Consider the following 378,772-nt stretch of genomic DNA (forward strand, 5'->3'; position numbering starts at 1 on the left):
ACGATTCGGAACATCCTCACGGCCTCTCGCAGCGGGACTTCGACGGGATCTTCGGCGAGGACATCCCGGTGGTGTTCGCGTACCACGGCTACCCGTGGCTGATCCACCGCCTCGCCTACCGCCACGACCGCACGTCCCGCCTCCACGTGCGCGGCTACAAGGAGGAGGGCACCACCACCACGCCCTTCGACATGCTGATGCTCAACGACACCGACCGCTTCCATCTGGTGATGGACGTGATCGACCGGGTCGAGGGCATGAACATCCGCTATGCGGGGCTGCGCCAGGAGATGGAGGACTCACGGATCCGGGCTCGGGCCTACGCCTACCAGCACGGTGAGGACGTTCCGGAGATCGCGGCCTGGCAGTGGGACGACAACGCGGACGAGGCCGGTTCGGGCGCCCCGGCGCGGCCGCGCGCTACCGGCGGTGACAACGAATGACGACCCTCGGAGCACTGCTCCGGAGCCGGCGCCGGTGATGAGCAGCAGTGAAGGCGGTGATCGGCTCGTGCGCCAGGTCGTGCGCGTGCGCGGCACGGTCCAGGGCGTCGGCTTCCGTATGTCAACGGCCTCCGAGGCCCAGCGCCTCGGGGTCCGCGGCACCGTGCGGAACCTGTGGGACGGCACGGTGGAGGCGGATATCGAGGGCACGGCCGACGCCGTGAGCGCGATGGTGCGGTGGTTGCGCGAGGGCCCGAGCAGCGCGCAGGTGAGCGGGCTCGACATGCGCGAGGCATCCCTGCGCGGAGCGGAGTCGTTCCGGATCGTCGGCTGAGCGGCTCAGCGGCTCAGAACCTGAGACGCTCAGACGCTCAGACGCTCGAACGCTCGAACGCTCGGCTCTTCACGGGCGCTCACACGACAGCTCGTCCGGCCGACCCTGTCGGGGCGGTGCGCACATAGTGCGCGGCGACCAGGACCCCTGCGGCGACCATCACCACGGAGGTGGCGATCAGCGCGCTCTGACCGACGTGGTCGATGATCAGCCCTCCCAGGAACGCGCCACCGGCTATCGCCGTATTGAACACGGCGCTGTTCACGGCGGTTCCCTCCTCGATGACATCGGCCGCCTCGGTGCCGACGAAGGCCTGGATCGCCACGGAGATGGCGCCGACGAACAGTCCCCAGAGCGGCATGATCACGAGAGCCGAGGAGGAGCCCTGCATCAGCAGGAGCACCGCGAGCAGGGCGAGCCCCACGCCGCCGGAGACGACGAGGACACCCCAGGGCGCGCTGCGGTGCAGCAGCGGGGCCACCGCGAAGTTGCCCAGCAGCCCGGCGATGCCGAAGACGAGCAGCATCGGTCCCACCTGGGTGACGGGGAGCCCCGCCCGTTCGAGGAGGATGGGGCTGACGTAGGCATAGGTGATGAACTGCGCGACGACCACGAGCGAGGTGAGCGCGACGGCGTAGCGCACGCCGCGAGTACGGGCGGCGGCGAGCATCATGGTGGGCGTCACCTTCACCGGCGAGTGCACGGGCCGAACCAGCACGAAGATCAGCACCGCGACGATCGCGGCGAGGGCGCCCACGACGGCGAAGGCCGAGCGCCAGCCGACATGCGTCCCGATCCAGGCCGCCACCGGCACACCCAGCACCAGGGCGGCGCCCGCACCGCTGAAGGCGACGGTGAGGGCACGGGCGGCGTGCTCGCGGGGCACCTGGCCGATGGCCACGATCGCCATCACCGCCCAATACAGGCCGATGGAGATCCCGGCGAAGAGGCGAGCGACCAGCAGCACCGCGAAGGTCGGGGCCACCACGCTGAGCGCACAGGACAGGACCACCGAGCCCAGGGCGAGCACCAGCACGAGGCGTCGGTCCAGGCCGCGCACGATCACCGGGGTGAGGATCGCGACGACCCCCGCCAGGACCCCCGGCACCGTCACCGCGAGCCCGGCCACCCCCGCGCTGACCCCGAGGTCCGGGGCCATCACGCTGAGCACGCCGATGGGCAGTTCCTCGATCGTGATCAGGACGAAGATGCCCACGGCGAGGGCGACAACCCCTGACCAGCGACGTGCTGCGTCCACCGTGCATCCTCTCTCCTGCTCCACACCCGCTGACGTTCAGCGGGCCGAGTGCTCGCAGGGAGGCGCCACGCGGGGGCGACTGCGCTCCCTGCGTGAACGGATGACGGCCCCGGCAGGTGCCGGGACCGTCATCGCTCCATGGCCCCACGGGGCCATGCCGTCACACCGCGAGGGGTGTCGTGACCCCGGCCGGAAGGCCCGGGCCGGCACGGTCAGACGGCGGCGTCGAAGGCCGCGCCGATCTCCTGGTCCCCATCGTTGTAGGGAAGGACCTTCCCCACGGTGGCAGGGCGCTCGAGCGCCGCGACGATCGTGCGGGCGACGTTCCCGCGCGAGACCGTGCCGCTCTCGGTCGCCGTCGCGTCGATGGTCCCGGTCGGCTCCTCGAGGGTGAGGCCGGAGGGAGCGAGAATGGTCCACTCCAGCTGCGTGCCCATCAGGTGCGCGTCGGCCTGGGACTTGGCCTCGGCGTACGCGTAGAAGGGCTCCTCCTCCGGCACGCCGTGATCCGGGCCGGCCCCGAAGTAGCTGACCATCACGTAGCGGCTGGCGCCGACACGTCCGGCAGCCTTCATCGAGGCGATCGCGGCGTCACGATCCACCGCCCAGGTGCGCTGGGGGCTCCCACCGCCGGCGCCGGCCGCCCAGACCACCGCGTCCTTCCCGCGCAGCAGCTCGTCCCAGCCTCCCGCGTCGAGCGTCTCGATGTCTGCGACGACGGCGCTCGCGCCGGTGGCCTCGACCTCGGCGGTGTGCTCGGGATTGCGGATCACTGCGTGAACGGTGTGCCCCGCTTCCACGAGCAGCGGCTCCGCGAGCAGCGCGACCTTGCCATGTCCTCCGATAAGTGCAATATCCATACCCCTACCCTTGCACCCTGATCCGAACGCGTCGAGGCATGCGGGGCGCGGTTCACTCCTGGAGGAATACCCGCCGCTGAACGCCGTGCCGAGACACCCTCGGGCAGCCGCCGATGGTCGGATGCCTCACCGGTCGGACTGCTCCGAGACCGGCCCCGCCCCGTTATCCTGACCGAGGCCGCCACCAGGCGACCACTTCCTCGGACGAAGGAACCTCACCATGGCCGGTGGACTCGCCGCACTGCTCGACGACGTCGCTGCTCTTGCACGCCTGGCCGCCGCCAGCGCGGACGACGTGGCCGCCGCCTCCGCGAAGGCCGGATCCAAGGCGATGGGTGTGGTCATCGACGACGCCGCCGTGACCCCGCAGTACGTGAAGGGCATCAAACCCAAGCGGGAGCTGCCGATCATCTGGCGGATCACCAAGGGCTCGCTGCGCAACAAGCTGATCTTCATCCTGCCGGTCCTGCTGCTGCTGAGCACCTTCGCCCCCTGGCTGCTGACGCCGATACTCATGCTCGGCGGTCTGTATCTCAGCTTCGAAGGCGCCGAGAAGATCTGGGAACTGGTCAGCGGCAAGCCCAAGAAGGCCCCAGCCGCTGCCAAGGGGGCCGACGCCGAGGACAAGATCGTCTCCAGCGCGGTGCGCACCGACCTGATCCTCTCGGCCGAGATCATGGTCATCTCGATGAATTCGATCGACGCGCCGTCGGTGTGGGGCCGCGCCATCGTGCTCGTGGTGGTCGCCATCGGCATCACCGCGCTCGTCTACGGCTCCGTCGGGATCCTGGTGAAGATGGATGACGTGGGCCTGGCCATGGCAGCCGACGAAGATTCGACGTTCAAGCAGAAGTTCGGCACCGCCCTGGTGGGCGCCATGCCGAAGGTGATGGACGTGATCAGCTACATCGGCATGGTCGCCATGCTGTGGGTCGGCGGCCACATCCTGCTGGTGGGCACCCACGACCTCGGCCTCGCCCAGCCCTACGGGTTCGTCCACCACCTCGAAGAGGGAGTCGTCGGCATCGCCGGGGTCGGAGCGATCCTCGCCTGGCTGATCAACACGGCGTTCTCCTTCGTCTTCGGCCTGATCATCGGCGGGATCGTCGCAGTGATCATGCATTTCCTGCCCTTCGGCCACCACGGGAACGAGGACGCAGCAGGCAGCACGAAGAACGACGTCGAACACGACGAAAGCAGCACAAGCAGCGCAGAGCGCACGGACGACAACGACGGCACGGGCGGCACGACTGACGATGCCGCCGCGGAGACGAGCACGGACGCCCGCGACGCGAAGAACTGACCGGCTGGGCCCGCGCCACCCCTGAACTCCTTGCGACCTGCGTCACCGTGTGCCACGGTGAGGCTCCCCGTCCCGACCGAGGAGTCCACACCGTCGTGCATCCTGTCGATCGTCGTTCCTTCCTGCGCTTGTCCACCCGCGCCGCCGGCACCACCGCGTTCACCGCCACCGTCGCCACGGTTCCTGCCATGGCAGGGGCACCACGTGCCGATCGACGGGCCGAGCAGGTCACTCCCCCTCCCGCTCGTCAGTTCAGGGCGATGTGGATCTCCTCCGTCGTGAACATCGACTGGCCCTCCGCGACCGGGCTCACCGTGGCGCAGCAGAAGGAGGAGTACCTGGCCTGGCTCGACCTCGCCCAGGAGCTCGGGTTGAATGCCGTGATCACCCAGGTGCGGCCCACGGCCGACGCCTTCTGGCCCTCCCCCTACGAGCCCTGGTCGATGTACCTCTCCGGTACCCAGGGACAGGACCCGGGCTACGACCCGCTCGCCTTCCAGATCGAGGCGGCGCACGAGCGGAACCTCGAGTACCACGCGTGGTTCAACCCGTATCGGGTCGCCATGAGCGAGGAGCCCGACCTGGTGGAGGAGCATCCTGCGCGCCTTCGCCCGGACTGGGTGTGGCCCTTCGGAGGGAAGCTGTACTACGACCCGGGCCTGCCCGAGGTCCGCGCCTTCGTGCAGGACGCGATGATGGATGCCATCTCCCGGTACGACGTGGACGGCGCCCACTTCGACGACTACTTCTACCCCTATCCCGTCGAGGGGCAGACGATCCCCGACGAGGCCACCTACGCCGCCCACTCCGACGGGGTCACCCCGATCGAGGACTGGCGCCGGGAGAACATCAACCTGCTGGTGAGCGAGATGCACGAACGGATCCGGGCCGAGAAGCCCTGGGTGCGCTTCGGGATCAGCCCCTTCGGGATCTGGCGCAACGCGAGCAGCGATCCGGAGGGGTCGGACACCTCCGGCTCGGAGTCCTACGAGATCATCTCGGCGGATTCCCTGCGCTGGGTGCGGCAGGGCTGGGTCGACTACATCAATCCCCAGATCTACTGGCAGTTCGGCCACCCCGCTGCCGATTACGAGACCCTCGTGCGCTGGTGGGCCGAGAAGGTCGCCGACACCGAGGTGGGGCTGTTCATCGGGGAGGCCGCCTACAAGGCGATCACCGGCACCTTTCCCGAGACCACCGAGCTGGGAGATCATCTCGACCTCACGGAGACACTCGAGGCGATCGACGGGAACGTGCTCTTCAGCGCAGCGAGCCTGCGTGATGACACCACCGGCTCGGTCGACGACCTCGTCCAGCGGCACTACTCGCATCCGGCGCTGGTCCCGGTCCTGGACTCGGTCCCGGGCGAGGCTCCGGCCGCGCCGACGTTGCTCGTGGTGCGGACCACCGAGGAGGGGGTGCAGGTGCGCTGGCGGGGCCGCGGCGCCACCAGCTACGCGCTCTGGCACGTCCCTCAGGCGCAGGTCTCCGAGGGGGATCTCGCCGACGGGCGGAACCTGGTGGCGACGGTGCGCGCGGGCCGGGGCTCACAGAGCCTCGTGCACGAGGGCGCCGACGGCGACGGGTACTACGTCGTCACGGCGTACGACCGCACCTGGCACCAGAGCGGCCCGTCCGAGGCAGCGCGCCCGCGCGGCTAGCGACGGGCATGCATCGGGGAGGAGATGCTGGACGAACAGTTCGGGGCCGCGTCTCGCGTCGAGTCGTGTCCATTCGTCCTCGCGTCGTCCCACGGATCGATGGGCGCGACATCCAGCAGCTCGAGATCCTCGACGTGGCGCGTCACCACGGTCAAGCCGTCGACTGCCGCGGTGGCGGCGATCACGGCGTCCTGCGGACATTCGAGGACGGAAGAGCGCTCATCCACTGCCCCTCGGATGCCGCGGAAGGCAGGACGGAGCTCGCTGCGCCCTAATCGGGTCAGGCTGACTCAGCGGCGGCGTGGTTCGCGACCACGGGCGGCTCGGAGGACCACGGGAAGACGATCCAGTCATCGGTGCGACGCCACACGTAGTCCGGCGCCACCACGGACCCGGACTTCCCGTACAGCACGGCGCTGCGGGCGTCCGCGCCCATCTCGCGCAGCAGGTCCAGGACGAGCGCCAGGGTGCGGCCGGAATCGGCGACATCGTCGACCACCAGCAGCCGCTTGCCCTGGATGGATTCGGTGTCGAGCATCGGGGCGAGCAGCACGGGGTCCGGCAGGGTCTCGTGGACGTCGGTGTAGAACTCGACGTTGATCGCGTCGGCGAGCTTCAGACCCAGGGCGTAGGAGAGGGATCCTGCCGGCAGGAGGCCACCTCGGGCCACCGCGATGACGATCTCGGGCGAGAACTCGGAGTCGGCGATGACCTGCGCGAGTTCCCGCGACGCAGTACCGAACAGCTCCCAGGTGAGAACCTCCTTGGTCGACAGTTCGGACGAGTCGGCGTGGTAGGCCTGGGTCATCAGTTCTCTTCTCCTCGGGGTGCGATCGACGCAGAGTGCTCCGATGGTAGCGGCCCTCCCGGCCCTGAGCCGTGGTCGAGCCCGGCGATCGTGACGGCCGACGCTCCCCAGGCAACACGCAACGCCCTGACAGGGCCCAGCGGGAGCCTCAGAACCCTGGTCGCCGAGCCGGCACCCATCCACCTCGCAACCCACACACTCCAACACGCACAACATGTTGTTTTCTGTGGCTTTTGCGCGTAGAGTGCGGTGATCGCAGTCCGGCGGCTCGTCCGGCAGCGGTGCACTCCCCTTCGATGAGGCAGGTGATCCCTTGTACGCCCGCGAACGCCAGCGCCAGATCCTCGATGAGCTCGCACGGTCCGGACGCGTCGCCGTCACCGATCTCTCCGCACAGTTCGAGGTCACCACCGAGACGGTGCGTCGCGACCTCGATCAGCTCGCCGCACGCGGCCACCTGCTGCGCGTCCACGGCGGCGCCGTCCCCAAGGCCACCGCCGAGGTCGAACCCGACCTCGAGTCGCGCCGCGTCACCAATGTCGACGCGAAGCGCCGGATCGCGCAGGCGGCCGCCCGCTACCTGCCGTCGGACCCGCACGCCGCCGTGCTGCTGGACGCCGGGAGCACCACTGCGGAGCTCCTGCCCCACCTCGCGGGTCGCCGCGGACCGGTGATCACCAACGCCCCCGCGATCGCGCAGGGCGCGCTGGTCCACACCGACCTCGAGGTTCACGTGCTGCCCGGTCGCGTGCGCCCCACCACCCAGGCCGCCGTCGGCGCGTCCACGGTCGATGCGATCCGTGCTCTCCATCCCGAGGTCGCCTTCCTGGGCTGCAACGGCGTGGACGGCGACGGGTTCACCACTCCCGACCCGGACGAGGCCGCCGTGAAGCGAGCCATGGTGCACTCCGCCGGGCTGCGGATCGTCCTCGCCGACTCCTCCAAGGCCGGGACCCGGAACCTGGTCACCTTCGCGGCGGCAACCGACGTAGACACCCTCATCACCGACGATGATCTGCCCGAGGACATCCACCGCCTGCTCACCGAGGCCGGGATCGAGGTCGTGCAGGCATGATCATCACCTTCACCGCGAACCCGTCGCTGGATCGCACCGTCGATCTGGACGCCCCGCTCGTCCCGGGCGGGGTGCACCGCATCGGGAGCGACCGCACCCAGCCGGGCGGCAAAGGCATCAACGTCGCGCTCGGTGTGCACCGCGCAGGGCTCGCGGTCACGGCGATCCTGCCCGCCGCCCCCTCCGACCCCCTGATCGGTCTGCTCGAGGCCGAAGGGCTCCCCCACCGGACCGGGCCCATCGCCGGGCGAGTGCGCACCAACCTCACCGTGCTGTCCGCGCCGCAGCTGACCACGAAGCTCAATGAACCCGGCGCCACGCTCAGCGCCGCGGAGGTCTCCGCTCTGGAGCAGCTGCTGATCTCCTGCGTCAGTGCAGGCGACCTCGTCATGCTCTCCGGCTCACTGGCCCCGGGGCTGCCCGTGGACGAGTATGTGCGCCTGGTCGACCTGCTCCACGCCCGCGGGGCCCGCGTCGGAGTGGACACCTCCGACGCCCCGCTCGAGGCCCTGGCCGCGGCGATGCCGGGAACGGCACCGGACTTCCTCAAGCCCAACGCCGAGGAGCTCGGACAGATCGTCGGCATTCCCGGCGACGCACTCGAGCGCGACGCCGCGAGCGGTGATCTCGAGGGCGTCCGCGACGCCGCCCTCATGCTCCATGGCCGCGGCGTGGGCGCCGTGCTGGTGACGCTCGGCGCGGCCGGCGGGCTGCTGGCCACCGACGGCGAGGCCTGGTTCTGCCCCTCGGCCACCGCACCGGTGGTCTCCACCGTCGGCGCCGGCGATTCCGCGACCGCCGGCTATCTCATCGCCCGCGAGCTCGGCGAGGCCCCTGGCCCGCGCCTGGCTCGCGCGCTCGCCTACGGGACGGCCGCCGTCGGCCTGCCCGGCACCACCATCCCCCGTCCCGACCAGGTCCGCGTCGACGCGGACCGCGTCGTCCGACTCTGACCTCTCCGCTCGCCCGCCCCGCGGGAGAGCACGTTCGAAGGAGCACACATGCCCGGATCACTGATGACCCCCGAGCTGGTCCGCCTGGAGGTGGCCCCTCCCGGTGACAAACAGGCCGTGATCGGCCTGATGGCCGATCTGATCTCCGCCACCGGTCGCGCCGACCGCGACGGCCTCGAGGCCGGACTCCTCAAGCGCGAGGAGTCCTTCGCCACCGGCATGCCCGGCGGCTTCGCCATCCCCCACTGCCGCACCGAGACAGTCCACGAGGCCGCACTGGGCTTCCTGCGCCTGTCCGAACCGGTCGACTTCGGATCGACCGACGGCCCGGCCGACCTCGTCATCGGCATCGCCGCCCCGGCCGGTACCGACGACCAGCACCTGAAACTGCTCGCCCAGCTCTCGCGGGCGCTGATCCGCCCGGAGTTCCTCGAGCAGCTGCGCGCGGCGCGCGAGCCCCAGGAAGTCTCCGACCTGGTGATGGCTCGAACCTGCGGAGGCCCCGCAGGCGGATCCCACGCACCAGGAGGTGGCGGCGGGCCCCGCCGCCACCAGCTCCCCGGACGCCGGACACGCCGATGCCACCACAGCGCCCTCCCACGGCTCTGCTCCGGCCGGCGAGGCCCCGGTGCTGCTGGCGATCACCTCCTGCCCCACCGGCATCGCCCACACCTACATGGCGGCCGAGTCGCTCGAGAACGCCGCGAAGGACAAGGGCATCGAGCTGCACGTGGAGACCCAGGGATCCGGCGGTATCGAACCGTTCACGCAGGAGCAGATCGACGCGGCGAGCGCACTGATCATCGCGGCCGACGTCAACATCTCCGGGCGCGAGCGCTTCGCCGGTCTCCCTCTGGTCGAGCACCCCGTCAAGCGCGCCATCTCCCACGGACCGCAGATGCTCGACGAGGCCGTCGCGGCCACGACGGACCCCTCCGCGCGACGGGTCCCGGCAGCGGGAGGTGACTCGGGATCCTCCTCGAGTTCCGCCTCGGCGAACCAGCAGTCATGGCCCAAGCGGATCCAGGCCGCCGTGATGACGGGCGTGTCGTACATGATCCCGTTCGTCGCCGCCGGCGGCCTGCTCATGGCGCTCGGCTTCCTCATCGCCGGCTTCGACGTCGCCTTCGTGGCCCAGGACGTCGCCACCGGCAACTCGCTCTCGTCCCTGCCCGGCCATCTGCCGTACGAATCGGCGACGGGCACCACGGAGACGGACCGTGCGGGCCTCGCCCTCTACCTCGGCGCCGTGCTGTTCACTCTCGGGAATCTCGGGATGGGGTTCCTGGTCGCCGCACTGTCGGGGTACATCGCGTTCGGCCTCGCCGGTCGCCCCGGCATCGCCCCCGGCTTCATCGGCGGCGCAGTCTCCGTGCTCGTCGGCGCCGGTTTCCTCGGCGGCCTCATCACCGGCCTGCTGGCTGGGCTGGTGGCACTGTGGTTCACCTCCCTGAAGCCGCCGCGGTGGCTCGCCGGGCTGATGCCCGTCGTGATCATCCCGCTGCTGACCACACTCGTCGTCGGTGGTCTGATGCTGCTGTTCCTGGGCCGCCCGCTGGCTTCCCTGATGACCGCGCTGCAGGACGGGCTGACCGGCATGTCCGGCTCTTCCGCGATCCTGCTCGGCGTGATCATCGGATTGATGATGTGCTTCGACCTCGGTGGCCCCGTGAACAAGGCGGCGTACCTCTTCGCCACCGCGGGCCTCTCCCAGGGCACCGAGGCGGCCTTCCAGATCATGGCCGCAGTGATGGCCGCCGGAATGGTCCCGCCGCTGGCGATGGCCCTGTCCACGGTGGTGCGGCGACGCCTCTACTCCACGGTCGAACGGGAGAACGGCACCACCGCGTGGCTGCTCGGCGCAGCCTTCATCACCGAGGGATCGATCCCGTTCGCCGCGGCTGATCCGCTGCGCGTGATCCCCTCGATGATGGCCGGCGGCGCCGCCACCGGCGCGCTGATCATGGCCTTCGGCGTGGGCTCGCAGGCGCCGCACGGCGGCATCTTCGTCGCCTTCGCGATCAGCCCGGTCTGGGGCTTCCTGCTGGCGATCCTCGTGGGCACGCTGATCGCTGCGGCCGTGGTGACCGTGCTCAAGGAGACGGCGCACCGCAAGGCGGCAGTCGCCGCCTGACCTCGGTCGGGCCCGTTCCGGCCCGACGAACCTGCGCAGAGCGCCCCACTGCGGTGGGGCGCTCTCGTATGCTCGGCCTGGACGCGGACGAGCGCGACCCGGCCGGCGGGGCCCGGCCGGTCCGGCCCCGCGACCGCACCCGACGGGCAGGAGCAACGATGCCGCAGATCGAGACCGGTGGAGTGCTGCTGCTCGAGGGCCCCCTCGGGCACATGCCCGCCTACGGCACCGCCCATCTGAGCGTCCTGACCTTCCTCGTGCTCGCCGCAGTCGTCCTGGTGGCCTGGGCTCGGCGTACGGAGCCCGAGCGGGTGGATCGCACGCTGCGGATCACCGGGTGGGTGCTGCTGGTCAATGCGGTGGCCTGGACAGCGTGGGGTGCTATGCCCTGGGCATGGAACATCGATGAATCCTTGCCGCTGCACTTCTCCGATGCCCTGCGGATCATCGTGCCGATCGCCCTGATCACCCAGGCCCGCTGGGCGATCGTGATCAGCTACTTCTGGGGCCTGACCCTGAACCTGCAGTCGGTGCTGACGCCCGACGTGAACTACTTCGTGTCGGTCCCCCTGGAGTTCACCGAGTACTGGGGCGCTCACCTCAGCGCCGTGCTCGCGCCGATCGTGCTGACCTGGGGTCTCGGCTACCGCCCCACCTGGCGTGGCTACCGGGCGGCCTACGCCGCAGCAGTCGCCTGGGCAGCGATCGCCTTCACCGGCAATGCGCTGACCGGGTCGAACTACGGCTATCTGAACCGGGCCCCGGCAGGCCCCAGCGTCCTGGACATGATGGGTCCGTGGCCGCAGTATCTGCTGGTCGAGGCGGTCGTGATAGCCGTGGTCTGGGCTCTGATGACCTGGCCGTGGATCCGGCGGGACCGCCGCCTCGGCACCCCGGTGAGCGGGCGCAGGGCGCTGCTGCGCCGGCCGGGCGCGCCGGATGCAACGGGCGTCGCGCGGGCACCGTACGACGCCGAGGCCCGCTGACCCCCAGACCGGCGGGTTGCCCGGTCCTCGCGTGAGCAGCAGCTCTGTCCCTCAGGCGAGCAGCTCGACCTCCGCCAGGCGCAACGGCCCCTGGGCGGTCGTGATCACGAGCCGGTGGTGGGTGCACGCCCGCGGCGAGGACACCTCGAAGGGCCTCGTCTGGCGGCGCCAGCGGAAGGACTGCGCGGTGCGCTCGTCGAGCACCTCCCACGTCGAGCCGTCGGCAGATCCTTCGAGCCGCCATGCGATCGGGTCCCCACCGGTCTCGGCGGACGAGGTCAGGGTGAGGAACCGTGCCTGCAGCGGTTCGCCCAGCTCAGGGAACTCGATGACGGCGCTCGCCATGTCCCAGGCCTGCTCGGTGCGGGCGTCGTCGTCGCGCAGCGGGTCCGCAGGAGCTGCGGCGAAGAGGTCACGCAGAGGCTGCGGGCGCTTCCCCGGCTCGGTGGCCGACGGCGGGACCTCGCCCCAGGCTCCCGGGGCGGCGGCGAGGGATGCATGGAGCTGTCCGTTCAGGTCCGCGTGGTCGATCCAGGCCCCGCGATGTTCCTGACCGTTGACGGTGTAGGCGGTGATGAAGGGGTGGTCAGGTGCCTGGCCGTCGGTGGTCACGGAGAAGGGCGACCCTCCGAGCGGGCACACCTGCACCCGATCGAACAGGGGTGCCACCAGGTGGTAGCGACCTGTGCCGAGCTGCAGCGGGTACAGACCCAGCGCCGTGAACAGCCACCAGGCGCTCATCTCCCCGTTGTCCTCGTCCCCCGGGTAGCCCTGGCCGATCTGCTCGCCGACGAACAGGCGACGCTGGACCTCGCGCACGATCTCGGAGGCCCGATGGGGCGCCCCGGCGTGGTGGAAGAGAAAAGGGATGTGATGGGAGGGCTGGTTGGAGACGCCGAACTGGCCCATCCGCACCGCACGCGCCTCATCCATCTCGTGGATGACATGGCCGTAGGTGCCCTTGAGATCGGCACGTTCCGGCGTGGCGAAGAATTCTTCGAGCTTGCCGCCGAGCTCGTCGCGCCCTCCGTACAGCGCGGCCAGGCCTTCCCCGTCGTGAGGGACGTGGAAGGCGAAGTTCCAGCCATCGGTCTCGGTGAAATCACCGCCCCACACCTTCGGGTCGAACTCCTCGGGACTCATCGCGAAACCGCCGTCGGCTCGCCGGCCCTGGAAGAAGTCGACCCCCGGGTCGAACAGCAGCGGATAGTTCGCCGACCGGGCCCGCAGATACACCGCTTCCTCGCGCAGCTGTGCGGCGTCCGCTTCGGATTCGGTCTCCTCGGCGAGCAGCTCCGCCTGGGCAGCGAGCCCGAAGTCGTTGATGTGGGCTTCGAGCGCCCAGGACACCGATTCGGGGGTATCGGTGTCGACGTACCCGGTGAACACCGCGCGCTCGTTGCCCTTGCGCCCCACTTCCGGCTGCGTCGGAGCGACGGTCGCGTTGCGCAGCCCGGACTGATAGGCGGCCACCGGATCAGGCAGAACGACACCCTTGACCACGAGATCCGCGAAGGCGATGTCGCTGCTGGTCCCCGTCATGCAATCGGCATAACCAGGCGAGGACCAGCGCGCGATCCAGCCGCCCTCGCGATACTGCTGGACGAAGCCGTCCGCGAGCTCGGCCGCCAGCTCGGGGTACAGCAGCGCGTAGGCGGGCCACGCGGTGCGGTAGGTATCCCAGAATCCATTGTTGACGTGCAGCTTCCCGGGAATCACCTGGGCGTTGGTGCGCGTGTCGGTCGCATCGCCCTTGACCGGTCGCACGGGGCTCGCGTGCTGGGGCTGGGGGCGGGCCGGAGAACCGGCGTCCTCCCACTGGGAGTTGGGGTAGAGGTTCAGGCGGTAGAGGTTGCCGTACAGGGTGCGCAGCTGGGGCGGGGTGGCGGTGCCCGGCTCGATCACCCGCAAGCGCTCGGTCCACGCGCCGTGCGCTGCCTCGCGGATCTCGGCGAAGCTGCGCCGGTCGACCTCCTGGGCGAAGGTGCGCCGTCCCTGCTCGACGCCGATGAAACTGGTGACCAGGCGCACCGTGACCGATTCGGTGTCGTCGGCGAAGGTCAGCACGCTGCCGGTAGAGCCGCCGCGGGCAGCGCTGACGGAGATCGGCGCCGGGTCCACCTCGGCGAGCACGAACATGCGGGTGGCGCCCTCGGCCCGCGAATATCCTTCCGCGAGACCGGAATCGACCCACGCACGCAGCTTCCCGTCGAACACCGCTCCCGCGGCCTCGATCCGGGAATGCTCGTCGACGCCCTCGAGCAGCAGGTGCCGCTCCCCCGGTCCGGCGGGGTAGTCGACCTCGCAGATCGCACCGTGGTCGGTGGGGGCCACCCGCAGCGTCGTCCCGCCGTCGAGGGCCACCTCGTACAGGTCCGGACGGGCGGTCTCGGCGTCATGGTCGAAGCCCAGAGCGCGCGCCGTCGGCGTAGCGTCGGGGTTCTCACCCACCAGGGGCATCAGGACGAACTGATTGCGGTCCCCCATCCAGGGGCTGGGCTGGTGGGAGACCGCCAGCCCCTGCAGGCGCGGCCGATTGTCCGCCCCGCCCTGGCGGTGGTACTCGTACAGCCAGCGCCGGGTGCGGGCGTCGGTGACCGGGGTGAAGAACGCGAAGCCATTGGGCACCGCGGTCAACGGCAGCGTGTTCCCGCGGGAGAAGTCCCCGGAGGCATAGGTGCCGCGACGGGTGTCCACCCAGGCAACCGGGTCCTCGCGCGACGGGTCGGCGGGCAGCGGCGCGAGGTATGGGCCGTCGATCCAGCCGACGAGATCCTCAGGTTGCGCAGCGGCGGTGCTCGCAGACCCGTCGGCACTCGCAGATCCGTCGGCGCTCGCGGTGTCCACGATCGTGGTGTCGAAGATCGGAGCCTCGCCGCCAGCGGGGTATTCGAGGTCTGCGGAGTCGACGAGGTCGGCATCGACGTCGGCCGGGATCTCGGCGACCAGCAGGACCTCGCTGATGGTGCGGCCCACGGCGGCGTTCAGCGAGACCTGCACATCGTTCCACTGATCGGCATACAGGATCTTTCCCTCACCGATCCCCCGGGCCGTGGCCGAGGTCCCGTACTGGTCTCGGGGGTCGAGCTGCGAGAGGCGGCTGCCGTCCTCGAAGGCCAGGTCCAGGGCGACGTAGGTCGCACCCCAGGTCTGGGCGGCGTCCAGCAGCGGGTGGACGTAGAGGCGCAGTACGTCCCCCTCGCGCACCGTGAGCCCGGTGATCCCGGGGAGGCCCTCGAGGGAAGGAAGCTCGACCTCGACGCTCTCACCGGCTCGAGCCACATAGCGCAGCGCGGAGGTGGCACGGAAACCTGCCGCATCCTTGCTGGTGGGGGATCCGACGGGGCCCGGGTCTGCGGTGACGATCATGCGTCCAAGGTTATCGACTGCCGTCACGCTGTGGCACCTCCCGGTGCGGCGCGTCGAGCCCGGTGGACGAGGCATGGGGAGTGGTCCCCATCGCGGAACACTGCACCACTGCTTCCGGTGCGGGATACTGCAGGACAGACGTCAGAAACACTCGGGGGAGAAATCATGGTCCACGCCCAGGCGCCGAACATCGGCCCCAGCAACCCACCATCGCGCGCACCGAAACGTCCCACCTGGCACTGGCTGCTGATCGGAGGCGTCGCCCTGGCCGGCCTTCTGGTCGTGGCCATCTTCGCTGCCTTCATCGGATGGAAGATCCTCGACCGGGGCAACCCGCAGGAGACCATCGACGACTTCTATGCCTCGCTGCAGGGCGCCGATTGCGACCTGTTCATGGAATCCACCACGGACGACTTCCAGGGCTACACGGGCCTGACCTCCTGCTCGGTCTTCGACGAGAACATCGCCGGGATCTCGGGAGTGGACTATGAGGTCACCGACCGCATCAACCGCCAGGGGTACGCGATCTTCGAGGTCACCGAGACGTACACGGCGGACGGCCAGTCGGAATCCGCAGACCTGCGCTACTACGTGCGCCGCATCGACGGCCAGTGGGATCTCGACGTCATCGAGCTGGTGGATCCGGAATCCGAGTCCATCACCTGAGCCGTCGACCCACATCGTCGCGCGGGATCGTCAGTCTGGACAGCTCAGTATGGACAGCCACGCAGGCAGGGCTGTCAGGCAGAACCATGCGCCTGCCGATGGGAACGGCAGCGCGCCTGGTAGGACTCGGTGCCGCCGACCTGCTCGGCCGTGGCCTGCAGCGCATCCCCTCCGCCGGCGCGCAGCCTGACGTGGAAGGACGCATCGGCCCCGCACACGGTGCACACCGCCGTCAGCTTCACGACCTCCTCCGCCTGGGCCATCAAGCTCGGGACCGGCTCGAAGGGGCCACCGTCGTAGGTGACGCAGAGCCCAGCGACCTCGACCTGTATCCCCGCCCTGAGCAGCTGCTCGATCACCGGCACGATCCCCGGGCCGAAGAACTGGGCCTCGTCGATCGCGACCATGTCCGGCAGATCCCCGGCGAGGACGTCGAGCAGATCAGCTGCGTCCGAGAGCATCCGCGCCGAGACGGTGCGACCGATGTGCGTGCTGAGCCGATCGGGCCCGCCGCGATCATCGAGGCGATGGCCGACCACCTCGACCCGCAGGCCGGCGAGCCGGGCCCGGTGGACCCGCCGCAGCAGCTCCTCGGTCTTGCCGGCGAACATCGGGCCGGCGATCACGTGCAGTCGACCTGCCGCCATGGGACGCATGCGATCAGCCTACGCGGGGGCATCCCGCAGCGCTGCTCGCCCGGCAGTACTGTGCACGGATGAGCACTCGGCGCCCCTCTCCCCTGGCGGGCCGGAAGCCCACCCGTGATGACCTCGCCGCTTTCGCGACGTCCGATCCGCACGCCATGGACGATGTTCTGCCCGATACCGCCCACGGGCAGGTGCTGCGACTGCTGATCGTGGGCATCAATCCCGGCCTGTGGACCGCTGCGGTCAATGCCCCCTTCGCTCGCCCGGGCAACCGGTTCTGGCCCTCGCTCCACCGCGCCGGACTCACCTCACGGCTGGTCGACGCCTCACGCGGCTTCGCACTCGAGGACGAGCAGGACCTGTGCGATCGCGGCATCGGCATCACGAACCTGATCGGGCGGGCCACCGCCCGGGCGGACGAGCTCTCGCGCGCCGAGCTGCACGAGGCCGCCGGCGTGCTGACGCGACGCGTCACGGAGCTGCGCCCGTCGGCCGTCGCCATCTCCGGGATCACTGCATTCCGGACCGCCTTCGCCCAGCCCAAGGCGACCTTCGGGCTGCAGGTTCCGTCGCTCCTCGCGGCGTGGCCCCCGGAGGTGGCGCTGTGGGTCGTGCCGCAACCGAGCGGGCTCAATGCCCACGCGACCATCCCCTCCCTGGCGGAGAACTGGCGAGAGGTCGCGCGCAGTGCCGGCGTCACCGTGACGCACAGTTCCTGACGGCCGCGCGAGGCGCTCCGAGCGCGCCCGATGCGCAACTGGGCAGATTCACTCCGGCCCCCACCGGCCTGGCGGTGTCCAGCCTCCGGCGCCGACTTGCGAGCACCCCCACCGCGCTCTACTTTGGTGAGGCAATCCTAAGTAGGGAGTCGAAGACTCCACGGCGGTCCTCCCGATCGGCACGCACGCGTGTGCTCAGGATCGGACCCTCCCAGCCATCACCTCGTCATCGCCCTCCGCGCCCGCTCTCGCCCTGGCACGTACCCCGAAAGGCCCCTCCATGACCCTCATCTCCCGTCGCGCTCTCGCCGGCTCCGCCGCGGTGCTCGCCGCCGCCCTCGCCGGCTGCTCCTCGAGCGACTCGCCCGACGCCGGCGGCTCCTCCGACGCCGGTGGCGAGAGCGGTGCGGCCACCATCGAGCACGCTTTCGGGACCACCACCATCCCGGCCACGATCGACGTCGTCACCACCGTCGCCTGGGCCAACCACGAGGTGCCGCTGGCCCTCGGGGTGGTCCCCGCCGGCATGGCCGCCGCCACCTTCGGCGATGACGACACCGACGGGCTGCTCCCCTGGGTGACGGAGAAGCTCGAGGAGCTGGGCGCCGAGACACCGGTGCTGTTCGACGAGTCCGATGGCATCGACTTCGAGGGTGTGGCCGACACGGCCCCAGATGTCATCCTCGCCGCCTACTCCGGCCTCACGCAGGAGGAGTACGACACCCTCACCGACATCGCACCGACCATTCCGTTCCCCGAGACCGCCTGGGGCACGAGCTGGCGCGACATGATCACCACGAACGCCACCGGGATGGGCATGGCCCCCGAGGGCGAGGCACTGATCACCGAGCTCGAGTCCGAGATCGAGGAGGCCGTGGCCGCGCATCCCGCGATCGCCGGCAAGAACGTCATGTTCCTGACCCACGTGGACACCACGGACCTGTCCGAGGTCAGCTTCTACACCGCCCACGACACCCGGACCATGTTCTTCGAGGACCTCGGCATGACGATCGCCCCGAGCATCGTCGCCGCCTCCGAGGACACCGCCGAGTTCTCCGCGACCGTGAGCGCCGAGCAGGCCGACACCTTCCACGACGTCGAGATCATCGTGACCTACGGCGACGACTCCCTGCTCGAGGCCCTCAAGGCGGATCCGCTGCTCTCGCAGATGCCGGCCGTCCAGCACGACGCCGTGGTGAACCTGCCCGGCGACAGCCCCCTGGGCACGGCGGCCAACCCCACGCCGCTGGCCATCCCGTACATCCTCGAGGACTACCTGGTGGAGCTGGAGCGCGCAGCCTCGGCCTCCGCCTGACCCCTGCCCCGAATGCTCCCTGACTCCATGACTCCTCCTGCGACCCTCACCACCGGAAGGACCGCCGCGACCCTGCGGCGGTCCTCCCGAGTGCGCGCCCTCTGGTTGCTGGTGACCCTGGCGGTTCTCACCGTGCTCATCGGGCTGTCGGTGACCATCGGGTCCCGCGACGTCGACCTCGAGGACGTCCTCGCCGCGATCAGCGGCTCGACAGACGGCTTCGGCCCGGCGGCCGTGGCCAAGCGCATCCCCCGCACCCTGCTCGCGGTCGCAGCGGGAGCCGCCCTCGGGATCTCCGGAGCGGTCATGCAGGGCGTGACCCGCAACCCGCTCGCGGACCCCGGGATCCTCGGCATCAACACCGGGGCCTCGCTGGCGGTGGTGGTCGGCATCGCGCACTTCGGGCTCACCGCCGCCTCGAGCTACATCTGGGTGGCGATCGTGGGGGCCGCCGCGACCGCCGTGCTCGTGTACGTGCTCGGATCCCTCGGCCAGGGCGGCGCCTCCCCGCTCAAGCTCGCCCTCGCCGGGGCCGCGACGGGTGCGGCCCTGACCTCGTTCATCAGCGCCGTGGTGCTGCCGCGCTCGGACATCGGCGACAGCGTGCGCTCCTGGCAGATCGGCGGCGTGGGCGGCGGCACCTACGCCTCGCTGCAGCAGGTCGCCCCGTTCCTCGCGGTCTCGATCCTGTGCTCGCGCGGCCTGAACACCCTGGCCCTCGGTGACGAACTGGCCGCGGGCCTCGGCGAGCGCGTCGCGGTCACCCGCGCCCTGGCCGCCCTCGGAGCAGTCGTGCTGTGCGGAGCGGCGACCGCGGTGACAGGCCCGATCGCCTTCGTCGGTCTCGTCGTCCCGCACGCGTGCCGCCTGCTGATCGGGGTGGACCACCGCTGGCTGCTGCCCTTCAGCGCGGTCGTCGGCGCGGCGCTGCTCACGGCGGCCGACGTGCTCGGTCGAGTCGTCGCGCGCCCCTCCGAGCTCGACGTCGGCATCATCACGGCCCTCATCGGCGCCCCGTTCTTCATCGCCATCGTGCGCCGTCAGAAGCTGGCGAGCCTGTGAGCGCCCCGACCCGCCGCGGCGGGCACGGTCCCGCGCCGGCCGAGGCCCCGGCACCGTCCGATGTCCCGCACCCCGGCACGGCCTCGTCGGGGACGCTGGAGCGCGTGGCCGCGGCCCGCCGACGCCGAAGCAGCCGCGCCCGCCTCACGATCGGCGTGCTCGCGCTCCTGATCATCTCCGTGTTCTGCACGTCCCTCATGGTCGGGCGCACCTTCTACCCTCCCGAGGACGTGCTGCGCGTGATCCTCGGGCAGGAGGTCCGGGGCGCCAGCTTCACCGTGGGCCGGCTGCGACTCCCGCGTGCCGTGCTCGCGGTGCTCGCCGGAGCCTGCTTCGGGCTGGGTGGAGTCACCTTCCAGACCATGCTCCGCAATCCCCTGGCCAGCCCCGACATCATCGGCATCTCGTCGGGGGCGAGCGCCGCTGCGGCCTTCGGCATCGTCGTTCTCGGACTGTCCGGCCCCGCCGTGTCCCTGCTCGCGATCGTCGCCGGCCTCGGGGTCTCGGTCCTGATCTACCTGCTGTCCTCTCGAGGCGGGGTCGGCGGAACCCGATTGATCCTGGTGGGCATCGGGATCGCAGCGATGCTGCAGAGCCTCATCGACTGGGTGCTCAACCAGGCCGGGCAATGGGATCTGCAGGAGGCGCTGCGCTGGCTCACCGGCAGCCTCAACAACACGTCCTGGAACCAGGTCCTGCCCGTCCTGGGCGCACTGGTGGTGCTCGCCCCACTGCTCCTGTCCCGTTCCCAGGAACTGCGCGCCACCCAGCTCGGGGACGACACCGCCCAGGCGCTCGGGGTGCGGGTGGACCGCACGCGCCTGATCGTCGTGGTCACCGCCGTCGGCCTCATTTCCTTCGCGACAGCCGCCTGCGGCCCGATCGCGTTCGTGGCCTTCCTGTCGGGCCCGATCGCCGTCCGGATCATCGGCCCGGGCTCCTCGCCGCTGATCCCGTCCGCGATGGTCGGGGCGCTGCTGGTGCTGGTCGCCGATCTGGTGGGCCAGTACGCCACCGGCACTCGCTATCCCGTCGGCGTCGTCACCGGCGTGCTCGGCGCCCCGTACCTGATCTACCTCATCATCCGCGTGAACCATCGAAGGAGCTCCCTGTGACCACCGACCACACCCTCCTCATCCAGGACCTGACCCTCGGCTACGGCGATCGCACCGTGATCGACGGTCTGGACCTCTCCGTGCTGCCGGGAAAGGTCACCGCGATCGTCGGCGCCAACGCCTCCGGCAAGTCGACACTGCTGCGTTCCATGTCGCGCCTGCTGACCCCGCAGAAGGGCAGAGTGCTGCTGGACGGCGAGCAGGTGCACCGCATGCCCGCCAAGCACCTAGCCCGCACCCTCGGTCTGCTCCCTCAGTCCCCGATCACGCCCGAAGGGATCGCGGTCGCCGATCTCGTCGGGCGCGGGCGCCACCCCCACCAGGGGATCTTCACTCGCTGGAGCACGGCCGACGACGAGGCCGTCGCCGCCGCCCTGGACACCACCCGCACGGCGGAGCTCGCCGATCGACCCGTCGACGAGCTCTCCGGCGGTCAGCGTCAGCGAGTATGGATCGCCATGGCGCTGGCCCAGGACACGGACCTGCTGCTGCTCGATGAACCGACCACCTTCCTCGACGTCAGCCATCAGATCGAAGTGCTGGACCTGCTCACCGACCTCAATCGGTCCCGCGGGATCACCGTGGTCATGGTGCTGCACGACCTCAATCTCGCGGCCCGCTACTGCGACCAGCTGGTCATGATCGCCGACGGCACCGTCCACGCGAGCGGCACCCCCGCCGAAGTGCTCACCGAGGACAGCGTGCACGAGGTGTTCGGCCTGACCAACCGGATCATCACCGACCCGGTCTCCGGGTTGCCGCTCATGCTCCCGATCGGTCGCCACCACGTGCGGGCGGCAGAGCCGACGGCGACGTCCGGCGTCTGACCCACTGCCCGCGGCTCCACCATGTCGTGGTGCTGTCCGCAGCTGCACCGGGGCTCCGCCCCATTGCCCTGGGGTCTACCCTGCAAGGAGAGCTTTTCACTAACCCAAGGAATGACGATGCCCGCCTCTCCCTCCACCGCGGCACCCGCGGTGCACGTCCTGCACGACAACCCGGAGTGGATCCCCCCGTTCCGCCGCGCCTTCGAGGCCGAGGGCGTGCCGCTGGTGGAGTGGCCTCTCGGCACGGGCACGCTCGATCTGGACTCGGAACCGCCGCGCGGCGTGATCTGGTCACGTCTCAGCGCCTCCTCTCACACCCGGAACGCTCCGCTCGCGAAAGATGCCGCCCGGTCGATCACCGCCTGGGCGAGCGCCTGGGGCCGGCGCGTGGTCAACGGTCAGCATGTCGTTGACCTCGAGGTCAGCAAGGTCGTCCAGCACGCGGCACTGCGACGAGCCGGCTTCGATGTGCCCCGCACCCTCGCAGTGTTCGGCCGTGACGGCTTGCTCGAGGCGGCCCGGGGATTTTCAGCCCCCTTCATCACCAAGCACAACCAGGGCGGCAAGGGCCTCGGCGTGCGCCGCTTCGACGACCACGAGTCCTTCGCCGCCTACGTCCGTGGGGACGACTTCGAGGACGCGGCAGACGGCATCACCCTGCTGCAGGAGCTGCTGGTCGCCGACGAGCCGGCCATCACCCGCGCCGAGTTCGTGGGGGGCGAGTTCGTGTACGCGGTGCGCGTCGACACCTCCCAGGGCGGTTTCGAGCTGTGCCCGGCCGAGGCCTGCGCTCTCCCCAGCGGGGACGCCGAGCCCGAGCCGATGTTCCGGATCCGCCCCGAGGTGACGAGCGGGGACTCGCTGATCCGCGGGTATCAGGCGCTACTCGCGGACCTCGGCATCGAGATCGCCGGGATCGAATACATGACGACAGTCGATGGGCGCACGGTCAGCTACGACATCAACACCAACACCAACTACAACCCCGCGGTCGAGGACGACCTCGAGGTGTCGGCCGCGCGCCGCATAGCTCGCCACCTGGGCGGCCTGCTGCACGAGGAGCGGGCCAAGTCGGTCCGAGCCCGGTCGGCCTGAGCCCGGTCGGCGGGCTCCGCACTCCGGGACGAGCCAGTCCCGCTCTCACCTTGCGGTGGACCCCTCCGCGTGGAAAGGTGAGACGACCCACGCGGTGCAATGAGGCCGAGCTGGGAGCTCGGTCCCCCGCACGTCGAGCACGCAGGAGGTCATTCGTGAAACTGCCCTGGCTGAAGTCGGCCCTCGAAACACCCGGTCCGATCACGTCGGTCCATCTCGATACCACTCGGACCGATCCCCACGCCGCCGCTGAGCTGGAGGCACGATGGGCGCGGAGGCGTTCCGACCTCACGGCCGCCGGCACTCCCGGTGACCTGCTGGATCAGATCGAGGAGTCGGTGCTGAGTCCATCCGCGATCGGAGGCAGGCACGGTCGGACCCTTCTGGCGACCGACACGGAGATCCTCATGGACCGCGTGCTGCCCGTGCCACCGCTGCAGGAGTCCGCGCAGCGAGGCGAACACCCGCAGTTGCTGCCGCTGCTGCAGCTGACGCCCTTCGCGGTCAGCCAGCTGCTGATCATCGTCGATCGTGCCGGTGCGGACCTGCACCTGCGCGCCCCGGAGAACCCGTCGATCGCGCACGGCGCGAACGACCTGGGCGAGGACGCGAGCATCGACGGCGGTCACGACGAGCTGCACAAGGCCCATGCCGGGGGCGGCACCCCGCACGGGTGGCGGGGCAGCAATTTCGAGGCCCGCGTCGAGGACTCCTGGGAGCGCAATGCCGACGCCGTCGCCTCGACGGTGGAGCGACTGCTGCGCGAGCACTCCCCCGACATGCTGCTGCTCAGCGGCGATGTGCGTGCCATGGGCCTGCTCAAGGACGCCCTGGGCCGCGAGAGCCGCGACCGTGTGATCGAGGTTTCCGGTGGTGCCCGCGGTGTCGCCTTCGACCACGGTCCGTTCCGGGATGAGCTGGTCCGTACGGCCGAGGAGTTCGTCGCGGCCCGCCAATGCGATCTCGCGGCGCGGTTCCGCGAGAGCCAGGCGCGCGACGGCGCTTCGGTCGGAGGCTCCGCCGAGGTCGCACAGGCCCTGGACCGCGGGCAGGTCGAGGAGCTGGTGTTCGTCACCGGGCATGCGCCGTCGACCATCGAGGCCCTGCTGCGCCAGGCGCTGCTGACCGATGCTGCCGTCTCCGCGCTGCAGGAGGACGCCGAGGGCATTCCCGAAGGCGTCGGTGCGCTGCTGCGCTGGCGGGATGAGACCACGCCGTCCAACAGCATCGGCAGCATGACAGGAGACGCCCGCCGCGAGTGATCCCCGGACGTCGATCAGCGGCGCGGAGCACGTCTACGCGGAGGTGGTCTGCGCCGCTGAGCAGGGCCTGCGTCGCAGGACCGCAGGACCAGACGGTCCGTCCCCTCGACAGACGAGCCGCCTCCTCCCACGATGGGAGGTGCAGGTTCCACAGGCGGACTGCGACGACGTCATCGAAAGAGGTGAGGCATCATGCCTGACGCATGGAGTGACAAGCGTGAACGCCAGTACGAGCATGTCAAGGACAGTGCGAAGGAGCAGGGTCGGTCGGAGGACGAGGCCGAGGAGATCGCCGCCCGCACCGTCAACAAGACCCGCGCCCAGGAGGGCGAGTCGGAAGAGGCGAGCAGAACCTCCATCCAGGACAAGTCCTCCTCGGAGCGCGGGGGCGAACGGTCGCACTCCGGCCCCCAGGGCCGTACCAAGGACCAGCTCTACGAGGACGCCAAGCGCGAGGGTGTCGAAGGGCGCTCGAGCATGGACAAGGACGAGTTGAAGGACGCGGTCGAGGACCGCTGATGCCGGATGAGCAGCGGGGCCGCCCCTCTGCTCAGCTCTGATCTCAGCTCTGATCGCGTCGCTGCCCTGGGCACGAGCGCCCTGCGGCGGTCGTCACGCGGCGGCCACGGGCCCTCTCAGATCAGCGGCCAGGGCAGCCGCATCCCCGTCGGATCCCCCGGCAGCTCTCCGACCGCGGCCAGCCAGCGGGCCCTCCCCCGCAGGGCGCGCACCTCGACAGGATGCAGCAGCTCGGTGATCTCGTCGGGCACCTCGTCGATCACCGTCCAGAGGACCTCGAGAGTCTCGTCCCCGAGAGCATCCCCGGCGAAGTCCCAGATCACGGTGCGGAGCTTGAGCTCCTCCGCGAAGCTCAGCCCATGGTCGATCGCCCAGAGCCGGCCGTCATGACCGTGCAGCACGTGCCCCGCTTTTCGGTCCGCATTGTTGGCCAGGACGTCGAAGACGGCCAGGCGTCGCAACCACGACAGCACGTCCCCGGGGGGCCCGGATGCCGGGGGGCCCGCACTCCCGTGCGCCCGCTGGAGGCCCTCCTCGGCAGGCTCCTGCTCGTCGACGGGATCAGCATCGAAGGAGTCTGCACGGCCGGATGCGCCGTCGACGTCACCTGCGAACAAGGAGAGATCGGTGGGGTCTCCGAACGCCTCGAGGACCACGGGCGTCGCTCGTCGTCCCGGGCCGCCGGCCCGTGCGGCCCTCAGGTATGCGGTGAAGTAGTTCTCGGTGGGGTCGTGGTGCTCGAACAGCTGCAGCGAGCCGATCCCGAGCGGCCCGTCCTCGCGGATGATCGTGGGCGGGACCAGGTCCCACCCGAGGTGGCGGGCGAGCACGTGGGCGGCGCGCTCACGACGGAACAGTCCGGGCGGGAAGTCGTGCAGCGGCCTCTCCCCCAGCTCGGGTTTGTAGACCGCATGCACCTGGTTCCGCGGGGCGAGGTCCGCGAACGATCCGGACCCGTCCTCGTCAGCCTCCTCGGCCCGGTCGTCCACGTCGGCCTCGGGCGCGGACCCGCCGAGTCGCACCAGGAACGTCTCGTTGCTGGAGCCGACGATCTGGCCGACGAGCTCGATCGAGGCAGACTCCAGCGCCCGGACGGACTCCTCCCGCGCGGGCGGGAGCATCGGTGCGGGCCCGTGCATCGGGATCAGTGCGCCGTGAGGTCGGCGAGGGAACGGGTGCTCGAGTTCATGAGCAGCACCACCGGGTCGCCGACGCTCGGGTAGTGGATCGCGGAGACCGATGCCGGGGAGATGGAGAGCCGCTGCATGGAGTCCAGACCGCTCCCCAGGGCATGGGCGAGCAGGCTGCGGATCGGATCGGCGTGGGAGAAGCAGGCGACGGTGCCGCCGGGGTGCTCGGTACGCAGTCGCTCCACCAGGGTCACCATGCGTTCCTGCATCGCGGTGAAGCTCTCTCCGCCGGGGAAGGTGAACTGCGAGGGCGAGGACTGCACGGTGCGCCACTCGGGCAGCCGAGCGAGGTCCGCGAGCGTCCTGCCCGTCCACTCGCCGACGTCGCACTCCAGCAGCAGCTCGTCGCGCTGCACGGCCAGACCGGTGCGTTCCGCAGTGGGCGTCGCGGTTTCGAGCGCACGCTCCAGCGGGGAGCTGAGCAGGGCGTCCAGCGGAGCGGACACGTGGCGCTCCAGTAGCCTCACCGCGACCTGCTGCGCCTGCTCATGGCCGCTGTCGGCCAGGTGCAGCCCGGCCGCGCGACCCGGCAGCAGGGTGCCGGTGGTGGAGGTGGCGCCGTGGCGCACCAGCAGCACCAGGGTCCCGGTGGCGGAGGATCCGGCAGGGGTCGCGTGCGCAGTGTGCTCGTTCATCGATCACAGGGTAAGCACCCCTGCCGCTTTCGTGCCTCAGGAGTCTACGGTGGGGGTGTGAGCGAGACCCCGGAGATCACCACCCTCGGCGAGCTGCGCGCCGCCGGATACACCAGCCGAAGCCTGCGGGAGGAGATGCGGGAGAACCTGCTCGCGGCCCTGGCCGCGGGGCGTTCGCCCTGGCCCGGCATGCACGGCTTCGAGCAGACCGTCATCCCGCAGCTCGAACGCGCGATCATCGCCGGCCACGACGTGGTCCTGCTCGGTGAGCGCGGGCAGGGCAAGACCCGTCTCCTGCGCACCCTGGTGGGACTGCTCGACGAATGGACGCCGGCCGTGGCCGGATCCGAGCTGCACGAGGACCCCCTGGCACCGGTCACCGACGCCGTCCGGGCGCGCCTCGAGGTCGAGGGCGACGGCCTGCCCATCCAGTGGCTGCACCGGTCGGACCGGTACGTCGAGAAGCTCTCCACGCCGGATACCTCGGTGGCCGACATGATCGGGGACGTCGATCCGATGCGAGTCGCGGAAGGACGACGACTCGGAGACCCCGAGACCATCCACTACGGGCTGGTGCCTCGCGCCAACCGCGGCATCGTGGCCCTGAACGAGCTCCCCGACCTCGCCGAGCGCATCCAGGTGGCACTGCTGAACGTCATGGAGGAGCGGGACGTGCAGATCCGCGGCTATGTGCTGCGCCTGCCGCTGGACGTACTGGTCGTGGCCTCCGCCAACCCCGAGGACTACACCAACCGCGGGCGCATCATCACCCCGCTGAAGGACCGCTTCGGCGCCGAGATCCGCACCCACTACCCCCTCGAGATCGCCGACGAGATCGCGGTGATCCGCCAGGAGGCCCAGCTCACCGCCACCGTGCCCGACGTACTGCTGGAGATCCTGGCACGCTTCACCCGAAACCTGCGCGACTCCGCCGCGGTCAACCAGTCCTCCGGCGTCTCGGCCCGCTTCGCGATCGCCGCCGCGGAGACCGTCGCAGCGGCGGCTCTGCACCGCGCGACCGTGCGCGGCGACGAGGCGGTGGCGCGCCCGGTGGACCTGGAGACCGCGCTCGACGTCCTCGGCGGCAAGGTCGAGTTCGAGTCCGGCGAGGAGGGACGCGAGCTCGAGATCCTCGAGCACCTCCTGCGCACCGCGACCGCCGAGGCCGTGCGTGCGCATTTCCGCGACATCGACCTCGGCCCGCTGGTCGGTGCCTTCGACGGAGCCCGGACCGTCACCACGGGCGACAAGGTCACGGCCGAGGACTTCCTGGGGTCCCTGCCGGAGCTGACCTCTCCCGACGGGTACGACGAGATCGCCCAGCGGCTGGACGCGACGAGCCCCGGCGAGCGGGCCGGAGCGATCGAGCTCGCCCTCGAGGGACTGTTCCTGGTGCGCCGGCTGTCCAAGGAGAGCGGCGCCGGGGAGACCGTCTACGGCTGAGGCCGAGCCCGTCAGCCTGCCCACCGACCTGACCGTGCGACCGCGAGGAGGGCGTGATGCCCCGACCACGACGACGAACCCGCTACGGGCGCTTCACCGGAGGTCCTGACCCGCTGGCACCGCCCGTCGACCTCGCCGAGGCGCTCGATGCCGTCTCCGAGGGCGTCATGGACGGCTACTCGCCCGAGAGTGCGCTGCGGGAGTTCCTGCGCCGGGGCGGTCGCGATCGCGAAGGGCTGGACGAGCTCGCCGGGCGTGTCCAGCAGCGGCGGCGGAACCTCCTGGACCGCCACCGCCTCGACGGCACCTTGCAGGAAGTCCGTCGGCTCCTGGACCAGGCGGTCCTTGCCGAGCGCGGGCAGCTGGCACGGGACACCACCATGGATCCCACCGACCGCACGCTGCGCGAGATGACCATCGAGAACCTGCCGGGCTCGACCTCGGCCGCAGTCACCGAGCTCGCCGGCTACGACTGGGCCTCCTCCGAGGGCCGCGAGACCTACCGGAAGATCCAGGAGCTGCTGGGCTCCGAGATGCTCGAGCAGCGCTTCGCCGGGATGAAGCAGGCACTCGAGGGCGCGACCGACGCCGACCGCGAAGCCATCACCGAGATGCTCCGCGACCTCGGCGACCTGCTCGAGAAGCACGCGCGCGGCGAGGACACCCCCGAGGACTTCACCGACTTCATGCATCGGCACGGGGATGCGTTCCCCGAGGACCCGCAGGACATCGACGAACTGATCGACGTGCTCGCGCAGCGCTCCGCCGCGGCCCAGCGGATGCTGCGCTCCATGACCCCTCGGCAGCGCGAGGAGCTGATGGCCCTGTCCGGCCAGGCCTTCGGCTCCCCCGAGCTCCTGCAGCAGCTCGCGCGGATGGACGGTGCCCTGCAGGCCCTGCGACCCGGGGAGGACTGGGCCGGTTCGGAGTCCTTCGACGGCGATCAGGGGCTCGGACTCGGTGAGGGCGCCGGCGTGATGCAGGAACTCGCCGACCTCGACAACCTCGCCGAGCAGCTCGCGCAGTCCTACGCCGGCTCCGACCTGTCCGATCTCGACATCGACACCCTCGCCCGGCACCTCGGCCAGGACGCCGCAGTCTCGGCCCGCACCCTCCAGTCGCTCGAACAGGCGATGAATGAGTCCGGTTACCTGCGTCGCGGGGCGGACGGCGACCTGCGGCTGTCCCCCGGGGCGACTCGGAAGCTGGGCGCCTCACTGCTGCGCGACGCGGCCGGACGGCTGTCCTCCCGCACCGGTGCCCGCGACACCCGCCAGGCCGGTGCGGCCGGGGAGCAGACCGGCGCGACCCGCCCGTGGCAGTTCGGAGACGCGGAGCCGTGGGACATCGGCCGTTCCCTCACCAACGCGATCACCCGCACCGCCTCTGCTGGAGGCGACCCGGCCACCGGTGTGCGGCTCGAGGTCGAGGACATCGAGGTGCGTGAGACCGAGGCCCGCACGCAGGCCGCCGTCGCCCTCCTCGTGGACACCTCCTTCTCCATGGCGATGGAGGGCCGGTGGGTCCCGATGAAACGCACGGCCCTTGCCCTGCAGCACCTGGTCAGCACTCGGTTCCGGGGAGACGACCTGCAGATCGTGTCCTTCGGCCGCTACGCCCGCACCCAGGAGATCGGTGAGCTGCTCGCCCTCGAGGCCGTGCATGAGCAGGGCACCAACCTGCACCACGCCCTGATGCTCGCCGGTCAGTTCTTCCGCAAGCACCCCGGGATGCAGCCGGTGCTGCTCGTGGTCACCGACGGCGAGCCGACCGCGCAGCTGCTGCCCGGCGGCGAGTCCTGGTTCTCCTACCCGCCCGAGCCCGAGACGATCGCCGCGACGGTCGCCGAGCTGGACCGACTGGGCCGGGCGGGGACCAGCACCACGTTCTTCCGACTCGGTGACGACCCGGGGCTCACCCGCTTCCTGGACGCCATGGCACGTCGCGTCGGCGGGAGCGTCGTCGCCCCGGACCCGGACGATCTCGGAGCGGCCGTGGTCGACGAGTTCCTCCACGCCCGCTGGGAGGCAGGACCCGACGACCTGCTCTGATGCCCTCGTCGTGGACGGCGCACGCGGCAGCGCGGCGTCCGCACAACACTCCCGACGCACTCCCGACGCACTCCCCCGCACTGCGTCGGGCGGAGGAACGCAGCGGGACGTGAGAACCCTTGCATCCTGTGTCGGACATGCAGGGTCGCTCGCTAGAGTCTGTCCTGGCAACGGGGGAGTATCCGCCACGCTGCACACGTCATCACGGGGACCGCCTGAGGTCCCCCGGGTGCAGCGGCCCGTCGAGCGATTCGACGGGGGGAGAGACCCGGGTCGACGACGCGACCCTGGAAAGCAGAACCATGACCGTTTCTCCCCTCCTCTGGATCCTCACGATCGTGTTGATCCTGGGGCTCCTGGCCTTCGACTACTTCTTCCACGTGCGCAAGGCGCACATCCCCACGCTGCGCGAAGCCGCTATCTGGTCGGCGATCTACGTGGGCATCGCCGTGCTGTTCGGCGTCGGCGTGCTGATCCTCGGCGGCCCCGACATGGGCACCGAGTACTTCGCCGGGTACGTGACCGAGAAGGCGCTCTCGATCGACAATCTCTTCGTGTTCCTCGTGATCATCGGCGCCTTCGCCGTGCCTCGCGAGGACCAGCAGAAGGTGCTGCTGTTCGGCATCACCTTCGCGATCATCGCCCGCTCGGGCATGATCGCGATCGGTGCCGTGGCGATCGATCGCTTCTCCTTCGTCTTCTACCTCTTCGGGGCGATCCTCCTGTACACCGCCGGGAAGATGCTGCTCGACGAGGTGCGCGGGGGCGGGCATGACGACGAGGAGCAGAAGGACAGCCTCTTCGTCCGCCTCGTGAAGCTGGTGCTGCCGGCGAGTGACGAGTACGACGGCGACAAGCTGTTCACGATCGAGAACGGCAAGCGCGTCCTCACCCCGATGCTGCTGGTCATGATCGCAATCGGCGGCACCGACCTGCTGTTCGCCCTGGACTCGATCCCGGCGATCTTCGGCCTCACCCAGAACACCTTCATCGTGTTCACCGCGACGGCCTTCTCCCTGCTGGGCCTGCGCCAGCTGTACTTCCTCATCGACGGACTGCTCGACCGCCTGGTCTACCTCTCCTACGGCCTGTCGATCATCCTCGGCTTCATCGGGGTGAAGCTGGTGCTGCACGCCCTGCACTCCAACGAGCTGTCCTTCCTCAACGGCGGCGAGGCCTTCGACGTTCCCGAGATCTCCACCGCCCTGTCGCTCAGCGTCATCATCGGTGTCCTGCTTATCACCGTCCTGTGGTCGCTGCTGTCCCCGAGGGGACGGGCCCAGGCAGCCGTCAACAACGCGCACCGCGAGGCCGTCGCCTATCTGGAGATGACCTACGCGAGCTTCGAGGCCCGGCGTGAGGCGATGTACGACACGATGATCGAGCACGAGAAGATCGTCGACGGCCTGCCCGCGAAGTTCGAGGACCTGGTGATCTCCGAGAAGAACGTGCGCGAACTGCTCGCGGACACGCACACGGTCCATGAGCGGCGCCTGAGCTTCAACCAGCTCGGCGAGCGTTCCGACGAGCAGCCCGAGGGTCTCGTCGTCACCCGCGCCGATGGCACTGTCGCGACCGACCCCAACGGCAACGTCATCACTGTCGCCGAGGAAGAGGCCACCCTCGCCATGAAGGAGGCCAAGCACCGCGAGCGCGAGGAAGCCCGCGCCGCGTATATGGCCTGACTCCTCCTTCCCCTCGCAGTCGGCGCTCCTCGGATCATCCGGGGAGCGCCGCTCTCGTATCTCGGGCGGCCTCACGCACCGCGAGCACCAGCAGCAGCTGGGCGAGGAGATAGGTGCTCATCACCCAGAAACCCTGGACCGGCAGCGTCATGACGTCGAAGGCGTCCAGCGCGATGAGCGCGTCGGAGACGACGAACACCGCTCCCCCGATGCCCGCCATGGGGCCGAGGCCGGTCGCGAGCGCGGCCATCGTCGTGAGCGCTGCGGCGTAGACGATGATCGCGGGCAGCAGCACTCCTGCCTCGGGCGCGCACAGCACGACGATCGACGCCCCTGCCGCCGGATAGGGCGCCAGGAGCAGAGGTCGGACGAGCAACGACTGCTGACGGTACGGCCAGAACGCGATCGCGTAGATGATCTGCGCGCCCAGGAAGAAGCCGACCATCACGAGGAAGGACATGCTCTCCGGGGCGAAGCGCGGCCCCGAGTCCCCCAGCCAGGACAGACCCAGGGCGAGGAGCGTGAGGCGCACGAGGGAGCTGCGCGGAGGTGAGGTGCCCGCCCACAGCACGCCGGCGAGCGCTGGCATCAGCACCAGCTGGCTGGCATCGGCAAGCGGGCTGCTGCCCATCAGTTGGGCGGCCAGATGGACGGCCGACACCACGACCAGGACTCCCATCGCAAGACGCATGGGCGAAGCGTAGGCGGGACCGCGGCCGTGCGGACCCTCCGCCGGATATTCAGGCTTCGGGAGCCGCAGGCCCGTCCCAGGTGTATGTGTGCACGGGCCGGTCCGCGGGGACGTCATCTGCGGAATCCGGGAACTCGTCCATCACCGTGAAAGTGGCCCACTCCCAGTAGTCCTTGAGGGCCTGCGCGGCAGGTTCCGGGATCTCGGCCGTGTCCACGGCACGGGAGAACACAGTGACCGCGGCCTGGTTCAGATCCTCATGGGAACCGTTGCCGGCGTGGAGGCGGTCCACCTGCGCCGCCGGGCCGAAGCGCTCGGTGTACGCGGGCGGGCCTCCGAGCGCCTGGGCCAGGTAGGTGGCCAGGCGCTCCACGTGGTCCTCGGCGTAGCCGTGGGAGAAGGGGTGGGAGAGGAGGGGATCGACCAGTGCGAGGGCGTGCCACCGCTGAGCCAGACGCCTCATCGCGTCCATCCCGCCGGCGACCTCGTAGATGCTCCCCTGCATGCTTGGATCGTACGCCGTGCTGGGTCGGGCGGGGCGGCTCCCCCGATGCAGAATCTCCTGGCCGACGCCGCGACCGGGTGCCAGACTGGTGCGATGGCCTCCCCGACCCAGCCCGCTGACCTCGACGAACTCCTCGACCTGGCCTCCTCCCATGGTCTCGAGCTCGAGCGCTCCTCGCTCCGCACCGAGGAGATCGGGCTCGACTTCCGCGTCGCGATCGCCCACACCGACGCTGGCGACGGATGGGTGCTGCGGATCCCGCGCCGCCCAGATGTGCTGGCCCGGGCGGGGGTCGAAGGGCGCCTGCTCGCCATGGTCGCTCCACATCTCAGCGTCCCGGTACCTGACTGGCGCATCCACACCCCGGAGCTCATCGCGTACCCGCTGCTTCCCGGCACCCCGGGGCTCACGCTCGACCCGAGCGGCACCGTCACCTGGAACGTCGACATGGCATCCCCCGCCTATGCCGCATCGCTCGGCGAGGTCGTGGCGCAGTTGCACAGGGTCGACACCGCGGTTGCCGCCGAGACCGGCATCGACGTGCGGTCCCCCGAGTCCGTCCGCGAATCCTGGCGGCAGGATCTCGAGCGCGTCGCGGACGCCTTCGACATCGCTCCCGCCCTCTGGGAGCGGTGGAACGCGTGGGTGGCCGAGGACAGCTACTGGCCGCATCACACCGTGCTCACCCACGGCGAGATCTACCCCGCCCACACGCTGGTTCAGGACGAACGGATCTCCGCGATCCTCGACTGGACCACCGCATCCGTCGGCGATCCTGCGAAGGACCTGATGTTCTACCAGGGCAGCGCCCCCGAAGAAGCATTCTCCCTCACCCTCGAGCACTACGTGCGCGGCGGCGGTCAGGTGTGGCCGCGGCTCGCCGAGCACTGCACCGAGATGATCGCCGCCAGCGCCGTCGGATACGCGCTCTATGCGTTGGAGACCGGCGAGAGTGCGCACCGGGAAGCAGCCGTCGCTGCCCTGAACCCGCCCGCGGAGGCGTGAATCACGCGCACCGTAATCGTTCCGTGACCTGCGGAACACGAGCGTCCCAGCTCACACCACCTGCGACGCCACGCCTGCACCTCACCATCCCTGCAGGTCACGCCCGCGCTCGGCATCATCTCGAGCGTCATCTGATCGGTAGGCCGAGGTAAAGATGCCGTCACCGGTAGTCCATATGCCTTGCCGCGAGGGGGGAGGGCGGACCTACGGTGGCGATCGTTCGTCAGACGCGAGATACACGACGCGAGACGTGTGGGGCCCACCAGAGGCGTGAGGTCCACCAGACATCCGAGACCCGCGAGATTTGCGAAAGGACGTGTTCATGTCCCAGCACAACACGCACGCCATCAGGACCCCTAAGAGCGCCATGTTCCGCCGTGGCATGACCCGCACCGCCGTCAGCCTCGCCGGAGGCGCGATCGTCGCCACCGGCATGCTCGCCACCGGCTCCGCCGCGAACGCTGCGGGCGGCTGGGACGAGGTCGCCCAGTGCGAATCCGGCGGCGACTGGTCGATCAACACCGGCAATGGCTACTACGGCGGCCTGCAGTTCTCCCAGCAGACGTGGGACGCCTTCGGCGGCTCGCAGTACGCCTCCACCGCCGACCAGGCCTCGAAGAGCCAGCAGATCGCCATCGGCGAGAAGGTCCTCGCGGGCCAGGGCGCCGGCGCGTGGCCGAACTGCGGTTCCGCCCTCTCCGGTGGCGCCGACACCAGCGGTGCGCCCGCCGAGTCCGAGAACGACGACTCCGAGCAGCAGGAGTCCCAGGACTCCGGCCAGCAGGAGGAGCAGAAGAGCTCCGACTCCCAGCAGCAGGAGTCCACCCCTGCCCGCGAGAGCGAGCAGAAGGCGAACCGCTCCACGGAGCGTCAGCCCACCGAGAAGCAGGGTGACTGGAGCTGCGACGGCGACGGCATCGCGGACAACTGCGACGACAACGGCTTCACCAAGGAGACCGAGCAGAAGCAGCAGGCCGAGAAGCCCGCCGAGAAGCCTGCCGCTCCGGCCGAGGCCCCCAAGGCCGAGCAGCCCAAGCAGTCCGAGACCGAGCAGCAGGCACCCGCCGGTGAGCCCGGCTCGCAGGCGACCGGCGACCTCTCCGTGGCCGGCACCCTCGACGTCGACGGCAAGATGGGCCCGAAGACGATCACCGCCCTCCAGGATTGGCTGGGCGTGGAGCAGACCGGTGAGATGAACGAGGAGACCACCCTCGCACTCCAGGCCTGGGCAGGTACCGAGCAGGACGGCGTCATCGGCGAGAAGACCGTCGCGGGCCTCCAGCACGAGGTCGGTGCCACCCAGAACGGTTCCGACGAGATCGATGAGGACACCACGGAGGTCGTGCAGACCTTCCTCAACCTCTACTGATCACTCCGCGGCCACACGCCGCACACGCGGCATCACCGCGCATCCCGGACGGCCGGGCCACCCTCAGGGGCGGCCCGGCCGTTCGTCGTCCCCGAGGGCTAAGGCACCGCTCGAGGCATCCCGCCACCGCCCATCCACGGGCGAGTTCCACCGCCCCAGCGACGCGGCAATCCATGGCAACTTCAGTGAAACTGTGACGTAAGCCCTCGACCTCGAGGTCCCGAAGTTCCTGGGTCGACATCAAAGGCACTGGTGAGAGCGGTGCGTGCGGAAACGCTCGTCGAGACCACGGGGCACTTTCGCTGCAACAGATGGCAAGAACGTCCCGCTTTCAACTGTTCCGCACAGACTCAGATCACTCGTTCCGTTCGGCTGCGTACAGCCACGGCGACCAGGGCGAACCCGATCCGCTGTCCGCACCCCGATGCGTGTGATCGCCGGCGCCCCCTCAACGATGAGACTGAAGGAGCACAATGATGAGCACCACCGCAGCCCACGTGCCCGCGCAGAGTTCGGCCGCACGGACTCGGCCGTTCGGCTGGCGCGACAAGATCGGGTACATGTTCGGGGACTTCGGGAACGACTTCACGTTCATCCTGCAGTCCACCTTCTTCCTGATCTTCTACACCAACGTCATGGGCATCAACGCCGCCCACGTCGGCACCTTGCTCTTCGCAGCCCGCATCCTCGATGCGTTCACGGACGTCGGCGCCGGGCGCCTCATCGACGTGCTGAAGCCGGGCAGGAGCGGCCGCTTCAAGCCCTGGCTGCTGCGCATCATGATCCCGGTCTCCGGCGCAGCCTTCCTCATGTTCTCGCCCTTCCTGCAGGACGGCAGCTACGGCATGCGTCTGGGCTGGATGATCTTCACCTACTTCCTGTGGGGCACGGTCTTCTACACGCTGATCAACATCCCCTACGGCTCCATGGCCTCCGTGATCTCGAACAAGGCCGAGCACCGCGCCTCGCTGTCGGTGTTCCGCTCCCTCGGCGCGACTCTCGCGAACCTGGCCATCTCCGTGGTCCTGCCGCTGGTCGTGTTCGTCCAGATCAACGGTCAGTCCGAGCTGTCCGGCACCCGGATGATGCTCGCAGCAGCGGGCTGCGGCATCCTCGCAGTCCTCTGCTACCTCCTGTGCTTCGTGAACGTGCAGGAGCGCGTCCATACCGCTCCGAAGCCCAAGGGCGAGCGCATGGGCTTCGCACAGACCATGGGCACCCTGGTCACGAACCGTGCGCTGACCGGCCTCGTCACCAGCTCCCTGTTCATGCTGGTCGCCTTCATGACGCTCGGCACGATCATGCCGTACCTGTTCAACGAGTACTTCAACAACGGCCAGCTGCTCAGCGCCGTGAACTTCGTGGGGCTCGCACCGACCCTGCTGCTGGTCCCCTTCGCCTCGAAGCTGGCCAAGACATTCGGCAAGAAGGAGGTCGGCGTCACCGGTCTGGCAGTCGGGATCGCCGCCGCCCTGGTCATGTACTTCCTCCGCACCGACAGCCCGTACGTGTTCATGGGCGGATACGCCGTGCTCATGTTCGGCCTCATGGCGCTGAACATCCTGATCTGGGCGTTCATCACCGATGTGATCGACTACCAGGAGATCCGCACCGGTGAGCGCAACGACGCGACCGTGTACGCGACCTACTCCTGGGCGCGCAAGCTCGGGCAGGCCGTCGCCGGTGGCCTCACCGGCTGGGCGCTGGGCTGGATCGGATACGAGTCCACCGCCGGTGAGAACATCGTCCAGGCGGATCAGGTGCTCGACGGCATCTACAACCTCGCCACCCTGTTGCCGGCCGCGCTGCTGCTGGTCTCGGCGCTGGCTCTGATCTTCTGGTACCCGCTGTCCAAGAAGCGCGTCGACGCGAATATTGCGACACTTGAGCAGAAGCACGCCGCGGAGGAAGCGCAGGCCTGAGACACCGCCCCATCGGCGGCCCCGGCGCAGGGGCCGCCGATGAGACGGCACATCGGAAGCGTCACGAGGTGGCGCCCCACCCACCTATCCGGCCCGCGCCGCGGGCCACCACCAGTCACAGAGGACAGGAGACACCATGTCGGAGAAGGTAGAGAAGAAGGTACGGCTCGGGATCATCGGGCTGGGCGCCCAGGGCGGGATGTACGCCGGCGTCATCGCCGAGGGCAAGGTACCGGGCATGAGCCTCGGCGCGATCGCGGACGTCGATCCCGCGAAGCAGGACGTCGCCACCGAGAAGCACCCGGGCGTGCCCTTCTACGAGGACTACATCGCGATGCTCGACTCCGGGGATGTCGACGCCGTGGTCACCACGGTCCCGCACTTCCTGCACGCCGAGATGACCATCACCGCGATCGGCAAGGGCATCCACACCCTCACCGAGAAGCCGGCCGGCGTCTACACGAAGCAGGTCGAGGAGATGAACGACTTCGCGGCCGCACACCCCGAGACGACCTTCGCCATCATGTTCAACCAGCGCACCAACCCGGTCTACACGGACCTCAAGGCGCTGATCGACTCCGGAGAGCTCGGGAAGCTGCGCCACACCTCGTGGATCATCACGACCTGGTGGCGCCCGCAGGGCTACTACGACCAGTCGGCGTGGCGCGCGACCTGGGGCGGCGAGGGCGGCGGCGTGTTGGTCAACCAGGCCCCCCACCAGCTCGACCTGTGGCAGTGGCTGTGCGGCACCCCGCAGAAGGTCTTCGCGAAGCTGGCCTTCGGCTTCCAGCGCGACATCGCCACCGAGGACGAGGTCAATGCGGTCGTCGACTTCGGTGACGGTGCCACCGGGCACTTCATGACCTCCACGAACGACATCATCGGAACCGACCGTCTGGAGATGCTGTTCGACCAGGGCAAGGTCGTGGTCGACGCCTCGAAGAAGGTCACCATCACCCGACTGGCGGAGCCCGAACGAGACCTCAGCGCGAAGATGTCGATGCAGGACGTCGCCAAGCTGTTCCGTGGCGAGATGGATCCCTCGGAGGTGTACACCACCGAGGTCAAGGACTACGAGTCCGTCTGGGGCAAGCAGCACATCGATGTCCTGACCAACTTCGCCGCCCACGTCAACGAGGGCACCCCGCTGATCGCGGACGGCGCCGAGGGCATCAACGGTGTGCGCCTGGCCTCCGGCATGCAGTTGTCTGCCTGGACCGGTCGCGAGATCGACCTGGTCGACTATCCGGCCGAGGAGTACCTCGCCGAGCTGAACACGCGCATCGAGGCCGAGGGTACGTACCCCGTCCGATCCTGAACGACCTCACCACATCACCCCTGACGACCTTCGAAGGAGAGACTCCATGCCCGTCCTCGGACTCCAGCTCATGATGCTCAAGGACCAGATCAACGAGAAGGGGATGTACGAGGTGCTGCGCCAGGTGCGCGAGCTCGACATCGACGCCGTCGAGGTCTCCCAGGTGGAGATGACCGACGAGCTGATCGACGACCTGGTGCGAGGCAAGGCCGACTTCGGCGTCGAGACCGCCGCGATGAGCGCCTCGATCGCCCCCGGCGGCAACGGCTTCGCGCTGGAGACCGAGTTCGACCGCGCCGTCGACGCCTGTGCGAAGACCGGTTCCCGGTTCCTGCGGATCGGCATGATGCCGTTCTCGGCGATGACCTCGAAGGAGGCCTGCGAGGCGTGGGCCGCCTCCGTGGAGCCGTACGCAGCTCGCCTCGCCGAGCAGGGCATCACGCTGTGCTATCACAACCACCACGTGGACCTCATCCGGTTCGACGATGAGCTGATCTTCGACGTCGTGCGCCGGGTGGCGCCGTCGCTGCTGTTCGAGGTGGACCTGCACTGGGTCCAGCGTGGCGGCATGGCGCCGCTGGACATGCTCGCGGCCTACTCGGGCGCCTGCAAGCTGATCCACGTCAAGGACTTCCGCGTCGCCCCGCTCCCCGCGGACATCGTCGAGAAGTTCGAGGCGAAGGAGATCGACATGAAGGAGTTCTACGGCGCGTTCCTGGCGCTGGGTCAGTTCGCCGAGGTCGGCCAGGGCAACATGAACTGGCCCGAGCTGCTGCCCGCCGCCGAGAAGGCCGGCGCCGAGTACTTCCTCATCGAGCAGGACGACACCTATGGGCGCGACCCGATCGACTGCATTCGCGAATCCCGCGAGTACCTGAAGTCCATCGGGTACTGACCTCCCCTCGCTCTGCGGTCCCGATGCCCGGTCCCGCCTGCTCCGGCAGGTGGCACCGGGCATCGTGCTGTCCGGCTCAGCGCTCGCCAGCGGCAGGCATCAGGTAGGTGCGGATCTCCCGTATCCGCGCGGTCTTCGAGGCCCCTGCGAAGCGGATCACGTGGCAGAAGTCCACCCGCTGCGTACCGCGCACGAGGTAGCCGTCGCAGGCTGCCAGGCGACCGTGGTTCAGAACGGTGAGGATCTCACCTCGCTCTGCGTCGAGCGGCGGCGGCACGATGTCGCCAGGGGCTTCTGCGTCTTCGGCGCCGACGAGCACCCAGGTCGCGTCCTCGCGCAGCCAGCCGCGCACTGTCCCGTCCTCCCTCGCCGCCCAGGCCGTCACCAGGTCGGCGACGATCGCCATCCGCGGGGAGTTGCCGCAGTCGGTCGGGATGCTCATCTGCATACTTCGACATCCTAGGACGGCGCCTACGCGGCGTCACCTGCGTGACGCCCCTTCGTCACCCCCACGGCGCACACTGGGGGCATGACTTCGACGACGGATGACCCGGGAACCGACATCGACCGCATGCGGCAGTGGATCCGGCGCTGGGGCCGCTTGCACCTCGAGGACGAGAACGTCACCTCGCTGGGCATCGGGCACAAGGAGATCGGTGGCCGCCGCACCGGGCCGGTGTGCATCCAGTTCACGGTGCGTCGGAAGCTCGATCCTGCCGAGCTGGAGAGCGCTGCGACCCGCGCGCTCCCGGAAGTCATCGCCATCGATGCCGTCGAGGTTCCCACGGATGTCGTCGAGCGGTCGTTCGTCCCCGCCTATGAGGTGGTGCCGGAGGCGATCGATGATGAGCGGACGCGTCGCGCCGACCCGTTGCGCCCGGGAGTGAGCGTCTCGCATCCGACGGTCTCCGCCGGCACCGCGGGCGCCATCGTCCACGACCGTCGCACGGGCGATCCTGTCCTGCTGTCGAACTGGCACGTCCTGCAGGGACCCGACGGTTCCATCGGCGACGAGGTCCTGCAGCCCGGAACCCATGACGACAACTCGGGTGATCCGCGCAACGTCGTCGGCCGCCTGCTGCGCTCTCACCTCGGCGTCGCAGGGGACGGCGCGATCGCTTCTCTGGACCGCCGCGAATCGGACCCGTCGATCCTGGGGCTGGACGTCGTCCCCGAGGAGATCGGTGACCCCGAGCTCGGGGACCGCGTGGTCAAGTCAGGCCGCACGACGGGAGTGACCCACGGTCTGGTCTCCCGGATCCATACGATCGTGTCCCTCGACTACGACGACGGGAAGGGTGAGCAGAGCATCGGCGGATTCGAGATCGAACCGGACCCGCGACGGTCCGACGAGCAGGTCTCGCTGAGCGATGGTGGGGACTCCGGTGCCGTGTGGATGCTCAAGGCCGGCAACGGCCGGACCTCCACCGTGATGGGCGGTCTGCACTTCGCCGGAGCCGACAGTGCGGACGGGCAGGAGCGGGCACTGGCCAATTACGCCTCCTCGCTCCGGGACCGCCTCGGCTTCTCCCTGTCCCCCGCCACCGCAGAGGCGGAGGCCGCCGCACAGGCGAGCGCCCGGGGCTACGACCCGGATTTCCTGGCCCATCCGGTCGCAGTGCCCGAGCTGACGCCCGAGCACCGCAAGGACGCGGCCGAGGTCGACGGGGACCCTCTCGTCCCGTACACGCACTTCTCCCTGGTGCAGTCCTCCTCGCGCCGCTTCGCGCGGTTCGTCGCGTGGAACATCGACGGGGGCCGCCTGCAGCGGATCAGCCGCGAGGGGCAGGGGTTCACCCTGGATGATCGCCTTCCGGACGAGGTCCAGGCCGGGGAGGACCTGTACCGGGGCAACGATCTCGACCGCGGGCACCTCGCTCGCCGCGCCGACCTCACCTGGGGGCCGACCGCCGAGGCCCAGCAGGCCAACCGGGACTCCTTCACGTTCACGAACATCGCCCCGCAGATGGCGCAGTTCAATCAGTCCGGCCGGGGCGGCGTCTGGGGCGAGGTGGAGAACTCCCTGTTCGAGCAGGTCGAGGTGCAGCAGCTGCGGGTCAGCGTGATCGGCGGACCGGTGTTCGACGAGAACGACCGGGAGTATCGCGGGATGCAGTTGCCGAGCACGTACTACAAGGCCGTCTACTACGTCGTCGAGGACGAGCTGCGGGTGCAGTCGTTCCTGCTCACGCAGGACCTCCACGGCCTCGAACGCCTGGACTTCTCCGCGTTCTCCACGTACCTGGTGAGTCTCGACGAGATCACCGAGCGCACCGGGCTCACCTTCGCATCGGCGGACGACGAGCGCTCCGCGCGAGCTGGTGCACGCACGGAGGCTGCCCCTCCGAGTCTCCTGGAGAGCACGGAGCAGATCCCCTGGTGAGGCCCCTCGCGTCGGGCGGCGCGCTGACGGCCGAGCCTGACCGCGATCCTGCTGCTCCGGCCTGAGAATCGCCCTCCAGGAGCGGCGGCGACGACGAGAGTCCCCTCACGGAATTCGCCTTCCTGATCGGGCCCTGGACGCTTCTGCAACGCGATGCCAGGATTCGGGGCGTAGCGTCGCCCGCGCCGTCAACCTCAGGAGGCACAGTGAAGGTCCCCAGCACCTCGAAGCTTCGAACCACGTTCGCCGCGGTCTCGTTCGCGGCCATCGTGGCCTTGACCGGATGCAGCGATGACCAGGCCGCTCCGACGGGCGCCAGCGATGGAGGCGGCCAGCCGCCCGCCGCGAGCGATGGCGGAGGCAGTCCCCTCGCCGGCAGCGACGGTGGCGGCCAGGCCGCGCCCGAGGCCGACGTCTCGGACGTGCCCGACGTCGTCGCCGAAGTCAATGGCGAGAAGATCGCCAAGGACGAGTTCGTGACCGCGTACGAATCGCAGTTCCAGCAGGCCGCGATGCAGCAGCAGTCCACCGGCCAGGAGGTCGACCAGACCGAGCTGAAGAAGCAGGTCGCCAATCAGCTCGTGGACAACCGCCTGCTGCAGCAGGCGGCGGGCGATGCCGGCATCGAGGCCACCGATGCGGATATCGACGCCACCCTCGAGGAGATCGCCGCCCAGAACAACATGGGCTCCGCCGACGAGGTCATCGCGGCGCTCGAGCAGCAGGGCATGAGCGAGGAGGACGTGCGCAGCGACGCCGCCTCCCAGTTCACGCTCACCACCTTCATCGAGCAGGAGGCGGACGTCAAGGAGCCGACCGACGAGGAGCTGAAGGCCCAGTACGACGAACTCGTCGCGCAGCAGTCCCAGGCCGGTGGCCAGCAGTCGGAGGTCCCGCCCTTCGAAGAGGTCAAGGACCAGCTCGCGCAGCAGGCGGTCTCCCAGCAGCAGAACGAGGCGGCGACCGAGATCGCCTCGGGCCTGCGTGAGCAGGGCGACGTCACCGTCAACATCTGAGAGACCCCACGGGGAGACGGCGCGACCCCGCCGACGGGATGACCGGCATCGAGTCCGGTCGTCCCGTCGACGGCAGACCCCGCGCTCTCAGAGGTCGCGGCGGGTGCGCTTGCGCACGGAGTTGCGCACCGAGAGCGCGATGACCACGGCCAGCAGCGCGTAGATCACGAGCGTGATCGGGCTGGAGAACAGCACCCGCGGGTCCCCGACGGAGGACAGCAGCGCATCGCGCAGCGAGCTCTCTGCGAGCGGGCCCAGCACCATCCCGATCATGAGCGGGGCGACGGGGTAGTCGTAGCGGCGCATCACGAAGCCGAGCACGCCGATCACGAGCAGCAGCACCAGGTCGAAGGCCGCTCCCGAGGTCGCGTAGATCCCCAGCCCGCAGAAGAGCGTGATCCCCGCGTAGAGCTGCGGCTTCGGGATCAGCAGCAGCTTCGCCCACAGTTGGGCGAAGGGCAGGTTGATGATCAGCAGCACCACCATCGCCAGGAAGAAGCTGGCCAGCAGTGCCCAGACCAGCTCCGGGCTGCGGTCGAACAGCAGCGGTCCGGGCTGCAGGCCGTACTGCTTGAAGGCGGCAAGCATGATCGCCGCGGTCGCCGAGACCGGTAAGCCCAGGGCGAGCAGGGCGCCCATCGCCATACCCGTGGTGGCGTTGCCGGCAGCCTCGGGCGCCGCGAGACCACGGATGGCGCCCTTGCCGAACTTCGGCACTCGGCGCCGACGGTCCAGACGGCGCTCGGCCTCGTAGGCGAGGAAGGTGGGGACCTCGGCGCCGCCGGCGGGGATCACCCCGAAGGGCAGCCCGATGAGTGTGCCGCGACCCCAGGCCGGGGCGGCCTCGGCGAACTCCTTGCGGCTCAGGAACGGTCTGCCGGCGACACGGGTCTCGAGGTCTTCCCGTTCCCGCTTGACCCGGGAGACCACGTAGAGGACCTCACCGAGTGCGAGGACGCCGACGGTCACGGTCACCAGGGAGATGCCGTCGAACAGCTGCGGGGAGCCCAGGGTGAAGCGTGTCAGGCCCGAGACGCCGTCGGTGCCCACCAAGGTGATCCCGATCCCGAGCACGAGCGCCGCGAGGCCCTTGAGGACGTTGTCGGAGACCACGGAGGAGGTGGCGACGAAGGCGAACAGGGCCAGGGCGAAGAATTCCGGGGGCCCGAAGCTGGAGGACAGGGCCACCAGGGTCGGCGAGAGGAACACGACCAGGACGGAGGCGACCATGCCGCCGATGAAGGCGCCGATCGCGGCGGTGGCGAGGGCCTGCGGGGCGCGCCCGTCGTTCGCCATGCGATGACCCTCGAAGGTCGAGGCGATCGCGGAGGCCTGCCCGGGGGTGTTCAGGAGGATCGCCATCGTCGAGTCGCCGAACAGGCCACCGAAGTACACGCCGGCGAACAGGATGAACGCCGCGGTCGGATCGAGGGCGAAGGTCATCGGCAGCAGGAGCGCCACCGCCATCGAGGAGCCGAGGCCGGGGAGCACGCCGACGGCGGTGCCGAGCAGGCAGCCGACGATCACCCAGAGGATGTTCATCGGAGTGAGGGCTCCTGCGAAGCCCTGCATCAGGAGGTCGAGCTGTTCCATCAGAATCCACCTCCCAGGATGCCGGAGGGCAGGATCAGGCCCAGCCCGGTGCTGAAGATCAGGTAGACGACCGAGCTGAGGAACAGCGCGATCAGGATGTCGAACACCGGTCGACGGGAGCCGAATCCGTGCGCCGTGCACCAGAACAGCAGGGCACCGGCCAGGATCCAGCCGGCCCACGGCAGCAGCAGGGCGAAGGCGAGGAAGCCTCCGGCGACCCAGGCCAGTGCCACGAAATCGGAGTGGGTGCGATACGTGCGCTGCGGCGTCTCCGAGGCCGTCCCTGGTGCCGTGTCCGCCTCTGCGACCGGCTCCGGCGTACGCAGCACACCGAGCGCGAGGAGCACGGCCAGCAGCAGCCCGACCGATCCGAGGATCACGGGGAAGAAGCGGGGCCCGGGGAAGTCGGTGCTGCCAGCATCCAGGAGGGCCGAGCCGATCAGCAGGAACAGGCTGAAGGCCGCGAGGATCGCGGGCATCAGCAGGGCGGAACGACCGTGCCAGAAGCTCTGCTGCTTCCCCGCGGGCCCGTTCCCGGTGCTGTCCACGCCGGTCATCCGTTGATCTCCGCGAACAGTCCGGCGATCCGCTCGGTCTCGTCGGCGACGTACTGCGTCAGCTCCTCACCGACCAGGGGGACTTCCTTCCAGTAGTACCGCTTCACGGCGTCCTTCCATTCGGGGGCCGCGACGGCTTCCGTGATCAGGACCTCGAGCTCGCCGATCTCTTCCGCGGTCACCACGGGCGGCGCGAACAGGGCCCGCCAGTTCGTCAGAGTGACGTCGTATCCGAGCTCGGTCAGAGTGGGGATGTCGACCCCGTCCAGCCGCTCCGGTGCCACCACGCCGAGACCGCGCAGACGCCCGGCCTCGATCTGCGGGAGCATGTCGGCGAAGCCACCGGCAGTGGCCTGGGCGGTCCCGTTGAGCAGGGCCTGGATCGCTTCGCCACCACCGTCGGAGGAGATGTAGGTGGTCTCCTGCGGGGCGATGCCGGCCGCGAGCGCCAGGTCGGTCATGACCAGCTGATCGAAGGAGCCGCCGCCGGTCCAGGGCATTGCCGGAGGATCCGAGCGCCAGGCCTCGAGCAGGGATTCGAGGTCCTGGTGCGGGGATTCGGCAGGCACGGTGACCACCGCGTACTCCTCGACGACGCGGGCGATCGGGGTCACGTCCGTGATCACGGATTCGGTGCTGAACTGGATCTGCGCCGCGATCTGGCCGGTCCCGCCGACCATCAGGGTGTTGGGTTCGTTCAGCTGGCCGACGCTGCCCAGGGCGATCGTGCCGCCCGCGCCGGGGATGTTCACCACCTGCACGTTGCCGACCAGACTGTTGGACCGCATCGTCTGCTGCATCTCGCGCTGGAACGCATCCCAGCCGCCTCCGGCGGCGGCGGGCGCGACCAGCGTCAAGTTGGCGCGGACATTGGTGCCGCCCGCAGCTGCTCGGATCGACTGGTAGGCGGCAACTCCGATGACCGGGACCGCGAGGACCCCGAATCCGATGCTGAACGCGCGCCGACGGGTCGGGGGCGAGTCCTGCGGCTCGTCGCCGGCGACAGGGGGCATGGACACGACTCCTTCGTCATGGACGCCGCCGAGGGGATGTGGACCCGGCGGGATGGTCGCCCAGTCTAAGCATGATCCGCGCAGTCTTCGTGTACAGGGCCCACGCATCGACTAGGGTTCCCAGGACCCGACCTCGTCAAGGAGCTCCTATGTCAGTTCTCGTCGCCGGAACCGAGACGCCTGCTGGTCACGCTGCATATCTCTTCGCGATCACCGAGGCGCGGCGACGCGGGGAAGGTCTCGTGTACTTCCTCCTCGACGGTGAGCACACTCCCTCGGAATCGCTCGGAGACATCTCCGAGACGATCGAGCGTCCCGATGACCGCACCCACTCCCCCGCCGGTGATCTGATCGATCGTGCGGAGCGCGACGACATCTCGGCAGTCGTGATCGGCGTGCGCCATCGCACGGCGGTCGCCAAGCTCTTCCTCGGCTCCTCCGCCCAGCAGATCATCCTCGAGGCGAACAAGCCGGTCATCTGTATCAAGTCCTGATCGCTCCGGCGCGCGCCGACGACAGATACCCGGCTGCGTCGACCTCCCAGTGGTCGAGCACGGGCACCCAGGGCGCTCAGCCGATGGAGAGCCAGTCCGACCAGCCCGTCGACTTCTCGTCGTCACCACTGGCCCCGTCGCGGAGGCTGACCTTGAAGCGCACCTTCCGGTGTTCGGCCAGATCGGATCCATCGCAGAAATGGGTGGAGAACGCTCCCTTGGCGTTGTGGCATTCTCCGGTCCGTCCGTAGTCCGTCTGCCATGCGGTGACCACTCGCTTGCCGTCGCGGACGGTGTCGTGAGCCGCGAAGACGTCTCCTTGGGGATTGAAGCATCCGAGGCCCGCGTCGTCGGCGAGCCACAGGCACCGCTGGTGGGGCGCGGCGGCTTCGAAGTCCTCCGCGGCGGCGGGCGCTGCTGCCGCGGCGGTTCCCCCGACCATCATGGCGCCTGCCAGGAGGATCGAGCTGATTCTGCGGGTTCTCATGGGGTTCCTCTGTTCGGGCGGCTGCGTTGCCGCGAGATGGACGAGCCTAGAAGCCCGCCCGAGAGGGACCGAGTACCTTTGCCTGCTTGACGCACACGACGATCGTCCGTCCACCGGGCCGACGATCGTCTGTCCACCGGAGCACGTGACACGCCCGGCCCTGCATCACCCCGTGACGGGAGACGGACGTGCCGGAGGCCCGACCCAGGCGGGAGGAGGGTTCTGCCGCATCCGACGAGCAGCTCGAGTGCCCGGGCCGCGCTCGGCCCGGGCACTCGACGTGGAGATCAGCGCACCGCGGTGCAGTCGCTCAGATCTCGCCCTTCTTCAGCGCCCCGGCAAGATACTCGGCCTGACGGATCGCCAGGGCCACGATCGTCAGCGTCGGGTTCGCGGCGGCTCCGGTGGTGAACTGCGAGCCGTCGGAGATGAACAGGTTCGGCACGTCGTGGGCTCTGCCCCATTTGTCGACCACGCCGTCCTCGGGCCGCTCGCTCATGCGGCAGGTGCCGAGGTTGTGCGTGGACGGATACGGCGTGGTGCGGTGAGTGCTCACCGCGCCGACCGCGTTGTACAGGCGGGTCGCCGCACCGTAGGCGTGCTTGCGCATCGCTCCGTCGTTGGCGTGGTCATCGACGTGCACGTGCGCCGCCGGCAGCCCGTGCTGGTCGGTCACCGTGGAGTTCAGGGTGACCGCATTGGACTCCTGCGGCATGTCCTCCCCCACCAGCCAGCAGCCGGCGGTGTGCGCATAGGCATCCAGCAGCTTCGTGAAGTCGGGGCCCCAGGCTCCTGGCTCCACGAAGCTCGCCATGAAGGCGGGGCCCAGGGAGATCGTCTGGATGTAGTAGCCGCCGGCGAAGCCTCGGGCAGGGTTGTGCACGGACTCGTCGGAGATGTTCCCGGCCATGGTCTCGCCGCGGTACATGTTCACCGGCATGTCGAACTGGGCGTAGACGCTGCCGGTCATGTGGCGCATGTAGTTGCGACCCACCTGCCCGGAGGAGTTCGCGAGCCCGTCGGGGAACATCGAGGAGGAGCTGAGGTGCAGCAGGCGCGGGGTCTCGATCGAGTTCCCGGCCACGCACACCACTTTGGCGGCCTGACGGTGCAGGTTGCCGTCCTGGTCGAGGTAGATCACTGCGTTCGCGCGGCCGGTGCGGTCATGGAGGATCTGTGCGACATGGGAGTCGGGGCGCAGATCCAGCAGGCCGGTCTCCAGCGCACGCGGGATCTCGCGCACCATGGTCGACCATTTGGACTTGTTCTTGTCGCCCTGGAAATTGAAGCCGTCCTGGATGGAGGCCGGACGGCCGTCATAGGGCGCGGCGTTCGTGCCGTAGGGGCCGGTCGCGTAGTAGCGATAACCGAGCTTCTCGGCTCCAGCTGCGAGCACCTTGTAGTTGTTGTTCGCCGGCAGCGGCGGGCGCCCGCCGCGGTGGGTGGAGCCGATCGCGTCCTCGGCACGCGTGTAGTAGGGATCGAGGTCTTCGGAGGAGATCGGCCAATCCAGCAGGCTGGCGCCGTCGATGCGGCCATAGGTGCTGCGCGCCTTGAACTCGTGCGCCTTGAAGCGCGGTGTCGCCCCGGACCAGTGCGTGGTCGTCCCGCCGACGGCCTTCACGATCCAGGTGGGCAGGTTGGGGAAGTCCTGGGCGATGCGCCACGAACCCGAGGTGGTGCGCGCATCGGTCCAGGCCATCTGGTTGAAGGCCTCCCACTCGAGGTTCATGTAGTCCTCATTGCGCAGGTACGGACCGGCTTCGAGCACGACGCACTCGATGCCCTGCTTGGTCAGCTCGTAGGCGAGGGTGCCGCCACCGGCTCCCGAGCCGATGATGACGACGGTCTCGGTGTCATGGTCGATCGTGGTGGTGTTCATGCTGTGCCCTTCCTTCCGGACCCGGTACGTCCTGCGCGCGCACTGCTCTGCCCGGCCGGGACCGCGGCCCCGCGGGTGCTCGCGGTGCTGGCGACGGTGGGCAGATCGGAGACGACCTCCTGCAGCGGTTCGCCGTCGTACTCCTCGATCCGCGGCTCGGGCAACCAGTCCAGGTCGTCGAACCCACGATCGACGTAGCCGCCCTTCTCGAAGGACGGGCCCTCGTAGCCGAGCGCGTCCCACACCTCCTCGTCCTCGTACAGGGTCACCACGACCGTCTGCCGCACGAAGCCGAAGAAGGTCGTGTGCTGGATCCGCAACAGGAGCGGCAGCGCCTCCTGCGGTGTCAGCTGCGCGAAGCGTCCCTCTGCCAGGCCTTGGAGGGAATCCAGGCCCTGGGCGAGCTTGACCCGCATCCAGATGCTCTCCGCCGCCTGCTTCCGCACGGTGGCGGCGGCTCGTCCATAGGCGGAGTCCGGAACCCCTTCGTGCGGGAACGCGGCTTTGATCAGGGCGATCAGGGTGCTCTCGGCCTCTTCGGTTCCTTCGACGTCGTTGACGGTGTCGCTGCTCTGCGATGCGCTCATGACATCTCCTTCCCACTGCATCATCGACAGTGATGTGAGGCACAACCTAGGACCGGTGTGCGGGGGCGGCAATCAGCGTTATCGCAGGGCGAGAAGGGGCGTCATCCCGGTCAGGCGTGGTGACTGCCGAGGCGATAGGCACGACCGGCACGGGAGGCGCAGGCTCGCACTCGGTCCTCGACGTGACGGATCCGCCCCTCGTAGGCCGCAACAGGCGCCGAGACCGCGACGGATCCGATGAGCATGCCGTCGTCGGCCTTGATCGAGCCCGCGAGGCAGTCCGTTCCGAGCCGGAACTCCTGGTGCTCCCAGGCGATGCCCCGCTCGGCGATCTCGTCGAGCTGCCGGCGCAGCGCCGCAGGATCGGTGAGGGTGCGATCGGTGTGGGCGCGCAGATCACCACCGGAGAGGTACGTATCGCGCTCCTCGATCTCCAGAGCGCTGAGCCCGACCTTCCCGAAGGCGGTGGCGTGCGGGCTCTCGTGGAAACCGAATCCGAGCGGGGACAGCCTCGGGAACTGCGGGGACTCGGAGACATGGACGACGACGAAGTCGGTGCCGCGATGGATGGCCAGGTAGGCGGCCATCCCGAGGTCTCGATGCATCGCATGCACCTCCTCGCGGACGGCACGCGGGATGCCGAGGTCCTCGTGGAGGCCGACGGCCAGTCGATGCAGCTGGTAACCGAGCGCGAAGCGCTTCTCCTCCTTGAGGTGGACGAGGTATTCCTCGCGGATCAGCTCCTGCGCGATGCGGTACACCGTCGGCAGCGGTATCGAGGTGGCGTCGGCGATGGCACGCGCCGTGCTGCTGCCGCCTGCGGCGACGGCCTCGAGCACGGCGAGCGCGCGGGCGATCTGTCCGGTCGGGGCCTCATCGTCCCGATCGTGCATGACGGTCATGTGTCCCCCTCATGGTCTGAGCTCATTGTGCCGCAGAAACTGTTCTTGCCTTGCGAGAATCCTCCTACCGCACACAGGGTGAGCAGGGCAGGATGTGCTCACCATCCCGATCTGAAAGGACCCGACGATGATCCTCATCAACGTGAAGTTCCCGGTGAAGCCCGAATACGCCGAGCAGTGGCCCGAGATCTCCCGGGAGTTCACCGAGACGACCCTGGCCGAACCGGGCAACCTGTGGTTCGAGTGGTCCCGCAGCGTGAAGGACCCCGACACCTATGTGCTGATCGAGGCGTTCACCGACGAGGGCGCCGAGCCCCACGTGAAGTCCGAGCACTTCAAGAAAATGCAGGCGGAGTTCCCGCAGTACCTCACGTCCACCCCGCAGATCATCTCCCAGCAGATCGACAGCGAGGGCTGGGGCCCGATGGGGGAGATCACCGTCGAGTGAGGGGTCAGCGCCCTCCGCGTCGGCCCGTGGTCGTGACCGGCGTGGCCCCGGGCCGCCCCCACTGGGGCAGCGGCCGGCTGGTCCCTCCCCCGGTGGGGGTGCCCTCGGCGTCGGTGCGCCAGGTCCAGCAGGCGTGGCGCCCGGCGGGCCAGCCGTCCGGGACGTCCTCCCAGTCCTCGCCGCGCCCATAGGGCGTCATGTCCAGCAGGCTCATCGAGAAGTTGACCGCCTCGTTGCCGCGTCCGGTGGTGCGGTAGGTGAGGAAGACCCGGTCGCCGTCGCGCAGGAAGCTCGCCAGGTGCCCCATGTCGCCGCCGATCGGGGCGGGGGCCTCCCGCACCGAGTACCAGGGCACGCGGCGGTAGCCCATGAACGTGGTGAAGGGATGGACCTCCTGCCAGAGCCCGGTGGTGAGGACGGCGAGCGAGACGCCATGGGCGTTCAGGTAGGTCGCGTCGTGGAGATGCCAGGCGGTGGTGGTGCAGCCCTCGCACTGCCCCTGGTGCGGGGCTCCGTCGTGCCACATGTGCTGATAGACCATGAGCCGGTCCCGCCCCTCGAACAGGGACAGGAACGGCACGGATCCGACGGGACCGGTGACCGGGGTGCTCCCGTCGACTTCCACCATCGGCAGTCGGCGCCGCGCCGCGGCGATCGCATCGCCTTCGCGGGTGTGCGCCTTCTCCCGGACCAGCAGCTCGTCGCGGGCGGTCTGCCAGGTCTCCAGGTCCACCTCGGGCGGGCGACCCGAAGGGTGCGTCGACGGTGTGCTCATCGCTCGGCGCTCCCGCCCGTCTCTCCGGCAGGTCCGCTGCGGTCCCACGCGGAGCCGGGCGGCCTGGACAGGTAAGTCGGCGCGTACTCGAGCAGCTGGAGACCGCCCTCGAAGGTGCGGGCGGCTACGAGGTCGAGGGCGAAGTCCTCGAACTGCTCCCAGATCCTCTCCAGCCCGGTGCGCCCGGTGACCACCGGGAACAGGATGATGCGGAAGCGGTCCACCAGGCCTGCCTTCATCAGCGAATGGCTGAGCCGGATGCTGCCCGTGGTGGTCAGCGGTGCGGTCGCAGTGCGCTTCAACTCCCTCACCGTCTCGATCGCATCGGTGCTGATGAGGGTGGAGTTCGGCCAGGTCAGCGGCTCCTCGAGGGTCGAGGAGAAGACGATCTTCGGGACCTCGGCCATCTGCGCGAAGCTGGCCCGCTCCTCCTCGGAGACGTCGTTCTCCTCGGCCTGCCGGGCCATCTGCGACATCAGACGGTAGGTGGTGGCGCCCATCAGCGTGACGGAGTCCGGCTGTTCGCCCAGCCAGGCGAGATACTCGGGGCTCTCGAGCCCCCACCAGCCCGGCCAGCCCTCGCCGGCGGCGCAGCCGTCGAGGGAGAGGATGAAGTCGACCAGCAGCTCGCCGGCGGCGTTCCCTGCTGGCACATCGGTGTCTGTGGTGCTGGTATCGCTCATCGGCGATCGCTCCTCGGGATGCCTGCCCGGCGGATGCCGAGGCGGGGTCCATCTACCCAAGCACGGCGGCCGGTCCCCGTCCAGGGCCCGAGGCGACCGACCGGACGAACCAGCTGCCGTTGCTGCGGGCGAGGATCGGCTCCCCGTCACGGGTCATCAGCACCTGCCAGGGCAGCCCATAGCCCAGCCCGATCCAGATCGCAGCACCGATCCCCAGCAGCACCACGGAGACCGTGCCGAACCCCTCCGCCTGCAGCCCGACGGCCAGCACGCTGCAGGCGGCGACGACCGTGAAGTATCCGAAGGCACTCTCGGGGCTCTTCGCGTCGCGGCGCATCCGGTCACGGTGACGGATCCACCGCGCGATGTAGAGGACGGCCAGCACCGCAGCGATGAGCACCCCGAGCACCAGCATCACCAGCGCCGCACCATCGGCCCCGGCCGTGCGCACCCCGACCGACACGATCCCGGTCACCATCACCCGAGCGAAATACCCCGGAGCGAGCCCCGCGAGCGACTGGTCGGCGCGCGCGGCGAGGGTCGGAGCAGTCGTGGTCGAGGAAGGCGCTGCACCACTGTGCGACGGATACGGTGACCTGGGGCACCGAGATATGCCTTGCACCCGCCAAACCTTGCACCCAGTGCAACTTGGCACCTAATCTCGTGCGCGGCAGCATCAGCCGCGCGAGGATCGGGGAAGCGGCCTGGCGAGGATCGACAAGAGAGAGGATCCGCCCATGGGTCACACCCGCGACGACACTTCGGAGATGCACGACTCCGCACCGCCGGCGGCGAACCCCAACCTGGTGATGGCGGTGCTGCTCGCCGGGGCCTTCGTGATCATCCTCAACCAGACCCTGCTGAACACGGCTCTGCCGGCGTTCATGGTGGACTTCGGCATCACCGCGAACACCGCCCAATGGGTGACCACACTGTTCATGCTGGTCAACGGCATCATGATCCCGGCGACGGCGTTCCTGATCCAGAAGTTCACCACCCGCACGATGTTCTTCGCCGCGATGGCCATCTTCACGCTGGGGACGGTCATCTGCGCGATCGCCCCGACCTACGGGGTGCTGCTGCTGGGCCGGGTGGTCCAGGCAGCCAGCGGCGGAATGATCATGCCGCTGATGCAGACGATCCTGTTCGCGATCTTCCCGATCCATAAGCGCGGCACGGCCATGGGCACCTTCGGCCTGGTGATCTCCTTCGCCCCCGCGATCGGGCCGACCCTGTCCGGATTCATCGTGGACCACTGGTCGTGGCGGGTGCTGTTCGTGATGATGCTGCCGATCGCGCTGGGCGCGCTGCTCTTCGCGCACCTCACGCTGAAGAACGTCACCGAGCAGACGAACCCGCGCCTGGACGTGCTCTCGCTGATCCTGTCCACCTTCGCCTTCGGCGGGTTGCTGTTCGGCTTCAGCAACGCAGGCAACGTGGGCTGGTCCAGCCTCCAGGTGACCATCCCGCTGATCGTGGGCGTGCTGGCCCTGGTGTGGTTCGTGCGCCGCCAGCTGCGCCTGGAGGAGCCGCTGCTCGAACTGCGGGTGCTGAGCAACCGCATGTTCACGCTCGGCACCGTACTGGGCATGCTGGTGTTCATGGCGATGATCGGCGGGATGCTGATGATCCCGCTGTACATGCAGAACATGAGCGACTTCACCGCCATGGAGTCCGGACTGGTGCTGCTGCCGGGCGCGCTCATCATGGGCTTCATGTCCCCCGTGACCGGCCGGATCTTCGACCGCTTCGGCGCCTCGGCGCTCGCGATCATCGGCTTCGCCCTGCTGACGATCACCAGCTTCCTGCTCGCCCGGCTGAGCGTGGACACCACCTTCGCGTACATCGCTGTCGTCAATGCGGTGCGGATGTTCGGCACGGCGATGGTGATCATGCCGGTGACCACTGCGGCGTTGAACCAGCTCCCGCAGCGGCTGATCCCGCACGGCGCCGCCGTGAACAATACGATGCGCCAGGTCGCCGCCTCCGTCGGCACTGGAGTGCTGGTGACGGTGATGACCGCCTCCGCCCGGGATACGGAGGAGTTCGGCATGGCCGGTGCGGTCCACGGCGTGAACGTGGCCTTCATCGTGGCCGGCGGCATCTCGATCCTCGGCCTGATCGGCGCCTGCTTCCTGCGCGGCTCACGGCCGCGACAGCCGGAGCCTGAGGCGGCGATGCAGGAGTAGTCCGCGGCCTCCGAGCGGTCCCCTGCTCTCCGGAACTCTCCTCGAGGTGCTCTCGATCGGCAACCGGCCCGAGGCGGAGGCCGTGGTGCTCCACCGCATCCGCTTCACGGCGCTGGTCCGCGAGGAGCTGCACGTCTGAGCCCACCCGCTCGCTCACCGGCAATCCTGCCGGCGTCCACGGACCCGAGGCGGAGCAGGGAACCTGGACACCTGGTGCAGTGCAGGTCACACTGGACGCACCCTGCGCGAGAGGACGACGTCGTCCCTCTCGGACCCCGTGGGTGACTGCTGGGTCACCTCTCCTGCTCCCCATTGGCCTCGCAACCCGATCGCTCCTAAGGTCGAAGGGCCTGCGACCTGGGGATGGACCCGGTCGTCGGCTCCGATCCCGCTGACGGGTCCGTTCGTCCGTGCGAGCCGGCCCGCTCCGCTCGCACGTCGAACGAAAGGACCGTGATGACCGAGGTCTCACCCTCTCCTCGTCCCGCTGACTCCCCCGGCACCGGGAGGAGCCCCGGAGACGACGACGGTCCCAGCTCGACCCCGACCGGAGCCGCGAAACCCGCCCATTCGCCGGTCAACTGGCCGGTGTTCCTCGGCACCGCCGTGATCATCGTCCTGTTCGTGCTGTTCGCCGCGATCTGGCCGGGCACGGCGGAGACCGTCATCTTCGGCTCCATGGCGTGGGTGGCGACGAACTTCGGCTGGTACTACGTCCTGACCGCCGCGCTCGTGGTGGTGTTCGTGCTGATCGTCGCCTTCTCCAAGGTGGGGCAGACGAAGATGGGCCCGGACCATTCGCTGCCGAAGTACAACCTGTTCACCTGGGCGGCCATGCTGTTCGCGGCCGGCATCGGCGTGGACCTGATGTTCTTCGGGATCTCCGGACCGGCCACGAACTTCCTCACCCCGCCGGATGTCCCGGCCGGTTCCGAGGAGGCCGCCCGGATGGCCACCGTCTGGACGATCTTCCACTACGGGATCCCCGGCTGGGCGATGTACGCCCTGATGGGCATGGCCTTCGGCCTGTTCGCCTACCGGTACCACCTGCCGCTGTCGATCCGCTCCGCCCTGGCGCCGATCTTCGGCAAGCGGATCCACGGCGCCGTGGGCCATGTCGCCGAGATCGGCGCGACCATCGGCACCATCTTCGGCATCTCGGTGTCCCTCGGCATCGGCGTCGTCTTCCTGAACTTCGGCCTCTCCGCACTGTTCGGCATCCCGAACTCGCTCGCGGTGCAGATCGCCCTGATGGCGCTCGCGGTGTTCATCACGATCCTTTCCACGGTCTCCGGCGTGGACAAGGGCATCCGCCGCCTCTCCGAGCTCAACGTGCTGCTCGCCCTCGTGCTGATGCTGTGGGTGCTGTTCTCCGGGAACACCCCTCAGCTGCTCAACGCCCTGGTCCAGAACATCGGCGACTTCTTCTCGCGGTTCCCCTCGATGCTGATGAACACCTTCGCCTACAGCGAGGGCACGGCGGACTACCCCGCGGATCAGTGGATGGCCGACTGGACCCTGTTCTTCTGGGCCTGGTGGATCGCCTGGGCGCCCTTCGTGAGCCTGTTCCTGGCACGCATCTCCCGGGGCCGCACCCTGCGTCAGTTCGTCGTCGGCGTGCTGCTGATCCCCTTCGCCTTCATCCTGCTGTGGGTCTCGATATTCGGGAACGCGGCGATGAGCTTCTTCGCGGACGAGGCGTTCCTCGACCTCACCATCAACCAGCCCGAGTCCGGATTCTTCAACCTGCTCGACCAGTACCCCGGCGCGCTCTTCACGGTCTCGCTCGCCATGCTCACCGGGCTGTTCTTCTACACCACCTCTGCGGATTCCGGTTCGCTGGTGATGGCGAACATGACCTCCAAGGCCACCACCACCGATTCCGACGGCCCGCCGTGGCTGCGCATCGTCTGGGCCGTGATCACCGGCGCCCTGACCCTGGTGATGCTGTTCATCGACGGCGTCTACACGCTCCAGGCCGCGACCGTGATCGTCGGATTGCCGCTGTCGGTGATGATCTACTTGGTGATGTTCAGTCTGTGGAAGGTGCTGCGCACCGAGCACATGAACCTCGAATCCCGCCAGGCGACCCTCCCCGCCCTGCTGACCAGCCGGGTCCGTGAAGCCGACGGCAGCGACCGCGGCTCCTGGCGCCAGCGCCTGCAGCACCGCATGTCCTATGCCTCGGCGGAGCAGGCGACGACCTTCATCGATACCGTCGCCACTCCTGCCGTCGAAGAGGTGTCGGCGGAGCTGCAGAAGCTCGGTGCCGAGGTCGCCTGCCATCGCGGAGCGCACCCGGACAGCGGGATCCCCTTCGTGGACCTCGTCGTCTCCTTCCCCGAGGGCGAGGACTTCAAGTACCAGACCTACCCGGTGGCCTATTCGACGCCGAGCTTCGCGGCGAATCTCGCGGCCGTGCGCGACACCTACTTCCGGGTGGAGATCTTCTCGACCCTCGGCTCCCGCGGCCGCGACATCATGGGCTACTCGAAGGATCAGGTCATCGCCGACGTCCTGGACTCCTACGATGCTCACATCATGTACCTGACCCTCAGCACCGAGATCGGCACCGCGACGGGCACGATCCCCGTCACCGCACCGAACACCTGGGCCGACACCGACCACACCGACACCCCCGCGGGCTCCGTGCCGACGGATGCCGCGGAGAACGCCGACTCGAAGGAGCGCCATGACTGACACCCTTGCCACCCTGTACATCGACGGAGCCTGGGTCCCCTCGTCCACCGGCGAGACCCGCGTAGTCACCTGCCCCGCCGACCAGACCGAGGTCGGTGTCGTCTCCGAGGCCACCGCCGAGGACGTCGAGCGCGCGATCCTCGCGGCCCGTGCGGCCTTCGAGTCCCGCGTGTGGGCCGACAAGCCGGCCTCCGAGCGCGGCGACTTCCTGCTGCAGGTCGCCGACCAGCTCCAGGAGCGCAAGGCGGAGTTCGCCCGCGCCGAGGCCTTCGATACCGGCAAGCGCCTGGTCGAGGCCGAGGGCGACATGGACGACATCACCGCCTGCTTCCGCTACTTCGGGAAGGTCGCGGGGCAGAACCCGGGCCGTCTGGTCGATGCCGGGGACGACAGCGTGATCTCCCGAGTGGTGCACGAGCCGATCGGGGTGTGCGGCATGATCACCCCCTGGAACTTCCCGCTGCTGCAGGCCGCGTGGAAGATCGCCCCGGCCCTGGCCGCCGGCAACTCCTTCATCATCAAGCCGGCCGAGCTCACCCCGCACACCACGATCCTGATCGTGGACGTGATGGACAAGCTGGGCCTGCCCGCGGGCGTGGCGAATCTGGTGCTCGGCGCCGGCGGCGTGGTCGGTGCACCGCTGTCCTCCCACCCGGAGATCGACCTGGTCTCCTTCACCGGTGGCCTGGTCACCGGCCGGAAGATCGCGGCGTCCGCCGCGCAGGGTATCAAGAAGGTGGCTCTCGAGCTCGGCGGGAAGAACCCCAACGTGATCTTCGCCGACGCCGAGTACGAGGCCGCGCTCGACAATGCGCTGAACGCCGGTTTCATGGATTCCGGTCTGCTCTGCTCCGCCGGCACGCGCCTGATCGTGCAGGACACCATCGCCGAACGGTTCGTCGATGACCTGGTGGCCCGCGCCGAGGGCATCGTGATGGGCGGCCCGCTGGACGAGAAGGCCGAGACCGGCCCGCTGATCTCGAAGGAGCACCGCGACAAGGTCACCGACTACGTGACGCGCGGTATCGAGGCCGGCGGTCGCCTGCGCACGGGGGGCCACTGGGGCGGACCGGAGCATGAGAAGGGCTACTTCTACGCGCCGACCGTGCTGGATCAGTGCACCTCCGAGAACCCTGCGGTGATCGAGGAGGGCTTCGGCCCCGTCATCACCGTCGAGACCTTCTCCACCGAGGAGGAGGCGATCGCGATCGCCAATGACACCGAGTACGGCCTGGCCGGTGCGGTGTGGACCTCGAACTCCGGGATCGCGAACCGGGTCTCGCGGCGGCTTCGCCACGGCACCATCTGGATCAACGACTTCCACCCCTACCTGCCGCAGGCGGAGTGGGGCGGCTTCAAGATGTCCGGTGTGGGCCGCGAGCTGGGCCCCACCGGTCTCGAGGAGTACACCGAGTCCAAGCACATCTACGAGAACACCGAACCGGCCGTGACCGGCTGGTTCCCCCGCAAGGGCTGACTCCGCGCGGTCCGGGCCGCCCCGCTGTGCCCCACGCCGGCGGGGCGGCCCCCGCACCACCACCTCCCTCTCGACAGGAAGCAGAAGACATGTCCACTCAGGATCTCCCCTCCGAGAACCCCGTCGCCGAGTTCGACTACGTCGTCGTCGGCGGCGGCTCCGCCGGAGCGGCCCTCGCCTCGCGCCTCAGCGAGGACCCGAGCATCGACGTCGCCCTCCTCGAAGCCGGCCCCTCGGACCTCGAGCACCAGGAGGTGCTGCAGCTCAAGCGCTGGCCCGAGCTGCTCGAGGGCGGGCTCGACTGGGATTACCCGATCGAGCCGCAGGAGAACGGCAACTCCTTCATGCGCCATGCCCGCGCGAAGGTTCTGGGCGGCTGCTCCTCGCACAACTCGTGCATCGCCTTCCACCCGCCGGCGGAGGACATGGACCTGTGGGAGCGCCTCGGCGCCGAGGGCTGGAACGCCGAGACGATCATCCCGCTGATCGCACGGCTGGAGACGAACATGTCCCGCAGCGGCGAGGGCCACGGCACCGACGGTCCCGTGCACCTCATGGACGTGCCGCCCGAGGACCCGGTCGGCATCGCCCTGCTGGAGGCCTGCGAGCAGGCCGGCATCCCGAGGGCCACGTTCAACGACTTCGAGACCGTGGTCCACGGGGCGAACTGGTTCCAGGTGAACCGTCAGGCCGACGGCACCCGGGCCTCGTCCTCGGTGTCCTACCTGCACCCGAACCTGGAGCGCGAGAACCTGCACGTCCTCACCGGTCTCCAGGTGATGCGGGTCCTGTTCGACGAGGACCAGCGGGCCACGGGCGTGGAGTACATCGACAACTCCTTCGACCGCTCCTCGATCATGCATGCCCGACGCGAGGTCATCCTCTCCGCCGGCGCGATCGATTCGCCGAAGCTGCTGATGCTCTCCGGTATCGGCCCGGCGGAGCACCTGCGCGAGGTGGGCATCGAGGTGCGCGTCGACTCCCCCGGCGTCGGCTCGAACCTGCAGGACCACCCGGAGGCCGTGATCTCCTGGGAGTCCACGCAGAAGATGACGCGGGAGTCCACGCAGTGGTGGGAGATCGGGATCTTCACGCCCACCCAGGATGGCCTGGACCTGCCGGATCTGATGATGCACTACGGCTCGGTGCCCTTCGACATGCACACCCGCCGCCAGGGCTACCCCACCTCCCCGGAGTCCTTCGCGCTGACACCGAACGTCACCCATGCCCGCTCGCGCGGCACGGTGCGGCTGCGCTCGATCGACTACCGCGACAAGCCCAGGGTCGACCCGCGGTACTTCACCGACGAGGACGGTCATGACATGGCCGTCGCCGTCGCGGGGATCAAAAAGGCCCGCGAGATCGTCTCCCAGCCCGGCATGGACGCGTTCCGCGGGCGCGAACTGTTCCCCGGCGAGGCAGTGCAGTCCGATGAGGACATCGCCGACTACGTCTCCAAGACCCACAACACCGTCTATCACCCCGCCGGCTCGTGCCGGATGGGGGCGGTGGACGACGACCTGTCGCCGCTGGACCCGCAGCTGCGGGTCAAGGGCGTCACGGGACTGCGCGTGGTCGACGGCTCGGTGATGCCGCAGCTGGTCGCGGTGAACCCCAACATCACCACGATGCTGATCGGCGAGCGCGCCGCGGATCTGATCCGCAGCGCACACAGCGCCTGAACACCGCGGCTCTTCACCGGGCTGACGCGAAAGGGCGGCCCCGCACCGAAGTGCGGGGCCGCCCTGTCACGTGGTGTGCTCAGCGAGTGGCGTCGATGAGGAGCTTCCCGTTCGCCGTACCGGCCCTGCTGATCTCGAAGGCCTCGGCGGCGTCGGCGAGGGCGAAGGAGCGGTCGATCTCGACCCGCAGGGCGCCGTCGGCGACCTTCTGCAGCAGCGTGCGCAGTCGCGGCCCGTCCGGGCGCACCCACACCCAGCGCCCGCCGGTCTCCTCGACCGAGGGATCAGCGATCGACACGTGGCGGCCGCCCTCGGCCAGCAGTTCGAGCGTGTCCTCCCGGACCCCGCCCACGAAGTCGGCGACGGCGCTGACGCCGTCGGGGGCGATCTCGCGCACGCGCTCGACCAGTCCGTCACCGTAAGTCACCGGCGTGACCCCGATTGCCTGCAGCTTCTCGTGGTTGTGGGCGGAGGCGGTGCCGATCACCGTCGCGCCGACCTCCCGCGCCAGCTGCGCGGCGAGGAAGCCGACGCCACCGGAGGCGGCATGGATGAGCAGGGTGTCGTCCGCGGTCAGTTCCAGCGTCTCGAGGCTGCGCAGTGCGGTCAGGCCCACGAGCGGCAGGCCTGCGGCGGCGTCCATGTCGACTCCGTCGGGGATCGCGGCCACTGAGGTGGCAGGCAGCGCCACATACTCGGCGAAGGTGCCGCCGTGGATGATGTCGGTGCGGCCGTAGGAGGCGACACGGTCACCGGGCGTGAACTCCGGGGTGTCAGGGCCCACCGTCTCGACCACGCCGGCCACGTCCCAGCCGGGGATCACGGGGAAGACGGCCTCGATGAGCCCGTCGAGTCCACCGGACATCACTTTCCAGTCCACGGGATTCACGGAGGCTCGCTCCACCCGGATCACGACGGCTCCCGGGGCGGCCTTCGGCATAGGGGCATCAGTGAGCGCCATCGTGCTCGGCTCGCCGTACTCGGCGTAGGTCATTGCTCGCATACCTAGGACAACACCCCAGGCAGCGCAAACATTCCCGCCATCGCCAACTGATCTTCGCTCTCCGGCTCCGCGTGCCGCTAACGGGGTGATTCCTCCGTCCTGTCCGGTGGCGGACATGCGTGCGACTCCTGTCGTTCATCCCGTGGTGATCGTATGTCGAGGTCCCCGGCACGCCCCGACTGAAGGAGCGCCTGTGCGCCGCTGTCCCCGATTCGCCCCCCGTTTGCTCCCCCTCGCCCTCGCGGCACCGCTGCTCGCGGTCCCCGCCGGTCTGGGCATGGGGATCGCCCCCGCGCTGGCCGCTCCGGCCGACGACATCCGCCTCAGCGAGATCGAATCCTCCGGCGAGGGCGCCGACTGGGTCGAGCTGGTCAACACCGGTGCTGAGCCCGTGGATCTGTCCGGCTGGTTCCTGCGCGACGACAAGGACGAGCGCGACTGGGCCGTTCCCGCGGGCACCACGATCGCCCCCGGCGAGCATCTGGTCCTCGAGGGCGAGGAGACCGACGGCGACGGTGGCTTCGACTTCGGCCTGGGCAAGGCCGATCAGGCGCGCCTGTACCTCCCCGATGGCGCCACCGAGGTCGATGCCGTCTCCTGGGACGGTCACGCCGCGACCACCTACATCGTGGTGGACGGCGAGCTGGTCACGGCCGCGGAGACCACCAAGGGCGCTGAGAACTCCGCGCCCCTGCCCCCGGAGGATCCCGCCGAACAGGAACCGGCCGAGCCGGTCCCCGGTGAAGGCTCGGTGGTCATCAACGAAGTCGTCTCCAACGGCGGGGAACCGGACGACTGGGTGGAGCTGACCAACATCGGCGCCGAAGCCGTGGATATCTCCGACTGGTACCTGCTCGATGACGACGACACCAAGGAGCCCTCGGTGTTCGCCGGCGGCACCGTCATCGAACCCGGCCAGTACGTGGTCGTGGATCGCGATGAGCTGGGCTTCGGGCTGGGCAAGGGCGACATGGCCCGCCTGTTCTCCCCCGCCGGCACGCTGGTCGACACCGCCGACTGGCCCGAGGACACTCACGCAACGCCATCCCTGCAGCGCTGCCCGGAGGGGACTGGAGACTTCGAGCTCAGCACGATCACCACCAAGGGCGCCGCCAACAACTGCGCCGCACCCGTGGTCATCCACGAGATCAGCTCGCAGGGCGAGGATTTCGTCGAACTGCGCAACGTCGGCGACGAGCAGGCGGACCTGGGCGGCTACGTGCTCAAGGACGCCGAGGACGACCACGTCCACGAGTTCCCCGAAGGCACCACCCTGGACGCCGGAGAACTGCTCCTGGTCACCGGAGAGGACCTCGGTTTCGGCCTGGGTGGCGACGACGCGGCGCGCCTGTTCGCCCCCGACGGCGCACTGCTGGACGAGGTCGCCTGGACCGCGCACGTCTCCCCCAGTTACGGCCTCTGCGAGGGCGACCTCGTCACGCAGGCCAGTGCCACCCCGGGTGAGGCGAACGACTGCATCGAGCCCGAAGCGGCTGCGGCACTGCCGACCACCGGGGAGGTCGCCGTGCTGGATGGCGAGAACACCTGGGCCGAAGACCTCTCGGGGCTGGACGCCGCGATGATCGACGGCGAGATGGTGCTGTGGGCGACCAACAACGACGCCGGGCAGATCTCGCGCCTGGTGGAGAACGCAGAGGGCACCTTCGTCGGCTCCGAGGGCTGGCCCGCCGGCGGTATCCCCACCCGCTTCCCCGACGGCGCCGGAACCCCGGACGGCGAGGGCATCTCCTACGGCCCCGACGGCAAGCTCTACCAGTCGATCGAGCGTGACAACGACCAAGGCGGCACCAGCCACAACGCGGTGCTGCGCTTCGACCCGGCCGAGGGTGCGGGCGCCGACGAACTGATCGCCGAGGCCGAATGGGACCTGACCGGTCTGCTGCCGGAGACTGCGGCCAACGCCGGCCTGGAGGCCATCGAAGTCGGTTCGGCGAGCGACCTCGCGAACCTCGGCGGCGACGTCCCGGCCGGCGCCGAGGCCTACGCCTTCGTGGCTCTCGAGGCCACCGGCGACGTGTACGCGGTGGCGCTCATGCCCGACGGCTCGGCCGAGCTGGTCGCCACGCTCGCCTCGCCCTTCGACGGCGTGATGGCGCTGGACCTGCAGGAATCCACCGGCATGCTGCGAGCATTCTGCGACGAGGCGTGCGAGGGCGAATCGGTCACCTATGACCTCAGGACCGACGACGTGACTGCCTCGCAGCGCTACGCCCGCCCCACGGGAATGGAGAACATCGCGAACGAGGGCGTCGCCATCGCCCCGTGGGAGACCTGCACCAAGGGCGCGCTGAGCATCTATTACGCCGACGATGCGAACACCGGTGGCCACTCGCTGCGAGGCACGGAGCTGACCGGTCTCGACTGCGCCGCCGACGACGAACCGGCCGAGGACACCGATCCGGGGACCGGCGGGGACATGGAACCGGGGGTCGGGGACACGGATCCCGGGACCGGTGGGGACACCGGAGCGGACCCGGTGACGGGGCCCGATCCAGTCACCGGCGAGAACCTCGATCCGGGGGCCGAGGACGGCTCGGACGCCGTCGAGGCCCCTTCCTCGGAGAACGCGGCCGTGCCCGCCGACAGTGGCACTGGCGGCTCCGTGTCCACCGGTGATCCCACCGGCACCGACCCCTCGAGCTCGACGTCCACAGGCTCCGTGGCAGGCAGCTCCGGCACGACGTCGGAGCAGGCGCTCGCCCGCACGGGGATGGAGACCTCCGGCGCGTTCGCCGTGGCGCTCGCTGCCTTGGGTGCCGGATTCTGGATGCTGCGCCGCAGCCACCGGGTCTGACCACCTCGACGCTGGGCCGCCTCACAGCTACTGGCCGTGGGGCGGCCCCTCGCTGTGCCGGATACGTCGGAGGCGCGGAGTGGCTGCCCTTGCGGTTCTCAGTGCGCGAGAACGGGCGTTGCCGCGGTTCCGGCACCACTGCTCTCCTGAATCCGTGACCTGGACCATGGGCCACAGATGACGTCACTCGATGAGGAGTAGCCATGCACACCACGAGCACCGCAGCCGAGACCCAGTCGACCGTCGAGGCGGCCCGGAGCGCAGCGCCGGAAGGACAGCGGGTCGCCGTCGTCACCGGCGCGGCACGCGGCATCGGCGAGAGCATCGCCCGGCGTCTCGGACGCGACGGACTGCACGTGATCGTCGCCGATCTGCTCTCCATGCAGGACGGGATCGATGCCACGGTCGACGAGATCATCCTCGCCGGCGGCACAGCCACCGGCGTGACGGTCGACGTCACCGAGGAGGAATCGGTCGCTGCGCTCATCGCAGCGGCGGTCGAGGCCGGCGGGCACCTGGACGTGTTCGTCGCCAACGCCGGGATCGCTCAGGTCAAGGAGCTCCTGGACTACGACGCGGAGGACTTCCAGAAGATCCTCGACGTGAACGTCACCGGGGTGTTCAACTCCTACCGCCAAGCCGCCAAGCAGATGGTCGCCCAAGGCCACGGTGGGAAGATCATCGGCGCCGCGTCGATCGTGGCCTTCCGGCCGTTCGCGCTCCTGGGCCCCTACTCGGCCACGAAGTGGGCAGTACGCGGCCTCACGCAGGCCGCGGCGATGGAGTGGGCCGAGCACGGGATCACCGTCAACGCCTACGGCCCCGGCATCGTCGGCACGGCGATGTGGGACCTGATCGATGAGAAGCTCGCGGCGAAGAACGGCCAGCAGCGCGGAGAGGCTCTCGCAGAGAACGCCGCCTCGATCCACCTGGGCCGGGTCTCCGTGCCCGACGACGTCGCCAAGATGGTCTCCTACCTCGCAGGCGAGGACTCGGACTACGTCACCGGTCAGACACTCCTCGTCGACGGCGGTATCCAGTTCAGCTGAGCTGTCCTTCCAGCGGCCGGTGTCACGACTGAGCTGGAGACCGCTCACGCATGCCGTGGTTCACTCCGGCGGCTGCTACCCACCCGGCGCTCCCATGGAGCCGTCACCTCGAAGCACGGGGGCGTCGGGAGACGAAGCGACGAGGTGAATCGCGCTCAGTGTGTGTCGTCCCCGCGCGAGTTCACCCGCATCGCCGCCTCGCTGCCCGCCATCCAGGTGGCGAACACGGCGGCGCCCAGGTCGAAGGCGACCAGGCGGGAATCCCACCGGCCCTCTCCCCCGGCGACCCGGCGCGCCAGCGCAAGGCCCCCGATCAGATTGGCCGTGCCCCAGGCGGCATTGATCCACGGGGAGGAGTGCGCACCGCGGATCGGGGTGAGGTGGCGGTGGCCGGTCACCGCCGTGGCCAGGTGCGGGAGGCTGTTGGCACACAGCAGCCCCGCTGCAAATGCTCCGGCCCGGGCTCGTCGCGTCGTCATACGACCAGAGCCTATCCAGCAGTAACACCCCGCACCAGGGCGAACGCCCACGGTGACGGCCGGATTGCCGCGACGCTCAGGCTGCGGCGTGGACGCTGCGCGACCACTGCCGCAGGAGTGTCCGCACGGTCTCCGGCTGGTCGAGGTGCACATTGTGCCCCGCCTGATCCAGCGCCGCGTAGGTCGACTGCGGGAAGCGGGCGGCGAGCTCGCGCTGGTCCTCGAAGCCGACGACGGCGTCCCGCTTCCCGGCCACGATCAGCACCGGTCTCTCGAAGCCGTCGAGCCGCTCGTCCGGATCAGCGCGCAGCGTGTAGTCCCGGTCCAGTCGCGCCATGGCTCGCGTGCTGGCGCAGCGGATCCCAGGCAGCACCGCCTCACGGAAGCGCGCGAGATTCTCGGGAGTCTGGAGGACCGCGGACTCCGCGTAGGTCGCGGCGTCGGCGGCATCCAGGGAAGCCAGCAGCTGCGGATCCTCGCCCACCTCGATCCGCTCCGGCAGCCTCCGGTGTTCGCGGATCGGGTCGACGACCGGTGCCAGCAGCGCCAGGCCCAGGCACTGCGCGCGCCGCGGAGCGGCAAGGTCCCGGGCCAGCAGTCCACCCAGGGAGCTGCCGAGCACGGCGAACGGGCTGGAACCGAGCAGCGAACCGACTGTCCCGTCCACCCAGCGGGCCAGCTCGGGCAGCCCGCCGGGCGGCCCGAGCGCCGGGGTCCGCCCGAAGCCGGGGAGGTCGAGATAGATGCGCTCCCAGCCGGGCTGCTCGGCGAAGACGTCATCGAGGTCGAGCAGCAGCCGATGGTCGACGCCGTTGCCATGGAGGAACAGCAGCGGTGTTCCCGAGCCTCGGCGAACGACGTGCGGCACCGGTGCGCTCATGCGGCCTGCGGCATCACTGCGAGTCCTCCACCGGTTCCGCATCGCGGATCTGCCCGAACGCGAGGGCTGACCAGAAGTCGCCGCGGACGTACCGCTGCTCGGGATCCGGCTCGAAGTCCCAGTGTCGGCTCACGCCCTGCTGAAGGGCTTCGGCCACCAGGCGCCGCCGTGCCTGGCTGGCCAGCACGTCCGTCTCCAGGGATGCGAGGTCGTACTGGGCGTCCAGCTCTGCTCGCAGCCTGCGGACCAGCTCGGCATGCGCGGGCTCGGAGGCGACGTTGCGCAGCTCGTGCGGGTCGGCGACCAGGTCGAACAGCTGCTCCGGGTCACCCGGGCAGAGCACGTACTTGTACTGGCCGTGCACCAGGGTCAGCTGCGGTCGCAGCGTGCCCTCGGCGAGGTATTCGATGACGATGTCGCGGTCCTCGGGCCCGGATCGGCCGTCCGCCTCGCGGCGAGCGGATTCCAGCAGCGACAGCCCATGCCGTGGGGACGGCGCTCCCCGGTCGTCCCCGCCGGCTTCCTGCGCCGGCCGGTCGGCGGGTGCCTGCGCGAGCTCCAGCAGGGTCGGCATCAGATCCAGCAGCGAGACCGGGTTGGCGTAGCGTCCGCGGGGAACCAGGTGCTGTGGTCCGTAGACGATCAGCGGGACGCGAGCGGACTCCTCGTACGGCGACATCTTGTACCACAGGCCCTTCTCGCCCAGCATGTCGCCGTGGTCGCTGGTGACCACGATGACCGTGTTCTCCAGCAGTCCCAGCTCCTCCAGGCGCGTCCGGATCCGGCCGACGTGGTCATCGATGTAGCTGACCGCTGCGTAGTAGGAGCGCCGCGCGCGTCGAACTTCCTCGAGGGTCGGATCGCGCAGGTCGAAGCCGCTCATCGCGCGCAGACGATGGCTGTGCGGGTCCTGGTCCGCCTCGGGCACCTCGGGGTGCTTCGGATCCGGGATCTCGACGTCGGCGAAGCGGTCCCAGTGCTCGCGCGGGGGCTCATAGGGGTCATGGGGGTGGATGAAGCTGGTGACCATCAGGAAGGGGACGTCCTCCCCCGCGGCCCGGTTCGCGCGGACCCGATCGTTGAGGTGGCGCAGGGTGCGGAACCCCACCTCATCGTCGAAGTCCTGCTGGACCGTGGCCTGGGAGACGCCGGCGGTGTAGACCGTATCGGCGTCGTGGTACCACTGCAGCCGGTCGGCGAGCTCTCGCTGCCAATCCGGGACCATGTCCATATCTGCCGGGTAGACGTCCGTGGTCAGGCGCTGCTCGAACCCGTGATGCTGGTCGGGCCCGACGAAGTGCATGCGCCCCACCAGCGCCGTGTGATAGCCGGCCGCGCGCAGGTGATGGGCGAACGTGGGGGTCGAGGACGGGAAATCATCGCCGTTGTCGAAGCAGCCGACGTCCGAGGGCATCCTGCCGGTCATCATGGACGCGCGCGAGGGCGCGCACAGCGGAGTGTTGCAGTACGCCCGGTCGAATACCGCGGCGTCGGCCGCCAGTGCGTCGATGTGCGGGGTGCGGGCGGCCCGGTCGCCGTAGGCGCCGAGCGCCTGGGCGGCCATCTGATCGGCCTGGATGACGACGATGTTCGGTCTCATGGGTGACATGCCTTCCTCGTGGTCGAGTGGTCTGCGTGGGTCCGGGGGCTGGGCTCCCCGGACGCTCCGGGATCTGCGATGGAGGCGAGGGGCGCGGCCGACGGACGAGCCCCTCGAGGGGCGCCGGTCCCGTCAGTGCCGGCGCCTCTCGGGACGAGCGATCCTCAGCTGGTCGGCGACGGTCGCGAGGAGTCCCCGGGGTCGTGCGATTGCTCATCGCCGTCGGGCGAGACGCTCTCGATCTCCCCGGTCTCCGGGCGCCATCCATCGGCCCATTCCCCGGTGGCGAAGTCGAATCCGACCGGCTCGCCCTCCTCGTCGGTGCGCTGGTACCAATCGGTGTACTCCTCGTGGGTGGAGTCGACGTCCGCGCCGGCGCCCTCACCCGGCTCCGTGCGCACCACCTGCAGGCTGAAGTCGTCGTCGAAGCGGTCCACGCCGTCGACCACCGCATTGCTGACGGCGGCCTCGGCGTACTGCTGGCGCAGGGAGTACGGGTCGCTGCGCAGCTCCCGGACCCAGGCGACGATGATCAGCAGCATGACCAGGGCGAACGGCACTGCGGTGATGATCACCAGCGACTGCAGTCCCTCCAGCGCGGTCTCGTCGCCCAGCAGCAGCATCACCACGGCGATACCACCCATCACCAGGCCCCAGAAGACGACCACCAGTTTGGGCGGGCTCTGGCTGCCTCGGGTGGTGAGGATGCCCATCACCACCGACGCGGAGTCCGCGGCGGTGATGAAGAAGATCGACAGGATGACCATGATCAGGAGGGGAAGGAGCCCGGACAGCGGTACGTTCTCGACCATCGAGAACAGCACCTCGGCGGGCTTCACCGACTCCAGTTCGCCCAGCTTCCCGTCGCGGTACATCGAGATCGCGGTGCCGCCCATGACCCCGTAGGCCACGAACAGCAGGGAGGAGGGGATGAGGATGACGCCGAGGAGGAACTGACGGATCGTGCGACCCCGGGAGATGCGGGCGATGAAGATCCCGACGAACGGCGACCAGGAGATCCACCAGGCCCAGTAGTAGACGGTCCACGTCGACTGGAAGTCCAGCGTCGCCTCACCCCAGGAGGCAGATCGCGCCATCATCGCGAACAGCGAGCCGATGTACTCCATGACGGCCGAGGGCAGCAGGTTCAGCAGGAACAGCGTGGGCCCCAGAACGAACAGGAGCCCGGCGAAACCGATCGTGAGCACGATGTTGATGTTGGAGAGGTACCGGATCCCGCGCGAGACCCCGGAGACGGCCGAGATCACGAAGCCGACAGCGAGCACGCCGATGATCAGGATCATCATGGTGTTGGTCAGCTCGGAGGCCCCCGAGACGATCACCACGCCCTCGCCGATCTGCAGCACGGCGATCCCCAGGGCGGCGGCGGTGCCGAACAGGGTCGCGATGATCGCGAAGATGTCCACCAACTGCCCGGCCCAGCCGTCGGTGAGCCGCTTGCCGAACAGGCGCTGGAAGATCGAGGACATCAGCAGGGTGCGCCCGCGCCGATAGGCGGCGTAGGCGATGGCCCCGCCGACCAGGGCGTACATCGCCCAGGCGTGGAAGCCCCAGTGGTAATAGGTCTGGGCGAGCGCCGTGTGCAGCGCCTCGACCGATTCCGGCTCATGGGTCAACGGCGGCGGGTTCAGGAAGTAGGTCAGCGGTTCCGAGGGGCCCCAGAACATCACGCCGATGCCGAGGCCGGCGGCGAACAGCATCGCCACCCAGGAGAAGGTGGAGAACTCGGGCTTCTCCCCGTCCTTGCCCAGCGGGATCTTCCCGTACCGGGAGAAGGCCAGGATCAGCAGCGAGACCAGCACGATCGTGGCGACCGCGTTGAACAGCCATCCGAGGTGGCTCATGGTCCAGGCGTACGCGGCATCGGCGACCTCGCCGACGCCCGCCGGATCGGCGATGCCCCAGATCACGAAGGCCACCGTGAGCACGCCGGCGACACCGAACACGACCTTGTCGATGCTGTAGCGGCGGCGCTGCTCGTCGATGGCGATCCCCGGCACCAGGGCCGGGTGGATATCGTGCGGGTACTGGGGGCGGGAGTAGTCGATGCTCGCCAGAGGATTACCGGCAGGGCGATCGGTTCTCTCTCCCCGAGGGGATGTCTGTCTGCGGGCGGCGTGCTCGTCATCTTTCATCGCGGTGCGGCTCCAATCGCGCTGGGGTCAAGGGCAGATCGCAGGGGCCTTTCGGGCCGCTTCGGCAGTGCAGGTGCCGGGCCGTGATGCCATCGGCCGACCGCGAGCTGTGACCCCACTGTATCCAGGGCGGACGTCCTGTCCAGGCAGCTCCTGCGCGCGTGCAGAGGGACGTGCCTGCGGACGTCCCACATCGAGAAGCCGTCGGGCGCCATCTGCCGCCGCGGGCTTATCGTGCGGATCATGCTGACCGACACCACGCTGCGCGAAGCCTTCTCCCATTTCCCCCAGGGGGTCGTTCTCCTCGCGGCCGAGATCGACGGGTCCCCGCACGCGCTGATCGTTTCGACGTTCACCGCCGGCGTCTCCCTGGACCCGCCCCTGGTCTCGGTCGCGGTCCAGCACAGCTCGCAGACCTGGCCCCTGCTGCGGCATCGGCCACGCCTCGGCGTCTCCCTGCTGGGACGAGGTCAGGCCGCGATCGCCCGACAGCTCGCGTCGCCGGACCGGCACACGCGCTTCGCCGGTCTCGACGTCGCCGTCGACCCCGAGGGGGCGATCACCCTGCGGAACGTTCCGGCGTCGATGACCACGTCGCTGCACGGCGAGATGCCGGCCGGGGACCACGACCTTGCACTGCTCGAGGTGCACTCGATCGACTCCGTCCCCGGCGCGGAAGCCATGGTCTTCCACCGGAGCATGTTCCGGGGCCTGGAAGATCAGGACCTGAACGGCTGATCGGCCCACCATTCAGGCAACAGCCTTCTCCCGGTCCGGGCCCTCGGCATCGCTGCGGCGGCGCACCAGCTGGAGGATGATCGCGAGCACCGCGAGCACGAATCCGATGGCCGACACCATGATCGACGGGTACACCATCAGCACCCCGCCGACGATCAGCAGTGTTCGATCCACCGCTCGACCCCGGGCGACGAGGAACCCTGCCAAGCCGCCCGCGATGGCCGTCATGCCGAGGATCACGGTGACCAGTGCCGGGATCAGCTCGGCCACCGTCCCCTCGAGCAGGAGCGCCGGTTCGAGGACGAACACGAACGGGATGAGGAACCCGGCGATCGCCAGCTTCAGCGCCGTCACACCGGTCTTCAACGGGTTCGAGTTCGCGATCCCGGAGCCCGCATAGGCCGCGAGGCACACCGGTGGCGTGATGTCGGCGAGGATGCCGAAGAAGAAGACGAACATGTGCGCCGAGATCAGCGGGACGTCGAAGTTGTTGTAGAGGATCGGTGCCGCGACGGTCGCGGTGACCACATAGTTCGCGGTGGTCGGCAGTCCCATGCCCAGCACCAGGCTGACCAGCATGGTGAAGAACAGGACCAGCAGGAAGTTCCCCTGCGCGAGGTCGATGACGGCATTGCCCAGACGCCCGCCCAGTCCGGTACCGGTGACGGTGCCGGCGACGATGCCCGCCGTGGCGCAGGCCGCGATCACGGGCAGCGCCGTGCGGGCTGCCGCCTCGAGGGTCCTGATGATCCCCGAGAACGAGAGCCGGGTCGATTTCCGCGCGAAGCTCAGCACGAACGCGACCCCGATGCCCCACAGGGCCGCGCGCGCCGGGGAGAAGCCCGACAGCATCATGAAGACGATGATGATCAGGGGGAGGAGCAGGTCGATCCGCGCGATCAGCGACTTCCAGGTGGGCAGCTGCGACACGGCCAGGCCCTTGATGCCCGTGCGTTTGGCCTCGAAGTGCACGGAGAGGAAGGCCCCCATGAAGTACAGCGCCGCCGGGATGATGGCGATGATGATGATCTCGTTGTACGGGATCCCGGTGTACTCGGCCATGATGAAGGCAGCTGCGCCCATGATCGGCGGCATGATCTGGCCACCGGTCGACGCGGTCGCCTCGGTCGCTGCCGCGAAGTGGGGCCGGAACCCTGCCTTCTTCATGATCGGGATCGTGAACGAGCCGGAGGCCACGGTGTTGGCGACCGAGGATCCGGAGATCATGCCCTGCAGCCCGCTGGCGGCCACGGCGGCCTTGGCGGGGCCGCCGGTGAAGCGGCCGGTCGCACGGAACGCCAGATCGTTGAAGAACCCACCGATGTTCGTACGGATGAGCACCACGGCGAACAGCAGGAACAGGAAGATGAAGGTCGAGGAGACCTGGATGGGCGTCCCGAAGATGCCGGAGCGCGCGGTGAAGAAGGTACCGACGACGTAGTTCTCCCACGATTGCCCGACGATCACCACCGCATATCCGATGGCCGCCAGGGCGATCAGCACGATCGGGAGCCCGACGCAGCGCCTGGTGGCCTCCAGGACCAGCACGATACCGAGGGTCGCGACCACGTAGTCGAGGTCGCGGAATCCCAGGATCTGCACCATATTGCTGGTCAGATGCTCGTACTGGACGACGATGAAGAGGTTCACCACCAGGGCGATCAGCGCCAGGACGACGTCGTACCAGGGCACGCCTCGCCGTGTCAGCGAGAGTCGCCTGCTGGCCGGGTACAGCAGGAAGATGATCGAGGTGGCGCCACCGAGGTGTATCGCCCCCTGGATCAGCGAGGTCCGCGACCCGAACAGCCCCGTGTAGAGGTGGAACACGGTCAGGGCGACCGACAGGCCGCCCACCACCCATGCCCACACTCCGAGGTTCGTGCGGAACCGGCTGGAGGTGTCGTGCTCGCGCAGCACTTCCTGCGCGTGCCTCTCGGCCTCGGCAGTCTCCTCCTGATCGACCTCCGACTCCGTGGACCGCGGATCCTGCTCGTGGTCTGCGGAGCTCATCTCAGAGAAGTCCCTGTTCCTCGTAGTACTTCTCGGCTCCCGGGTGCAGCGGCACGTCGCCCTGGCCCGAGAGGGCGTAGTCGTGGCTGATCAGGCCGCCCTGCGGAAGAGTGATCTCCTCGGCGTGCTCGAAGGTGGCAGCTGTGAGGTCGTACCCCAGCTCAGGACTGACCTGGGTGGTCGAGGCGATCAGGGTGGCCGCGACGGACAGGGTGAGCACGGGCTCCTCGAGGAAGTCGTACGAGTCGGGTTCGATCGTGTAGACGTCGAAGGAGCTCTCTCCCGCCACCTGGTCGGCCTTGTCCTGGTCCATGGAGATCAGCTTGACGTCGTTGGTCGCGGCCAGGTCGCCGAGGGACCCGGTCGGGGTCCCCACGACGAACACGGACGCGTCGATGTTGTTGTCGCGCAGGAGGTCCAGCGAGCTGGAGAAGTCCTGCTCGAACGGCTCGTAGTCGCCCTCCTCGATCCCGTAGGCGGTGAGGATCGCGTCGGAGACGGCGCGGGTGCCGGAGCCCACGTCGCCGACGGCGATGCGCTTGCCCTTGAGGTCCGCCGGGTTCTCGAGCCCAGTTCCCGCGAGGGTCACGATGTGCGCGGCCTCGGGGTACAGCGCGGCGATCCAACCGATGTTGTCGACCTCGGCGCCCTCGAACTCCCCGGTGCCGGTGACGGCGGTCTGGGCGGTGTCGCTCTGCACGATTCCGAGCTGCCATTCGCCCTGGAAGATCATGCCGATGTTCTCCACCGAGGCACCACTGTCGGTGTAGTTCACCGTGACGCCCTCGATGGTGTCCTCGTAGATGGCCGCGTACTCGCCGCCCAGCGGGTAGTACACACCGCCGGTGCCGCCGGTGCCGAAGGTCAGATCGGTGACGAAGTCGCCCTCGTCACCGCCGCTGCCACCGCCCTGGTCGTCGCTGCCACAGGCGGCCAGCAGTCCGAGAGCCGCGAGCGGGCCCAACGTGGCGAATGTCCGTCGTCCGATTCGCATCGGTGTTCTCCTCCGTGAGAGTCCTCAGGGACGAGCTGCGCGGCCGGTGCCCGGTGCGGCGTCGTCGCCAACGGTGCCGTGCGACTCGTCGATGTGGCTCGATCCCATCACGCATCCGTCTCGTACGCTCCTGACTTACCCCCGAACGGGCATAACGTTTCGGGATCATTCTCGGATCCGATGCGCCGCGGGCGACGGCCGGCTCCAGCTGGGGCCGCCGCGGGTGGTGACCTTCGACGGGTTCACGCGTAATCTCGAGAAACCAGGTCGTCACGCGATCTCGACGACGAATCCACGGACCAGGGAGCCGAGATGACCCTCCACGAGGGCCGGACCTACGCCGTCACCGGAGCCGACAGCGGTATCGGAGCCCTCACGGCGCAGACGCTGCAGGACCGCGGCGCGCGGGTGCTCAGATGCGGCCTCGGCCCGAAGATGGACGTCCGTGCTGATCTCACCGAGGAATCAGGGCGTGACCTGCTGGTCCAGGAGCTCAGCCGTCGCGCCCCGGGTGGCATCGACGGTCTCGCGCTGGTGGCCGGTATCGGATCTGCGTCCATCGACACCATCCGCCTCAACTACTTCGGCACGCTGGCCGTACTGGCCGGGCTGCGCCCGCTGCTGCGACGCAAGGAGCAGCCGCGGGTGGTGGTGGTCTCCTCGGCGGCCTCGCTGTCCGCCGGAGACGAGGACGTCATCGCGGCCTGTCTGCGCGGCGACGAGGCGGCGGCGATCGCTGCCGCGGAGCGTGCCATCAGCAGTGGACGCGGCGGGGAGTTGTACCGGTCCTCGAAGATCGCCCTGAACCGGTGGGTTCGCCAATCGGCGACCGCCGAGGAGTGGGCCGGTACCGGTGTGGTCCTGAACGTGGTCGCCCCCGGGGTCGTGGAGGCCGACACCGGGCGCGAGACCATGCCCAGCGGCTCCGAAGAGATCAAGGTGCTCCGCACGGCGCTCCCCCAGACCTTGGGATTCCCTGGCCCGGTCCAGGCTGTAGCGGACGCGATCGCCTGGATGGTGAGCGAGCAGAACTCGTTCATGGCTGGTCAGATCGTGTTCGTCGACGGCGGGGCCGACGCCTCGCTGCGCTCGGACAGGCCCTATCGCGAGGGCGTCCGCTATGGCCCGGTCGCGATGGGACGAATGCTGTACTGGTCACTGCGGGCGAAAGTGCAGATCAAGGGCAAGACCAAACCCGGACGCTGATCTCGGCGCCGGCGTCCATGGTGCATCGGATCGAGGAGTACGCCCGACAGTGCGGTCGTGCCGATCTGCTGCGTGAATGCGTCGACGGTCGCGTCGGACAGCAGGGACAGGGTGGTTCAGCGGCGCCAGAGGTAGGGCGTGGTGGTGGAGACCTTGAGCAGTCCGGAGCGCTCCAGGATGGGCCGGGAGAACTCGGTCGAGTCACTGTGCAGGAGCGTCCTGCCGAGGGCGAGCGCGGACCGGGCCCTCGCCGCGGTCAGCGCCCGATAGATCCCGCGGCCGCGCCACGGGGCGAGCGTCGCTCCGCCCCAGATACCGGCGAACCGGGTCCCGGGGACAGGTTCGAGCCGACCCACACTGACGATCCTCCCCTCGGCTCGCGCGATCCACAGCTCCAACCCGTCGTCCATCGCGAGCCGACGCAGGATCTCCTCGGCCCGCGCCCCGGACGCGCTGTCCCCGAACACCTCGTCCGTCATGGCGCTCATGGCGCGCACATCTCGCCGCTCACGGATCTGATGCAGGGTGACTCCCCGGGGCAGGGGCACGTCGATCGCCAACGCCGCCGCGTCTCCGAGCATGATCGATTCCGGCTCCTCGGCCACGAATCCGTGAGCGGTCAGCGCCTCGTGCAGCCCCGGGGCACGATCGTGCCCGCGGGACTTCCACTCGACCTCGAGGAGGGACTCGTCCGTCTCGACGCGCTCCTTCACACGGGCGACCAGGGCCTCGATGTCGACCCGGTCGCACTCGGCGAGATCGCGGTAGGTCACGAAGCCACGGCCACCGGGAAAGGTGGCCAGGAGCAGGGGGCCGAGCACGATCGTCGCCATGGCGTTCGCCGTCTCGGCCCCCGTGCGCAGCTGCTCGTCATAGGCGGCGAGCAGTACCTCCGGGGTCATCGCGGAATCGGCGGAGGCAGGCCCAGCGGGAACGTTCGTCATGGGTCCCTCTTCCCTGCAGATTCCGGGCAGCTCAGAAGGAGCCTATCGTCGCCGATCGGTGCGGCGACCTACGAGTTCTGTCCCGGTGCTCCCTCTCGCCCCTTCCCCGGCGTCCCCTCCGGCTTGCCGGTGGTGCCGTCGGGCTTGCCCGGCTTCTCAGGCTGGCCGGGCTTATCAGGCTTGCCGGGCTTATCAGGCTTGCCGGGCTTGTCGTCGCCGGTCGCAGTGAACGCGCTGAGCTGGACGATGCCTTCGAAGGGCTCTTCGCTCGGGGCGCCGAGCGCCGTCTCGCGCAGCTGCTTCGGGTCGACCGCTCGGGTCTCGTCCCGGGTGACTGCGAACCAGCCGTACGGCGTTCCTGTCTTCAGCCCGTCCCAGGCGACGGTGGCGGGCTCCCCGGAGCCGTGGGTGACCTCGCCGATCACGTGATCGCTCGGGGTCAGGCCCATCAGGGCGTCGGTCTGGAACGTCGTCGTGCGGGTCTCGAACTGCACGGGCAGTCGGAAGTCGTCCTCGTGCCCGTTGTAGCGGGCCCTGGTGTCGTACTCGCTGGCGCCGAACTCGTCCAGCTGCGGGGAGTACGTATCGACCGCCATCTCACCGCGGTCCATGTCGAACTGCAGCAGGCGGAAGAAGGAGGCGCCGAGGCGCAGCCCGTCGTCGCCGTCGTAGCCGCCGATGTCGGTCAGCCCCATCTGCTCGGCGCTCATCTCGTAGAACTGGTAGTCGGCCAGCAGCTCGACGACGTTGTTGCCTGTGCTGCCGACGTCCTTGCGCACCCCGATGCTCACGCCGTGCTCGTGCCCGGACAGCACCAGGGCGACATTGGAGTGCTTGGTCAGGATCTGCTCGCGGATGATCTGACCGTCCTTGGAGAACGTGCCCCCACGGCCGTCGGGCTCATCGCTGGGCTTGTTGTACGCGTGGGTGAGGATGATGGCGTTGCGGGTCGAGTACTGGTCGAGCACCTCGCTGGCCCAGGCGGTCTCCTCCTCGGTCACGACATAGCCGAGGTTGACGGCGATGAAGTCGTGCCCGGCGGCGCTGAACAGGTTGTAACTGTTCTCGTTGTCGCCCGGCTTCCACGGGTGGTACTCGGCCCCGGCCTGCTTCCAGGACTCCGACTGCGCGAGAGCCTCGTATCGCTCGGGACCGAAGTACTCGTTGTACAGGCTGTCGCTGCCCACGTCGTTGCCGCCGCGGTTGTCGTGGTTGCCCGGCAGCACCGAGTGCGGGACGCCGGTCTCCTCGAGGAGCTTCTGGGTCTCGGAGGCGAACTCGAACTCCCGGGTCGCCACCGCCCGGTCCTCGTGGTTCGTGTTCCAGTTCTCGATGATGTCGCCGGTGTGGGCGACGTAGGCGAGCTTGTGCTCCTCGCCGTGCTCGGACACCCACCGGTAGGAGTCCTCGTACGCGTCGGCCCAGACCTCGCGCTCCTCGGCTGTCTCCTGCTCGGTGGCACCCTCGGAGAGGTACTGGGTGTCGGTGATGTGCATGAGGGAGAAGTCGAAGTCGTCGGGATCTTCGAAGCTGTCGCGGATCGGCTCGTCCAGGTCGTCGGCGAAGGGGTCCGTGCCCAGCACGAGCGCTTCGATGGTGCCGTCCGAGTCGTGGTGCGCGGCCGCCGGAGCGGTGAGCTCGACCTGGCTGTCGGCGGAACCACGCGCGGAATCGGCGATCTCGTAGGTGCCGGTCTCGGTGTTCCGCAGCAGCAGTCGCACCTCGCGGGAGGGGTCGACCTGGCCGCGCCACAGGACCTTCTGTCCGGCAGCGGTGAAGGGGATGGACGTGCGCAGCGCAGGGACCTGAGCGCTGACGGGGGCGTCGAGCGCCTGGCCGTCGGCGGGGTTCAGCGCGTCCTCGACCGCGGTCGCGTCCTGCAGTTCGACGTCTCCGGGCACCGTGCCGTCGGCCGAGAGGGCGGCGGTGTCGATGACGCCCTGCTGGGAGCTCCCGGCCGCAGCGACGTCACCCTGAAGGAAGGTGGTGCGCAGCGCGGCTCCGGTGGGATGGGTGGCGCGCGCGGTCAGCTGGGCGGTCCCGGCGCCGTTCTGCTGGGTGGTGCCGTCCGCGGTGGGGATCGAGGTGGAGGTGAACGGGAACGAACCGGAGACCTCTGCACCGAACGAGTCGGTTCCCGAGTAGGCGATCGTGTGCTCGCCCTCGCGCAGACCCGCGCCGACCTCGTCACCGAGGGAGACGGGCTCCCCGTCGAGGGTGAACGAGAGCCGGGTGGCCAGCAGCTCCTCGTGCGCGATCGTGCCCGCGAGAGTGGTGGGCGCGGTCAGCGGGGTGTCTGGGGCGGGGCTGGTCAGCTCGAAGGAGACCTCCTCCTCGGAGCGGTTCGCGAAGGTCTCCGCGTACCGGGCTGTGACCTCTTCGGCGCCCAGGGCGCGACTGTGGATACCGGCGTTCGCGACCGAGGCGGTGCCGTGGAACTGGGGTTCGCCGCTGCCGTTGGTGTCGGCGCCCAGGAAGAACTGACGCGCGCTCTCCTTGGGGGGCGTGATCGACCCGCGTTCGGTCGGGGTCGAGGCGACCTTCTCGCCGTTGAGGTACAGGGAGAGGGTTCCTCCGTCCCAGACGCCGGCCGCGTGATACCAGACTCCCTGCTGGATCTCCACGCCGGCGCCGTAGTAGGTGCCGCCCACGTTGACCATCATCTTCAGCGTCGAGCCGTAGGCAGTCAGCGAGAACCCGCCGGCTTCCTTGGCTCCGCAGAAGTTGCCGGTGGCTTCGGAGGTCCCGTCGGTGAGCCCGCCATCGAAACGGACGGTGCACTCCAAGGTCAGGGCATTGGCTGTGTCGTCGAAGCCGTCGGCGAAGTCGTAGCGGACGGCGTTGGTGCCGTCGAAGCCGGCGACGTCCCGACCCAGGGCGGTATCGGCGGCGATCGTCGGGGCCTCGCCGAAGCCGGTCACAGTGCGGTCCCGGGCAGCGTCCTCGGTCGAGCCGGAGTCGATGTCGACGTCGAGCACGTCGGGGGCGGGTGCCTCGACCGTGGGCTCCGGCAGGGGTGCGCGCGCGGGTGCCGCTCCGCCGAGGGCGGGGGCGGGCTGCGCGGGGGCGATGGCCGAGACGGCGGGAAGGGCGGGGACGGCCGAGGAGATCGCCGGGGTCATGCCGAAGGCGACGGCGGCGGCGAGGGTGACGGACAGGGTGCGCCAGGAGGAGGACACAGGAGCTCCAGGGGTTGGAGTGGTCTGGGGTCGCCTGAACGCTAGGGATCGCGTCGGGCGACGACATGCCGTACAGCCGAACCCCCTGCGTCCAGAAGATGACCACTGGATGGCTAGCGCCCGATATGTCCACTTGGTGGCCCCGATCTGACATCCCAGGTCACGCCAGGGTGGGCGCGCTCCCATATCGACGTCGCCGACTCCTGGCATCGAGCGCCCGCAGGGCTGGTCCGCCCATCGACCGCCGCAGCTCGTCACCACCCCGCTGGCGCCGCGTAGATTGCCGGGATGAGCGGAGCGGACGACACGAACGGCAGTGTGGCCGGGGAGCTGGCGAGGGGACTCGGACTGACCCTCACGTCGACGGTCCCGGCCCGGAGCACCGAGAGCTGGCGGGCGCAGGGCCCCGGGCAGGACCTCCTGCTGCGCCGGTATCTCGATCTGTCCGAGGTCGGGCAGAGCGAGCTCGGCCGGAATGTCGCCTGGCAGGCGGAGCTGCGCGAGGTCGCCGCCGGCGAGGGATGGCCGACCGCTCGCCCCCACGGCGACCCGATCGCCCACGCGGGGAGCTGGTGGACCCTGGAGCAGTTCCTGCCCGGCCGCCACCGCCCCGTCCCCGCCGCCACGCAGGCCCGGATCCTCACCGCATGGCACGCCACGGCGTTCCCGCTGGAACGTCTTGGTCCGCGCCCGGGCGCCTTCGACACCCTGGCGGTCCTCGTCGACGCAGATGTCCCCGCACTGCTGGGCACCTGCTCCGACGCCGAGGACCGCTCCTGGCTGCTGCGACGATTCGATCAGGCGAGCGCGATCGCCGACGCCGTCGACTGGACTGCGTCCCGACGCGTCCTGGTGCACGGGGATCTCGTGGGCCGCAACCTGCTGTGGGACGGGGAGCGCCTGACCGGGGTGATCGACCTCGAGCTGGCCACGGTCGACCGACGAGTCACGGAGATGACCACGAGCTGGAGGTGCCGCTACGACGACCTGGCGCTCGCCGTGCACCGGCTCGACCCGTTCACGGACCACGAATGGCGGATGCTGCTGGTCGACTGGTGGGCGCTGCTGCTCACCCTGTCGGCCTTCCACCTGCGCCGCGGCAGACAGCCCGATCGCTGGGAGCTCGATGGACTTCGCCGGGAGACGGAGCTCTCGCGCCTTCTGGAGCGCGGCGAGTTCCCGGCAACGCCATGACCTTGCCACAGGCCGCGATCGGTGTCCCGTGATGGGGCCTGCCGTGCACAATCCCGTTGACCTCGCCTCGACGCTCCGGCATTCTGCCGACATGGGACAGGCACAGGGTTTCGACCATGAGGTCCGTGACAACGGCGACGTCGTGATCACCCATCACGGCCAGGTCGCCACGATCCTGCGCGGCCGGCGCGCCGCGGAGTTCCTCGAGGAGGTCGGCGCGGATCCGCAGCTCACGATGGCGCGCTGGACCGGGAACTACAAGCACGGCAATGAACGCACCGCGAAGGACCACCCACGCAACCGTCGCGGACGGTGAGCGCTCCCTCACCCCCAGGTCAACGGGTCCAGATGCAGGTAGTCCCGCAGTCGTTCGGGGTCGAGGGTGATGCCGAGAGCCTCCTCGAGCAGAGCGCCGGCTTCCCGGGCGTCCTCAGCGGTCGCCCACGTCTCGCGAGCGGTCTCCACGAGCAGGGCGAGGTCGACGTGGCGGTCGGCGATGCCCGCGCGGCCGACGTCGAGGAACCCGGTCACCGAGAGCTGCTCGGGATCGATCATGATGTTGGCGAGCGTGAGGTCGCCGTGGGTCATCACCGCGGAGCCGGCCTCGAGCGCGATGAGACGGTCGCGGCGCGTGCGAAGCGTGTCCAGGAGCTGTTGCGGGCGGGTTCCCTGCTGGTCCGCGGGGAGGAACTCGACGATGACGGCATCGCGGGCGACGACGTCCTCCGCCAGGGCGAAGCGCTGCTGGACCCCGGCCGGGAACGGGCACGATCCCCCGTCCACGTCGTGGAGCTGCCGCACTGCTCGGACGATCGACGACCAGGCCGCCCGGAGATCGCGTCCGTCCAGCGTATCTGCGGGGACGCCGCGCAGGGTGGACGAGACGAGTACCCGCCCCCCGTCCGGCGCGAGGTTCCACTCGAGGACCTGCGGGACCGCGACCCCGGCGTCCCGGAGCCAGAGGAGGCGGTCACGCTCGGCCTCGAGCTCGGCGACGTCGCTCGGCCCCACCTGCTTCGCGTATCGACTCCCGTCGACGCAGCGCCGGACCACCGCTCCCGACTCGCCGCGCGCCACGACCTCCCACTCGTCTTCCCGCGGTCGCCACAGCACCGGCTCGGCCCCGGACGAGGCGGCTCGCAGCGGCCGCTGATCCTGCGAGAACATCACTGTTCGCTCACCTGCCCGGCCTCCACCCGCCATCGTCGATCGGTGCGCACCGTCTCGAGCATCCTCCGGTCGTGGGTCACCAGCAGCAGCGTGCCGTCGTAGTTCTCCAGGGCCTGCTCCAGCTGCTCGATGGCCGGCAGGTCCAGATGGTTCGTCGGCTCGTCCAGGACGAGGAGGTTCACGCCCCGCGCCTGGAGCAGCGCGAGCCCGGCGCGGGTCCGCTCCCCCGGTGACAGCTCATCCACCGGGCGGCCCACGTGCTCGGCACGGAGACCGAACTTCGCCAGCAGCGTGCGCACCTCGGCCGGGGTCATCTCCGGGATCTGCGCCTCGAGCACCGCTGTCAGCGGGGCGGTTCCGGTCAGCAGGGACCGGGCCTGGTCGATCTCCCCGATCTGCACGCTCGCCCCGAGAGTCGCTCTGCCGCCGTCGGGTCGCTGGCGGCCCAGCAGCGCTCGCAGGAGGGTTGACTTGCCGGCGCCGTTGGGACCGGTGATCCCGATCCGCTCTCCCGCGTTGACCTGCAACGACACTGGACCCAGAGCGAACGACCCCTGCCGCATCACAGCCCCGCTGAGGGTGGAGACGACGGTGCCTGATCGGGGCGCGGAGCCGATGGTGAACGCGAGCTGCCACTCCTTGCGCGGTTCCTCGACCTCGTCGAGCCGTGCGATCCGGCTTTCCATCTGGCGCACCTTCTGGGCCTGCTTCTCACTGGACTCGGTCGAGGCCCTGCGCCGGATCTTGTCGTTGTCCGGAGCCTTCTTCATCGCATTGCGCACGCCCAGACTCGACCATTCCCGTTGCGTGCGAGCCCGGGAGACGAGGTCGGCCTTCGTGGTGGCGAACTCCTCGTACTTCTCGCGCTGCTGACGGCGCTGCGTGGCCCGCTCCTCCAGGTACGCGTCGTAACCGCCGCCGTAGACGCGATTGCTGTGCTGGGCGAGATCGAGCTCGAGGACGCGGGTGACGCAGCGGGAGAGGAACTCGCGGTCGTGGCTGACCAGCACCACCGCGCCGCGCAGTCCGCGCACGAAGGACTCGAGCCGTTCGAGGCCGTCGAGGTCGAGATCGTTGGTGGGTTCGTCCAGCAGCACGATGTCGAAGCGCGACAGGAGCAGCGCCGCCAGGCCCACGCGCGCGGCCTGGCCGCCGGAGAGCGAGGCCATCGGGGTCTGCTCGACGTCGCTGCGGTCCAGTTCGAGTCCGAGCTCGGCGAGCACGAGGGGGATGCGCTCCTCGAGGTCGGCGGCGCCGCTGGCGAGCCAGCGGTCCAGGGCCGCGGAGTAGATATCGGCCGGGTCACCGGCGCCGGAGCCCGTCGGCGCCGGGTCTCCGAGAGCCGCGGCTGCGGCGTCCATGTCCCTCGTCGCCCGGGCGCAGCCGGTGCGGCGGGCGATGTACCCGGCGATGGACTCCCCGAGGATCCGCTCCTGCTCCTGGGGCAGCCAGCCCACGAAGGCATCGGCCGGCGACAGGGAGACGGTGCCCGCCTGCGGCTCCTCGACACCGGCCAGCATCCGCAGCAGGGTGGACTTCCCGGCGCCGTTCGCACCCACGACCCCGACGACGTCACCGGGCGCGACGGTCAGGTCGAGCCCGTCGAAGAGGGTGCGGTGGCCGTACCCGCCGGCCAGGCCGTGGGCGACGAGAGTTGCGGTCATCGGGCGATTCTCCCACCGACCCAGGAGTCGAGGTCATCGCCGCCGGTCCGGCGCGAAGATGTCGCGATAAGAGCATGTATCGGACAGGTGTTGATCGTTCGTCGGGGCTCTGGTGCATTCTCTGATCGTGCAGACCGGACCGACCGTGCGTCTCGCACCGCTGCCCCTCCCTGCAGCGTCTCGACGTCCGTCTGGCGCAGGACCCTCGCTCTCCTGAAGGAGACCCCATGCACTTCTCCCGTGACATGACCGACGCGTTCGCCGATTGGCTCGAGCGCGATCGGATTCAGCGCGCCCTGATCGCGGCGCGTCCCGGGCTCGCACACACGATGGTCCTCGACGAGGTGCGGCCGCTACTGCGGATCCCGAGCTCCGACGGCGGATTCATCGTGGTCGCCAAGACGTTCGAGGGGGCGGCGACGCAGTGGGTCGTCGGCGTTCCCGCGCGGCCCGAGCCGATCATCCATGAGCCGGGCTCCCGCGACGAGATAGTCCGGACCGTGATCGATCAACTGGACGGGTCCAGCGGACGCGCGAACGACGCGACCGTTCTCGTCCAGGCCCAGCCGGGAGGCGCCGACCCGGCGTCGTGACAGTCCCCGGCGGTGATCGCCAGGTCTCACGCGGATTCGGCCGACGCGCCGAGCTCGGCCGCGCGGTCGCTGATCGTCCGTGCCAGGGCGATGTCGCGACGGGTGACCCCACCGACGTCGTGACTGGACAACGTGATCTCGACAGCCGGGTAGGTCAACATGATGTCCGGGTGGTGCCCAGCGGCCTCAGCCGCCGCGCCGATCCTGTTCACGAGATCCAGGCCGGTCGCGAAATCTCCGGTGGCGAAACGGGCCGCAAGCGTGTCATCGACGCGGCGCCAATCGGCGAGCGCGGCGTCACTGATCTCGGACGGGGACAGCTTCTGCTTCGGATCTGCCATGGGTCCATCGTGCCTCCGGAAGCAGCCCTGGTCCACCCCTGGTGAGCAGCATGCGGGCACAGAGGCCGGGCAGGAGAGTGCAGGGCCTCCCGTCCGAGTACGCGGTCTGGGCGGAGGTGTCATAGATTGACCGCATGATCCGACGCCTCATTGCCCGTGCGTTCTGGAGGGTGAGCCGGTGGACGCTGACCGTCCAGCCGATGCCGGACCGGCCCACCATTCTCCTGGGCGCCCCGCACACCTCGAACTGGGATTTCGCGTTCATGCTCGCCATCTCCTGGAGCCAGGGCATCCACCTGCGCTGGTTGGGGAAGAGCAGCCTGTTCACCAGCTGGCGAGGCCCCCTCATGCGCGCGATCGGAGGGATTCCCGTCGATCGTGCGGATCCTCGCAGCGTCGTCGATGACGTGGTGCGGCGTGTGCACGCGGGCGAGGTCTTCAGCCTGGTCGTCACTCCCGATGGCACCCGCAACGGGAACACGCACTGGAAGTCCGGTTTTTATCGCATCGCCCGCGCGACCGGGATGCCCGTGACCCTCGGATTCGTCGATCGCACGACGATGACCACCGGGCTCGGTCCGACCTTCGCGCTGACCGGGGATGTCGCGGGCGACATGGACCGTATCCGTGCCTTCTACGCGGACAAGTCAGGCCACAACCCCGACCAGCGCGTCGAGCCCCGGCTCCGCGAGGAGGACAACGAGGACTGAGCACCGGGCGCCCTCGCGGTCACGCTCAGGGCGCTGAACGGCGGCGGGGCCGGTCGGCGCTCGAGCCCGTCACAGCGATCGCTGCGTCCCGGAGGATTCCCGGCGTCAGCCGGCGGTGCACGGCGGACAGCACGCCCCAGGCCGCTGCTGCGAACCGGCGGTCGTAGCGGATCAGGGTTGCCAGCGAGACCGTCGAGCCGTCGTCGCGCACGATCAGGTTCGCGGCAAGGGCCCAGGAATCGGCCTCGAGCCGGATCCAATCCTCGCCCCGCGCGCCGATGCGCCACCCCGCGACGGTGGCGCGCGAGCGCCCGGGGGCCAGGCGCAGCTGCAGGAGACCCTGCCAGATGAACCGCTCGCCGACGTTCGGGAGGTCGCCGAACATCGCACGGCTCCACCGCTCCGGCGTCACGGTGGCACCGCCGACATGGCCGATCGCGAAGTAGTCGGCGTAGTCGACGCGCGTCAGCCCGGCACGGGCGAGCACGGACGGCCCGACTGCGGCCATCCCGACGGCACGTTCGACGTGCGGACCCGCGGCAGTACTGCTGCCCATGTCTGCAACCTCCCCATGTACGGGTGCGTATAGATCGACCGTAGCACCATATGTACGATGCCGTATAGATGGTGTGCGGATGATTGTCGATAGGAGTGATGCATGGCCGGCAGAACGCTCACGCCGCGTGATCGGTGGATCGAGGAAGGGCTCGCGGCATTGGCCGCAGGGGGCCCCGACTCCGTACGCATCGAGGCGATGGCCAAGCGGCTCGGGGTCACCAAGGGCGGGTTCTACGGCTGCTTCCGTGATCGGAACGCCTTGCTGGAAGCCATGTTGGACACCTGGGAGCGTGAAGCGGTCGACGAGGTTCTCGCCGCCGTCGAACGCGATGGCGGGGACCCGAGGACCCGTGCACAGCGGGCCGGGATGCTGACCTTCTCCGACGAGCGACTGCTGCCGCTGGACCTCGCGATTCGTGACTGGTCCCGCCGGGACCAGCGGGCCGCCGACAGGCTGCGCCGGGTCGACGACCGGCGGATGGACCTGCTGCGGGAGACCATGGGGAGTTTCTGCGACGATCCCGACGAGATCGAGGCGCGCAGCCTGCTGGCGTTCACCGCAGCGATCGGCTCCCATCTCCTCGCCGCGGACCACGGGGGTCGCACGCGGCAGCAGGTTCTCTCCCGAGCGGCGGACATCATCCTGCATCGGCCGCCGCTCACCACCGACGCCCCGAGGGCGCAGGACTCGTGACCCTGTCGGTCCCAGCCGGGCTGCAGCAATGCCGATCGCTGGGACCGAACGTGGCTCCCTGCGCGCTCTTCGTGCTCGATACCCTGTGCGGCAGCAGTGACCACGCCGTGGCCGCGTGCGCCCGGTGCCGCCTGCAGCATCCGCCTCGACGGTGCGGCACACTCGTCGTATGGACGACCTGCACGTGCCCTCGGGCCCTGGCGCGCCCCTCGGCCTCCGGGTGCCGGCGGCGGAGCTCGTCGAGCAGTTCTCCCACGCGTCCGGCCCCGGCGGCCAGGGCGTGAACACCACCGATTCCCGGGTACAGCTCGGTCTCGACCTGGCCACGACGACCGCCTTGGACGATGACCAGCGTGAGCGCGTCCTGACCCACCTCAGCGCGAAGCTCTCGGGCACCGTGCTCACGATCAGCGCCGAGGAGCATCGCTCCCAGCGTCGCAACCGGATCGCAGCCCGGGAGCGACTCGCGGCGATCCTGCGAGAAGCTGTGACTCCCCCGGTGGTGCGCCGGCGCACCAAGCCCACCAAGGGTTCGCAGCGTCGGCGGCTGGCCGGTAAGCGCCAGCGCGCAGAGACCAAGCAGAACCGGCGGCGCCCCGGCGTCGACTGAGCGGCGAGACCAATCATGAGCGGATGCAGGCGACCGCGCCCTGACTGACCGGTCGCGGGGACCCGCCCGCGTCGAGCGAAGTGCTCGCGGCGAGCGCACTCAGCGCTGGAAGCGATCCGAGCACGGCGAGCGGAGCACGCGGAGTGAGCAGGATGGGCTCGATAGGCGCCCCGTGGCGATGGCACCGCTGCGGCGGTGGCCGGGTCGCACATCACGTCCGGTGTCGCAGTATTCCGGTTTCTCCAGAGTGTTCCTCGCAGGTCCTCGAAGACTTTCTCGACGCCCCCTCCTTGATTCTTGATGACCGCTGTCGTGGATCACTCTCCTCACTTTCTCCTCAGTGCACATGACGGGCCGCGCGCCCGAGATCCGCCGTGGAAGCCCGGCGAGAGAATCCGCCTCCTCCGGACCTCCGACCCCAGGCCAGGGTCGTCGCGGCGCGGTCTTCACACCTGTCCCGCGCGTGCCCCGAGCACGTCTGCGCGCACGGCCCTGCCTCGCCGACCCTCCTGCGAACACCGGCTGAACATCTCGGGAATCACGTCGTGAAACGTTCACGAACTGGCCATGATCAAATCTGTGAATCTCCTGTGAATTAGCTCTTAGGGTGACCGGAGATGCGACCCCGGCATCTCCCCTTCCCTCGTCCACTCGCCAGGAGAATTCCGTGCCTTTCGCTGTCCCCTCCCACCCCACTCGACGCCACCTCCTCCAGGGCAGTGCGATCGTCGGCGGCGGTCTTCTCGTGCCGTCGGCCGCCTTGGCGGACCCCTCCCCTCGCGGCGGCAGGATCGTCGACCCGTTCACGCTCGGTGTCGCATCCGGTGATCCGCTGCCCGACTCCGTGGTGCTGTGGACCCGCCTCGCCCCGAGCCCGCTCGAGTACAACGGCGGCATGCCCACCCGGAACGTTCCGGTGCGGTGGGAGCTCGCCACCGACGCCGGCTTCAGGACCATCGCCCAGCGCGGAACCGAGACTGCTCTCGCCGACGAAGCCCACACTCTGCACGTCGAGGTGAAGGGGCTCGAACCGCACCGCGAATACTGGTACCGCTTCCGCGTGGGCAAGGAGATCTCCCCCGTCGGCCGCACCCGCACCGCCCCCGCCGCAGGATCCCTCTCCCCGATCTCCTTCGGCATCACCTCCTGCGCCAGTTTCGAGGTCGGCTACTTCACCGCGTACGAGCACATGGCGAAGGAGGACCTCGACGTGGTGTTCTGCCTCGGCGACTACCTGTACGAGTACGCGGCCGGAGCGATGGGTGAGGTGCGCTCGCACGAGGGCAATGAGATGAATACCCTCGATGAGTACCGTCAGCGCCACGCCCATCAGAAGACCGATGTCGATCTGCAGGCGGCGCACGCCGCGGCACCGTGGATCGTCACCTGGGACGACCACGAGGTCGACAACAACTACGCCGACCTCAGCCCGGAGAACTCCGACCCGGCCCAGGGCAACCAGAGCACGGAGTCCTTCGCCGAGCGTCGCACCGCCGCGTACCGCGCCTACTGGGAGCACATGCCACTGCGTCGCTTCCGCAAGCCGGTCGACACGAACCTTCCCCTGTACCGCTCCTTCGACTACGGGGACCTGGCGCGTTTCAGCGTGCTCGACAGCCGCCAGTACCGCGACGACCAGCCCTACGGCGACCGCAGCGACATCAACGGTCCCGATCAGTGGGAGACCGACATGCTCGGCGAGGAGCAGCACGCCTGGTTCGAGAAGAACCTCCTGGAATCCCGGGCCGCCTGGAACATCGTCCCCCAGCAGATCTTCTTCGCGAACATGGACTACAACCCCAATGGTCCGGGTTCCTACAACGACGGCTGGGACGGGTACCAGGCCTCGCGGGACAGGATCCTCGGTCTCGTCGCAGAGCGGCAGATCGAGAATTTCGTGGTGCTCACGGGGGACGTCCACAACCACTACATGAACGACCTCCGCCGGGACTTCGAGGACGACGCCTCGCTGATTCTGGGCAGCGAGGTGGTCGCCACCTCGGTGACCTCGAACGGCGACGGCGCCTCCTACTCCGACGAGCAGGTTGCCGCCTGGCAGAGCGACATGCCGTACATGCATTACCGCCAGAATCGGCGCGGATATGTCACCTGCGAGGTCACTCCGGAGGAGTACCGTGCCGACTTCCATACCCTCGACTACGTGACGCAGAAGGGTTCGCCGCTGACCACGGACGCCTCGTTCGTGATCGAGTCGGGCGTTCCCGGCGCGAACGCCGTCTGAGCGGGGCCGCTTCGAGGCGCGCGCCGGGTTCGCCCCTCCGGGCGGTCCCGGCGCGCGCCGCGTTCGGGGCGTCCTCGAGGACGCCCTCGTTCTCGCGACCCACGGCGTCACCGCCGGGTCGGGTCAGCTCCACGAGAGCCTGCTCGATGCTCGGCGCGCTGATTCCGCCCGAGGCCGCCAGAGACTTCACCGGATCCCCCTCATGATCCTCACCCGGGACAGGACATCACTCGTCGTCGCCGTCCCGCACTCGCGCCACCAGCTGCGTCGGGTTCACGAACCGCAGCGCGATGATCAGCGTCACCAGCATCATCGCCGTGTACAGGAAGGCCATCGCGGAGACCAGGGGCCTGGGCTCGGAGCCGCCCGCCGAGGTCATCGCCCGGAAGATGGAGACCACGAGGGTGTCGGTGCCCGGGCCGGAGACCAGGTACGTGAGCTCGAACATCCCGACGGTTCGCACGAGGACCAGGATCGCGGCGGCGAGGATGCCGGGCACCAGGATCGGGCCCAGGATGCGCAGGAAGACGTGCCGCATCCGCGCCCCGCTCATCCTGGCGGCGTTCTCGATCGCAGGATTGATCTGTTCGATGAACGGGGTCATCGTGATGATGACGAACGGCACCGACGGCACCAGATTCACCAGGATCACGGCCAGCACCGTGCGCCCAAGCCCGAAGTTGTACATCACGGTGGCCAGCGGGATGCCGAAGGTGATCGGCGGGATGATCACCGGGAGCAGGAACAGCGCGGTCACCGCTCGTTTGAACGGGAACTGCCGGCGGGCGAGCGCGTAGGAGGCGGGCACGCCGATGAGGATCGAGAGGGCGACCACGGAGATCGCGACGACCAGCGTCACCAGAATGACGTGGCCGAGCTCGAAGCGGGTCCACGCCTCGGCGTACCAGCTCGCGGTGAACTCCGTCGGCAGCCACTGCGCGTACCAGGCGCGCCCGAAGGAGTCGGTGACGACGCTGACGAGGATCCCCATCAGCAGCACCAGGAAGGCGGCGACCCCTGCCCAGGCGACCCACGTGCTGGGCTGGGCGGAGAGAGCTTTGTCGCCGGGACTCCTGTCGGCTCCGGGATTCTTCACCGGAGGATCGGGGAGGCTCAGCGGCCCGGAGTCGGTGGCGCCCGGGGCGCCCTCCTGCGATCTGCGGTCCACGTTCTGCGTCGTCATCAGCCTTTGCCTCCGGTCGAGCCTTTGTAGAGGAATGAACGTCCCAACAGCACGATCGCGACGACGACGAGCTCCGCCAGGCCCATCATGATCGCCACGGTCGAGGCCATCGGATAGTCGAACTGCTCGCCGAAGAAGCGGTACGCGACCACGGCGAGCACACGCGTGGATCCGCTGGGATCACCGACCAGAGTGGCCGAGGGGAACACGCTGAACGCGAGCACGAACGTGAGGATGAACGTCGTCGCCAACCCCGGGGCCAGCAGCGGGAGGGTGATGCGGAAGAATCTCTGCCCCCAACCGGCTCCCAACGAGCGCGCCGCCCGGTCCAGCGACGGGTCGATCCCTGAGAGGTAGGAGGAGATCAGCAGGAACGCGAAGGGGAACCCCGAGATGATCAGCGACAGCAGCACACCGATGTAGTTGTGCACCAGCTCGAGCGGCTGATCGATGATCCCGAGGTTCAGCAGAGCCTGGTTCAGCCAGCCCTGACGTCCGGCGAAGATCAGCAGCCCCTGTGCGGTCAGCACGGTGCCCAACGTGATCGGCAGGACCAGCAGTGTCGAGATCAGGCGCTTGCCTCGGAACCGATGCTTGAGCTTGATCGCCAGTGGGATGGCAGCCAGCACGTTGAACAGGGCTGCGGGGATCGCCAGCCGCGCCGTCAGCCACACGGATTCGAAGGTGAAGGCGTCCCCGAAGAACCGCACGTAGTTCGCGAGGATCCCGCCTCCCCAGCGGTCGACGGTCTCTTCGGAGGGCTGCAGCGTGAGTCCGAACCCGTAGGCGAAGGGGTAGACGAACAGTGCCAGGATGAACACGATGGCCGGAACCAGGAACAGCAGCTGGGAGTCGATCCCCCGGTCGGCCAGGCGATGTCTCAGGCTCGCACTGCCCCGGGGCGGCTTCGTCCGCGCCGTCGCGGTGGTCATGCCGTCACCACCGCGGCGGGATCCACGGCCGGAATCCCGTCGAGATCATCCTGATAGACGAGCGCACGGGAAGGATCCACCGACAGCAGGACAGTGGCCCCGACCTCGGGGGCCAGGTCTGCGCGCACGTGCAGCACTCTCCCGGCGCTCGTCCTGACCTCGACGGAGTACTCCCGGCCCTGGTACTCGACGATCTCGACCTGGGCCTCGAGGGTGTTGACCGGAGAGGTCGCCGCCAGTGCCGCCGTGTGCACGACGAGGTCGGAGGGTCGCACCGCGATCCGCACCCGGTCACCCGGCATCACGGGGTTCACGGCGGCTCCCAGCAGCGACAGGTCGTCGGCTTCGATCCGCACCCGCCCCTGCCCATCGGGTTCCCCCGCCACCGTGGCATCGATCAGGTTGCGGTATCCCATGAAGTCGGCGACGTGCCAGTTGGCGGGATTGTCGTGCAGCTGTTGCGGCGTGCCGATCTGCTGGACCCTCCCCGCGCGCAGCACCACCAGCCGGTCGGCCAGGGACAGCGCCTCCTCCTGGTCGTGAGTGACGTAGATGGTGGTGAGCCCCAGGGTCTGGTGCAGACGTCGAATCTCGGTGCGCATCTCCAGCCGCAGCTTCGCATCGAGGTTCGACAGCGGCTCGTCCATCAGCACGACGCGCGGTTCGATGACGATCGCGCGGGCGATCGCCACCCGCTGCTGCTGCCCGCCCGAGAGCTGGCCGGGCAGCTTGCCGGCCTGGTCCTCGAGCCGCACCAGGCGCAGCGCGTCGTCGACGCGCCGGGTGGTCTCGCGGCGCGAGACTCCCCGCATCTGCAGACCGAACGCCACGTTCTTCGCGACCGTGAGGTGGGGGAACAGGGCGTAGCTCTGGAACACCATCCCGAAGTCGCGCTTCTCGGGCGGAAGCACGTCGACCCGCTGCTCGCCGACGTAGATCTGCCCGTCGGTCAGCGGCAGCAGTCCCGCCAGGCAGTTCAGGGCGGTCGACTTGCCGCAGCCCGAGGGCCCGAGCAGGGCGATGAACTCCCCGCGCTCAACCGTGAGGTCGAAGCCCTGCAGCGCCGTGGTGCCGCCGAACCGCCTGCCGAGGTTCTCGATGCGGATCGTGTCGAAGTCTTCGGCTGACGTCGTCGTCATCTCGTCGTGCCTCTCTGTGTTCTGGTCATCTCGTCACCGGAAGCTCCGTCGGCTCCGTCGGTCCCATCGGCCCGGTCAGCCCTGGCTGCCGACCTCGCGATCCCAGCGGTCGAAGGCCGCGACCATCTTGTCCGGGTCCAGCGGCGTCTCCTGCGGCGCTGACTCGATGAGCTCGTCGTACCAGTCGCGTCCGAACTCCTCGACGACCTCCTGGCTGGACTCGGGAGCGAGGTCGAGGGTCGCGCCCTCGACGGCCGGCCCGGGGTAGAAGTACCCCTCGTCGTAGGCCATGGCGTTGTACTCCGGGGCGAGGATGCCGTCGAGGAGGGCGAGGATGGCGGAGAGCTTGTCGGGGCTCTGCCCGGTGGGCACCACGGCGTAATGGGCATCGGTCACCCAGGTGAACTCCTCGAAAGCAGCGGCCTCGAACTCGGCGGGCAGCTGGCCGGTGGCGCGCGGGTTGATGTCCCAGCCGGTCGTCGTCGGAATCATGGTCCAGGTGCCGTCAGCCATGTTGGAGATGACCTGGCCGGTGCCGCTGGGGTAGGTGTCGATGTGCGTGCCCAGCTCGATGAGGAACTCCCAGGTCTTCTCCCAACCGTTCTCGGGGTCCTTGGGGTCGCTGTCGCCGAGCATGTAGGGCAGGCCCATCAGGAACGTCCGCCCCGGACCGGAGTTCGCCGGTCGGGCGTAGCCGAACTCGCCGGGGTGCTCTTCGGCCCAGGCCAGCAGCTCCTCCGGGGTGGTGGGCACCTCGTCGACCTTCTCAGGGTTGTACTGCAGAAGGGGGCCGGAAGGGTAGTACGAGAGGACGACGCCGTATCCGGAGGCGAGCTCCTGCATCGCGGCTGCTGCCTCGAGGTAGTTCTCCTGGTTCCCGAGCCGGTCGCCGTAGGACTCGATCAGGGGAATCCACAGCTCCGAGCCGATCCCGGCGGACAGTCCGTCGTTGCCGGTCAGGACGAGGTCGACCTCGAGGCGGCCGCTGTCCACCTGGGGCTTGATCTGACCGACGAGCGACGGCGCGTCCCCGGATTCGAAGCTCACGCCGGAGATGATCTCCGGGTTGTCCTTCGCCCACTTCTCGATCATGGGGCCGAGCTCCTTCTGAGCTCCGGCGACGTCGAAGATCGTCAGCGCGACAGCTTCGGCCGGGGCCTCGGGGACGTCCTCGGCGGGGGCCTCATCCTCGGATCCCCCACCGGATCCCGGTGCGCTGCAGGCCGCGAGGCCGGCCGCGCCGACGGCGGCGAGGCCGACGCTCGCGGTACGTCGGGTGATAGTGCGGTGCGAGGTGGTGCGCATGTCGTGTTCCTCCTGGTGATGTCCCTGTACTGCGATGTGCAGGGAGTGGCTGGGTCAGGCCCCGGGGGTGGGCGGGGCGACGAACGAAGGCGGGCCGGGGGACGCAAGCGGCGTCTCAGATCGCGTCGGCGCGACAGCGGTCGAGTCGCGGACGATCAGCTCGGCCGGAAGGATCTGGGGCGCTGGGGGCGCCTCGAAGCGCATGGCCCCCAGCAGCAGATCGACCGCGGTGCGGCCCATGCGCACCCGGGAGACGTCGACAGTCGTCAGATGCGGGCGGACGTACGTGGCCGCCGCGACGTTGTCGATCCCAGAGACACTCATGTCGGTCGGCACCCTCACCCCGCGCTGGGCAAGACGATCGAGGATGCCCAGGGCCAGCAGATCATTGAAGGCGGCGACCGCCGTGACGCCGCTGGCGATCGCCTGATCTGCGGCGCCATGACCTCCGCTGAGATACGGCTGGAACGATCCGAGATCGATCAGCTCGACACCGCCCTCCCGCTCGGCGAAGTGCTGCACGGCCTCGGCACGTCGATGGTGCGTCCAGGACACGAGCGGACCGCCCGCGTAGCCGATGCGCCGATGGCCGAGCGCGACGAGATGGCGGAGCGAGGAGCTCATGCCCCGCTCCTCGTCGAACAGCACGGAGGGAAGGCCAGTGACCTGACGGTTCGCGACGACCGTGGGCACGCGACCCGAAACGTCGAGAATCGTCTCGTCCGTGCCGCGGGGCGAACAGAGGATCAGCCCGTCCACGCCCGCGGAGACGGTGTCGAGCATCGCTCGCTCGATCATCGTGTCCTCCTCGATGTCACTGACGACGACGAGGAGACCGACGGAGCGGGCCCGCGCCTGGACGCCCTTGGCGATCAGGCCGAAGAAGGGGTTCTCGAGGTCAGGGACTACCAGCGCGATCATCCCGGGACGAGTAGCCGGTGCCGAATCGACGAACGCGGGACGGTATCCGAGCTCCCGGGCGACGGCCTGCACATGCTCACGGGTGTCGGCGGCGACGAGTTCCGGCTTCGACAGCGCGCGGGAGACGGTCGAGATCGACACCTTCGCCACGGCGGCGACCTCACGGATGGTGGGGTTGGCCATGCTTCGTCACCTCCATGCTCCGTCGCATCCCGTCGGCCCGACGCCGATGTGCAGAAACACTGCTCTGTGTTGCAGTGTTGTGTCAATCACAGTGCCCTAAACGTGACCTGGCGTTCGAGACCTTTAGACATATTCGCAGGTCGCAACGATTCCCGCGGATGACCGGAGAAACGTCGACAGGATGAAACATGTTTCATCAGCGCAGCAGGTTGGGCCTCGGAGGCACCCAGTCGTCGCCGAGAGCTCGGCTGGTTCGGCCGAGGTGCGCGCACAGAGGGCGGCGCACGCTGTGATCCCTCGTCGCGTCAGCGGTCCTCGTCCGCGGGCTCCGCACGCCTTCGGCCGGGCGCCCCCTCGGCGACAGGCTCTGCCGCCGGTGGCTCCTCTGCGGTTCCTGGATCCGCGTCCTCTTCGGCGGGGTCATCCATCACCACGCCGCGCCGGATGGAGATCCCGACGGCCACGGCGATCGCGGCCACGGCCCCCGCGGCGATCGCGAACCGCAGGGGGTTCGGTTCGCCGCTGAGCGCGGACATCCCGACCACGGCCGGGGCGATCAGCACGGCGACCAGGTTCATCACCTTGATCAGCGGGTTGATCGCCGGGCCGGCGGTGTCCTTGAACGGATCGCCGACGGTGTCGCCGATGATGGTGGCCTCGTGGGCCGGGGAGCCCTTGCCGCCGTGATGGCCGTCCTCCACGATCTTCTTGGCGTTGTCCCAGGCCCCACCGGAGTTGGCGAGCATGATCGCCATCAGCACGCCGGTGGCGATGGCACCGCCGAGGTAGCCGGCCAGTGCGGGGGCCCCGAGCCCGAAGCCGACGGCGATCGGGGCGGCGACCGCGAGCAGACCCGGGGTGGCCAGCTCGCGCAGCGAGTCCCGGGTGACGATGTCGACGACCCGGCCGTACTCCGGTTTCGCGCTGCCGTCCATGATCCCGGCGATCTCACGGAACTGCCGGCGCACCTCGAGGACCACGGCCCCTGCGGCCCGCCCGACTGCGCTGATCGCGAGCCCGGAGAACAGGAACACCACCGCAGCCCCGGTGATCATCCCCACCAGGGTCTGCGGTGCGAAGACGACGGACTGGTCCAGGAAGTCCTGGTACCGATCCCCGAGCACGCTGCGGATGGCGTCGGTGTAGGAACCGAACAGCGCGGTCGCCGCGAGCACCGCGGTAGCGATCGCGATCCCCTTCGTGATCGCCTTGGTCGTGTTGCCCACCGCATCGAGATCGGTCAGCACCTGAGCGCCTTCGTCCTCGACGTCCCCGGACATCTCGGCGATGCCCTGGGCGTTGTCGGTCACCGGCCCGAAGGTATCCATCGCGACGATCACGCCGACGGTGGTGAGCAGGCCGCAACCGGCCAGGGCGACCGCGAAGAGGCCAGCCACACCGGCGCCGCCGATCAGGAAAGCCGCGAAAACTGCTCCGGCGATCACCAGCGCGGTGAACACCGCGGACTCCAGCCCCAGGGAGAACCCCGAGAGGATCACGGTCGCCGCGCCGGTGCGCGAGGTCTCGGCGACCTGACGGACAGGTCGGTCCTCGGTGCTGGTGTAATACCCGGTCAGGAACAGGATCAGCACGGCGAGCAGGATGCCGATCACCACGGAGACGGAGGCGACCACTCGCGGGTCGTCGACAGCCGCGGTCACCTCGACGATACCGAGCTCGGCGAAGCTGCCCGGCAGGTAGACGAAGGCCGCCACCGTGCACAGCAGGGCGGAGATCACCGCGGAGATCAGGAACGCGCGACGGATCGCCCGCAGGGCGCTCTCCCCGGAGCGCGCCACCGTCAGGTAGATGCCGATCAGGGCCGTGATCACACCGATCGCAGGGACCAGCAGGGGGAAGATCATCCCGGCTTCTCCGAAGGCGGCCTGGCCCAGGATCAGCGCCGCGACCAGCGTCACCGCGTAGGACTCGAACAGGTCCGCGGCCATTCCCGCGCAGTCGCCCACGTTGTCGCCGACGTTGTCGGCGATGGTCGCGGCGTTGCGAGGGTCGTCCTCGGGGATGTTCTGCTCCACCTTTCCCACGAGGTCGGCCCCGACATCGGCGGCCTTGGTGAAGATCCCTCCGCCGACGCGCATGAACATCGCCACGGTCGCTGCCCCGAACCCGAAGCCCTCCAGGACCAGCGGCGCGTCACCGCGGAACAGGAGCACCACCGCCCCGGCGCCCAGCAGGCCGAAGCCGATGGTCGCCATCCCGACGCATGCACCGGTGCGGACGGCGATCTGCATGGCCGGGTCACGCCCCACCGCCCGGGCGGCGGCGGCCACCCGCACGTTCGCCCGCACCGCGAGCCACATCCCCAGGTAACCGATCAGACCGGAGAACGCCGCCCCGACGAGGAACGCCACCGAGCGGGAGCCGCGCAGCAGCATCCCCTCCGCCCCGGTCGCACCGTGCGTGGGCAGGAGCAGCAGCAGGAGGAACGCGATCACCGCGAACACGCCCAGGGTGCGGAACTGCCGGCGCAGATAGGCCGCGGCACCTTCCTGGACCGCGGCGGCGACCGCGTTCATGTTCGCCGTCCCGACCTCGGCCCGGAGGACCTCGGTCCGGAACCGCAGCGCCATCGCGAGCGCCAGCAGGGCGATCACCACGATCACGCCGACGATCGAGAGACTCGCCGCGGACAGCTCTATCGAATCCGGTGTCATCAGGTCCTCCGCACGTCATCGTGGGCCGGGATCTCGTGCACGGCGCGGGGCACTCCTGACAGAGGTCGCGGCCACGCGCGTGTCGGGCACTGTAGTCGGAATCGGCGGCCGGGAATACCCCTGAGGGACACCGCGGGGTGCCGCGCCTCGTCCCGGCGGCGCCCGCACCAAAGGATCTCCACGTGATCCTCCGAGCACGGTCCGGGCCGAAGTCGGCCCGCGAGCCGCCGCCGGCCGCGCCGGAGATCGCTTACCCTGACGGCGTGCCCCCACCGCAGGAAGACCGTCTCCGACTCGAACTGACGCGCCGGGGCAAGCTGGTGCGAACAGGAGTCGCTCTGGTAGCCGTGGTCCTCCTCGTCATCGCCGTGATCGCCGTCGTGCGCGCGCTCGCCATCGCGGGGAACGCGCCGACCGCGGCGACCTCATCGACCACCACGACGGCCGACGGCGCGTCCTCCACCGGACCGTCGGACGCCGGAGACACGGAGCCGGCTGCCGGGACCGGGTCGACGACGGCCGTGGCCGAGACCCCCGCCGCCTCCGACGAGGACGCGGGCGGGCGGTCGACCACGGAGGAGCTCGAGCGCTCCGGCGATGTCGGCGACGGGACCTGGACCCCCGCGAAAGCCACCGAGGGGCCGGTGCCCGAGGCGCAGACCGTGCACACCTACGCGGTGCGGGTCGAGAACGGCATCGACCTCGACGCGGAGGAGGTCGCTGGGGAGATCGAGGCAGTCCTGGCGGACGACCGCGGGTGGACCTCGCTCGAGGACGTCGCCTTCCAGCGGGTCGACTCCGCCGAGGGTGCGGACTTCACGATCTCCCTCGCCTCGCCGCCCTCCGCCGACGAGCTCTGCCTTCCAGCGCGGACCCTAGGCCTGTGGAACTGCCGGGTCGGCGAGGACGTCGTGCTGAACTCCGACCGGTGGACGACCATGACGCCCACCTACGACGACCTCCCGGCGTACCGCGCCTACATGGTCAACCACGAGGTAGGGCACTACCTGGGGCATGACCACGCCTCATGCGGGGGCGAAGGGCAACCGGCCCCGGTGATGCTCCAGCAGTCGATGGGCCTGGACGGGTGCGATCCGAACTCCTGGCCGCTCGCCGACGGTGAACGCTGAGCGCACCACCCGTCGCGCCCGCACCCCTAGCGCGTCGGCCCGCAGCGTTCCGCGGATGCCCGCCCCCGGGGCCCCGGAGCGCCCGCTCGTCTCGGAAGGGATGACCCGGGTGTCACCGGAACCTATCGTCTCGACATCCCGTCAACGGAGCACACCCGCACCACCGCGGAACCTGCCGGGCGTATTCCTGGTAGTCGCGCCCGAACAGGCTGTGGAGCGCACGCTCCTCGGCCGGAATCTGAGTCCTGTCCATCACCGCCACGAACAGGGCGGGGGGGGATTGCGCCGGCCCACGACCGTCGCCCGACGGCGTGGGCGTACCCCAGCGCGCTCGGAGCTGGGCCGGCTTCTGCCTCGTCAGTCGCGAGCCGCGGTGCTACTTCACGTCCTGCCCCATGGTGGAGACCATGGTCGTGGAGGTGACCGGGGCCGTCGCTCCCCCGGTCCGGGAGGACAGGGTGCCGGCGAGCCTGGTGGCCAGCCGAGTCAGGAGGTAGTTGATGACGATGAAGATCAGTGCGGCGACGACGAGGGTCTGGAGGATGTTCGAGTATCCGGACCCGAGCTGGCGTGAGTACTGCAGCAGCTCGTAGAAACCGATCAGGAATCCGAGTGCCGAATCCTTCAGGATGACCACGAACTGGCTCAGCAACGACGGCAGCATGGCGGTGAGCGCCTGCGGGACCTCCACGATCCGCAGGGACTGATTGCGCGTCATGCCGACCGCCGCCGCGGCTTCACGCTGGCCCTTGGGCAACGACTTCACACCCGACCGGATGAGCTCGGCGATCACCGCCCCGTTGTAGACCGTCAGGCCCAGGATGACTGCGAAGTACGCCGAATCCTCCGAGGCGATCAGCCCGGTGGGAGCGACCTGGCGGGAGAGGAAGAAGTACAGGAAGAACATCATCACGAGCACGGGCACCGCGCGGAAGAACTCGACGACGACGGCAGACGCACCGCGGATGATGGCGAACGGTGCCAGCCGGAGGAATCCGAAGACCAGGCCGAAGACCAACGCCGTCACCACGGCGATACCGGAGGACTGCAGAGTGAACTGCAGACCCGGCAGGTAGTAGTTCGTCCACGCATTGCCGTTCAGCGCGTTAGCCCACTGGTTCGGGGCCAGCTGGCCCTGGCGGTTCAACTGCATCAGTACCAGGAAGACGACCGCGAGGACCCCCACGAGGGCCACCAGATTCGCGAGCAGGATCCGGCGCTTGGCGCGCGGGCCGGGGGCATCGAACATGACGTCGGCCTGGGCGCTCATCGTGCCACCGCCAGCTTGTCGGACAGCCAGGTCGTCACGATCCCCATCGGGATGACGAGGATGCAGAAACCGATCGCGATCGTGAGGAAGATGTAGATCATCAGGTCCGGGTTGAACTCGATCATGGTGCTCATCAGGCCGGAGGCTTCCGCCACGGAGGCGGCCGCGGCCACCGTGGTGTTCTTGGTCAGGGCGATCAGCGTGTTGCCCAGAGGGGTGATGGCACCCCGCAGTGCCTGGGGAAGCACCACGATGCGAGCAGCCGGGAGGAACGTCAGTCCGATGGCCCGGGCGGCCTCGACCTGTCCCAGCGGCACAGTGTTGACCCCGGACCGAATCGCCTCGCAGACGAATGACGCGTGGTAGAGGGACAGGGCGATCACGGCGTACGCGAAGAAGTTCAGGTCGAAGTCCCCGAAGAACTCGACCTTCAGCTGCCCCCAGACTGCGAGCACGCCGAGCACCATGATGATCGTCAGCGGCGTATTGCGGACGATGTTGATGTAGGCGGTGCCGATGGTGCGGAAGGAGGTTACCGGGGATATCCGGAAGAGCGCCAGGATCGTCCCCAGGATGAAGGAACCGATGGCAGCGAGGGCCGTCAGCTTGATATTCATCCAGAAGGCACCGAGCACGTCGTACTCGGCGAAGAGTTCAAAGAATCCGTTCATGCGCTTCCTGTCTCGGTGGCCTGCGCCTCAGCGTGCGGCTCGGGCGATGGCCGGTGACGGGCGATGGCGGTGCGCCCTCCCCGCCATCGCCCGGGCGTCGATCCGGCTCAGTCGTCGCAGGACTCGAGCTCGGCCTCGGGGCCGTTGTTGAGCTCTTCGTCAGGGATGTACCCCGTGCCTTCCGTGGCCGTATCCAGAGCCTCCTGCCAGGCGCCCTCATCCTTCATCTTCGTGATGGCCTCGTTGATCGGTTCGCACATGTCCGAACCGGTGGGAATGCCGACGCCGTAGCGCTCGACCGTGAACGGGTTGCCGACGACCTCGAACTTCTCGGAGTTCTCCGGGGTCGCGGCCAGTCCGGCCAGGATGATGTCGTCGGTGGTCACGGCATCTACCTGTCCGGATTCGAGGTACGTCACGCATTCGGCGTAACCGCCCTGCTCGACCAGCTCCACGCCCTCGGAGTAGTCGTCCTTGATGGCCTGGGCGGAGGTCGACCCGGTGACCGAGCAGAGGTTCTTGCCATCCAAGGTCTCGGGGCCGGTGATGTCGGTCTCGCCCGCACGGACCAGCAGGTCCTGGCCGGCGACGAAGTACGGGCCGGCGAAGTCCACTCGCTCGTCCCGCTCCGGGGTGATGGAGTAGGACGCGAGGATCATGTCGACCTCGCCACCCTCTAGGGCGTTCTCGCGGTTCGCCGACGGAGTCTGGACCCATTCGATCTGGTCGTCGGTGTACCCCAGCTCGCCGGCGACATACTTCGCCACCTCGACGTCGAATCCGGTCGGGTCGCCATCACCTTCGCGGAAGCCCAGGCCCGGTTGGTCGTATTTGATGCCGATGCGGACGGAGTCGCCCCCGCCGGCGTCGCTCTCACCGCCTTCGCCTCCTCCGGACTGGGATGGGGAGCAGGCGGTCATGACGAGAACGGCCGAGGCCGCCAGTGCGGCTGCGGAGACTAGCTTCTTGCGCATCGTTCCTCCAGGAGGGATGAGAGGGGTGGGTGGTGGAGCGGGCAGGGTTCAGTGCGCCAGGATCTTCCCGAGGAAGTTCTTGGCGCGTTCATGCTGGGGATCGGTGAAGAAGGTTTCGGGGTCGGTGTCCTCCAGGACGCGCCCTTCGTCCATGAAGATGACGCGGTCTCCGGCCTGGCGTGCGAAGCCCATCTCGTGGGTCACCACGACCATGGTCATGCCTTCCCGGGCCAGCTGAACCATGACATCCAGGACTTCCTGGACCATCTCCGGGTCCAGGGCCGAGGTCGGCTCGTCGAACAGCATGACCTTCGGCTTCATCGCCAACGCCCGGGCGATCGCCACCCGCTGCTGCTGACCACCGGAGAGTTCGGCGGGCATCTTCTTGGCCTGCTGGGCCACCCCGACCCGTTCCAGCAGAGTCATGGCCTCCTTGGTGGCTTCGGCCTTCTTCAAGCCCTTGACCTTGATGGGGCCGACCGTGACGTTCTCCAGGATCGACTTGTGGGCGAACAGGTTGAAGGACTGGAACACCATTCCGACGTCGGCCCGCAGCCGGGCGAGGGCCTTGCCCTCTTCGGGGAGCGCCTCGCCGTCGATGCGAATGCTGCCGCCGTCGTCGATGGTCTCCAGCCGGTTGATGGTTCGGCACAGGGTCGACTTGCCGGACCCGGACGGCCCGATCACGATCGCCACCTGACCCTCCGGGATGGTCAGGTCGATGTCGGTGAGTGCCTGGAACGACCCGAAGTGCTTGTTGACGTTCGTCAGTTCGACGAGGGGGCGCTTCTCGGTCGACGTGCCGGCAGGAGGGTCCTCGGAGGCCGGTGTGCTCTGCGTCATAGTGTGAGGGTATAGCGTCATCGCCATCGCTCCTCGTGATGGTCGCACCCTTGACCAAATCGTTGTCTGCCGGTGCGACCCGAGAAACGTGGGCTCCTTGCGCCACGCCTCCGAGGCGCTCTCCGGTTCACCGATGGGTTCGAGAGCGTCTTCGGCACGCACGCGGGATTCCGGCGCAATAACGCCAAAGGACTGAGTGCCTCCGGCCGCTTCGTCAGCGATGGGGCCAGGGAGGCCTTCTCGCGGACCTCCGCCCTCGATCGCCTGGTGGCATCCAAGACGGTACTCAGTACCGGGAAGCCCGATGAGGAGGAGTTGAAGGCGTACCTGGCCCAGCCCCCGGAGACGACCGCGGCGCTGAAGATCGTGCACAGCAGCCCGCCGACGTCCGGATTCGAGAACAGCACCTTCCATGGGCTCAACGCCTTCGGATTCACCAGCGCGAGCAGGGCTTCGACCCCGGTTCGTTGGATGCTCGTGCCCGAACAGGAGGTCGACGCCGCTGCACCACCGGAGACTCCTGGCGAGAACTACCTCTTCGACGCGCTGATCCACGCCTGCGCGAAGGAGCCCCTGCGCTGGCGCCTCGTTCTCACGATCGGCGAGCCCCAGGATCCGACGCATGACGCCACGAAACAGTGGCCGACTGATCGGCGGAGGCTGGACGTCGGCACACTGACGCTCGACTCGGTGAACACCGAGGAAGAAGGCAACGCTCGCGACATCAGCTTCGACCCGCTGGTCCTTCCCGATGGCATCGCAGCTCTGGACGCTCCGCTGCTCAGCGCACGGTCATCGGTGTACGCCCGGTCCTTCGCGCGCCGCTCCGGAGAACTGAAGCACTTGAGCTGCGTCGACGTGAAAGAGGTGCAGGATGAGTCGTGAGAGTCTCGGGAATCCCTCGCAGTTCGCCCTCACGTCCCGCCTCCTGCACTGGTTCATGGCACCCATGGTCGTCATCCAGCTCTTCATCGCGGCGATCATGATGGCCTCGCTGGCGTATCGACCTCTCCTGCTGGCCATCCACGAACCCTTGGGGATCGCCATCCTTGTCTTCGTGGTGATCCGCATGGTCAACCGCATACTTCACCAGTCTTCGCCGTGACTCGACGGCGCCCGCCGTCCCTGACTCTTCATGCCTGGCTCAGGGTCACAATTCTCCGCCGTCGGTGAGCACGTCGATCTCGGCGTCGAAGAGGGCGTCAGCATCCACGCTCATGGCGTTGTAGGCGCCGCCGAGCTCAAGACTCACGAAGCCATGGAGTCGGGACCACACGCGCACCGCGAGCTGGAAGTTCGGAGCTCCCGTGCTGCGCGCGTGCAGCACCTCGGCGCTGTCGAGCGGGCTCGTGGTGGCATCCGAACCACCGTCGATCACTCCGAGGACGACTCCCATGAGTGATCGTCCAGCTTCGGAGATCTGCGTCGAATGGGCGTCGTACCCGGGCAGCGGCGGCTTGAACAGCAGTTCGTAGCGGTGCGGCTGCTCCTGCGCCCACACCCGGTAGGCCCGGGCAAGGCGGCGGATGCGAGCGTTCTCGCCTGCCCCGCGTTCCTCTGCCCGGCGCTCGCCGGCACCGACCGGCCGCGCCAGAGCATCGCGGAGGTCGCTGTAGGCGTCGACGACGAGGCTGCTCAGCAGCTCATCCCGATTGGCGAAGTAGCGATAGAGCGCCGGCCCGGAGACGCCGAGCTCCTTGGCGATCGCGTTGAGCGATATCGCCTGGGCGCCGCCGTCGGCGAGCTGCTCGAGCGCAATGGTCTTCACGTCATCGCGCACCTGCTCCCGAAACCGTTCGCGGATCGGCGTGCGGCGAGGTTCCGCTTCCATGGTGCGCTCCGTCCCGTCATCCCATCGCGCTGTCGCGTGCGACCAACGCTATCAGCTCCAGCGAACGCTTGACTCCCTCGATAGCCGCGAGTCATACTCATGCTTGTTAGAGCTTGTAACTCCGCGTGATCGGCACCCCTCGAAAGGCTCAGCTATGTCACTCAATGTTTCGGCACCCGTCGCCACGGGTCGTGAGCGAACGCCACGTCGCGGATGGGCGATGGCCGGCCTGTCAGCAGCCATGTTCGTGGTGATCCTCGACGTCTCGATGGTGAACCTCGCCGGCCCGACCATTCGCGACGGGCTCGGCCTGACCAGCACCGAGCTGTCCCTCGTCGTCGACAGCTACCTCGTCGCCTTCGCAGGCCTGCTGCTGCTCGGAGGGCGGATCGCCGATGTCCTCGGCGGTCGGCGCGTCTTCCTCACCGGACTGCTCGTCTATATCGCTGCGTCCGTCCTCTGCGCGCTGGCACCGTCGGGCGAGTTCCTGATCGCCGGCCGAGTCCTCCAGGGCGTCGGCGCTGCGGTCGTCACGCCGTCCGCCCTCTCGATCGTCGTCGGGCTGTACCCCGACGGCAAGGATCGCGCCCGAGCGCTCGGCATCTGGGGAGCGGTCGCAGGAGCGGGCAGCCTGCTGGGAGTCGTGCTCGGCGGTGTCGTCACGCAGATCCTCGGGTGGCAGTCGGTGTTCTGGATCCCCGTGCCGATCTCGGTCGCGGTCGGCATCGTCGTACTTCTCTGCGTACCGCCCGCCCACCCCCGGCCAGGTCGGTTCGACGCACCCGGCGCACTGACGATCACACTGGGGATCTCGGCTGTGGCGCTCGGCATGATCTCGGCGCCGGAGAACGGCTGGGACTCGCCGCTCACCCTCACCGGCCTCGCGATCGGTGTCGTCCTGCTCGCCGCTTTCGTCGTGATCGAGAAGAACTCGCAGCAGCCTCTGGTACCGCTCGGACACCTGCGCAAGAGCAACGTCGTCGTGGCCAACTGCGTGATGCTGCTGGTCGGAGGCGCCACGGTGAGCATGTTCTTCTTCCTCCCGCAGTTCCAGCAGGGCGAACTGGACATGTCTCCAGCATCGACCGGGCTCAGCCAGCTGCCCATCGCAGTCATGATCGTGGTCGCGAGCCTGGTCGCACCGACCCTCGCGAAGCTCCTCGGGTCGGCGCGCTCCCTGTCCCTGGCACTTCTGATCCTCGTCGGAGGTCTGCTCTGGCTGGCCTTCGATCGGACCGCGAGCGGCTTCTCGCTCTCACTCCTCGGTGCCTTTCTGCTCATCGGGGTCGGCATCGGCCTCTCCGGCGTCTACGCGACGACCACGGCCGTGCGCGATGCCGTCGCCGGCGAGACGGGTCTTCTCAGCGGGCTCATCAACGCCTCACGACAGCTCGGTGGAGCGATCGGTCTCGCCGCACTCGTCGGAGTCGCCACGATCAGCGGCACACCTCAGGGCGGCATCGACTTCACGACCGCCTTCCTCGGCCTGGCGGTGTTCGCGTTCGCGGCGTTCTGCCTCTCCTTCATCCCGACGGAGCCGACGCGGCCGGCCGCCGCACCACCGGCCGACGTCCGTGCGCACTGACGTCGTCTCCCCTGAAAGGACGCTCTCCATGACCGACACACTCCTCATCACCGGAGCCACCGGAACCGTCGGCTCCGCCCTCGTGCCAGCGCTTCGGGCCAGCGAGGCCACCGTGCGCGCCATGTCCCGAGAACGCCGCGACACCTCCGACGCCTCGTCGGTGCTGGCCGATCTCCGCGATCCGGCCTCCCTGGAGGCAGCGCTGACCGGCGCGTCGGGCGTCTTCCTCAACAGTCCCTCGACGCCCGAGGCGGCAGATCTCCAACGCAGATTCGCCGACATCGCGCAGGCCGCCGGCGTGCAACGACTCGTGCTGCTGTCGCAGTACGCCGCCGAGGTGGACTCGCCCGTGCGGTTCCTGCGCTGGCATGCCGAGGTCGAGCAGCACGTGCGCGAGCTCGACCTCGAGGTCACCGTGCTGCGTCCCAACCTCTACCTGCAGAGCTTGCTCGCGTTCGCGGCGAGCGCGGTGCGCACCGGCGTGCTGGCCGCGCCGATCGGGGATGCTGCGGTGAGCGCGATCGACACGAGAGACATCGCGGAGGTCGCAGCCGCCGTCCTCACCGAGCGCGGGCACGCGGGCGCTACCTACACATTGACCGGCTCGCGTGCGGTGACCCACGCAGAGATCGCCGCAGCGCTCTCGAAGGCGAGCGGTCGTGACATCACCTTCGCCCCGGTGACGCCGAGACAGTTCGCCGCCGCCCTGGAGGGATTGATGCCGACGTGGCAGCTGGACGGGCTGCTCGAGGACTACGCACACTACGACAGGGGCGAAGCCTCCGCAGTGCACACGAGCGTGGCCGATCTGCTCGGGCGCCCTGCCCGCAGCATCGAGGACTTCGCGCGCGACCACGCACGAGCCTTCGGGGCGCACGTGTGACGGAGCGCTGCTGCCGCGGCGACGCGTCCTGCACGCATCTCCTGCGCACGTCGCCGCAGCGGCCGCGCGTCCACTCCTCTCGCGGTGCTGCCCCGGGGATGCGGGTCGATGACTCCACGCATCGGGAGCATCCGAGCATCGGCCCGATCCGAGCCGTCCGCGCCGTCTAGGCGCCGGGGAGCGACAGGCGCACGCCCGCGAGATCCTCGAGCGCTGTCCAGACCCCCGCCGTGACCCCTTCACCCAGGGCGCTCGTGTGCCGCGAGGGAGTCAGTCGAATCGGAGGTCCGACGGACTTCTCAGGTCCGTAGAATTCTCCCCCTGCCGCCTCCGGGTCGACGAGCGCGCGCACGCCCGCCCAGGCCGCCGCATCCTTCCCCTGGGCCCAGGGGGTGAGCGGATTGCGCTGATTTCCGACGGCGGAATCCCGGATCCCCGGTCGGTGCGGTGTCTTGGCATCGGCACCGATGCCCGGCCGCGTGACGATGGAGGCGATCGGCAGGCCAGCGGCTCGGACTCGGCGGTCCAGCTCGAAGGCGAACACCTCGGTGAGCGTCTTGGCCTTGACGTAGGCAGCGATGCCGGTGCGCGGCGTGGTGCGAGGTTCCGTCACTTTCATGGGGAATCGTTGGACGTATCCGGTGGACGCGTGAATGACCCTGAGCGACCGGTCGTCCTCCCCAGGTCCGCGCGCCGCCAGAAGGCGCGCGACAAGAGCGACGTTGGCCACCGTGTGCGCTCCGGTCAGGAGCGGCAGTCCGTCGGCCGTCGTCGCCCGAGAAGTGAACTGCATCGGACCGCCGTTGAGAAAGATCCCGTCGAGGCGTGGCAGCGCCGCGAGGCGCTCGGCGCCCTCAGCCACGGACTCCAGGGAGGTGAGATCGAAGTCCACCGCCCGTGTGACCGCGCCAGGCACCTGCCCTCGGATCGCCGCCTCGGCGACCTCGATCTTCGTCGGTGATCGAGACGCGAGGACCACCTCGGCACCCGCCGAGGCGAGCTGCTCGGCCGCGAAGTATCCGATCCCCCCGGTGGCACCGGTCACGGCGTAGACACGGCCACGGAGGTCAGGGAGGTGAGTGGGGTTCCAGGTCATGCGAGCTCCTCTAATCGGATTAGCTATCCGCTTCACCGTACCCCCAAAACGGATGAAGAATCCAGATCTTGTAGGATGCGGTCATGCCCACACGTCGTTCGGACGCCGCGCGGTCCCGCGGCAGGATCCTCGAAGCCGCCCGCGAGCGCCCGGTCACCGACCTGCGACTCAATGAGCTGGCCCGTGCGGCAGACGTCGGCGTCGCCACCGTCTACCGCCATTTTCCGACCGTGGCCGCCCTCGTCGAGGCACTCACCCTTCACGCGCTCGAACAGCTCGTCGAGCAGGCTCGTACCGCGGCCGCGATGCCGGAGTCAGCTGACGCCTTCGCCCTGCTCGTGCGGACCACCGCGATCCAGCAGCTCGACCACCAGGGCCTGCAGACCATCCTCCTCTCGGACGAGGTATCGGATGCGGTGCGCACGCTGCGGGAAGAGCTCTTCGGCCTCGCGGAGGCGACGCTGGAGGACGCCATCCGCGACGGGGTGGTGCGTCCGGAGATGACGGTCGGCCACATCCAGCGGCTCGTCTGCGGCGTCGAGCACGCTGTGCGGCTCGGCGACGGCCATGACCGCGAGCTCCTGCTCGACGTGATGCTGTCGGGCCTGTCTCCGAGATAGCTCGGACGCGATCAGAGGTCGGCCCGGCGGACTCCGTGACCGCGCTCGTCCCACCGCATCAGGATCCGCAGGAGCAGGCCCCCGGCGAGGAGCCCTCCGACGAGGTCGCTCGCCCAATGCCAGCCGAGCAGGAACGAGACCACCACGGAGTTCACGCTGATCACGACGACTCCCCAGCACAGGAGGCGCACGAGCCGTCGGGATGCCCCGCTGTAGTGGGCGATCAGGTACACCGCCGCGCCATAGATCAGCACCGCCTCCGCTGCGTGCCCCGACGGGAAGCTGATCCCCTTCATGCCCATCGCCCACAGACCTCCGTCGAGAAGATCAGGGTCACGCTCGTAGGTCACCCCTCGCGCCAGCAGCACCTTCATGCCCCCGATGCCCACCAGGAAGGCGGCTTCGGATGCCAGCGCGAACACGATCGGCCGCCAGGATCGACGCCGGCGGGCGAGCACGACTGCGACGACAGCCAGCACGAGCAGACAGACCGCCTGGCTGGCGACTCGGTTCAGGACGTTCTGGGCGAACCACATCAGATCGGGTTCGAGGTGGTAGAGCCACCGCCGGGCGAGGAAGTAGTCCAACTCCTGCAGCGGCCCAGCAACCAGGAGGATCAGGATGAGCAATCCGATGGTCAGAGCCCTGACAGAGGTCAATCGGGCAAGCCAGCCTCCGCCTCGAGCCTGCAGCGGGCTTCGCACGAGGCGTGCGTCTATCGGGCCCTGAGGCGAATTGCGGGAATCGGCGATCATCGACGCACGAGCTTAGACGGCATGTGAGGTCCCGTTCGCAGAAGCGAGCCCAACCTCACGACACGTCGCACTGCTGATCCTCGATGTAGGGCGGCCCTCAGCGCACAGCGGGCCGATTGCCACGACTGCGCTCGCCTTCGACCACAGCGCGTGGCGGCTGGGTCGAGCGAGGTGAGAGCTACCGGAGCAGTCGGTTGACCAAGCGATGAAGGCCGCGCCGACCAGCGCGCTTACCCATAGCTTCCGGACCGCGGCTCACTGCGCGTGCATCGCCGCGCGCTCGTCGAATCCTCATGAGCCAGTTCAGCATGTCTGCCGACCTCCTCTTCCTCATCGGTTTCCCCGGAGGGCACGACACATCGCGCGCACTCCTCCACGCCTCCATGGGGAGGACGAGTCCGGGGCGGATCGTACCCAGACCCTACGCGTCTGCCGTGCCGGCGGCTCGCACTCAGGGTGAGGAGGCCGTGCGCTAAGGCACAACGGCGGCGGAGGGCTCGTCGCCAGCCAGCCGCTGGAGCAACTGCCGGCTCGGGGCATCGGCGGGGAAGAACGACTCCACGGCGATCTCATCCATGGTCACGTCGCGAGCCGCGCCGAACACCGTGAGCGTGTAGAGCAGCCGCAACGGACCGAGGTCGGTGTGCAGCAGCATCGGGATGATCGGATCGCCGGGCTCGCCGAGGACGGCGTCCTTCCCGAGCGGGATGGGATAGGACTGGATCTCGGCGAGCAGCTCGGCCAGGCCGGGGGCAGCGGTCCGGTCCAGTTGTCTCCGGACCCGGCGCACCACGTGGGATCGCCACTGGGTGTAGTTCCCCAGCCGGTGGGCCAGCCCGTCCGGATGCAGCGTGCTGCGCAACACGTTGACCGGCGGTTCCAGGAGAACAGGCGAGACGTCCCCGAATGCTGCCAGGGCCGACCGGTTTCCGGCCAGCAGCTCCCACCTCACATTCACCGCCATGGCGGGGTACGGCTCCTGTCCGGCCAGGAGCGCGTCCACCGCGGTTCCGGCTTCTCCGAGATCGGCGAGCGGCCGCTCGGAATGCGCAGGCGCGAAGCCCGCCGCGAGGTGGATCCGGTTGCGGTCCCGCAGGGGGACGTCCAGCTCCTCGCAGAGGCGTTCGATCATGTCGGGGCTCGGCCGGGACCGTCCGGTCTCGATGAAGCTGAGATGACGCGCTGAGAGGTTCGCCGCGACGGCCACGTCGAGTTGGGAGCGCCGTCGGCGCCCCCTCCACTGCCGCACCATGTCGCCGACCGGAGCTTCCTGGGCGAGCGTCATGCCGATGAGCCTGCCGGACAGAACAGTCGTGGGCAACTACCTCAGAGGTAATCGACAGGGTGCGTGCCCGGGGATCACAGTCGTCGTGGACCCACTCGGACCACGAACGAGGGAGAGACCATGAACCTGATCGAGATCCGCCACCCCGCCGGCAGTCTGAGCCCGGACGACCAAGCCGTGATGGCGGCCGAGATCGTCACCGGGCTGACCGGCGACACAGGTGATGACACCGTGCCCGAGTCGACCCTCCGCCGGGCCCGGGCGATGACCCACGTCGCCTTCACCGAACACTCCGGCTGGCACACGGGCGATGGCTCCTGGGGAGCGCCCGGGGACGTTCCCCCATTGTGGATCACCGTGACCGTGCCCGAAGCCTGGCGCGACGAGATGGCGCGGCACGAGATGGGCTGGCTCCGCCGTGCCGTGCGCCGCGTCGATGCCGACCACGGCTGGCAGCGGCCCGACGGCTGGCTGTGGATCACCATGATCGGGGTCGCCGATGGGAGCATCGGCCTGGACGGCAAGGCGTCGACGGCGGACCAGGTCGTCGCCGAGCTGAGCCGGGAGTTCCGGGCCGACCTGGACGCCGGAAAGATCGAGGTGCCCGAGGGGATGCTGCTGGACCCGATGTGCGGAATGCTCGTCAAGGACACACCTCGAGCGATCACCCTCGAGCACGACGGCACCAGGTACGGCTTCTGTGCCCACTCCTGTCGGGACGCCTTCGTACGTCAACCTGCCTCGTGATGGTCGGAAGCGATCCGAACGGCAACGACTTGGGGACCACCCGCGCGTCGATACGGATCTCGACCGGGCCCCGCATCTGATCAACGTCGGCGGCCACACCTGATCTCGGATCGATCCCGACGCGAAGGTCAGCGGCAGGCGCGTTTTCAGCGGACAGATTCTGTCCGCTACCGCTCATATCGTGTCCTCCAGGTCGCGGTCACGCGACGCCCCACACCTCAGGAGACGACAATGCAGCTCGCTGCCACCCGCATCATCACCGACGACGTCGACGCGCTCGTCGCGTTCTACGAGAAGGCCACCGGAATCACCGCCCGACGGCTGCACCCGATGTTCGCTGAGCTGCGCACGGAGACCGGCACGCTCGCGATCGCCAGCTCGGCCACCGTGCCGCTTCTCGGCGCCGATGCCGCCGAGGCCCGCGCGAACCGCACCGTCATGCTGGACTTCCTCGTCGAGAACGTCGACGCCACCTCTCGAGCACTGCGCGACGTGGTCGAGGAGTTCGTCAAGGAGCCGACAGACATGCCGTGGGGAAACCGGTCACTGCTGGCCCGGGACCCCGACGGCAACCTGATCAACTTCTTCAGGCCGATCGCCGCAGAGCAGTAGACGTTCCGGTTCTCCTCACCAAACCCGGGGGGCAACACCACTGTCGAGTCCGCCGACCCTGCGTACCGTGGTCGGTATGGAAAAATTCTTTGACTCCATTCGCCGCCTCGGCCTCCGGCGCGGCCCCCGACGCGTCGTCGCAGGCATCGGCGGAAGCCTCGCCGAGATGTCCGGACTCAACGTGTGGCTGGTCCGTGCGGCCGTCCTCCTGTCCTTCTTGCTGCCGGTACTGGGAGTCGGTGCATACCTGGTGGTCTGGGTCCTGACTCCCTGGCAGGACGGCCGCATCCCGTTGGAGCAGGCCTTGGGAGGCCGACGCGAACGGCGGTGACTCCTCCCCGGCACCCGCTGTCAGCCTTCGGCGAACCACTTGTCGATGGCTCGAACCACCTCGACGTGGATCTCGGCCGTGCGCACGGGATCCGCGACCTGCAGACCGTGGTCCGCGTCAGCGACCTCGAGCACCTCGGCGGAGAGTGACGCAGCGATCTCGCTGTCCCAGATCCCGGTATCGCCGGTGCCCCCGATGAGGAGCTGCCGGCCCGGATGAGCGTCGATCGCCTTCGCCACGCGAGCTTCCTTCACGAGCGGGGTCAGCCAGACCGCATCGATCCGATGCTCGGCGGCGTACGGCGCCGCCAGCGTGCCCAGCGATTTCCCGATCACCCGAATCGGTCCCGGGTGATCTCCGATCGCGGCGGCCAGCTCGTCCCCGATCTGCTGCGTCCCCCACTCGTCCGACGGTCTCCAGCTGACTTCGCGAACGTCCCACCCATGACTGAGAGCAACCTGACCTGCGAAGTTGAGCAGCGGCATGGCACAGGTGTACCAGCGCCCGGGAAGCAGGATCACCAGGCCGGAGGACGTGGGCAACGCCGGCCAGTTCATATAGTCACTCACTGCTCCACCTCGATCGCTGATGCGAGTCCACCCGACGCTGCGCCGATACGGGTTTCGACGACGGTGCCGACGCTTCCGGTCATCGTGCTGCCGGTGATCTGGACCGTATCGCCGATCGTGAACTTGTCCATGCCGGCCATGGTAGTGACCACGCTCCCGATGGTCGCTGCCCGACTGCATCACTTCGCGTCGTCGCGGGAATCGGCGGTCGTCGCGCCGAGAGGTCCGGAACCCCTACCGCATCGTCGGCTCTCAGCGGGGACAGATCGATGCGGCCATGGATGACGCGTGTCAGGACAGCTCTGCACTGTCCCAGCGCTGCATCGCGAGGTCGACAGCGCCGAGCAGGTCGGCTCGAGACGCACCATCCCGAGCAAGCTGAGCGTTTCCCTCCCACAATGCGGAGACGTGCAGCGCATGTGCTCGCGGAGGACTGCCCTCGGACATCGCGCGTGCGGCGATATCCGCCGTCGCCTTGGCCTCGATCATCGCCGTGACCGAGTCCCGTCGCCGGCGAAGGTCGACGGCGATCGGAGCCGACGCGGGCAGATGATTCGTCGCACCGTTGACGATCAGACAGCCGTGCGGACGGTCAGGCAGAGTCTGTTGCTGCGCGGCGTTGCGCAGAAGAATCGCCGCCGCGTGCCGCGCCGTGGGTGCGGACGCCGCCTCGTCGACGTAACCGCCATACCGCCGCGAGTACTCGTCCACGACCTCAGCGAACAGCGCGGCCTTGTTGCCGAACGCGGCATACAAGCTGGAGTCGGAGACGCCGAGAGCCGCGGTCAGGTCCTTGACCCCCACCACGTCGTAGCCCCGCCCCCAGAACAGATCCATTGCCCTGTCCAGGGCCAGTCCCCGGTCGAAGCCACGGGGTCGTCCGGTTCGCTGTGCCATGACCCCACTCTAGAGCGATCCCTCCAGAAGTGTGTACTCTTGTTCTGGAGAGATCACTACAGAAGAGGTTGGAGATGAGGACATTGGCCGGGAAGACGGCATTGGTCACGGGAGGGAGCGGCGGTATCGGTCGCGCCGTGTCGCTGCGACTGGCGATCGAAGGGGCTTCGGTCGCCGTCCACTTCGCCGAAGACCGCGACGCGGCCGAGGCGACGAGATCCCTGATCCGAGCGCGTGGCGGTCGGGCGACGACGATCCAGGCGAAGTTCGGCGACCGCGAGCCCGAGACGGTCGCACGGCATCTCTGGGAAGCGTTCGACCATCACCACGAGGGCCTCGACATCCTGGTCAACGCCGCGGGAGCCGTGCACTCACGCAAGCCCATCGGCGAACTCACCAGCGGTGACCTCGATGAGGCGTTGGTGGTCAACTCCGTGACACCGCTCATCGTCACGCAGCAGGCCCTGCACCGGATCCGCGATGGCGGCAGCATCGTCAACGTGTCAGCACACCTGACCCGGGGTGCGTACCAGCCCGACCTGGTCGCGTACGCGATCAGCAAGGCCGCTGTCGACGTCTGGACGCCCACGCTGGCCACACAGCTCGGCGCGCGCGGGATTCGAGTCAACTCGGTTGCTCCGGGGGTCGTCGACACCGATATGAACACCGAGTGGCTGGGGCACTCGCGCGAGATGGTTGCGGGGCTGTCCCCGCTCGGCCGCATTGCCGAACCCGACGACGTCGCCGATGTCATCGCCTTCCTTGCCGGCCCGGACGCCCGTTGGGTCACCGGCGAGCGCATCGACGTCTCTGGCGGATCATTGCTGTGACCAGCGGGCAGAAGGTGTCCGATCGGCTGGCGAACCCGCCGTGGGTCCAGTTCGCCGTGGTGGCCAGCATCGAGTTCCTGACCGTGATGGACGCGTCGGTCGTCAATATCGCGCTGCCGTCGATGCGTAACGAACTGGGCCTCAACGACGCGCAGACCACCTGGATCGTCTCGAGCTACCTCGTCGCCTTCGCCGGCACACTGCTGCTGTTCGGCCGGGTCTCTGACCTGGCCGGCCACCGCACCCTGTTCATGGTCGGCACTGCCCTGTTCATGGCCGCGTCCCTCCTCTGCGGTCTCGCCGACGAGCGGCTGACCTTGCTCCTGGGCCGTGCACTGCAGGGGCTGGGCGCAGCCATGGTGATGCCAGCGGCACTGGCCTTGATCATGGCGATGTTCCCCGAGGGCCCTTCACGGCGGCGGGCCCTCGGACTCTTCAGCGGCCTGGCGGGCGTGGCAGCACCGATCGGCCTGGTCGTCGGGGGCCTGCTGTCCAGCCTGGATTGGCACCTGATCTTCTGGATCAACCTCCCCGTCGGAGTGATCGTGCTCTTCCTCGGTCGCCGCACCCTGCCTGCGAGCGTGCGCTCCGTCGGCCACGTGGACGCCGCGGGAGCCGTAGCGGCCACAGGCTCGCTGATGCTGCTGACTTACGCCTTGGTCGACGCCGGGATCGCTGGATGGACGATGGCATCAGGTGCGGCCTTCACGGCGGCCGTCACCCTGGCATGCGTCTTCATCTGGCGACAACGAGTCGCCCCTGAACCCGTGATACCTCGCTCGCTGCTTCGTCACCGCACGACCACAGCCGGAGCGGCCCTGTTCGTCGTCGTGGGCACACTGCTGCTGTCGACCTTCTTCGTGGTGACGATGTTTCTCCAGGAGGTTCGCCTCTATGATCCGGTCACGGCTGCACTTGTCTACCTGCCCGTGCCGCTTGCCATGCTCCTGGGCAGTTCCATAGCCCCCAGGGCACTGGCACGGAGGGCGCCCCGGTCGGTGCTCGCGGGGGGACTGCTCATCCAGGCCGGCGGGCTCGTGTGCCTCGCCCTGTTCACCGGGGTGGGCGGAAGCATCACCCTCGGCTTCCAGATCCCGGCGGCGGTGTGGGCTTTCGGCCTGGGACTGTCGGTCGTGACGTCTTTCGTGGTGTGCACCTCCCACGTGCCCCCACCCTTGGTGGGGGCAGCGTCAGGGCTGGCGACCTGCGCGTATCAGGGAGGTGGAGCGGTCGGCCTGTCCCTGGTGACGCTGTTGGCGCAGTCGACCACCGACAGCACCGACGACCTGACGGCCGAACGTGCTGCCCTGGCAGGTCAGCACGTCGCTCTCTGGGCGCTTGCTGCGGCAGCCCTGATCGGGGCTGTGTGCACCGCGGTGCTGCTCCGCCGCGAGACGAGTGACCACCCCGTGGACACGTCAGATATGCCTAGTGGCCGAGGTTGACCTGCTCCCTGTGACGGTCGCCGCTCTCGATCAGGTCGACGAACCCGAGGGCGTAGTCAGCAGCGGAGATCGAGCCGCCGCCGTCGGGCTGAACCGAGACCTCGTCGCCGAGCCGATAGCGGCCGAGCCGCTGCGCTGGCATATGTGCGCCGAAACGGAGCGCCGGGCTCACAAAGACCCAGTTGAGTGTCTCGGGGGTGGCCGGAAGGTCCTCGATGATCAGACCCGACCCATCGCGGATCTCGTCGTGGAGCTCTGCGGGGATGTCGCTGAGATCGGTCACGAAGCGATCCGCCCCAGGCGCTGGGCGCAGCGAGGAGTAGCCGCCGACGATGTACAGGGGAACGCCTGCAGCATCTGCCAGGCGGCCGGCGCTGCGGTAGAAGCCGCGGAAGCTCGGGGCGAGCGGGCCGCGGGCGGAGTACGCCCCCACGACGACCTCCGCACTCTCGATGACCTGCGACAGCGTCGCCTCATCAGTGGCGTCTCCCTGAACATAGATCACGTCAGGGGTTGGCTGCTCGGGGAGCGAACGGCTCAGTGCGGTGACCTGGTGACCGCGAGCAGCGGCCTCGGCGACGATGGCTGAACCGGCGTAGCCGGTTCCGCCGATGACGGTGATGCGAGACATGAGATGCCTTTCGACGATGAGGTGGCGTCGGACGGCGCCACCTGGTTACCGTAGGAGAGCAGATCTCTTATCGGAAGAAGGCACTTCGTGGTAACCACTAGGACCGAGTCCGCGCTCGACGGCAACCCCTACCGCGCGGACTGCCCTTCTCGCCGCATCCTGGATCGCATCGGTGACCGCTGGACGGTGCTCATCGTCGGCGCCCTCTGGGACGACAGCGTCCGCTTCTCGGAGCTGCGCCGACGCGTGGAGGGCATCTCGCAGAAGATGCTCACCCAAACCCTCCGCGCGCTGGAACGGGACGGGCTGGTGCGTCGCACCGTCCACCCCGAAGTTCCGGTCCGCGTCGAGTACACCCTCACCGAAGCGGGTCGCACCCTGCGCGAACCGCTGCGCGCTCTCGAGGAATGGTCGATAACCCATCTCCGCGACGTGTCGGCTTCCCAGGAAGCCCACGACCACACGGTGGCCTCCTGACCGACGTCCCGCCCGTCTCCGGGCCGGGCACACTCAGCACAGAGCCGTCGATCACATCGCCACCTGGGCCGACGACCTCGGCTCCAGCACGGCCCCCGGCCATTCATCCCGCCGCCACGAAATGGTCACGGCGACGGCGTTCACTGTCTTCATGGACAGCCTCTCGTCGCCGAACCGCCGATCCCTGCTCAAGGGGGCTGCCGCTGCGGCCCTCGCCACGTCCCTGCCCGTCGCCGGATCCGCGTCTGCGGCACCGGCGGCGCCGTCCGCCCCTGTCGGGTCCCGGCTGACACTCCCTTCCGGCCTCCAGACGGGGGACGTCACCTCACGCTCTGCGGTGCTCTGGTCCCGCGCCTCGGGTGAGGGGCGGCTCCACGCCGTCCTGCACGCTCTCGACTCCCAGGGCGAGCGCATCATCGGCAACGGCAGAGGGCGCGGAAAGGACAACGGCCGGAACGGGCACCCGATCACCCTGCGCGGGCCCTGGGCCACTGCGGAGACCGACTTCACCGCACGCGTCAGTGCGAAGGGCCTCCCCGACGGCACGACCTTCGAGACCGAGGTGTACTTCGAGGACGAGAACGGCCGGCGCAGCGAGGTCGGTGCCGGACGGTTCAGCACGGCCCCGGGCAAGCGGTCCGACGGCGCGCAGACGTTCGTCTGGACGGCCGATACCGCCGGCCAGGGCTATGGCATCAACCCCGACGTCGGCGGCATGTTCGGCTACGAGACCATGCGATCCTTCTCCCCCGACTTCTTCCTCCACGCCGGCGACACCATCTACGCGGACGGTCCGATCACCGAATCCCTGGAGGAGCCGGACGGCGCCGTCTGGCGCAACCTGGTCACCGAGGAGGTGGCGAAGGTGGCGGAGACGCTGCGGGAGTTCCGTGGCCGCCACAGCTACAACCTGATGGACGAGAACATCCGCGCGATGTACGCCGAGGTCCCCGTGATCGCCACCTGGGACGACCACGAGACCACGAACAACTGGTGGGCCGGCGAGGTGCTCACGGACGAGCAGTACACGGTGCGCGACGTGAACACCCTCGCCGCCCGGGGCCGTCGTGCCTGGCAGGAGTACCAGCCGATCGCCGAGGTGCGCGCCCTGTCCCCCGGCAGCGGCTTCGAGCCCGAGCGGATCTACCGCCTCATCGAGCGCGGCCCGGACCTGGACGTGTTCGTGCTCGATATGCGCACGCACAAGGGCGAGAACACGAACGGCCTGGAGCAGCAGGCCACCCCGATACTCGGCGAGGAGCAGCTGCAGTGGCTGCTGAAGGGGCTGCGGAGGTCGCAGGCGACCTGGAAGGTGATCCTCGCCGATCTGCCACTGGGCATCGTCGTCCCGGACGGGGCGGGCCAGGAGTCGATCTCCAATGCCGAGAACGGCGCACCATTGGGGCGGGAGCTCGAGCTGGCCCGACTGCTCTCGGGGATCAAGACGCAGAAGACGAAGAACATCGTGTTCCTCACCGGCGACGTCCACTACTGCGCCGCCCACCACTACTCGCCCGAGCGAGCTGCGTTCACGGACTTCGACCCCTTCTGGGAGTTCGTCGCCGGTCCGATCAACGCCGGCTCCTTCGGGCCCAACGAGATGGATGGGACCTTCGGGCCGCAGGTGGACTTCCAGAAGGCCGGCCCGGCGCTGGGGTCCCCGCGCGACGGCGCCGGCCAGTTCTTCGGCCGGGTCCAGATCGCCCCGCAGGGCGATGAGTTCACCGTCGAGCTAATCGATGCCAACGGCGACGTGCAGTACACCCGCACCCTGATTCCGCAGCACTGACCTCGTCCGGAGCGGACCTACCCTGAGAGGACGGGACCCACCGCAGAAGGAGACGACATGGCCACCGCCCTGGCAGCCGGCCGCCGGCACAGCGTCGCGTGCCGCGCGGACGGGACGGTCATGGCGGCCGGCGACGACCGAGCCGGCGAATGCGACGTGCTGTCGTGGTCGGGAGTGATCGCCGTCGCGGCCGGGAACGTGCACTCGGCCCGCAATACCGGGCGGTCGCACACCGTCGGGCTTCGAGCCGACCGCACGGCACTCGCCACCGGGTGGAACCGTGACGGTCAGACCGACGTCTCCGGGTGGAGCGAGATCACTGCTGTCGCGACCGGGTGGAGAACCACCCTCGGTCTCCGGGTGGACGGCACCGTGGTGGCGACTGGACGCCGGGCAGAGGGGCAATGCGACGTGGGGGCGTGGAGCGAGATCGTGGCGATCGCCGGCGGGGACTGGCATAGCGTGGCCGTTCGGCACGATGGCACTGCCCTGGCCACCGGCAACAACCAGCGAGGGCAGTGCAAGATCGGTGGATGGCTGAACCTGGTCGACGTCTCGGCCGGTCATCTGCACACCGTCGGTCTGCGGGATGACGGCACCGTCATCGCGACGGGCGAGACCGGCTCAGGCCAGTGCGATGTCGCGTCGTGGAGCTGCGTCACAGCCGTGGCAGCCGGCAGCCACCACACGCTCGCGCTCCGGGAGGACGGAACCGTGCGCGCCGTCGGCGGCAATCAGTTCGGACAGTGCGAGGTGGCGCAATGGCGTGACGTCACGGCGATCGCCGCCGGGTCGGCGCATTCGCTCGGGCTCCTCGTCGACGGGACCGTGGTGGCGACGGGGGACGACGCCGACGGGCAATGCGCCGTGGGCACCTGGCAGCTGGGCCGGGCGCCCCGTGCACCTGATGCTCGCGACGGATCGGATCAGCGGCCCGGTCCCTGAAGAGACGCGATCGTGAGTGAGCGGTCGACACCTGGAGTTCTGCCGACATGAGCGCCGCGACTGGTTCCGCGGAAGCCGCGGGTCATGCCTCCCCCATGGCCCCGAACATGGCACATCCACTCGAGCACATCAGTGCGGGACCGATGTGCTCGAGCCGCACCGCCGATAGCGTGGCCCGCGCCCAGGACGAGGGCGACCTGCCGGGCACATCGGATCCGATCATCCTGGCTCGGGCCCTTCTCACCGCTCAGCAGGGGATCGTGTTCATGTGCCGGACCGGGATGGACGCGACCACGCTCGCTGCCACTACTCGATCACTCACGGACCACCTGCTGCCGGAACACTCCGACGCCCGACGGCGCAGGGCGGGTCTGCGCGGCCCTGCCTTCAGCGGGGCCCGAACCCACGTCGGGATCGACCCGCCGCCCCTCGCCCCCAGTCACACGGAGAATCGAAGCTCGCCGGCGACGCCACGGCTCGGATCCTCCGGCTCCAGCTCGGAGGATCATCGGTCCTCGCCGGCTGCGTGAAGCATCCTCGTCGCTGCGGCCCTCACCCGGTGTCGGAGTTCCTCGGGACGATCGATCACCACCTCGCAGTCGAGAGCCGCGACGACGGACGGCAACCACTCGAGGCTCTGTGCATGGATCTCGGCCCGATGCCAGGGCAGGGCATCGTCGCGCCCCTGGCCCGCCACTGGGTCCAGCCTTTCGAGTCGAGCCACGCTGGGCGGCAGCTGTGCCCGGATGTGATCCTCGGTCTCTCGAATGCGCAGCACGACCTGCCATCGATAGTCCGCATCCGCGAAGAGGCCGAGAAGGCGGTTGACCAGATCGAGATGCTGCGGCGGCGTGAAGGTGCCGGGCATCGGCCGAGCTGATCGGATCCGGTCCACCCGGAAGGCACGCTCCTCCTGCCGATCTGTGTCGAGCGCGACGAGATACCACCGGTCCGAGTGCGCGACCAACCCATAGGGGTGGATGGTGCGCCGCGACGGGACTCCGTCGCCGCTGCGGTACCGCAGGTCGACGACGTGCGAAAGAGTCACGGCCTCCGCCAGGGTCAGCATCACAGCAGGGTCGGGAGCGACTCCCCCGTGCTGGGACGTCCGCGTCATCGCCCCGAGCAGCGTGTCGATCCGCTCCGCATCAGCGGTCGGCAGAGCTCGGGTGATCTTGGACAGGGCAGTCTGCGCGGCGACCCCTGGTTCGCGTGTTGCCGCTTGCGCACGGGCGAGCCCGAGAAAGACCGCCACCACTTCCTCACTGCTGAACATGAGCGGGAGGACGCGCTGGCCGGGCGCCAGCCGATAGCCGCCGTAACGCCCCCGCAGCGTCTCGACGGGGATTCCTAGATCGACCAGTCGCGCCACATCTCTGCGAACCGTCCGCTCGTCGACGCCGAGGCGCTCTGCCAGCTCTCCGACAGTGCGCAGCTGCGCGGACTGCAGCAGTTCGAGCACCCTCAGCGCCCGCGCGGTGGTGTCTGCCATGCATCCATCATCGCCTACATACCGGGCAGTTCTTGCCCGGTATCGCCAGTACTGTCCTGTCCGTGGCCGGATCCGTGGGCCACATCCACAGTCACCCCAGGAGGAGACGGCAATGCAGTTGGCAGCCACCCGCATCATCACCGACGACGTCGATGCACTCGTCGCGTTCTACGAATCGGCCACCGGACTCACCGCCGAGCGGCTCCACCCCTTGTTCGCCGAGCTGCGCACCGCATCGGGCACGCTGGCCATCGCGAGCTCAGCCACGGTGCCACTGCTCGGGGACGATGCCGCCGAGGCTCACGCGAATCGCAGTGTCACCTTGGACTTCCTCGTCGACGACGTCGACTCGACCCGCACGGCTCTTCAGGATGTCGTCGACGAGTTCGTCAAGGAGCCGACGGACATGCCCTGGGGCAACCGTTCGCTCCTCGTCAGGGATCCGGACGGCAACCTGATCAACTTCTTCGCACCGATCAGCGAGGCGGCCCAGGCACGTTTCGCGAGCACTGCTCAGGAGTAGACCCTGAGGCATCGACAGAGATTCGGCACCTGGGCGCCGGTCGCGCCCAGGTGCCGAAGATCCCGCAGCGTCGGATCAGCTGGCGACGCTCGCGCTGCCTTCGTCCGGCGGCGTCATGTTCGCGTACTCGTCGATGCGGTCGATGAGACCGCCCTGGAAGCCGAAGTACATCGCCACGGGCAGCTCGGTGCCGGAACCGTCGGGCATGCTGATGTGGAGCACGTGCTGCTGGAGCACCTCGTCGGGCTTCTGGAACTGACGGGTGATCTCGTACCGCAGCGCGACGACACCCCCACCGCTCGACATCTGCTCGAGCTGCTCGAGGTTCTCCTCGATCGTCTGCTCGCCCTGGCCGTCGTTGTGCCAGACGGTGGCCGTGTCCGTGCACATCGCTCGCATGCTCGCGAAGTCGAAGTGCTCCAGATGTCGCAGGTACTGGACCGCCTTCTCGGTCAATTCAGATTCCATGATTCCGTCCTGTTCTTCGTTGTCGGGCTCTGTCACCGTGCTCCCGCTCGTTCCGTCGAGAACGAGTGCACGTTCCCCAGCGTCGACGACGACCGGAAGATGGTTCGACTCCGGCGGGATCGGGCACGGAAACGCCGTGGAGAACGCGTGGTGGGGCAGGGTCACCTGGTTGAAGTCGACCCGCAGAGTGCTGCCCTCGCCCGGGGGGAGGATCAGCCATCGACCGATCTCGGGGGTGTCGGTGCCGCTGCTGGGATCGGTGAAGACCGCCAGACGCAGACCGGGGACGGATTCCAGCACCATCAGGGTGTGCTCCTGGCCGCCGAGCTCGACGACCAGGTCGCCCGGGGCGGGGACTGTCTCCTTGCTCCGAGGGCTGGTCAGACGCCCTACTTCGATGGTCCGGCCCGGCACTGGCCGGTACTCGGCGTGGACGACCCAGCTCGGATCGTACGGATAGCTCGCGATATCGCGCAGCCTCGTGAGACCAGGTGCGGAAGGGTCCCAGACGACCATGCCGAAGGTTCCGCCCCATCCTTGGACGAAACATACCCGCCCATCAGCAAGCTCCACCTGACTGCCGGATTCGACGTCCACCGCACCGGTCACCGGCCGACCTCCGATCGACACTCCGTCCGCGGCGGTGACGGTGAGGGTCAGGACCCCCGAAGCACTCACCTCCCATCGACCGGGCAAGCCCGGCACCCCCGGTTCGGGCTGCGAGATCATGGCCAGTTGGTCGGTGCCCGCCTTGCCGCCCGGTCCGGCGATCTCCTCCCAACGGTTCTTCCGCCAGGTCGCGTACTCCACCGGCACACCCGGATGGCCAGAATCCTCAGTAGACATCGATCCTCCTGTTCCTGTCGGCGCCCGCACCGAGCGCCCTCGAGACTCCACACTGCGACGGCGACACAGGTTCTTGCAAACACTATTGCCGTTCTGGCAAACTGCCGGCCATGAACACCGAGAAGAGCGAAGACCTCGACGCCGTCGGGCCCCGACTGCGCAACCTGCGCCAAGAACGCGAGACCACGCTGGCCGAGATGTCGACCGCTACCGGCATCTCCATCAGCACGCTGTCCCGGCTGGAGTCCGGATCCCGGCGGCCGACCCTCGAACTGCTGCTACCGCTGGCCAGAGCGCACGGCGTCACGCTCGACGAGCTCGTCGATGCTCCAGCCACCGGTGACCCACGTGTTCACCTGCGCCCCATCCACTGCAAGGGAGGGCAGACGGTCCTGCCGTTGACCCGGCGCCCCGGCGGCATCCAGGCCTACAAGTTCATCCTCCCGGGACGCCGCAGCTCGGATCAGCCCGCCCTCAAGACCCACGAGGGGTACGAATGGGCCTACGTCCTCAACGGACAGCTGCGGCTCGTGCTCGGCGAATACGACACGGTCCTCTCGCCCGGCGAAGCCGCCGAGTTCGACACCCGCACACCACACTGGTTCGGCGCCGCAACCACCGGGCCCGTGGAGTACATCGGACTCATCGGACGGCAGGGCGAGCGCGCACACATCCGCGTCCGCTCCACCCCCAAGACGTGAACGAGCGCTCCGGCCAGGCGACCACAGCCGACGCCCGCTGACGTTCACCGACGTGGCGAACAAGCGCGGGCTTCTCCCACGCGGCGAGCCGGTCTCGTGCAGGGACCGATGTGCGCAGTGGCGGCCTGAGCACGCTTCTCGAGCCACCCGCACCTCTTCCCGGCGCCGACCGGGACCCCCGGTGCGCGACCTGGTCCACGGACCGCTCGACACGGAAGGGCTGCTGCGCGATCAGGAGGCACCACCCGAGAAGCCGCACGGCCTGCACGCACGGGCGAGGCGATCGTGCGGGCTCACCGTCGCTCCAGCCGCACCCCATGCAGTTGACACGTCAACCCGCTAGACCTAGAGTTGACATGTCAACACGAGGAGGTTCGATGGTCCAGAACGGTCACCGCGCAATGCCCACCCGGGAGCAGCTGCATACCTGGCGCGGCTACATCGAGACCGCGGACGTGCTTCGTTCGCGACTGGGCACCAGAATGCAGCACGAGTCCTCTCTGTCCACAGGCGACTACCAGGTTCTGCTCGCCCTGAGCGAGGCGGAGGGCAGGACGTTGCGCGCATCGGCGCTCGCCCTGCACATCGGCTGGGAACGCAGCCGCCTTTCGCATCATCTGGGGCGAATGGAGAAGCGCGGCCTGATCGGGCGCGCCACCTGCGCCGACGACGTGCACGGCATCGAGGTGAGCATGACGCCGGAGGGAGCAGATTCCTTCCGAGCGGGGTCCGTCCCGCACCTGCGCGCGGTCAAGGAACTGTTCCTCGACGCACTCTCCGCCGACCAACTGGCCCAGGTCGAGGACCTGACCCGCACGCTCCGCACACACCTCGACCTCGAACCCCAGGGTTGATCACCCAGCAGTTCTCCCTTGACGAGACCGCGCGCTCCGGCACGCATGCACCCGCACGGTCCCTTCGCACTTCTCAAGTCAGCGAAAGGTCCTGTTTCTCATGCAGTTCGGCATCTTCGGCGTCGGCGACATCGCCCCCGACCCCACCACCGGCATCCCGCGCTCCGAGACGAAGCGCATCCACGACACGATCACTCTGGCGAAGGCCGCAGACGAACTGGGCCTGGACGTCTTCGCAGTCGGTGAGCATCACAACCCACCGTTCGTCGCGTCCGCCCCGCCGGTGCTGCTCGCCCACATCGCGGCGCAGACGCAGAACATCCTCCTGTCCACCTCCACCACGCTGATCACGACCAATGATCCGGTGAAGATCGCCGAAGACTACGCATTCCTGCAGCACGTCGCGCTGGGCCGCATGGACCTCATGCTCGGCCGCGGGAACACGGTTCCGGTCTACCCCTGGTTCGGACAGGACATCCGGGACGGCGTACCGCTCGCCCTGGAGCACTACAACCTGCTGCACAAGCTGTGGCGGGAAGACGTGGTCGATTGGGAGGGTCGGTTCCGTACTCCTCTGCAGGGGTTCACCGCGACGCCGCGACCCCTGGATGGGGTGCCGCCCTTCGTGTGGCACGGCGCGATCCGCACTCCGGAGATCGCCGAGCAGGCCGCTTTCCACGGCAACGGGTACTTCGCCAACCACATCCTCGCTCCAAACCTGCACTTCAAGCCGCTGGTGGACTTCTACCGCCAGCGCTTCGAGCACTACGGTCACGGCCGCGCGCAGGACGCGATCGTGGGGCTGGGCGGGCAAGCGTTCCTCGCGAAGCGGTCCCAGGATGCGTACAACGGATTCCAACCGTACTTCGAGTCCTATCCGATGTTCCGGGGCACGAGCCTGGACCAGGTCGCGGAGAGCACCCCGCTGTCGGTCGGGTCGCCGCAGGAGGTCATCGACAAGACGCTCACGTTCCAGGAGGGCTTCGGCGACTACCAGCGGCAGTTGTGGCTCATCGACCTGGGGTCCATCCCGATCGAGGTCGCCCTCGAGCAGCTCGAACTGCTGGCCACCGAGGTCGTCCCCGTGCTGCGTACGGAGATGGACTCCCGTCGAGCTCCCGGCGTTCCGGACGCCCCGACGCACGCCTCGCTGGTCGAGGCGACGTACGGCGAGGCCGAGCCGCGGCAGGCGCGCCCGCGCCCCAACAGTGGCGACAACACCTCGGGCCCGCTGCCCTACCTCGACAGCGATCCGGCCATGCCGGCGCAGATGCCGAGGTTCGCATGAGCGTGGGTGAAGCACCGTTGCGGCTCGTCGCGATCAGCGCCGGGACCGGGGATCCGTCGACCACGCGCATGCTGACCGACCGGGCCGTCCAGGCCACGGCCACGCGGCTGCGGGAATCGGCGCGAGTCGTCTCCGCGGAGGTGATCGAGCTCGCGCCGATCGCCGCGCAGATAGCGCAGAGCCTCGTGAGCGGGTTCCCCACCGAGACCGTCAAGGAGGCGATCGAGCGGCTCGCCGCCGCGGACGCGCTCGTCGTGACCACCCCGGTGTACAAGGCCGGGATCAGCGGCCTGCTCAAGTCCTTCATCGATCTGCTGGACAACGATCTGCTCATCGCCAAGCCGGTCCTGCTCGCCGCCACCGCGGGGTCGGCGCGGCATGCGATGGTCGTCGACGATCAGCTGCGCCCGTTGTTCGCGTTCCTCCGTGCACTGCCCGCTCCGACCTCGTTGTTCGCGGCCCCCGAGGACTGGGGTTCCGCGGATCTCGGTAAGCGTGTCGAGCGCGCCGGCGGTGAACTGGCCGCGCTCGCGATCAGCGGCGTCGGACGGGACATCGCCGACGGCGGCTGGAGCGGCTACCAGCACAGCTTCGGCGGCAGCGCCACGCGCGCCGAGCGCACCGCTGATGACATCGACATAGATACCGACCTCATGCGCCTGGCACGAGGAGGTAGCTGACGCGACTGTTCACGCACGTCCACTGAGCAGGACAGGCAAACCTTCGCCGGATCCCTTCTCGATGTCATCCCCGGCACCCCAGGAGGCCGCCGGTTCCAGGCCCGCAGCCTTGCCGACGCAAAGCTCACCTCTGCATCCCTGGCCGGCAGCCCGACCTCGCTCGTGACGCCTGATGGCGACGTCGTGACAACCGGATTGCTGCCGCTGGGCGAGCTGCTCGCCGCTCAACGAGCCGCCGGCGCCCCCGTCATCGAATCGGCCGCAGGCGAAGCACCGTCAGGCATCCCGCGCATCGCCGTGCGACGCATGCTGCCCTTCATGCATCTGGCACCTCGGCGGCACCCCGCGATTCGGCTCCTGACAGGAGTCAGGACACCCGAGCGCGCAGCTCCTCGACGCCATTCGTGGGCACACGCGCTCGTCGAGTGGCCGGACGGCACGACACGGGAAGGCCGGCTGCGCCTGGGAGACGCCAGCGCCGTGACCGCATCCGTGGCAGCCGAAATGGCCTCGAGACGGGCCGCCGGCCGCGGCACACCTGGCGCCTACACCCCCGCCGAGCTGTTCGGAGCAGAGCTCGCCGAATCCTGCGACGGCGCGCACTCGCTCGCCAACGAGCACTTCTGACACCACCACAAAGGTGCCGATATCGCGGAGATCCGTGCCGCCGACGCCCATCGCATCGTCGGCCAATGACCGGCCGGCAGCGCCAGAGGGCGAATCGGGACAGACCCCCGACGCAAACCCCAAAATAGTACGGTCGTGCTAGCGTGGGATTCATTCACCCCGAAGCGCACCACCCGAAGCGCACCATTCGGGGTCCGAGTCGAGATCAAGGAGGTGTCGCGATGAGCGACCTGGAGTGCTTCGTGAAGGAGCGGCTTGCCGAGAGGAATCTCCCTGCGGAGGTGGAACAGACCTACCGGCGAATCCTCACGATCGCGGCACAGATGCGCAGGACTGGCGTAGAGGGTGACCTGGTGTCTTGGTTCACCGGCGCCAGCACCCTAGTCAAGGTGGGCGAGTATGTGTTCGGCGCCGATGCCGAGACCGAGGCCGCCCGCTTCAGCGACCAGCTCCTGGCGTCCCTGGCAGCAACATGGAACGACCATCCCGACTACAAGCCCCAGTGGACCAAGAAGCTCGCCGCGAAATAGCCACAGCTCGCGACCGAAGTCGCGCACCCAGGACCGCCGACTCAGCGCGAGACCCCACCACTGCCCGCCTCGCCGGCGATAGCGGTCAACTCGCCCTGGACGATGTCGAGCGCCCAGGTGACATCGCTGCCGACGGGCTGGTGGAACAGGTGAAACGCCAGCCCGTCGATCAGCGCGTGGAGTCGACGTGCCAGCGATGCCGCACTCGGCGTCCCAGCCTCCCCTGTCAACATCCCGACGAGGCGGGCGCAGAGGCCAGCAAGCCGGCGATGCGCGTCGAGGCCCACCTGCTGCAGACCCGGCACCGCGGCGCGCTCTGCAAGGAGCGCGAGATTGACCTCATATTCGGCTCGGCGATCCGGATCGAGAGGGAGGACGTTCTTGATGATCGCCACCGCATACTCGCGCGGATCATCACGGGACTCGGTGGCGAGAAGCCGTTCAGTCACGCGTTCCATCATGAGTTCAGCGGAGAACTGCACGAGTTCCGAGCGTGTCGGGAATACGTGCCTGAGGGAGCCGACGACGACGCCAGCACGCTCGGCGACCGTGCGCACCGACACCGCCGAGACGCCCTGATCGAGGATGACCTGCCACACCGCCTCCGCAAGTTGGGCTTTGCGCGCATCCCTGTCCATGGTTCGAGGCATGACCACATGCTAGCACGGGTGTGCTAGGCTCTTTTCAGTCACATAAGCACACCTGTGCTATAACGTGGAAGCGCAGAGGAAGGGAGACGCGGTACTGCCCTGCTGGCGGGGCACCGCCTCATCACGATCACCCGGCGCTCGCCCTGACCTTCGGCCGCACCGTCGCACACTTCGCGCATGCGGGACCACTGGGCAGACTCGATCACAGGCTCGCCAGGCATGCCCGCTCCACGACGCCCGGGATCATCGGCATCGTCGGCGCAATCCTCGCCCTGCGAGCCATGGCCGCATTGGAGTGGATCGGGGAATGAGCACCGCGTCGTCATCATCTAGAACTGCCCCGATCATCGAAGCCCACCGAACTTTCTGGAGATTCCGAATGAGAGAGATACGCACCCGCCTAAGCCGACCGGCGAGCAAGTGCGTGCTGGTCACGGTCACCGCACTCAGTCTAGTCGGCTGCACGACAGAAGCATCGAACGCCGACCCGGAGACCAAGACCTTCTCCTACTCCGGGGAGACCTTGATTCTCAAGACGAACGAAGTTGCTACAGATGTCGTCGCGACCGATCGTGAGGACATCCAGGTCACCCGCTGGTTCGAACACACAGCAGGCTTCGAGAGGCTCACGTGGGAACTCGACGGCGACACCCTGGAGATCGATGCCGGATGCCACGGCATCGCGCTCTGTGACGCCCGTTTCGAAGTCGAGGTACCACAAGACCTCCAGGTCGAACGGGGCTGATCAGCAGGCGTACCCGCAGGCCTGCACGCCACGCTAGCCCACGACCTATGCACCGCCAACGGTCAGAGCCAGTCACGGCCGGGCAGAAGAACACCATCGAAAGCGAGAACTCATGCGAGCAGTCTTAGAAATCTTCGGAATCATTCTGGTGATCAACGGAATCGGCGGCTTATGGAACGACGACTTCGGGCTCTTGGCCCGCTTCGCCGACGGCACAGCACTCACCGCGCTCCAGGTAGGAGCGACCGCAGCAGGCGCAGCACTGATCGGTGGAAGCCTGCTGGGGCGAAAGGACTCGAAACAACGCCAACGAAAGGCCACAAATCTCGATGCCTGACGGAGACGACGACTTCCCCGTAACTCGGACCAGCCACAACGGCTATGGCATGGAAGATTGCGCATCGAGAGGAATGTGTCCATGAACAGGTATTTGGCACCCCAATGGATGCCCTTTCCACGGAATCACTCGCGTCACGAGCGACGCAAGACCGGCTGCGACAATCGATTCGCTCTCTACGGCGTGATCCCGGGGCAGTCACGCGGAGAGCGGGGCGACCTCGGGATCGACGGGGGCCGTGCACTCATCTCCGGCCATCGAGGCGGTAGTCGCGCCGCCGATCACGAAGTTGGTGAGGGCGTAGTCGGCTCCGAGCGGATCCAGAGCGCCGGCGTCGGCGAGGAACACGCGCATGCGCTCCGAAAGTCGAAGGCAGTGCGGCCCCCTCGGGGCGCGCATCCCGATCACCCGGGTCACCCAGTGGTGACAGGCGAGATGTCGGTGGTAGGTCAACGTCAAATCATGCAGGCTGGCGTTCGTGATGGCCCGCTGGATGGTCGTGTCCCGCGCGAGTGCGTTGCCCAGGGCGAGGTCGAACAGGTCATCCACGCGTCCAGTACGCGGGTAGCAACTCGCCGGCACGGCACTGAGCCACCCAGCGACGGCACGGACGGTCAGGGGTCGCAGGCCCCCCTCATCCAGCGACTCGGCGAAGATGCGGGCGATGTCATCCACGTCGACGGCGCGGGCGCGGCATTGTGGCTTGCGGTGCTACCAGTAGCTCGCACACCCACCACATCCGAACACCGTTCGCCTGGCCTTCCGCACAATGTTGGTTTTGTAGAGTGAGTGAAGCAGCCTCGTTCCCTGTATCCACTAGCCGACTGCGTCTGCGCCCGCACGTCTCGAGTGACTGTACGTGGCTGAACCGCGTCTACTCTCGCTCCGATGTCGCCCGGTACCTCCTAGATGAGCCGTGGACGATCGAGGAAGCGGAACGGCACACGACCGAGAGGCTGGCGAAGACCGACCTGGACGATGACAGCGGGGCGCTGGCCCTCGTCATCGAACGAGACGACGAGCCGATCGGGGACGTAACGCTGTGGTTCACAGATCGCGAACGGCGGGTCACAGAGATCGGCTGGGTACTCGATCCCGCAGTCGGCGGCCAGGGCTACGCGGCGGAGGCGGTGCGCGCCGTGCTCGACCTCGCGTTCGACCATTACCAGGTGCACCGTGTGGCGGCGCAGATGGACGGCCGCAACACGGGATCCGCGAAGCTCGCCGCGAGAGTCGGGATGCGCCAGGAGGCGCATCTGCGGCAGGACTGGTGGAGCAAGGGCGAGTGGACCGACACCCTGATCTACGCGACCCTCGGCACCGACCGCTAACCCCTCTCCCTCTACAATCCCAGGGGGCGTTTTCGCCGCCACCCTGCTGGACCGACGCTGCTGCGCCGGTGCGACGCGGCACTTTTTCTCATCGTCATCCGGCGCTCCCACGCACCTCCAATTGCATTGTTCAGTGGGTCTTAGTCGGCGTCTCCCATCGAAGAGAAGTGACCGCCACCATGCACACCGATCATTCACCTGGGCCGGAGACAGCGATCGGGCGCGGCCGTTGGATCGTCCTGACGGACGTTTCGCTCGGCCTGCTAATGGCGACGATCGATCACGGGACCCTCGGGGGGCCCCTCCCCGGTAGAGTTCGAGACGCTCCACGACGAGGCCCTCACCCGAGAGCTCGAACCCACAAAGTAGCGGCAGAGAACCCGAGACGCGCCTATCTTGGACAGATGGAATGACGACTCCTCGGAGATGCGGTGATCCGCCGTGTCCGCAACATGGGTGAACACATGGCGAATCGATCGCATTCGTCGGCTGAGGGTCGACGCGACCAGAACATGACCGGTTGCGGTCGACGACGGTCTGCACGGGAAGCGGCGGCAATCTGCACTGCCGCATGGCGCCCTCTCGCTGCTCCGCCGAGCTGTTCCGGTGGGCGCCCCGACGGCGCCCGGCCGTCACGCACAGAAGATCGGCGCGACCCCACCCCACACACCGATTGACAAACGATAGATATCCATCAACAATCGATGCATGACTACGCCGTTGCTCCGCCGGGCCCTCATCGTCGCGCTCGAGGCCGGGCTCGCCCTGACTCTCCTGACCTGTGTCTTCTTCCAGGCGATCGCCGTGCCCACGGCGCTCGCCGACGAAGCTCTCCTCGACCCGGTCGTCGCCCGCGCCCAGGGGCCGTTGACGGTCATCGCGATCCTGGGCATCGCGTGCTTCGAGGCCGTGCTCATCGCGACCGGCATGCTGCTGCGGCACACTTGGAACGATTCGATCTTCTCCCACCGCCCCTTCATCTGGGTCGACGTCACCATCGGGGCATGTCTTGTCGCGGCAGGACTCAGCCTCGCCGCAGCCCTCACGGACATCGTCGCTCCGAACATTCCGGCGAGCGCAATCCCGGACGGCATGGAGACGACCACCGGCACCGCGCTGCTGATCTTCGGCATGGCCGGCACCGCCGCATGCATCGCCGGTGCGCTCGTCGTCGCCGTGATGCGGGACCTCCTCAAGCGTGCGGTCACCATCCGCCGGGAGCTGGACGAGGTGATCTGACATGGCCATCACCGTGAAGCTCGACGTCCTGCTCGCCGAGCGCGGCATGAGCGTCGGCGACTTCGCCGCAGCCATCGGGATCACCCCAGCCAATGTCGCGGTCCTCAAGAACGGACGGGCGCGAGCCGTCCGCTTCGAGACTCTCGACGCGATCTGCCGCGTGCTCGACTGCGAACCCGGAGACGTCCTCACCTGGACGCCCGACCGCTAAGACGCCGCTCGCACCCGGTCGCCGCGCCACGGACAGCAGGAGGTCCCTGATCCGAGCGCCCTCGGACCGGTCGTCCTCACAGTGCGCTGCAGTCCCTGTCCTCCGTGCGCCCCGTCCCGAGGTCGCGAGCCTGGCGACGGAGCCGGCAGCGATGAGGTCGTCGTCGGAGGCGATCTCTGCCTGGACGAACCCCTTCAGGACGTCGGTGGGACGACATCGGCAGTCTCGGTTCGGCGCGGGGTCAGCGGAGACCTCTCAGCGGCTGCGCCTGAAGGGGGGCCTGCGTGGTGAGCCCTGTCGCTCGATGAGGCGCAGAGCAGCGTTGCACAGCAGCAGGATGACGTACATGATCGTCATCGCGCTCAGCGCGACCACCACTGCGGCCAGCAGCACCACTGCATAGCCTGGATCCGGGTCGATGTGGTCCCCGACGAGCCCGATGACGAGCAGACCAGCGACCAGGAGCCCTGCCGCGACCCCGAACCAGAGCGAGGTGAACAGGGGGCGCTCGAGGTTCGCCCACGCGTACGGGTTCTGCTCCCGGGCCTTGTCAGGCACCGGACCAGGCACCGGCCGATGAGCTCCCGACCCCCTCTTCCGCTTCCGCCCGCGAGACCCTGAGCGCCCCATCACCGCAGGTCAGACGTCACAGCGGAACTCCACCACGTATCCGCACGCAGGGCCATTCAACGGCGCTCGCACGGGAAGTCCGACGCACGCCTCGATGCGCAGATCCCGCCGAGGACGAACGCGGTTCTGCGATCGTAGTCAGCGCGAGGCGGCCGACCACCGTACTTGAGCGCCAGGGCGTTATCCCGGGTGAGCGCCTGGAAGTCCGCGGAGGTGAAGTCGTCCGCCAGAACGCCTGCGGAATGCCCCTGCGCGACAAGGCCGTCGTGGAAGGTCGTCCCGGCATCACACAGGGCGAGCAGAGGCTCGGAGTCGCGGTACTCCTGCAGCAGGACATCATTGACTGCTGGAAGGCGATACTGCAGGTCCCGGAGCGCACCGATGTAGGTGCGGATCCGCTCTCGGACCTCGCCGACGGACCGCGCGTCATCGATGACAGCCCGCAGCTCCGCCGCGACGACGTCGTCGATGACGGCATCGATCAGCCCGACTCTCCCGCCGAGACGATTGAAGATGGTCGCCTTGCTCACGCCGGCCGCCGCGGCGATCTCTTCGAGCGGCGCGGAGAACCCCTGCTCCCGGAACACCTGGACCGCCGCGAGCAGGATCCGATCGACGTTTCGGCGGGCATCCGCGCGCAGAGCGGGCGCACCTCGGGGGTCGGTCACGGCGCTGGCTCCTTCCGGATCGACGAAGAACTTGATCTTAGCAGTCAAGTTAGTGCAGGATAGCCCCCCAGCAAGTTGACCAAAGAGGTCAACTTTCGGTTCGCCGTTCACCCGACACTCGGGCGGGCAGCACCCCGGACCCCTGCCTCATGAAAGGACCTTCCCATGATCGTTGTCACCGGAGCGACAGGAACCCTCAACGGGGCCACGGTCGACCACCTCCTGATGCGGATACCGCCGCACCAGATCGGCGTCAGTGTGCGCGACCCCGCGCGTGCGGCGCACCTGGCCGATCGAGGAGTCCGCGTGCGTCAAGGAAGTTACGACGACCCCGCGGCCCTGCGCCACTCCTTCGCTGACGCCGAGCAGGTCCTCCTGGTCTCCTCGAGCGACCTCTCTTCTGACGTCGTCGCGCAGCACCACCGGGCCATTGATGCTGCCGTCGACGCAGGGGCTCAGCGGATCCTGTACACGAGCGCCCATGGGACAGCTTTCGACACGCCCTACCCGCCGCTCGCGATCCACGCCGCCACCGAACAGCATCTCGAGGCATCGGGAGCGGCCTGGACCTCATTGCGCAACGGGTTCTACGGCGACCCGTCCCAGCTGCTCGGTGCGTGGCAGGAATCAGGCGTGATCGCCATGCCCGCCGACGGCCCCTTCTCCTGGGTCGATCGGCGAGATGCTGCGCAGGCTGCCGCTGCGATCCTCACAGCTGATGACCCGTTCGACGGCCCGATCGATCTGACGCTGCCCGAGCCCGTCACCCTCTCAGATTTCGCGGCTTCCGCATCCGAGATCACCGGTCGTCAGATCGATCGCGTCGTCGTCGACGACGAGACATGGGTGTCCGACGCGACGACCAGCGGTGTGCCCGAGGCGGTCGCGCGCTTCACCCTGTCGATGTTCCAGGCCACGAGGAGTGGACATTTCTCGGGTTCGGACCCCACACTCTCGCGTCTCCTGGAGCGCGAACCCCGCAGCATCACCGAGCAGCTGACGGGCCTGGATGGGCGGTAGTGCCTCGACCGTCCCCTCCAGAGTGGGCTCCACTCCCCCAGATGCCCGCACGGAGGGGACTGATGCGCGATCACCAGCCAGCTCGGGGCAGGGCGCCTGGCCGACGCCTGGCTTCAAGCTGGTCCTGCACTCGATGGGCCGATCCTGCTGCACGCGACCGAGACCGAGAACTCGCAGGCCAACGTCGGCCCGTCACGGACCCGTCGATCGGAGCAGGCGACTGAGCCAGCTCGAACCACGCAGTGACGGGCGTGCAGAGTCCGGCCCAGCCGCGTCCGATCGCCGCGTTCAGGACACCGCCGAGCGGACGATCTCGGCGATGCGTTCCTCAGTGGGTTCGTCGATGGTCTCCACGTACCACGCTGCCGGCATCAAGGTTCCGTCAAAACCACCGGCGGGGAGGTGAGCGACCTTCTCGGTGAGAGCCAGGTTGACGCGTTCGTCATTGCGCAGCGTCACCAGTGCAGGTGCGCTCGCGGAGAGCGCGTACGCGGGCATGCCGTACCAGATCCGCGGCTTCAGGTTGGGCGCGGCGGCCATGATGATCTCGTGCACTCGCTGCACGAGCGTCCGCGCCGGTTCGTCCATCTTCGCGATCTTGTCGATCACCTGAGCGAGGTTCTTCTCGTCCTTCGATGCCATGTCATGTCCTTTCGCCAGCCGATGGCTCGCATCGGCGATTGAAGTCGGCGCAACGATGCGCCACACCTCATCCGGACATGTCCCGAGCGAGCGGGCCTCTCCGCAATGTTTCAGGCGGTCCGCGCCTGGAAGTGCAGTCGACAGCTTCCGCTGCCACGCCGAGGTTACCGCAGGCGCTTGCCACGGCGCGAGCCGAAGCAGCGCGGGACGGACCTCGTTCTCAGGGCTCCGTCTCACGGTGGACCTGAACTCCCCCGCGCGCCCACACCGAGGGCACTCAAGCTCACGGCACGGAGCCATGCCGTGCGAGACGCCGCGACGCAGCAGACGTTCTGCGAACGATCCCGTCACGGGGTGGCGTAACGGGCGGTGATGGTCCGGGCCGCGCCCTCGATGACAAGTTCTCGCTCGTCGTCGGTGATCGACCAGGTGCCGTGCATGAGGCGGGGCCAGAAGACCGACGACGCGATCATCCCCAGGAACTGCGCGGACGCCATCTCCGGGTCGTCGACCTCGGCGACCCCTGATGCATGGGCATCACGGAGGTAGCGCCCCAGCGCCGTGAGCACGGGCAGCGTCCCGAAGTCGAAGGTGCGCTCCCGCAGCTCGGGGAACCGGGGGGACTCGGCGATCACAGTGCGCATCAGCGCCGCCATCTCGGGCCGGGTCAGCAGCTCGGCGTAGGCGCGTCCGAGGGTCACGAGACCAGCGCAGAAATCCTCCGACGGGACGTCCACGGGCTCCGGAGCAGGTGAGCTGCCAGCCGCGAGCACCGTGGCCTCGAACAGTGCGGCCTTGGTCGGGAACTGCTTGAAGAGCGTCGCCCTGGATACGCCCGCCTGCTGTGCGATGTGCGCCAGCGACGTGCGGTCATAGCCGTTCTCCAGGAACAGCTGGGTGGCCGCGACGAGCATCGCCCCACGATTCGTCGCGGCCATCTCACGATGGTAGGAGGAGCGCCCGCGTGCCATCTCGCCAGTATCCCATAGAGGCGAGTGGGTTGACTCACCACCACCCGGCCTCTACGGTGACAAGGTGAGTCCATCGACTCACCTCTACATGAGGAGCGCACCATGGCCACAGTGATCGTCCACGCAACCATCACCCTCGACGGATTCCTGGCAGACCCGGACGGCGGTGTCGACTGGATGTTCGGCAGGCCCTCTGCGCCCGAGGACGACTCCGTCGTGGAGCGTGTCATGGACCGGATCGGAGCAGTCGTCGGGGGTGCGAACAAGACCCGCACCATCGAGGACGGCGAGCTCCCCTATGGCGGCATGCTGAAGGCACCGGTCTACCTCATGACCCACAGGGCCCATGAGCCGATCGAGCGAGACGGCACCACCTACACCTTCGTCGTCGACGACATCTCTGCAGCGGTCGCGCTGGCCGTGCAGTCCGCCGGTGACGAGTGGGTCAGCCTGCTCGGCGGAAGCATCTCGCGGCAGTGCCTGCGGCTCGGGCTCGTCGATGAGCTTCACCTCGACGTCGCACCGGTGCTGCTCGGCGACGGCATCTCGCTGTTCGCGGGCCTGGGGCAGCGCGTCGAGCTCGAACGCCTCGAGACCTCCGCGTACGCGAGCGAGACCCACCTCCGCTACCGAGTCCTCCGGTAGGCCCCGTCGCACGGCGTCAGGGCCGGCGTGCGCCACGCGGCGCAACCCAGCAGCCCGCACGCCGACCGCACCCCCGCGGAATCCACCAGTCCTCAGAGGGCATGCTCCAGGACGAAGGCCGCCCCAATCCAGCCTCCCCCGTCAGGGGCTGCGCCTTCCCGCCCCCTGAGTTCTGGAGCTGGACGTTGCACCGGAACTCCCCCGAATTCCGACACCTACCAACCTTCCAACGATCACCGCGCGCGGCCGTGCAGGTCGTCGCTGCGCAGGATTGCGGGGAATCTGGGCAAGCACCTCGCCTCCGGGCCGACGTGGGACTACGGTGAACGCGATGACCGCAGAACTGCCTCTGGACGAGCCCATCACCGTGGTGGACCACGATCCACGCTGGGCGTCGCAGGCTGCCCGCACGATCGATGACGTCAAGCTCATCACCGGAGCGCGCGACATCGAACATATCGGCAGCACGGCGGTCCCCGGATTGCCAGCGAAACCGATCATCGACCTCATGGCCGATGTCACCCCCGCTGACCACGACGCCGTCGCGCGAGAGCTCACGGCAGCAGGGTTCACCGACTTCGGCGAGATCTCGGCGGGACGGCGCTATCTGGTTCGCCGGACGGCACCCGCCACCAACGTTCACCTCATCGTCTCAACGTCATCGCTGTGGGCCGATAATCTCGCCTTCCGCGACTACCTTCGCTCTCACCCTGATGCCTCGCGCGCTTACTGCCGCGCAAAACGGCATGCCGCGAGCAGAGAGCGGCTCTTGGCCTACTCGGACACCAAGGCACCGATGGTCCTGGAGATCCTGCGCATTGCCCGAACGTGGGCTACGGGCTCTCCGAAGGGACCGCCGAACTGACTCAAGCTTCGACCGGATCCTCGACGGCCCGGAGGTCGAGTGCCTCTGCCACAGCGCACATGCACGCAGAGTGCTCGTGCTACACGCTGAAGCGGAACTCGCCCGCATTTCGGCACGGAGCAACCCCTGGGCCATCTGTCGCTGGTGTCGCCCGTCCGATCACGATGTCCACGAGCTTCGCGTCGTGGCAGAGTTGGTGCTATGACACCAGCAGTTGAACAGTAGGAAGCCTCCATCGCCGACCTCTGGGAGCGCTTCGCCTCGTTCGATCGAGATGACGGCATCGCTGCGATGCGCGACTTGGCCACGGCATGCCCGGCCACCGACGGCAGGGCCGCGTTCGAACTCGCGGGCATGTACGACTCCGTGGGATTCGAGGCTGAGGCCGGTGCCGAGTACGAGCGCGCTCTCGAACTCGGCCTCGACGCAGCCAGGCATGCGCAGCTCGCAGTCCAGTACGGATCGACCCTTCGCAATCTCGGCCGCCTCGACGAGGCGATCGCCGTCCTGCAAGCTGCGCCGACGCATGAGTCGACAGGCTCCGCACCCCGCGTCGTATTGGCTCTGGCACTCCATAGCGCCGGGCGCAAGGATGAAGCACTGCGGGTCGCCATCGAAGCGCAGATAGGAACGCTGCCCCGATACCAGCGCTCGATGCGCAACTACGCCGCCGCGCTCACCAAGTCGGCGACTTCCGACGATCCGGCTAGACGTTGAAGCGGAACTCCACCGAATTACAGTGATTGCGGAACCTTAGGTGCTAAGGCTGTTCCAAGTCGGCAGAGTACCGCCTGAACTGGGGTTTCAGTGCGAGAAGGCACCGCGCGGAGGGCAACCTGCGTCACTTGGAGCGCCTGAAGGCAGCCTAGCAGCCAGGGTCGCAAGAGTCGCGAGGAGGGCCAGCAGACGCGCTATTCGACAGGTTGGCGCGCCTACAAGGCTCCCTATACCTCCAAAGCCGAGATTAAAGGTTCGGCCTACCGCCAACGCTGACCCAGTACGGACACTCGCCATCGTGGTTCGCCCAGTCGCACGCGTGAGGACCCTCGTGGTGGTGCCAGCCGCCGAAGCGACCAAGCCCCTCAGACCAGTGCTTACAGCGGATGACCTTCGGCGCGCGCTCGGTGTCATCAGTAGACATGGGTCCATGATCCCACGCCGCACCGCCGGGACTGCCGGCGCAGTAGCGCCCACCCATGCTCCGCAACGACAGTCATCAGCGACGCTGGCGCTGACACGGCGGGGGTAACGGACCGATAGCTCTTGAGGGTCAGTGCCTAACCATATGATTGGGACAAGGTCACTCGCACCCGGCCCGCCGCCGCTGACCGCCACTCGGGGAGGAGCATCACCATGGCACGCGCACCCATCAACGGGGCCACGCTGACTTGGGCGCGCTCCGTCATGCACCTGGATGCCCAGGACGTGGCCAGCGCCGCTGGCACAACCCTCGAACGGACACTTGCATTTGAGTCCGGCGACGAGCAGCCGACCCTGAAGCAGCTAGAGAAGATTGCCAAGAAGTTGGACCGGACAATGGCCTTCTTCTTCGCTCCTCCGCCAGCGTCCACGGACGTTCCACAGACCCCTGACTTTCGTGGGCGTGGAGCGGAACCCCTCCCACCCCTTCTAGCGCGCGAGATGCGTCGCGCGGAGCAGCACCGCGACACTGTGTTAGACCTCCAGGGAGCGCCGGAGCGGACGGCCCGAGTGGGTTCCATCACTTGGGACACTTACCGCAAGCGTGCCAGCGAGCTCCGCGCCTATCTCGGTCTCCGCGAAGAGTTTGTCCCCCCCGAGAATGGCCAGAATCAGGTGCTGAACTTTTGGAGAGGACTGCTGGAGCACCATGGCTACCTCGTGTTCCAGACGACCAAGGTGCCTCTCAGCACATTCCGAGGCCTGTCCATTCAGCACGATTCCTTGCCAGTAATCATCCTTAATGGATCCGATTCCAACAACGGCAAGGTGTTCACCCTCTTCCACGAGGTCGCACACCTTGCCAACAAAACCAGCGGCCTGTGCGATCTGGATGAGGATGTGAATGAAGAGGGAATCGCCAATTCGTTCGCAGCGAACTTCCTCATGCCCTACAAGCAGGTCACGGCGTTGGTAAAGACACTGGATGGAGAGCCCAGCGACCTAGCATCCAAGGTAGCGGCGCGCTTCAAGGTCAGCTACCTGGCCGCAGGCATCCGTCTCCGGACATTGAATGTAATTGATGACGACGATTTGGAATCCATCTGGCGGGAGAGCGACGCAGTCTGGGCCAAGAGTCGAGCGGACCAGAAGGCAAAGACCGGCGGGCCCGCCCCCTGGCGCGTGCGTTACCGAGACCTTGGTAGCACATATGTCGGCACCGTGGCACGCGCCGTGGAGGACTCCCGAGTTGACTGGATGGATGCCAGTTACCTCCTGAACGCACGGATTCCCATGGTCAGACAGATGTTTGAGGAGTATTACCGGACCGAGGGGAGCAACCAGTGAGCTACACCCTCGATTCAAACATTCTCATCAACATGGAGCGGCTCTACCCCCGCGACATCTTCCCGTCCCTATGGGCTTCACTCGAAGACCTCGTGAGCCAGGGAGAGGCCTGTATCTGCGAAGCAGTCCTCCGCGAGTTGGAGCGAGGCGACGACGACCTCCACATCTGGGCAAAGAACCTCCACGGGTTCCTATGCGCAACGCATCAAGATGAGGTGTTGACGGTGGCCGCCATCACTCAGGCCCACCCCGGCTGGGTGAGCGGAACACAGAACGATGCCGACCCCTGGGTCATTGCCCATGGACTTCAAGAGCAGCGGGTAGTGGTTACCGAGGAAACCCTGAAGGGTCCCAACACCCCGGACCGGAACCAGAAGATCCCCAATGTTGCTTTGGAACACGGGGTACCCACCATGAAGTTTTTCGGATTCGTCAAGGCGCAAGGATGGACTTTCTAGCCGCAATGCAAATCTGGGGTCGCTCCCACTCCAGGACAGCAACGGGGTAATCCGAGTATCGGAACCAAGCTTTGAAAGGCTAATTTTGCTGCCCGCCAGTACCGAGTGAGTTGCCTTTTAACGCGGAACCGCTCAAGCACTCTTCCGGTATGTGGCATTGAACACCGCGCTAGCGAGCCATTGCTTGAAGCTGCTGTTGTCCTGGAACTCTTTGAAGAGCTGAGTGTCGTCTGAGATGAGACGCAGCATGACCTGGCTGAGGGCACGGTCGCTCTCGACGCGGGCGTTCACTGGGTCGTCGTTGGCCTGCGCATTCTTGTAGGCCTCGTCCTCGGACACCAGGCGCGGGATCTCTTCGGTGATGAACCGCTGGACACGATCGGCGTCGTTCCACTCGATGTTGCCAAAGTGATCGTTGAAGCTTCGGACGATCGCCGAGAGTCTCTCAAGCTCCGGGTCCGAAAGGTGTCCTCCGCCGTTGGGCGGTGGTGGCGCGAGAATGCCATCTGCGTCTTCAAGCACGATCTTCATCGCGTTGAGCTTCTCAGCGCGATAAGACTCCAAGTCGATGTTCTCGAGGATTCCGGCGGCGAGATCCTCTTCCTTGGGAGCCGGCAGCTTGGGCACGAGGTGGTCAAGGAAGATCGATCGCTTCTCCCACTCAGCGCTACCGTAGGGCAGGACGGTGGAGAGGAAGTTGTACGTGCGAAGGAAGGCTTTGGCATCGCCCTTGAACTTCACCTGGTCATCTTCGTCAGGGAGTTCGATGTACTCAGCGACGCTTGTATCCAGCAGCGGGTCCAGCTGGTCGCGCCTCTCCCCCGCCAGGTACCGGCTAACAAATTCTTCGACCTGCTCAGGTGTGTAGATCCCGAATGCGTCGAGGTCGTTGATCAGGTCATGCAACTTGTTGGCATCTGTCTCTTCAGCCAGCACGGTCGTGCGGTAGTACGGTTCAAACGCGCGCTGGATCTCCTCAGCATCGTTGGCAAAGTCGAGAACGAAGGTGTCGTGCTTCGCCGGATGTGCCCGATTGAGCCGCGACAGCGTCTGCACCGCCAGGACACCCGACAACGCCTTGTCCACGTACATCGTGTGCAGCAGTGGCTCGTCGTAGCCGGTTTGGAACTTGTTCGCGACGACGAGGATCCGATTCGGGTCGGTCTTCACCTGCTCGGCGATCGCGTTGGAGGGGAAGCCATTCAAGCTTGCCTCGGTGACTTTCAGCCCTTTGTACTCGTGCTCACCAGAGAAGGCGACGACCGCCTTGTACGGGCTCTTGCGGGCTGCGAGCGCGTCACGAATCGCATGGAAGTACTCGATGCACCGTGCGATCGACGAAGTTACGACCATTGCCCGCGCTTGGCCGCCGATCTTCCGCTTCGCAACCACCTGGGCAAGGAAGTGCTCGATCACGATGTCGGTCTTCTGAGCAATGGCGTGTTCGTTGCCCTCGACATAGGCGCGAAGTTTCTTCGAGGCGCGCTTCGCATCGAACTCAGGATCGTCCTCCACGGTCGTCATCAGCTTGTAATAGCTGCCGACCGGCGTGTAGTTGGAGAGGACATCGACGATGAAGCCCTCCTGAATCGCCTGCTTCATCGTGTACGAATGGAATGGTCGGAAGCTGGTGCCTCCTTCGGCGTTGGGCACCGGCTCGCCGAACATCTCGAGCGTCTTGTTTTTAGGCGTCGCCGTGAAAGCGAAGTAGCTCGCGTTCGTCAGCAGCTTCTTACCCTCGATGATCCGGTTGATCCGGTCCTCGACGGTGTCTTCGTCGTGGGCCTCGATGCCGCCGAGTGCGCTCGAGACGGCCGCCGAAGTCTTCGACCCCTGGGACGAGTGCGCCTCGTCGATAACGATGGCGAACCTACGGTCACGATGGTCTGCTCCGATGTCATCCAGGATGTACGGGAACTTCTGCACCGTGGTGACGATGATCTTCTTGCCTGCCGTGATCGCACGGCGAAGATCTCCGGAGCGGTCGGCATGAACCACGGTCGATCCCACCTGCAGGAACGACTTGATGGTTTGCGTGAGCTGGCTGTCAAGGATGATGCGGTCGGTGACGACGATGATCGAGTCGAACGCGATCCGACCAGCATGTGTGGCCTCGGTGAGCTGGTGAGTCAGCCAGGCAATCGAGTTTGACTTGCCGCTGCCAGCCGAGTGTTGAATGAGATAGCGGCGACCAGCACCGTTCGTCTCAACATCGGACAAGAGTTGGCGCACGACATCGAGCTGGTGATACCGAGGGAAGATCGCCTTGGAGACCTTCTTGCCAGTCTTCTGGCTCTTTTCAACCACGATCTGCGCATAGTTCTCGATGATCCCGGCGAGGCTCTGCGGCGCGAGCACTCGCCGCCACAGGTAGTCCGTCATGACTCCATCGGGATTCGGCGGGTTACCCGCACCATCGTTGAATCCTTGGTCGAACGGCAGGAACCACGATGAAGCGCCCTTGAGCTCGGTGCAGAATCGTGCGCGGTGATCGTCTAGGGCGAAGTGTGCGATCGTCCGTCCGAACGCGAACAGCGGTTCACGAGGATCGCGGTCGCGCTGGTACTGCTGAACGGCGTCTTCCACCGTTTGGTTCGTGATGTTGTTCTTCAATTCGAACGTAAAGATGGGCAGACCGTTAACGAACGCCACAAGGTCGACGGCATCCCCCGGGTTACTGACGCTGTGATGCACCTGCCGCGTGACGACGAACCGGTTCGCGGCGAAATGCTCAGCAGCCTTCGGGTTCCCAGCTGCGGGCGTCGGGTAGTACAGATCGACGTGCAGACCGAGATGGTCGATGCCGTTTCGCAAGACGTGGACGACACCGCGCCGCGTGATCTCACCCTGGAGCCGAGCGAGGAACTTGTGACGCGTGGGAGTCTCCGATGCGAGCCCGAGCGAGTCGACGAGATCGGGCTGGGTTGACTCGATGAACGCAACGAAGTGCTCCAGATCGATCGCGTAGGAAGCGACGTAGTCGCCGGGTGCCCCCGCGGTCCAGCCACCCTCGCTCATCTGAGTGACGATGAGCGTTTCCAAGCTCTCCTCATTGAGTCGCTGCATGCTCACTCCTCGCCTTCACTCATTGCTTCCTCAAGGTCATCATTGGTTGCTGAGACCGTGTTGTCGAACGACTCGGGTGCGTCCGGCAACGTTGCTGCGATGGCACGGATGTCGACCTGGCCCGTCACCACGTCCGCGACGAGTCGTGTGCGGAACTCTTGCAGTAGCTGGGCTTCACCCGCGACCCGCGCAATAGTATCCAAGGTTCTTGCGGCTTCAGCGGTCACGCGCTCGACTATTTCTCGCTGTTCAGTCAAGGGCGGCATCGGAAACACAAAGCTACGAAGAGCCGTCACCGGAAGGTTATTCGCCAATCCTTCGGCACCGCTGATTGCTCCTTGAACTTGCTGACGGTAGGAATACGAGTTCATTGCCATTACGAGAAAGTCTGGATCTACCGTCGGGCGAACAATGAGGCGGAAGGTCTTGTCACTCAATATTGCTTTCCCTCGCAAGCCTGTCACTCGAGCGGTGGAACCGACGAGGTTGGGGGATCCACTCGCTCGTGCAACCAAGATGTCCCCGTTCGCGACGCGCAGCGACGCGGGCACAGCGAATCCATCAGGAAGTCGTTTGATTTGGTCAGGACGGAACACTCCACCGTTTACGCAACCTGCTTTGAGAACTCCCCAGTCATCAGGACTCGGCATCTGGTTCTCTGCCTGCGGACTCACTCCTTGATCAACACGAATGAGGAGTGTCTTCAGTCGTCGCACAGGCCACTGCCCAGCACTCTCGCCCAGGGCTTCGTGACGAAGGGACGAAGTCTGCTCTTCGAGCAGGGCGATGAGGCGGCGCTTGGCGGCGATGGCCTTGTCGATGCGAGCGTTCGCGTGCGCGAGATACTTCACAATCGCCGTCTGCTCCTCAGCCGGCGGCACCAACAGCGGCGCATCAAGCCAACGCTCGTCCGAAATCTGGAGTCGAGATTTCCATACACCTTGAGATCGAACTTGCAGCTCCCATTGGAATGGTTCGGAACGGACTAACTCATGCAGATATGAGGGATCCAGATCAGTGTTGCGCTGCCGGTACACACCGTATGCCGTACTTACAATGCCATGGTGTCGCGCAATGCCGAGGCCTCGCCCCCACGCCCACAGGCTGTTGATCACAAGGTCGTTGGGCCAGCAGAGTTTGTGCCCGACGTAGCTCTCTGCCTTAAACATGCTGACAGTCGCCGATGCCCGCGGAATGACGCCACGCTTCGAAGAGACGGTCAGCAGTTCTTCCTCACCGGAGACGGAGCGCACATCAATTGCTCGCATTATGGTTTTGGCACGCTCGAGCCGCCAGTGACGTGGGACTGCCGAGGCCCACGGAAGCATGGTGGGGCGAGTCTCGCTGTATCGAGGAAGATCGCGAAACATCAGGCCTCGCCTGCGATCTCGGCGATCAGGTTGTCAGTCTCCGCTTCGAGCTTGCGAATGTCGGCCTGGATCTCGGCGAGCGTGCGCATCGGCGCAAGTTTGTAGAAGTGCCGGGTGAAGGAGATCTCGTAGCCGATCTTGGTCTTCGACTCATCAATCCAGGCATCCGGCACGTAAGGCGTGACTTGACGTCGGAAGAACGCCTCAACACCGTCGGCGTAGTCGCCCTTCAGCTCAGTCAGCGGCACTTGTTCGGTATCGCGGAGCTCGGTGTCAGGCTCGTACTCCACCACCCGTTCTCGCCCATTAATGACCGTCTCGTAACGGCCGTGCAGCGGGTCGGGCACGGCAGCGTACGGGAGCGCCTTCCTGATGACCGGGGGCGCGGTCTCGTCGCGCACACCGTCTTCCTTGAGTTGCTTGATCTCCTTCGCGGTGTACACGCGGTTTGGATCCACGCCGACGATGCGCAGCGGTCTCTCGACGGTGATCTTCTGGTAGCCGAAGTCGACTCCGTCGAACACCTTGGAGCAATCGGTGTCGTCGTACTGGTCGAATGCGGTGAAGGCCTCGAGCACCTTGTCGGCGTCGGTCGCACTGATTTCCACGCCCTTCTCGCCGAGGTTCTTGCGCAGCGGTGTCGACCAGCCTGTGGCATCGATGAGCTGAACTTTGCCTTTGCGGCGCTCTTCCTTTCGGTTCGAGAGCACCCACACATAGGTGGCGATGCCGGTGTTGTAGAACATCTTGAGCGGCAGCGCGACGATCGCTTCGAGCCAGTCATTTTCGATGATCCACCGGCGGATGTTGCTCTCGCCCTGGCCGGCGTCGCCCGTGAAGAGCGACGACCCGTTGTGCACCGACGCGATCCGGGAGCCGCGATCGGTTTCCTGCTTCATCTTCGAGATCAGGTTTGCGAGGAACATCAGCTGCCCGTCGCTGCTGCGCGTGACAAGCGAGTACTCGCTGTCGCCATCGTGAGTCACGATGAATCGAGGGTCGATGATCTTCTTCGCGCCTCCGAGGCGATCCTGGTCGGTCTTCCAGCTCTTGCCGTACGGCGGGTTCGAGAGCATGAAGTCGAACTCTTGGCCCGCGAACGCATCGTTGGAGAGGGTCGAGTACTCCGGGCCACCGACGATGTTGTCTGCAGCCTTGCCATCGCCTTTGAGGATCAGGTCGGCCTTCGCGATCGCATACGTCTCGGCGTTGATCTCCTGCCCGTACAAGTGGGTCGAAACCTTCTTGCCAGACGATTCCGTGAGGTGATGCAGCGTCTCCTCAGCGACGGTCAGCATGCCGCCGGTGCCCATAGCGCCGTCGTAGAGGCGGTACGTGCCCGACGGGATCGCGTCAGCGATCGGTTCAAACATCAGTCGGGTCATGAGTCGGACAGCATCGCGCGGCGTCCAGTGCTCGCCGGCCTCTTCGTTGTTCTCCTCGTTGAAGCGGCGCACAAGCTCTTCGAATACCGTGCCCATCCCATGGTTGTCCATCCCGGCCGGGGAGAGATCGAGATCCGGCGCGAGGAACTTCTCGATCAATGCACCGAGCGCGTCAGCCTTCGTCAACCGGGGTAGCTGGTTGCGGAACTCGAAATTGTCGATGATCTCCTGCACGTTGGGCGAGAACCCGTCCAAGTACGCCTCGAAGTTCTGCCTAAGGCGCGTCGAGTTCGATACGTGGCGCAGGTCCTGCAGCGAGAAACCAGACGTGTTGTAGAAGTCCTGCCTGGCCGCATCCCGCAGCGGTGCGTCCTGGTCGGCGACGCCTGCCTCATCCAGCATCTTCTTCATCGCCATCACTGCATCGCGCGTCGTGCCGAGGACGCTGTCCAGGCGACGCAGGACCGTGAAAGGAAGGATCACGTCCCGGTACTTGCCTCGGACATAGAGGTCGCGGAGCACATCGTCAGCGATGTTCCAGATGAGCGCCACGATTCGAGAGTGGTTGATGGAGCTGTGTGGCACGAGGATCCTTCACTGGTGACTAGACAACCTGCCGAGCGGCGGAGCTGGCACTGGTAATGCCGCCCAACACTGAAGGTAGACGGCACCACTGACATTCTCTCAGCTCGCGCGAGACCTTGTATGCGCAGACAGGATCCGCGCAACGCCACCCGCTCGCTACGCAAGAGCGGCGCAAGCACCGACCGTCACCGTCGGATGATCAGGGACTGAGCCTCGACCTGGAGCTGATCAGCGAGGGCGTCGATCGAATCCAGCGTGAGGTTGCGCTCCCCACGCTCGATGCCGGCGAGGTACCGAGTCGACACGCCGAGCTCTTCAGCAAGACCTTCCTGCGACAGCCGACGCGCAAGGCGCAGATCGCGTACCTGCACTCCGAGCACCTTCTTCAGCGGTTCTGTCACACATCCAGCCTCAGGTCTGGTAGTCATGACTTCCAGGAAGTTATCGCTTCTAGTTGCGGTTCGGCGGGTCTCGCGCGACTCGCATTGCGGCCGCATCAGACCTCGAAGGAGGGCGTGACGATGCCCAATTCGCAACAGATCCCTGAGGACGGCCCGAACGTCCTCCCCCGCGTCCTGCACACACCACGCAGCAGGGCACTGCTCTCGGAATCGTGGGCCCAAGCGGAGGAGGCAAAGCGAGAGGAGTGGGCAGACAACGACCCCCAGTTGCCGTACGAAGCCTATGCAGCGGGCGAGCCATGCCGCGCGTGTGGGCGTGCCCTTCTCGGTGAGCCAGCCCTGGGAACCGATGACGAGAGCATTGCGCTGATCGACGCCGACAATGCCGAGTTCCGAGCCGAGCATGAAGCGTGCAACATGGGCGTTTGGCGTCTCGCGGGCAACAGGGTGGAGCACTGCCACCTGTGCTGCCCGTTCCCGCCACTTTCGCCGACTCAGCGCGATGAGTTCCGACAGCTCCTGCACCCGTCCTCATTGCGCATCGACCGCAGCGCCATCTGGCGTGTGGAACTGACCTGTCAGCACGTCGAGACACTGGCCGGGCACGCCGCTAACTATGTGGAGTCAACCGTCCAATGCACCGACTGCGCCGTTATCCGCGGCGTGGTCAAGGCCGTGCGAATCGACGACCAGGCGAACGATGATGCCGGTAGTAGCACCGTCGACCGCCTCCAGCCTGACTATCAACGACTCACAGATGAGCAGTGGAGCTGGATCAAGCACATCGTTCATGCAGAAGAAGGCCCTCGCCGCGGGCGGCCACGCACTGACATACGCACGATCGTCGACGCGGCTCTCTACAAGACCCGCACCGGCATCACGTGGCGCGAGCTCCCAGCGGAGTTCGGGTCATGGCAGACGGCCCTGCGCCGGCACCGCCAACTGATAGAGAGCTCCCAGTGGGACGAGATCACGCGCACTCTGGCGGAACGGGACCTGCCCCAGTGAACCGGGGCGTCGTTGAGGCGACCGACTTTTGAGTCAGGCTGCTTATTGAGTCAGCGCACTTGTCAAGAGATCACGCGTCGAACAGCTCGAACCCGCTTCAGAGCTGGCCGACCGACGCGGCTTGACCGCTCCACCCACGCACCGCCGAAACGAGAATCGGCCTCTGCGGAAGTTCCGCGGAGGTCGATCAAAATCCCAGGTCAGCGGGGCAAACGCTTAGCAACTGATGGTAGATCGGAACTCGACTGACGAGCCAGATCAGAAGCTGCGAAGGCAAAACCCCTGGTCAGAAGCCTTTTTAGACATTGAACCGGAACTCCACCACGTCGCCGTCCTTCATCACGTACTCCTTGCCCTCGATGCGCACCTTGCCCTTGGCCTTGGCCTCGGCCATGGAGCCGGCCTCGATGAGGTGGTCGAAGGAGACGATCTCCGCTTTGATGAAGCCGCGCTCGAAGTCCGTGTGGATCACGCCGGCGGCCTGCGGGGCGGTCGCTCCCTTGGGAATGGTCCAGGCGCGGGACTCCTTGGGGCCGGCGGTGAGGTAGGACTGCAGGCCCAGCGTCTCGTAGCCGACGCGCGCCAGCTTTGCCAGGCCGGATTCTTCCTGGCCGGTGGATTCGAGCATCTCGGCGGCTTCTTCGACGTCGAGCTCGATCAGCTCGGCCTCGAACTTCGCGTCGAGGAAGATCGCCTCGGCCGGGGCCACCAGATTCCGCAGAGCCTGCTGCGAGGCGGCGTCCGCCAGGCCGTCCTCGTCGGTGTTGAAGACGTAGATGAAGGGCTTGGTGGTCATCAGCTGCAGCTCGCGCAGCTCGGACACGTCGATGCCGGCGGCCTCGGCGCCCTGGTAGAGGGTCTTGCCGGTCTCCAGCAGGGCCTTGGCCTTGACGACGTTCGGCAGCACGGAGGCCTCGAGCACACCGCGCTTGGTCTCCTTCTCCAGGCGCTGCATCGAGTTCTCGATGGTCTGGAGGTCGGCGAGGATCAGCTCGGTGGTGATGACCTCCATGTCGCCGGAGGGGTCGGTGGAGCCGTCCACGCGGGTCACGTCCGGATCGGTGAAGGCTCGGGTGACCTGGCAGATCGCGTCGGCCTCGCGGATGTTGGCGAGGAACTTGTTGCCCAGTCCCTCCCCCTCGCTGGCGCCCTTGACGATCCCGGCGATGTCCACGAAGGACACGCTGGCCGGCACCAGCTTCTCGCTGCCGAACACCTCGGCGAGCTGCGCGAGTCGCGGGTCGGGCAGCGGGACCATCCCGATATTGGGGTCGATGGTCGCGAACGGGTAGTTCGCAGCCAGGACCTCGGCGCGGGTGAGCGCATTGAACAGGGTGGACTTGCCGACATTGGGCAGACCGACGATTCCGATAGTAAGAGCCACGGGAGGTGATTCTACGGGGCCTCCCCGAATCTCGGGCCTCGGTGCAGTGAGCCACAGGTCTCAGATGCCAGCGGCCGGAGCGTCCTCGGGGTCGCTCCGACCGAGCCGGTGCACGGAGGGTGGTCTGCAGGCGACCCCATGTTCGGCGTTTCCCTCCGAGGTTTTCGACAGGTGCTTAGGCTGGCGCCATGAGTTCGCAGCCCTCCCTCGGACATGGCGACCAGCGCCCGCGCAGCAAGGCCCCCTGGATCATCGGGGGTGTCTGCGCGCTCATCGCGATCGTCGTCGTGATCGTTCTCGTGGTGGGCGCTGTCTGGTATTTCGCGCTCCGGCAGACCCCTCAGTCCACCGTGGAGGACTACTTCTCCGCCTGGCAGGCTGCGGACTGCGAACGCTTCGAGGACCTCTCCACTGAGAACTTCCGCGGTGAGGACTACACCTGCGAAGGATGGCAAGCACACATCTCGCAGCAGGGAGAAGAGGGCATCGTGTACGAGGACACGGTGGTGAGCGCCGAGGTCGACGGGGATCGTGCGACGGTGCGCGTCGAAGAGACTGCGACGAAGGGAGCCGAGGTCACGGAGGGAGTCTTCGACTTCGAGCTCGTCCAGGAGGATGGCAGCTGGCTCATCGACGATTCCGTGATCATCCAGGAGCCCGAGGAGCTCTGACCGCGGGCGCGGGCACGGGCAGGCGTGCCTCCGCTCGCCTGTCACACCCCCATGGTGTGCTGACGTCATGAGCGGTACATCGATGATTCTGCTGGGACTCGTGCTGGGCGCGGCCCTCGGCGCCGCGGCGACCTGGCTGGTCCTGCGCGAACGCGCCCAGCGCCTGGACCAGGGCCGGCGTGCGGACTCCGATGCCGCCGGGAACCTGCTGCGCCTGGCCGACGAACGCCACGAGCGTGACGTCGCCCGTCGCGACGCCGCGGAGGAGGAGCGCGAGGCCGAGCTGCAGCGCACCCTCGCTCCGATCACCCATACGCTCTCCCACCTCGAGCGCTCCCTGGCCCGCTCCGAGGCGGCCCGGATCGATGCCGAGGGGGCGCTGCGCTCGCACCTCGATCAGCTCGCCCAGCGCGCGCAGTCCCTGGAGACCGGCACCAGCGCACTGACCGCTGCGCTGCGGGCTCCGACAGCGCGAGGGCGCTGGGGCGAGGTGCAGCTGCGCCGCATCGTCGAGGCTGCGGGCATGCTCGAGCATGTCGATTTCACCGAGCAGCTGCCCGGCACGCGAGCCGACGGAAATGCCGGCCAGCGCCCGGATCTCGTGGTGCACCTGTCCGGGGATCGCCATGTGGTGATCGACGCGAAAGCCCCGATGGACGCCTACCTCGACGCGACCGAGGAGACCGACCCCGTACGCGCCGCGACCCGACGCAAGGCGCATGCGAAGGCGCTGCGTCACCACGTGGGCGTCATCGCCTCCAAGGCGTACTGGAAGGCGGTCGGCGACACCCCGGAGTTCACGGTGCTCTTCGTGCCCAGCGACGGCGTGCTCGCCGCGGCGCTGGAGACGGATTCGACGCTGCTGGACGACGCCTTCGGCAAGGACGTCGTGATCGCCTCCCCCGCCACCCTGGTCGCGCTGCTGCGCACGGTGGCGCACACCTGGCGCACCGACGCGCTGAACCGCGATGCCCGCGAGGTGCTCGACGCGGGCCGAGAGCTGCACCATCGGCTCGGCACCTTCACCAGTCATCTCGGCAAGGTGGGCCGCTCCCTGGACTCCTCGGTGGCCGCGTTCAACGAGGCGGTCGGCTCACTGCAGTCCCGCGTGATGGTCACCGCGCGCCGCTTCGAGGACCTGGGCCTGACGGGCACGGCGGTCGACGAGGTCGATCAGCTCACGCGCCGCGCCCGCACTCTGGACGACGGCGAGATCGCGGACCTCGCCGCGCCGCCGACGACCCTGCGCGGGCTCGACCACGAGGACCGCGCTGGCTGAGGCGCACGAACAGCGTTCCCGCGGGAACGTCGGTGCGTCGCCACGCTGAGGGAACGGGCTGGTCAGTCCGCGGGCTCTGCGTGCGGCGCGGAGGGCGCGAGGTTGAACAGTCGCAAGCGACAAGCACCGCGTTCTCGAGGCCCCCGGTCCTCGTCGACGTCCAGCACGGTCAGGCTCGCCGGATGGCTCGGGACCGTGAACGCCGGGTCGAGGCCGACCGCGTGGTGGAGGAGAGCCCGGATCGGGCCACCGTGGGTGAGCACGAGGACACTGCCGCGACCGTCGGCCGCCGCCTCACGGACGGCGCCCGTTACTCCCTCGACCACCCGGGCCGTGATCTCCTCGAAGGACTCTCCCCCGGGAGGTCGCAGCCGCCCGCCGCGCCAGTCGCGGTAGTCCTCGGGCGATCTCTCCCGGATCTGGGCCGAATACTCCCCCTCCCAGTCGCCCAGATGAGCCTCGTCCAGGCGCTCATCGGTCCGGAACTCCCCCAGCCCGAGAGCTGCGGCGGTCTGCTGGGTACGGCGGAGGCTCGAGGTCACGACGAGCTCCGGGGCATAGGGGTCCAGCGCCGGGATCAGTGCACGCGCCTGCTCGCGGCCGGAGTCGGACAGAGAGATATCGAGGCGGCCCTGGAGCCGCCCGGCGCCGTTCCATACGGTCTCGCCGTGGCGCACCAGCAGTAGTCGGATCATCAAACCGGCTCCTGCTGCTGCTCGAACTCCCGTGCGCTCTGCGAGGGTGCCGGGATCCGTTCCCCGTCGAGGTCGAAGCAGGTTTCCGGAGCGGGTGGGAGCTGCACCTGGACAGAGTCCCCGGGCACGTGCCGGGTGGGCACGTCCTGGGTGATGCTCACCCGGGTGCCGCCCGCGATCTCCACCCCGATCACCCAGCGCTCGGCCATCGGTACCTGGTCGACGAAGATCGCAGGCACGCAGCGCTCCACTGGCTCGGCGACCAGTCGCGGCCCGGAGGAGCGGTACATCAGGTGCACCGTGCCCGCCGGGAGGCCCGCAGGAGCTTTCCCGACGTCGCGGCCCGCGACCGTCAGGCGCGCACCGGCGACCTGCGCCTCGAGAATGTTCGCGGGCGGAGCGCCGATGAAGGTCGCCGTGAAGGCAGTGCGCGGAGCTGCCAGGAGCTCAACCGGGGTGCCGAACTGCTCGATGCGGCCGTCCTTCATCAGCGCGACATGGGTGGCCATGGTCATCGCCTCGACCTGGTCATGCGTGACGTACACGCTGGTCGCCCCGGTGGCGCGGTGGATGCGCATGAGCTCGGCGCGGGTGTCCACTCGCAGCTTGGCATCGAGGTTCGACAGCGGTTCATCGAACAGCAGCACCTCGGGCTGGCTGGCGATGGTGCGGGCGATCGCCACCCGTTGCTGCTGGCCGCCGCTGATCTCGCCCGGATAGCGGCCCGCGAGCTCCTCGATGCCGAGCAGGCCCAGCACCTCGCGCACGCGGCGCCTGCGCTCCTGGCGGCTCCACTTCGCGACGGTGAGCGGCCACTCGATGTTGCCCTGGACGGTCTTGTGCGGCCACAGCGCGTAGGACTGGAAGACCATGCCGACACCGCGACCGGCGGATTCGACGTTCACGGTGCCGTCGCCGCGGGCCACGGCGCGCTCCCCGAAACGGATCTCGCCACCGGTGGGGTTCTCGAGTCCCGCGAGCATGCGCAAGGTGGTGGTCTTTCCACATCCCGAGGGTCCCAGCAGCACCAGGAACGCGCCCGGAGGAACCTGCAGGGAGATGCCGTCGACCGCTGCGGTCCCCGTGGAGGCCCCGAAGTCCTTGCGCAGGTCGGTGAGCGTGATCGGCACGCCGGTGCCGCGGTCGGTGGTGTGTGTCATGCCTTCTCGTTCCAGGGTTGGGCAGCGCCCTCGGCGCGGCGGGAGAGCAGCGTGGCGCTCACCGAGATCACGGCGATGATCACCGTGACAGCGTTGGCGAGCTGCGTGAAGTTCTCGGAGGAGTACTGATAGGTGAGCACCGCGAGCACCGGCATCGCAGGGGTCGCGAGCAGCACCACCAGGGAGAGGTCGCGCACCATCTGCACGAACACCAGCACTCCCCCGGTGAGCAGACCGCGGGCGGCGAGCGGCGCGATGATCGACCGCAGCCGAAGCATCAGCCCCGCCCCGGCCATCACCGCGGATTCCTCCACGTCCCGGGAGACCTGGCTGAGCGCGGCGGTCGAGGAGCGCACCGCGAAGGGGATCGTGGCGGCGATGCCGGCGAGCACGAGGATCGCGAAGGTGCCATAGAGGCTGGGCAACGGTCCGATCGGTGCGCCGAACTGGGCGATGAACGCGGCACCGAAGGCGATGCCGGGGATCAGGAACGGCACGTAGGAGATCAGGCTCATCGCTCCGAGCAGCGGCTTCGGGCCGCGGGAGCGGGTGATGACGTAGGAGATCAGCAGGCCCAGGAACCCGGCACCGAGCGCGACGCACACCCCCAGCAGCACCGTGTTCCAGGTGGCCTGGAGGATCTGCGGGTTGGCCAGGATGCCCCGCTGTCCCTGCGCCATCGCCGGGTCCGAGCCGCCGATCCAGTAGTGCAGGGTCAGCCCGGAGGCGAAGTCGTTGGTGCGACGGGTGAGCGAGCTGGCGACCAGCACCACGGCGGGCACGATCGTCGTGGCGACCACGACCGCCCAGGCGAGGCCTGCGATCGGCCACGCCCACGGGCCCAGCGGCACCGATCGGCGGCGCCCGCCCTTGCCAGTGATGGTCTCGAAGCTGCGTCGGCCCCCCGTGACGCGGGTGGCAGTGAGCATGACCATCGCCGCCACCACGATGAGTACGAGCGAGAGCACGTAGCCGCGCGAGACGTCGCCGGTGGAGATCGCCCCGTACAACCGCGTCGAGAGGGTATGGAAGCGCACCGGCAGCCCCAGCAGGGCGGGGCTGACGAAGTTCGAGACCCCCTCGGCGAAGGCCAGCAGCGCCCCGGACATCACGGCCGGGGCCACCACGGGCAGGGCGATGTCGCGGGCCACGGCGACGCGAGAGGCGCCCGTCATCTCCGCGGCCTCCATGAGATCGCCGTTGACGGCGGCGAGCGCAGCAGCGATCAGCATGAACGACAGCGAGAAATAGTGCGCGGTGAGGGTGAGCGCCACCGGCACCGGCCCCCAGGCGATCCAGTCCGGAACCATGAGCCCGAGGTTCCCGAGGATTCCGGCGGAGCCCCCGATGAGGTCGTTGCGGAAGATCGAGTCCCAGGCCAGGGCGAGCGCGAAGCTGGGCAGGGCGAAGGGGATCGTCGCGAGCACCGCGATGAACCCGCGTCCGGGAATGCGCGTCATCACCACCACCCAAGCGAGGAACCCGCCGATCAGGGTCGAGAGCACCGCGGTGGCGGCCCCCATGAGGAGTGAGTTCCCCAGAGGACGCCAGAGCAGGTTCGCTGACATGCGACTGGTGAAGACGTCGCCCCACGCGTCACGATTGCCCGCCATCAGCGTGGTGCTGACCAGACCCAGCAGAGGCGCGACCACCAGGATCACCAGCACCAGGAGGGTACCGGCGGCGAGCAGCACGACGGGGCGGCGCGCGAGGGTGCCCGCGCGGGCGAGGCCCTGTGCCAGCGGCCGGCGCTGCGCGGAGGTGGCGGTCATAGGTTTCCTTCCGAGGGTGGTGAGGTGCCCGGTGGCCGACTGTTCGGCGCGCGCAGCAGCGACGACGGGCACCGACCGAGCGGATCAGCCGAGGGTGAGGAGGAAGTCGGCGACCTCGCGGCGAATCTCTGCGGTGGCGACAGGGTCGATGTTCCAGGCTCCGAGGTCCTCGAGCGGAGCAGCGTCGGGCGGGGTGGCCATGTCCGTGCGCACCGGGTAGTCGCCGGCGACGTAGAACGGCTCGTAGGCGGCACCGCCCGTCTCGGAGTCATCGCCCATCAGGAAGTCGATGACCAGGCGTGCCGCGGCCGGGTGCTGGCCGCCCGTGACCAGCCCGAGATACGCCGGGAAAGTGATACCGACGGCAGGAGTCGTGCCCAGAGAGGCCTGCAGCGCCCACCCCTCCTCCTCGTTGTCGCGGCGGTCGGAGTAGGAGGTGAAGCCGACGGGCGGGGCGTCCTGTCCGGTCGCGCCGACGGCGGCGTTGACGTTGTCGGTGTCGTCGACGAGCACGAGACCGTTGGCGTAGAGGTTCTTCAGGAACTGCTCGCCGGCGCTGGCGACGTCGTCGTCGAGCGCGACCGAGGCGCCGTAGTGCTCCTCGTGGGCCTCGGCCATCGCGTCGGACTGCAGCACGATCTCGGTCATCAGGTCGAGGTAATCACCGCGCACGGAGGGGTCCACGGCGACGACTTTGCCGTTCCACTCCTCGTCGGTCAGCTGCCACAGGTTGGTGATGGGGCTGCCGTCGGGGTAAGTCTCCTCGTTGTACATGAGGATCTTGGTGGACAGGCGGTTGGCCAGAAGCGGTTCGCGCAGCTCCTCGGGCACCGTATCGACCACCCGCTCGGGCACGTAGTTGGTGAGCACGCCGGTCTCGAGCAGCTCGGTGAGGACCACCGGAGCATCGGAGATGTAGGCGACGTCGGCCGACGGGGCGCCGGCCTCGGCCTCGGCAGCCAGACGCGTGATCTGCTCGGTCGCGGAGATGTCATGGCCGATCAGGTCGATGCCTGGATAGGCCTTCTCGAACTCCTCCTCGAGCTGCGCGATCCGAGAGGTGAAGGAATAGACCGTGACCTGCCCCTCTTCGGTCGCGCGCTCGACAAGCTCCTCGTGGCTGAGTCCGTCGAGCTCGGCGGCGGCCTCGTCGGCCCCTCCCTGGGCGATGTCCTGACTGCCGGTGTCGGGGGCGCCGCCTCCGCAGGCGACGAGGCCGAACATGACCGGCAACGAGGCGGCGGCGGTGAGCTGGAACTGGCGGCGGGTGGTGCGCATGGCGGTTCTCCTGGTGAGTTCAGGGCAGGGGTGGCCCGGGCAGGGCTGTCCTGCGGTGCGAGATGGGTGTCGGGCGGGGTGCTGCGCGGATCGTCCGGGATCGGCGTGGTTGCCGCCTCGGACGAGAAACGGTCAGTCGAAGGTGGTCAGCAGGTCGTCGAGCCGGTCGAGAGCGGGCAAGGTGACGTCGGGGTGGCGCTGGGCGCTGGCCAGGACGATCGCATTGACGATCGTCATGGGAACGGCGAGGGAGGCGAATCCCTGCTGGTCGCCGCGAGGCGCGGAGAGCACCACGGACGGGGCAGGTTCCAGCAGGTGCAAGGTATCGGTGACCAGCAGCGAGGTCGCCCCGACAGCGCGGGTGTGGCCGAGCAGTGGCCCCAGGTCACGGGGCGCCCGACGGAAGGCGACGGCGAGCAGCAGGTCGTCCTCCTGCATCGGGACGATGCGCTCGGCGACGTCGCGGCCACTGCCGGTGAGGTTCACGGTAGGGATGCCGAAGCGGCGCAGACGGCGGTCCAGGAGCTCGGCGAGAATGGTCGCGTTTCCCCGTCCGAAGACGAAGACCCGGCGGGCGGCGACGATGCGATCGGCGGCATCGTCGATCTGCCGCTGCTCGACATGGCGGGCGATGGCCGCCAGGGAGTGCAGTTCACTGTCGACGAGGGCATCGAGGGTGCCCTGCTCGCCGCGATCGCGGCGCTCGGTACGGAAGCGGTCACCGGAGCCGAGCAACCGGCGGTTGTGGTCGGCACGGAGGTCCTCGCGCAGCTGCAGGTAGCCGCCGTATCCGAGGCGCTGGGCCAGGCGCGTGGCGGCGGCGGGGTGCACCCCGGCCCGTCGGGCGAGGTCCTCCCCTCGCCACAGGGGCGCCTCAGAGGGATGGGCGAGGATCTCGTCGAGCAGGGTGCGGTCACCCTGGGTGAGCCGTGAGCGCTGCTCCTGCACGCGATCGGTGAACGTCATGACCCCACCGTAGATGCAAGTTTCCTTGCGAAGCTGCGCCCGATTGCAACTTTATTTGCTGTTCACCAGGTGCTCATCTTCCCCTCGGCAGGTGGCCACCGGGCGGGCCACGCCGCCTCCGAAGACGTGGACCCCGAGGGGAGCCGGCTCAGGATTCTGCGGTCGCGTGGTGACCCGTGGGACGCTGTCGACGATCGGTCTCGCCGCGCTCCTTCATCGACTGCCGCAGTTCACGGGGCAGGGAGAACATGAGGTCCTCGGTCGCGGTGCGCACCGGCTGCACGTCACCGAGGCCACGCTTCTCCAGCTCGGCCAGCAGCTCCTGGACCAGGATCTCCGGCACGGAGGCCCCGGAGGTCACCCCGACCGTGGTGACGCCTTCGAACCACTCGTCGCGCAGCTCGGAGACGGAATCGATGCGGTGGGAGGCCTTGGCGCCGGCCTCCAGCGCCACCTCCATCAACCGCACGGAGTTCGAGGAGTTCGGCGAGCCGACCACGAGCACCAGATCTGCGTCCGGGGCGATCTTCTTGATCGCGACCTGCCGGTTCTGGGTGGCATAGCAGATATCGTCGCTCGGCGGCGCCTGCAGGGTCGGGAAGCGTTCGCGCAGTCGGTCCACGGTCTCCATCGTCTCGTCGACGCTGAGGGTGGTCTGGGAGAGCCAGACGACCTTCTCGGGATCACGCACCGTCACCGAGCCGACGTCGTCAGGAGAGTTGACGATCTGCACGTGCTCGGGAGCTTCACCGGCGGTGCCCTCGACCTCCTCGTGACCCTCGTGACCCACCAGCAGGATGTCGTAGTCCTGGCGGGCGAAGCGCACGGCCTCCTTGTGGACCTTGGTCACCAGCGGGCAGGTCGCGTCGATGGTGCGCAGGTTGCGCTCCTCGGCCATCTCCCGCACCTTCGGCGAGATGCCATGGGCGGAGAAGATCACGAGCGCCCCCTCGGGGACCTCGTCGACCTCCTCGACGAACACGGCGCCCTTCGCCTTCAGACGGTCGACCACGAACTTGTTGTGCACGATCTCGTGGCGCACATAGATCGTCTCGTCGAAGTGCTCGAGGGCCCGTTCGACGGCGACCACAGCCCGATCGACTCCCGCGCAGTAGCCGCGCGGTTCGGCAAGAAGGACGGTTCCGTTGCTCACCCCTCCATCGTAGGAGGCCCGCAGCGAATACGGCAGGGACGTGCGGCAAGACTCACCACACCTCCACAGACGCATCACTCGGGCGGGCGCCGGTACGCAGCGGGTGCCGTCACGTCCGCCGCCACGACCCTTCCTCCCCAGGGGGCATTCGTCCCCGATACCGCGAGTGCACGCGAGCTGTCCTCCGGTCGTGCCAGAGTGGCCCCCATGAGCGAGACCACCTCTGCGCAGGATGCGGGCGGCGCCGAGACGCCGCGACCGGCCCCGGCCCCCACCGCCGCGCTGACCACAGCGGAGAACCCCTGGCCGCTGCGGCAGCTGTCGGTGAAGGTCGGTGAGTACGTCGCACGCATGTCGCCCTTGTGGGTCGAGGGCGAGATCGTCCAGCTCAATCGTCGACCGGGTGCCGGATTGAGCTTCATGACCCTGCGCGACATCGACGTGGACATGTCCTTCTCGGTCCCGATCCGCGAGCACGTGCTGCGCAGCCTGCCGATCGAACCCGTTGCGGGGGCCCGCGTGGTGGTCCACGCCAAACCGTCGTTCTGGACCAAGCGCGGCACGTTGCAGCTCGAAGCCGATGACATCCGCCCCGTCGGACTGGGCGAGCTGCTCGCCCGGCTCGAGCAGCTCAAGCGCGTCCTGGCCGCCGAGGGGCTGTTCGCCGCCGCGCGCAAGCAGCCGCTGCCCTTCCTGCCGCGCGTGGTGGGACTGATCTGCGGGCGCGAATCCGCCGCGGAGCGCGATGTGGTCGTCAACGCCCGGCGCCGCTGGCCCGCTGTGGAGTTCGAGATCCGCGAGGTCGCGGTCCAGGGCACCAAGGCGGTGCGAGAGGTCTCCGCAGCGCTGCGCGAGCTCGACGAGCGCGAGGAGGTCGACGTCATCATCATCTCCCGTGGTGGCGGCTCCCTCGAGGACCTGCTGCCGTTCTCCGACGAGCAGCTGACCCGCCTGGTCGCGGCCGCGAGCACCCCGATCGTCTCCGCGATCGGCCATGAGGTGGACACCCCGCTGATCGACCTCGCGGCGGACGCGCGCGCCTCCACCCCCACCGACGCCGCCAAGCGGGTGGTACCGGACATCCAGGCCGAGTTCGAGCAGCTCGACCTGGGCCGAACCCGCCTGCGCTCCGCGATCCGGTCACGACTCGAACGCGAGCAGTCCGCCCTGGACGCGATGCGCTCACGTCCGGTGCTGGAGAATCCCTCGACGATCCTCGCCGGCCGCGCCGACGACATCCGCTCCCGGATAGCTCTGGCACGCACCCTGGTGGGCGCCCGTCTGGACCGTGCGGCCGATGAGGTGGACCACCTCGGTCGTCAGGTCCGCTCGCTCAGCCCGCTGGCGACCCTGGAGCGCGGATACGCCGTGGTGCAGGCGGCCGACGGCGCCATTGTGCGCACCCCTGAGGAGACCGCCGTCGGCGACGCGCTCTCGGTGCGGGTCGCCGGTGGTCGCTTCGGTGCCCAGCATGTCGATACCGACCCCTACACGCCACCGCCCCACCCCGACCATTCTCGCAAGGAGCTCCCATGACCACGACGCCCGACGACGCCACCGCCCCGGACACCCCCGAGGTCACCCCTGCCGAGGATACGCAGCTGCCACCGGACATCGCCGAGCTGTCCTACGAGGCCGCCCGAGACCAGCTGGTCGAGGTGGTGCGCCGCCTGGAATCCGGGCAGGGGGGCCTGGAGGACTCGATCGGTCAGTGGGAACGCGGCGAGATGCTCGCCCGTCGCTGCCAGCAGTGGCTCGACGGCGCCCGTGAACGCCTGGACGAGGCCGTGGGTGCACGCCGTCAGGGCGATTGAACGGCTGAGAGGGTGAACGGCTGAGAGGTCGAGCGGCTGAACGCTTCGACGGCCGGGCAGCAGTGCGACTGGACAAATGGGCGACTGAGCGACCGAAGCCGTCTCACCGCTGCGGGATGCGCCGGGCCCGGTCGACCCGGTCGCGGGTCAACTGCGGGCGCTCTCCCGCACATCGGTGAGCGCGGCTTCCATGAGAGTCAGCAGCTCCTCACGATCGGTATCGCCGTGCACGAGGAGGCCGAAGTCCTCTCCCTGGCAGGAGACACCCAGCCTGGCCGCCCCTCCTTCACCGCCGCTGAGAACCTGGCACGGCGTGCCCTCGATATCCAGCTCCTCCTCGACGACCGTCCCCGGGAGGGCCGACGACACCATCGGGGCACTGACCTCGGTCTCTTCCGTGAGCGTCACGAGGCTGTCCTGCGGGGAGGTGTACTCCACCTGCCAGCGCGGGGAGTCGCCGTCGGTGAAACGCGCCGAGCGTTCCGACCACCCTGCGGCCGGTGGCGGCGCCGCCACCGGGAAGCCCGCCACCTGCTGCGCACGCTCGGCGCTCTCGGCCACGTCCAGCGCGGAGTTCTCCAAGGGCTCACGGTCGTTGCTGCTGCCCACCCCGAAGAACGCGATCCCGATCACGATCACCACCGCCATCGTCAGGGCGAGTGCCCACAGCATGTTGCGCAGCACAGTGTTCTTCTTCGACGGCAGCTCGTAGGCCGACTTCGGCTGCGGTCGCGGCTCCGCAGTCGGCTCCGACATCTCCGGCGTCTCCGCGGGGTCCGGCGTCACCGTCTCCGAGGAGTCCGGCGTCTCCATCGTCTCCGGTGTCGCCGGAGCGTCAGGGGTCTGGTCGTGGGGGGCGTGCATGCCGCCATTGTCCCCGCTGCCCGGGCGCCGTGCTCCCAGGGTCCGCGGAGTCTTGTCGCACAGTGCGCCCGACACCTCTCGGCGTGCCCCGGTTCACGTCGTTCGCCCTGATCGGGGAAACCTGCAATGATCGAGCGGTGAACGCGACATTCCTCATCGCCGGAGAAGCACTCACCGACATCGTCGTCGACGCCGACGGCGCTCGTCGAGAGCATCCTGGCGGCTCCCCTCTGAACGTGGCCGTGGCGCTCAGCCGCCTCGGCCACGATGCCCACCTGCTCACCCGCATCGGCCCCGACTCCCGAGGCGACGCGATCCGTGCGCACCTCGCAGAATCGGACGTCTCCCTGACGCCGGGGAGCACGGTCGATGCCGCGACCTCGACGGCGCAGGCCGTGCTCGATGCCTCCGGCGCCGCCACCTACACCTTCGACCTGGTGTGGGACCCGGACCCCGCGGGCCTCCCGGAGCAGATCGACGCGGTGCACACCTCGTCGATCGCCGCGGTCCTCGCGCCCGGGGCAGCGACCGTCGTGGACGTGCTGCGAGGTCACCGCGAGCACTCGACCATCAGCTATGACCCCAACGCTCGCCCCACGTTGATGGGTGACCCGGTGCGGGTGCGCGAACAGGTCGAGGAGATCATCGCGCTCAGCGACGTCGTCAAGGCATCCGACGAGGACGTGGCCTGGCTGTACGGCACCGAGGACGTCGAAGATGTCGTGGCGTCCTGGCGCGAGCGCGGACCGGCCCTGACGGTGATGACCCGCGGCGACGAGGGCGCTGTCGGCTTCGCCGGCTCCGGCCGCGTGCAGGTCTCCCCGGTCACCATCGAGGCGGTCGACACGGTCGGCGCCGGGGACACCTTCTCCGCCGGCATCCTCGACGCACTGGCCGCGAAGGAGCTGCTGGGCGCGGAGCGCCGGGATCAGCTGGCAGCGATCCCGTCGGACGACGTCGCCTTCGTGCTGCGCAGGGCCGCGGCACTGGCCGCCATCACAGTCTCTCGTGCCGGCGCGAATCCCCCGTGGAGCCACGAGCTCACCTGAGCGTGAGCCGCTCGCGGCCCCACAGACCCACCCTGCGTACTGACCATCACCGCACGACAATTCCTAGGGAGGCATCAATGTCCCAGACCACGCCCGCCGTCGAGCAGGACGGCTACCGCATCGAGCACGACACCATGGGTGAGGTGCGCGTTCCTGCCTCCGCTCTGTATCGGGCGCAGACTCAGCGTGCGGTGCAGAACTTCCCGATCTCCGGGCAGGGCCTGGAGGCCGCGCACATCCACGCCCTCGCGCAGGTGAAGAAGGCCGCCGCGCGCGCCAACCAGGATCTCGGCGTACTGGACAGCGCCATCGCCGAAGCGATCGTCACCGCCGCCGATGCCGTCATCGCCGGTGACCACGACGACCAGTTCCCCGTCGACACCTACCAGACCGGCTCCGGCACCAGCTCGAACATGAACATGAACGAGGTCCTCGCGACCCTCGCCTCCGGCGAGAACCTCGAGGTCCATCCCAACGACCACGTGAACTGCTCGCAGTCCTCCAACGACGTCTTCCCCACGTCCGTGCACGTGGCCGTGACCGCGGGCGTCGTCGAGAAGCTGCTGCCCGCCCTCGCTCACCTCGCCGAGTCGCTCGAGACGAAGGCCGAGGCGTGGAAGGCCGTCGTGAAGTCCGGGCGCACCCACCTCATGGACGCCACCCCCGTCACCCTCGGTCAGGAGTTCGGCGGCTACGCCGCCGCGATCCGCTACGGCATCGAGCGCGTCGAGGCGGCTCTGCCCCGCACCGCCGAGGTCCCCCAGGGCGGCACCGCCGTCGGCACCGGGATCAACACCCCCGCCGGTTTCCCGCAGAAGGTCATCGCGAACCTCGCCGAGCAGACCGGCCTGCCACTGACCGAGGCCCGCAACCACTTCGAGGCGCAGTCCGCCCGTGACGGTCTGGTCGAGATGTCCGGCGCGCTGCGCACCATCGCCGTGTCGCTGACCAAGATCTGCAATGACCTGCGCTGGATGGGCTCGGGCCCGAACACCGGCCTGGGCGAGATCGCGATCCCCGACCTCCAGCCGGGCTCCTCGATCATGCCGGGCAAGGTCAATCCCGTCATCCCCGAGGCAGTGCTGATGGTGTGCGCGAAGATCGTGGGCAACGATGCGGCCATCGCCTGGGGCGGCGCTCAGGGCTCCTTCGAGCTCAACGTCCAGATCCCGCTGATGGGCACCAGCCTGCTGGAGTCGATCCGCCTGCTCGCCAACGCCAGCACGGTGCTGGCCGACAAGACCGTCGACGGCCTGGTCGCCAACGAGGAGAAGGCCCGTTTCTACGCCGAGGCCTCCCCCTCGATCGTGACCCCGCTGAACAAGCTGATCGGCTACGAGAGCGCCGCGAAGATCGCCAAGCACTCGGTCGCCGAGCGGATCTCCGTGCGGGAGGCGACCATCGCACTGGGCTTCGTCGAGCGCGGCGAACTCACCGAAGAGCAGCTGGACGAGGCATTGGACGTTCTCTCCATGACCGCACCCAAGGCCTGACCGACCAGCCTGGAACTCCCGCAGGGCGCCCCACCGACCGGTGGGGCGCCCGTCGCGCGCTCCCGCCGTCGGCCCCAACCGTGGTTCGTGAAGGCCCGTGGACGGGGCCGAACGCGGGGTCGAACCGGAGGCAGGGCCGGGCCGGGGCCGAGCCAGGGCAGGGCTGAGCCAGGGCAGGGCCGAGCCAGGGCAGGGCCGTGCCAGTACAGGGCCGAGCCAGGGCAGGGCCGTGCCAGGGCGGGGCCGTCGCATCCACTGGCGGTCCGCGAGGAAGGCCGGGTCGTAGGGGCAGCCCCTGCTCGTAGGACGCCAGTGGATGCGATGAACTGTTCCCCTGACCCGGACTCGACGACGTCTCGCCTCAGTCCTGGCCTCGATTGCACACCAGGGACTTCGGCGGGGGCATGTGGATCGTCCTGCTCGCGCCCTTCGCGCTCCCTGCCCTGTCCCAGCTGCTCGCTCATGTCGCCTTCGCCCAGGCGGCTCCCGCCTCGATCCGCGCAGTCCAGCATGCACGGACGCCTCCGCCTCGTTCCGGCTCCGCCGTCCTTCACGCCCTGAGGATGTCCGGGTCGCGAATGCTCTCGGTTCCCGTGGGCACCTGCCCGGCAACAGGAGGTCTGCGATGCTCGCCACGGCGGAGGATCGCGAGCAGCATCTGCTCGGTGTCGTTCCAGCGCAGGAAGACCTGCTCCCAGGACAGCCTGGTCACCAGGTAGCCCCGGACGGTCAAGGAAAGATCGCGCTCCCGATCCTGGTCGTAGCTCAGGGGATCATCATGGAACTCGCGGCTGTCGCATTCGATCACCCAGCTCTTGCCGACCAGCAGGTCCATACGACGCCTCCCATCAGGGAAGTACACCTGGGAGCGGACGGGGAACCCGCGCGACTCCAACCACCAGCGCACCGTCGTCTCGGTCCCCGATTCGGCATCCGCTCTGATCCGGGAGAGCGGACGACGGGTCCTCTGGGGGAGCGCCGCAACGATCCGGTCGACCTCACGCCGTCGGAGCACTCCGAGGTGCAGCGCGGACTCGAAGAGCACCGCAGCCTTCACCGTCGGAAGGCAGCGCCCGGCGTGCGCGAGGACCAGTTCGAGATCCGGCACCGGGTCGTGGTCCGGCCACCTCCGCATCGCAGAGCCGTGCAGAATCACCGGCTGCAGTGTGCCCTGAGGCGCGATCTTCCCGTTGCGCCGTCGAACCGGGATGATACGAGCCTCCTCGAGCTCGGGCCCGGGGTCAATCAGTCGCGGGCGGTAGACGTGCGTCCCAGTGTGAGGAGGAGTCCACAGCCCGTGCAGCGAGGCGGCATCCAAGCAGGTGGGCCGCACGCCGAGGCGGAGGAGGGCGACGACGTCGGGTGGTGCCTCCGGTGTGATGTACCAGGGCTGGACACTGCTCACGCTGCCCTTGCGCAGCCAACGCTCGACAGTCCGTCGGGATGTCCTGTCCGCGGTGACTAGCGTCTTGTGGCGGATACCTGTGATCTGCATGGACCTGATCCGACCACCGATGCCGCACCAGCATCACCGGCCGTACCGCGGCGGTGGATACAGGCCCGTTGTGGAGGGACGGCCGCATCGACCTGGCCGACCGCAGCCGACGGGCCCGCCCAGCGCGTGCCCGTCCCATCCACTGGCGTGCTGCGAGCAGGCACCGCCATATAGGCGCCACCTTGCTGGCACAGCGCCACCGGATCCGTTGCAGCACCAGCAGGTACTCGGACCCATCGGACCTGACCCGTCCCGACCAGGCCCAGCAGGCCCAACAGGCCCGGCAGGCCGACCAGGCCCGGCAGGCCGACCAGGCCCAGCAGGCCGGCAGGCCGGCAGGCCCAGCAGGCCAGACCTGGCCCAGCAGGCCCAGCCCAACCCGCACCGTCCCTGGCCGGAACACCGTCCCTGGCCAGAACGCCGTCGTCGCCTCAGAACACCGGTTCGTCCAGCACGTGGGTGACGAGCTCGGCGACCTTGGAGCGCTCGGAGCGCTGCAGGGTCACGTGGGCGAACAGCTCCTTCTCCTTGAGGGCCTCGACCACGGACGCGACGCCGTCGTAGCGGCCGATGCGCAGGTTGTCGCGCTGGGCGACGTCATGGGTGAGCACCACCCGGGAGTTCTGGCCGATGCGGGAGAGCATGGTCAGCAGCACGTTGCGCTCCAGGGACTGCGCCTCGTCGACGATCACGAAGGCGTCGTGCAGGGAGCGGCCGCGGATGTGGGTCAGCGGGAGCACTTCGAGCATGCCGCGCGAGAGGACCTCGTCGATGACGTTCTGGGAGACCATCGAGCCGAGCGTGTCGAACACCGCCTGACCCCAGGGCCCCATCTTCTCCCCCTGGTCGCCGGGCAGGAAGCCGAGCTCCTGGCCGCCCACGGCGAACAAGGGCCTGAACACCATGATCCGGCGCTGGGTGCGCCGCTCGAGGACCGCCTCGAGACCCGCGCACAGGGCGAGCGCGCTCTTGCCGGTGCCGGCCCGGCCGCCGAGCGAGACGATACCGATGGACTCGTCCTGGAGGAGGTCGATCGCCACGCGCTGCTCCGCGGAGCGGCCTGAGACCCCGAAGGCGGTCTGATCGCCCTGGACCAGGGTCGCCTTCCGGTCGCGGGTGACCCTGGCCAGTGCCGAACCGCGGGGGCTGGTGATGGTCAGTCCCGTGTGCACGGGCTGATGGGCGATCTCCGGGATCTCGACCGTCTGGCCGTCGTAGAGGTCCGTCATGGTCTGCTCGTCGACCGTGGTGGTGACCATCCCGGTGTACCCGCGGTCGCGGGCGAGCTCGGCCCGGTACTCCTCGGCGTGGAGACCGGAGGCGGACGCCTTGATGCGCATCGGCAGGTCCTTGGAGACGAGCACGACGTGCTTGCCCTCGAGCTGCAGGTTCTTGGCGACCGCGAGGATCCGGGTGTCGTTGTCCCCGAGCCGGAACCCGTCGGGCAGCGATGCGGCGCTCATATGGTTCAGCTCGACGTGGACGTGGCCGCCGTCCTTGCCGATCGGCAGCGGCACCGAGAGGTTGCCGTGCTGCTCGCGCAGGTCGTCGAGCAGGCGCAGTGCCTGACGGGCGAAGTAGCCCAGGTCAGGGTGGTGGCGCTTGGCCTCCAGCTCGGTGACCACCACGATCGGCAGCACGATGTCGTGCTCGGCGAAGCGGTGCAGGGACAGCGGATCGGACAGCAGCACCGAGGTGTCCAGCACATAGGTGATCACGCCGGTCTCGATGTCCGCCAGCACCTGTTGTGCGTTGCCTGGTCGCAGCGACGGCACCACGGGCGAACCATCCGGATTCGGAGCACCGATCACCCCCGACCCGGTGTTCGTGCCGGTGCCTGCGATGCCCTCATCAGCGGGCATCGTCTCGCGGGCAGTGGTCGTCTCGTACATCGGAGCCTCCCGAAATCGCGCGGATGCCTGGACCTTAGCCCTGTCCTCACCCGTTGTCGGGCGCGTCCCGCCGTCGGCGGGCTCGACGTTCACCCGATCGTCACCGGGAGTTCTGCCGACGCCCCGGTGGCGCCAGTGTGCCACCGCTCACAGGCCCGGCGTGGGAGGCACGTGGCGCGGTCGACTCCGATGCGCGCGCACACGGCGCGCGGATCGCGGAAGTCTGCACACAGCACGCGGCGGGCAGCGGGCAGCGGACGCTCACGCGCCGAAGCGGCGCTCGCGTCGGCAGAAGTCGCGCAGGGCTCGCAGCAGGTCGATACGCCGGAAGCCCGGCCAGTAGGTCTCGCAGAACCAGTACTCCGAGTGCACCGACTGCCAGAGCAGGAAGCCCGAGAGCCGCTGCTCGCCCGAGGTGCGGATGATCAGATCGGGATCCGGCTGCCCGCGGGTGTAGAGGTGCTCGGTGATCGATTCGACGCTGATCGCCGCAGCGATCTCCTCCGGGCTGCGACCCTTCTGGCCGAGGTCGCGCACCAGCTCCTGCACGGCGTCGACGATCTCCTCGCGCCCTCCGTAGCCGATGGCGACGTTGACCGTCAGCTCCGACTCCGGTGCCGCCTGCTCCTGGAGGCGGGCGATGCCGGCGCGGACGTCGGCGGGCAGGGCTTCGGCGGTGCCGGTCAGGCGCACGCGATAGCCCGCTTCGGCGATCTGCTCGACCGTGGAGGCGATGATCTCGTAGAGCGCCGTCAGCTCCTCGCGCGGCCGGCTCAGGTTGTCAGTGGACAGCATCCACACGGTGACCAGTGGGATCCGCAGGTCCTCGCACCAGGAGAGGAACTCGACGATCTTCGCGGCGCCGACGCGATGGCCGTGCTCGGTGGACTCCCCCGCCTCCTTCGCCCAGCGGCGGTTGCCGTCGACGATGACCCCGAGATGCTGTGGGAGCTCGAAGACCTCGAGCTCCTTCGTGAGCCGGCGCTCGTAGACGCGGTAGAGAAGGCCGTCGTCGTCCATCGCAGCCTCCCCTCGTCACGTCGAATATGTCGTAGGCACTCGCTGCCGTGCTGCACTCCGGTCTGTGCGGCGCGCGCCGCACGACCCGACGTGCCATGCCCCACCCAGCCATTATCGATGATGCCGAGCTGCGAGCCGGACGCTTCCGTGCAATCCTCACCGGATCGTCACAGTGCCCCACCGCTAAGTTACGGATGCGTAGGTTAAGATTCTGGCATGACTACCGGCTCCCGCCGCGAGGACTCGCAGAGCTCCTCGAACACGACCCCCGAGGCCATTCCCCGCCCCGCAGCCGCACCCGATCCGGCCGGCGCCTCCCCCGAGGCTCCCGAGGCCTCCGGGCTCCAGGACTCGGCGCTGCGTGAGGCGGTGGAGGCTGTGGCGGAGTCGGGCGCCCCGCGCACCGTGGGCGCCACCCCGGACACCCTGGGCGATGACGACATCCCCACCGCGCAGACCCACCCCTTCGCGCCCAGGAGCCTGACCCGAGCGATGGCCGCGCGCGCCACACAGCTCGGCCTGCAGCTGCCCAAGCCCCGGCTGCGTGGCGTCCTGCACCTGATCGCGTTCCCGACCTCGCTCGTGGCCGGCCTGCTGCTGGTCGCCTTCGGGGAGACCTTCGCGATCCGGCTCGCCTGTGCCGTGTTCGTGCTCACCGCCGGGATGCTGTTCGGTGTCAGCGCCGTCTACCACCGCGGCACCTGGTCGCCGCAGCACGCGATCATGCTGCGCCGGTTCGACCACGCCAACATCTTCTTGATCATCGCGGGCACCTACACGCCGATCGCGATCGCCCTGCTGGCTCCACGGCAGTCCCTGACCCTGCTCGGGATCGCGTGGGGTGGCGCCCTGATCGGCGTGTGCTTCCGCCTGTTCTGGACCGGCGCTCCGCGCTGGCTCTACGTGCCCGCGTACATCGCGCTGGGCTGGGTGGCAGTCTTCTACATGCCGGCGCTGCACGCCACGGGCGGTTGGCCCGTGGTCTGGCTGCTCGCCATCGGCGGCGTCGCCTACACGGCCGGCGCGATCGTCTATGCGCTCAAGAAGCCGAACCCGTCACCGGCCTGGTTCGGGTTCCACGAGATCTTCCACGCCGGCACGCTCATCGGCTTCGGCTGTCACTTCGCGGCGGTCGCGACGGCCGTCGTCTGACGACGCTCGCCAGAGACCGGCAGTTCGGGGCGCGGGTGGACCTGTTGGCCGCGATGCTCGCTCGGTCGAGCCCGACTCATACTCAGCGGTGGGTGTCGGCCCCGGGGTCGGTGTCGTCGGGGGGGTCGGTGTCGTCGGGACCGGAGTCGTCATCGGCCGACGGATCCGGCGCCGACGGAGAATCCGCATCGGTCACCGAGCCGCCCGCGGCGGCTCCCTCCCCGGCGCCCTGGTCACCGGGAGCGGAGGCGGCCTTGCGCTCTGCGTCCTCAGCCTTCTCGGTGTCGTCGGCAGCCTTCTCGGTGTCGTCGGCGTTCTCCGCCGCTGCCTTCTCCGCCTCTTCGGCCTCCATCCGCTCGCGCACCTGCGCGCGCGCCTGGACCCGACGGGTGCGACGGGTCATGTCCAGCAGCAGCAGCACGATGGCCACCGCAAGGATGAACATCGCGAAGAATCCGGGCAGGCCTGGAGAGACGGAGACCGAGGTGAACCCGCCATTGTCCGAAGGGAACGGCTCGGCCAGCACGTCACCGGCGATGCCGAGCGCGGGGACCCGTCCCGCGCCGATCACGATCGCGCTCCGAGGTGCTCGTGGCGCAGGCCGGCGAACAGGTCGGTCTCGGGCAGCTTCACGCCGATGCGGGAGATGTGCAGCTCGTAGTCCTCGGTGCCCCAGACGGCGCTCTCGACGTCGTGCGTGATCCGGAAGAACGGGCCGTCGGGGTCCACCTGCGTGGCATGCGCGCGCAGAGCATCGTCGCGCACCCCGAGGTAGTCGCGCACGTCGATCCGCGTGGTGAGGAGCCGGTCCGTCCCCTCGTCGAAGCGCTGCAGCATCTGCTCGAGCTCCTCGTTCGGGTTCCCGGCACCTCGCAGGTGGCGGGCGACCGCGGAGAACCGCTGCCGGTGGAAGCCGTTGATGTAGTAGAGCTTGGCGATCTCCCAGGGCTCCCCGAGCTCGGGCGCGAAGGTCGGATCCGCGGCGAGGTCGAAGGCCGCCACGCTGATCCGGTTGGTCTGGACGTGGTCCGGGTGCGGGTAGCCGCCGTTCTCGTCGTACGTGGTCATCACATGCGGGCGCAGCCTGCGCACGACCTCCACCAGCGGCTTCGCGGCCTCCTCGACGGGCAGCGTCGCGAAGCTCCCGGCCGGCAGCGGCGGCAGCGGATCGCCTTCAGGCAGGCCCGAATCCACGAAGCCGAGCCACTCGTGGTCCACGCCGAGGATCTCCTGCGCCCTGGCCATCTCGCGGCGACGCACAGCCGGGAGGTCCTGCGGGGTGAGGGTGGGATCGTCGCGCAGTCGGGGATTGAGCACGTCACCGCGTTCACCACCGGTGCAGGTGATGACAGTGACCTGGGCGCCCTCACGGGCATAGCGTGCGGTCGAGCCGGCACCCTTGGAGGACTCGTCGTCCGGGTGCGCGTGGACGGCCACCATCCGCAGGGTTTCGTCAAGGGCGGGCAGCTGGGCGGGCACGGTACTCCTCGGAAGCAACAGAACGGGGACGAGGCACCCCGGGACCGGTGCGAGCACTGTCCGGAAGTGCCTCACCAGCGCCCGATCCTACGCCACCTGGGCTGAGGACTCCCGGTGCCTCCCGCTCCCTGTCCTGCTGACGTGATGGGGGCCTCCCGGGCCCTGAGCCGGTCCTGGGAGAGCCCCTGGTCGAGGTCTGGAACACTGGCACCATGAACGGCACCCTGCAGCGCCCGGCGGATCGGTATGGCGCACCGCGGCTCTCGAAGCGCACCGCGCGCGTCCTGATGGCCCTCACGGCTGCCGTGTTCCTCGCCGTGGTCGCCGTCGTCGGCTACTGGGTCGCGAGCCCGGGCATCAGATCCGAGATGATCGGGTACGACCACCTCTCCGACCACGTGATCGCCGTCGACTACATGGTGACGATGGATCCCGGCACCGAGGCCACCTGCCGGATCCAGGCCATGAACAAGGGCCGCGCCCAGGTCGGATTCGTCGAGACCACCATCGCGGCGCAGTCCACCCGCCAGAGCGCGCACCACGTCGAGATCTCCACGCAGGGCGACGCCGTCTCTGCGGAGGTGCTGGGCTGCGACCCGCTCTGACCGGGGAACCCCCTCACACACCCGCCGATTCATCGGACCGCGAAATCCTCGCGAACCTCCCGGGAACAAGGAATTGTGCGGTGTAAGGTATCCCGAAACCGGCGACGAGCCGGTGATCATCACCCGCACACGGGGCGCATGAGGACATGTGCCCCGTGATTCGCGTATAAGGGGCTCTTGACTGATCTCCCGATGCGCACGACCGAAGACGACAGGAGTGAACCCATGAGCAGCCAGCCGAATGGCGCCTGGCTCACCCAGGACGCGTACGACCGCCTGGCCAAGGAGCTCGCTGAGTTCGAAGGGCCCGGCCGTACCGAGATCGCGGAGCGCATCGCTGCCGCGCGCGACGAAGGCGACCTCAAGGAGAACGGTGGCTACCACGCCGCCCGCGAGGAGCAGGGGAAGATGGAGTCGCGCATCGCCGACCTCCAGCGCCTGTTGAAGAACGCCGTGGTGGGCGAGTCCCCGAAGGACGACGGCGTCGTCGAACCCGGCATGGTCGTCGTCATCAGCATGGCCGGCAAGGACCGGACGTTCCTGCTCGGCAACCGCGAGATCGCCGAGAACGCCGACCTCGAGGTGTACTCCACCGAGTCGCCGCTGGGCAGCGCGATCCACGGCTCGAAGGTGGGCGACTCGGTCGACTACACCGCACCGAACGGCAAGTCGTTCCCGATCGAGATCCTCAAGGCCAAGCCGTACGATCCGTGAGCAGCGGGCGCTCGGCGCCTGTGAGCGCAGCGCCGCTGGTAGTGCGAGAGAGGCCCCCTTTCCGGCTGATGCCGGATCGGGGGCCTCTCTCGTGCGGTGACGGGCCCGCAGGGCCCGCCGCGTGCGGCGTGGACGTCCCTGATCGGGACGTCGACGCCGTTCACTCCTGGGCAGGCTTCGAGGGTGGAGCGTCCCCGTCCTGGGATGATGTCGGTTCCGCGGGCGAGCTTCCCGAGGATGCCGATTCCTCCATGGCAGCCGGATCGGCCGATGCTGCCCTGCTGGACGGCGAGCCGGCCGGGGTGGCAGGGACGTCCTCGGAGTTCGCCGTCGCGGTCGCCATTGCGTGCTTGCGACCTCCCCCGCCGAGTGCGGCGAAGTGGTCCGCAGCCGTCGAATCCTGACCCAGCTCGGGGCTGGGGTCGCGGCCGACGATGTACAGCAGCGTCGCATTGACGAAGGCGATCAGCGGGATCGCGAACAGGGCGCCCGGGATGCCGGCGACCATCGCGCCCCCGGCGACGCCCAGGAACACGGCGAGCGGGTGGAGCTCCACGGCTTTGCCCATGAGGAACGGCTGGAGCACATTGCCCTCCAGCTGCTGGACCAGCAGGACGATGCCCAGCATGATCAGCGCGAAGATCCAGTTCTGCAGCACCAGCACGAGCAGCACCGCGAGGATGCCCGACGCGATGGCGCCGACCAGTGGGATGAAGGAGAACAGGAAGACCAGAAGCCAGATCGGCACGGCATAGGAGCCGAGGCCGAGCGCGACCATGCCGATGGAGATACCGACGGCGTCGACGGCGGCCACCAGGATCTGGGTGCGCACGTAGGCCGACAGCGCCTTCCAGCCGCGACGGAACGCTTCATGGGTTCCGGGGCGGGCATCCGGCGGCATCAGGCCCACCGCCCACCGCCAGATGGTCGGGCCGCTCGAGAGTAGGAAGAACAGCGTGAACAGCATGATCACGATGCCGGTGGCGAGATTTCCGACCACGGCAGCGGTGCTGAGCGCCGAGTTGAGCACGGTGTCCGCGTTCTCCTGCAGCTTCGTGACCCCCTCGTCGATCGCGGGCTGAATCATCGAGTCATCGAGCTTGAAGGTCGTGGTCGCCCAGGTCGTCACGGACTGGAAACCGGTGACGGCCTTGTCCTGGATATCGCCGAACTGCGCGATCAGCTGCCGCCCGGCGAGGGTGAACATGCCCGCGATCACCAGGAGCAGTCCGAGCAGGGCGACGCCGCTGGCCGCCGCCCGGCCGAGGAACGTGTAGCGGGTCAGAACCTTGACGATCGGAGTCAGCAGCACCGCGAGGAGGATCGCGAGGAGCACCGGGATCACGATGCCGCTGATCTCCCGCAGACCGTAGAGGATCAGCACCGAGGCGGCGGCGATGATGATGATCCGCCAGGACCACGCCGCGAGCCGGCGGATGCCGAGCGGGATCTCCTCGACTTCCGGCGCGAGGCCGGATGCCCGCGGGGTGGGGCGCAGCTTCGACATGGGACTCCTTCTTCCAACGGGGCCAGGACGGCTCTCGGGCATCCTAGTCCGATCCCGCTGACGACCTGCACGATTCCCCGCACCGACGAAGGTCTGCCCGGGCGTCGCCGTCGGACGGTAAATTGCCGTCCGCTCTCTCGATAGCGTGACCTCATGCACTCCCTCGACCCGCACTCGTCGCCCTCCTCCGACACGCCCGGCTCGTCACTGCCTGCAGAGACGACATCGACCGGCCACGTCGACCTCGCGTCCGGCCCCATCTCGCAGTCGGCCGGCTCGCCGACGGGAGCGTGGGCCGACGGAGCAGCCGCCCCGGTCACGGCGGGCGCCGCGGTGCCGGACCGCACGGCACTGTCGATCCGCGGCCTGCGCAAGTCCTTCGCCAAGACCGAGGTGGTGCACGGGATCTCCCTGGATGTGCCCCAGGGCTCGTTCTACGGGATGGTCGGCCCCAACGGCGCCGGCAAGACCACCACCCTCTCGATGGCCACCGGCCTCCTGCGGCCCGATGGCGGTACCGCGCATGTGCTCGGCACGGATATGTGGGCTGAGCCCGAGGCGGCCAAGGCGCGGCTCGGGGTCCTCGCCGACGGCATGCGCACCTTCGACCGTCTCACCGGCCGCGAGCTGCTGACCTATGTCGGCCTGATCCGAGGCATGGAGGCGGACGTCGTCGAGGAGCGCAGCCAGTCACTGCTGGCAGCCTTCGACCTCACCGGGGAGGACGGCAAGCTCGTCGTCGACTACTCCGCCGGCATGACCAAGAAGATCCTCCTGGCCAGTGCGCTCCTGCACGCGCCGCGAATGCTCGTGCTCGACGAGCCGCTCGAGGCCGTCGACCCCGTCTCCGCACAGGTGATCCGGAAGATCCTCACCGCCTACGTCGCCGGCGGCGGCACCGTGGTGCTGTCCAGCCATGTCATGGAGCTGGTCGAGGGGCTGTGCAGCCACGTCGCGATCATCGCTCACGGTGAGCTGCTGGCCGCGGGCACGCTGGACGAGGTCCGTCAGGGCGGCAGCCTGGTGCAGACCTTCATCGACCTCGTCGGCGGCGGCGACGTCGCGGAAGGGAGCCTGTCGTGGTTGGAGTCCTGAGCAGCGAGCACGCCGCCACCGCCTCGGCGGCCGACGTCCACCACGGCGAAGTTTCCCAGAAGTCCCTCGTCCGACTGCTGCTGACGCTGAAGTGGACGCTGTGGAAGCGGTCCTACCGCAAGAACGTCGGCAAGATCATCGGCACCGCCATCGGAGTGCTGTACGGCGCCGGCGGGCTCGTGGGCCTGGTGGCCCTCTTCCTGGGCACCACGCTGTGGGCCGGCGAGGGCGAGACCTTCCCGATGATCATCCGGGGCCTGGGCGCCTTCACGGTGCTGGCATGGTTCCTGATCCCGGTGCTGGCCTTCGGTCTGGACGACTCCCTGGATCCGCGGTCCTTCGCCCTGTATCCGCGCTCCGCCAAGGAGCTGCAGCCCGGCATGTTCGCCGCCGCCGCCCTCAGCCTCCCCAGCATCTTCACCCTGCTCGCCGTGCTCGCGGCCACCGCCTTCGAGGTGCTGTGGCTGGTGCTGTTCGGACAGGGCGCCGGATGGATCGCCCTGGCCGTGGTGGCGCTGATCCCCGCGAACCTGGCGGGGATGGCGCTGTGCCTGCTGCTGCCGCGCGCCTGGTTCGCGCACTCCGCGAGCCGCGCGTCCTCCCGCAGCGGGCGCGAGCTCGGCGGCGTCGTCGCCATGATGGTCATGTTCGCGGCGATCTACGGATTCTCCCTGAGCATCCAGCGGGTCGGCGATCTGGACTTCGAGCTCCTGCGCCAATGGCTCCCCCGTCTGGTCGACATCGTCGCCTGGACCCCGTTCGGTGCACTCTTCGCCGTGCCGATGGACCTCGCCGAGGGCGCGGTGCTCCCGGCGGTGCTGCGCGCCCTGATCGGCGCGGCCGCGATCGCGGCGACCTGGATGTGGTGGCGACGCTCGATCGCCGCGTCCCTCACCTCGGCCCTGAGCGGGGATGCTTCCTCCGGCGCCGCGAAGGTCTCGGCCCTGGTGCCCCGGTTCGTCAAGCCCACCGCTTTCGGAGCTGTGCTGGGGAAGTCGCTGCGCTATTGGCGGCGCGACACCCGGTACCTGGCCGCGATCGGCATCTACCCGTTGATCATCGTGTTCTTGGTGGCCATGGGGCTGGTGCTGCCGGAGTCCCGCCCGATGATGCTCGTGATGGTCGTCTTCATGTGCGGGCTCAGCGGGATCAGCCTGTGCAACGAGATCGGTTTCGACGGCCCCTCGGGATGGGTGAACATCACCGCCAATCTTCCGGCGCGCGCGAACCTACTGGGTCGCGTCGCCGCGATCGCGCTGCTCATGGCGCCGCCGGTCGTGGTGATCACCGTCGCCCTGCCGATGCTCTTCGGCATGGCGCACCTCATCCCCCTGGTCGTGCTCGCGTCTCTCGGAGCCATGGCCAGCGGCTGGGGTTCCTCCGTCGCGATCAGCGCGATCCTGCCGTACCCGAGCTCCCCTCCCGGCACGAACCCCATGAAGGACAAGTCCGCCTCGAGCGCCAACGCGATGCTCACGATGACGATCGCGATGGTCGCCGTGTTCGTCCCGCAGATCCCGACCATCATCCTGGCGATCTGGGGTCTGATCATCGGCAGCGACATCCTGCTGCTGGTGGGCGGGCTGATCTCCCTCGTGCTCGGCGCGGCCACCTTCCTCGTGGGGCTGCGGATCGGCACGGTCCGGCTGACCAGTCGCTACCCGGACGTGTTCCAGAAGGTCCGCGACTTCCTGTGAGGCGCGGCGCGGAGGTGACCTACAGCTCGCGCTGCATGACCAGGGCGTCGATCCGTCGGCCGCGGATCCGGTAGTAGCCCGTGCGACGGTCGATCTCCTGGTAGCCGGAGCGCTCGTAGAACGTGCGGGCCCGTGCGTTGTCCTCGCGCACCTCCAGCAGCATCCGGGAGGCGCCGCCGAGGCGTGCCTGCTCCTCGCACCAGGCCAGCAGCGCACGACCGATGCCCGCGCTCTCGCGACGGGTGCCGATGGTGTGCAGATCGGCCAGGTCGCCGGCGAGCATGATCCCGGAGTAGCCGAGCAGTTTTCCGCTCGCGTCCGCGCCCTGAGCGGCGACCACATAGCGGCGGTCGGGGTGCCCGAGCTCCGCGGCGAGCTGGAACACGTTCCAGGCCTCGTCGGGGAACAGCTCGAGCTCGGCGACGGCGATCTCCTCGACGTCGTCGAGGGTCGCGGGGCGCAGCGCCCAATCCCTCGCGTCGCCGGCGTCGACCATCTCAGCGCCCCAGGGTGCTCTTGCGAGCGGTGGGCTTGGCGGCGTCGGGCGCGCGCAGGTACATGGGATCCGTGTCGGCCAGCTCGGCGCCCTGCGCAGTCAGCTGCGCGGCGGCGAGGATCAGGTGCCCGGCGTCGACATGCACGAGCTGAGTGGTCGCCGGCAGCAGCTCCGGGTACAGCGTGGTGCCGGAGCCGACGAGCAGGTCGCAGGCGGTGAGCTCGGCGGCGACGTCTGCGGGTGCGCCGACGGCGGGCTCTGCCTCGCGCGTCACCCGAGCGTCCGCCTGGCGCCGGTAGCGCGCGTGGTAGACCTCGCGGCGGCGGGCATCCAGCGCCACGGCGACCGTGACCGGGGCGGCGTCGGTGGTCGCGAAGGCCTGGTGGGCCAGGGCGTCCAGGGAGCTGAGTCCGTACAGCGGCACATCCAGCACCCCGGCGATGCTGCGCGCGGCGACGAGGCCGACCCGCAATCCGGTGAACGGCCCCGGGCCGCGGCCGACGACGATGCCGGTGAGGTCGCTGCGCTGTGCGCCGACCTCATGCATCGCCTCGTCCACGAGTGCCAGCAGCACCTCGTCGTGGTGCCGGGAGCGGTCATCGCCGCGCACGACGAGGATCTCCGGGGCGGGCCCGGTGAGAGTGCCCCGGGCGACGGCGACGCTCACCGCTCCGGAGGTATCGATTCCCAGCAGCATCAGCAGTTCTCCTCGATGGTCGTGGCAGTCCCGTGGAGCGACGCCAGCGCGAGGACGAGCTGCTCGATCGCGCGCTCGTCCCAGCGCGGCCCGTTGGGGCTCAGGCGCAGGGTGCGCGGCTCGTCGGGATCCTCGGGATCCTCGACCTGGTCGGGACGTTCGAGCTCGAGCAGCAGGAAGGAATCGACCAGGTGCTCGACCCGATCACGCCCCCATTCGACGACGGTGACGGCCTGGTCGAGGTCCGCTTCGAGGTCGAGGTCGTCGATGTCGCCCCCTCCCCCGAGCCGATAGGCGTCCACGTGCACGAGGGCGGGGCCGCCGATCAGGCTCGGATGCACCCGCTCGATGACGAAGGTCGGGGAGGCGACCGGACCGCGCACCCCGAGGCCCGCACCGAGTCCCTGCGTGAAGGTGGTCTTGCCGGCACCGAGGGGCCCGTCCAGGATCAGCAGGTCACCGGCCCGCAGCACCTCTGCGATCGCCGTCGCGGCAGCGCGGGTGCCGTCGGCGTCGACCGTGCGGAGCACGAGAGCGCTCACGCGCGGACCTCGCGGGTGACTCGGCCGGAGACCGAGGTGAGGATCTCGTAGGGGATGGTCCCGGCAGCCCGGGCCCAGTCGTCGGCCGTCGTCGCGGCGGGCCCGGTGGGTGCTCCCCCGGCGTCGCCGAAGAGGAAGACCTCGTCACCGGCGCGGGCGTCGGTGTCCGGGCCCAGATCGATGACGATCTGGTCCATGCTGATGCGCCCGACCTGCGGGGCGCGGTGGTCGCCGGATTCGGTGCGCACGAGCACGTGGCAGTGATCGCTGCCGGCGCGGTGCAACCCGTCGGCGTATCCGATCGGGACCAGGCCGAGGCGGGTGTCCCGGGTGGTGGTGCGGATCCTGCCGTAGCCGATGCTGTGGCCTTCGGGGACCTCCTTGACCAGAGCCAGGCGGCTGGTGAGGGTCATCGCCGGGCGCAGCGGCAGGTCGGTCGCCACCGGCGGGTAGCCGTACAGCGCGATGCCGGGGCGCACCAGGTCGCGGTGCAGGTCCGGGCGGGTCAGCAGGGCAGCGGAGTTCGCGAGATGCTGCAGCGGGATGGGGCCGACCTCCTCGGCGAGCGCTGCGCACGCCGAATCGAACAGGTCGACCTCCTGATCCGTGGACGGGTCCGCGGGGTCATCGGCGCTGGTGAGGTGGGTCCATGCGGCGACGACCTGGATGAAGTCGTCCTCACGCATGGCCGCGCCGATCTCCCGGATCTGCCAGGGCAGGACGCCGTTGCGACCCATGCCGGTGTCGATCTTCAGGTGCACGCGGGCGCGACGATCGGCCTGGCGGGCGGCTGCGGAGACCAGCTCGAGCATCTCCGGGGAGCCGACGGACACATCGATCCCGGCGGAGAGCACGTCGGGCAGCACGGTCGCGGCTGTGTGCGGCTCGTACAGCCAGGTCAGGATGTGCACGTCGAGGCCGGCGCGGGAAAGGGCCAGTGCGCTCGCGGGGTGGGCGACGCCCAGCCAGGTGGCGCCTCCCTCGAGCGCCGCGCGCGCCGCGTTGAGCATTCCGTGCCCATAGCCGTCGGCCTTCACCACGGCCATCAGGGCCGTGTGCTCCTCGAGCAGTCCGGTCAGGGTGCGAGTGTTCTGGGTGATGGCCGACGGGTCGATCACGGCCCGGTTGGGCACGTGCCGAGGGTCCTCGGCCGGGATCGGGATGGTCATCGGGCTCCTAAGTTCACGGCAGGGCGCCCGCCAGGATAGTCCCGAGCGCCTCCGGGAGGTGCTCGGCGACGTCGAGGGCGACCAGTGGCAGCCTCCCATCCCGAGACGCGAGCCTGCCCGCGCGGCCGTGGAGGATCGATGCCAGCGCCGCGGCGTCGGGACCGGGAAGCCCCGCGGCGAGCAGGGTACCGAGCACCCCGGCCAGGACGTCGCCGGTGCCGGCGGTGGCGAGCTGGGGCGTGGCATCGCCCTGGGCGCGCAACGGCCCGCCGTCGCCGGGCGCGATCACGGTGATCGCCCCCTTGAGCAGGACTGTCGCCCCGGTCGCAGCGGCGAGCGCTGCCGCGAGCTCGGGGCCGGGCAGGTCCGCGTCGAGGCCGAGGCGGGCAGCGAGCCGGTCCGCTTCCCCGCGATGCGGAGTGAGGACGATATCGGCGCCGAAGCGGTGCTGCGCGGTGACGGCGTCGAGGCCGCCGGCGTCGATCACGCCACAGTCCAGGGCGGCGTCGGCGGCGCTCAGGAGTTCGACGCCGGCGCGGGTGCGAGGTTCCTCACCGGAGAGCCCGGGACCGACCACGAGGGCGTGGGTGCGACCGACCGCGCCGAGATCGACGGTATCGGTGGGGTGGCCGACGACCTCGGGGCGGGTGCGCAGGACGAGGTCCAGGACGCTCTGCGGGGCGAGGCATCGGACCATCCCCGCGCCGGCACGGGCCGCCCCCGAGGCGGCGAGCACCGCAGCGCCCGGGTATCGGGGGCTGCCGGCGGCGAGGGCGACCACGCCGCGCGAGTACTTGGTGGCGTGATGGTCAGGGTGCGGCCACAGATCGTGGACGTCGTCGTCCTCCAGGCGCAGCACGGCAGGCGCTGCCGGCAGCAGCGACGCGAGGCCGATGTCCACGAGGCGGATCCGGCCGGCGACCTCGGAGCCGCCGGGCAGCAGCAGGCCCGCTTTCACGGCCCCGAAGGTCACGGTCTCCTGCGCGCCGAGGGCTCCGGAAGCAGCCTGACCGGTGGTGGCGTCGACGAAGCTCGGCATATCGACGGCGACGACGGAGACCCCACTGGTGCGCACCGCATCCAGCAGCCCAGCGAGTTCCGAGGGGATCTCGGGGCGACCGCCGAGGCCGACGATCGCATCGAGCACCAGGTCGGCCTCGGCGATCTGGGCTTCGACGTCCTCTAGGGAGGTCTGGGCGAGGTCACGGATCGTGCCACCGGACTCGCGAAGGGCATCAGCGCTGGGACCGTGGAGGTCATCGCCGGTGGCGATCACGTCGACGACCACGCCCTCGTGGCACAGCATCGAGGCGGCGAGCAGCCCGTCGCCGCCGTTCGCGCCGCGGCCGGCGAGGACCAGGACATGCGGCTCCTCGGGGGTGCGCAGGCGCTCGGCGACCCGGCCGGCGAGGGCACGGGCCGCTCGGTGCATGAGCGGCTGACCGGCGGCGAGCAGCGGTGCTTCCGCGTCTCGGATGTCCTTCGCGCTGTATCCGCTGATCATCGGTGCATCCGGTCGTCGGCGACGGCGACGGTGGTGGCCTCGTCGCCGGGTGTGGCGCTCTGTGCGGGCCGGTCGAACGCCGGTGCCTCGCGCTCGGCGACCACGATCGCCGTGGCGATGTCGCCGTCGTGGGACAGCGACAGGTGCAGATGTCCGACCCCCTGGGACTCGGCGGAGCGCAGCGTCGCGCCGCGCAGTCGCAGGTACGGGCGGCGCGCGTGCGTCCGTTCGACGGTGACGTCCTGCCAGGAGAAGTCCCCCGGAGCGCCGAGCGCCTTGCCCACGGCCTCTTTGGCCGCGACCCGGGCGGCGCGGGAGGCGTCGGACAGTCCGCGCTCCGACGGCGTGAACAGCCGATCCAGCAGGGCAGGGGTGCGCTCGATCATCACGGCCAGGCGTGCGATGCCTACGACGTCGATACCCGTTCCGACCACGACGCCGTCCGGGCGGGGCGCGAACGCCCGGCCCCCGAAGCTGTCGTCGGGGCCGGGCGTCGGCGTCGCGGTCGGGAAACTGCTCATCTCCGAAGTATCACACCCCGGTCCGGGGGCCGCAGGACGGCGAGGTCACACTCTCATTCCACCGTGACGGACTTCGCGAGGTTGCGCGGCTGATCCACGTCCAGGCCCTTGGCGGTGGCGAGCTCGCAGGAGAAGATCTGCAGCGGGATCACCGTCAGCAGCGCCGCGAACAGGGTGCGGGTGGCGGGCACCCGGATCACCTCATCGGCGTAGGGAAGCACGGCGTCGTCGCCCTCCTCGGCGATCACCAGGGTGCGGGCGCCGCGGGCGCGCACCTCCTGGATGTTCGAGACCACCTTGGAGTGCAGCGAATGGCGCCCGTTGGGCGAGGGCACGATGACGAAGACCGGCTGCCCCTCCTCGACCAGGGCGATCGGGCCGTGCTTGAGCTCGCCGGCGGCGAAGCCCTCGGCGTGGATGTAGGCGATCTCCTTGAGCTTGAGCGCGCCCTCCATCGCGGTCGGGTAGCCGACGTGGCGGCCCAGGAACAGCACGCTGGTGGCGTCCTGCATGTCCTGGGCGAGCTTCTCGACCTGTCCGGAGTTGTCCAGCACCTGCTGGATCTGGTCGGGGATCTGCTCGAGGTCGCCCATCAGCGCGGCGATCTCGTCGGGGTAGAGGTTGCCGCGCACCTGCGCCAGGAACAGGCCCAGCAGGTAGCAGGCGGCGATCTGGCCCAGGTAGGCCTTGGTGGAGGCGACGGCGATCTCGGGGCCGACGTGCAGGTACAGCGCGGCATCGGACTCGCGCGGGATGGTCGAGCCGCGGGTGTTGCACAGCGCGATGACCTTCGCCCCCTGCTCGCGGGCGTGGCGCACGGCCATCAGGGTGTCCATGGTCTCGCCGGACTGCGAGATCGCGACCACCAGGGTCTTCTCGGTCACGACCGGGTCGCGGTAGCGGAACTCGTGGGCGAGCTCGACCTCGGTGGGGATCCGGCACCAGTGCTCGATGGCGTACTTCGCCACCGCGCCGGCATTGGCGGCGGTGCCGCAGGCGACCACGACGATCTTGTCGACGCTGCGCAGCAGAGCGGGGTCGATGTCCATCTCGTCCAGCTTCAGGGAGCCGTTCTCGAGTCGGCCCAGCAGGGTGTCCGCCACGGCGCTCGCCTGCTCGTGGATCTCCTTGGCCATGAAGGACGGGTAGCCGCCCTTCTGCGCGGCCGCGGCGTCCCACTCGATGGTGTAGCGCTTGGCGTCGGTGACCTCGTGGCCCTCGAAGTCGATGATCCGCACCTCGTCCGCGGTGACAGTCACGACCTGGTCCTGGCCGATCTCGAGGGCCTCCTTGGTGGAGTCCACGAAAGCGGCGACGTCGGAGCCCAGGAAGTTCTCGCCCTCGCCGAGACCCACGACCAGCGGGGAGTTGCGACGGGCGGCGACCACGGTGTCCGGGGCGTCGCGGTGCACGGCCAGCAGGGTGAAGGCTCCGTCGAGAGAGGCGGCGGCCCGGCGCATCGCCTCGGTGAGGTCCCCGGTCTGCTCCATCTCACGGGCGACCAGGTGGGCGGCGGCCTCGGAATCGGTCTCGGAGGTGAAGGAGTAGCCCTGGCCCTCGAGCTCGGCGCGCAGGTTCGCGAAGTTCTCGATGATGCCGTTGTGGACGACGGCGAGCTCGCCGTCGCGGCCGCCGAGGTGGGGGTGGGCGTTGGCGTCGGTGGGGCCGCCGTGGGTGGCCCATCGGGTGTGGGCGATGGAGACGCGCCCGGTGGTCTCGGTGTCTCCGTCGAGGGCTTCACGGAGATTCGCCAGTTTGCCGGCGCGTTTGGTCACGCTCACCGAGTCGCCGTCGATCACGGCGACGCCCGCGGAGTCATAGCCGCGGTACTCGAGGCGGGCGAGGCCCTGGAGGGCGACGTCCACCGGACGGGAAGAGGGGCCTGAGGCCTGAGGGCCTGCGTATCCGACGATTCCACACATGATGATCACGCTAACGATCGCGGCGACGACGAGCCGCAGGTGAACGACATTCTCGCGAGTCGTTCCTCACCCGAGAGGGGGTCGGTGCACAGGCCTGGTCGAACGCGCGCACGAGCAGTCACATTCACGCACGCACCCCTTATCCATCGACATCCGGTCGCCGGCCCGAGCCGCCGGGAGCTCTCCGCGTGCGGTACCGGTCTCATCGCGGCGGTCGTTGCACGGCGGCACCCGAACTGCTGGAACAATCAACCCCATGAAGTCTGCTTCGACGTCGAGCACTGTCACCCCGTTCGAGGAGATCTCGCGGGAGGACTGGGCACGCTTGTCCCAGCAGACCCCCCTGCCGCTCTCCGAAGAGGACGTCACCCGTCTGCGCGGCCTCGGTGACCGTCTCGATCTGCGCGAGGTCGATGCCGTCTATCGGCCGATCTCCCGCCTGTTGAACATCCAGGTCGCCGCCGCGCAGACCCTGCGCCGGGCCCGCGAGGACTTCCTCGCCCAGCGCCAGCAGCGCACCCCGTACATCATCGGCGTCGCCGGATCCGTGGCAGTCGGCAAATCCACCACCGCCCGACTCCTGCGCGAGCTCATGGCGCGCTGGCCCGAGACCCCACGCGTGCAGCTCGTGACCACCGACGGCTTCCTGCTGCCCAACGCCGAGCTCGAGTCGCGCGGGATCATGCAGCGCAAGGGTTTCCCGGAGAGCTACGACCGGCGCGGATTGCTGCGCTTCGTCGCGGATGTGAAGTCCGGTCACGACCGGGTCGAGGCGCCGGTGTACTCGCATCTGACCTACGACATCCTCGAGGACGAGCGCGTGGTGGTCGAGCAGCCCGACGTGCTGATCGTCGAGGGCCTCAATGTGCTGCAGCCGGCCCGACCCCGCCGCGATGGCCGCCTGGGCATGGCCGTCTCCGACTTCTTCGACTACTCCGTGTATGTCGATGCTCGGCTCGAGGACGTGCAGCGCTGGTACGTCGATCGGTTCCTGCAGCTGCGACGCACCGCGTTCTCCGATCCCCGGTCATACTTCCGCCGGTACGCGGAGCTCACCGATGAGCAGGCCGAGCAGACCGCCCTGCGGATCTGGCGCACGATCAACGGCCCCAACCTCACCGAGAACGTGCTGCCCACCCGTGGCCGCGCCGACCTGGTGCTGCGCAAGGACGGTCAGCACCGCGTGCACTCCGTGCTCCTGCGCAAGGTCTGAGACGCCGCCGGCCACCGACCGGCGCCAGCAGCGACCGGGCCCGGAGTGCGGGCCCGGCCCAGGGCTCAGAGGCCGACGCGCTCGCGGACGATGCCGGCCAGGCGATCGGCGACCGAGGTGGCCTGCTCGTCGGACGGCGCCTCGACCATCACGCGGACGAGCGGCTCGGTGCCTGAGGGACGCAGCAGCACCCGGCCGGTCTCGCCGAGCTCCTGCTCCGCCTCGGCGACGGCATCGAGCACGCCGCGGTCGATGGTGGCGCGAGCCTTGTCGACGTTCTTGACGTTGATGAGCGCCTGCGGGAGGCGCGTCATGACGTCGGCCAGCTCGCGTGCGGTGCGGCCGGTCTCGACCATGCGCTGGAGCAGGTGCAGGGCGGTGAGCTCACCGTCACCGGTGGTGGCGTGCTCGGCGATGATGACGTGGCCGGACTGCTCACCGCCGATCGAGAAGCCACCGAGGTTCATCTCCTCGAGCACGTAGCGGTCACCGACCCCGGTCTGGCCGAGCACGATGCCGTGCTCCCGCATGGCGAGCTTGAGGCCGAGATTGCTCATGACGGTCACCACGAGGGTGTCGTCGTGCAGGCGGCCCTTCTCCTTGAGGTCCACGGCGAGGATGCCCATGATCTGGTCACCGTCGATGACGTCGCCGTTCGCATCCACCGCGAGGCAGCGATCCGCGTCCCCGTCGAAGGCGACGCCGATATCCGCACCGTGGGCACGCACCGCCGCTTGGAGTGGACCGAGATAGGTGGAGCCGACGCCGTCGTTGATGAGGCCGCCGTCGCTGCGGTCACCGATGACGTGGACGGTCGCTCCCGCGCGGCGCAGGGCCAGCGGGCCGGTCTCGCAGGCGGCGCCGTTGGCGCAGTCGGCGACGACGGTGATGCCCTCCAGGGGCCGGTCCAGAGTGGCGACGAGGTGCTCGACATAGGCCTCGACGGCGCCCTCGTACCGAGTGATGGTGCCGACGGCCGTGCCCTCGGGGCGGTCCCATTCCTCGCCGAGCCGGGCCTCGATGGCGTCCTCGACCTCGTCGGGGAGCTTGGTGCCGCCCCGGGCGAAGAATTTGATGCCGTTGTCGGCCGCGGGGTTGTGGGAGGCGGAGATCATCACCCCGAGGTCCGCGCTGGTGGACTGGACCAGGTGGGCCAGGCCCGGGGTGGGAAGCACCTCGGCGTCGAGCACGTCGACCCCGGCGGAGGCGAGGCCCGCGCAGACCGCCGCGGACAGGAAGTCGCCCGAGGGGCGGGGGTCGCGGGCGACGATGGCGCGCGGCCTGGTGCCGCCGAAAGCGCCCAGCGTTCCCAGCACATGAGCCGCGCCCACCGAGAGCTCGACCGCGAGTTCGGCGGTGATGTCACCGTTCGCGCGTCCGCGCACTCCGTCGGTTCCGAACAGTCGTGCCACAGGATTCTCCTCACGAGAATGGGGGTTCTTCGTCCCGGCGGGGCCCGCTGTGCGCAGGGCCCGGCCGGACATTCGCTGTGAGACTACCCGCTGACATCCCTTTGGCCCGTCATCGGTCGCCCGTCGGCGTTACGTTGGTAGCTATGCCAGATCCTGTTCTCCTCCCCCGGCTGCTGCCGTCGGCCATCAGCCATCACGTCGGCGACCGGTCTGCGGGCCGAGGCCTCGCGCGGGCTCGTGCAGGGCGTGTCGAGGACCTCCGGTGGGATCACGAGACCTCGACCGTCTCCGGAGCGGTCATGGACGACGCCGGCTCCGTGCAGCGGGCCCGGGCGATGCTGGTCGAGTACGAGGAGGATTCGGTCTCGCGCCGGTTCCTGCCGGCGGCTCCTGGTGGGCTCTGGCGCCCGCGCGGCTCGCAGTGCAGCTGCCCCGCCGACGGGAGCTGCGAGCACGTCGCCGCGATCCTCTATCGCCTGAACGATCTGGGAGCCCGGGCGGAGGAGTCCGATCCTCCCGCAGAATGGCGCAGCGTGCTGCGTCCCCTGCTCGGCACATCCACTCCCGCGGCGACGCCGCGTCCCTTGGCGATCCGCTTCGACCTCGAGGCCGGCTCCTCGGGCGCCGGGGCGTCGCGTCGCCATCGCGAGCCCGCCACTCCCGCCGATCTCGAGGCGGGGTCCGATCTGTGGCTGGGTCTGCGACCGCTGACCCGAGGCCGCAAGGGCGCCTGGATCAAGGGCGAGCTGTCCTGGCGCAGCTTCGAGGTCCATCTCATCGGCCGCGAGTACGACCCGGTGCATGCGGAGGCACTGTCGCGGGTCTTCGCCTCCGCCTCCGCGGAGCGCTCGTACTCCAGCGGCGCGATCGACCACCTGTGGCTGAACACTGTCACCTCACCCTTGCTGTGGCAGTCCCTCGTCCACGCGCGCGATGCGGGAGTGGAGTTCCTCCCGGGCACCGGCCTGACCTCGATCACCCTGCTCGGTGGGGCGAGTGTCGGGCTCGACCTGCACGGCGGCGACGAGGTGCAGGACCTCCAGGTGCAGTCCCGAGTCGACCTCGACGGAGAGCGCGCCCCCGGCGCCCGACTGCTGGGCGCGGCCGGCGTGCTGGACGTCGAGCCGCACGGCCCGGACGCTCTGGCGGCCCGCATCGCCCCCATCGGCTCCCCTGTTCCTCGCGCTCTGCGCACGCTCCTCCAGCGCCGGCGGCCCCTGCAGGTCCCGGCCGCCGATCGCGAGGCGTTCCTGGAGGTCGCGTACCCGCAGCTGCGTTCTCTGACGTCGGTGACCAGCCTCGACGGCAGTGTCGAGCTTCCGGCCGCGCCCCGCCCGGCCCTCCTCCTGACCGCCTCCTATGCCTCCGGGGATCGCCTCACGCTGCGCTGGTCCTGGCGATATCACGATCCGGACCGGATTCTTCCCATCGATCAGCGTCAGGGCGCGCATCGGGACCTGGCGCACGAGGACGACGTGATCGCGGCGGCCATGACGCTGTGGTCGACCGCGGGATCGCAGTCCCCGGACGTGCTCAGCGGCCCCGACACCGCCCGCTTCTCCGAGCACGTGCTCGATGCGCTCGAGGCGATGGACCATGTGGAGACCGAGGTGGTCGGCACCCGGCACGCGTATCGCGAGCTCGACGGCGCGCCGCAGGTGCGCGTCACCCAGCAGGCCTCGCCGGGCAAGCACGATTGGTTCGACCTCGGATTCCAGATCACGATCGAGGGTCGCGAGATCCCCTTCCCCACCCTCTTCGTCGCGCTCGCCCGGGGGCGCAGCAAGGTGCTCCTGCCGGACAAGACCTACTTCTCCCTCGATCATCCGGCCTTCGACGCTCTGCGCGAGCTGATCCGCGAGGGCGAGGCGCTCGCGGAATGGGAGCCTGAGCAGCAGCGCATCAGCCGCTTCCAGGTCGACATGTGGAACGACCTCGAGGAGATGGCCGACGAGACGGACGCGAGCGCCGAGTGGGACCGCACCGTCGCCCGGGTGCAGGACCTGCAGGAGATGGTGTCGCCTCCGCTGCCCGCCGCCCTGGACGCCGAGCTGCGTCCCTATCAGCGCGAGGGCTTCTCCTGGCTTGCCTTCCTGTTCGCCCACGGACTCGGTGGTGTCCTCGCCGACGACATGGGCCTGGGCAAGACCATCCAGACCCTTGCCCTGATCGCCCACGCCCGCGACGGCGCCGATGGGGCGTCACAGCCCCCGTTCCTGGTCGTCGCACCATCCTCGGTGCTGCCGGTGTGGCGGCGCGAGGCCGAGCGCTTCACGCCCTCGCTGGACGTGCGCGTACTGGACCGCACAGCGGCGGCGCGCGGCTCGGACCTGTCCGCCGTGATCGCCGGCGCCGACATCGTGGTGACCAGTTACACCGTGCTGCGCATCGACGAGGAGGACTTCGCCGCGCAGCGGTTCCACGGCTTCGTGCTGGACGAGGCGCAGTTCGTGAAGAACCGCCGCTCCCGCACGCATCGGGCTGCCAAGGGGGTCCGCGCCGACTTCCGCCTGGCGATCACCGGCACGCCGATGGAGAACTCCCTGGACGATCTGTGGTCGATCCTCGATCTCGTCGCTCCCGGGCTGGTCGGCGGGGCGAACGGTTTCCGGCAGCAGTACACGCTGCCGATCGAGACCGGCGAGCACCCCGATCGCATGGAACGGCTGCGGCGACGGGTACGCCCGTTCCTGCTGCGCCGCACCAAGGAGCTCGTCGCGACGGAGCTGCCCGCGAAGCACGAACAGGTCCTGACCGTGACGCTCGGTCAGGAGCATCGCGCGGTCTACGACTCGGTGCTGCAGCGCGAGCGCAAGAAGGTCCTCGGCATCATCGAGACCGACCTGGACCGTCAGCGGTTCATCGTCTTCCGCTCCCTGACGCTGCTGCGGATGATGGCACTGGATCCGCAGCTGGTGGACGCGGAGGCCTACGCCGACGTGCCGAGCTCGAAGCTGGAGGCGCTGTTCGACCGGCTCGAGGAAGTCATCGGCGACGGGCACCGGGTGCTGCTGTTCAGCCAGTTCACCTCGTACCTCGACCGGGTCGCCGGCGAGCTGCGCGCCCGCGGCGTCGAGTATGCGCATCTGGATGGTTCCACTCGGGACCGTGACGCCGCCGTGGCGGGGTTCCGCGAGGGCGACGCTCCGGTGTTCCTCATCTCGCTGAAGGCGGGCGGCTTCGGGCTGACCCTGACCGAGGCCGACTACGTGTTCCTGCTGGATCCCTGGTGGAACCCGGCGGCGGAGGCGCAAGCCGTGGACCGTGCCCACCGGATCGGCCAGGACCGCCAGGTGATGGTGTACCGAATGGTCGCGGAGGACACGATCGAGGAGAAGGTGCTCGCCCTGCAGCAGCGCAAGGCCGAGCTGTTCGACGCCTTCACCGACGGCGGCGACGCCTTCCGCTCCGCGGTCACCGCCGAGGACATCCGGGAGCTCCTGGCCTGAGCCCGCGGCAGGGCCCGATCCCTGAGCAGGCAGCGGCAGGTGCTGTGCCCGCACCGTCATGCGTCACCCCAGCCACCTGGCCTCAGCGGCGCCGTACGCCGCGACCGGACGTTCGATCGTGGTCCCGTCGATCAGCAGTGGGGGCGGCACCACGTCGAGCGCCCCGGCGGAGGAGTCGACGCGCACCCGCGGGATCTCGAGCGCTGCCGGGTCCTCCTGCAGCGGAGCAGACGCGGACAGAAGGGCGCGAGCGGCACCGAGAAGACTGATGCGGACCGTGTGCGCGCGGGACCGGGCCAGGGCCTCGAGGACGTGCGCGGCCAGCAGGTGGCCGCTCGCGTGGTCCAGGGCCTGCACCGGGAGCGCGCCGGGGCGCTCACCTGTGCCGCAGGCGGTGGCGATCCCGGTGGCCGCCTGGACGATGGAGTCGAACCCCGGTCGGCTCCCCCAGGGCCCGTTCTCGCCCCACGCGGAGAGCGAGACGATGATGGCCTGCGGGGCGAGCTCCTCGAGCTCCTCCGCCCCGAGCCCGTACCTCGTCAGAGCGCCAGGGCGGTACCCCTCCAGGATCACATCGGCTCCCGCGGCGAGGGTACGGGCCCGGTCGGCGTCACGCTCGAGGTCGATCTCTGCGGACCGTTTCCCCATGCCGGTGGAGAGGTGCTGCGCCAGGAGCTCCGGCCGCTGCGGCGAATCGATGCGCAGGACGTCGGCGCCCAGGCAGGCGAGCAGCTGCGACCCGGTGGGGCCGGCGATCACACGGGTCAGATCGAGCACCCGGACGCCGCGCAGCAGGTCCACCTCCCGGCGTGCGCGACCGCCGATCGCCTCGGTTCCGCGCGCGTTCGGGCCGCCGTGGGACCTTCGGGACCCTGGGCCGCTCAGCTCGGCACGACCGCCGCGATCGCGCACCGCGCTCCACGGCTCATCGGCCGTGGCGAGCGCGTGGGGATGCGACTCCCAGTGCGCGGAGGTGTGCACGACCACGGCGATACCGCCGGCGGCGGTGATCGCCTCCTCGATGTCGGCCGCGTCCCGATGGGCAAGAGCGCGTTCGAGTCCAGGTCGGTCCGAGATCTCGAACGTCTCGCGGATCACGGCGGCGTGGTGCGGGTAGTTGGCGTGCAGGCGCACCCAGCCGTCCCGTGCGGCGAAGAAGCCGGACAGCTCGGCCCAGGCCGCGGGGGCCCGGCCATCGATGCGCTGGTTCTCGTAGGCGGCGAAGGAGGCGGCTATCAGCTCAGGGGTGGTCTCCACGACGACATCGCGCCGCTGCGCGGCGGCGAGCTCAGCGACGGCGGAACGCACCCTGTTCACTGCGGTGCCGGCGAAGTTCTCGACGTCGAAGGGACCGGTCCACCACCTGCGAGGTGCGCGTAGAGCCATCACCGGAGCCTAGCCTGCCCAGCAGCCTGTCTTCCCAGGGTGAACGGGCCTTGACCCGCGCTGCCGGCCCGTGTGGGATGAGCCCATGACACTACTGAGCGAACGCGCCGAAACCCTGCTGGCCCTGCACCACCGACCCGCCCCCGTGGTGCTGCCCACGGTGTGGGATGCCTGGTCCGCTCAGGCGGCCGTCGCCGCCGGATTCGAGGCGCTGACGATCGGCAGCCACCCGGTCGCGAACTCCGTGGGCGCCGGCGACGGCGAGGACATGAGTCTGGACGACGCCCTCGCCGGCATCGCCGTTGTCACCCGGGCAGTGGAGGTCCCCGTCTCTGCGGATGTGGAATCAGGGTACGGCGCAGCTCCGGCAGAGCTCGTGGAGCGCGTGCTGGAGGCGGGGGCTGTGGGCGTCAACGTCGAGGACACGGTGCATTCGGAGGGCCGGCTGCGCGGTGCACAGGAGCACGCCGACTACATCGCCGGGATCCGCCGGGCGGCCGACGAAGCGGGGGTGCATCTGGTGATCAACGGGCGCACCGACGTGTTCAAGACCGAGGAGCAGATTCCGGACCGGCTGGCCGAGGCGATCACGCGGTTGAACCTGCTCGAGGGCGCCGGGGCCGACTCCCTGTACCCGGTCGGGGTGCCGGACGTGGAGACGCTGAAGGCGCTGCTCGCCGCAGTCCGCACTCCGCTCAACGTCACCGCTCATCCCGTATCGGGGGCCATCCCGGAGGGCCTGGGACTCCCCCAGCTCACGGAGCTCGGCGTGAGCCGAGTCAGCTACGGCCCGCTGCTGCAGGCCGCCCTGGCCGATCACCTCCAGGAGATCACGAGCGCCTGGCGCTGATCACGGACACCGCTGGACGCACAAGACCCCGGCACCGCATCGGTACCGGGGTCTTGCAGACGATGATCTGTGCGATCAGCGCTTGGAGTACTGAGGAGCCTTGCGGGCCTTCTTCAGTCCAGCCTTCTTACGCTCGATGACGCGCGGGTCGCGCTTGAGGAAGCCGGCCTTCTTGAGGATCGCACGGTTGTGCTCCTCGTCGATCAGGTTCAGCGCGCGGGCCACGCCGAGGCGCACGGCGCCGGCCTGTCCCGACGGGCCGCCGCCGTGGAGGCGGACCCAGACGTCGAAGCGGCCCTGGAGGTCGAGGACCGTGAACGGGTCGTTGACTTCCTGCTGGTGCAGCTTGTTCGGGAAGTAATCCTCGATCGCGCGGTCGTTGATGATCCACTGGCCGGAGCCAGGGGTCAGACGAACGCGGGCGATGGCCTGCTTGCGACGGCCGGTGCCATAGCCCGGCGCGGTCGCGGACTGGCCGCCGCCGACGGCGGCCTCGCCGGTCGACTCGGTGGTGAAGCTCGACGGGGCGGACTCTTCAGTCTCGACCTCGACAGCGTCAGGGGTTTCAGGGGTGGTCTCAGTCACGGTTCTCCTTGGTTCGTCCGTGCGGCAGGGCGGAGTGGCGGGAGCCCCGCTTACTGCGCCACCTGATCAATGGTGAAGGGGGTGGGCTGCTGAGCGGAATGCGGGTGCTCGGCACCCGCGTAGATCTTGACCTTCTTGATCTGCTGCTCAGCGAGCTTGTTCTTGGGGAGCATGCCGCGAACGGCCTTCTCCACCGCGCGCTCGGGGTTCTTCTCGAGCAGCTCGGAGTACGGGATGCCGCGGAGGCCGCCCGGGTAACCGGAGTGACGGTAGGCCATCTTGGCCTCCCGCTTGTTCCCGGTCAATGCAACCTTGTCAGCATTGATGATGACCACGAAGTCGCCTGCATCCACATGGGGTGCGAAGACCGGCTTGTGCTTTCCCCGGAGGAGCTGAGCAACCTGGGAAGCGAGCCGGCCGAGGACGACATCCGTTGCGTCGATGACGTACCAGGAGCGCTCGACATCGTCGGGCTTCGGGGTGAACGTACGCACTCGTGCCTTCTTCTCTCGTCATGGCACCCAGGCAGCGGGATGCTGACCGGGCGCGGTTCGATGGACCGTGGGCACGCTTCCTTCGGGTAAAAGCATGGCCCTGTGCGTTGCACCCGGACCGCTCCGCTCACGACGCGACGGCGGCCCTGAATGTGTGTGAGATGCCCTTTCGCGCCGGGCGTGAAAACGCGGCTGCGGAGTCGGGCACACATCGAGGCACAACGACCGCTCACAATAGTGCGTCCGAGCAGGCAGCGTCAACGCGCAGAGCGTCGGTCCGGGGTGTGATCTCCGGCTCTGTCCACCCGGTCGGGCGGCGTCCGGTCGGGTTCCAGCGCCGGTTCGATCGCGCCCCACCGGCATCGCGTCAGCCGCGGCGCGCCCGGGACAGCGCGGCCCGCGCGGCCAGCTCCGCGTCCGGCGGGTATGCCACGTGCTCGAGGGTCAATCCCTGCGGCGGGCACAGCGGGGCGGAACCGACCCCGCCACGCGTCGCGGCCACCCGGGTGCGGGCGGAGAGCACCTCTGCGGGCCAATCGGCCTCGCGTCGGCCCTCTCCCACCCAGATCAGTGCGCCCACCAGCGAGCGCACCATGTGATGGCAGAACGCGTCCGCGACGACGGTCGCGACGACCAGGCCCGCGTCGGCCTGCCCGGAACCGGGACGCTCGAAGGTCAGCTCGCGCAGGGTGCGGGTGGTGGTCGCGCCCATTCGCGGACGGCAGAAGGAGAGGAAGTCGTGCTCACCCAGAAGAGCTTGACTCGCGGTCGCCATGGCGTCGACGTCGAGGTGGCGGCGGTGTCGCAGCACATCGCGGCGCAGCGGGTCGTGCACGGCGGGCCCGTCGGAGATGCGATAGCGATAGCGGCGCCACAGCGCACCGAAGCGGGCGTCGAAGTCATCGCTGATCTCGCGCACGAGGTGGACGACGACGTCGGCCGGGAGCACCCCGGCGAGGCGGGTCACCAGCGCATCAGCGGGGCGGCGGTCGGACCGACCGGGCAGGGTGGCGAGGATCCGGTTCGGCACGTCGACGTGGCACACCTGACCGTGGGCGTGCACCCCGGTGTCCGTGCGCCCGGCGACGGCGACGCGCAGCGGGATGCGCGTGACCTGGGCGAGGGCCTTCTCCAACTCGTCCTGCACGGTGCGGTGGCCGGGCTGCGTGGCCCAGCCCCGGAAATCGGTACCGTCATAGGAGAGGTCCAGCCGCAAGCGGGTGGTCGGTTCACTCGACTCGCCTGATCTCGTGGAGCTGGGCAGCCCACCCGTCCGATCCCGTTGCTCGGAGACGGATCCCTCGGCGGGTCCATCCTGTTCGGGACGATCAGAGGGTTCCTTCGAGGTCGCCGAGGCAGAGGGGTCCGGGAACGCGGCAGGCATGGAGGAGATCGTATCGGCGCCGACTCCTGCCCGAGGACCTCCTGCCGGATGCGCGACAACGAGCTTGTGCATCGTCGTCCGCGCTATTCTGGGTTCCTCTTCCACCTCACACGCCTTTGTGCGCGGCGGGTGGACCCCGGCGTCGGGCGATTCGGCGCGTCCGGGTAGGTCTCTACCCCTACCGGAGCGCGCCTTGACATCCCCCACAACGGCTTACATCGACGGATCCCAGATGCTCTACCGAGCGGAGTACGGCTTCCCGTCGCGCATCGTCTCTCGCGCTGGTCACGACATCACCGGTCTCTTCGGCTTCCTTGCCCTGACGAGGAAGGCGCTCCTGCAGAGTCCTCATCGCCCCACGCATGCAGTGGTCGTCTTCGACGCCGATGCTCCGGTTCCACGAGCCCGGATCGACGCCCGCTACAAGTCCTTCCGTCGGCTCGCACCCGCGGGGGATCCCCATAATCCGTTCCGACACCTGCCCTGGATCACGAGAGCGCTCCAGGTGTGGGGCGTGATCCACATCGAGCACGAGCACGCCGAGGCCGACGACGTCATCGCGACGCTCGTCGATCGAGGTCGCGCGGCCGGCCATGAAGCACTCGTGGTCAGCAGCGATAGGGACTTCCATCAACTGCTCGAGGACGGGGTCTCGCAATGGAATTCGTCCCGCGGGCGACCGGAGGGCTGGATCACGCCGGAGAGTGTCATCGCTCGGTACGGAGTCCATCCGAGGCAGTGGTGCGACTACGTCGCGCTCGTGGGCGATCGCGCGGACGCCATGCCCGGGATCCGGGGCGTCGGCCCGGTCACGGCGCGCCGGATCCTCCGCGACGGCCGGACTCTCAACACCGCCGAAGAGGAGCTGACTGCCCCGCAGCTGAGGGACGCGCTCCGACAAAGAGAGCTACACCGGCTCGAGAGGCACGTGCTCCTTCAGCCTCCAGAGCCTTCGGCACTGCCGCAGGGAGGGCTGCTCAGCGCCGCAGAAGTGCTCGAGGCGCTGGGGCTGTGGGACTGCCCGTATCCCTGATGGGCGTCCTGTCGCGCGCTGTGATGCCGCAGTGCGGGCACTCCTCCGGGGTTCGCGCGTGATCGGTACGCTGACCGCGTGAAGATCCTCGTCATAGGCACCGGAGGTCGCGAACACGCGATCATCCGCCGCCTCGCCGCCGACCGCCCCGCCCCTGAGCTCCACGCCGCCCCCGGCAACCCCGGGATCGCGGAGCTCGCCACCTGCCACGACGCCGGAGTCGGAGACCTCGACGCTCAGGTGGCGCTCGCCCGGGAACTGCTCCCCGACCTCGTCGTGATCGGCCCGGAGGCCCCGCTCGTCGCGGGCAGCGCGGATCGGCTGCGGGGGGCCGGTTTCACGGTCTTCGGGCCCTCGGCCGCCGCCGCGACGCTCGAGGGCTCCAAGTCGTGGGCGAAGGAGATCATGGCCGCGGCAGGCGTCCCGACCGCCGCCTCCGTGACCGTCACCGCGCTCGACCAGTTGGCAGCTGGGCTGGACCGGGTGAACCCGCTCGGCGACGTGCCGTTCGTCGTGAAGGCCGATGGTCTCGCCGCCGGCAAGGGGGTCGTGGTGACGCCCGACCGCGACGCCGCGACCGTCCACGCCGAGGCCGTCCTGACCGCGGGAGGTTCGGTGGTGCTGGAGGAGTACCTCGACGGCCCCGAGGTGTCCCTGTTCTGCGTGAGCGACGGGTCCCGCGTGGTGCCGCTCGCGCCCGCGCAGGACTTCAAGCGCGCCCTGGACCACGACGAGGGGCCCAATACGGGCGGCATGGGCGCCTATTCGCCGCTGCCCTGGGCACCCGAAGGCCTGGTCGACGAGGTCGTGCGCACGGTCGCCCAGCCCACCATCGATGAGCTCGCCGCCCGCGGGATCCCCTTCGTGGGCGTGCTGTACTGCGGCCTCGCCCTGACCTCCCGCGGTATGCGGGTGGTGGAGTTCAACGCCCGCTTCGGCGATCCCGAGACGCAGGTCGTCCTCGAGCGTCTCGCCTCCCCGCTGGGTCCGCTTCTGCTCGAGGCCGCCCACGGCAATCTCAGCGCGGCCGACGAGCCCACCTGGCACGAGGGTTCCGCGGTGACCGTGGTGATCGCCTCGGCCGGGTATCCGGCCGCCGCCCGCACCGGGGACGAGATCACCGGGGTCGACGCCGCACAGCAGCTCGGCGCCCAGGTCATCCATGCCGGCACCGCCCGCGACGCGGACGGCACCCTGATCAGCGCCGGTGGCCGCGTGCTCACCGTCGTGGGCACCGGTGGCGACCTCGAGACCGCCCGCGCCCTCGCCCTCGCCGGGGCCGAGGCGATCCACCTCGAGGGCAGCTCTCACCGCACAGACATCGCCCGGAAAGCCGCGGAGCACTCCACGCAGGCGGCGGCAGCTTCTGACAACACCTCTTCCGACGACACCTCCGACGACGGGTCCCCCGCATGAGCACCACCACCTCCACCCCGCTCCTGGATGCCCCGGAGCTGCCGGGCTGGGACCACGCCGTGACGGGCAAGGTCCGTGAGCTGTACGTGCCCGCGGGCGCCGATCCGGCGGCCGCCACCGAGGTGCTCGTGGTCGCGACCGATCGCCTCAGCGCCTACGACCACTCCCTGCAGCCGGGCATCCCGGACAAGGGACGCGTGCTCACCGCGATCAGCACCTTCTGGTTCGAGCAGCTGGCCGACGTCGTCCCGCACCACGTGATCTCGGCGACCGACGTCCCGGACCCCGTCGCCGGGCGAGCGCTGCGCTGCCGCGGCTTGGACATGGTGCCGCTGGAGTGCGTGGCCCGCGGGTATCTCACCGGTTCGGGCCTGGCCGACTACCGTGCCGGCGGTTCCGTCGGCGGGCACGTGCTGCCCGGCGGGCTGGTCGACGCCTCGCGTCTGGATCCGGCGATCTTCACGCCGTCGACCAAGGCCGAGGCCGGCGAGCACGACGAGAACATCACCGTCGCGCAGGCCCGTGATCTGCTGGGCCCGGAGCTCACCGAGGAGCTCGAGCGGCTGACCCTCGCGGTGTACGAGAAAGCACGCGCCATCGCCGGCGAGCGCGGGATCCTGCTGGCCGACACGAAGCTCGAGTTCGGTCGCTCGCGGGTGGACGGCACCCTGATGCTCGGGGACGAGGTCCTCACTCCCGACTCGAGCCGCTTCTGGTCCGCGCAGACGTACGTCGAAGGGCGCCCCCAGCCGAGCCTGGACAAGCAGTTCGTGCGGGACTGGCTGACCTCGGCCGCCTCGGGCTGGCACAAGGGATCCAACACCCCTCCCCCGGAGCTGCCTGCCGAGGTCGTCGAGCAGACCCGAGCGCGGTACATCGAGGCCTACGAGAGGCTCACCGGCCAGCAGTTCTGACGCGCTGATCGCTCCGGAGCCCGTTCCGGGCGCACCGTCCTCAGCGCTCAGTCCTCGACCAGGGGGACGAAGCGGAATGCCCCGTGCCCCGTATCGATCAGGTCCTCACCTCGTCGCTCGACCCGGCGCATCTCGGAGCCGACGGGGATCACCATCACCCCGTCGTCGGCCAGTTGGTCCACCAGCGAAGGCGGCAGCGCCCGCGCCTCCGCGGAGACCAGGATGCGGTCGAACGGGGCCTCCTGCGGAACTCCGAGCACCCCGGCACGAGCAAGACGGATCTCCGCGACCTCGCCGAATCCCCCATCGGTGAGAGCGCGGCGGGAGGGCCCGATGAGTGCTTCGTGGCGCTCGACCCCGATGACCCGGCCCTCGGCGCCGACCAGATGCGCGAGCAGGGCCGTGGTCCATCCGGAGCCCGCACCGACGTCCAGAACGCGTTGGCCGGGATGCACGTCGAGCAGTCCGAGCATCGTCGCGACCGTGAAGGGTTGGGAGTTCGTCTGCCCGTGACCGATCGGGACGGGGGCGTCGAGGCCTGCCTGCCGTCGCAGCGCCGGGGGCAGGAACGGTGCGCGGGGCACTGCACCGAGCGCCCGGGCGACGCGATCCTCCTGCGCGGCGTCGCCCATGTCAGGCGCTCTGCTCCGCTCGGAGGCGGACCACCCCGTCGGCCGGCCAATCACGCACCTCCGTGCCCTCCGAGGCGAGGTTCGTGGCTTGGCGCAGGTAGATCGGCCGGCCCACCTCGCTCGCGACGGCATCATGCACGGGCAGGGCCAGGCGGGGACGCACGGCGCGCAGGAAGTCGATGGTCTCGGACATCTTCGACCAGGGAGCCACGACCGCGAAGGCGAGCGCGTCGATTCCGTGGAACTCCTGAAGGGGCTGGAGGGAGTCACCGGTGACGCCGAGTCGAGGCCCGTCGCCCGCGGAGATCACGAGGCCGATGTTCCCCACGCGGGGGATGTCCGGGTGGATGATCGCGTGGTGGCCTCCGGCAGCAGTGATCCGCAGCGCGTCGTCGGTGTCGACCGGGGCGAACTCGTGCGCCGAACCGGCGGCCAGCGGGAGCAGCCGGTCCGATCCCACGCCGGGAGCCTCCTCAGAGTCCTCGGCGAGCTGCTGTGCGGTCTCGGGCTCGGCGATCACCACGGCCTGAGGGCTCGCCGCGAGCACTTGGCCGAGCAGGGCACGGTCGAGGTGGTCCGGATGCTGGTGGGTGATGGCGACCGCATCGATCCCGGACAGGATCTCCAGGTCCAGGGCACGGACGGCATCTCCGCTGAAGCTGCCGGGGTCGATCAGGAGCCTCCGCCCGGCGATCTCGACGAGCAGGCACGAGTGGACGAGGTGATGGATCTTCATCTCTGCCTCCGCTATCAGTGAGTTCGGTCCCCAGAACGTAACGCGCATCTCGGAATACCGCGAGAGCAACACCCCCGGGAGATCCCGCGACCCGGGGAGATGCCGACGGAGCGGGGCACGAGAAGGAGACCGCCCGGAGCACAGGGCGCGACTGCGGGAGGCGGAGCCCACGGTGGGCACTCCCCCGCACCGCGCCCGGGGCTCGGTACGATGTGCGGGTCGCCGCCGATCCGTCGGTGACCCCGGGCGCTGCACCCGTTCCGCCCTGCAGCACCCACCCGTCCGGCCCGCATGCAGTGCGGCCGTCGTCCTCCAGGAGAGCGCCCATGCCCCGCGTCGTGGTCCATGTCATGCCCAAGCCGGAGATCCTCGACCCCCAGGGCAAGGCGGTCGCTGCGGCGCTGCCACGCCTGGGCTTCGAAGGCATCAGCTCCGTGCGCCAGGGCAAGCGGTTCGAGCTCGAGGTTGACGGCGAGGTCACCGACGAGGTGCTCGCCTCCCTCCGCGAAGCCGCCACCACCCTGCTGTCCAACCCGGTGATCGAGGACGTCGTCGCCCTCGAGGTCGAGGATCTCCAGGCCGCACCGGAGGCGCAGGCCTGATGCGCATCGGTGTGGTGACCTTCCCGGGCACGCTGGATGACCGCGACGCCCTGCGGGCCGTGCGAATCGCCGGAGCCGAACCGGTCGCGCTGTGGCACGGCGAGGACGATCTGCTGGACGTCGAGGCGATCGTGCTGCCCGGCGGCTTCTCCTACGGCGACTATCTGCGGGCGGGAGCGATCAGCCGCTTCGCACCGGTGATGGGCAAGGTCGTGGACGCTGCGAAGGGCGGCATGCCCGTCCTCGGCATCTGCAACGGCTTCCAGGTCCTGTGCGAGACCCATCTGCTGCCCGGCGCGATGATCAAGAACGCGCATCGTTCGTTCCTCTGCCGCGACCAGCCGCTGACGGTCGAGAACACCCGCACGGCATGGACCACCGACTACGAGCAGGGCCAGGTCATCCGGGTCCCGCTGAAGAATCAGGACGGCCAGTACGTGGCCGACGAGCGCACGCTTGCTGAGCTCGAGGCCGAGGGTCGCGTGGTGTTCCGCTACGCCGCCGGCGCCACCCATGGCCCGGCCGGCTTCGAGGCCAATCCCAACGGGTCGCGCCACGACATCGCCGGCATCACCAACGCCGAGGGCAACGTCGTGGGCCTCATGCCGCACCCCGAGCACGCGGTCGAGGCCGGCTTCGGCCCCGACGAGCCCGGCGCGGGCACCCGCACCGGCACCGACGGCCTGGGCCTCTTCAGCTCGGTGCTGCGCAGCCTGGTGGCCTGACCCCGCCCAGCTCCGAGAAATGTCCGCCAGGGACCGATGCGGACGCTCGCATCGGTCGCCCGGCCGCAGAACTGCGGCAGGTGGGGTGGAAGGCGGGGTGGAGAGGGCCGCGAAGCGCCGAGCTCAGACCCGCTGCGCGGACAGCACGGTGAAGCGGCGGTCACGGGAGCGCTGACGTACGGGGCCGACGCGGTGCTCGACCTCGGTGCGGTAGCGCAGGTACGAGTTGTGCACGAACCACAGCTGTCCGCCGGGACGCAGCACGCGCACCGCGGCATCGAGCAGCCCGTGCACGAGGGTCGCGTCGATGCCGGTGCCATCGTGGAAGGGCGGGTTCAGCAGCACCAGATCGACGCTGCGATCGGCCACCCGGGACAGAGAGTCGTCCCACGCGACCTCCACGCCCTCCTTCTGCAAGGCGTTGGCGTCCAGGGTGGCGCGAGTGGACACGACGGCGTCGGCGTCGTCATCGCTGCCCAGCACGTGCGCATCGGACAGCGCGGCGGCGAGGTACGCGGTCAGCAGCCCGTTGCCGCTGCCCAGGTCGATGGCTCGCGCGATCGGCGTCTCGGCATCAGCTGCGCTGGTGCCTCCTGCGTCGTCTGCACGATTCCGGGAGCCATCGCCGCGGGGCGCCTGCTCCCCGAACGTGCCGGCGACCAGGGCGCGATCGAGCGCCCCCAGCAGAAGGAGGCTTCCGGCATCGGCCGAGGCTCCGCCGAACACGCCGCCGAGGCCGCGCAGCTGAAGGGTCCTCTCGTGGCCACGCACCTGGATCCGGGTGCTGCTCGCGGCAGCGGTGGCGGGCTCGAGATCGGGATGCGGGGTCGTGGCGACCAGCGCGCGGGACTTCCCGAGCCCCTTGGAGGCATGGACCTCGGCGAACACGCGCGAAAGCACCTCGTTCTGGGTCCGTGTCATGTGCTTGACCCGGCCTCCGGCGACCAGCATCTGCACTCCGCCGGCCGCCAGGCTCCGGGCCCGCAGTTCGAGGTCTGCCAGCGATTTCGACAATCGCAGGAGCGCGAGACGGGGACGGATCCCGGCGGCGACGTCGACGAGCGGAACCGGTTGCTCACCGCTGAGGATCTCCAGACGGCCCGCGGTGATCTCCTCGGAGAAGCGGGCCTGCAGCGCCAGCGTGGTGGCGTGGGAGGGCGACCAGGACACCACCGGGGTGTCGCCGGCCGCGGCGATCTCGCGGAGCGCCGCGGCGGTCAGTTCACCGGTCATGTCGTCGACGACGAGCACGGGCCCGGATCCGTCGAAGCCGCCCTCCTCGACGGCGGTGCGCAGGATCACGCGGTCGCTCTGGTCCGGGCCGTGCGGGGAGACGTCGCTGGGGGTGGTGAAGGACTGGTCGGTCATCGATTCCTCTGTCAGGCGGTGGGGTGGCCGACGCGACCGCGCGAGCGCAGTCGACCGTTCGGCAGCATGGGGGCCGGGATGGCCTCCGGGGTATGGGGGGCGAACGGGCCGAACTGCTCGTCGTGCGGGCCCAGGCCGCCGCGCTCGCGGGCGATCTCCGCGATCGGGGTGTCCTCGAGCTGGTGCTCGACCCCGATCTCGGCCTGGTACCGGGCACGGAACTGCTCGATCTCCTCATGGGTGCGACCCACGAAGTTCCACCACATGATGATGTCCTCCTCGAGGGGCTCCCCACCCAGCAGCATCACCCGCAGGTCCTCGCCGTCGGCGGCGCGCAGCACGAGGTGGTCCGACCCGTCGGGCAGCACGGCGAGCTCCTTGCGCTGCACCTCGGCCTCGCCCGGCTCGGCGCTCAGCGGCGCTGCGCCGCCCCGGCCGGGGCTCGCGTTCCGGGTGCTCACGTGCGCCGCGCCGCGGTCCACGAGCACGCCGTGCTCGTGCGCTGGGTCCAGCTCGATGCGCATCGCGTGCCCGGCCTCCAGTTCGATCTGGGCCATGGACAGCTCGGTGTCGCTCACCACCGGGCTGCGGCCCTCCAGCACGGCTCCCGCGTCATCGGTCGCTCGGAAGCGTCCCAGGCCCACCCGTACTCGAACAGTGCCGGAGGTCTGTTCCTCGGGAGTGTGGACCACGAATGCCTGCTCGCGGAAGCGCGCCCGGTCCGGCAGGGCGTACCAGAGCTGGACCCCGTGCAGGACGGTGGTGTCGTTCGTGGAGAACTCCGAGTGGGTGATGCCGGATCCGGCGACCATGAGGTCGACGTCGCCGGGGCGCACCAGGGCGTGGCTGCCGATCGAGTCACGGTGCGTGATCGCTCCTTCGAACAGCCAGGACACGGTCGCAAGGCCGGTGTGGGGGTGGCGGGCGACACACATGCCGTCGCTGAGGGAGACGTCGTCGGGGCCGAAGTGGTCGACGAAGCACCAGGCGCCGATCAGGGAGGTCTGACGGGCCGGGAGGGTGCGATGGACCGTCATCCCGCGCGGGCCGCCGAGCGGGACCTCCCGCGGGCTGAGCAGGACCACGTCCTCGAAAGAACTCATGAACCGAGTGTAGGTCCGCAGCAGGACCGGCACCCTCGACCCCACGGCTGCGCGTGCGTACTGTGATGGCATGTCGACGCCGAGAACGGACCCTGCCGAGCTGCTCGACCGCTTCGTCGCGGACGGCACCGTCCCGGGCGGGGTGATCGCGCTCGGGCACGATCCCCAGCCGGTCGCCGTCGGCGCGGCATCCCTCGGAGGGTCACCGCTGCGTCCGGACGCGATCGTCCGGATCAAGTCGATGACCAAGCTCATCACCGCAGTCGCCGCGCTGCGACTCGTGGAGCACGAGATCCTCACTCTCGACTCCCCGGTGACGACCTGGCTGCCCGAGCTCGCCGAGCCGCGGGTGCTCCTGCGGCCCGACGCCGAGCTCGGGGACACCATGCCCGCCCGCGGCCCCCTCACCCTGCGCCACCTGCTGACCTGCACCTCCGGGTACGGGATGATCCTCGCCGACACCCCGCTGCAGCGCGCCATGGCCGACAACGGCACGGAGGCGGGTCCCCTGCCTCCGTCGCTCGGGGCCGACGGCTGGCTGGCGGCGCTGTCCGCCCTGCCGCTGGTCGGGCACCCCGGCGAGCAGTGGCGCTATCACCATTCCTTCGGCCTGCTCGGGATCCTGCTGTCCCGGATCAGCGGGGTCAGCACCGGGGAGCACCTCGAGCAGACGCTGTTCACGCCGCTCGGGATGCCCGACACCGGGTACTTCGTGCCCCGGGAGAAACTCGACCGGCTGCCGGCTGCGTACGCGGAGCGGGACGGCGAACTGGTCGAGGTCGAACCCGCCGGGGGCGGCTTCCACGCCGGGCCTCCGCCGTACGACATGAGTCACAGCGAGCTGCTCTCGACCGCGCAGGACTATCTGAGGTTTCTGGGTGCGCTCCGAGACGGGCAGCTGATCTCGCCCGACCACCTGCGGTTGCTCAGCAGCGATCAGGTCCACCGCAGCGCGAAGACCCCGGAGTCCTTCTTCCCCGGATTTTGGGACCGCACCGGCTGGGGCTTCGGGGTCGGAGTCGACTCCACCGGCCCGCATCGGGGCCGCTTCGGCTGGTCCGGAGGGGCGGGCACCAACTTCTTCGTCGATCCGGACGGCACCCTCGGCCTCCTCCTCACGCAGGTGGAGATGGGTGAGCGGATCACTCCCCTGCTCAGGGCCTACAGCGAGCTCACCGGGACGGACCGCTGACGCCCGGCACCAGGATGCCGGACGCCAGCGGGCAGGCTGCGCGACCGCGGAGATCATCGCCCCGACTGTTGCGCTGAGAAACACTGCTGCCAGGTGGTACTACTGCCAGCTCGCGGTCTCGGGATCCACGCCGTGAGCCCGGGCGTTCTCCTCGATCGCCCGACGCAGCCACCCGGCGAGCCCCTCGGCTCGCTGGTCGTAGTGCGCGGCGAACCGCGGATCCTCCGTGTACATCCGCGCGAGCACCACCTGCATCGAATGCGTGCAGTCGTAGTGCCGATCGATCGAGTCCCGATGTCGTTCGGCGAGGAGGTTCGCCTCCTCGCTGCCGGGCGCGACGCCGCGGCCGAGGGCCTCGGCGAGCGCCATCTCGACCGCATCGACCTCGTCCTTCACCTCCTGCCACTGAGCGGGGCTCCAGTCGCGGTTGCGAGCCGCGGACTGCTTCCACGCGTCGGTGTCTCCCCACCGTTCGCGGGCTTCGTCCTGATAGGCCGGGTCCCAGTCGGTCCCGAAGATGCGGGCCTGTTCCTCGGGGCTCAGGTTGATGGATGTCTCGTTCGTCATGTGGGTCCTCTCGATCATCTCGTCGACGGCGCGTGCCGTCTTCTCGAGCCGGTGGATCCGCTCGTGGAGCTGGGTCCGCTGGCGCAGGAGGTGCTCGCGCGGATCGACCGCTGGATCATCGAGGATCCGGCCGATCTGTGCGAGCGCCAGACCGAGCTCCCGATAGACGAGCACCCGGTGGATCCGAGCGACGTCGTTCGCGTCGTACAGCCGATACCCCGACCAGGTACGCCCGTTGGGCCGCACCAGGCCGATCCCGTCCCAGTGGTGCAGGGTGCGGACGCTGACGCCGACCAGGTCGGCGACGCGCCCCACGGTGAGGTCCTCGTGCTGTCTCATCTCGGTCATGGGGACCACCTTCCTGCCTCACGTCGCGTGAGGGTCAAGCGGGCTCATCCAGCTGCGCGACCAGGTGGCGCGGCGCGACGGTGCGATAGGACTCCTCGATCAGCTCGGCGAGCTCCGCAGGTTCGGTCTCGCTGCCGAGGTCCAGGCCGATCCACCCGGAGGCTCCGAGATAGGCCGGGACGAAGGCTCGTGGCTGCTCCCTCAGGGCCGCCGTCTCGGACGGCGGCAGGTGCAGCAGCACGGCCTGCGGGTGCTGCTCCCACTGCCCGTCGACCTTGCGGGAACCTCCGTAGTAGCAGTGGATGCGACCGGTGAAGAAGGCGGGGCGCCCATGGCTGACCTTCTCCTGCGCGCCCGGCAGCGCGAGGGCGATCGACCGCACGCGCTCGAGCAGCGGGTCGTCGTCGTCGAACATCCGGGGATGCGCCATACCGAGATCCTCCCGCACCCCGAGGGGATGCGCCAGGCCGGTCGGTGGCGCCAGCGCCCGTACGCTGGGCGCATGAGCCTTCCCGTCCTGGTCGACTGCGACACCGGCATCGACGATGCGATCGCCCTGACCTACCTCGCCGTGCACCCCGGAGCCCGCCTCGCCGGCATCGTCTCCACCGGCGGCAACGTCGAGGTCGACGCCGTCCACCGCAACAACCTGGCCCTGGCCGAACTGCTGGGCATCGATGCCCCGATCTCGCGCGGAGCGCAGCGTCCGCTGGTGGCGGAGCCGATGACGGCCGACGACACCCACGGCCCGCACGGGCTCGGACACGCGAGCGTCCCGGAGCCGACGCGCGCGACAGATCCGCGCGACGGGGCGAAGCTGTGGGTGGACGCGGCGCACGAGCACCCCGGCGAGCTCGTCGGCCTGGTGCTGGGCCCGCACACGAACCTCGCCCTGGCGCTCGAGCTCGAGCCGGAGCTGCCGCAGCTGCTCAAGCGCCTGCATGTCATGGGCGGCGCGATCAACCATCGTGGGAACACGGGCCCCACCAGCGAGTGGAACATCGCCGTGGATCCCGAGGCCGCACAGCAGGTGATCCAGGCCTTCACCGCCGCCCCGTCCCGACCCGTGATGGGCTCGCTCGAGGCGACCGAGACCGTCCGCTTCACCCAGGACACCCTGGAGCGTTTCGGTGACCTCGCCCGGAGCACGGGCCATCCGATGGCCACCGTCCTGGTGGATGCCCTGCGCTGGTACTTCGAGTTCCATGAGGCCGATGGCCTGGGCTGGATGGCGCATGTGCACGACCCGCTGGTCACCGCACACGCCGTCACCGGGGACTTCGCGCGCACCAGCCCGCTCGCCGTGGACGTGGAGCTCGTCGGCACCCTGACCCGCGGTCAGACCGTGGGCGACGTGCTCGGGCGCTGGGGCCGGGAGCCGAACGTCGACGTGCTCACCGACGTCCGGCCTGCGGAGTTCGTCGAGCATCTGCTGGCAGTGCTCGCCGATGGGCTAGCCCAGGTGGCTCGCCCCTGCTGACATCGCGGCGTCCCTTGTCAGTCGGCTCTGCATCGGTCGACCGTTTTGGTGAAGTCGATGATCCTGCTGTCGATGTTCTCGGCGTCGTGCGCATGCATCGCGTGGGAGGCGTCGGGGTCGACGATCAGCGTCAGATCCTCGAGGGCCGCGGTGCCAGCGACGGCGGTCTCGGTGTCGTGTGCGACGCTACGTCCGGCAAGCGCGATCAGGACCGGCACGTCGATATCTGCCAGATCCGCGGCCTCGAGCTGCCGGGGCACCGGCGTGACTGCAGCGAAGTGACGTCGACCGTGCTCGAGCAGGGCCGCAACGGGTGAGGCTGCGGACGCCTCCGAGCCCCCGGCGATCCATCGGGAGTAGATGTCGCCGAAAGAGTTCGGGAGCAGGGGGAACGAGCTGAGTACTCCGCCGACGATGAATGCGGGCTTTACCGGCGCAACGACGTACACCGGCTCGACCACGCTGATCGATGCGACCCGTGCAGGCTCATGACGGGCATAGTTCATCGCGAGGTATCCGCCGAAGGAGTTTCCCACGAGGTGGACGGCCTCGAGTCCGAGTCCGCTCAGCGTCTCCTCCAGCCACGCGGCCTGGTCAGCATCTGTGGAGACCTGCGAGCGCTGAACGGATCGCCCAGGTTGCCCGAGGGGGTCGACGATGATGACCGGTCTGTCGCCCGAAAGCTGCTCGACGCTGTGGTACCAGGTCGGGGCAGACGCCATGATTCCCGGTACCAGCAGCGCCGGAGTCCTCGCGCGATACTCCTCGTCCGCGTCCCTGTGCTCGAAGGTGTAAGCCCGCACGGTCCCGTACGACGTCGGAATGTCGTGGACGGATCCGGGGCGCGGCAGCAGTGTCATCGCCTGGTCATAAAGGCGATCGAACTCCTCCTGCGCCTGGGCGTTCCTCCAGTGGCTGACGGGGCTGTCGGTCCAGATCATCGCGATGTTGACGACGACGAAACCCATCGCTGCCAGTGACACCGCCCCGACCGACGCCACGAGGCGCCGCACGACTGTCCCGGCTTGCCGTCGGGCTCGTGACCCTCGATGCGGACTCCTGTTCATGTCGCCTCCAATCGCGTTTGCAATGCACTCGCATTGTAACACGATGCAGGCACCTGGGCCCGCCGCGCCGTCACCGAGACGCCGGCGCTCGATAGAGCATCCCCGGAGGGTCGAGCGCAGGTCAGCTCCTGGCGTCGTCGAGCCGCTGCAGATGCAGGTCGATCATGGATACGGCGCGTTCCGGCTCGAGGTGACCGAGCATCACACGCAGTGTGATGCCGTCGACCAGCGAAGCAAGACCCTCAGCCTCGAGATCACCGCCCTCGCCGTCGAACATCCCCGCGCCGTCCTCGACGACTCTCTCCCGCATGCCCGCCCAGGCCCCGCGCACGACCTCGGCCAGTACGGGGTCGGTGACAGCTGCGGTGACGAACGAGTACCAGACCCCGGATCCGATGCGAGCATCGGATCCGTCCGGGACTCCCATGGTGAGGAGGTGCCGCAGCCGGGCCGACGCCGGCTCCTCGGCTCGAGAGACGTACCGTTCCGCAGCGAGCTCCCCAAAGAGTCCGCACGCGTGGCGGACCATCTCGTCTCTCGACGAGAAGTAATACTGAACGCGTCCCATCGAGACCCCGGCCGCCGCCGCCACGCTGCGGAGGCTGACCGCGGCGATTCCCCTCTCGGCGATGACCTGGAAGACCCCTAAGGCGATCTCTCTTCGGCGCTCGGCGTGATCGACTTTTTTGGGCATGTACGGATCCTAGTTGTTGCTGGCCAGAAGGTTGTTGACAGCCGCAGAATCCTGGTGCGCGATGGGATCAGCAATGCCGGTGCCAGCGCCGAGTAGTGTCCTTGTGCGGGTAGCACCTCGACATGGGTGAATCGTTACAGACAGTTCGCCGACCTCGGTCCGCAAGTCCGTTCGTCTACACCGCCGCGCCAGCCCACCGCGACAGTCAGCACGGTAACTTCACAGATCGAACAGAAACGCCGCGACCACAAATGGTCATGGGCTTGCCCGCGCGACAACAGCGAATCAAGCCCTACACACCACGCCACAACGGCAAGGTCGAGCGCGCTCGTGGTCTGGAACCTGCACTACAACTGCCACTGACCCCAGAGTGCACACGTCGGACGGCCACCTGCCTCCTCCGCTTCAATCAGCGCCCAAACGTCCTGGCCTCAGACACTAGTTGTACTCGGCCTTGAGGTTGGTGACACACCTGCGGGGTTGTTGACGTAGTGAGGACCTCCGGGTGTGGTGGGTGATGTCTAAGTCGCCTACCGTCCGGAGGTCCTCGTGTCCCACCGTAACGCCCGTCTGAACTTCCGGGGCCGGCAGCTGTTGGTCCAACGCGTCCGCGGAGAGGGCTGGGCCGTCGCTCACGCCGCCAAGGCGCAGGGAGTCTCCAGGCAGTGCGCGCATCGTTGGATCAGACGTTTCGACGAGCACGGCGAGGCGGCCCTGTTCGACCGCTCCAGCCGGCCCCGTCACTGTCCGCGTCAAACCATGCCCGAGACGGAAGAACGCGTGCTCGCCTGTCGCCACGTTCAACGGCGTGGCCAGGACTGGATCGGGCCAGAACTTGGGGTGCCCCCTCGAACGGTCTCGCGAATCCTGCGTCGCAACGCAGTCCCGTATCTGCGGGAGTGCGACCCGCTCACCGGTGAGGTGATCCGTGCATCGAAGACCACCGCTGTCCGTTACGAGCGCGCCGTGCCGGGCGAGCTGGTCCACATGGACGTGAAGAAGATCGGGAAAATCCCCGACGGAGGCGGCTGGCGCGCTCACGGGCGCGGAGAGGGCAGCCGCAGTCGCGGAATCGGCTACGACTACGTGCACTCACTGATCGATGACCACTCTCGCCTGGGCTACTCCGAGATCCTCCCGGACGAGAAGGGCGCAACCTGCGCTGGATTCCTGACCCGCGCCGCGGACTACTTCGCGACCCACGGGATCTCCTGGATCCAGGAAGTGATGACCGACAACCACCTCAGCTACAAGAAATCAGTCGCAGTGCGCGAGGTGATCGACGCTCTCGGTGCGAAACACCTGTTCATCAAGCCGCACTGCCCCTGGCAGAACGGCAAAGTCGAACGCTTCAACCGCACGCTGCAGATCGAGTGGGCCTACCGCCAAGTGTTCCTCAGCAACATCGAACGCTCCCGCGCCCTTGCGCCCTGGCTCGAGGTCTACAACACTCAACGCCGCCACACCGCACTCGGAGGACACCCACCCATCACCCGCCTGTAACTGACCTCTCGGCCGAGTACAACTAGTCGCCGCCGGACAACGGCATCCTGCACCTGCACCTGCACGCCGACGAACATCGACACATACCGGCGCTCACGCAGTATCAGCACGGACGGGATGCACCACCGGATCGGTCAGCCGAGCATCGTCACGTCCACCTCGAAGCACCGGCGCGGCGACTTCTGTCCCGACCCGGAACGCCACCCTACGCAGTGGACCGACTGTCCCGAGCGGTCGTCGTCGTAGGCGACCAGCACGGCGCCCGGCAGCATGACCGGGGCGTCGAAGGAGACGTCCCAGCGCAACGGCCGCGAGAGGTCCACGCGGGACTCGGTGAACACCCGGGAGGCGGTGTACATGCCGTGGGCGATGGCCCGGGGAAATCCGAACGCCTTGGCGCTGAGCGCCGAGAGGTGGATCGGGTTCACGTCCCCGGAGACGGCGGCGTAGCGCCGTCCGGTGTCCGCGGGCAGCGTCCAGCGTCCCGTCGGTCGCGGTGCCTCGAACGGGCGCCGCTCCTGCCGGGGAGCGGCGTCGTCCTCGGTGTCGCCCTCGCCGCCAGCGGCTTTGGCGAGGTAGGTGGAGACATCGGTCGCGATGATCTCGCCGTCCTGGCCAAGGATCGTCGAGACCGCTTCGAAGGTGCGTCCCTTGCGGTGCCCCTGCAGGTCACGGACCCGGCACTCGACATCCACGATGTCCCCGACCCGCACCGGGCGATGCTGGAGAACCTGGTTGCGCAGGTGCACGAGCCCGAGCAGAGCGAAGGGGAAGTCCTGGCGCGCCATGAGTGCGAGCGAGACCGGGAACGTGAGCACGTGCAGCACGCCCGGATGGACCAGATCGGTCGCGGGGCCGCCCATGAGGTGGTCGAAGTCGCGGGCGCGCTCGGCCTCGATCCGCACTGCCCGCACGCGGTATGCGATCCGGGGCAGCACCGGATCCTTCCGCGCGCGACGCCGGGCTGATCGCGGATCCAGCGCTGCCGCGTAGACGGCGGGAAAGGACGGCACGTCGGTGAGGTCCTTGATCCGTTCTGCCGAAGCCGGGGACCCGGAGCTCTGCACGGCGCTCACTTCCCCACCATGTTCTGGCCGCAGACGCGCAGCGTCTCCCCGCGCAGGCCGCCTGCCTCGGACGAGGCGAGGAACGCGATCGCCTCGGCGACGTCCACCGGCAGACCACCCTGCTGGAGGGAGTTGAGGCGGCGCGCGACCTCGCGGGTCAGCGCGGGCATCCTGGCGGTCATCTCGGTCTCGATGAACCCGGGGGCGACCGCGTTCGCGGTGCCGCCGAGGGCCTCCAAGCGTGCGGCGAGCGCGTCGACGAAAGCCATCACCCCGGCCTTGGAGGCCGCGTAGTTGGTCTGTCCACGGTTGCCCGCGATGCCGCTGGTCGAGGCGAGCGAGACCACACGGGGCTGCGCCCCGAGCACGTCCCCGGCCTCGAGGAGGGCCTGGGTGAGAGCGATCTGGCTGGAGATGTTCACGGCGAGCACCGGATCCCAGCGTTCCGGCGTCATGTTGGCGAACAGCTTGTCGCGGGTGATGCCGGCGTTGAGCACGGCGATGTCGAGCACGAGACCCCGGTCCCTCAGGACCTCGACCAGCCGCTCCCCCGCTCCTGCCGAGGTGACGTCGAGTTGGACCGGGATCGCGCGCAGCTCGTTGGCCAGGCGGGACAGCTCGGTGCCGGCGCCGGGGACGTCGAGCACCACGAGGCGGGCGCCGTCGGCGGCGAGAGTACGGGCGATGGCCGCACCGATGCCGCGGGCGGCGCCGGTGACCAGGGCCGTGCGCCCGGCCAGTGGCTGCGCGAGGTCCTCGGTCGCGGAGCCGTCGGCAGTGGAGACGGTGAGGAACTGGCCGGTCACGAAAGCACTGCGGGCCGAGAGCAGGAACCGCAGGGCACCGGTCACGCCGGGTGCGTCCAGACCCACGCCGTCGCCGACCAGGATGCCGTTGGCGGTGCCGCCGCGGCGCATCTCATGGGCGAGTGAGCGCAGGAACCCTTCCACGCCGCCGCGAGCCGCGTCCCGCGCGGGATCCTGGCCGGCGGCGGGCCGGGAGATCGTCACCACCCGCGCGCCGGGGGCGAGCGAGCGCATGGCGCCGGACAGCGGCAGCAGGATCGCGCCGAGGTCCGCCGGGGTGGAGACCTCGTCGAGCACGGCGATCACGGAGCCGACGGTGCGCAGCTCCTCGAAGCGTCGTCGCACGTCGGTGCCCCAGGCCAGCAGCTCCCGGGCGACCTGGTCAGCGCCGTCGGACTCCCCGAGCACGACGACCGGGCCCAGCACGGGCTCGGGGCGGTCACCGCGACGAGGAAGCGTCGAGGGCCGGGGCAGGCCCACCTGCTTGGCGATCAGCGCGCCAGGAGCGGAGCGGACGAACTTCGTATAGGCATCGGTCATGGTTCCTCCTCGGAAGGGGTGCGAGCGCGTCGTCGCGGACGCCGCGCCGGGACGGCAGGATCAGTCGGCGACGGACTCGAGCAGGACCACGGTGCCCTGACCGGCGGCCGCGCAGACGGAGATCAGGCCGCGCTGGACGAGCCCGGTCTCGGTCGCACGCTGGTGCAGCAGCTTGGACAGGGTCGCCACCAGGCGGCCGCCGGTCGCGGCGAAGGGGTGGCCGGCCGCGAGCGAGGAGCCGACGACATTGAGCTTGCTGCGGTCGATGGCGCCGAGCGCGCCGCCGCGCCCGAGCTTCGTACGGCAGAACTCCTCGGACTCCCAGGCCGCCAGGGTCGACAGGACGGTCGAGGCGAAGGCCTCGTGGATCTCGTAGAAATCGAGGTCCTGCAGGGTGAGTGCGTTCGCGTCCAGCAGCTCGGGCACGGCATAGGCAGGGGCCATGAGCAGGCCTTCGTCGCCGTGGACGAAGTCGACGGCCGCGGAGCGGGCGTCGACCACGCGCGCCAGCGGGGTAAGTCCGCGCTCGACGGCCCATTCCTCGCTGCCCATGAGCACCGAGGACGCGCCGTCGCTGAGCGGGGTGGAGTTGCCGGCGGTCATCGTCGGCTCGGTGACCTGCGGGGACTTCACGCCGTAGACGGGCTTGAGGGAACCGAGCTTCTCGAGCGTGGAATCGGAGCGCAGGTTCTGGTCGCGGGCGAGCCCCCGGTAGCCGGTGACCAGGTCGTCGAAGAAGCCCTCATCGTAGGCCGCGGCCAGGTGCTGGTGCGAGGCAAGTGCCAGTTCGTCCTGCGCCTGGCGCGTGATGCCCCACTGAGCGGCGGTGAGCGCCTGGTGCTCTCCCATGGACAATCCCGTGCGGGGCTCGCCGTTGCGGGGCGGGACCGGCGCGAGATCCGCGGGGCGGATCGAGCTGAGCGCCTTGATCCGCTGCATCGCGGTCTTGGCGGCGAAGGCGCGGTGCAGGATGCGGCGCAGCCGCGGGGTGACCTCGATCGGCGAGTCGGAGGCGGAGTCCACGCCGCAGGCGATGCCCGAGTCGATCTGGCCGAGCTGGATCCGATTGGACACGTGGATCACGGTCTCCAGGCTGGTGGCGCAGGCCTTGGACATATCGATCGCGGGGGTGCGCGGATCCAGCGGGGTGCCCAGCGCGCTCTCGCGGGTGAGGTTGAGGTCGCCGGCGAGCTTGAGGACTGCGCCGCCGGCGATCTCCCCGAGCTTCGCGCCCTGCAGCTGGTAGCGGGCGACGAGACCGTCGAGGGCCGCAGTGAGCAGGTCCTGGTTGGAGATGCCGGCGTAGGGTCCGCCCGAGCGGGCGAACGGGATGCGGTTGCCGCCCAGGATCAGGGCATCGCGCGGGAAATCATTCACTGTAGGCACCTCTTCGTGGTCTGGCGTCGCGGGTGGTCAGGCGTCGGGGCAGAAATTCTTCCCCAGGACTTTACATAGGACCGAGGGTACTTGATACCCTAGGTTCTGTGAATGCGACGACGCAAGCCCCCTTGGACGGCCGATCGGCCCGCTGGGCACGCCACCGAGAACTACGGCGTGCCGAGCTGCTCGACGTCGCTCGCCACCTGATCCATGAGAGCGGCCCCGATGTGACGATGGAGGACATCGCCGCCGCCTCCGGCACGTCGAAGTCCATCGTCTACCGGTACTTCGAGGACAAGGCGACCCTGCAGCAGGCGCTCGGGCGCAGCATTCTGGCGACGATGCACGGCAAGCTCCTCGAGGAGATGCGCGCACTGGAGTCCGAGGTCGGGCGGGAACCTGATGCCGACGAACGCATCCGCGCCATGATCCGAGCGTACGTGGAGACCGCGCAGCGCTCCCCCGGCGTCTACCGCTTCGTCACCCGGCCCAGCGACGGGCTGAACCACTTCCTCCAGGCCGTCTCCCGGCTGGTCGCCACGTTCCTCCCGCCGGATGTGCCCTCACCGCAGATCTGGGCGCACGGAGCCGTCGGATTCGTCGAGGGCGCGGTCGACACCTGGATGACCGACCTCGAAGAGCATGCAGCCCCGGCCGGCACCGCCGAGCGGTCCGGCAGGACCCGCGGCCCCGCTGCCCCCGTCACCTCCGACCAGCTCGTCACCCACCTCGTCACCTGGCTCATGAAGGGAATGCACGCATGACTGTCCACACGGACCGCCTCACCGCCACGACCCCCACGGGGGCCACCACCGCCAACCCCACCGGCCCGATCCCGGTTCCGCCCGCCGGTTCCGCCCGCCTCGACGTCGAGGCCGTCTCGGGAGCGCTCATGGGCGCATGGGCCGAGACCCGCCACGCCGCCCGCGAGCGCGCGGCCCGGCCCGAGCTGCACCGTCCGCTCGACGTCACCGTCGCCGAGCATCGTGAACGGACCTCCGAGCAGATGGTCCTGTTGGCACAGGAGAACGTCTCCTGGCCCATGCTCCCGGAGCACCTCGGCGGCCCGAACGACAACGGCGGCAATGTGGCCGGATTCGAGGAGCTCGTCGTCGCGGACCCCTCGCTGCAGATCAAGGCCGGCGTGCAATGGGGCCTGTTCACCTCGGCGATCGTCCAGCTCGGCAACGAGGAGCAGCAGAAGGCCTGGGTGCCCGACGCGATGTCCCTGACGATCCCCGGCGCCTTCGCGATGACCGAGATCGGCCATGGCTCCGACGTGCAGTCCCTGGCCACGACCGCGACCTACGACCCCACCGCCGAGGAATGGGTGATCCACACTCCTTTCCGCGCCGCCTGGAAGGAGTTCCTGGGCAACGCGGCACTGGATGCGAAGGCCGCCACGGTCTTCGCCCGCCTGATCACGAAGGGCGTCGATCACGGCGTGCACTGCTTCTACGTCCCGGTGCGCGACGGCGACGGCACGCTCCTGCCCGGAGTCCGGAGCGAGGACGACGGCCCCAAGGGCGGGCTCAACGGCATCGACAACGGGCGCCTCGCGTTTCAGCAGGTGCGCGTGCCCCGCACGAATCTGCTGAACCGCTACGGCGACGTGACGGCCGACGGCAGCTACTCCTCCCCGATCGACTCCCCCGGGCGTCGGTTCTTCACCATGCTCGGCACCCTCGTGCAGGGCCGCGTCTCCTTGGACGGCTCGGCGGTGCGCGCGAGCCAGCTCGCTCTGCACATCGCCATCACCTACGCGACCCAGCGCCGCCAGTTCACGGCCGCCGATCCCACGCGGGAGACGGTGCTGATGGACTACCAGTCGCACCTGCACCGCCTGCTGCCCAAGCTCGCCTCCACCTACGCGGGCGCCTTCTCGCACGAGCAGCTGCTGCAGGCCTTCGATGACGTGTTCTCCGGCCGCACCGACGATCCGGAGGCCCGGGAGGACCTCGAGACCCTCGCGGCCGCGCTCAAGCCCACCTCCACCCGCCTCGCCCTGGATACCGTCCAGGAGTGCCGAGAGGCGTGCGGCGGCGCGGGGTTCATCGCCGAGAACCAGCTCGTGGGGCTCCACCAGGACCTCGACGTCTACGCGACCTTCGAGGGTGACAACACGGTGCTGATGCAGCTGGTCGCCAAGCGCCTGCTCAGCGACTACACCTCTGAGCTCAAGAGCGTGGACCGCGCCGGCATCGGGCGTTTCATCGCGCAGCGCGCGGAGGTGCTCGCCAAGCGCCACACCCCGTGGGCTCGGCTCGCTCAGGATCTCAGCGACCGTGGGAACCCCCGCCGGGCCTTCGACTCGATGCGCCAGAGCGACTTCCAGGAGGAGATGCTCACGTCCCGTGCCCGGGTGAAGGTCGAGGAGGTCGCGCTCTCGCTGCGCCCCGCCGCGAAGATGAGCCCCGCCGAGGCCGCCTCCGAGGTCAACAAGCACCAGGTCGAGATGCTGGAGGCCGCGCAGGCCCACGCCGATCTGGTCCGTTGGCGCGCCTTCACCACCGCGATCGAACAGTTCGAGGACGAGGCCACCCGGTCCGTGCTCACCGACGTGCGTGACCTGTTCGGCCTGACGACCATCGAGGACGACCTGGCCTGGTTCCTGCTGAGCGGCATGATCTCTGCCCAGCGCGGCCGCCAGATCAACTCCGATCTGCGCCGTCTGCTGTGGCGACTCCGCCCGCACGTCCTGGACCTGGTTGCCGCGTTCGACGTCCGCCCCGGGCATGTGCGCGCCCCGATCGCCCTGGGTGGCGAGCAGGAGCGACAGGACGAGGCCGCCGCCTACTTCCGTGCCCAGCGCGCCAGCCACGATGCCCCGGTCAGCGAGAAGTCGCTGCGGGACAAGGAGAAGACGGCGAAGCGCGAGGCGGGCCGACGCAGCGGCACGAAGCCCTGATCCCGGCGCCGGGTGCCGCGCCCTGCGGTCCCGTGAATGTGGGGCCCGGCACCTCGGTCGCCGGGTGCGGGATGGCCCGGATCTCAGCACAGACCTCCGGGCCGACCTTCCGGGCCGAGCGATCGTAGACTGGTCGGGCCGTGCCGGCTCCCGTCAGGGTTCGCCGGTTCCTCCTGTGCCCTCGTGATGAACGGACCCGACCCCGCGATGACCGCTGACGACGCGCCCTCCTCTGCCACTCCCGCGACCGCTGCCCCGCACGACCGGCCCGGGGACCTCGACACCGTCGAGGTCGCCACCTCGACGCCGGCGCAGGCGCAGCCCTTCGCCGAGCTCGGCCTGAAGGACGACGAATACGCGAGCATCCGCGAGATCCTCGGCCGCCGCCCCACCAACGCCGAGCTGGCGATGTACTCGGTGATGTGGTCCGAGCACTGCTCCTACAAGTCCTCCAAGAAGCACCTCGGCACCTTCGGCAAGCACACCACCGACGCGATGCGGGAGAAGCTCCTGGTGGGCATGGGTGAGAACGCGGGCGTCGTCGACATCGGCGACGGCTGGGCCGTGACGTTCAAGGTCGAGTCGCACAACCATCCCTCCTACATCGAGCCGTACCAGGGCGCCGCGACCGGCGTCGGCGGCATCGTGCGCGACATCATCTCCATGGGCGCGCGCCCCGTCGCCGTGATGGACCAGCTGCGCTTCGGGGCGATCGACCATCCCGATACCGCGCGCGTGGTCCACGGGGTGGTCTCCGGGGTGGGGGGCTACGGCAACTCGCTCGGCCTGCCCAATATCGGCGGCGAGACCGTCTTCGACGCCGCCTACCAGACCAACCCTCTGGTCAACGCCCTGTGCGTGGGCGTGCTGCGCCACGAGGACATCCATCTCGCCTCCGCCACCGGTCCGGGCAACAAGGTCGTCCTGTTCGGGGCGCGCACCGGCGGGGACGGCATCGGCGGCGCCTCGATCCTCGCCTCGGAGACCTTCGACGAGGGCGGCCCGGTCAAGCGTCCCAGTGTCCAGGTCGGCGACCCCTTCATGGAGAAGGTCCTCATCGAGTGCTGCCTCGAGCTGTTCGCCGCGCACACGGTCGAGGGCATCCAGGACCTCGGTGCCGCCGGCATCTCCTGCGCTACCAGCGAGCTCGCGGCCAACGGCAGCTCCGGCATGCACATCGACCTCGAGACCGTCCTGCTGCGGGACCCCACCCTCACCGCCGGGGAGATCCTCATGAGCGAGTCGCAGGAGCGGATGATGGCCGTGGTGAGCCCCGAGAAGCTGGCCCAGTTCGAGGCCATCGTCGCGAAGTGGGACGTGGAGGCGGCCGTGATCGGCGAGGTCACCGGGGACGGACGGCTCACCATCGACCACTACGGGCGCCGCATCGTCGACGTCGACCCCTCCACCGTCGCGATCGACGGACCGGTCTACGACCGCCCCTACACGCGACCCGACTGGCAGGACTCCCTGCAGGCCGATCGCGCCGAGGCACTTCCGCGCCCCCAGGGCCCGGAGCAGATCGCGCAGACGATCCGTGATCTCATCGCCTCCCCGAACCTCGCGTCCAAGGGCTGGGTCACCGACCAGTTCGACCGCTACGTCGGAGGCAACACCGCGCTCGCCATGCCCGACGATGCCGGCGTGATCCGCGTCGATGAGACCACCGGCCGCGGCGTCGCCCTGGCCACCGACGCGAACGGCCGCTACACGAAGCTGGACCCCCGCACCGGCGCACAGCTGGCCCTGGCCGAGGCCTACCGGAACGTGGCCACCTCCGGCGCGGTCCCGCTCGCCATCACCGACTGCCTGAACTTCGGCTCCCCCGAGGATCCGGGCCCCATGTGGCAGCTGGTCGAGGCGATCGGCGGGCTCGCCGAGGCCTGCGAGATCCTCGAGGTCCCCGTCACCGGCGGCAACGTGTCCCTGTACAACTCCACCGGCGAGACCGGCCGCATCGATTCCGCGGTCCACCCCACCCCCGTCGTGGGCGTTCTCGGCGTGTTCGACGACGTCTCCCGCCGTGTCCCCTCGGGCTGGCAGGTCGAGGGCCTGTCGGTGCTCCTGCTGGGCACCACCCGCGAGGAGCTCTCCGGCTCCGCCTGGGCCGATGTCGCCCATCAGCACCTCGGAGGGCTTCCCCCGCAGGTCGATCTCGAGGCCGAGCGCTCCTTGGCCCGCGTGCTCATCGCCGCCTCGCAGGAGGGCGTCGCCGCAGCCGCGCACGACCTGTCCGAAGGCGGCCTCGCCCAGGCTCTGGTCGAGTCGGTGACCCGCTTCGGCACCGGTGTCCAGGTCGATCTCGACGCGCTGCTCGAGCGCGACGGCGTGGACCTCGCGACGGCGCTGCTGTCCGAGTCCCAGGCCCGCGCCCTGGTCGCCGTCTCGGCGGAGCAGGAGGAGGCGCTGGTGGCGCTCTGCGCGGAGCACGGCGTGCCGCAGCTGCGACTGGGCATCACCGGTACGGACGCTCTGGACATCCGGAGCGTCGCCACCTTCGCGGCCGCCGAGCTGCGAACCCTGCGCGAGGGCACCTTGCCACGCCACTTCGGCTGAGCCGCCACCACTGCGACGACGACGGCGGGCGATCTCCTGAGGGGATCGCCCGCCGCTGCTGTGTCGGGCCGCAGTGTTCGGTGCCGTGCCCGATCGTCCCTCAGGCGTCGCCGCGGGGCGGAATCACCTTCCGCCCTGCGGTCAGCGCCCGGCGCGCGGCGCGACGGGCGAGGTCTCGAGGGCGGGTACCGCGGGTACCAGGATCCGCGGGATCGACGTCGTTCAGGCGCTGATGCAGCTCCGCGAGCTCCGCGCGGGTGGCCCCGAGCTCCTCGCGCAGGAGGCGCAGTTCGCGGACGATCCGCTCCTCGCTGCGGTCCACCACGGTCTCGGTGTTCTTCGCGAGGAACATCGGCAGCCCGATGCCGTGCTCCCGGGTCCACTCGCGGAAGTAGCGTTCACGCAGCTCGGCATCGTGGTGTCGATGGCCATCGCTGAGCGCGTACATCGAGTTGCTGCTGGATCCGGTGGCGCTGGGGCGCTGGCGCCACTGGGCGAGCGGCCGGTCCAGGAACCCGACCTCGTGGTGCTGCAGGAGCGTGAGGTGGAAGGCGTAGTCGCCGACCACCGGAAGGGACTCGTCGTACCCTCCCAGCACATCGTGGACGCGGCGCCGATGGAGCATCGAGATCGGCACGTTCCGGTTGACGGCGATGTAGTCGAGCAGGCGGGTGCCCTGGAGCTCGGGCCAGGAGAGGAAGGCTTCGTCCTCGACGAACCCGGTCGGCGTCTCGTGCTCGTGCACGATCAGGGTGCGCACCACGACGGCTGCGTGGTCGGGATGCGCCGCGAGGTGGGCCAGGGTCTCCTGGAGGAAGGTGGCGTGCCAGGTGTCGTCGTCGTCATGGATCACCACGGCGGGAGCCGACGTCGCTCGCAGCCCGTCGTTGCTGGCCGCCTCCATGCCGGAGGAGCGTTCGCGGTGCAGCACGCGGATCCGCCCGGCGCTCTCCCCCTCGTAGCGCCCCACCACGTTCTCGACGTCTCGGCGGTCGCCCGCGTCGTTGACGATCACCAGCTCCCAGTCCTGGCGGGTCTGGGCCAGGACGTCCTGCACAGCGCGGTCGAGCATCCGGGAGCGGTCGCGGGTGCGCATGATGACCGAGGCTGCAGGCGGAGGTGACGGGGCTTGCGAGATTCGCGGTGCCTGCACCGGAGTGGTCCAGGGCGCGAGGGCCGTGCGCAGAGTGTCGTCCCAGCGCTGGTGGGCCTCGATCCCCGCACCCCCAGGATCTGTCAGGGCGCTCGGGACGGCGGGAGCCGGTGCCGGCTCCGCCGCGCCGCGCAGTGCGGCGACCAGGGTGTCCCACCACGTCTCGGCGGCGGCGAGCAGCGTCGGCCGCACCGCGTCGAGATGCGCTCGCTCGGATTTCCGGCCCGCGATCAGCGCCTCGACCACGGGGCCGACCAGTGCGGAGGGTCCGGCCGTCGTCGGATCCCAGAGGGCGGCCAAAGGCACCACCGCCCCGGCGAGGCCCGTGTTGTGCAGGGCTCCGTCCATGCGGGAGGCCCCGTACCGGTTCAGGGGCAGGGCGAGCACCGAGGACCCGGCCGCGGCGCCGAACACGACGGGATGGAACCGGGTGCTGAGCACCCAGGCGGCCCGGGTCGTCCGCTCGGCGGCGCACGGATCGAGCTCGAGCGCACACACCACGGCCGGCGCCGAGAGGCGCTCGGCGACCTCGGTATGCATCTGCAGGTCGCCGCCCCCGGTGTCGGGGTCGGCCATATGGGGTACCAGCTCGACGCGGGCGCCGGTACGTCGGGCGAGCTCATCGATCACCGCCGCCGTCACGGCGACGTAGTCCTCCCGTGGGAAGGGATCGCCGTCACCACCCAGGGTGACGCTGATCAGCTGCTCATCCTGCGCCTGCTCGCCCCCGCCGGTGTCCGCGAGGCCGAGGCCCACGGCGTCGTCGAGGGTCTGCACGAGCGCCGGGTGCTGCGGGGCGAGGCCCTGCGCGATCCTCACGCTGTGCGCGTCGCGCAGGCCCACCACGGTGCACGCCTGGAGCAGCTCGCGCACGCTGTCACGGTCGGTGTCGGTCAGCTCCGGCCCGAGGCTCTGCCCCGACAGCACCACCGGCTTGCCGAGGGAGCGTGCGACCAGGGCGGTGGCCAGCCGCTCGTCGAGCAGCCAGCCGTAGCGGGAAGTGAGGCTTCCGCCTCCCCCGATCACGAGCGCATCGACCGCCTGCAGCCGCTCGATGATGGCGAAGAGCTTGTCGTGGGTGGGCAGCGCGTCGCTGTCCCCCGCGAGCACGCGTCGAATCTCGTCGAGATAGGTCGCCCGTGCCGGGAGCGGCCACGGGAAGGTCAGCGCCGGGATGCTCCCCGGCGTCGCCGAGCCGCCCGGGCCGTACTTCTCGTGGCGGGAGATGCGCACCACCTCGAGTCCGCGCGCCTCCAGACGGCGCGCACTCATCGTCGCGATCGCCTCGTCCCCGACGTGGTAGACCGTCTGATCGACGTCGCAGAGCAGAGCGACCTTCACCGGCGTTTCCTTCCCGGCGGGCAGACCGTTCCTCGGCTCAGAGCCCGCGATGTTCCATCCAGCGGATCATGAATGCCGCCATCGCATCACGGGCGATCGGCTCGAGCGGACGGAAGGTTCCGTCCGGCCAGCCGGTCGAGATGCCCGTGGAGGCGAGCCAGGTGATCTCCCGCGCGAACTGGTGGTTCGACGGGACATCCGAGAACGAATTGGACGTTCCCGAGGATGGCTGCCCGGATGCACGGTACAGGAAAGCCGCGACCGCTCCGCGCTCGATGGACGCGGTGGGACGGAAGCTGCCGTCGTTCCAGCCGGTCGTGATCCCTTCGGCGTGCGCCCAGGTGATCTCCTTGTAGTACATGCGGCCAGGCGGCATGTCCGTGAACGGGGAGCGCTTCGGGGGTGTGAAAGCCGGAGACCCGAGCGCACGGTAGACGAAGGCGACCATCGCGTCACGCTGGATCGGGGCCAGTGGTCGGTAGGTGCCATCAGGCCAGCCGGTGGTGATGCCGCGGGCGGCGAGCTCCTCGATCTCCTCGCGGAACATCATCCCGGGCGGGACATCGCTGAACCGCGAGTCGTGGAACTGCACGCTGCTGCCGGTCTTGATCGCGGACCCGTTCTGGAACGACTGCACGGTCGTCGAGCCGCTGGTTCGCGCCGACCCCGTCGGCCGCCCCCAGGCGCTGCGCCACTGCAGCGCCATCGGCGACGCATAGCCGTACGCCTTCCCACTGCCCTCCTGCAGGATCAGCCCCTTGGTGAGGATCGTGGCGTCGTAGGAGCCGGTGCGGTGGTTGCTGCGCACGACGGTGCCGAGCTTCGCCGCCCCGCCTGCTCCCTGGAAGGCCCACAGGTGCTCCTTCCAGCCGTTGTCGATGTACCCCTGGGCCCGACCCCGGATGTCGTCGAACTGACGGAAGAGGCTCATGCCGGGGCATTCGGTGTAGTTGACGTCGCGGTGGCCCATCATCGTGGCCAAGGAGATCCGCTTCCCCGGGGTGAAGCGGGTGCCGGACCCCGGGGTCCATGACGCCGTGCTCCAGACGCTGGTCTGGAATGTGGTCAGCAGCTTCCAGGCGACCAGGCGCGCCACGGCGGTACGTGCGGCGTAGGGCGCGGCGACCGAGGAGTAGTTACCCATCACCGAGATCCCGAAGGACCCGGTGTTGAACCCATAGGCGTGGGCGCCGGTGATGTTGCGGTGCAGTCCGCCGCTGCGCCCCTCGAAGATCTGTCCGTACTTGTCCACCAGGATGTTGTACCCGACGTCCGCCCAGCCCAAGGTGCGCGTGTGGTAGCTGAGGATGCCACGCAGGATCTGTGCGGACTGGCTTCGGGTGTAGCTGTTCGAGCCGGCCGTGTGATGGATGATCACGGCCTTGACCGCATTGGTCCCGCTGGTCCCGCGGACCAGGCTCTCGTCGGCGCCCCACGCGGCTCGGGAGACGAAGCCCGGCATGCCCGGGCCGAGCCGCGGTGTTGCCGGATTGGTCGCCGCGGTCGCGGCCATCGTCCTCATCTGCTGACTCTGCGTGGTGGTGGCGTCCTCACCGCTCAGTTGATCCACCTGATCGTCGTTCGGGGCGGACGACGTGGTCACGATGTGCGCGACCATCTCGGTGCTGACGTCGCTCCCGTCGAGCTCGACCCGGATCTGCAGCGCCGAGACCACACCGACCCAGGCCACTTCGGTGCCCGGTGCGTCCTCGCCGGTCCCGGGGTCCTCCGCCGTCTCGAGCTCCAGCCAGGGCGTCCAGTTCCCGTCCGCGTCGACGCCGCGGGCATGGACCGTCGGGGCGTCGGTCTCGGCGGGCCAGGTCACGCCCACCATGGTCGCGGGCTGCTCCGGAAGATCCCGGACCTCGGCACCGTCGACCTCGAGCAGTGGAGACTCAGCCAGCGGCACATCGACCACTCGGGTCTCCCCGCCGGTCACGGAGGGATCGGCGACCGCAGGGGCTGCGCCGAGCACCGCACCGGCGGCGGAGGCGCCCACAGCGGTGGCGGTCAGCAGCGCTCGACGAGAGACGCCCGAGGAGGGCGTGCGCTCGAGGCCGGTATCAGTGGCGGGGGGAAGGTACCGCAGGGACATGACGAGGCTCCGCATCTCAGGAAGGTGGTCGAGGCGCACCGCGAGGTCGCCCGGGATCCGGCACTCGACCGCGTGCCGGGACCCACCGTGAATCCCGATGGTGACCTCCGCGGACACCGTAACCCAGCGAATACGAACACCTTCAAGGACAAGTGGTCACAATATGGCGACGGTCCCGGCGTCCTTCGCCGAAGGATGTCTCAGCTCGCCCCGTCCCCGTGCCCGCCCCGTCCCCGTCCCCGTGCCCAGTCCCTGTGACCAGTCCCCGGCGGTTTCCCTGGACGGGCGCTCCGGGGTCACCAACCTGGGAAGACGACGAGGGCGGGCCGTCGGGATCTCTCCCGGCGACCCGCCCTCGGCGTGGTGCGTCTGTGCTGCTGGTCAGGCGTCGTCGGCCTCGTCAGCGGCGGGCTTCGCGTTGACGAACCCGTTGGCCTCGGCGGCCTCCGCGGTGCGGAACCAGACCTCGGCAACGGTGCGGTCGTACCAGGGCGACTCGGGGGTGTGGAACTTCTTGGAGTCCTCGTTGCCCTTGATGTCGAAGCCCTCGGGCGGGGTATCGCCCTGGTAGGAGTCCTCCCCGTACGGGGCGGAGGTCTCCTCGGTCGTGGCGGAGTCAGCCGGAGCGGAGCTCTTGGCAGCGCCCTCGGCCTCCTTCACCACGGCCTGCTTCGCGGAGTACTCCTCCTGGACGATCTCGATGACCGCCATGGGGGCGTTGTCGCCCTTGCGGGGACCGATCTTGGTGATGCGGGTGTAGCCGCCGGGACGCTCGGTGAAGGTCGGTGCGATCTCCTCGAACAGCGAGTACACGACGCCGCGGTCGCGGATGGTGCGCATGACGCGACGACGCGAGGCGAGGTCACCCTTCTTGGCGAAGGTGACCAGACGCTCCGCGTACGGACGCAGGCGCTTGGCCTTGGTCTCCGTCGTGGTGATCGCCTTGTGGCGGAACAGCTCGGTGGCGAGGTTGGCGAGGATCATCCGCTCATGCGAGGGGGATCCGCCGAGGCGCGCGCCCTTGGTGGGTGCAGGCATGGTCGTTCTCCTAGGTAAGAATGAAAGTCAGTACTGGTCGCCGAAGTCGTCGGAGTAGGACTCCAGGGCCGACGGGTCGAACCCGGCCGGGGAATCCTTCAGCGACAGCCCGAGATCGACGAGCTTGGCCTTGACCTCGTCGATGGACTTCTGCCCGAAGTTGCGGATATCGAGCAGATCGGCCTCGGAACGGGCGGTCAGCTCACCGACGGTGTGCACACCCTCGCGCATGAGGCAGTTGTACGACCGCACCGTGAGGTTGAGGTCGTTGATCGGCAGAGCCAGATCGGCAGCCAGCGCCTGATCGGTCGGCGAGGGGCCGATCTCGATGCCCTCCGCCTCCTGGTTCAGCTCGTGGGCCAGACCGAACAGCTCGACCAGGGTCTTGCCGGCGGAAGCCACCGCGTCACGCGGGGAGATGGCCGGCTTCGACTCGACATCGACGATCAGCTTGTCGAAGTCGGTGCGCTGCTCGACACGGGTCGCCTCGACCTTGTAGGTCACCTTGAGCACGGGAGAGTAGATGGAATCGACCGGCACGCGCCCGATCTCTCCATCGACGCTCTTGTTCTGCGAGGCCGAGACGTAGCCGCGGCCGCGCTCGACGATCAGCTCGATCTCCAGACGGCCCTTCTCGTTGAGGGTCGCGATGTGGAGGTCCGGGTTGTGGATCTCCACACCGGCGGGCGGGGTGATCTCGCCGGCGGTCACGCGACCGGCTTCCTCACGACGCAGGTACATCACGACGGGCTCATCGTTCTCCGAGGAGACGACGAGGTTCTTGATGTTGAGGATGACCTCGGTGATGTCCTCCTTGAGACCGGGGACCGTGCTGAACTCGTGCAGCACGCCGTCGATGCGGATCGAGGTGACCGCAGCACCGGGGATGGAGGACAGCAGGGTGCGGCGCAGGGAGTTGCCGAGGGTGTAGCCGAAGCCAGGCTCGAGCGGCTCGATGACGAACCGGGAGCGGTTGTCCGACACGACCTCTTCGGTCAGCGTGGGGCGCTGTGCAATGAGCACTGTGGATCCTTTCAGCGAGCGTCCGCCATATGACGCTCAGAAGGGGGCGATGGGCCTAGAGGATGGGTGGTGTCCAGGAATGCCGGGCTCTGCGCGGAGCCCGCCCGGCACGTGGGTCGGCCATGAGCGGCGGGGCCGAAGCCCCGCCGTGGCCGACGAGGTCAGACGCGGCGGCGCTTGGCCGGGCGGGTGCCGTTGTGCGGCTGCGGGGTGACGTCCTGGATCGAACCGACCTCGAGACCGGTCGCGGTGAGCGAGCGGATCGCGGTCTCACGGCCCGAGCCCGGGCCCTTGACGAAGACGTCGACCTTCTTCATGCCGTGCTCCTGCGCCTGACGCCCTGCGGCCTCAGCGGCCATCTGCGCGGCGTACGGGGTCGACTTGCGCGAGCCCTTGAAGCCGACTCCACCGGCCGAGGCCCAGGAGATGACGGCACCGTTCGGGTCCGTGATGGACACGATCGTGTTGTTGAACGTGCTCTTGATGTGAGCCTGGCCGTTGACGATGTTCTTCTTGTCCTTGCGGCGCGGCTTACGCGCAGCGGCCTGACGGGTCTTGGTTGCCATACGGCGGAACTCCTCTGGTGGGTTTCGGGTGCGCCGGATCCCTCAGCGGCGCGAAGTGACTGCGGGTCCGAAGACGAATCGCGGTCCGACGGCGGGTGCCGTGGATCAGCGAGTCTTCTTCTTGCCGGCGACGGTGCGCTTGGGGCCCTTGCGGGTACGCGCGTTGGTCTTCGTGCGCTGACCGTGGACCGGAAGGCCGCGACGGTGGCGCAGGCCCTGGTAGCTCCCGATCTCGACCTTGCGACGGATGTCAGCTGCGACCTCACGACGCAGATCACCCTCGATGCGGTAGTGCTCCTCGAGGTGGTCGCGGAGCTTGACGAGCTCGTCGTCGCTCAGCTCGCGCACGCGCTTGTCGCCGGAGACGCCGGTCGCGGCCAGGGTCTCCAGGGCGCGGGTGCGTCCCACGCCGAAGATGTACGTCAGGGCGACTTCGAGGCGCTTTTCGCGCGGAAGGTCGACTCCCACCAGACGTGCCATGTGCAGATTCTCCTACTGTCTCGGAGGCCTGATCCAGCACCTCGTCCTCGGGACTGATCCCGGAACGCCGCAGCCTCCGCGCTGCGGGTGGCCGACCCGAGGGCCGGTGGTACCGATTCTTCTGTTGTGTGTCCGATGATCGGACGATGCCCCCTCGGGGGCTGCCGCCTTCTGGGGCGACTGTCACGGCTGGAGCCGGGACCGGCGGATTGCTCCGCTCAGCCCTGGCGCTGCTTGTGACGCGGGTTCGAGCAGATAACCATGACGCGCGCGTGGCGACGAATCACCTTGCAGTTGTCACAGATCGGCTTGACGCTCGGCTTGACCTTCATAGCTTTCCTTCTCCCGGGACGATCACTTGTAGCGGTAGACGATGCGGCCCCGGTCGAGGTCATAGGGGCTCAGCTCGACGACCACACGGTCCTCGGGAAGGATACGGATGTAGTGCTGGCGCATCTTTCCGGAGATGTGCGCGAGCACCTTGTGCCCGTTATCGAGCTCGACCCGGAAACGTGCATTCGCGAGCGCCTCCGTAACCCGACCCTCGACTTCGATCACGCCGTCCTTCTTCGCCATGCCTCCCCAATCTCTCGCCTCCGGCGGGCCGGCGGCTGAGTTCCGCATTCTCTGTCCTTGCACACCGACCGTCGGGTGACGATACGGTGGTCAACGAGGGTGGCGCCGCAGCGCGTCGTCGGCATGGCAGATCGATCCGGCCGAGCCGGACGACGCTTCTGCACGACGGGACTGCACGACAACATACGACGAAGACACCGCACGCGGAGCACACCCAGTCGTCGAGCTTACACGGCAGTTCCGGGTACGGCGAGGGATCAGGGTGATGACGCCCATCACGTCGGCTCGTCGGCCCCGTACGGCGACTGCGTGCATCGAAGCGCCATGCTCCCCGTGCCGGAAGGGTCCGGTCCGGGTCGCGCCGGGCTCAGGTCGCGGCGAGGGGATCCGGTGCCGCGTCGATCCCGCGCAGCGCGAGCTCTGCAGCGCCCCCGTCACCTTCGGTGAGCACCAGCAGTCCGTGGTCGGTCACGGCGACGGAGTGCTCCACATGGGCGGCCCGCCCGCCGGCGGTCGCTCGGACCGTCCAATCGTCGTCCTCGAGCACCCAGTGCCCGGGCCCCTGGATCAGCATCGGCTCGATCGCCAGGCACATGCCGGTGCGCACTTTCGGCCCGCGCGACCTGGTGCGGTAATTCATGACATCAGGCGCCTGGTGCATGGCGGTGCCGATGCCGTGGCCACCGAATCCTTCGAGGTGGGACAGGGACTCCCCTGCCGCCGCGGTGATGTGGTCCTCGATCGCCGCGCTCACCTCCCCCACCCGCTGGGCGGTGCCGAGCGCCGCGATACCTGCCCACAGGGCGTCCCGGGTGATGCGTACCAGGTCCTCGTCGGCCGTCGATCGCGGGGACCCCACGACATGGGTCCGGGCCGCATCGGAATGCCAGCCATCGATGATGAGACCCCCGTCGATCGAGACGAGGTCCCCTTCCTCGAGGCGCCGATCGCCGGGGATGCCGTGGACGACGACCTCGTTGACACTGATGCACAGCGTCGCGGGGAAGCCGTGGTACCCCAGGAAGTTCGGGGTGGCACCCTCGTCGCGGATCATCTCGTGGGCGAGCCGATCCAGTTCGCCCGTGGTGATGCCGGGCCGGACCGCCCCGGCGAGCATCTCGTGGACCTGGTGCAGCAGCAGTCCGCTGCGCCGCATCACCAGGATCTGCTCGGGCGTCTTCAGCTCCACCCGCTCCGGGAGGAAACTCATCACGCTGCGAGTGCCTCCTGGAGCGCAGCGGTGACCTCATCGATCGAGGCCATGCCGTCCACGCGCCGCACGAGGCCACGCTGGTCGTAGACGTCGATCAACGGGGCGGTCTGCTCGGCGTAGACGTCGAGTCGACGGCGGATGGTCTCCTCGGTGTCGTCGCTGCGGCCCAGTTCGGCGCCGCGGGCGACGAGACGGCCGATGACCTCCTCCGTCTCCACCTCCAGCAGCAGTACGAGATCCAGAGGAGTGCCGAGCTCGTCGAGCACGCCGTCGAGCGCGTCGACCTGATCGAGCGTGCGGGGGTACCCGTCCAGCAGGAACCCCTCTGTCGCATCGTCCTGCGCAAGGCGCGAACGCACCATGTCGTTGGTGACGGAGTCCGGCACGTACTCGCCCTTGTCCATGTAGGACTTCGCGAGCACACCGAGCTCGGTCTCCTGGGAGACATTGGCGCGGAAGATGTCACCGGTGGAGATCGCGGGAATCGCCAGGAACTCCGCGATGCGCGCGGCCTGGGTACCCTTGCCCGCTCCGGGCGGGCCGACGATCAGCAGTCGGCGGGCACCCTGATCGGCACCCCGCGCCGGAGCGGAATCGGTGGAGAGGTCGGGACTGGTCACCGAAGAATCCCTTCGTAGTGGTGCTGCTGGAGCTTCGCGTCGATCTGCTTGACGGTATCGAGTCCGACGCCGATGACGATCAGCAGGGACACGCCGCCCAGCGGGAAGTTCTGCGACGCACCCAGGTAGACGAGCGCGAACAGCGGGATCAGGGAGATCACCGCGAGGTAGACCGCGCCGGGGGTCTGGATCCGATTGATCACGTAGCGCAGATAGTTCTCGGTGGGCTTGCCGGCACGGACGTTGGGGACGAAACCGCCGTACTTCTTCATGTTGTCGGCGATCTCCTCCGCATTGAAGGTGATCGACACGTAGAAGAACGCGAAGAAGACGATCAGCCCCACGTAGACGGCGGCGTAGATCCACGAGAACGACATGCCCATGACCAGGTGGGTGTTGACCCACTGGACCCACCCGGACTCCGGGTCGCCGAAGGACGCGGCCATCTGCGGGAGCGCCAGGATCGACGACGCGAAGATGACCGGGATGACGCCGGCCTGGTTGACCTTGATCGGGATGTACGTCGAGGTGCCGCCGTACATACGACGGCCCACCATCCGCTTGGCGTACTGCACCGGAATGCGGCGCTGGGACTGCTCGACGAAGACGACGCCGATCATGACCACGAGGGCCACGAGGATGACCAATGAGAACGTCATCCAGCCCTGCAGCTCGAAGACCTGGCCCATGGCGCCCGGGAAGGACGCGGCGATCGAGGTGAAGATCATCAGCGACATGCCGTTGCCGATGCCGCGCTCCGTGATCATCTCGCCCATGAACATGATCAGCACGGTGCCGACGGTCATGGTCAGCACCATGAGCAGCAGCGTGGGGATGGATTGGTCGGGCACGAGATCGAGGCTGCACCCCACGAAGAACTGACCCGAGCGGACCAGGGTGATGATCGTGGTGGCCTGCAGCACGGCCAGACCGATGGTCAGGTAGCGCGTGTACTGCGTGAGCTTGGCAGTGCCCGAGGCCCCTTCCTTGTGGAGGGCCTCGAAGCGTGGAATCACGACGCGCAGCAGCTGCACGATGATCGAGGCGGTGATGTAGGGCATGACGCCCAATGAGAAGACAGAAAGCTGCAGCAGGGCGCCACCGGAGAACATGTTAATCATGCCCAACGCATTGGCGCCTTCGCCCGACATCGACTGATCGGAGCAGATCATCACGTTGGTGTAGTCGAACCCCGGGGTGGGGATGAAAACACCAAGACGATAGATCGCGATCAGGCCGAGGGTGAAGAAGATCTTCGCCCTCAGCTCGGGGGTGCGCAGCGCGCGCACGAACGAGTTCACCAGTTTCCCTCCTGGAGGTCCCGGGACAGGACCGTTGGACGTCCCGGTCCGTCCCGGTGCCGCAGATGATCTGCGGCTTTCGGACCGGCCCCGACATGACGACGGGGCACCACAGCACAGATTATTCTGCGCCGCGGTGCCCCGTCAAAAGAGACTCACGCGGTGGTGACGGACCCGCCAGCCGCCGCGATCTTCTGCTCCGCCGAGGCGGAGAACTTCTGCGCGGTGATGTCGAGCTTGACGCTCACATCGCCGGTCCCCAGCACCTTGACGGGCTGGTTCTTGCGCACGGCGCCCTGGGCGACGAGATCCTCGACCGTGACAGTGCCGCCCTCGGGGAACAGCTCCTGCAGGGTCGCCAGGTTCACGACCTGGAACTCGACGCGGAAGGGGTTGGTGAAGCCGCGCAGCTTGGGAAGCCGCATGTGGAGCGGGACCTGCCCACCCTCGAAACGTGCGGGCACCTGGTAACGGGCCTTCGTGCCCTTGGTGCCGCGACCGGCGGTCTTACCCTTGGAGGCCTCACCACGACCGACGCGGGTGCGTGCGGTCTTCGAACCCGGCGCGGGGCGCAGGTCGTGAAGCTTCAGAGGGTTCTGGTTGGAATCAGTCATGAGAGTCAGTCCACCTCTTCGAACGTCACCAGGTGCGTGACGGCGCGGATCATGCCGCGGATCTCAGGGCGGTCTTCCTTCACCACCGTGTCACCGATGCGCTTGAGGCCGAGGCCGCGCAGGGTGGCTCGCTGGCTCTGGTTGCCGCCGATTTCGGAACGGACCTGGGTCACCGTGATCTGCATCAGGCACCCACCTTCGAGGCCCGAGCCGCAGCGCGACCCTCGGCCTGGGCCCGCAGGAGCGCCGCCGGAGCGACGTCCTCGACCGCGAGACCACGGCGGGCAGCCACGGCCTCGGGCTCTTCGAGCATCTTGAGCGCTGCGACGGTGGCCCGCACGATGTTGATCGCGTTGGTCGAGCCGAGCGACTTGGAGAGCACATCGTGCACTCCGGCGCACTCCAGGACCGCACGGACCGGACCGCCGGCGATCACGCCGGTACCCGGGGCGGCGGGGCGAAGCAGGACGACGCCTGCCGCGTCCTCACCCTGGACCTGGTGCACGACGGTGCCCTGGATGCGCGGGACGCGGAAGAAGTTCTTCTTCGCTTCCTCGACACCCTTGGCGATCGCTGCCGGGACCTCCTTGGCCTTGCCGTAGCCGACGCCGACGGTTCCGTCGCCGTCGCCCACGACCACGAGAGCGGTGAAGGAGAAACGACGGCCGCCCTTGACGACCTTCGAGACGCGGTTGATGCTCACGACGCGCTCGAGGAACGCCGACTTCTCGGCTTCCTGTCCGCGGCCGCGGCCACCCTGGCGGCCACCGCTCTGGCGGCCTCCGCGATCGTTGTTGCTAGTGGTGTTGGTGGAGTTGTCGTCCCGCCGGCCGGAGGCCGCGGGACCGTTGTTCCGCTGCTGTGCAGCCATATTCAGATCCTCTTCTCGTCCTGTGTCCAGGCGGCGATCACAGCGCCAGGCCGGCTTCGCGAGCGCCGTCGGCGACGGCGGCCACACGGCCGTGGTACTTGTTGCCGCCGCGGTCGAACACGACGGAGTCGATCCCGGCAGCCTTGGCGCGCTCGGCGACAAGAGCACCGACGGTGCGGGCCTTGTCGGCCTTCGTGGCCTCGGTACCGCGCAGGTCGGCCTCCATGGTCGACGCCGACGCGACGGTCTTGCCCAGTGCGTCATCGACGACCTGGACGAAGACGTGGCGCGTCGAGCGGGTGACCACCAGGCGCGGACGCAGGGCGGTTCCGATGACACGACGACGGACACGCAGGTGACGACGGCCGCGCGCACGCAGCCTGCTGCCGCGGTAGCCCTTGGTGTGCTTGAGTGCGTAACCCATGATCACTTACCAGCCTTTCCGGCCTTGCGCACCACGGTCTCGTCCGCGTACCGCACGCCCTTGCCCTTATAGGGCTCCGGCTTGCGGATCTTGCGGATGTTCGCGGCGACCTCGCCCACCTGCTGCTTGTCGATGCCGGAGACCGAGAACTTCGCCGGGGTCTCGACGGTGAGGGTGATGCCCTGGGGCGCCTTCACCGTGACGGGGTGGGAGAAGCCGAGGGCGAACTCGAGGTCGGTGCCCTTCGCGGTCACACGGTAGCCCGTGCCCACGATCTCCAGCTTCTTGGTGTAGCCCTCGGTGACACCGAGGACCATGTTGTTGATGAGCGTGCGGGTCAGGCCGTGGAGGGCCCTGTTCTCGCGCTCCTCGTCGGGGCGGCTCACCACGATGCTGCCGTCCTCACCGCGCTCGACGGTGATAGGAGCAGGCACGTTGTGCTTGAGCTCGCCCTTGGGGCCGGTCACCGTGATGGTGCGGTCCTCGATGGTGACGTTCTGGACTGTGGCCGGTACTGCGACCGGCAGGCGTCCGATGCGGGACATATCGGTTCTCCTCTCCCGCTCACCAGATGTAGGCGAGGACTTCCCCACCTACACCCTTCTTGGAAGCCTGCTTGTCGGTCAGAAGGCCGGAAGACGTGGACAGGATCGCCACGCCCAGTCCGCCGAGGACCTTGGGCAGGTTCGTGGACTTTGCGTACACACGCAGGCCCGGCTTCGAGATACGGCGAATCCCGGAGATGGCACGGTCGCGGCTGTCGGAGTACTTGAGCTCGAGGACGAGCTTGCTGCCCACCTCGGCCTCGTCCTCGGTCCAGCCGAGGATGTAACCCTCTGCCTTCAGGATGTCCGCAATGCGGGCCTTCAACTTCGAATACGGCATGGACGCGGTCTCGTGGTACGCCCCTGAGGCGTTACGGATCCGCGTGAGCATGTCCGCGATCGGGTCGGTCATGGTCATGTCTGTTGCTTCTTCCTCACCTGGTTTCCCGCGGCCTCATTGCTGTGCCTCGGGACCTCTGGCGGTAGTCCTTACCAGCTGCTCTTGGTGACGCCGGGGAGCTCACCGCGGTGAGCCATCTCGCGAAGGCAGACTCGGCAGAGCCCGAACTTGCGGTACACGGAGTGCGGACGGCCGCAGCGCTGGCACCGGGTGTAGCCGCGTACTGCGAACTTCGGCTTGCGCTCCGACTTCTTGATCAGGGCTGTCTTCGCCATATCAGTTCTCCTTGAAGGGGAAGCCGAGCAGCTTGAGCAGCGCGCGTCCCTCGTCGTCGGTCTTCGCCGTGGTCACGACCGTGATGTCCATACCGCGGACGCGATCGATCTTGTCCTGGTCGATCTCATGGAACATAACCTGCTCCGTGAGACCGAAGGTGTAGTTGCCGTTGCCGTCGAAGTGCTTCGGGGACAGGCCGCGGAAGTCACGGATGCGCGGCAGCGCGGTGGACAGCAGGCGATCCAGGAACTCCCACATGCGGGCGTTGCGCAGTGTGACGTGCGCACCGATCGGCATGCCTTCACGCAGCTTGAACTGCGCGATGGACTTGCGAGCCTTGGTGACCTGGGGCTTCTGGCCGGTGATGGCAGCGAGGTCGCGGATGGCGCCGTCGATGACCTTGGAGTCGCGAGCGGCGTCGCCGACGCCCATGTTCACGACGATCTTGGTCAGACCGGGCACCAGCATGACGTTCTGGTAACCGAACTGCTCGGTCAGCTGCGGCGCGATGGTGTCGTTGTACTTGCTCTTCAGACGCGGGACCGGGGTGGTGTCCACTGTGCTGGTCTCTGACATCAGATGTCCTTCCCGGAGCGCTTGGCGAAGCGGACGCGCACCTGCTTGGAACGGCCGTTCTCGAGCTCAACGGTCTCGACGCGGTAACCGACCTTGGTCGGCTTGTTGTCCTCCGGGTCGACCAGGGCCACGTTGGACACGTGGAGAGCGGCTTCACGCTGCTCGATGCCGCCCGCGCCTCCGGCCTGGTTCGGCTTGAGGTGGTGGGTGCGGCGGTTGATGCCCTCGACGAGGACACGCCCGGTGTCGGGGAACACCTGCAGCACTCGACCCTGCTTGCCCTTGTCGCCGGCCTCGAGCCCGCGCGCGGCGAGCTTGTCGCCGTCGCTGGATCGACCGGTGATGACCTGGACGAGATCGCCCTTCTTGATCTTCATCTTTGCCATATCACAGCACCTCCGGTGCCAGCGAGATGATCTTCATGAAGCGCTTGTCGCGCAGCTCGCGACCGACGGGGCCGAAGATGCGCGTACCGCGCGGCTCGCCGTCGGCCTTGAGGATCACCGCTGCGTTCTCGTCGAAGCGGATGTAGGAACCGTCGGGACGCCGACGCTCCTTGGACGTGCGGACGACGACAGCCTTGATGACGTCGCCCTTCTTGACGTTGCCACCGGGGATGGCATCCTTGACGGTCGCCACGATGGTGTCCCCGATGCTGGCGTAACGGCGACCGGAGCCACCGAGAACACGGATGCAGAGAATCTCCTTGGCACCCGTATTGTCGGCGATCTTCAGTCGCGACTCCTGCTGAATCACTCGTTCTCCTATCGTCTCACCGGTTCTCTTCCCGCTCGCGGGAGCGAGCCGGCCGAGCCTTGCGGAACGGAATCTGGACCATGCCCGGTATCGCCACTGGTCACAGTTGCGACCCATGGCATCACCGTCAACGGATCCCGGGCACCAAAAAACCCTCAGCCGGACTCAAGCACTAGCGGGGAGAACGCAGAGCGTTCGCTTCTCGTGCAAGGTCTCCGACGAGGATGGATCTGGCGGTACCGGATCCCGTCGCGGACTCCAGCTCCCGCGTGCCACAGGGGCACTCGGAGACAGTCGTCCGGCAACCGCTCAAGACTACGCGGCACGAGCGAACCTGTCACCCCGTCGGGGACGGTCGATCGGTGTGTGCTTGCTCTCGCGGCCGGATTCGCGACCGGCGCACCCTTCGCACCCCCCGGTTGGTCCCCTCGGCCCGTGCGAGGCCCGCCGGGGACGGGCGAACTCCCCTCGGGCGCAGCCGGGTGCCCCTAGACTCGCCGGATGATCGACATCGACATCGCACGTCGGCTCCAGCACGCGGGACTCCCCTGGGAGCCGGGCGACGGGGACTTCTTCACGATCGACACGGACCTGCTGCGCGAGGACGCGTTCATGCTCTCGACCATGGTGGTCGAACCCGGGTTCGGCGCCGCCGGGGAGAGGGTCTTCCGCTTCAACGGGACGACCGAGTGGGCGCTCGACTCGGTCGAGCAGCACCAGGCCATCTGGATCCCCCGGGAGGAGCAGCTGCGCGCCGCTCTCGGCGATGCCTTCCGCTCCCTGCGCCAGGAGGTGGACGGTGCGTACGTCGTCACCGTGGGCCGGCCGCGAGAGGACGAACTCCGGGAGACACGGGCCCCGCGGGCGGAGGACGCGTACGCCGGGGCGCTGCTCATCCACCTCACCAGCTGAACCGACCGGAGCAATCGGACCCGGGCTGCCACCGCACCGGGACCGCTGCGGGGACAGCAGAAGGGCCGACCCTCCCCCACGGGGAAGGCCGGCCCTTCTGACGATCCTGATGCGGTCACGAGGACCGCGGGATCACTTGGCGCGCTCGACGACCTCGACCAGACGCCACCGCTTGGTGGCGGAGGTCGGACGGGTCTCCATGAGGAGCACACGGTCGCCGGTACCGGCGGTGTTCTCCTCGTCGTGAGCCTTGAACTTGCTGGTCTTGGTCGTGACCTTGCCGTATCGGGCGTGCTTCACGCGCTCCTCGACCTCGACGACGATGGTCTTGTCCATCTTGTCGGAGACCACGAAACCGCGAACGGTCTTGCGGTAGGGGCGCTCGTGGGAGGACGCATGCGCGCCCTCCGTGACGGGCACGTCGGCGGCCGGGGCCTCGACCTTGCTGTTCTCAGTCATCTCTGTTCCTCGCTTCGCGGTCACTCGGCGCCGCCGGGCGCCTGACGGATGCCCAGTTCGCGCTCGCGCAGGATCGTGTAGATCCGTGCGATGTCCTTCTTGACGGACCGCAGGCGGCCGGAGCTCTCGAGCTGACCGGTAGCGGACTGGAAACGAAGCTTGAACAGCTCGTCCTTGGCCTTTGCCAGCTCCTCGGCAAGCTTGACGTCGTCCAGCTTGTCGATCTCATCGGCGGTGAGCTTGGTCGCTGCCATCAGATGTCACCACCCTCTCGGCTCAGAATGCGGCACTTCATGGGGAGCTTGTGCATCGCCAGGCGCAGGGCCTCGCGAGCAACCTCCTCGTCGACGCCGGCGATCTCGAACATGACTCGTCCCGGCTTGATATTGGCGATCCACCACTCGACCGAACCCTTACCGGAGCCCATGCGGACCTCGGCAGGCTTCTTGGTGAGAGGACGATCGGGGTAGATGTTGATGAACACCTTGCCGCCACGCTTCATGTAGCGGGTCATGGCGATACGAGAGGCCTCGATCTGACGGTTGGTGACGTAGGCAGGCGAGAGCGCCTGGATGCCATAGTCACCGAACGCGAGCTCGGTGCCGCCCTTGGCCATGCCGCTGCGGGTCGGGTGGTGCTGCTTGCGGTGCTTGGTCCTGCGGGGGATCAGCATGTCGCTCAGGCCTCCGTTCCGGACTGCTGTGCGGGAGCGGACGCCGGCTGCTCGGCGGGAGCGGCGGCCGGAGCGGCAGCCTGTGCTGCGCCCTCCGTGCTGCCGTCCCGACGTGCGGTGGCGTTGCGCTCGTTACGACGGCCACGCGGGCGCTCGGCACGCGGGGCGCCACGTCCGCCGGAGCGGGGACCCTGCGAGGCGGCCTGCTGAGCCGCGAGCTCCTTGGCGGTGACGTCGCCCTTGTAGATCCACACCTTCACGCCGATACGGCCGAAGGCGGTCTTGGCCTCGTAGAAGCCATAGTCGATGTTCGCGCGGAGCGTGTGCAGCGGCACGCGCCCTTCACGGTAGAACTCGTTACGGCTCATCTCGGCGCCGCCGAGGCGGCCGGAGACGGCCACTCGGATGCCCTTCGCACCGGCGCGCTGCGCGGACTGCATGCCCTTGCGCATCGCACGGCGGAAGGAGACGCGGGCGGCGAGCTGCTCGGCGATGCCCTGCGCGACCAGCTGGGAATCGGCCTCGGGGTTCTTCACCTCGAGGATGTTCAGCTGGATCTGCTTGCCGGTGAGCTTCTCGAGCTCACCACGCAGACGCTCGGCCTCAGCACCACGACGCCCGATGACGATGCCCGGGCGGGCGGTGTGGAGGTCGACGCGCACACGGTCACGGGTGCGCTCGATCTCGACCTTCGAGATACCGGCTCGCTCCATGCCCTTGGACATGAGCTTGCGGATCGCGACGTCTTCCTTCACGTAGTCGCGGTAGCGCTGACCCTCCTTGGAGGAATCGGCGAACCACCGACTGTTGTGCTCCGTGGTGATCCCGAGACGGAACCCGTTCGGATTGACCTTCTGGCCCATTCGGGACTCCTTACTTGTTCACGGGAGCGACCACCACGGTGACGTGGCTCGATCGCTTCTTGATCTGGAAGGCTCGACCCTGAGCTCGCGGCTGGAACCGCTTCATGGTCGGACCTTCATCGACGAATGCGGCGGAGACGACGAGTTCGCGCTCATCGAAGCGCTCACCTGCCTGATCTGCCTTCACCCGCGCGTTGGCGATCGCGGACTCGACGAGCTTGCGGACGGGTCCGCTGGCGGCCTGCGGGGCGAACCGCAGGATATCCAGGGACTCGGCCGTGCTCTTGCCACGAATCAGGTCCACAACGCGGCGAGCCTTCATGGGCGACATGCGGAGATGCCGCACCTGCGCCTTGGCTTCCATTGCTGTCCTGCTTTCTTCTGGGTGTCGGGACGTGCTGCCGTACTGACCGAGGTCAGCGACGGCGGCCCTTTCTGTCGTCCTTCTCGTGGCCCTTGAAAGTCCGCGTGGGAGCGAACTCGCCGAGCTTGTGGCCGACCATCGACTCGGTGACGAACACCGTGACGTGCTTACGACCGTCGTGCACTGCGAAGGTGTGGCTGAGGAAGTCCGGCGTGATGACCGAACGACGTGACCAGGTCTTGATGAGGTTCTTGGTGCCCTTCTCGTTCTGGACATCCACCTTCTTCTGAAGGTGGTCGTCCACGAAGGGGCCCTTGGCGATACTGCGAGGCATAGTCTCTGATTCTCCCTATCAGCGCTTCTTGCCGGTCCGGCGGCGGCGCACGATGAGCTTGTCGCTCTCCTTGCCCGGACGCCGGGTACGGCCCTCGGGCTGACCCCAGGGCGACACCGGATGACGACCACCGGAGGTACGGCCTTCGCCGCCACCATGGGGGTGATCGACGGGGTTCATGACGACGCCACGCACGTGAGGGCGCTTGCCCTTCCAGCGCATGCGGCCGGCCTTGCCCCAGTTGATGTTGGACTGCTCCGCGTTGCCGACCTCACCGATGGTGGCGCGGCAGCGGGCATCGACGTTGCGGATCTCCCCGGACGGCATGCGCAGCTGCGCATGGGGCCCGTCCTTGGCGACCAGCTGCACAGAGGCGCCGGCGCTGCGGGCGATCTTGGCGCCGCCACCGGGACGCAGCTCGATGGCGTGCACCACGGTGCCCAGCGGGATGTTGCGCAACGGCATGTTGTTGCCGGGCTTGATGTCAGACCCGGCACCGTTCTCGATCCAGTCACCCTGACGCAGCTTGGCCGGGGCGAGGATGTACCGCTTCTCGCCGTCGGTGTAGTGCAGCAGCGCGATGCGTGCGGTGCGGTTGGGGTCGTACTCGATGTGCGCGACCTTGGCGCCCACCCCGTCCTTGTCGTGACGACGGAAGTCGATCACGCGGTAGGCCCGCTTGTGGCCACCGCCCCGGTGACGGGAGGTGATACGACCGTTGTTGTTGCGGCCGCCGGACTTGGACAGCGGGCGGACCAGCGACTTCTCCGGCGTGGACCGGGTGACCTCGACGAAGTCGGCGCCACTCGAGAAACGACGACCGGGCGTGGTCGGCTTGCTCTTACGAATTGCCATGTGGGTTTCCCTCAGACTCTCTTCGGCTCCTCGGATATCGGCCGCCTCAGGCGACCGACCCTCCGAAGATGTCGATGGCTCCGTCAGTCAGGGTGACGATGGCGCGCTTGGTGTCCTTGCGCTTGCCGGTCCCGAAGCGCGTACGGCGCGACTTGCCCTGACGGTTGATCGTGTTCACCGAGGAGACCTTGACGTCGAAGATGGATTCGACGGCGATCTTGATCTCGGTCTTGTTGGCGCCGGCATCCACCAGGAAGGTGTACTTGCCGTTGTCCATCAGCCCGTAGCTCTTCTCGGAGACGACCGGGGCCAGCAGGACATCGCGGGGATCCTTGTTCAGCACGGTCACTTCGACTCCTCCTCTGCGGCCTCATCGGCCGGGGTGGACTCCTTGACCGCGTTCACGTATCCGGCGGCCTTGGCGGCCTCCTCGGACGCGAACCAGACCTCGGCCTTGGTGCGTCCGTACCACGGGGAGTCCTCGGTGTGGAACTTCATCGAGCCCTTGTTGCCCTTGATGGTGAAGCCCTCGGGAGCGGAGCCGTCGGCCAGAGGGGCCGCCGAGCCTGCACCGTGGGGGCTCTCCTCGATGTCGGAGGCCGGGGCCTCCTGCACTGCGGCGGCCGGAGCGGCAGCAGCAGTCTTCGCCGCGGCGAAGGACGAGGTGGGAAGGGTCAGGGTGGCCTGAGCCACGAAGTCCTCGAGCGCAGCGGCGGTGAAGACGACGTCATCGGACAGCATGACGTCGTAGGTGTTCACCTGGTCTGCGTACAGGACATGCGCGGTCGGCAGGTTGCGCGAGCTCAGTGCGCCCAGATCATCGTCACGACGCACGATGACCAGCACATGCCGGCGATCGGAGACGTGGGACAGGGTCTGGCGGACCGCCTTGGTGGACGCGACCTCTCCGGTCAGGAGGGCCGAGAGCACGTGGATGCGGCCGTTGCGGGCCCGGTCCGAGAGGGCACCGCGCAGGGCGGAGGCCTTCATCTTCTTCGGGGTGCGCTGGCTGTAGTCACGCGGGACGGGACCATGGACGACGCCACCGCCGGCGAACTGCGGGGCGCGCAGGGAGCCCTGACGGGCACGACCGGTGCCCTTCTGCTTCCAGGGCTTCTTGCCGCCGCCACGCACTTCGGCGCGGGTCTTGGTCTTGTGGGTGCCCTGACGAGCGGCCGCCTGCTGGGCGACGACCACCTGATGGATCAGAGGCACGTTGGTCTGCACGTCGAAGATCGACGCAGGCAGCTCGACGGAGCCGGACTTCTTACCGGCCGGATCGAGCACGTCGACAGTCAGATTCGCTGCCATCGGGCTCAGGCCTCCTTCGCGGGGGTCTTGACGGCCGAGCGGACGAGCACGAGGCCGCCCTTGGGGCCGGGAACGGCGCCCTTGACGAGCACCAGGCCCTTCTCGGCGTCGACCGCGTGAACGGTCAGGTTCTGGACACTGGTGCGGTCGCTGCCCATACGGCCAGCCATGCGCTGACCCTTGAAGACGCGACCGGGGGTGGAGGCACCACCGATGGAGCCGGGCTTGCGGTGGTTGCGGTGCGCACCATGGGAGGCGCTGGCACCGGCGAACCCGTGGCGCTTCATGACGCCCGCGGTGCCCTTGCCCTTGGAGGTGCCGACGATGTCGACCTTCTGGCCGGACTCGAAGACCGACGCGTCGATCTCCTGGCCCAGGGAGTAGTCAGCGGCGTCGACGGTGCGCAGCTCGACGAGGTGACGGCGCGGGGTCACGCCGGCCTTCTCGAAGTGGCCCTTGAGCGGAGCCGACACCTTGCGGGGGTCGATCTGCCCATAGGCGATCTGCACGGCGTCGTAGCCGTCGGTCTCGATGGACCGGATCTGGGTGACGACGTTCGCACCGGTCTGCACGACGGTCACGGGGACGAGCTTGCCGTTCTCGTCCCAGACCTGGGTCATGCCGAGCTTGGTGCCGAGCACGCCGGACACCGGACGGGCCTTCTGGCCGGTCAGTTCGTTGCTCATGTCCACCTGCCTCAGAGCTTGATCTCGATATTGACATCCGCCGGCAGATCGAGACGCATGAGCGAGTCCACGGCCTTGGGCGTGGGATCGACGATGTCGATCAGTCGCTTGTGCGTGCGCATCTCGAAGTGCTCACGGGAGTCCTTGTACTTGTGCGGCGACCGGATGACGCAGAACACGTTCTTCTCGGTCGGCAGCGGCACCGGGCCCACAACAGTCGCGCCAGCGCTGGTGACCGTGTCGACGATCTTGCGCGCCGAGCTGTCGATCACCTCGTGGTCGTACGACTTGAGCCGGATGCGGATCTTCTGTCCCGCCATGGCGTCCTGTCTCTCTTTCGTCTGACATGGATACACCCGATCCCGGTACCCGAGGACGGGCGTGTCGGCCTATGTGGGGCACACGAGCCCAACAAACGGCCGCCGAGTATCGGCTGCTTCTGCGTAAATTCCCTCGTACGATGCGCAATCGATGCCGTAGGCATGGTTCGCATCCTCGGGTTGGACCTCATCCGGTGATCATTCGCCGGGGTACTGGACCCACGGAGAACGGAACCGGGCATGTCGGCCCGTGCAGACAACTAGAACAGTTTGCCAGACGGTTCATGCCCCCACAAGGGGACGTCAGGTGCACCCGGTCACAGATCACACCCAGGCAGGGTGCGCCGGGGCCGCGGCGGCGTCCGGGTCACTTGTTCGTGCTCGGACCCACGCCGCCCTGCAGCTGCCGCTGGAAGATCACGTACACCACGATCACGGGGATCACGGTGATCACCACGGAGGCGAACATGCCACCCCAGTCGACCTGGTACCCCTGCTGCGCCTGCAGGTTCACCAGTCCCTGGGCGAGAACGTAGTTGCCACGCTCCGTGTTCAGCACCAGCGGCAGGAGGTACTGGTTCCACATCCCCAGGAAGTTGAAGATCGCCACGGAGGCCAGTCCCGGCTTCGCCATCGGCAGCATGACATGGAAGAAGGTGCGGAAGTCTCCGGCTCCGTCGATCTCCGCGGCCTCGCTGATCTCGTCCGGCAGGCCCGCGAAGAACGAGTGCAGGAAGAACACCGTGAAGGGGAGCGCGAAGGCGACATAGGACAGGGTCACCCCGATCAGGCCCAGGCGGCCTTCGAGCAGTCCCATGTTCCGCAGGACGAAGAACAGGGGGACCACGGCGAGGAAGATGGGGAAGGTCAGCCCGGCGACCATCCCGAAGTAGATGGCGCGGTTCCCGGGGAATCGGAACCGGGCGAGGATGTAGGCGCACATCGCGCCCAGCAGCATCACGATGACGAGGCCGGAGCCGACCACGATCAGGGTGTTGAGGAAGTAGTCCCCGATCCTGGCCTCGGACCAGGCCCGGGTGTAGTTCTCGAGCTGCGGGGTCGCGGGAAGACCGAAGGGATCGGTGAGGATCTCCTGCGACGTCTTGAAGGAGGTGTAGATCGTCCACAGCAGCGGGAGGATCACCAGCAGCGCCCAGATGCTGAGGATGACGTGGTGGAGAGTCGCGTATCCGGCGCCGTCGGTGTTGCGCCCGCTCGGCCCTCTGCGGCTCTTCCGAGCGCTGCCCCGCGGGCCGTTCGCCCTCTTCCCGGTCCCGGCGCCGCTCCGGGGGAACGGGGCGTCCTGGGCGGTCGTATCGGTCGTGCTCATCGTTCGTCCTTCCGCGGCCTGCCCACTCCGATGACCACGACGGCCACCAGCATCGTCACCAGGGCCATGATCACGCCCATCGCGCTGGCCTCGCCGAATCGGCCGTTCTGGAACGCGGTCTGGTACAGGTGGAGCGACACCACTTTGGTGCTGTTGGCAGTGCCGCCGTTGGGGGTCATCACGGAGATGAAGGTGAAGGCGTCCAGCGCGAAGATCCCGATGTACACCACGGCGGTGGAGATGTTGTCGCGAACCATCGGGGCGACGACCTGGACGGCGCTGCGCAGGCGGCCGGCGCCGTCGATGCGGGCGGCTTCGAGCACCTCCTGCGGGATCGACTTGATCGAGGCGACGAAGAGCACCATGTAGAAGCCGACGAATGTCCAGATCATCGCGAAGGCGACCGCCGCCAGAGCCACGCGCTGGTCGCCGAGCCAGGCGTTATGGACCTCGGGCACCGGCCCCAGCCCGAGCAGGCCCAGCGCCCCGTTGAGCACCGCCACCACGAGATTGAGGAACCCGTTCAGCAGGCCACCACCGGGATGGTAGACGAAGTTGAACAGGATGCCGGTGATGACCGCCGGGACCGCATACGGGAAGAAGCTGATCACACGGTAGAACCCTGCGCCCCGGACGCCCCGCACGCCGCCGTGGGTGCTGCCGCCGATGGTGACCATGATCGCGAGCGCGAACGACAGACTGATCGTGATCGTGGGCAGGGCGATCAGGAGGATCAGATTATTGCGCAGAGACTTCCAGAAGACCGCGTCGCCGAGGATGCGCTCGTAGTTGGACAGTCCGATGAAGTCCATCGACGGGCTGAGCCCGGACCAGTTCGTCATCGAGTAGTAGAAGGACTGCAGGAACGGCGAGATGACGAACATCAGATACACCGCGAGCGGAACCCCCAGGAACAGGAGGAAGAACAGCATCCGCTCGACCGTGGGACGACGCCGACGGCGGCGGCGCCCGACCGGATGGGTCGCCGCCGCCGCCTCGCCCTGTCCGACGTAGGTGTCGGATGAGGTCATGAACCAGCCTCGAACTTCTCGATCGAGTCATCCTCCCGGACGGCGTCGATCATGGCCTGCTCCTGCTCGCGCAGCGTCGCGGCATCGATGTCGCCCTTGAGGAAGCTCGTCCAGTTGGTGATGGACGAGTCGCCGAGGTTGTACCAGTCGGAGAAGTTGTAGGTGAAGGTGTTCTCGCCGGCCGCCGTGATCATCGCGTTCACCGAGGCGAGCGCGGTGGAGCCGAAGCCGTCCTCGGGCACGGTGTCCTTGATGACCGACGGGGCCTTGGTGAGCTCCGCGAAGTTCTGGGCCTGCTCCTTGGAGAGCATGACCCGCAGGAACTCGGCGCCACCGGCGGGATTCTCGCCACCCGAGGGCACGAAGTACTGCTCCGCGGCGGTGCCGTGGAAGGCCTCGTGGGGCAGGGCAGCATCCGGAAGCGATGGGACCGGTGCCCCGGTCATGGCGTACCCCTCGGGCGTGACGTCGGCCTGCTCGTTCTCGATCCAGGACCCGGAGGGATAGAAGACCGACGTGCCCTGGACCCAGTTGGTCTGCGCATCGGTGTGCTTGATGCCCTCGCCGCCGGGCTCGAAGTACCCGGCCTCGACGGCGGCGGCCATCGCGTCGTACGCCTGGACGACGGCGTCCTGCTCGAAGGCGCCCTCCTCGAGGCTGTCGATCTTCGTGAGGACGTCGGCGCCACCGAGCTTCGCTGCCATCGAGAGGGCGAACTCCTGGTAGTAGTTCGAGGCGTTCTGGCCGCCGTAGGAGAACAGGTAGCGTCCCTCGCCCTTCACGGTCTCGCCCAGAGCCATGAGATCCTCCCAGGTCTGCGGGACATCCCAGCCCTTCTCCTCGAACTCCTTGGCGGAGTACCAGAGGGCGAAGACGGTGTAGACGTAGTTCATGCCCAGGAAGGTGCCGTCGAACATGCCCGGCGAGGTCACACCCGGCAGCAGGTTCTCCTCGACGGTGCCCTCGGCGTCGACCATCGGGGCGGCCAGCAGGTCACCGAGGTCAGCGAGCTGATCGATCAGCCCGGCGATGGACAGCTTCTGCGCGCCGGAGTTGTCGAAGACGTCGGGCGGAGTGCCACCGGCGAACTGCGGCTGCAGGTCGGGCTGGATGTTCACCGTGGCCTGCACGTCGACCTCGGCCTCCGGGTAGAGCTCCTCATACTTGGTACCGGCATCCTCCGCGTACTGGGTACCGTACCCACCGTCGAAGATCACGGCCTGGAGCGGCAGGCTTCCGTCCACGCCCAGAGGGTTCTCCTCGGTGACCTCGCCCTCGCCGGTGACGGAGCCACCACCTTCCGTCTCCTCGTCCCCTCCTCCGCCGCCACCGGCGCAGGCGGCGAGCATCGAGGCACCGGCACCGGCGCCCGCAAGGGCCAGGAAGTGTCGGCGGGAAGCGCCGATCCGTTCGAGCGGAGTCATGTCATCAGCGGGAGTGACCATCGGGTCCTCTTTCGTCATCTTTGTCGAAAAGGTCTTGTCAGCACTGAAGTCGTCGCCCGACGACTGCTGATCGATACCTTACGTGGTCCACGCCATAAAATCGGAGACATGCCTGCGTCCGCACATCACGTCTCGGTAACCGGCGATCCCGCGGCCCGGCGCCACCCTTCGTACCAGGTCAGCCCGACCTGGCCGCCCGCCGCTGTCTGTCCTCCGTGCCCGGCCATCCCGGTCAGCCCGGCATCACGACGACCGCCGAGAATATGCGTGATGCAGGGTTCCGGCAGGAAGCATTCACGCTTCATCCTGCCTGCACCCAGCGCATTGTTGGGCTGCTCGATTACGGTGGGCCTATGACCCAGCCACCGCAAGCCTCCTCTCCCCTCACCGCGCGCCTGTACGACTTGGAGTATCCGCGCTCCCTCGGGGTCTACAGCACGTACCAGGAGGTCCAGACTGTCGTGGACACTCTCGCGGACAGCCATTTCCCGGTGCAGAGCACACTGATCGTCGGCACCGACCTCAAGCTCATGGAGCGGGTCACCGGCCGAAAGACCTGGGGGCGGGTCATCGGCAAGGGTGTGGTCTCGGGACTGTGGATGGGGCTCTTCCTCGGCCTGCTGCTGACGCTCATCACGCCCGGCAACCTCATGATCGTGGTGACCAGTGTCTTGCTGGGAATGGTGTTCTTCACCGTCTCGGCGGTGATCGGGTACGCGATGACCGGTGGGAAGCGCGACTTCACCTCGATGACCGCCACGATCCCCATGCAGTACGAGCTGCTGGTCGAGCACAAGCACGCCGACCAGGCTCGCCGCCTCCTCGCGGAGACGGGCGCCGCGCCGGTGCCCGCACCCGTGCCCCCCGCCACCTCCCTGCCCGGGCACGGCGGCGCCTCCCCGTACGACGGCGGCCTCGGGCACTCCCCGTCAACCGGCCCGCAGCAGCAGTTCGGGCAGCGGCCCAGCGCGCCGAACTCCCCGTCCCAGCCGCTGACCTCCCCGCACTCCGCCGCACCGTCGCCTGCTCCGCAGCAGGGGCGTCCGTCCTACGGACAGCCGGCGCCGACCTCGGCGTGGCAGGAGAGCCCCGACCGCGGTCAGCCCCGCAGTGGTCGTCCGACGTTCGGGCAGCCGGCCGCGACGCCCACGTCCGCGAGCCGTGGCGAGGATTCGCGCCCCCATGACGACAGCTCCGAGACTCCTCGAGATCCCGACGCCGGCGGCCGCTGACCCGTAGCAGCTCGGCGCACGCAGCCCTCGTCCCGGTGCTGGGGACGGGGGCTGCTTCTGTCGTGGTCCGCTGCGGCGTGCCGCCGTAAGCCTCCCGCACGCTGCGTCGTGGAGGCAGCAAGAAGGCCCCACCCCGGCGAACCCGGGGCGGGGCCTTCTCGTGGTCAACGTCCGAACAGCGAACGCCTCACCGCTGCGGGGTCTCCCCCGCTCAGATCACTTGGTGATCGTGGTGACGCGGCCGGAGCCCACGGTGCGGCCACCCTCACGGATGGCGAAGCCGAGGCCCACCTCCATGGCGATCGGCTGGATGAGCTCGACCGTCATCTCGGTGTTGTCGCCGGGCATGACCATCTCGGTGCCCTCGGGCAGCGTGATGACGCCGGTGACGTCGGTGGTCCGGAAGTAGAACTGCGGACGGTAGTTCGAGTAGAACGGGTTGTGACGCCCGCCCTCATCCTTGGACAGGATGTAGACCTGCGCCTCGAAGTTCGTGTGCGGGGTGATGGTTCCCGGCTTCGCCACGACCTGGCCGCGCTCGACGTCCTCGCGCTTGGTGCCACGGAGCAGGAGGCCGCAGTTCTCGCCGGCCCATGCCTCGTCCATCTGCTTGTGGAACATCTCGATACCGGTGACGATCGTCTTCTGCGCCTTGCGGATACCGAGGATCTCGACCTCGGAGTTGATCGAGAGCTTGCCGCGGTCGACCTTGCCGGTGACGACGGTGCCACGACCCTGGATCGTGAAGACGTCCTCGATCGGCATGAGGAAGGCCTGATCGAGATCGCGGACCGGGTCCGGGATGGACGCGTCGACCGCATCCATCAGCTCTGCGACCTTCTCGACCCACTTCTCGTCACCCTCGAGTGCCTTGAGCGCGGAGACCTGGATGACAGGTGCGTCCTCGTCGTAGCCCTGGGCGGCCAGCATCTCGCGGACCTCCATCTCGACGAGCTCGAGGATCTCTTCGTCCTCGACCATGTCGGACTTGTTGAGCGCGGCGAGCAGGTAGGGGACGCCGACCTGCTTGGCGAGCAGCACGTGCTCACGGGTCTGAGCCATCGGGCCATCGGTGGCGGCGACCACGAGGATCGCACCATCCATCTGAGCGGCGCCGGTGATCATGTTCTTGACGTAGTCGGCGTGGCCGGGGGCGTCGACGTGCGCATAGTGACGCTTATCGGTCTCGTACTCGATGTGCGAGACGTTGATCGTGATGCCGCGCTGCTTCTCTTCGGGCGCGTTATCGATCGTGTCGAAGTCACGCGCCTGGTTCAGGTCCGGGAACTTGTCGTACAGGACCTTGGAGATTGCGGCGCTCAGCGTCGTCTTGCCATGGTCGACGTGACCGATGGTGCCGATGTTGACGTGCGGCTTGGTCCGCTCGAACTTGGCCTTGGCCATGATGGTGTCCTCCTAGGACTTCTAATCGTGGTATTTCTGGATCGGGATCGGATCCCACCGCGGACGGTGGTGGTCCGACGGAAGCGCGGGGAACGAGGAGAAGGAGCCTACCTGGTCCCCCGCGTTCTCACTCGCCCCGGGTCTTCGCGATGACCTCTTCAGCGATGCTGGAGGGGACCTCCGCGTAGCTGTCGAACTGCATCGTGTACATCGCACGACCCTGGGTCTTGGACCGCAGGTCGCCGACGTACCCGAACATTTCCGACAGCGGGACGAGAGCACGGACGATCTTGACCCCGCTCGCGTCCTCCATCGACTGCACCTGCCCGCGTCGCGAGTTCAGGTCGCCGATGACATCTCCCATGTAGTCCTCCGGCGTGCGGACCTCGACATCCATGAGGGGCTCCAGGAGAACCGGCTGCGCCTTGCGCAGAGCCTCCTTGGCCGCCATGGAGCCGGCGATCTTGAAGGCCATCTCCGAGGAGTCGACATCGTGGTACGCGCCGTCCAGCAGCGCGACCTTGACGTTCACGACCGGGTACCCGGCGATGATGCCGGACTGGAGAGCGGACTGGATGCCCGCGTCCACGCTCGGGATGTACTCGCGCGGGATACGACCGCCGGTGACCTTGTTCTCGAACTCGTAGAACACACCGTCTTCGGCATCCACGAGGGGGCCGAAGGTGAGCTGGATCTTCGCGAACTGGCCGGAGCCACCGGTCTGCTTCTTGTGGGTGAAGTCGTACTTCTCCACCACGCGCTTGATGGTCTCGCGGTAGGCGACCTGGGGCTTGCCGATGTTGGCCTCGACGTTGAACTCGCGACGCATACGGTCCACGAGGATATCGAGGTGCAGCTCGCCCATGCCCTTGATGACGGTCTGGCCGGTCTCCTCGTCGAACTCCACCTGGAAGGTCGGATCTTCCTTGGCGAGCTTCTGGATGGCCACACCCAGCTTTTCCTGGTCACTCTTGGTCTTGGGCTCGATGGCCACCGAGATGACCGGCTCCGGGAAGCTCATGGACTCCAGCTGGACGGGGTTCGCCGGATCGGCGAGCGTATCGCCCGTGGTGGTGTCCTTGAGGCCGATGAAGGCGTAGATGTGGCCTGCGAAGGCCTCCTCCACCGGGTTCTCCTTGTTGGAGTGCATCTGGAACAGCTTCCCGACGCGCTCCTTCCTGCCGGTGGTGGTGTTCAGGATCTGATCGCCCTGCTTGACCTGACCGGAGTACACGCGCACGTAGGTCAGCGACCCGAAGAACGCGTGTGCCGCCACCTTGAAGGCGAGGGCCGAGAAGGGCTCGTCCCACTCGGGCCTGCGCACGATCTCGGTGCTCTCATCGCCCGGCTTGTGACCCACCATCGGGGGCACGTCGAGCGGGGAGGGCAGGTAGTCGATGACGCCGTCGAGCATGAGCTGGACGCCCTTGTTCTTGAACGCGGTACCGCAGAAGACCGGGTAAGCCTGCGAGTTGACCGTGAGCGAGCGAATACCGGCCTTGAGCTCGTCGCGCGTGATCTCGACCTCGTCGAGGTACTTCTCCATGAGCTCCTCGGAGCTCTCGGCGACGTCCTCGAGCAGCTTCGCGCGGTACTCGTCGACGGTGTCCTGCAGCTCGGCGGGGATCGGGATCTCCCGCTGCCACTGGCCCAGCGACGGATCGCCCTTCTTCGAGTTGATCGCCGGCATGTCCTCCTCGAGGATGCTGGGCCAGTCGTAGGCCTTCATCTCGACGAGGTCGACGATGCCGTCGAAGTCGTTCTCCGCACCGATCGGGATCTGCATGACCAGCGGCTTGGCACCGAGGCGGTCGGAGATGGTCTTGACGGTGAAGAAGAAGTCCGCGCCCAGCTTGTCCATCTTGTTGACGAAGCAGATGCGGGGAACGTCGTACTTGTCGGCCTGGCGCCAGACGGTCTCCGACTGGGGCTCCACGCCCTCCTTGCCGTCGAACACCGCGACGGCACCGTCGAGCACGCGGAGCGAACGCTCCACCTCGACCGTGAAGTCGACGTGCCCGGGGGTGTCGATGATGTTGATCTGGTTGTCGTGCCAGTAGCAGGTCGTCGCGGCGGACGTGATCGTGATGCCGCGCTCCTTCTCCTGCTCCATCCAGTCCATCGTGCCGGCGCCGTCGTGGGTCTCGCCCATCTTGTAGTTCACGCCGGTGTAGAAGAGGATGCGCTCGGTGGTGGTGGTCTTGCCAGCATCGATGTGAGCCATGATGCCGATATTGCGGACCTTGTTCAGGTCGCTGAGCACTGCGAGTGCCACGGGCTGTGCCTTTCTGGAGAACGGAAGCTGGTCGACCGCCGAAGGGCAGTCGGTGGGGCGCACCCGCGATGGGCGGCCCCACCGGACTCACCAGCGGTAGTGCGCGAAGGCCCGGTTGGACTCGGCCATCTTGTGGGTGTCCTCGCGGCGCTTCACAGCGGCGCCGAGGCCGTTCGAGGCGTCGAGGATCTCGTTCATCAGACGCTCGGTCATGGTGTTCTCGCGGCGTGCGCGCGAGTAGCTGACCAGCCAGCGCAGCGCCAGCGTGGTGGCGCGGCCGGGCTTGACCTCGATCGGAACCTGGTAGGTTGCGCCGCCGACGCGGCGGGAGCGGACCTCGAGGCTCGGACGGATGTTGTCCAGAGCCTTCTTCAGGGTGACGACCGGATCCTGGCTGTTCTTCTCGCGAGCGCCCTCGAGGGCGCCGTAGACGATCCCTTCGGCGACGGTCTTCTTACCGTCGAGGAGGATCTTGTTGATCAGCTGGGTGACGATCGGCGATCCGAAGACCGGATCGACGACGAGGTGACGCTTGGGAGCGGGGCCCTTACGAGGCATTACTTCTTCTCCTTCTTGGCGCCGTACAGCGAACGAGCCTGCTTGCGGCCCTTCACCGACTGGGTATCGAGCGCACCACGAACGATCTTGTAGCGCACACCGGGCAGGTCCTTCACACGACCGCCGCGGACGAGCACGATGGAGTGCTCCTGGAGGTTGTGGCCCTCGCCGGGGATGTAAGCGCTGACCTCGATGCCGGTCGACAGGCGCACGCGAGCGATCTTGCGCAGCGCCGAGTTCGGCTTCTTGGGGGTCTGGGTGTACACGCGCGTGCAGACGCCGCGGCGCTGGGGCGAACCCTTGAGCGCGGGCGTCTTCGAGGAGCTGGACCTGGCGTCCCGCCCCTTGCGCACCAACTGCTGAATTGTGGGCACAGTTTCTCTTCCTGTTCAGCCTTCGGAGCTGTTGGCACCGAAGGATCAACTTCTTCGACCGCTCTCGCAGCCGGCGACCCGATACACCGTCCCCATGGCCCGGGGATAGTCGGCGGATCGACCCGCCCGTCAGGTGATGGCACCTGCCGGGCGTCCAGGAGGACCGTGATCGGTGCCCATGGCACGCGACCGGGCATGGTCGTCGTGTCCATATTTGGGCACACCGCAAGGATCCGCTCCTCGCGGGGGACTTCGTCCGCGGCCGCCCCGAAGGGTTTTCGCGGATCTCGTCCCGGGTCACGACCAGAGGGCACTCCGGACGCATAGGCAGTCTACTGACGGCCGTGGTATGTGGTCAAAGCTTCTTCGGGGTTCCGACGCAGATCACATGCCGGATTTCCTCGACCACCCGGCATCAGAACGGCACGAGCGCGCTGCGGGATTCGCAGCGCGCTCGTGCCGTACTCAGGGACTGCAGGTCAGGAGCGATTTCGCGGCGCTCCCAACCGACTCTGCGTCGGTCAGCGGATTCCCAGCTGCGACGTGCAGGAGGGCCACGCGCCCCAGCCCTGACCGGCCTGGACCTTCTTGGCGACGACGATCTGCTGCTCGCGCGTGGCCTGGTGAGCCACGGGAGCGTAGTCACCGCCTCCGAAAGCGAGCCAGGTCGACTTCGTGAACTGCAGGCCGCCGGAGAAGCCGTTGCCGGTGTTGATCGACCAGTCGCCGCCGGACTCGCACTGGGCGAGCCGGTCCCACACGGAACCCCCTGAGACGGACGGGGCGGAAGCTCCGGAGTTGCCGGAGGAGGAACGCTCAGAGCTGCGGGAGGACGTGCTGCCGGAGCGTGAGTCGTCCGAGCTCTTCGTCTCCGATTCCTTCTTCTCCGGCTGCGCCTCGGGCTCGGCCTCGGTCTCGGTCTCGGGTTCGGGCTCCGGCTCGGGCTTCGGCTCAGGCTTCGGCTTGGTGCCCTTGGTGATGACCTCTGCGACGGGCTTGGTGACGACCTCCTCCGAGACCAGTTCGGACTCGGTGACCTCGCCGTCGACGGTCTTCTCGGCGAAGACCTTCTCCGTCGAGCCCTTCTCGCCCTCGGTCGTCGTCTTGGTGGTGCCCTCGAGCAGTTCATCGTCCTTGACCGTCTTGGTCTCGAACGGGATCTCCTCGGTCTCGGTGCGCTCAGCCTCGCGGACGCGCTGGATCGTGATGGTGGCACCATCTTCGAGCACCGAGTCGCGGGGGACGTCGGCGGTGTCGGTGTCTTCGATGTCGCCCAGGAGCTTCGTCATCGCCTCGTCGACCGTCAGCGCGGCGATCTCGAAGGTGTCCTGACCCTGCTGGCCCTTGAAGGTGACGGTCTTGCGGGTGACGATGTCGATCTGCGCGGTCTCGGCGGACAGCTCGGTCTCGGGCGCCGGGCTCACGCGGGCGCCCTCCGCCTCGTAGTCGACGTCCTCGAGAGCATCGGCGACGGTGTCACCGGTGGCGAGCACCTCCTGCTCCTGGCCGTCGACCGACACGGTGATCGGGGTGCGCTGGATGATCTGGATCTCGATGCCATCGGTGACCTGTGCGGCCAGATCCGGCACCACCATGTCGGTGTCCTTGACCTCGATGCCCTGCGCTTCGAGCAGCTCGGCGACGGTGGGGCTGAAGGTGCGCACCATCGACTGCTCGCCGTACACGCTCACGGCAGCCTCGTTGGACATGGCGAACGCGGTGCCGCCACCGCCCAGGCCGACGACGCACACGGTTGCTGCCGCGACGATCCACGGGGTCTTCTTCACTGTTCCACCTGTTCTTCGGCCACCGGACGGCGAGCCATCGTTCCCTGAGCACGGATGCCCCGGAGTCGGGGCCAGCTGTTCCGATACGAGCGCGCATTCGGTGACGAAGCGCAGCGGGGAGAGTCGCACGGGAACTGCCGTCACCCATCGTTTCGTCGTTCCATCCCGGCGGGAAGGGGAACGACCAGACCTTTGGCTAGTGACCAAGAGGCCTTTACCCTCACGTGAACATCGACGTCCGACAGATCACCCCGAGCGGCAGCGCCGACCACTCCCCCGTGGTCCAGTTCACGACGAGGGGCGGCCCCACCGTGTCGGTGGGACCGCCCCTCGTGGATCACGCCTCGCAGGCCCTTGGGCCGGTCGGCGTCACCTCAGCGACTCAGCGGAAGTCCGTGCGGAACGGATCGGCGTAGTCGATGTCATCCAGGTTGACCGCACCGGTCTGACCGAAGCCGGAGAAGTCCAGCTCGTCATACCCGGGCACCTGGTACATCTGCGCCTTGGCCTCCTCGGTGGGCTCGATCGCGATGCGGCGGAACCTCGACAGACCCGTGCCGGCCGGGATGAGCTTACCGATGATGACGTTCTCCTTGAGCCCCATGAGCTGATCGCTCTTGCGGTTCAGGGCGGCCTCGGTGAGCACGCGGGTGGTCTCCTGGAAGGAGGCCGCCGACAGCCACGAGTCGGTCGCGAGGGACGCCTTCGTGATGCCCATCAGCTCCGGACGACCCGAGGCCGGCTGACCGCCCTCGGACAGGACACGACGGTTCTCCCGCTCGAACGCCACCCGCTCGGCGAAGTCGCCGGGCAGCAGATCGGTGTCACCGGACTCGATGATCGTCACGCGGCGCAGCATCTGACGCACGATGACCTCGATGTGCTTGGCGTGGATGTCCACACCCTGGCTGATGTACACCTTCTGCACCTCGTCGACCAGGTGCTGCTGCACCGTGCGGGGGCCGAGGATGCGCAGGACCTGCTTCGGGTCCACCGAGCCCTGGGTGAGCTGCTGGCCGACGCCGATGTGGTCGCCATCGGCGATCAGCAGCGTCACGCGCTTGGACACCGTGTAGACGACCGGCTCGGAGCCGTCGTCAGGGGTCACAGTGATCCGACGCTGCTTGTCGTTCTCCTCGATCTCCGCGCGGCCGGCGAACTCCGAGATCGGCGCGAAGCCGGCCGGGGTACGGGCCTCGAAGAGCTCCTGGATACGGGGCAGACCGTGCGTGATATCGCCATCAGCGCTGGCCACACCACCGGAGTGGAAGGTACGCATGGTCAGCTGCGTGCCGGGCTCACCGATGGACTGGGCCGCGACGATGCCGACGGCCTCGCCGATATCGACCAGCTGGCCGGTCGCGAGCGAACGGCCGTAGCACTGGGCACAGGTACCCACTGCGGAGTCGCAGGTCAGCACGGAGCGGATCTTGACCTTCTGCACACCGGCCTCGACGAGCTGCTCGATGAGCACATCGCCCACCTCGGAACCGGCCGGAGCCGCCTCCGAGCCGTCGGCGCCGATGGCCGCGGTGGCCAGGACGCGCCCGTACACAGTGGACTCGGCGTGCTCGTGGGGACGAAGCACACCGGCTTCCTCGACCGCGATCGGGAGCGTCAGGCCCTTGGTGGTGCCGCAGTTGTCCTCGCGGACGATGACGTCCTGCGAGACATCGACCAGACGACGGGTCAGGTATCCCGACTGAGCGGTCTTCAGCGCGGTGTCCGCCAGGCCCTTGCGGGAGCCGTGCGACGCGATGAAGTACTCCAGGACCGAGAGCCCCTCCTTGTAGTTGGAGAGGATCGGGCGCGGGATGATCTCGCCCTTCGGGTTGTTCACCAGACCACGCATACCGGCGATCTGACGGACCTGCATCCAGTTGCCTCGAGCGCCCGAGTCCACCATCCGGTAGATGGTGTTGGTGGAGTCGAAGTTCTCCCGCATGGCCTGGTCGACCTCGTTGGTCGCCTCGGTCCAGATGTCGATGAGCTCCATGTTGCGCTCGGCCTCGGAGACCAGACCGAGGTCGCGGTTCTCCTGGACCTGGGCGGCCTTCGCCTCGTACTTGGCGATGATCTCCGGCTTGCCGGGAGGGGTGACCACGTCGGACAGTGCGAAGGAGGCACCCGAGCGGGTGGACCACGAGAAGCCGTAGGTCTTCAGGGAGTCCAGCGACGCGGCGACCTGACCCTTGTCGTAGCGCTCGGCGAGGGTGTTGACGATCGCGCCGAGACGCTTCTTGCCGACCTGGCCCTGCACGAACGGGAAGTCCACCGGAAGCGTCTCGTTGAAGTAGACGGCGCCCAGGGCGGTGGTGAGGATGATCGGGTCACCCTCGGTCCAGCCCTCCGGTGCGACCCAGTCGCTCGGCGGCACGATGTCCGTGAACCGGATGTTGACCGGGGCATTCAGGTGCAGCTCGCCACGGTCGTGCGCCATGATGGCTTCCGCCTCGGAGGCGAAGGAGCGGCCGACGCCGACGACGTCCTCGCGAGTCGTCGTGAGGTGGTACAGACCGATGATCATGTCCTGGGCGGGCATGGTCACGGGGCGACCGTCGGACGGCTTGAGGATGTTGTTGCTCGACAGCATCAGGATGCGGGCCTCGGCCTGCGCCTCTGCGGACAGCGGCAGGTGCACAGCCATCTGGTCGCCGTCGAAGTCCGCGTTGAACGCGGCGCACACGAGCGGGTGCAGGTGGATGGCCTTGCCCTCGACCAGCTGCGGTTCGAACGCCTGGATGCCCAGACGGTGCAGGGTGGGTGCACGGTTCAGCAGCACCGGGTGCTCCGTGATGACCTCTTCGAGGACGTCCCACACCTCGGGGCGTGCCCGCTCGACCATCCGCTTGGCGGCCTTGACGTTCTGGGCGTGCGAGAGCTCGACCAGGCGCTTCATGACGAAGGGCTTGAAGAGCTCGAGCGCCATGCCCTTGGGCAGGCCGCACTGGTGCAGACGCAGCTGCGGGCCGTTGACGATCACGGAGCGGGCAGAGTAGTCCACGCGCTTGCCGAGCAGGTTCTGACGGAAACGACCCTGCTTGCCCTTGAGCATGTCCGACAGCGACTTCAGCGGGCGGTTGCCCGGTCCGGTGACCGGACGGCCGCGACGACCGTTGTCGAAGAGCGAGTCGACCGACTCCTGCAGCATGCGCTTCTCGTTGTTCACGATGATCTCGGGAGCACCGAGATCCAGCAGCCGCTTGAGGCGGTTGTTGCGGTTGATCACGCGGCGGTACAGGTCGTTGAGATCGGAGGTCGCGAAGCGGCCACCGTCCAGCTGCACCATCGGACGCAGGTCCGGTGGGATGACCGGGACAGCTTCCAGGACCATTCCGGCAGGCGAGTTGGTGGTCGAGCGGAACGCCGAGACCACCTTCAGGCGCTTGAGGGCGCGGGCCTTCTTCTGGCCCTTGCCGGTGGCGATGATCTCGCGCAGCGTGATGGCTTCGGCCTCGAGGTCGAAGTCCAGCAGACGGCGCTGGATCGCCTCGGCGCCCATCCCGCCCTCGAAGTACGTGCCGTAGCGCAGCTTCATCGCGCGGTAGAGCTGCTCATCGCCCTCGAGGTCAGCGACCTTGAGCGACTTGAAGCGATCCCACACGCGGGTGACGCGCTCGATCTCGGCGTCGTACTTCTTGCGGACCTGGGCCTGCTCGCGCTCGGAGGAGTCGCGGACCTTGCGCTTCGCGTCGGCCTTGGCACCCTCCTCCTCGAGCTGGGCGAGGTCCTTCTCCGCGGAGACCGCACGCTGGTTGATGGCGGCGTCGCGCTCGTTGCCGAGCTCCTTGGTCTCCAGGTCGAAACGCGCCTGCAGATCGGGCATGTCCTCGTGGCGGGCCTGCTCATCGACCGCGGTGACCATGTACGCGGCGAAGTAGATGATCTTCTCGAGATCCTTCGGCGCGAGGTCCAGGAGGTAGCCGAGGCGGCTCGGGACGCCCTTGAAGTACCAGATGTGGGTGACGGGAGCGGCGAGCTCCACGTGACCCATGCGCTCGCGACGCACGGAGGACTTGGTGACCTCCACGCCGCAGCGCTCGCAGACGATGCCCTTGAAGCGCACGCGCTTGTACTTGCCGCAGTAGCACTCCCAGTCCCGGGTGGGGCCGAAGATGCGCTCGCAGAAGAGGCCGTCCATCTCGGGCTTGAGGGTGCGGTAGTTGATGGTCTCCGGCTTCTTGACCTCGCCGTGGGACCAGCCGCGGATGTCGTCGGCGGTGGCGAGGCCGATGCGCAGCTCGTCGAAGGTATTGACGTCGATCACAGGTGTCCTTCTCTCGATCGGAAGAGTGGTGTCTGAGGGAACGGGGGTCGAGGGCGGGGCTCAGGGTGAGGGGAGCAGCGGCTGGCTGCTCCCGTCACTCCCGAGCCCGCGTCACTCAGACCTCTTCGATGGAGCCGACGCCCTCGTGGGGTCGGCGGGACAGGTCGATGCCGAGCTCCTCCGCGGCGCGGAAGACCTCCTCATCGCTCTCCCGAACTTCCTGGGCGGTGCCGTCGGCGGAGAGGACCTCGACGTTCAGGCACAGCGACTGCATCTCCTTGAGGAGCACGCGGAAGGACTCCGGAATGCCCGGCTCCGGGATGTTCTCGCCCTTGACGATCGCCTCGTAGACCTTCACTCGGCCGGCGATGTCATCGGACTTGATGGTCAACAGCTCCTGCAGGGCGTAGGCGGCGCCGTAGGCCTCCAGGGCCCACACCTCCATCTCGCCGAAGCGCTGGCCGCCGAACTGGGCCTTACCGCCCAGGGGCTGCTGCGTGATCATCGAGTACGGGCCGGTCGAGCGGGCGTGCAGCTTGTCGTCCACCAGGTGGTGGAGCTTCAGGATGTACATGTAGCCCACGGAGATCGGCTCCGGGAACGGCTCGCCGGAGCGGCCGTCGAACAGCTGCGCCTTGCCGTTCTCCTTGACCATCCGCACACCATCGCGGTTGGGGCGGTGGTTGGCGATCAGACCGGTGACCTCCTCGGCGGACAGGCCGTCGAAGACCGGCACGGCCACGGGGGTGCCGGGCTCGCCGTGCAGGGCGGGCTCGGGCAGCTCGGCGGCGTTGGGGTCCTTGGGATCGAGGTCCCAGCCGGCCTTGGCGACCCACCCGAGGTGGGTCTCCATGACCTGACCGATGTTCATACGACCGGGCACGCCCATGGGGTTCAGGATGATGTCGACCGGGGTGCCGTCCTCCAGGAACGGCATGTCCTCGACCGGCAGGATCTTCGCGATGACGCCCTTGTTGCCGTGACGGCCGGCAAGCTTGTCACCGTCGGTGATCTTGCGCTTCTGAGCCACGTAGATGCGGACCATGTCGTTCACACCGGTGGGGAGGATGTCGCCATCCTCGTCGTCGGTGAACACGCGCACACCGATGACGGTGCCGGTCTCGCCGTGGGGGACGCGCAGCGAGGTGTCGCGCACCTCGCGGGCCTTCTCCCCGAAGATCGCGCGCAGCAGGCGCTCCTCCGGGGTCAGCTCGGTCTCGCCCTTCGGGGTGACCTTGCCGACCAGGATGTCTCCCGGCTCGACCTCGGCGCCGATGCGGATAATGCCGCGCTCGTCGAGGTCCGCGAGCACGTCGTCGCCGACGTTCGGGATGTCCCGGGTGATCTCTTCCTTGCCCAGCTTCGTGTCGCGGGCGTCGACCTCGTGCTCCTCGATGTGGATCGAGGTGAGGACGTCGTCCTGGACCATGCGCGAGGACAGGATGATGCCGTCCTCGTAGTTGTGGCCCTCCCAGGACATGAACGCGACCAGCAGGTTCTTGCCCATGGAGAGCTCGCCCTGGTCGGTGGAGGGGCCATCGGCCAGGATCGAGCCGGCCTCGACGCGGTCGCCCTCGTCGAACACGACGCGCTGGTTGTAAGAGTTGCCGGCGTTGGAGCGCTGGAACTTCCCGATCGGGTACGTCTGACGGGTGCCGTCGTCGGCCATCACCACGATGAGGTCGGCGGACAGCTCCTCGATGACACCTGCCTTCTCGGAGACGACCACGTCGCCCGCGTCGACCGCCGCACGGCGCTCCATGCCGGTGCCGACGAGCGGCATCTCGGCCTTGAGCAGCGGCACGGCCTGGCGCTGCATGTTCGAGCCCATGAGCGCACGGTTGGCGTCATCGTGCTCGAGGAAGGGGATCATCGCGGTGGCGACGGAGACCATCTGACGTGCGGAGACGTCCATGTAATCGACGTCGGCCGCGTCGACCAGGTCGGGCTCGCCGCCGGTCAGGCGCACCAGCACCTGCTCCTCGACGAAGCGGCCGTCATCGCCGATCTTCGCGTTGGCCTGGGCGATGATGTGACGGTCCTCGTCGTCCGCGGTGAGGTAGACGATCTCGTCGGTGACCAGACCCTTGTTCACCTTGCGGTACGGCGTCTCGATGAAGCCGAAGGGGTTGATCCGGGCGAAGGTCGCCAGCGAACCGATCAGACCGATGTTCGGACCCTCAGGGGTCTCGATCGGGCACATGCGGCCGTAGTGCGACGGGTGGACGTCACGGACCTCCATGCCGGCGCGGTCACGGGACAGACCGCCCGGGCCCAGCGCCGAGAGACGACGCTTGTGGGTCAGGCCCGACAGCGGGTTGTTCTGGTCCATGAACTGCGAGAGCTGGGAGGTTCCGAAGAACTCCTTGATCGCAGCGGTGACCGGACGGATGTTGATCAGCGTCAGCGGGGTGATCGCCTCGACGTCCTGCGTGGTCATGCGCTCGCGGACGACGCGCTCCATGCGAGACAGGCCGGTGCGGACCTGGTTCTGGATCAGCTCGCCCACGGCGCGGATGCGACGGTTGCCGAAGTGATCGATGTCGTCGGTCTCCACGCGGACGGACTTGCCGTCCTTGCTGGTGTACTCGGAGACGCCGTCATGCAGCGCGACGATGTACTTGATCGAGGCGACGATGTCCTCGAGGCGGAGCGTCGACTCGGAGAGGCTGCCCTCGAGACCGAGCTTCTTGTCGATCTTGTAGCGGCCGACCTTCGCGAGGTCATAGCGCTTGGCGTTGAAGTACAGATTCTTCAGCATGGCCTCGCCCGCATCGCGCGTGGGCGGCTCGCCCGGACGCTGCTTGCGGTAGATGTCCATGAGCGCCTCGTCCTGCGAGGAGATGCGGTCCTTCTCGAGCGTGGAGCGCATCGATTCGAACTCGCCGAACTCCTCGAGGATGTCCGAGTGGGACAGGCCCAGGGCCTGGAGCAGGGTCGTGACCGACTGCTTGCGCTTGCGGTCGATGCGCACACCGACCTGATCGCGCTTGTCGACCTCGAACTCGAGCCAGGCGCCGCGCGAGGGGATGACCTTCGTGCTGAAGATGCGCTTGTCGCTGGTCTTGTCGATGCTCTCCTCGAAGTACACACCCGGGGAGCGGACCAGCTGGGAGACGACGACACGCTCGGTGCCGTTGATGATGAACGTGCCCTTGTCGGTCATGAGCGGGAACTCGCCCATGAAGACCGTCTGGGTCTTGATCTCACCGGTCTCGTTGTTCATGAACTCCGCGATGACGTACAGCGGAGCCGAGTAGGTGAGGTCCTTCTCCTTGGACTCCTCGACCGTGTACTTCGGGTCGTCGAAGGTGTGGTCCCGGAAGGACAGCGACATGTTGCCGGCGAAGTCCTCGATCGGAGAGATCTCTTCGAGGATGTCGGCAAGACCGGAGGTCTGCGGGACATCCTCGTGGCCGGCGGCAGCGGCCTCGTCAGCACGCTCCTTCCAGAGGTGATTGCCCAGCAGCCAGTCGAACGAAGTGGTCTGCAGACTGAGCAGATCCGGAACGTCGATAGGGTCGCCGAGCTTCGCGAAGGTAACTCGCGGAGAAGCGGTGCGAAGTGCGATGTCGGTGGTGCGATCGGTGCTCGAGGCAGCCAAGGGGGGTCCTTCCACAGGCCGATGACGGAATCCCAGGCGCGGCGAACACCCGTCAAGGCAGTGGAGCAGGCAAAAGTCTGTCAGACAGCAGAACCCACGGGCGACGCGCAGCGCAAGGACAGAGCATACATAAATACGCGGATGGACACAAGAGCCGCGACGCGACCGGTCCATCCGCGTCGGCCGATATATGCCTGGCGCGGAATTCCGTCGGTGCTTCCTGCCCGTCTGGCTCGACCGGACCTCGCGAGCTCAGCTCAGCGGGACACATGCGGCAGGAACAGCTCCGTACGGCAGACAGAATGAAGGCAAATCCGCCCGGAGTCAAGCACGCGCAGGCTTCTTCGGGGTGTCGCGGCACGTCGCAGCCATATCCGGGTCAGATGTGCGCGGGCGCGAGAGGCCAGGGCTCGGCCTCTGCGCGCCTCGCTTCGGGACTCTCGAGCCGGATCTCCCGACGCTCGCCACTCCCCCACGACCGCCGCACGCGCCGCCGCACGCCGGCGACCACACGGGGCCACACGCCGGATCGAGATCCCGTGCCGCAGCGCGGCCCACCGTGGCGCGCGTCACCGAGCACCCGGCGGCCCAGGATGCTGCGGAGTGCCGCTCCGTCCGGTCTCCCGCTCAGCGCCGTCGGCGCAGCGCGATCAGCACGCCGCCGCCCTGCGCGTCGACGAGGGAGTCCGTGACCTCATAGCTCTCGTCGGCGTCGTGGTGCCACCCGGGATCTTGCCGCCCCTCGCGCAGCCCGACCACCGTGACCGGCTTCGAGGACGTCGTCTCCGGGGCCATCGCGCCCGTCACGAGCGCCGCAGGTTGCGAGAGCCTCGGCGCACAGCAGAAGGGCCGCCCCGCGGATGCGGGACGGCCCTTCCGACGACAGGTCGACTGCCATCAGGTGCAGCGCTCGCCGGAGCGAGCGCCGGGGATCACTTGACGGTGACGGTCGCGCCGGCCTCTTCGAGCTTGATCTTGGCGGTCTCGGCGTCATCCTTCTTGATGGCCTCGAGGACGGCCTTGGGGGCCTCGTCGACGAGCGCCTTGGCCTCCTTCAGTCCGAGGGAGGTCAGGGCGCGCACCTCCTTGATGACGGCGATCTTGGCGCTACCGGCGGATTCGAGAACGACGTCGAACTCGTCCTTCTCCTCTTCCTCCTCGGCCTCGCCACCGCCGGCCGCGCCGGCAGCGGCGGCGGCCACGGGAGCAGCTGCGGTGACGTCGAAGACGTCCTCGAACTGCTTCACGAACTCAGAGAGCTCGATGAGCGACATTTCCTTGAAAGCTTCGATGAGCTCGTCGTTGCTGAGCTTCGCCATGGTGGCGTTCCTTCCTGTTGGCGGGACCTGCGTCCCTGCGGTATTCGGCGGCGCACTCGCGCCTGGTCGTGCGATCCGGTCACCCGCGATGGGCTTCCGGGGACAGCGCTGAGGCTGTGGCCAAGGGGTGAGCCCGAAGGCTCAGGCCACTCAGGCCTCCTGTTTCGCCCGCAGCGCGTCCACGGTGCGTGCCGCCTTCGACAGCGGCGCCGCAAACGTTGCAGCGGCCTTGGACATCGACGCCTTCATGGTGCCGGCGGCCTTGGCCAGCAGGACCTCGCGGGACTCGAGGTCCGCGAGCTTCTGCACGTCGGCCTTCGAGAGCGCCTTGCCCTCGAAGTAGCCGGCCTTGAGCACGAGCTGCTCGTGAGTCTTGGCGAAGTCACGCAGAGCCTTCGCAGGCCCCACAGGCTCGCCCTTGATGAAGGCGATAGCGGTCGGACCGCTGAGCGTGCCATCAAAAGCGGTGATTCCGGCCTCGCGGGCCGCGATCTCCGTGAGCGTGTTCTTCACCACGGCGTAGGTCGTCTCGGAACCCAGGGAGCGGCGAAGCTCCTTGAGATCCCCCACGCTGAGCCCGCGATACTCGGTGATCACTGCGGCATCGGACTCACGGAACAGATCCGCGAGCTCCGAGACGGCATCCACCTTTTCGGGGTTCGCCATGGCCCTCCTTCCAGAGGTCTCTCGCCGCCGGGTGAAGGCTTCCAGGAACGGAAAAGGCCTCGACACGCAAGTGTCGAGGCCTCAGCTGCACGAACTCCCACGCCACCAGGGCGCCGGCCGGGGCCGGGACGGGTGCAACCGTGCAACGGTCGCTTCTTCACCTGCGCAGGCCATCCCGTACGGGATTTCTTCGATCGCTCTCGGGGTCGAGCGCGACGACCGGCGGTCTTCGGTATCTACAGACTAGACCAGGGCGGCGGCCCCGCGCCACGGTGGAGGCGGCGGTCTGCGTCACACTTCGCGGCGCCGAGCCGCGAACCACGCCCCGACGAGCTCGGCCACGGTCCCGAAGCGCTCCGAGTGGTCCGGCATGGTCGCCCGGGCGACCACCTCGGCGGCGGCCCCTCCCCCGCAGAAGTCTGCGAGGTCCTCGCTCAGAGAAGTCCCGAAATGCTGCATGATCCGGCCGAGGGTGAACACCGTCGTCCGGGCGTCGAGCACCGCCCCGAGTTCGAACTCCTCGGGGGCCATGAACCGGGTCGAGCCGAACATGCGGCCCATGTCGTTGGTGGAGGGACCCCGCCGGTAGGTGTCGAGATCGATCAGCGTCAGCCGCCCGGTGGCCAGGTCCACCATGAGGCAGCCGTCATACAGGTCGCATGCCACCCAGCCGGCGGCCTCGAGCGCCTGATGGGCATCGAGCAGCTGGTCGAGGACCGTCAGGCGCAGAGCCGGCGAGGCGACGGCGAACCGTCGGTACGGTGATCCGGGGTCGCTCCTACGGGCCGAGGGGACGCCGATCAGCTCTCCCGGCGCGCGGTCGTAGACCAGCGCGGGACCGTACGGGGTCTCGATCACGGTGCGAAGGCGCGCGAGGGCAGGATGAGCGGCGCTCCTCGCGATCTCCACGGCGGAGCGCAGCAGCCCGACGCGGCCTGCGTGGTCGAGGTACGGAACGGCGGCGCCGGGCGGAGAAGGCTCGCGCGTACCCGCGGTCTTGACGAAGAGATCGCCATCAGGGGTCGCGACGAGCCAGGAGATGTTCCCGGAATCCTGGGTGCGGTGGTCGTAGCGGGCGAGGACCTCCCCCGCGGCGTGCACGAGCTCCTCCGGATTCCGGTCGCTGCGCGTCATCGAGAGCAGGTCGACCATCGTCCCACCGTACCGGCAGGACCGGCCCGGACCGGTTCCCGCCGCAGAACCCGTGCCAAGGAAGGTCGACGAAGCGCAGCCCGACCCCCGAGCTCGGCAGCGAGCCGAGCCGTCGGCCGAGCGGCGGGCTCAGCGGCGAGCCGAGCCGTCGGCCGAGCGGCGGGCTCAGCGGCGAGCCCAGCGGTGGGCTCAGCCGTCGGCCCAGCGGTGGGCCCAACAACCTCGCCGTTTTTGCGGCCTGAGGACCGATGTCTGCCCCGGCATCGGTCGTGAGGCCGCAGAACTGGGAAGCCGAGCCGTGGGTCCGACGGTGGCGAGCATCGGCCGTCGGCAGGCACCGTACGCCCCGCCCGACGACGGGCACCGCACGTCACCGCACGTGACGGCGCCCCGCCCACCGCGAGGGTGGACGGGGCGCCGGGCAGTGCCGGGTTCTCAGCCGGTTTCGTGCAGGAAATGACCGAGAACCTGACGCAGGCCGAGGTGACCGGGAGGATCAGGCCATGGCGCTCTGCCTGATCTCCTACCGCTCGTACCTCGCAGTACGTCGATCAGGCGATGGCGCTCTGCCTGATCTCCTACCGCTCGTACCTCGCAGTACGTCGATCAGGCCTCGTCGGTCTCCTCGAGGAGATTGCGAGTGCGGTTCACGTCGACCGGGATGCCCGGGCCCATGGTGGTGGACACGGTGATCTTCGAGATGTAGCGGCCCTTCGAGGAGGACGGCTTCAGACGAAGGATCTCGTCGAGCGCGGCGACGTAGTTCTCGACCAGCTGCTGGTCGGTGAAGGAAACCTTCCCGACGATGTAGTGCAGGTTGGCCGCACGGTCGGTGCGGAACTCGATCTTGCCGCCCTTGATCTCGGACACGGCCTTGGCGGTGTCCATGGTGACGGTGCCGGTCTTGGGGTTCGGCATGAGACCCCGGGGACCGAGCACGCGGCCCAGCTTGCCGACCTTGCCCATCAGGTTCGGCGTGGCGACGGCCGAGTCGAAGTCGGTCCAACCGGCGGCGACCTTCTCGATGAGCTCATCGTCGCCGACCTCGTCGGCGCCGGCCTCACGGGCGGCGTCGGCCTGTGCACCGGTCGCGAAGACGATCACGCGAGCGGTCTTGCCGGTGCCGTTGGGGAGGTTGACGGTGCCGCGCACCATCTGATCGGCCTTGCGCGGGTCAACGCCCAGACGCATGGCGATCTCGACGGAGGCGTCGAACTTCGCGGGAGAGCTCTTCTGCGCGAGACGAAGCGCGTCCAGCGGCGCGTACGCCCGGCCCTCTTCGATCTTGGCAGCGCCGTCCTTGTAACTCTTGCTACGGAAACCCATAATCGTCAGCCCTCCACCGTGATGCCCATGGAACGAGCGGTGCCGGCGACGATCTTCGCCGCGGCCTCCATGTCGTTCGCGTTCAGATCAGGCATCTTGGTCTCCGCGATCTCGCGGACCTGAGCCTGGGTGATCTTGCCGACCTTGTCGGTGTGCGGCGTGGCGGAGCCCTTCTGAAGGCCGGCGGCCTTCTTGATGAGCTCGGCGGCCGGCGGCGTCTTGGTGATGAACGTGAACGAACGGTCCTCGTACACGGTGATCTCCACCGGGACGATGTTGCCGCGCTGGTCCGCCGTACGGTCGTTGTACGCCTTGACGAACTCCATCATGTTCACGCCGGCAGCGCCGAGCGCCGGACCCACGGGCGGCGCAGGCGTGGCCTGGCCGGCCTGGATCTGGAGCTTGATGACGCTCGCGATCTTCTTCTTGGGAGCCATTGCTCCTCCTCATTCTGTCGTGGTTCGGGCAGAGCTGCTCATCATGCGCTCCTCCCACTGCTGGACCTCCGCTCGCACGCGGCGAGAACAGGCCCGATGCGACGTTACCTGCACGTCGCGTCGGCGTCGACCGGGATCACGCGTGACCCTGGTCGTATTTTCCCGCGGCCGGGAGCGGCCGCGAGCGCCGATCAGATCTTGGCGACCTGGTCGAAGCCGAGCTCGACCGGGGTCTCACGCCCGAAGATGGACACGAGGACCTGCAGCTTCTGCGACTCCGTGTAGATCTCGGAGATCGAGGCCGGCATGGTCTCGAAGGGGCCGTCCATGACGGTGACGGACTCGCCCACGTGGAAGTCGGGCATCTTCTGGGCGTTCGCCGGCTTGGCCGGGGTGCCGCCGCTGGAACGCTTCTTCTCGGGAAGGCCGACGGAAGGCTCCAGCATGGAGTAGATCTCGTCGAAGTTCAGCGGGGTCGGCTCGGTGGCGTTGCCGACGAATCCGGTGACACCCGGGGTGTCGCGCACGACGCGCCAGGACTCGGTGGTCAGATCCATGCGGACCAGCACGTAGCCGGGGATGCGCACGCGGCGGACAATCTTCTTCTGGCCGTTCTTGACCTCGGTCGCGTCCTCCATCGGGACCTGGACCTCGAAGATGTAATCCTCCATGTCCTGGGTCTCGGTACGCGTCGCGAGCTGCGTCTTCACGCGATTCTCGTGGCCGGAGTAGGAATGGATGACATACCACTCGCCCAGCGCGGAGCGGAGGTGCAGCTTGAGCTGGACCAGCGGATCTTCTTCCTCGTCCTCAGACTGCTCGTCCTCAGATTCCTCGTCCTCAGACTGCTCAGACCCTTCGGCCGACGTCCGCTCTGCGGACCCCTCGGAGCCTTCGCCCTCGGCCGCGTCGTCCTCGACGTCGCCCTCATCGGCGGCTTCGATCGACTCGGCACCCGCATCGCTCTCGGCGGGCACGGCCTCCTCGGCGGCGGCTTCACCCTCGGGGTCCTCGGCCTCGACAGCGGCGGACTCGCTGGACACGTCCTCGGTGCTCAGCACCTCGGGGCCCGCGTCATCGCTCTCGGTCGCTGCGGCCCCGGCCTGCGGGGACGACGAGAACGACAGGGAGTCGTCGACGTCCTGGTAGGAATCTTCGGGGGATGAGGTCTGGTCGCTCATCAGCGGGAACCTGCTTTCGTGACGGCTGTGGACTGATCGGGCACGGTGCGACGGACTTCCTGCGGCGTTGGCCGGGCTCAGAGCCCCGCGCCGGGCTTCGTGAACGCGGTCCGGGACAGCCAGCCGAACGCGGCGTCGAAACCGAAGATCAGCATGATCATCACGATGACGAACACCAGGACCGTGATCGAGTACACGATCAGCTCCTTGCGGGTCGGTACGACGACCTTCTTGAGCTCCGCAAGGACCTGGCGGATGAACAGACCGATGGCCAGGAACGGGTTCTTGGACCCGGAGCCCGGAGCGTCACCCTTGGTGGGCGTCGACGGGGCGTTCTGGCTGGAATTCACGTCTGGCTGTCCGATCTCGTCGAGGTCATCCGCATCCGGTCGGGTAATCCCGAACCGGACCGGCAGGGCAGACAGGGCTCGAACCTGCAACCTGCGGTTTTGGAGACCGCTGCGCTACCAATTGCGCCACTGCCCTTCACGAGGAGAACTCCCCGAGAGGTTGATCCACGTCACCGTACCCGGCGACGCGATTCTGACCAGCGACCAGCATACAAGCCGCAACGAGCTGGTGCGAATCCGCTGGCGGCAGATCACATCACATCGCTGTCGAGGGGAAGGCTACCCCGCGAATGGTCCCGACCGACGGTACTCCCCGTTGCTGTTGGTCGCGCACACGGTCCGCGATGCAGGCCGGACCACCTTGCCAAGACTCGCGACGACGGGCTGGGTTCGACGAGTCGAGTTGTCCGCGCGGTCCCTGCCACGAGCAGCCGTGTCGTCGGTCAGCGGGGTCCTGCCGCCGGTCCGCGTGAGCGCTGCGTCGAGGACATCGGTTCTGCATCAGATCGCCGGGCATCCTGGCAGAGCACGGAGAGCTCTGCCACGATAGGCGGGTGACCACCGACGACATCGCCCCTGCCAGCAGTTCCTCCTCGACCGCTCAGCGCCCTGCGCGATCCCGCATCTCGCAGCGGGTGGGTGCCATCGCGCCCTCCGCGACCCTGGCGGTCGACGCCACGGCGAAGGCCCTGAAGGCGGCCGGACGCCCGGTGATCGGGTTCGGTGCCGGGGAGCCCGACTTCCCGACGCCGCAGCACATCGTCGACGCGGCGATAGCGGCCGCCTCCGTTCCTGCGAACCACCGGTACTCCCCCACCGGCGGTCTGCCGGAGCTGCGCCTGGCTCTCGCCGAGGCGGTGTCCGCGTCGACCTCGTTGACCCTCGAGCCGTCCCAGGTCCTGGTCACCAACGGCGGCAAGCAGGCCGTCTACCAGACCTTCGCGACGCTGCTGGACCCGGGCGACGAGGTGCTGCTGCCGGCTCCTTACTGGACCACCTACCCCGAGGCGATTCGCCTGGCCGGTGCCACGGAGGTCCCGGTGCTCGCCGGAGTCGACCAGGGCTACGTGCCCACCATCGAGCAGCTCGAGGCCGCCCGCACCGAGCGCACCCGCGCGATCGTCGTGTGCTCCCCGTCGAACCCGACCGGTGTGGTGCTGACCGCCGAGCAGCTGCGCGAAGTGGGCCGTTGGGCGCACGAGCACGGACTCTGGGTCGTCACCGACGAGATCTACCAGCACCTCACCTACGACGGAGTGCCGTTCACCTCGATCCTGGCGGAGGTCCCCGAGCTCGCCGAGTCCACGGTGCTGCTCGGCGGGGTCGCGAAGTCCTTCGCCATGACGGGATGGCGGGTGGGCTGGATGGTCGGCCCGAAGGACGTCATCGCTGCGGCGAGCAACCTCCAGTCCCACCTGACCTCGCACGTCAACAACATCGCCCAGCGGGCCGCGATCGCGGCGGTCACCGGGCCCATGGAGCCGGTCGAGGAGATGCGGGTGGCCTTCGACCGCCGCCGCCGCACCATCGTGCAGAAGCTGTCAGCTGTTCCCGGTTTCACGGTGCCCACGCCGACCGGTGCGTTCTACGCGTTCCCGGACGTCTCCGGGGCCCTGGAGCGAGAGATCCGGGGCACGAAGGTCACCACCTCGGTCGAGCTCGCCGCGGTGATCCTGCAGGAGGCCGAGGTCGCCGCAGTCCCGGGCGAGGCCTTCGGCGCTCCCGGGCACCTGCGCTTCTCCTACGCCCTGGACGACGACGAGCTCGCCGAGGGCATCGATCGCGTGGCTGCTCTGCTGTCCGAGTGATGCGGACCGGATGACCAGCCGAGAAACCCGGCACCGGCGCACCACGCGGCGGGCACGGCGATGACGATGGCGGGCCGTCAGGACGCGGTCGGCACACAGGACGGGGCGGGCAGTTCGAACGCGCCTGCCACCGCGCAGAACGTGCCCTCCGCTCGGGGCAGGGATCTCGCCACGCTGCCGAAAGCGCACCTGCACCTTCATTTCACGGGTTCGATGCGCCCGTCGACCCTGAGGGAGCTGGCCGATGAGCGCGGCATCAGGCTGCCCCGATCCCTGACCGACGACGTCGCCCTGCAGGTAAAGCCGACCCGTCGCGGCTGGTTCCGCTTCCAGCGCCAGTACGATGCGGCGCGAGCGGTCGTCGACTCCGAGGGGGCGATGCGTCGCCTCATCGACGAGGCCGCGAGGGACGACGCCGCAGAGGGCTCGGGCAGGCTCGAGCTCCAGGTCGACCCGACCAGCTACGCACCGTTCGTCGGTGGTCTCACCCCGGCGATCGAGATCGTGCTGGACCAGGCCGCGCTCTCCGCACAGGCCAGCGGCGTGAGCATCGGCATCGTCATCGCCGCCTCCCGCACCCGGCACCCCCTCGACGCCCGCACCCTCGCACGGCTCGCCGCGCGTCACGTGGGCCCGGTGATCGGTTTCGGGCTCTCGAACGACGAGCGGCGCGGAACGACCGCGGACTACGCGTCGGCGTTCCGGATAGCCCGCGAGGCCGGACTGCTGTCCGTACCCCACGGCGGGGAGCTGCTGGGCCCCTCCCACGTGAAGGACGTCGTCGACCACCTGGCACCGAACCGACTCGGCCATGGGGTGCGATCCGCAGATGACCCCGACCTGCTGGCGCGCATCGTCGATGCAGGGATCGGGCTCGAGGTGTGCCCGGCCTCGAACGCCTCGCTCGGCGTGGTCGCGGAGGCCACCGACGTGCCGCTGCGCCAGCTGGTGGACTCCGGCGCGCAGATCGCGCTCGGCGCCGACGACCCTCTGCTGTTCGGTTCACGTCTGGTGGACCAGTACGAGACGGCGCGCAGCATCGGCTTCACCGATGCCGAGCTGGCCGACCTCGCAGCGTCCTCGATCAGGATCTCCGCCGCGGACGACGCCACCACGCAACGCCTGCTGGCCGGGGTGCGCGACTGGCTCGCCGCCCCCGTTCCGGCGTCGTCCTGAGCACCGCTGACGAGCAGCTGCTCCCCCGTGAGCACGCTCCGAGACGCACCGGCGGACCGGCGACCTTCGCAGCGTGCAGCGCGCATCGTGCGAGGAACCGACTCAGCGGTCCTGGCCGGCACCTTCGGACGGCAGAGCGAGGAAGAACTCCGGCGCGCTGAAGCCGTGCTCGACGAAGGCCGAGGCGATCGCTGCGGCAACGGGCTGCGCCTGCTCCGCCTCGACCAGGGCGATCGTGGATCCCCCGAAACCGCCACCGGTCATGCGAGCACCGTGGGCTCCTGCCGCACGGGCGGCATCGACAGCCACGTCCAGCTGGGCGACGGTCACCTCGTAGTCATCGCGCAGCGAATCGTGGGAAGCGTCGAGCAGGGCGCCGAGCTCGGTGACGTGCTCACGTACGGTGCCCGAGGCCAGCAGCGCGTCGACATCCTTCACGCGCTGGATCTCGGTGAGCACATGACGGGCCCGACGGCGCACCACCTCGTCATCGATGCCTGCCAGCAGCTCCTGCAGCTGTGCGACGTCCGCATCACGGAGCGTGTCCACTCCGAGCAGCTCGGCGGCGCGCTCGCTGTCCGCCCGTCGGGCCGTGTACTCGCCGTCGACATGGGAGTGCTCGGCGCGGGTGTCGGTGATCAGCAGCGCGAGGCCCTGCGAAGCCAGGTCCCACGGGACCGGGCGGGTCGAGAAATCACGGCAGTCCAGGAACAGGGCGTGGCCGGCACGGGAGAGCACCGAGGCGGACTGGTCCAGGCCTCCGGTGGACGCGCCGGCGAAATCGGTCTCCGCCGTGATCGCGGCCTGCACCCGCTGCAGCGGCTCGGTCCCCAGTGACAGCAGGGCATCGATGGCCTCCGCGGCCGAGCACTCCAGCGCGGCGGAGCTGGACAGGCCCGCACCGAGAGGCACCTGACCGTCGATCATGATGTCCATGCCCTGGGTGCTGGCCCCGGAGATGTGGGGGCGCAGGGCCCACAGCACACCGGCCACGTAGGCGGGCCACCCTTCGACGGCGCCGGGTTCGAGCTCGCGGGCATCGAGATCCAGGATCAGGTCGTCCTGAGCGGAGCGCAGGCGCAGGCGGTCGGTGGGCGTGCGCGCGGCCGCGGCGAAGCAGCGATGCGAGATGGCCATCGGCAGGCAGAGGCCGTCCTGGTAATCGACGTGCTCACCGATGATGTTCACGCGACCGGGCGCGGACCACACCCCGTCGGGCGCGTAGCCGAAAGCCTCGACGAACAGTGCTTCGGCATGCGCTGCGGCCTCGCCGCGATCCGGTGCGGCGGAGAGCGTCACTGCGGGGGGCTCTGCGACCGTGATGCCGGAGTGTCGGGCGTCAGCGGCGCCGGCGTCTGCGGCAGTGGTCATGGTGTTCCTTCCGAACAGTCGAGGGCCGGGGCACGGGGCAGGGCCCCGTGGCAACCTCCGGCACGGCGTCCGAAAGTCTAGCCGTCACCCGGACAAGAGTCCCACGACGTCTGTTAGGGGCGCACCGCGAGGCAGGACACCGACGGAGCCGGGATCGGCTCGGCGGCGTGGGCGAGCTCCGTCCCGCGCAGACGCAGCACGTCGATCCGGTCCCCCTCCTGCGCGGCCACCAGCACCAGATCGCCCAGAAGGGTGAAGTGCCGTGGATGCGCACCCACCGCGATCTCGCTGACGAGCTGGGGACGCATCAGGTCCAGCGACAGCGCGGAGAGCGTGTCCGGTCCTCGATTGGCGACCAGCAGCACCGATTCGTCGGCCGAGAGCTCGAGGTGGGAGAGGGCGTTGTCCCCCTCCCGAGCGCTCGCCGGGATCATCGAGCGCACGCTCCAGCTGTGCGAGGCAGTGCCGAGGACCGAGGGCGCTGCGCTCTCGGGCGTCGCCGGGCGGCGCACCGCGGTCGCGATCATGCCGGAGAGCTCGCAGGAGATGTGCAGCTGCTCGGACTCATGATCGGGGGCGAGGTGCCGGGGACCGCTGCCACGGCTGAGGGGGATCTCGCCGGCGAGGCCCATCTGTCCCGCGGCGTCCTGGCGGTAGAGGAACACCCGGTCCAGGCCGAGATCCGGCACGGCCAGGAGTTCGGTACCGGGCAGCTGCCGCACCTGGTGCGGATGCGACTCCTCGCCGTCGGCGCGGTCATGATGGTCATCGACGTCGATGAGCTCCGCAGGCAGACCTGCGGCGTCCAGGAGCACGGTCTCGACCGTGCCGGATCCGTAGTCGGCGACCAGGAGGGTCGAGGGGCTGCGGCCCAGGGCCAGGTGACAGCCTCCTGATCCTTCCAGCTCGAGATCGGCGACGAGCTCGGCCGAGGTGCCGTCGTGGCCGACGCGCACGGCGACCACGCGGGTCGGTCTGGTCTCCAGCACGGCGTACAGCAGCGAACCGTCGGGGCTCCAGAGCACGAAGGAGGGGTCCGGGAGGTCCACCGTCGCCCGCCGCTGCACCGTGAGAGCCGACGCTCCGTCCGCCGCAGCGGCTTCGGGATCGCTCGTCACCTGAAGCAGCTCCAGGCCCGGACCGCGGCCGGAACCGCTGCGCGAATAGCCGCCGACGGCGATCAGTGCGGGTGTGCTCATGGTGTCTCCTCGGGGTCCGTGTGCCGCCCCGGGGCGTCCGACGGGGAATCGAGATCCTCCAGGTCGTCGAACATCGCGGGAGACAACGCTGTCATCTCGCCCGTCATCGTAGACGGCTCGACCATCTGCGCGCCGTCACGATGGCGGAAGCTGCGCGAGCCCAGTGTGAGCCGGCGGCGGCGCAGCGTGGTGAACGGCGAGGAGATGCTCGGCGTGTAGGCGATGCCGCTGCGACGGAAGTACGGCAGGATCCGGGAGGCCAGCAGCTGACCGGCCACGGCCCCGGCGGCGATACCGACCGCGATCTCCCCCGCCCCGAACATCTCGGATGCGCCGGTGGTCACGTCGGCGCTCAGGCCCAGCAGGGCGCGGTAGATGAGGCTGCCCGGGACCAGCGGGATGATCCCACCCATCACGAACAGCAGCGTCGGAGCGCGCAGGCGGTCGCCGAGGACCACCGCGGCGATACCGGTGAACACGGCTGCGATCGTCACGGCGTACACCCGGTCCAGGAACAGCCCGGTGAGCACGTGGGAGATCACGGCGGAGAAGGCCGCCACCAGCGCGATCCACGGCAGCTTCCGCCACTGGACCTGCGTGCCCACACCGTAGCCGAGCCCCATGCCGATCCCGGCGACCACCACCCAGACCACGGTGACCAGGGAGATCGGGATCGAGGCACCCACAGAGATGTCGGCACCGAGAACCTCGGCCAGCAGGATGCCGCCGCGCACGCCGGCCACGATGCCGACCGTGAGCATCAGGGTCTCCAGGATGCGGCCGGCGGCGGTCACGTACCAGCCGGTGACGGCGTCCTGCACGGCACCGATCGAGGACAGCCCGGCGAGCTGCACGATGATGCAGGAGACGACCACGATCGACGAGCTCACCGTCGGATTGATCAGGTCCACCAGCACCGCTGCCCCCACGGCGAGGAACCCGCCGATCGCCTGCCCGTAGAAGGGCGGGATATGCATTCGAGCCAGGAACTCGCCGGCCGCGATCAGCAGTCCGGCGGCGAGCGTCGCCGCGACCACGATGAGGGTGCCGCCGCCGAAGCTGAGCGCTGCGGCGCCTCCCATCACGGCGAACCCGGAGACCACCAGGGGAAGCTTGTAGGCGGGAGCGGCCAGCGGGATCGCCGCGGCATTGCGTCGGGCCTCCTCGAGCGTCAGCTCGCCGGAGATGTAGCCATGGGTGGTGTCCTCGAAGGCCTCGAGGCGCGCGAAGTCGTGGGCCCGGGAGTTGGCCGAGCGGACCCTGGTGAACGGTGTCGAGGATTCATCGGCGAGGTAGGAGATGGTGACCTCGTCGAAGGTCACCTGCACCGACACATTTCGCAGGCCGGAGGAGCTCGTCACGCGAAGGATCGTCGCGGTCACCTCGGAGGCCGCGGCCCCGTTCGAGAGCAGACCTTCGCCGATCCTCATCGCAAGGTCGAAGATGGCATGGAGCCGGACGGAATCGGTGGGCACGAGACTGATGGTGCCACAGAGATGGCCGCGGAAAACACCTCTGCGACCTCCGCGCTCGTCACACTGACCAGGGTGCCCCGGAGGCCCCGATCGAGGGCATCACCCGCGTCGGCGCAGGTCCTGCAGGACGGCCTGCTCGACCCCGACGCGCGCCGTCCTGACGTCCCTGAGCGAGGGCCGTGCGCTCCTGCTCGCCCCGTGACCGGTAGGCGGTGCGAGCTGAGCTGTCAGAGGTTCGGCGACACCGAGAGGACCGCGATACCGATCGCGAGCAGGGCGAGCACGCCGACGTCGAGACCCCGCGAGCGCACCGCGAGCGCCCCGACGGCGCGAACCGGCAGCACGGCCCGCAGCAGCGCCAGCACGCCCAGCAGGATCGCGAGCATTCCGCCGGCCAGCGGCGCACCCACGAATATCCCGACCAGGACGATCCCCGCGAGGACCGGCAGGGACAGGATGAGCACCGACTGCCGGCGGCAGGCGGCACTCAGGGTGAAGGGTGATCGATCGACTCGCACGGGACCATGCTACGGCTCCTTCCCGGATACCCTGGCGGTGATCGGCAACGCCGTCGATCACCGCCCGACCTGGAGGACTCCTCACCATGACAAGCCCCGGTTCGACGCCTGAGACCGCGACCCGCTCGGAGCACGATCTGCTCGGCGATCGCGAGGTCCCCGCCGACGCCTACTACGGCATCCAGACCCTGCGCGCGCAGGAGAACTTCCACATCACCGATGTGCCGCTGAGCCACTTCCCGCGGCTGATCGAAGCGCTCGCTCAGGTCAAGCGGGCCACGGCGCGCGCCAACCACCGCCTCGGCACGCTCGACGACGAGCGGGCCGCCGCGATCGAGCAGGCCTGCGCCGAGATCGCCGGGGGCGATCTCCACGAGCACTTCGTGGTGGACATGATCCAGGGTGGCGCCGGGACCAGCACGAACATGAATGCCAACGAGGTGATCGCCAACCGCGGTCTGGAGATCCTGGGCCGGAGCAGGGGCGAGTACGACCACCTGCATCCGAACAACCATGTCAACCTCTCCCAGTCCACGAACGACGTGTACCCCACGGCGGTGCGGCTGGCGATGATGTTGACGTTCCCGGCGCTGGCCGAGGCGATGGACCACCTGATCACGACGCTGCGGACGAAGGGGGAAGAGTTCTCCGGCGTGCTGAAGATGGGACGCACCCAGATGCAGGACGCGGTCCCGATGACCGTCGGCCAGGAGTTCAATGCCTGGGCCACCACGATCGAGGAGGACGTCCAGCGCCTCACCCGCACCGCCACCGTCTTCCAGGAGATCAACCTCGGGGCGACCGCGATCGGCACCGGCATCACCACGGACCCGCAGTACGCGCAGATGGCCACCCAGGAGCTCGCCGATCTCACCGGGATCCCCTTCGTCGTCTCCGCCGACCTGGTGGAGGCCACCAGCGACACCGGCGCGTTCGTGACCTTCTCCGGGATCCTCAAGCGCATCGCCGTGAAGATCTCGAAGATCTGCAACGATCTGCGGCTGCTGTCCTCCGGGCCGCGCGCCGGCTTCCACGAGCTCAACCTCCCCTCCGTCCAGCCGGGCAGCTCGATCATGCCGGGAAAGGTGAACCCGGTGATCCCGGAGGTCGTGAACCAGGTCGCCTTCGAGGTGATCGGCAACGACCTCACGGTGACCTTCGCCGCGGAGGGCGGCCAGCTCCAGCTGAACGCCTTCGAGCCGGTGATCTGCTTCAACATCCTGGAGTCCACGCGCATCATGACGCGGGCCATGAACACCTTGGCGGACCGCTGCATCGCCGGGATCACGATCAACGAGGACACTCTCGAGGACAACCTGCGCCGGGCGATCGGCGTGGTCACCGCGCTGGTACCGGTGATCGGGTACGCCGCCGCCACGGACGTGGCCTCGGCCGCCCTGGAGACCGACAGGCCGGTCGCCGATCTGGTGCTCGAACGTGGGCTGATCGACGAGCGCCGGCTGAAGGCGCTGCTCTCTCCCGCCTCGATGACCAGCCCGCACCGGACCACCGCCACCGGCACCATCTCGGCGCTGACCGACCCGGACCTGGACTCCGGGGAGATCACCCGCCTGCCCCTGGAACCCCATACCGTCGACTGAGGCTGATGCCGACGCAGGTCGCCCCCGCCTCGTCCTTCCGGGACGGTGCGGGGGCGACGTTCTCTCAGAGGCGGCCCGAAGGGCGAGGGCGGGATTCCTCAGCTCATTCGTCGGCCTCTTCCATCTTGCCGCGCATCACGAGCTTCGGATCCGGCCGGCCGATGACCTCGTGGTCCTTGTCCTCGTACTCGAACTGCGAGAGGAAGTAGCGCATCGCGTTCAGGCGAGCGCGCTTCTTGTCGTTGGACCGGATGATGGTCCACGGCGCGTACTTCTTGTCCGTGCGCCGGAACATCTCCTCCTTGGCCTGCGTGTATGCCTCCCAGCGGTCCAGGGATTCGAGGTCCATCGGGGACAGCTTCCAGCGGCGCACGGGGTCCAGCTGACGAATCGCGAATCGCGTGCGCTGCTCCTTCTGGGACACGGAGAACCAGAACTTGGTGACGAAGATGCCGGAATCCACGAGCATGCGCTCGAAGTACGGCACCTGGTTCATGAAGGTCTCGTACTCCTCGGGCGAGGCGAAGCCCATGACTCTCTCGACGCCGGCCCGGTTGTACCAGGAGCGGTCGAACAGCACCATCTCCCCCTCGGTGGGCAGGTGCCGGATGTAGCGCTGGAAATACCACTGACCACGCTCGCGGTCACTGGGCTTGTTCAGGGCGACGACCCGCGCGGTGCGGGGATTCAGATGCTCCGTGAAGCGCTTGATGGTGCCGCCCTTGCCGGCTGCGTCCCGCCCCTCGAAGATGATGATCGACTTCTGGTCGTTGTCCTCGAGCCAGTACTGGTACTTCAGCAGCTCGACCTGGAGCTTGTACTTCTCGCGCTCGTACTCGTCGCGATCCATGCGGTTGTCGTACGGGTACCCCTCCTGCCAGGTATAGACGGGGTTGCCCTGAGGGTCGATGAGATCCGGATCCGGGGTGTGCCCGTCCGCGACCGAATAGCCCTCCTCGCGCAGATGCTCGATGTATTCGCGCAGGCTCTGGTTGTCGGGGATCTTCACGGCCACTCCTTCGGCGTCACGCTGGTGTATGCCTCAACTCTAGAGGGCTTGGTTGTCGCTCCGGTGAACAGATCCGGGGAGAACCGCGACGATGCGCGCGGAACCGCCCGGGAACAGGTGGTACGGAGAGCACCCCGGGCCCTCCTTCGCGGCACGCGGTGGGCGAGCGGCACGCGGTGGGAGAGCGGCCCCTCGGTTCCGACCGCTGTCCCCGGCGGGCGGAACCGAGCGGACTCAGTGCGAGAAGTGACGGGTGCCGGTGAGGTAGAGGGTCGCTCCGGCGGCGCGGCAGGCCTCGATGACCTGGTCGTCGCGGATGGAGCCGCCGGGCTGGACGATCGCCCGCACCCCGGCGTCGAGCAGGATCTGCGCGCCGTCGGCGAAGGGGAAGAAGGCGTCCGACGCCGCGACCGCGCCGCGGGCTCGCTCCGGGGCAGCCTCTCCGTCGGCGTGCTCGCCGAGGCTGTTCGCCCGGGAGACGGCGAGGCGGCAGGAGTCCAGGCGGTTGACCTGGCCCATCCCGATGCCCACTGCGGCACCGTCGGCCGCCAGCAGGATCGCGTTGGACTTCACCGCGCGCACGGAGCGCCAGGCGAAGGCGAGATCCGAGAGAGTCGCTTCGTCGGCGGCCTCTCCGGCGGCCAGGGTCCAGCTCGTGGGGTCATCGCCCTCGGCGTCGATCGCGTCGGCGTCCTGGACGAGCATGCCGCCCCAGATCTCGCGCATCTCGACCTCACGGGAGTACTCGCCCTCCAGGCGCAGGATCCGCAGGTTCTTCTTGGTGCGCAGCAGCTCGAGCGCCTCGTCCTCATAGGCGGGGGCCAGGATGACCTCGGTGAAGATCGGCTTGACCTGCTGGGCCATGGCGAGGCTGACGGTGCGGTTCGTGGCGATCACGCCGCCGTAGGCGGAGAGCGGATCGGTGCCGTGGGCGTGCAGGTGGGCGAGCGCGATGTCCTCGTCCTCACCGGCGACCGCGATCCCGCAGGGGTTGTTGTGCTTGACGACCGCGACGCAGGGGAGCTCGTGGTCGTGGGCGGCGCGCACTGCGGCATCGGCGTCCACGTAGTTGTTGTAGCTCATCGCCTTGCCGCCGAGCTGCTCGGCACCGGCGATGCCGGGCACCTCAGGGTCGGTGACGGCCAGGCGGGCGCGCTGATGGGGGTTCTCGCCGTACCGCAGCGTGGCGGTGAAGCCGAGCTGGGCGGCCTCCTCCTCGCTGAGGTCCAGGACGTTCAGGGCTTCTTCGTCGTCCGCCTCGTCGCCAGCTTCGTCCTCGCCCCCTTCGCCCTCCGTGACCTCGGGGAGCTGGTCGAGCATCCAATCGCTGATCGCGTCGTCGTATTCGGCGGTGCGGGTGAAGGCGATGGTGGCGAGCTCCTGGCGCTCGGCCAGGGTGAATCCGCCTGCCCCGGCGGCCTCGGCGGCCGTGCCGTAGACCTCCGGGTCCACCACCACGGCGACCGAGGCGAAGTTCTTCGCGGCGCCGCGCACCATGGAGGGGCCGCCGATGTCGATCTTCTCGATGATCTCGTCGAAGGTGCCGCCGGCGGCGACGGTCTCGCTGAACGGGTAGAGGTTCACCACGACCAGGTCGAAGGGGGCGATGTCGTGTCCGGCCAGCTGCTCACGATGGGACTGAAGCCGCTGATCGGCGAGGAGCCCGGCGTGCACGCGCGGATGCAGGGTCTTCACGCGACCGTCGAGCATCTCGGGGAACCCGGTCACGGTCTCGACGTCGGTGACATCGATGCCGGCTTCCCGGATCGTCGAGCCGGTCGAACCGGTCGAGACGATCTCGGCGCCGTTCTCGGCGAGCGCGCGGGCGAGCTCGACGATGCCGGTCTTGTCGAAGACGGAGATGAGGGCGCGGCGGATCGGGCGGCGCTGGGTGGTGTTCACGGGGGCGTGCTCCTGTTCGGATCGGGTCCTTGCAGCGGGCACCCAGGCGGTCGATGCGCGCGTTCTCCACTCCCCGGTGGTCCCCCACCTTCGCCAGTCGTGTGGGTCCACTGTAGCCGGGCCGCGGCGCGGAGCGCCCGGCTCAGCGGATGGTCGTGAGCTTCCGGACCACGTCGACCAGCAGCGGCTGCTCCACGCTCTTGATGCGCTCGTGCAGGGTGTCCTCCGTGTCCTCGTCCAGGACCTCTACGGCGACCTGCGCGAGGATGCGCCCGGTGTCCACCCCGGCGTCGACCTCGATCACGCTCACCCCGGTGATCTTCACCCCGTGGGCGAGGGCGTCCTGCACCCCGTGGGCGCCCGGGAAGGACGGCAGCAGAGCGGGATGGGTGTTGATGATGCGGCCCCCGAAGGCGTCCAGCACCTGGGGTCCGACGAGCTTCATGAATCCGGCGAGCACCACGAGCTGCGGATCCAGAGCGCGCACGGCGGCGACGAGAGCCCGGTCCCAGGCGGCGCGGTCGGGATGGTCGGCCAGGCGCACCACCTCGGTGGGGATCCCGGCTGAGCGCGCGTGGTCGAGGCCCGTGGCGTCGCGGTCCGCGATCACCCCTACCACGACGTAGGGGCACTCGGGCTCTCGTGCCGCGCTCAGCAGAGCAGCGAGGTTGGAACCGGTGCCGGAGATGAGGACGACGATGGGGGTGCGGGTCACCGGGCCAGGGTAGCCGGAGTCCGCGCGGCCGGTGCAGTCTGCGCAGTCCAGCTGGACCGGGCACAATAGGATCGATGAGCAGCGAACACGACGGAGATCAGGACGAGCGCCCCGGGAACGAGGGCGCAGCACGCCACCGTCGCGTGCTGGGCGGATTGATGCTGACGATGCTCGCGTCCTGGCTGCTGCTGCTCGCCCCGCTGCCGTTCTCGCTGGCCGCCGGAGTGACGGGACTGGCCGCACTGGTGCTGCTGATCCTGCTCGCGGTGCAGTCCTTCCGTCAGGGGCGTCGCGTCACGGCTGTCCTGGCGGTGCTGGTGGGGGTTCCTGCCACGCTGATGATCGTGGCGGGCTCACTGCTCTCCCTGCTGTTCTACGGTCCGTTGGCGGAGATCGAGCAGTGCCGCTCCACGGCGATCACCGAGCAGGCCCGCGTGCTGTGCGATGCGCAGGCGCAGGATTCCACAGCCAGCTGGATCAGCTCCCTGCTGGGCGGCTGACGCCGCCTGTCTCCCCCGTCTCGGCCGCCTCGACGGCGGCCGTGTCGGGCATCTCGTCCGCGGCATGACCAGGCTCGCGGTCCGTCTCCAGCACGTCACCGTCGAGGACATCACGCTCCTCGTCCTGCACGGTCGCCTCGGTGTGGTCGCCGGTTCCGTCGCCGTCCGGGGATCCCACGGCAGCCTCTGCCCCTTCATCACCGATGACTCCGTCAGCTTCGTCAGCTCCGTCGCTGGACGAGGCTGACGCTCCGGCTGGCGCACCTTCCTCGGGCTTCTCGGCGCGCTCGGGCTTCTCGGGGCGCGCAGACTTCTCGGCGTTCTCGGCGTTCTCGGCGTTCTCGGCGTTCTCGGCGTTCTCGACCTTCTCGCGCAGGGACGCGATCTTCGCTCGCGTCCACGGGACCAGAGGGGTCGCGAGGACCGTGATCACCAGGCCGGTGGCGATCACGACGATGCCCGCCAGAGGCAGCACGAGGGAGCCCATCTGCGGGCCGAGATGGACGAGACGGCCATCGCCGATACCGCCGGTGGACAGGCCCGCCACCAGCAGCACACCGACGATCACGGCCACCGGGTACGCGATCCACGCGGTCACCTGGTCTCGTCGTTCGAGGTTCTCGACCCCGCGCACCAGGCGCACCGCGCCGAGTGCGACCGGGGCCGCCGGCAGCACGAGCAGGAGCCACGCCCACCAGGGGAAGACTCCGGGCCCGGGGAAGGCACCCAGCAGCGGCAGCGCGGGCAGCACACCCGTCTCCGCTCCCCCCAGGGAGACCCCGGTGGACGTTCCCACCCCGACAGTGCCGCCGACGACGACCACGAGCGCCCACACGGCCAGCAGCGGCAGCAGCGCCAGTTGGACGAGAGTGAGCACGAGCGCGCCGACGACACCGGGATCCAGCGAGTCGAACAAGGACGACTGCTCGGGCAGCGATGCCAGCAGCATCACCACGGTCACGAGCATCCCGACGCTGAGCAGACCGATCAGGGCGATGAACGCGGAGCGGGCGGTCTCCCCGTACGGGGAGGGAAGCAGTTCGAGCACTCGCACGCCGGGCACGGTGCTCGTCGCCTCGCGGCGCAACGACCACAGGATCCCCATCAGCCCGCCCAGCACGGCGACCATCGCTCCGGAGACCAGCGCGGAGGTGACCACGGGGGCGGTGGCGGCGCTGCGCCCGATACCGGCGAGGATCCCCACCCCGAACGCATAGACCACGGCGTAGGCCCCCAGGGCGCCACCGGCGTCCCGGAGCGCACGGGCACGCAGGACGCCGTCGTCACGGACCAGGCGCAGCGCCCGACCCACGCGTCGCATGCCGAAGGCCGAGGCGAGCAGGAGCAGACCCAGCAGGCCGAACGGGGTCAGGGTGACGGCGCCGTCGATGATGCCGGTGCTCAGGACGATGCCGCCGCCATGGCCGAGGACCAGGACGTTCACGGCGATGATGATCGCGTCCAGCGCCGTGGCCGTCGAGCGCGTCCCGGCGACCTGAGCGGCCAGCGCCGGCACCACCACCAGGGCGAGCGCAGTGCCCAGGGAGAGCGCTGCGGCGAGCGCTCCCCGGACCAGGGGGGTCGCGATGCTGTCGCCGGTGCTGCTCACGAACTGCTCCTTGGGCGGGTCACGACGGGGGGAAGCGGAGCCGCAGGCGTCTCCGGCGACCTCACGGGTGGGGTCGCCGGTCCATGGTCGCACCTCGGCGCGGCGCTCTCGTGCATCCCGGAACGGGACGCGGGTCACGGCGCGTGGCTGCTCCGGTGACGCATAATGACACGGATGTCCGCCCCGAATCTGAGCCCTGAGGCCGCCGCGAGTCCGGCGACCCTGGTCGTGCGCACCCTGCGTCTCGACGAATCCGTCGATCTCCCCGGCCATATCCCCCTCGGGGTGAGCGCGGCCTGGTTGCGCCATGGGCAGGGCATGGTGGCGCTCGGCGCCGCATGGACCGTGCAGACCGCCGGGCCGCACCGGTTCGCCGCCGCCAGCGCCGCGTTCCGAGCCCTCGCCGCCCGCGCGCGGGTCGATGACGAGGTGCGCACCCGCACCAGCGGGCTGATCGGCCTGGGCAGCTTCTCCTACGCCGATGCGTCCGCCCGCTCCTCGCGGCTAGTGGTGCCGCGCGCCCTCCTCGGCGTGCACGACGGGGAATCGTTCCTGACCGTCGTCGGCGTCGACGAGGAGCCGGTGGTGCCGACGTCCTGGCGGGACCTGTTCCCCTCCACCCCGGTCATGCCCGGCGGGTCGGAGGAGCTGGAAATCGAGGCGGACCACACCCCCGACGAGTACCAGGCGCTGGTTCATCAGGCGGTCGCAGAGATCCGGGAGGGTCGCGCGGAGAAGGTGGTGCTCTCCGAACGCACCGCTGTCCGCTCCGAGAACCGCATCGAGCCGGCGGTGCTGCTGGCCCGCCTGGCCCATGACTACCCCAGCACCTGGGTGTATCACCTCGACGACGTGATCGGGGCCAGCCCCGAGATGCTCGCCCAGACCGAGAACAGCCGGCTGTTCTCACGGGTCCTCGCCGGCACCCGACCGGTGGCCGATGACGGAGAGCTCGACGAGGTCGACCGTCGCGTCTTCCGCTCCGACGCCAAGGAGCTGTCCGAGCACGCCTTCGCCGTGGATTCCGTGGTGGAGAGGCTGGAGGGACTGGCCCAGGACATCGACGTCTCCCCCGAGCCCTTCGTACTGCGCCTGCCGGGCCTGGAGCATCTGGCGTCCGACGTCTCCGCGCGTCTGCTCCACGGCGTGACCAGTCTTGACGTCGCCTCGCGACTGCATCCGTCGGCCGCCGTCTCGGGAACACCCCGGGAATCGGCCGACGAGATCATCGCCCGCCTGGAACCGCACGACCGGGGCGGCTACGCCGCGCCGGTGGGCTGGATGGACGCCCAGGGTGACGGGCAGTGGGCGATCGCTCTGCGGATGGCTCACCTGACTGCGGACAAGGCGGTGACGCTGCAGGCCGGCGGCGGTCTCGTCGCCGCATCGGACCCGGTCTCCGAGCATGCCGAGGCGCTCGCGAAGTGCCGGCCCATGCTGCGGGCCCTGCGGGGCGAGCCCGAGGAGCCGCCGACAGGGCTGGTCTGACCACCACGTCCTGCGCGCTCAGGAGGGCCGGGCTCCCAGGGTGATCTCGATGCTCTGCACGTCCTGGTCGCGCACCACGGTCAACGTGTGGTCGGACTCGACCGCGAGACCGCGCACGATGCCTGTCAGCGCCGCCGCACCGCCGACGGGGGACTCATCGACCGCGGTGATCAGATCTCCTTCTCGCAATCCGGCCTCCGCTGCGGGACTGTCCGGTTCGATGCTGACCACCTCGGCGCCGTGGTGGGCGACGTCCCCGATGGTCGTCGTCCCGTCACTGCTGGTGACACCCACGAACGCGTGATCGACGGTGCCGTCCTCCTGGAGCTGGTCGGCGATCAGGGATGCGGTGTTCGAGGGGATCGCGAATCCCAGGCCGATGCTGCCGGCCTGCCCGGAGCTGCCCGGGATCCCGGCGATCGACGAGTTGATCCCGACCACCTGGCCGGCGGCGTCGACCAGCGGTCCACCGGAGTTGCCGGGGTTGATCGCGGCATCGGTCTGGATCGCCGAGGTGTAGGTGGTGTCCGAGCCGCTCGGATCCTCGCCCGTGGCCGTCACCGGCCGGTCCACGGCGGAGATGATGCCGGTGGTGACGGTGTTCTCGAGCCCCAGCGGGGTGCCGAGCGCCATCACGGGCTGTCCCACGGCGACGGTCGTGGAATCCGCGAAGGTCGCGGGCTGGATCCCCTCGGGCGGGGAGTCCAGGCGGATCACGGCAAGATCCGTGGTGGCGTCGGTGCCGATCACGGACGCGGCATAGCTCAGCCCGTCGCTCATCGTGACCTGCACAGCCTGCGCGCCGTCGACGACATGATTGTTGGTGAGGATGGAACCCTGCTCGTCGAGGATCACCCCGGTGCCCTGGCTGGTGCCGGAACCGGCGGAGACCTGGATCGCGACGGCACTCGGCGCGACCTGCTCGGCGACCGTGGCCCAGTCCGGGTCGTCGACGGTGGACACCGAAGCAGGGCTGGCGGTGGCGCCGCTGGCAGGGGTGCTGGGTGTGGCGGTGGTGGCCTGCGGCTCCACGAGCTGGTCATAGGCGACGACGCCGCCCAGGGTGACCCCGCTGGAGACGAGCATGCCGAGCGCGATCAGCCCGGTCACTCCACCCCAGCCGGGGCCGCGGCGCGGAGGCGCCGTGGCCATCGGGGCCCCCTCTCCGGTGGCGCCGAAGGGATCCGAGTACGCCGGGGGGCCCGAAGAGGCCGCAGGGCCCGAGGGCGCCGGAGTGCCCGAGGACGCCGGCGACTCCGAAGGGGGCTGCGCGGCGGAGTACGTCGGGGAGCCCGAGTACATCGGGGAGTCCGGGTAGGGCGAGGAGAAGGCTGCGGGCTCGGGACCCTCCTGCGAGGGGCTCCACGGCTCCGGCGAGGACGGGCCCGGGTCGCCGTACCCGAAGTACGGGCCGCTGGGCTCCGGCGGAGGGCTCTGGCCGTCCGGCATCTCGTATCGTTCGTGCGCGTCCTTCATATCCGCCATGGGAACACCTCCGTTTACGGGGTCGCCGAGTGAGTGCTGGATCCTTCATGCACAATCAACACCCTCAGCCCGAGTCCGCGCTGTGCCAGAGCTGTGCTGAGCCTGTCGGCCGTGACGACCCGGGCCGGTGCGCCCAAGGCGGTGGCAGCGGCGGCGATATCGGTGCCATGAGGGGTGGTGAAGAACCGTCGCAGGAGCCCAGGGGGCGCTGCAGCGTGCTCGAGTCCGGAGAAGATGCGCCCTCCACCGTCGTCCACGATGACCACGTCGAGGTCCGGTGTCTGTTCCTCGGGACCGATGATCAGCCCCGTGAGGTCGTGGAGGGCAGTGAGGTCCCCCACCAGGAGGCGCACGCGACCAGGCTCCGCCGCAGCGGCAGAGCCTGCATCTGTATCAGTGCCCACGCCCGCGCTCGCTCCAGTGACCTCTGTCAGCGCCTGGTGGGCGAGCGCGATCCCGCCCGCCATGGCGGTGGTGCCGTCGATGCCGGCCAGTCCCCGGTTGGCGATCACGCGCCCGCGCGCAGGCCCAGCATGCTGCTCGAGGTCGCGCACCAGGCTCGAGGAGCCCAGCACCAGGATGTCCGCCGTGTCCGTCGCGTCCCAGACGGCGAGTGCCGCCTGCTGCTGCCAGTTCTGCGGCACCTGCGCGCTGACCTCGGCCGCGGTGCGCTGCCAGTGCTCGAGGCGGTCGCGGCGCCGCGAGAGCTCGGCCTCATCGGCCTCGTCCTGCCCGGTCACGGCCGGAACGACGAGACTCGCACGTCGCGCGGCGTCGGCCCAGTCCAGATGCGGGTCGACCACGATCACCTCGACGTCGTCGGCCCCCAGGAGTGCACCGACCACACTGCGCGAGAGCGTCGGATGGCCCAGCACGATCGCGCGCTCCGGGCGCAGCGGGTGCTCGCGATCAGCCATGACCTGAGCGAGCAGCGCAGGGTATCCCGGCACGAGCGACGGCCCGCCACGGGCACCGGAGCTCGGCTCGGCCAGCAGCGGCAGCGAGTGCTGTTCGGCGAGTTCTCGGGCGGCTGGGCCCGCGCCGTCCCCGGCGACGACGACGGTGCGCGAGGAGACCGGGACCGGCTGCGGTGCAGGCGGCACCGGTCGCGCCCGGCGGGTGAGCACGATGGGTGCCTGATCCTGGCGGGGATGGGGTTCGGTCGGCGCTCGGGGCACCAGCGGGTCGCGGAAGGCGAGGTTCAGGTGCACCGGGCCCGGATGCTCTCCCGTCGCGGAGGCCAGGGCGCGGGCGAGCGTGGACACCGCAGTACGCAGCTCGACCGTGGTGGCGCAGGGCGCGGTGGGCGCGGGCAGGTCCGCGTCGAAGCGGAGCAGGGAGGGGAACATCCCCGGCTGGCGCGTGGTCTGGTTCGCGCCGACGTCACGCAGCTCGGCGGGCCTGTCCGCGGTGAGGACGAGCAGCGGGATCCTGGAGTGATGGGCCTCCATCACGGCCGCGTGCAGATGGGCGGTCGCCGTACCCGAGGTGGTCGCGACCACGCCAGGATGCTCCGGGTCGTGCCGGGACAGCCCGAGGGCGGTGTAGGCGGCGGCGCGCTCGTCGATCCGCACGTGAGCGCGGATACGGCCGGCGACCTGCGACGCGGAGAGACCATAGACCAGCGGCGCGGACCGCGATCCAGGGGCGAGAACGGCATCGGTGACCCCGAGTTCCGCCAGGGCGCACCAGATCGCGACAGCCTGATCGACCGCCCCGGATCCCGTAGGTTCGGGCGGGACGACCCCCGCGGACGGGGAAGCCCCGACGGGTGGGGCGGTCAGTGCGCTCTGGTGCATACGGCCAGCGTAATGCGGCGCGGGCGGATCTCTCCCCCGACAGGTCCCGACTCCCGGCGATAGCGCGACGAGCGGTCTCCGCCGTGGCGCCTCGCGCCGCTCATAGGGCCGCGGCGCACGCCTCCAGACGCTGCTGCCAGCGGGCGGCGAGCTCGGCGGGAGCGGCGTGCCGATCGGTCAGCTCCGGCGCGGGCTGCGGCCGCTCGACGGGAAGGGTGCCGCCATGGGCGAGCAGAGCGTCGGTGACCAGGTCACCGGTCAGCAAGGTCGCGGTCGCCAGGCCGCAGGCGTGCGGCAGGTCGGGCAGTGCGGCGGCGAGCGCGAGTCCTGCGCTGAGGCCGACGCTGGATTCCAGGGCCGAGGAGACCACCACGGGCAGCCCCGCCTGCTCGGCGAGATCCAGGCACCGTTGGACACCGCCGAGCGGCTGCACCTTCATGACCAGCACGTCGGCCGCCTCTGCCCGGGCCACTCGCAAGGGGTCCTCGGCGCGACGCACCGATTCGTCGGCCGCGATCGGGATGTCCATGGCGCGGCGCAGGGAGGCGAGATCCGCGATGTCGGCGCAGGGCTGTTCGGCGTACTCGAGGCCGCCGGCGGCGCGGTCCAGGACCGGCAGTGCGTCGAGCGCCTGGTCGAGGGTCCAGGCAGCGTTGGCGTCGATCCGCAGGTGGGCGCCGGGGCCCAGTGCGTCGCGCACCGCCTCGAGGCGTTCGGCGTCCTCGGCGAGGGTGGAGCCGGGGTCGGCGACCTTGATCTTCGCGGTGCGGGCACCGCCTACGGTGGCGATGCGATGGGCGAGCACAGCGGGCACCACCGGGATGGTGACGTTGACCTCGATCTCCTCGCGCAGCGCTGTCGGGCGGGGCTGCGTGGCGTCGGCAAGTGCGGCCCGCAGCCAGGCCGCGGATTCCTGGACGTCGTAGTCCCAGAAGGGGGAGAACTCCGCCCAACCTGCAGGGCCGTGCAGGAGCAGGCCGTCACGTTCGGTGATGCCACGGAAACGGGTGGTCATGGGGATCGTCCACGCGAACGCGCGGTCGATCCCACGCTCGCGCAGGGCGGTGGGGAGGAGCATCCCTCGAGGCTAGCGGGCGGGCCTCCTCGGGTCGACGTCGAGCCGACCCCGTGCGCCGTGCCGCGCAGGAACTCACAATGGTGGATATGTCCTCCCCCGCTTCGCCGGCCTCGCCTCCTCGCTCGGACGACTCTGCTGCGCACCTGCTGCGCCCGGTGCGCGAGTCCGATGCCTCGGCCATCCTCGACGCCTTCGCCTCCGCGCCCGATATGTCCCGGCAGGGGGACGCCACCACCATCGAGCAGGCGCGGCAGATGGCGAGCTGGCTCAGCGCTCCCCCACGTCGGGGCACGGCGATCCTCGACACCGCCTGCGACGAGCTGGTCGGCGTGATCGGGCTGAGCGTCGACGACGACCATCGCACGGGGTGGTTCTTCTACTGGCTGCATGCCGCCGCGCGCGGTCAGGGGCTGGCGGCCCGGGCGGCGGCGAGCGTCGCCAATCATGCGCTGCGCGGCACCGCTGACGGCGGCTGGGGCCTCGAGCACCTGGAGCTCGGCCATCGCGCGAACAATCCGGCGTCCGGGGCCGTGGCCCGCGCAGCCGGGTTCGTGCACGAGGGGATCGAGCGGCAAAAGTTCCTCATCGACGGCGCCCGCCACGACGTGCTCACCTACGGTCGCGTGGTGGGCGATCCGATCCCCGAGACGGCAGAACTGCCCTGGGTTCACTGCTGAACCGGCCCGGGTCCGCGGGCCACGCAGGTTCCCGAGGCGCCCCGGCGCGCGCCCGTCCGCTGCTCGCCGTGGTCCCCGCACCGGGGCGTCCCCGGTGCCTCCGGTGCGCCCGGGCCGGACTACCCTGAATCCCATGACCTCCGCTTCCGATCCGCTGCCCCACCAGGTCTCCGAGACCTTCGACCCCCGTGCATGGCGGGAGGTGAGCGCCGCCGAGCACGGCGGGCCGGTCTTCGCCGACATCACCTACCACCGGGCAGTCGAGCGCGGGGAGAGCCCCGATGGCGAACGGACCGCCAGGGACCTGCCCGCGGTGCGGATCGCCTTCGACCGCCCCGAGGTGCGCAACGCCTTCCGGCCGCGCACGGTCGATGAGCTGTACCGGGCCCTGGATCATGCCCGCCTGGACACCGGCGTGGGCGTCATCCTGCTCACCGGCAACGGCCCCTCCCCCAAGGACGGCGGACATTCCTTCTGCTCCGGCGGTGACCAGCGGATCCGCGGCCGAGCCGGGTACGAGTACTCCGATCAGGAGGAGCTCGGCGAGACCTCCGAGGTGCGCACCGGCTCCAGCGGCCGCCTGCACATCCTCGAGGTGCAGCGCCTGATCCGCACCATGGGCAAGGTCGTGATCGCCGTGGTCAATGGCTGGGCCGCCGGCGGCGGGCATTCCCTGCACGTGGTCGCGGATCTGTCGATCGCCTCCCGCGAGCACGCACGGTTCAAGCAGACCGATGCGAACGTCGGCTCCTTCGACGGCGGCTTCGGCTCCGCCTATCTCGCCAAGCAGGTGGGCCAGAAGCGGGCCCGGGAGATCTTCTTCCTCGCCGAGGAGTACTCCGCGCAGGACGCCTACGACTGGGGCGCGGTGAACCGCGTGGTCGACCATGCGGACCTCGAGACGGAGGCCCTGGCGATGGCCCGCACCATCGCCACCAAGTCGCCGCAGGCGATCCGCATGCTGAAGTTCGCCTTCAACCTGGCCGACGACGGGCTCATGGGCCAGCAGGTCTTCGCCGGGGAGGCCACGCGACTGGCCTACATGACCGACGAGGCGGCCGAGGGCCGTGATGCCTTCCTCGCCAAGCGCGACCCCGACTGGTCGCCCTTCCCGCACCCGCAGGGCTGAGCAGGCCATGACCACCACCCCCTGGCTGGTCCCTCCCTCGTACGACGCCTCCGCCGCCTCGCTCGCCGCGCACACCGAAGCACTCGGCGAGGTCCTGGCAGGCACCGGGCGGCTGTGGCTGGGACCGTTCGACCCCCCGGCGACCCTGCCCCCCGACTTCGAGGACACCGCGCTGGTGGTGCCCACGTCGGGCTCCACCGGTTCCGCGAAAGCGGTGGCGCTGACCCGCGAGGCGCTGCTGGCCTCACAGGATGCGACCGCCGCTTTGCTCGCGGTCGACGCCGCCGCGCAGACCCGGGGGCACGGTTTCTGGCTCCCGCTGCTGCCGCCGACGCATATCGCCGGGGTGCAGGTCCTCGCCCGCGCCCACCGCACCGCCCAGGTTCTCGGACTGGCGTCGCCGGCGCTGCCGGACCCGCTGCCGGATCTGCGCGGTCACTTCGACGGCGCCGCGTTCGTCGCGCTCGCCGAGCCCGTGCTCGAGCAGGCCGAGCAGGCCGGCCTGCCGGCGTTCACCTCGCTCGTGCCCACGCAGTTGACCCGGATCGTCACCGGCGCGACAGGGGCCGACGCCCGAGCCCGCGCCCTCCTCAAACGCTTCGCTGCTGTGCTGGTGGGAGGCGCGGCGACCAGCCGTGAGGTGCTCGCCAAGGCCCGCAACCAGCGGATCCGGGTGCGCACCACCTACGGCTCCTCGGAGACCGCGGGCGGCTGCGTCTATGACCGCGCCGCGCTGCCCGGTGTGCAGCTGCGACTCGAGGCGCCCGACCCCACCGGGGCAGGTCGCCTGGTGATCGCCTCCCCCACCCTGGCGCTCGGCTATCTCACCGCCGAGGGCGGCACCGACACCACGCCCTTCTTGGCCGGCACCCCGCGCACCTTCACCACCTCGGACCTCGCCGAGCTCGCCGAGGACGGCACGCTGACCGTGCTCGGCCGGGCCGACGACGTCATCAACACCGGCGCCCGCAAGGTCCTCCCGCAGGACGTCGAGAGAGCCATCGAGCGTTCGCTCATGCTGCGCGGGCTGGTGCGCGCCAGCGTCGTGGTCGGCGTGGCGGATCCCGAATGGGGCCAACGCATCGAGGCGCTGGTCACGCTCGAGCCCGGGGTGGAGCCCGCCGAGGCCTCCGCGCTGGTGCGCTCGGCGCTGCGTACCAGCGAGGTGCCCGCGCACATGATCCCCAAGCGGGTCCATGTGGTCGCGGAGCTGCCGCTGCTGGGCATCGGCAAGGTCGACCGTCCCGCCGCCCGCCGCCTCGCCGAGAGCTGAGAGCAAGCAATCGGGGCTGGGCGCACGCCCGCCAGGCTCACCCCGGGCCCGGCTGCGGCGCGGCGGCAGGAGCAGGGACGGGAATCGGGGACGGGCTGCGGCGTATCCTCGTACGGGCTGCCGCACGGGCGGCCCGAGGACCTCACGAGGAGCACGATGGCCAGCCTGTCGCAGTGGGTGCAGGGCGCCCGACCCCGAACTCTTCCCGCCGCCCTGGCCCCTGTCGCCGCCGGCACCGGCGCCGCGATCTGGCAACTGGGCACGCAGGACGGCAGCGTCGACTGGCCCCTGGTGATCCCGCGGGCGCTGCTCGCCCTCGCCGTCGCCCTCAGCCTGCAGATCGGCGTGAACTACGCCAACGACTACTCCGACGGGATCCGTGGCACCGACGACGACCGCGTCGGCCCATTCCGCCTCACCGGCTCCCGCGCCGCCTCCCCCGGCACCGTGAAGACCGCCGCGATCGGAGCCCTCGCCGCCGGCGCACTGTTCGGGGTGGTGCTGATCGTGCTCGCGCAGATCTGGTGGGCGCTGCTCATCGGTGCGGCCGCCGTCGCTGCGGCCTGGTTCTACACGGGCGGCAAGAAGCCCTACGGCTACCTGGGGCTCGGCGAGCTGTTCGTGTTCATCTTCTTCGGCCTGGTCGCGGTCAACGGCACCGCCTATGCGATCACGCTGCGCTTCGGGTGGGTCGCGCTGTTGGCCTCGATCGCGATCGGCCTGCTGGCAGTGGCGATCATGCTGACCAATAATCTGCGCGACATCCCCACCGATACCCTCGCCGGCAAGCGCACCCTCGCAGTCCGGCTCGGGGACCGCGGCACCCGTGCCCTGTTCGCCGCGACCTTGCTGATGCCCTTCGTGCTCATGGTGCCGGTAATGGTGGTCCAGTGGCCGGTTGTGCTGGTGCTGCTGGCCCTGCCGCTGGCGATCTCCCCGGTGCGCATCGTGCTCGGCGGCGCCCTGGGCCGGGAGTTGATCCCTGTGCTCGGCGCGACGGGCCGGCTCGAGCTGGTCTACTCGCTGCTGCTGCTCATCGGGTTGTGCGTGTGAGTCCTGCGGGGACGACCATCGGACGCTGCGGAGTCGATCGGCGCGCCCGACTCGGCCGGCTCCACTGACCCGTCCGGTTCCCCGGCCTCGTCGGCGGGCAGCTCGGGGAGCTCGACCGGGCTGGTGACCGCATCGCGCGCCGTGCCGGAGCCGCCTGTGAGGTCGTCCTCGACGTCGGGGGCGCCGTCGGCGTCGTGGGTGCTGGCGCCGGCGTCCGTACCCTCGGCGTCCAGAGCGGCGTCCTCCGCCTCGGCGTCCTCGTCGACGTCCTCGGCCTTGCGCTCGCGGCGGCGATCGTCGGCAGCCTTCCACCGTTGCGCGGCCGCGCCGCGGAATCGGCTCAAGAAGAGGATCGAGATCAGCATTGCGAGCAGCGCCGCCAGCACGCCCGCCAGCATCACCCCGATGTCGAACAGGGACAGGACCCACCAGATCCCGGCCCACAGGGCCAGCCGGACGACGGCGAACAAGGCCATTTCTCGCATGGCCCCAGAGTAGTTCGCCCGCATGGGTGCTTCCCGATCCGGCCGATGATCAGGTGCACTCACTACACTTCGGCCATGGCACGCGGCATCATTGCAGTTCTTTCCATAGGCCTCACGGTCTTCGCGCTGGCCGACTGCGTGCAGACCGAGGACGACAAGATCCGCGGGATCCCGAAATGGGTGTGGATCGCGCTGGTCGTGCTGCTGCCCTGGGTCGGTCCGATCACCTGGCTCGTGGTCGGCAAGGACCGGCCCACCAGGGGCGGCGGCGAGCCGCCGCATCGCGGCGGGCCCACCGCGCCCGACGAGGACCCCGACTTCCTGCGCAAGCTCGATGACGACATCCGTCGCGAGCGCCGCGAACGCACGCAGGGCGACCAGGGCGACGGTACGAGCGGCACCGATGGGCCGAAGAGCGGCCCTACCGGCTCCTGAACCCAGCAGCCTTCCGGACGAGGCGCAGAGACGACGCGGCCCCGACCGGACACTCGTCCGACCGGGGCCGCGTCACCTGCATCGGACTCAGAGACCCGAGTACGAGTGCAGGCCGTTGATGATGGTGTTGACGATCGTGTAGTTGAAGACCACGGCCACGAAGCCCGCCAGGGCAAGGCCTGCGGCGCGATTTCCGCGGAAGCCGCCGGTCGCACGGGCGTGCAGGTAGGCGGCGTAGATCACCCAGATGATGAAGGTCCACACCTCCTTGGGGTCCCAGCCCCAGTAGCGGCCCCAGGCCTCGCGGGCCCAGATCGCCCCGAAGATCAGGGTGAAGGTCCAGCACACGAACGCGACGGAGTGGATGCGGAAGCTCAGGCCCTCGAGCGTCGTGGAACTGGGCAGGCGGTCCAGGACATGGCCGAAGCGACCCCAATGCTCGGGGTACTCCTCGCCGGCCGCGGCCTTCTCCACCATCGCCCGCTCATGTCGACCCTGCAGGAGCTGCATGGTGGCGACCACGGCCCCGAGGATCGACAGCGCGGTCGCGACGATCGCGATGGCGATGTGGATGTAGATCCAGTGGGAGTTCTGCAGGCTCGGGGTCAGCGCGGCGGCCGGGACGATCCACAGCGTCTGCGCGAGCAGCATGACCAGCAGCACGGGCCCCACCACGAACGTCCCCAGAGCACGCAGTTCGGCACGCTTGATCGAGAAGATCAGGAAGGCCGCCATCACCACGGCGGTGCTGGTCGTCGCGAACTCGTACATGTTCGCCCACGGCACGCGCTGGGTAGCGGCCGCTCGGGTCGCGACGCCCACGATGTGCAGCATGGTCGCGGCGCCGGACAGGATGAACGCGAAGGTCTGCGCGCTCATCGCCCCGGTGGCCGGGCCGGTGCCGCTGTGGGCCTCGTCGCCGGCGGTGCTCTCGACGCCATCACTCGAGGAGCCGGGCCCGCCGTCGACGGTCGCGGAGGTCGTCCCTCCGGAGCCTGCCGCTGCGAGGACCGCGGGCTGCGTGGCGCGAGCTGCCTTCCGCTCCTGCTCCTCGCGGGCGGCGAGGCGCTCGTCGCCGCGTCGCTGCGAGGTGGAGGCGAGGTCGGCGGCGAAGCCGATCAGCGCGAGCACGTACAGCACGATCGTCACCACGATGGCGAGATTCGAGATCTCCGCCAGCTGCTGGTCAATCACTGTGCACTTCCTTCGTGGGTGTCATCGGGGGCCGCGTCGGGTGGCGCGGAGTCGGAGTGCCGGGTCCCATCCTGCGACGCGGCGAGCTTGTCCGCCAGGGTCTTCACATCATCGGTCAAGGTCGGATCGTCACTGCGGGCGAGACCGGCGACTTCGAGGACGACGAGCCCGCCGCCCCCGCCCTTCCCATCGTCCTCGCTCACGCGCACCCAGAGGCGCCGACGCGGCACGAACAGCGACAGGATGAGCCCGCCGACGGCGACCAGGGCACTGACCAGCACCCAGCGCTCGAACGGGTCGTGCGCCACGTCGAAGGCGGCGTAGCGTCGCACGCCGTCGAAGCTGACCGTGGTGCCATCGGGAAGGTCGTAGAACTGCCCGGGGGCCAGGCTGACCAGCACCGGAGTGCCGTCCTCGCCGGTGATCGGCTCGAGCGTGGAGACGTCGACCTCGTAGGCGTTCTGCGGGACTCCGGAGTCGAGGCCGAGGTCCCCCTGGTGCACGGTGAGCGCGAGCTGCGGGTCCACCAGGTCCGGGTAGATCGAGTGCGGTCCCTGCTCGTCGATCACGCCGGTGGGCAGGAAGAAGCCGACCACAGCGGTCTGCTTCGGGCTCGCATCAGGTGCCTTGATCACCAGCTGGGAGGTGTAGCCGACGTCGCCCATCGGCACCGTGATGACCGGGCCCTCGGCGACGACGTTGCCCTCGGGGTCGGTCACGGTGACCTCGGGGGCGTAGCCGTTGCCGAGCAGGTACATGGACGCGCCGTCGACGTGCAGGGGCTTGTTGACCTGCAGCGTCCGGGTGTCCTGCTCCTGGCCCGGCGTGGTCACGGCCACATCGGCCTCGAAGGACAGCGGCTGTCCCACCCGGCTCTCGTCCGCGCCCTCGAGCACGTACTCGGCGCGGAACTCCTCCAGCGTGAACTGGAAGGGAGGGAGGTCCGCCGCGTCGAACCAGGCACCGGACTCGAAGGAGTCGTACTGGGTCAGGGAATTGGAGAATCCATTGCCCTCGACCACCGTGATCTGCCCGCGATAGTTGGTCAGCTGCCCCCCCGCGATGCAGATCAGAACACCGACCAGGGAGATGTGGAAGAGCAGGTTGCCGGTCTCGCGCAGCAGTCCGCGCTCCGCGCTGACGGATCGGGACGCGGTCTCCTCACGACGATCGGTGCGGTACCGCGAGCGGCGCAGGGAGCGCTGCGCGCGCTCCAGCAGGGCATCGGCGTCGGCCCCCGGCAGCTCGAGGCGGGTGTACCCGGCGAAGCGGGTCAGGCGCGAGGGCGTGCGAGGGGGCTTGGCACGCAGCTGACGCAGGTGCACCCCCAGCCGCGGGATGATGCACCCGATCAGCGAGATGAACAGCAGCAGGTAGATCGCGGAGAACCAGGGCGAGGAGAACACCTCGAAGAATCCGAGGGTGTCGAGGATCTCGCCCCAGCGACCATTCTCCTCGAGGAACTGATCGGTCAGAGCCGGGTTCACGCTGCGCTGCGGATACAGCGAACCCGGCACGGCCGCGATCGCCAGGAGCATCAGCAGGATCAGAGCGGTCTGCATGCTGGTCAGCTGGCGCCACAGGAACCGTCCGGTGCCGCGCAGCCCGAGGGCCGGCGGCGTCGCGCCGCCCTTGGCCGGCCGCGGCCCGTCCTTGTCCCGCTTGCTGCTCCAGGAGTCGGCGGCGGCGCTGGTCCGGCCCGACTCGGAATCGCTCGTGCGTGTGCTGTTCAGGGTCTTGTCCGTCTCTTCCGGGGGGTTCGTGCGGTCGGCATCGTCCGTGCCCATCACACCACCGGCTCGTAGGTCGCGATGAGCCCCTGCAGCTCGCTCATCCAGGCCGACCACAGTCCGGTCATGAGCAGCACGCCGATCGCGATCAGGAGGGCACCGGAGAGCAGCCCGATGGTGCGACGGTGGGCAGAGAGCTTCTTGCTGATGCCCAGGGCCCGCTCGAACAGCAGGGCGAACAGCACGAAGGGAATGCCGAGGCCGAGCGAGTACGCGAGGGCCAGGATGGCGCCGCGCATCGCCGCGCCGTCGCCGCCGCCGTCGAGCGAGAGCGCCACGATCGCGGCGTAGGTGGGGCCGATGCAGGGGGTCCAGCTGAGCCCGAAGATGAGACCCATCAGCGGGGCACCGGCCAGGCCGGCATCCGGGCGCTTGCTGGTCAGCGGCCGGTTCGCCCCCAGGCCCGGGAAGACGCCCATGAAGACCAGGCCCATGAGCAGCACGATCGCGCCGGCGACCCGATTGATCCAGACGCTGTACTCCTGCAGGAGGTGGCCGAGCGCTCCCGCGAAGCCGCCGAGCACCATGAACACCACCGCGAAACCGGCGACGAACAGCAGGCTGCCGGTGAGCATGCGCCCGGCGCCGGGCTTCCCGCGCCGCGCTCCCGAGGGCTTCTTGGCCCCGACCCCTGCCGTGACGGCGCTCTGTCCCGCGAGTCCGGAGACGTACCCGAGGTAGCCGGGCACGACAGGCAGCACGCAGGGCGACAGGAAGGCGACCAGTCCGGCCGCGGCGGCGACGGCGACGGCGAGCAGGAGGGATCCGGACAGCGCTGTCGCCTGGAAGGCTGCTCCGACCTCAGCGGTGATCATTCGGCCAGGACCGTGTCGATCATGGCGCGCAGCGTCGAGGGGTCGGCGGCGCCGGAGATGCGTGCAGCGACGCGGCCCTCCCGGTCCAGCACGAGCGTGGAGGGCACGGCGTTGGGCGCGACCTGGCCGCGCATCTCGTACATGATCTCGGCGTCCGGGTCGGGCAGCGAGGGGTAGGTGATCCCGTAGGTCTCCTCGAAGGCACGGGCCGGACCGGCGGTATCGCGCACGTTGACTCCGACGAAGGCCACCCCCTGCTCGGCGTAGTCCTCGTGGATGGCCTGGAGGTCCGGGGCCTCCGTGCGGCACGGCGGGCAGGACGCGTACCAGACGTTGACCACGAGCACCTCCCCGTGCTGATCGCCCGAGGAGAAGTCCTCGTCGTCGAACGTGGTGCCGGAGATGTCGAGTGGATCCGTGCGCTCGGCTGCCGGGATCTCTGTGGTCACCCCGTCGCCGGAGACGTAGCCGGATTCGTAGCGGTCAGCAGTGCTGGATCCGCATCCTGACAGGACCGGGAGCAGCGCGGTCGCGGCGAGAGCGCCTGCCGCGCCGATCACGCCCCGGCGCGAGGGTCGCGGCGGGAGGGACTTGGCGCTCATGTCAGCCTGCCTCCGGTGGCGTCGACCGCCCCGGCGTAGAGCTCTGCAGCGGGTTCGGCGTAGCTGAGGTCGGACAGATGGGGGCCGACGAAGCGCAGGCTGGTCACCGAGCACAGGCCGCACTGGCGGCGGCGCGGATCATGCGCGAGGGGCTTGCCCTCGGCGCTGCGCCGTGTCACCCAGATCGGAAGCTGATGGAGCACCAGCACCGCCTCGCGACCCTCGGCCTCGGCACGGGCGTCGTGCACCGCCGAGATCACGCGGGCGACCTGGTCGCGGTACGGCTCGCCCCAGGAGGGGCGCAGCGGGTTCAGGAACCAGCGCCAGTTGCGCGGGTCGGTCAGCTTCGCGTCTCCGTGCCCCATGCGCTGTCCCTCGAAGCGGTTGCCCGATTCGATGATCCGCTGATCCGTGGTGACCTCGAGACCGTGGGCCGCCGCGATGGGGGCTGCGGTCTGCTGCGCGCGCAGCAGGGGTGAGGAGCGCACCAGCGCGACGTCGGAGTCCGCCAGGTGGCCGGCCACCCGCTGCGCCATCTCCTCGCCGCGATCACTGAGGCGGTAACCGGGCATGCGCCCGTAGAGGAGGCGATCGGGGTTGTGCACCTCGCCGTGGCGGACGAGGTGGACGGTGGTGGTGGTCACGGGTACGCGTTCCTCCCTCAGGAGATCAGCAGAACAGGTAGGTCAAGTGGCGCGGGTGGGGCCGAGCCGCCTCACGGTACCAATCCAACCTCCGGATCAACCCTGGGAATCGGGTCCGACGTGAGGAGGCGGACTCCCGATGCCGATCGGGGCGTCCTCGGGGACCGCGCGACCCAGGATCCGGCCCAGCTCGAGGAAGTCGTCATGCCCGACGACGTCCAGCAGCAGCTCCCGCACGGAGCGCACGTGCGTGGGCGCCGCCTTCTCGAGCAGCGTCATCCCGGCCTCGGTCAGCTGCGCCTGGCGGCCGCGGCCGTCGTCCGAACAGCGCACGCGTTCCACCAGTCCGCGCTTCTCCATGCGGGAGATGGTGTGGGTCAGGCGCGAGCGGGAGTGCACGACGCGGTCCGCGAGCTCCGACATGCGCAGGAAATGCCCCTCCGACTCGGACAGGCGTACGAGGATCTCGTACTCGCCCAGCGTCAGGTCGATCGTCGGATCGGCCTGCAGCGCCTCCGAGAGGCGGTCGTTCAGAAGCGTGGTCGCGTAGAGGAAGCTGCGCCAGGCTGTCTGCTCCCGGTGCGTCAACCAGAGCTCCTCCGGGGTGGACGCGCGGTCCTCATCTCTTGACTCCATGGTGTGCATCACTGTCTCCTTCTGGTGAGGTCATGCCTGTTGCATTGCCCCCGAGTATAGTTTATGTTTCAAGCAATGGGTGGTGGTCGGACCCGATCACCGTCATAACCAGTCAACCTCAAGGAGACATCACATGAGCGACCTCACCCCCGGCACCTGGACCCTCGACGCCAGCCACACCTCAGCGAGCTTCACCGTTCGTCACGCCGGCATCTCCAAGGCCCGCGGCCAGTTCACCGATGTCCAGGGCACCCTGGTCGTCGGCGAGGGCGGCGAGAACCTTTCCTTCGAGACCACGCTGATGACCTCGTCGGTGAACACCTCCAACTCCGACCGCGACAACCACCTGCGCAGCGGCGACTTCTTCGACACCGAGAACTTCCCGGAGATCACCTTCGTCTCCACCGAGGTCAAGGGCGAGACCCTCGTGGGCGACCTGACCATCCGCGACGTCACCAAGCCCGTCGAGCTCGACTTCGCCTACGAGGGCTCCGCGACGGATCCCTTCGGCACCTACCGTGCGGGTTTCACCGGTGCGACCAAGATCTCGCGCAAGGAGTTCGGCCTGACCTGGAACGCCGCTCTCGAAGCCGGCGGCGTGCTGGTCGCCGACGAGGTCAAGATCTCCATCGAGGCAGAGTTCACGGCGCCGACTGCTGCGTGAACCTCCTCCTGCCCGCAGGACGTCCTTGACGTCGCGGGACCACGACGGGCCGTCTGCCGAGCGCAGGCGGCCCGTCGTCGTCGACTCTCCGCCGCGGCGATGACACCCTGCCTCCGCTCCCCGATGCCGCCCCCGATCTCGATAGGGTTCGCCTCATGACCGCCACACGCATCCCGTCCCCCACCGACCCGGACGCCCGGGTGCTGTACCTGACCAGGGAGGGCTGCCATCTGTGCGAGGACGCCCTGCCGGTGGTCCGGGCCGAGGCCGACCGGGCCGGCACCTCGGTCGAGGTGCGCGATATCGACACCGACGAGGCGCTGCGCGCGGAGTGGGACTACGACGTGCCGGTGATCATCCTGGACGGCGCCGTCCATGCGAAGTACCGCGTGGATGCGCAGCAGCTGCGCGCCGCGCTGGCGAAGCGGTCGTGGTGGCGCCGCCTCACCGGCCGCGCCTGAGGCGCCCACAGCCGTCACCGTGGTCACCACCCGCTGACGCCGCCTGCCCCGAACGCGCAACGGCCCCCGCCGAATGGCGGGGGCCGTTGCGTCTCACACAGTGCTCACTTCTTGTTGCGACGCTGGTGACGCGTCTTGCGAAGCTGCTTGCGGTGCTTCTTCTTGGACATGCGCTTGCGTCGCTTCTTGACGACAGAACCCATAGGTTGCCTCTGTTCTGCAGGCCAACGCCTGCGGGATGGTCCAGCGGTTCAGGAATGCGCGGCCCGCGGAAACTGCACAGAGGTCGTACAGAAGTACTGCGCGGATCCGACGCCACGGTCGACCAGCCATTCTACACAGCAGATCCGTGTGTCTACCCCTGCGCGAGTGCGAGATCCCTCGCAGTCTCCTCGGCCAGCGCGAGCTGCGCATCCACGTCGGTGATCACGTGGTTGTGGGCCACGTCCGCTACTCGGGTACGCAGGATCCTCTGCGCCCGTCGGCGATGCCAGGAGGCCGTGAGCGCCGCGATCACGCCTCCCGCGAGACCGATCAGGATTCCGGCGGCGATGCCGAGCACCATCAGGGCCGTGGGCAGCGGGATCGGGATCCACAGCTCCTCGAGCATCGGCATCGGTGGCGGAGGGATCTGGAGGAAGGCCAGCGCCGCGTTCAGCACCAGCCAGCCCAGACCCACCACCCAGGTGAGCATGGCGAGCCACTGCAGCACGTCCAGCACCGGCCACCACCAGGAGGTGCTCCCGGCCCGCAGATCGGCTCCGGCGACTGCTTGGTCGAGGGCGTCCGGCAGCTCCTCCTCCCGGGATTGGGCGGCGCCGCGCACCGCGGCGCGCCATGGATCGCTGCCGCCCTCGGACGCCGCGTCGGCGAACCGGCGCACCCCGCCCGAAGCGCGGGCGCGGGTGGGGGCGTCGGGCTCGGGCAAGGAGGTGCGCTCCAGGCCGTCACCATCGCGTCCGCGCCCGATGCCCAGGCGCCCGAGCGGGTCGGGGCGCGCTCGGCGAAGCCACCGCAGCGGCGGCCATCCCACGCGGCCTGCGGCCCGGTACCGGTAGGAGGCGCCGACGGCCTGGGCGACCGGTTCCACGCGGGCGGCAGTGGCGAGATCCTCGATGAGGGTGTCGACCTCCGCAGCCGAGGTCCCGGCGGGCAGACCCGTAGGATCCGCCGCCTCCCGCAGCCGCTCGGCGCCGCTGCGCACGTCGGCACGCTGACGGGACGCGGCGGCCTCCCGGGTGTGGGCCAGGGAGATCAGGTGCTCGCGCAGCTCGTCGACGCCCTCTCCGCTGGCGGCGGAGGTCGCGAACACCGGCGCCTGGTCGAGGCCGTCGGCGCGGGCGATGCCCGCGAGCGAGTCCAGTACGCCGTCGCGCTCGGCCGCACGGAGACGATCGAGCTGATTCAGGACCAGCACGGTCACGGCGTCGTGGCCCGCGAAGGGCCGCACGAAGTCCTGGTGGAGCACGGCGTCGGCGTACTTCTGCGGGTCGGTGACCCAGACGAGGACATCGACCATTCCCGTCATGCGCTCGGCGATGGCTCGATTGCCGGCCTCCACGGAGTCGAGGTCTGGCAGGTCCAGCAGCACGATGCCCGGGGTGGTCGCGGGCTCCTTGCGCTTGGCGCGTCGCCCTGACCTCTGTGGGGCCGCTGCGGTCTCCAAGCCGACCCCGGTGCCGTCGAGGTGGTGACGGTCCTCGACCTCGAGCCAATCCAGCAGCGCATCGCTGCCGGCGGCGCCGAGCACCGCGGCGACGGGCGCCGAGGTGGTGGGCCGGCGCACCGCGGCTCGGGAGATGTCGGTGCCGACGAGGGCGTTGACGAGCGAGGACTTCCCCGAACCGGTGGCTCCGAAGAGGCCGATCACGGTGTGCTCCGCAGACAGCGCGCGGCGGCGATCGATGCGGGAGAGCAGCTCCCGAGCGGCCTCGACCTCGCTGCCGGGGGCGATCCCGTCCAGGGCGTCGGTGGCACGGTCGAGGGCGTCGAGCCGTTCGACCAGCGGTGCCGGTCCCGTACCGGAGCGGCCAGGTCGTGTCAGAAGGGGGCTCATGCATCCTCCCGGATCCCGTGGGCGAGCTGGTCGAGGGCATCGGCATCGGCCGCCAGGAGATCCCCGGAGCCGGTCTCGCCCACGTCGTCGAGCTGCTCGAGGAACGGTGCGGAGCGCTCGGCGACGAGGGCATCGAGGCGGGCGGTCAGGCGTTCTCGGGCCAGGCGGGCCAGGCGTCGCACCGCCTCGTCACCGAAGACTGTCTCCAGCAGCTTCTGCCCGACCACCGCGGTGGCCGCCCCGGCACCGACCTCGAGGCCGGTGGGGATGAAGGCGGTGGAGGCGAAGACGACGACCATGAGGGCCACGCCCACGGCGTTCACCCCGAGGGACAGGAGGCGGGCCTTGGTGCGGCGGTCGGAGCCCTCGGCGCGCACGAGCTCGAGCACGTCGCCCTGCCAGGCGCGGATCGCAGCGGAGACGTCCTCGCTGTAGCCGTCGGGGATCCGGGAGAGGTCCCGGCCCTCGGAGAGGTAGCGGCCCGATGGGGTGGCCCGCCAGGCGGCGTCGGCCCGGTCGGCACCGCGCGCGGTCTCATCGATCACGACGTGCACGAGACCGGTGCCCAATGCCTGCCCGGCGGCGACCGAGGGGGCGGGCTTGCCGGTCAGCGCCAGGCCCACGCGGTCACGGAACCGGGTGAAGAGGTTCTCGACGCCGCGGAAGAACTCGCCGGTGCCGACGACGTCCTGCCAGCGGGTCAGGACCTCGCCGCGCAGCAGGGAACCGTCTCCGAGGGCCTCGTCGATGCGCGTGCGCGAGCCCGAGAAGGCGGACAACGCCTCCTCGCGCAGCCGCTCTCGTTCGGCGTCCTGGCTGCGGGCGTGCTCGGCGATCTGCCGGGTCGAGCCGGCCAGGCCGGAGACGGCGCCGGCGAGGGTGCGACGGGCGATGCGGCCGCGGCCGTCGGCGTCGGCAGCGAGGCGGGTGAAGTGCTGCTGGAGTTCGGCGATGGCCGCGGGCGGCAGCATGCCCTGTTCATCGAGCTCGGTCTCGGGGACGAGGAACAGGCGGGTGACCTCGATGCCGTTGCGCTCGAGCATCGTGCGCAGATCCTCGGCGAGCTCCTCGGAGACCCCGGTCTGCTCGGGGATGCGGTTCATGACCACGTCGACGGTGACGTCCCGCTCGGCGGCCGTACGCAGCACCTCCCAGGGCACCGCGTCGGCGTAGCGGTTCGCGGTGGTGACGAACAGCCAGAGATCCGCGGCACGCAGCAGTTGGCGGGCCAGCTCCCGGTTGCCGACGGCCACCGAGTCGATGTCGGGCGCATCCAGCAGCGCGATCCCCTGCGGGATCCGGTTCTCCGCGTGCAGTTCGAGACTGGTGGCGGGGTCGACGTCACCGGTGGTGTCCCCGGCCCCGGGCGCCTCCGGATCTGCCTCGCCACCGGCGTGGACCCGGGCGAGACCCGGCAGGATGCGGGCGCCGGTGAACCAGGCCTCGTCCGCGGGGTGGTGCAGCAGCACCGGCCGACGGGTGGTGGGGCGAATCGCACCGGAGCGGCTGACGAACTCTCCGACCAGCGCGTTGACCAGTGTGGACTTGCCGGCGCCGGTCGAGCCGCCGATCACGACGAGCAACGGGGCGTCGAGGGACTGCAGGCGCGGGATGACGTGGTCGCCGAGCTGGGAGAGGGCGGCGGTGACCTCGGCGCGGGCCTGGTCGGCGCCGTCGACGGGCAACGGGAGGTCCAGGTCGCGCAGATGCTCGGCGAAGGTGTCCAGCACCGTGGTCGTCCGGGTCGTCATAGGTCCCCCTGGGAGGTCTGGGCGTATGCCCCGGAGCCCGGGCATACGGGCGACATTGTTGCAGGACTGGTCGCAGCGGCGGAGCCGAACGACCCCCTGATGGCTGCCTCGCGTCGGCGCTCAGTCCAGGAACGGGTCCAGCCCCCACTCGGGGAAGGCAACGCGCCGGGCGGCCTGGACCGCTCGGTCGAGGTCATCCTCGGGGTCGAAACCGCCGGTCCAATCGCGCACGACCAGGGGTCGACCGTCGCCGAAGGTGCGGATCGCCGGCTCCGGGGACAGTCCGTGCTCGCCGCGGGCGCGGGAGGCGGCCTCGTGGAACGAGTCGGGCAGTGCGGTCGCCGGGTCGATGGCCTCGCCGCTGGCGACCGCGAGCAGTTGGGCCCAGGAGCGAGGGACCACGTCGATCACCGCGTATCCCCCGCCGCCGAGGGCCAGCCAGCGGCCGCCGCACACCTCGTCGGCGAGCTCGCGCAGCATGATCATGACTTCGCGGTGCGCCTCGAGGGTGACGGTGAAGTCGGCGAGCGGATCCATGCGATGGGTGTCGGCGCCGTGCTGGGTGACCAGCAGGGTCGGTTTCACAGCGCGCACCAGGGCGGGCACGGTGGCACGGATGGCCCGCACCCATCCCTCTGCGCTGGTGCGCGGCGGGAGCGGCACGTTGATCGCCGAGCCCTGCGCATCGGCTCCACCGGTGTCCTGGACGAAACCGGTGCCGGGGAACAGCCGTTCCCCGGTCTCGTGGACCGAGAGGGTGATCGCGCGGGGTTCGTCCCACAGCGCCAATTCGACGCCGTCGCCGTGGTGCACGTCGACATCGACGTACATGACCCGCTCCTCCCCCTGGTCGAGGGCATGGCGGATCGCGATCGCGGCGTCGTTGTACACGCAGAAGCCGGAGGCGCTGGCGGGGCGGGCGTGATGCAGGCCGCCGGCGATGTTCACGGCGCGCTCGACAGTGCCGGAGCGGATCGCGTCGATCGCCGCGATGGACCCGCCGGCGACGCGGGCGGAGGCGGTGTGCATGCCGGGGAACGACGGCACGTCGTCGCCGCCGATCCCGAAGCGGATCAGCTCGTCGACGTCGTCGTCGTCCCGCGGCCCGGAGGCCCGGCGCACGGCGTCGATGTAGTCCGCGTCGTGCACCCTGGCGAGCTGTTCGTCGCTCGCGACGAAAGGTTCGATGGTCCGGACCCCGGGACGGTCCAGCACCCCGGCGCTGCCGGCGAGCTCCCGGGTGAGGGTCAGTCGCACCGGGGACATCGGGTGGTACGGGCCGAAGTCGTACTCGCACAGGTCCTCGGACCACACGAATCCACAGCTGACTTCCGCGGTCGGTTCGTGGACCGAAGGAGCAGGAACGGGGAAGTGCGCAGCGGCGGGCATGGGTCGAAGCGTACCCAGAGCGCCGTCGCAGTGTCCGCCCACCTGCCCCGAGCGGAGCGTCGGCGGTCGTAGACTGCCGCGGACGCGACCGCCGGTCGCCGGGAGACGAGGCAGGGATCGGGATGACCGAACGCCAGGCGAAGGCCGCGATGCGTCACGTGCAGCCTCCGCACGGTCGGCCGAAGAGGACCGGCTGGCGCGATCATCTGGCCGCCCTGACCAAGGCGACCCCCGCACGTCTCACCCTCGGCGTGTTCACCCTGCTGATCGTCGTGTTCACGGCATTGCTCTCCCTCCCGGCCGCGACTGTCGAGGGTGAGCGCACCCAGCTGGTCGATGCTCTGTTCACCGCGGTCTCCGCGATCTGCGTGACGGGCCTGGTGACGGTCGAGACCGGTACGCACTGGTCGACGTTCGGCCTCACGGTCATCATGATCGCGATGAAGATGGGCGGACTGGGCCTGCTCACGCTGGCGTCCCTGCTGAGCCTGTCGGTGATGCACCGGCTCGGGCTCGCACAGCGGGTGATCACCGCCCAGGAGACCAAGGCCGAGCGGCTCGCCGAGGTCGGCGGGGTCCTGCGCATCATCCTGATCACCTCGACCGCCTTCGAGGCGGCGACGTTCGTGGCGCTGACCCCGTACATGTTCATCACCGACCATGACGTCCGGGAGTCGCTCTTCCTGGGTCTGTTCTATGCGATCAGCGCCTTCAACAACGCAGGTTTCATCCCGGAGGCGGGTGGTGTCGAGCCGTACCTCGGTGACCCGTTCTTCTCGATCCCGATCGCGCTGGCGGTGTTCGTCGGCTCCCTCGGTTTCCCCGTGATCCTCGTGGTGGTCCGGAAGCTGCGCACCCCGCGGAAGTGGAGCCTGCACGCCAAGCTCACGCTGTCCACGACTGCCCTGCTGCTGATGCTCGCGTGGGCCGGCTACCTGCTCATGGAGTGGACCAATCCTGCGACCCTCGGTGACGAGCCGATCCACACGAAGATCCTGGCCGCAGGCTTCGCGGCGGTGATGCCCCGCTCCGGCGGCTTCTCGACGCTCGACGTCGGGATGATGACGCCCGAATCGCGGCTGATGACGGACATGCTGATGTTCATCGGCGGTGGCTCGGGATCCACCAGCGGCGGCATCCGGGTGACGACCTTCGCACTGCTGATGCTGTCGATCTGGGCCGAGGTGCGCGGCAATCCCGATGTGGAGATCTTCGGCCGGCGGATCCCGCACGAGACCATCCGCCAGGCGATCGGGGTGCTGGTCATGAGTGCGACCGTGGTCTTCCTGGCGACGTTCCTGCTGCTGCGGATGACCTCCTTCTCGCTGGACCAGACACTGTTCGAGGTGCTCTCCGCTTTCGGCACGGTGGGACTGTCCACGGGCATCACCCAAGCCCTGCCGCCCGAGGCGAAATGGGTGATCATCGCCTGCATGTACGTCGGCCGGCTCGGCCCGATGACCCTCGGCGCCGCACTGGCGGTGCGCTCGCGCACCCGGATGATCCAGTTCCCCCAGGAGCGCCCGATCGTCGGCTGAGCGACCGGGAAGAGCTCGGACCGGACAACATGACCACCCGATCCTGAGCGACTCGTAGACTGTGCCCGCCCGGCTCGCGGATCCCCGCAGGACCTGTCGGGATTCAGGAGGAGACATGGCACGCGGCGCACGCGATGATGGGGTGCTGGTGATCGGTCTGGGCCGCTTCGGCGCCTCGATCGCCCTGACCCTCGAGAAGCTGGGTACCCAGGTGCTCGCGATCGATGAGCAGGAGGATCTGGTCCAGAAGTACTCCGGCCAGCTCACCCATGTGGTGCGGGCCGACGCCACCCAGCCCGAGGTCCTCGACCAGGTGGGGGCCGGGGACTTCTCGATCGCCGTGGTCGGGGTGGGCACCTCCATCGAGTCCAGCGTCCTCATCGCCGCGAACCTGGTGGACCTGGGCAAGCCCGTGATCTGGGCGAAGGCGATCTCCGCCGCGCACGGGCGCATCCTTCAGCGCATCGGCTCGCATCACGTGGTCTACCCCGAGGCCGACGCCGGCAAGCGCGTCGCGCACCTGGTCAACGGCCGCCTCATGGACTTCATCGAGTTCGACGACGGCTTCGCGATCGTCAAGATGCGACCACCGCGCGAAGTGCAGGGCATGACGCTGGCGGAGTCCGATATCCGCGCGAAGTTCGGGGTCACCGTAGTGGGGGTGAAGTCACCGGGCAAGGACTTCACCTACGCGGTGCCCGAGACGATGGTCGCCGCGCACGATCTGGTGATCGTCTCCGGGCACACGCACCTGATCGAGAAATTCTCCAACCGTCCCTGAGGACGGGTGCCGGAGACGGGGCGATGCACGCCAGACGCAATCAGTCGGTGGTCATCTCGCGGGATTTCCCTGCTGCCGTGGCCATCGCCGCCGCGACGCCGGAGCGCACACCGGCCCGCTCGAGCGCCGCGATGCCCTCGACCGTGGTGCCTCCGGGGCTGGAGACCCCGTTCTTCGCGACCGCGGCGTGCATCCCGCTCTCCAGGAGCATGGTGGCCGCGCCGCGCACAGTCTGCTGCACGAGCGAGTCGGCCAGGTTCCGCGTGAGGCCGAGACGCACGGCCTCATCGCTCATCGCCTCGAGGATCACGAACACGAAGGCCGAGAGGGAGCCGGCCGCGCCGATAAAGGCATGCACCTGCTCCTCGGTGATGTCCACGGCGACGCCGGCTCGGGAGAACAGGGCGTGGACCAGCTCGTGCTGCTGATCGTCGACGGCGCTGCCCCGCATCAGGCCGACGGCGCCCTCCCCCACCGAGATCGGCGTGTTGGGCATGGCCCGCTCGACGGGCTGGCCCTCCGGCAGAGCCTGCTGGATCGCGGCCAGGGTGGTGCCCGCGGCCAGGGAGATCACCACCGCCCCGGCCGGCAGTTCCTCCCGGATCTCCGAGGCCAGATCGAGGATCTGGTAGGGCTTCACGCCGAGGACGACCACGCCGGCACCCTCGAGCGCCTCCGCTCGCGAGGCGGCAGCGGTGGCACCCCATTCCGCGGCGGCCCGTTCGCTGCTGGCCGGCGTCGAGTTCACGATTCGCAGGTTCTCCGCGCTCACCCCTGCACTCAGGAAGGTCCGGGCGACGGGGCCGCCCATGTTCCCGGCGCCGATCAGCGCGACCCGCACCCCGGAGAGGTCCGTTCCCGGTGCGTCGGTGGAGGTGGTCTGTGGGGTCGCGGCGCTCTCGGTCATGGTCCCAGGGTAGTGGTCGGCGGCGGCTTTCAGACGGTCGTGCTTCGGGCCGCGCGAGCGATCTTGCGGGATTCGACGAGAACCAGCAGCTGCACGACTGCCACGCCGAGGACAGCGATCAGCAGCAGGATCGGCCAGGTGGCCCCCGGCGCCGTCAGGGTGCCGGTCGCGTCCTGCCAAGGCCACAGGCTGCGCAGGGCACCGATCATCACACCGGCGAGAACCACCATGGTGGCGCGGTGGTGCCGGGTCAGCAGGCGACGCATGAGCTTGACGATCACGACCAGGCCCACGCAGGCCCACAGACCGAACCAGGCGATGTAGCGCAGATCCCGTTCGTCCACGGCCTGCAGAGTCGGCTGGTAGAGCCCGAGGCTGAGCAGGATGAACGATCCCGAGACGCCGGGCAGCACGAGGGCGCAGATGGCGATCGCAGCGGCCGGGGCGATGATCCACGGGCTCGGCTCGAGTGCGGCAGTGGGCAGGGAGGTGAACAGGATCCCGGCGCACACGCCGAGGGCGAAGCGCAGGAACTCCGGCACCTTCCATCCCCCTCCGGACAGGCGCACCGGCACCAGGACGGAGCCGGCCACCAGTCCGAAGAACAGGGCGCGCATCGCCTGCGGATACGTGTCGACGAGGCGGGAGACGGGTCCCGCCAGGAGGAGCACTGCGGCCGCCATCCCGATCACCACGGGGATCACCAGGGTCCAGGAGACGGCGCGGAGCTCCTCGCGCATGCCCCGGAGCCGTTCCGGCCCGGTGATCAGTCGGCGCGCAGCTGCGGTGAGGTGGTGACCGGAATCGATCAGGTCGTCATAGATCCCGGTGACCAGGGCGACGGTGCCACCGCTGACGCCGGGGATGGTCTCGACGACGCCGATCAGGGCCCCCCGCAGCAGATTTCCCCCCAGGTTCGTCGGAGAGGTCCCTCCCGCCGCGGGAACAGAGGGGGGATTCGGTGGCGTGGCCGTGGAGGGAGCATCCGTCATGGGCCCCAGCCTAGAGTTCCGCACCCAGCTGGCCACGGACGAGGCATGCCGCAGTGGTCGTGCTCACCAGCTTCCGTCCGCGTCAGCGGCCACGGCCCCAATGGGGCGGCACGTCGCCGGCGATGCGGGCGTCGTTGGATTCGTCGGCGCCCGGTTCCGGGGCGTCCTCGGGGACGCGGTCCGGGAGGATCGGTCTGCGCTCCGGTGCCCGCGTCCCGAGCCGGTCGTCGGCCTTCTCGCGCTCCTCCCACGCGATGGGCTTGCCCGTCACCGAGGAGATGACGACCCGCCCCCGCGCGGCACCAGCTGCGCCGCCAGGCTCGACTTCGCCCGCTCCGGTCTGCTTCACGTTCACTGACGTTCCTGGTAGCGACGGATCGCGCTGGAGACGGACACGTCCAGCAGCACGGAGCGCTGCTCGAAGCCGAGGTAGCTGCGCACCTCGGTGGCCAGGTGCTCCTCGAGACGCGCGCGACCGTCGGAGCAGATGTACTCCACGACCGTGTCGAAATCCTCGCTCGAGTAGAACGAGAGCTGGTGGCCGGCGGGGATCTGCGGGCGCGGCAGGCGATGGCGGACGGTACCCACACCGGTCGGGGACTCGGAGAGCTCCTCGGTCTGCACCAGTCGCAGGGCCCGGTCCACGGCCCGGCGGATGCGCTCGGCCTCACCGTCCGGGTCGATGAACAGCGCCCAGGACCACACCCGTTCGGTCGCCCAGCCCGCCGCCTCGAGGCGCTCGGCCCGCAGGCGATCGCGCTCGCGCTGGCTGGACGTGCCGTCATAGCGGGCACCGTCGGTGTCCACCGCGAGCAGCAGACGACCGGGCATGTCCGGGTGACCGAGGGCCAGTTCGATGCGATCGGATGTCAGTCCGAAGTCGCTCTCGACGAGCAGGCCGAGCCTCCACAGCCGGTCGGCGAGGTCGCGGACGAGCGCGTCGGTCTCGAGCTCGCGCGGAGCGACGGGAACCTCGGGCTCCTCCGCCTCCGGCGTCTCGTCGGCGGGCCCGAGGCCGGCAGCCCCCTCGTCGCTCTCGGTGCCGGTGGCGGCATCGACGTCCGCCGGCTTCGCGCCGGCATCCGCATCCGCATCCGCATCCGCATCGGGATCCTCGCCGGTTGCGTCGGCTTCCGGCTCCGCACTGTCCGGCGACCCGGCGGACTTCCGCGCCAGGGCCGCCTCGATGGCGGCGTCCATGTCCTCGTCGGACAGGTCCGTCTCAGCAGAGTGCACCGGCGCCGCGGTGGCCGCACTGCTCGCTCCGGTCGCAGCACCGTCGATCTCGTCGTCACCTGGGTTCGGTGCGGCGGGTGACTGGCGCGGCGCCTCCGGCTCCGGTGGAGCGATCGGCTCGTCGCGCCCGGTCAGGGCCGCGACGTGCGGGACGACCGGGACATCGGGCCCACCACGCAGCACCCAGAGCATGGCTCGCAGGTCGCGGGCGCCGTCACTGCGCAGCCGCGCGTGGTCGAGGTCCTGGACATCGAGGGCGGAGACCACGGTGGTACGGCCACGGGCGCGCGTGATGACCGTGGCCAGAGCCTTGCGACCCCCCGCCTCGGACAGCGGACCGAAGCGGTGCAGGAGTCGATCGTGCGGTGTCTTCCCGAATCCGACGGAGACGATGATGTCGTCGCGCATGATCGACGTGGCCTGCTCGGCCGGCAGGACGATGAACACTTCGCGAGCGGCGGGATCGAAGTAGTCGCGCAGCGCCGGGATCACGGAGACCGTGTTCATGATCCGCTCCATGAGGCGGCGCGCGTGCTCCTGCGTGAACGTCAGCACCGCCAGCGAGCGATCAGGGCGAGTACGTGCGTGCTCGATGACCAGGTCGGTGACGCGGCGCAGCTCGGGCTCGGTGCTCTCGACGTACTCCATGCCCGAGGTGACCGGCCCGCGGCCGTTCTCGACCAGGACCAGGCGGTCCTGCTCGGGGACCACGGGGCTGGGAACCGAGAGGACCTCTCCGGCCAGGGCACGGCGCTGCGCGAAGGTCCGCAGACCTTCGGTCGCCGGATGGGTATCGCGCAGGAGCTCGACGTGCGGAGCGATCCGCAGCATGTCGTCGAGCAGGCTCGGGGCGGCGTCACCGCCGTACTCGAGCGGGTCACCGACCACCACGGTCTGCTCGGCGCGGGCGATCGACGGCAGGGCGGCAGCAGTGGGCAGGCGCCCTCCATCGGCCACGATCAGCACGTCGAAGTGGCGCCCGCGTGGGATCACCTGCGGCACCAGGTACGGGGAGGCGAGCCAGGCGGGGCGCGCCGCGAACAGGATGTCCTCGTACTTCGCGGCCAGGTCGCGGATCGAGACGGTCGAGGACCTCGCGAGCTCCGCGATCGCAGCGCGGGAGGTATCCGGGTAGGACTTCATGGTGCTCACGCGCGTCTCGTCGGCCGCGGCGTGCACCCGGGTGGAGGCCCCGGCGAGGTACTCGGCATCCAGGCGGCGGAAGCGCTCGGCGACCTCCGACAAGGAGGTGCCGTCGTACTGGGAGATGGTGGGCTCGGCCCCGGCGATCAGCTCGAGGACGCTGCGCCACCAGCACAACTCGAGCTCGGCATCGACCTGCTCATGCGGGACGCGACGCGCACGGAGGTCCTCGACCAGCTCGCCGAGTCCGTCGAAGGCGAGGCGGCGCAGCAGTTCGGTGCGACGCGGCAGGGTCTCCAGATCAGTCCGGTCGCCGGCCAGGGCGGTGACCCGCCGCTCCAGCTCGTCGATGTCGGTGCGGGCGAGATCAGCGCCTGCCGGGGTGCCGTCCAGGAGCACGGCGAGCTCGTCGAGGATCTTCTGGGCGCGCTCGGCGGTGCGGTGGATCCGGTCGAGGTCCGTGGGCAGGGCCGGGCTGGCCGGCGACGAGGACGCTGCCGATGACGAGGTCGCTGCCGATGACGGGGCTGCGGTCCTGACTTCGGTCGAGGCTCCATCGCGCCCGACGGCCACGCGCCGCCACTCTCCGGCGACCCGCCGCGCTTCGGTGAGGTCGCGGTGCAGGTCCGGGGACAGCGAGGCGGGGCGCTGCAGAGATGCGGCGTCCTTGCGAAGACGGCGACGCACCCCGAATCCCATGGTCACACCGTGTTCGACGCGCCAGGATTTGTCGGCCGTCGCGGCCACGAGATCGGCCAGCGGGGCCGCGAACACTGCCGACTGGAAGGTCGCGAGCAGAACTCGCACGCGATCCAGCAGCCCCAGCCGCTCGGTGAGCTGATGGAGGGTGACGGGCTCCTCGAGACCGAGCTTCCCGCCCGCTTCCTCGTAGGCGCTGCGCAGCTGCGGCAGGGTCTCCGCGCGCAGCTGATCGACGAGCTCCTCGGCGCGAGCAGCCTGGGTGTCGGAGCTGATGGGCGCGCCGTACCAGGCGGTCTCCTCCGGTCCGCTGGTCAGCACGCCGACCTCGGCGGCCTCGCGCAGGGCGTCGGCGAATCGGTCCCGGTCCGCGCCGATCATCTGGGCGGCGACGTCGGCCCGGAGTCGCACGGGGGTGCGCGGCGCCGGGCGCTGTCGGGTCAGGGCGGCGAGCGCGGAGATGGCGTCGTGCGCCGACGCGTCCCACGGCTGCTGGAGCCGGTGCATCGCCTCGACGTGGCCGACGAGGATGTCACGCATGCCCGCCAGCTCGGTGGGGGCGGAATCGTCCGGGCCGAGCCCGTGGGTGCCGGCGCGGCGCAGACTGCGCAGCAGGGCTGCGGAGGCGTTTCGCTGCAGCGACGGGTCCGGGGACAGATCGAACACGAGCTCCTCGAGACCGCGGCGCTGCGCGGTCGCGACCAGTCGGGAGAGGTTGCGTCGGCGCTGGGAGACGATCAGGACCCTGCGGCCGCGGGCGTTGAGCTCCTCGGCGAGATCCACGACCAGGTCGAGGCTGGAGGTCCCGGGTGGCGCGGCGACGGCGAGGTCCTGCCCGGCGAGCACGCGGGCGAGCACCTGGCGATGATCGGGATCCACGGCGGAGACCAGCTCGTCCTCGGGGACCTCGGGGACGGCGTCCGGGAGCTCGGGCTCGTCGCTGCGCACGACGGCCCGGGCCTCGGCGTCTCCCGCCAGCGCCGCGACCAGCGGGGAGGAGACCCAGTCGGGACGATCTGCCGCGAGATCCTCCGCGACGGAGCCGGCCGCATCCATGAGGTTGCCGACGACCAGGGCGTGGGTGATCCGGAAGCCCGGCAGCGGCTGTCCGAGGGAACGGAACGCATCGAGCACGGGATTGGGATCGAAGCCGTGAGCACCGTCCGTGGTGGCCAGCAGCGCGCGGGCGTCGACGGCGACCCCCGCCTCGCGCAGGGAGCGCAGCAGCACCGGGTTGAGGTCGGCGATGGTGTCGACCTCGAGATCGACGTCCTCTCGGGCATTGCCGCGCAGCCGCAGCGTGATCGGGCGCACCAGAACCGGGGCGTGGATCGGGGCGGACCCGTCCTCGGGGAACCAGGTGGCCTCGCCGATGCCGAGGTGGCAGGTGGTCAGACCCACCTCCTCCGCGTGGCGCTCGGCGATCTCACGGATGGTGCGGGCGTGGGCGCGGGCATCCGCCAGCGCACCGACCTCGCGCACCAGGGAGGACAGCCGCGTCGGGCCGCGCCCGGCGAGCAGCTGCGCGAGACCCGAGGGGTGTGAATGGGTCAGCTCCAGGACGGTCGCCCCGGCGCGGATCTGGGTCAGGAAGGAGGGAGCGGCGACGCCGCCGGTGATCTGCTGCGCCCATCGGTCCAGGGCATCGGCCACGAGGTCCTCTCGGCTGAGCGGACGGTGGTCCCGGGGTTCTGCGGGAAGGTCGTCCTCGTCCTGCTCGGGGGCGATGCCGGCGCCGACCTCCTCGAGGTGGCGGTCCACGACGACGTCGTAGGAACTCGGTGCGTCCTTGGCCCGGCCCGGATCCGACGGGCCCGAGTCCGCTCCCGCGCCCGCCCGGTCGCGGCGCCGCGAGGAGTTCTCGCGCTGGTCGTCCGCGGTCTCTCCGACGGTTTTCGCGGAGGCCCGGACCTCGCTCGCCAGGGCCGACAGGGCGTCACCGCGACGGTCCGCGTCGTCGCCCGTGCTGTCAGGGCGCTTCTTGCCGCGCAGGAGTCTCCACATGGTGCATCACGCTACCGGGGCCCGGGCGTCTGCTCGTGCAGGCGTGCCGTGCATGAGTGCTGGTCCTGCTCACACCTCATGCAGGCGCACCGACGCCTCCTCGAGGTGCGCGCGCAGGTCGTCGGGGACGGGCCCGGCGATGATCAGGTCCGTGAGGACCGAGACCGGGCAGATTCCGGCCAGGGCGCGATGGCCGATCTTGTCTGCCGTGGCGAGGCCGACCACGCGTCGGGAGTGACCGATCATGATGCGCGTGACCCCGGCTTCCGCATCGGAGTTGCAGGTCAGGCCTGCACTGATGTCGAGCCCGACGGTGCCGACGAACATCGTGTCCAGCCACAGATCACGCATGGTCGCGGTGGCCAGCGGGCCGGTGAGCTCGAAGGAGTACGGCTCGGCGACACCCCCGAGCACCACCGTGCGCACAGCGGGCCGCAGCACCGCCTCGGTGGCGATGTTCAGGGCCGCGCACACCACCGTCAGTCCCGGAGAGCCGTCGCGGGAGTCGATATCGGGGCGCGCCACGGCGCGACGCGCCGTGGAGGTGGTGGTGCGCCCTCCGTTGAAGCCGATGATCTGCCCGGCCTCGACCAGGCTGACAGCTCGATCTGCCACCCGGTCACGCTGGGCGGATCCTTCGTCGGTGGCACGAGGCACAGCGGCGAGCGAGTACGCCACATCGACGGCCACGATGCCGCCGTGGGTTCGCCGTGCCAACTGGGCGCGCTCCATCTCCATGAAGTCGCGCCGCACCGTGGACTCGCTGATCCCGAGCTCCTCGGCGACCTCGGACACCGCCAGCCGCTTGGTGGTCGCCAGCAGGGTGAGCACGTGGTCCCAGCGGGCCGAACGGTCCCGAGGGACGCGCACGACGGACGCCCCGGACGCCCCCGACTTCTCGTCACTTTCAGAAATACGCAGATTCACGCATCCAGTATTGCGCAGCTTGCCCCGAATGCAGCCACAACCGGGCAAATTCGCCCAGAAGGCGGTCGATGTGGGGGTCACATTTGAGTCACAGCTCGCGGGCGTCGTAAGTTGGCGGTGTCGCCCCGCGTGGGGCGGTTCCGCGAACGAAAGGACACCGATCATGGGCTTCGACGACGCGCTGAACAAGGCCAAGGGGTTCGCTAGCGAGAACTCAGAGCAGGCCGAACAGGGGATCGACGCTGCGACCGAGCAGATCAAGGAGCGCACCCCGGACAACATCGACGAGCACGTCGACTCCGGTGCCGACGCCGCCCGCGACCAGCTCGGTCTCGGTGGCGACGAGAACAAGGGCGGCGAACAGGGCAACTGATCGCCCCTCTCCGCTTGTGAAGAGAAGCCCCCGACGCTGGGCGTCGGGGGCTTCTCCGTGCCTCAGGCCCCCAGGCGAGGGCTCAGGGCCTCGTCAGGTGCGCTTGCGCAGGGCGAAGAACGCGGCGATCGCGACCCCGACCACGGCAACACCCACGACGCCCAGCAGCAGCGGCATCGAGGAGCTCTCTCCCTCCGAGGGAGTCTCCTCGTCCGCTTCGGCGGTCGCAGCGGGAGTGGTCTCCTCCGCACCTCCGGAGTCGCTGGCCCCTGCTCCCCCGGCGTCGCCGGCCGTACCGCCCGCATCGCTCGGTCCAGCTGCCTCGTCGGCGCCCTGCTCCACCGTGATCGTGAAGGTGCCTTCGATCGGATGACCATCGCTGGAGACCACGCGCCACTGCACGGTGTGGGTGCCGGCCGGGAGCGGTTCCTCCACGGGCGCGGTCACGGTCGGGCCGTCGATCGTGGGCGTCACCTCGGTGAGGGTCTCGCCGGACTCGTCGACGATCCGCACCACGGGGCTCACCTCGAGGACGTCCGCGGAGTACGTCAGGGTGATGGCGTCGGGCTGGACCTCGAGGGTCGCCCCGTCGGCCGGATCCGAGGAGATCAAGGTGTCGTGAGCGTGGGCCGGGGCGGGCAGCAGCGCCGTCGCGGCGAGCATCAGCGCCGCGCAGAGCGCCAGCAGCGTCGCAGGGCGAACAGGTGCGTGGCGGTGGGTCACAGGAATCACGGCTGCAGGTTACGCCCGCGCGCTGACGCAGAGCTGGACGGTGACCGACGTCGCAGCCGCTGGGCGACACCTGGTCACGGCGCCCACGCGCGCCCTGTCTCGTGTCCCGGTTCGGCCGGTCAGTTCCCCGGAAGCGGGACCCCGTGCTCGAGGACCGGCAGGGCAGCCCGCGCCGCTTCGATCTCTGCGAGATCGAGATCGACCAGCAGCAGTCCCGGTTCCCGGCCCAGCTCCTGACCGATCTGCCCGAGGGGACCGACGACGGCGCTCTGCCCGATGCCGCGCGCGGCCCGGCCGGAGTAGTCCGCCGGCGGCGCCTGGTCCGCGGCGAGGATCAGGGTGGTGGAGTCCAGGGCGCGGGCCTGCAGCAGCAGTCGCAGCTGCTCGCTCTTGCCATCGCCGTCGGCCCAGGCCAGGGGCAGCAGGATGGCGTGCGCACCACGGTGGGCGAGGGCGGTGAACTGTTCGGGGAACCGCACGTCATAGCAGGTGGCGATGCCCAGCCGGGTCCCGTCGAGGTCGATCGTGACGAGCTCCTCGCCGGGGGCGACGGTCTCGGACTCGCGGGAACCGTACGCGTCGAACAGATGGATCTTGCGATAGTCCGCGTAGACGACAGGGGTGGCAGGACCGGTATCGCTCGTGTCCTCGCGCACGGCCGGACCGCGCACGATCACGGTGTTGTGCACACGGCCGGCGGCGGCCGGGGTGAAGGACCCCGCGACCACGACGAGGCCGTACTGGTCGGCGAGCTCCTGCACGAGGCGCTCGAAGGCGGTGTGGTGGGCGTCGGCCGCCGCGCGCAGGTCGGTGCCGAAGGGGGTCAGGGTCGCTTCGGGCAGCAGCACCAGGTGGGCGCCGGCGGCCGCGGCCTCGGCGACGGCTCCGCGCACGGTGTCGGCGGTGACCGCGACATCCTCGGAGACCTCGATCTGGGCGAGGGCGATGCGGGGGCCGGCGACGCGGCGCACCTCCTCCAGGGCGTCGGGGGTGTCGATATCCGCTCCTTCGCTTCCGATGGGGGCGCGTGTGGCCAATTCGTCGTCGCCGAGCTGGGCGTAGAGGCGGCGCAGGCTGAGGTCCGCCCAGCCGCCGTCAGGGTCCTCGACCGCGGCGAGCGCGCTGCGCAGGCGCGCGAGCGGCCAGGCGGCGCAGAGGAACTGGACGTGGCCGTCGCCGGCTGCGAGCGCTACCACCCGCTGTTCGGCGCTGCTCGCCGCCACCAGGGAGGCCAGGGTCTCGGCCCGCAGCAGTGGCATGTCGCCACCGAGGACCAGCACGATGGCCTCGGTGGCCTCCGGCGGGATCTCGGCGACTCCGCGGGCGAGGGCCGCGAGCGGCCCGGAGCGCGGCGGGTCCTCCAGCACGAAGCGAGCGCCATGGCCGTGCGCGAGCGCGGTGCCATCCTGACCGTCGGGGCCGACGACGATGCGCCGACCCGACGGGGCGGCACGCAGCACGCGCTGCAGCGTGCTGGTCCCGGCGATCGGCACGCGCGTCTTGTCCGTACCGCCGAGGCGGGAGGAGGCACCGCCGGCCAGCACGATTGTGGCGGCGGTGGCGAGGGTCTCGTGCGGCTGGCTCGGCATGCCCCGATCCTGCCATGGGCGCTAAGATGACCGCGCCCGTGCGTCGCCGGATGATGACCGCCGGGCAGGATCGCCCCCGTAGCTCAGGGGATAGAGCACCGCTCTCCTAAAGCGGGTGTCGGACGTTCGAATCGTCTCGGGGGCACTGATCTGACCAGCAAGTTTGCACGTCATAACGCACTCTCCAGAGAGCGATCTGCTTCGCGTGACACCCGTGTGACACCCGCTCGTCCGTTCACCAGTGCGAGAGCCGCCGCGCCTTCGCTTCCTGCGACGTGCGTGCTGCGACGTGCGTGCTGCGACGTGCGTGCTGCGACGTGCGTGTAGCGCGACGTGCGGCAAGTGCTCGACATGTATCGCGAGAACTTCGCAGAAACATCGACCATTAACACAGAGCGCGACCTCGAGTCGGGTACCGAGGCCCGGCCGATGGGAAGTGTCTGCCTCAAGGTGCACAAGTGGCAAATCATATCAGTCTCATGCCTGCTCTTTGCCGGACAGACGGCCGAGGAGATCCCATTCCTTGGAAAGACGTCTTGGACGAACACTCTCGTAGTGCTGGGGGCGCCTCGGCGCAGCGGCGCAGTAATCAGGAAGTGGGCCAAGACCGCCACGCTTCCCAAGACATTCTGCGTTAGCGACGAGGACATCTAAGACGGCGCACAGAAAGGACGCCCACCGCCGCTGAACACGTGCCATCTACACCATATCCCCGGCCGCGCTACCATCAATGCGGCCGGGGATATGGTGTAGGTGAGCCTCTCGCTATTCCCCAGTCACCCTCTGCCTTCTCGAAACCACAGCTGAGACGACCGCGATTATGGCTCCGATAGCGATAGTTAAAAGGCCAGCAAATGCAAGAGCCTGGGAGTCTATGATCCAGAACCCCAGCAAGGCTCCGGCCGCGCCAAGAGCAAGAATATAGAGGCTATTTCTCTTCATCGTGTCTGCGATTGTGGACGAACCGGAGTGTACGGGCACTTTGGCCTCCTTTGAAATGTCTTCAAGGTTACGTGGACTGCTTCTCGCAGTCAAGAACGCGGTTCTTCGTCGATCTGGTGGGGAGTTACGCGCTTGGGGTGATATGCAGAGCGTAGGAGTCAAGGTCCCCGATGATCAGAAGCACCGACCAATGTTCGACTTCGAGGACCTCGCCGCCGTCCAACGCTACGGTGGGCCGGTGCGCCCACCACTACCGACCCGTGTGCCCGATGTGACGTGCTGCTTAGACCGCCCAACGTGCAGGTCGAGGCGGTTCAACGGGACCAGGCCGTGATGACGGTGACGGTCTCCGCGCAGTGGCTGCTAATGGGCTGCCCGCACTGCAGGGTCGTGACCCCCAGCCGGGACCGGCGAGGCCGTGTGCTGCAACGACGCGCCGCAGAGTGACAGCCGAGTTCGGCTCGGGTGGCGTCAGCGCGTCTGACGCTGCCCGGACCCGGCATGCGCGCGTGGGACGTTCAACGAGCAGATGCCGACCCTCCTCGCGGCAAGGGAATCAATGGACGGGAAGTAGATCGCGTACGAGTGGTCTTTCATGCCGCCGGTGAGAACTTTCCCTACTGACTCAAGGCGGCGGCTCCGCCGCCGCGCGGCCGGCTGGGGCGGGGCCCCGCGCAGCGGCCGCGGGCGGCCTCGCGTGCCCCTCCCCGCCAACCGCAGCAACAAGCGGGGCGGCACCTGGTCTACACAGGTACCGCGCTCGCCGCTTTCGGAGCTGCTGGGCACGTCGGTGCGTGACCCCCTGGTGACTCCCGACGACGCAATCGCCGTCGATCCGCTCCCTTTGGACACCCCGTGCACCGCCTGCAACGCCGCGCGCTTCTACGTACCCAGGACTCCTAAACCGGGTGTCGGACGTTCGAATCGTCTCGGGGGCACGAGTTGCAGTTGGTCATGACGTCATTCTCAGCAGGACAGCGCGATGCGATCGCTCTTCGGCTGCGCGGCCACGCCTGCCGCCGTCCCCGCGTCGACGACGTCATGACCCACGACACCAAGGGAGCGCGCCCCCTGCGCCCCGAGAGATCGTGAAGTCGCAGGCGTCCCAAGACCCTGCGTTGCGGTCCAGCGCAATGACCGTGGCGTGATCGAATCCCACGGACGGCCGAGCGCGTCATGACATCTTCGGTGCGGTGATCTCGATGCGGAGGATGCGATCGTCACCAGGGCGAGCGTCGGTGCCGCCCCAGGTTGCGCGGTCCGTATTGGACGTCACCACCCAGAGTGCCCCGTCGGGGGCGACTTCCACCGTGCGGATGCGACCGTAGTCACCGACGAGGTGAGCGATGGGGTCATGGGTGGAGGAGTTCCCGTCGACGGGGATCTGCCAGAGTCGCTGACCGCCGAGCGCTCCGACCCACAGGGAGCCGTGTGCATAGGCGAGACCGGATGGGCTCGCGTCGTCGGGGTGGATTGTTGCGATCGGTGGCTCACCCGTGTCTCCGCTGGTGCCTTCTGTCTCGGGCCAGCCGTAGTCGAGTCCTGGTTGGAGGACGTTGATCTCGTCCCAGGTGCGGTGCCCGAGCTCTGAGGCGTAGGCGGTGCCGTCGGGTCCGAAGGCGATGCCTTGGACGTTGCGGTGCCCACTGGAGTAGATCGGAGTGTCGCCCGGGTTGTCTTCGGGGATCGAGCCGTCGAGCCCGATGCGGAGGATCTTCCCGTTCAGTGACTCTGCGGTGGCCGCGTTCTCGGGTTCGAAGGCGTCGCCGGTGCCGATCCATAGGTGTCCGTCGGGGCCGATGGTGAGGCGGCCGCCGTGGTGTCGATCGGCAGTCTGGATGCCGTCGAGGAGCACCTGATCGACTTCGAGAGACGCGTAGTCGTCGGCGATCGTGACTGCCACGATCCGATTCTCGTCGGCGCCGGATACGGAGGCGAACACGGTGCGGTCGTCGTCGAAGTCCGGTGAGGCGACGATGCCGAGGAGCCCGCCTTCTGAGGACACGTCGACGTCGGGCACCACGCCGACGGGGACGGGGTCGCCGCCGTCAGCGGCGACCCTCAGAATCTGCCCGGTGATCCTCTCGGAGACCAGAGCGGAGCCGTCGGGGAGGAATGTGAGCCCCCAAGGGGATACCAGTTCCGTGCTGAGCTCCGTGATCTCGCCGAGCGACGCGAACGACGCGTCGGAGGGGGACGTCTCTGCTGTTCCGTTCTGCGGTGGTCCGGGGGCTGGGGCGGCTGTGCAGCCGGCCAGCATCGTGGCAGCGAGAAGTATGCCTGCCACAGTATTCGGGATCGGTCGTTCTCGACGGCTCAGCGTGGTCATTGCGTCAGCTCCAAGGTTTCTGCGAATCCCAGGCGTCGTACGGAGGCTTCGCGGGTCAGGTCGTTGAACGTCAACACGCCGGGGCCGAGGAACGGCGGCGTCGTGACGGGGGTATTGCTGCCGACGCCCACCGGCGTCCCGTCGCAGCGAGCCTGCCGATGCGGGAGTGCCGCGCGGTCGACGCCCGCGGAGGTTCCCGTGATCAGGACGGTGCTCATGGGAGTTCCCCTGTGCCCGCCGTCTGCCTCAGGCTCCGCCGCCGTTGACGTGGAGCGTCTGGCCGTTGACCCATCGCGCAGGGCCGGCGAGGAAGGAGACGACCTCGGCCATGTCCTCCGGCGTGCCCAGGCGTTCCATCGGAGTCAAGCCGGCGATCCCGTCGATCTGCTCCTGACTCTTGCCCTCGAAGAACAGGGGCGTCGCGGTCGGGCCGGGAGAGACGGCGTTGACGGTGATGTCGCGCCCGCGCAGCTCGCGAGCAAGGATGAGGGTGATCGCCTCGACCGCGCCCTTGGACGCCGCGTACGCGCCGTATCCGGGGATCTGTAAGCGAGTCACCGAGGTGGAGAAGTTGATGATCGCTCCGCCACCGCGCATCCGCTGCGCCGCGAGCTGATCGACGACGAATGTGCCGCGCACGTTCGTGCGCTGCACCCGGTCGAACACCTCCAGATCCAACTGCGCGATCGGCGAGAGCGGCATGATGCCCGCCGTGTGCACGAGCACATCCACGCCGCCGAACTCGCGCTCCGCGGCATCGAACACCGCTGCCATGTCCTGGTCGTCGGCGATGTCCCCGCCCACGGCGACGGCCCGGCCGCCCGCCGAGACGATTCCTGCGACGATTCCCTCGGCGCGCTCCTTGTTGCCGGCGTAGTGGACGACGACCGCGAGGCCGTCCTCGGCAAGGCGCTCGGCGCTGACCCGCCCCATCCCGCCGGAGCCGCCCGTGATGATGGCGACGCGATCCACAGTGCTTGTCATGGTTCCTCCATCAGATAGGATGTGAACATGTTGTTCATAACGGAGAGTAGCACCGTAATGAACGAACCGTCCACTAGAAGGAGTGAGCGATGAGTGACGCACAGGTGACGCGACGGGGACGAGGGCGTCGGCCTGCCGCGGAGGTGCGCGCCGAAGTGCTTGCTGCCGCGAGCCGCCTTCTCCTGACAGAGGGCATGCAGGCGGTCACGTTCGAGCGGGTCGCGAAAGAGGGCGGCGCGAGCAAGACCACGCTGTACAAATGGTGGCCATCACCTGGGGCGCTGGCCGCTGAGGCGTACTTTGCGAAGAGCGAGCTCGCACTGGAATTCCCCGACACGGGAGACCTTCATGCAGACCTCGTCACCCAGCTGACCGCGTTCGTCGCGCTCCTCTCGGACGATGCTGTCGGAAAACCCCTGTCCGAGCTCATCGGGGCCGCGCAGACAGACCCTGAACTCGCCGAGGCCTGGACTCGGACGTACTCGCACCCCCGTCGCGAGCTCGCCCGGGAGCGCCTGCGCTCCGCACAGCGAAGCGGTGGCCTCAATGCAGATGCGGACGTCGACATCATGGTCGACCAGCTCTGGGGAGCCTGCTATCACCGGCTGCTGGTCCTGAAGGTGTCGCTCGACGATCTCAACATCGATCGCCTGGTGACCTACGCCTTGCGTGGGGCGCAGTAGGCCATCTAGTGTCCCGGTCCGGACTGTCAGGTGCGAGCAGTCCCCGTGCACATAAGCTTCGCCCATGGCTTCGGGACACTCCCACTCACACCGCGGACGTGCCCCGGCTTCTCCTCGGTCGCGCACGGTGCTCATCTCTCTCACGGTGGCGCTGCTGCTCCTGACCATCTTCGGTCTGATTCGGCTGTGGCCGGATTCGGACTCCCGACCCGAGAGCGCCGCCCTGCTCGCCCCGGGCGTCGAGATCCTCTCGGTCGAGGTCACTGCGATTCCGGGGGATACTCAGCCGCAGGAGTCGATGCTCGTCGAGGCGACCGGCCGCTCCGGGGACATCCGGGACGAGAACGTGCAGGTCGAGGTCACTCCCGAGATCGCCGCAGACGGCATCCATACGGGTGATCGGATCCGCGTCCCCGCGATCGACGAGGCGGGGGACGACGCGCCCTACTTCTACTTCGACCATGAGCGCGGGGTCCCCCTGGGCGCTCTCTTCGTGCTGTACCTGCTGGTGGTCGCCCTGGTGGCGCGGGGAGCCGGACTGCGCGCGGTCCTCGGACTCGCCGCTGGGGTGGCGATCGTCGTCCTGTTCATGCTGCCGGCGATCCTCGCGGGCGAGGACGCGGTGCTGGTCGCCCTCGTCGGCGGCTCCGCCATGATCTTCCCCTGCGTCTACTTCGCCCATGGCATCTCCATCCGCACCACCACAGCCGTGCTCGGCACGTTCGGCGGTATCGCGATCACCGTGGTCGCGGCCCTCGCCGCCGGCCGCCCGGCCGGGATGACCGGAACTGATGGCGAGGCGGCGAAGCTGCTCGCGGGGAGCAACCCGGAGGTGTCGCTCTCGGCCGTCTTCCTGGCCGGCGTGATCATCTCGGGGCTGGGCGCCCTGAACGACGTGACGATCACGCAGGCGTCCTCGGTGTGGGAGCTGCGCGCCGCGATGCCGTCGGCGTCCCGCTGGACGGTGTTCTCCTCGGCCATGCGCATCGGGCGCGACCACATCGCCTCGACGGTCTATACCCTCGCCTATGCCTACATCGGGTCCGCGCTGCCCACCCTCCTGTTCGCCTCGATGCTGGAGCGCTCGTTCCTGGGCACGCTCGCCGCCGGCGAGATTGCGGCCGAGGTGTTCCGCACCCTGATCGCCTCGATCGGTCTGGTGCTCGCGATTCCGCTCACCACGGGGATCGCCGCGCTCCTGGCCACCAGCACCGGGGCCGCCGAGAAGCCCGTGAGGAAGTCCCGTCGGCAGATGCTCGAGGAGCGCCTGGGCGTGCTGTGAACCGCGCATCCCGGCAGTGGGTTCCCGGGTAGCGTGATCGTGTGACTGCCACCACCCCGACTCCTGACACCTCCGCTGCCGCATCCCCCAAGGCCGCCAACTCCCCTGCGTCCACTGACTCCTCTGACTTCTCCGACATCGACGGCCTCCTGCGGGTGCCGCGGCTGGCGTCCGTGGCCGCCGGTCCTGACGGCCGCGTGATCGCGGCCATCCAGGAGGCCGACGAGCACGGTGCGAAGCTGATCTCCTCGCTCTGGGAGCTCGATGTCGTCGGCGAGCGCCCGGCTCGACGCCTGACCTTCTCTGCGGAGGGCGAGAGTGCCCCGACGTTCGCCCCGGACGGAACGGTGCTGTTCAGCTCGGCCCGCCCGGACCCGCAGGGCGAATCGGAGGAGGACTCCTCCGCCATCTGGCGCCTTCCCGTCACCGGTGAGGCCCAGGTGGTCGCCTCCGCGCCCGGGGGCCTGTCCCTGCTCTCCGTCGCCGAGGACGGCACCATGCTCGGCGCGACCAGTGTGCTGCCCGGCGGCGCCCTCGAGGACGACGCCGAGCGCCGGAAGGCTCGCAAGGACGCGAAGCAGACCACCATCTGGCATACCGGCATGCCGATCCGGATGTGGGACCACGAGATCGGCGACTCGAGCCGGCGCCTGGTCCTGGTCTCCCCCGCGGGCGACCTCACCGATCTCACCCCGGACGTCGGCACCGTCACCCTGTATAACGCCTCGGCGGATCTCTCCCCCGATGGCAGCACGGTCGCGACGTCGTGGACCCAGCGCGTGCGCGGCGGCGAGACCCGCAGCTCGATCGTCCTGATCGACACCGCGAGCCTTCGCCGCGTCGCCCTGCTCACCGCTGACGACGCCGCCCAGTACGGAAGCCCGCTGTTCTCCCGGGACGGCATGCACCTGGCCGTGATCCGCTCGACGACCTCCAGCCCGACCGACACCAGCTACAGCCGCCTGGAGATCCACCCGATCGGTGGCGGCAAGCCGGTGACCGCCGACCTCGGCGACCTGAGCATCGGTGACCTGGAGTGGGCCGCGGACGGCACGCTCCTGGTCGCCGGCGACCTGCACTCCTCCGGCGCTGTCCTCGCCGTGGACCCGGCGACCGGCACCGCGCGCACGCTGGCCGCCGACGGCGTCTATTCCGCTCTCGCCTCCGCCGACGACGGGAGCCTGTTCGCGCTGCGCAACGACGTGGCGACCCCGTCGCGCCCGGTGCGAATCACGGCTCGCGGCGCCACCACCGAGCTGCCGGCCCCGGGCGCCCTCGGTGCTCTCCCCGGCACCCTGGAATGGGTGCAGACCGACGTCGACGGCGTGAGCGTCGGCGGCTGGCTGTGCGTGCCGACCTCCGCATCACCCAACTCCCCTGCCCCGGTCATGCTATGGATCCATGGCGGTCCGCACGGCTCCTACAACGCGTGGAGCTGGCGCTGGTGCCCGTGGCTCGCCGTGCAGCGCGGCTACTCGGTCCTGATGCCGGATCCGGCGATGTCCACCGGATACGGGGATGCCGGGTTGAACCGCGGCTGGCCGCGCCTGCCTGATGTCGTGTTCCACGAATGCGAGACCCTGCTGGACTCGGTGCTGCCGCGCCCGGAGCTCGACGACACGCGCACCGCGCTGCTGGGCGCCTCCTTCGGCGGGTTCATGGCGAACTGGATCGCCGGGCACAGCGACCGCTTCGACGCGATCGTCACCCACGCAGGGCTGTGGGCACTCGAGCAGCAGCACCGCACCACCGACGCGGCGGCCTCGAAGATGCGGGTGCACCGCCACGAGGACGAGGATCCTCAGTGGTACGGCGCGTACTCCCCGCACCGCGCCGCCGCATCGATCACCACCCCGATGCTGGTCACGCACGGCAATCGTGACTACCGGGTGCCGATCAGCGAGGCATTGCGCCTGTGGTGGGACCTGGTCTCCGGATGGGACGGCCCGCCCGAGACCATGCCTCACCGCTTCCTGCAGCTGACCAGCGAGAACCATTGGGTGCTGACCCCGTCGAACGCGCTCGCGTGGAACCAGGCCGTGCTCGCCTTCTGCGATCAGCACGTGCTGGGCGCCGACCCGATCCCGGAGGTCCTGCCCTGGTGAGACCGTAGGCAGGCTCCATCAACCGGCCACCAGGTCTTGCAGAGAGCAGAACCCGGGTGGGGGCCGAGCAGGTCAGCCGCGCCACCACCAGGCGCATCTCCCCCGCGCCTCACGGCGATCAGGGCTGCGGCGCGGTCGCGATCGCCAGCAGGTGGGGGCTGTACCCGGCGAGGAGATCTTCGCCGATCCCGGTACCGCGCACTCGGGCTTCGGCGGCCTCGACCAGCTGCACCGCATGGCCGAGGATCTCGTCGTCGGCAGGGATCATCTCGAGCGCGCCGAGGTTCGGGCCCTCCAGTCCGTGCACCTGGACACCGCCGAACCCCGACTGTTCGATCTCCTCGCGCAGCTCGGCGACGGTATGGAGGTGCCCGCCAGGGAAACCGTCGGACTCGTTGGCCCACCCCCCGGTGCGCAGGATGTCCAGCAGCTCATGCCGCACGGCGTCCAGCCCCCCGTGGACCACTGTGTCCACCACGTTGGTGAGACGCGTGATGCCCTGGGCGACGAGGAGACCTCCGGGGCGGAGCACGCGCAACGCCTCGCGGAGCGACAGGTCGCGGTCGGCCCGGGCGGACAGGTGATACAGCGGGCCGAACAGGAGCACGGCATCGACTCTTTGCGAGGGGATCTCGAGAGATCGCGCGTCACCGACGACCGCCTCGAACGTGTCGACCTCGGCAGCTGCCGCGACCTGGGTGGCGACAGGATCGATCAGCGTCACGTCGTGCCCGGCCTCGGCGAGCCAGCTGCTGTGGATTCCGGTCGCGCCGCCCACGTCGAGGATCCGGGAGGTCGGGGCGAGATGCGCGGAGACGAGCCGCCGCACGCGCTCGAACTCGAGCCGGCCGCCGACGGAGCGGGTCTGCAGGCGGGCGTGCTCCTCACCCAGTCCGTAGTAGTCCTGGATCTTCGCGTCGAGGGCGTGCTGGGGGCTCTGCATGGCAGAACCTTAGGTCCACCCCAGCGCTGAACCCATCCCGCTAGCCCGGCAACGGTGAGGTGACACCCGCTGAGAAACGGTTGCTGGTGCGACCTCACGCTCTCAGGAGGGGGTGACCCCGCGCTGCGAGCCGAAAGTTTCCAGTGTCGGGCCGCCTCTCAGTTGAGGGTGCCGGTGAGGCGGCCGTGGAACTGAGAGGAATGCTCGTCGAGGCCGGTGAATCGCACCTCGATGTCGTGGTCGGCGTACTTGGTCTGCACCGAGTCCAGGACGGCGACCGTGGAGGCATCCCAGATCTGCGCGGCAGAGAAGTCGACCGAGACGGTCGGCGGGTCCTCGGCGTAGGAGAACTGCTCGACGAGGTCGTTGCTGCTCCCGAAGAACAGGGGGCCGCGCACGGAGTAGGTGACGCCGTCGGGCTCGGCGATGCGCTGGACCGTGGTCACCCGTGACACCCGCCGGGCGAACAGGACCATCGCCAGCAGCGCACCGGCAGCCACCCCGATCGCGAGGTTGTGCGTCACCACCACGACGGCCACGGTCACCACCATCACGCTGGTCTCCGACAGCGGCATGCGCTTCAGGGTCGAGAGGCGGATGCTGTGGAAGTCGACGGTGGAGAGGGCGACCACCATCATCACGGCGGCGAGCGCGGCCATCGGGATCTGCGCCATGAGATCCGAGAGCACGGTGACCAGCACCAGCAGCAGCACGCCGGCGATGAAGGTGGAGACGCGGGTGCGGGCACGGCCGAGCTTCACGTTCACCACGGTCTGGCCGATCATGGCGCAGCCGGCGATCCCGCCCCAGAACCCGGCGAGGATGTTCGCGGCGCCCAGCGCCCAGGACTCGCGCCCCTTGGCGGACTTCGTGTCGGTGATGTCGTCCACGAGCTTCGCGGTCAGCAGGGTCTCCATGAGGCCCACGAAAGCGACGCTGAGGGCCGTCGGCCCGATGAGCTTGAGGGTCTCGAGGTCCAGCGGCACCTGGAGCTGGGTGAGTCCGGGCAGGCCGCCGGCGATCTCGCCCTGGTCACCGACGTTCGGGACCGTGAAGTGGGCGACCATCGCGATACCGGTGACCAGCACGATCGCCACCAGCGGCGCGGGCACGGCCTTGGTCAGCCTCGGCAGCACGAGAACGATCACCAGGGTGAGAGCGAACAGCGGGTAGACCATCGTCGGCACGTCGAGCACATGCTGCAGCTGGGCGGTGAAGATCAGGATGCCCAGGGAGTTGACGAAGCCGATCATCACCGAGCGGGGGATGAATCGCATGATCCTGGCCAGGCCCGTGACCCCGAAGAGGATCTGGATGATCCCGGCGACGATCACGGTGGGCAGCAGGTATTCGACGCCGTGCTCGTGAACCAGGGGGGCGACGACGAGCGCGACGGCGCCGGCGGCCGCGGTGATCATGGCGGGCCGGCCCCCGAGGATCGACATCGACACGGCCAGCACGACCGAGGCGATGAGGCTGACCTTCGGGTCCACGCCCGCGATCACCGAGAACGAGATCACCTCGGGGATGAGGGCGAGAGTCGTCACGGCTCCGGCCAGTACCTCGGTCGTCAGGAGACGGGGGTTGCGCAGCGCCTGGAGAGTCGTCGGGGTAGCAGTCACGACCGGACCTTACCGGAGCACGCCGCTCACCCGCGCCTGCCTCCAGCGGATGCCACGGGCCTGACCGGACCGGCCGGCGTGTGCCGTGATGCCAGGCCGGGCTACGCTTCTGGGACCCCCTGCTGCGCACCGCGCGCGGGCCCGACCGGACAGAGGACGCATGACGCAGGACTCGCGACGCACCTTCGATGCCACCTGGATGCCCTTCGGCATGCTGATCGGATTCATCCTGGGTGTCGGCGCCTCGCTGGCCGTGTCCGACAACCTGTTCGTGGGCGCCACCATCGGTTTCGTGGCCGGCACGATCCTCGGGATCGTGCTGGGCTTTCGCACTCCCAAGGGATCCGAGGCGGACGAGGATGCCGAGGACGACCGCCGCCGCGCCACCCAGGACGATCCTCCCCCGCAGCATCCCGACGACCACTGACGCTGAGCCGGACCGCTCGCTCGCTGCACGCGGCACGCGGCTTTCTGTCGGCCGGCGCGCTCCGCACCGGAAGCCTCTTCGCCCCCACGCGAGAGCTTTCCTCCCCACCTCTCGGTCATCCACAATTCTTCCAGGTGTCGTACCTGGTAATCCGAGGGTGTGATGCCATGCTGGGCGCACCTGGTCGATGAACGGCCAGTGAACACCGCCTGATGGCGCCAGGAGGATTCCGATGAAGGTCACCGATACGCACGACACCGCTGCCGAACATTTCGACTATCTCGAGGCCGACACCCTGCAGGAGGTGGCGCGCGACGATGCACGCCGCAGCACTCAGGATCACGACAGCGAACAGGCCGAGCTGCTCGAGCAGGCTGAACTGGCCGATCTCGCCGATCTGGTCGAGGCCACCGGCCCCGTCCATACCGGCACGCCGCATCTCACCGCGCACACCGCCTGAGGCCCGGACGGTTCCTCACGGCATCGCGGCGCGCAGGGCTCGAGCCCGACTCAGCCCTGCGCGTCGTGACGCGCGATGGTCACCAGATGGTCGACCGGCCCGTGCCCCAGTGTCGGGGTGACGGAGATCTGCTGCTCGGCGCCGCCGAGCAGTGCCCGCTGCAGGAAGTCCCGACCCGCCCTGATCGCCGCGAGGTCATCACCTGACTCCGGTTCACCGCGGCTCTCATAGGCGGCGTCCGCAGTGCGGGCGAGCCTGCGGAGCCTCTCTGCGCCCTGCCCCCGCGCGACGGTGATGCGGGCATACTGCGCGGCGATCGCTGCCGAGAGCGTGCACCCGGTGCCGTGGGTCGCGCGGGTGCGCACCCGCGGCGCCCGCAGCAGCTCCACACCTCCTGGGTGGGCGACGACGTCGACCATCTCCTCCCCCTCGCGGTGCCCGCCCTTGAGGAGCACGACCGCCGCACCGAGCTCGCGCAGCCGCACCGCCTGATCCTGCATCGCGTCGACGTTCTGGGCCTCGTCCTCGCCCAGGAGCCGCGCGGCCTCGGGCAGATTCGGGGTGATCAGGTGCGCGAGCGGGAGCAGTCGCTCCCGCAGGATCTCCGTGGCGAGGTCGGGCAGCAGAACGTCCCCGCTGGTGGCGACCATGACAGGGTCCAGCACGATGCGCCCGAACAGCGCCTGCCGACTCTCGATGACCTCCGCGACGGCCGTGATCACCTCGGCGGAGGCGAGCATGCCGATCTTCGTCGCGCCGAGCGGGATGTCCTCGAGCACGCTGGTGATCTGCTGGAGGACACCGCTCGCATCGATCGGGATCACGGCCTGGACGCCGAGCGTGTTCTGCGCGGTCAGAGCCGTGATCGCCGAGGTGCCGTACACGCCGAGCGCGGTGAAGGTCTTCAGGTCGGCCTGGATGCCGGCGCCGCCGCCGGAATCGGAGCCGGCGATGGTCATGGCGATGGGTGGCCGCATGGCAGGACGTTCCTCGGGTCGGGGGCGGGTGGACCGGTCGCGCTCCGGGCGCGTCATCGCTGCCCCCTCCCGTGGTCGAACGCTCCCAGCAGGGAGGCTGCGGCCGCTTGCGGGTCGGCGGCGGTGGCGATCGCGGAGACCACGCAGATGCCGTCGATCCCGGTCGCTGCGACGTCCGAGACGAGCGTGTCGTCGAGGCCCCCGATGGCGACGGTGCGCGGCAGACCGGCCGCAGCCGATGGGTGACGCCCCCTCGCGGTCTTCCACGGCGCGAGGCAGGCGGCGAGCCCGTCGAGCCCGAGCGGGGCGGCGGCGTCGGTCTTGGTGGCAGTGGCGCGGATCGGGCCGATGCCGAGGATGTCGGCCACTCCCTCGGCGAGAGCCTCGCGCACCTGTTCGGCAGTCCCGGTCGACAGACCGATCATGAGCTCTGCGCCGAGGACCTCCCGCGCCTGCGCGGGCGAGGCGTCGCCCTGACCCACGTGCAGATGGCAACGGGTCTGCTCGGCGACGGCGAGCCGGTCGTTGACGACCAGCGGGATCTGCGCTGCCCGCGGTCCGAGTCCCGAGGCCAGGATCCGTCGGCACTGCTCCACCAGTTCGGCGAGGTCGGCATCGGAGGCCTGCTTGTCGCGCAGCTGGATCATGCCGGCTCCACCGCGCACGGCCGCGAGGACCACGTCGGGCACGGCGTCGATCCCGCCGCAGAGCGCGGAATCGGTGACGAAGTACAGGCGCAGGTCCGCGGCATGCGCGACGCGCAGCGAGGAGCGGCTCATGCCGCGTCCGTCGGGGCCGAGGTCTCCTCGAGCCGCACCAGGGCGAGGACGGCCTCGGGGACGAGAGTGTCCAGGGCATCCAGCCAGGCGACTGCGAAGGAACCGACTCCCGGCGCCGTGCGGGCGGCGATGGTCCCGGCGGCGCCGTGCAGCGCGTGGGCGGCGAGCACCGCGTCATGCGGGGTCAGAGTGCTTCCGCGGGTGGCACCGAGCACGGCGGCGCAGGTCGCCCCGAGGGAGCAGCCGGTGCCGATCACGCGCGTGAGCATGGCGTCACCGCTGGTGAGCACCGTGGTCCGATCCGCAGAGACGATCACGTCGCGCTCCCCGGAGACGGCGACCACGGCGCCGCTGCGGCGGGCGAGATCGCGGGCTGCCCCGAGCACGGCGTCGACGGAGTCGAGGGAGTCGACGCCGCGGCCCCCGACTCCGGCTCCGGCGAGCGCGGCGATCTCGGAGGCGTTGGCGCGGATCGCGGTGGGCTCGAGCGCGAGGAGCTCCTGGGCCAGCGGCGTGCGCACGGGCAGGGAGCCGACGGCGACGGGGTCCAGCACCCAGGGCCGGCCGGCATCGCGGGCGGCGCGGGCGGCCGCAGGCATCGCCGTGACCTGGCTGGGCGCGACGGTTCCGGTGTTGATCAGGAGGCCGTCGGCGACCGCGGCGAAGACGGGCGCCTCCTGGGGATGGTCGACCATCGCCGGGGCAGCGCGCACGGCCAGCAGGACGTCGGCGGTGATCTGCTGGACCACGGTGTTGGTGAGGCAATGGACCAGCGGGTTGCGCTCGCGCAGGGCCTCCAGGGAGTGCTGGAGACGGATTCCGGGCGTCCTCGTAGTCATGGGTGACGATCCCTTCGCAGGTGTTGACCAGGCAGGTTCGACGGGTCTGCTCTCAGCCGTCGTCCGCCGACGGCACCCCGTGTCACTGATCGGCGACTCTAGCAGGGGCATCCCTGGCCGTCTCCGGGGTCAGATCCCCCACCACGACCTGCCTCTCCCGCCCGGATCACCTACCGTAGAGGGACGCCGCGCACGAGCTGACGGCGCCGCGACCGGGACGACCCGGCCGCCAGGACCCCGGCGAGGACGGCCTCGGAACAGGAAGCATCCCCATGCCGTCCCTCGACCGCTCCGCCGCCCTCACCGGCACCCCTCTCCTGCGCACCGTCCTCTCCCGTACCGCCCTGGTGCGTCTCGCCCTCGGCTGGGTGTCCGTGGTGGCGCTCGCCCTGCTCGCTCCGTGGCTGGCGCAGCCGTTGCCTGCCGTGGCCCTGCTGCTCGCGCTGGCCGCGATCGTGACGGTGATCGTCATCGCTGCCGGCGGTGTGGTCCAGCAGGCCGAGGCCCTCGCCCACCGTCTCGGCGATCCGTACGGCACGCTCGTGCTGACCCTCTCGATCGTGGTGATCGAGGTGGTGCTGATCGCGGCCGTGATGCTGGGCCCGGGCGAGCACGCCACGATCGCCCGCGACTCGGTGATGGCCGTCTCGATGATCATCCTGAACCTGGCGCTCGGGATCTCCCTGGTCGCCGCTGGTATCCGCCACGGCGGCCTGGCGCCGAATCGCGTGGGCACTGCGACCTACCTCGTGATGCTGGTGGCCCTGGGGGCCCTGACCTTCGCGGTGCCCGGGATGATCGGCGCCGACGGCACGTTCACGTCGGTCCAGGCGCTCGTGGTCATCGCGGTCACCGTCGTGCTGTACGGATTCTTCCTGTGGCGCCAGGCCGGTGCGCAGGCCGGCGACTTCCGAGAAGTCGACATGCCGGTGCGCGAGACGAGCTGCCCGGGCCGCGAACCCGCGACCTCCTCCCCCACACCGATCAGGCAGATCCTCGTCGAGCATCGCGCCGAGCTGCTGACGCGATCCGCCCTGCTGGTGGCCACGGTGCTGCCGATCATCCTGCTCTCGCACGACATGGCAGGGCTGCTCGACCAGGGCCTGGCCCGGGTCGGCGCACCGGCCGCGCTCGGCGGCGTGCTCATCGCGATGATCGTGTTCACCCCGGAGTCGATCACCGCGGTCCGGGCCGCGCTCGGCGGGGAGATCCAGCGTGTGGTGAACCTGTGCCACGGCGCGCTGGTCTCGACCTTCGGTCTCACGATCCCCACAGTGCTGGTGATCGCCCTCGCCACCGGTCAGCAGGCCGTCCTCGCCGAGTCACCCGTGAACCTGCTGCTGCTCGGCGTGACCCTCGCGGTCTGCGCGATCTCGGCCAGCGCACCGCGGATGACCGCTGTGCACGGAGCCGTCCACCTGGTGCTGTTCGTGGTCTACGGGCTCGCGCTGTTCGCCTGAGAGCCGATGCGGCCGGGGTCTTCCAGGTCGAGCTTCATGGAGACCAGCGCGTCGAAGCCTGCGAAGCGAGGGAAGCGGACGGCCTTGCGCCGGTATTCGATGAATCCGAGCTTGCGATAGAGCCCGAGCGCGGCCTCGTTGGTGTCCTTGATGTCCTCGAGCACGAAGGAGCGGTGCCCGGGCAGGGCGATCAGGTGCCGCAGCAGCGCGGTCCCCACCCCGCGCCCCTGGAACGACGGAGCGGTGGTCACGAAGCCGATCTCGCTCGCTCCTGCGGCGGCTCCCGGAGAGATGCCCATGAACCAGGAGCGAATCACCCGATCGCAGATCGTGCCGCGCACGATTCCGAGGTGTCGGCGCATCGTGCGGGGGTCGGGCGCGAAGGTCTGCTGGTCCCCGGTGGTGAGGGTGGCAAGTGCCGCGAGCTCGCCGTCCACGGAGGCGACATGGAAGCGGTCGAGCTGGAGGAGCGGCGCGAAGGCGTCCGCGAGCACCTCGGGGTCCTTCGAGAAGAAGGCGAAGTCCTCGGCGAAACCGCGGGTGAAGACGGCGGCGATCTCCCGTCGGTGCTGCGGCGCGAGCTCATCACCTCGGGCGATGGTGATCATGGGGCCTTCTCCTGCTCGGGTCGGACAGTCACCGCTGGCGGCACGGTCGTGCGGTGCCCAGACTAGTCGGCAGGCTCCACCTGGCCCCGGCGCGGTAAGGTCACGGCGTGAGTGCAACGACGCTTCCGATCCCGACCGACGCCGGCGACCTGCCAGGACTGCTCTGGCTCCCCGAGAATCTCGAACGGCCGATCCCCGGCCTCGTGGTGCTGCAGGAGATCTTCGGTCTGTCCGAGTACATGCAGCAGCGGTGCGCAGATCTCGCCGCGCTGGGCTACGCGGTGCTCGCCCCCCAGCTGTTCGCCCGCCTGGACCCGCCCCTGGTGGGGCTGGAGGACTGGGATGACGCCGAGTCCTGGCTCGAGGAAGGCATGGCCCTGACTCAGCAGCTCCCGTGGGACCGAGCCGAGGCCGACGCCCTGGCCGCGGTGAACGCGTTGCGCGCTCACGGCGCCGTCGACGCCGAACGGGTGGGCCTGTTCGGCTTCTGCTACGGCGGCGGTCTGGCCTTCTCGGCCGCGGCGGCCGCGGCCCAGGAGGAGCGACCGCCGGCGATCCTGGTCAGCTACTACGGCTCCGCGCTGTCGACACTCCTCGCGCTCGCCGAGCACGTCACCGTGCCGAGCCTGCACCACTTCGGCACCGCCGACACCTTCATCCCGATCGATCAGGTCGAGCAGATCCGTGACGCGGTCACCGCGGGGGGCAGCAGGGAGCAGGTACGCCTGGAGCTGCACGAGGGCGGCGGGCATGCCTTCGACAATCCGCACCCGTTCCTGCACCACGCCCCGTCGGCCGAGGCCGCGTGGCAGCAGACCGTCGGCTTCCTGGCGCAGACCCTCCCCTCGCGGGGCTGAGCACCGTCGACCGACGCCCGCGGCGCTCGCTCGGGTGCTCTCCCGGAGCGGATCGACACTCGCGCAGGGCCGGCTGCGTACCGTCGCGGGCCGTTGCTGCGGTGACCTGCGAGACAGACACGGCCTGCGTGATCGAATAGTTATCTCCGGATTGTCCGACAGTCCGCACATCGGATCCGACGCTCACCGTGCACCGTCGTCGCCCCAGGCCACCCCGTGGTTTCCGACAGATGCCCGCAACCGGCGACACCGGGCGCGGGCCGCCTTCGCGAGCGGTAAAACCCCTGTTCCTGGGCGCGACCGTTTGCCGCCGGCCCAAGGGCTTGTGAGGATGGCATACCGGACCGGAGTCGTGCATCACAGGGGAAGAGGCAGTCGGAAACCGGTCGATAGTCGTTGAACGTCTGCCCACGAAGGAGCCCAAGTGCCGCCAGTGATCACCGCCGAGGGTCTGTACAAGGTGTTCGGTCGACGACCCGCCCGGGGAGTGGAAGCGCTCCGCCAGGGCAGGAGCCGCGACGAACTGCGAGCAGACGGGCTCACCGCTGCCGTCATCGATGCGAGTTTCAGCGTCGACCCCGGAGAGATCTTCGTGGTGATGGGACTGTCCGGCTCGGGCAAGTCCACCCTGATCCGGATGGTCAACGGTCTCCTCCCGGCGACCGATGGTGAACTGCGCATCGGCGACGAGGTGCTGTCCTCGATGTCCCCCGCCAAGATCCGCGAGGTGCGTCGCCGACGCATCTCCATGGTGTTCCAGCACTTCGCCCTCCTGCCTCACCGCACGGTCGGCGAGAACGCCGCCTACGGGCTCGAGGTCAGCGGGATGAACCGCAGTGACCGCGAGGCGAAGGCCACCGAGGCCCTGGAGATGGTGGGCCTGGAGGGGTGGGGCGGCTACCGACCCTCTGCCCTCTCCGGCGGCATGCAGCAGCGCGTGGGGCTCGCCCGCGCGCTGGCCGCCGGCACCGACATCATGCTCATGGACGAAGCGTTCAGCGCCCTGGACCCCCTGATCCGCCGCGATATGCAGGATCAGCTCATCGAGCTCCAGCAGCGCCTGGAGAAGACGGTCCTGTTCATCACCCACGACCTCAACGAGGCCATGCGCATCGGCGACCGGATCGCCATGATGCGCGACGGCCGAATCGTGCAGGTCGGCACGTCGGACGAGATCCTCAACGAGCCCGCCAACGACTACGTGGCCCGCTTCATCCAGGACGTCGACCGCAGCCGCGTGCTCTCGGCCTCGTCGATCATGGAGCAGCCGCAGGAGACTCTCGGTGCCGCGCAGGGCCCGCGCACCGCGCACAAGCTGCTGCGTGAGTCGCAGACTCCCTGGCTGGTCGTGCTCAAGCGCGACCGCACTCCTGCCGGAGTGCTGTGGGAGGACGACGTCGCCCGTGCCGTCCGCGATGGCGAGGAGGCCCTGCCCTGGTCGACCGAGCACGGAATGCCCGTGGTCTCGCACGACACCCCGATCGCTGAGCTCTTCACGCTCTCGGCCCAGAACCTCAGCCCCCTCATCGTCACGGACGGGGCCGGGCACTTCGCCGGAGTGATCCCGCGCGTCACGCTGCTGACCGCAGCCGGCGCCGCCCTCTCGGAGGACGACGATGCCGCGCCCGCCCTGACCACGTCGATCTCCCCGGAAGGTGATGCCCGATGAACCCCGATGACGAGTTCTTCCTGCGCATCCCGCTCGGCGACGGCGCCAACTGGCTGATCGAATGGCTCAAGGCCAATGTCTCATGGCTGTTCGACGCGTTCAGCTGGCTGATGAGCCTGCTCATCGATGGCCTCACCGACACGCTGCTCTTCCTCCCCGCCCTGCTGATGGTGCTGCTGTTCGCCGTGCTCGCCCTGGTGTTCCGCTCCTGGCGATTCGGCATCGCGACCGCGGTCTTCTTCCTGTTCGCCCTGGCGATCGACCAGTGGGAACCGATGATGCAGACCATGGCCCAGGTGCTGGTGGCCACGTTCTTCGCGATCATCATCGCCGTACCCGTGGGCATCCTCGCGGCCACGAACAGCACGGTCAGCGCGTTCGTGCGGCCCGTCCTGGACTTCATGCAGACGATGCCCGCCTTCGTCTACCTGATCCCGGCAGTCACGTTCTTCTCGATCGGCGTGGTCCCCGGCATCTTCTCGACCATCATCTTCGCGCTGCCCCCGGGCGTGCGCATGACCGAGCTGGGCATCCGTCAGGTCGATTCCGAGACCGTGGAGGCCGGCGAATCGTTCGGCGCCACCCCGGGTCAGATCCTCCGAGGCATCCAATTGCCGCTGGCGGTGCCCACGATCATGGCGGGCGTCAACCAGGTCATCATGCTCTCCCTGTCGATGGCCGTCATCGCCGGCATGGTCGGCGCCGACGGCTCCGGCAAGGAAGTCGTGCAGGCCATCAACACGCTGAACCTGCCCCAGGGCGTCGAGGCCGGTGTGGGTGTCGTCCTGCTCGCTGTCTACCTCGACCGCCTGACCGCCGCACTCGGCAACCCGGCCAGCTACAAGGGCTCCCTGATCGCCATCGCGCAGAAGTCGATGGCCCAGCGGGCCACGGCCGGCCACACCTGACCCCACTCTCCGATCGTCACGTCGTGCTCACCTCGACGACGCGGCGAATTCCGGACCACCGACCGATGATCGTCTCTCGAAAGGAATCCCGATCATGCAGAACCGACGCTCCACCTTCACCCGCCACGCTCTGACCCGGCGCTCCGCACTGCTGGGCGGCGCGGCCCTCGCGGGCCTGGGCCTGGCAGCCTGCGGAGGCTCCTCCGACGACAACGCCGGCGACGGGGGCGGCTCCGACGGCGGCGGCGGCTCCGCCGGCGGCACCATCATCCTGGGCTACATCGCCTCCTGGACCGACGGTCTGAGCACCGCGTACCTGCTGGAGAACCGTCTCACCGAGATGGGCTACACCGTCGAGCACGAGCAGATCTCCGACGCCGCACTGCTGTACACCGCGCTGGCCAACGGTGACATCGATATCTACCCCTCGGCCTGGCCCGAGGTCACCCACGCCGACTACATGACGGAGTACGGAGACTCCATCGAGGATCTCGCCGCGTACTACGACAACGCGAAGCTCACCATCGCGGTGCCGGACTACGTGGACATCTCCTCGATCGAGGAGCTCAAGGGCCAGGGCGACCGCTTCGGCGGCCGCATCGTCGGCATCGAGCCCGGCGCCGGCCTCACCGCGGCCACGCAGGACGAGGTCATGCCCCAGTACGAGCTGGAGGACGAGTACGAGCTGGTCACCTCCTCGACCTCGGCGATGCTCACCGAGCTGGGCAACGCCGTCGATGCCGAGGAGGACATCGTCGTCACCCTGTGGCGGCCCTTCTGGGCGAACTCGTCCTTCCCGGTCAAGGACCTCGAGGACCCGAAGGGGGCGCTCGGCGAGACCGAGGCGCTGCACTTCCTGGCCCGCGAGGGCTTCGCCGAGGAGTTCCCCGACGCCGCCGAGTTCATCGGGGGCATCAAGCTCGATGACGACCAGTACGGCAGCCTCGAGGACACCGTCGTCAACGAATACGGCGAGGGCAAGTACCCCGAGGCCATCGTGGCCTGGATCGAGGAGAACCCCGACCTCCTGCCGGCCGTCGAGGAGGGCTGAGACCCCGCTCCCGCTCCCCCCAGACGGCACGGGCCGACCGCGAGAGTTCGCGGTCGGCCCGTGCCGTCTGGGGTGGAGGCGACGTCGTCAGCCCTCGAGAACGACCTCGGCACCGGCCTTCGCCGAGGCGTAGCAGGCGTCGATCACGGTCGCGCGGCGCAGGGCGAGCGCTCCGTTGTGCCCGGTCCAGTCCTCGGAGCGGACCTTCTGCAGGAAGTTCGCGACGGCGGCGGCGTGGCGACCGTCCGCGCCGACGACCGGCTGCAGCTCGGCAGGCATCCCGGCGACCTCGGTCCACACGGTGATCTGTGCTCCGGCGTCGCCGCCCCACTCGATGGTGGCGCCGCCGTCGGCCCCGTAGAGCGTCACGTAGCACAGGTCGTGCGGGATCCACTGGGCCCAGCTGGACTCCAGCAGCAGGGTCCCGCCGCCGTCCAGGCGCAGGAAAGCGGTCGCGAGGTCCTCGACCTCGAAGGGGACGCCGTCCTCGACCTGGGAGATGCCGAAGCCGGAACCGCCCCGGCCCAGCGGCCCGAACTCGGCGTGCGTGGAGGCCGAGGCTGCGGTGACCGTCGGCTCGCCCATCAGGTGCAGCGCCATATCGAGCATGTGGATGCCGATGTCCATCAGGGCGCCGCCGCCGGAGCTCTCGGACTTCGTGAACCAGGTGCCCAGCCCCGGGATGCCCTGGCGTCGGATCCAGCCGGTCTTCGCGTAGTAGAGCTTCCCGAGCACCCCGGATTCGACGACCGCCCGCAGCGCGGTGACGTCACCGCGCTGACGGTGGTTGAACGACACATCCAGCACGCGTCCGGCGCGATCGGCGGCCTCCACCATGCGAGCGGCGGACTCGGCGTTCTCGGCCATCGGCTTCTCGCTGATCACGTGCAGCCCGGCGTCGAGGGCGGCGATCGCCATCGGGGCGTGCAGGAACGTCGGGGTGGCGATGGAGACCGCGTCGAGCTCGGCCTCGGCGATCATCTGCTGCCAGTCCTGGTAGCGGCCGGGCACGTCGTGCTCATCCCCGAATCGGGCCAGGAGATGCTCCTCCATCGCGGAGATCGCGACCAGGTCCACGGTCGGATCGGCGGCGTAGGCGGCGACGTGCTGCTGGCCGGCCCATCCCAGGCCGATCACGCCGACGCGCACTCTGCGGTCGGTCCCCTGGGGTGCGGTTTCTGCCTGTCGTGCATCGGTCATCGTGCGGGGTCCTCTCATCGGTGGTCTTCGGTGGGTCTGCACGTCGGCCGGTCGTTCCGGGCCGCGCACGGTGGTCCCTCGTTCCCCTCAGGTCGGGGGGTCGAGGAGTGCAAGGGGGTCCTCCCGCAGGCGGGAGACGGCGTGCTCGATCGCTCCGCGCACGACCACGTCGCGTCCGAGCCCGCTCGCGACCAGCTCGGGGAACGGCGCATAGGCGATGTCCGGGAGCACCTCGCGGGTCCGCTGGAGAACGGGCTCCAGGGAGGAGGCGACGGCGCCGGCCATCACGATCCGTTCGACGCCGAGCAGGCTGACGAGGATGGCGGCGATCCGGGCGATGCGCTCGCCGATCCGGTCCAGGACGTCTCGCGCGAGCTCATCGCCGGCCTGCCCGGCGGCGAACACGTCGACCGCGCTGAGGGCGTCGGCGGGGATCGCGGCGAGCGCGGGTGAGCTGCGCCCGGTCGCGAGGCCCTCGAGCGTCCATCGGCGCGCGAGCGATGCCACGCCCTCTGCGCCGATATCGTCCTGGAGCGCCGCCTCGAGGAAGCGCATCTCGCCGGCGCCGCCCAGGGCGCCGTGCAGCAGGTGCCCGTCGACCATGAGGCCGGCTCCGATGCGCTCCCCCACGAGCAGCGTGGCCATATTGACCTCGGGGTGCTGCGCGTGCTCCGCCAGGGCACTGAGGTTCGCGTCGTTCTCCACGACGACGGGCCCGTCGAGGTGCGCGGGGAATCCCGAGTTCATCAGGCGCCAGAAGGTACCCACCTCGATCGGGGAGGCCCCGTGGGAGTCGACCGGCGCGGGGATCCCGATCACGGTGACCAGCAGGGGCGCGGTGGAGGCCGAGGCCTCTCGCACCTCGCGCACCAGTTCCTGGACGGTGCTGATCCGCAGCTCACGGTCCACCGTGGCCGGATCGAGCTCTCGCCGGGCGGTGGCGAGGGCAGCGCCGCGCAGGTCCGCGGCCATCGCGCGGTAGCCGCTGCGCCCGGCGTCGACGCCGATCACGAGCCCTGCCCCGGCCCGCAGGCGATGGCGACGCGCCGGTCGACCACGGCGCGAGAGACCCGCGGCGCGACTGTCCTCGGCCTCCTCGATCCAGCCCGCCACCGTGAGCTCGTCGCACAGTCCCAGCACCGTCGCCCGGGTGAGGCTGGTGGCCTCCATCGCTTCGGCGGCGGTGAAGGTGCCGGAGGTGAACGCATGGCGCAGCAGCGCCTCGATGTTCAGGCGGCGCAGCACGCTCATCGACACGTTCAAGCCCATCTGCCTCCACCTCCTTGACGTCGACTATGACGCCCACCATACTTTCTCCAAGCATTAAATCTAGCAACTGAATTTAACGGTTGCGATGCCGCCGAGGAGACACTGTTGTCACCCAGACCTTTCAGCACCGGTCGTCCGACCCGCCGTTCCCTGCTCACCGCAGGAGCCGGAGCCGCCGGAGTTCTCGCCGCCGGCGGGCTCGCCGGATGCGGCTCGTCGAGCCGCCCGAGCGTGACCTTCTACCAATCCAAGCGCGAGGTGATCTCCCACTTCCGTGAGCTGGTCAGCGAGTTCAACACCGAGCAGTCGAGTTACTCCTACATCCACGACGTGGCGACGAACCTGCAGGCCGGGTTCGTGCGCGCCAACCCGCCGGATCTCGCCCTGCAGAACTACAACCTGGACATGGCGCGGTTCATGGAGCGCGGGGCCCTGTCGGATCTCGCCGACCTCCCCGAGGCCGGCAAGGTCCGCGACGAGGTGCTGGACCTGGTGGCGTGGTACCCCGGTTACGAGGGGCGCACCAGCGTCATCCCCTACTCCGTCGCCGCCTCCTCCGTCATCTACAACAAGCAGATCTTCGCGGACAACGGCCTCGAGGTCCCCACCACCTGGGATGAGCTGCTTGCCGTCTGCGAGGACCTGCTCGCCGCCGACATCACCCCGATCTACGGCACCTTCCCGGAGCTGTGGACGATCACGCAGGGCCTGTTCGACTACGTCATCGGCGGCCGGGTCGACGTGCGGGACTTCTTCACCCAGCTGAACGAGATCGGCGAGGACGTCGGCCCGGATTCCGAGGTGTCCTTCCAGAAGACCCTGTTCGAGCCGGTCCAGCAGATGCTCGAGCTGCTGCCGTACTTCAACGAGGACGCCCCCAGTCGCAGTTACGGCGACGGCAACACCGCGATGGCACAGGGCAAGGCCGCCATGTACCTCCAGGGCCCGTGGGCCCTCGTGGAGATCGAGAAGGCCGGCACCGACGTCGAGCTGGGATCGTTTCCGCTCCCGGTGACCGACGATCCGGAGGATCTGAAGATCCGCGTGAACATCGACCTGTCGCTGTGGATCCCGGAGCAGGCCGATGAGAAGGAGGGTGCCCGGGAGTTCCTCCAGCACCTGATGCTCCCGGAGATCCAGTTCCCCTACAACGAGCTGGCCCTCGCGTTCTCCACCACGGATGACGCCCCCGACGTGAGCGACCCGCGGATCTCCGAGATGCAGCCCTATTACGACGACGGGCGCTTCTACATGGGCGCTTCGCAGTTCATCCCGCCCACGATCCCCTTCCCGAACTATCTCCAGTCGATCGTGCTCGGAGCAGACCCGGAGCCGATCCTCGCCCAGCTCGATTCCGATTTCGCCCGGCTCGCCTACCGCGCCTGAGCGGCCCATCCGCCGTCGACCCCAAGGACGCCCACCATGTCAGCGCAGACATCTTCCGCCCCGAGGACCCGTGAGAGCGGGTCCACCGCCCGCTCCGTGGCCTCTCCCACCCCGGTGCCTCGCCGGCTCCGTCGTCGGGTAGATCCGATCTACTACGTGTTCCTCTTCCCCGCCCTGGCGATCTTCACCCTGGTGATCACGCTGCCGGCCGTCGTCGGCTTCTTCTACAGCTTCACGAACTCCGTGGGCTTCGGGGACTACGACTTCATCGGCCTGCGCAACTACATCGCGCTGTTCCAGGATCCGAACATCCTCAGCGCCTACGTGTTCACGCTGGGCTTCGCCCTGATCACGGTGATCGTGGTCAACATTCTCGCCTTCGCCCTCGCGGTCATGCTGACCTCGAAGATCCGCTTCCAGACCGCGCTGCGCACCATCTTCGTGATCCCCATGGTCATCTCCGGGATCATCATCGCGTTCGTGTTCAAGTTCCTCCTGTCCAACTCGCTGCCCGCCCTGGGCCAGGCGCTCGGCATCGGGGTGCTCTCCGAGTCGATCCTGGCCAACGAGAACCTGGCCTGGCTCGGCATCGTGGTGGTGACGGCCTGGTCCGCGATCCCCGGCGCGATGCTCATCTACATCGCCGGACTGGTCACGATCCCGGCCGAGCTGTACGAGGCGGCCGCGATCGACGGGGCCTCGGGGTGGCAGCGCCTGTCGCGCATCACTTTGCCGATGGTCTCCGGCTTCATCCTCATCAACACGATCCTGGGCTTCAAGGGCTTCCTCAACGCCTACGACGTCATCGTGGGCCTCACCGACGGCGGCCCGGGCACCGCCACCACGTCCATCGCCATGTCGATCTTCAAGGGATTCGGTGGCGGCGACTACGGCTACCAGATGGCGAACGCCGCGGTGTTCTTCCTGATCACCATCATCCTCGCCGGCCTCCAGCTGCGGCTCACCGCCGGGAAAGCGAGCTTCGGAGCATGAGCACCACCCAGTCCTCCCCACCTCCCACCGGTCAGTCCACTGCCTCCCGCGCCTCGGGCCGGAAGCCGTCGACGCGGCGCTCGGGCCGACGCAGCGGGATCGGCAGCGACCGCTTCAACGTGCCGCTCACCGTGATCCTCATCGTGTGCTCGCTCGCGGTGCTGGTCCCGCTGCTGGTCACCGTGAACATGTCTCTGAAGACGACCACGCAGGCCGTCGACGGTTCCGCCTTCTCCCTGCCTGCGCCGTTCTCCCTCGAAGGGTTCCGCGAGGCGTGGCAGCTGACCAACTTCCCGCGCGGCCTGGCCATCTCCGCTTTCATCACGGCGATCTCCGTGGCCGGCGAGATCCTCATCTCCTCGCTCGCGGCGTTCGCGATCGTGCGCAACTGGGATCGCCGGCTGTTCCGCTGGTCGTTCTTCTACCTGCTCGCAGCGATGTTCATCCCGTTCCCGGTGGTGGCGCTGCCGCAGGTGAAGCTCACCGGCATCGTGGGGCTGGACAACCCGCTCGGCGTGGCGATACTGCACATCGTGTTCGCCCTCGCGTTCAACACGTTGCTGTTCACGGCGTTCTTGCGCTCCATCCCGCTCTCGCTCGAGGAGTCGATGCGGGTGGACGGCGCCACCACCTGGCAGGTGTTCGCGCGGCTGATCTTCCCGCTGCTCGCGCCGATGTCCGCCACGGTGGGGATCTTCGCGTTCCTGGGGTCGTGGAACGACTTCATGATGCCGAGTCTGATCACCACGAACCCCGAGCTGCAGACGCTCCCGGTGCTGCAGCAGATGTTCCAGACCCAGTTCAGCAACAACTACAACATCGCCTTCGCCTCGTACCTGATGGCGATGGCGCCGGCTGTCGTGGTCTACATCCTCACCCAGAAGTGGGTGATCTCCGGTCTCACCCAGGGCGCGGTGAAGTCCTGACCGGAGGCGGGGAAGCCCTGACCGGATCCGGTGACGGCCTGACAGGATCCGGCCAGGACGTCACGGGTAGGCGACGAAGTCGAGCTCTTCGAATTCGGTGACTTCGCTCTGCCAGCGGGTGGCGACGAACTCCTGGTGGGCGTCGCTCTGGTCGTAGGCGGTGTAGCTCGCGTCGTCCTCGAAGCTCATCGCGAACTGGAAGCGGTAGCTGCTCTTCGGGCTGACCTGTCGGGAGACGGCGAAGTCGCGAACTCCGTCGATCGCGCGCAGCAGGGCCGGAGCGCTGGTGAGGAACTCCTGCTCCTCTGCGGAATCCGGAGCGTGGACGAGGGAGAAGGAGACGGTGTGGCGGATCATCGCCTCAGCCTACTGATCCCTTGTGGGACGAGCCCCTCTGCGAAAGCGGCGGGGTCAGGGCCCTGTCGGCGGTGGCGCAGAATCATCCGGGAGGGTCGAGCTGCCCTCCCCTTCGCCGCCAGGGGGCGGATCGTCCGCGCAGTCCTCGTCCGAGGTGTTCGCCGGTTCTCTCAACGGTAGTGGGGCGGAGACCCGGGTCGTGCCGCCGTACCCGGTCCAGGCGACGCGGTGGCCCGGCCGCTCCGGATCCTCGACGCGCTCGACGCAGAGCGCATCGTCCTCCTTCTGGTTGCAGTGCGCACAGACATCCTGGCCGTTGTCCGCGCTCGTCGGCCCGCCCCGCGAGTGCGGAGTGATGTGGTCATGATGTCGACTCGAGGCGTTGCAGAACGGCCCGCGGCAGGAGGAGTCCCGCCAGCTCAGGAACCGGCCCAGTGCGGGCGGGAAGGCCCTCGCCCGGGAGTCCATGCTGACCAGTTCACCCGAGGTGGGGTGTGTGTACAGCCGGCGGATCACGGCTCGTACCGCCGGCCCGTCGGTGCCGAACGTGTCCTGCTCAGGAGCTATTGGATCCACGGTCACGGCGCGCAGCTGTTCGCGAACGGCTTCAGCCGGGACGGGGCCGTAGCCCTCGATCTGTGCAACGTCCCCGCTGCCGGGATGGAACAGGGCGCGGTCGGTGATGATCACGCCGACGTCCAGCGCGACCTGGCCCATCGCGTCCTCACGACCCAGCACCGTGTCGGTCAGCGCATCGACCATGAGCGCTCCGTGGCCACCTTTCGCGCCCTCGACCAGGCGGCGCTCGGCCTCCAGGGAGAGACGCTTGCGCACAAGGCGGGCCTCGATCGCCGGCATCTGGACCGAGATGGTGGCCATCCCGTGCTCCCCCGGGGTGAACGTGACGTGCCGTCCTCTTCGCGCCCGACGATGCCGGAGTACGGATCCCTCGGGGTCGAGCTCACCGATCGCTGCGGCGACCGCCTGCTTCCATTTTCTGGTCCCGGCCGCTGAGAGATCAGGAAGGCGCGCATGCAGCATCGCGTCGACCTCTTCGCACTGGTGCTGGTCCAGCACGCTGGCCGCACCGGCGGCTGCATACACGGCTGCGGCTGTGGCCTTGCCCGTTCCCATCGCGGCGAGGAGGTGAGGCATCGACGTCACCAGGCGCCGCGCAGAGGCCACCGTGTGCCCCGCCGCCGAGGGCGAGCGCATGGTCATGAGCGACAGGTCCCGGCGGGTGATCCCATCGGCTCGGGCATTCACCCGGTCGAGCGACTGCTCGGCCCCCTGCTCATGGCCCGCCTCGTCCCGGGCCGCTTCACGCTGGTCCCTGCGCGTTGCCTCGGCGAGCGCGACGACCGTGTGCGCCTCCAGGGCGTCGAACACAGCACGGGCCTCCTGGAGCTTCGCCAGGAGGTTCACGTAGTCCCGACGTTCGCGACCCTCCACCTCGAACATTCCCTCCGGTGCCGCCAGGATCGAGCCGAGAAGGAAGCCGTCGTCACCGATCAGCTCCGCCATCGCCTCGGGGCCTCTCTCGCGAAGGGCAGCCAGCAGCGCCGACGGACCGGTGGGCCCGTCGTCGGGATCTGGCTGTGGTGGCGACATCAACATTCTTCCATGATGCGCCTTGCGCCTTCCCGGAGAAACCCCCTTTCACCACCTGTGGATAACTTCGGACGCGACCAACTCCAGTTATCCACAACGACCTTTAGCGCACGTCAAAGCAGTATCGCCCGTGATCAGCGCAACGTGGATAAACTCATTCTTCCTCCCCACAGTTGAACGTTCGAACAATGTGGATAACCACCCTCGGTGGAGGAACGAACAGTCCGCGCACGGCCGACGTACCGTAGCGGCATGAACACACCCCCTCCTGGCCCTGCAGCCCCGCCGAAGGCCGGCACCCACCGGACCCGTGCCCTCGTCGTCATATCGCTCGCGGCCGCCCTGGTGGCCGGCCTGGTCGGCGTCGCCATCGGCGGACTGGGCGGATTCGCGCTCTCCTCCAGCGGCATCGGCGAAGCGGGGTCCTCCCGAGCCGAGCAGAGCGCCGCCGAAGGGTGCGCAACCCTCGCGAGGGTCGACGACGAGCTTCCGCTGACCGACGAGTCCCTCGACCTCTCTGAACCGCTCGTCTTCGAGCTGATGGGCGCCGGCGGCCTGTTCATGGCCACCGGTCGCGCCGACGACAGCTTCGTGGAGTTCGCCGACGCCGGCCAGGACCTGATCTCCGGGACCAACACGCTGGACATGGAGACCGCGAACGAGAGCATCGAGATCCTCACCCAGGAGTGCGCAACGCTCTGAGGTGCCGCTCCCGCGACGGCGCGGGCACCGAGTGAGGCACTTCCGGGGGCCGCTTCCCGGCGATCCCACCACGAAGCGGTGACCTCGGCGAGCGCGTGCTCGCACAGGCCGAGGGAATAGTCGATCACGTCGGGCCGATCTGTTGGGCCGGCCCGGAGCCCGGATGCGCCTTCAGCCACCGCGATCCGCTGCGCGTCGAACCTAGCGGCCATCGCGTCACGAAGTGTTCACCCGGACGTGGCCTATCCGTCCACACAGCACCCTTACTGTGGCCGCATCGTCCACAGGGCCCGCGCCGCCAGGCCCCCACCGGAAGGCTCGCTGTGACCGCACGCCCCACCGTCGTCTTCGACTTCGACGGGACCCTCGCCCTCGGGCGCGGCCCGTTGCAGGCGTACATCACCGCTCTGGGCTCACAGCCCGGCGGCGACCGCGCCGTGGAGGCCTCCTTCGCCGCCCTCGCGGAGTTCGAGACAGGCACCAGTGCGCACCGCGACGCCTACGATGCCGTGCGCACCGCCGCCCTGGCGCAGGGAATGCGCGACGCGGACCTCGGCCGCGCCTACCTCGCGAGCCGCGACCTGCTCGGCACGGACGCCGCCCCGGTGGTCGCCCCGAAGGGCCTCGGCGATTTCCTTCGCGAACTGTCCGCGGAGGCCACCTGCGTGCTCGCCACCAATGCGCCGCCCGTCGGCGTCGAACGGGCCCTGATCTCCCTCGGGATCGAGGACTCGATCAGCGACCGGCATCACGACGTCGGCAAGCCCGCCGGCCTCGCACCGATCATCACGGCCCATCTCCGGAACGGCCCGGTGCTCGCCGTGGGAGACATCTGGGAGTTCGACCTCGCCCCTGCCGCCCTCCTCGGCGCGGACACCGCCCTGGTGGGCGTGCGCGAGACCGCCGACGCCCGCCCCACCCTGCGCGGCGCCGCCCTGAGCGACCTCTACGACCCGATCCGGGATTGGGCAGCCACTCCCCGCACCCCTCACGCCCCCCTCACCGCCTGACCAGCCCGTCTCGCCAGCTCGTCCCTCTCTCGAAAGGACTTCCGCCATGCGCAAGAACCTCCTGACCACCTCCGCCGCGGCGTTCGCACTGCTCAGCATCGCCGGCTGCTCCTCAGCCGGCGGGGACACTGCATCCGGCGGCAGCGAGGAATGGCCCGAGGAGATCACGCTCTCCCTGGTCCCCTCCGTCGAGGGCGAGGACCTCGCCGAGGCCCTCGACCCGCTGAACGAGTACCTCTCCGAGGGCCTGGGCATCGAGGTCAACGGCGTGGTCGCGACCGACTACGCGGCGACCGTCGAAGCCCTCGGTGCCGATCAGGCACAGGTCGTCATCTCCGATGCCGGCTCGCTCTACCAGGCCGGTGAGCAGTACGGAGCCGAACTGATCCTGCGCGATGTGCGCTTCGGCGCCACCTCGTACGCGGCGATCGCGATGACGAACAACCCGGACAAGTACTGCGTGGACGACGTGGTCACCGCCGCCTACGGCGCCACCGGTGACGAGCTCTCCTACTGCAACGGCACCGAGACCGCCGCCGAGGCCGCCGGTCAGGGGCCTGCCGGTGTCGAGGCCCTGGCGAAGATCGACTCCTCCACCCCGGTGGCCCTGCAGGCCGCGACGTCTCCGGCCGGCTACCAGTACCCGCTGGTCGCCATGACGGAGCAGGGCGTGGACACCGACGCCCTGGATCAGGTCCCTGTCGAGGGCAACAACAATGCCGTCCTCGCCGTGCAGAACGGCGACGCCGAGGTCGGCTTCGCCTACTGGGATGCCCGCAGCACCGTCATCGAGGAAGCACCGACCGTCGGTGAGGACACCGTGGTGTTCGCATACACCGAGATGATCCCCAACGGCGGCGTCGCCGTCTCGGACGCGCTGCCCGAGGACCTCGTCGCCGAGCTGACCACCTTGATGGACGAGTACGCGGAGTCCTCCGACGAGGCAGCCGACGTCATGTTCGACCTGGTGGGCCTGTCCGACTGGACCACCGACACCCAGCCGGAGCAGATCGCCCGCTACGGCGAGATCCTGGAGCAGTTCGCCCGGTGACCGCCTCCGATCCGATCACCGCGGCGGCCGGGGACCTCGCCCCGGCCGCCTCCGGAGCGATCACCCTGCGCGATGTCACCGTCACGTATCCGGGTGGTACTCGTGCCCTGCGCGGTGTCTCCCTGTCCATCGCCCCCGGCGAGATGGTCTCCGTGGTGGGGCTGTCCGGCTCGGGCAAATCCACGCTGATCCGCACCATCAACGCGCTGGTGCCGATCACGAGCGGGCGCCTCCTCGTCGGCGAGCAGGATGTCTCCCGCCTGTCCGGCCGGAGCCTGCGCGAGCTGCGGGGGCGCATCGGCATGATCTTCCAGGGCTTCAACCTGGCCGAGCGCACCAGCGTGCTGAGCAACGTGCTGGTGGGTCGATTCGCCCACTCCCCCGCCTGGCGCAGCCTGCTGGGACTCCCCAGCGCTCAGGACAAGCAGATCGCGATCGAGGCCCTGGACTCGGTGGGGATCCTGGATCGCGCCTGGTCCCGGGCCGGAGCCCTGTCCGGCGGGCAGAAACAGCGGGTGGCGATCGCTCGCGCCCTGTCCCAGCAGCCCTCGGTGATGCTGGCGGACGAACCCGTGGCGAGCCTGGACCCGCCCACGGCCCACTCCGTGATGCAGGATCTGCTGCGGATCAACGAGGAGCGCGGGTTGACAGTGCTGGTCAACCTGCACCTGATGGACCTCGCCCGCCAGTACACGACCCGGATGATCGGGCTGCGCGACGGAGAAATGGTCTTCGACGGGCCAGCGGCCGACGCCACGGACCAGGACTTCGAGGCCATCTACGGCCGGCCGATCCAGGGCCGAGACGTGCTGGGAAGCGCGCCGTGAGCACCCACGCGCAAGCCTCTGCGACCCTGCCGCGGCGGCCGACGCATCGTGTGCGGACCGCGCTGATCCTCGCAGCCCTCATCGCCTTCTCGGTCGCGACCTGCCTCCCGGCCATCGGCGGGGTGGAGATCGACCTGGAGTCGATCACCCGGAACTGGCGCAACGGTGCGAGCAAGCTCCAGCAGCTGGCGCAGCCGAACCTCGCATTCCTCCCGCGCACCCTGGGACCGATGCTGGAGACCCTGGCGATGGCCGTGGTCGGCGCCGTCACGGCCGCGCTGGTGTCGATCCCGGTGACGCTGTGGGCCGCGCGCCCGTCGAATCCGCACACGGTCACTCGGCAGCTGGTGCGGTTCGTGGTGAACATCGTGCGCTCCGTGCCGGATCTGGTCTACGCGACGATCCTGGTGGCGATGATCGGCGTGGGCACCCTGCCGGGAGTGGTCACGCTGATCCTGTTCGACATCGGCGTGGTCATCAAGCTGGTCTCCGAGGCGATCGACTCGACCGACCATCCCTACCTCGAGGCGGGCAGGGCCGCCGGGGGGACGCAACTGCAGATCAATCGGCGCACCGTGCTGCCGCAATCCTGGCCGCTGCTGACGAACCAGTGGCTCTACTCCCTCGAGCTGAACGTGCGCATCTCGGCGATCCTCGGCATCGTCGGCGCGGGCGGCATCGGGAGGCTGCTCGACGAGCGGCGTGCCTTCTATGCCTATGAGGACGTCTCGCTGATCATCCTGGAGATCCTGATCGTGGTGGTGCTGATCGAGCTGCTCTCGACCACGCTGCGCAAGAGGCTGCGATGAGCGCCGCTGCCCGCCCCCAGCTCCGGCCCCCCTCGCCGGCGGCAGACCGCGGCGCGCCCTCACTGCCGCCGCGCCCCTCTCGCACGGGTCCCACCGTGGCGGCGGTGATCGCGGGCGTGATAGTGGTGCTGGCGACGATCGAGCTGGACATCTCCTGGACGTCGCTCGGCGAGATCCCCGGTCGCGTCGCGAATTATCTCGTCCTGCTGTTCGCCGAGCCGAACTGGGAGAAGCTGCCGCGCGCGCTGTTCGAGACCTGGCGGTCGGTGTCGATGGCCTGGCTGGGAGCTATCGGCTGCGTGGCCCTGTCGATCCCGCTGGGCATCCTGGCGGCGCGGGGCGTCGGGCCGGCCTGGGTGCGCCTGCCGCTGCGCTGGCTGTTCGCCATCATCCGCGCCGTGCCGGAGGTCGTGATCGCCCTGGTGCTGCTCACCGTCACCGGGCTCACGCCGTTCACCGGCGCTCTCGCGCTCGGCATCGCCGGGATCGGCACCCAGGGCAAATGGGTCTACGAGACCGTCGAATCGGTCCAGGAGGGCGCCTCCGAGGCGGTCCGTGCCGCCGGCGGCTCCACGGCCGAGGTGGCGCGGTGGGCGCTGTGGCCGGCGGCTGCGCCGTCGTTGATGTCCTTCGCGCTCTACCGCTTCGAGATCAACATCCGCACCTCGGCGGTTCTGGGGCTGATCGGTGCAGGTGGCATCGGCACTATGCTCTCGAACTACACCAACTACCGGGAGTGGGACACGGTGGGCATGCTGCTGATCGTGGTCGTCGTGATCACGATGCTGATCGATCTGATCTCCGGCAGCATCCGGCGCCGGATCATGGAAGGAGCGCGCCCTCGTGTCGTGGACCGGACCCGCTGACGCCCCGTTGACCGCTCGGGTCGCGGCGCTGGGCCCGTCGTTCCATCCCAGCGAACGGCTGGTGGTCGACCGGATCACCGCGGATCTCGCCGGGGCCGTGGACTGCACGGCCCAGCAGCTCGCCGAGCAGGTCGGGGTGGGTCGGGCCTCGGTGGTCCGCACCGCCCGGGCACTCGGGTACGACGGCTACCCCCAGATGCGGGTGGCGCTGGCGCGCGAGCTGTCCTTCGATGAGGCCGACGAGCAGGACGCAGAGGGGGACGTCGGCTCTGTGCGCAGCTCGATCCTGCGCTTCGCCCGGACGCTGCCGCGGGTGACGGCGGCGCTGTCCGAGGACGCCGTGGACGAGGTCGTCGCGGCGCTCGATGAGGCGGATCGGGTGGTGATCGCGGCGTCCGGGCTGTCGGTGCCGCTGGGTCTGAGTGCGGCGATGCGGCTGAGCGCCGCTGACCGGCCGGTGGAGTTCCTGCCTGATGCCCTGTCGCAGCTGATCGCGGCGCGGCGGCTCCGTGAGGGGTCGGTGTGTCTGGTGATCTCGGGTTCCGGCGCGAATCCGGCCTCGCTCGACGTCGCTGCCGAGGCCCGCAGGGCCGGTGCCCGGGTGCTCGCACTGACCTCCTTCGCCTCCGCGCCGCTGGTGGAGCTGGCGGATACGGCCCTGGTGGTGCCGACCGTGCACGAGTCGTTCTCCGACGAACTGAGGCAGACCTCCCGCGTCGCGCTCACCCTGGTGCTCGAGTCGGTGGTCGAGCTGCTGGTCGCGCGCCGCGGTGAGCAGGGCCGGGAGGCGCGGGCCTCCTTGATGGCCCTGCTCGGCGAGCGGATCAGCGAGTAGCCGAGGGCTTGCTCGACAGGGCACGAACCTGGGCGACCGCGCTGTAGAGCGCACGATGGGCCGAGCGCTGGGCGGCATGGCCGACCACGGCCGGCGCCTCCGGATCCACGATGCGACCCTCCTCCTGCACGGCGAGCGGGCGGATACGGTGCTGGAGCCCGAGAGCGTCCGCCCCCGCGAGGGCACAGCCCAGCAGCGCCGCATCTGCCCCGTGGACCGTGCGCACGGGGCGGCCCGTGACGTCGGCGAGGATTCGCAGCCACGGTGCGGAGGTGGCGCCGCCGCCCACGACCGTCAGCGGGCGGGACCCCTCGCCCGCACCGCCCGGGGCACACTGCTCCGATGCGTGCGACAGGGCGTGGGCGACGCCTTCGAGCACCGCGGCGTACAGGTCGATGCCACGGGTGTGGGGACCCATCCCGATGAGGGCGGCTCGCAGGTCGGCGTCGCGCACCGGGTAGCGCTCCCCGTGGATCGAGGGGAGGGCGAGCAGCCCCGTCGGCCCCCGGCCATCACGCCGTTCGCGGTCCTCCAGCAGGGCATCGGCCTGAGCGGGGGTGGCCCCCTTAAGCAGCGCCTCACGAGCCCACGCCGCTGCGGCTCCGGCGGCCAGCACGGCGGAGATCCGCAGGACCGTTCGGGCGCTCCCGTCGCTCGATCCGAGTGCGAGATGGTGCGAGCTGCCCGCACCGGCCCCCTCGGAGGCCGGCAGCACCGAGGCGAGCCACCCGCTGGTGCCCAGGTAGGCGTAGTCCTCGCCCACGTCGAGGCCGACGAGTCCGAGCGTCGTCGCTGCGGCGTCCCCCGGGGCGAGCACCACGGGCAGTCCTGCCGGCAGCCCGAGCAGGTCCGGGGCGGAGGCGTCGGTGCGTCCGACGATCTGCCCCACGCCCGTCGTGAGAGCGGGGAGCAGCTGCTCCTCCAGGCCGGCGGCTCGCGCCACCGGTGCTGACCAGCTGCGATCGCGGGCATCGAGCAGACCGGTGGCGGCGGCGGTGGTGAGGTCGCACCAGAGCCCGCAGCCGAGCAGATGAGCGAGGTGGGCGGCGGGGCCGAACACCACGCCGCGGGCCCGCTGCACGGCCCCGGGGTCGGTGCGCGCGAGGCGTCGGAACATCGCGGCGCAGCTGGTGGCGTCCTGCAGATTGCCGGTCAGGTCGTTCCAGCTCGTGCCCGTGTCTCGCAGCTGCGCGTGCAGCTGGTCGGCGTCCTCTGCGGCGCGGGTGTCGCTGTACAGGATGGCGTGGACTGCCGCGCCCTCGGCGGTCTGGAGCACGAGGTCCTGCATCTGTCCGGTCATGCTCAGGGCCACGAGGTCACGGACATCGGGGAGATCGCCCAGGAGCTGCGTGATGACCGTGCGGGCGGCGCGCACCCAGTCGCCCGGGTTCTGCTCCGCTCCCCCGTCGTGCGTGGTGAGGGTGGCGTACGAGCCGGTCGCCTGAGCCGTGCTGGCGCCGTCGAGATCTATCAGGGCCGCTTTCACGGCGGAGGTCCCGAGGTCCAGGCACAGCAGAAGGGGCATAGGACAAGAGTAGAGGCGCGGATCGAGGAACCTGCCGGTCACGGCCTCCCTCCGGAGTGGGTCGGATTGCGCGTGAAGGGCTGCCCGGGTGGTCTGCGGTCAGTTCCTGTCCGCTCTGGTGGGCAGACTGCCTCCACGCGAGCGTCCTCCGACTCCGAGCTCCGGCGCTCGCCGCCCTGTCACCGGAGGAATCCCATGAGCAGCACCATCCAGGTCACGTTCGATGCCCTCGATCCACGGTCCCTGTCGAGCTTCTGGAGGGAAGTGCTCGGGTACGTGCACCCCAATCCTCCGGGCGTGGACCTGCCTCCCGGCGCGGATCCCCTCGCAGCCTGGGACGAGTTCCTCGCCCGCAGCGGCGTCCCCGAGGAGCAGCGCAACAGCGCCTCCGCTCTCGAGGACCCGGAGGGCGTGGGCACGCGGATCTTCTTCCAGCAGGTGCCCGAGGGCAAGGCCGCCAAGAACCGGGTCCATCTCGATGTGCGCACGGCCTCCGAGCTGCGTGGCGAGGAACGCATGGAGGCGCTCGAGACTGAGTGCGCACGCCTGCTCGCCCTGGGCGCATCCCGGATCGCTCGCTACGAACCCGAGGCGCCGATGAGCATCGGATTCGTCGTGATGGCGGACCCCGAGGGCAATGAGTTCTGCCTGGATTGAGCTCGCGTCACCGTCAGATCGCGTCCGCCCATCCGGCCGGGTCGTCGCCGTCCGGAACTGCGGCCAGGCTCATCCACAGCACCAGGATCTCCAGCCACTCTGCTTCGTCCGCAGTGAGGGGGCGGATCGATTCGTAGCCGTCCCGCAGGGCGCGCCGTGCGGTCGGGGTCGTCGGCCCCCAATCGGTGAACAGCGTGGCGAGGTAGACGCTGGCTTGCGCAAGGTCCGCCACCGGATGGTCGAGGCGTACCTCGTCGAAGTCGAGCACGGCGACCACCGTCTGGTCCCGGGTGAGGATATTCGCGGCCCGGAAGTCCCCGTGCACGAGCTGGCGCCCGGTCTCGAGCACGGGAGCCTCCGCCCAGAGCGCGGCGAGACGGGCGGACGCCGCCGGCGCGGTCCCGGTGTCCCGCTCCTGGAGCCACTGCCCGACGCACTCCGGAAGGGCGGGACCCTTCGAGGTCAACGAGCGCACATCCTCCGGGAGCGCTGCGAGGGTGGGCCCGGAAAGGGTGCCCAGCGCCTGATGGATCCGCGCGAGGCTCGCCCCGGCCGCGTGGACCGCGGCCTTGTCGGTGACATCCAGCCAGTCCCCTGCCAGCTCGGGAAGCACCGCGAGGGACAGGGTCGTCGTGGGCCCCTCCAGCTCCACACGGACCGCACCGTCGGCCGAAGGGATCGGCGTCGCCACCGGCAGGCCCTGTGCGCCGAGCTCGGCGAGCAGCCGCGTCGACGCCTCCAGGGCGGAGAAGAGCCGGCCCTGCCGGGACCACTTCACCACCAGGGGCCCACGGTCGGACTGCGCCCAGAGAATCGCGTTGTGCCCGCTGATCACCACCCGGGAGGACTCCTGCACGGCGATGCCCCAGGTGTCCTGGAGGGCGGCGGTCATCCAGGTGGTGGCGGCGGTGAGGTCGGGGAAGCCGAAGCGCTCACGCAGCGCGGTCTCCGGCTCGACGGTCTCCCACAGCATCGACAGTCCTCGCGGCAGCATGAGACCACTGTAGGGACGCGGGACGGCGCGTCGTCGCGTCTCCACGACATCCACACAAGCGTGCCCGCAGATGGCGAGGGCGGGGGTGGCGCGGGAAGGGGCGGTACCCGGTGGCAGGCCCCAACTCCCTGCGGGGCCCGATCGACTCAAGTGGTGACCTCCACCGCACGTCGGAGCCGTTCGACGTCAGCGGGATCCCCCTCGTGCTGCGACTCCCAATAGAACGAGGCGACGAACCGCGCGAAGGACAGCTCCTCGGCGCGAGCGGCATCCGCCTGCGCGGCCTCGCAGAACTGCGCGATCACATCGCGCAGCGCTGCGCGTGGATCTGCGGATGCCATCAGCGCCGCCAGCAGACCGCGCAGGATGGTGTGCGCCTCGTACTCGACCGGCGCACAGAGATAACCGGGGTCGATCGCGATCCACACGCCATCATCTCGACGCAGGATGTTCTCCAGGCTCAAGTCGCCGTGGGTCAGCGTGGTCGATGCCTCGGCGGTGAGCCCCTCGACGATCCGTGCGGCTCGATGGAACGTCGCCTCCGGGAGAGCATTGCCGGCCGACCGCGCCTGCGCATGCTGCTCCTGGAGCATGGGAAGCCATCTCCGGGAGGTGTCGCAGAGTCGCGGTGCGTCCGGCGGCGCGGGCACGGAGGCGATCGTCCGTGCCACTGCCCCGGCGATGCGCGCGACCTCGAACCGATCGTTGTGCTCGGAGAGGGCCGGGCCGTCGAGTCGCTCGAGCAGCAGCGCGCGGGACTCCTCGTGGAACCGGAAGAGCCGGACCACGCCGTGCCCCGCGAGAGCGGCGAGCGCCAGGTTCTCCGTCGCGGGATCGGCGAGGGGAGAGACGATCTTCAGCGCGGCCTCACCCTCAGGTGCACCGTGGACCGGGATCACGATACTGGTGCCTCCGTAGCGGGGCGCGTCGCTCTGCCACAGATTCCATCGGGCGCAGACGTCGACGAAGTGCCCGGGCAGGGCCTCCAACCATGGCGCGGATGCCGGGTCGTGTCGGAGCAGTCGATTCCGGAAGGTCGGCTCGATTGCTAGCAGTGGCTGCATCACCCCATCCTCGCAGGGGGCGTGGGCGAGCGAATGGCCGCGAGTTTCAATGGTCCGTCAGCTCGTCCAGAGCTGTGGCCAGAGCAACCATCCACGCGTCATGGGCCGAGGTGAGCTGCGAGGACGAGTCCGTCCATTGTTCGCTCGGGTGCCTCCACACGGGCCTCGTGACGATCTCCTCGGGTTCCCAGTCGTAGCGGGGCCAGACGTGAGCGTGGAGGAAGGCGTCGGCATTCCCGAGGATCTCGAGGTTGACGCGTCGAAACCGAGGATCCCGGGCCGCGCAGACCCGCTCGACCGCTTCTCCCAGCAGGTCCATGCTTGACAGGAATCTGGCGCGCTCCGGGCGGGGAAGGTCGGTGAGCCGGTCGACGCCGGGCGCATCAGTGATCAGCACGCTGTAGCCGGGGAGGAACTGCACGTCGCCGATCACCGCGAAGCCCCCCGGCATCCGTCTCATCACCGTGGGGTTCTCGCCTCGTAAAGCGCTGCCGACTCTGTCCGATCGCCACTGATCCATAGGCATGACGCTATCGGCTTCCCTCGTGCGCTCGCGGCGCTGATGGAGTCTGCAGTGCACGCCCTACTCTGGGGCCATGGATTGCTGGCAGCTCAGGACCCTCGATCAACTGCGTCGGGCCCTCCCCTCCAGCACCATCGAGCTGTACGGATCGGCGACAACCCCCGAGCTGCTCGACGGCTGGAGTGACCTCGACGTCGTCGTGCACGCGGCAGCGCCCTTCGATGTCGCTCGAGTCCTCGGAGGAACCGTCTGGTCATTCCAGGACTCATCGGACGAGGACGGCGTCCAGACAGTTCGCGTGGTCATGACCGATGGCCGCCGCGTCGACCTCAGCGTCCCCGGCGGCGGCGCATGCCTCCCTGCGCCGACGACGGACAACTCTCCACGTTTCGATTCGGCGCTGGCCGCCTCCAGATTCGGTCGAGGTGCCGACCTGATCGGGCTGCATCTCGTGCTGGGTGTGCTCCGTGATGCGCTGGTGCAATCGATGCTTCGAGCCGACCACCTGACGGGAACGAGTCCTCACCGCTCCTCCACCGCACTCGACACATGCGCAGGTTCGTCTCTCGAGCTGCTCCGGGCGCCACTTGGGCCGGGCACAGCGCTCGCGGTATACCGGCACTACAGCGACGTGCGCGCCGAGGTCGACCCGACGTTCGTCGCCGACCTCTCCGGGCTCTCACAGGTCCTGGCCCACGGATCCGACGATTCCTCCGGCGAGGCTCCCACTCATTCGGCGTGACCAGTCGGAGTTCTCACCGTGTCCATCTGCGCCACCGGGACCGGTGACGTGGGGGTCGGCCTGCGCGGTGCCCGGATCCGCGCCAGCGCCGCCAGGATCGCCGCGAGGGCGATCACGACATGGAGCACGGTGGTGCCGGCCAGGAGCAGCACCAGAACACCGGTCAGGCCCAGCAGCACCGCCTGCGCCGCGCGCCGGGCGGATGTCGTCGGCCGCGGGAGCCGGAGTCGCTCACTGCCGCCGAGAGCCCAGCCGACGGCGGCCGTCAGCAGGAAGGCGAGCGCGAGCCAGACCGGTCGCGTGAGCCACCATCCGAGGCTCGACGGCTCGGGAAGCACCAGGGCACCGTTCATCGCGAGGAACGCGGAGATGGCCGCCAACGTGAGCAGCGCCGTCAGGTTCCACAGGTAGATCGTCATGGTCCGCGCGGTGACGAACGCGGTGAACGCTGCGACGCGGGGCCTGATGCTGAGCTGCGTGATCCGGTCGCGCAGCAGGGAGAGGACCGCGGTCTGTGCCGCGCCCACGAGCAGCAGCGCTGTGGTGGGCGGGTTGAGGTTCGCGATCAGATCCGGCGAGAACACCCCGGCCGTGACCGTGCCGGCGAGCAGCATGCCCGCTGCGAGACCGCCCAGTGCGCGGGTGCGCCGGGAGAGGGCGTCGATGCGGCCCTCGGCGAGGAAGAAGCCCGCCTGCTGCAGCGCGAGCCAGACGAAGGCGATGTTCAGGTAGCCGATGGCGTCGATGCCGGTGACGGCTCGGAGCGCATCGACGAGCACCGCCGAGGTGACCAGGCCGATCAGGGTGGCCCGCGGTGCCTTCTCATGCGCGACCAGGAGTGCGGGCAGCAGGGCCTGGCTGGCGAGGAAGACGCCGAGGAACCAGAGCGGCTCGCCGTAGCGGATACCGGTCTGCTGCACCAGATCGGGCGGGACGCCGATGCTCAGGAGGAACGCGAGCGCGATGCCCGCCGTGGCGATCGTCAGCACAGCGGGTACGAGGAGCCGGTGCACCCTGCCGACCACGAAGTCGACGGCGGTGCCGCCCTTCTCGCGCGTCCGGCGGTAGGCGAGCATCCCGGCGAACCCCCCGATCACGAAGAAGATCGGCATGACCTGCAGGAGCCACGTGAGCGGCGGGTACCAGGCGGCGCCGACGGTGGCGTACTCGAGGACGGGTCCCGACCTGTCGACGGTGACGCCGACCTGGAGGCCGTGCAGAGCGATGACGGCGACGACGCACAGCGCCCGCACCAGATCGATGCCCGTGTCCCGGGCAACGGGACGAGCCGGAACGGGGCGCTCCGCGGCGGCATGGACCGTCGCGGGGCGGGCAAACGGGGTAGGGCGCGTCGGCGCCTGGGCGATGGCCATGGGTCTCCTCCTGGGGTGATGACCCAGAGGTTATGGACGCGGCCGGACCCAGAACATCGCGCTGAGGTGCCGTCGTCGGCCCCTACCGCGGAGTGAGATCAGGAGGCGGGCTCGACCAGACCGGCGTCGTACGCGAAGATCACGGCCTGCACGCGGTCCCGGGCTCCGCTCTTCGTCAGGACCCTGCCGATGTGCGTCTTGACCGTGTGCTCGGAGAGGAAGAGCGATGCGGCGATCTCGCTGTTCGAGAGCCCCTGCCCCAGCAGCAGGAGCACCTCGCGCTCCCGCGCGGTCAGTGCGGCCAGGACGGCGGCGGCGCGGGGCGGTCGCGGCCGGTTCGCCGCGAACTGCGCGATCATCCTGCGGGTGATGCCCGGAGACAGGAGCGCGTCGCCGGCTGCCACCACCCGCACCGCATGGACGAGCTCCTCGGGAGAGGCGTCTTTGAGCAGGAAGCCGCTGGCTCCCGCCTGCAGCGCGTCGTAGACGTAGTCATCGATGTCGAAGGTGGTCAGCATGAGGACCTTCGGCAGCTCGCCGACGGGATTGTCCGGCCCCAGAAGTCGCCTCGTCGCCTCGATCCCGTCCATCTCCGGCATCCGCACATCCATGAGGATCACGTCCGGTACCAGGCGGGACGCGAGGGCGAGGGTCTCCCTGCCGCCGGCGGCCTCCCCCACCACACGAATGCCCTCATGCGCGTCCAGCAGTGCGGCGAAGCCGGCGCGGACCATCGCCGCGTCATCAGCGATCAGCACCGAGATGGTCACTGCTGCCATCCCGCGGCTCCACCCCACGGCAGCACCGCGGTGACGGTCCACCCGCCTGCGGGATCCGGGCCGACGACCAGGCTGCCTCCCTGCAGAGCGACACGCTCCTGCATGCCCTGGAGCCCGTGCCCGCCTCCTGAGGATGCGGGCGCGGGCGCCTCGCCAGGAACATCGTTGTGCACCTGGATCGTCACGGACCTGTCCGCGATGCCCACGATCAGCATGATCTCGGTACCGGGGGCATGGCGCACGGCGTTGCTGAGGGCCTCCTGCGTGAGTCGGAACGCTGCGATCTCCAGGCTGGGCGGCAGGTCGACGGGCGGCTGCGTGAAGGAGAACTCCACCTCGACGCCGGCCCGACGGATGCCCTCGACCAGGTCCGGGATCTCGGCAATGCCCTGCTGCGGTGCGAGCTGGGGAGAGTGGTCGTCGGTGCGCAGCACACCGAGCAGGCGGCGCATCTCGGTCAGCGACCCCCGTGCCGTCGCCGCGATGTCGTCGAATTCGGCCAGCGCGACCGGAGGCAGCTCAGGGATCCGGAACCGCGCTGTGGAGGCCTGCACCTGGATCAGGGACGTGCTGTGCGCGACGACGTCGTGGAGCTCCCGGGCGATGCGGGTGCGCTCCTCGACCAGGACGCGGCGCGCCTGCTCCGAAGCGGTGAGCTCGCGCTCCCGGGTGAGCTCCTCCCCCACGCGGATCCGCCCGGCGAGCAGCATGGCGACGAGCAGAGCGGCACCGGTGATCGACGCCGTCACGATGAGATCCGGCCCTGCCGCCCCTGCAGGCACGACGCGGATGAGCATCGGGGTCACCAGCGAGCCGAGCATGCTCACCGCCCAGCCCACCAGCCCCAGCCGCCAGCCGTGCACCGTGGTGATCACCAGCACGAACACCGTGAACGCGATCATCGCGGGCACCGACCATGGCCACGGCCACGGCCCGGCGGAGACTGAATCCGTCGTCGCCAGCAGCGGGAGCGCGAAGGCTGCGAGGCAGAAGACGACGATCGCGACGCGCGGTCGCGTGAGCGCCACCAGCGGCGCGACGCAGAGGCCGGCCCCCACGGGGATGGCGACCGGGACCGGTGCGCCGTACAGGGAGGCGTGGATCGGCACCAGCACGGAGAAGAGCGCGATGGTCACGATCACCAGGGCGATGAGTGACGCCGTGCGGGGATCCGAGGCGCGCTGGACTCGCATGCCGGCCGTCGTGCGAGCCGGGCTCCCTGAGTGGGGTCTGGCTCCTCGCAGGTCCTCGCCGCGCTCAAGGGTGTCGTCGTTGTTGTGGGCCACGCGTCGACGCTAGACATCGGACAGTCATCTCCACATCGCCCTTAGGTATTGACTGCTCCCCCTACCAGGGAGTGCCTCTGCCGGGAACGATCTTGCCCGGGAACGGCACCGATCCCGCTGTTCTCGTGAGTTCGCATCGCGCGCTTCGGCCCCACGCCCACCGCGACGGGCAACGAGACCTGCCTGTACCCCTTGCTTCGCCACCTGGTTTCCACGTTGAATCGGTGGTGCACCATCCACACGACTGAATGGAGGCAACATGACTGACTTCGACGCGGACCCGGGGTACGAGCCTGACGGTGGGTACGACCCGGACAGCGGATACGACCCCGACAGCGGATACGACCCCGACGGTGGGTACGACCCCGACAGCGGATACGACCCCGACAGCGGATACGACCCGGACGGCGGGTACGACCCCGACGGCGGCTCCGGTCCCGACGGTGGGTACGACCCCGACGGCGGGTACAACCCGGACTCGGGCCTCGTCTGAGTTCCTCCTCGGTAGCGCGGCGTCTGCGGGGTGCAGGCGCCGCGCACCGGAGGTCAGGCTGAGGCCATCGTCTCCCGGATGACGGCGCGGTCATCGTGGGGCACACGACGGGTCCCCATCAGCTGCTCCGTCTCATCGCCTTTTCCCGCCACGAGAACGATGTCTCCCGGCCGGGCCATGGCGAGGGCGGCGATGATGGCGTCCTTGCGTCGCGGGATCTCGAGGCAGTCCGGGCATCCGGCGCGCACCTCGTCCCGGATGCGCTGCGGAGGTTCCCGGCGAGGATTGTCATCGGTCAGGACGACGACGTCCGCGAGACTCGCAGCGACGGCGCCCATCTCCTTCCGCTTCGGGCGGTCCCTCTCTCCCCCTGCCCCGAACACCACCAGCAGTTTGCCCCTCGTACGCGAGCGGAGGGCGCGAAGTGCGGTCTGGAGCGCTCCGGGGTTGTGCGCCGTGTCCACCATGGCCGTGATGCCGTCACGTTCGGCGATGACCTCGAGGCGGCCCGGGGGCGGGGTGACCTGGGAGAGGGCCCGAGCGACAGAGGCCGGGGCTCCGCCTGCGCCGATGACGGCGGCCGCGGCGAGCAGCAGGTTCGTCACCGCGATGGAGTGCACGGTCGGCAGCGTGACGTCGAACGAGTCGGATCCGATCACGAGCTGCCCCGAGAGCTGTCCATCGGATTCCTGCGGATCGTCGAGGGAGAGGTCCCCGCCGTCGCCGACAGTGACGAGTCGTGCTCCCCGCCGGGCGACGGCGGCCTCCACGAGGTCGCCCCGGGCGCAGTCCGTGGCCAGTACGGCCACGCCGTCGGGTCGCAGATGCTGCTCGAACAGGGACAGTTTGGCTCCCCAGTAGGCTTCGATGCTGCCGTGGACGTCCAGGTGGTCACGCCCGAGGCCCGTGCACACCGCGGTGTCGACCTGTACGTGCTCGAACAGGCCATCGGCCAGGATGCCGACGAAGGCTTCCAGGGATATGGCCTGCGCTCCGGCCAGAGCCTGGTACCCGATCATGTCGGGCAGATAGTCCGGCGACCGTCGCGGGCGGGCCGTGTGCAGGACGCCATCGACGTCCGTGATGCCGGTCGAGTCATAGCCCGCGGCGGTCCAGCCGATCGCTTTCATGAGCTGCACCGTGGCCGTCGCGACGCTGGTCTTGCCGTTCGTCCCCGTCACGGCCGAGACGAGCGGACGGCCGACGGGCGGGCTGACGGGCTGGATCATTCGACTCCCCACGGTGGGCGGCCATCCACTGGCTGCACGTCTGCCCATCTCATCACATGCACCGCTTCCGGAAACGGACGATCTCGGCGTCGCTGCGTCGGAGCTCGCCGGGGTCCCGGTCAGTCCTGCGGGGGATGCTCCGCGAGGCAGAAGAGATTGCCTCCCGGGTCGGCGAGCGTCGTCCACTGGACGTGCGGGTACTCGTCCAGGACGTGCCACTGGATGACCGCACCCAGCGAGACCGCCCGAGCGACGTCCGATTCCCGCTGGCCCCACGGGACCGTCAGATCCAGATGGCTCGACTGCCGATCCGGCCGCGGCCCGTTGAAGGGCTGGATGAACAGGGCGAAGCCCCGCTCTCCCGAGGGAGCGATGTACACGCTCTCGCCCCCGGGATGAGGGGTCCCGCCCGTCAGCTCGGACCAGAACTTCGCGAGCGACTGCGGGTTCTCGGCCTCGACGTTGTATGCCCCGAGAGTCATGCTGGAAGGTGTCATTCCTGCACAGTAGACCTCGCCCGGGTGAGTCCGTGGTCGTCGATCGCGATCATGGGGCGCCATCCGGGTACGTGCCGTCTCCCAGATCCGGGTCCGGCAGCACGCCGAAGGGGTCCCGCAGAGCGACGGCGCGCCCGTCCAGCCGTAGACGGCGCAGCCCTTCGAGAGTCATGCGGCGGCCGAGATCCGAGAAGGAATGCACCCGGGTGACGTCGAGGACCACGTCAGCTGCGCTGTCCGAGTCCGCCATCAGGTCCAGGAGCTCGGATGCTGCGGTGAGCTGGACGTTCCCCTGCAGTGCGAAGGTGATCGTGCCCTCCGCCTCGCTCGCCGCGACCGCATCGAGCCGGCCCTGATCGGAGGAGAACAGATGCATCCCCATGTCCCGCGAGAGCCGCTCGAACGCGAGACGACCTCGATGACTGTTGCCATGGGAATCCAGACGCGGGGAGAACGTCCCGATGCCCACCCGATCAGGCAGCACCCCGACCATGCCCCCGGCGACGCCGCTCTTGGCCGGGATACCCACCCGGACCAACCAATCCCCCGCCGCGTCGTACATCCCCGCTGCAGCCATCACCGCCATGACCTGCTGAGCGACCGACGGTTCCATCACCCGTTCACCGGTGATCGGCTGGATGCCCCCGGTCGCGAGCGTCGCCGCCATCACCGACAGGTCCCGGACGGTGACCAGGATCGAGCACTGCCGGGTGTAGCCCTCGACCACGGAGGGCACGTCCCCCTCGAGGATGCCGTAGGTGCGCAGCATGTAGGCGATCGCCAGGTTGCGATGTGCGGACCCCAGCTCCGAGGCACACACCCGCTCATCGACCCTCAGGTCCCGGCCTGCGAGGCGGGAGAAGAAGCTGAGGACCCGATCGACACGATCGTCCTGACCGGCCTCCGGGCCGACCAGCAGCGAGTGCGAGGTGATGGCCCCCGCGTTGATCATCGGGTTCTTGGGCCGGCAGGATCCCTCCTCCAGGGAGAGCTCGTTGAAGGCCTCACCGGAAGGCTCCACCCCGACTGCCCCCAGTACGGTGTCGAGGCCGCGATCGATGATCGCCGCCGCATACGCGAACGGCTTCGAGATCGACTGGATGGAGAACTCCGCCTCCGCGTCACCGGCCACGTACGTGCGCCCCAGCGTCGTGGTCAGAGCTATCCCCAGGCGCTCCGGATCCGCGTCGGCGAGCTCGGGGATGTAATCGGCGTTGGCACCGCTGGTGTCCGCGCGCAGGCTGTCGAGCACTTCGTCCAGATAATCCGGGATGGGAGATCTCATGGGCCGGTCCTTTCCGTGCAGGGTGGGATGTCGAGGTGTGCGGGCTCGTCAGGGCCGAGCCTGGGAGGCCTGGCGCACGGCCTGAATGTGCACGGGGCGCACGGGGTCCAGTGCGTCGTCGAAGTCGTGGTGGGTGGAGAGCCACTTCTTCACGTAAGGGCACATGGCCACGATCCGGAATCCGGACCGCACTGACTCCTCCAGGGCGGAGCTCGTGAGCGTGGCGGCGAGTCCGCGGCCCCCGAACTCCTCGCGGACCTCGGTGTGGAAGAAGACCCGCTGACGCGTGGGGCCCTCGCTGATCTCGGCGTACAGGGAGGATCCGGCGTGCTCCTCCTCGACGAAGACGTCGAAACTGCCCTCTTCGGGAGCGTTGCGGACGGAGACGTTCTGGGGGCGCTGATCGGTCATCGGAGCGGTCCTCTCGGTTGTGTGCGGGGGTGGATCTCGGTGAGGGGAAGCGTGGGTGCGGGAAGGGCGGCGCCTGAGCCCGCGGGATACGGACCGAAGCGCGGCGGCGCGGGCTCCGGAGCGGGCTCGACGCCGATCTCGCGCTGCCACTCGCTGCGGTACTGGACGATCTCGGCATGGTTGCGGCCGACGAAGTTCCACCACATGACGATCTCCTCCTCGAAGGGCGGACCGCCGATGACGATGACCCGGGCCGGACTCCCGTGCCCGGCCTGCAGCCGCACGCTCCTGCATCCTGGCGGCAGGTGGAGCAGCGCCCCCGGCGGCAGCTCCGCGTCGAGGTCGCCGTCGGCGCCGGAGGACCCGCGCACCGAGACCCCGACGCGGCCGGAGTCCAGAAGGATCCCGTGCTCGTACTGCGGGTCCAGTTCGAGATCGACGAAGGCAGCTGCCTCCACCAGCACCTCGGCGGCGCAGGCCGGCGTCCTGGTGTCCACCGGGGAGGAGGCGCCCGCCATGTCGCCGAGGTAGGTCAGGACGCTGCCCCCGGGCACCTCCACCGGCTGGGCCGCGTGATGCTGCGCCTGTGCAGGACCGTCGCGCAGCGCATCCGGCAGGGCGTACCAGAGCTGGACGCCGTGCAGGGTCGTCGTCTCCGCCGTGGAGAACTCCGAGTGCGAGACCCCGTGCCCGGCGATCATCAGATTCACCTCGCCGGGCTTGATGGTGTTCCCGAACCCGGTCGAGTCGAGGTGCTCGACGTTCCCGGAGAAGAGCAGGGTCACGGTCGCCAGGCCGGTGTGGGGGTGGCGCGGCATCACCATGCCGCCGGTGGCGGCGACGTCGTCGGGGCCGAAGTGGTCGAGGAAGCACCAGGGCCCGATGAGCGATCGTCGGCGCTGGGGCAGGGTCCTGCGCACGGTCATGTCCCGAACACCGCCCAGCGGGACGTCCCGGGGCGTCAGTATCTCGAGCCCGTTGTCGGAGGGCTCGGCGTCGCCGCCTCGATCAGATGATTCTGTGTCTGTGGTCGGCATTGCTGCTCCGTTCGGTCGAAGCCGCCCTCAGGAGGGGGCGGGCACCGGGTGGTGGGAGACGATGGAGATCCGGTTGAAGGCGTTCATGAGGATCGCCGCCCATTCCAGGGCGGCGAAGGCGTCGTCGCCGAGCACGTCGCGCGAGAGCAGGAGATCCCGGTCGCGGACGGCCGGATCCGGGAGCTCGGTGATGGTCTCCCCGATGGTGAGGGCGGCGCGCTCGACGGCATCGAACGCCGTCGAATCCCTCCAGGCCGGGAGCTGGGCGAGCTTCCCCTCGGAGTTGCCCGCTCTGACCGCTCGACGATGGTGGACGTGCAGGCAGTAGGCGCACCCGTTGAGCTGGGAGATCCTGAGATGCATCACCTCCACCACGGATCGGGGGATCCCCAGATCGCTGGTCGCGTCGGCCACGGCCTCGGCGGCGGAACCGAGTCCGCGCATCGCCTCCGGTGACGTCTTGTCGAGGAATGGCAGGGAGCTCCCCGTGTCGGCGGCCCGGGGCCTGGGGGCGATGCTCTTCGACTCGGTCATGCGATGTCTCCTCTCGAGCGGGGCGAACGCTGGGCGGACGGGATCGAGGCCGGTGGGGCGGAGGATCGGACGGGGAACGAGTGGTCAGCTGCGGTGTTCGAGTCCCAGATGGCTTCGCGTCGCCGTGGCGGCCTCGCCCAGCGAGGCGAGCTGTTCGGGGGTCAGGGCGTCCACGAAGACGTCCTTGATGGCCCGCAGGTGCGGGAGGGTGCTGGCGCGGAAGGCACGCGCTCCCGGGTCGGTGAGGACGACGTTCTGGCCGCGGGCATCCTCCGGGCAGGGCTCGCGTCGCACCAGACCGCGCTTCTCCATCCGACCGAGCTGGCCGGAGACACGACTGCGCTCCCATTCGAGGTGCGTGGCGAGCTCCGAGGACCTCAAGGTCCTGCCCTCCGCCTCGCTCAGCGCCAGGAGGATCCGGTAGTCCCCGCTCGAGAGCTGCGAGTCCTGCTGCAGCCGGGCCTCGATCCGGGAACGCACGATCTCGAAGGTCTCGATGTGCGCGCGCCAGATCGCGAGCTCCTCCTGCGTCGGGACCTGTCGATTCGCACCGCTCGGCAACTCTCCTCCTTGATGGTTGATGCATGAACCATATGGGGGCGATGATTCATACGTCAACCACACGGCCGGGCTGATGCTCCACGAGACCGCGACCGGGCCTCAGGTGACGTGCGGCAGCACGATCGCCGAAGGGTGGTCACGGTCATGCAGGATCTCCTGATCTGCCTTTCGCGTGACGGTCGCGGTGCCATTCGGCTCCCCGGTACCGAGGTTCCTGGTGAATCGCGGGTGTGCACCGCTGGATACCTGCAGCCTGACCCGGTGGCCGCGGGCGAAGCGGTAAGCAGTGCCCGCCAGGCTGATCCGGAGCCGACGAACCCCGTCGGTGCCGGGTTCAGGAGCACCGGGGTACAGGCGCAGGAGCCCATCACAGATGTTGGTGGAGCGACCGTGGGGAGCGACGTCGCACAGCCGTGCGAAGAAGTCGGTGTGCTCCAGGCTGGAACGGATGAAGAGATCCGCTTCGACCCAGCCCATGATGGTCAGGTCGCGGCCCAGCGTCTCGGTGGTGAAGGTGAGGACGTCGGAGCGGCCCTCGAGCGCACGGTTGTCCTTTCGTCCGGACCGCCAGGGAAGATCCGGGAAGGCGCCGCCCACGCTGGGGGTCGGATCCGTCGGGTCGTAGAGGTAGCGGGAGCGCCCGGGGACCGCAGAGTCGTCGCGGGCGGTGGTGAGGTGACCGCCGGGACGAAGGTGCCAGCGGGTGGGCAGGGCCTCCGGTGGTGGCCAGTCAGCCAGGTCGACCCAGTGGCCGGCGCCCAGGACGTACGCCCTCACCGGCGATTCGGGGAGTGCGGCGCGGGACCCTCGGCCATGGACCGCCAACCAGTGGAACTGCTCCCGGGACGCCGGTTTGTTGTGCCCCGAGGAGTGGCCGCCCGGGCCGATCAGCAGGCGGACCGGCCTGCCGGCCCGCCGGAGTGCCCCATAGTCGGACAGGGTGGTGCTGATGAAGAAGTCGTACCAGCCCGTGGAGAGATGCGTGGCGGGGAGGTTCTGCGCGCCGCCCCCGAAGTCGACCTCCTCGGCGTAGTCGTCCTGCCCGTCGCTGGCCACCCACCGCTGGTAGTAGTCCACCTGTGCACCCAGGGCGATCCGGTCGGACTCGGCCATCGGCAGGTGGGCCTCGGCCCTCCTCAGAGGTCCCGGGCGAAGCAGAGCACGCAGCGTTTCCGCGGCCGACGCGCGCTCCTTCGTCGTCGGAACGATCGCATAGATCCAGTACAGGGCGTTGCCGAGGGAGAAGACCCCGTGGGGGTGGGTCCAGCCGGCCGCCCAGTCCGAGGGAGCGACGCCGATGACGGCCGCTCTCCACTCCGGGATGCGGGAGCGGGCCAGCGCCCATTGCACATACCCCACGTAGCTCTGACCGTAGGTGGCGAAGGCGCCGGGGAACCAGGACTGGCGCCGCAGCCATTCGACGGTGGCCAGTCCGTCGTCCGCCTCGCTGACACCTGGCTCGAGGTCTCCCCCCGAGTCGAACGTTCCGCGAGTGCTCTGCACCAGCACCTGGTATCCCCGCTCGGCGATCGCCCGGGCGATCGTGCCCCATCCCTGGACGGCCCGACCTCGCCCGTACGGGGTTCGGATGAGGACGAGCAGCGCCGCGGGGTCCCCTCGCGGCCAGTAGCGGTCGGCAATCAGGTCCACCCCGTCATGCATCGGAACGCGCAGGCCCTGGTCGACGGCGACGTCCGGGGTCGTGATCGGCGGGAGTCCCATGATCACTGCCAGCTGCCGAGTTGCTCGGCTCATCAGGCAGGCTTCCCAGAACCATCCGCTGTGGTGTCGACGGCCCTGGCGGCGTCGGGAGACCTCTGCTGCTCCCACTCGTCGAGAAGCTTGGGGAACTCTCGCGCCATGAAGGCGTACATGTCCCGCATCAGCTCCAGACGTGCCCGCGCCACGGGATCCTGGCCCACCACGCTGAGGCCCTGCTCCGCCAGTTCGGTGAAGGCATCGAACTCGGTCATCTTCGCGCGGAAGGCGCGCCCGAAGACGTCATCGGCCAGCCGATAGTGGTCCCGTCGGCCACGCGTGGGCCGGTAGCGCTCCACGAGCCCGCTCTGCTCGAGCTGCCGCAGGGCCACGCTCAGGCTGCTCTTGGCCACCCCCAGCCGCTCGCGAAGACCCGGGGCGTCAGCGGCTTGGTCCGTGTCCGCCAGCAAGCATCCGATGATCCTGCCGGCGGTGCGGCTCAGACCCAGTCGCTCGTAGTACAGCCCTGCGTTCTCGATGAACTCGTCGATGGTCGCCATGCGGTCACCCTAGTTGTTCGGATCGTTCCGAACAACTAGAATCTTGACATGACGCGTTCTCGCCCCCTGACCATCGCCATCACCGGCGCCAACTCCGGGATCGGCCTGCGAGCAGCCGAGCAGCTCGCATCCGCCGGCCACAGAGTTCTCGCGCTGTGCAGGAATCCAGCCCGGGGCCGTGCTGCCCTGGAGACGATCAATGCGCACGCCCGGCATCCCGCCACCCTGGTCGTCGCCGACCTGTCGGACCCGGGGTCGATCGACGCGGCAGCCGGTCGCATCTCCCAGGAGTTCGGGCACCTCGACGTGCTGATCAACAACGCCGCCATCTTCGAGCAGACCCTGCGCCGCCCCACCTGCACCGCGGCCGGCCACGAGCTGTTCTGGGCGACCAATCACCTGGGCCCCTTCCACCTCACTGCCCGGCTCAGCCCGCTGCTCTGCGCCGCGGCCCGGCCCCGGCTGATCAATGTCGCGAGCAAGGGCCTCCTCACGATGCCCCGCATCAGGATCCGTTTCGACCAGCTCGACGATCCCGCGTGGTACAGCCCGACCAGGGCGTACTACCACGCGAAGCTGGCCCAGATCATGGTCTCCCACTCACTCGCCCTGCGCACCGCGGGCGCGCTGGATGTGGCCTGCATCCGCGTGCCCGCCGTGCAGCTCGATGCCGATCGGGTCGCGGCAATGCCCGGGTGGCTGCGTGCCCCGTACCGGGTCAAAAGACGGCTCTCCGCATCCACAGATCGCCTGGGTGACACCTACGCGCGCCTGGCCCTTCGCCCCGAGACCTGGCAGGCGCACGCCGATCCCTCCGCGCGAGGCAGAGCCGCCCTGCGCGGGATCTACGTGGAGGAGAATCTGCGTCCGGTCACGGCGCCGGCGTTCGCCTACGACGCCGACGCACTCGACCGGCTGTGGGCCGTGTCGCAGGACGCCTCCGGAGATCTGCCCTGGGCCTGGTGACCCCACCCTGTCGACCCGTCATTCTGTCCGGAAGCCGGTTGCGACGGGTCGCCACGGTGCCGGCGCCGACGTCCTCACCGGCCTGGACGAGCTCCCTGCGTCGGTTCCGACATCGATCGAAGTGGTCGCCGCGTGCCTCGAGGACCCGGACCACGCCCGCGCCGATCACGCAGACCGCGGGGCTGAGGCAACGGCGCGCGGGTCAGGGCTGTGACGCGATCATCCGGTCACGACGCATTCTCGGCCGTTGAACTCATGGCTCTGGGCGACTCGGTCGTTCGCCGAGTGGACGCCCACCTGGCGGGTCACCGCTGTGCGGCCATCGACGTGAGCAGGGTGAGCCGGTCCGTGCTCTCCGGATGCGCATCCGCGGGATGGAAGACGACGAGCAGTTGGTCGCCGGCCTCGTCGACGCCGAGCTTGGAGAGGTTCAATTCCATCGGACCGACCTGTGGGTGATCCACACGAACAGTCCCGCCCCGGGCCGGTTGCACATCGTGCCGGGCCCAGGCCCGGCGGAACTCATCGCTTGCCACCGACAGCTCTCCGACCAGTTCCACGACCCGCGGATCCCCGAGATCGAATCCGACGCGTTTGCGGAACATCGCGACCATGTCAGGCCGTTCGAAGCGTATTCGCCCGTCGGCTTCGAGGAACACGGCGCGCAGCAGGTTCTCGCCGAGGCTGAACTGCGGAGACAGGGCCACTGCCAGCGGATTGCTCGCCAGCACGTCCATGTATCGACCGGTGACGAACGCCGGCTGGTTGATCGAGCGGACGAGGTCCAAGATCCGGGGGGCGACTCTCTCGCGGCGCCGAGGTGTGCGGCGCGCACGCGGCTTCACGGCGCCCAGCTCGAGGACGTACTCGATGGCAGACCGGTCGAGCTGCAGCACCCGAGCAAGGGCTTCGAGCACCTGAGCCGAAGGATTCCGGTTTCGCCCCTGCTCCAGGCGCAGGTAGTAGTCGGAACTGATACCGGCGAGCATGGCCACCTCTTCGCGTCGCAGCCCTTGCACCCGACGGCGTCTGGCTTCGGGCAAACCGACAGTCGTCGGGGATACCAGCTCGCGCCGAGCGCGTAGGTAATCGCCGAGCCTGTTCTCGCGGCTCCCGTCGGTCTCGTTCGCCATTGCCGTCCAGAGTAGTTCCTGTGACGTGGCGTTGGCTGGTCCTGCCACTCCCAGGGTCGAGGTGGCCTTCCCCGCCGGCGGGAGGTCCCCGCACAGTTGCCGGAGAGCGCGTCACCGTCTCGCATGAGCGCTCGTCCACCTCGCACCACAACAGGCAAGGGAGGGGCACCGTGCCCACGAATCGCATCGCTCTCATCACCGGAGCCAACCAAGGCATGGGCAAGCAGGTCGCGAAGGAACTGGTCGCCGACGGCGTGACCGTGTTCGTCGGGTCCCGCGACCTCGCTCGCGGCGAGAAGGCGGCCACAGAGATCGGCGAGGGCGCCATCGCGCTCCAGCTCGACGTGACCACGACCGCGTCGATCGCCTCGGCCACCGAACGGATCCGCGACGAGGCCGGCCGACTCGACCTGCTCGTCAACAACGCCGCCATCTCCTCCACTCGTACTGACATCCATGACCTGGCCGAACTCCTCGCGATGTCGAAAGCGAGCACCGCTCCCCTCGACGAGGTGCGGGCTGTGTGGGAGGTGAACGTCTTCGGCGCGCTGGCGATGTACCAGGCCACGCTTCCGCTGCTTCGCAGATCAGCGGACGCGCGCATCGTCAATGTGACCAGCGCACTCGGCTCGCTGACGACCATCGCAGACCCGGATTTCGCGAATCACTCCGCGTTCGAACCTGTCTACGCCGCATCGAAGACGGCGCTCAACGCCGTCACACTGGGGATGATGATCGAGCTGGAGCACAGCAGCATCAAGGTCAACCTCGTCTCGCCAGGATTCGCGAACACTGCCCTCGTCAACTTCGAGGGAACAGAATCGGTCGAGGACGCGTCTCGCGAGGTGGTGCGCGTCGCCCGCCTCGGGCCCGACGCACCTTCCGGGACCTTCACCCTCTGGGAAGGCATGGATCTTCCCTGGTGATGAGGCCGCCGAGAGCGCGAGGGAGTGCAGGTCACGACCTCGTGCATCGAGAAACCCATGGACGACGCCTGGAAGTCGCCGGGGAGGATGCGCCGAGCGATCTCGCGCCCTGGCATGCCTGCGCATACAGGATCTTTCGCGTTGCTGCCAGCACTTCTCTCCACCCGGATGCAGGCCCCCTCGTGAAGGGCTCGCCGTCAGACCTCCAACAGGTGCACGATCTCGGCACGGTGCCGGACGATCCAGGCGGCGCTGCGCGAGCGCCAGGCAAGCCGCCACTCGGCCGACTCATCGGCCGTCACCTGGCTCGCCGTGATGTCGAGGCGCGTGGCCTCGTACGCCGTGTCGCGGATCGCGTAGTCGCTCATGGCGTGCACGACGGCCGGCCACAGATCGCGAGGCAACCCGTAACCGCTGAGGAGAGCTTCCAACAGCGCGACCTTCTCTCGGAGGCCCGTGAGCGGAGCGACCGCATCGACGTCGGGATCGTGGAAACGGATGTTCAACCAGCAGCTGGCCGCGATCTCGTCGAGCCGCACGATCGGCCCCGCGAATTCCCAGTCGATCAGGGACACGGATCGTTCCGAGGTGGTGAGGACGTTCCATGGTCCTGTGTCGCCGTGGCCGACCACGATCTCCGAGAGGAAGCCTCCCCCACCGAACGTGCCTGTGGAGGTGGTGGCCCGGAACTCGAACGGTTGCCATGCATCGGCGCCCAGCGCGTCGAAGCTCGCGCTGGCGTCGTGGAGGGAGCGCAGCAGGCGGCCGAGCGACTCGACCTGGTCGTGGTTCAGGACCACATCGACCGCTGTGGTCCCCTCCACGAAGCTGACCTCGTCCACGTCGGGTGATCGGGCGTGCACTGGAACCGGTAGGTCCTCGAGCCCTGAGTCCGCGAGATGAGCGAGCAGTCGATGGATCGTCGGCGACCATTCTCGCCGCTCACGCGACACGCTCTTCGACGTCACGGAGACGTATTCGTCTGCCACAGAAGTTCCATTCGGCTGGGGTGGGGGCGTCTCTCGACGGTTCGGCGACAACGTACGTTCAGTGATGGCTGAGCAGCAAGACGTTTTTGCGCGATGCGCGGTCATCCAGGTGCGCGTCCTCCGCAAGAATGCGCGCGTCCAGTGGACGACACCGGCGACCTGAAGGGCGCCCTTCTCTGCCTCGCGATGCAATGCCTGACTCCTGACTGTCCTGGCATCGATACGGCTGCGCTCACGGTCTGTACCCGCGAACGAACAGAGCCACACCGTCGGCGACCCAGCCTGCGCGCTCCTGGGGGGTGATCGTGGAGGCTGGTGCGCCTGGTGTGGCTGAGACGAGCCGTGAGAAATGGACGACTGCACGGTCGGCATCGGCGATGTTCAGGAATCCGCGCTCGGCCCAGCCCGCGAAGATGCCGGCCAGCTCGTCGAGGACGAGACCGGGACCGGCTTGCCACCACGTGGCGATGACGTCGGACCCGAGGTGCGCCGCCTCGGCCTGAACCTGAGCGACCAGTGCCCGGTGCACTGCCGAGTTCGGCATGCCGACCAGTCTTTCGCCGGCATCGTTGAGCCAATCGGTCGCGAATGCCCGCAACGCCGGCTCGATCCCTTCCGCCGTCATCACGGCCGACAGATGCCGTTCGACCAGGGCGGTCTCGGCCTCGGCGACCTGTGCCGCGGAGTTGACGATGACAGCGGCGAACAGCGCCGACTTGTCGGCGAAGTGTTTGTAGATCGTCCGCGTCGAGACTCCTGAGGCGGTGGCGATGGCGTCGATGCTCGCCCGTGCGTAACCGTCGCGGGCGAAGACCTCGCGCCCACCGGCCATGATCGCCGCCTGCTTCTCCGGCCGCAGGCGGCTCGGGGACTGCTCGGGGGCGGCTGCTTCGTGACTCACGACGACTCCATCTCTCAACCGGGCTTGTGCCGACGACTCTACCATGTAAAGTGCACGTTGTACTTTACGTCTACATCGGAGGGCAACATGACTCGCATCGCCATCATCACTGGCAGCACCCGCACGTACCGACGCGGCAAAGCCGTGGCCGACTGGGCGCTGGAGACCGCCCGGCAGATCGCCCCCGAGGGCGTGGAGGTCGAGCTGGTCGACCTGGCCGACTTCGATCTGCCCGTGCTCGACGAACCTGCGTCGGGCGCCTGGGGCATCTACGCCCACGAGCACACCAAGCGCTGGTCAGAGGCGATCGCCTCCTACGACGGCTACGTGTTCGTCACCCCCGAGTACAACCACGGGGTGCCAGGTCCGCTGAAGAACGCCATCGACTTCCTGTACAGCGAGTGGAACCACAAGGCGGCCGGATTCGTCAGTTACGGCGTCAACGGCGGCGTGCGCGCCGTTGAGCAGCTCCGCCAGATCGCAGCCGAACTCAAGCTCGCCGATGTCTCCGCTCAGGTTGCACTCAACACCTTCACCGACTTCGACTACCACGGCATCGACATCACCGAACCGACCGTGACCGGCCGCTTCGCCCCGGCCGAACGCCACGCCGGGGACCTGGCGAATCTGCTGGAAGAAGTTGCCCTCTGGAGCCGTGCACTTGCGCCAGTGCGTGCCCAGACGGCCGATACCTGAAGCCACCGCAGGCGGACGGCTGCCCCCATGCACCCGACAACAGACGATCCTCACCTCGGCGACGTCGGAACGTCGAGCGAACCGATGCCACCTGCCCTCGGCACCCTGCTGGTCATCCTGGCCGGGTTCCTGGCGTTGCCGATGTCCATGTCCGGTGCCAGCGTGGCAATCCCGCGTATCGGCGCGGACCTGGACACCGGAGGCGCCGCCGCCCAGTGGGTTGTGACCGGCTACTTCCTGACCGCTTCGGCACTCATGCTCGTCGCCGGTTCGCTGGCCGACGCCCTCGGACGTCGCCGCATCTACCGCCTCGGCGCGCTCGTCTACGCCATCGGGAGCCTCGCCGCCGCCGTCGCACCGAGCATCGGCCTGCTCCTGGCCGCCCGGGTGCTCACCGGTCTGGGCGCAGCCGGCGTGATGGCCTCCGGCGGGGCGATCCTGGCCGCGACCTTCACCGGGGTCGCGCGGACCCGCGCGTTCGCGGCCATGGGCGCCACCGCAGGTTTCGGTCTGGCACTAGGCCCATCGGCGTCAGGGTGGGTCGTGGACTCCCTGGGGTGGCGGATGGGGTTCGGCGTCTTCGCGCTCGCCGGGCTCGTGCTGATGGTCGGCACGTTGATCCTCCGCGAGACCCGGGCTGCGGCCCGTTCGCGCATCGACGTCACCGGTGCCGCCGTGCTGGCCGTAGGCCTGGCCGGCCTCATGCTCGCCGTCTCCCAAGCACCGGCACGCGGGTGGGCGGACCCGCTCGTGATCGTTGCGCTTGCCGTCGGGATCGTCGGACTCATCGTGCTGATTCCGATCGAACGACACGCTCCGAACCCGGTGCTGGACCTAGCGCTCCTGCGGAATCGCAGGTTCATGGGTTGGATGCTGGCCGCGACCACCATGGCCTTCGGCTACGGCGGCGTGCTGGCATTCCTGCCCAGCTACCTGCAGTCCCCCGTAGGCAACCGCCCGAGCACCACCGGGCTGATCATGCTGCTGCCGACCGTGCCCATGGCGCTCCTGCCACCCCTCGCCGCGAGACTCGTCAACCGCGGCGCCAGCCCCGCCGCCCTCATCACCGGCGCGCTGCTGTTGCTCTCCGGGGGCAACGTGTGGCTCAGCGTGCTCCACCCCGACGTCGATATCGCAACGCTGGCCGGGCCGCTGCTGACCGTCGGCGCAGGCGTGGGCCTCGCCGCGGGCATCATCGACGCCGAGGCCATGAATCAGATCGACACCGACCACGCGGGTATGGCCGCCGGGATGCTCAACACCGTCCGCGGAGGTGCCAACGCCCTCGTCCTCGCCCTCTTCGGTGCCGCCCTCATCGCGCTGCTCACCACGACGCTCGGCTCCCCGGAACTGGCCGGACGCGTGGCTACCGGCAACATCCCCACGACCGACGCCGAGATCCTCGCCCGACACCTCACCGGCGCCTGGCGCACCACGCTGATCGGGCTCGCGGGTTTGTGCGCGGTCGCAGGCGTCGTCGCCGGATCACTGGTGCGAACCGTCGACCACCATGAACACACCGCCTCCACGTAGCGAGGGACATCATGAGCTCATGCGTCGCGACCTCTTGAGGCGCCGTGGCGGCAGCGCGAGGAGCACAAGAGCGAGTACAGCCCGGCTCTCTTGGGCTTGCCCGTGCCGCTACCGTGATGCCACGCACGCAAGAGCGCCTGCGATGGGCGGTCGGGCCAGTAGTGGCCCAGACGACTACTACGGCAGCACCTTGCGCACGAGAGTCTTGCTCCGCAATGCGACCCAGATGGTGGCCAATCCGAGAGCGAACGGCGGGATCACGAGCGCTCCTCTCACGCCGGTGTAGGCGACCAACTGTCCGGCCAGGCCGTTGCCAGCTGCCCCCGATACGAGCCCGACAGCCACGAGGAATGAGTAGCTGCGCGCAATGGTGGCTAGGTCGGCGACGTCGTCGAGCAGCGTGGACTTCAGGATCGACCCTGGAGCTCCGGTCAATCCCGCGCCGAACATGACATGCACGAGCAGCCACGGCTGCTCTGACGCTAAGTAGACGAGTACAGCGGCTACCGTGACCGCTGCCTGGACCACGGGCAACTGCTCACCGCGGCGCCCGGGCCAGGGGCGCGAACCGAACACCAGGGCACCGAGCACCTCACCCAGCGCCAGAGCAGCAAAGGCGAAACCGGCGAGAACCGCGACACCCGCGCCAGTCATGACGCCAGGGATGGCAACCGCGGTGATCCCCACAGCAAGACCATCCAGCCCGGCGGCGACGAAGATCGTCGTCAGCCCCGGTGAGGAGGCCAAACGTGTGCCGTAGCGGCTCTCTGGCCGAAGGACGTTCTGCGATTCCCGGCCGTCGCTGACGAGTGCGAAGACGATCGTCGCAGAGAGGATCATCAGAGCCGCGATGCCCACGGCGACCACGGGTCCGTGGACGATCAGCGAGAACGAGACCAGGACGGGGCCGATCGTGACGGCGCCCTGGAACAATGCCGACAGGAGTGCGTAGGACGTGCCTCTGAGGGCTTCGTCGCTCAGGGCGAAGCTGAGCCACGCTCGTACTGCTGTCGTGATGGCCGGTACCGAGACGCCGGCTGTCCCCGCCATGACGGCCACGATCCACACTGGGCCGTCGAGGGCGCCGGTCACTCCGAATCCGAGCAATGACGCCGTGCAGATTCCGCCCGCCGCGACCACGATGGGTCGGGAGCCGAAACGGTCCATCAGGGGACCTTGAACGCTCAGTCCGATCGCGTTTCCCAGGCCGAACAAGGCGCTGATCGACCCCGCTGCGCTCAGCGCGCCTGTCCATTGCTGGACGCAGAGCACGATCGTGAGGGACAGCATGCCCAGCGGTACTGCGCTGAGGAAGACGGCGACCAGCCGAGGTCGAGCTCGACGGGTCAGCAGGACAGGTGAATAGGCTCCGAGCACGGCATGCCTCCAGAGAGGATGCCCACCCACCCGGGAGCCGTACTCCCTTGACTGACGAGGCGCCGGCCGGCGCTCGCGATCGACTCCAGCGTATGCCGGAGCCTCGCCGTTGTCAGCAGTTGAGCTCCACATCGAGCCCAGTGGCGCTGCTGCAGTGGCTGTTCTCGATGCTGCGTCCGACCGTCGACGGTGAGAACCGGCTCCGTTCACGAGACCCTGCATCTCGGGCGTGGCGCGGCGGAGGACCGCAGCGGAGCGAGGACCGAGCCCACAGCACCCGGGCGTCGCAGCCGCCGTCTTGCAGGAGTAGGGGAAGTTCTCACGTAATCGGTGGGCGCGGGCCAAGAGCAATACGCGGAGCCCTTGACTCTGCGCGTGCGCGTGTCTGGATACGGTGGTGCCAGAGCACGCAGGAGCGCCTGCATTGGGCGGCCTCATGGTTATCCAGGAGGCCTTCATGCCCGCATCCCCCGCAACGCGCCGCAACCCCTCGCTCAGGGGTGGGCTTACCCTCCTGTTGTTGACGCCTGAGATGGCGGGTCGTGCTGGCCTGCGG

Annotated in this window: 358 protein-coding genes, 2 tRNA genes, 1 pseudogene and 2 riboswitches (1 of these 363 running past the window's edge); of the genes and pseudogenes, 147 read left to right on the forward strand and 214 right to left on the reverse strand. The window is 68.9% G+C overall.

Annotation, left to right across the window (positions count from 1 at the left end; translation table 11 throughout):
- Together INT51_RS00260 and INT51_RS00265 are read left to right on the forward strand one after the other, a co-directional pair.
- A protein-coding gene (locus tag INT51_RS00260) for a phosphoketolase (RefSeq protein ID WP_193103194.1) crosses the window boundary here: on the forward strand, nucleotides 1-443 show its 3' end. Its footprint begins 2,038 nt before the window's first position; the window shows 443 of its 2,481 coding nt (coding positions 2,039-2,481); its start codon lies beyond the left edge, outside the window; the stop codon is at nucleotides 441-443.
- A 37-nt stretch (nucleotides 444-480) separates the two neighbouring features.
- A complete protein-coding gene (locus INT51_RS00265) occupies nucleotides 481-777 on the forward strand; it encodes an acylphosphatase (protein WP_193103195.1) in 297 nt (98 codons plus the stop codon).
- Nucleotides 778-856: 79 nt separating this feature from the next.
- On the opposite strand, the gene INT51_RS00270 is transcribed toward INT51_RS00265, so the two are convergent.
- On the reverse strand, nucleotides 857-2,035 hold the full coding sequence (locus INT51_RS00270) for an MFS transporter (protein ID WP_304502033.1): 1,179 nt from the start codon (nucleotides 2,033-2,035) through the stop codon (nucleotides 857-859).
- Between the two features lie 212 nt (nucleotides 2,036-2,247).
- Nucleotides 2,248-2,895, reverse strand: a complete 648-nt coding sequence (locus INT51_RS00275) for an SDR family oxidoreductase (protein WP_193103197.1) — start codon at nucleotides 2,893-2,895, stop codon at nucleotides 2,248-2,250.
- Nucleotides 2,896-3,115: 220 nt separating this feature from the next.
- On the opposite strand from INT51_RS00275, the gene INT51_RS00280 reads away from it, so the two are divergent.
- On the forward strand, nucleotides 3,116-4,198 hold the full coding sequence (locus INT51_RS00280) for a DUF808 domain-containing protein (RefSeq protein ID WP_193103198.1): 1,083 nt from the start codon (nucleotides 3,116-3,118) through the stop codon (nucleotides 4,196-4,198).
- Between the two features lie 95 nt (nucleotides 4,199-4,293).
- The gene (locus INT51_RS00285; protein ID WP_193103199.1) at nucleotides 4,294-5,859 is read left to right on the forward strand and encodes a glycoside hydrolase family 10 protein; all 1,566 of its coding nucleotides are present in this window, start codon (nucleotides 4,294-4,296) and stop codon (nucleotides 5,857-5,859) included.
- Here the strand turns inward: INT51_RS00285 and INT51_RS00290 are convergent.
- Nucleotides 5,856-6,086: a hypothetical protein gene (locus INT51_RS00290; RefSeq protein WP_193103200.1), complete on the reverse strand. Its 231-nt coding sequence runs from the start codon at nucleotides 6,084-6,086 to the stop codon at nucleotides 5,856-5,858. The genes INT51_RS00285 and INT51_RS00290 overlap by 4 nt on opposite strands.
- Nucleotides 6,087-6,139: 53 nt before the next feature.
- On the reverse strand, nucleotides 6,140-6,667 hold the full coding sequence (locus INT51_RS00295) for a phosphoribosyltransferase (protein ID WP_193103201.1): 528 nt from the start codon (nucleotides 6,665-6,667) through the stop codon (nucleotides 6,140-6,142).
- A gap of 313 nt (nucleotides 6,668-6,980) precedes the next feature.
- Between INT51_RS00295 and INT51_RS00300 the strand changes: the two genes are divergently transcribed.
- The 4 genes and pseudogenes from INT51_RS00300 (at nucleotide 6,981) to INT51_RS00315 (ending at nucleotide 11,815) form a co-directional block, all read left to right on the forward strand.
- Nucleotides 6,981-7,742, forward strand: a complete 762-nt coding sequence (locus tag INT51_RS00300; RefSeq protein ID WP_193103202.1) for a DeoR/GlpR family DNA-binding transcription regulator — start codon at nucleotides 6,981-6,983, stop codon at nucleotides 7,740-7,742.
- Complete coding sequence (locus tag INT51_RS00305) at nucleotides 7,739-8,695, forward strand: 1-phosphofructokinase family hexose kinase (protein WP_193103203.1); 957 nt, start codon at nucleotides 7,739-7,741, stop codon at nucleotides 8,693-8,695. The genes INT51_RS00300 and INT51_RS00305 overlap by 4 nt, the downstream gene beginning before the upstream one ends.
- A 48-nt stretch (nucleotides 8,696-8,743) precedes the next feature.
- Nucleotides 8,744-10,829, forward strand: a pseudogene (locus INT51_RS00310) (fructose-specific PTS transporter subunit EIIC).
- Between the two features lie 158 nt (nucleotides 10,830-10,987).
- Nucleotides 10,988-11,815 (forward strand): TIGR02206 family membrane protein, encoded by an 828-nt coding sequence (locus INT51_RS00315; RefSeq protein WP_193103204.1) that lies wholly within the window; start codon nucleotides 10,988-10,990, stop codon nucleotides 11,813-11,815.
- A gap of 51 nt (nucleotides 11,816-11,866) precedes the next feature.
- On the opposite strand, the gene INT51_RS00320 is transcribed toward INT51_RS00315, so the two are convergent.
- Nucleotides 11,867-15,184, reverse strand: coding sequence for a GH92 family glycosyl hydrolase (locus INT51_RS00320; RefSeq protein ID WP_193103205.1), 3,318 nt, complete (start codon nucleotides 15,182-15,184; stop codon nucleotides 11,867-11,869).
- A 165-nt stretch (nucleotides 15,185-15,349) separates the two neighbouring features.
- On the opposite strand from INT51_RS00320, the gene INT51_RS00325 reads away from it, so the two are divergent.
- On the forward strand, nucleotides 15,350-15,850 hold the full coding sequence (locus INT51_RS00325; protein ID WP_193103206.1) for a hypothetical protein: 501 nt from the start codon (nucleotides 15,350-15,352) through the stop codon (nucleotides 15,848-15,850).
- A 74-nt stretch (nucleotides 15,851-15,924) separates the two neighbouring features.
- On the opposite strand, the gene INT51_RS00330 is transcribed toward INT51_RS00325, so the two are convergent.
- Nucleotides 15,925-16,506 (reverse strand): thymidine kinase, encoded by a 582-nt coding sequence (locus INT51_RS00330; RefSeq protein WP_193103207.1) that lies wholly within the window; start codon nucleotides 16,504-16,506, stop codon nucleotides 15,925-15,927.
- Between the two features lie 59 nt (nucleotides 16,507-16,565).
- Here INT51_RS00330 and INT51_RS00335 point away from each other — a divergent pair, with 59 nt between their 5' ends.
- From INT51_RS00335 to INT51_RS00370, 8 genes are all read left to right on the forward strand, one after another.
- Nucleotides 16,566-17,216, forward strand: a complete 651-nt coding sequence (locus INT51_RS00335) for a mismatch-specific DNA-glycosylase (RefSeq protein ID WP_193103208.1) — start codon at nucleotides 16,566-16,568, stop codon at nucleotides 17,214-17,216.
- A gap of 280 nt (nucleotides 17,217-17,496) precedes the next feature.
- Nucleotides 17,497-18,531: an iron-siderophore ABC transporter substrate-binding protein gene (locus INT51_RS00340; protein WP_193103209.1), complete on the forward strand. Its 1,035-nt coding sequence runs from the start codon at nucleotides 17,497-17,499 to the stop codon at nucleotides 18,529-18,531.
- Nucleotides 18,532-18,558: 27 nt separating this feature from the next.
- Entirely contained in the window at nucleotides 18,559-19,593 is a 1,035-nt protein-coding gene (locus tag INT51_RS00345) for an iron ABC transporter permease (protein WP_193103210.1), read from the forward strand.
- A 95-nt stretch (nucleotides 19,594-19,688) separates the two neighbouring features.
- On the forward strand, nucleotides 19,689-20,708 hold the full coding sequence (locus INT51_RS00350) for an iron chelate uptake ABC transporter family permease subunit (RefSeq protein ID WP_226831831.1): 1,020 nt from the start codon (nucleotides 19,689-19,691) through the stop codon (nucleotides 20,706-20,708).
- Nucleotides 20,705-21,535, forward strand: coding sequence for an ABC transporter ATP-binding protein (locus INT51_RS00355; protein ID WP_193103212.1), 831 nt, complete (start codon nucleotides 20,705-20,707; stop codon nucleotides 21,533-21,535). The genes INT51_RS00350 and INT51_RS00355 overlap by 4 nt, the downstream gene beginning before the upstream one ends.
- A 117-nt stretch (nucleotides 21,536-21,652) precedes the next feature.
- On the forward strand, nucleotides 21,653-22,630 hold the full coding sequence (locus INT51_RS00360; RefSeq protein ID WP_193103213.1) for a RimK family alpha-L-glutamate ligase: 978 nt from the start codon (nucleotides 21,653-21,655) through the stop codon (nucleotides 22,628-22,630).
- A 155-nt stretch (nucleotides 22,631-22,785) separates the two neighbouring features.
- Nucleotides 22,786-23,892 (forward strand): Vms1/Ankzf1 family peptidyl-tRNA hydrolase, encoded by a 1,107-nt coding sequence (locus tag INT51_RS00365; RefSeq protein WP_193103214.1) that lies wholly within the window; start codon nucleotides 22,786-22,788, stop codon nucleotides 23,890-23,892.
- Nucleotides 23,893-24,084: 192 nt separating this feature from the next.
- A complete protein-coding gene (locus tag INT51_RS00370) occupies nucleotides 24,085-24,411 on the forward strand; it encodes a plasmid stabilization protein (protein WP_193103215.1) in 327 nt (108 codons plus the stop codon).
- 116 nt (nucleotides 24,412-24,527) lie between these two features.
- Here the strand turns inward: INT51_RS00370 and INT51_RS00375 are convergent, their stop codons facing one another.
- Both INT51_RS00375 and INT51_RS00380 read right to left on the reverse strand, forming a co-directional pair.
- Complete coding sequence (locus tag INT51_RS00375; protein ID WP_193103216.1) at nucleotides 24,528-25,550, reverse strand: hypothetical protein; 1,023 nt, start codon at nucleotides 25,548-25,550, stop codon at nucleotides 24,528-24,530.
- Nucleotides 25,551-25,555: 5 nt separating this feature from the next.
- Complete coding sequence (locus tag INT51_RS00380; protein ID WP_193103217.1) at nucleotides 25,556-26,236, reverse strand: histidine phosphatase family protein; 681 nt, start codon at nucleotides 26,234-26,236, stop codon at nucleotides 25,556-25,558.
- A 57-nt stretch (nucleotides 26,237-26,293) separates the two neighbouring features.
- Between INT51_RS00380 and INT51_RS00385 the strand changes: the two genes are divergently transcribed.
- From INT51_RS00385 to INT51_RS00395, 3 genes are all read left to right on the forward strand, one after another.
- Nucleotides 26,294-27,679: a sigma 54-interacting transcriptional regulator gene (locus INT51_RS00385; protein WP_193103218.1), complete on the forward strand. Its 1,386-nt coding sequence runs from the start codon at nucleotides 26,294-26,296 to the stop codon at nucleotides 27,677-27,679.
- A gap of 56 nt (nucleotides 27,680-27,735) precedes the next feature.
- The gene (locus INT51_RS00390; RefSeq protein ID WP_193103219.1) at nucleotides 27,736-29,730 is read left to right on the forward strand and encodes a VWA domain-containing protein; all 1,995 of its coding nucleotides are present in this window, start codon (nucleotides 27,736-27,738) and stop codon (nucleotides 29,728-29,730) included.
- Nucleotides 29,731-30,032: 302 nt separating this feature from the next.
- Nucleotides 30,033-31,415 (forward strand): TerC family protein, encoded by a 1,383-nt coding sequence (locus INT51_RS00395; RefSeq protein ID WP_193103220.1) that lies wholly within the window; start codon nucleotides 30,033-30,035, stop codon nucleotides 31,413-31,415.
- Between the two features lie 34 nt (nucleotides 31,416-31,449).
- On the opposite strand, the gene INT51_RS00400 is transcribed toward INT51_RS00395, so the two are convergent.
- Nucleotides 31,450-32,106 carry a lysoplasmalogenase family protein gene (locus INT51_RS00400; protein ID WP_193103221.1) on the reverse strand — a complete coding sequence of 219 codons (657 nt, stop codon included), beginning with the start codon at nucleotides 32,104-32,106 and terminating at the stop codon, nucleotides 31,450-31,452.
- Nucleotides 32,107-32,155: 49 nt separating this feature from the next.
- The gene (locus INT51_RS00405) at nucleotides 32,156-32,611 is read right to left on the reverse strand and encodes an oxidoreductase (RefSeq protein ID WP_193103222.1); all 456 of its coding nucleotides are present in this window, start codon (nucleotides 32,609-32,611) and stop codon (nucleotides 32,156-32,158) included.
- Between the two features lie 93 nt (nucleotides 32,612-32,704).
- Here INT51_RS00405 and INT51_RS00410 point away from each other — a divergent pair, with 93 nt between their 5' ends.
- The 5 genes from INT51_RS00410 (at nucleotide 32,705) to INT51_RS00430 (ending at nucleotide 39,120) form a co-directional block, all read left to right on the forward strand.
- Nucleotides 32,705-33,616 (forward strand): macrolide 2'-phosphotransferase, encoded by a 912-nt coding sequence (locus INT51_RS00410; RefSeq protein ID WP_193103223.1) that lies wholly within the window; start codon nucleotides 32,705-32,707, stop codon nucleotides 33,614-33,616.
- A gap of 322 nt (nucleotides 33,617-33,938) precedes the next feature.
- Nucleotides 33,939-34,985, forward strand: coding sequence for a transglycosylase family protein (locus INT51_RS00415; protein WP_193103224.1), 1,047 nt, complete (start codon nucleotides 33,939-33,941; stop codon nucleotides 34,983-34,985).
- A gap of 476 nt (nucleotides 34,986-35,461) precedes the next feature.
- Complete coding sequence (locus tag INT51_RS00420) at nucleotides 35,462-36,907, forward strand: MFS transporter (RefSeq protein ID WP_193103225.1); 1,446 nt, start codon at nucleotides 35,462-35,464, stop codon at nucleotides 36,905-36,907.
- Nucleotides 36,908-37,043: 136 nt separating this feature from the next.
- A complete protein-coding gene (locus tag INT51_RS00425; protein ID WP_193103226.1) occupies nucleotides 37,044-38,225 on the forward strand; it encodes a Gfo/Idh/MocA family protein in 1,182 nt (393 codons plus the stop codon).
- Between the two features lie 46 nt (nucleotides 38,226-38,271).
- Nucleotides 38,272-39,120 carry a sugar phosphate isomerase/epimerase gene (locus INT51_RS00430; RefSeq protein WP_193103227.1) on the forward strand — a complete coding sequence of 283 codons (849 nt, stop codon included), beginning with the start codon at nucleotides 38,272-38,274 and terminating at the stop codon, nucleotides 39,118-39,120.
- 76 nt (nucleotides 39,121-39,196) lie between these two features.
- Here the strand turns inward: INT51_RS00430 and INT51_RS00435 are convergent, their stop codons facing one another.
- Entirely contained in the window at nucleotides 39,197-39,562 is a 366-nt protein-coding gene (locus tag INT51_RS00435; protein WP_193103228.1) for a hypothetical protein, read from the reverse strand.
- Between the two features lie 87 nt (nucleotides 39,563-39,649).
- Between INT51_RS00435 and INT51_RS00440 the strand changes: the two genes are divergently transcribed.
- Nucleotides 39,650-41,503, forward strand: coding sequence for a DNA/RNA non-specific endonuclease (locus INT51_RS00440; RefSeq protein WP_193103229.1), 1,854 nt, complete (start codon nucleotides 39,650-39,652; stop codon nucleotides 41,501-41,503).
- Between the two features lie 206 nt (nucleotides 41,504-41,709).
- Nucleotides 41,710-42,519 carry a SurA N-terminal domain-containing protein gene (locus INT51_RS00445; RefSeq protein WP_193103230.1) on the forward strand — a complete coding sequence of 270 codons (810 nt, stop codon included), beginning with the start codon at nucleotides 41,710-41,712 and terminating at the stop codon, nucleotides 42,517-42,519.
- Nucleotides 42,520-42,606: 87 nt separating this feature from the next.
- On the opposite strand, the gene INT51_RS00450 is transcribed toward INT51_RS00445, so the two are convergent.
- Genes INT51_RS00450 through INT51_RS00460 form a run of 3 tightly spaced genes read right to left on the reverse strand, consistent with a single transcriptional unit; the run spans nucleotide 42,607 to nucleotide 45,682 of the window.
- Nucleotides 42,607-44,112 carry a tripartite tricarboxylate transporter permease gene (locus INT51_RS00450; RefSeq protein WP_193103231.1) on the reverse strand — a complete coding sequence of 502 codons (1,506 nt, stop codon included), beginning with the start codon at nucleotides 44,110-44,112 and terminating at the stop codon, nucleotides 42,607-42,609.
- Entirely contained in the window at nucleotides 44,112-44,669 is a 558-nt protein-coding gene (locus INT51_RS00455) for a tripartite tricarboxylate transporter TctB family protein (protein ID WP_193103232.1), read from the reverse strand. The genes INT51_RS00450 and INT51_RS00455 overlap by 1 nt, the downstream gene beginning before the upstream one ends.
- On the reverse strand, nucleotides 44,666-45,682 hold the full coding sequence (locus INT51_RS00460; protein ID WP_193103233.1) for a tripartite tricarboxylate transporter substrate binding protein: 1,017 nt from the start codon (nucleotides 45,680-45,682) through the stop codon (nucleotides 44,666-44,668). The genes INT51_RS00455 and INT51_RS00460 overlap by 4 nt, the downstream gene beginning before the upstream one ends.
- 149 nt (nucleotides 45,683-45,831) lie before the next feature.
- Here INT51_RS00460 and INT51_RS00465 point away from each other — a divergent pair, with 149 nt between their 5' ends.
- Nucleotides 45,832-46,176, forward strand: coding sequence for a universal stress protein (locus INT51_RS00465; protein ID WP_193103234.1), 345 nt, complete (start codon nucleotides 45,832-45,834; stop codon nucleotides 46,174-46,176).
- Nucleotides 46,177-46,252: 76 nt separating this feature from the next.
- Here INT51_RS00465 and INT51_RS00470 read toward each other — a convergent pair whose 3' ends face one another.
- The 4 genes from INT51_RS00470 to INT51_RS00485 all read right to left on the reverse strand — a co-directional run bounded on the left by INT51_RS00470 (nucleotide 46,253) and on the right by INT51_RS00485 (nucleotide 50,034).
- Nucleotides 46,253-46,663 carry a hypothetical protein gene (locus INT51_RS00470; protein ID WP_193103235.1) on the reverse strand — a complete coding sequence of 137 codons (411 nt, stop codon included), beginning with the start codon at nucleotides 46,661-46,663 and terminating at the stop codon, nucleotides 46,253-46,255.
- A gap of 310 nt (nucleotides 46,664-46,973) precedes the next feature.
- Nucleotides 46,974-48,545: a GMC family oxidoreductase gene (locus INT51_RS00475; RefSeq protein WP_193103236.1), complete on the reverse strand. Its 1,572-nt coding sequence runs from the start codon at nucleotides 48,543-48,545 to the stop codon at nucleotides 46,974-46,976.
- Nucleotides 48,542-49,132, reverse strand: coding sequence for a hypothetical protein (locus tag INT51_RS00480; RefSeq protein WP_193103237.1), 591 nt, complete (start codon nucleotides 49,130-49,132; stop codon nucleotides 48,542-48,544). The genes INT51_RS00475 and INT51_RS00480 overlap by 4 nt, the downstream gene beginning before the upstream one ends.
- 110 nt (nucleotides 49,133-49,242) lie before the next feature.
- Nucleotides 49,243-50,034, reverse strand: a complete 792-nt coding sequence (locus tag INT51_RS00485; protein ID WP_193103238.1) for an IclR family transcriptional regulator — start codon at nucleotides 50,032-50,034, stop codon at nucleotides 49,243-49,245.
- 127 nt (nucleotides 50,035-50,161) lie between these two features.
- On the opposite strand from INT51_RS00485, the gene INT51_RS00490 reads away from it, so the two are divergent.
- Nucleotides 50,162-50,482: a putative quinol monooxygenase gene (locus tag INT51_RS00490; protein WP_193103239.1), complete on the forward strand. Its 321-nt coding sequence runs from the start codon at nucleotides 50,162-50,164 to the stop codon at nucleotides 50,480-50,482.
- A 4-nt stretch (nucleotides 50,483-50,486) separates the two neighbouring features.
- On the opposite strand, the gene INT51_RS00495 is transcribed toward INT51_RS00490, so the two are convergent.
- The 3 genes from INT51_RS00495 to INT51_RS00505 are packed head-to-tail and all read right to left on the reverse strand — an operon-like array spanning nucleotide 50,487 to nucleotide 52,595.
- Complete coding sequence (locus INT51_RS00495) at nucleotides 50,487-51,257, reverse strand: DUF899 family protein (RefSeq protein ID WP_193103240.1); 771 nt, start codon at nucleotides 51,255-51,257, stop codon at nucleotides 50,487-50,489.
- Entirely contained in the window at nucleotides 51,254-51,940 is a 687-nt protein-coding gene (locus INT51_RS00500; protein ID WP_193103241.1) for a dihydrofolate reductase family protein, read from the reverse strand. The genes INT51_RS00495 and INT51_RS00500 overlap by 4 nt, the downstream gene beginning before the upstream one ends.
- Before the next feature lie 52 nt (nucleotides 51,941-51,992).
- Nucleotides 51,993-52,595 carry a hypothetical protein gene (locus INT51_RS00505; protein WP_370540769.1) on the reverse strand — a complete coding sequence of 201 codons (603 nt, stop codon included), beginning with the start codon at nucleotides 52,593-52,595 and terminating at the stop codon, nucleotides 51,993-51,995.
- 82 nt (nucleotides 52,596-52,677) lie between these two features.
- On the opposite strand from INT51_RS00505, the gene INT51_RS00510 reads away from it, so the two are divergent.
- The 4 genes from INT51_RS00510 (at nucleotide 52,678) to INT51_RS00525 (ending at nucleotide 59,988) form a co-directional block, all read left to right on the forward strand.
- Nucleotides 52,678-54,129, forward strand: a complete 1,452-nt coding sequence (locus INT51_RS00510; RefSeq protein WP_193103243.1) for an MDR family MFS transporter — start codon at nucleotides 52,678-52,680, stop codon at nucleotides 54,127-54,129.
- Between the two features lie 456 nt (nucleotides 54,130-54,585).
- The gene (betT, locus tag INT51_RS00515; protein ID WP_193103244.1) at nucleotides 54,586-56,829 is read left to right on the forward strand and encodes a choline BCCT transporter BetT; all 2,244 of its coding nucleotides are present in this window, start codon (nucleotides 54,586-54,588) and stop codon (nucleotides 56,827-56,829) included.
- Nucleotides 56,822-58,306: an aldehyde dehydrogenase family protein gene (locus INT51_RS00520; protein ID WP_193103245.1), complete on the forward strand. Its 1,485-nt coding sequence runs from the start codon at nucleotides 56,822-56,824 to the stop codon at nucleotides 58,304-58,306. Before betT ends, INT51_RS00520 begins: the two co-directional genes overlap by 8 nt.
- Before the next feature lie 89 nt (nucleotides 58,307-58,395).
- Complete coding sequence (locus tag INT51_RS00525) at nucleotides 58,396-59,988, forward strand: GMC family oxidoreductase (protein WP_193103246.1); 1,593 nt, start codon at nucleotides 58,396-58,398, stop codon at nucleotides 59,986-59,988.
- Nucleotides 59,989-60,067: 79 nt separating this feature from the next.
- On the opposite strand, the gene INT51_RS00530 is transcribed toward INT51_RS00525, so the two are convergent.
- Complete coding sequence (locus tag INT51_RS00530; RefSeq protein ID WP_370540770.1) at nucleotides 60,068-60,982, reverse strand: NADP-dependent oxidoreductase; 915 nt, start codon at nucleotides 60,980-60,982, stop codon at nucleotides 60,068-60,070.
- Between the two features lie 202 nt (nucleotides 60,983-61,184).
- Here INT51_RS00530 and INT51_RS00535 point away from each other — a divergent pair, with 202 nt between their 5' ends.
- Complete coding sequence (locus INT51_RS00535; RefSeq protein ID WP_193103248.1) at nucleotides 61,185-63,806, forward strand: lamin tail domain-containing protein; 2,622 nt, start codon at nucleotides 61,185-61,187, stop codon at nucleotides 63,804-63,806.
- Between the two features lie 203 nt (nucleotides 63,807-64,009).
- Complete coding sequence (locus INT51_RS00540) at nucleotides 64,010-64,855, forward strand: SDR family NAD(P)-dependent oxidoreductase (RefSeq protein ID WP_193103249.1); 846 nt, start codon at nucleotides 64,010-64,012, stop codon at nucleotides 64,853-64,855.
- Between the two features lie 155 nt (nucleotides 64,856-65,010).
- Here the strand turns inward: INT51_RS00540 and INT51_RS00545 are convergent, their stop codons facing one another.
- From INT51_RS00545 to INT51_RS00560, 4 genes are all read right to left on the reverse strand, one after another.
- A complete protein-coding gene (locus INT51_RS00545) occupies nucleotides 65,011-65,334 on the reverse strand; it encodes a hypothetical protein (protein WP_193103250.1) in 324 nt (107 codons plus the stop codon).
- 76 nt (nucleotides 65,335-65,410) lie between these two features.
- Nucleotides 65,411-66,214 (reverse strand): alpha/beta fold hydrolase, encoded by an 804-nt coding sequence (locus INT51_RS00550; protein WP_193103251.1) that lies wholly within the window; start codon nucleotides 66,212-66,214, stop codon nucleotides 65,411-65,413.
- A 13-nt stretch (nucleotides 66,215-66,227) separates the two neighbouring features.
- The gene (gene betC / locus INT51_RS00555) at nucleotides 66,228-67,814 is read right to left on the reverse strand and encodes a choline-sulfatase (protein ID WP_226831791.1); all 1,587 of its coding nucleotides are present in this window, start codon (nucleotides 67,812-67,814) and stop codon (nucleotides 66,228-66,230) included.
- A 164-nt stretch (nucleotides 67,815-67,978) separates the two neighbouring features.
- Nucleotides 67,979-69,970 (reverse strand): BCCT family transporter, encoded by a 1,992-nt coding sequence (locus INT51_RS00560; RefSeq protein WP_226831792.1) that lies wholly within the window; start codon nucleotides 69,968-69,970, stop codon nucleotides 67,979-67,981.
- A gap of 243 nt (nucleotides 69,971-70,213) precedes the next feature.
- On the opposite strand from INT51_RS00560, the gene INT51_RS00565 reads away from it, so the two are divergent.
- Nucleotides 70,214-70,708: a flavin reductase family protein gene (locus INT51_RS00565; RefSeq protein WP_193103253.1), complete on the forward strand. Its 495-nt coding sequence runs from the start codon at nucleotides 70,214-70,216 to the stop codon at nucleotides 70,706-70,708.
- A gap of 12 nt (nucleotides 70,709-70,720) precedes the next feature.
- Here INT51_RS00565 and INT51_RS00570 read toward each other — a convergent pair whose 3' ends face one another.
- Entirely contained in the window at nucleotides 70,721-72,718 is a 1,998-nt protein-coding gene (locus tag INT51_RS00570; RefSeq protein ID WP_193103254.1) for a TRAP transporter permease, read from the reverse strand.
- A gap of 1 nt (nucleotide 72,719) precedes the next feature.
- Entirely contained in the window at nucleotides 72,720-73,712 is a 993-nt protein-coding gene (locus INT51_RS00575) for a TAXI family TRAP transporter solute-binding subunit (protein WP_193103255.1), read from the reverse strand.
- 312 nt (nucleotides 73,713-74,024) lie between these two features.
- Between INT51_RS00575 and INT51_RS00580 the strand changes: the two genes are divergently transcribed.
- Nucleotides 74,025-74,918, forward strand: a complete 894-nt coding sequence (locus INT51_RS00580) for an SDR family oxidoreductase (RefSeq protein ID WP_193103256.1) — start codon at nucleotides 74,025-74,027, stop codon at nucleotides 74,916-74,918.
- A gap of 116 nt (nucleotides 74,919-75,034) precedes the next feature.
- On the opposite strand, the gene INT51_RS00590 is transcribed toward INT51_RS00580, so the two are convergent.
- On the reverse strand, nucleotides 75,035-75,862 hold the full coding sequence (locus tag INT51_RS00590; protein ID WP_226831794.1) for a GNAT family N-acetyltransferase: 828 nt from the start codon (nucleotides 75,860-75,862) through the stop codon (nucleotides 75,035-75,037).
- Between the two features lie 68 nt (nucleotides 75,863-75,930).
- Complete coding sequence (locus tag INT51_RS00595; RefSeq protein WP_193103257.1) at nucleotides 75,931-79,041, reverse strand: LamG-like jellyroll fold domain-containing protein; 3,111 nt, start codon at nucleotides 79,039-79,041, stop codon at nucleotides 75,931-75,933.
- A 288-nt stretch (nucleotides 79,042-79,329) separates the two neighbouring features.
- Between INT51_RS00595 and INT51_RS00600 the strand changes: the two genes are divergently transcribed.
- Both INT51_RS00600 and INT51_RS00605 read left to right on the forward strand, forming a co-directional pair.
- Nucleotides 79,330-80,235, forward strand: a complete 906-nt coding sequence (locus INT51_RS00600; RefSeq protein WP_193103258.1) for a phosphotransferase — start codon at nucleotides 79,330-79,332, stop codon at nucleotides 80,233-80,235.
- Between the two features lie 91 nt (nucleotides 80,236-80,326).
- On the forward strand, nucleotides 80,327-80,551 hold the full coding sequence (locus INT51_RS00605; protein ID WP_193103259.1) for a hypothetical protein: 225 nt from the start codon (nucleotides 80,327-80,329) through the stop codon (nucleotides 80,549-80,551).
- Between the two features lie 8 nt (nucleotides 80,552-80,559).
- Here INT51_RS00605 and INT51_RS00610 read toward each other — a convergent pair whose 3' ends face one another.
- Both INT51_RS00610 and INT51_RS00615 read right to left on the reverse strand, forming a co-directional pair.
- Nucleotides 80,560-81,402: an aminoglycoside 3'-phosphotransferase gene (locus INT51_RS00610; protein WP_193103260.1), complete on the reverse strand. Its 843-nt coding sequence runs from the start codon at nucleotides 81,400-81,402 to the stop codon at nucleotides 80,560-80,562.
- Nucleotides 81,402-83,069: an ABC-F family ATP-binding cassette domain-containing protein gene (locus INT51_RS00615; protein WP_193103261.1), complete on the reverse strand. Its 1,668-nt coding sequence runs from the start codon at nucleotides 83,067-83,069 to the stop codon at nucleotides 81,402-81,404. Before INT51_RS00615 ends, INT51_RS00610 begins: the two co-directional genes overlap by 1 nt.
- Nucleotides 83,070-83,296: 227 nt before the next feature.
- Between INT51_RS00615 and INT51_RS00620 the strand changes: the two genes are divergently transcribed.
- On the forward strand, nucleotides 83,297-83,662 hold the full coding sequence (locus INT51_RS00620) for a hypothetical protein (protein WP_193103262.1): 366 nt from the start codon (nucleotides 83,297-83,299) through the stop codon (nucleotides 83,660-83,662).
- A 26-nt stretch (nucleotides 83,663-83,688) separates the two neighbouring features.
- Here INT51_RS00620 and INT51_RS00625 read toward each other — a convergent pair whose 3' ends face one another.
- Nucleotides 83,689-84,003, reverse strand: a complete 315-nt coding sequence (locus INT51_RS00625) for a 4a-hydroxytetrahydrobiopterin dehydratase (RefSeq protein ID WP_193103263.1) — start codon at nucleotides 84,001-84,003, stop codon at nucleotides 83,689-83,691.
- 134 nt (nucleotides 84,004-84,137) lie between these two features.
- Between INT51_RS00625 and INT51_RS00630 the strand changes: the two genes are divergently transcribed.
- On the forward strand, nucleotides 84,138-84,713 hold the full coding sequence (locus INT51_RS00630) for a 1-acyl-sn-glycerol-3-phosphate acyltransferase (RefSeq protein WP_193103264.1): 576 nt from the start codon (nucleotides 84,138-84,140) through the stop codon (nucleotides 84,711-84,713).
- Nucleotides 84,714-84,738: 25 nt separating this feature from the next.
- Here the strand turns inward: INT51_RS00630 and INT51_RS00635 are convergent, their stop codons facing one another.
- The gene (locus INT51_RS00635) at nucleotides 84,739-85,269 is read right to left on the reverse strand and encodes a hypothetical protein (protein WP_226831796.1); all 531 of its coding nucleotides are present in this window, start codon (nucleotides 85,267-85,269) and stop codon (nucleotides 84,739-84,741) included.
- 102 nt (nucleotides 85,270-85,371) lie between these two features.
- Here INT51_RS00635 and INT51_RS00640 point away from each other — a divergent pair, with 102 nt between their 5' ends.
- The 3 genes from INT51_RS00640 (at nucleotide 85,372) to INT51_RS00650 (ending at nucleotide 88,817) form a co-directional block, all read left to right on the forward strand.
- Nucleotides 85,372-85,965: a TetR/AcrR family transcriptional regulator gene (locus tag INT51_RS00640; protein WP_193103265.1), complete on the forward strand. Its 594-nt coding sequence runs from the start codon at nucleotides 85,372-85,374 to the stop codon at nucleotides 85,963-85,965.
- Between the two features lie 169 nt (nucleotides 85,966-86,134).
- Nucleotides 86,135-86,575 (forward strand): alternative ribosome rescue aminoacyl-tRNA hydrolase ArfB, encoded by a 441-nt coding sequence (gene arfB / locus INT51_RS00645; protein ID WP_193103266.1) that lies wholly within the window; start codon nucleotides 86,135-86,137, stop codon nucleotides 86,573-86,575.
- Between the two features lie 667 nt (nucleotides 86,576-87,242).
- Complete coding sequence (locus INT51_RS00650; RefSeq protein WP_193103267.1) at nucleotides 87,243-88,817, forward strand: alkaline phosphatase; 1,575 nt, start codon at nucleotides 87,243-87,245, stop codon at nucleotides 88,815-88,817.
- A 226-nt stretch (nucleotides 88,818-89,043) separates the two neighbouring features.
- Here the strand turns inward: INT51_RS00650 and INT51_RS00655 are convergent, their stop codons facing one another.
- The 6 genes from INT51_RS00655 to INT51_RS00680 all read right to left on the reverse strand — a co-directional run bounded on the left by INT51_RS00655 (nucleotide 89,044) and on the right by INT51_RS00680 (nucleotide 97,155).
- Nucleotides 89,044-90,000 carry an ABC transporter permease gene (locus INT51_RS00655; protein WP_193103268.1) on the reverse strand — a complete coding sequence of 319 codons (957 nt, stop codon included), beginning with the start codon at nucleotides 89,998-90,000 and terminating at the stop codon, nucleotides 89,044-89,046.
- Nucleotides 90,000-90,932, reverse strand: a complete 933-nt coding sequence (locus tag INT51_RS00660) for an ABC transporter permease (RefSeq protein WP_193103269.1) — start codon at nucleotides 90,930-90,932, stop codon at nucleotides 90,000-90,002. Before INT51_RS00660 ends, INT51_RS00655 begins: the two co-directional genes overlap by 1 nt.
- Nucleotides 90,929-92,071: an ABC transporter ATP-binding protein gene (locus INT51_RS00665; RefSeq protein WP_193103270.1), complete on the reverse strand. Its 1,143-nt coding sequence runs from the start codon at nucleotides 92,069-92,071 to the stop codon at nucleotides 90,929-90,931. The genes INT51_RS00660 and INT51_RS00665 overlap by 4 nt, the downstream gene beginning before the upstream one ends.
- 75 nt (nucleotides 92,072-92,146) lie before the next feature.
- Nucleotides 92,147-93,376: an extracellular solute-binding protein gene (locus INT51_RS00670; RefSeq protein WP_193103271.1), complete on the reverse strand. Its 1,230-nt coding sequence runs from the start codon at nucleotides 93,374-93,376 to the stop codon at nucleotides 92,147-92,149.
- 54 nt (nucleotides 93,377-93,430) lie between these two features.
- Entirely contained in the window at nucleotides 93,431-94,480 is a 1,050-nt protein-coding gene (locus INT51_RS00675; RefSeq protein WP_193103272.1) for a LacI family DNA-binding transcriptional regulator, read from the reverse strand.
- A gap of 305 nt (nucleotides 94,481-94,785) precedes the next feature.
- Nucleotides 94,786-97,155 carry a sodium-translocating pyrophosphatase gene (locus tag INT51_RS00680; protein ID WP_193103273.1) on the reverse strand — a complete coding sequence of 790 codons (2,370 nt, stop codon included), beginning with the start codon at nucleotides 97,153-97,155 and terminating at the stop codon, nucleotides 94,786-94,788.
- Between the two features lie 263 nt (nucleotides 97,156-97,418).
- Between INT51_RS00680 and INT51_RS00685 the strand changes: the two genes are divergently transcribed.
- A complete protein-coding gene (locus tag INT51_RS00685) occupies nucleotides 97,419-98,285 on the forward strand; it encodes a DUF3152 domain-containing protein (protein ID WP_193103274.1) in 867 nt (288 codons plus the stop codon).
- Nucleotides 98,286-98,661: 376 nt separating this feature from the next.
- On the opposite strand, the gene INT51_RS00690 is transcribed toward INT51_RS00685, so the two are convergent.
- From INT51_RS00690 to INT51_RS00705, 4 genes are all read right to left on the reverse strand, one after another.
- Complete coding sequence (locus INT51_RS00690) at nucleotides 98,662-99,555, reverse strand: amino acid ABC transporter permease (protein ID WP_193103275.1); 894 nt, start codon at nucleotides 99,553-99,555, stop codon at nucleotides 98,662-98,664.
- Entirely contained in the window at nucleotides 99,552-100,226 is a 675-nt protein-coding gene (locus tag INT51_RS00695) for an amino acid ABC transporter permease (protein WP_193103276.1), read from the reverse strand. Before INT51_RS00695 ends, INT51_RS00690 begins: the two co-directional genes overlap by 4 nt.
- Before the next feature lie 107 nt (nucleotides 100,227-100,333).
- Nucleotides 100,334-101,200: a glutamate ABC transporter substrate-binding protein gene (locus INT51_RS00700; protein ID WP_193103277.1), complete on the reverse strand. Its 867-nt coding sequence runs from the start codon at nucleotides 101,198-101,200 to the stop codon at nucleotides 100,334-100,336.
- A gap of 48 nt (nucleotides 101,201-101,248) precedes the next feature.
- A complete protein-coding gene (locus INT51_RS00705; protein WP_193103278.1) occupies nucleotides 101,249-102,043 on the reverse strand; it encodes an amino acid ABC transporter ATP-binding protein in 795 nt (264 codons plus the stop codon).
- 267 nt (nucleotides 102,044-102,310) lie between these two features.
- Between INT51_RS00705 and INT51_RS00710 the strand changes: the two genes are divergently transcribed.
- Both INT51_RS00710 and INT51_RS00715 read left to right on the forward strand, forming a co-directional pair.
- Nucleotides 102,311-102,928, forward strand: coding sequence for a catalase (locus INT51_RS00710; protein ID WP_304502036.1), 618 nt, complete (start codon nucleotides 102,311-102,313; stop codon nucleotides 102,926-102,928).
- The gene (locus INT51_RS00715) at nucleotides 102,918-103,148 is read left to right on the forward strand and encodes a cytochrome b/b6 domain-containing protein (RefSeq protein WP_193103279.1); all 231 of its coding nucleotides are present in this window, start codon (nucleotides 102,918-102,920) and stop codon (nucleotides 103,146-103,148) included. Before INT51_RS00710 ends, INT51_RS00715 begins: the two co-directional genes overlap by 11 nt.
- Nucleotides 103,149-103,193: 45 nt before the next feature.
- Here INT51_RS00715 and INT51_RS00720 read toward each other — a convergent pair whose 3' ends face one another.
- Nucleotides 103,194-103,874, reverse strand: a complete 681-nt coding sequence (locus tag INT51_RS00720) for a TetR/AcrR family transcriptional regulator (RefSeq protein WP_193103280.1) — start codon at nucleotides 103,872-103,874, stop codon at nucleotides 103,194-103,196.
- 220 nt (nucleotides 103,875-104,094) lie between these two features.
- Between INT51_RS00720 and INT51_RS00725 the strand changes: the two genes are divergently transcribed.
- Nucleotides 104,095-105,459: an MFS transporter gene (locus INT51_RS00725; RefSeq protein ID WP_226831798.1), complete on the forward strand. Its 1,365-nt coding sequence runs from the start codon at nucleotides 104,095-104,097 to the stop codon at nucleotides 105,457-105,459.
- A 28-nt stretch (nucleotides 105,460-105,487) separates the two neighbouring features.
- On the forward strand, nucleotides 105,488-106,342 hold the full coding sequence (locus INT51_RS00730) for an SDR family oxidoreductase (RefSeq protein WP_193103281.1): 855 nt from the start codon (nucleotides 105,488-105,490) through the stop codon (nucleotides 106,340-106,342).
- 166 nt (nucleotides 106,343-106,508) lie between these two features.
- Here INT51_RS00730 and INT51_RS00735 read toward each other — a convergent pair whose 3' ends face one another.
- Nucleotides 106,509-107,438 (reverse strand): SDR family NAD(P)-dependent oxidoreductase, encoded by a 930-nt coding sequence (locus INT51_RS00735; protein WP_193103282.1) that lies wholly within the window; start codon nucleotides 107,436-107,438, stop codon nucleotides 106,509-106,511.
- 83 nt (nucleotides 107,439-107,521) lie between these two features.
- Here INT51_RS00735 and INT51_RS00740 point away from each other — a divergent pair, with 83 nt between their 5' ends.
- A complete protein-coding gene (locus INT51_RS00740) occupies nucleotides 107,522-108,058 on the forward strand; it encodes a TetR/AcrR family transcriptional regulator (protein ID WP_193103283.1) in 537 nt (178 codons plus the stop codon).
- Nucleotides 108,059-108,069: 11 nt separating this feature from the next.
- Here INT51_RS00740 and INT51_RS00745 read toward each other — a convergent pair whose 3' ends face one another.
- Together INT51_RS00745 and INT51_RS00750 are read right to left on the reverse strand one after the other, a co-directional pair.
- Nucleotides 108,070-108,717: a phosphatase PAP2 family protein gene (locus INT51_RS00745; RefSeq protein ID WP_226831799.1), complete on the reverse strand. Its 648-nt coding sequence runs from the start codon at nucleotides 108,715-108,717 to the stop codon at nucleotides 108,070-108,072.
- A 568-nt stretch (nucleotides 108,718-109,285) separates the two neighbouring features.
- A complete protein-coding gene (locus tag INT51_RS00750) occupies nucleotides 109,286-110,098 on the reverse strand; it encodes a helix-turn-helix domain-containing protein (protein ID WP_193103285.1) in 813 nt (270 codons plus the stop codon).
- A 120-nt stretch (nucleotides 110,099-110,218) separates the two neighbouring features.
- Here INT51_RS00750 and INT51_RS00755 point away from each other — a divergent pair, with 120 nt between their 5' ends.
- The 3 genes from INT51_RS00755 to INT51_RS00765 all read left to right on the forward strand — a co-directional run bounded on the left by INT51_RS00755 (nucleotide 110,219) and on the right by INT51_RS00765 (nucleotide 111,788).
- Nucleotides 110,219-110,845, forward strand: a complete 627-nt coding sequence (locus tag INT51_RS00755; protein WP_193103286.1) for a YHS domain-containing protein — start codon at nucleotides 110,219-110,221, stop codon at nucleotides 110,843-110,845.
- Between the two features lie 231 nt (nucleotides 110,846-111,076).
- Nucleotides 111,077-111,457 carry a VOC family protein gene (locus tag INT51_RS00760; RefSeq protein WP_193103287.1) on the forward strand — a complete coding sequence of 127 codons (381 nt, stop codon included), beginning with the start codon at nucleotides 111,077-111,079 and terminating at the stop codon, nucleotides 111,455-111,457.
- 76 nt (nucleotides 111,458-111,533) lie between these two features.
- Entirely contained in the window at nucleotides 111,534-111,788 is a 255-nt protein-coding gene (locus INT51_RS00765; protein WP_193103288.1) for a PspC domain-containing protein, read from the forward strand.
- Nucleotides 111,789-111,808: 20 nt separating this feature from the next.
- Here the strand turns inward: INT51_RS00765 and INT51_RS00770 are convergent, their stop codons facing one another.
- The 3 genes from INT51_RS00770 to INT51_RS00780 all read right to left on the reverse strand — a co-directional run bounded on the left by INT51_RS00770 (nucleotide 111,809) and on the right by INT51_RS00780 (nucleotide 113,254).
- Nucleotides 111,809-112,357 (reverse strand): alpha/beta hydrolase, encoded by a 549-nt coding sequence (locus INT51_RS00770; protein WP_193103289.1) that lies wholly within the window; start codon nucleotides 112,355-112,357, stop codon nucleotides 111,809-111,811.
- Nucleotides 112,354-112,497 (reverse strand): hypothetical protein, encoded by a 144-nt coding sequence (locus tag INT51_RS00775; protein ID WP_193103290.1) that lies wholly within the window; start codon nucleotides 112,495-112,497, stop codon nucleotides 112,354-112,356. The genes INT51_RS00770 and INT51_RS00775 overlap by 4 nt, the downstream gene beginning before the upstream one ends.
- Before the next feature lie 151 nt (nucleotides 112,498-112,648).
- A complete protein-coding gene (locus tag INT51_RS00780) occupies nucleotides 112,649-113,254 on the reverse strand; it encodes a TetR/AcrR family transcriptional regulator (protein WP_193103291.1) in 606 nt (201 codons plus the stop codon).
- Between the two features lie 74 nt (nucleotides 113,255-113,328).
- On the opposite strand from INT51_RS00780, the gene INT51_RS00785 reads away from it, so the two are divergent.
- Together INT51_RS00785 and INT51_RS00790 are read left to right on the forward strand one after the other, a co-directional pair.
- Nucleotides 113,329-114,084 (forward strand): SDR family oxidoreductase, encoded by a 756-nt coding sequence (locus INT51_RS00785; protein WP_193103292.1) that lies wholly within the window; start codon nucleotides 113,329-113,331, stop codon nucleotides 114,082-114,084.
- The gene (locus tag INT51_RS00790) at nucleotides 114,081-115,529 is read left to right on the forward strand and encodes an MFS transporter (RefSeq protein WP_193103293.1); all 1,449 of its coding nucleotides are present in this window, start codon (nucleotides 114,081-114,083) and stop codon (nucleotides 115,527-115,529) included. Before INT51_RS00785 ends, INT51_RS00790 begins: the two co-directional genes overlap by 4 nt.
- Here INT51_RS00790 and INT51_RS00795 read toward each other — a convergent pair.
- Complete coding sequence (locus INT51_RS00795; protein WP_193103294.1) at nucleotides 115,513-116,160, reverse strand: NAD(P)-dependent oxidoreductase; 648 nt, start codon at nucleotides 116,158-116,160, stop codon at nucleotides 115,513-115,515. The genes INT51_RS00790 and INT51_RS00795 overlap by 17 nt on opposite strands.
- Nucleotides 116,161-116,247: 87 nt before the next feature.
- Between INT51_RS00795 and INT51_RS00800 the strand changes: the two genes are divergently transcribed.
- The 3 genes from INT51_RS00800 (at nucleotide 116,248) to INT51_RS00810 (ending at nucleotide 119,371) form a co-directional block, all read left to right on the forward strand.
- On the forward strand, nucleotides 116,248-116,637 hold the full coding sequence (locus tag INT51_RS00800) for a helix-turn-helix domain-containing protein (protein WP_193103295.1): 390 nt from the start codon (nucleotides 116,248-116,250) through the stop codon (nucleotides 116,635-116,637).
- Nucleotides 116,638-116,788: 151 nt separating this feature from the next.
- A complete protein-coding gene (locus tag INT51_RS00805; RefSeq protein ID WP_193103296.1) occupies nucleotides 116,789-118,426 on the forward strand; it encodes an alkaline phosphatase in 1,638 nt (545 codons plus the stop codon).
- A 57-nt stretch (nucleotides 118,427-118,483) separates the two neighbouring features.
- The gene (locus INT51_RS00810; protein ID WP_193103297.1) at nucleotides 118,484-119,371 is read left to right on the forward strand and encodes a chromosome condensation regulator; all 888 of its coding nucleotides are present in this window, start codon (nucleotides 118,484-118,486) and stop codon (nucleotides 119,369-119,371) included.
- A 505-nt stretch (nucleotides 119,372-119,876) separates the two neighbouring features.
- Here the strand turns inward: INT51_RS00810 and INT51_RS00815 are convergent.
- Entirely contained in the window at nucleotides 119,877-120,863 is a 987-nt protein-coding gene (locus INT51_RS00815; RefSeq protein ID WP_193103298.1) for a YafY family protein, read from the reverse strand.
- A 112-nt stretch (nucleotides 120,864-120,975) separates the two neighbouring features.
- On the opposite strand from INT51_RS00815, the gene INT51_RS00820 reads away from it, so the two are divergent.
- Entirely contained in the window at nucleotides 120,976-121,386 is a 411-nt protein-coding gene (locus INT51_RS00820) for a VOC family protein (protein WP_193103299.1), read from the forward strand.
- 75 nt (nucleotides 121,387-121,461) lie between these two features.
- Here INT51_RS00820 and INT51_RS00825 read toward each other — a convergent pair whose 3' ends face one another.
- Nucleotides 121,462-122,700 carry a DUF1684 domain-containing protein gene (locus INT51_RS00825; protein ID WP_193103300.1) on the reverse strand — a complete coding sequence of 413 codons (1,239 nt, stop codon included), beginning with the start codon at nucleotides 122,698-122,700 and terminating at the stop codon, nucleotides 121,462-121,464.
- Nucleotides 122,701-122,810: 110 nt separating this feature from the next.
- On the opposite strand from INT51_RS00825, the gene INT51_RS00830 reads away from it, so the two are divergent.
- The 6 genes from INT51_RS00830 to INT51_RS00855 all read left to right on the forward strand — a co-directional run bounded on the left by INT51_RS00830 (nucleotide 122,811) and on the right by INT51_RS00855 (nucleotide 127,380).
- The gene (locus tag INT51_RS00830) at nucleotides 122,811-123,401 is read left to right on the forward strand and encodes a helix-turn-helix domain-containing protein (protein ID WP_193103301.1); all 591 of its coding nucleotides are present in this window, start codon (nucleotides 122,811-122,813) and stop codon (nucleotides 123,399-123,401) included.
- Between the two features lie 377 nt (nucleotides 123,402-123,778).
- Complete coding sequence (locus tag INT51_RS00835; protein ID WP_193103302.1) at nucleotides 123,779-124,255, forward strand: MarR family winged helix-turn-helix transcriptional regulator; 477 nt, start codon at nucleotides 123,779-123,781, stop codon at nucleotides 124,253-124,255.
- Nucleotides 124,256-124,355: 100 nt separating this feature from the next.
- On the forward strand, nucleotides 124,356-125,543 hold the full coding sequence (locus tag INT51_RS00840; RefSeq protein WP_193103303.1) for a CE1758 family FMN-dependent luciferase-like monooxygenase: 1,188 nt from the start codon (nucleotides 124,356-124,358) through the stop codon (nucleotides 125,541-125,543).
- Nucleotides 125,540-126,223, forward strand: coding sequence for a CE1759 family FMN reductase (locus tag INT51_RS00845; RefSeq protein ID WP_193103304.1), 684 nt, complete (start codon nucleotides 125,540-125,542; stop codon nucleotides 126,221-126,223). Before INT51_RS00840 ends, INT51_RS00845 begins: the two co-directional genes overlap by 4 nt.
- A gap of 183 nt (nucleotides 126,224-126,406) precedes the next feature.
- A complete protein-coding gene (locus tag INT51_RS00850; protein ID WP_193103305.1) occupies nucleotides 126,407-126,850 on the forward strand; it encodes a hypothetical protein in 444 nt (147 codons plus the stop codon).
- A 221-nt stretch (nucleotides 126,851-127,071) separates the two neighbouring features.
- Nucleotides 127,072-127,380: a hypothetical protein gene (locus INT51_RS00855; RefSeq protein ID WP_193103306.1), complete on the forward strand. Its 309-nt coding sequence runs from the start codon at nucleotides 127,072-127,074 to the stop codon at nucleotides 127,378-127,380.
- A gap of 41 nt (nucleotides 127,381-127,421) precedes the next feature.
- On the opposite strand, the gene INT51_RS00860 is transcribed toward INT51_RS00855, so the two are convergent.
- The gene (locus INT51_RS00860) at nucleotides 127,422-128,030 is read right to left on the reverse strand and encodes a TetR/AcrR family transcriptional regulator (RefSeq protein ID WP_193103307.1); all 609 of its coding nucleotides are present in this window, start codon (nucleotides 128,028-128,030) and stop codon (nucleotides 127,422-127,424) included.
- Between the two features lie 379 nt (nucleotides 128,031-128,409).
- Between INT51_RS00860 and INT51_RS00865 the strand changes: the two genes are divergently transcribed.
- A complete protein-coding gene (locus INT51_RS00865; RefSeq protein ID WP_193103308.1) occupies nucleotides 128,410-128,775 on the forward strand; it encodes a hypothetical protein in 366 nt (121 codons plus the stop codon).
- 112 nt (nucleotides 128,776-128,887) lie between these two features.
- Entirely contained in the window at nucleotides 128,888-129,112 is a 225-nt protein-coding gene (locus INT51_RS00870) for a hypothetical protein (RefSeq protein ID WP_193103309.1), read from the forward strand.
- A gap of 198 nt (nucleotides 129,113-129,310) precedes the next feature.
- Here INT51_RS00870 and INT51_RS00875 read toward each other — a convergent pair whose 3' ends face one another.
- Nucleotides 129,311-129,661 carry a TetR/AcrR family transcriptional regulator gene (locus INT51_RS00875; protein WP_193103310.1) on the reverse strand — a complete coding sequence of 117 codons (351 nt, stop codon included), beginning with the start codon at nucleotides 129,659-129,661 and terminating at the stop codon, nucleotides 129,311-129,313.
- 236 nt (nucleotides 129,662-129,897) lie between these two features.
- Here INT51_RS00875 and INT51_RS00880 point away from each other — a divergent pair, with 236 nt between their 5' ends.
- The 3 genes from INT51_RS00880 (at nucleotide 129,898) to INT51_RS00890 (ending at nucleotide 131,893) form a co-directional block, all read left to right on the forward strand.
- On the forward strand, nucleotides 129,898-130,443 hold the full coding sequence (locus INT51_RS00880; RefSeq protein WP_193103311.1) for a GNAT family N-acetyltransferase: 546 nt from the start codon (nucleotides 129,898-129,900) through the stop codon (nucleotides 130,441-130,443).
- Between the two features lie 708 nt (nucleotides 130,444-131,151).
- The gene (locus INT51_RS00885) at nucleotides 131,152-131,682 is read left to right on the forward strand and encodes a DUF2975 domain-containing protein (RefSeq protein ID WP_193103312.1); all 531 of its coding nucleotides are present in this window, start codon (nucleotides 131,152-131,154) and stop codon (nucleotides 131,680-131,682) included.
- A gap of 1 nt (nucleotide 131,683) precedes the next feature.
- Nucleotides 131,684-131,893, forward strand: coding sequence for a helix-turn-helix transcriptional regulator (locus tag INT51_RS00890; RefSeq protein ID WP_193103313.1), 210 nt, complete (start codon nucleotides 131,684-131,686; stop codon nucleotides 131,891-131,893).
- Between the two features lie 255 nt (nucleotides 131,894-132,148).
- On the opposite strand, the gene INT51_RS00895 is transcribed toward INT51_RS00890, so the two are convergent.
- Complete coding sequence (locus INT51_RS00895) at nucleotides 132,149-132,451, reverse strand: hypothetical protein (protein ID WP_193103314.1); 303 nt, start codon at nucleotides 132,449-132,451, stop codon at nucleotides 132,149-132,151.
- Between the two features lie 128 nt (nucleotides 132,452-132,579).
- Entirely contained in the window at nucleotides 132,580-133,239 is a 660-nt protein-coding gene (locus tag INT51_RS00900; RefSeq protein WP_226831801.1) for a TetR/AcrR family transcriptional regulator, read from the reverse strand.
- Between the two features lie 117 nt (nucleotides 133,240-133,356).
- On the opposite strand from INT51_RS00900, the gene INT51_RS00905 reads away from it, so the two are divergent.
- Nucleotides 133,357-134,211 (forward strand): NAD(P)H-binding protein, encoded by an 855-nt coding sequence (locus tag INT51_RS00905; RefSeq protein ID WP_193103315.1) that lies wholly within the window; start codon nucleotides 133,357-133,359, stop codon nucleotides 134,209-134,211.
- A gap of 288 nt (nucleotides 134,212-134,499) precedes the next feature.
- Here INT51_RS00905 and INT51_RS00910 read toward each other — a convergent pair whose 3' ends face one another.
- Nucleotides 134,500-134,919 (reverse strand): DUF1801 domain-containing protein, encoded by a 420-nt coding sequence (locus tag INT51_RS00910; RefSeq protein ID WP_304502037.1) that lies wholly within the window; start codon nucleotides 134,917-134,919, stop codon nucleotides 134,500-134,502.
- 281 nt (nucleotides 134,920-135,200) lie between these two features.
- Nucleotides 135,201-135,791 (reverse strand): TetR/AcrR family transcriptional regulator, encoded by a 591-nt coding sequence (locus INT51_RS00915; RefSeq protein ID WP_226831802.1) that lies wholly within the window; start codon nucleotides 135,789-135,791, stop codon nucleotides 135,201-135,203.
- Nucleotides 135,792-135,926: 135 nt separating this feature from the next.
- Between INT51_RS00915 and INT51_RS00920 the strand changes: the two genes are divergently transcribed.
- The 5 genes from INT51_RS00920 to INT51_RS00940 all read left to right on the forward strand — a co-directional run bounded on the left by INT51_RS00920 (nucleotide 135,927) and on the right by INT51_RS00940 (nucleotide 140,279).
- Nucleotides 135,927-136,469 carry a dihydrofolate reductase family protein gene (locus INT51_RS00920; RefSeq protein WP_193103317.1) on the forward strand — a complete coding sequence of 181 codons (543 nt, stop codon included), beginning with the start codon at nucleotides 135,927-135,929 and terminating at the stop codon, nucleotides 136,467-136,469.
- Between the two features lie 331 nt (nucleotides 136,470-136,800).
- The gene (locus INT51_RS00925) at nucleotides 136,801-137,334 is read left to right on the forward strand and encodes a GrpB family protein (RefSeq protein WP_193103318.1); all 534 of its coding nucleotides are present in this window, start codon (nucleotides 136,801-136,803) and stop codon (nucleotides 137,332-137,334) included.
- A 291-nt stretch (nucleotides 137,335-137,625) separates the two neighbouring features.
- Nucleotides 137,626-138,051 carry a tetratricopeptide repeat protein gene (locus INT51_RS00930; protein WP_226831803.1) on the forward strand — a complete coding sequence of 142 codons (426 nt, stop codon included), beginning with the start codon at nucleotides 137,626-137,628 and terminating at the stop codon, nucleotides 138,049-138,051.
- A 636-nt stretch (nucleotides 138,052-138,687) separates the two neighbouring features.
- Nucleotides 138,688-139,821 carry an ImmA/IrrE family metallo-endopeptidase gene (locus INT51_RS00935; RefSeq protein WP_193103319.1) on the forward strand — a complete coding sequence of 378 codons (1,134 nt, stop codon included), beginning with the start codon at nucleotides 138,688-138,690 and terminating at the stop codon, nucleotides 139,819-139,821.
- Nucleotides 139,818-140,279 carry a DUF4411 family protein gene (locus INT51_RS00940; RefSeq protein ID WP_193103320.1) on the forward strand — a complete coding sequence of 154 codons (462 nt, stop codon included), beginning with the start codon at nucleotides 139,818-139,820 and terminating at the stop codon, nucleotides 140,277-140,279. The genes INT51_RS00935 and INT51_RS00940 overlap by 4 nt, the downstream gene beginning before the upstream one ends.
- A gap of 132 nt (nucleotides 140,280-140,411) precedes the next feature.
- Here INT51_RS00940 and INT51_RS00945 read toward each other — a convergent pair whose 3' ends face one another.
- The 4 genes from INT51_RS00945 to INT51_RS00960 all read right to left on the reverse strand — a co-directional run bounded on the left by INT51_RS00945 (nucleotide 140,412) and on the right by INT51_RS00960 (nucleotide 147,086).
- On the reverse strand, nucleotides 140,412-143,345 hold the full coding sequence (locus tag INT51_RS00945) for a type I restriction endonuclease subunit R (RefSeq protein ID WP_193103321.1): 2,934 nt from the start codon (nucleotides 143,343-143,345) through the stop codon (nucleotides 140,412-140,414).
- Between the two features lie 2 nt (nucleotides 143,346-143,347).
- Entirely contained in the window at nucleotides 143,348-144,613 is a 1,266-nt protein-coding gene (locus tag INT51_RS00950) for a hypothetical protein (RefSeq protein WP_193103322.1), read from the reverse strand.
- 101 nt (nucleotides 144,614-144,714) lie between these two features.
- Nucleotides 144,715-146,652 carry a class I SAM-dependent DNA methyltransferase gene (locus INT51_RS00955; RefSeq protein WP_304502038.1) on the reverse strand — a complete coding sequence of 646 codons (1,938 nt, stop codon included), beginning with the start codon at nucleotides 146,650-146,652 and terminating at the stop codon, nucleotides 144,715-144,717.
- Nucleotides 146,653-146,870: 218 nt separating this feature from the next.
- A complete protein-coding gene (locus tag INT51_RS00960) occupies nucleotides 146,871-147,086 on the reverse strand; it encodes a helix-turn-helix domain-containing protein (RefSeq protein ID WP_193103324.1) in 216 nt (71 codons plus the stop codon).
- Between the two features lie 120 nt (nucleotides 147,087-147,206).
- Between INT51_RS00960 and INT51_RS22030 the strand changes: the two genes are divergently transcribed.
- Entirely contained in the window at nucleotides 147,207-148,094 is an 888-nt protein-coding gene (locus INT51_RS22030; RefSeq protein ID WP_226831804.1) for a transposase, read from the forward strand.
- 298 nt (nucleotides 148,095-148,392) lie between these two features.
- Here the strand turns inward: INT51_RS22030 and ychF are convergent, their stop codons facing one another.
- Nucleotides 148,393-149,478, reverse strand: a complete 1,086-nt coding sequence (gene ychF / locus INT51_RS00970; RefSeq protein WP_193103325.1) for a redox-regulated ATPase YchF — start codon at nucleotides 149,476-149,478, stop codon at nucleotides 148,393-148,395.
- A gap of 188 nt (nucleotides 149,479-149,666) precedes the next feature.
- Here ychF and INT51_RS00975 point away from each other — a divergent pair, with 188 nt between their 5' ends.
- Complete coding sequence (locus INT51_RS00975; protein ID WP_193103326.1) at nucleotides 149,667-150,149, forward strand: nuclear transport factor 2 family protein; 483 nt, start codon at nucleotides 149,667-149,669, stop codon at nucleotides 150,147-150,149.
- Nucleotides 150,150-150,216: 67 nt separating this feature from the next.
- Nucleotides 150,217-151,428, forward strand: a complete 1,212-nt coding sequence (locus INT51_RS00980) for a DNA recombination protein RmuC (protein ID WP_226831805.1) — start codon at nucleotides 150,217-150,219, stop codon at nucleotides 151,426-151,428.
- A gap of 62 nt (nucleotides 151,429-151,490) precedes the next feature.
- Here INT51_RS00980 and INT51_RS00985 read toward each other — a convergent pair whose 3' ends face one another.
- The 6 genes from INT51_RS00985 to INT51_RS01010 all read right to left on the reverse strand — a co-directional run bounded on the left by INT51_RS00985 (nucleotide 151,491) and on the right by INT51_RS01010 (nucleotide 158,452).
- On the reverse strand, nucleotides 151,491-152,123 hold the full coding sequence (locus INT51_RS00985) for a histidine phosphatase family protein (RefSeq protein ID WP_193103327.1): 633 nt from the start codon (nucleotides 152,121-152,123) through the stop codon (nucleotides 151,491-151,493).
- Complete coding sequence (locus INT51_RS00990) at nucleotides 152,123-153,283, reverse strand: ABC transporter ATP-binding protein (protein WP_193103328.1); 1,161 nt, start codon at nucleotides 153,281-153,283, stop codon at nucleotides 152,123-152,125. Before INT51_RS00990 ends, INT51_RS00985 begins: the two co-directional genes overlap by 1 nt.
- Nucleotides 153,280-155,055, reverse strand: coding sequence for an iron ABC transporter permease (locus INT51_RS00995; RefSeq protein ID WP_193103329.1), 1,776 nt, complete (start codon nucleotides 155,053-155,055; stop codon nucleotides 153,280-153,282). Before INT51_RS00995 ends, INT51_RS00990 begins: the two co-directional genes overlap by 4 nt.
- 84 nt (nucleotides 155,056-155,139) lie before the next feature.
- Entirely contained in the window at nucleotides 155,140-156,333 is a 1,194-nt protein-coding gene (locus tag INT51_RS01000) for an ABC transporter substrate-binding protein (protein ID WP_193103330.1), read from the reverse strand.
- Between the two features lie 132 nt (nucleotides 156,334-156,465).
- Nucleotides 156,466-157,299 (reverse strand): MurR/RpiR family transcriptional regulator, encoded by an 834-nt coding sequence (locus INT51_RS01005; RefSeq protein WP_193103331.1) that lies wholly within the window; start codon nucleotides 157,297-157,299, stop codon nucleotides 156,466-156,468.
- Nucleotides 157,300-157,447: 148 nt separating this feature from the next.
- Nucleotides 157,448-158,452: a 4-hydroxy-3-methylbut-2-enyl diphosphate reductase gene (locus tag INT51_RS01010; protein WP_193103332.1), complete on the reverse strand. Its 1,005-nt coding sequence runs from the start codon at nucleotides 158,450-158,452 to the stop codon at nucleotides 157,448-157,450.
- Nucleotides 158,453-158,659: 207 nt separating this feature from the next.
- Here INT51_RS01010 and xseA point away from each other — a divergent pair, with 207 nt between their 5' ends.
- A complete protein-coding gene (gene xseA, locus INT51_RS01015) occupies nucleotides 158,660-159,988 on the forward strand; it encodes an exodeoxyribonuclease VII large subunit (protein ID WP_193103333.1) in 1,329 nt (442 codons plus the stop codon).
- Nucleotides 159,985-160,266: an exodeoxyribonuclease VII small subunit gene (locus INT51_RS01020; RefSeq protein ID WP_193103334.1), complete on the forward strand. Its 282-nt coding sequence runs from the start codon at nucleotides 159,985-159,987 to the stop codon at nucleotides 160,264-160,266. The genes xseA and INT51_RS01020 overlap by 4 nt, the downstream gene beginning before the upstream one ends.
- A gap of 147 nt (nucleotides 160,267-160,413) precedes the next feature.
- On the opposite strand, the gene INT51_RS01025 is transcribed toward INT51_RS01020, so the two are convergent.
- Nucleotides 160,414-161,130: a DUF4245 family protein gene (locus tag INT51_RS01025; RefSeq protein ID WP_193103335.1), complete on the reverse strand. Its 717-nt coding sequence runs from the start codon at nucleotides 161,128-161,130 to the stop codon at nucleotides 160,414-160,416.
- 137 nt (nucleotides 161,131-161,267) lie between these two features.
- On the opposite strand from INT51_RS01025, the gene INT51_RS01030 reads away from it, so the two are divergent.
- On the forward strand, nucleotides 161,268-162,179 hold the full coding sequence (locus INT51_RS01030) for a carbohydrate kinase (protein ID WP_304502040.1): 912 nt from the start codon (nucleotides 161,268-161,270) through the stop codon (nucleotides 162,177-162,179).
- A 77-nt stretch (nucleotides 162,180-162,256) separates the two neighbouring features.
- The gene (locus INT51_RS01035; RefSeq protein ID WP_193103336.1) at nucleotides 162,257-163,672 is read left to right on the forward strand and encodes an aspartate ammonia-lyase; all 1,416 of its coding nucleotides are present in this window, start codon (nucleotides 162,257-162,259) and stop codon (nucleotides 163,670-163,672) included.
- Between the two features lie 550 nt (nucleotides 163,673-164,222).
- On the opposite strand, the gene INT51_RS01040 is transcribed toward INT51_RS01035, so the two are convergent.
- From INT51_RS01040 to INT51_RS01050, 3 genes are all read right to left on the reverse strand, one after another.
- Entirely contained in the window at nucleotides 164,223-165,167 is a 945-nt protein-coding gene (locus INT51_RS01040) for a hypothetical protein (protein WP_226831806.1), read from the reverse strand.
- Between the two features lie 431 nt (nucleotides 165,168-165,598).
- Nucleotides 165,599-167,059 carry a PhoH family protein gene (locus INT51_RS01045; RefSeq protein WP_226831807.1) on the reverse strand — a complete coding sequence of 487 codons (1,461 nt, stop codon included), beginning with the start codon at nucleotides 167,057-167,059 and terminating at the stop codon, nucleotides 165,599-165,601.
- Nucleotides 167,060-167,320: 261 nt separating this feature from the next.
- Nucleotides 167,321-168,079: an isoprenyl transferase gene (locus INT51_RS01050; protein ID WP_193103337.1), complete on the reverse strand. Its 759-nt coding sequence runs from the start codon at nucleotides 168,077-168,079 to the stop codon at nucleotides 167,321-167,323.
- Nucleotides 168,080-168,295: 216 nt separating this feature from the next.
- Between INT51_RS01050 and INT51_RS01055 the strand changes: the two genes are divergently transcribed.
- Nucleotides 168,296-169,231: a hemolysin III family protein gene (locus tag INT51_RS01055; RefSeq protein ID WP_193103338.1), complete on the forward strand. Its 936-nt coding sequence runs from the start codon at nucleotides 168,296-168,298 to the stop codon at nucleotides 169,229-169,231.
- 82 nt (nucleotides 169,232-169,313) lie between these two features.
- Here the strand turns inward: INT51_RS01055 and INT51_RS01060 are convergent, their stop codons facing one another.
- Complete coding sequence (locus INT51_RS01060) at nucleotides 169,314-169,802, reverse strand: hypothetical protein (RefSeq protein WP_193103339.1); 489 nt, start codon at nucleotides 169,800-169,802, stop codon at nucleotides 169,314-169,316.
- Nucleotides 169,799-170,710, reverse strand: a complete 912-nt coding sequence (mca, locus tag INT51_RS01065; RefSeq protein ID WP_193103340.1) for a mycothiol conjugate amidase Mca — start codon at nucleotides 170,708-170,710, stop codon at nucleotides 169,799-169,801. The genes INT51_RS01060 and mca overlap by 4 nt, the downstream gene beginning before the upstream one ends.
- A gap of 212 nt (nucleotides 170,711-170,922) precedes the next feature.
- On the opposite strand from mca, the gene INT51_RS01070 reads away from it, so the two are divergent.
- Nucleotides 170,923-171,315 carry a DUF4307 domain-containing protein gene (locus INT51_RS01070; protein WP_193103341.1) on the forward strand — a complete coding sequence of 131 codons (393 nt, stop codon included), beginning with the start codon at nucleotides 170,923-170,925 and terminating at the stop codon, nucleotides 171,313-171,315.
- Between the two features lie 225 nt (nucleotides 171,316-171,540).
- Nucleotides 171,541-172,029: a transcription elongation factor GreA gene (gene greA / locus INT51_RS01075; RefSeq protein WP_193103342.1), complete on the forward strand. Its 489-nt coding sequence runs from the start codon at nucleotides 171,541-171,543 to the stop codon at nucleotides 172,027-172,029.
- Nucleotides 172,030-172,189: 160 nt separating this feature from the next.
- Here the strand turns inward: greA and INT51_RS01080 are convergent, their stop codons facing one another.
- Nucleotides 172,190-173,536: an AI-2E family transporter gene (locus tag INT51_RS01080; RefSeq protein ID WP_193103343.1), complete on the reverse strand. Its 1,347-nt coding sequence runs from the start codon at nucleotides 173,534-173,536 to the stop codon at nucleotides 172,190-172,192.
- 153 nt (nucleotides 173,537-173,689) lie between these two features.
- On the opposite strand from INT51_RS01080, the gene INT51_RS01085 reads away from it, so the two are divergent.
- Both INT51_RS01085 and INT51_RS01090 read left to right on the forward strand, forming a co-directional pair.
- Nucleotides 173,690-174,631, forward strand: coding sequence for an ABC transporter ATP-binding protein (locus INT51_RS01085; RefSeq protein WP_226831808.1), 942 nt, complete (start codon nucleotides 173,690-173,692; stop codon nucleotides 174,629-174,631).
- The gene (locus tag INT51_RS01090) at nucleotides 174,616-176,328 is read left to right on the forward strand and encodes a hypothetical protein (protein WP_193103344.1); all 1,713 of its coding nucleotides are present in this window, start codon (nucleotides 174,616-174,618) and stop codon (nucleotides 176,326-176,328) included. The genes INT51_RS01085 and INT51_RS01090 overlap by 16 nt, the downstream gene beginning before the upstream one ends.
- A 19-nt stretch (nucleotides 176,329-176,347) precedes the next feature.
- Here the strand turns inward: INT51_RS01090 and INT51_RS01095 are convergent, their stop codons facing one another.
- The 7 genes from INT51_RS01095 to glmS are packed head-to-tail and all read right to left on the reverse strand — an operon-like array spanning nucleotide 176,348 to nucleotide 183,179.
- On the reverse strand, nucleotides 176,348-176,824 hold the full coding sequence (locus tag INT51_RS01095) for a GNAT family N-acetyltransferase (RefSeq protein WP_193103345.1): 477 nt from the start codon (nucleotides 176,822-176,824) through the stop codon (nucleotides 176,348-176,350).
- 1 nt (nucleotide 176,825) lies between these two features.
- Nucleotides 176,826-177,521 (reverse strand): tRNA (adenosine(37)-N6)-threonylcarbamoyltransferase complex dimerization subunit type 1 TsaB, encoded by a 696-nt coding sequence (tsaB, locus tag INT51_RS01100; protein ID WP_193103346.1) that lies wholly within the window; start codon nucleotides 177,519-177,521, stop codon nucleotides 176,826-176,828.
- Nucleotides 177,521-178,063 carry a tRNA (adenosine(37)-N6)-threonylcarbamoyltransferase complex ATPase subunit type 1 TsaE gene (tsaE, locus tag INT51_RS01105; RefSeq protein ID WP_193103347.1) on the reverse strand — a complete coding sequence of 181 codons (543 nt, stop codon included), beginning with the start codon at nucleotides 178,061-178,063 and terminating at the stop codon, nucleotides 177,521-177,523. Before tsaE ends, tsaB begins: the two co-directional genes overlap by 1 nt.
- Nucleotides 178,060-179,232 (reverse strand): alanine racemase, encoded by a 1,173-nt coding sequence (gene alr, locus INT51_RS01110; protein ID WP_193103348.1) that lies wholly within the window; start codon nucleotides 179,230-179,232, stop codon nucleotides 178,060-178,062. The genes tsaE and alr overlap by 4 nt, the downstream gene beginning before the upstream one ends.
- Before the next feature lie 13 nt (nucleotides 179,233-179,245).
- A complete protein-coding gene (locus INT51_RS01115) occupies nucleotides 179,246-180,736 on the reverse strand; it encodes an NAD(P)H-hydrate dehydratase (protein ID WP_193103349.1) in 1,491 nt (496 codons plus the stop codon).
- Nucleotides 180,733-181,257 carry a holo-ACP synthase gene (locus tag INT51_RS01120; protein WP_193103350.1) on the reverse strand — a complete coding sequence of 175 codons (525 nt, stop codon included), beginning with the start codon at nucleotides 181,255-181,257 and terminating at the stop codon, nucleotides 180,733-180,735. Before INT51_RS01120 ends, INT51_RS01115 begins: the two co-directional genes overlap by 4 nt.
- Before the next feature lie 53 nt (nucleotides 181,258-181,310).
- Nucleotides 181,311-183,179: a glutamine--fructose-6-phosphate transaminase (isomerizing) gene (glmS, locus tag INT51_RS01125; protein WP_193103351.1), complete on the reverse strand. Its 1,869-nt coding sequence runs from the start codon at nucleotides 183,177-183,179 to the stop codon at nucleotides 181,311-181,313.
- A 256-nt stretch (nucleotides 183,180-183,435) separates the two neighbouring features.
- Here glmS and coaA point away from each other — a divergent pair, with 256 nt between their 5' ends.
- Entirely contained in the window at nucleotides 183,436-184,392 is a 957-nt protein-coding gene (gene coaA, locus INT51_RS01130) for a type I pantothenate kinase (RefSeq protein ID WP_193103352.1), read from the forward strand.
- 65 nt (nucleotides 184,393-184,457) lie between these two features.
- Here the strand turns inward: coaA and glmM are convergent, their stop codons facing one another.
- Nucleotides 184,458-185,804: a phosphoglucosamine mutase gene (gene glmM / locus INT51_RS01135; protein WP_193103353.1), complete on the reverse strand. Its 1,347-nt coding sequence runs from the start codon at nucleotides 185,802-185,804 to the stop codon at nucleotides 184,458-184,460.
- Between the two features lie 143 nt (nucleotides 185,805-185,947).
- On the opposite strand from glmM, the gene INT51_RS01140 reads away from it, so the two are divergent.
- The gene (locus tag INT51_RS01140) at nucleotides 185,948-189,253 is read left to right on the forward strand and encodes a DEAD/DEAH box helicase (protein ID WP_193103354.1); all 3,306 of its coding nucleotides are present in this window, start codon (nucleotides 185,948-185,950) and stop codon (nucleotides 189,251-189,253) included.
- A 63-nt stretch (nucleotides 189,254-189,316) separates the two neighbouring features.
- Here the strand turns inward: INT51_RS01140 and INT51_RS01145 are convergent, their stop codons facing one another.
- The gene (locus INT51_RS01145) at nucleotides 189,317-190,639 is read right to left on the reverse strand and encodes a CoA transferase (RefSeq protein WP_193103355.1); all 1,323 of its coding nucleotides are present in this window, start codon (nucleotides 190,637-190,639) and stop codon (nucleotides 189,317-189,319) included.
- Between the two features lie 85 nt (nucleotides 190,640-190,724).
- Here INT51_RS01145 and INT51_RS01150 point away from each other — a divergent pair, with 85 nt between their 5' ends.
- Nucleotides 190,725-191,489, forward strand: a complete 765-nt coding sequence (locus INT51_RS01150; protein ID WP_193103356.1) for an isocitrate lyase/phosphoenolpyruvate mutase family protein — start codon at nucleotides 190,725-190,727, stop codon at nucleotides 191,487-191,489.
- A 75-nt stretch (nucleotides 191,490-191,564) separates the two neighbouring features.
- Here INT51_RS01150 and rpsI read toward each other — a convergent pair whose 3' ends face one another.
- The 3 genes from rpsI to truA all read right to left on the reverse strand — a co-directional run bounded on the left by rpsI (nucleotide 191,565) and on the right by truA (nucleotide 193,952).
- Nucleotides 191,565-192,074 (reverse strand): 30S ribosomal protein S9, encoded by a 510-nt coding sequence (rpsI, locus tag INT51_RS01155; RefSeq protein WP_193103357.1) that lies wholly within the window; start codon nucleotides 192,072-192,074, stop codon nucleotides 191,565-191,567.
- A gap of 50 nt (nucleotides 192,075-192,124) precedes the next feature.
- Complete coding sequence (gene rplM / locus INT51_RS01160; RefSeq protein ID WP_193103358.1) at nucleotides 192,125-192,568, reverse strand: 50S ribosomal protein L13; 444 nt, start codon at nucleotides 192,566-192,568, stop codon at nucleotides 192,125-192,127.
- A gap of 367 nt (nucleotides 192,569-192,935) precedes the next feature.
- Entirely contained in the window at nucleotides 192,936-193,952 is a 1,017-nt protein-coding gene (truA, locus tag INT51_RS01165) for a tRNA pseudouridine(38-40) synthase TruA (RefSeq protein WP_193103359.1), read from the reverse strand.
- A gap of 193 nt (nucleotides 193,953-194,145) precedes the next feature.
- Between truA and INT51_RS01170 the strand changes: the two genes are divergently transcribed.
- The 3 genes from INT51_RS01170 (at nucleotide 194,146) to INT51_RS01180 (ending at nucleotide 197,315) form a co-directional block, all read left to right on the forward strand.
- Nucleotides 194,146-194,985, forward strand: a complete 840-nt coding sequence (locus INT51_RS01170; RefSeq protein WP_193103360.1) for a 5'-3' exonuclease H3TH domain-containing protein — start codon at nucleotides 194,146-194,148, stop codon at nucleotides 194,983-194,985.
- A gap of 78 nt (nucleotides 194,986-195,063) precedes the next feature.
- On the forward strand, nucleotides 195,064-196,401 hold the full coding sequence (gene purD, locus INT51_RS01175) for a phosphoribosylamine--glycine ligase (protein ID WP_193103361.1): 1,338 nt from the start codon (nucleotides 195,064-195,066) through the stop codon (nucleotides 196,399-196,401).
- The gene (locus tag INT51_RS01180; protein ID WP_193103362.1) at nucleotides 196,398-197,315 is read left to right on the forward strand and encodes a phosphoribosylaminoimidazolesuccinocarboxamide synthase; all 918 of its coding nucleotides are present in this window, start codon (nucleotides 196,398-196,400) and stop codon (nucleotides 197,313-197,315) included. Before purD ends, INT51_RS01180 begins: the two co-directional genes overlap by 4 nt.
- A 47-nt stretch (nucleotides 197,316-197,362) precedes the next feature.
- Here the strand turns inward: INT51_RS01180 and INT51_RS01185 are convergent, their stop codons facing one another.
- Complete coding sequence (locus tag INT51_RS01185; protein WP_193103363.1) at nucleotides 197,363-197,947, reverse strand: protein-L-isoaspartate O-methyltransferase; 585 nt, start codon at nucleotides 197,945-197,947, stop codon at nucleotides 197,363-197,365.
- A 1-nt stretch (nucleotide 197,948) separates the two neighbouring features.
- Nucleotides 197,949-198,683, reverse strand: a complete 735-nt coding sequence (locus INT51_RS01190; protein ID WP_193103364.1) for an MBL fold metallo-hydrolase — start codon at nucleotides 198,681-198,683, stop codon at nucleotides 197,949-197,951.
- 326 nt (nucleotides 198,684-199,009) lie between these two features.
- On the opposite strand from INT51_RS01190, the gene purS reads away from it, so the two are divergent.
- Together purS and purQ are read left to right on the forward strand one after the other, a co-directional pair.
- Nucleotides 199,010-199,285, forward strand: coding sequence for a phosphoribosylformylglycinamidine synthase subunit PurS (gene purS / locus INT51_RS01195; protein WP_193103365.1), 276 nt, complete (start codon nucleotides 199,010-199,012; stop codon nucleotides 199,283-199,285).
- Nucleotides 199,285-200,010, forward strand: coding sequence for a phosphoribosylformylglycinamidine synthase subunit PurQ (gene purQ, locus INT51_RS01200; protein WP_193103366.1), 726 nt, complete (start codon nucleotides 199,285-199,287; stop codon nucleotides 200,008-200,010). Before purS ends, purQ begins: the two co-directional genes overlap by 1 nt.
- Nucleotides 200,011-200,133: 123 nt before the next feature.
- Here the strand turns inward: purQ and INT51_RS01205 are convergent, their stop codons facing one another.
- Both INT51_RS01205 and INT51_RS01210 read right to left on the reverse strand, forming a co-directional pair.
- Complete coding sequence (locus INT51_RS01205; protein ID WP_193103367.1) at nucleotides 200,134-201,378, reverse strand: methyltransferase; 1,245 nt, start codon at nucleotides 201,376-201,378, stop codon at nucleotides 200,134-200,136.
- An 11-nt stretch (nucleotides 201,379-201,389) separates the two neighbouring features.
- Entirely contained in the window at nucleotides 201,390-202,481 is a 1,092-nt protein-coding gene (locus INT51_RS01210; protein WP_193103368.1) for a pirin family protein, read from the reverse strand.
- A gap of 70 nt (nucleotides 202,482-202,551) precedes the next feature.
- On the opposite strand from INT51_RS01210, the gene INT51_RS01215 reads away from it, so the two are divergent.
- Nucleotides 202,552-203,673, forward strand: a complete 1,122-nt coding sequence (locus INT51_RS01215) for a serine hydrolase (RefSeq protein WP_193103369.1) — start codon at nucleotides 202,552-202,554, stop codon at nucleotides 203,671-203,673.
- Nucleotides 203,674-203,772: 99 nt separating this feature from the next.
- Here the strand turns inward: INT51_RS01215 and INT51_RS01220 are convergent, their stop codons facing one another.
- On the reverse strand, nucleotides 203,773-204,588 hold the full coding sequence (locus INT51_RS01220) for a MerR family transcriptional regulator (protein WP_193103370.1): 816 nt from the start codon (nucleotides 204,586-204,588) through the stop codon (nucleotides 203,773-203,775).
- A gap of 34 nt (nucleotides 204,589-204,622) precedes the next feature.
- Entirely contained in the window at nucleotides 204,623-205,018 is a 396-nt protein-coding gene (locus INT51_RS01225) for an MmcQ/YjbR family DNA-binding protein (RefSeq protein WP_193103371.1), read from the reverse strand.
- A gap of 72 nt (nucleotides 205,019-205,090) precedes the next feature.
- Between INT51_RS01225 and INT51_RS01230 the strand changes: the two genes are divergently transcribed.
- Nucleotides 205,091-206,068 (forward strand): nucleoside hydrolase, encoded by a 978-nt coding sequence (locus INT51_RS01230; protein WP_193103372.1) that lies wholly within the window; start codon nucleotides 205,091-205,093, stop codon nucleotides 206,066-206,068.
- A 17-nt stretch (nucleotides 206,069-206,085) separates the two neighbouring features.
- Here the strand turns inward: INT51_RS01230 and INT51_RS01235 are convergent, their stop codons facing one another.
- The gene (locus tag INT51_RS01235; protein WP_193103373.1) at nucleotides 206,086-207,036 is read right to left on the reverse strand and encodes an alpha/beta fold hydrolase; all 951 of its coding nucleotides are present in this window, start codon (nucleotides 207,034-207,036) and stop codon (nucleotides 206,086-206,088) included.
- A gap of 220 nt (nucleotides 207,037-207,256) precedes the next feature.
- A complete protein-coding gene (locus INT51_RS01240) occupies nucleotides 207,257-207,829 on the reverse strand; it encodes a TetR/AcrR family transcriptional regulator (protein WP_193103374.1) in 573 nt (190 codons plus the stop codon).
- A gap of 549 nt (nucleotides 207,830-208,378) precedes the next feature.
- Here INT51_RS01240 and INT51_RS01245 point away from each other — a divergent pair.
- Nucleotides 208,379-209,332: an IS481 family transposase gene (locus INT51_RS01245; protein ID WP_193103375.1), complete on the forward strand. Its 954-nt coding sequence runs from the start codon at nucleotides 208,379-208,381 to the stop codon at nucleotides 209,330-209,332.
- A 134-nt stretch (nucleotides 209,333-209,466) separates the two neighbouring features.
- Here INT51_RS01245 and INT51_RS01250 read toward each other — a convergent pair whose 3' ends face one another.
- Genes INT51_RS01250 through INT51_RS01260 form a run of 3 tightly spaced genes read right to left on the reverse strand, consistent with a single transcriptional unit; the run spans nucleotide 209,467 to nucleotide 213,122 of the window.
- A complete protein-coding gene (locus INT51_RS01250; protein WP_304502041.1) occupies nucleotides 209,467-210,408 on the reverse strand; it encodes a MaoC/PaaZ C-terminal domain-containing protein in 942 nt (313 codons plus the stop codon).
- Nucleotides 210,405-211,745: a 3-oxoacyl-ACP reductase gene (locus tag INT51_RS01255; protein WP_193103376.1), complete on the reverse strand. Its 1,341-nt coding sequence runs from the start codon at nucleotides 211,743-211,745 to the stop codon at nucleotides 210,405-210,407. Before INT51_RS01255 ends, INT51_RS01250 begins: the two co-directional genes overlap by 4 nt.
- A 60-nt stretch (nucleotides 211,746-211,805) precedes the next feature.
- Complete coding sequence (locus tag INT51_RS01260; protein WP_193103377.1) at nucleotides 211,806-213,122, reverse strand: acetyl-CoA C-acetyltransferase; 1,317 nt, start codon at nucleotides 213,120-213,122, stop codon at nucleotides 211,806-211,808.
- 107 nt (nucleotides 213,123-213,229) lie between these two features.
- On the opposite strand from INT51_RS01260, the gene INT51_RS01265 reads away from it, so the two are divergent.
- The 3 genes from INT51_RS01265 (at nucleotide 213,230) to purL (ending at nucleotide 218,589) form a co-directional block, all read left to right on the forward strand.
- A complete protein-coding gene (locus tag INT51_RS01265) occupies nucleotides 213,230-213,889 on the forward strand; it encodes a TetR/AcrR family transcriptional regulator (RefSeq protein WP_193103378.1) in 660 nt (219 codons plus the stop codon).
- Nucleotides 213,886-216,033 carry an acyl-CoA dehydrogenase gene (locus tag INT51_RS01270; RefSeq protein ID WP_193103379.1) on the forward strand — a complete coding sequence of 716 codons (2,148 nt, stop codon included), beginning with the start codon at nucleotides 213,886-213,888 and terminating at the stop codon, nucleotides 216,031-216,033. Before INT51_RS01265 ends, INT51_RS01270 begins: the two co-directional genes overlap by 4 nt.
- Nucleotides 216,034-216,240: 207 nt before the next feature.
- A complete protein-coding gene (gene purL, locus INT51_RS01275) occupies nucleotides 216,241-218,589 on the forward strand; it encodes a phosphoribosylformylglycinamidine synthase subunit PurL (protein WP_193103380.1) in 2,349 nt (782 codons plus the stop codon).
- A gap of 100 nt (nucleotides 218,590-218,689) precedes the next feature.
- Here purL and INT51_RS01280 read toward each other — a convergent pair whose 3' ends face one another.
- From INT51_RS01280 to rplN, 21 genes are all read right to left on the reverse strand, one after another.
- Nucleotides 218,690-221,083: a glycosyltransferase gene (locus INT51_RS01280; protein ID WP_193103381.1), complete on the reverse strand. Its 2,394-nt coding sequence runs from the start codon at nucleotides 221,081-221,083 to the stop codon at nucleotides 218,690-218,692.
- A 37-nt stretch (nucleotides 221,084-221,120) separates the two neighbouring features.
- Nucleotides 221,121-223,193, reverse strand: coding sequence for an S-layer homology domain-containing protein (locus INT51_RS22035; protein WP_226831809.1), 2,073 nt, complete (start codon nucleotides 223,191-223,193; stop codon nucleotides 221,121-221,123).
- Between the two features lie 366 nt (nucleotides 223,194-223,559).
- Nucleotides 223,560-224,216, reverse strand: coding sequence for a 50S ribosomal protein L17 (rplQ, locus tag INT51_RS01290; protein WP_193103382.1), 657 nt, complete (start codon nucleotides 224,214-224,216; stop codon nucleotides 223,560-223,562).
- A gap of 27 nt (nucleotides 224,217-224,243) precedes the next feature.
- Nucleotides 224,244-225,239 (reverse strand): DNA-directed RNA polymerase subunit alpha, encoded by a 996-nt coding sequence (locus INT51_RS01295; RefSeq protein ID WP_193103383.1) that lies wholly within the window; start codon nucleotides 225,237-225,239, stop codon nucleotides 224,244-224,246.
- A 161-nt stretch (nucleotides 225,240-225,400) separates the two neighbouring features.
- Entirely contained in the window at nucleotides 225,401-225,805 is a 405-nt protein-coding gene (rpsK, locus tag INT51_RS01300; protein WP_193103384.1) for a 30S ribosomal protein S11, read from the reverse strand.
- A gap of 105 nt (nucleotides 225,806-225,910) precedes the next feature.
- Nucleotides 225,911-226,285, reverse strand: coding sequence for a 30S ribosomal protein S13 (gene rpsM / locus INT51_RS01305; protein ID WP_193103385.1), 375 nt, complete (start codon nucleotides 226,283-226,285; stop codon nucleotides 225,911-225,913).
- 218 nt (nucleotides 226,286-226,503) lie between these two features.
- Nucleotides 226,504-226,617, reverse strand: a complete 114-nt coding sequence (gene rpmJ / locus INT51_RS01310; protein ID WP_015776353.1) for a 50S ribosomal protein L36 — start codon at nucleotides 226,615-226,617, stop codon at nucleotides 226,504-226,506.
- Between the two features lie 22 nt (nucleotides 226,618-226,639).
- Nucleotides 226,640-226,861 (reverse strand): translation initiation factor IF-1, encoded by a 222-nt coding sequence (infA, locus tag INT51_RS01315; RefSeq protein WP_089064401.1) that lies wholly within the window; start codon nucleotides 226,859-226,861, stop codon nucleotides 226,640-226,642.
- A gap of 367 nt (nucleotides 226,862-227,228) precedes the next feature.
- Nucleotides 227,229-228,071: a type I methionyl aminopeptidase gene (gene map, locus INT51_RS01320; protein WP_193103386.1), complete on the reverse strand. Its 843-nt coding sequence runs from the start codon at nucleotides 228,069-228,071 to the stop codon at nucleotides 227,229-227,231.
- On the reverse strand, nucleotides 228,071-228,694 hold the full coding sequence (locus tag INT51_RS01325; protein ID WP_193103387.1) for an adenylate kinase: 624 nt from the start codon (nucleotides 228,692-228,694) through the stop codon (nucleotides 228,071-228,073). Before INT51_RS01325 ends, map begins: the two co-directional genes overlap by 1 nt.
- Nucleotides 228,691-229,995, reverse strand: a complete 1,305-nt coding sequence (gene secY, locus INT51_RS01330; protein WP_193103388.1) for a preprotein translocase subunit SecY — start codon at nucleotides 229,993-229,995, stop codon at nucleotides 228,691-228,693. The genes INT51_RS01325 and secY overlap by 4 nt, the downstream gene beginning before the upstream one ends.
- 155 nt (nucleotides 229,996-230,150) lie before the next feature.
- Nucleotides 230,151-230,609, reverse strand: a complete 459-nt coding sequence (rplO, locus tag INT51_RS01335; protein WP_193103389.1) for a 50S ribosomal protein L15 — start codon at nucleotides 230,607-230,609, stop codon at nucleotides 230,151-230,153.
- A 5-nt stretch (nucleotides 230,610-230,614) separates the two neighbouring features.
- Nucleotides 230,615-230,794, reverse strand: a complete 180-nt coding sequence (gene rpmD, locus INT51_RS01340) for a 50S ribosomal protein L30 (protein WP_193103390.1) — start codon at nucleotides 230,792-230,794, stop codon at nucleotides 230,615-230,617.
- Nucleotides 230,794-231,480 (reverse strand): 30S ribosomal protein S5, encoded by a 687-nt coding sequence (gene rpsE, locus INT51_RS01345; RefSeq protein WP_193103391.1) that lies wholly within the window; start codon nucleotides 231,478-231,480, stop codon nucleotides 230,794-230,796. Before rpsE ends, rpmD begins: the two co-directional genes overlap by 1 nt.
- 37 nt (nucleotides 231,481-231,517) lie before the next feature.
- Nucleotides 231,518-231,904: a 50S ribosomal protein L18 gene (gene rplR, locus INT51_RS01350; protein ID WP_193103392.1), complete on the reverse strand. Its 387-nt coding sequence runs from the start codon at nucleotides 231,902-231,904 to the stop codon at nucleotides 231,518-231,520.
- A gap of 2 nt (nucleotides 231,905-231,906) precedes the next feature.
- Nucleotides 231,907-232,449 (reverse strand): 50S ribosomal protein L6, encoded by a 543-nt coding sequence (rplF, locus tag INT51_RS01355; protein ID WP_193103393.1) that lies wholly within the window; start codon nucleotides 232,447-232,449, stop codon nucleotides 231,907-231,909.
- A 19-nt stretch (nucleotides 232,450-232,468) separates the two neighbouring features.
- The gene (gene rpsH, locus INT51_RS01360; RefSeq protein WP_193103394.1) at nucleotides 232,469-232,867 is read right to left on the reverse strand and encodes a 30S ribosomal protein S8; all 399 of its coding nucleotides are present in this window, start codon (nucleotides 232,865-232,867) and stop codon (nucleotides 232,469-232,471) included.
- A 71-nt stretch (nucleotides 232,868-232,938) separates the two neighbouring features.
- Nucleotides 232,939-233,124, reverse strand: coding sequence for a type Z 30S ribosomal protein S14 (locus tag INT51_RS01365; protein WP_193103395.1), 186 nt, complete (start codon nucleotides 233,122-233,124; stop codon nucleotides 232,939-232,941).
- Nucleotide 233,125: 1 nt separating this feature from the next.
- The gene (rplE, locus tag INT51_RS01370; protein WP_193103396.1) at nucleotides 233,126-233,701 is read right to left on the reverse strand and encodes a 50S ribosomal protein L5; all 576 of its coding nucleotides are present in this window, start codon (nucleotides 233,699-233,701) and stop codon (nucleotides 233,126-233,128) included.
- Nucleotides 233,701-234,087 (reverse strand): 50S ribosomal protein L24, encoded by a 387-nt coding sequence (gene rplX, locus INT51_RS01375; RefSeq protein WP_226831810.1) that lies wholly within the window; start codon nucleotides 234,085-234,087, stop codon nucleotides 233,701-233,703. Before rplX ends, rplE begins: the two co-directional genes overlap by 1 nt.
- A 1-nt stretch (nucleotide 234,088) precedes the next feature.
- The gene (gene rplN / locus INT51_RS01380; protein WP_193103397.1) at nucleotides 234,089-234,457 is read right to left on the reverse strand and encodes a 50S ribosomal protein L14; all 369 of its coding nucleotides are present in this window, start codon (nucleotides 234,455-234,457) and stop codon (nucleotides 234,089-234,091) included.
- A gap of 501 nt (nucleotides 234,458-234,958) precedes the next feature.
- On the opposite strand from rplN, the gene INT51_RS01385 reads away from it, so the two are divergent.
- The gene (locus INT51_RS01385; protein ID WP_193103398.1) at nucleotides 234,959-235,369 is read left to right on the forward strand and encodes a hypothetical protein; all 411 of its coding nucleotides are present in this window, start codon (nucleotides 234,959-234,961) and stop codon (nucleotides 235,367-235,369) included.
- Between the two features lie 132 nt (nucleotides 235,370-235,501).
- Here INT51_RS01385 and rpsQ read toward each other — a convergent pair whose 3' ends face one another.
- The 14 genes from rpsQ to ngcE form a co-directional block, all read right to left on the reverse strand.
- Nucleotides 235,502-235,828 (reverse strand): 30S ribosomal protein S17, encoded by a 327-nt coding sequence (rpsQ, locus tag INT51_RS01390; RefSeq protein ID WP_193103399.1) that lies wholly within the window; start codon nucleotides 235,826-235,828, stop codon nucleotides 235,502-235,504.
- A gap of 20 nt (nucleotides 235,829-235,848) precedes the next feature.
- Entirely contained in the window at nucleotides 235,849-236,082 is a 234-nt protein-coding gene (rpmC, locus tag INT51_RS01395) for a 50S ribosomal protein L29 (RefSeq protein WP_193103400.1), read from the reverse strand.
- Complete coding sequence (rplP, locus tag INT51_RS01400) at nucleotides 236,082-236,501, reverse strand: 50S ribosomal protein L16 (RefSeq protein WP_193103401.1); 420 nt, start codon at nucleotides 236,499-236,501, stop codon at nucleotides 236,082-236,084. Before rplP ends, rpmC begins: the two co-directional genes overlap by 1 nt.
- A gap of 5 nt (nucleotides 236,502-236,506) precedes the next feature.
- Nucleotides 236,507-237,364, reverse strand: a complete 858-nt coding sequence (rpsC, locus tag INT51_RS01405; protein ID WP_193103402.1) for a 30S ribosomal protein S3 — start codon at nucleotides 237,362-237,364, stop codon at nucleotides 236,507-236,509.
- A 10-nt stretch (nucleotides 237,365-237,374) separates the two neighbouring features.
- Nucleotides 237,375-237,728 (reverse strand): 50S ribosomal protein L22, encoded by a 354-nt coding sequence (rplV, locus tag INT51_RS01410; RefSeq protein ID WP_193103403.1) that lies wholly within the window; start codon nucleotides 237,726-237,728, stop codon nucleotides 237,375-237,377.
- Nucleotides 237,729-237,780: 52 nt separating this feature from the next.
- A complete protein-coding gene (gene rpsS, locus INT51_RS01415; RefSeq protein ID WP_193103404.1) occupies nucleotides 237,781-238,062 on the reverse strand; it encodes a 30S ribosomal protein S19 in 282 nt (93 codons plus the stop codon).
- An 18-nt stretch (nucleotides 238,063-238,080) separates the two neighbouring features.
- Complete coding sequence (gene rplB, locus INT51_RS01420) at nucleotides 238,081-238,917, reverse strand: 50S ribosomal protein L2 (protein ID WP_193103405.1); 837 nt, start codon at nucleotides 238,915-238,917, stop codon at nucleotides 238,081-238,083.
- Between the two features lie 46 nt (nucleotides 238,918-238,963).
- A complete protein-coding gene (gene rplW / locus INT51_RS01425) occupies nucleotides 238,964-239,266 on the reverse strand; it encodes a 50S ribosomal protein L23 (protein WP_193103406.1) in 303 nt (100 codons plus the stop codon).
- Entirely contained in the window at nucleotides 239,263-240,228 is a 966-nt protein-coding gene (rplD, locus tag INT51_RS01430; protein WP_193103407.1) for a 50S ribosomal protein L4, read from the reverse strand. The genes rplW and rplD overlap by 4 nt, the downstream gene beginning before the upstream one ends.
- A 5-nt stretch (nucleotides 240,229-240,233) precedes the next feature.
- Nucleotides 240,234-240,914 (reverse strand): 50S ribosomal protein L3, encoded by a 681-nt coding sequence (gene rplC / locus INT51_RS01435; RefSeq protein WP_193103408.1) that lies wholly within the window; start codon nucleotides 240,912-240,914, stop codon nucleotides 240,234-240,236.
- A gap of 11 nt (nucleotides 240,915-240,925) precedes the next feature.
- Nucleotides 240,926-241,234 (reverse strand): 30S ribosomal protein S10, encoded by a 309-nt coding sequence (gene rpsJ, locus INT51_RS01440; protein WP_015776378.1) that lies wholly within the window; start codon nucleotides 241,232-241,234, stop codon nucleotides 240,926-240,928.
- A gap of 367 nt (nucleotides 241,235-241,601) precedes the next feature.
- Nucleotides 241,602-242,564, reverse strand: a complete 963-nt coding sequence (locus tag INT51_RS01445) for a carbohydrate ABC transporter permease (protein ID WP_193103409.1) — start codon at nucleotides 242,562-242,564, stop codon at nucleotides 241,602-241,604.
- Nucleotides 242,561-243,595: a carbohydrate ABC transporter permease gene (locus INT51_RS01450; RefSeq protein WP_226831811.1), complete on the reverse strand. Its 1,035-nt coding sequence runs from the start codon at nucleotides 243,593-243,595 to the stop codon at nucleotides 242,561-242,563. Before INT51_RS01450 ends, INT51_RS01445 begins: the two co-directional genes overlap by 4 nt.
- Nucleotides 243,592-245,040: an N-acetylglucosamine/diacetylchitobiose ABC transporter substrate-binding protein gene (gene ngcE, locus INT51_RS01455; RefSeq protein WP_193103410.1), complete on the reverse strand. Its 1,449-nt coding sequence runs from the start codon at nucleotides 245,038-245,040 to the stop codon at nucleotides 243,592-243,594. Before ngcE ends, INT51_RS01450 begins: the two co-directional genes overlap by 4 nt.
- 353 nt (nucleotides 245,041-245,393) lie before the next feature.
- Here ngcE and INT51_RS22040 point away from each other — a divergent pair, with 353 nt between their 5' ends.
- Entirely contained in the window at nucleotides 245,394-246,272 is an 879-nt protein-coding gene (locus INT51_RS22040) for a general stress protein (protein ID WP_226831812.1), read from the forward strand.
- Between the two features lie 216 nt (nucleotides 246,273-246,488).
- Here INT51_RS22040 and tuf read toward each other — a convergent pair whose 3' ends face one another.
- The 16 genes from tuf to INT51_RS01540 all read right to left on the reverse strand — a co-directional run bounded on the left by tuf (nucleotide 246,489) and on the right by INT51_RS01540 (nucleotide 267,108).
- On the reverse strand, nucleotides 246,489-247,676 hold the full coding sequence (tuf, locus tag INT51_RS01465) for an elongation factor Tu (RefSeq protein ID WP_193103411.1): 1,188 nt from the start codon (nucleotides 247,674-247,676) through the stop codon (nucleotides 246,489-246,491).
- A gap of 127 nt (nucleotides 247,677-247,803) precedes the next feature.
- Nucleotides 247,804-249,951 (reverse strand): elongation factor G, encoded by a 2,148-nt coding sequence (gene fusA, locus INT51_RS01470; RefSeq protein WP_193103412.1) that lies wholly within the window; start codon nucleotides 249,949-249,951, stop codon nucleotides 247,804-247,806.
- Between the two features lie 87 nt (nucleotides 249,952-250,038).
- The gene (gene rpsG / locus INT51_RS01475) at nucleotides 250,039-250,509 is read right to left on the reverse strand and encodes a 30S ribosomal protein S7 (protein ID WP_193103413.1); all 471 of its coding nucleotides are present in this window, start codon (nucleotides 250,507-250,509) and stop codon (nucleotides 250,039-250,041) included.
- Nucleotides 250,509-250,883 carry a 30S ribosomal protein S12 gene (rpsL, locus tag INT51_RS01480; RefSeq protein ID WP_193103414.1) on the reverse strand — a complete coding sequence of 125 codons (375 nt, stop codon included), beginning with the start codon at nucleotides 250,881-250,883 and terminating at the stop codon, nucleotides 250,509-250,511. Before rpsL ends, rpsG begins: the two co-directional genes overlap by 1 nt.
- 521 nt (nucleotides 250,884-251,404) lie before the next feature.
- Nucleotides 251,405-252,670 (reverse strand): resuscitation-promoting factor, encoded by a 1,266-nt coding sequence (locus tag INT51_RS22605; protein WP_304502042.1) that lies wholly within the window; start codon nucleotides 252,668-252,670, stop codon nucleotides 251,405-251,407.
- A 382-nt stretch (nucleotides 252,671-253,052) separates the two neighbouring features.
- A complete protein-coding gene (locus INT51_RS01490) occupies nucleotides 253,053-256,937 on the reverse strand; it encodes a DNA-directed RNA polymerase subunit beta' (protein ID WP_193103415.1) in 3,885 nt (1,294 codons plus the stop codon).
- Nucleotides 256,938-257,052: 115 nt separating this feature from the next.
- Nucleotides 257,053-260,541, reverse strand: coding sequence for a DNA-directed RNA polymerase subunit beta (gene rpoB, locus INT51_RS01495; RefSeq protein ID WP_193103416.1), 3,489 nt, complete (start codon nucleotides 260,539-260,541; stop codon nucleotides 257,053-257,055).
- 627 nt (nucleotides 260,542-261,168) lie between these two features.
- A complete protein-coding gene (locus tag INT51_RS01500) occupies nucleotides 261,169-261,336 on the reverse strand; it encodes a hypothetical protein (RefSeq protein WP_193103417.1) in 168 nt (55 codons plus the stop codon).
- Nucleotides 261,337-261,473: 137 nt separating this feature from the next.
- A complete protein-coding gene (rplL, locus tag INT51_RS01505) occupies nucleotides 261,474-261,860 on the reverse strand; it encodes a 50S ribosomal protein L7/L12 (RefSeq protein WP_193103418.1) in 387 nt (128 codons plus the stop codon).
- 150 nt (nucleotides 261,861-262,010) lie between these two features.
- Complete coding sequence (rplJ, locus tag INT51_RS01510; protein ID WP_193103419.1) at nucleotides 262,011-262,526, reverse strand: 50S ribosomal protein L10; 516 nt, start codon at nucleotides 262,524-262,526, stop codon at nucleotides 262,011-262,013.
- Nucleotides 262,527-262,817: 291 nt separating this feature from the next.
- Complete coding sequence (locus INT51_RS01515; protein WP_193103420.1) at nucleotides 262,818-263,678, reverse strand: serine/threonine protein kinase; 861 nt, start codon at nucleotides 263,676-263,678, stop codon at nucleotides 262,818-262,820.
- A gap of 606 nt (nucleotides 263,679-264,284) precedes the next feature.
- Nucleotides 264,285-265,004 carry a 50S ribosomal protein L1 gene (rplA, locus tag INT51_RS01520; RefSeq protein WP_193103421.1) on the reverse strand — a complete coding sequence of 240 codons (720 nt, stop codon included), beginning with the start codon at nucleotides 265,002-265,004 and terminating at the stop codon, nucleotides 264,285-264,287.
- A 5-nt stretch (nucleotides 265,005-265,009) separates the two neighbouring features.
- Entirely contained in the window at nucleotides 265,010-265,441 is a 432-nt protein-coding gene (gene rplK, locus INT51_RS01525) for a 50S ribosomal protein L11 (RefSeq protein WP_096163305.1), read from the reverse strand.
- Nucleotides 265,442-265,632: 191 nt separating this feature from the next.
- Entirely contained in the window at nucleotides 265,633-266,622 is a 990-nt protein-coding gene (gene nusG / locus INT51_RS01530) for a transcription termination/antitermination protein NusG (protein WP_193103422.1), read from the reverse strand.
- A 77-nt stretch (nucleotides 266,623-266,699) separates the two neighbouring features.
- Nucleotides 266,700-266,972 carry a preprotein translocase subunit SecE gene (gene secE, locus INT51_RS01535; protein ID WP_193103423.1) on the reverse strand — a complete coding sequence of 91 codons (273 nt, stop codon included), beginning with the start codon at nucleotides 266,970-266,972 and terminating at the stop codon, nucleotides 266,700-266,702.
- A 63-nt stretch (nucleotides 266,973-267,035) separates the two neighbouring features.
- Nucleotides 267,036-267,108: transfer RNA gene (locus tag INT51_RS01540), tRNA-Trp, on the reverse strand.
- A gap of 418 nt (nucleotides 267,109-267,526) precedes the next feature.
- Between INT51_RS01540 and INT51_RS01545 the strand changes: the two genes are divergently transcribed.
- Both INT51_RS01545 and INT51_RS01550 read left to right on the forward strand, forming a co-directional pair.
- Nucleotides 267,527-268,780: a pyridoxal phosphate-dependent aminotransferase gene (locus tag INT51_RS01545; protein WP_193103424.1), complete on the forward strand. Its 1,254-nt coding sequence runs from the start codon at nucleotides 267,527-267,529 to the stop codon at nucleotides 268,778-268,780.
- Between the two features lie 60 nt (nucleotides 268,781-268,840).
- Nucleotides 268,841-269,956, forward strand: coding sequence for an adenosine deaminase (locus INT51_RS01550; RefSeq protein ID WP_370540771.1), 1,116 nt, complete (start codon nucleotides 268,841-268,843; stop codon nucleotides 269,954-269,956).
- A gap of 102 nt (nucleotides 269,957-270,058) precedes the next feature.
- On the opposite strand, the gene galK is transcribed toward INT51_RS01550, so the two are convergent.
- From galK to INT51_RS01570, 4 genes are all read right to left on the reverse strand, one after another.
- A complete protein-coding gene (gene galK / locus INT51_RS01555; protein ID WP_193103426.1) occupies nucleotides 270,059-271,327 on the reverse strand; it encodes a galactokinase in 1,269 nt (422 codons plus the stop codon).
- 113 nt (nucleotides 271,328-271,440) lie between these two features.
- Nucleotides 271,441-272,526, reverse strand: a complete 1,086-nt coding sequence (locus INT51_RS01560) for a beta-propeller fold lactonase family protein (RefSeq protein ID WP_193103427.1) — start codon at nucleotides 272,524-272,526, stop codon at nucleotides 271,441-271,443.
- Complete coding sequence (locus tag INT51_RS01565) at nucleotides 272,523-274,001, reverse strand: threonine/serine exporter ThrE family protein (RefSeq protein ID WP_193103428.1); 1,479 nt, start codon at nucleotides 273,999-274,001, stop codon at nucleotides 272,523-272,525. Before INT51_RS01565 ends, INT51_RS01560 begins: the two co-directional genes overlap by 4 nt.
- A 227-nt stretch (nucleotides 274,002-274,228) precedes the next feature.
- Nucleotides 274,229-274,519, reverse strand: coding sequence for a DUF3017 domain-containing protein (locus tag INT51_RS01570; RefSeq protein ID WP_193103429.1), 291 nt, complete (start codon nucleotides 274,517-274,519; stop codon nucleotides 274,229-274,231).
- An 86-nt stretch (nucleotides 274,520-274,605) separates the two neighbouring features.
- Between INT51_RS01570 and INT51_RS01575 the strand changes: the two genes are divergently transcribed.
- Nucleotides 274,606-276,120: an aspartate ammonia-lyase gene (locus INT51_RS01575; RefSeq protein ID WP_193103430.1), complete on the forward strand. Its 1,515-nt coding sequence runs from the start codon at nucleotides 274,606-274,608 to the stop codon at nucleotides 276,118-276,120.
- A 103-nt stretch (nucleotides 276,121-276,223) separates the two neighbouring features.
- Here INT51_RS01575 and ppk2 read toward each other — a convergent pair whose 3' ends face one another.
- The 3 genes from ppk2 to purN form a co-directional block, all read right to left on the reverse strand.
- Entirely contained in the window at nucleotides 276,224-277,129 is a 906-nt protein-coding gene (gene ppk2 / locus INT51_RS01580; protein ID WP_193103431.1) for a polyphosphate kinase 2, read from the reverse strand.
- A 234-nt stretch (nucleotides 277,130-277,363) separates the two neighbouring features.
- Entirely contained in the window at nucleotides 277,364-279,031 is a 1,668-nt protein-coding gene (gene purH / locus INT51_RS01585; RefSeq protein WP_193103432.1) for a bifunctional phosphoribosylaminoimidazolecarboxamide formyltransferase/IMP cyclohydrolase, read from the reverse strand.
- 33 nt (nucleotides 279,032-279,064) lie between these two features.
- Nucleotides 279,065-279,142, reverse strand: a riboswitch (ZMP/ZTP riboswitch).
- Nucleotides 279,143-279,173: 31 nt separating this feature from the next.
- Nucleotides 279,174-279,746: a phosphoribosylglycinamide formyltransferase gene (gene purN, locus INT51_RS01590; RefSeq protein ID WP_193103433.1), complete on the reverse strand. Its 573-nt coding sequence runs from the start codon at nucleotides 279,744-279,746 to the stop codon at nucleotides 279,174-279,176.
- A 74-nt stretch (nucleotides 279,747-279,820) separates the two neighbouring features.
- On the opposite strand from purN, the gene INT51_RS01595 reads away from it, so the two are divergent.
- Nucleotides 279,821-280,246 carry a hypothetical protein gene (locus INT51_RS01595; RefSeq protein ID WP_193103434.1) on the forward strand — a complete coding sequence of 142 codons (426 nt, stop codon included), beginning with the start codon at nucleotides 279,821-279,823 and terminating at the stop codon, nucleotides 280,244-280,246.
- Here the strand turns inward: INT51_RS01595 and INT51_RS01600 are convergent.
- Entirely contained in the window at nucleotides 280,224-281,855 is a 1,632-nt protein-coding gene (locus INT51_RS01600; protein ID WP_193103435.1) for a DUF6350 family protein, read from the reverse strand. The two genes, INT51_RS01595 and INT51_RS01600, sit on opposite strands and share 23 nt — an antisense overlap.
- Before the next feature lie 174 nt (nucleotides 281,856-282,029).
- Here INT51_RS01600 and INT51_RS01605 point away from each other — a divergent pair, with 174 nt between their 5' ends.
- Complete coding sequence (locus tag INT51_RS01605; protein WP_193103436.1) at nucleotides 282,030-283,343, forward strand: isochorismate synthase MenF; 1,314 nt, start codon at nucleotides 282,030-282,032, stop codon at nucleotides 283,341-283,343.
- Between the two features lie 18 nt (nucleotides 283,344-283,361).
- Here the strand turns inward: INT51_RS01605 and INT51_RS01610 are convergent, their stop codons facing one another.
- The 3 genes from INT51_RS01610 to INT51_RS01620 all read right to left on the reverse strand — a co-directional run bounded on the left by INT51_RS01610 (nucleotide 283,362) and on the right by INT51_RS01620 (nucleotide 287,705).
- Nucleotides 283,362-284,828: a S1C family serine protease gene (locus INT51_RS01610; RefSeq protein ID WP_226831813.1), complete on the reverse strand. Its 1,467-nt coding sequence runs from the start codon at nucleotides 284,826-284,828 to the stop codon at nucleotides 283,362-283,364.
- Between the two features lie 14 nt (nucleotides 284,829-284,842).
- Entirely contained in the window at nucleotides 284,843-286,627 is a 1,785-nt protein-coding gene (gene menD, locus INT51_RS01615; RefSeq protein WP_193103437.1) for a 2-succinyl-5-enolpyruvyl-6-hydroxy-3-cyclohexene-1-carboxylic-acid synthase, read from the reverse strand.
- A 100-nt stretch (nucleotides 286,628-286,727) separates the two neighbouring features.
- Nucleotides 286,728-287,705, reverse strand: coding sequence for an o-succinylbenzoate synthase (locus INT51_RS01620; RefSeq protein ID WP_193103438.1), 978 nt, complete (start codon nucleotides 287,703-287,705; stop codon nucleotides 286,728-286,730).
- 86 nt (nucleotides 287,706-287,791) lie between these two features.
- On the opposite strand from INT51_RS01620, the gene INT51_RS01625 reads away from it, so the two are divergent.
- From INT51_RS01625 to INT51_RS01640, 4 genes are all read left to right on the forward strand, one after another.
- Nucleotides 287,792-288,382, forward strand: coding sequence for a GNAT family N-acetyltransferase (locus INT51_RS01625; RefSeq protein ID WP_193103439.1), 591 nt, complete (start codon nucleotides 287,792-287,794; stop codon nucleotides 288,380-288,382).
- A 133-nt stretch (nucleotides 288,383-288,515) separates the two neighbouring features.
- Nucleotides 288,516-289,511: a 1,4-dihydroxy-2-naphthoyl-CoA synthase gene (locus INT51_RS01630; RefSeq protein WP_193103440.1), complete on the forward strand. Its 996-nt coding sequence runs from the start codon at nucleotides 288,516-288,518 to the stop codon at nucleotides 289,509-289,511.
- 7 nt (nucleotides 289,512-289,518) lie between these two features.
- Nucleotides 289,519-290,784: an AMP-binding protein gene (locus tag INT51_RS01635; protein ID WP_193103441.1), complete on the forward strand. Its 1,266-nt coding sequence runs from the start codon at nucleotides 289,519-289,521 to the stop codon at nucleotides 290,782-290,784.
- A gap of 156 nt (nucleotides 290,785-290,940) precedes the next feature.
- Nucleotides 290,941-291,837, forward strand: a complete 897-nt coding sequence (locus INT51_RS01640) for a 1,4-dihydroxy-2-naphthoate polyprenyltransferase (protein WP_193103442.1) — start codon at nucleotides 290,941-290,943, stop codon at nucleotides 291,835-291,837.
- Here INT51_RS01640 and INT51_RS01645 read toward each other — a convergent pair.
- Nucleotides 291,801-292,322, reverse strand: coding sequence for a DUF4229 domain-containing protein (locus INT51_RS01645; RefSeq protein WP_193103443.1), 522 nt, complete (start codon nucleotides 292,320-292,322; stop codon nucleotides 291,801-291,803). The genes INT51_RS01640 and INT51_RS01645 overlap by 37 nt on opposite strands.
- Before the next feature lie 75 nt (nucleotides 292,323-292,397).
- On the opposite strand from INT51_RS01645, the gene INT51_RS01650 reads away from it, so the two are divergent.
- Complete coding sequence (locus INT51_RS01650) at nucleotides 292,398-292,757, forward strand: PLD nuclease N-terminal domain-containing protein (RefSeq protein ID WP_193103444.1); 360 nt, start codon at nucleotides 292,398-292,400, stop codon at nucleotides 292,755-292,757.
- Between the two features lie 87 nt (nucleotides 292,758-292,844).
- Here INT51_RS01650 and ccsB read toward each other — a convergent pair whose 3' ends face one another.
- The 6 genes from ccsB to INT51_RS01680 form a co-directional block, all read right to left on the reverse strand.
- The gene (ccsB, locus tag INT51_RS01655; protein ID WP_193103445.1) at nucleotides 292,845-293,951 is read right to left on the reverse strand and encodes a c-type cytochrome biogenesis protein CcsB; all 1,107 of its coding nucleotides are present in this window, start codon (nucleotides 293,949-293,951) and stop codon (nucleotides 292,845-292,847) included.
- Complete coding sequence (locus INT51_RS01660) at nucleotides 293,948-295,738, reverse strand: cytochrome c biogenesis protein ResB (RefSeq protein WP_193103446.1); 1,791 nt, start codon at nucleotides 295,736-295,738, stop codon at nucleotides 293,948-293,950. The genes ccsB and INT51_RS01660 overlap by 4 nt, the downstream gene beginning before the upstream one ends.
- Nucleotides 295,738-296,556, reverse strand: coding sequence for a cytochrome c biogenesis CcdA family protein (locus INT51_RS01665; protein ID WP_193103447.1), 819 nt, complete (start codon nucleotides 296,554-296,556; stop codon nucleotides 295,738-295,740). The genes INT51_RS01660 and INT51_RS01665 overlap by 1 nt, the downstream gene beginning before the upstream one ends.
- A complete protein-coding gene (locus tag INT51_RS01670; RefSeq protein WP_193103448.1) occupies nucleotides 296,553-297,158 on the reverse strand; it encodes a TlpA disulfide reductase family protein in 606 nt (201 codons plus the stop codon). The genes INT51_RS01665 and INT51_RS01670 overlap by 4 nt, the downstream gene beginning before the upstream one ends.
- On the reverse strand, nucleotides 297,155-297,802 hold the full coding sequence (locus INT51_RS01675) for a histidine phosphatase family protein (protein ID WP_193103449.1): 648 nt from the start codon (nucleotides 297,800-297,802) through the stop codon (nucleotides 297,155-297,157). Before INT51_RS01675 ends, INT51_RS01670 begins: the two co-directional genes overlap by 4 nt.
- 96 nt (nucleotides 297,803-297,898) lie before the next feature.
- Nucleotides 297,899-298,447 (reverse strand): MarR family winged helix-turn-helix transcriptional regulator, encoded by a 549-nt coding sequence (locus tag INT51_RS01680; protein ID WP_193103450.1) that lies wholly within the window; start codon nucleotides 298,445-298,447, stop codon nucleotides 297,899-297,901.
- Nucleotides 298,448-298,571: 124 nt separating this feature from the next.
- Between INT51_RS01680 and INT51_RS01685 the strand changes: the two genes are divergently transcribed.
- Entirely contained in the window at nucleotides 298,572-299,102 is a 531-nt protein-coding gene (locus INT51_RS01685; protein WP_193103451.1) for a YceI family protein, read from the forward strand.
- 155 nt (nucleotides 299,103-299,257) lie between these two features.
- A complete protein-coding gene (locus tag INT51_RS01690; RefSeq protein WP_193103452.1) occupies nucleotides 299,258-299,563 on the forward strand; it encodes a glutaredoxin family protein in 306 nt (101 codons plus the stop codon).
- A gap of 104 nt (nucleotides 299,564-299,667) precedes the next feature.
- On the opposite strand, the gene INT51_RS01695 is transcribed toward INT51_RS01690, so the two are convergent.
- From INT51_RS01695 to INT51_RS01710, 4 genes are all read right to left on the reverse strand, one after another.
- A complete protein-coding gene (locus tag INT51_RS01695; protein WP_074712200.1) occupies nucleotides 299,668-299,766 on the reverse strand; it encodes a 30S ribosomal protein bS22 in 99 nt (32 codons plus the stop codon).
- A gap of 152 nt (nucleotides 299,767-299,918) precedes the next feature.
- Nucleotides 299,919-301,619 (reverse strand): GTPase family protein, encoded by a 1,701-nt coding sequence (locus INT51_RS01700; protein WP_193103453.1) that lies wholly within the window; start codon nucleotides 301,617-301,619, stop codon nucleotides 299,919-299,921.
- Nucleotides 301,616-303,370 (reverse strand): dynamin family protein, encoded by a 1,755-nt coding sequence (locus tag INT51_RS01705; protein ID WP_193103454.1) that lies wholly within the window; start codon nucleotides 303,368-303,370, stop codon nucleotides 301,616-301,618. Before INT51_RS01705 ends, INT51_RS01700 begins: the two co-directional genes overlap by 4 nt.
- A gap of 120 nt (nucleotides 303,371-303,490) precedes the next feature.
- Complete coding sequence (locus INT51_RS01710) at nucleotides 303,491-304,759, reverse strand: acetoin utilization protein AcuC (protein WP_193103455.1); 1,269 nt, start codon at nucleotides 304,757-304,759, stop codon at nucleotides 303,491-303,493.
- 122 nt (nucleotides 304,760-304,881) lie between these two features.
- On the opposite strand from INT51_RS01710, the gene INT51_RS01715 reads away from it, so the two are divergent.
- Both INT51_RS01715 and INT51_RS01720 read left to right on the forward strand, forming a co-directional pair.
- Entirely contained in the window at nucleotides 304,882-306,297 is a 1,416-nt protein-coding gene (locus INT51_RS01715) for a TrkH family potassium uptake protein (RefSeq protein ID WP_193103456.1), read from the forward strand.
- A gap of 115 nt (nucleotides 306,298-306,412) precedes the next feature.
- Entirely contained in the window at nucleotides 306,413-307,078 is a 666-nt protein-coding gene (locus tag INT51_RS01720; protein WP_193103457.1) for a TrkA family potassium uptake protein, read from the forward strand.
- Nucleotides 307,079-307,118: 40 nt separating this feature from the next.
- On the opposite strand, the gene proC is transcribed toward INT51_RS01720, so the two are convergent.
- The 5 genes from proC to INT51_RS01745 all read right to left on the reverse strand — a co-directional run bounded on the left by proC (nucleotide 307,119) and on the right by INT51_RS01745 (nucleotide 314,986).
- Nucleotides 307,119-307,985 (reverse strand): pyrroline-5-carboxylate reductase, encoded by an 867-nt coding sequence (gene proC, locus INT51_RS01725; RefSeq protein ID WP_193103458.1) that lies wholly within the window; start codon nucleotides 307,983-307,985, stop codon nucleotides 307,119-307,121.
- A gap of 29 nt (nucleotides 307,986-308,014) precedes the next feature.
- Complete coding sequence (locus INT51_RS01730; protein ID WP_193103459.1) at nucleotides 308,015-308,977, reverse strand: DUF368 domain-containing protein; 963 nt, start codon at nucleotides 308,975-308,977, stop codon at nucleotides 308,015-308,017.
- Between the two features lie 82 nt (nucleotides 308,978-309,059).
- Nucleotides 309,060-309,332: a hypothetical protein gene (locus INT51_RS01735; RefSeq protein WP_226831814.1), complete on the reverse strand. Its 273-nt coding sequence runs from the start codon at nucleotides 309,330-309,332 to the stop codon at nucleotides 309,060-309,062.
- Nucleotides 309,329-314,059, reverse strand: coding sequence for a hypothetical protein (locus INT51_RS01740; protein WP_193103460.1), 4,731 nt, complete (start codon nucleotides 314,057-314,059; stop codon nucleotides 309,329-309,331). Before INT51_RS01740 ends, INT51_RS01735 begins: the two co-directional genes overlap by 4 nt.
- Before the next feature lie 69 nt (nucleotides 314,060-314,128).
- Nucleotides 314,129-314,986, reverse strand: coding sequence for a DeoR/GlpR family DNA-binding transcription regulator (locus INT51_RS01745; protein ID WP_304502043.1), 858 nt, complete (start codon nucleotides 314,984-314,986; stop codon nucleotides 314,129-314,131).
- Nucleotides 314,987-315,149: 163 nt separating this feature from the next.
- On the opposite strand from INT51_RS01745, the gene INT51_RS01750 reads away from it, so the two are divergent.
- Complete coding sequence (locus INT51_RS01750) at nucleotides 315,150-315,359, forward strand: antitoxin (RefSeq protein ID WP_193103461.1); 210 nt, start codon at nucleotides 315,150-315,152, stop codon at nucleotides 315,357-315,359.
- 93 nt (nucleotides 315,360-315,452) lie between these two features.
- On the opposite strand, the gene INT51_RS01755 is transcribed toward INT51_RS01750, so the two are convergent.
- Both INT51_RS01755 and INT51_RS01760 read right to left on the reverse strand, forming a co-directional pair.
- Complete coding sequence (locus tag INT51_RS01755; RefSeq protein ID WP_304502044.1) at nucleotides 315,453-316,091, reverse strand: copper resistance CopC family protein; 639 nt, start codon at nucleotides 316,089-316,091, stop codon at nucleotides 315,453-315,455.
- Between the two features lie 119 nt (nucleotides 316,092-316,210).
- Nucleotides 316,211-317,680, reverse strand: coding sequence for a nitrilase-related carbon-nitrogen hydrolase (locus tag INT51_RS01760; protein WP_193103462.1), 1,470 nt, complete (start codon nucleotides 317,678-317,680; stop codon nucleotides 316,211-316,213).
- Between the two features lie 72 nt (nucleotides 317,681-317,752).
- Here INT51_RS01760 and INT51_RS01765 point away from each other — a divergent pair.
- Nucleotides 317,753-317,825 (forward strand) — tRNA-Arg (locus tag INT51_RS01765).
- Nucleotides 317,826-319,796: 1,971 nt separating this feature from the next.
- Here the strand turns inward: INT51_RS01765 and INT51_RS01770 are convergent.
- The 3 genes from INT51_RS01770 to INT51_RS01780 are packed head-to-tail and all read right to left on the reverse strand — an operon-like array spanning nucleotide 319,797 to nucleotide 321,935.
- A complete protein-coding gene (locus INT51_RS01770) occupies nucleotides 319,797-320,951 on the reverse strand; it encodes a sorbosone dehydrogenase family protein (protein WP_193103463.1) in 1,155 nt (384 codons plus the stop codon).
- Nucleotides 320,948-321,169: a hypothetical protein gene (locus INT51_RS01775; RefSeq protein ID WP_193103464.1), complete on the reverse strand. Its 222-nt coding sequence runs from the start codon at nucleotides 321,167-321,169 to the stop codon at nucleotides 320,948-320,950. Before INT51_RS01775 ends, INT51_RS01770 begins: the two co-directional genes overlap by 4 nt.
- A gap of 28 nt (nucleotides 321,170-321,197) precedes the next feature.
- Entirely contained in the window at nucleotides 321,198-321,935 is a 738-nt protein-coding gene (locus INT51_RS01780; RefSeq protein ID WP_193103465.1) for an SDR family oxidoreductase, read from the reverse strand.
- Nucleotides 321,936-322,024: 89 nt separating this feature from the next.
- Between INT51_RS01780 and INT51_RS01785 the strand changes: the two genes are divergently transcribed.
- The 3 genes from INT51_RS01785 to INT51_RS22610 all read left to right on the forward strand — a co-directional run bounded on the left by INT51_RS01785 (nucleotide 322,025) and on the right by INT51_RS22610 (nucleotide 326,005).
- Nucleotides 322,025-322,618 (forward strand): TetR/AcrR family transcriptional regulator, encoded by a 594-nt coding sequence (locus tag INT51_RS01785; RefSeq protein ID WP_193103466.1) that lies wholly within the window; start codon nucleotides 322,025-322,027, stop codon nucleotides 322,616-322,618.
- Between the two features lie 64 nt (nucleotides 322,619-322,682).
- Nucleotides 322,683-323,900 (forward strand): YibE/F family protein, encoded by a 1,218-nt coding sequence (locus INT51_RS01790; RefSeq protein WP_193103467.1) that lies wholly within the window; start codon nucleotides 322,683-322,685, stop codon nucleotides 323,898-323,900.
- A gap of 41 nt (nucleotides 323,901-323,941) precedes the next feature.
- Entirely contained in the window at nucleotides 323,942-326,005 is a 2,064-nt protein-coding gene (locus INT51_RS22610; protein ID WP_304502045.1) for an alpha/beta fold hydrolase, read from the forward strand.
- Nucleotides 326,006-326,123: 118 nt separating this feature from the next.
- Here INT51_RS22610 and INT51_RS01800 read toward each other — a convergent pair whose 3' ends face one another.
- Both INT51_RS01800 and INT51_RS01805 read right to left on the reverse strand, forming a co-directional pair.
- On the reverse strand, nucleotides 326,124-326,948 hold the full coding sequence (locus tag INT51_RS01800; RefSeq protein WP_193103468.1) for a bifunctional 2-polyprenyl-6-hydroxyphenol methylase/3-demethylubiquinol 3-O-methyltransferase UbiG: 825 nt from the start codon (nucleotides 326,946-326,948) through the stop codon (nucleotides 326,124-326,126).
- A gap of 158 nt (nucleotides 326,949-327,106) precedes the next feature.
- On the reverse strand, nucleotides 327,107-328,570 hold the full coding sequence (locus INT51_RS01805; RefSeq protein ID WP_193103469.1) for a SulP family inorganic anion transporter: 1,464 nt from the start codon (nucleotides 328,568-328,570) through the stop codon (nucleotides 327,107-327,109).
- A 160-nt stretch (nucleotides 328,571-328,730) separates the two neighbouring features.
- On the opposite strand from INT51_RS01805, the gene INT51_RS01810 reads away from it, so the two are divergent.
- Nucleotides 328,731-328,997: a hypothetical protein gene (locus INT51_RS01810; protein WP_193103470.1), complete on the forward strand. Its 267-nt coding sequence runs from the start codon at nucleotides 328,731-328,733 to the stop codon at nucleotides 328,995-328,997.
- Nucleotides 328,998-329,229: 232 nt separating this feature from the next.
- Nucleotides 329,230-329,457, forward strand: coding sequence for a hypothetical protein (locus tag INT51_RS01815; protein WP_193103471.1), 228 nt, complete (start codon nucleotides 329,230-329,232; stop codon nucleotides 329,455-329,457).
- Between the two features lie 50 nt (nucleotides 329,458-329,507).
- Here the strand turns inward: INT51_RS01815 and thiD are convergent, their stop codons facing one another.
- The 3 genes from thiD to thiM form a co-directional block, all read right to left on the reverse strand.
- The gene (gene thiD, locus INT51_RS01820) at nucleotides 329,508-330,434 is read right to left on the reverse strand and encodes a bifunctional hydroxymethylpyrimidine kinase/phosphomethylpyrimidine kinase (protein WP_193103472.1); all 927 of its coding nucleotides are present in this window, start codon (nucleotides 330,432-330,434) and stop codon (nucleotides 329,508-329,510) included.
- A gap of 53 nt (nucleotides 330,435-330,487) precedes the next feature.
- Nucleotides 330,488-331,213, reverse strand: coding sequence for a thiamine phosphate synthase (thiE, locus tag INT51_RS01825; protein WP_193103473.1), 726 nt, complete (start codon nucleotides 331,211-331,213; stop codon nucleotides 330,488-330,490).
- Complete coding sequence (thiM, locus tag INT51_RS01830) at nucleotides 331,210-332,052, reverse strand: hydroxyethylthiazole kinase (RefSeq protein WP_193103474.1); 843 nt, start codon at nucleotides 332,050-332,052, stop codon at nucleotides 331,210-331,212. The genes thiE and thiM overlap by 4 nt, the downstream gene beginning before the upstream one ends.
- Nucleotides 332,044-332,142, reverse strand: a riboswitch (TPP riboswitch). It overlaps the preceding gene by 9 nt.
- Nucleotides 332,143-332,324: 182 nt before the next feature.
- On the opposite strand from thiM, the gene INT51_RS01835 reads away from it, so the two are divergent.
- Nucleotides 332,325-333,512 carry a calcium:proton antiporter gene (locus INT51_RS01835; RefSeq protein ID WP_193103475.1) on the forward strand — a complete coding sequence of 396 codons (1,188 nt, stop codon included), beginning with the start codon at nucleotides 332,325-332,327 and terminating at the stop codon, nucleotides 333,510-333,512.
- Here the strand turns inward: INT51_RS01835 and INT51_RS01840 are convergent.
- On the reverse strand, nucleotides 333,488-334,120 hold the full coding sequence (locus INT51_RS01840) for a GNAT family N-acetyltransferase (protein WP_193103476.1): 633 nt from the start codon (nucleotides 334,118-334,120) through the stop codon (nucleotides 333,488-333,490). The genes INT51_RS01835 and INT51_RS01840 overlap by 25 nt on opposite strands.
- A 107-nt stretch (nucleotides 334,121-334,227) precedes the next feature.
- On the opposite strand from INT51_RS01840, the gene INT51_RS01845 reads away from it, so the two are divergent.
- From INT51_RS01845 to INT51_RS01860, 4 genes are all read left to right on the forward strand, one after another.
- Nucleotides 334,228-334,977 carry a dienelactone hydrolase family protein gene (locus tag INT51_RS01845; RefSeq protein WP_193103477.1) on the forward strand — a complete coding sequence of 250 codons (750 nt, stop codon included), beginning with the start codon at nucleotides 334,228-334,230 and terminating at the stop codon, nucleotides 334,975-334,977.
- 424 nt (nucleotides 334,978-335,401) lie between these two features.
- The gene (locus INT51_RS01850; protein ID WP_193103478.1) at nucleotides 335,402-336,646 is read left to right on the forward strand and encodes a glycine betaine/L-proline ABC transporter ATP-binding protein; all 1,245 of its coding nucleotides are present in this window, start codon (nucleotides 335,402-335,404) and stop codon (nucleotides 336,644-336,646) included.
- Nucleotides 336,643-337,554: a proline/glycine betaine ABC transporter permease gene (locus INT51_RS01855; RefSeq protein WP_193103479.1), complete on the forward strand. Its 912-nt coding sequence runs from the start codon at nucleotides 336,643-336,645 to the stop codon at nucleotides 337,552-337,554. Before INT51_RS01850 ends, INT51_RS01855 begins: the two co-directional genes overlap by 4 nt.
- Before the next feature lie 94 nt (nucleotides 337,555-337,648).
- Nucleotides 337,649-338,605: a glycine betaine ABC transporter substrate-binding protein gene (locus tag INT51_RS01860; protein ID WP_193103480.1), complete on the forward strand. Its 957-nt coding sequence runs from the start codon at nucleotides 337,649-337,651 to the stop codon at nucleotides 338,603-338,605.
- An 87-nt stretch (nucleotides 338,606-338,692) separates the two neighbouring features.
- Here the strand turns inward: INT51_RS01860 and INT51_RS01865 are convergent, their stop codons facing one another.
- Nucleotides 338,693-339,805: a Gfo/Idh/MocA family protein gene (locus INT51_RS01865; RefSeq protein WP_193103481.1), complete on the reverse strand. Its 1,113-nt coding sequence runs from the start codon at nucleotides 339,803-339,805 to the stop codon at nucleotides 338,693-338,695.
- 87 nt (nucleotides 339,806-339,892) lie between these two features.
- Nucleotides 339,893-341,074, reverse strand: a complete 1,182-nt coding sequence (locus INT51_RS01870; RefSeq protein WP_193103482.1) for an ROK family protein — start codon at nucleotides 341,072-341,074, stop codon at nucleotides 339,893-339,895.
- Nucleotides 341,075-341,179: 105 nt separating this feature from the next.
- Between INT51_RS01870 and INT51_RS01875 the strand changes: the two genes are divergently transcribed.
- The 3 genes from INT51_RS01875 to INT51_RS01885 are packed head-to-tail and all read left to right on the forward strand — an operon-like array spanning nucleotide 341,180 to nucleotide 344,379.
- Nucleotides 341,180-342,460, forward strand: coding sequence for an ABC transporter substrate-binding protein (locus INT51_RS01875; RefSeq protein WP_370540772.1), 1,281 nt, complete (start codon nucleotides 341,180-341,182; stop codon nucleotides 342,458-342,460).
- A gap of 36 nt (nucleotides 342,461-342,496) precedes the next feature.
- Nucleotides 342,497-343,453, forward strand: a complete 957-nt coding sequence (locus tag INT51_RS01880) for a carbohydrate ABC transporter permease (protein ID WP_193103483.1) — start codon at nucleotides 342,497-342,499, stop codon at nucleotides 343,451-343,453.
- Nucleotides 343,450-344,379, forward strand: coding sequence for a carbohydrate ABC transporter permease (locus tag INT51_RS01885; RefSeq protein ID WP_193103484.1), 930 nt, complete (start codon nucleotides 343,450-343,452; stop codon nucleotides 344,377-344,379). The genes INT51_RS01880 and INT51_RS01885 overlap by 4 nt, the downstream gene beginning before the upstream one ends.
- Nucleotides 344,380-344,439: 60 nt before the next feature.
- Here the strand turns inward: INT51_RS01885 and INT51_RS01890 are convergent, their stop codons facing one another.
- Both INT51_RS01890 and INT51_RS01895 read right to left on the reverse strand, forming a co-directional pair.
- On the reverse strand, nucleotides 344,440-344,736 hold the full coding sequence (locus INT51_RS01890) for a Dabb family protein (protein ID WP_193103485.1): 297 nt from the start codon (nucleotides 344,734-344,736) through the stop codon (nucleotides 344,440-344,442).
- A 54-nt stretch (nucleotides 344,737-344,790) separates the two neighbouring features.
- On the reverse strand, nucleotides 344,791-346,347 hold the full coding sequence (locus INT51_RS01895) for an HNH endonuclease (RefSeq protein ID WP_193103486.1): 1,557 nt from the start codon (nucleotides 346,345-346,347) through the stop codon (nucleotides 344,791-344,793).
- A gap of 252 nt (nucleotides 346,348-346,599) precedes the next feature.
- Here INT51_RS01895 and INT51_RS01900 point away from each other — a divergent pair, with 252 nt between their 5' ends.
- The 7 genes from INT51_RS01900 to INT51_RS01930 all read left to right on the forward strand — a co-directional run bounded on the left by INT51_RS01900 (nucleotide 346,600) and on the right by INT51_RS01930 (nucleotide 352,447).
- Nucleotides 346,600-347,049 carry a hypothetical protein gene (locus tag INT51_RS01900; protein WP_193103487.1) on the forward strand — a complete coding sequence of 150 codons (450 nt, stop codon included), beginning with the start codon at nucleotides 346,600-346,602 and terminating at the stop codon, nucleotides 347,047-347,049.
- 323 nt (nucleotides 347,050-347,372) lie between these two features.
- On the forward strand, nucleotides 347,373-348,059 hold the full coding sequence (locus INT51_RS01905) for an HAD family hydrolase (protein WP_193103488.1): 687 nt from the start codon (nucleotides 347,373-347,375) through the stop codon (nucleotides 348,057-348,059).
- A gap of 46 nt (nucleotides 348,060-348,105) precedes the next feature.
- Complete coding sequence (locus INT51_RS01910; protein ID WP_193103489.1) at nucleotides 348,106-349,110, forward strand: PhnD/SsuA/transferrin family substrate-binding protein; 1,005 nt, start codon at nucleotides 348,106-348,108, stop codon at nucleotides 349,108-349,110.
- Nucleotides 349,107-349,937, forward strand: a complete 831-nt coding sequence (phnC, locus tag INT51_RS01915) for a phosphonate ABC transporter ATP-binding protein (RefSeq protein WP_370540773.1) — start codon at nucleotides 349,107-349,109, stop codon at nucleotides 349,935-349,937. The genes INT51_RS01910 and phnC overlap by 4 nt, the downstream gene beginning before the upstream one ends.
- A complete protein-coding gene (gene phnE / locus INT51_RS01920; RefSeq protein WP_193103490.1) occupies nucleotides 349,934-350,746 on the forward strand; it encodes a phosphonate ABC transporter, permease protein PhnE in 813 nt (270 codons plus the stop codon). Before phnC ends, phnE (INT51_RS01920) begins: the two co-directional genes overlap by 4 nt.
- Nucleotides 350,743-351,612, forward strand: coding sequence for a phosphonate ABC transporter, permease protein PhnE (phnE, locus tag INT51_RS01925; protein ID WP_193103491.1), 870 nt, complete (start codon nucleotides 350,743-350,745; stop codon nucleotides 351,610-351,612). The genes phnE (INT51_RS01920) and phnE (INT51_RS01925) overlap by 4 nt, the downstream gene beginning before the upstream one ends.
- On the forward strand, nucleotides 351,590-352,447 hold the full coding sequence (locus INT51_RS01930; protein ID WP_193103492.1) for a MurR/RpiR family transcriptional regulator: 858 nt from the start codon (nucleotides 351,590-351,592) through the stop codon (nucleotides 352,445-352,447). The genes phnE (INT51_RS01925) and INT51_RS01930 overlap by 23 nt, the downstream gene beginning before the upstream one ends.
- Here INT51_RS01930 and INT51_RS01935 read toward each other — a convergent pair.
- Nucleotides 352,437-353,972 carry an FGGY family carbohydrate kinase gene (locus tag INT51_RS01935; RefSeq protein ID WP_193103493.1) on the reverse strand — a complete coding sequence of 512 codons (1,536 nt, stop codon included), beginning with the start codon at nucleotides 353,970-353,972 and terminating at the stop codon, nucleotides 352,437-352,439. The two genes, INT51_RS01930 and INT51_RS01935, sit on opposite strands and share 11 nt — an antisense overlap.
- A 195-nt stretch (nucleotides 353,973-354,167) precedes the next feature.
- Here INT51_RS01935 and INT51_RS01940 point away from each other — a divergent pair, with 195 nt between their 5' ends.
- Nucleotides 354,168-354,629, forward strand: a complete 462-nt coding sequence (locus INT51_RS01940; RefSeq protein ID WP_193103494.1) for a VOC family protein — start codon at nucleotides 354,168-354,170, stop codon at nucleotides 354,627-354,629.
- Between the two features lie 13 nt (nucleotides 354,630-354,642).
- Here INT51_RS01940 and INT51_RS01945 read toward each other — a convergent pair whose 3' ends face one another.
- The 3 genes from INT51_RS01945 to INT51_RS01955 form a co-directional block, all read right to left on the reverse strand.
- Entirely contained in the window at nucleotides 354,643-355,623 is a 981-nt protein-coding gene (locus INT51_RS01945; protein ID WP_193103495.1) for a phosphotransferase enzyme family protein, read from the reverse strand.
- A gap of 146 nt (nucleotides 355,624-355,769) precedes the next feature.
- Complete coding sequence (locus tag INT51_RS01950) at nucleotides 355,770-356,687, reverse strand: aminoglycoside phosphotransferase family protein (RefSeq protein WP_193103496.1); 918 nt, start codon at nucleotides 356,685-356,687, stop codon at nucleotides 355,770-355,772.
- A gap of 46 nt (nucleotides 356,688-356,733) precedes the next feature.
- The gene (locus tag INT51_RS01955; protein ID WP_226831815.1) at nucleotides 356,734-357,147 is read right to left on the reverse strand and encodes an HIT family protein; all 414 of its coding nucleotides are present in this window, start codon (nucleotides 357,145-357,147) and stop codon (nucleotides 356,734-356,736) included.
- Nucleotides 357,148-357,283: 136 nt separating this feature from the next.
- Between INT51_RS01955 and INT51_RS01960 the strand changes: the two genes are divergently transcribed.
- Complete coding sequence (locus INT51_RS01960) at nucleotides 357,284-357,952, forward strand: hypothetical protein (protein ID WP_193103498.1); 669 nt, start codon at nucleotides 357,284-357,286, stop codon at nucleotides 357,950-357,952.
- Here INT51_RS01960 and INT51_RS01965 read toward each other — a convergent pair.
- From INT51_RS01965 to INT51_RS22615, 3 genes are all read right to left on the reverse strand, one after another.
- Nucleotides 357,940-359,325, reverse strand: a complete 1,386-nt coding sequence (locus INT51_RS01965) for an acyltransferase (protein WP_193103499.1) — start codon at nucleotides 359,323-359,325, stop codon at nucleotides 357,940-357,942. The genes INT51_RS01960 and INT51_RS01965 overlap by 13 nt on opposite strands.
- Nucleotides 359,326-359,423: 98 nt before the next feature.
- On the reverse strand, nucleotides 359,424-360,095 hold the full coding sequence (locus INT51_RS01970; RefSeq protein ID WP_193103546.1) for a response regulator transcription factor: 672 nt from the start codon (nucleotides 360,093-360,095) through the stop codon (nucleotides 359,424-359,426).
- Nucleotides 360,092-361,390 carry a sensor histidine kinase gene (locus INT51_RS22615; protein WP_193103500.1) on the reverse strand — a complete coding sequence of 433 codons (1,299 nt, stop codon included), beginning with the start codon at nucleotides 361,388-361,390 and terminating at the stop codon, nucleotides 360,092-360,094. The genes INT51_RS01970 and INT51_RS22615 overlap by 4 nt, the downstream gene beginning before the upstream one ends.
- A gap of 259 nt (nucleotides 361,391-361,649) precedes the next feature.
- On the opposite strand from INT51_RS22615, the gene INT51_RS01980 reads away from it, so the two are divergent.
- Nucleotides 361,650-361,883, forward strand: coding sequence for a hypothetical protein (locus INT51_RS01980; protein WP_193103501.1), 234 nt, complete (start codon nucleotides 361,650-361,652; stop codon nucleotides 361,881-361,883).
- A 53-nt stretch (nucleotides 361,884-361,936) separates the two neighbouring features.
- On the opposite strand, the gene INT51_RS01985 is transcribed toward INT51_RS01980, so the two are convergent.
- From INT51_RS01985 to INT51_RS02025, 9 genes are all read right to left on the reverse strand, one after another.
- Complete coding sequence (locus tag INT51_RS01985) at nucleotides 361,937-363,112, reverse strand: Mur ligase family protein (protein WP_193103502.1); 1,176 nt, start codon at nucleotides 363,110-363,112, stop codon at nucleotides 361,937-361,939.
- Between the two features lie 119 nt (nucleotides 363,113-363,231).
- Complete coding sequence (locus INT51_RS01990) at nucleotides 363,232-363,609, reverse strand: VOC family protein (RefSeq protein ID WP_193103503.1); 378 nt, start codon at nucleotides 363,607-363,609, stop codon at nucleotides 363,232-363,234.
- A gap of 49 nt (nucleotides 363,610-363,658) precedes the next feature.
- Nucleotides 363,659-364,894 (reverse strand): glutaminase, encoded by a 1,236-nt coding sequence (locus INT51_RS01995; protein WP_193103504.1) that lies wholly within the window; start codon nucleotides 364,892-364,894, stop codon nucleotides 363,659-363,661.
- 48 nt (nucleotides 364,895-364,942) lie between these two features.
- A complete protein-coding gene (locus tag INT51_RS02000) occupies nucleotides 364,943-365,305 on the reverse strand; it encodes a GNAT family N-acetyltransferase (protein ID WP_193103505.1) in 363 nt (120 codons plus the stop codon).
- On the reverse strand, nucleotides 365,302-366,342 hold the full coding sequence (locus tag INT51_RS02005; RefSeq protein ID WP_193103506.1) for a pirin family protein: 1,041 nt from the start codon (nucleotides 366,340-366,342) through the stop codon (nucleotides 365,302-365,304). Before INT51_RS02005 ends, INT51_RS02000 begins: the two co-directional genes overlap by 4 nt.
- 27 nt (nucleotides 366,343-366,369) lie before the next feature.
- The gene (locus tag INT51_RS02010) at nucleotides 366,370-366,876 is read right to left on the reverse strand and encodes a carboxymuconolactone decarboxylase family protein (RefSeq protein WP_226831817.1); all 507 of its coding nucleotides are present in this window, start codon (nucleotides 366,874-366,876) and stop codon (nucleotides 366,370-366,372) included.
- A gap of 84 nt (nucleotides 366,877-366,960) precedes the next feature.
- The gene (locus INT51_RS02015; RefSeq protein WP_193103507.1) at nucleotides 366,961-367,437 is read right to left on the reverse strand and encodes a MarR family winged helix-turn-helix transcriptional regulator; all 477 of its coding nucleotides are present in this window, start codon (nucleotides 367,435-367,437) and stop codon (nucleotides 366,961-366,963) included.
- Nucleotides 367,438-367,536: 99 nt separating this feature from the next.
- Nucleotides 367,537-369,192: a CocE/NonD family hydrolase gene (locus INT51_RS02020; protein WP_193103508.1), complete on the reverse strand. Its 1,656-nt coding sequence runs from the start codon at nucleotides 369,190-369,192 to the stop codon at nucleotides 367,537-367,539.
- Complete coding sequence (locus INT51_RS02025) at nucleotides 369,192-369,695, reverse strand: GbsR/MarR family transcriptional regulator (RefSeq protein ID WP_193103509.1); 504 nt, start codon at nucleotides 369,693-369,695, stop codon at nucleotides 369,192-369,194. The genes INT51_RS02020 and INT51_RS02025 overlap by 1 nt, the downstream gene beginning before the upstream one ends.
- A 48-nt stretch (nucleotides 369,696-369,743) precedes the next feature.
- On the opposite strand from INT51_RS02025, the gene INT51_RS02030 reads away from it, so the two are divergent.
- Nucleotides 369,744-370,661: an SDR family NAD(P)-dependent oxidoreductase gene (locus INT51_RS02030; protein WP_193103510.1), complete on the forward strand. Its 918-nt coding sequence runs from the start codon at nucleotides 369,744-369,746 to the stop codon at nucleotides 370,659-370,661.
- Between the two features lie 305 nt (nucleotides 370,662-370,966).
- On the opposite strand, the gene INT51_RS02035 is transcribed toward INT51_RS02030, so the two are convergent.
- On the reverse strand, nucleotides 370,967-371,794 hold the full coding sequence (locus tag INT51_RS02035) for a helix-turn-helix transcriptional regulator (RefSeq protein WP_193103511.1): 828 nt from the start codon (nucleotides 371,792-371,794) through the stop codon (nucleotides 370,967-370,969).
- A gap of 170 nt (nucleotides 371,795-371,964) precedes the next feature.
- Between INT51_RS02035 and INT51_RS02040 the strand changes: the two genes are divergently transcribed.
- Complete coding sequence (locus INT51_RS02040; RefSeq protein WP_193103512.1) at nucleotides 371,965-372,720, forward strand: SDR family NAD(P)-dependent oxidoreductase; 756 nt, start codon at nucleotides 371,965-371,967, stop codon at nucleotides 372,718-372,720.
- A 197-nt stretch (nucleotides 372,721-372,917) separates the two neighbouring features.
- Here the strand turns inward: INT51_RS02040 and INT51_RS02045 are convergent, their stop codons facing one another.
- Both INT51_RS02045 and INT51_RS02050 read right to left on the reverse strand, forming a co-directional pair.
- A complete protein-coding gene (locus INT51_RS02045; protein ID WP_193103513.1) occupies nucleotides 372,918-373,583 on the reverse strand; it encodes a phosphotransferase in 666 nt (221 codons plus the stop codon).
- 358 nt (nucleotides 373,584-373,941) lie between these two features.
- A complete protein-coding gene (locus INT51_RS02050; protein ID WP_304502046.1) occupies nucleotides 373,942-374,610 on the reverse strand; it encodes a TetR/AcrR family transcriptional regulator in 669 nt (222 codons plus the stop codon).
- 87 nt (nucleotides 374,611-374,697) lie between these two features.
- On the opposite strand from INT51_RS02050, the gene INT51_RS02055 reads away from it, so the two are divergent.
- Nucleotides 374,698-375,306, forward strand: a complete 609-nt coding sequence (locus tag INT51_RS02055) for an NADPH-dependent FMN reductase (RefSeq protein ID WP_193103515.1) — start codon at nucleotides 374,698-374,700, stop codon at nucleotides 375,304-375,306.
- 84 nt (nucleotides 375,307-375,390) lie between these two features.
- Nucleotides 375,391-376,839 carry an MFS transporter gene (locus tag INT51_RS02060; RefSeq protein ID WP_193103516.1) on the forward strand — a complete coding sequence of 483 codons (1,449 nt, stop codon included), beginning with the start codon at nucleotides 375,391-375,393 and terminating at the stop codon, nucleotides 376,837-376,839.
- 177 nt (nucleotides 376,840-377,016) lie between these two features.
- Here INT51_RS02060 and INT51_RS02065 read toward each other — a convergent pair whose 3' ends face one another.
- Nucleotides 377,017-378,216, reverse strand: a complete 1,200-nt coding sequence (locus INT51_RS02065; protein ID WP_193103517.1) for an MFS transporter — start codon at nucleotides 378,214-378,216, stop codon at nucleotides 377,017-377,019.
- Nucleotides 378,217-378,772: the final 556 nt, after the last annotated feature.

It is taken from the genome of Brachybacterium sp. FME24 (assembly GCF_014897705.1).
In the GTDB taxonomy this organism is placed as follows: domain Bacteria; phylum Actinomycetota; class Actinomycetes; order Actinomycetales; family Dermabacteraceae; genus Brachybacterium.

Bases quoted from the DNA above. Each gene is read 5' to 3' on its own strand.
- INT51_RS00265 (WP_193103195.1), top strand. From the start codon at position 481: ATGAGCAGCAGTGAAGGCGGTGATCGGCTCGTGCGCCAGGTCGTGCGC.
- INT51_RS00275 (WP_193103197.1), bottom strand. From the start codon at position 2,895: ATGGATATTGCACTTATCGGAGGACATGGCAAGGTCGCGCTGCTCGCG.
- INT51_RS00280 (WP_193103198.1), top strand. From the start codon at position 3,116: ATGGCCGGTGGACTCGCCGCACTGCTCGACGACGTCGCTGCTCTTGCA.
- INT51_RS00295 (WP_193103201.1), bottom strand. From the start codon at position 6,667: ATGACCCAGGCCTACCACGCCGACTCGTCCGAACTGTCGACCAAGGAG.
- INT51_RS00305 (WP_193103203.1), top strand. From the start codon at position 7,739: ATGATCATCACCTTCACCGCGAACCCGTCGCTGGATCGCACCGTCGAT.
- INT51_RS00315 (WP_193103204.1), top strand. From the start codon at position 10,988: ATGCCGCAGATCGAGACCGGTGGAGTGCTGCTGCTCGAGGGCCCCCTC.
- INT51_RS00320 (WP_193103205.1), bottom strand. From the start codon at position 15,184: ATGATCGTCACCGCAGACCCGGGCCCCGTCGGATCCCCCACCAGCAAG.
- INT51_RS00325 (WP_193103206.1), top strand. From the start codon at position 15,350: ATGGTCCACGCCCAGGCGCCGAACATCGGCCCCAGCAACCCACCATCG.
- INT51_RS00330 (WP_193103207.1), bottom strand. From the start codon at position 16,506: ATGCGTCCCATGGCGGCAGGTCGACTGCACGTGATCGCCGGCCCGATG.
- INT51_RS00335 (WP_193103208.1), top strand. From the start codon at position 16,566: ATGAGCACTCGGCGCCCCTCTCCCCTGGCGGGCCGGAAGCCCACCCGT.
- INT51_RS00340 (WP_193103209.1), top strand. From the start codon at position 17,497: ATGACCCTCATCTCCCGTCGCGCTCTCGCCGGCTCCGCCGCGGTGCTC.
- INT51_RS00345 (WP_193103210.1), top strand. From the start codon at position 18,559: ATGACTCCTCCTGCGACCCTCACCACCGGAAGGACCGCCGCGACCCTG.
- INT51_RS00360 (WP_193103213.1), top strand. From the start codon at position 21,653: ATGCCCGCCTCTCCCTCCACCGCGGCACCCGCGGTGCACGTCCTGCAC.
- INT51_RS00370 (WP_193103215.1), top strand. From the start codon at position 24,085: ATGCCTGACGCATGGAGTGACAAGCGTGAACGCCAGTACGAGCATGTC.
- INT51_RS00375 (WP_193103216.1), bottom strand. From the start codon at position 25,550: ATGCACGGGCCCGCACCGATGCTCCCGCCCGCGCGGGAGGAGTCCGTC.
- INT51_RS00380 (WP_193103217.1), bottom strand. From the start codon at position 26,236: ATGAACGAGCACACTGCGCACGCGACCCCTGCCGGATCCTCCGCCACC.
- INT51_RS00390 (WP_193103219.1), top strand. From the start codon at position 27,736: ATGCCCCGACCACGACGACGAACCCGCTACGGGCGCTTCACCGGAGGT.
- INT51_RS00395 (WP_193103220.1), top strand. From the start codon at position 30,033: ATGACCGTTTCTCCCCTCCTCTGGATCCTCACGATCGTGTTGATCCTG.
- INT51_RS00400 (WP_193103221.1), bottom strand. From the start codon at position 32,106: ATGCGTCTTGCGATGGGAGTCCTGGTCGTGGTGTCGGCCGTCCATCTG.
- INT51_RS00405 (WP_193103222.1), bottom strand. From the start codon at position 32,611: ATGCAGGGGAGCATCTACGAGGTCGCCGGCGGGATGGACGCGATGAGG.
- INT51_RS00410 (WP_193103223.1), top strand. From the start codon at position 32,705: ATGGCCTCCCCGACCCAGCCCGCTGACCTCGACGAACTCCTCGACCTG.
- INT51_RS00415 (WP_193103224.1), top strand. From the start codon at position 33,939: ATGTCCCAGCACAACACGCACGCCATCAGGACCCCTAAGAGCGCCATG.
- INT51_RS00420 (WP_193103225.1), top strand. From the start codon at position 35,462: ATGAGCACCACCGCAGCCCACGTGCCCGCGCAGAGTTCGGCCGCACGG.
- INT51_RS00425 (WP_193103226.1), top strand. From the start codon at position 37,044: ATGTCGGAGAAGGTAGAGAAGAAGGTACGGCTCGGGATCATCGGGCTG.
- INT51_RS00430 (WP_193103227.1), top strand. From the start codon at position 38,272: ATGCCCGTCCTCGGACTCCAGCTCATGATGCTCAAGGACCAGATCAAC.
- INT51_RS00435 (WP_193103228.1), bottom strand. From the start codon at position 39,562: ATGAGCATCCCGACCGACTGCGGCAACTCCCCGCGGATGGCGATCGTC.
- INT51_RS00440 (WP_193103229.1), top strand. From the start codon at position 39,650: ATGACTTCGACGACGGATGACCCGGGAACCGACATCGACCGCATGCGG.
- INT51_RS00450 (WP_193103231.1), bottom strand. From the start codon at position 44,112: ATGGAACAGCTCGACCTCCTGATGCAGGGCTTCGCAGGAGCCCTCACT.
- INT51_RS00455 (WP_193103232.1), bottom strand. From the start codon at position 44,669: ATGACCGGCGTGGACAGCACCGGGAACGGGCCCGCGGGGAAGCAGCAG.
- INT51_RS00460 (WP_193103233.1), bottom strand. From the start codon at position 45,682: ATGCCCCCTGTCGCCGGCGACGAGCCGCAGGACTCGCCCCCGACCCGT.
- INT51_RS00465 (WP_193103234.1), top strand. From the start codon at position 45,832: ATGTCAGTTCTCGTCGCCGGAACCGAGACGCCTGCTGGTCACGCTGCA.
- INT51_RS00470 (WP_193103235.1), bottom strand. From the start codon at position 46,663: ATGAGAACCCGCAGAATCAGCTCGATCCTCCTGGCAGGCGCCATGATG.
- INT51_RS00475 (WP_193103236.1), bottom strand. From the start codon at position 48,545: ATGAACACCACCACGATCGACCATGACACCGAGACCGTCGTCATCATC.
- INT51_RS00480 (WP_193103237.1), bottom strand. From the start codon at position 49,132: ATGAGCGCATCGCAGAGCAGCGACACCGTCAACGACGTCGAAGGAACC.
- INT51_RS00485 (WP_193103238.1), bottom strand. From the start codon at position 50,034: ATGACCGTCATGCACGATCGGGACGATGAGGCCCCGACCGGACAGATC.
- INT51_RS00490 (WP_193103239.1), top strand. From the start codon at position 50,162: ATGATCCTCATCAACGTGAAGTTCCCGGTGAAGCCCGAATACGCCGAG.
- INT51_RS00495 (WP_193103240.1), bottom strand. From the start codon at position 51,257: ATGAGCACACCGTCGACGCACCCTTCGGGTCGCCCGCCCGAGGTGGAC.
- INT51_RS00500 (WP_193103241.1), bottom strand. From the start codon at position 51,940: ATGAGCGATACCAGCACCACAGACACCGATGTGCCAGCAGGGAACGCC.
- INT51_RS00510 (WP_193103243.1), top strand. From the start codon at position 52,678: ATGGGTCACACCCGCGACGACACTTCGGAGATGCACGACTCCGCACCG.
- betT (WP_193103244.1), top strand. From the start codon at position 54,586: ATGACCGAGGTCTCACCCTCTCCTCGTCCCGCTGACTCCCCCGGCACC.
- INT51_RS00520 (WP_193103245.1), top strand. From the start codon at position 56,822: ATGACTGACACCCTTGCCACCCTGTACATCGACGGAGCCTGGGTCCCC.
- INT51_RS00525 (WP_193103246.1), top strand. From the start codon at position 58,396: ATGTCCACTCAGGATCTCCCCTCCGAGAACCCCGTCGCCGAGTTCGAC.
- INT51_RS00530 (WP_370540770.1), bottom strand. From the start codon at position 60,982: ATGACCTACGCCGAGTACGGCGAGCCGAGCACGATGGCGCTCACTGAT.
- INT51_RS00540 (WP_193103249.1), top strand. From the start codon at position 64,010: ATGCACACCACGAGCACCGCAGCCGAGACCCAGTCGACCGTCGAGGCG.
- INT51_RS00545 (WP_193103250.1), bottom strand. From the start codon at position 65,334: ATGACGACGCGACGAGCCCGGGCCGGAGCATTTGCAGCGGGGCTGCTG.
- INT51_RS00550 (WP_193103251.1), bottom strand. From the start codon at position 66,214: ATGAGCGCACCGGTGCCGCACGTCGTTCGCCGAGGCTCGGGAACACCG.
- betC (WP_226831791.1), bottom strand. From the start codon at position 67,814: ATGAGACCGAACATCGTCGTCATCCAGGCCGATCAGATGGCCGCCCAG.
- INT51_RS00560 (WP_226831792.1), bottom strand. From the start codon at position 69,970: ATGAAAGATGACGAGCACGCCGCCCGCAGACAGACATCCCCTCGGGGA.
- INT51_RS00565 (WP_193103253.1), top strand. From the start codon at position 70,214: ATGCTGACCGACACCACGCTGCGCGAAGCCTTCTCCCATTTCCCCCAG.
- INT51_RS00570 (WP_193103254.1), bottom strand. From the start codon at position 72,718: ATGAGCTCCGCAGACCACGAGCAGGATCCGCGGTCCACGGAGTCGGAG.
- INT51_RS00575 (WP_193103255.1), bottom strand. From the start codon at position 73,712: ATGCGAATCGGACGACGGACATTCGCCACGTTGGGCCCGCTCGCGGCT.
- INT51_RS00580 (WP_193103256.1), top strand. From the start codon at position 74,025: ATGACCCTCCACGAGGGCCGGACCTACGCCGTCACCGGAGCCGACAGC.
- INT51_RS00590 (WP_226831794.1), bottom strand. From the start codon at position 75,862: ATGACGAACGTTCCCGCTGGGCCTGCCTCCGCCGATTCCGCGATGACC.
- INT51_RS00600 (WP_193103258.1), top strand. From the start codon at position 79,330: ATGAGCGGAGCGGACGACACGAACGGCAGTGTGGCCGGGGAGCTGGCG.
- INT51_RS00605 (WP_193103259.1), top strand. From the start codon at position 80,327: ATGGGACAGGCACAGGGTTTCGACCATGAGGTCCGTGACAACGGCGAC.
- INT51_RS00610 (WP_193103260.1), bottom strand. From the start codon at position 81,402: ATGTTCTCGCAGGATCAGCGGCCGCTGCGAGCCGCCTCGTCCGGGGCC.
- INT51_RS00615 (WP_193103261.1), bottom strand. From the start codon at position 83,069: ATGACCGCAACTCTCGTCGCCCACGGCCTGGCCGGCGGGTACGGCCAC.
- INT51_RS00620 (WP_193103262.1), top strand. From the start codon at position 83,297: ATGCACTTCTCCCGTGACATGACCGACGCGTTCGCCGATTGGCTCGAG.
- INT51_RS00625 (WP_193103263.1), bottom strand. From the start codon at position 84,003: ATGGCAGATCCGAAGCAGAAGCTGTCCCCGTCCGAGATCAGTGACGCC.
- INT51_RS00630 (WP_193103264.1), top strand. From the start codon at position 84,138: ATGATCCGACGCCTCATTGCCCGTGCGTTCTGGAGGGTGAGCCGGTGG.
- INT51_RS00635 (WP_226831796.1), bottom strand. From the start codon at position 85,269: ATGGGCAGCAGTACTGCCGCGGGTCCGCACGTCGAACGTGCCGTCGGG.
- INT51_RS00640 (WP_193103265.1), top strand. From the start codon at position 85,372: ATGGCCGGCAGAACGCTCACGCCGCGTGATCGGTGGATCGAGGAAGGG.
- arfB (WP_193103266.1), top strand. From the start codon at position 86,135: ATGGACGACCTGCACGTGCCCTCGGGCCCTGGCGCGCCCCTCGGCCTC.
- INT51_RS00655 (WP_193103268.1), bottom strand. From the start codon at position 90,000: ATGACGACGCAGAACGTGGACCGCAGATCGCAGGAGGGCGCCCCGGGC.
- INT51_RS00660 (WP_193103269.1), bottom strand. From the start codon at position 90,932: ATGACCACCGCGACGGCGCGGACGAAGCCGCCCCGGGGCAGTGCGAGC.
- INT51_RS00665 (WP_193103270.1), bottom strand. From the start codon at position 92,071: ATGACGACGACGTCAGCCGAAGACTTCGACACGATCCGCATCGAGAAC.
- INT51_RS00670 (WP_193103271.1), bottom strand. From the start codon at position 93,376: ATGCGCACCACCTCGCACCGCACTATCACCCGACGTACCGCGAGCGTC.
- INT51_RS00675 (WP_193103272.1), bottom strand. From the start codon at position 94,480: ATGGCCAACCCCACCATCCGTGAGGTCGCCGCCGTGGCGAAGGTGTCG.
- INT51_RS00680 (WP_193103273.1), bottom strand. From the start codon at position 97,155: ATGACACCGGATTCGATAGAGCTGTCCGCGGCGAGTCTCTCGATCGTC.
- INT51_RS00690 (WP_193103275.1), bottom strand. From the start codon at position 99,555: ATGAGCGCCCAGGCCGACGTCATGTTCGATGCCCCCGGCCCGCGCGCC.
- INT51_RS00695 (WP_193103276.1), bottom strand. From the start codon at position 100,226: ATGAACGGATTCTTTGAACTCTTCGCCGAGTACGACGTGCTCGGTGCC.
- INT51_RS00700 (WP_193103277.1), bottom strand. From the start codon at position 101,200: ATGCGCAAGAAGCTAGTCTCCGCAGCCGCACTGGCGGCCTCGGCCGTT.
- INT51_RS00705 (WP_193103278.1), bottom strand. From the start codon at position 102,043: ATGACGCAGAGCACACCGGCCTCCGAGGACCCTCCTGCCGGCACGTCG.
- INT51_RS00715 (WP_193103279.1), top strand. From the start codon at position 102,918: ATGAGTCGTGAGAGTCTCGGGAATCCCTCGCAGTTCGCCCTCACGTCC.
- INT51_RS00720 (WP_193103280.1), bottom strand. From the start codon at position 103,874: ATGGAAGCGGAACCTCGCCGCACGCCGATCCGCGAACGGTTTCGGGAG.
- INT51_RS00725 (WP_226831798.1), top strand. From the start codon at position 104,095: ATGGCCGGCCTGTCAGCAGCCATGTTCGTGGTGATCCTCGACGTCTCG.
- INT51_RS00730 (WP_193103281.1), top strand. From the start codon at position 105,488: ATGACCGACACACTCCTCATCACCGGAGCCACCGGAACCGTCGGCTCC.
- INT51_RS00735 (WP_193103282.1), bottom strand. From the start codon at position 107,438: ATGACCTGGAACCCCACTCACCTCCCTGACCTCCGTGGCCGTGTCTAC.
- INT51_RS00740 (WP_193103283.1), top strand. From the start codon at position 107,522: ATGCCCACACGTCGTTCGGACGCCGCGCGGTCCCGCGGCAGGATCCTC.
- INT51_RS00750 (WP_193103285.1), bottom strand. From the start codon at position 110,098: ATGACGCTCGCCCAGGAAGCTCCGGTCGGCGACATGGTGCGGCAGTGG.
- INT51_RS00755 (WP_193103286.1), top strand. From the start codon at position 110,219: ATGAACCTGATCGAGATCCGCCACCCCGCCGGCAGTCTGAGCCCGGAC.
- INT51_RS00760 (WP_193103287.1), top strand. From the start codon at position 111,077: ATGCAGCTCGCTGCCACCCGCATCATCACCGACGACGTCGACGCGCTC.
- INT51_RS00765 (WP_193103288.1), top strand. From the start codon at position 111,534: ATGGAAAAATTCTTTGACTCCATTCGCCGCCTCGGCCTCCGGCGCGGC.
- INT51_RS00775 (WP_193103290.1), bottom strand. From the start codon at position 112,497: ATGGCCGGCATGGACAAGTTCACGATCGGCGATACGGTCCAGATCACC.
- INT51_RS00780 (WP_193103291.1), bottom strand. From the start codon at position 113,254: ATGGCACAGCGAACCGGACGACCCCGTGGCTTCGACCGGGGACTGGCC.
- INT51_RS00785 (WP_193103292.1), top strand. From the start codon at position 113,329: ATGAGGACATTGGCCGGGAAGACGGCATTGGTCACGGGAGGGAGCGGC.
- INT51_RS00795 (WP_193103294.1), bottom strand. From the start codon at position 116,160: ATGTCTCGCATCACCGTCATCGGCGGAACCGGCTACGCCGGTTCAGCC.
- INT51_RS00805 (WP_193103296.1), top strand. From the start codon at position 116,789: ATGGACAGCCTCTCGTCGCCGAACCGCCGATCCCTGCTCAAGGGGGCT.
- INT51_RS00810 (WP_193103297.1), top strand. From the start codon at position 118,484: ATGGCCACCGCCCTGGCAGCCGGCCGCCGGCACAGCGTCGCGTGCCGC.
- INT51_RS00815 (WP_193103298.1), bottom strand. From the start codon at position 120,863: ATGGCAGACACCACCGCGCGGGCGCTGAGGGTGCTCGAACTGCTGCAG.
- INT51_RS00820 (WP_193103299.1), top strand. From the start codon at position 120,976: ATGCAGTTGGCAGCCACCCGCATCATCACCGACGACGTCGATGCACTC.
- INT51_RS00825 (WP_193103300.1), bottom strand. From the start codon at position 122,700: ATGTCTACTGAGGATTCTGGCCATCCGGGTGTGCCGGTGGAGTACGCG.
- INT51_RS00830 (WP_193103301.1), top strand. From the start codon at position 122,811: ATGAACACCGAGAAGAGCGAAGACCTCGACGCCGTCGGGCCCCGACTG.
- INT51_RS00835 (WP_193103302.1), top strand. From the start codon at position 123,779: ATGGTCCAGAACGGTCACCGCGCAATGCCCACCCGGGAGCAGCTGCAT.
- INT51_RS00840 (WP_193103303.1), top strand. From the start codon at position 124,356: ATGCAGTTCGGCATCTTCGGCGTCGGCGACATCGCCCCCGACCCCACC.
- INT51_RS00845 (WP_193103304.1), top strand. From the start codon at position 125,540: ATGAGCGTGGGTGAAGCACCGTTGCGGCTCGTCGCGATCAGCGCCGGG.
- INT51_RS00855 (WP_193103306.1), top strand. From the start codon at position 127,072: ATGAGCGACCTGGAGTGCTTCGTGAAGGAGCGGCTTGCCGAGAGGAAT.
- INT51_RS00860 (WP_193103307.1), bottom strand. From the start codon at position 128,030: ATGCCTCGAACCATGGACAGGGATGCGCGCAAAGCCCAACTTGCGGAG.
- INT51_RS00865 (WP_193103308.1), top strand. From the start codon at position 128,410: ATGAGAGAGATACGCACCCGCCTAAGCCGACCGGCGAGCAAGTGCGTG.
- INT51_RS00870 (WP_193103309.1), top strand. From the start codon at position 128,888: ATGCGAGCAGTCTTAGAAATCTTCGGAATCATTCTGGTGATCAACGGA.
- INT51_RS00885 (WP_193103312.1), top strand. From the start codon at position 131,152: ATGACTACGCCGTTGCTCCGCCGGGCCCTCATCGTCGCGCTCGAGGCC.
- INT51_RS00890 (WP_193103313.1), top strand. From the start codon at position 131,684: ATGGCCATCACCGTGAAGCTCGACGTCCTGCTCGCCGAGCGCGGCATG.
- INT51_RS00905 (WP_193103315.1), top strand. From the start codon at position 133,357: ATGATCGTTGTCACCGGAGCGACAGGAACCCTCAACGGGGCCACGGTC.
- INT51_RS00915 (WP_226831802.1), bottom strand. From the start codon at position 135,791: ATGGCCGCGACGAATCGTGGGGCGATGCTCGTCGCGGCCACCCAGCTG.
- INT51_RS00920 (WP_193103317.1), top strand. From the start codon at position 135,927: ATGGCCACAGTGATCGTCCACGCAACCATCACCCTCGACGGATTCCTG.
- INT51_RS00925 (WP_193103318.1), top strand. From the start codon at position 136,801: ATGACCGCAGAACTGCCTCTGGACGAGCCCATCACCGTGGTGGACCAC.
- INT51_RS00930 (WP_226831803.1), top strand. From the start codon at position 137,626: ATGCGCGACTTGGCCACGGCATGCCCGGCCACCGACGGCAGGGCCGCG.
- INT51_RS00935 (WP_193103319.1), top strand. From the start codon at position 138,688: ATGGCACGCGCACCCATCAACGGGGCCACGCTGACTTGGGCGCGCTCC.
- INT51_RS00945 (WP_193103321.1), bottom strand. From the start codon at position 143,345: ATGCAGCGACTCAATGAGGAGAGCTTGGAAACGCTCATCGTCACTCAG.
- INT51_RS00950 (WP_193103322.1), bottom strand. From the start codon at position 144,613: ATGCGAGCAATTGATGTGCGCTCCGTCTCCGGTGAGGAAGAACTGCTG.
- INT51_RS22030 (WP_226831804.1), top strand. From the start codon at position 147,207: ATGCCCAATTCGCAACAGATCCCTGAGGACGGCCCGAACGTCCTCCCC.
- INT51_RS00975 (WP_193103326.1), top strand. From the start codon at position 149,667: ATGAGTTCGCAGCCCTCCCTCGGACATGGCGACCAGCGCCCGCGCAGC.
- INT51_RS00980 (WP_226831805.1), top strand. From the start codon at position 150,217: ATGAGCGGTACATCGATGATTCTGCTGGGACTCGTGCTGGGCGCGGCC.
- INT51_RS00985 (WP_193103327.1), bottom strand. From the start codon at position 152,123: ATGATCCGACTACTGCTGGTGCGCCACGGCGAGACCGTATGGAACGGC.
- INT51_RS00990 (WP_193103328.1), bottom strand. From the start codon at position 153,283: ATGACACACACCACCGACCGCGGCACCGGCGTGCCGATCACGCTCACC.
- INT51_RS00995 (WP_193103329.1), bottom strand. From the start codon at position 155,055: ATGACCGCCACCTCCGCGCAGCGCCGGCCGCTGGCACAGGGCCTCGCC.
- INT51_RS01000 (WP_193103330.1), bottom strand. From the start codon at position 156,333: ATGCGCACCACCCGCCGCCAGTTCCAGCTCACCGCCGCCGCCTCGTTG.
- INT51_RS01005 (WP_193103331.1), bottom strand. From the start codon at position 157,299: ATGACGTTCACCGATCGCGTGCAGGAGCAGCGCTCACGGCTCACCCAG.
- xseA (WP_193103333.1), top strand. From the start codon at position 158,660: ATGAGCGAGACCACCTCTGCGCAGGATGCGGGCGGCGCCGAGACGCCG.
- INT51_RS01020 (WP_193103334.1), top strand. From the start codon at position 159,985: ATGACCACGACGCCCGACGACGCCACCGCCCCGGACACCCCCGAGGTC.
- INT51_RS01025 (WP_193103335.1), bottom strand. From the start codon at position 161,130: ATGCACGCCCCCCACGACCAGACCCCTGACGCTCCGGCGACACCGGAG.
- INT51_RS01035 (WP_193103336.1), top strand. From the start codon at position 162,257: ATGTCCCAGACCACGCCCGCCGTCGAGCAGGACGGCTACCGCATCGAG.
- INT51_RS01040 (WP_226831806.1), bottom strand. From the start codon at position 165,167: ATGCAGATCACAGGTATCCGCCACAAGACGCTAGTCACCGCGGACAGG.
- INT51_RS01045 (WP_226831807.1), bottom strand. From the start codon at position 167,059: ATGTACGAGACGACCACTGCCCGCGAGACGATGCCCGCTGATGAGGGC.
- INT51_RS01050 (WP_193103337.1), bottom strand. From the start codon at position 168,079: ATGGACGACGACGGCCTTCTCTACCGCGTCTACGAGCGCCGGCTCACG.
- INT51_RS01055 (WP_193103338.1), top strand. From the start codon at position 168,296: ATGACTACCGGCTCCCGCCGCGAGGACTCGCAGAGCTCCTCGAACACG.
- INT51_RS01070 (WP_193103341.1), top strand. From the start codon at position 170,923: ATGAACGGCACCCTGCAGCGCCCGGCGGATCGGTATGGCGCACCGCGG.
- greA (WP_193103342.1), top strand. From the start codon at position 171,541: ATGAGCAGCCAGCCGAATGGCGCCTGGCTCACCCAGGACGCGTACGAC.
- INT51_RS01080 (WP_193103343.1), bottom strand. From the start codon at position 173,536: ATGTCGAAGCTGCGCCCCACCCCGCGGGCATCCGGCCTCGCGCCGGAA.
- INT51_RS01085 (WP_226831808.1), top strand. From the start codon at position 173,690: ATGCACTCCCTCGACCCGCACTCGTCGCCCTCCTCCGACACGCCCGGC.
- INT51_RS01095 (WP_193103345.1), bottom strand. From the start codon at position 176,824: ATGGTCGACGCCGGCGACGCGAGGGATTGGGCGCTGCGCCCCGCGACC.
- tsaB (WP_193103346.1), bottom strand. From the start codon at position 177,521: ATGCTGCTGGGAATCGATACCTCCGGAGCGGTGAGCGTCGCCGTCGCC.
- alr (WP_193103348.1), bottom strand. From the start codon at position 179,232: ATGACCATCCCGATCCCGGCCGAGGACCCTCGGCACGTGCCCAACCGG.
- INT51_RS01115 (WP_193103349.1), bottom strand. From the start codon at position 180,736: ATGATCAGCGGATACAGCGCGAAGGACATCCGAGACGCGGAAGCACCG.
- INT51_RS01120 (WP_193103350.1), bottom strand. From the start codon at position 181,257: ATGAGCAGTTTCCCGACCGCGACGCCGACGCCCGGCCCCGACGACAGC.
- glmS (WP_193103351.1), bottom strand. From the start codon at position 183,179: ATGTGTGGAATCGTCGGATACGCAGGCCCTCAGGCCTCAGGCCCCTCT.
- coaA (WP_193103352.1), top strand. From the start codon at position 183,436: ATGAAGTCTGCTTCGACGTCGAGCACTGTCACCCCGTTCGAGGAGATC.
- INT51_RS01140 (WP_193103354.1), top strand. From the start codon at position 185,948: ATGCCAGATCCTGTTCTCCTCCCCCGGCTGCTGCCGTCGGCCATCAGC.
- INT51_RS01145 (WP_193103355.1), bottom strand. From the start codon at position 190,639: ATGGCTCTACGCGCACCTCGCAGGTGGTGGACCGGTCCCTTCGACGTC.
- INT51_RS01150 (WP_193103356.1), top strand. From the start codon at position 190,725: ATGACACTACTGAGCGAACGCGCCGAAACCCTGCTGGCCCTGCACCAC.
- truA (WP_193103359.1), bottom strand. From the start codon at position 193,952: ATGCCTGCCGCGTTCCCGGACCCCTCTGCCTCGGCGACCTCGAAGGAA.
- INT51_RS01180 (WP_193103362.1), top strand. From the start codon at position 196,398: ATGAGCACCACCACCTCCACCCCGCTCCTGGATGCCCCGGAGCTGCCG.
- INT51_RS01185 (WP_193103363.1), bottom strand. From the start codon at position 197,947: ATGGGCGACGCCGCGCAGGAGGATCGCGTCGCCCGGGCGCTCGGTGCA.
- INT51_RS01190 (WP_193103364.1), bottom strand. From the start codon at position 198,683: ATGAAGATCCATCACCTCGTCCACTCGTGCCTGCTCGTCGAGATCGCC.
- purS (WP_193103365.1), top strand. From the start codon at position 199,010: ATGCCCCGCGTCGTGGTCCATGTCATGCCCAAGCCGGAGATCCTCGAC.
- purQ (WP_193103366.1), top strand. From the start codon at position 199,285: ATGCGCATCGGTGTGGTGACCTTCCCGGGCACGCTGGATGACCGCGAC.
- INT51_RS01205 (WP_193103367.1), bottom strand. From the start codon at position 201,378: ATGACCGACCAGTCCTTCACCACCCCCAGCGACGTCTCCCCGCACGGC.
- INT51_RS01210 (WP_193103368.1), bottom strand. From the start codon at position 202,481: ATGAGTTCTTTCGAGGACGTGGTCCTGCTCAGCCCGCGGGAGGTCCCG.
- INT51_RS01215 (WP_193103369.1), top strand. From the start codon at position 202,552: ATGTCGACGCCGAGAACGGACCCTGCCGAGCTGCTCGACCGCTTCGTC.
- INT51_RS01220 (WP_193103370.1), bottom strand. From the start codon at position 204,588: ATGACCGAGATGAGACAGCACGAGGACCTCACCGTGGGGCGCGTCGCC.
- INT51_RS01225 (WP_193103371.1), bottom strand. From the start codon at position 205,018: ATGGCGCATCCCCGGATGTTCGACGACGACGACCCGCTGCTCGAGCGC.
- INT51_RS01230 (WP_193103372.1), top strand. From the start codon at position 205,091: ATGAGCCTTCCCGTCCTGGTCGACTGCGACACCGGCATCGACGATGCG.
- INT51_RS01235 (WP_193103373.1), bottom strand. From the start codon at position 207,036: ATGGGTTTCGTCGTCGTCAACATCGCGATGATCTGGACCGACAGCCCC.
- INT51_RS01240 (WP_193103374.1), bottom strand. From the start codon at position 207,829: ATGCCCAAAAAAGTCGATCACGCCGAGCGCCGAAGAGAGATCGCCTTA.
- INT51_RS01255 (WP_193103376.1), bottom strand. From the start codon at position 211,745: ATGACCGATGCCTATACGAAGTTCGTCCGCTCCGCTCCTGGCGCGCTG.
- INT51_RS01270 (WP_193103379.1), top strand. From the start codon at position 213,886: ATGACTGTCCACACGGACCGCCTCACCGCCACGACCCCCACGGGGGCC.
- purL (WP_193103380.1), top strand. From the start codon at position 216,241: ATGACCGCTGACGACGCGCCCTCCTCTGCCACTCCCGCGACCGCTGCC.
- INT51_RS22035 (WP_226831809.1), bottom strand. From the start codon at position 223,193: ATGCGGAGCCTCGTCATGTCCCTGCGGTACCTTCCCCCCGCCACTGAT.
- rplQ (WP_193103382.1), bottom strand. From the start codon at position 224,216: ATGCCTGCACCCACCAAGGGCGCGCGCCTCGGCGGATCCCCCTCGCAT.
- rpsK (WP_193103384.1), bottom strand. From the start codon at position 225,805: ATGGCAACCAAGACCCGTCAGGCCGCTGCGCGTAAGCCGCGCCGCAAG.
- rpsM (WP_193103385.1), bottom strand. From the start codon at position 226,285: ATGGCACGTCTGGTGGGAGTCGACCTTCCGCGCGAAAAGCGCCTCGAA.
- rpmJ (WP_015776353.1), bottom strand. From the start codon at position 226,617: ATGAAGGTCAAGCCGAGCGTCAAGCCGATCTGTGACAACTGCAAGGTG.
- infA (WP_089064401.1), bottom strand. From the start codon at position 226,861: ATGGCGAAGAAGGACGGCGTGATCGAAGTCGAGGGTCGGGTTACGGAG.
- map (WP_193103386.1), bottom strand. From the start codon at position 228,071: ATGAGTTTCCTCCCGGAGCGGGTGGAGCTGAAGACGCCCGAGCAGATC.
- rplO (WP_193103389.1), bottom strand. From the start codon at position 230,609: ATGACTGATTCCAACCAGAACCCTCTGAAGCTTCACGACCTGCGCCCC.
- rpmD (WP_193103390.1), bottom strand. From the start codon at position 230,794: ATGCAGATCACGGTGACCCAGGTCCGTTCCGAAATCGGCGGCAACCAG.
- rpsE (WP_193103391.1), bottom strand. From the start codon at position 231,480: ATGGCTGCACAGCAGCGGAACAACGGTCCCGCGGCCTCCGGCCGGCGG.
- rplR (WP_193103392.1), bottom strand. From the start codon at position 231,904: ATGGGTTACGCACTCAAGCACACCAAGGGCTACCGCGGCAGCAGGCTG.
- rplF (WP_193103393.1), bottom strand. From the start codon at position 232,449: ATGTCCCGCATCGGACGCCTGCCGGTCGCAGTACCGGCCACAGTCCAG.
- rpsH (WP_193103394.1), bottom strand. From the start codon at position 232,867: ATGACCATGACCGACCCGATCGCGGACATGCTCACGCGGATCCGTAAC.
- INT51_RS01365 (WP_193103395.1), bottom strand. From the start codon at position 233,124: ATGGCGAAGACAGCCCTGATCAAGAAGTCGGAGCGCAAGCCGAAGTTC.
- rplE (WP_193103396.1), bottom strand. From the start codon at position 233,701: ATGTCAGAGACCAGCACAGTGGACACCACCCCGGTCCCGCGTCTGAAG.
- rplX (WP_226831810.1), bottom strand. From the start codon at position 234,087: ATGGCAAAGATGAAGATCAAGAAGGGCGATCTCGTCCAGGTCATCACC.
- INT51_RS01385 (WP_193103398.1), top strand. From the start codon at position 234,959: ATGATCGACATCGACATCGCACGTCGGCTCCAGCACGCGGGACTCCCC.
- rpsQ (WP_193103399.1), bottom strand. From the start codon at position 235,828: ATGACTGAGAACAGCAAGGTCGAGGCCCCGGCCGCCGACGTGCCCGTC.
- rpmC (WP_193103400.1), bottom strand. From the start codon at position 236,082: ATGGCAGCGACCAAGCTCACCGCCGATGAGATCGACAAGCTGGACGAC.
- rplP (WP_193103401.1), bottom strand. From the start codon at position 236,501: ATGCTGATCCCCCGCAGGACCAAGCACCGCAAGCAGCACCACCCGACC.
- rpsC (WP_193103402.1), bottom strand. From the start codon at position 237,364: ATGGGCCAGAAGGTCAATCCGAACGGGTTCCGTCTCGGGATCACCACG.
- rplV (WP_193103403.1), bottom strand. From the start codon at position 237,728: ATGGAAGCCAAGGCGCAGGTGCGGCATCTCCGCATGTCGCCCATGAAG.
- rpsS (WP_193103404.1), bottom strand. From the start codon at position 238,062: ATGCCTCGCAGTATCGCCAAGGGCCCCTTCGTGGACGACCACCTTCAG.
- rplB (WP_193103405.1), bottom strand. From the start codon at position 238,917: ATGGCAATTCGTAAGAGCAAGCCGACCACGCCCGGTCGTCGTTTCTCG.
- rplD (WP_193103407.1), bottom strand. From the start codon at position 240,228: ATGGCAGCGAATCTGACTGTCGACGTGCTCGATCCGGCCGGTAAGAAG.
- rplC (WP_193103408.1), bottom strand. From the start codon at position 240,914: ATGAGCAACGAACTGACCGGCCAGAAGGCCCGTCCGGTGTCCGGCGTG.
- rpsJ (WP_015776378.1), bottom strand. From the start codon at position 241,234: ATGGCGGGACAGAAGATCCGCATCCGGCTCAAGTCGTACGACCACGAG.
- INT51_RS01445 (WP_193103409.1), bottom strand. From the start codon at position 242,564: ATGAGCACGACCGATACGACCGCCCAGGACGCCCCGTTCCCCCGGAGC.
- INT51_RS01450 (WP_226831811.1), bottom strand. From the start codon at position 243,595: ATGACCTCATCCGACACCTACGTCGGACAGGGCGAGGCGGCGGCGGCG.
- ngcE (WP_193103410.1), bottom strand. From the start codon at position 245,040: ATGGTCACTCCCGCTGATGACATGACTCCGCTCGAACGGATCGGCGCT.
- INT51_RS22040 (WP_226831812.1), top strand. From the start codon at position 245,394: ATGACCCAGCCACCGCAAGCCTCCTCTCCCCTCACCGCGCGCCTGTAC.
- tuf (WP_193103411.1), bottom strand. From the start codon at position 247,676: ATGGCCAAGGCCAAGTTCGAGCGGACCAAGCCGCACGTCAACATCGGC.
- rpsG (WP_193103413.1), bottom strand. From the start codon at position 250,509: ATGCCTCGTAAGGGCCCCGCTCCCAAGCGTCACCTCGTCGTCGATCCG.
- INT51_RS01500 (WP_193103417.1), bottom strand. From the start codon at position 261,336: ATGGCCCCGGAGACGACGTCCTCGAAGCCGGTCACGGTGGTCGGGCTG.
- rplL (WP_193103418.1), bottom strand. From the start codon at position 261,860: ATGGCGAAGCTCAGCAACGACGAGCTCATCGAAGCTTTCAAGGAAATG.
- rplJ (WP_193103419.1), bottom strand. From the start codon at position 262,526: ATGGCGAACCCCGAAAAGGTGGATGCCGTCTCGGAGCTCGCGGATCTG.
- INT51_RS01515 (WP_193103420.1), bottom strand. From the start codon at position 263,678: ATGGTCGACCTGCTCTCGATGACGCGCAGCGACCGGAATCCGGAGGAG.
- rplA (WP_193103421.1), bottom strand. From the start codon at position 265,004: ATGGGTTTCCGTAGCAAGAGTTACAAGGACGGCGCTGCCAAGATCGAA.
- rplK (WP_096163305.1), bottom strand. From the start codon at position 265,441: ATGGCTCCCAAGAAGAAGATCGCGAGCGTCATCAAGCTCCAGATCCAG.
- nusG (WP_193103422.1), bottom strand. From the start codon at position 266,622: ATGAGCGACCAGACCTCATCCCCCGAAGATTCCTACCAGGACGTCGAC.
- INT51_RS01550 (WP_370540771.1), top strand. From the start codon at position 268,841: ATGACGATGGCGGGCCGTCAGGACGCGGTCGGCACACAGGACGGGGCG.
- galK (WP_193103426.1), bottom strand. From the start codon at position 271,327: ATGACCACTGCCGCAGACGCCGGCGCCGCTGACGCCCGACACTCCGGC.
- INT51_RS01560 (WP_193103427.1), bottom strand. From the start codon at position 272,526: ATGAGCACACCCGCACTGATCGCCGTCGGCGGCTATTCGCGCAGCGGT.
- INT51_RS01575 (WP_193103430.1), top strand. From the start codon at position 274,606: ATGACAAGCCCCGGTTCGACGCCTGAGACCGCGACCCGCTCGGAGCAC.
- INT51_RS01595 (WP_193103434.1), top strand. From the start codon at position 279,821: ATGAGCAGCGAACACGACGGAGATCAGGACGAGCGCCCCGGGAACGAG.
- INT51_RS01605 (WP_193103436.1), top strand. From the start codon at position 282,030: ATGTCCGCCCCGAATCTGAGCCCTGAGGCCGCCGCGAGTCCGGCGACC.
- INT51_RS01610 (WP_226831813.1), bottom strand. From the start codon at position 284,828: ATGGCGGATATGAAGGACGCGCACGAACGATACGAGATGCCGGACGGC.
- menD (WP_193103437.1), bottom strand. From the start codon at position 286,627: ATGCACCAGAGCGCACTGACCGCCCCACCCGTCGGGGCTTCCCCGTCC.
- INT51_RS01620 (WP_193103438.1), bottom strand. From the start codon at position 287,705: ATGCTCCTCCCCACCGCCCTGCGCGAGCGTGGGATCGACCGCGCGTTC.
- INT51_RS01625 (WP_193103439.1), top strand. From the start codon at position 287,792: ATGTCCTCCCCCGCTTCGCCGGCCTCGCCTCCTCGCTCGGACGACTCT.
- INT51_RS01630 (WP_193103440.1), top strand. From the start codon at position 288,516: ATGACCTCCGCTTCCGATCCGCTGCCCCACCAGGTCTCCGAGACCTTC.
- INT51_RS01635 (WP_193103441.1), top strand. From the start codon at position 289,519: ATGACCACCACCCCCTGGCTGGTCCCTCCCTCGTACGACGCCTCCGCC.
- INT51_RS01640 (WP_193103442.1), top strand. From the start codon at position 290,941: ATGGCCAGCCTGTCGCAGTGGGTGCAGGGCGCCCGACCCCGAACTCTT.
- INT51_RS01645 (WP_193103443.1), bottom strand. From the start codon at position 292,322: ATGCGAGAAATGGCCTTGTTCGCCGTCGTCCGGCTGGCCCTGTGGGCC.
- INT51_RS01650 (WP_193103444.1), top strand. From the start codon at position 292,398: ATGGCACGCGGCATCATTGCAGTTCTTTCCATAGGCCTCACGGTCTTC.
- INT51_RS01660 (WP_193103446.1), bottom strand. From the start codon at position 295,738: ATGGGCACGGACGATGCCGACCGCACGAACCCCCCGGAAGAGACGGAC.
- INT51_RS01665 (WP_193103447.1), bottom strand. From the start codon at position 296,556: ATGATCACCGCTGAGGTCGGAGCAGCCTTCCAGGCGACAGCGCTGTCC.
- INT51_RS01670 (WP_193103448.1), bottom strand. From the start codon at position 297,158: ATGAGCGCCAAGTCCCTCCCGCCGCGACCCTCGCGCCGGGGCGTGATC.
- INT51_RS01680 (WP_193103450.1), bottom strand. From the start codon at position 298,447: ATGCACACCATGGAGTCAAGAGATGAGGACCGCGCGTCCACCCCGGAG.
- INT51_RS01685 (WP_193103451.1), top strand. From the start codon at position 298,572: ATGAGCGACCTCACCCCCGGCACCTGGACCCTCGACGCCAGCCACACC.
- INT51_RS01690 (WP_193103452.1), top strand. From the start codon at position 299,258: ATGACCGCCACACGCATCCCGTCCCCCACCGACCCGGACGCCCGGGTG.
- INT51_RS01695 (WP_074712200.1), bottom strand. From the start codon at position 299,766: ATGGGTTCTGTCGTCAAGAAGCGACGCAAGCGCATGTCCAAGAAGAAG.
- INT51_RS01700 (WP_193103453.1), bottom strand. From the start codon at position 301,619: ATGAGCCCCCTTCTGACACGACCTGGCCGCTCCGGTACGGGACCGGCA.
- INT51_RS01705 (WP_193103454.1), bottom strand. From the start codon at position 303,370: ATGACGACCCGGACGACCACGGTGCTGGACACCTTCGCCGAGCATCTG.
- INT51_RS01710 (WP_193103455.1), bottom strand. From the start codon at position 304,759: ATGCCCGCCGCTGCGCACTTCCCCGTTCCTGCTCCTTCGGTCCACGAA.
- INT51_RS01715 (WP_193103456.1), top strand. From the start codon at position 304,882: ATGACCGAACGCCAGGCGAAGGCCGCGATGCGTCACGTGCAGCCTCCG.
- INT51_RS01720 (WP_193103457.1), top strand. From the start codon at position 306,413: ATGGCACGCGGCGCACGCGATGATGGGGTGCTGGTGATCGGTCTGGGC.
- proC (WP_193103458.1), bottom strand. From the start codon at position 307,985: ATGACCGAGAGCGCCGCGACCCCACAGACCACCTCCACCGACGCACCG.
- INT51_RS01730 (WP_193103459.1), bottom strand. From the start codon at position 308,977: ATGACGGATGCTCCCTCCACGGCCACGCCACCGAATCCCCCCTCTGTT.
- INT51_RS01740 (WP_193103460.1), bottom strand. From the start codon at position 314,059: ATGTGGAGACTCCTGCGCGGCAAGAAGCGCCCTGACAGCACGGGCGAC.
- INT51_RS01750 (WP_193103461.1), top strand. From the start codon at position 315,150: ATGGGCTTCGACGACGCGCTGAACAAGGCCAAGGGGTTCGCTAGCGAG.
- INT51_RS01760 (WP_193103462.1), bottom strand. From the start codon at position 317,680: ATGCCGAGCCAGCCGCACGAGACCCTCGCCACCGCCGCCACAATCGTG.
- INT51_RS01770 (WP_193103463.1), bottom strand. From the start codon at position 320,951: ATGACCACGCTGAGCCGTCGAGAACGACCGATCCCGAATACTGTGGCA.
- INT51_RS01775 (WP_193103464.1), bottom strand. From the start codon at position 321,169: ATGAGCACCGTCCTGATCACGGGAACCTCCGCGGGCGTCGACCGCGCG.
- INT51_RS01780 (WP_193103465.1), bottom strand. From the start codon at position 321,935: ATGACAAGCACTGTGGATCGCGTCGCCATCATCACGGGCGGCTCCGGC.
- INT51_RS01785 (WP_193103466.1), top strand. From the start codon at position 322,025: ATGAGTGACGCACAGGTGACGCGACGGGGACGAGGGCGTCGGCCTGCC.
- INT51_RS01790 (WP_193103467.1), top strand. From the start codon at position 322,683: ATGGCTTCGGGACACTCCCACTCACACCGCGGACGTGCCCCGGCTTCT.
- INT51_RS01800 (WP_193103468.1), bottom strand. From the start codon at position 326,948: ATGCAGAGCCCCCAGCACGCCCTCGACGCGAAGATCCAGGACTACTAC.
- INT51_RS01810 (WP_193103470.1), top strand. From the start codon at position 328,731: ATGACGCAGGACTCGCGACGCACCTTCGATGCCACCTGGATGCCCTTC.
- INT51_RS01815 (WP_193103471.1), top strand. From the start codon at position 329,230: ATGAAGGTCACCGATACGCACGACACCGCTGCCGAACATTTCGACTAT.
- thiD (WP_193103472.1), bottom strand. From the start codon at position 330,434: ATGCGGCCACCCATCGCCATGACCATCGCCGGCTCCGATTCCGGCGGC.
- thiE (WP_193103473.1), bottom strand. From the start codon at position 331,213: ATGAGCCGCTCCTCGCTGCGCGTCGCGCATGCCGCGGACCTGCGCCTG.
- thiM (WP_193103474.1), bottom strand. From the start codon at position 332,052: ATGACTACGAGGACGCCCGGAATCCGTCTCCAGCACTCCCTGGAGGCC.
- INT51_RS01835 (WP_193103475.1), top strand. From the start codon at position 332,325: ATGCCGTCCCTCGACCGCTCCGCCGCCCTCACCGGCACCCCTCTCCTG.
- INT51_RS01840 (WP_193103476.1), bottom strand. From the start codon at position 334,120: ATGATCACCATCGCCCGAGGTGATGAGCTCGCGCCGCAGCACCGACGG.
- INT51_RS01855 (WP_193103479.1), top strand. From the start codon at position 336,643: ATGAACCCCGATGACGAGTTCTTCCTGCGCATCCCGCTCGGCGACGGC.
- INT51_RS01860 (WP_193103480.1), top strand. From the start codon at position 337,649: ATGCAGAACCGACGCTCCACCTTCACCCGCCACGCTCTGACCCGGCGC.
- INT51_RS01865 (WP_193103481.1), bottom strand. From the start codon at position 339,805: ATGACCGATGCACGACAGGCAGAAACCGCACCCCAGGGGACCGACCGC.
- INT51_RS01870 (WP_193103482.1), bottom strand. From the start codon at position 341,074: ATGGGCTTGAACGTGTCGATGAGCGTGCTGCGCCGCCTGAACATCGAG.
- INT51_RS01880 (WP_193103483.1), top strand. From the start codon at position 342,497: ATGTCAGCGCAGACATCTTCCGCCCCGAGGACCCGTGAGAGCGGGTCC.
- INT51_RS01885 (WP_193103484.1), top strand. From the start codon at position 343,450: ATGAGCACCACCCAGTCCTCCCCACCTCCCACCGGTCAGTCCACTGCC.
- INT51_RS01890 (WP_193103485.1), bottom strand. From the start codon at position 344,736: ATGATCCGCCACACCGTCTCCTTCTCCCTCGTCCACGCTCCGGATTCC.
- INT51_RS01895 (WP_193103486.1), bottom strand. From the start codon at position 346,347: ATGTCGCCACCACAGCCAGATCCCGACGACGGGCCCACCGGTCCGTCG.
- INT51_RS01900 (WP_193103487.1), top strand. From the start codon at position 346,600: ATGAACACACCCCCTCCTGGCCCTGCAGCCCCGCCGAAGGCCGGCACC.
- INT51_RS01910 (WP_193103489.1), top strand. From the start codon at position 348,106: ATGCGCAAGAACCTCCTGACCACCTCCGCCGCGGCGTTCGCACTGCTC.
- phnE (WP_193103491.1), top strand. From the start codon at position 350,743: ATGAGCGCCGCTGCCCGCCCCCAGCTCCGGCCCCCCTCGCCGGCGGCA.
- INT51_RS01935 (WP_193103493.1), bottom strand. From the start codon at position 353,972: ATGCCCCTTCTGCTGTGCCTGGACCTCGGGACCTCCGCCGTGAAAGCG.
- INT51_RS01940 (WP_193103494.1), top strand. From the start codon at position 354,168: ATGAGCAGCACCATCCAGGTCACGTTCGATGCCCTCGATCCACGGTCC.
- INT51_RS01945 (WP_193103495.1), bottom strand. From the start codon at position 355,623: ATGCTGCCGCGAGGACTGTCGATGCTGTGGGAGACCGTCGAGCCGGAG.
- INT51_RS01950 (WP_193103496.1), bottom strand. From the start codon at position 356,687: ATGCAGCCACTGCTAGCAATCGAGCCGACCTTCCGGAATCGACTGCTC.
- INT51_RS01955 (WP_226831815.1), bottom strand. From the start codon at position 357,147: ATGAGACGGATGCCGGGGGGCTTCGCGGTGATCGGCGACGTGCAGTTC.
- INT51_RS01960 (WP_193103498.1), top strand. From the start codon at position 357,284: ATGGATTGCTGGCAGCTCAGGACCCTCGATCAACTGCGTCGGGCCCTC.
- INT51_RS01965 (WP_193103499.1), bottom strand. From the start codon at position 359,325: ATGGCCATCGCCCAGGCGCCGACGCGCCCTACCCCGTTTGCCCGCCCC.
- INT51_RS01980 (WP_193103501.1), top strand. From the start codon at position 361,650: ATGACTGACTTCGACGCGGACCCGGGGTACGAGCCTGACGGTGGGTAC.
- INT51_RS01985 (WP_193103502.1), bottom strand. From the start codon at position 363,112: ATGATCCAGCCCGTCAGCCCGCCCGTCGGCCGTCCGCTCGTCTCGGCC.
- INT51_RS01990 (WP_193103503.1), bottom strand. From the start codon at position 363,609: ATGACACCTTCCAGCATGACTCTCGGGGCATACAACGTCGAGGCCGAG.
- INT51_RS01995 (WP_193103504.1), bottom strand. From the start codon at position 364,894: ATGAGATCTCCCATCCCGGATTATCTGGACGAAGTGCTCGACAGCCTG.
- INT51_RS02000 (WP_193103505.1), bottom strand. From the start codon at position 365,305: ATGACCGATCAGCGCCCCCAGAACGTCTCCGTCCGCAACGCTCCCGAA.
- INT51_RS02005 (WP_193103506.1), bottom strand. From the start codon at position 366,342: ATGCCGACCACAGACACAGAATCATCTGATCGAGGCGGCGACGCCGAG.
- INT51_RS02010 (WP_226831817.1), bottom strand. From the start codon at position 366,876: ATGACCGAGTCGAAGAGCATCGCCCCCAGGCCCCGGGCCGCCGACACG.
- INT51_RS02020 (WP_193103508.1), bottom strand. From the start codon at position 369,192: ATGAGCCGAGCAACTCGGCAGCTGGCAGTGATCATGGGACTCCCGCCG.
- INT51_RS02025 (WP_193103509.1), bottom strand. From the start codon at position 369,695: ATGGCGACCATCGACGAGTTCATCGAGAACGCAGGGCTGTACTACGAG.
- INT51_RS02030 (WP_193103510.1), top strand. From the start codon at position 369,744: ATGACGCGTTCTCGCCCCCTGACCATCGCCATCACCGGCGCCAACTCC.
- INT51_RS02035 (WP_193103511.1), bottom strand. From the start codon at position 371,794: ATGGCGAACGAGACCGACGGGAGCCGCGAGAACAGGCTCGGCGATTAC.
- INT51_RS02055 (WP_193103515.1), top strand. From the start codon at position 374,698: ATGACTCGCATCGCCATCATCACTGGCAGCACCCGCACGTACCGACGC.
- INT51_RS02060 (WP_193103516.1), top strand. From the start codon at position 375,391: ATGCCACCTGCCCTCGGCACCCTGCTGGTCATCCTGGCCGGGTTCCTG.